This is a genomic window from Kibdelosporangium aridum (genome assembly GCF_900176515.1).
Taxonomy (GTDB): domain Bacteria; phylum Actinomycetota; class Actinomycetes; order Mycobacteriales; family Pseudonocardiaceae; genus Kibdelosporangium; species Kibdelosporangium aridum.
The window spans coordinates 688,859-1,025,121 of record NZ_FWXV01000003.1; the positions used below are offsets into that span (position 1 = coordinate 688,859).

Genomic DNA, 336,263 nt, shown 5'->3' on the forward strand with positions numbered 1-336,263 from the left:
GCCGAACCGCTTCGGTCAGCTTTGGCAGAATCAACTCTTCAACAGAAAAAGAAGCACCAGAAGGGCTCGACTTCGTCCGTATTCAACGGAGCAAGGAATTCACTGAACTGCGATCCGGAGTGCGCCGGTTCGTGTTCCCGGTGACCCTGCTGTTCTTCGGGTGGTACCTCGGATTCGTCGTGCTCGCCGCGTACTTCGGCGAGTTCATGTCCCACCGGCTGGTCGGCTTCATCAACGTCGGGCTCGTGCTCGGTGTGCTGCAGTTCGTCAGCACGCTGCTGATCACCCTGTGGTACCGGCGCTTCGCCAAGCGCCGGATCGATCCCAAGGTCGCGGCGTTGCGAGAGGCTCATTCATGACCACCGATGCAGGCAGTCCGGCGCTGAACATGGCCGTGTTCGCCTTGTTCGTCCTCGTGACGCTGGTGATCGTGGCCAACGTCAACCGCAGGCACGCGACTGCGAACGACTACTTCACCGCGGGCGGCGCGTTCGGCGGCGGCAAGAACGGCCTCGCCCTGTCCGGCGACTTCCTGTCGGCCGCGTCGTTCCTCGGCATCGCCGGAGCGATCGCGATCCACGGCTACGACGGGTTCCTCTACTCCATCGGATTCCTGGTGGCGTGGCTGGTGAACCTGCTGTTGATCGCCGAACTGGTCCGCAACACCGGCCGGTTCACCATGGGCGACGTGCTCTCGTACCGGATGCGGGCCCGCCCGGTCCGCGCCGCCGCGGCCACGTCGACCCTCGTGATCTCCTTCTTCTACATGCTCGCGCAAATGGCCGGTGCCGGTGGCGTCGTGGCGTTGCTGCTCGGTGTGCACGACGGCAAGGGCCAAGCGATCGTGATCACTGTCGTCGGCGTCGTGATGATGCTGTACGTGCTGATCGGCGGCATGCGCGGGACCACGTGGGTGCAGATCATCAAGGCCGCGATCCTGGTGCTGTGCGTCGCGTTGATGACCGTGTTCCTGCTCGGCAAGTTCGGCTTCAACATCTCCGCGCTGTTGCAGCAGGCCGCGGCCAACAACGTCAAGGGCGACCGGATTCTCAACCCGGGCGGGATGTTCGGCGAGAACAGCACCAGCAAACTCGACTTCATCTCGCTCGCGCTCGCGCTGGTGCTCGGCGCCGCCGGCCTGCCGCACGTGCTGATGCGCTTCTACACCGTGCCCAACGCCGTGCAGGCACGCCGATCGGTGATCTGGGCGGTCGGCACGATGACGGTGTTCTACCTGGCGACGTTGATCATCGGGTACGGCGCGTCGGCGTTGGTCGGCTCGGAACGGATTCTCGCTGCCACCGGCCGTGAGAACTCCGCGGCGCCACTGTTGGCGTACGAGATCGGTGGCACGCTACTGCTTGGCATCGTCGCCGCGGTCGCGTTCGCCACGATCCTCGCTGTGGTGGCAGGGTTGACGTTGACCGCGTCGGCTTCGTTCGCCCATGACGTTTACGCCAACATCTTCAAGCGCGGCCGGGCCAAGCCTGGCACCGAGGTCCGCGTGGCCAGGCTGACCGCGGTCGTGGTCGGTGGGCTGGCGATCGTCGGCGGGATCCTTGCCAACGGGCAGAACGTGGCGTTCCTCGTCGGCCTCGCGTTCGCGTTCGCCGCGTCGGCCAATCTGTCCACATTGCTCTACTCGTTGTTCTGGAAGCGGTTCAACACCAGCGGAACGCTGTGGGGTATGTACGGCGGTTTGGTGTCGTGTCTCGCCCTTGTCGCGATCTCGCCGGTCGTCTCGGGCAGCCCGACGTCCATCTTCCCGCGCGTGGACTTCGTGTTCTTCCCGTTGAGCAACCCGGGAATCGTGTCCATCCCGGTCTCGTTCATCCTCGGCTTCCTCGGCACAGTCCTCAGCCGTGACAAGGGCGACGCACGCAAGCAAGCCGAGATGGAAGTCCGGTCACTGACCGGCATCAACCCCTGACGTGTAAAGACGGCCAAGGAACTCGGTCAGCAGCCGCTCCCGCAGCTGGGCGGGAGCGGCTGCCAGCAAGGTGTTGACCGCGGCCATCCCCGCGCTCATGTCCACCGATGCCAGCAGGTTGTCGAACTGGTCAGCAGTCAAAGTGGACGCGTCGAGGCCGTCGACGAGTCCGGTGTCGACGACGATCGGCTTTGCTTCGGCGATCGCCGCGGTCAGGTCGCGGAGGAATTCGTCCTCGTTGCCGTGGTTCGCCGCGGTGACCGTGAGGTGCAGGTTCGCCGGTGAGTTCTGGAACGCGAACTGCGGCTGGACGTACCAGCCTCGGTCACGCATCCGGTCTGCCAGCGAGAACAAGTCCACCTCCGGCGTGGTCACCGCCAGCAATGTGGACACCGGATCGCCAAGCACGGTCAGTCCGGCTTGCGTGATGCCTTGCCTGAGACGCTGCACGGCCGTCAAGGTTTTCGAGGCCAGTTCCAGGTATCCGTCGTCGCCGACGTGCCGGACCACGGCCCACGCCGCCGCGACCGGCCCGCCCGAGCGAGTGGACTGCATGGTGGAGTTGAGCATCGTGTAGCCAGGCCATGCGGCGCTGGCGAAGTACTGGGACCGCCTGAGTTCGGCATCCCTGTGCAGCAGTACAGAGGTCCCTTTAGGACAGTAGGCGTACTTGTGCAGGTCGACCGAGATGCTCGTGACACCAGGGACCCGGAAGTCGAACAGCGGCACGTCAACGCCGAGCCTGGCGAAATACGGCAGAACCCAGCCGCCGATACAGGCGTCGACGTGGCAGCGAACGCCTCTTTCCGCCGCTGCCAGGGCAATGTCGGCGATCGGGTCGATCACACCGTGCGCGTACGAAGGCGCGCTGGCGACCACGAGCACCGTCGTGTCGTCGATCGCGGCTCGGATGGCCTCGGGATCGGCGGTGAAATCCTCACCGACCGGGACCGCCACCGGCCTGATGCCGAAGTAGTACGCGGCTTTGTGGAACGCGGCATGTGCGGTCACCGGGAACACAATGGACGGACGATCGACGTCCGGCCTGGCTTTTCGCGCGGCCAGAACGGCCAGCATGCACGACTCGGTACCACCCGAGGTGATCTGCCCGGCGCCGCCGTTCAGCAGCTTCGCCGCAGTCCCGACGACCTCGTTCTCCATCCGCAGCAGGCTCGGGAAAGCAGTGGGATCCAGTCCGTTCGCCGACGATGCCAGCGCATGGGCGGCGGCGCCGAGTTCGTCGATGCGCGCCAAACCGCTGTCATAGACGTAGGCCATCGTGCGGCCGCCGTGCGTCGGCAGGTCGTCGGCACGCATCTCCCGTAGCTCGGCCAGCACCTGCTCGGCGGGTATCACGCACGCACCTCCAGCTTCTTCGTCAACAACGGCAACGCCGCCAGCACAAGGACAACCGGCACGACCGTGAACCCGATCAACGCGGCCGTGACCGCGCTCTGCGGCTGGACCACTGACGCGCCGGTGCTCGACACGTACCCGCCGATCGCCAGAATCAGGCCGTAAACGCCTGGGCCAAGGGCGAAGCCCAGCGTCTCCCCCGCTGTCCACACACCGGAGAACAGGCCCGCCCGGCGCACTCCGGTCCGCTTCTCCTCGGCGGTGATCACGTCCGGCAGCATCGCCCACTGATCCGCCCGGCGACAGGGTTGAAGAGCACGTCCCAGGCTTTGGGCAGCAGCACGATCAGCCCGGCCGCGGCGGCGGGCACGGCGAGCGAGTCGGTGAGGTAGGGCAGCAGCAACAGGCCAGGCACCGTCGAGAACGAGCCGGTGACCAGCGATCCCAGGCTGTATCCGGCACAGATCCGGCGTGGCACGGTCATGGTCGCGGGATGTTATCCCGGCATCCCCCTCGATGGACACCCGTTGACCTTGTGGTTGCCCGATTTACCTGCTCGAGTCATGACGGTCGTACCCAGCCGGCCGGTTCAGGTCAGGAGTCCGATGTGGATGGTGTGCCCGACGCACCCGTCCGGTTGCGGTGCCCCGGGGGCAAGTACACCTCCGCGGCCTGGGAACTTCCCCAAAGGGCGAGCCACTGCGGGCGTCCGCGAATAATATCAACATATGGTGAATCAGCTGGCAGCGGCGTCCAGGTTCCTTCGCCACGGGTTCGACGGCATGCTCGCCAATTACCGGCACTACGGACCGGTCTTCGCCATCGGGCCGTACACCTACTTGCTCGGACCGGACGCGAACAAGTTCGTGTTCGCCAACCCCCAGCTGTTCAGCTGGAGCAAGGCGTTCTCCTTCCTCAAACCCGCTGTCGGCGAGACGTCCATGATCGTCAGTGACGGCGCCGAGCACAAACGCCGGCGCGGCCTCGTTCAGCCCGCGTTCCACCATCGGCACGTCAACGGATACCTCGCGGCTTTGGCCGAGGACGCGGACGCGTTGATCGACAGCTGGCAGGACGGGCAACGGGTCGACCTCGATCAGGAGTTCCGACGGGTGCTGCGCCGGATGAGCGTGCGCTCGCTGTTCGGTGACCGCATCGGCGAGCGGGCCGATCAGTTCGGCGACCAACTCGCGGCGGTGATCGGCCTGGTCGAGGAGCAGCCCTTGCTCGTCAACGCACACCGGACGTTGCGGACGCGCAGGTTTCGCCGTGCGCTGGTCGGCAAACAGGCCATCGATCAGCAGATCATGGCCGAGATCGCCCGGGTACGCGCCGGTTCGTCCGACAGCGGGGTGCTGGCCAAGATGACGAACGCGCGCGACGAGGACGGCGCGGTGCTGTCCGACATCGAGATCCGCGACCAGGCCGTCGGGTTGATCGCGGCTGGGTTTTCGGCCGTCAGCAGTGCGATGACGTGGATCGTTCACTCGTTAATGGACAATGCGGGCGAATGGGAACTTGCCCGCGAGGAGGTCGCGCGGGTGCTCGGCGAGCGCCCGCCCAGCGGCGAGGACCTGCACCGGCTGGTCCGAGTGCACGGTGTCGTACAGGAAACGCTGCGCCTGCGGCCGCCGACGGCGATCAGCGTCCGGGTCCCGACCGAGGACTTCACCTACGCGGGTAAGCGGATCCGCGCCGGGCGACAGGTGTTCTACAGCCCATACGTCACCCATCGGCTGGCAGAGATCTGGCCGGAACCGGAGCGGTTCATGCCGGAGCGTTGGGATCCGGCGCATGCCGCGTACCGCAAACCTGGGCCGCACGAGTTCCTGCCCTTCGGCGGCGGACCGCACCGGTGTGTCGGCTCGACGCTGGCCGTCAGCGAACTCACGGTGCTGCTGACCAGACTGTTGGCCCGGGTGGATCTGCAGCTCGAGGCTGGTTCGGCCGTGCCGACCAAGGGCGTGCCGATCAGGCCGAAAGGCGGGTTGCGTGCTCGAGTGATCAGGCACACCGTCTCGATCGCATAAGTGGATTTCGTCGCGGGGCAGGGCTGGACTTATGCTTCCCGGCTGTGATCGACGCCCTCCCGCAGGCGCCGGAGCGCATCAGAGCGTTCCTGGACGACCGCAGGCCACCAACCCCGTGTCTCGTGATCGACCTCGACACGGTGCGGGAAAGCCATACCAGGCTGCGGGAAGCACTCCCGGAAGCGAGGATGTACTACGCCGTCAAGGCGAACCCGGCACCCGAGATCATCAGGCTGCTGGCGGCCGCGGGCTGCGGCTTCGACGTGGCCGGCCGCGAGGAGATCGAGCTGTGCCTCGCCCAGGGTGCGCGGCCGGAGCTGATCTCGTACGGCAACCCGATCAAGAAAGCCCGGGACATCGCGTACGCCCACCGGGTCGGCGTGCGCCGGTTCACCTTCGACAGCGAAGCCGACCTGGAGACGATCGCGACGTTCGCACCGGGTGTAAGCGTCTGGTGCCGGATTCTCGTGGACAGCAGGGGCTCCCAGACGCCCTTCGGTCACAAGTTCGGATGCGCACCCGACATGGCCGCGCGCTTGCTCGTCAGGGCTGCCGCACTGGGGCTTGACCCCGAAGGCGTGGCGTTCCACGTCGGCTCGCAGCACATGGATCCGTCGGCGTGGGAGCCGTGGATCGCCGCGGCCGGCCGCGTCACGCGTACCGTCGCCGCACAGGGAATCACGCTGCGAGGCTTGAACATCGGCGGCGGCTTCCCTGGCCGGTACCTGATCGACCCGCCGCCGCTGGCCGACTACGCCGACACGATCCGCGCGGCGATCGCCACGTATTTCGACCACCCCGTGGAGCTCGCCATCGAGCCGGGCCGGGTGCTCGTCGCCGAGGCCGGGATGATCCGCAGCGAGGTCGTGCTGGTGTCACGCAAGTCCGACATGGACCAGAAGCGCTGGGTGTACCTCGACATCGGGCGTTATGGCGGAATGGCCGAGACCGAGAACGAGGCGATCGCGTACCGTCTGCAGACCGCGCAGGACCACGAGCCGACCGGTCCGGTCATCATCGCCGGACCATCGTGCGACGGCGATGACGTGCTCTACCAACGGACTCCGTACGAGCTGCCCCTGTCGCTGCGCGCCGGTGACTACGTCGACATCATGAGCACTGGCGCCTACACGCAGAGCTACTCTTCGGTGGCTTTCAACGGGTTCCCGCCGCTGCGGACGTACTTCGTCGGCGGTGCACCGCTTTCCGCCGCCATGGACGATGCGTCGGAGGTCGGGGAGTTCGCCGGGCGGCACGTGCTCGCGGAGTTCGAGGGTGTCTCGGCCGAACTGCTCGACGACGCCCAGTTCCTCTGCGAAAGCCTGGAACGCGCGCTGGACAAGGCGGGCGCGACCGTGTGCGACATGTCGTTCAAGCAGTTCGAGCCGCAGGGTGTGACCGTGCTAGCGCTGCTGTCGGAGTCGCACGCGTCCATCCACTCGTACCCGGAACGTGGTGCGGTGTTCATCGACGTGTTCACCTGCGGCCGGGTCGCCGACCCTGAGCTGGCGGTGAACCTGTTGCGAGACATGCTCGACCCGGGCGTGTCCAGGATCAGTGTCGTCCACAGAGGACAGGAGAACCGGTGAGGATCGAGGAGCCGGTCGGTGCCGGGCTGACCCGTGTGTGGCAGGTCGACGAGGTGATCGTCGACACCAAGACGGAGTTTCAGCACCTGGTGATCGGCAGGACCGCGCAGGGCGTTTCGTTGTTCTGCGACAACGAACGGCAGAGCACGGACTTCAGCCAGCTCGTCTACCACGAGGCGCTGATGGTGCCCGCGTTCCTGCTCGCCGCGCAGGTCGACCGCGTGCTCATCGTGGGATCGAGCGAAGGCGTCGCGAGCCAGATGGCCGTCGAAGCGGGCGCCACGGTGGTCGACCATGTCGACATCGACACCGAGGCCGTCAAGCTGTGCGCTGAGCACCTGCCGTACGGCTACACGCTCTCCGAGCTTGCCGCCGCCGAGAAGGGCGACGGCCCGATCCGGGTCATGTACGCCGATGGGTTCGAGTACATCCGTACTTCTTCGGAGAAGTACGACATCGTCGTCGTAGACCTGCCCGACGAACAGGACGACCACGACGCCCAGCAGAACAGGCTGTACGGCGCCGAGTTCCTCCAGATGTGCAAGCGCCTGCTCACGCCCGGCGGCGTGGTCGCCTACCAGGGCGGCTGCCCGACGCTGTGGCGCAACGCGACGCTGGTGAAGTGCTGGCGCCGGTTCGAGGAGGTCTTCCCCGCACCGGTGTACTTCGGCTCGGACGAGCACGAGTGGGCGTTCTTCTTCGGCACGTCGGCGGAAGTCCCGGTCTCGACGATGGTCTCCAGGCTGGCTTCGTCGAAGTACACCCCGAAGACCATCGACGCACGCACGCTGGAAGGCTCGACGGTTCCGCCGATCAGCCTTCGCTGAGCTCCCTGGTGACGCGGCGCTCGGCGACGAACGACACGAACGGGATCATCCCGGCGAGCAGGATCAGCCCGGTCTTGACGATCGGCCAGCGGGCCTTGAGGCCGAGGTCGACCGTCAAGACCAGGTAGATCACGTACAGGAAGCCGTGCACCGGCCCGACGATCCGGCTGTACTGCGGCTGGTCGAACCCGTAGTTCATGATCATCGCGCCGACCAGGGCGAGCAGGCCGACGCCGACGACGTAGGCGAGCACCCGGTAGCGGGCCAACGCACCCTTCAGACCGGGGGCGGCGGCGTCCCGGGCCGGGCTCTCCTCGTTGGTGGCGACGGGTGGTTCAGGGGCGGTCATGGGTGTTCCTTCGCGTTCAACTCGGCCAGGTATTTGTTGTACGCGGCCAGCTCGTCGTCCGGCTCCGGCTCGGGGTCAGTCACCTGCGGCGGCCTCGGCTTGGGCAGCGTGGTGGGAGGCTCGGCGGGTCCCGCCCCGGCCCGCTCCTGATCCTCCCGCTGCCGCAGCCGCCGAATCCGCCACACCATGAACGCCGGGAACAGCCCGAACAAGGGCCATTGCAGAACGTAGCCAAGGTTTTGCCACGACCCGCTGGCCGACTCGTACCGGTTCCACTGCCACCACGCCAACAGGCACGCACCGGCCAGACTGACCACGCAGACCACGACGATCGCCAGCCTGCGCACAAAAATCCGGTCATTGCGCACGTCTCGACGCTAGCATCTCCACCCTGAGTGATTGCCGACACCAAGGTACTGGCACGATCTCGCAGTCCACACAGACCAAAGCAGTTCTACAACGCAAGAGTCCGCATAGGACACCCAGACACCCGTGTAGATTGTGTCGCAGCACAACGTCAGTAAAGGCAGGTTGACGTGGCGGGCAGCCCGGCAACTGAGGTCCGGACCAACATGGTCGACCTGACCTCGATCCCGCTGAGCGAACTGCGCTCAGGCCGGCCGCAGGCAACTGTCGAAGCCGCCCAGGAATGGGCGCTGTCGTATGCCGGTGGCCCGGACGCCACCATGATTCAGGTTCAGAACCAGTAACGCGTCACCTGCTGGGTTCTGTAGTGAAAGGCTAGGCGAATGCCCGGCAACGCGGTCACCCATCAGCTGTCCCCCGCTTTCCTTGCCGAATTCTGCTCGGGCGCTATCACGCCGCATTCGATGAACGAACTGCAGGCCAGCGTTTACAGCCAGCGACGCGCCATGTGGCTCGCCGTCACTATGACGGCGCCGGGCCATCCCGGTGTTTCCGATTTTCTCGCTGAATTGGAACAGGCCTGGACCATCGTCGAAGGGCTGGAAAAGCACGCCCCAGAAGTCGTCGAGAGCATCCTGATGCACCCGTCGACGGGGGTATGGCTGGTCAGGGCCCTGCGTGCGCTGCTCGGTCACCTTGACCTCGGCGAACTGCACTACCTGCGATGCCTCGCCGCAGCCGCCGCAATCCGGGCCGGACATCCGTGCACCTTGGCAGTGCCGGCGATCCGCGGGGTCGTTTCGTTGCCGACCGTCGGTCACGTACGGATCCCCACCGAATCCAAGATGTGCTTTGTCGAACTGCGCAACTCCGCCGGCTCGACAACTCTGCACATCGGCGAGGACGCCGCACCGATCAGTTTCGGTTACAGCACGGCCAGCCAGCCCGGGATTTTCTCCCACGCGATATCACCACGCCACGGTTCATGGCGTCGATCTGCTAGTGGAGATCGACGACAACAATCCGTACCGCGAATTCGCCGATCCGCGCGAGCCCGATCTGTTGACCGAGGCCGAATGGACTCGTTGGCAGGAGTTGTTCGACAGCGCATGGGACATGCTCACACAGCGACACCGCGGTTACGCTGAGGAGCTGTCCGCCGGCTTGCGGACATTCGTCCCCGTCCGCGGCAACCAGGGTTTCGCGGGATCGTCATCGAGTGCCGCCTTCGGTGCGATCGCACTCAGCTCGAAGAACTCCGCGGCCGCACTGGCCGACGTGCTGATCCACGAACTCCAGCACTCCAAACTCAACGCCCTGCTCGAGCTCGTCACACTGCGTCACGAAGGCGCTGAACATTGTGGGTACGCCCCATGGCGCCCCGATCCGCGCCCCCTGACAGGCCTGCTCCATGGCATTTATGCCTTCGTCAGCGTCGTCGAGTTTTTCCTCGGGGGACAACTGTTTCTTGATGACATCCTGAACAAGCCGGTGCAGTTGCAGGCTGCCGTCCCGCTCGTCCACTTTGGCCAGGCCGTATCGGTTGATCTGGTTGACGATCTGCTCCAGGGTGGCCGGATCGGTCATCGCCGCCGCGAGTTCCTCCGGCACCGGAGTATCGGAATGCCCGGTGAAGAAACTCTGCGGGATAGGTTCGGGACCGAAGTACGCGCACGCCTGAAGCAATTGCAGCGACGAACACGATCGGTTTGGGAACGCCGTTCACGTTGGCGTTGAGTGTCTCCAACGCCCGGAACATCTCCTGATAGGTCGTCTGCTCGGGCAGATCAACCGCCGCCTCACCCGCCACGAACCGGTACAAATCGCCGATGTCGGGGATAACCACGCCACTGAGCAGTGAAAACAGTTGTCTGCGATCTTCGGGTGAGATGGTGTCGAACAAGATCATGTCTGTGATGATCCGCCGGACGTCCGCCATCGCGGTCGATCCCGGTTCGAGCTGCTCAAGGACCCTCAGCAGGGCTGACAATCCGTCAGGCCGCTGCCTGCACGCATTGACCGGTATAGGGGACAAAGTCACACCGAATGCCGGTGCTGTCAGCGACTACGGCTCTGACTCTGTTTCGCATAACTGTCGGCGAGTCCGAAAACCTTCTGACCATACGGAACAGAGTTGTTGTAGCTGAGCACCCCGGCCCACCAACCGGATGGGGAACCCATGTCTCGGCCGCCCACGCAGAGGTACCGTGCCGCGGCCAGCGCTGCGTCGTCGATCTGTTGCGGGTCGCCGCGGCCGTCGCCGTTGCCGTCGGAGGCCCACTTGGCCCACGTTGACGGGATGAACTGCATCGGGCCGACTGCTCGGTCCAGCGTTGCGTCGCCGTCGTAGCGGCCGCCGTCAGTGTCTGAGATGTGTTGCACGCCAACCGAACCGTCGAGTGGGACGCCGATGATCGGCTTGCTTGGCCTGCCGTCGGCGCCTAGCTGCGCACCGGCGAACTGGCCGTGGTTGGACTCGATACGGCCGATGCCGGCGAGCGTTGCCCATGAGAGCCGACAGGCTGGGGTTGTGGATCGCAGTACGAGCTCGGCGTTGCCGTACGACCTGAGCGCTCGGGCTGGGATGCCGGTCGCGGCCGACACTTGGTTCGCCCATGCGATCAGGGGATCGACGCCCGCTGTGGCCTGCGGGATGGTCTCCGCCACCGGTTGCGGCGCGACCGCGCCGGGTTGCACCGGCGCCGGCTGTACCTGCAGCGCCGGGATCTCGGTGGTGACTGGTCCGGCTTGCGGCGCCGACGTGGCCGTCAACAGCCATACGCCACCGCCCGCGAGCACGACAGCCAGCGTGACCAGGGCAAGCCTTACGAGCAGCCCGCGACGACGATCAACCACCACGGGTTGTCAACGACGCGGGCCGAGCCTCGTTACGTCCCCGATCAGGCGACACCATTGCGCTGCTGCCGCTGCAGCCGCGCGACACACCAGGCAGCCGCGCTGCCGCGGCGCAGGTGCTCGAGCACCGTCAGCGGTCCCAGCCGACGGCTCAGGTCGGACGGCACCAGGCCGGCCGCACGATAGTCCAGCGCACGCTGGTCAAGCGGGCTGATGCCGGCGTCCCACCACTGCTCGGCCTCGGCCAGTCCGCCGACCATCTGCCAGTAGCCCGCCGCCGAGGCGATCAGGTCCTGCGGCACACCGGGCAGGCGCTTGCTCATCGCCTCGATGTAGCGCGGGTCGGCCGACTGCACGGCCACCCATGACTTCGCTCCACCCTTGGAACGCTGACCAGGGATCCCCGGTTGGGAAACGGTTACCGGTCCCTCGGCGAGCCACGTCGAGGCAATCCGATTGATCTCCTCCGCTTCCGCGTCTTGCGAACGCTCAGCCGTCCACTGCCGAACCAAAGCGTCGACCCCGTGGTCGTCGACCATGCGTGCCTCCTGTGGGGGCGATGATCACTCGTTGCGGAAGACCGTAGGGTGGAACGGGCCCAAGAATCCAGAGCTGACTCATCATCAATCTCGCCACCTGGACTTTTTCCCCAACTTCCACCCAGACGGTCCAATATGGATCCGCTCTTCGGCGCTAACTGTGACGCAGCGTCATTAAGCGAAAACACCCCTGATGAACGTGATGATCGCCTCCGCGCCGTCGCGGAGCCAACCGAGCACCGTCTGCACCGCGTTCGCCGACTGTGTCGGTTGCGTGATCAGGTAAAACACCAGCAGGGCGACCACTGCCAGCAGCAGTATCTTCTTGACGTTCACCGGCCCAGTTCTCCGTCCGTTTCGCACCCCTCCAGCCCCGGCCGGGACCACCCGAACACGGGACTGATGCATCATCACTCTACGGGTGCAACGCTGATCGGTGCAGTCGGGCACACCCCGTAATCACCCGTTAGGGGATGTCCCTGATCAGCGATACCGATCACGCTTCGGATAAGCATGACTACGCATAGCTGAAACTACTGGCCACAGCGCGGCGCGTCGTCCAGCGACACGCCGAAGGATGCCGTCAACGTCACCCGACCCAGTCACCGGGCATGCATCTCAAGCTTCATCCCGGCGGCCTAGTCGGCCGTGCACAATCCGTTGCGCCCCAACGGAAACTAACGATCATTGGATCGCGCTGTGTGGAACTTGTCATACAGCTCTGTGTAAATTTACACTCGACTCTATGACAAAGAACATAACCCGCGACATCGCCGAGATGCTGACGGCGGACCAGCGCGTGGCGTTGGACGCACTCGGAGCGCCGGTGCACTTCCAGGCCGGGGAAAGGATCTTCCGGGAAGGCGAGCCGTCCCGCAGTGTCCTGGTGATCCGGACCGGCAACGTCAAGGTCACCAGGCACAACGTCAACGGCAAAGAGGCCATCCTCGCCATCCGCGGCGCCGACGAGGTGCTGGGCGACGAAGGCGCGCTCACCGGCGACCCCCGCTTGGCCACAGTCACCACCATCGCCGAGGTCGACGCACTGGACATCGGAGCGGACGACTTCGTCGCCTTCGTCGACGAGCACAGGCTCTGGCCACAGATGTATCGAGACGTGGTGCGCCGGATGAGACAGTCCGAGGAACGGCTGATGCACGCGCCGCTGAGCGTCAAAAGCAGGCTCGCCCGGTGGCTGCTGGAGCTCGCGACCGAGGTCGGCGAGAAGACCGATGAGGGCTGGGTCATCGAGTGGACGCTGTCCCAGCAAGACCTGGCGACGGGGATCGGCGCCACCCGTGATGCCGTCGCCATCGCCCTGCGACAGCTACGGGAACAGGAAGTCCTCCGTACCGGGCGACAACGAATCGTCGTGCTCGACGTCGAAAGGTTGCGGGCGGCGGCATCCGGCTAGGGGTCGGCCTACAGCGTGCGGGCGATGATCTCCTTCATGATTTCCGTTGTGCCGCCGAAGATGCGTTGCACGCGGGCGGAGGTCCACGCCTTGGCGATCGGGTACTCGGTCATGAAGCCGTAACCACCGAACAGCTGCAGGCAGCTGTCGGCGACCTTGCCGAGCCGTTCGGTCGTCCACATCTTGACCATCGCGGCGCCGGTGACGTCGAGTTCGCCCTTGAGGTGCCGGGTGATGCACTGGTCGAGGAACGCCTTGCTGACGGCGACCTCGGTGGCCGCGTCGGCAAGGGTGAATTTGGTGTTCTGGAAGCCGAAGAGCGGCCGTCCGAAGGCGGTGCGCTCCTTGGTGTACTGGATCGTCAGCTGCACCGCGAGATCCATCGCGGCCACCGCGCTCACCGCGATCACCAGCCGCTCCTGCGGCAGCTGCTGCATCAGCTGGATGAAGCCCTGGCCTTCCACGCCGCCGAGCAGGTTCTCAGCGGGCACGGTCACGTTGTCGAAGAACAACTCCGCCGTGTCCTGGCCCTTCATCCCGATCTTGTCCAGCACCCGGCCGCGCCGGAAGCCTTCCGCCCCTTCGGTTTCCACCACGACGAGGGAGACGCCTGCCGCCTTCTCCTCGGGGTTGGTCTTGGCCGCGACGATGATCAGGCCCGCCTGCGCGCCGTTGGTGATGAAGGTCTTCGCCCCGTTGATCACGTAGCTGTCGCCGGTCCGGATCGCCTTGGTCTTGATGCCCTGCAGGTCCGACCCGGTCCCCGGTTCGGTCATCGCGATCGCCGCGACCAGTTCACCGGAGGCCATCTTGGGCAGCCACCGCTGCTTCTGCTCCGGCGTGCCGTACGAGTTGACGTAGTGGGCGACGATTCCATTGTGGACAGCGACACCCCAGGCGTCGTCGCCGACCCGGGCCTGTTCCTGAAGCAGGACGGCTTCGTGCGCGAAGGTGCCGCCTCCGCCGCCGTACTCCTCGGGGATGCTCAGGCACAACAGGCCGACTTCGCCCGCCTTGTTCCATAGCTCGCGGTCGACTTGCTTCTCCTGCGCCCAGCGCTCCTGGTGCGGGGCGAGCTCCTTTTCGCAGAAGGAGCGGGCCAGCTCACGGAAAGCAGTCAGGTCCTCGTCGAGCCAGGTCATGCCGCGAAAATACATGCATGCAAGACTGCATGTAAAGCGCGCACGCGGGTCCCCGATGTGGTTGGTCGGCCCGGCCCTCGCTCGGGCCGACCAACACCTATGAAGACGGGTGCGGGTCACGACTATGACGCCGCGAGACAAAAAACGTTCCCAGCTCCGGCACCGGTGGCAGGATCGAGCACATGACGTACAGCGCCCCGCCGCCCGTCAAGCGGCCGGCATCACGCCTGACAGCGGGTTTGCTCTGGTTGGTCGCCGCAGGGCTGGGGGTGGGCGCGACCTTCACCGACATCCTGATCCAGGACTTCGGCGAGGGATCGAGCTTCCGCACCGGGTTCTGGACACAGGGACCGATCCAGGACGGCCGTGAACAGGAGAGCCAGGCGGCGTACTACGGCGTCGAGATCGTGGTCGCCGCGGCGTTCCTGCTGCTGGCGTTGCTCCTGGTGCTGCTGTCCCAGCGCCGCTGGGCCCCGGTGGTGGCCGGTACGTTCGGCACCGGGATGTACACGGCCTCGGCGTTGACGTGGACGGTCACGCTGCCGAGCGCGGCAGGTGAGCCACAGCCGCAGCTGGGTTTGTGGTTGTTCGTCGGTGCCGCGGTCATCGCGCTCGTCGGGCTGGGCGTGGCGCTCGCCGAGCGAGCCAGGCCGGTGATGCAGCCGCCACCCCGCTTCATGCCGCCACCCGGGCCACCTGCCTATCCCATGCGGCCACCACAGCCGCCTCCACCGCCACGGGTGGAACCGGAGACGCCCAAATACGGCGTTCCTGTGCAGCAACCCGAAAGCCCGCCCGAGAGCCCTCTGGACGAACCGGAGCGCACCACCGCGATCGACCCGCCACCGCCGGGTTCGATCTCCCGCAAGCTCGATGGAGATGAGAAGTGACCCAACCGACCCACTGGCCCGTCGCCCGGCTGCGTCTGATGGGCTCCGGCCTGTGGATCCTCGCGGGTGCGCTGGCGGTCGCCGGCAGTTTTCTGCCGCTGCTCGAGCAGAGCGTGCCCCGGGCGACGCCCACGACCGAAGGGCGGCTCAGCGTCACCCTGTGGGGCCTGACAACCTCCACTGGATCCGGGAACGGTGACGACACATTCCCGCAACTCGGGATCGGCGTCGTGGTCAGCGCGGTGCTGTTGGCCGCCGCGGCCGTGCTCGGACTGACTTCCACGAGACTTCATCCGGCGAGCGGGCCGGTACTCGCCGCCCGGCTGATCGGGACGGGCGGTACTGGCCTGCTGCTCGGGGCGATCGTTCAGGCGTTCGTGCTCTTCCGGCCCTTCAGCGAAGAAGCCTTCCTCGGGTCGTTCGGCAACCCCAACACGACTGGACTCGGCACGTGGCTGCTGGTGGTGTCCGGGCTGCTCGCGATCGCCGCGATCGTGCTGATGCTCGTGCCCAAGATCGCCAAGCGCGGCGAGGAGCCGGAGACTCCCCCGATGGGCATTCCAGTCGTCCGAGTACTCGAACCGGAGTACGACGAACCGGCAGACGAACCGGCTCCGGCGGAGCAGCCCACTGACCCAAAGGGGTAGACATTAGTGCGGTGGGGCAGCCATACGGAATGATCTGGCTGTGTCCGACTTGGCGGGCGCGTGGCGTGTGCCCGCCGCGTGCCTGGTGCTGGCGTTCGCGCTACTAGCCGCGTCCGGCTGGTGTGTGCTGAGCAGGGCCACCAGCCCGTCCGACGGCACCGTGATCAACATCGGTGATCAGGCGGTGTCGTCTCGTGCCGTGGTCGTTCAAAAAACCACGGATGATGGGCTGTTTCGCGCGGGCGACGAGGTCGTGTCGATCAACGGGACACCGGTGCGTGACGCGGTGCGCGACGGAATCGGTGGCCCGCAGGCGGAAGTCGGCGATGTCGTCCGCTACGAGCTGCGCCGCGACGGGCAGCGGGTGGACGTCGAGAAGACACTGACGCTGTACCCGATCATGGACGCGGTCGGCAAGAACTGGCCGACTTTGCTTGTCCTGGCACTGATTCTGATCGTGGCTGCGGGCGCCTTCACCGCGCGGCCGACCGATCCGGCCGCACAGGCCGCCCTGCTGACTTCGGCGCTGAGCTTCATCACCTCAAGCGGATCGACGCATTTCCAACTGGAAGCGCTCGATCTGGTCGCGGGCGGCCAGTTCTGGCGGTGGTACACGGGCGAGTTCAGCTTCATGGTGCTGTGGGCGGCAACGCTGCACATGGCGATCGCCTTTCCCGCTGTCTACAACAAGAGTGTGTTCCGCAAGCAGGTGACGGCGGGATATGTCGGCGCATTGCTGCTCTACGGCCTGATGGCGTTGTACGCGTGGCAGTTCATCGACGACCCGCTCGGTCAGTTCAGCCTGATCGGATCACCTGTGCTGCCAGTGCTCTACAGCTATCCGTTGATCATCCTGATCGCGTTGATCCTGCGGTATCGAACGGCACAGGACGAGTTGGACCGGCTGAGGATGCGGTGGGTCGTCTGGTCACTCGGCGGCGGCGCGTTGCTCTATTCGGCCTTCTTCGCCGTGCCTGAGGCGATCATCGGACGAACGCTGCTGCCCAGCGAGTTGCACACGCTGGCGTTCCTGCCGGTCCCGATCGGCGTGGCCGCGGCGATTCTGCGCTACCGCGCACTGAACATCGAGGTCGTGGTCAGCCGCTCGCTGGTCTACGGCGCGTTGTCGGCAGGCACGATCGGCCTGTACATCGGCTTGGTTTCGCTGTTGTCGCTGCTGTTCCCGCCGCTGGACGAACTGTGGCAGCAGGCGGCCGCGGCGGCTTGCGTCGCGGTTCTGGTGCAGCCCTTGCGGTCCCGGTTGCAGGCCCTGATCAACAAGCGGCTCTTCGGCGACAGCCACGACCCGTACCGCGTGGTGTCCGCGCTCGCCGCACGGCTCGAGGAAACCAGGACTCCCAACGAGACCCTGCCCGCGTTGGTCGAAACGATCGGCAGTGCACTGCGGCTGCCGTATGTGGCGATCGAGATCCTCGGATCGGCAGGATCACCCAATGAACACGTGGCCACCTTCGGCGAACCCACCGGTGAGTTGTTCCGGCTCCCCCTTTCGTACCAAGGCGAGCCTGTAGGCCAATTGGCCGTAGCGCCTAGAACGTCCCGGGAAGTCCTAGGACGCCGGGACCGCCTTGTCCTGGCCGAAGTCGCCCGGCACGCCGGCGCGGCCGTCTACACCGCCCGGCTGACCCGGGACTTGCGGCGCAGCCGGGACAACGTGGTGCAGGCCCGCGAGGAGGAACGCAGGCGGCTGCTGCATGATCTGCACGACGGCGTCGGTCCGACGCTGGCGGCGATCTCGCTCGGGTTGCACGCGTGCCGCAAGGCGATCGGGCCCGCGTCGACACAAGGCGAACTGCTCGGCACGCTGCAGGAGGAGCTGGACGGCGCGATCAACGAGATCCGCAGGCTGGCCCACGGGTTGCGGCCGCCGGAGCTCGACCGGATCGGCCTGGTCGGCGCGATCAGGGCTTATGCCAAAGCAATATCCACCAGAGCCGACGAACGAGGCGTGACGATTAAGTTGGATGTACCGATAAGTATGCCGAGGCTGCCGGCGACCGTTGACGTCGCCGCGTACCGGATCGTGTCCGAAGCGCTGACGAACGTGACTCGTCACGCGGCGGCACGGTCCTGCGCGGTCCGCTTATGGGTGGACGACGACCTGCACATAGAGGTTGTCGACGACGGAATCGGCCTGCCCGAGCAGCCGGCGAGCGGCGTCGGGCTATGGTCAATGCGCGAACGGGCGACCGAGCTGGGCGGCGACTGTGTCGTGTCAGCGGGCAACGGCGGGGGCACCAAGGTGCGCGCGACGTTGCCGCTGCCGAAGGAAGGCGGGTAAGGGCGATGGATCCGCTCCGGGTCATGGTGGTTGACGATCACCCGCTGTTCCGGTTCGGGCTGTGCACTGTGCTCGCCGACGTACCGGGGACCGAAGTGGTCGGCGAGGCGGCCACCGGTCTGGACTCGGTCAGCGCGGCCAAGGCACTGCGGCCCGACGTGGTCGTGATGGACCTGCACCTGCCGGACATCAGCGGGATCGAGGCGACCCGCCAGATCGTCACCGAACTGCCGGGCACCGGCGTGCTCGTGCTGACGATGTTCGACGACAGCGAGTCGGTGTTCGCCGCGATGCGCGCGGGCGCTCGTGGGTATCTGCTCAAAGGCGCCGGGCAGGACCAGATCGTGCGCGCGGTACACGGTGTCGGCCGCGGCGAGGCGATCTTCGGCCCGGACATCGCCACCCGGGTGCTCGGGTACTTCAACACCCCGCCGCCAAGCAGCGACCCGGTCTTTCCCGAACTGACCAGCAGGGAACGGGAAGTGCTCGCGTTGATCGCCGAGGGGCACAGCAACGCGACCATCGCGCGTGACCTCTCGCTGAGCCCGAAGACCGTGCGAAACCACGTTTCCAGCATCTTCACCAAGCTGCACGTGGCCGATCGGGCGCAGGCGATTGTTCGCGCCCGCAACGCCGGTCTCGGTTAGTTTTTCCCGAACGATCGTCCCGAGTGGACTCGTTACGGCTTTTGCGTAACGAGCTGGTCTCGGTTGCGTTTTTCCTTGCCCGCCTAGGGCATTCGGCTAGGGGCAAATTCCCGTCACCACGATGCCCGCTCGGGCAACAACGGGACATCGGTCCCATGTGGCCGGGACGCCCCTTCGGGCAAGGTGTGTGCAGCCGAAAGTTCAAGATGTGCCGGACGAATTGGGGACGTTCGCCACTTCAGCGGGGAGAGAGAAGAAATGCACGAGCAGCGTCGCACTCCAGTCGTCGTCCGCGCCACCGATCCGATCCTGCAGAACGGCGTGCACATGGCCCTGCGGACCCGTCCCGAGATCTGGCTGGTCGACGAGGAATCCGCGACCCCTGAGGCCGTCGCCCTGGTTGTCACCGACCGGTTCGACGAGCGCGGCAGCCAGCTGCTGCGCACACTGCAGGTCCGGGGTTTCACCCGGATCGTGCTGATCGCGGGGGAATTGGAGGACACCGAGATCCTCACGGCGGTCGAAGGCGGTGTCTGCGCCGTCGCGCGGCGCTCCGAGACCACGCCGGATGTGTTGGTACGCCTGGTGAAGGCCGCGGCCGCCGGTGAGGGCGCGCTGCCGCCGGACCTGCTCGGCCGGCTGCTCAACCGGGTCTCCCGGCTGCAGCGGCACGTGCTGGAGCCGCGTGGCCTGCACCTTGCCGGGATCACCAACCGGGAGACCGAGGTGCTCAAGCTGGTCGCGAATGGACTGTCCACAAAGGAAATCGCCGACCAGCTGTGCTACTCGCAACGCACAGTGAAGAGCATCCTGCACGACGTGACCAACCGGTTCCAGCTGCGCAACCGCTCGCACGCGGTCGCGTACGCCCTTCGGGAAGGCCTGATCTAGAAAGTCGATTCGGTGAAAAAGCCCCGCCGCGGCGGGGCTTTTTCGTTTACGCACCCGTCGCCTCTTCGGGCGACCTGGAGCACCCTTTCAGGCGGGCGCTCACCCCTTGGGCGGGACTGTCCCGAACTGGACACTCGACGGTGTGATCACAGAAGTGGACGACGCGCTGTGCAAGCTGTTCGGCAGGCAGATGCCGGAGGGCACGGTCGTCCGGCTGGATCCGCCGAAGCCGACGTGGCAGACCGAGCGCCCGTCGAACACCATCGACCTGTTCCTGTTCGGCTTACAGGACGACACGGGGGCGCCACCGCAAGGCGAACCGATCCGCCGCTGCGAGCTGTCCTACCTGGTCACCGCACGGGCCGAGAAGATCCACGAGGAGCATCGGCTGCTCGACCGGGCACTGCGCACCGCGATGTTCACCGGCACGCTGCCCGAGGACTGCATGTCGTCCTCATTGGCGGTCACCAAGCAGCCGGTGTACCTCAAAATCGCCAACACCGGGCCTGGGTCGCTGTGGACGAGCCTGGGGATGCCCGCGCGGGCGGCTTTCGTGATGAACGTCAGCGTGCCGATGCTGCCCGAGCAGAACACGTCCCCGCGCAAGAGTCCTCGGCGGGTCTGGGAGACCCCCTAGTCGAAGCCCTGCCCGATCAGCACGATCGCGCCAATGGACGCCAGTGTGCCGCCATTGCGGGAAAACCACTGATCAGCGTCGTTCTGCGGCTCCAGCGCGCGGTTGTGCGGGGTGACCGTGACGGCCAGCCTGTACTCGACGTCGCCGATCACATCGACACCGTCCTGACCGAAGTCGATCACGCTGACGCCGCTGAAGACCATCGTCGCCGGGTGTTCGAAGGTGCTCTCGACCTGCGTGAACCGGTGTTTGGCCGGGCAGGTCACACTCGGCTCGCCGGTACCGAGGCCGCTGATGAACACGCCTTCGCTGATCCGGTTGAGCACCGGCCGGACATCGCTGCTGGATGTGGACGTGACCATGACGTGCCCGCTGAGCGTCAACGCGAGATCCACTTCCACGTGCCCAATGTCGGCCGTCGCCGCCGCGATCGGTGTATCGGGCAGCGTGTACCGGACGGCCATGACCACCCCTAGCGCGCGAAAGTTGAGCCTGCGTCACGTTAGGGCTTTCAAGGCGGGTTCTGACGGCCCGAAAGGGCAGCACATTGGGCGCCGCGCGGGACGTTTCGGCTCAGGTAACGCGATGCAGACGATTGCCTGCGGCCAAAAAGCCCAGCTCTCACACGGCCGAAACACCTCGGAAACACCGTGCGGCAAGCCTGGGTGCATGACCGAAACCCACACGTGGCGGCTGCGCGTCGAGCTCGACGACTCCCCGGGTGTGCTCGCTCGGGTCACCACCCGGCTGGCCGCCCGCGACTGCAACGTACTGGCGCTCTCGATCCTGCCGGTGCCCTCCGGGGTGGTGGACGAGCTGGTCATCAAGGCCGCACCGGACGTGCCACCGGCCGAACTGGTCAGGGAGATCCGCGCGGAAGGCGGCAAATGCCTCGGCATCACCCACGCTGACGTCCGCGATCTCGTCGACCCGCCCACCGCGGCGCTTCGCGCGGCGGCACTGGCGTTCGAGGACCCGTGCGCCGCGCCCGAGGCACTGCGTGTGCTGCTCGCGGCTGACTCGGTGAGCTTCGAAATGGGTACGCCCGGCGAGGTGTTGGACGGTGGTCACCGCGCGATCCTGGCTCTTGGCGACGACCTGACCGTGGCCGCGCGACGCGGCTGGGCACCCTTCACCGACGTCGAACTGGCCCGGGCAGCCGTCTTCACGTCGATGCTCAAGGAGTCACCCGACCCGCCTTCAGCGGTGATCACGTCGGACGGCGCGGGGATTGTGCTGCGCAGCGGGGACGCCGATGACCTGGATGCCGTGTCCGAACTGCACGCGCGTTGCTCCGCACGGACGCTGTTCGCGCGGTACCACTCTGGCGTACGGACTTTGCCACGCCGGTTGCTGCACCGTCTGTTGACGCCACCCCGCGGCCGTACGTTGCTGGCGGTGTGCGGACGCGAGGTCATCGGGATCGGGCAGTTGATCCGGACCGCACGGCCGGAAGAGGCCGAGGTGTCGCTGCTGGTCGAGGATTCCTGGCAGCAGAAGGGAATCGGCACCGCGTTGTTGCGCCGGTTGGCGGGTACCGCACGCGCGGAAGGGCATCGTGAACTGGTCGCCTGGTGCCTGCCCGGCGAGTCCGGGTTCGAACGGGCGGCGGTGCGCGCCGGAATCCCGTTGTCGATCCGGCAGGAACAGGGCATGGTCCGCCTCGGACTGCGCGTGGATGGGAGCGCTTCCGAGGAGATCAGGACGCGCTGACAGCCTCCACGGTGTCCGCGCCGCGCCAGGCTACCCTGGCTGCTAGGTGAGGACATGGGAGGAATCAGGTGGCCGGTCGACCGCTCGCTGGTGCACGCCCCACTCTCGAGGATGTCGCCGCCGTCGCCGGGGTCTCCCGCGCAACAGCGTCGCGCGTACTCAACTCGTCGCCCCGCGTGAGCCCCGAGGCCCATGAAGCCGTCACCGCCGCCGCACTGCAACTGGGCTACCAACCCAACCAGGCCGCCCGGACACTCGTGACCCGGCGGACCGGCGCGATCGCGATGCTCGTGTCCGAACCGCAGGCAAAGGTTTTCGACGACCCCCACTTCGGCACACTGGTCAGAGCGGCGGCGAGCGAACTCGCCCGTATCGACACCCAGCTCGTACTGATGCTTGGCCTAGGCGAAGGCGCCCACGGCCGTGCCGAACGCTTCCTCCGCGGCGGCCACGTAGACGGCGCGTTGTTGTTCGCTCCGCACCAAGACGACCCGTTGCCGTCAACGGTCCGCAAGTTGCACCTGCCGTGCGTGTTCGGTGGACGGCCATGGGGCTCGTTGCGCGGGCTCTACACGGTTGACAGCGATAACGAAGGTGGCGGCTTCTTGGCCACCGAGCACCTGCTGAACATGGGGCGGAAGACGATCGTGTCGGTCACTGGGCCGGACGACGAGCTCTCCTCCCGTGACCGTCTTGCCGGCTGGATCCGGGCAACCGGCGCGGGCGACGCCGAGCTCACACACCTCACCGAGTGCGGCGAGTACACGCGTGAGGGCGGGTATCACGCGATGAACCTGCTGTTGCACCGCGTGCCCAAGCTGGACGGAGTGTTCGCGGCCAACGACCTGATGGCTGTCGGGTGCCTGCAGGCGCTGCGTGAGGCCAACCGTCGTGTGCCCGATGACGTCGCCGTGGTCGGGTTCGACGACAACCAGATGATCGCTCCGCACGCCGATCCACCGTTGACGACTGTCCGCCAGGACCTCGGCGACCAGGTCCGGAAGATGATCGCCAACTTGACGGTGCTGATCGATGGCGGATCGGTGCGCAAGCGCGAAATCCTTCCCGTTCAACTGGTTCGCCGAGAGTCGGCCTGAGCGCCTCGGCACCTGCTGAAAAGCCCGCGAGCGTCAAACGCAGGCGGGCTGGCCAAGCCTGAAGCCCGTGCTCCAGGCGAAACGTCGGCTCCGCGGCGAAGTCGGCGGCGGTGTTCCTCCCGGCGCCGCCGCCGTTTTCCGCACCCTCGCGGTGGGACGTCAGAGGATGTCGAGCCGCCGCGCCCGGCATCCCCTGACGTCGGTGCCCGGAGCATCACCTCGACGTGCTCCGGGAGCCCGCACTCACGAGCAGACCACCCGACCTTGTCTACCGCCCGCTCGTGAGAGCGCTCTCACCATTGCGCGACGGCACGGCTCTGTCAAGGTTGCGGACCGGGATCTATACCGTCCCGTTGCCTAGGCCACTGTGGACGGACCGCTCGGCGGGATCCTGCTTGCCTGGATGGCTGGGACCAAGGCGGCCAGCAGTGCACCCGCTATCCCGACGAGCAGGGCGAAGACGGCTATCTCGAATTGCACGATGTCCAGCAGGAGCAGCGTGCAGCACTGGCCGGCCACCGCGCCGAACAGGCCGATCCATGCCGCCTCGGCCAGGACACCGTTGAAGACCTGCGCTCGGCTTGCCCCAAAACACCGCAACAAGGCCACATCCTGTCGCCGCTTGCGCACGGTCGTCGAGAAAGCCTTGTACACCAGGGTTTCGGTGAGCAGGAACATCGGCACCACGCCCCAGCCGGGGACCCGCCCGACGATCATCAGGATGAGCAGCCCAATGGCCACGACGCAGCTCAGCCCCACGGCTTTGCCCATGCGCCTGCCCGCGTGGATGGGATGCACATTCATCGCAGGGCCGCCCGCACAGACTCGACGGTCGGCCGGCTCACCTCGCCGGTGATACGTCCGTCCGCCAGCACTAAAACGTGGTCGGCGTGCGCGGCCACGTACGGATCCTTGGTCGCCAACAGGACCGACTGGCCGAGCTTGCGCACCCACATCCGCAGGAACCCAAGCAGCGCCGCGGACTCGCTCCGGTTCAGCTCGCCCGTCGGCTCGTCGGCGAGCACTACGTCCGGGCGGTTCACGAACGCTCGGGCGCACGCGACTCGCTGGCGTTGTTCCGCTGTCAGCGCGGCTGGGCGCGTGCGTAGCAACAACGACAGCCCGAGCAACTCGACCACCGTGTCGAACCACGGCTTTTCCGGCTGGGTGCCCGCGAGTTCCGAGCTGATCCGGATGTTCTGCTCGACCGACAGCGTCGGGAACAGGCTGCACGTGGCGAAGACGAACCCGATCCGGTCGCGCCGCAGCTTCGTCAGCGCCGAGTCGCCGAGGCCGGTGATCCGGTCGGCTCCAATATGGACGGTTCCGCGATCCGGTTGCTCGAGCCCGCCGAGGCAGTTGAGCAGCGTCGTCTTGCCCGCACCCGACTTGCCGACCACCGCCGTCAGCTGACCGCAGGGGACCTCGAGATCCACTCCACGCAACACGCGGGCTCGCACCACGCCACGAACACTCGCAGCAGCCCCGACAGCAACTGACATGCTTTCACGTTAAAAGTCGTCAGCCACTGTGCGCATCGGTACGAAGACTTGTCGTGAATCAGCCTGCAGTCTGACGTCCGGCGCTATTTCAGCAGGCCCCGGTCGTAGGCGATGGCCACCGCTTCGGCCCGTCGGCTGGCTCCCAGCTTGGCCATGATCCGCGACAGGTGCACGCTCACCGTCTTCTCGCTGATGTACAGCTCCTCGCCGACCTGCCGGTTCGTCTGCCCCATCGCCACCAGCTTGAGCACGGACTGCTCACGCGGCGTGAACAGGTCCACCGTGTCCCGCGGCCCGGGGCCGTCCTCGGTCAGCGACAGCCTGGCTCGGCGCGCCAGCTGCGCCAACGCGTCCAGCAGGGGTTTCGCGCCCAGTTCGTCCGCGGTCTTGTACGCAAGCCGGAGCTGTGTGCTGGCCTCATCCCTGCGGTCTGCTCCGAGTAGTGCCTCGGCGTAGCGCCAGCGGGCTTGGGCCTGGTCGTAGACGGCCCCGTAGTCCGACGCCTCTACGACCTTGGACCAGGCGTCGGGGTCGCTGGCACCGTGCAGCCTGGTCAGCTCGGCCTTGGCGCGGGCGGCCCAGAACAGGCCGTCCGGTCCGAGAGTGCCGGCCCGCGGTGTGCTGTTCACCGCCGTTTGCAAAGCCAGCTCGGCGAAGCGCTCGCCCTCGGCGAGCATCTCGGCGATGGGCTCACCCTTCACCCGGGCCTTGGCCACGGCGTCGGCCGCGGCACTGGCGGCCAGCGTGCCCAGTTTGATGCCGACCATCGGCCAAGGGCCGATCACCCGCCTGGACCATTCGAGGACCTCGGCCGCCCGCTGGATCGCCACGTCGGGCTTGCCCCGCCAGCTGGCGAGCTCGGCGCCCGCTGTGCCGGACGCCAACGCGATCTGCAGCTCCCGCCACTCCGACCGCAGGTTGGTCAGCAGGCGTTCCGCGTCGGCGAAACGGCCGCGCCCCACCACGATGTACAAGTTGGCTGCGGCAAGGCGTGCGGTGACCGTGCTCGAAATCCGGCCGCGTGGCTGCTCCAGTTGCTCGTCCGCGGCATTCCAGTTGCCACTCGCGTACTGGGTGAGCGTCTGCAGCCACCGCAGTTCCACGCCGAAGTCGCTCCACGACAACCCGGTACTGCGGGCCAGCTGGATGCCTTCTGCCAACACCGTCGCCGCCTCGTCGAACAGACCCAGCTCGTAGCGGCTGAGGCCGTCGTAGAAGCGGGCCCGCAAGCCGACCGTGATCGCGTCGGCCGCGCTGGCCCGGTCTTTGGCCGACATCAGAAGGTTGTGGCTTTCCTCGATGGCGCCGCTGGCTTCGACCACGATCGCGAGCGTGGTCAGCGCGTCGGCCTCGGCTCCGGTCGCTCCGACCGCCCTGGCGTCTTCGATCGCCGATTCCGCGTGCTCACGAGCGAGCCGCAGTTCGCCCTCGGCACGCAACATTCGCGCGTACACGGCCGCAACCCACGCACGCGTCGGACTCGGTGGCAGGTCAGCGGCCTTCGCCCAGGCCGCCTCGATGACCGCACGCGCTTCCTCTTCACTGCCGTCGATCGCCATCAGCGTCTGCGCGAGCCTGCGGCGGACCTCGACCTTGACTTCCAGATCGCTTTGCCGGTCCGCGACTTTCACCGCCGAGCGGGCGTAGGCGATCGCGCGCTCCGGGTCACCGGACGTCCCTGCCGACCAAGATGCCTTACGCAGCAACTTCAACTCGGTGACGTCCGCGGGACGGTGTTGTTCGTCAACGGAATCCCACAGCCGGAGCGCGGTTTCCAGGTGCCGCAACGCCTCCCCAGGCGCGCCGAGCTCCGTGGCTTCCTTCGCCGCCTTGACCGACGCGAACAACGCGTTGGCCAGCGAGTTGCTTTCCATGCTGTGATAGGCGAAAGCGGCCGAGTTACCGCGTTCGTCCAGCCGCCCCTTCAAGTACCGGGCGTACGCGGCGTGCAGCCGGACTCGTTCGCCGGGCAGCAGATCGCCGTAGACGGCCTCCCGCATCAACGCATGCCGGAACGAGTAGTGCACCTGCTCGCCACCGGTCACGAAGATGTGGTGCTGCACGGCCTCGCGCAGCGTCTCCTCCAGCGCGATGTCGTCGAGGTCACCGACCTCTCGCAAGGTGCTGTGCTTCACCGTCCGCCCAGCCACCGAAGCCAGCCGGATCACCTGCTGCGCGGGCTCGCTGAGCCGCTCGACCCTGGACAGCAGGACGTCCGCGAGCGACGACGGGATACCGCACTCGTCATCGGCGATCGCGGCGAGCAGTTCCTCAGCGAAGAAGGCGTTTCCCTCAGACTGTTCGGCGACCTTGCGCACAGTCTCCTGATCGACAAGCCCTTCGGCCAACGCGTCCACGAAATGGCGCGCCGCGGTCTTGTCGAACGGAGGCAGCTCCACCCGCTCCACGGCGGGCAGCCGGACCAGTTCGGCGAGCAGCGGCCGCAGCGGATGCCTGCGATGCAAGTCGTCAGTCCTATAGGTACACACTATGAGCATCCGCTGCGTTCGCAGTCTGCTCATCAAGAACGACAGCAGCCCGCGGGTCGAACTGTCCGCCCAATGCAGATCTTCGATCACCAGCACGACCGTGCTGTCCTCGGCCAGTTCACTGAGCAGGCTGTGTACGGCGTCGAACAGCCTCAGCTGTGCGATGTCCTGCTCGCGGCGCGGCTGCATGCCTTGCACCTTGCCGATCGCCGGCGCGAAGTTCGGCATGAACCGTTGCGGCTCCGGCTCCTGCGTCTGATGGCTGGACACCACCAGGTCCGGCAGCAACATCCCCAGCGCAGGCCTGGCCAGCACGTCGTCACGGCCCAATGCGCGCAGTTGCGTGAGCGCTTCGGCGAACGGCAGGTAAGGCAGGCCCGTCTCGCCGACATCGACGCAACGCCCAGCCAGCACGACCGCGCCTTGCTCGGCCGCGATCGCGCTGATCTCTTCGACCATCCGTGTCTTACCAATACCGGCGTCCCCAGCGATCAGCACCGCACCAGCCGTACCCCCAGAGGAACGGCTGAAGGCCGCGCGCAACCGGTCCATCTCCCGGATGCGCGCGACCAACGGTATTCCTGATCCCAACCTCGGCACGTCAGGCATAGTGACACACCTCAGGCCGCGCGGTGTTCACCATTTCCGTCGGACCGATGTACTCGAAGCCGCTGCCACCAGCGGGGTCGCCGAGTCTGGCGAACCTCACGCAGGTGCTGCCTGGTGATCGCGTCACCCCTGCGGTAGGCGATCTCCGCGTTGACGGCCTCTGGGGTCCATTCCATCTCACTCACCTCGTTGTCTCGTCATTTCGGTGATGATGAGATTCGCCGTAAGGCCCCGATCCGGACATCGGAAGAACAACCACTGTTATGGGTGTGGCCCCTTACTGCAGGGAGTAAGGGGCCACACAGGCCAGGTAAGGCGGACTGAGGAGCACAGGTTTCCGCAGGTCGACGCCCTAACAGGCGCCCAGATCGGTCCACACCTCCCGCGTGCCCGGCTCCTCGCTTTGAGTCCACCACCTGGCTCGCCAGTTGTGCCCCTTGTGGGACACCTGCTGGCCACCGGTGTAGACGCTGGTCGCGGTCCACGCCGGGGCGGTGCAGGGACCTGGCGGCGGGTCGGTCGGCGGCGGGTCCGAGCCACCTGTGCCACGCGGGTGGTCCGTGGTCAGCGCGTAGCTCTTGCCGCCGAACGTGAGCTTGAAGTTGGCGGGTGTGGCGATCGGCATCTGGTAGACCACCGCGACCTCGACGGTGCCGCCCGGCGCGACTGTCTGCCAGCTCGGAATCGTCACCGAGACGTGCTGGAATTCACCCTTCAGGCCACCCACGTTCGGTCCACTGTGCCCACGCTGGGTCACGCGCAGGCCGAAGCCGGACTGGTCGGTCATGCTGCCCGGCGCGCTGGTGCCGTAGTCGAACTCGAGCACGGCTCCACCGGGGATCGAGGTGGTCGACCGGTTGGTGATCCGCATCTTCGGGTTGATCGGGTAGTTGCTGTCGCCCAACGCGAACCCGCTGAACGTGACTCCGACGTCCAGGACACTGGCGGGGATCGCGCTGTTGGACTTCGTAGCCCCGTACGGTGCCGCGCCACGCATGCCCGTGTTGAGCGCGTCGATCAGGGTCGTACCCATGAAGTACTGGTTCTTGGCCGTGTCGAAGCCGTAGTCACCGGAGAGCTCCCAGATCATCACGCCACCGATGCCCTTGTCCGCCACGTACTTCGCTTTGGCCGCGATGGACGTCTCGTCCTCAGTGGACAGGAAGACGCGTTTCTGCGCGTTCCACAGCCACGGGCTGACCAGCGTGCTGTTGTAGTTGCGGGCGTACGTGCCGGTGAGGCGATCCGCCGGGTCGTTGACCGGGTCGAGGCCGTACGCGGTCAAGTAGTCGCCCTGGATGCCGCGTTCGAGGTTCTTCGCGTGCCACATGGGATTCACCCCGGACGGAACCTCGGCGCCGCCCGCGGTCGAGTCGTGCCAGAGGTTGTCGATACCGATCGCGCCGTTGCCGCACGGCACGGTCGAGCCGACACTGGATCCCGTGCCAGGCGGGCACTTCGTCTGATCCGGGAGCGCCGCGGTGCCCCAAAGCCCGTTCGTACCGCCGTTCACGCCTTGCCAGCCGCGGGTGTAGAACGGCACACCGATGTTGATCCGACCGGCGGGCATGTTGCCGCGGAAGTAGTGGTACGCCCAGTCGGTGTTGAGATACCCCATGCCTTCGTACTGTGCTGTCGTGTAAACCTGCCAGTGCTTGAGCTCGGCGTCGGCACCGTCGTCGAACAACGCGGCGTTCGGTCCCACGAAGTGGTTCCACGAGCCGTGCAGGTCGTAGGACATCAAGTTGGCGAAGTCCAGGTACTGCGTCACTTGGTAGGTCTCGGCACCGCGCAGAATCCAGCCGGAGGACGAAACCGCGGCGGTCAGCAGGTAGTGCTTGCCGTCGGCCGCACCGGCAGCGTCCAGTTTGGATCGCAGCGTGCGCATCAGGTTGACGTAACCGGCCATCTGCTGGCCGCGAGTGGTCTGGGAAATCCAGAAGTCGTCCGGGTTTCCGGCGTAGTTCGCCGATGTGGCGTACTCGTAGTCGATGTCGGCACCGTTGAAGCCGTACTGCCGCAGGAACGCGACGACCGAGTCGGCGAAGGTGTCGATCGCGGCCTGGCTCTGGCCCATCTTGTAGAAACCGCCGGAGGCGGTGCGGCTGCCGTCCGGGTTGAGGAACCCGCCGGTTTCGGCCCAGCCGCCGACCGAGATCAGCGTTTTGACCTCCGGGTGCTGCTTCTTGTACTTGGTCAGCAGGTTGAAGTGTCCCTTGTACGGCAGGGACGGGTCCATCTCGGCACCGGGCACGCCCGGCCACTGCATCCCGGTCGAGGCGTTGCCGGGACCAACTGGGCCGACCGAGATCCGGTTGTCGGCGCCGACATGCGCGAACGCGTAGTTGATGTGCGTGATCTTGGTCCACGGGATGTCGCCGGCCAGGTACCGGGGTGAACCGTCCTTGCCGGTTCGCCAGCTGGTGAAGTAGCCGATCACCCTGCGGGTGTTGCCGTTCGCCAGTTTCTCGCGTCCTGCCGTGTCGTAGACCGTGCAGTAGGGGACTGTGACACCGGCCGTGGTCGCGAGGCCGTCGGGTCTGCAGTCGTCGGCGGCTGCGGCCTGCCGGTCGACCGAGATCGCGAACAATCCGGCAAGGGCGACAACCAAACCGATCAAGGAAAAGCGAAATCGAGTCATCTTCGACCTCCGCCAGGGGCAGGGGGTGGCACGGGCCACGTCCTGTCGGAAATGTCTCGACATTAAGAGGTCCAGACCTCGTCGAGCAATAGGTCTGGACCAATGTTCCGCTATGCAGTGCGGCAGGCGATTGTTTCTTGATCTATCTCTTGGTTTCGACGATGAACGTCGTCCATCCTGCCGTGTCGAATCGGAGCATGCCCGCTTGTGGATTCTTGGAGTCGCGCACGCTTGCTCCGGTGTGCGCCAAGGCGATTTCCACACAATCGTTGCCGGCGCCGCTACGGCTGCTCTTGCGCCAGACAACGCCGGCCGGTTCGGAAACAGTCAAAGCCTTCACTCCTCTCGTTGACGAGACAACCTTTCGGCTATCTGAGAGACCAGATGCACACTGTCGTCCGGGCTTGCCGCGGACGCTCGCAAATGGTCGAACATCAACGTATACCGTTGGACGTCGGCTTGCTCCTCCAAGTACACACCACCGGTGGTGGTGTCCACATAGACAACATCGGGATCCATTTGTTCGGGGAAACCAAGGATCAGAAACGGACCCTCCATAGAGGAGTGTGCGCCCGCCTCGAACGGAATCACCTGAATGGTGACGTTCGGCAGCGTTCCAATCTCACACAATCGGAGCAATTGTTCGCGCATGACACCCGGCCCGCCGACGATCCGGCGCAGCACCGCCTCGTCGATGATCGCCCAGTAGTTCGGCGGTTCCGAATCGGTCAGCAACCGCTGGCGTTCCATCCGCGCGCCGACCCGGCGCTCCACTTCGGCCTCTGGCCAGTCTGGACGGATCGACCGCATGACCGCACGGATGTAATCCTCGGTCTGCAGCAGACCGGGCACCAGCAAAGCCTGAAACGCACGCAATGACGAAGCATCGGACTCCAGACCGACGAAGGCCCCGGTGAAAACCTCGTTATAGGCGTGCCACCAGCCCTTTTTGCGGGCCTCGCGGCTCAACTGGACAAGCGCTTCCAACCGGTCGGGAGCGACTTCGTAGAGCTCAAGCAAATCGCGCGCGTCGCGCGGCGTGACGCCCACATGGCCGGTTTCGATCCGGCTGATCTTCGACGCGGAACACTCGAGCTTCTCGCCGACTTCCTCGATGGTCAGCTTCGCGGCCTCCCGCAACCGGCGAAGTTCGCTGGCCAGTCTGCGCCGCCGGACAGTGGGGCTTTGCCCTCGTGCCATCTACCGCTCCCGATGTCACCCATTCGTGTGTTGCAACTTGCAGAATGCGGTTTGCAGCTCCAAGCTACTTCTTACCGCCTGTCAGGAGCAGTTGAAGGTCCGCACGGGACGCAGAGGACGTGGTGAAGCGTGGTCGACGTGAACAATTCCATCTTCGGCCACCTGGAGTCCTCGCTGAACGGCTACCTGGCCGATCTCACCCGCCGAGGGGAGTCAGCGGACCCGGCGACAGCGACGAGGATCGCCAACAACGAACTTCCGCGCGTTGTCGCAGCCTTGCAAGCCGTCCTGGACGAACACCGTCCGGACGAGCAGGGCCGCTGCCCCACCTGCCGCAAGCGCTTGTTCGGCCGCGCGCCCGCGCCGTGCCGCGCGTACCTCGCGGCGCATCTGTGCCTGCTGGTCACCGAAGACGACCAGCCCTATCGCGACACCCCACAGCTCGGCGCCTGCTGAGCTCCCCAGACGAACCGGCCAGCCGGTTCGACCGGATCGCACGGTCCCTCCCCCCGGCCAACCCCCTTCCCTCGGCCGACCTCCCGTGCCATCCGGTGACCCTCCCCAGCGGGGCCGGAATTTTCGCGCCCCCCGACTGAATTTCCGGTCCCGCTGGCCTCCCAGGACGGTCCACTGTGCGCAAGCGCTCCGGTCTGTCCCGACAGGCCGGTCGCCGAGCTTTTCTTGCCGGGTTCCGGATGGCTCGCCCCGCGCCGGGCCTCCGCCCCCGCGACCGCCCATGCCAGTCGACGACCGAGCAACTCGGCGACAAACCCCGCCATCAGGGGAGCCCTTGATTTCACGTTACCGCAGGGGTCTGACAGTTCCGGCTTCCCGCAACCCGTTCCGGGGGTGCTTCCCATGCCGCATCGAGACACTGTCGTTGGCCACAGCCAAAGCGCGGGCACTGTGATGCGGCGGCGCTGACGCGAACCACGGACGGGTGGTCTGACGATCTTGTGAACTGATCTTGGCGCACAGCATCTCACCTGCTGTCACCAGGCCGGGTGTGATCAACTCGTCCGGATGAATTTTTTGCGCCGCAAGCAATCTGGCGCCATTATGGTGGTGAGCAGGAACGGTACACAAAGGACACGATGCTCATCGCCTTCGTGGCCGTACCCGCCCCAGTGCCGACACAGGTCGTGCCGACACGGAGGTTTCACATGATGGCCGGTTCCAGTCTCAAGCACCGGGCTCCGCGAGGGCCCTTCCGCCCACGTGGGGGTTTCGGGCGCGCACGGCGCGCCCTGGTGGACCAGCCTCGGTTAACAGGCTGTTAGTCCCACGCGCCTGAACCCGGGTTCATTCGAAATCCGGGTCATCCCCTGCTGGACCAAGGAAAGTAGACATGTCTCGCGTCTCAACCGTGCTCAGACACGACTTGCCCGCATCCTTCGTGGTCTTCCTCATCAGCATCCCGCTGTCGCTCGGCATCGCGGCCGCGTCCGGCGCTCCGCTGATCGCCGGGCTGGTCGCAGCCGTTGTCGGCGGTATCGTCGTTGGCGCGCTCGGCGGTTCGGCGTTCCAGGTCAGCGGCCCGGCCGCCGGCATGACCATCATCGTCGCCGGGATGATCGACCAGTTCGGCTGGCCGGCAACGGCCGCCATCACCGTCGGCGCCGGGGTCGTGCAAATCCTCTTGGGCATCACCAAAGTCGGCAGGCTCGCCCTGTCGCTCTCGCCTGCCGTCGTGCACGGCATGTTGGCGGGCATCGGCGTGACGATCGTCGTCGGTCAGTTGCACGTCGTCCTCGGCGGCACCGCTGACGGCGATGTCCTGACCAACCTCAGCCAGTTGCCCACGCAGGTCCCGGTCTGGGGCGCGGTGCTCATCGGGGCGATCGCCATCCTCACCATGGTGCTGTGGCCGAAAGTGCCGCGCGGCAACATCGTTCCCGCTCCCCTGGTCGCCGTAACGGTGGCGACAGGCCTTGCCGTCGTGACCCAGTTGAACGTCACGACCGTGCACCTGCCTGACCATCCGTTGGAAGGCCTTGCTCTGCCGGAGATGCCGAGCGGTGGGGCGCTGGCGATCGGGTTGGCTGTGGTCACGGTCGCGCTCGTGGCCAGTGTGGAGTCACTGCTGTCCGCTGTGGCTGTCGACAAGATGCACAACGGCCCGCGGGCGGACTTGGATCGGGAGCTCATCGGGCAGGGCGCGGCGAACGCGGTGTCCGGAGCGCTCGGCGGGCTTCCCGTCACCGGTGTGATCGTGCGTAGCTCCACCAACGTGGCGGCGGGTGCACGCACTCGGGCTTCGTCCATTCTGCACGGTGTGTGGATCGCGCTGTTCGTGCTTTTCCTCGCACACGTGCTGGAACTCATCCCGATGGCGGCGTTGGCCGGTGTGCTGATCGTCGTCGGCGCCCGGCTTGTGCACGCCGGGCATCTGAAGTGCCTGAAACTGCACGGTGAACTAGCCGTCTACGCCGTGACGGTCCTCGGCGTGATCGTCCTGGGCCTGTTGGAGGGTGTCGCGATCGGTGTCGCGGTCGCTGTTGTCCGCGCGCTGTACCGGTTGGCGCACACGTCTGTCCGCGTCGAACAGCAAGACGGCGAGTGGTGTGTGGACGTCGGCGGATCGTTGGTGTTCCTTGGCGTCGGCAAGCTGGTGCGTGAGCTGCGCCGGATCCCGGTCGGCCAGAAGGTGGTCCTCCAGCTGCACATCGACTTCATGGACCACGCCGCGTTCGAGGCGATCGACGACTGGCGAACCGGTTACGAACGCCGTGGCGGTCAGGTCGAGGTACACGAGAAGGACACCTGGTACAGCCGGGCCAGGGACGGCGAACCGGGGCGCCGCAAGACGATCCCGTGGGTCGGTCGCTGGACCGACTGGGAGCGCAGGACTTTCCGGATGCCCGAGCCGCGTGAGCCGGTACTCGACGGCGCGCTCGAGTTCGAAAGGATGTCCGCGCACCTGATCCGCCCGTTCCTCGCGGAGCTGGCACGCAACGGGCAACGGCCGGAGCAGTTGTTCATCACGTGCGCGGACTCACGGGTGTTGCCGAACCTGATCATGTCGAGTGGCCCGGGTGAACAGTTCTGCGTCCGGAACATCGGCAACCTGGTGCCGGTCCACATCGAGTCCGAAGAGTCCGAAGAGGACAGCTCGGTCGGCGCGGCGATCGAGTTCGCCGTCGACGTGCTGAACGTGCCCACCATTGTGGTCTGTGGACATTCGCACTGCGGCGCGATGAAGGCGTTGCTCAGCGGATCGGCCGAACCGGGTACGCGGCTGCACTCGTGGTTGCGTAACGCCACTTCGAGCTTGGCGCGAGTGGACGGAACGGATGATCTGGAGCTGCTGGCGGCGGCCAATGTCGCTCAGCAGCTGGACAATCTGCGGACGTACCCGAGTGTTCGCAAGGCTGAGGCGCAAGGGAAACTGCGGCTGGTCGGCATGTACTTCGACCTGGCCGAGGCGCGCGTCTACCTGGTTGACCCGGACGACTTCCGGCTCGTCCAACTGGAATCCCTGGCCTGAAACAGCTCGTGAGTGTTTTGGCCGGTTTGGCACCGGCCAAAACACTCACGAGGGGTCAGGCGTCGATTTCGTTGCGGTCGGCGCCCCACAGCGTGTGGAAGCTGCCGTCCTTGTCGACGCGGCGGTACGTGTGCGCGCCGAAGAAGTCCCGCAGGCCCTGGATGAGCGCGGCAGGCAGGCGCTCGGAGCGCAGCGCGTCGTAGTACGCCAGCGCGCTGGAGAAGCCAGGGACCGGAACACCCGCCTGGACGGCGGTGGTCACCACGCGGCGCCACGCGTCGACGGCATTCTCGACGGCGGTCCGGAAGTAGTCGTCGACCAGCAGCGACGACAGGTCCGGCGTCTTCTCGTACGCCTCACGGATGCGGTTCAGGAACACCGCGCGGATGATGCAGCCGCCGCGCCAGATGGTCGCCATGGCGCCGAGATCGATGTTCCAGTCGTACTGCTCGCTGGCCGCGCGCATCTGGTCGAAGCCCTGGGCGTACGCGACAACCTTCGAGGCGTACAAAGCCGCGCGCACGTCGTCAACAAGGGTCTCCGGCACCTGCACCGGCGTGTCCGAAGTGGACTGAAGCGCGGAACGCTGGTCGACGCGGGCCGACAGGGACCGCGCGAACACCGCCTCCGCGATGCCCGTGACCGGAATGCCCAGTTCGAGGGCCTCCTGCACGGTCCAGCGGCCGGTGCCCTTCTGCTCGGCCTGGTCGGTGATGATGTCCACGAAGGGCTTGCCGGTCTCGGCGTCCACGTGCCCGAGCACCTCGGCGGTGATCTCGACCAGGTAGGACTCCAGGTCGCCGGAGTTCCACGTGCGGAACACGTCGGCGATCGCCGACGGCTCCAAGCCGCCCGCCCGGCGCAGCAGGTCGTAGGACTCCGCGATCAGCTGCATGTCGGCGTATTCGATGCCGTTGTGCACCATCTTCACGAAATGTCCGGCGCCGTCCGGTCCGACGTGCACGCAGCACGGCTCGCCGTCCACCTTCGCCGCGATGTCCTCGAGGACCGGGCCGAGGTGCTTGTAGGACTCCACCGATCCGCCCGGCATGATGCTCGGGCCGTTCAACGCGCCCTCCTCGCCACCGGAGATACCGGTGCCGACGAAGTGCAGGCCGCGCTCCTTCAGCGCCGCCTCGCGCCGGCGGGTGTCGGCGAAGTGCGCGTTGCCGCCGTCGATGATCATGTCGCCGGGTTCCATCGCCTCGGCGAGCTCGTCGATCACCGCGTCGGTCGGTCCGCCCGCCTTGACCATGATGATCACCTGACGGGGTCGCTGCAGGGACGCGACCAGCTCGGCCGTGGTCTCGGCCGGGACGAAGTCGCCCTCGTGGCCGTGCTGCTCGATGAGCGCTTTGGTGCGGGCAAACGAGCGGTTGTGCACCGCCACCTTGTAGCCGTGCCTGGCGAGGTTCCGCGCCAGGTTGCTGCCCATCGTCGCTAGGCCGGTCACCGCGATGCGTGCCGTGCCTTCCGTGCTGTTCGCCATATGTACCAGCCTGCCGTATCAGCCCGTCCAGGGCTCGCGGGATATGTACGAGACGAGCCTATGCCGTACGGCGAGGCCCGCATGACGCCGGGCACAAGATCGCCAACCTAGTCGCGGACCCGCAGCAAGCCCTCTTGCACGACCGTCGCGATCAATGTGCCGTCCTGCGCGAAGAACCGCCCAGTGGCCAGGCCACGCCCGCCTGACGCACTCGGGGACTCGCAGTCGTAGAGGAACCACTCGTCCGCCCGGAATGGACGGTGGAACCACATCGCGTGATCCAGGCTCGCGCCGATCACGTTGTCCAGCCACCAGTATTTGCCGTGCCGGGCAAGCGGAGCGTCGAGCAACGTCATGTCTGAGGCGTACGCCAGAACACAGACGTGCAGCAAAGGATCGTCCGCGAGCTTGCCGTCGGCCCGCATCCACACTTGGTTACGGCCCTCGCGCGGCCCTTTGTCACGCGACAGCCACGGCGGCTCGGTGACGTAACGGATGTCGATGGGGCGGGGTATCGACCTCGTCGGGTCGAGCTTGCCCTTCGCGGCGGCGACCTGCTCGACGTACGTCGGCAGCTCGTCCGGCAGTGGCACGACAGGCATGGCGTCGGCGTGCTCAAGGCCGCGCTCGATCAGCTGGAACGACGCGGACAGCGAGAAAATCGCCTTGCCGCGCTGAACAGCGACCACACGCCGCGTGGTGAACGACCGCCCGTCGCGGATCCGGTCCACTTCGTACACGATCGGAATGCTCGGGTCGCCGGGCCGGATGAAGTACGCGTGCAACGAATGCACGTGGCGGTCCGACGGGACCGTACGGCCTGCGGCGATCAACGCCTGCGCGGCGACCTGCCCGCCGAACACCCGGATCGGGCGGTCGGCGGGACTGACACCGCGAAAGATGTTCTCCTCGATGACTTCGAGGTCGAGCAGGGCGACCAGTTTGTCGAGCACAGGTTGCCCCGCCGCGCCGGCCTGGTCAGGATCCGCTGCCGCGGCCCGCGCGACCTCTGTCATCGACTACTCCCTACGCGTGGTCTTCTTCCCCCAGCCGGTGTACCCGGATGAGGTTAGTTGACCCCACGGTCCCCGGTGGGGAACCTGCGACGATCACCACGAGATCGCCCGGCTGGTAGCGGCCGATGGACAGCATCGAGATGTCCACCTGGCGGACCATCTGGTCGGTCGAGTCCACCCGCGGCACCAGGAAGGTCTCGGTGCCCCACGTCAACGCCAGCTGGCTGCGCACGTCCTGCTCCGGCGTGAAGGCCAGCAGCGGCAGGTGCGTGTGCAACCGGGCGAGGCGCCGGACGGTGTCGCCGGACTGCGTGAACGCGACCAACGCCTTGGCGTTGAGGCGCTCACCGATGTCACGGGCCGCGTAGGACAACACGCCACGCTTGGTGCGCGGCACGTGGGTCAACGGCGGCACGGCCGTCGACTCGCTCTCGACCGCCTCGACGATGCGACCCATCGTCTTCACGGACTCGATCGGGTACCGGCCAACGCTGGTCTCACCGGAGAGCATGACCGCGTCGGCGCCGTCCAGCACCGCGTTGGCGACGTCGGACGCCTCGGCCCTGGTCGGCCGGGAGTTGCTGATCATCGAGTCGAGCATCTGGGTGGCGACGATGACCGGCTTGGCGTTCTCGCGAGCGATCTGGATCGCCCGCTTCTGCACCAGCGGCACCTGCTCGAGCGGCAGCTCGACGCCCAGGTCACCGCGGGCGACCATGATCCCGTCGAAGGCGAGCACGATCGCCTCGAGGTTGTCCACCGCCTCCGGCTTCTCCAGCTTGGCGATCACCGGCAGCCTGCCGCGGCCGACCCGGTCCATCACCTGGTGCACCAGGTCGATGTCGGCGGGCGAGCGCACGAACGACAGCGCCACGAAGTCGACGCCGAGCGAAAGCGCGAACTCGAGGTCCTCGATGTCCTTCTCGGACATGGCCGGTACGGACACGTCCATGCCGGGCAACGAGATGCCCTTGTTGTTGCTGACCGGGCCACCCTCGGTGACCTCGCAGACAACGTCCTGGTTGTCCACTTCCCTGACCACCAGACCGACCTTGCCGTCGTCGACGAGCAAGCGGTCGCCGGGCTTGGCGTCCCGCGCCAGCCCGTCGTACGTGGTGGACACGCGGTCGTGGGTGCCGACGACGTCCTCAACGGTGATTCGGACGACGTCCCCGTTCCGCCATTCGACCGGTCCGCTGGCGAACGTGCCAAGGCGGATCTTCGGTCCCTGCAGGTCAGCCATGATTCCGACGGCGTGTCCCGTCTCGTCGGATGCCGCCCGGACCACGTCGTACACCTGCTTGTGGTCACTGTGGCTGCCGTGGCTGAAATTCATTCTCGCCACGTCCATACCCGCCTCGACCAGTTCGAGGACTTTTTCCGGGGTCGCCGTGGCAGGCCCCAGGGTACAGACGATCTTCGCGCGTCGGCTCACGTTCGTGCAGCCTAGCCCCTTCATCTGAACCGATGCGGAACTACCACCCAGTAATTTCTCCAACGGTCATCTGAAAGCGACCTCGGCCTGCTCGGCGAGGTCGAAAGATTCACCGCAGTCCGTACATACGGCTTGCCCGGGCGAATAGGCCAGGGCTATCACGACCGGCGAATGCCCATGCTCAACGGCATCATCGGGTATGGGCTGCCAGCGTGTCAGGGCGCGTTGGGTGGGGCGCCGCGTTCGGCGAGCACGGGTGGTGGTTTCTCCGGCGAAGTCACCCGCAACAGGTAGCCCCAGGCGCCTTCGCGATCGGCGAGCCGGGCCTCGGCGTCATCCCGGGGCTCGCGGATCGCCCAGCCGCGCGGCCAGATCGACAAGCTCCGGTCGACGTCCACGCGGACCCGGCCGCCGTCGAGCATCGCGGTCGTGGCGAACCAGGCCTCGGTGAAGTCGACGTTTCCGCCGAACCGGGCGGCGCGCAGGTCGGCGTTGCGGGTGAAGTAGGAGCCGCGGAAGCTGCAGTGCGCGGCGAAGTACGCGCCAAGCGCTTCGACGTGCGCGCCGAAGCGGACGCCGTTGAACGAGGCGTCCTTGGAGAACGTCGACCCGCTGAAGTCCGTCTCCGCTGCGAACCAGGCTCCGGCGAACTCGCTGCGGCCGACGAACATCACCGTGCGGAATCCGCCGAGTGCGTTGAACGCCGCCTGCGAGAAATCGGCCATGCCCGCGAAGACGACCTTGGTGAACAGTGCTTCGCCGGTGAACTTCGCGCTGCCGAAGTCCGCGTCGCCTGCGAAGCCGGCGCCGGTGAAGTCGACGCGGCCGGCGAACCAGGTGGTGCGGAAGTCGGCGCGGCGGCTGACGAACCTGGCGTTGTAGAAACGGGCGTCGCTGGCGAACTGCGTACCGGTGAAGGAGATCTCGCCGGCGAAGTGGGCGCGGTCGAACGTGCCCAGCCGCACCCGGCACTCGCTGAGCCGGAAGTCGATCAAGGTCGCGCCGGACAGGTCGAGGTCGATGTCCGGCCAGAACAGGTCCTGTTCCGCGGGCCGCAGGTGCCCGGCCAGAATCCGCTGCGCCGCCACGCGGACGCCGCGTTCGGCCACGTCACCGACGCTGTCACCGGCCTGTTCAGGCGGTGCGTACGGCATTCTCAAATACGAGCAGATCACGTTCACGACGGTCTGTCGGTACTGCGGGTCAACCTGCGCCAGCCGCTCGAGCGCGTACAGCCCGGCAAGGCGCACCGGCGCCTTCTCGGACCCGAGTTGGTCGGCCGCACGGGCGTACGCGTCGGAGCCGCGACGTTCAGTGACGTCGAACTCACGGGCGGCTGCGGACTGTGACAGCCGCCAGACGTGCCATCCGGCGATCATGAGCGCGACCGCGAAGCCGGTCAGCAGGCCCAGAACCACCGCTGTGCGCACCGAATCCAAGGCCGGACTGCCGGTCAGCAGGAAGACCACGACGGCAATCACGGTCACGCCGAGCACGGGTGCAACGACGACCGCCGCTGCTCGCCACCAGGACCACGGGGTGCGTTCCATGCCCGTGATGGTGTCGTAACGGCCGGTCATTCACCACATCGGGTGCACCGGTCAGGCCGAACGGATGCTTACCCCGACGTGATCGCGGGCCCATTCGTTGAGCGGTCGCAGCTCACGCCACGCTTTGCGCACTCGCGTGAAGCACTCGCGTTCGTGCAGGAAATCAGCGGGTTCCCAGGTGCGCGCCGCGTACAGCGACTTGTGCTTGAGCAGCTCGATCCGCGGGTGATCGGCGTCATAGCCCTTCGGCTTGGTCTTCAGCCGCTCACCCAGGATCTCCCAGCCGGACCGGCGCAGCTTGTTCACCAACTGCTCGAACGCGGGCCCGTGCACGTCCTCGGCGATCGTGGCGCGGAACCGGGCGATCTGGTCGGCCTCGAGGTGGAAGCACCCGCCGCCGACCCGCAGGCCTGCCGGGCTGATCTCGACGTAGTAGGCGCCACCGCCACGGCCCTGCTCGATCACCCCGCCGCAGTGGGTCTTGTAGGGCGACTTGTCCTTGGCGAACCGGACGTCGCGGTACGGCCGGAAGACCTTGGCCGTGCCGAAGTCGGTGGCGAACTCGGCCGAGAGCTCCGCGAGCAGAGCCTCCATCGGCGCTTTCACGTCGTTGGCGTAGATGTGCTTGTTGTCTTCCCAGAACGCCTTGGAGTTGTCGGCCGACAGGTCGTCGTAGAAGTCGATGGCGTGCTCGCCGAACCCGGAGAACTTCACACAGCGGAGACTAGTTCGCACATGATCGGCACAATGGCCGGGTGTCTGACGAGCTGTTCCGCAACCGCGTGACCAGGAATTTGTGGCGCGCACCGCCGGTCGCGGTGGCCGTGCTGCTGGCGGCTTTCGCCTGGGGTGAACCGGTTGTCGCCGTGTTCGCCGCGGCTCCCGTGCTGATCTGGTGCCTGATGGTGGCGCGATCGGCACGCACCGGACTGATCGTCAGCGCGATCCTGTTCGTCCCGGTCATGTGGATCCTGCTGCCGCGTGTACTGGACTAGGTGTGCGTGGCGGTGAGCGAGCAGTCGCCGACGCAGGCGATGGTGGAGTGGTACATCTAGCAACGAGTTCGGGCAGGATGGCGGAATGTCCGGGGGTCAAGCACAGCGTCCCGGCATTCATAGAGCAAGTTGTTGCTACAGCGTTGATCGGCACAATGGCCGGGTGTCTGATGAGTTGACGGTCGTACCGTTTCACGAACGCCTGAGTCGGAACCTATGGCGCATCTTGCTGATCGCGGTGACCGTCGCGATGGCCGCTTTCGCTTGGCACGACCCGGTTGTCGCCGTGTTCGCCGCTGCTCCCGTGCTGATCTGGTGCCTTGGCATGGCGCGAACCGAGCAGACCGGGCTCGTGTGCGGCCTGATCCTGTTGGTGTTCGCGGCGTGGATCCTGTTGCCGCGCGACCTGGGCCTGTCCGGACGTTGGGTCCCTTCGGTCTACGAGGTGTGCGTGATCCTGCCGATCATCAGCGCACTGATCTGCGCGATGGGCCTGCGTGCACAACGGTCAGGCGGATGCGCCGGCGCCATCGGACTCTCCGCATTGGTCCTCGCCGGGTTTGTCACGGCCGGCTTGACCGTCCTCGACGACGCCGAGGGGTACACCGGCGCCGAAGGTGTGTGGCCGGGTCCTTCGGGTCTACAGGTTGTCGAACTCGACTCGAGCTGTGGCTCCGGCGGCTGTACACGATCAATGGAAGCCACCGGAGACCGCGCGGCGGAGCAGATGCGTGACTACCTGGACTCGCGCGGCTTCACCACTCCCGGGTACAGCAAGGAGTGGACATGCCGGATCGACGGGCTCCTGCTGACGTACAAGGTATGCGCGACAGTCAAGGAAGTCACGCCGACCGCAGTCCAGGTGTCCTGGTCGAACTAGCCCGCCCGCCACATCGGGTACATCCGTGCGTCCGGGTCCGGATCGAACGGTGTCCCGATGTGTTCGAAGCCATGTCGTTGGTACAGCGGGATGCTGAGCCGCGAACTGGCTTCCAGGTACGCGGGCATGTCGCCGAGAGCCGACAAGTCGTGGGCGAGCAGATCACCGCCGATGCCGTGCCGTTGGTGATCTGGGTGCACCGCGATGAACTGCAGGTGCCGGTGTTCGCCGCGATCCGGGTGGTGCTCGGCCATCAGCTCGGACAAGTGCTCGAACTTCTTGGCTTCCTCATCGGTCAGCATGTCGAACAACGACATCACGTCTTCGTCGTCGTCACTGCTGGGAAACCAGACGGTGGCAGCGAGTCCGTCTTCCCGTAAGGAGATCGAACCGCCTGATTCGAGCGCGAGCAAGGCGAACGTCCGGAAGAACGGCGGTTGGACTGCCCTGCGGCGATCGTCGTCGGGAAACAGCCAGACGCTCACCGGATCGGTGTGGAACGCCGCAGCCAACAGCTCTCCGACATCCGGTAAGTCCTTGGTCGTGGCCGTACGAACGGTCAATGGATGCCCCCAATACCCCCAACTTTGGCGTACACAGCTGGTTTGCTGCGGCGCAACACCACACTACGCACAAAACCGGCAATCGCGGCGAGCAGCAGCAGACCCGGCAGGATCCAGCGCAACGGCGAGTCCTCCTCCGTGCCCACAAGGACATCGAAGTTCGCCAGGATCAACACGAAGATCGCGGTCAGCAGAACCGCGGCCAGCCCGGGCGCGATCACTCGCTGCCACACGGTTTCCGGGCCGCCTCGGCCGCGGAAGAACATGATCACCGAGATGGACACCATGATCATGATCAGCACGACACCGGTCGACGCGGTCACCCCGAGCCAGGTGAAGAGCTCGAAAATCGGTTCACGGCCTGCGATCGCGAACCCGCTCACCACGACGAGCGCGGTCACCGACTGGGTCAGCGATCCGACGATCGGGGAACCGTTGCGCCGGTTGGTCCGGCCGAGCGCGTCCGGCAGCACGCCTTCTCGGCCCAGCGCGAAGAAATACCGGGCGACCGCGTTGTGGAAGCTCAGCAGTGAGGCGAACTGGCTTGTCAGGAACAGGACGTACGCGACGTCGGTGACCGTCGAGCCGAGATGTTGCCCGCTGATCCCGAAGAACACGCCTGGACCGTTCAGTGTCGCCTGCTCAACGATCTGCGACGGCCCGACACCGACCGCCATGGCCAGCGAAGACACCGCGTACAGGCCCGCGGTCAGTCCAATTGCGACATACGTGGCCCGTGCCACGGTCCGTGCCGGATCGCGCGTTTCCTCGCCATAGGTTGCGGCTCCCTCGAAGCCGGTGAACACGGCGACGGAGAACGCGAACACCGCGCCGACTCCCGTGACGAACAGGTTGGCGGGATCCAGCGGCGCCAGCGAGTTGCCTTCCGCCGGGTTGAGCAGGCCGGCCAGGTCGATCACGACGATCGTCGCGCATTCCAGGACCAGCACGACGCCGAGCACCTTGGCGTTCAGGTCGACCCGCATGGCCCCGAGCACACCGACCACCAGGAGGATCGCCAGTCCCCACAGCCACCACGGGGTGTCGATACCGGCTTTCTGCTTCAGGAAGTCCGCGACCGACCAGCCGAACAGGCCGTACACACCGATCTGGATGCAGTTGTAGGCCACCACCGCCACGAACGAGACCGCGACACCTGCCGGTCTGCCGATGCCGTTCGCCACATACGGATAGAACGCGCCCGCGTTCGTGATGTGCTTGCTCATCACGCCGTAGCCGACAGCGAACAAGGCCAGAATCGGCGCGAGGATGATGAATGCGACCGGCACGCCGATGATTCCGGTGACCGCGTAGGTCGTCGAGATCCCGCCGGCGATCGCATACAACGGACCGGACGCGGCGACCACGAAGAAGACGATCTGTACGACACCCAACCTGGGTTTGGCGAGACCACGCGTGAAGCTCGACGCCGAGGTCACCATGATTTGGTTGTCCTCCTGCAGGATTGGACACGACGCCGCGGAAGTATAGGATCAAGTACTGCGGTTATCCATTGGTTCGGTGTTAATTCTTTCCATACCAGGAGTCCAGGTGCGCCTGAACGGCCTGTCGCTGTGCGAATCGTTGTTCTTCCTCGGCCACGACCCGTTCAGCGGGAAAGCCAGAATCCGGGGCGGCCTGCTCGACATCGGTCTGTCTGCGGCGATACTGGCGGATTTGTTGTTCGACGAAAGGATCACGCTCGACCACGGATCAGTGGTATTGATCAGCCGTTACGCCACCGGCGAGCCGATCGCCGACCGGATGCTGGCGCGCATACTCGCCGAAACGGAGCAGCACGGTATCCGCGATTGGGTGGAACACCTCGCCGACGGGATCTTCGATATCGTGGTCGAGAATCTCACAGTCCGGGAACTGGTTACTCCAGTAGAGAAACGTGGGATGTTCAAGCATTCCCTGCACTACCAGCCTGCCGATCTTCGTATCGCGTCGGGTCCGCGCGCGTCGATCAGATCGATCATGCTTGGTACATCACGGTATGACCTGCCGACGGCGACTCTCGCATTGATCGCGTGGACAGTAGGGCTCGACGATATCTGTGAGCCCGAATTGTCGCGAAAACAAATCATGGACTGGGTCGATCGGGTGAAAAGTGCGATCATTCAGCCGTTCCGAGGACTGATCTCCGGGACCGACGCGGCAGTCGCAGCGGCCGTCTACGGCGGCAACCGGAGTTAGGGCGGCGCTCAGGCCGTCATGATGCGTCGTGCTTCTGTTCGCAAGGCGATCAGCCGTTGACGGTCACGGGACACGAACACCGCGTTGGACAGCACCACCATGAACCGGCCCGTACTGGGCGACAGATACAGGCTGGTCCCGGTGAAGCCATGGTGATACGCAACGTCCTTCTCCGGCACGAGAACCCACGCGAGTCCCCGGCGGATCGGCCCGTCGGTCGCGTGCACCTTGAAGCTCTCTTGCGCGTACGCGTCGGCTTTGGCCCATTCGACCGTGGCGCGGGCGAATCGCGCAAGGTCGTCCACAGTGGAGAAAACACCGGCATGCCCGGCGACACCGCCCATCAACGCGGCGCTTTCGTCGTGCACCACGCCCCATGCCGGCCGGGTACCGACAAGCCTTTGTTCGGTCGGGGCGACGTCGTTGCCAGCGGGCAGTGGGCCGTATGTCGTGCTGTGCATTCCCCATGGCCGCCAGAACCGGTCCCGTGCGAGGGTGTCCAGTCCTTCGCCGTGAATTCGCTCAAGGACAAGGCCGAGCAGGATGAAGCCGCGGTTGATGTATTTGAGGCGTTCGCCCGGCTGGGCTTCCAGGTCTTCGCCGATGATGAGTTCGGCGAGGTCCGTGCCGGTGCCGAGGTACTCGTCGAAGCGGGTTGTCGACCGCAATCCAGTGGTGTGGCTGAGGATCTGCCTGATCGTGATGGCCGATCCCGGGCCGGTCAACGAGCCGAGGTAGCTGCTCACCGGTTTGTCGAGGTTCAGCTCACCGTCTCGCACCGCTCGCCCGGCGAGTGTCCAGGTGGTCACGATCTTGGTCAACGAAGCCACGTCGTAACGCGTTGCCGTGGTCGGCGGGACCTCGGCAAGGCCGGTTGCGACCACGCCCGCGGACACCACACGCGCGTCGTCCTGGGTTCCTACGATCGCGATGGCTCCGGGTGCGCCGCCGCTGGCGACGAACCTCGTTATGGTGTCGCTCAAGCGCTGAGCGCTTACGTCCAGCCAGTCCACTTCGGACATAGGATCGTCACCCCTGGTCGACTTTAGCGACGACCACCTGGCATGTCCATCCGGTAGGTTCGGTGGACATGCGACGGATTACCACAGTTCTGCTGGATGTCGGCGGCGTGTTGTTGCTTCCGTCCTCCGAGGTCATGCGGGCCGCGATCGGCCATTCGGGCATTGACACCACTGATGAGCAGCTACGCCGCGCGCACTATGCGGCGACCGCCGCGACAGACGCCAACGGCGGCCCGGACCGGGTTGAGGTTTACCGACGGACATTCGCCAAGACGTGCGGAGTACCCGCCGAATTCGAAGACGCCGTCCACGACCTGCTCACGGATCAATTCACCGGCTACACCTGGCAACGCGTCGCGCCCTGTGCGAAGGAAGGGCTCGAACTTCTGCTCGCGAAAGGGTTCCGGGTGGGCGTCGTGTCGAATTCGGTGGGGACGATCGAGGAAATGCTCGCCACCGCCGAAGTCTGCCAGGTCGGCGGCGGGCCGTGCGCGGCCGTCGAGGTGATCATCGATTCCGCTGTCGTCGGAGTCAGGAAGCCCGATCCGCGGATCTTCCACATCGCACTCGCCGAGATGGGCGCCGACGCCGCGGAAACCGCCTACGTCGGCGACACCGCACGGGCCGATGTCGACGGTGCCCGTTCTGCCGGATTGTGGCCGATTCACCTCGACCCGTACGGCGATTGCCCCGATCCGGCCGGGGATCACGACCACCTCGACCGGTTCGACCGGCTGTGCGATCTGCTCACGTCCCGGTCAGGTGAGTGAGGGCGGCCGCGGCCCGTTCCACGTCCGCGGTCAATGACCGGTCTTCCAACCGTGGATCGAGAATCGCAGCCATGTGCTCGTATGCCTCGCGGATCGGTAGATCGACCAGGTCGGCCATACGCATTCGCAATGCCCGCACAGCCGCCACAAGTTCGCAGCCAAGGACAATCCGGTAAGCGGCGGCGACTTGTGCGGCTTGACGCGCGGCTTGCGTGGAGAACGAAGCGTGGTCCTCCAACCCACGGGAAACAATCGCACTCCCCAACGTGACGGGCAAAGCGGCCTGCCTCAATTGAGCAAGTGCGTCATGCGCAACGTATTCCAGGATCATCACGCCGGAACTGCCCGGCGGACCGGACACCAGGAAAGCGGGGAGATCGGTCAGGTCAGGCTCGACCAAATCGCCCAGCCGTGCCGCGGAAAGCTCGGCGACGTGATGCACCGTCGCTCGTGCGGTGTCGAGCGCTGTCGCCACGTACGCGGTATGGAAATGCGCGTTGTGGTAGACGTCGTTGTCCTGCACCGACATCATCGGGTTCTCCGTCGATGCGTTGATCTCGGTCGTCAACACCTGTTCCAGATATGCCACCGCATCCAAGGCGGGGCCTTGCACTTGCGGGAACGCCCGCAGCCCATACGGGTCCTGCAGACGACGGCCCGGCATTGGCACCTCTGCCATTCCCAGCAGCCGCCGCATTTCCGCAGCGACTTCCACCTGACCGGGATGCGGCTTGGCTTCGTGCACAGTGGACGCGTATGGCTCAGGCGAACCACCCAAAGCGATGTAGGACAGCGCAGCAACGGTATGGCTGGCACGCAACAGTTGCCGTAGCTCGACCGTGACCAGAACAGCTTCCGCGAGTGTGGCCGCGTTGCTGCTGAGGAAACCGAGCGCCTCACCGACACCGAACTGGATGGGTGCCATTCCCCCAGCGGCCCAAGCCTTTTCTCCGGCAAGCGTCAGCGCCGTCTCCGCCAACGCGGTCAAATCACCCGTACCGATCGCGCCGATCCGGTGAATTCCCGGCAAGCTGTTGGAGTTCAGCGCGTCGGCCACCGCGAGCAGGAGCCTGGGATGCACACCCGATCGTCCGGCGGCGAGCTGGTTGAGCCGGATCAACAGCATCGCCCGGACCAGGCCCGGCGGCATCAGCTCACCGACACCACCGGCGTGGCTGCGGATCAACCGGAGACTGTCGTCCGACGTGCCCTCGGTGACGACAGATTTGTTGGCTCCCACACCCGTGGTCCGGCCGTACACGGCGCGACGTGAGATCGCTTCGCGTTGCAGCTTCCATGCCGCCTCGGCATCGTCCAGCGACGCCGGGTCCACGCTGACCCGCACGTCACCGGACGTGAATCGGACGACATCGTCCAACGACAACGACGCACCAGTGAGGACAATCTGAGCCATGCCTCAGATTGTGCGCCTCGCGTCAAACAACGGCCAGAGGCAGCGCGGTCGGGTGCACCGGAGCTGGCAGGTCCGAGGCGCCCGTGAGGTACGCGTCAACGGCGTTGGCCACCGAGCGGCCCTCCGCGATCGCCCAGACCACAAGGGACGCACCGCGATGCGCGTCACCACAGACGAACACACCCGGCGCGCTGGTCTGCCAGTCCGACCCGCACGACAACGTGCCGCGCTTGGTCAGCTGCAGGCCCAAGCCGTCCAGCAGCGGCATGTGCTCGACGCCCTCGAACCCGATCGCCAGCAGGACCATGTCCGCCGGGATGGTCTCCACCTCGTCGGACACCGGTGTCACCGCGCGCAGGCCGGTCTCCGGGTCCTTCTCGACCCGGACAGTCTGCAGCTCCACCAGACGGACGTTGCCGTTGTCGTCACCGACAAAGCGCTTGACGGCAACGGCGAACCGGCGCTCGCCCGCTTCCTCGTGCGCCGGATATGTCCGGAGCACGACCGGCCACACCGGCCAAGGCGAACGCGTGTCGTCGCGGACGTCCGGCGGCTTCGGGTACTGGTCGAGCTGCGTCACGCTCAGCGCGCCCTGACGGGTCGCTGTGCCGTAGCAGTCCGCACCGGTGTCACCGCCGCCGATCACCAGAACGTGCTTGCCTGCGGCGCTGATCGACGACGGGCCGTCGCCTTCGCACTCGCGGTTGGCCGGGACCAGGTGTTCCATGGCCAGGTGCACGCCCTTGAGGTCGCGTCCGGGGATGTCCGGCGCATCCCGGCCACGCAGGGCACCGACAGCCAGCACGACAGCGTCGAACGAGGCGCGAAGCTCCTCAACGGACAGTCCGCTGCCACCGACCTCACAGCCGGTCACGAACTTCGTGCCCTCGGCGCGCAGCTGAGCGAGCCGCCGGTCGAGAACCTTCTTCTCCATCTTGAACTCGGGAATGCCGTACCGCAGCAGACCACCGAGCCGGTCGTCCCGCTCGAACACGGTCACCTCGTGTCCAGCACGGGTCAACTGCTGTGCGGCGGCGAGACCGGCCGGACCGGAGCCGACCACCGCGACCTTCTTGCCCGAGGACACAGTGGACACACGAGCGGCCACGGTGTTGCTGTCCCACGCGACTTCGGCGATCGTCTCTTCGACACGCTTGATGGTGACCGCGCCGCCGGAGTCCGGCGAGATGGCCAGCACACAAGCCGTTTCGCACGGCGCCGGGCACAGCTTCCCGGTGAACTCTGGGAAGTTGTTGGTCGCGTGCAGCCGCTCACTGGCCAGTTCCCAGTCACCACGGCGAACCAGGTCGTTCCACTCCGGAATCAGGTTGCCCAGCGGGCAGCCCGCCGAGCCGGAGTGGCAGAACGGGATGCCGCAGTCCATGCAGCGGGTCGCCTGCTTGCGGACCTGAGTGTCGCGTTCGGCCGGTGAGAGGGCCTCGTAGACCTCACGCCAGTCGCCAAGCCGGTCGTCGATCGGCCGCTTCGGGGCGTTGCGGCGGGGAATGGAAAGGAAACCGTTCGGGTCAGCCACGGGACGCCTCCATCACTGCCTCGTCGACGTCACGGCCTTCGGCACGAGCCAGTCGCATTGCCTCCAGGACGCGCTGGTAGTCGCGCGGCATCACCTTCGTGAAGGACACCGACCGCCGGGTCCAGTCGCCGAGCAGCGAAGCCGCGACGGCCGAACCGGTCAGCGTGTGGTGGCGGGTCACGGTGTCGCGCAACCACTCCAGATCGTCGGCGGTGAGCCGCTGCAGGTCGACCATCTCGGTGTTCACCAAGGCGGGCTGCAGATCGAGCACGTACGCGACGCCGCCGGACATGCCTGCGGCCAGGTTGCGGCCGGTCGGGCCGAGCACCACGGCACGGCCGCCAGTCATGTACTCGAACGCGTGATCGCCGACGCCTTCGGCGACGATCACCGCGCCCGAGTTGCGCACGCCGAACCGTTCACCGACCCGGCCGCGCAGGTAGATCTCGCCTGAGGTGGCGCCATAGCCGATCACGTTGCCCGCAATCACCTGGGCCTCAGCGGCAAAGGGCGCGTCCGCGTGCGGGCGGACGACGATTCGCCCACCGGACAAGCCTTTGCCGACGTAGTCGTTCGCGTCGCCGACAAGATCGAGGGTGATCCCGCGCGGCAGGAACGCACCGAGCGACTGACCAGCCGACCCGGTCAGCGTCACGTTGATCGTGTCCTCCGGCAAGCCGTCGCCGCCATAGCGCCTCGTCACCTCGGAGCCGAGCAGCGTGCCGACCGTCCGGTTCACGTTGCGCACCGGCAGTTCCAGCTTCACCGGGTGCGCATCTTCCAGCGCCGCTTCGGAAAGCTGGATCAGGGTGCGGTCAAGGGCGTGCGCCAGACCGTGATCCTGCTCCCTGACCTTGCGGGGAGCGTTGTTGTACGTGTTCGCCGGGACCTCGAAGATCGGCTTGAGGTCAAGCCCGCTGGCCTTCCAGTGGTGGATGGCCTCGTTGACGTCCAGCATCTCGGCGTGCCCGACAGCCTCGTCGATGGTCCGGAAACCCAGCTCCGCCAGCAGTTCGCGGACCTCATTGGCGATGAAGTGGAAGTAGTTCACCACGTGCTCGGCCTTGCCGGTGTACCGCTTGCGCAGCACCGGGTTCTGGGTGGCGATGCCGACCGGGCACGTGTCCAGGTGGCAGACCCGCATCATCACGCAGCCCTCGACGATCAGGGGTGCGGTGGCGAAGCCGAACTCCTCGGCACCGAGCAGCGCGGCGATCACCACGTCCCGGCCGGTCTTCATCGCACCGTCCACCTGCACGGTGATCCGGTCGCGCAGACCGTTGAGCATCAACGTCTGGTGCGTCTCGGCGAGGCCAATCTCCCACGGCGTTCCGGCGTGCTTCAACGAGTTCATCGGCGAGGCACCGGTTCCGCCGTCGTGGCCGGAGATCAGCACCACGTCCGCGTGCGCCTTCGCCACACCGGCCGCGACCGTCCCCACACCCAGCTCGCTGACGAGCTTGACGTGGATCCGGGCTTGCTCGTTGGCGTTCTTCAGGTCGTGGATCAGCTGCGCCAGATCCTCGATCGAGTAGATGTCATGGTGCGGCGGCGGGGAAATCAGCCCGACGCCCGCGGTCGAGTGCCGCGTCCGGGCGATCCACGGGTACACCTTGTTCGGCGGCAACTGGCCGCCCTCACCCGGCTTCGCGCCCTGCGCCATCTTGATCTGGATGTCGTCCGCGTTCACCAGGTACTCGCTGGTGACGCCGAAGCGGCCGCTTGCGACCTGCTTGATGGCCGACCGGCGCTCCGGGTCGTAGAGGCGCTGCGCGTCCTCGCCGCCCTCACCGGTGTTGGACCGGCCACCGATCCGGTTCATCGCGATCGCCAGTGTCTCGTGCGCCTCGGCGGAGATCGAGCCGTACGACATGGCACCGGTGTTGAACCGCTTGAGGATCGACTCGATCGGCTCGACCTCGTTCAACGGGATCGGCTGGCGCTCACCCTTGCGCAGCTTGAACAGCCCGCGCAGCGCGCCACCCTCCCGGTTGAGCCGCTCGACTTCCTCGACGTACTTGCGGTACACGTCCTGGCGGCCGGTCTTTGTCGCGTGCTGCAACAGGAACACGGTCTCGGGCGTGAACAGGTGCAGTTCACCCTCGCGGCGGTAGGCGTACTCGCCGCCGCTCTCCAGCCGCCGGTGCACCCGGTCGGTCGGGTTCTCCGGATGGGCGCGGCGGTGCCGCTGCGCCGCCTCCTCGGCGATCACGTCCAGCCCGACACCGCCGAGCTTGGACGAGGTGCCAGTGAAATATTCGGCCAGGACGTCGTTGGCCAGGCCGAAAGCCTCGAAGACCTGGGCGGCGGTGTACGCGCCCACGGTCGAGATGCCCATCTTGGACATGATCTTCAGCACGCCCTTGACCAGGGCGGTGACGTAGTTGCGGACGGCCTTGCGCGGCTCGATGCCGGTGATCGCCCCGCTGCTGATCAGGTCCTCAATAGACTCGAACGCCAGGTACGGGTTCACCGCGGCGGCGCCGTAACCAAGCAGCAGCGCGATGTGGTGCACCTCGCGGGCGTCGCCGCTCTCCACCACCAGCGCGACCCGCAGCCGCTCCTTCGTGCGCACCAGGTGGTGGTGCACCGCGGAGACCAGGAGCAGGGACGGGATCGGCGCCATCCGGTGGTCGGAGTCACGGTCCGACAGCACGAGCGTGCGGGCACCCGCGGCGATCGCTTCGGACGCCTCGCGGCGCACCCGTTCGATCGCAGCCTCAAGCGCCTTGCCGCCGCCGTCCACTTCATACAGTCCGGACAGGACAGTGCAGGCGAAGCCAGGCAGATCCCCATCGTCGTTGATGTGGATCAGCTTGGCCAGTTCATCGTTGTCGATGACCGGGTACTGCAGCTGGATGTGCCGGCAGGTGCGCGGGCCGGGGTCGAGCAGGTTCTGCTCAGGGCCCATGATCCGGGCCATGGAGGTGACCAGCTCTTCGCGGATCGCGTCCAGCGGCGGGTTGGTGACCTGGGCGAAGTTCTGCTTGAAGTAGTCGTAGAGCAGCCTCGGCCGCTTGGACAGCGCGGCAGGCGGCGTGTCGGTGCCCATCGAGCCGATCGGCTCCGCGCCCTTCACGGCCATCGGCGTGAGCAGGATCTTCAGCTCTTCCTCGGTGTAGCCGAAGGTCAGCTGGCGACGCAGCACCGACTCGTGCGTCTGCACCACGTGCTCGCGGTTGGGCAGGTCCGACAGCTGCAGCAGGCCGGCGTGCAGCCACTCGTCGTACGGCAGCTGGTTGGCCAGCTCGGACTTGATCTCGTCGTCGCCGACGATCCGGCCGGCCTCGGTGTCCACAAGGAACATCCGGCCCGGCTGCAGGCGGCCCTTGGCCACGATCTGGTCCGGCGGTACGTCCAGCACACCGGTCTCGCTGGCGAGCACGACGCGGTCGTCCGCGGTGCGCCACCAACGCGCGGGCCGCAAGCCGTTGCGGTCCAGCACAGCGCCGACGACCGTGCCGTCGGTGAAGGTCACACAGGCCGGGCCGTCCCACGGCTCCATCACGCTGGCGTGGAACTGGTAGAACGCGCGGCGCGCACCGTCCATTGTGGCGTGGTTCTCCCACGCCTCCGGGATCATCATCAGCACCGCGTGCGGCAGGCTACGGCCACCCAGATGCAGCAGCTCGAGGACTTCGTCGAACGACGCGGAGTCCGAACCGTCCGGGTCGACGATCGGGTACAACCTGGTCAGGTCACCGGGAATCAGGTCCGACTCGAGCAGCGCCTCACGAGCGCGCATCCGGTTGCGGTTACCGCGAACCGTGTTGATCTCACCGTTGTGCGCGACGAACCGGAACGGGTGCGCCAGTGGCCACGAGGGGAACGTGTTCGTGGAGAACCGGCTGTGCACCAACGCGATCGCGCTCTCCAGCCGCTCGTCCTGCAAGTCGGTGAAGAACTTCGGCAGCTGCTCAGTGGTGAGCATTCCCTTGTAGACAAGAGTGCGCGCGGACAGCGACGCGAAGTACATGCCGTACCCGGCGGTCCTGCTCTCGTGCTCGGCACGCTTGCGCAAGCAGAACGCCAGCCGGTCGAGGTCGATGCCGGTCGGCACGCGGCCACCCGCATCTTCTTGCCCGGCAACGAAAAGCATGGCGAAATGAGGCATCACCGACCGCGCCGTCGGGCCCACATCCGCCGCGTCCGGCGCGACCGGCACGTCACGCCAGCCGAGAATGGTCAGGTTCTCTTCGGCGGCAACGCGTCCGATCAGCTCCATCGCCGCGGTTCGCTCACTGAAACCCGCGGGCAGGAAGGCGATCCCGGCCGCGTACTCACCCGCCTCCGGCAAGTCGATGCCTGCCACCGCCCGCAGCAGCCGGTCGGGCAGCTGGACCAGGATGCCGGCGCCGTCGCCGCTGGTCGGTTCCGCCCCGGCCGCGCCACGGTGCTCCAGGTTCGCCAGTGCTGTCAGCCCATCCGAGACGATGCCGTGCGATCGGCGGCCGAGAATGTCGGCGACCATCGCGACACCGCAGGAATCGCGCTCGGTGGTGGGGTCGTACAGTCCTTGGGAACCCGGGATGGCGGAGAAGATCATGAGCAGACCTCCCTCGTCGTCCTCGCGCTCAGGTATTTCCTTCTTCTGGGCGCGGGACGCCGATGGCCCGCTTAGTTGACGTGACCTTAACAGCCGCGAAACGCAAAAAACACTCTTGCAGAGTGAAATCCGTCGGCCTAGGTAACGATTCGATTGATCGGAACGATACTGCGCCGGTCAGGCTGGACTTCGTTCGTCACGCTAAGCATAACCGACGTACGGGTTACCCGCGAAATACGACAAACCACCTGGTAGCGTGCCTGCAATGAGCTTCGCACGCCGTGTGTCGGCGCTGGGGTTGTCGCTACTGAGCGTGTTTGCGCTGGTCTCCTGCGCTACCAGAGAGCAACCGTCGACTTCGCCCGCGCCGACTCAGCCGGCCTTCCCGGCGACGCTGACCGCACCCGACGGTAAGCAAGTTGTAATCGAACGCCAACCGAGCCGGATCGTGTCGCTAAGCCCTACGGCCACCGAAGTGTTGTTCGCCATCGGCGCGGGCAAGCAGGTGGTCGCTGTGGACGACCAGTCGACCTACCCGGCCGAGGCGCCGCGTACCCAACTGTCCGGGTTCAAGCCCAATGTGGAGGCGATCACCCAGCAGAACCCCGACCTGGTCGTGGTCGCGGCCGACCTCAACGACGTGGTCGGCGGGCTGACCGCGGTGAAGATCCCGGTGTTGCTGCTGCCGACGGCCAAGGCGCTCGACGACGCGTATGCACAGTGGACACTGCTGGGCAAGGCGACCGGGCAGGTCGCACAGGCCGACAACCTCGTGGTCAGGACACGTGACGCCATCAAGAAAGTAGTGGACACCACACCGGCGAAACCGTTGAAGTACTACCACGAGCTGGGGCCGGACCTGTTCACCGCGACGTCCGGCACGTTCGTCGGCCGGGTGTACGCGTTGTTCGGCCTGCAGAACGTGGCCGACCCGGCGAACACCCCGGCCGCCGACGGCTTCCCGCAACTCGGGCAACAGGCCCTGTTCCAGGCCAATCCCGACCTGATCTTCCTCGCGGACACCAAATGCTGCGCCCAGACCGTCGAGACCGTTCGCGCCAGGCCACAGTGGTCGACCCTGACAGCCGTGCAGCGCAACAACATCGTGGCACTGGACGACGACATCGCCTCCCGCTGGGGACCACGGATCGTCGACCTGGTCAACCAGGTGTCCGCCGCGGTGAAGCGAGCAGCAGGCTGAGAACTCAAGGCCTCTCCGGTCGAGCACTGGTCGTCGCACTGGTTCTGGTGGTGCTGGCCGCGCTCAGCTCGTTGTTGCTCGGCGTGTCCAGCCTCGGGTACCACCGGGTGCTGCAGGAGATCTGGGCGCAGGTGACCGGTGGCGTGTCGCCGCTTTCCTCCCGGGAGGCGGCGATTCTCTGGTACCTGCGGGCGCCCCGGGTCGTACTGGCGGCTTTGGTCGGCGGGGCGTTGGCGATCTCAGGTGCGGCTTTCCAAGGCGTGTTCCGCAATCCGTTGGCGGATCCGTACTTGTTGGGTGCCGCGGCCGGTGCGGGGCTGGGCGCGACCATCATCGTGGTGAGTGCGCCTTCGTGGAGCATCGCCTTGCCGCTCGCGGCTTTTGTCGGTGCGCTTGGCGGAGTGGGACTCTCGTGGGTGCTGAGCCAGTCCGCCGGGAGCGGTCCGGCGATGCTGCTGCTCGCCGGGGTGGCGGTGGCCTCGTTCCTGACGGCTGTCCAGACCTTTGTGCAGCAGGCGAACATCGAGACGATCCAGCGGGTCTACTCGTGGATGCTGGGCGGGCTCAACACAACCGGGTGGCGTGAGGTTGTGCTTTCGCTGCCGTACATCGCGGTCACGAGTGTGGTGCTGTGGTTGTGTGGGCGGCTGCTCGACGTCCTGGCCGTCGGTGACGAGGAGGCGGCGTCGCTCGGGATCCGTCCCGCCCGCGTTCGCATGCTTGTGCTGGGCGCGGCTTCTTTGGCCACGGCGGCCGCTGTGTCTGTCGGTGGGCTGATCGGGTTCGTGGGGATTGTCGTGCCGCATATCGTGCGGTTGCTTGCAGGGGCCAGCTACCGGATTGTGTTGCCGTTGTCCTTGCTTGGCGGGGCGGCGTTCCTGATCGTGGCCGACGAGATCGCGCGGACGATCCTGGCTCCGGCCGAGCTGCCGATCGGAGTGATCACGGCGTTCACCGGAGCGCCCTTCTTCTTGCTGGTGCTACGGATGAACAGGGCGGGCCGGTGATGCTGGAACTGGTGGACGTCAGCGCCGGGTATCGCGGGAAGACCGTGGTCTCCGGCGTGTCGGTGTCGATTCCGCGGGGCAGCTGGCTGGCGATCATCGGGCCGAATGGCGCGGGCAAGTCGACTTTGCTCAAGTCCATTGCCGGCCTGGTCTCGTATTCCGGCTCGGTGCTGCTGGACGGCAGGCCGGTGCAGGATCTGAGCGCTCGGGAACGGGCTCGGGCTTTGGGGTACGCACCCCAAGTTCCCTTGCTGCCCGAGGGGTTGTCGGTGACGTCTTATGCCTTGCTCGGGCGTACACCGCATTTGGGGATTTTGGCGCGGGAAGGTCCCCACGATATGGCTGTGGTCGACCAGGTTCTCGCCCGGCTGGACCTGTCCTCGTTGGCTGGGCGGCTGCTCCGGACGCTGTCCGGCGGGGAGCGGCAACGGGCCGTGCTCGCCCGGGTTTTGGCGCAGCAGACCGGAGTTCTGTTGCTGGACGAACCGACGACCGGACTGGACATCGGGCACGCGCAGGCGCTGCTGGACCTGGTCGACCGGCTGCGGACCGAGGACGGGACGACCGTCGTCTCCACTTTGCACGACCTGACCTTGGCCGGGCAGTACGCGGACCGGCTGCTGCTTTTGGACCGTGGAACCGTTGTGGCTTCAGGGGATGCTTCCGCGGTGTTGGACGCATCGGTGTTGGCCCAGCATTACTGCGCCCGGCTGGTCGTCATGGAAGGACCGGACGGCAAACCGGTGGTGGTCCCGAAACGCCGCCCGATCGAGTGATGCAGTCAAAGTGCCCGCCAAGGCATCCTTGAACTATGACCCGCGTCACCTCCCTGCTCCTCGCACTCCTGTTGTGGAGTGCGATCCCCGCCGTCGCGGAACCCTCCATCGACTGGGCGGCTCCCGGCCCGCACGCGGTGGCCTCAGAAGTTCTGGTCACGCACACCATCTACCGCCCTTCCCCGTTGACACAACGACATCCCGTCATCATCTGGGGCAACGGCACAGGCGCGTCGCCGTCCGTTTACGCGGCTCTTTTACGGCACTGGGCATCCCACGGCTTCATCGTCGCCGCAGCCAACACACCTAACTCCGGCTCCGGCAACGAGATGCTGGCCGGAATCTCGTACCTCACCGCGGAAAACGCCCGCCCCTCCAGCCCTTACTTCGACCATGTCGACGTGAACCGCGTCGGCGCAGGCGGACATTCCCAGGGCGGCGGCGGCGCGATCGCCGCAGGCGCTGATCCCCGCGTGAGCACAACCGTACCCATCCAACCAGGACCACTCGGCAGCATCAAAGCGTTGCACGGCCCCATGTTCATCGTCAGCGGCCAACTCGACCTGGTCGTCCTGCCCCTGCTGCTAGTAGTCCCCCGGTACAACGCAGCAACCCATATCCCTGCCGTGTACGGAGAACTCGCAGAAGCCACCCACACAACACCTACCGGCAACGGCGGCGGCTATCGCGGGGCAACCACAGCATGGTTCCGCCTGTGGCTCACCGACGACACCCGCGCCCGCTCCGAGTTCTTAGGACCCGACGACACGTGCGGCATATGCCTATCCCCTGCGTGGTCCGACGTCCGCAGAAACGCTCTGATCCCGCGGACTTGACCAGAAGGACGAATAATCCGCCAAGAGCATCCCCCGGCAACGATGGCGCTTGGTGAACGGCAACACCACAAGCCACGACGCCGAGGCCGAGCAGTGCAACGCCCCACCTCCGCCAAAGGACTCGCCAGAACAACACTTAGGCGACAGCCATCGAACACCTCGACCATCGGCCAACCACTGCGCTCCGACAACACCCCGCCCCTGCAACTCTTAACAGAACCGCGGCTGCCTCAGGCGCGTGCGGAGCTGCTTTGGTGAACCACGCCTGCGAACAAACTAGAACGGCACCGTACGCCACGCCCCAGATCACCAGCAGAGCCGTGGCACCGATCTCCCATGCACCAAGAACGGGCAGCAGCACGGTCGCGCCAGCCAGCATGGCCGCGCTCACGCCGAACGCTGCTCGCGGACGACGCGCAGCCAAGGGGCCAGCGAAGAAATTGCCGACAAGACCGTGATCACTTGCGGGCCGACATGCGTTACGCCCTCAAGGAAAGGGCGAACGTACGTGTACGCCCCAAAGTGCGCGAGCACTACGAGAAACCTGACCACCACCGATGAACGTACCCACGGGCACGCCCAACACAGAACCCAACGCATAGCGGAGAAGATCACCGAAGTCGCCCGGGGCACCGACTTCGGCGGTGACGATCGAGAAGATCCCCCAGCATGACCGACAGCACAGCAAGCCAACGCTTTGACACCAGCCCAGTGGATCAACTCAGATGCGCGACGGCTGGCGGCTTTCCGACGACAACGTCCCGGTGTGCTCGGTAAGTTCGGGGCCATGACCGATGCGTTGCGCTTGGCCCAGAGCCTGATCAAACCCGTTGCGCAGGCAGTGATCTCGGACAGGCGGCAGCGTGCGAACCGGTCTCTCCCGCTCGCCGAGTTGATCAACGTCACGGTTTTCGACGACTACAAGCGCCGGAAGCTCAACCGTGAGATCGAGGCGATGTGCGACGCGGTCGCCGAACGCCTTGAAGCTTTCTACTCGGATGAATGGTCCGGTCTCGAAGACGCCGAGCGACGGTTGGCGGTGGAGTCGGTCGTCGACGCCTTCGCCAAGGCCGACCTGTCAGACGACGCCTTCTTCGAGGTGGACGCTGACCCGGTGAAACTCGCTCGTCGCTTACGCAGCACGATGCCTCGTACGCCTCCGATGAGCGCGGCGGGCGAGGCGTTGTACGACAGGCTGCTTGCCGAGTCGTGCACCATCTACGCACAGATCGCCGTGCACCTCGCATCGTTCACCCCGCGCGGGATAGCCGAGTCCCTGGCGCGGATGTCGAAGCTGCGCAACCAGGTGGAACAACTGCTTGACCGACTGCCGATGCGGTCGCTGGACGCTCCCGCAGGCACCGACCAGGACGAGGAGTTCCTTCGCCGCTACCTGGACTTCGTCAGCACAACGCTCGACCACATCGAGCTTTTCGGCGTTCACACCAGGAACTTCCGGACGCGGACCTCGTTGAGCGTCGCCTACGTGAGCCTGTCGGTCGCTGTCGACAACCGCCGCGCGAGCCTGAGCAGCGCCATCGCCGGCGAGAACCTCCCGGAGACGAACACCCTGCGGGTGGAACAAGCGCTCGCTGGATCGACCCGCACGCTCCTCACCGGCGAGCCGGGGTCCGGCAAGACCACTTTGCTGCAATGGCTTGCCATCGCCGCAGCCCGGGGTGCCTTCAAGGCGGACTTGGCCCGATGGAACGGCCTGGTCCCGTTCTTTGTGCGACTCCGCAGCTACACAGGCAGCCGAATGCCCTCCCCGGAGCAGTTCCTGGACAGTTGCCCGTTCGCCGCACTGACGCCTCCGGGCTGGGTGCACCGCGTGCTCACGGACGGCCAAGCATTGCTGCTGGTCGACGGCGTGGACGAACTGCCAGTGCCGGAACGCAACGCTGTCCGCGACTGGCTTCGAACGCTGGTACAGACGTACCCGGAGAACAAGATCGTGGTGACGGCTCGTCCGGCCGCAGCCACCCCGGCATGGCTGCAACACGAAGGTTTCACTCCGGCTGCCCTGGAGCGGATGAGCAACCGGGACGTCCGCGAGTTGATCGCGTACTGGCACGCCGCCGTCCGAAGCGCCGGGCATCTGCCGTGCCAGGAACATGAACTGCCCGGCTACGAACGTGCCCTGCTCGCGAAGCTGGAAACCAGCACGCCTCTGCAGACACTCGCGACAAACCCACTGCTGTGCTCCCTGCTCTGTGCCCTTAACCTCGACCAACACACCGCGTTGCCACCGGACCGGATGGGCATCTACGCGGCAGCGCTGGACATGTTGCTCGAGCGCCGGGATGTTGAGCGACGGATTGCCAGCGAGGTCTCACTGAGCATCCGCAACAAGCTCCACCTGCTGCAGTACCTCGCGTGGCGGCTGTCCCTGAACAACCGCACCGAGCTGGCGAAGAAGGACGCGGTTCAGCGGATCACCGAACGACTCGCGACGATGTCGATGCCCACCGGACAAGCCGAGTCCATAGTGGACCATCTGCTGCAGCGCAGCGGTGTCATCAGGGAACCAGCGGTCGACAAGATCGACTTTGTGCACCGGACGTTCCAGGAGTACCTGACAGCGGCAGAGGCGGCCGAACACGGTGACGTCGGGTTGCTCATCGATCGGGCCCATCTGGATGCCTGGCGGGAAACCGTGATCCTCGCGGCAGGCCACGCGAACAAGCCGGTACGCCACGAACTGCTGTCCGGACTACTTGACCGTGCGGACGAGGAACCCAGGAATGCCCGCACTCTCCGGTTGCTCGCGGCGGCATGCCTTGAAACAGCCGGTCCCCTCGATGCGGATCTACGCGCTCGGGTGGAAGAGTGCCTGGCCAAGCTGGTTCCACCGCGGCGATCTGCCGAAGCCCGTTCGCTGGCAGCGGTTGGGCGCATTCTGCTGAAGCATGTGCCCGACGACATCTCGGCGATGACCGAAGCCCAGACGAAGGCCACCATCGAGGCGATCGCATGGGTGGGCGACGACGAGGCCCTTGCGATCCTGTCCAAGTATGCGCGCAGAGCGCCACATAGCCTGCACCGGTCGTTCGCGGAACTAGCGAAGTACTTCGACCCGCGCAAGTTTGCCGATCTTGTCATCGCACACCTGGCTGGGTTCCTCGATGATCCTTGGATCTACGGCAGGGCGGAACTGGAGGCGGTGCGCAGAGTCGCAGGCCTTCAGCACATCGGCTATCTGTGGTTGGACGATGTGGACAGCTTGACCGAACTGTCGAGCTTGCCGTCCATTCGAAGCCTCTGGGTGTCAGGAGCCATCACAGACGTGGCGCCTTTGGTGCGCCACCCCGAGATCGAGCGGTTGGTCGTATGGTCGTCCGGCACACTGACCGGGCTGGAGACCCTTGCCCAACTCCCCGCGTTGACCGAACTGATCCTCGGGCACAGAGGGTTTCCCGACATCGAGTTCGCCCGCTCGTTGCCCGCACTCACCGAACTGTGGTTACGTGATCTTGATGCCGTCACGGACTTCAGTCCACTGGAAGCGCTGACCAGTCTCACCCACCTCGACATCGAGACTCCGAAGACACTGACATCACTTCAACCACTGCAGAACCTTCCCCACCTGACGCATCTGACTCTCCGCGGACCTGTACCGCCGCCCGGCGGGCTGCGCGGAGTGGCCACCTCGCTCCCGCGCCTGAAGAAGCTCGCTCTTTATGAGAGCAGCTGGGTTCGCGACGTCGAGTCCATCGAGCTCTTCGAGCAGTTGCAGCACCTCACTGTGTACTCCACGCGGCTGTCCAGCATCGTTCCACTGCGACTCGCTCCCCACCTTCGAGTCGTCGACCTCGACTGCCCCCTGGTCGACAACCTCTCCCCACTGGGGGCGATGCCGAAACTGGAGAAGGTGTACATCCGGGACCCGCTGACCAAGCTCGACCCTGTCGCGTTGCCCAACAAAGACGCGATCGCATATGTCCTCGACGTTCATGCAGCCAGACGTTGGCGACGTGTCCCTGGTCAGGCCGCACGGATCAAGACCGCCAGCCACTAGAACGTGTTACAGTTTTCGTCATGTTCCTTGATCGGTTTCGGGTTGACGGGCTTGCCGCTGTGGTGACCGGGGCTGGCCGGGGGATTGGGGCCGCGACCGCTGTCGCCCTGGCCGAGGCCGGGGCGGACGTGGTCATCTCGTCGCGGACAGCCGAGCAGCTGAAGGACGTCGCACAACGGGTCGAAGCCGCCGGTAGGCGCGCCAAGGTCGTCGAAGCCGATCTCAGCGATCTTGATGCCGTGAGCCGGTTGGCCACGGCTGCGCGCGACGAATTCGGGCGCCTCGACATCGTCGTCAACAACGTCGGCGGGTCGATGCCCGCGCCGTTCATGAACACGACGCCCGACGCACTGAAGGACGCGTTCCACTTCAACGTCGCGACCGCGCATGCGCTGAACCTCGCTGCCGTTCCCATCATGCTGGAGAACGGTGGCGGCTCGATCGTCAACATCTCCTCGGCGATGGCACGGCTCACCGGCCGCGGCTTCGTCGCTTACGGCACCGCCAAGGCCGCGCTCTCGCACTACACGCGGCTTGCCGCCACCGACCTTTCGCCGAAGATCCGGGTCAACGCCATCTGCGTCGGCTCAGTCGCCACATCCGCGCTGGACATCGTGCTGCAGAACGAGGAAATCAAGACCAAGATGGAGCAGGCCACCCCGCTGAAGGTGATCGGGGAACCCGCTGACATCGCGGCCTCCATCCTTTACCTGGTCAGTACCGCCGGGAAGTTCGTCACCGGCAAAGTGCTCGAAGTGGACGGTGGCACCGAACGCCCCACCCTCGATCTCGGCTTGGAGGACCTGTGACATACCGCGTTGTCGCGTGGAGCACCGGAAACGTCGGGCGCCAAGTCATCGCGGGCATCGACGCCCGGCCCGACCTCGAACTCGCCGGGGTCTGGGTCTCCTCGCCCGGCAAGGTCGGCCGCGATGCCGGTGAACTGGCCGGGCTGGGCCGGGAACTGGGCGTGAAGGCCACCAACGACGCAGATGCCTTGCTGGCGTTGAAGCCCGACTGTGTCGTGTACACCGCGATGGCCGACGACCGGCTCAGCGAAGCCCTTGACGACCTCGCCAAGATCCTGCGTGCCGGCGTCAACGTGGTGTCGAGTTCTCCGGTCTTCCTCCAGTTCCCCGACGGTGTCGTTCCACAGGAAGTCTCGGGACCGATCAGGGCCGCCGCTGCCGAGGGACAAGTTTCGTTGTGGGTCAACGGGATCGACCCGGGCTTTGCCAACGACACCCTTGCGCTCGCGCTCACCGGGATCAGCGAACGCATCGACGAGGTCCGCTGCCAGGAGATCCTGGACTACTCCACGTACGACAACCGCAAGGTGCTGTTCGACATCATGGGTTTCGGCGCGAAACCCGGCGACACCCCGCTGCTGCTGCAGCCCGGCGTGCTCGAACTGGCGTGGGGCAGCGTCGTCCGGCAGATCGCGGCAGGCCTTGACGTCGAACTCGACGAAGTCACAGCCGTTTTCGACACGGTGCCCGCGCCGGAAACGTTCGAAATCAAGTCCGGGGTGATCGAAGCCGGGACCGCCGCCGCCCTCCGGTTCGAGGTCATCGGCAAGGTCAAAGGCAAAGCCGTCTGCGTACTGGAACACGTCACGCGGCTGCGCCCCGACCTGGCGCCAGACTGGCCGCAGCCCGTCGGACAAGGCAGTTATCGCGTCATCGTCACTGGTGAGCCGACTATGACCGTCGATCTGCAACTGATGGCGTCCGACGGCGATCACAACACCGCGGGTCTGAAGACCACCGCCATGCGTCTGGTGAACGCGGTCCCCGCTGTCGTCGAAGCCGCCCCGGGACTGCTTACAGTACTTGACCTTCCGACGATCACCGGCCGAGGTCTTGTGGCACAGTGAGGACATGACTGAGGCGGCGCTGGAGTCGACCCGCCGGGTGCTCGCGAGCTTCGGCTACACGGAAGTCGACATCCAGGGGATGCGCGTTCCGTTGGCCTCCAACGCGGTACCACCACCCGGAGCGGCGTTCGGCTTTGCCGTTCAGGGCGGCTGCGTCAGCGGAGCAGTCACGCCCGACGGAGTCAACCTGAGCGCGTCAGGACCAGTGGCCGAATGGGGCTGCAACCTGATCGGCGCGACTCACTGACCGAGGAACTTGCGCGCCGCGTCCATCGCGGCGTCCGCTTCTTCGGCCGAACCGCAGGTGAGTTCGAGCTTGCGGCCGTCCTGCGCGGTCAGCTTGAGCGTCACCTTCTTTGGCGTTGCGGCTGGCGATCAACCACTCCTTGAGCGACCGGATCAACGTCGTCGCGGTCGCGCTCGTCAGGACCACTACCACCGCGTCGAGGACCGGGCCCATGTGACCGTCTTCGATGGGCGCGGAGGAAAGCGTCACGTGGCCACGCAGGTCTTCCTCGTCACGCAACCAGTTCGCCAGTGTGCGTAGGTCGTCGTCAGCGCCGTCAACAGAGATCGCAGCTGTCACAAGGAACCACAGTAAAACGACAAGCCCGACACACGGCCGGGCTTGTCCACTTCGTTGCCTGTCAGTCCTTCTTCTGCTCCGGAGCTTCGGGCTCTTCTTTCTCGTCGTCCTTGGCTTCCGGGGCCGCTGGGACCTTCGCGGTCTGTTCGTCGTCCTTCTTCTCAGCGTCGGCATCGGCATCGGCGTCGGAATCAGAGTCCGAGTCCTTGTCGGAGGACTCCTTCTTCTCGTCGTCGTCCTCGTCGAGGGCGTCCTCGGACGCTTCGATCGGCGACGGGTCCTGCGGCGTGCCGTCGCCGCGCAACAAGGCCAAGTCTTCGCGTTCGCCCTTGCTGCGAGCCATGATGAAGTACACGACCGCGCCGATGAACACGAGGATCGAGACCCAGACGTTGATCCGGACGCCGAACACGAGCGTGGCGTCGTCGGTCCGCATCAGCTCGATCCAGGTCCGGCCGAGGGTGTAACCGGCGACGTACAACGCGAACGCGCGGCCGTGGCCGAGGCGCATCTTCTTGTCGACGTACACGACCAGCAGTGCGACGCCGAGGTTCCAGAGCAGCTCGTAGAGGAACGTCGGGTGCACGACGGCGATCGGTGTGTGGTCCACCGCGATGCCGGAGAGCTGGTCGGCGATGCCGGTCTCCGGGTTCACCCGCTGGTAGATCTCCAAGCCCCACGGCAGGGTCGTCGGACCGCCGTAGAGCTCCTGGTTGAAGTAGTTGCCGATCCGGCCGATCGCCTGCGCCACCACGATGCCGGGCGCGACCGCGTCGGCGAACGCCGGCAACGGGATGCCCTTGCGCTTGCAGCCGAGCCAGGCGCCGACGGCACCGAGTGCGATCGCACCCCAGATGCCCAGGCCGCCGTTCCAGATGGCCAGCGCGTCCAGGGGATTCTTGCCCTCACCGAAGTACCGGTGGTAGTCGGTGATCACGTGGTACAGCCGACCACCGATCAGGCCGAACGGCACCGCGTACACCGCGATGTCCACCACTTCACCGGGGCGTCCGCCCCTGGCCTGCAGGCGTTTCTCGCCCCACCAGATCGCCACGATGATCCCGATGATGATGAAGATCGCGTAGGCGCGGATCGGGATCGGGCCGATTTCCCACACACCCCGGTCGGGGCTGGGGATGTTAGCCAGGAAGACGTTCGCTCCGGTCACGAGGGCACACGGTAACGCCTCGCCTCAAGTGGCCCGCATACCACCCTGCTGACTGACGCCCTCAGGTGCCTTGACCTGCGACGACGCGAGAACGGACACCTTGGGCCAATTCGCCCGCCAACGTACGAACCGCGTCGATGTTCTCGCCCGCTTTGGCCACGAACGCCGACCCCACGATCACCGCGTCCGCGTACGCCGCGATCTCCGCCGCCTGCGCACCGGACCGCACGCCGAGGCCCACGCCGATGGGCATGTCGGTGTGGACACGCACGCGCTGCACAAGATCGGGAGCCGCGTTGCTGACGGAGTCCCGTGCACCGGTCACGCCCATAACCGAGGCGGCATAGAGGAATCCGCTCGACTTGGCGACCGTACGAACGATCCGTTCTTCCGTGGACGCGGGCGCGACCAGGAAAATCCGGTCAAGGCCGTGTGCCTCGGACGCGGCGATCCACTCGCCTGCCTCGTCGACGATCAGGTCCGGCGTGATGATGCCGAGGCCACCGGCCGCGGCGAGGTCGCGGGCGAACGCGTCCACGCCGTAGCGGTACACGGGGTTCCAGTACGTCATGACCACGGCACGGCCACCGGCCGCGGACACGCGCTCGACGACGGTGAAGATGTCCTTCACGCGGAAGCCACCACGCAGCGCCTGTTCGGCGGCGTGCTGGATGGTCGGGCCGTCCATCACCGGGTCGGAGAACGGCAGGCCGACCTCGACGATGTCGCAGCCGGACTCGACCATGGCGGTGAGCACGTCGGCCGAGCCGTCCACCGTCGGGTAGCCGGCGGGGAGGTAGCCGACCAGTGCGGCACGGTTCTCCGCACGGGTGGCCTCGAACAGCGTGTCCAAGCGACCCATCAGGAGTCCTCCCCCACCAGGCCGAAGTACTTGGCCGCGGTGTCCATGTCCTTGTCGCCCCGGCCGGACAGGCTGACCAGGATCACGCCGTCCGGACCCAGCTCCTTGCCGAGCTTGATGGCCCCGGCCAGCGCGTGCGAGGACTCGATCGCCGGGATGATGCCCTCGGTGCGCGACAGCAGCTGGAACGCCTCCATGGCCTCCGCGTCGGTCACCGAGTAGTACTCGGCGCGGCCGGAGTCCTTGAGGTACGAGTGCTCCGGGCCGACGCCCGGGTAGTCCAGACCGGCGGAGATCGAGTACGCCTCGATGATCTGGCCGTCGTCGTCCTGCAGCAGGTACGACCGTGAGCCGTGCAGCAGGCCGGGGCTGCCCTCGGACAACGTCGCACCGTGCTCGCCGGACTCGATGCCGTGCCCGCCGGGCTCGTAGCCGACCAGACGGACGTCCTTGTCGTCGACGAAGCCGTGGAAGATGCCGATCGCGTTGGAGCCACCGCCGACGCACGCGGCGACGGCGTCCGGCAGGCGTCCGGCCTTCTCCAGCATCTGCTGACGGGCCTCGATGCCGATGATCCGGTGGAAGTTGCGGACCATCACCGGGAACGGGTGCGACGCGGCCGCGGTGCCGAGCAGGTAGTGGGTGGTCTCCACATTGGTCACCCAGTCGCGCAGCGCCTCGTTGATGGCGTCCTTGAGCGTGCGCGACCCGGTCTTGACCGGGATGACCTCGGCGCCCAGCAGCCGCATCCGGGCCACGTTCAGGGCCTGGCGCTCGGTGTCGACCTCGCCCATGTAGACCACGCAGTCGAGGTCCAGCAGCGCGCACGCGGTGGCCGTGGCCACGCCGTGCTGGCCCGCGCCGGTCTCGGCGATGACTCGCTTCTTGCCCATCCGCTTGGTGAGCAGCGCCTGCCCCAGCACATTGTTGATCTTGTGCGAACCGGTGTGGTTGAGGTCTTCGCGCTTCAGCCAGATCTGCGCGCCACCCGCGTGCTTGGCGAAGCGCGGCGCCTCGGTCAGCATCGACGGACGGCCCGCGTAGTCACGCAGCAGGCGCAGCAGCTCGTTGACGAAGTCAGGGTCGAGCCGGGCCTTGTCGTACTCGGCCGAGAGCTCCTCCAGCGCCGGGATCAGCGCCTCCGGGATGAACCGGCCGCCGAACGCGCCGAAGTACCCGCGCTCGTCCGGGTCGTGCGAGTCGTGCTCGTGCCCGGTCTTCTCCGGGTCGTTCCGCGGGCTCATCGGGACGGCCTCGGGCATGCGGGGTGCGAACCGGCGGTGACCAGTTTGGTCAGCGCCGCCTTGGGATCGCCGCTGGCCACCAGGCCCTCGCCGACCAGCACCGCGTCGGCACCGGCACCGGCGTACGCCATCAGGTCGCCAGGGCCGCGAACCCCGGACTCGGCGATCTTGACCGTCTCGAACGGCAGTCCCGGCGCGATCCGGGTGAAGACCTCGCGGTCGACCTCGAGCGTGTGCAGGTCGCGGGCGTTCACGCCGATCACCGACGCGCCGGCCTCCAGCGCACGGTCGGCTTCCTCCGCCGTGTGCACTTCGACCAGCGCGGTCATGCCGAGCGACTCGACCCGGTCGAGCAAGCCCACCAACGCGTTCTGCTCCAACGCCGCCACGATCAGCAGCACCAAGTCGGCGCCGTGCAGCCGCGCCTCGTGCACCTGGTACGGGCTGACGACAAAGTCCTTGCGCAGCAACGGAACATCCACTGCCGCGCGGACAGCGTCAAAGTCAGCCAACGATCCGCCGAAACGCCGCTGTTCGGTCAGCACGCTGATCACCCGCGCGCCGGCTTCCTCGTAGTCCTTGGCCAGTACCGCCGGATCCGGGATGTCGGCCAGGTCGCCCTTGGACGGACTGCGGCGCTTGACCTCCGCGATCACCCCGACGTCCGTGGACCGCAGCGCGGACAGCGCGTCCTTGGCCGGCGGCACCTTCGCCGCCTGCTCCTTGAGGACTTCGAATGGAAGCCTTGCTTCGCGGGCCGCGAGATCCTCGCGCACACCGTCGATTATCGACTCGAGAACGCTCACCGCGTATGCCCCTTCCCGCCGCACTGATGCTAACCCCGCGCCAGTTCGTGGCAGGACGCCGGGTCGGCCGTGCACAGTAAGCATGCGCCTGGCGACGCAACGATTGCGCGACGGGGGTCAAACAGTCGGGTCTTTGCCTTCCGACAGGGCGCTCCAGAGCTCCTTCTCGCCGTCCGGCTGCTCGGTCTTGCCGGGCGCGTCGTACTTCGCGCCGAGCCTTGGCATCTTGTGGCCAGAACGCACAAGCAGCACGCCCGCGGCGACGATCGCGAGCCCGGCGAGCAACGCCAGGACACGTCCCCACAATGCTTGTCCCGCCGCGAAGGCACCGTTGACAGCGAGCCAACAAGCCGCGAAACCGGCCAGCGCCAACAACACCCCGACGATCCGGCGGGGCCAGCCGCTGGTGGCCAGCACACCGGCGATCCCGGCCAAGGACAGCAGCGCGAGCGGGACCAAGCCGCTCACCTGTTCGGAACCTGTCAGTTCGGACGACCAGTTCAGCCTCGACGAACCCCACAGCCCGGCCGACGCGGCGAGCAGCAGGACCGTGACGATCCATAGTGGACGACGGTCAGCCATCGGCGGCCGGCCTGATCGTCTCGGCCATGGCGATCGCGGAAAGCACCGCGCCCGCCTTGTTCTGGCACTCGTCGTCCTCGGCCGCCGGGTTCGAGTCGGCCACGATCCCGGCGCCTGCCTGCACGTATGCCACGCCCGCCTGCACCAACGCGGTACGGATCGCGATGGCCGTGTCCGCGTTGCCCGCGAAGTCGAGGTAGCCGACCACGCCGCCGTACAGGCCTCGTCTGGTCGGTTCGAGCTCCTCGATCAGCTCCATCGCGCGGGGTTTCGGCGCCCCGGAAAGCGTTCCAGCCGGGAAACAGGCCGTCACGGCGTCGAAAGCGGTCTTGCCCTCGGCGAGCTTGCCGGTGACGGTCGACACGATGTGCATGACGTGGCTGTAGCGCTCGACCCGGAAGAAGTCGACCACGTGCACGGACCCTGGTGCGCAGACCCGGCCGAGGTCGTTGCGGCCCAGGTCGACCAGCATCACGTGCTCGGCGCGTTCCTTCTCGTCGGACAGCAGGTCCTTCTCCAGGATGGCGTCCTCTTCGGGGTCCACCCCGCGCCAGCGGGTGCCCGCGATCGGGTGCGTGGTCGCCACCCCGTCCCTGACCGTGACCAGCGATTCCGGGCTGGACCCGACGATGTCGAAGCCGTCCAGCCGCAGCAGGTACATGTACGGGCTCGGGTTGGTCGTGCGCAGAATCCGGTACACGTCCAGCGAGTCGGCGTTGGTGCGCATCTCGAACCGTTGGGACACCACGATCTGGAAGGCCTCCCCGGCCCGGATCGCTTCCTTGGCCTTCTCGACGGCCGCGCCGAACTCCTCGCGGGTGCGGCGGCGGGTGAACTGCGGCTTGGGGCGCTCGAACACCATCGCCGTCGGCTCGGCCGAAGTCCACAGGTCCTGGGTCATCTTGCCGAGCCGGGCGACCGCGTCGTCGTACGCCTCGTCCACCCGCTCGGGGGTGTTGTCCCAGTTCACAGCATTGGCGATGAGGGTGATCGTGCCTTCGTGGTGGTCGAGGGCGGCCAGGTCGGTCGCCATCATCATCACCAGCTCGGGGATCCGCAGGTCGTCCTCGGCCAGCTCAGGCAGCCGTTCCAGGCGCCGGACGGTGTCGTAACCGATGTAACCCACCATCCCGCCGGTCAGCGGCGGCAGGCCGGGCAGCGGCTCGGTGTGCAGCAGCCGGAAGGTCTCTCGCAACGCCTCCAACGGGTCACCGTCGCCGTGCAGGTCCTCTGGCACCTTCCCGGACCAGGTGGCCGTCCCGTCCTTGGACGTCAGCGAGGCGGCGCAGCGAGCGCCGACGAAGGACCATCGTGACCAGGACCGGCCGTTCTCCGCGGACTCGAGCAGGAAGGTCCCGGTCCGGTCGCCCGCGAGCTTGCGGTACACGCCGACCGGGGTCTCCGCGTCCGCCAGCAGCTTGCGGGTGACTGGGATCACCCTGCGGTCGCGGGCGAGGGCGTGGAACTCCTCGCGGGTGGGGCTGATCGCGCCCATCCCGGTGTGCACGGGCAGGTCCGATCCGATCACGCTGGCCATGCCGCCATTCTGCCGGGAGCACGCCGAGCGGCACGACTGGGTCAAGCCGCAGTCAGACAGAATTCATCGCATGTTGAAAAGTTTGACTCACCGAGTGATGATGGTGGCGTGACAACGAGCGCGGAACAAGAGGGCAAGCGCCGCGGGCGGCGGCCCGCCGGTGCCGACACCAAGAACGCCCTGATCGAGGCGGCCAGGGAGGTGTTCACCGAACAAGGCTACGAAGGCGCCACGGTCCGCGCGATCGCGAAACGGGCGGGTGTCGACCCCGCCATGGTCAACCACTGGTTCGGCGGCAAGGAAGGCCTGTTCGCCCAGTCCGTGCTGCAACTGCCGGTGGACCCGGCGGTGATCGCCAACGAGATCGCCAGCGGCGACATCAACACCCTTGGCGACCGGGTCGTCCGCCGGTTTCTCACCGTGTGGGACAGCACCGGCGGCGGGCAGTTCGCGGCGTTGGTGCGCAGTGTCGCGGGCCACGAGATGGCCGTGCACGGGTTGCGCGACATCTTCCTCAAGCAGATCTTCATGCGTGTGGCCGCGAAGACCGGCGCCGACAACGCCATGTTCCGGGCCACCCTGGTCGCCAGCCAGCTGATCGGGATGGGGATGGTCCGGTACGTCGCCAAGTTCGAACCGTTGGCCAGCAACGACATCGACACCATGGCCGCGGCGGTCGGGCCGACCGTGCAGCGCTACTTCACCGGCGAGATCGCCAGTCCTAGTTGAGATGTGCTGACCGCGTCGCGGTCTTGAGCGGAGCCAGCATGCGGGCGACCGGGGACAGTTCGACGACCTCACGCCTGCAGTCCGAGCAGACCTCGATGTGGTCGTGGAAGTCGTTGCTTTCCCGCACTGTCAACACTCCGAGCACATAGCCGCCCGCGGTGACGGTGTACGAACACGCGCGTGTCATCGTGCCTCCTTGCCGGAGGGGCGGACGACGGCCCGGGGGGAGTGGCCGTCGCCCGCCCGTGGAAGTGGCGACTGCTGGGAGGCTACGTCGCCACTATCGCCGCGGTCAGTTGTTTGGGCGCTCTGACGGCGGCGTGCCGTTGGGCTTGCCCGGCTGCGGTTGCTCGGTGTTCCCGCGCTCTGCCGGCTGCGTGGGCTTGCCCGGCTCGGATGGCTTGTGCTCGTTGGTTTTCTGCTCGTTCGGCCGCTGACCGAGGACGGTGACGCAGAACGCGGGCACCTTGTCCTTGCCACCCGCGGCGGTGATCAGCGCCTCGAACGCCGGGCTCTCAAGCCGCTTGCCGCGGTCGGCCTCTGGTGCCGAGGTGTACGCCTGGCAAAGTCCGTGCTCTGACGGCGAAGGTGCGGGGTTGTTCCCGTTTTCGTTGGCAGGCTTGCCGTTTCCCGGTCTGTCCGTGCCAGGTTTTTCGCTGTTCGGCGTGTTCTTGTCGGTCGGGTTGCCCTTGCCGGAGTCCTCCGCGGGAGCGGTGGCGGAGTTGCTGGTCGTGGCCGGTACAGCTGGGCTGTCCTGTGAAGGCAGATTCCCTGTGGCAGCAGCGAATGCGACGCCGCCTGCGGCCATCGCGCCGATGGCGACGGCCGCGGCCTTCACCGTGAAGAGCTTTGTCAGTCTGTGCATCGACCATCTCCGTGGCTGAGTTGTCTCGGCGAGACGAGCGCTCCGAAACGCGGCCACAGCGGCTTCTTCACCGGCGAGCTCACTGGCATGCGCCGGTGCGGCGGCATCCGCGAGCAGCTCGTCCAGCGCCCGCGCCCGGTCCGGCGTACCGCCCGGCCCCTGCTGCCCGGCGGTACGCCGGTCCACCCGGCGGAAACGTCTCGCGCTCATCTCGGATACCTCAGCGTCTGGGTCTTCAAAAGTGTCACTCCCCCTGGTCAGCGGCCTGTTCGAGGAGCTCGGCGAGCTTGCGCAGACCGCGGTAGGCGGACGTGCGCACGGCACCCGCGCGCTTGCCGAGCACCTTGCCCGAGGCCTTCGCGTCGAGCCCGACGACCACTCGCAGCAGGACGGCCTCGGCCTGGTCCTGCGGCAGCTTGGCGATCATCGCCAGTGCCGCGTCGGTGGCCATCGAGTCCACAGCGGACTCAGCGGTGTCGCTGGTCGCCGGCCGGTCGGTCAGCTCCTCGACCGGTTGCGTGTCGACCGGTCGCCTGCGCTGGCTCCTGAGGTGATCCATTGCCCGATTGCGGGCGATGGTCGTTGCCCAGCCGCGGAAACCGTCGGCGTCGCCGCGAAAAGACGGCAGGTCACGCGCTATCTGCAGCCATGCCTCGGAAGCGACGTCCTCGGCGTCCTGGCCGACGAGCACCCGCAGGTATCGCAGCAGCGCGGGCTGGACGGACCGGTACAGCACCCGGAACGCGCTCTCGTTGCCTCCCTTGGCCTGCGAGATCGCCGCGGCCAGGGCGACCTCCGGCGATGTGTCTATTGTGGACTGTTTTCGCCGGAACGACCGGACATTCCCGCTGTCACCGAATGCGGCGGCACTCTGCACCCGCGACATCCTGAGCCATCGCCGGGCGGAAGGAAAGCCCTGTGGGCGAAAGAACTCAGTCGGTCAACAACACGTCAGCGTCGAAACACGTTTTGTCACCGGTGTGGCACGCCGCGCCTTGCTGATCGACGATCAACAGCACTGTGTCGCCGTCGCAGTCAAGCCGCACTTCATGTACGTGCTGAATGTGCCCGGACGTCTCGCCCTTGACCCAGAGCTTCTGACGGCTACGCGAGAAGTACGTGCCCTTGCGTGTGGCGAGCGTCAGATCGAGCGCCTCGTCGTTCATCCACGCGACCATCAGCACCTCGCCCGTGCCGCGCTGCTGGGCGACCGCGCACACCAGGCCGTCGGAGTTGCGCTTGAGACGTGCGGCGATCTTCGGGTCGAGGCTCATTTGGACTCCAGGTGGTCCCGTGCGGGCTCGGTGTTGACCAGCACGGCTGTGTAGAGATACGCGGCGGTGAGCAGACCGGACACCACACGCACCCACCAAGGCGGCGCGTCGGACAACGCGATCAGCAGGTGGACGACGGCGAACAGGCAGGTCGCGACCATGGTGACGACCCGGGCGAACCGCAGCCGCACGATCAGGCCAACGCACACGGCCACCGCCACGATGCCCGCGCCGATGGGCAGGCGGAGGTTCTGCGAGTCCCACGCCAGCGCGACGGCCACGAACAGCACCGCGCCGAGGCCGATCACCCCGAGCGAGACCTTGACCTCGGTCGGCGCGTTCACCGGACCTCGATCCCCGATGCCCGCATGGCGTCCTTGACCTCACCGATCCGCAACTGTCCGAAGTGGAAGACGCTGGCGGCGAGCACGGCGTCCGCACCGGCCTCGACCGCGGGGGCGAAGTGCTCGACAGCACCGGCGCCGCCGCTGGCGATCAACGGCACGTCGACGACCGCGCGGACCCGCTTGATCAACTCGATGTCGAACCCGGCCTTGGTGCCGTCCGCGTCCATCGAGTTGAGCAGGATCTCGCCGACGCCGAGCTCCTGGCCCTTCGCGGCCCACTCGATCGCGTCGATGCCGGTGCCGCGCTTGCCGCCGTGGGTCGTCACCTCGAAGCCCTCGCCCGCGCGCCGGGCGTCGACGGACAGCACGATGCACTGCGCACCGAACCGCTCGGACGCCTCACGCAGCAGCTCCGGCCGCAGGATGGCGGCGGTGTTGATGCTGACCTTGTCGGCGCCCGCGCGCAGCAGCCGGTCGATGTCCTCGACCGCACGTACGCCACCGCCGACCGTCAACGGGATGAAGACCTGCTCGGCTGTGCGGCGGACCACATCGAAGGTGGTCTCGCGGTCCGAAGAGGACGCCGTGACATCCAGGAAGGTCAACTCGTCCGCGCCTTCCGCGTCGTACGCGGCGGCCAGCTCGACCGGGTCACCGGCATCCACCAGGTCAGTGAAGTTGACACCCTTGACGACCCGACCAGCGTCGACATCCAGACAGGGGATCACACGCACCGCTACAGCCATGCGCAAAGCCTACGTGGCACGCTTGGACACATGGCACGCGCCGGACGCCGACCCGGGCAGACCGAGACCCGCGAGCAGATCCTGGCCGCGGCCAGGGCGCAGTTCGCCGAGCTCGGCTACGACGGCGCGACCATCCGCGGGATCGCGGCGAAGGCGTCGGTGAACCCGGCGCTGGTACACCACTTCTTCGGCACGAAGGAACGCGTTTTCCTGGCCGCGCTTGAGCTTCCGCTCGATCCGGCGGTGATCGTCCCCGCACTCGTCGAAGGGCCGCGCGCGCAGTTCGGTGAGCGGGTCGTCCGGCTGTTCCTCACGGTGTGGGGCGATCCACAGACCCGCGCGCCGTTCCTGGCGATGATGCGCACGATCACCACGAACGAGCAGGCAGCCCGGATGCTCAAACAGTTCCTCGAGCGCCAGGTGCTGGCGCGGGTCGCCGCCGGGCTCGGCGTGTCCCCGTTGCGGGTGGCCGCGGCGGCTTCGCACATGGTCGGCCTGGCACTGTTCCGCTACGTCGTCCAGGTCGAGCCGCTGGCCAGCGCGGACGTGGAGGAGATGGTCGCGACGGTCGCGCCGATCATCCAGGCCTATGTGGATGAGACCGCGTAGCAGATGGTGGCGTCGCGGCCGCGGAACAGCTTGCTGCCGTAGATCACCAACCAGCCGCTCAGGCCGTACTTGCGGGCCATCACCTTGCGGATCCGGTCGGTCTCGGCGGCGTCGAGTTGACGTGCCACGCCGGGGATCGGCTCGCTCTTCTGCTTGCCACGCACGTCACATTCGGCGATCTCGACGTTCTGGTTGCGACGCAAACGCTTCACCTTGCCCGCGTCGCTGCGGGTCCAGAAGATCAGTTCCTCACCGTCCCGCGCGCACCAGACGGCGGTCGGCACCTTCCGCCCGTCCTTGCGAAACGTCGTGACCAACACGTAACTGGCGTCGGCCAACCTGGCCAGCTCGGCATCCACGCAGTGCAGGCTAGACCGGCTGCAACGGCCGGTGGGGATGAGCGGGCAGTTCGACGCGGATCTGATCGCCTGTCCGGACCACCCCGCCGGTCAGCACGACCGACATGATCCCGGCCTTGCGGATCACGTTGCCCTCGTCGTCCTTGCCGAGGACCTGCTTGAGCAGGCCGTTGGCGAAAAGGTCGATCTGCATGCACGGGTTGCGCAGGCCGGTCACCTCGATGACAGCCTCGTCGCCGAGGTGCAGCAGCGTGCCCGTGGGCAGGCCGAGCAGGTCGATGCCACGTGTGGTCACGTTCTCGCCGATCTGCCCGGGTCCGACGGTGAACCCGGCTTCGCGGAACTCGTCGAACAGTTCCGCGTGGATCAGGTGGACCTGCCGCAGGTTCGGCTGGCTCGGATCACGGGCCACCCTGGACCGGTGCTTGACCGTCACGCCTTGGTGCACATCGCCTTCGACACCGAGCCCGGCGAGCAGCGTGATGCTGTCCGCGTTAGGTTTGGTGAACGTGTACTCGCTGCTGCGGCTCACGGCCGCCACTACCCCAGTCATGACTCCGACTGTACTCAAGGCGTGCGCCTGCGCAGGGTCGCTGCGCCAAGGATCAAGGCCAGCACGGCGCAGCCGCCGATGATCGCCAGGTCTCGTGCCAACGTTCCGGTGAAGTCCTCGGATCGGGTGACGTGGGTCAGCGCGTCGACCGCGTAGGACAACGGCATCACGTCCGACAGCCAGTTCAGCAACTCCGCCATGTCGCCACGGGGCACGAACAACCCGCACAGCAGGATCTGCGGCATCACGAAGACGGGCATGAACTGCATCGCCTGGAACTCCGTGCGCGCGAAGGCGCTGACGAACAGGCCAAGCGCCATCCCGAGCAACGCGTCCAATACCGCGATCAGCAGCAGGATCCACAGTGGACCTTTGACGTCCAGGCCGAGCCAGCTCACCGAGACGAGGGTGGCGATCGAGACCTGGAAGACCGCGACCACGCCGAATGCCATGGCGTACCCGGAAAGCAGGCCGAACTTGCCGATCGGCATGGTCATCAGCCGCTCGAGCGTCCCGCTTGTCCGTTCCCGCAAGGTGGTGATCGAGGCGATCATGAACATGATGATGAACGGGAACACACCAAGCAGAGCGGGCGCCGCCCGGCTGAACGCCTGCTCGGAGTTGAACACGAAGCGCAGCAACACCATCAGCAGCGATGGCAACAGCAGAAGCATCGCGACGGTCCGCGGGTCATGCCTGAGCTGTGCGAGGATGCGACGGGCGGTACTCATACTGTTTCCTTGATCAGCTTGAGGAAAGCGTGCTCCACGTCCGCGGTGTCGGTCCGTGTCCGCAGACCGTCAGGTGTGTCGTCGGCGAGCAGAAGCCCTTCACGCATGAGCAACAACCGTTGGCAGCGCGCGGCTTCGTCCATCACATGACTGGAGACCAGCAACGTCACGCCACGTGCGGCCAAGCTGTGGAACAACATCCACAACTCCTCACGTAACACCGGATCAAGCCCGACCGTCGGCTCGTCCAGCACCAGCAACTCAGGCTTGCCCAACAACGCGACCGCCAGGCTCGCTCTGCTCCGCTGCCCGCCGGACAACTGCCCGACCATGGCGTTGGCGTGGTCGGCCAGACCCACCTCGTCGATCACACGCTGCACGTCGGATTTGGCGGTCTTGAGCACGGAAGCGAAGTAGCGCAACGCTTCCGTGACCGTGAGGTCGCCGTAGAGCGCGGGGTTCTGGGTCGAATAGCCGACCCGATTCCGCAGTCTTGGGTGGCCCGCCGGCAAACCGAGCACGCTGACCGTGCCCGACTCGACGATCTGCACGCCCACGATCGCCCGCATCAGGGTCGACTTGCCACAGCCGCTCGGCCCCAGCAGACCCGTCACGGATCCCTGTTGGACCTCGAAGTCAACCCCACGCAGGACCTGTCTGCCGCCCCGGCGGACCTTGAGGCCCTCGACACTGAGGACCGAGGAATTAATCATACGTTTAATTCTGCGCTTGCAGAACTCTTCCGTCAACCCTCACCAGCACGACGGCAAGCACAGGCAACAGCAGCGCGACGACCACCCACGGGAAGGAGGCGGGCCCGAAGGCGTCGAGGAAGACCCCGCCGACGATGCCGCCGCCCGCCATGGATCCGTTCCACGACGTCACGAGCATGGCCTGCGCGGTGTCGCCGCCATTCGCGATCGCGGTCTGCAAGAGAGTCGGAACACCTCCCCAGCCCAACCCCCACAGCACCGCGGCGACGTACGGGCTTCCGGTCAGCCCAACCGCGGCGACAGCGACAAGGACCGTGCTCACGATCAGCAGAAGCCTGAGGTTTCGGTCGATGTACGCCCCGACGATCCAAATGCCCACCATCGAAGCGGCGCCGAGCAGCAACAGCACGAGATCCACATCCCCGCCCGCGTAGTTCAGGAAGGGCGCGATGTACGTGTAGATGACGTTGTGCGCCAACACAAACGCGATCACGACAAACAGAACCGCCGCGACACCGGGGATTGTGAGCGTCTGCCGGAAGGACACTCGTTCCCCAGCTTGTTGCCCGGGGTAATCCGGCACCGCCGCGGCGATCCAGACGATGAGCACGACCGCGAGCACCGAGACAACGGCGAACGTCACCCGCCAGCCGAGGAGCCCGCCCAGGAAAGTTCCGGCAGGCACGCCGAGGGAAAGCGCGACCGGTATCCCGGCCATGACGATGGCCATCGCCTTGCCCTGCAAGCCTTCCGGCGCCATTCGCCGGGCGTATCCGGCAAGCAATGACCACACCACACCAGCCGCGACACCAGCGACGAACCTCGCACCCATCGTCAGGACGTAACTCGTCGAGATGACGGTGATGGTGTTACCCACGGCGAACCCCACAATGGCCGACAGCAACAGGCGCTTACGCCGCCACCTCGCTGTGATCAAAGACAGCGGGATCGCCGCGATGGCGGTCGCCAGGGCGTAGATGGTCACCGACTGGCCCATCGCGGACTCACTGACTCGGAGGTCGGCGCTCATCCCGGTCAGCAGGCCCGCAGGCAACGCTTCGGTCAGGATGGTGATGAAAGCGGCTGTGGCCAACGCGATCAGCGCCCGTACCGGCAATTTCCGATCCATGCCGGGTATGCTCAAACCTTGACATCGATGTGAAGGTCAAGGTGGCGTGAGGGGGACCACAGATGCGGATCGGGGAGCTGTCGGAGCGGACCGGGACACCACGCCGACTGCTGCGCTACTACGAAGAGCAAGGCCTGATCAAAGCGGACCGGCTGGAGAACGGCTACCGCGACTACGACGAGGCCTATGTGGACAGAGTGCTGCAGATCCGCGGCCTGCTCGACACGGGACTGCCGACCCGGATCATCAAGCAGATCCTGCCGTGTCTCAACAAACCCCGCGAGATCCACTTCGACGACGCGACGCCGGAGACGCTGGAGTTGCTTGCCGCCGAACGCGACCGGATGACCGCCCGGATCTCGTGCCTGACCCGCAACCGGGACGCGATCGCCGAATACCTCAGCGTGGTCGCTACCTCACAACGCGCAAGCGGAACTCAGCACCGAACTTCCCCGCGTTCGCGGTGATCACGTCCAGTTTGACCACGGGACTACCCGGGCTGTCGAAGAACCGGACGCCCGCGCCGAGCAGGACGGGCACGACGTGCAGGACGATCTCGTCGACGAGTCCGGCTTCGATGCTCTGCCGGGGCACGCTGCCGCCGGTGACGACAAGGTTCTTGCCGTTCGCGGCCTTCAGACCAATGTCGACACAGTCGCGGATGTCGCCGGACAGGAACGTGAGCGGCTCCGGGGCGAGCGCGGGATCCTTGTGCGTGAGCACGAAGATCGGCCCCTGCCAGGCGCCGCCGTAGGGCTTCGTGTCACCGATGACGCGTCCGCCGCACATGAACGCCCCGGTCGTCCGGATGACCTCGTTGCCGAGTTCCTCCGGTCCGCCGTACCCGAGCGCCCAGTCCACTTCGTCATCCTGATCGGCGATGAAGCCGTCCATCGACATGGTCATGTGCCAGATGACTTTTCCGGTCATAGCGCTGTCCTTTCCGTTGGCGACCAGCCTGGACCAGCGGCTCGTATGCGTCCAATGCCAATATCGGCGTGAAACCATAGATACAGTTGATGGATGCTCGACATCGTGCGATTGAGGGTCCTGGCCGCAGTCGCCGCGCACGGTTCGGTCACGGCAGCCGCGCAGGCGTTGCACTACTCGCAGCCGTCGGTCAGCCATCACCTGGCCCGGCTGGAAGCCGCGACCGGAGCGCGGCTGATCCAACGGGTGGGTCGTGGCATCCGGCTGACCGCCGAGGGTGAACTGCTTGCCAAGCGCGCCAACGAGATCATCGGCCGAGTCGATGCGGCGAGCGCCGAACTGTCCGCCATGGTCGGACTGCAATCCGGTCGGGTGCGCATCGCGGCATTCACGTCCGCACTGAGCGTCCTCGTTCCTCCTGCCGCAGCGGCGATGCGCGAGCTCCACCCAAACATCGAGTTGCATCTCGCCGACGCGCATCCCGTGGTCGCCAAACAGCAATTGCGCGACGGCGAAGTAGACCTCGCCATCGTGTTCCACTACGACGATGCCCCGCCGGACGACGGCCTCAGATACACGTACCTGCTTGACGATCCCGTGTACCTGCTCAGCAAGGCGCCCGGCCGGACACTGGAGGACAACCGAGACGCGGCATGGATCGCGGGCTGCGAGAACTGCCGCGCCGAGTTCGTCGGCATGTGCCACACCGCTGGCTTCACGCCACGGATCGCTTACGTCAGCGACGACATCATCGTCAAGCAAGCGCTTGTCGCCGCAGGGCTGGGCGTCACCACGATGCCGGGCTTGGCACTGCGTGCACACCACGCGGACGGCGTCATCACGAGTGAACTGCCTTTCCGGCGAAGGATCTCCCTTGCCACATTCGGCGAACCACCCGACCCACCGGCGACAGCCGCCTTCATCGCCGCCCTATCGTCAACCCAGGGTTGACGACCCAACATCGTCAACCTACAGTTGACGGCATGACGAACACACCCAAACTCGGCGACCTGATCGACGCGGTGGAGAACCTGCACCCGAACGGCGATCCCTTGAAGCGCCTGACCGACGCGGTACTGATCGCGCAGCACCTGGACGAGCTGGCGGACCACCTGATCGGCCACTTCGTCGACCGGGCAAGGCATTCCGGTGCCTCGTGGACCGAGATCGGCCAGAGCATGGGCGTGACCAAGCAGGCCGCCCAGAAGAGGTTCACGTCCAACGCCCCGGAACAGCTCGACGTCTCCCAGTTCGCCCGGTTCACCGACAAAGCGCGCGTCGCCACCGTGGCCGCGCAGAAGGAAGCCGAGCGCCTCAAGCACGCCGAGATCACGCCGGGTCACATCCTGCTCGGCTTGTACGCCGCGCCGGACGCGTTGGCTACCAGAGCGATCACGTCACTCGGCGGCAAAGCCGAGACCATCATCGCCGCGGTGACACCAAAACTGGGCCCGGCCGTCGACACCCCGCCGAGCCCGCACATCCCGTTCTCCGGCCAGTCCAAGAAAGTTCTCGAACTGACCGTCCGTGAAGCACTCCGCCTCGGGCACAACTACGTTGGCACCGAACACATCCTGCTCGGACTGGTCGCCCTCGACGACGACGTCATCAAGGCGGCGTTCGCCGAGTCAGGCGTCCCGATCGACAAGATCGAGCAAGCCGTTGTCAGCGAGTTGCCGCAAGAGCCTCCGGCAATGTGAAAGCGCCCGCGTACAACGCCTTTCCGATGATCGCGCCCTCGACACCGTCGGCCTCCAGGCCCGCGAGCGCACGCAGGTCGTCCACACTGGACACCCCGCCGGACGCGATGATCGACGCGTCGGTCCGGGCGCAGATCTCGCCGAGCAGGTCGAGGTTCGGGCCCTTGAGGGTGCCGTCCTTGCTGACGTCGGTGACCACGTAACGGCAACAGCCGTCGCGGTCCAGCCGGTCGAGCACGTCCCAGAGGTCGCCGCCGTCCTTGGTCCAGCCACGGGTCTTGAGCCGGTGACCTTCCTCGGTGATCCGGACGTCCAGCCCCACCGCGATCTTGTCGCCGTACTCGGCGATCGCCTTCGCGCACCACTCCGGGTCCTCAAGGGCGGCAGTGCCCAGGTTCACCCGGCGGCAGCCGGTCGCCAGCGCGGCCTTCAGCGTCTCGTCGTCCCTGATCCCGCCGGACAGTTCGACCTGGATGTCCAGTTCACCGACGACACGGGCGACCAGGTCCCGATTGGAGCCGCGGCCGAACGCGGCGTCGAGGTCGACGAGATGGATCCACTCGGCGCCGTCACGTTGCCAGGCCAGCGCGGCCTCCAGCGGGTCACCGTACGCGGTCTCGGTGCCAGCCTCGCCCTGCACAAGGCGCACAGCCTTGCCGTCGGCCACATCAACGGCTGGGAGCAACGTCAGAGTCACGGCGAAGACTCTACTTGGCCTAGTGACCGTCCTCCGCCCTGCGTCGCCGTCCGGCGAACAACAATTCGTTACGTGTAAATATTTACCGCTAGCCACCGCATGATCGAATGACCAGCATCGAGAACCGCATGCTCGCACTTGAAAACGAATGAGAGTGGATGTTCATGCGGTTATTAATTTCCGTCAACCCTTCCAGAGTATTGACAGCCGCCGTCGCCTCCGCGGTTGCGGCTGTCGCCTTCGCCGCACCAGCGGCCTCGGCCGAAACCGGAACGGTCCAATCGGTTTCCGACGCCATTCCGGACAGCTACATCGTCGTCCTCAACGAGAAGCAGGTCAGCACGGCCGGGGCGCTCACCGCACGGTACGGCGGCACGGTCACCTCGACGTGGCACGCCGCGCTGAACGGATTCGCGGCCAGGATGACCGCCAAGCAAGCGGCCCAATTGGCTGCCGATCCCAGCGTTTCTTACGTTCAGCAAAATGGCCGGGTAACAATTCAGGACTCGCAGCCGAATCCGCCCTCATGGGGCCTTGACCGGGTCGACCAACGACAGGTCGGCCGGGACGGAAGGTACGTATTCGAAACACCGGCATCAAACGTCCGCGCTTACGTCCTCGACACCGGGATCAGGATTTCGCACACCACATTCGGTGGCCGCGCGTCCTGGGGCGTGAACACGATCGACGCCAATAACACCGATTGCCACGGGCACGGCACGCACGTGGCGGGCACCGTCGGCGGCGCGGAGTACGGCGTGGCCAAGAGCGTGAACTTGGTCGCGGTCAAGGTATTGAACTGCGCAGGTAACGGCACGTGGGAAGCCATCATCAGCGGCGTCGACTGGGTCACGCGTAACGCGGTACGGCCCGCCGTGGCGAACATGAGCCTCGCGGGTGGCGCGAACGCTGCTGTCGACCAGGCCGTCCGCAACTCGATCGCGTCGGGCATCACGTACGCCATCGCGTCGGCCAACGCCAACCAGAACGCGTGCAACTTCTCGCCCGCCCGTGTCGCCGAGGCGATCACGGTGAACGCGACGGACGCCAACGATCGCAGGGCAGCGTTCTCCAACTGGGGATCCTGCACCGACATCTTCGCGCCGGGCGTGGGGATCGTGTCGTCGCACCACACCTCGGACACCGCGAGCGTCAGCATGCAAGGCACGTCGATGGCGAGCCCGCATGTGGCAGGCGCAGCGGCCCTGTGGTTGGCCGAACATCCTTACGACACACCGCCTTTGGTAGCCAACGCGCTTCTGAGCAACGCGACGCAGGGTGTCGTCGCGGATCCAGTGGGTTCGCCGAATGCGTTGCTGCACGGCCGTATCCCGAACGGAGTTACGGACCACGACGCGGATTACAACGCTGACAACCGTGACGACATCGCATTGAATGGCGTCCCCGGTTGGGGTTCGATCCCGGTGGCGTTCTCGGCAGGAAACGGGAACTTCAACGTCACCAACGCGGCTGTTGCGAACTTCGCGACGTGGTCGGCGTCGCCGGGCGTGTACATCCTGTCGGGCGACTTCAACGGTGACGGCCGGACCGACTCCGCGCTGACCGGCGTCGGTGGCTGGGGGTCAATTCCGGTCGCGTTCTCCAACGGTGACGGCACATTCACCGTCACCAACGCCGCCGTGCCCAACTTCCCGACCTGGGCGACCACCCCGGGCGTCAAGATCGTCACCGGTGACTTCAACGCGGATGGCCGGACCGACATCGCGCTGACCGGCGGCATCGGCTGGGGCTCGATCCCGATCGCGTTCTCCAACGGCAACGGCACATTCACCGTCACCAACGCCGCCGTGCCCAACTTCCCGACCTGGGCGTCCAGCCCGAACGTCAAGGTCGTCGCGAAGGACTTCAACGCGGACAACCGCACCGACCTGGCACTGACCGGGGTCAACGGCTGGGGCAGCATCCCGGTCGCCTTCTCGGCCGGCAACGGGGCGTTCAACGTCACGAACGCGGGCGTGCCGAACTTCCCGGTCTGGGCGGCGACACCGAACGTGAAGCTGCTCACCGGTGACTTCAACGCCGACGGCCGCGCGGACCTGGCGCTCACCGGCGTGGCGGGCTGGGGCTCGATCCCAGTGGCGTTCTCGAACGGCAACGGCACCTTCGGCGTCACGAACGCAGGCGTGGCCGACTTCCCGGCCTGGGCGACGACCGCGGGCGTGAAGATCATCGCCCGTGACCTGAACGCGGACAGTCGTACGGACATCGTGCTGACCGGCGGTCTGGGCTGGGGCAGCATCCCGGTGGCGTTCTCGGCCGGAAACGGCGCCTTCAACGTCACCAACGGTGCCGTGGCCGACTTCCCGACCTGGGCGTCCTCGCCAGGCGTCGAGATCGTGGCGCGGGACTACAACGGCGACAACCGAGTCGACCTCGCGCTCACGGGCGTGAACGGCTGGGGCAGCATCCCGGTGTCGTTCTCGAACGGCAACGGCACCTTCGGCGTCACGAACGCGGGCGTGCCGAACTTCCCGACCTGGGCGGCAACTCCGGGAGCACTGGTCCTATAGGGACTTGAGCCAGTTCTGAAGCAGGTGCGCACCGGCGTCGCCGGACTTCTCCGGGTGGAACTGCGTGGCGGACAACGCGGTGTTCTCCACCGCGGCGACGAAGTCACAGCCGTGGTTCGCCCAGGTGACCAGCGGCGCCGGCAGCGTGTCCGACGGCTCGAGCTCCCACTTGCGCACCCCGTAGGAGTGCACGAAGTAGAAGCGGGTCTCCGCGTCCAACCCGTCGAACAGCACAGTTCCCTCAGGGGCCTTCACTGTGTTCCAGCCCATGTGCGGGACGACGTCAGCCTCAAGCCGCTCGACCGTGCCCGGCCACTCGTCGCAGCCCTCGGTCTCCTGGCCGTGTTCGATGCCACGCTCGAACAGGATCTGCATGCCGACGCAGATGCCAAGAACAGGCCGTCCACCAGCGAGCCGCGTCCCGACCGTGCGGTGGCCCTGTACGGACTTCAAGCCCGCCATGCAGGCGGCGAAGGCGCCGACACCAGGAACCACGAGGCCGTCCGCGTTGAGCGCCGCATGGCTGTCCGCGGTCACCTCGACGTCCGCGCCGACGCGCTGAAGTGCACGTTCGACGGAGCGAAGGTTCCCCGACCCGTAGTCCAAAACGACAACTCGCACGGGTAAAGCCTACCTGTTGCTCCAAACAGGTTACGGAAGGAGAAACGAGCTAACGGCGAGCGCCTGGGTTGAGACGCTGGTGGCATGGACGAGGCCCTCCGCCGGATCGAAGAAGCTCACAGGACCAAGTCGACATTCCTCGATCTGAGCGACCTCGGACTGGACAGCCTGCCACCAGACCTCTTCGAGCTGACTCACCTCACCAGCCTCGACTTGGCTGGCAACAAACTCACCGACTTGCCAGCGGATATGGCTGAGCTGCAAAGTCTGAGCGACCTCACTCTCAACGGAAACCCGCTCGGCAAGGTGCCCACAGCCGTCGCCGCTCTCGAAGACCTGATCGACCTTGGGATCAACGGGTGCGGAATCATGGCTCTCCCTGACTGGATGGCAAGGCTCAGCAGACTTTCTGCCCTGTGGATGCAGGAAAACGGTCTAGTCGAGGTTCCAGCGTGGATCGACTCCCTCAAGGGACTGACTCATCTGGACATGCGCGGTAACAGGTTGCACACCTTGCCTGCCAGTTTTGCCAGGTTGAGGCAACTACTCCGCCTCAGACTCACCCTGAACCGTTTCACCGAGGTGCCTGCGCCCATCTTCGCCCTGCCGAACCTCAGCACCCTCGAAGTCGACGAGAACTATCTGGACACCGTGCCCGATGACATCTCGAGGCTCACCAGGCTTGTGGAACTGAGTGTCCAGAAAAATCAAATCCGCTATTTGCCAGGCTCGCTCGCGGACCTACGACACCTTGAATATCTCGAGGTGGCGGGCAACCCGCTCGTCAGCCCGCCACCAGAGATCGCCGTCGGTGGTTCCAAGTCGATCATCGAGTTTCTGAAGGCCCGGCGCGCGGGCGTAGAACCGATGTGGGCGTCCAAAGTGCTCGTTGTCGGTGAGGGTGGTGTCGGCAAGACTTCGTTGGTGAAAGCGTTGGCAGGCACCGAATACGACCACAACGAGCCGTCGACACACGGCATCAGGATCGAGCACCTGGACTTACCGCATCCGACTCGCCCCGGGGTCGAGATGCAGCTCAACGCGTGGGACTTCGGTGGTCAGGAGATCTACCACGCGACCCACCAGTTCTTCCTGAGCAACCGATCGCTCTTCCTGCTGGTGTGGAACGCCCGGCACGGCTGGGAACAGGGGCGACTTCGGTACTGGCTGGACATCATCAAGGCGCGTGCCCCTGAATCGCCCGTCATCCTCGTCGTTACGCATGCTGAGGACCGGCCCGTCGACTTCCCGCTCGATGATCTGAAGCGCGAATATCCCCAGATAGTTATCAGCACCGCTGTCGACAACCGGACACGGCAAGGGATCGACGCACTGCGCGACACCATCACCGAGCAGGCAGCCAAACTGCCGTTGATGGGCGCCGAGTGGCCCAAGACGTGGCTCAAGGCCGCCGGAACGCTCTGGGATTGCGAAGTGAACCGAGTCGCCCCGGACGACATGTGGCAGATGATGAGCGATGCGGGCGTCGAAGACCCTGTACAACAGCGGTATATCGCGAAAGCCTTGCACGAGCTCGGTGACATCCTCTACTACAGCGAGGATCCCGAGCTCTGCGACACGGTCATCCTGCAACCGGAGTGGGTCAACAGCTACATCAGCAAGGTCCTGGACAGCCCTGAAGTCGAAGCCTCGCAAGGGTTGCTCACCCGCACGCACCTCAGAGAGCTCTGGCGTGGGCTTGATCGTGGTACCAGTGATCACTTCCTGAGCATGATGGACAAGTACGACTTGTCCTACCGGGTCGACGGCCGGCCGGATGACGTGAGCCTGGTGGTTGAGCGGTTGTCGTGGAATCCGCCTGCATATCAGGACCTCTGGCGCGGCATGGCGGGCAGGCAGGAGATCCGCGTCCTCTACCGGCTCAACACCATGCCGCCTGGCATCCCCACCTGGTTCATCGCTCGGTCGCACCGGTTCAGCATCTCCATGCACTGGCGTACCGGCGCTGTTCTCAAGCACGGTGACCACTTGGCGCTTGTCCGCGCGGACGCGCACCGCAAGACCGTCGAGCTGACCGTGCGAGGACCGTCGCCCGCGGCGTTCTTCTCGATCCTCGACGACGGTCTCAACCGGACACTGGACCGGTTCCCCGGGTTGGAGATCCGGCGCGAAGTTCCGTGCCGCTGTGACGGCGAATGCACCGAACTCTTCAACTATGACAACCTCAGCAAGCGGCTCACCAAGATTCCGCCGAAGTACACGATCGAGTGTCATCGCTCGGGTGATGATGTCGATATTCGCAGTCTGTTGCTTGGATTGGCCCCTTCCTCCAGGGATGTCACGGTGATGAGCCTCGACCAGATCGACCGGCGGCTGATCCGGATCGAGAGCAAGGTCGACGAGAACGCCGAATACAACCAGCGGATGTTCATGCGGTTGCAGCACATCGCGCAGACGCAGCAGGAAACTCGGTGCCCGAGCGTGTTCGCCTTGGTGCAGCTCAAAAAGCGGAACTTCGAACTACACCTTTACTGCGAAGAACCGGGCGCGTGGCATCGGCTTCCTGAGCCTGAAGGTGTCTATGCGATCAAGCAACCCTATGAGTGGGTACGCAAGTTCGGTCCGCATCTCCAACGAGTGTTGAAGGTTCTGAAATACACGGCTCCTCTCGCTGGGCCGGTGCTCGGCATCACGGTCGATCAGCTCAGCCAGCAACTGAAGGCTGACTGCGATCTGATGAAGGAACTAGTCAGCCGGGCGCCCGAGACGTTCCGGACCGAGGCTCATGCGGGCGATGACATCCCGTCGGTCAGGGCCGAGCATGACGCGGACTTCCGGGCTCTTGAAGCGATGTTGCTTGAGCTGGACGAGAAGCGGGTGTGGGGTGGGCTTTCCCGTACCACCACGCCTGAAGGACTGACCCTGTACCTGTGCTCCGAGCACCGGAAGGCCTATTAGGGCTTGAGCACGTAGCGGCCGCGTATCCCGCCTTTGGCCACAGCCCGGTGGACGTCGGCGACCTGGTCCAGCGGCACGACCTTGTGCACTCGGGCCGGTAGCTCGCCGGACGCGGTGCGGTCGAGCAGGCCTCCCAGCTGGACGCCATCCGGCCGGACGTCCACGGCGGTTACGGTGATTCCGCGCTGGTTGGGTGGTTCGCCGCCCGGCCGGACGCCGACGAAGATCCCGCCGTCACCGACCAGGGCGAGGCCCTGTTCTTGCAGCGTCGCACCGTCGGCGACCGCATCCCAGCCCGGCTCGGCGTGCGCGGTGAAGTCGGCACCGAGGCTACGGACGAACTCCTCATCCTCAGCCCTGGCGAGACCGGTCACCCGCCAGCCGCGATCCTGTGCGAGCGACACGACATAACCCCCGACCGCGCCAGCAGCTCCGGTCACCAACAGCCGGTTGCCGTCGGTGGGGGCGTCGCCGAGCAGGTCGACGATCTGGGCGGCCGTCAGCCCGTTGAGCGGCACCGTCGACGCCACGACCAGGTCCAGCCCGTCGGGAACGACGGCGACGTCGGAGGCTGGCACCACGAGTTGCTCGGCATAGGTGCCGAAGTCGCGGTCGAAACCACCTACCAGGCCCGCGACCCGCGTGCCGACGGCCAGGTCCACGCCAGGGCCGACCGCGACGACGGTGCCGGCGAAGTCCCAGCCGAGACCGGTGTGGTCGGGCTGGTCGATGAAGCCCATCGAGTGGAAGAAACCGCCCGCCACCGCGAGATCGACGGGGTTGACCGCCGCCGCGGCAACCTTTACCCGAACTTCGCCGGGGCCAGGCTCGGCAACGGGAACGTCGATGATCTCGATCGAGTCCGGCCCGCCCGGGGTACGCACGACGGCTGTGCGGAATGTGTTCATGGTGTTGTTCCTCGTGGTTGTATCTGACGGTTGTCTTGCACCACGATGGACGGGTAACTCTCCAGCGGGAAGTGGGCACTTCGAAGTGCGTAAGTCGCCCCCAGGTAGGAAGGATCGGCCGATGCCGACAGAGACAGCGGCCCAGAAGCGAACACAGGCGAAGGAGGCGTACGACGCATTCCTGGCGGGCTGCCCCAGTCGCCAGCTACTCGCCCGGATCTCGGACAAGTGGGTCGCCCTCATCCTGGCCGCGCTCGGCAGCGACCCGGGAGCCGAGCGGCCGCAATCGATGCGCTATTCCGAACTGTCCCGTCGCCTGGCCGGGGTCAGCCAGAAGATGCTCACCCAGACGTTGCGCTCCCTGGAACGCGACGGCCTGATCACCCGCACGGTGACACCGACCGTCCCGGTAACAGTCACCTACGAGCTGACCGAACTCGGACTTTCCCTCCACCACCTCATGTACGGCATCAAGGAATGGGCCGAAGCACACATGAACGAAGTGCTCACCAACCGCGACAACTACGACACCCAGCACGCTTAGCGGATCAGGCCCGCAGCGCGTAAGTCGGTCCAGACCTGCGCGGGCACGTCCACAGCGAAGAACTCCACGTTGCGCCGCGCCTCCTCAGCGGACCGCATCCCCACCGCGATACCGGCGACAGCCGGGTGTTGCAGCGGGAAAGCCATGGCCACCTGGGGAAGCGTCACGCCGTGCGCCTCGCACACGTCGGCGATCTTGTTCGCCCGCTCCAGGACATCCGGCGTCGCGACCTCGTAGTCGAAGTGCGCTCCCTCCCCCGGCCGCGGCACGGCGAGCAGGCCGGAGTTGAAGATCGACGCCGCGATCACGGACACACCGCGCTCCTCGCACGCGGGCAGGAACGTGTCGAGCGCGCTGTGATCGAGCAGCGTGTAGCGACCCGACTGCATGACCACGTCGACATCCGTTTCCTTCACCAGAGTGGTCAGCATGGCCGTGTCGTACATGCCGGCGCCGATCGCGCCAACCACCCCTTCCGACCGCAGCTCCGCCAGGGCCGGGTAGCCGTCGCGTAACGCGTCGTCGAAGAACTCCTCAGCGTCATGCAGGTACAGCACGTCGATCCGGTCGAGGCCCATCCGTTCCAGCGAATCCCCGACGCTGCGCCGCACCCCGTCGCGGTCTCGTTGTCGAGCGGCGCGAACAGTCCGCCGAGTGGCCCGCCGCCGAATCCCAGCTGTGTCACCTCGACGGTGGTGCGCCCGAGTCGGTTCGTCTTCATGCCCAGCTCCCCCACTCACCGCGTCGCGCGCGCGGCCTCGACGCAGGCGCGGAGCAACTTGTCGTTCTCCGGCGCCGCACCGCCGGGATAGGCGTAGCGGCGCCGGTTGTAGCCATACGCCAGGCCGCTGCGCGGATCCGCGAGCGCCTGGCTGCCCGCGGCACCGCTGTGCCCGAACGCGCCCTGCCCCAGGAACGGGTAGAACTCCCCGGCAATACTGAAACCCAGCCCGAAAGCCTTGTGCACGCGCGAGACAACGTCGTACCCGATCGACTGGATCTGCGCGAATTCCGCCATGGTGTCCGGTTTCAGCAGCGGTGGCCGACCGTTGAGCCCCGTGGTGGCCGCCGCGTACATGCCAGCCAGGCCCCGCGCCGATGCGACCCCGCCCGCGGACGCCTGGCCCTGTGCCCGGGCGATCCGCTGGTTCGGGAAATCCCACAGTTCGGGCGCGTCGGCACGATGTTCGTTGAACGCGATCCCGCCAAGGCTCTCGGCCCCGGTCACCTCCTCCGCGTCGATCTCGGCCTGCTGCTCCGGTGTCGGCAGCATCGGCAACGTGGTCGCGAAACGCGGCTCCAGTTCTTCCGGCAGCCCAAGGTAGAAGTCGAGACCGTACGGCGCCCGGACCCGCTCCTCGAACAGCTCCTGGATGCTCTGCCCCGTCACGCGCCGCACCACCTCGCCGGTCAGCGCGCCGATCACCCACGCGTGGTAGCCGAACGCCGTGCCCGGCCGCCAGTACGGCCGCTGGCCCGCGATCCGCGCCGCGATCAGCCGGTCGTCGGCCAGCTCCTCCAGGCTGAACCCGGCATCCGCGCCGACCACACCCGCGCGGTGCGCTAGCACCTCCCGCAGTGTGATGTCCTGCTTGCCTTCCGCCGCGAATTCCGGCCAGTAGTGGCTGACCCGCTGGTCGGGATCCAGCACGCCGTCCTGCACCAGCAGCGCCACCACGAGATGCGCCGCCCCCTTCGTGGAGGAGAACACCCCGGTCAGCGTGTCGGCCGTGAACTCGGGACCCGACCACAGATCCACGACCAGCTCGCCGCGCACGTAGGCGACCAACTGGCCCGCGTAGTCCTCGCGTTCCCCGGCGACAACCTTCGCGAACTCTTCGCGCACGGCCTCGTACCCCGCCGCGACCGTGCCATGCATGTGGTTCCTCCTCCGGCGCTGTGGTTCACGATCAAGATAGCCCGGCGCGTTGGCCGCTTCCGGTCGATAGCACGCGGAGTCGCTCTGCACGGAGTGCGGCACATATCAGTAAGGCGCGTAAGGACGCGCACTCACCGCAAAACCACCGGCAACTCTTTCAGGCGGCTGCCACCGATTCCGCCGAGGACGATCTGCTGGAGCTCCTCGTACGGGACGGCCAAGCGGGCCGACGGGAAATCACGGCGCAGCACGGTTTCCACGCCCCGTAACTCCGCCTGCGCGAGTTGGGCGCCGACGCAGAAATGTGGTCCTGCACCGAATGTCAGGCCGAGGCCGCCGATGTCGACCAGGATCGGTGCACGTTCGGGCAGGTGCATACCGGCGAGGTCGATCGGCTCCGCGGTGAAGCGCCATAAGCTGAAGGGCGCGGGCGGGTTTTGGCGTAACGTCTCCTCGACCGGGTCGCCATCCGATGTGCCTAGCGTGCGGGCGATGACGAAGCCCAGGGCCGTATCTGTCGTCACCTGACTGGCGAAGATCAAGCCGAAGAGGTGGTAGCGCACCTCTTCCTCGGGCGTGTCGGGTGGCATGCGGTCCCTCAGTTCCGCGGCGATTCCTCCGTCCCGCGCTGTTGCGGCGACGTCCATCAAGGCCTGGATCGCGCCGAACTGGTCACCGGCGAACATCTGTCTGCAGCCATCGACCGCCCTGTCGACGTTCTCCCGCGGGATGGCCATCATGTCCAGCAGGACCGTCAGCGGATAGCGGGTCGTGAAGTCCGCCATCAGGTCGACGACGCCCGAGTATGACGACAGCAGGTCACGAGCGAGCTCTTCGATTCGGTCTTGTTGTTCGCGAATCCTTTTGCCAGTGAGTAAAGGGGCTTGCGCGCGACGCAGTGCGGTATGAGCAGGGCCGTCCATTGTGGTCAACGAAGGGCGCTGCGCCGCCGTTGGTTCGAGGCCCGCCTTGAACGGGTCCCAGTCGAGGGGCGCCATGGCCGGGTCTTTGACTATGCGCGGGTCGGACAGGACCTCTTTGGCCAGGTCTTCGTCGGTCACGATCCAGACAGGGCCGCCTGCGGGCGCATCCGCTACGACAACCGGGCCTCCTTCTCTCAGCGCGGCGAAGACCGGGTTGGGCTCGGTCATGCCACGCACCGTCGAGGTAAAGGGATCAATCATCTACTACAACCTTCCCCAGAAAGTAGCTTCACTGTGAAGTTACCAGAGTGGCGATGTAGGTTGTCAACGCAGCAAGTGCTTGGTTGATGGTGGAGGTAGGGCAGCCAAGTGGCGATGACGCACGCCGGAAACCGGGAACCACTGCGGCCACACGCAGCGGACCGGGAGTTCAACGCGCACGCGCTCAGAATCCTCGACGGGCTACGGGGGTTCGGCGCGGACTACACCGAGATCACCCGCCGGTTCGCCGCGCACCTCGGTTTGCACTCGACGGACGCCGCCGCGCTCGTGGAGATCCTGTACGCGGAAGACCAAGGGGAACCGTTGTCCCCCACCCAGTTGAGCGAGCGGCTGGCGCTCACGACCGGTGCGACCACCAACCTGTTGAACAGGCTTGAACGGCAAGGCCACATCGAGCGGTCGCGTGAACACGTCGACAGGCGCAAGGTGACCATCCGCACCAGCGACCAGATCGAGGAACCCGCACGCGAGTTCTTCGGCGCGTTCAGCTCCCAGATGGAGGAACTGGTCAGCGCGTACGAGCCAGAAGAACTCGAGCGGTTCGAGGGGTTCCTGCTGGGACTACGCCGGATCCTCCGAGGACTCTGAACCCAGCGCGGCAGGGGCGACCCACACGAGGTGTGGCGTGAGGTTGGGGCCGCCGCGGACGTAGTTCAAGGCGTTGTCGGCCTCCGCGAGGGCGTAGTAATTGCGGCCGTCGGCCGAGACCATGTGGGCCTCGTCGTTGAACGACATGCCCCAGCTGATGACTGTGGGGTCACTGTCATCCTCAGTGGAGCATTCGACGGCCATGGCGCCGAAGTACCGAGCCTTCCTCAAGGCCTGGGATGAGGCCACATCCGCACGCACTCTTGAGCAGACAATGGTTCCTGGCCACTGCAGACACCGGCATACCGCGCCCGGATGTATCAAGTGGCCACCAGGTTCATCGAGCCTTCCGATGTACCGCGCGACGAAGCATCTAAGGATCGTCCGGATCATCCCGTTCAGTGTGGGTGAGTACGAGATCATGACCGGTGCGGTCAACTGGCTCGGTTTTTCTGAGCCTGAGTACCCCGACGCGGTGTACCTGGAGTATCCAGGCGGGGGAGAATGGATCGAAAAGGCGAACGACGTTGCGAGGTTCGTCGGGTCGATCGACGACGCCTGGTCTCGGGCGCTGACGGTGGAGGAGTCAGCAGCGCTTGTCAGAGAGCAGGTGAAAACACTAGAGCGGGAACTGTGAACGAAAACCTGGAATGGCGCAAGAGCACCTACAGCGCACCGAACAACTCATGTGTGGAGTTAGCGGTCGGCCACGAGGTCGTCCTTGTCCGGGACAGCAAGGCCCCGGACTCTGGCGAGTTATCGTTCAGCCACGAGCAGTTCGCGGCCTTCCGTAGGTACCTCTAAAGCATCCAGGCGATCGCTCCGCCGATCGCCAGCGCGGCCAGCAGACCCAGCAACACCGCGAACACCTTCGCTGTCTTCCACGCCGCGTACACGCCGCCGACGAGGAATCCGGCCAGGATCATCAGGCCGATGATCGGCACTTCCTTCGGCACTACAGCACACCCTTCGTCGACGGGACCCCGCTCACCCTAGGGTCTGGTTCGACGGCGGCGCGCAGGGCCCTCGCCACAGCCTTGAACTGCGCCTCGGTGATGTGGTGCGGGTCCCGGCCGTGAATCACCCGGACGTGCAGTGCGATGCCCGCGTGGAATGCCAGCGAGTCGAACACGTGCCTGTTCAGCACGAACGGGTAGTTGTTGCCGATCGTGAAGGTGTTGAACTGCTCGGGCTCGCCGACGTGCACGCAGTACGGCCTGCCCGAGACGTCCACTGCGGCGTGCGCGAGGGTCTCGTCCATCGGGATCCAGGCGTCGCCGAAGCGGCGGATGCCCGCCTTGTCGCCGAGCGCTTCCCTGATCGCCTGGCCGAGCACGATGGCGACGTCTTCGACCGTGTGGTGCGCGTCGATTTCGACGTCCCCGGTCGCGCGGACCACCAGGTCGAAGGAGCCGTGCGCGCCGAATGCCGTCAACATGTGGTCGTAGAACGGCACTCCCGTGCCGATGTCGAGCTTGCCCGAGCCGTCCAGGTCGATCTCGACGTGCACGGACGACTCTTTCGTTGTCCGTTCGATCTTCCCGATCCGGTTCACGCGATGATCTCCTTACTGGCGGCCAGGAATGCGTCGTTCTCATCCGGTGTGCCGATGGTGACCCGCAGGTGGCCGGGGATGCCGACATCCCGGATCAGCACGCCGCGGTCCAAGTAGGACTGCCATGCACCGGACTCGAATGGTCCGAAGAGGACGAAGTTGGCGTCGCTCGGCACCGGCGAATACCCCATTCCGGCAAGGGCTTCGACGACGCGGTCACGTTCGGCGGCGAGCTTGGCGACCGACGCCAGGGTGGCATCGGCGTGCCGCAGCGCTGCCCGCGCGGCGGCCTGGGTGAGCAGCGAAAGGTGGTACGGCAAGCGAACCAGCTGCAACGCGTCGACAACAGCCGACGCGGCGATCATGTAACCGAGTCGGCCGCCCGCGAACGCGAACGCCTTGCTCATGGTCCGGCACACGACCATCTTGTGGCCGTAGTCGTCCAAAAGCGACACTGCACTCGGCTGGGACGAGAACTCGGCGTAGGCCTCGTCGACCACCACGATCCCGGGCGCCGCCTCGATGAGGACCCGAAGGTCCTCGAGCGGTACCGATTGCCCGGTCGGGTTGTTCGGGCTGGTCACGAACGTGAGGTCGGGCTTCTTCGCGCTCACGATGTCCGCCGCTTGCGCGACGTCCAGCGAGAAGTCCTCGCGACGTGGCGCGGGCACCCACTCGGTCTTGGTGCCCGCCGAGATGATCGGGTGCATCGAGTACGACGGCTCGAAACCGATCGCGATCCGCCCGGGACCGCCGAACGCCTGCAGGATCTGCTGCAGGATCTCGTTGGATCCGTTGGCAGCCCACAGGTTCTCGTATGTCACCGGGTATCCGGTGCTCTTCGAGATGTACGCGGCCAAATCCTCCCGCAGTGCCACGGCATCCCGGTCGGGGTAACGGTGCAACTGCCGTGCGACCTCTTCGACCGAGGCAGTCACGTCGGCCACGAGCTCGGGCGGCGGCGGGTATGGGTTTTCGTTGGTGTTCAAGCGAACCGCTACATCCAGCTGCGGCGCACCGTAGGGCGTGCGGCCGCGTAGATCCTCGCGCAGCGGCAAGTCTTCCAGCTTGACGTCTTTCATCGTTTCTCGAATCTACCCAGATCGAATCGCACTGCGACGGCTTGGCCGTGCGCGGGCAGGTCTTCGGCGTTGGCGAGCGCGATCACCTTGTCGGCGACCTCGCGCAGGGCATCCGCGGAGTAGTCCACGACATGGATGCCCTTCAGGAACGTCTGCACTGACAAGCCGGAAGAATGTCGCGCGCAGCCACCCGTCGGCAGCACGTGGTTCGAGCCCGCACAGTAATCACCAAGGGACACCGGCGAATACGCGCCGATGAAGATCGCGCCCGCGCTGCGGACCCGCGCGGCGACTTCTTGGGCGTTCGCTGTCTGGATTTCCAGGTGCTCGGCCGCGTACGCGTCGACGACCTTGACTCCTGTATCCACATCGGACACCAGGACACAGCCGGACTGCTTGCCGGACAAGGCAGTGGTCACGCGCTCGTCGTGCTTGGTCGCTTGGACCTGACGGCGGAGTTCCACGTCCACCTGGTCGGCGAGTTCTTCCGACGTGGTCACCAGCACGCTCGCGGCCAGGGTGTCGTGCTCGGCCTGGCTGATCAGGTCGGCCGCCACGTGCACCGGGTCGGCGGTCTCGTCGGCCAGGATCGCGATCTCGGTCGGGCCCGCCTCGGAGTCGATCCCGATCAAGCCTCGGAGCAAGCGCTTGGCCGCGGTCAGGTAGATGTTGCCCGGCCCGGTCACCATGTCCACCGGCGCGAGCTCGGCGCCATCGGTGTCCGTGCCGCCGTACGCCAGCAACGCGACCGCCTGTGCACCACCGACGGCCCAGACCTCGTCAACTTCGAGCAACGCGCAGGCCGCGAGCACGGTCGGGTGCGGCAGGCCGCCGAAGTCCTTCTGGGGCGGCGAGCAGACCACGAGCGACTCGACACCGGCGGTCTGCGCCGGGACGACGTTCATGACCACACTGGACGGATAGACCGCCAGGCCACCGGGTGCGTACAGGCCTACTCGCTGTACCGGAACCCAACGCTCCGTGACCGTCCCGCCGGGGACGACCTGGGTTGTGGTGTCCGTTCGGCGCTGGTCGGCGTGCACCAGCCGGGCGCGCTTGATCGTCTCCTGCAACGCTTCCCGGACCTTGGGGTCCAGTTCGCGTTCGGCCTTGGCCAATTCCCCGGCCGGGACCCGCACTGTCGCCGGGCGCACGCCGTCGAACTGCTCGGTGAACTCCATGACCGCTTCGACACCACGATGGTGGACTGCCTCGACCATCGGACGGACGCGGTCAAGCACCACGTCCACATCCGTCTCAGCCCTTGGGAGGGCAGCCCGCAGTTCGGCGGGCGACGGCACACGGCCACGCAGATCGATGCGGCTGAGCATGGCTCAAGGGTAAAGGTCGGCTCGTCGTGGGCCGAACTTGGCGTGCATCAGGTCAAGGCCGAGACCGCCGGTCAGCAGGCGCTCCTTGGCGTTGCCGAGCAGCTGGCGGGTCCACGTGGTGAAACCGCCGTCCGCCAAGGAGATGCCGCCGGCTTTCAGCTCGAAACAGGCGTCGACGTAGTACTCGCGTCCCTTCGCTCGTTCATCATCGAAATCGACTTTGACCTGGGGAAACGCTTGCCTGAGTGGATCAAGGACCCGGCTTTGCAGAGTTGCTCGCCGGGTCTCGTCCAGCACGGTGATGTCCGCTTGGACGTCCTGGAGGTGGCCAAGCAGCGTGATCATAGCGCTGAGCTGGGTGAACAGGCTGTTCGTCTCGAACAGGAACGACCCTTCGTCCCGGCCCGCGATGGTCAACGCGAGCAACCGGAAGTGTGACGACCATCCCTCAGGAAAGGGCTGCGCGCGGACCATCCTGTGAGACGCGCACAGCCTTACCTGCTGCCGTCCGTGCCTTCGGACGGCCGACTCCAAGGCCAGGGTGTTGGTCGAGTCGGCCATCACCTCGGTGCCCCGAGCGGTGGTGACCACTCGGTTCTGGCCGGTTCCCGACAGCACGCTGACCGTGCCAAGTGGACTCACCGGGGACAGTTCGACCGGCGTGTACCCCTTCTCCCGCAAGGTCTTGTAGGCGAAGAGGTCGTATTCGGCGTGCACTTCCGGATCCACAGTGGCCGCGTGGGTGAAGCGATCGCGCTTGTACTGCTTGAGAACCTGCGCGGGTGAGAGTTTGGCGGCCTGCCGCCGATGGACTTCGAGCAGCAGAGAGCGGAGGTCGGCCGGTGCCAGGTCGGCGAGCAGACCGGTGAGACCAGCAACCCCAGTTGTCCGTTCGATCCGGTCGATGAGTGTCACCGCAGTGACGGTGCCACATCAACCCGCAGGTCGCTCGGCATTTTTTGGGCCGGACAGGATATTCGCCCGGGCGAGAGTGTCAGACCCTTGCGGTAACGTGAAAATCAGGGGGTCCCCCTGGGGAATTGCTGTTGCGATGGCGATCGCCCTGGCCAGGCTTGGCGATCATGAGCCGGAACTGTCGCACCCCAGCGGTACCGTAGAAATCAGGGGCTCCCCTGGATGGCGGGATTTGTCGGGTCAGTGCCGCTGCGTCGTGTGCTCGGTGACGAGGTCGTTGTAGTACTGCTCTTGGGCCGGGTAGTAGTCGTTGAAGTCTGGCAGCGGCTTGTCTTCGCGTGCGGCGATCAGCATGTCCAGGTAGTACTCCCAGCCTGGGCCGGTGCTGCCGATCGCATCAGTGCGCTCGACGTGCTGGATCAGGTCGAGTTGGGTGACACCCGCGGCTTCGGCGAGCACCACCTCCATCCGCCAGACGCCGGCTTCGTCCGCGGTCGAAACGGCCAGGCGCGTGGGCGCTTCGCAGGCGTCGATGTGCATGTCCGACCAAGGCTGGCCTTCTTCGTGGACCAACTGCACCTTGATCGTGTTCCCCGCACCCGCCTGGCCTTCCCACGGGCCGAACCAGCGAGTCGTGCGCGACGACTCCGTCAAACTCGCCCAGACGTCCTCGATGGGCGCACGCAGTGTCCTGGTCAGGACCAGGTCGTATCCCTTATCCGTCGGAACCAGTTTTCCGGTCGGGATGGGCTTCATGCTCTTTTCTCCGTTCGCGTCGGGTCCGGTAGACCTCGGTCTCCAGTGCGTCGAGATGCTGCTCCCAGGTGGGACCGGCAAGCGAGGAGAGCCATGCCGTGAGCTCGTCGAAAGCAGCCAGGTCCAGTGCGTAGACCCGTTGGCGGCCAACAGTTTCGTCACGTACCAGGCCGCTCTCCCGCAGGACGCGCAGGTGACGGCTGATCGCTGGTCGGGTGATCGCGAACCGGTTCGCGATCTCACCGGCCGGCAACGGCCCGGCGCGCAGCAGTTCGAGGATTTCCCTGCGCACCGGATCCGCGATCGCGCCAGCGATGAGGTCCAACACGGGCTAAAGCGTAACCAGTAGGTTACACGTCCGTCAATGCCGAAGCGAAGGCCGAAATGTCCGACGGCGAGACGAAGTAGTGCGGCGAAGCCCGGACCAGCGACGTGAGCCCGCGCCGGGTCATGTCGTACTGGGTCGAGGTCGAGTACGTCACCGACGTCGCGATCCCCTTGTCCCACAACCGGTCTCGTACTTCCTCCGCGGACTTCCCTGCCTTGGTGAAGCTCACGATCCCGCACTGCTCACGGCCGAGGTCGTGCACCGAAACCCCAGCGATCGAGGCAAGGGATTCCCTGGTCAGCGCGGCATTCGAAGACACAGCCGAAGCGATCGAGGACATCCCGAGCCGCAAGGCGTACTTCCCCGCCGCGATCAGGCCCAGGCGCTCGGCCACGCCGTACTCCCACAACTCGAACCCGCGCGCCCCAGGAGCGAGGGTGAAGCGGTCGGGGAACTCCCATACCGCCGCCTTGCCGTCGATCAGCCGGGGCCGCAGGCCTGACTGATCACGAATCACAAGCACACCCGTACCACGGGGCCCGCGAAGCCACTTCCGGCCGGTCCCGGTGATCACGTCAACACCCAGCTCAGCCGCGTCAACCGGCAACTGCCCAATCGACTGGCACGCGTCCAGCAGCACCAAAGCTCCCACCGAGTGCGCAGCCTCGACCACCGGTTTCACCGGGTTCACCAGGCCGCCATTGGTGGGCACGTGCACCAGCGACACCAGCTTCACCCGCGAGTCCAGCATGTCCCGCAAGGCGTCGACGTCGACCACACCGGAAGCGTCCGACGGGATCGGCTCGATCTTGATCCCGAGGTTGAGCAGGCCCAACGCGTTGCTGTGGTACTCGACCTCGGTGACCAGCACACGGTCACCGGGCGACAACCCCATCGCGTCCACCGCTGCCAGCCAAGACCGCGTGGCGCTGTCGGTGAACGCCACCTCATGGGGCTCGCAGCCAAGTAAGGAAGCGAAGACGGAATAGCCCTCTTCCAGGGAGTCCGCTCGCTCCGCGGCGGCACGGTAGCCGCCTATCTCGGCTTCACGCCGTAAGTGCGACAGGACCTCGTCGAGCACCGGTGAAGGCGGCAGCGACGAGCCCGCGCTGTCGAGGAAGATCAGGTCATGGCAGCCAGCAGTGTCCGCGCGTACCGCGCCAAGATCGATCACATACTTCAAGCTACCTTGGCTGCCAGCGGGAGAGGTTCCACCAGGCGCCCCACGTCGCGTCCTGGCTGTCGGCGTCCACGACCGCCTGGTAGCCCGTCCAGTTGCGGCGCAGCACGTACGTGTGCTCCAGACCGACGAGCGCGACCATGCTGGGTGCCTCGATGTACGTGCGCTGCATCTTGCGGTACTCGGCGACGCGTTGCGCCGGGTCGGACATCGCGCGAGCCGTGTCCAGGGACGTGGTGATCTTGGCGTCACTGCCGCGCATCAACGGATACAACGACAGGTCAGGGTCGAACGGGTCGCCCGCGCCGACAATGGATGCCTCGCCTGCGTTCGCAGCGCCCACGCGCGTCTGGACCTTCACGCCGACGGCGTCCGCATCGGCGGCGAAAGCCGTGGCCAGGTCACGCGCAACGTTGTCGCCGGCCGGGTACGTCAGCGTGAACTGCGCGGCGACACCGTTCTTGGTTCGAATGCCGTTCGACCCGACAACCCAACCGCCTGTGTCGAGGAACGACTTCGCGGTCGGCACGTCGTAGGAGAACTTGGCCGTCGGCTCATAGAACTCAGCCAGAACAGGCGATACAGGGGTGAATGCTTCGATGCCGTGGCCCGCAAGCGGACCGTCGATCATCGCGCGACGGTTGACCGCGTAGTTCAACGCAAGCCGGATGGCCGGATCAACGGTTACCGGGTTGTCCGTCGGCATTCCGATCGCCCGAATCGCCGCGCTGCGCTGACGCAGCACCTGGAAGACCTCGGACTGCTCGAACGGCTTGGCCTGCGCGGGCGGCAACGCCGCGCTGTCCAGCTTGCCGTCACGGACCCGCTGCACGCGTGCGTCGTCATCGGGCACGAACTCGACGGTCACCTTGGCGACCGTCGGGGCGCCGAGGTAGTAGGAAGTGTTGGCCCGCAACGTCATGCTCGCACCGCGTTGCCAGGATTCCAGCTGATACGGCCCGGTGCCGACCGATTTCAGCCCGGTGACCGGCCCCGGCTCGGTCAACGTTTCGCTGGGCACGATCCCGAGCACCAGCAGGTCCAGGAAAGGCGCGTACGGCTGGGACAGGTCGAACCGCACAGTGCTGCCGACCGGAACCGTCCGTGGCGGTGGCGCGACGCGGCTCGACGTCGTCGGTGGGGCGGTTGTCGTGCTCGTCGTGGTCGGTGGCGTGACCTCCGTGACGCCCGTGATCATGCTGTAGCGGTCACGCAACGGCGAGCCGAACGCGGGGTTGAGCAACGCCTGGTACGTGGCCACAACGTCCTTGCCGTCGAACGCGCTGCCGTCGTGGAACCGCACGTCAGCACGCAGTTTCACGGTCCATGACTTGCCGTCAGCCGACGGTGTCGGCATCTGCGCGGCCAACGCCGTCCGCAGTGCCGAGTCCGACTGGTGCTCCAGCAGCCCGTCGAAGACCTGCGCGGAGCCGTGCACCCCGTACCCCGCCAACGGGTGCACGTTGGCGGGCTCGGACGGCACAGCGAGCACGAGGGCCGTGCTGTCCGTGCTGCCGGAGGCGGTCGGCGTCGGCGCCGCCGTGCAACCGACCAAGCCAAGGCCTGTGCAGAGCGCGACTGAGCTCAACAGGATTCGACGACTGGGCACACCCGCACCCTAGCGTTCCTAAAGAACAGCCGCCGGGGTTTCCGCCGGAGCAAGATCCATCCCGATGTCCACGATCGGCGCGGAGTGCGTCAGACCTCCCACGGCCAGGTAGTGCACGCCCGTTTCGGCATATGCCCTTGCGACATCCAGCGTCAACCCGCCGGACGCCTCCAGTTCAGTGCGAGTACCCGCGGCCCGGCTGACTGCCTCGGCACACTGCTCTGGCGTGAAGTTGTCCAGCAACACCAGTTCCACGCCGAGGCCGAGCGCCTCGTCCAACTGGTCCAGGGTGTCCACCTCGACCTCACACGGCAGCTCCGGCGCGTGCCTGCGTGCGGCGGTGAAAGCCGCGGTGATCGACCCGGCGGCCAGTACGTGGTTGTCCTTGATCAGAACCGCGTCACCGAGGCCGAGCCGGTGGTTCTGGCCGCCGCCCATCCGCACGGCGTGCTTTTCCAACAGCCGCATGCCCGGCGTGGTCTTCCGGGTGTCCCGGATCACGCATCCAGTGCCCTCGATCGCATCCACCCAGGCCCGGGTCAGGGTCGCGACCCCGGACAAGTGTGAGACCAGGTTCAAGGCCGTGCGCTCGGCCGTGAGCAGGCCACGCAACGAGCCACGGACCACCAGGACAGGTTCGCCGGGCACCATCGTCGTGCCGTCCGGAGCGAGCGTCAGGACTTCCAGATCGCCCACCCGGCGGCGAAAAACCGCCAACGCCGTCTCGTTGCCCGCGAGCACACCCGTCTTTCGCGGGGTGATCGCCGCGGTGCCGATGGCGTCGGCCGGGACCGTGGCCTCGGTCGTGACGTCAGGGCCGTACCGGAGGTCCTCGGCGAGCGCCCGGTCGACGACGGCAAGTGTCTCCTCGTTCATGCCGCGCTCCTCAGCAAAGTGTTGGCCGCCAGCACGGGTTGGCCAGACGGGTTGAGCCGGACCGCGAGGCTGTGCTGCCATGTGGGTTCCGTGTCGGGGTAGTCGGTTCGCACGTGACAGCCACGGCTTTCCGTGCGTGCCGCGGCCGCCGCGATGAGGGCACGCGCCACCAAGGTCAACGCCGCGTCCTCGACCCGTTGCCTGGTCTTCAGCACAGTGTCCACTGCGGACACGTCAAGCACCGAGCCGACCACGGCGAGACCTTCGCCGTCTCGGCCGATCCCGGCGTAGCGGCTCATCACGCGTTGCAGCACATCGCGATCGGCGACCGGTGCCGTGGGCAATGGCGCCTTCACCGCCGTACGCGGATCCGCCAGCACGCACGCAGCGAGGTCCTCCGCGATCGCCCGCGCCGTACGGGATCCGACCACGAGCCCTTCAAGCAAGCTGTTGGACGCCAAGCGATTCGCACCGTGCAGACCGGTTCGCGCGACCTCACCGACGGCGTAGAGACCGATCACGCCGGTTCGTCCGTCCACTGTGGCCGCAACACCGCCGCACGCGAAGTGCGCCGCGGGTGACACCGGGATCGGGTCCTTGGCCGGGTCCACACCGGCCGACTGGCAGGCCGCGAGCACGGTCGGGAAGCGCCGGCGGAACTCAGCCGCGTCCAAGTGGGTCGCGTCGAGGTAGACGTGGTCGTCTACGCCGCCCGGTTCCAACGCCATCCTGCGCGTGATCGCAGCGGAGACGACGTCACGGGGCGCGAGATCCTCCAGCGGGTGCACACCTTTCATCACACGCTCCCCCAGAGCGTCGATGAGCACGGCACCTTCACCACGAACAGCCTCGGTCACCAACGGGCAGCGGCCACGCGCGCCCGGGCCCGTGTACAGCACGGTCGGATGGAATTGCACGAACTCGACATCCGCCGCGGGCGCACCAGCCCGGAGGGCCAACGCGAGCCCGTCCGCCGTCGCCACTTCGGGGTTGGAGGTCGCCTGGAACAACTGCCCCAGGCCACCCGTCGCCAGCAGCACGGCCGGCGCACTCACCACACCAGGAACACCATTCGGGTCCAGTACAAGCAAACCGACGACCGCGCCCGTCGGCGTCCGGACGGTGTCGACCGCGATGTGGTTCTCCAGCAACGGAACACGCCCGTCCTGAGCCGCGGACAACAACGCCCGCTCGACCTCGGCTCCGGTCGCGTCACCGCCCGCGTGCACGACGCGGAAGGCGCTGTGCCCGCCTTCCCTGGTCCTGGCCAGCTTTCCGTCCGCACCGGGGTCGAAGACCGCGCCGAGCTTGCGCAGCCGCGTCACGGCCGTCGCGCCGTCCGCCAGGATCGCGGAGACTGCGTCGTTCTCGCAGAGGCCGACGCCCGCCACCAGCGTGTCCTCCACGTGTGCCGCGACCGAGTCGCCTTCGTCGTGCTCACCGGGCAGGACGACCGCGACACCGCCTTGGGCCCAGCGGGTGTTGCCCGCGCCCGCCGACGCCTTGGTGATCACCAAGACCCGCAGCCCGAGCTCACGGGCCTCCAGCGCCGCGGTCAGCCCGGCCACCCCGGTGCCGACGACGATCACGTCGGCTCTGGCCTCCCAGTGCGGGCTCACTCCCCACCGCCGGGCTGGCCGATCTCGATCATCCGCTGCACCGAGGCACGCGCGCGGGCCGCGGTCTCGGGGTCGACGTGGACCTCGTCCTTGTTCTCCCGCAGGCTACGCAGCAACGCGGCCGGTGTGATCATCTTCATGTAGCGGCACGACGCCCGGTCGTTGACAGCCCTGAAGTCGATCTCCGGCGCCGCCTTGCGCAACTGGTGCAGCATGCCGATCTCGGTGGCCACGAGCACCGAGCGCGCGTTGGTCGCCTTGGCCTCCTTGACCATGTCGCCGGTCGACAGGATCTTCACCTTCTCCGACGGGACGATCCCCTCGCCGGCCAGGTAGAGCGCCGAGGTCGCGCAGCCGCACTCCGGGTGCACGAACAGGTCCGCCGACGGGTCCTGCGAGGCGCGTTCGGCCAGCTCAGGGCCGTTGATCGCGGCGTGCACGTGGCACTCGCCTGCCCAGATGTGGATGTTGTCGCGGCCGGTCACCCGCTTGACGTGCGCGCCGAGGAACTGGTCCGGGCAGAACAGCACCTCCTTGTCCGCGGGGATCGAGGCGACCACGTCGACCGCGTTCGACGAGGTGCAGCAGATGTCGGTCTCCGCCTTCACCTCGGCCGTGGTGTTCACATAGGACACCACCACCGCGTTCGGGTGCTGTGCCTTCCACTCCCGCAGATCCGCCGCAGTGATCGAGTCGGCGAGCGAACACCCCGCTCGCTCGTCGGGGATCAGCACGGTCTTGCCGGGCGAGAGGATCTTGGCCGTCTCGGCCATGAAGTGCACGCCGCAGAACACGATCGTGGACGCGCTGCTTTCGGCGGCGATCCGCGACAGCGCCAGCGAGTCACCAGTAAAGTCCGCGATGTCCTGGATCTCGGGAAGCTGGTAGTTGTGCGCGAGCAGGACGGCGTCGCGCTGTTCGACCAGGCGCCGTACCTCGTCCCGCCAAGCCGCGTCCGGCTCGACCCCGCTGTAAGGAGTCAATGTTGCCGTCATCAGGTCCTCCTAGCTCTGGGTCTCCCATCCCGAGGTTTTCGCCTAAGGATCGAAAACATGGTTGATGCTACCACCGAGCCCCCCTTGCTCGGCCATGAGGTTTTGGCCGCGGTCCTGCAAGTGAGAGAGGAATCACTCCAGGTCCTGCTGTGGGAAAGGGCCAAAGAGCCACATATCGGCCGCTGGTCGCTACCCGGTGGCAGGCTGCGGCTGGACGAGGACATCGAGCACTCGATCCGCCGTCAGCTCGAGGAGAAGGTCGACGTGCGACAGCTGGCGCATGTGGAGCAGCTGGCCGTGTTCAGCGCTCCCGACCGGGTCCCCGGGCCACGCCTGGTCGCCTCGGCGTTCCTGGGGCTCGTGCCGTCCGACAACGACCCCGAGGTGCCGTCGGACACCCGCTGGCACCCGGTCGACTCCCTGCCCACGACGGCTTTCGACCACGAGGCGATCGTGCGGCGGGCCAGGCACCGGCTGCGCTCGAAGCTCTCGTACACCAACATCGGCTTCGCGCTGGCCCCACCGACCTTCACGATGTCCGAACTGCGGGAAATCTATTCGGCCGCGCTCGGTTACAGCGTGTCCTCCACCAACCTGCAACGCGTGCTGTCCAGGCGCGGACTGCTCGAGCCAACCGGGGAAACCACCAAGCCGGGGCGGGCGGGTGGCCGCCCCGCGGCGCTGTTCAGGTTCACTGTGCGTGGCATGCAGGTCACCGACGAATTCGCGGTGTTGCGCCCGCCCGCTGCGAAAACGCGGTGATACCCGTACTTTTGACTTGTGCCCGAGACACTTCCGCTGTTTCCCCTGCAGACAGTGCTGCTGCCGGGCGCGAACCTGCCCTTGCACATCTTCGAGCCGCGCTACCGGCAGCTGACCGTGGACCTGGTCACCGGGACCGTGCCGGAGAAGCGCTTCGGCGTGGTCGCGATCAAGGCACCGGTCACCGAGGAGGTCGACAAGGTCGACCAGCTACTGGCCGTCGGCTGCTCGGCGCTGCTGCGGCAGGCCACACGCCTGCCCGACGGCCGCTACGACATCATCACCACCGGTGAACGCAGGTTCCGGCTGCTCGACCTGGACGCGACCAGTGCGCCCTACTTGGTCGGCACGGTCGAGTGGATCCCGGACACCGAGATCCCGTCCGGTACCGACCGGATCAACTCGCTGACCGAATCGGCCAGGGCGGCCTATCGCCGGTACTGCGAAACAGCTTGGGAACGTGAGGACTGGGACGAGCCCGCTGCCGACACCGATACGGCGGCGTTGGCTCACCTGCTGGCCGCCGACGCCCTGCTGCCCATGGAGGACCGCCAGGCGTTGCTGGAGGAGACGCGGCCGCTGCACCGGCTTCGGATGGTCTATTCGCTGCTCACGCGAGAAGCAGGGATCATCGCGGCACTCCACGCTGTCCCTGCTCCCGCATCGGCCTTCTCGGCGCCTATGAACTTGAACTGACCTTTGGCGCGGCGCGCATTCCGATGTAGCAGTAGTCGTGGCCGTCCAACTCTGCGAACACCACGGGCATGTAGCCCTCGCTGAACGACGGTCCCGCGCCATCCGCGGCCCATACCGTCTCGGAGATCGGCACCATGTCCGCCTCGATCGTCGGAGCAAGCTCAGCCATGCCATCGACGAACTCGTACGACACGTGCGCGTCCTCGGTGACAGTGATGAGGACACCCTCGCGCTTGTACGTACCCGCGAACTTGCCGATGTCCACTGTGGGCGGTTGCTCGGCGGGTTCGAACGGCTCGGGCATCTTGACACCGGCGAGTTCGTCGAACAGCTCGCGGAACAGTGCCGAGTACAGCTGACGAGCGCCGCCGCCGTTGGTGGTCAACGCGATGGCGATGTTGGCGTCCGGGATCACCCGCAGATACGCGTACTGCCCCACCGCAGCGCCGTCGTGGCCGTAGCCGAAGCGACCGTCCCAGTCGTACAACGTCCAACCGAGACCCCAGCCGTCAGCGCTGACCGTCCACTTGTCCGGCACGTCGACCTCGCGCCTCTGCATGGCCGCTACGGTTTCCGGCTTGAGTACGCCCGCACCGCCGTCGAGGTGCATCTTGGCCAACCGCACGATGTCTCCCGCCGAAGCGATGACCCGAGCACCCGGCCCGGCCGCACGAGGAATCAAGTCCCACGCGGGCGCGGGATCCGGGTACGCGCCCGGCTCGCCGAGGTGTGACATCGCCGCGCGGAAGCTCAACGCCTCCTCCGGCAGGGTCATCGAGTGGGTCAGGCCCAGCGGCTGGAACACCCGCTCCTTCAAGGCCTGATCCCACGTCTGGCCGGTCAGCACCTCGACGATCCGGCCGAGCGTCACGTATCCGACGCCGCTGTAGGACACCGCGACCCCGGGCGGGCAGTCCATCGCCACGCCCTTCGCGGCCTGCACGTAGTTGGCCAGGCAGTCGTCGCCCCGGCCGCCGTCGTACATGAAGTCACACGTCAAACCGCTGGTGTGGCTGAGCAATTGGCGGGGCGTGATGGTCTTCGTGGCCTCAGGATCGGCCGTGGCGAACTCGGGCAGGATGCTCACCACCGGTGCGTCCAGGTCCAGCTTTCCCTCGTCGACCAGGGTCATCACCAGTGTCGCGGTGTAGACCTTGGCGATCGAGCCGAGCAGGTAGACCGAGTCCGGTGTGGCCTCGACCCCGGTCCCCCGGTGCAGCACACCGCTGGCGAATTCGTGGATCTCGCCGTCGGCCAGGATCGCCAGCGACGCGCCGGGCACGTGGTAGGTCGCGCGCAGGTCGTCGAGCCGGTTCTGCCAGTTCATTGCTTTTCCTTCTGCGGGTAGGGGTTCAGACCAGGGCGGGCTGCGGGGCTTCGGTGTTCTTCTTGTCCCGCATGACGATCAGGGCGACGGCGGCCGCGACCAGCACACCGATCCCGCTGATCACGAAGGTGGTGGACATCGCGTCGGTGAAGGCGGTCCGCGCGGTCTCGGCCAGGCCGGGCACCTGGATGGACTCGCCGATCGATGCCGGCGACCCCGCGGGCATCTCGGCGGTGAACGCGCCGCTCAGAATGCTGCCCAACGCGGCAACGCCCAGCGCCGCACCCAACTGCTGGATGGTGTCGTTCAACGCGGACCCGACACCCGCCTGCTCCGGCGGGACCGTGCCCATCAGTGCCGCAATGGCCGCGGGCACCGCCAAACCGCCACCGCAGCCCAGCACCAGCAGCGCGGCACCGATCGGCAGGAAGCCCGCGTCCGACGAGAGCGTCGACATCCAGAAGAACGCGACAGCGTACAGCGACAGGCCGATCGCGGCCATCAGGCGGTTGCCGATCTTCTGGCCGAGCGTGGCGCCAAGACCGTTGCACACCAACGAACCCACGGCCATCGGCAGGAACGCCAGTCCGGCCTCGGTCGGCGTGAAGCCCAGCACGAACTGCAGGTACTGGGTGACCACGATCATCAGGCCACCGTTGCCGATCTGCGACAGCGTCAGCGCGAGGCTGCCGCCGCTGAAGTTGCGGGCCTTGAACAGGTTCAGCGGAACCATCGGCGACGGCGTGCGCTTCTCCCAGACCACGAACGTGACCAGGCTGGCGACCGCGATGCCCAGCGGGACAAGGACATTCGGGTCGGTGAACGGGTACTTCGGCAGCTCGATGATCGTCCAGACGACGGCGGTCATGCCCAGCGCGGACAACACAGCACCCAGCGGGTCCGGCTTCTGCCACGGGCCCTTGGACTCCGGCATCAGTGCGACAGCGGCGATGATGGCCAGCACGGCGATCGGCACGTTGATCAGGAACACCGCACCCCACCAGAACCACGCGATCAGCGCACCGCCCAGCACCGGACCGCCCACGAAACCGACCGTCGCGGCGGCACTCCACACGGCCATGGCCTTGGGACGCTCTTTGTCGTCGAAGACCGTGATCAGGATGGACAGCGTGCTCGGCATGATCAGCGCGCCGCCGATGCCCATCACCGTCCTGGCGATGATCAGTTGTGCCGGATCCGTGGCGAAGGCCGCCAGCAGCGATGAGGCGCCGAACGCGGCCAAGCCGATGATCATGACTTTCCGGCGGCCGAACCGGTCACCGAGGCTGCCGGACGTGAGCAGCAAGCCAGCGAAAACCAGGATGTAGGAGTCCAGGATCCACTGGATGTCCTGCGGGCTCGCGCCCAGGTCCTCCGACAGCGGCGGCACCGCCACGGTCAGCACCATGTTGTCGATGACCAGCACCAATGTGCTGAGCACCAAGACCACCAAGATCCACCAGCGGCGTGGGTTCCGCTCTTGCATCGGGCTCACTCCCCAGATTGTGCGAACGTTGTTCCGTCGATGCGCACACTGTACGCACAATGCGAACAGTGATGCAAGAGCGAACATCGTGCGCTACTGTGAGCACATGACCGACATTCCGTCCGTGTGGGCGCGGCCGAAGAAGGGGCGCGAGCAGCCGGCGCTGAGCCGGGAGCAGATCGTCAGCGAGGCGATCAAGCTGCTGGACACCGAAGGCCTGGACGCGCTGAGCATGCGCAACCTGGGCAAACGCCTCGACGCCGGTGCGACGTCGATCTACCGGCACGTGGCGAACAAGGACGAGCTGATCGAGCTGGCCATCGACGAGGTCTACGGCGAGATCGAGGTGCCCTCAGCTTCGGCAACCGAGTGGCGCGCGGGCGTGGCCGCCAGCGCACAGAGCATGCGGGCGATGATCAACCGGCATCCGTGGGTCGGCTCGGTCCTCGGCCAAGTCGGCCTGTCGTACCTGGGTCCCAACGTGATGCACATGAGCGACCGGATGCTCGCACTGTTCGAGAAAGGCGGGTTCGACCTGGTCGCCGCCAACCGGGCGATGAGGCTCGTGCTCTCGTACGTCATCGGTGCTGGAGTCGGCGAGGCCGCCTGGCTGACATCGCTGGCACGCAGCGGGTTGAGCGAAGCGGAATGGGCTGAGCGGGTGTTCCCCATCGCCAAGGCCACAGCCGCGCCCTATCCACGGCTGCTCGCGGCGTTCGAGACAGCCGACGCCGAGGACATGTTCACCTACGGACTCGACGCGCTGCTCGACGGCCTGGTGGCCAAGCGCTAACCCAGGCGGCGGCCTAGGTCGTCCATCCCGTTCCAGGCCGCCAGTACGCCGTACGCCAATGCTGTGGCCAGCGGCTGCGCCAGGATCACCCAGACCGATTCCAAGGTCGGTGCGATGGTCAGCGTGTCACCGATGTTGGTCGTCGACGGGACCTCGTACATCCAGCCGGTGAACATGCCGGCCATCAACGTGGCCAGGTACGCGGCACCCAGCGAACCGAGGACCGCGGCGACCATGGTGACCGGGCCACGGCGTTCGCGCAGGAACCACACGCCGACCCCGACGATGAGCCCGGCACCGAAGCCGAGCAGCACGAACAGCGCGATCGAGTCGAACCGGTGGTAGCTCTCAGCGGTCAACGGGATCAGGCCGCGCGGCGTCACCGACTTGAGCTGGCTCGGTGCCAGCAGCGACCACAGGTAAGCCAGCGGAATGCCGAGCAGGCTGATCAACGACAGCACGCTGATCGCGGGCAGCAGGTCCGCTTTGATCACTACCCGTGACTTCGGCGGCTGCGGGAGGTAGTAGCCGGCGCCGTACACCGGATACAGCGGAACCTCCGCTGGCGCATCCCGTTGCTGCGCCTCGACGGGCTGTTCCGCCACAGCCACAACCTCCCTGGTCGACTACCGGAGGAAGCCGAGCTTAACTGGTGGCCGGGGCCGAAGTTGACTCGCCGTGCCGACTGCACCGCGCCGTCCACCCGGCTGGGGTCACCTGAACGACCATCCGCCGCGCGCACTGCGGGCAGAACCGCGGCGGATCGATCAGTGCCAGCCGCTTCTGGCAGTACGTGTGGTCGGCTTCCGGCTCGGGCTTGCCGCACCAGCTGCAATAGGTCCCGAGGTGGGGGTGGGAGCCCCCGTCAGGGGGTCGGAATGTCACAGCGTCTCGTTCAGCGCTTTGATCGGCATCTTCAGGTCGGCGAGCATCTCGAGGTCCTGGCTGGCCGGGCGGCCGAGGTTGGTCAGGTAGTTGCCGACGATGATCGCGTTGATCCCGCCGAGCATGCCCTGCTCCGCGCCGAGGTCACCGAGCGTGAGCTCACGGCCGCCGGCGAACCGCAGCATCGTGCGCGGCATGGCCAGCCGGAACGCGGCTACCGTGCGCAGCGCCTCGGCACCTTCCACGATCGGGTAGTTCTCATACGGCGTGCCGGGGTTGGGGATGAGGAAGTTCATCGGCACCTCGTCCGGCTCCAGCTCGGCGAGCTGCACCGCGAACTCGGCGCGCTGCTCGATCGACTCGCCCATGCCGATGATGCCGCCGGAGCACACCTCCATACCCGCCGCGCGGACCATCTGCAGCGTCTCCCACCGCTCGTCCCACGAGTGCGTGGTGACGACGTTCGGGAAGTGTGAACGGGCGGTCTCGAGGTTGTGGTTGTAGCGGTGGCAGCCCATGTCGACGAGCTCGTCCACCTGCTCCTGCGTGAGCATGCCCAGCGAGCAGGCGATCTGGATGTCGTTGCCGTCCTCGCGGATCGCCTTGATGCCGTCCCGGACCTGGCTGAGCAAACGCTTGTCCGGGCCGCGGACGGCGGCCACGATGCAGAACTCCGTCGCGCCGGTGTCCTTGGTCTGCCTCGCGGCCTTAACCAGGCCGGGGATGTCCAGCCACGCCGAGCGCACCGGCGTGGGGAACCGGCCGGACTGCGAGCAGAAGTGGCAGTCCTCCGGGCAGCCGCCGGTCTTCAGGCTGACGATGCCCTCGACCTCGACCTCAGGGCCACACCAGCGCATCCGCACCTCGTGCGCCAGGCCGAGCAGCTCCTCGAGCCGGTCGTCCTCGAGCGTGAGCACCTGGACAAGCTGCTCCTGGGAGAGTCCGACCCCGCGCTCGAGCACCTGCTCACGCGCGATCTTCAGGATGTCGGTCTTCTCAGCTGCGGCCGTCAATGGTCCTCCCTCAAAGCCCGGGGCTGTCTCCGGTCGCTCAGTCTGCCGTAGAACAGGCCGTGCCGTGAGGGATCTAGCTCACGCATCTGGTCACGAGGATTTGTAGGTCATCGCGAACTGCTCGGGGTCGAAGTCGCCGCCGAACCAGGGCGAAAGCCCGGCTCGCGCGACTTCCAGGAACCGCTGGGGATCCAGCGTTCCCGCGCCTTGCGGCAGGGCACCGAGCAGCGGCGCGCCTGCAGCTACCGGCAAGTCCTCGAGGTTGCACCGGGCGGCCAGATCGGGCTCGTCCGGCCAACTGCCGACCACGACACCGAGCGACTCGATGCCCCGCCTCAGCAGCGCCTCAGCGGTCAACGCCGTCGCGTTGAGGGTGCCGAGGCCCGCCTGAGCGACCACCAAGACCGGGACGCCCATGGCCCAGGCGGCGTCCGCGATGGTCGAGCCGTTGCTGTCGAACCGGACCAGCAGGCCGCCCGCGCCCTCGACGATGACGGTGTCGTGCTCTTCGTCCAGCCGGGAGGCGGCGAGGGCGATGTCGGCGGGCCCGATCGTGGGCATGCCACTGCGTCTGGCCGCGGTCTCCGGGGCCAGCGGGTCGATGTACCGGACCAGTTCCCGCGTGGTCACGTCACCGGCCAGCCTGCGGACGGTGTCCACATCGCCGGTGCCGTCCTCGTTCAGTCCGGCCTGCGCGGCCTTGAGTACGGCGACCCGCCTGCCGTCGGCTTTGGCCAACGCGGCGATCGCTGAAGTGACGATCGTCTTGCCCACACCGGTGCCGGTACCGGTGACCACGATCACGCTCACGTCGAACCAGACTACGAGCCGTACTCACGGTACGACACGCCGGGGCCGAGAAAGCGCTTACTCACCGAGGTGGAGTCACTGACTCCCGGACCATCAACTCGGCGGGCATCCACAGCTTGGTGGGCCCGGTGACCACCTCGACACCGCTCGCGATCCGCCCCGCCCGCCTCGCGCCTTGGTCCAGCGGAAGGCGGACCGTGGTGAGCGCGGGGACGACGTCCACCGCGGCGGGCAGGTCGTCGAAGCCCGCGACCGAAATGTCCTCTGGCACACGGATTCCGCGCTGCCGCAACGCCGCGATCACCCCGAGTGCCATCAGATCGTTGCCCGCGATGATCGCCGTGAACCCGGCGTCGGCCAGTTCCATGGCCGCGTCGAACCCCGAGGCGCGGGAGAAGTCACCGTGCACGACAACGGATTTCTCAATCGCTTGCTCTTCGAGAGCTTCACGGTGGCCTTTGAGCCGGGCGGTGGTCGTGCTGTTGCCTGGCGGCCCTGCCACGTACGCGATCCGCTTGTGTCCCATGGTGATCACGTGCCTGGTGAGGGCACGCGAACCGCCTTCGTTGTCGAACGCGACACACGGCACGTCGACGTCCGGTGGCGCGGGGCGGCCGCACATGACGACCTTGGTGCCTGCCGACAGCGCCTGACCGATGAGTTTCGTGGTCGCCTGCAGGTGCTCGGGTTCCTCACGGCTGCCGCCGGTCAGCACCACGCCACGGACGCGCTGGCGCAACAGCATGCTGATGTACTTCAACTCGTCCGAGGGCGAGCCCGCGGTGTTGCAGATGACGGCGAGCAGATCCGCACTCGCGGCCTCCCACTGTGTCCCACTTGCCTGAATGGAGAAGAACGGGTCGGACACGTCGTTGACGATCACGCCGATCACTTCGGACGTGGCCGCGGCCAGTGCTCGGGCGGGTCCGTTGACGACGTAGTCAAGCTCACCAAGCGCCCGGTGGACACGCTCGCGCGTCACGGCTGAGACCGGGTAATTGCCGTTGAGCACTCGCGACACCGTCGCGGTGGACACCCCCGCGCGTGCCGCGACGTCCGCCAATGTCGCCGCCATCCGGCTACCTCCCAGCACAGCCTATTGACACCCGGTCCGATGCCTGCCTAGCTTACGCTGATAGTAAGCGCTTTCTACGGAGGTGTCGTGATGCGTGTGCCTCCGTACGCGCGACTCGCCGGTCTCGGTCCGCGGACGGCTGCTGGGCAGGGCAGCGGCAGGTCGCAGCCGGGCCCGGTTTCCATGAGCTCGCACAGGGGATCGGGTGGAAGGGGAGACGATGGCGGATCGTAGGCCGGTCGGTATCGCGATGAACGGCATCACCGGGCGGATGGGCCTGCGGCAGCACCTGCTGCGGTCGATTCTGGCCATCAGGGAGCAAGGCGGCATCCCCGTCGGCGACGGCAGCGTGATCTGGCCGGAGCCGGTGCTGATCGGCCGCAGCGAGCACAAGGTCAAGGCGATCGCCGACGAGCACGACCTGCCCTGGACCACGAACCTGACCGAGGCGCTCGCCGATCCGGGCGTGCAGGTGTACTTCGACTCGCTGGTCACCGGTGAGCGGCAGAAGACCCTGCGCCAGGCGATCTCCGCGGGCAAGCACATCTACTGCGAGAAACCGACCGCGTCGGATCTGTCGACGGCCTTGGAGCTCGCGCGGCTGGCGCGGTCCGCGGGCGTGAAGAACGGCGTGGTGCAGGACAAGATCTTCCTGCCGGGCCTGCTGAAGCTCAAGCGCCTGGTGGACGGCGGGTTCTTCGGCCGGATCCTGTCGGTGCGCGGCGAATTCGGCTACTGGGTCTTCGAAGGCGACTGGCAGCCGATCAACCGGCCCTCGTGGAACTACCGCGCGGAAGACGACGGCGGGATCATCCTGGACATGTTCTGCCACTGGCAGTACGTGCTCAACCACATCTTCGGCAAACCCCTTTCGGTCCAAGCCCTTGCCGCGACACACATCCCGACCCGCTGGGACGAGCAGGGCAACGCCTACGAGGCGACAGCCGACGACGCGGCGTACGGGATCTTCGAACTCGAAGGCGGCATCGTCGCGCAGATCAACTCCTCCTGGACCACCCGCGTGTTCCGCGACGAGCTCGTCGAGTTCCAAGTGGACGGTACGGAAGGCAGTGCGGTAGCGGGTTTGCGGCGCTGCCGCGTGCAGCACCGGTCCGCGACGCCGATGCCCGTGTGGAACCCGGACCTGCCACCGACCGAGGACTTCCGCTCGCAGTGGCAGGAAGTGCCGGACAACGCGGTGTTCGACAACGGGTTCAAGACCCAGTGGGAGCTGTTCCTCAAGCACATCGTGCTGGACACGCCGTGGCACTGGGACCTGCTGGCGGGCGCTCGTGGCGTGCAACTGGCCGAGCTCGGCCTGCAGTCCGCACGCGAAGGCCGGCGCATGTCGATCCCGGAGCTGGCGCTGTGATCATCGATCTGCCGACCGGGCCGTACGAGGTTGTTTCGTCTGGCGGATACTCCCCCGGCCCCGCACCTGTCAGCCGCCGCCTGTTCGCGGCGGCGCATGTGGTCGCGGATCCGTTGGGCGACAATTCGCCTGGCAGTCCCGCGGTTGTCGACTGGGACGCGACCCTGGCCTACCGCAACCACCTGTGGTCACACGGCTTCGGCGTCGCTGAAGCGATGGACACCGCGCAGCGCGGAATGGGCCTAGACTGGGCGGCGACCCAGGAGTTGATCCGCCGCACCGGCGCGAACGCCGCCGGGCCGTTCGCTTGTGGTGCCGGAACTGATCAGCTGGCGCCCGGCACGCATTCAGTGGACGCGGTGATTCAGGCGTACCTCGAGCAGATCGCCGTGATCGAGGAGACCGGTGGCCAGGTGATCCTGATGGCCAGCCGGGCTTTGGTGGCAGCGGCATCCGGTCCGGACGACTACCACCGGGTTTACGGGCATCTGCTGTCGCAGACATCCAAGCCGGTGATCCTGCACTGGCTCGGGCCGATGTTCGATCCGCTGCTGGCAGGCTATTGGGGCTCCCCGGATCTGGACGTGGCAACGGACGTGTTCCTGGAGATCATCAAGTCCCATGCGTCCGCTGTGGACGGTGTGAAGATCTCCTTGCTCGATGCCTCACGGGAAGTGGCGATGCGTCGCCGTTTGCCCGCCGGTGTCCGGTGCTACACAGGCGACGACTTCCATTACCCAGAGCTGATCCTCGGCGATTCCCACGGGCACAGCGATGCGCTGCTCGGCATTTTCGACGCGATCGCTCCAGCGGCCGCGGCCGCTGTCCGGGCCTTGGACGCCTCGGATATCGCTTCCTACAACTCGATTTTCGCGCCAACCGTACCGCTGTCGCGGCATATCTTCGGCCCGCCGACGTACTACTACAAGACCGGGATCGTGTTCCTGGCCTGGCTGGCGGGGCACCAGTCCCACTTCAAGATGGTCGGCGGACTGGAGAGCGCGCGCTCGGTGCCGCATCTGATCATGTTGTTCAAGCTGGCGGACGCGGCCGGGTTGTTGCCCGACCCGGAACTGGCCGTGCACCGGATGCGGGCGTTCTTGGAGGTTTCCACGTGAGCTCGCGGTTGAGCCTCAACCAGGCCACCACAACGCAATGGGACATGCCTACGTTCGTCGACGGTTGTGTGCGCGCGGGCATCACCCAGGTTGGCCTGTGGCGCGGTCCCGTGGCGGACTATGGCCTCGAACGGTCGGCAAAGCTGGTCCGTGACGCCGGGCTGACCGTGACTTCGTTGTGCCGTGGCGGATTCTTCGCTTCCCCCGACGCCATCGCCGACAACCGGCGCGCCATCGACGAGGCTGCGGCGTTGGGAACTTCGATCCTCATCCTGGTCTCCGGCGGTCTTCCCGAAGGGAGTTCGGACATCGACGGGGCCAGGCAGAACGTGATCGACTCGATCGCAGAGCTTGCGCCTTACGCGGCTGCGCAAGGAGTTCAGCTTTCGATCGAACCCTTGCACCCGATGTTCGCCTCCGACCGCTGCGTCGTGTCCACTTTGGATCAGGCGCTGGACATGGCCTTTCTATTTCCGGCCAACCAGGTTGGCGTGTGCGTGGACACCTACCACATCTGGTGGGATCCGGGCGTGTACCAGGCGATCACCCGGGCCGCAGACCGGATTTCGATCTTCCAGGTGTGCGACTGGATCACGCCGCTGCCCGAAGGCGTTCTGCTGGGTCGCGGCATGATGGGCGACGGGTGCATCGAGCTGCGGCGGCTCCGGGAAGCCGTGGACGCCACCGGGTACACGGGCCCGATCGAAGTGGAGATCTTCAACCAGTCGATCTGGGACTCACCGGGCGACGAGGTCGTGAACCGCGTGATCAGGACGTTCGAAGACCACGTCAGCTAACCCCTGCCCCCATCCTGCAAAGAGAAATCCCCCACCCGTCCCGGGGGGGGCGGCCCTGCTCCAGCCTATCGGTGCTGCATGATCAACTGGAGTTAGGTCGTGCACGCTGTGGACAACTCAGCGCCTGTGGACAGGTGTGCGCAGTGGATCTTCGCGCACCCGGAAACGTCGATGATCACCGGTAGGCTGGATTTCGGGGCCGGAGGCCGGAATTCAGCCCGCCGCCACCGCAGCGCAGAGGCCCTTGGTGATCAGCGCGAGGTCCTCGTCCGACGTGATGTACGGCGGCATCGTGTAGATCAAGTCCCGGAACGGCCGGAGCCACACACCTGCGTCCACCGAGGCCTTCGTCGCCTCCGCCACGTCGACCTGGTGGTCGAGTTGCACCACGCCGATCGCGCCGAGCACCCGGACATCGAGCACGCCGGGCAAGTCGATCGCGGGTTCCAGGCCGGTGATCAGCCCGTGCTCGATCCGCCGCACCTCAGCGGCCCAATCTCCCTCGAGCAGAAGGTCGATCGAAGCGTTCGCCACCGCCGACGACAACGGATTGCCCATGAAGGTCGGCCCGTGCGCCAGCACAGGCAACTCCCCCTGCGATATCCCGTCAGCCACCTCGGCCGTGCACAAAGCCGCGGCCATTGACACGTAGCCGCCGGTCAGCGCCTTGCCCAGGCACATGACGTCCGGGCTGACGGCGGCGTGGTCGGCGGCGAACAACGTTCCGGTGCGGCCGAAGCCCGTGGCGATCTCGTCGAAGATCAGCAGCACGTCATTGGCCAGCGTCAGCTCGCGCAGTACGTGCAAGTAGCGCGGGTCGTGGAAACGCATGCCGCCCGCGCCCTGCACCAGCGGTTCGATGATCACGGCGGCCAGCTCGTCGGCGTGCTGCTCGATCATGTCGGCGAGGGTCGCGACGTACTCGTGGTCGACACCCGCGTCGAACCCCGCCGGGGGCGTGGGCGCGAAGATCTGCTCCGGCAGGACACCACGCCAGAGCGAATGCATTCCGCCGTCCGGGTCGCAGACGCTCATCGGGTGGAACGTGTCGCCGTGGTAGCCGCCGCGCCACGTCATCATGCGGTGTTTCTCGGGGCGCCCGGTCGAGCGCCAGTACTGCAGGCACATCTTCACGGCGACTTCGACCGAGACCGAACCTGAGTCACAGAGGAACACATGCCGCAGCGGCGTCGGCGTTATCTGGACCAGACGCGACGCGAGCCGCACGGCGGGCTCGTGCGTCAGTCCGCCGAACATGACGTGGCTCATGCGGCCCGCCTGGTCGGCCATGGCTTGGTCAAGCCGCGGGTTCCGGTAGCCGTGGATGGCCGCCCACCATGACGACATGCCGTCCACCAGGTCACGCCCGTCGGCCAGGTGCAGTCGTACGCCCGACGCGGATTCCACGACGTACGGGTCCCTTGTGCCCGGCATCGGCCCATACGGATGCCAGACGTGCGCGCGGTCCAACGCGATCAACTCGGCGACGTCCACGGATCGACCGTAGTGCCAATTGGTCGCATTCAGGGCCCGATTTCGACACTTCGGTGGCATCCGACCGGGCCGTCAGCCGGTTGGGCGGCAGACTAACGTCGTATTCATGACCGAGTGGACCGTTCTGCACCCGTTCATCGACGGCGGCGATCCGGACAACGTCGCACGTCAGGTCCGGTATCTGGACGCAGCGGCCCGTAAGAAATTGACGGAATCTCTGCGAGTTTACGAAAAGGAACAACGCACCGGCGCATTCGTGAGTAAGCGGTTCTGGACGCCCAGAATGTGCGCGATGACCGTCGCAGGCGCGGCATTGTTGCCCTCCGCGTCCAGCGTCGCGGCCTGGATCGCCCGCAACGGCCTCCGCGAGGACGAAACGGGCACAGACGTGATCGACCTGGTCATCGAGGTGCTCCGGGACCGGCAAGTGACGTGGCTACCGGACTTGGTCGACCGCCTCGCACTGCGCCTGCCATCGGACCGCCTCGATGCGGACATGCAGCAACTAGTGCGTGGCCTGGCAGCCCACACCGGCATCCAACCCCTGGCCACCGACGGCCTCGTATACGCCTGGATCGCCACCGGCCACGCCGACACCAGCCGCGCATCGCTGGCCCGCCGACTGTTCGAAGTAGACGGCCTAGGCCCCCTGCTCGAAGCGGGCGACTGGCCCCGCAAACTCGCCGAAGACCACACGCTCGACCGCAGCATGCTGCTCGAAGGCTGCCTCTACCGCCTGCGCCGAGGCGGCAAAGCCGCCGACCTCAACGGCTTCCTCATGCTGCACAAGGCACTCGCCCCCACCCGCGAAGAAGTCGCCACGCTCACCGGGGACTACGAGGCACTGCTGTCGAACTCGCACGCCCCGATCGCCGCCATGGCCCGCCACGAGCTACTGCTCGCCTCGCAAGCCAGCCGCTGACTGCTCAGGCCAGGCAGCCGGGGCCGAGCAGTGCTTTCAAGTCGCCCATCAGTGCCGGGTTCGGGGTGACGCGCAAAGTGTCGTCGAGCCGCAGCAGCGTCTTGCGCTGGCCGTTGACCAGGCGCAGATGCACCTCGGTTGTGCCGGGGTGCGTCGACAACGCGTCCTTCAGTTGAGCGACCACCGTTGGTGTGCACTTGGACGCGGGCATGCTGACGCGGAACGGCTGGCTGCCTGCCAGCGACTCGAGGTCAGGCACCACGAGGTCGTTGGCGATCAGCGAGATCCGGTCGTCTCGTTTCGCCACCCTCGCCTTGACCAGGACGATCGCGTCCTCGACGACGCTCATCCCGACGACCGAGTACGTCTTCGGGAAGAACAGCGCCTCGATGCCACCGGCGAGGTCTTCCAGCTGCGCGGAAGCCCACGGCTCACCGTTCTTGTTCACCCGTCGCGTCACTGACGCGAGGATGCCGCCGATCGTCACCTGCGTGCCGTCGGCGATGCCGCCTTCGAGAATCGCCGCGATCGGGGTGTCGGACTGCGCGGACAGGATGTGCTCGACGCCGTCCAGCGGGTGCCCGGAGACGTACAGGCCCAGCATTTCCCGCTCCAGCGCGAGCTGGTGCTTGGTCTCCCACGCATCCTCGGGGACCTTCACGTCGAACACGCTGCCGGCGTCGTCACCTTCGGCATCGCCGCCGCCGAACAAGTCGAACTGGCCGACGGCCTCGGCGCGCTTGGTATCCATGACCGCGTCGATCGCGTCGGTGTGCACCAGGAACAGGCCCTTGCGCGGGTGCTTGAGCGAGTCGAAGGCACCGGCTTTGATCAGCGATTCGACGACCTTCTTGTTGCACGCTTGGGCGTCGACCTTGCGCAGGAAGTCGGAGAAGTCGACGAACGCGCCCTTCTCGTTCCGTGCCTTGATGATCGAGTCGACCACGTTGGCGCCGACGTTGCGGATCGCGCCGAGGCCGAACCGGATGTCGTGGCCGACCGGCGCGAAGTCACGCTCGGACTCGTTGACGTCCGGCGGCAGCACCGTGATGCCCATCTTGCGGCACTCGGCGAGGTAGACGGCCGCCTTGTCCTTGTCGTCACGCACGGACGTCAACAGCGCCGCCATGTACTCGGCGGGGTAGTTCGCCTTGAGGTACGCCGTCCAGTACGACACCAGGCCGTACGCGGCGGAGTGCGCTTTGTTGAACGCGTAGTCGGCGAACGGGACCAGGATTTCCCAGAGGGTCTTGACGGCGTCCTTGGGGTAGCCGTTCTTCAGCATGCCCGCCTCGAAGCCGGCGAACTCCTTGTCCAGGATCTCCTTCTTCTTCTTACCCATCGCCCGGCGCAGCAGGTCTGCTTGTCCGAGCGTGTACCCGGCGAGTTTCTGGGCGATCGCCATGACCTGCTCCTGGTACACGATCAGACCGTAGGTCGTGCCCAGGATGTCCTTGAGCGGCTCTTCCAGCGCCGGGTGGATCGGCGTGATCTCCTGCTGGCCGTTCTTGCGCAGCGCGTAGTTCGTGTGCGACTTCGCACCCATCGGACCCGGCCGATACAGCGCGCCGACCGCGGAGATGTCTTCGAAGTTGTCCGGGCGCATCAGGCGCAGCAGGTCACGCATGGGCCCACCATCGAGCTGGAACACGCCGAGCGTGTCGCCCCGGGAGAGCAGCTCGTACGTGGCTTTGTCGTCCAGTGCCACGGTCTGCAGGTCGACCGGCGGTTTGCCGTTGCGCTCCATGTTGCGCAGGCAGTCGTCGATCACCGTGAGGTTGCGCAGGCCCAGGAAGTCCATCTTCAGCAGGCCCAGCGATTCACACGTGGGGTAGTCGAACTGGGTGATGATGGAGCCGTCCTGCGGGCGCTTCCACAGCGGGATCACGTCCAGCAGCGGCTCGGCCGACAGGATGACCGCACAGGCGTGCACACCGGCGTTGCGGATCAGGCCCTCCAGGCCACGCCCGGTGTCGATGATCTGCTTGACCTGCGGGTCCTGCTCGTACAGCGCCCGGATCTCGGTGGCCTCGTTGTACCGCTTGTGCTGCGGGTCGTGGATGCCCGACAACGGGATGTCCTTGGCCATCACGGCGGGCGGGTAGGCCTTGGAGATCCGGTCGGCGATCGCGTAGCCGGGCTGGCCGAACAGCACGCGGGCGGCGTCCTTGATCGCGGCCTTCGCCTTGATCGTGCCGAACGTGATCACCTGGGCGACCTTGTCCTCGCCCCACTTCTCGGTCACGTACCGGATGACGTCACCACGACGGCGCTCGTCGAAGTCGATGTCGATATCGGGCGGGGAGACACGGTCCGGGTTGAGGAACCGCTCGAAGATCAGCCCGTGCGCCAGCGGGTCGAGGTCCGTGATGCCCATGGCGTACGCGATCAGCGCGCCTGCGGCCGAACCACGGCCAGGGCCGACGCGGATGCCGTTGGACTTCGCCCAGTTGATCAGGTCGGCGACCACGAGGAAGTACGCCGGGAAGCCCATCTGCAGGATGACGCCGATCTCGAACTCCACCTGCTGGCGGTGGATCTCGTCGACGCCGTCCGGGAAGCGGCGCTTCATGCCCTCCCAGACCTGCTGCTTGAAGTAGTCGCCCTCGGTCATCCCCTCGGGGATGGGGAAGTTCGGCATCAGGTTGCGGAAGGTGAACATGCCTTCCGTGTCGACCTTCTCGGCGATCAGCAGGGTGTTGCGGCAGCCCTCCTGCCACTCCTCGCTGGAGTCGATCGCGCGCATCTCGTCCGGCGACTTCAGGTAATAGCCCTCGCCGTCGAACTTGAAGCGGGTCGGGTCCTGCAGCGTCTTGCCGGTCTGCACGCACAGCAGCGCGTCGTGGGCCTCGCGCTCGTGGGCGTACGTGTAGTGCGAGTCGTTGGTGACGACGAACGGGATGCCGACCTTCTTGGCGACGTCGATCAGCTCTTTGCGGACCTTCAACTCGATGTCGATGCCGTGGTTCATCAGCTCGACGTAGAAGTTGTCCTTGCCGTAGATGTCCTGCCACTCGCCTGCGGCCTTCACGGCCTCGTCGAACTGGCCGAGGCGCAGCCGGGTCTGCACGTCGCCGGACGGGCAGCCGGTCGTGGCCATCAGGCCCTCGGAGTGCTGGGCGATGAGCTCCTTGTCCATCCGCGGCCACTTGCCCAGCTGGCCCTCGAACGACGCGAGGCTGGCGGCGCGCATGAGGTTGCGCAGGCCGGTCGCGTTGCGTGCCCAGATCGTCTGGTGGGTGTACGCACCGCTACCGGACACGTCGTCGCTCTTCTGCGACGGGTCGCCCCAGCGGACCCGGTCCTTCACGTGCCGCGAGCCGGGCGCCAGGTACGCCTCGATGCCGAGGATCGGCTTGATGCCCGCGGAGGTCGCCTGCTTGAAGAAGTCGTAGACCCCGTTCATGTGACCGTGGTCGGTGATCGCGACGGAGGTCATGCCGAGCTGCTCGCACTGGGCGAACATGTCTTTCAGCTTCGCCGCTCCGTCGAGCATCGAGTACTCGGTGTGCACATGCAGGTGAGTGAAGGAGTCAGCGGCCACGATCCACCACCCTAAACGTCTCCTGCTCGGACTCGTCGGCGACATCCCGGTTGTACACCCAAGGTCTGACAATCTTGTGGGGTGCGCTTCCAACCTGTGTCCTTCGTCGCACTGACCGATCATGTCGTCTCATGCATAACCGCTGTCTCCGGCCAGATGCGGGTCGTTGTGGACGGCGCGCCCGCGGCCAGGCCAGGTGACCTGGCGGACGCGCTGATCGACCCGCTGCGGGTGCTGGGCAGGCAGGTGATCAGGGTGCGCGCCGACGACTTCCTGCGGCCCGCGTCGCTGCGCTTCGAGCACGGCAAGACCGACGAGGAATCGCGGTATTCGTCGTGGCTGGACGAAGGCGCGCTGCGGCGGGAGGTGCTGACGGGTGACAAGGTTCTGCCATCGCTGTGGAACGCGGCGACCGACCGGGCCACCCGGGCCGATTACGTCCCGTTGCCGCCGGGCGGCGTGGTCGTCGTGGACGGGGAATTGTTGCTGGGCCGGGGAATGCCGTTCGATCTGGCCGTGCACCTCTGGCTCTCCCCGGCCGCGCTCGCCCGCCGGACACCGGCGGACGACGCGTGGAGCCTGCCCGTTTTCGCCCGTTACGACGCCGAGGTGGATCCGTTGACGACCGCGGACGTGGCCGTCCGCTTCGACGATCCGCAGCACCCGGCCATGCGGGTCGGCTAGCCGAGGATGGTGCCGTCCTCCTTGCTGTACAGCAGAAGGCGGCCCTGCTCGGGCACGGCCGTGACCTTCGAGCCGATCGCCGGTTCGTGCTGCTCGCGGACCGTCACGCCGACCAGGCTGCCGTCCGGGCACTCCAGGGTCACCAGCGAACTCACGCCGAGGTTCTCGATCGTCGACACGGTGCCGGTGATCCCCTGGCCATCGGCTTCCAGCGTGAGGTACTCCGGGCGGACACCGACCGTCACCTTGGTCTCGTCCGGCAGGTCCACAGGCGCGGGGAGTTTCGCTCCAGCGACGGCCAATTGGCCGTTGTCGATGGTGCCGTCCAGCAGGTTCATCGGGGTCGAGCCGATGAAGTTGGCGACGAACGTGTCCGCCGGCCGGCCGAACACCTCGCGTGGGCTGCCCAGCTGACGGATCCGGCCGGACTCCATCACCGCGATCCGGTCGGCGAGAGCCAGTGCTTCGGCTTGGTCGTGCGTGACAAAAACCGTCGTGACGCCGATTTCCTTCTGCAGGCGCTTGAGGAATGTCCTTGCCTCGAGGCGCAGCCGTGCGTCCAGATTGGACAGTGGTTCGTCCAGCAGCAGGACATCCGCGTCGATCGCGACCGCACGGGCCAGCGCCACTCGCTGTTGCTGCCCACCCGAGAGCTGACCTGGCCTGCGCTCCAACAGTCCGCCGAGGCTCAGGCTGTTGGCGGTCCGCTCGGCGACTTCCCGTTGCTGGGCCTTGGGGTGCCGCCGGACCTTCAGCGGGTACGAGATGTTCTCCGACACGGTCATGTGCGGGAACAACGCGTAGTCCTGGAAGACCATCGCGACTTTGCGCTTGCCTGGTTCCGTCGAGGTGACGTCCTGTTCGCCGATGGACACCGTGCCTTCGGTGGCGTCTTCCAGGCCTGCGATCGTGCGCAGCAGCGTGGTCTTCCCGCAGCCGGACGGCCCGAGCAAGGCGAAGAACTCGCCGTCGGCGATCTCCAGGTCGAGCGAGTCCACCGCGCGCACCCCGTTGGGGTACACAGTGGACAGCTGGTCGATCTTGATCCTGGCCATCAGCTCTTGATCCCTCCGTGGAAACGGAAGCCGTAACGCTTGCTCACGAACAGGTACAGCACGACCACCGGGATCGAGTACAGCAGCGAGAACACCGGGATCACAGTCAGGTTGGCACTGCCGCCCTCGTCGTACAGCGTGCGCATCAGCACGGCGGCAGGCTGGCTGCCGATGTCACGCAACAACAGGAACGGCAACAGGAAGTTGCCCCACGCCTGCACGAACGACCAGACCACGATGGTCGCGATGCCCGGGCGCGCGATCGGCAGCACGACGTGCATCAGGATCTGGCGGGGTGAGGCGCCGAAGACCCGCGCCGACTCCTCGTAGGACCGCGGAACGGCGTCCACGAAGTCCTTCAGGATGAAGATCGCGGCGGGCAGCATCCCGCCCGCGATCACCAGCGCGGTGCCGTACTGCGAATTGATCAGGCCGAGCTGGAACATCATCACGAAGATCGGCACCATCGCCGCGGTCCCGGTGACCACGCTGGACAGCAGCAACAGCATGTACAGCAACACATCGCGGCCAGGAATCCGGACTCGCGAAAGGGCGTAGGCGGCACAGGCCGCGAGCGCCGTCGTGACGACCATGGCCAATCCGCACAGCACCAACGAATTCACCAGTGAGGTCAGTGCGTACGGATGGTCGAACGTGGCCGACACGTTGCCGAAAGTCCAGTCCGGCCACCGCAAGCCGAGGCCCGGCCTGCTGTCGAAGGGCGCGCTCGCCAGCCACAGCATCGGGATCGCGAAGAACGCCAGCACCACCGCGAAGAACACAGTATAAGCGATCCGGCGCAGTACCAAGGATGTCATCCGCGCCTCCGCAGCAACCTGAGGTACACCAAGGCGATCACCAAGTTGACCAGCAACAGTAGCAACGAGATCGCCGAGGCGTACCCGAGCACTCCCGAACCGAGGGCCTGCTGGTAGATGAACACCGGCAGCGTCTCAGACTGGTGGTTCGGCCCGCCCGCGGTCAGCAGGAACGGGGTGAAGTCGTTGGCAGTCCACAACGTGATCAGCAGTGTGTTGGTCAGCACGTGCCCGCGGATGTGCGGGAAGACGACATCCTTGAGGGTGCTGAGCTTGCCCGCGCCGACCATCCGCGCCGTCTCCAGCTGGGACGGCGGCACCACGTCCAGCGCGGAACTGTACAGCAGCATCGAGAAAGCGGTGCCACGCCACACGTTGAACACGATCAGGCTGAGCATCGGGTACTCGATCAGCCAAGCCGTGCCCGGCGTGCTCACCAACGCGTTGAGCGTGCCGCCATCGCGATCCAGCACCGCGACCCACAGGTACGCGACAACTGTGCTCGGCAGGATCCACGCCAGCAGCACCAGCGCTTCGACCAGGCGACGCAGCCAGCGCCGCGCACTGCGCAGCATCCACGCCAGGGTGAACCCGAGGATGTTCTGGCCGATCAACGCCGAGCCGAACACAAAAACCAACGTCAGCCACAGGGAATTACCGAACAGCGGGTCGCCCAGCGCGTCGGTGATGTTGTCGACGCCGACGATCTCCGGACTCACCGACGTCGGACCGGTCAACGTGTAGTTGGTCAGTCCGATGTAGATGCTCCACAGCGCGGGGAAGACCAGGAACACCCCGATCAGCACCAGCGCGGGCGTCACGAACAGCAGCGCCCGGCCCCGGCCAAGGCCGGCCGAGTCGGTCGCCAGCGCGGAGTTCTTGGTCTTCTTCGCGGTGACCGGTGGTGGAGCGGTCGCGATGTCAGCCGGTGGCAACGTTGCCCTCGCCGACCGCCTTGACCACAGCCTGCTGGTACGCCGCCGCGGCCTCGTCGGGGGTCTTGCCCGCGACGACGTCCGCCGTCGCCTGCTGCAGGGCGGCGGAGACCTGCGTGTACTGCGCCAGGCCGGGGCGGTAGCGGGTGATCGGCAGGACCTCCTTGGACACGAACGACAGCATCGGGTCGCCCTTGAGGACCTCGTCGTTCACGTCAGTGCGCACGGTGATCTGAGGCGTGCTGGACACGCGGGCCTTGGTGGCGTCGAACGAGTTCATGAACTGCAGGAGTTCCCAGGCCTGCTGCGGGTACTTGGAGTTCGGGTTGACCATCCGGATCGTCCCGCCGGACATGCTCACGAAGTCCTGGCCGCCGACACCCGAACCGGCCCGCTCGGCCGGAATCCTGGCCCAGCCGACCGCGGTGTCCCGGTCGGCCATCTTGGCGACACCGTTGGTGGGGTTGACCACCGCGCGCCAGAAGTAGTCGCTCTCCAGCAAGATGCCGATCTTGTTGTCGGCGAACTGGGCGAAGGACTTGTCGCGCCCCTTGGCCTCCTGCTGCAGCAGCGGGTCACCGAGGCCGCCGGAGTAGACCTTCTGGTACAGCCCGAGAACGTCCTTGACGTTCTGCGTGCCGCCCTGCCACTTCCCGTTGTCGTAAATGGGTTTGCCGGTGCCGACGAGCAACGGCAGTACGCCCTGCATCGTCGTGGCCTCGGTCATCGCGGTACCCGCGTTCAACTGGATCGGCACCACATCCGGGATGCTCTTGAGCTTCTGCCCGGCCTGCAGGACTTCGTCCCAGCTGCGCGGCTGCCAGTCCGCGGGCAGCCCGGCCTGTGCGAAGAGCTTCTTGTTGAAGTACAGGACACGGCCGTCGGTGCCGACCGGGACGCCGTACCGCTTTCCTTCGAAGTCACCGAGCGCGGCGACGGCAGGCGGGATCTTCGACCAGCCCTCCCACGCGTCCATTTTGTCCTTGCCGACCAGATCGGCCAGCGGCTTGGCCTGCCCGGCCTGCGCGAACTCACCGAGCCAGATCCCGTCGATCTCCTGGACGTCGGCGCCGCCGCCGGTCTTCAGGTCGAGCGCGACCTTGGTCTTGAAGTCCTTGTCGTCCGCGCCGTTGCCCTCGAACCGGACCGTGGCGTTGACGCCCTTGGCCTTCTGCGCCTCGACGAACTTGGGGATCACGTACTCGACGGTCCACTTGGCTATGTTGGCGTTCTTGCCGCCTTCGAGCGCGTTCGCGGAGATCGTCAGGGTGAACTCCTTGGCGTCGGCGTTCTGCCCGGTGTTCGTGTCAGCGGACTTGCCGACGCACCCGGCGGCCAGCAACGGCACGGCCACCAGCAGGGACATCAAGGGCCATCGTCGCATCGTCGCGCCTCCCAAGTGAAACCTTCACCAAAACCCACTGGCGGTTGGGTGGCCGTATCTTCTGCCAGAAGGTGATCAATGACAAGAGAGGGACGTGCCCGTTCGGGCGAGAGGGATACGGCGGTGCACGCGCTGGTCACTGCGACGGGGTAGCGTTTCCAGCCGTGGTGACCCCCGATCCCGTGGACATGCGCCTGCTCAGCCTGATCGCCGAGATGGGCAGGGCGGCCGTGCACGAGGTGGCCGCCCGGATGGGGATGGACCCTCGGGAAGTGGCGTCCCGGCTTGTCGCACTGTCCGCCAACGGATTGCCGCTGGTCGTAGGTGTGGAATGTGATCCGAACGGGATACGGGCCGCGCTCGCGGCCGTCACGCCGCCGAGCTACCCGGTCCAAGGAACACCATCGGGCGTGTACCCGGCCAGTGCCTACCCGCCGAACGTCGCCCCCGCTGGCGCATATCCGCCACCGTCGGGTTATCCCGTCGGCCCGCCATCAGGCGCGAACGCGTATCCCCCGGCGTTTCCGCAGGGCACGCCGTCGGGTCCGTATTCGCATCCAGCGGGCACGCCCTCAGGGGCGTATCCGCCTCCAGCCCCGGCCACGCCGTCCGGGCCCTATCCGGTCCACGGCACGCCGTCAGGGCGCTACGCGGGGCCTGCTCAGCCACCCAGCCAGCCGATCCCGGTCCAGCCAGCGTCCCCGCCGGATCCCGTGATGAGCACATGGGGGCCGCCGCAGACGGCCTCGTGGGCCCGCGGTGACCAGCCCGCCCCCGTCCAGATGCACGCTCCCGTCCAGGTTCAGCAGGCTCGCCCGGCCTCCGCGCGCACCGGCAAGGTCGGCGGCACGCTCGAAACCGAGGGCCTCGAGGGCGAGTACCTGGCGATCCAGCTCGTCGAGGTGGTCGACCCCGCCGACTTCCTGTTCACCGCAGCGGGATACCGGTTGCAGGAAGGTGAACGCTCGGTCGTCGTGCACACCGAGATGGTCAACCGGGGCGCGCAAGCGTTCAACTCCCTGCCCGACCTGTACCTCGTCCTGGTCACCAAGGACGGCCAGACCGTGCCGAAAGCCCCGGTGTCGCTGTCGTCTCGCCCGCCGCACCGCATCGGCGTGGCGCCAGGCGAGACCGCAGGAGGGCACGCGGTGTACGTCCTGCCCGAGAACGTCGAGGTCACAGCCGTCCGCTGGACAGCACGGCCCGACGACACGTCCAAGGCGCTCATCTGGACTGTGGAGCCGTAGCCCGGGTCAGGACTCGGCGCGCAGCCCTTCAAGGGCAACAGCGAGGTCCTCGGGGTACTCGCTGGTGAACTCCACCCACCGGCCGTCCGCAGGATGCTCGAACCCGAGCGTCCTCGCGTGCAGCCACTGCCGGGTCACGCCCAAGCGCTTCGCCAGGACAGGATCCGCACCGTAGGTCAGGTCGCCGACGCACGGATGCCGCAGAGCCGAGAAATGCACCCGGATCTGATGCGTCCGACCGGTCTCCAGCTTGACCTCGACCAGCGAGGCCGCCCGGAACGCTTCCAGCACCGTGTAATGCGTGACGCTCGGCTTCCCCGACGCGACGACAGCGAACTTGTAGTCGTGCTTGGGATGCCGGTCGATGGGCGCGTCGATAGTGCCCGTGCTCGGGTCCGGCAGGCCTTGGACGACAGCGTGGTAGATCTTGTCGACCGTACGTTCCTTGAACGCCCGCTTCAGCACCGTGTACGCGTATTCACTTTTGGCGACGACCATGACACCGGTGGTGCCGACGTCCAGCCGGTGCACCACGCCCTGCCGCTCGGCCGCACCCGACGTGGACACCCGCACACCCGCCGCAGCAAGCCCGCCGATCACGGTCGGCCCGGTCCAGCCAGGGCTGGGGTGCGCCGCGACCCCGACCGGCTTGTCGACCACGACGATGTCGTCGTCCTCGAAGACGATCCGAAGCCCCTCGACGGGCACCGGGATCATCTCGACCGGACGCTCCGGCGCGGGCAACGTCACCTCCAGCAGCGTGCCCGCGACCAACCGGTCGGACTTGCCCGCAGGCCGCCCGTCGATGAAGACGTCACCAGCCTCCGCGATCGCCGCCACAGCGGTCCGGGACAGCCCAAGCAGCTTGGACAGCCCGGCGTCTACCCGCATGCCGTCAAGGCCATCGGGAACCGGAAGGGTTCGCAGGTCACTCACTGGGCGCGGCCTCCGTCTTCTTCTTGTCGCGCGAACGGCGGCCGTCGTACTCGTAGCCGAGCAACGACAGCACCACGATCAGGATGCCGCCCACCACGATGCTGGAGTCCGCGACGTTGAACACCGGCCAGTACTCCCCGTCCGGGCCGAACAGGGACACGAAGTCCACGACGTGGCCATGAAGCGGTCCAGGCGCCCGGAAGAACCGGTCGACCAGGTTGCCCACCGCACCGGCGAGAACCAACCCGAGCCCGATGGCCCACCCGACGGACCGCAGCCGGGGCAGCAGCCAGATGATCGCGACAACCACTCCGATGGCAACAAGCGCAAGCACCCAGGTCATCCCGGTGGCGATGGAGAACGCGGCACCCGGATTGCGAACAATCTGCAGGTAGACCAGGCCGCCAAGGGCCCGGACCGGTTCCCTGCCCTCCAGCTGGGCCAACGCCACGACCTTGGTCACCAGGTCGAAGGCGAAGAACACGACGGCCGTGCCCAGCAGGATCGCCGCCTTGCGTGGCGGCCTGGATTGCTCGGGATTGCTCTCGGTACTCACTAGGTCATTGTCCACGCATCACCCGGCCGCGCCCGCCAGCACCCGCTCACCCCCAGTCAGAGCGGGTCCAAGCCCGTGTCGAGGGGCCCACCGTCAAGCTGCCCAAGACACCGCATCCGGTTCTGGGAGCGGCAAACCCCTCGAAGCAGTTCACGCTCCTGGGTAGGTGCCGAACGTCCAGATGTTGCCTTCGGGATCGGCCACGATCACGTTGTGCGAGCCGTACTCGGTGTCATGGGGCTCCGCGACCACCTTGCCCCCGGCCTCGACGACGCGCTTATGAACGCCGCCGACGTCCTGGGTGACCACGTAGATCCACTGAGTGCCGGGAACGGGCTGCGGGTAGTCCTCGTGCGTACCGCCGGACCCGTACATGATTCCGCCGCCTTCAGGCCATTTCACCTCCGCATGCACAAATCGAGTGTTGTCGTTGTCGTCGCGAATGGTCAGCGTCTCGGTGAACCCGAGCACCTCGGTCATGAAGACCCGAGCAGCGTCCGCGTCGTTGTACCTGAGACAGGCCCACACGCCTGGGTTGTTGTCGGTCATGCGAGCGACTGTGCCTACTCCTCGTCGCTCAGGTCTTGGAGAAACGGGAGCTCCTCACGAGCCCACGTCGCCGGGGTGCACCCAGCGAACACCCGCCACTCGTTGGTCATGTGCGCCTGGTCGTAGTAGCCCGCCGCGATGGCCGCATCGGCCAGCGGCTGACCTGCCCGGATGAGCGCCGCGCTGTGCTCGAACCGGATCAGCCGGGACACCTGTTTGGGGCCGAGTCCCACCTCCCGCGCGAATCGTGCCGTGAAATGCCGTCTGCTCCACCCGACCTCATCGGCCAGGTCGTTGACCGGCTGCGCCCCACGCCCGGTCAGCATCTGCCGCCACGCCCACTGCACCTCGGCCACCAGGTTGACCGGACGCAGCGCACCGGACAGTTCGGCATCGAGAAGCGCGAACCGCGCCTCCCACGTCGGCTGAGCCACCAGTCGATCCGGCAAAGACGTCGCCCACTTCACCGGCAAATCGGCAAGGTCGATGACATCCGACGTCAGCTCGGTCGCCGGCACCCCCAGCAGCGCCCGCAGACCGACCGGGTTGAGCTCGAGGTGCAGTCCCTGCTGGAACCGGTCCTGCCGGATCAACGTGGGTTCCAGGTGCAGCCCACCGACCGCGGCCTGTGCCTGACTCCCACCGCCAGGCCCGCCGACCACCTTGATCGGCTCAGCCAAGCTGATGATCAGTGTGACCGTGCCCGACGGCAGCCCACGATGCACCGCCAAACCGACGTCGTGCTGCGTGTACCCGATATAGCGCCGGACAAGGTGGCGCAGCGCGGGGTGCGGTGCCCGCGTCGCGAAGTCCACATCCGACTCAGCCATCGGGTTCAGCGTAAGCCAGTCGAGTCCCCTGGTGAGTCCATCGCGACGGAAACCAGGCCGGTCTCGTACGCGACGATCACCAACTGGGCCCGGTCACGAGCCTCGAACTTGCCGAGCAGATGACTGACGTGCGTCTTCACGGTGCCTGTACTCAGATGCAGCCGTTCAGCGATCTCAGCATTGGAGTGTCCTTTCGCGATCAGGGTCAACACATCTCGTTCGCGCTCAGTGATCTTGGTGAGTTCGTCGGCGACCCGCCGCGGCTCGGTACGCCGGGTGAACTCATTGATCAGCCGCCTCGTCACCTTGGGAGCGAGCAAGGCGTCCCCTGCGGCGACGGTCCGGACCGCCGCCAACAAGTCGGTGGGCCGTGCGTCCTTGAGCAGGAAGCCACTGGCCCCAGCCCGAAGCGCGGAGAACACGTACGCGTCGAGATCGAACATGGTCAGGATCAAGACCCGGGTCTCCGGTCGCTCGGCACAGATCAACCGGGTCGCCTCAATCCCGTCCATCTCCGGCATCCGGACATCCATCAGGACGAGGTCCGGCTCCTCCCGCATTGCCACATCGACCGCCTCACGCCCCGTCCCGGCCTCACCCACGACGGCGAACTCGGGGTCGGAATCGATCAGTGCCCGGAAGCTCCCCCGCAGCAACGCCTGGTCATCGGCGACGACAACCCGAACCATGTCTGCCTTCACGCACCAACCTCATGACAGCTGCAGCCATCCTTCTCCCAATCCATTCTCCCCAGCCAAGCAGCGCCAGTACGCAGTTCTCAGAAACGTCTCACGGCTCAGGCTTCCCCTATCTCGCAAGGTGTTCACGATCGCCACGCAGCCTGACCCAGAAAGCCTTGAAGCAACTCAGCCCGTAACACCGACGGCCGTTGTCCGCCAGACCAGCGTGGCAACGGGTTCCGATCCGTCATCCGAGCGCTGCACCGCACTGTCGTACTCGCGAACCGGCACACCCGGAAGTCTCCCGAAGCTTCCCGTCGAGCCACCAGACCAGCCACTTGCTTATCGCCCCTGAGCCAACCTTCAGCCGGACGTCATGAAAACCTTGAGACACAATAGTTTCCACATAACTTCACAGTGACATCACTGCTCAAAACACCTTCAGCAACCGACTAGGAGTCTGCTCCCAGCTAGGCAACCTGCCCTTGAACCGCAACACCAGCCGCAGACAACCCGCGTGGGCGCCGGTGGTCAGCAACCTCGTGGTGATGGTGACCATCGGGATCTACGCGATCGTGCCTGGCGAGATCTCGCTCGACCCGGTCCGGATGGGCGACGTGAAACTGCTGGTCCTGGGGATCGGCGTGACGCTGGGCATCGTGGTCCAGTCGTTCATGTTGGTGCCGGCGCTTCGCCGGGTCGGCCGCAAGTTCCGGCGGAACTGGGGCTTCGAAGCCGACATCGGTGACGGACTCCGCCCGGCCATCAAGGACTACGCCGCGCGAGGCCGCTGTCAGGCAAGGGATGCACCCACACCAGCCGTGCATAAGGATGGTCGCTCCCGGTCACGTCTGACTGCCCGTCGGACCACAGGCCCTACGATCGGCCGCCATCCCGATGGCTGCTCACCTCTGCGGTATAGCGGCTCAAGCGAAGCACTCATGAGGTCTCTCCATAGGGAAGTGTTACGTACACACGGAACCCACCTCCAGGTCGTGGTCCCGCTTCGCACGTGCCGTGGTACATCGTCACACGCTCTCTGATTCCAATCAGGCCGTGACCAGCCTGCCTGGGCAGAACACTGCCGCCAGGACCATCGTCTGTCACTTCGATCCTCACCTCTTTTCCGTCGTCATCAACCACAACATGGCACGTCGCCGGTGCGGCGTGTTTGACCACATTGGTCAGTGCTTCCTGCACGATCCGGTAGACCGAAAGCCCGACACCTTCAGGTAATCGGTCCAGGCCACGGGTTTCCAAGCTCACCTGGACGCCCGCCATCGCCGCTCGATCGGCGAGCTCCGACAAGGTGTCCGGTTGCGGCGCCGGAGCAAGCTCGATCGGCGAACCACCTGTTCTCAGCACCCCCAGCATGTGCCGCATCTCAGTGAGCGCGTCGCGGCCCGTGTTTTCGATGACCTGCAAAGCATCCCGCGCTTGCGCCGGCCGTACGTCCACTAAATGGTTAGTCACCCCCGCTTTCACGACGATCAAACCCATGCTGTGTGCGACAACGTCATGCAGCTCGCGCGCGATACGCAGCCGTTCTTCAGTTACTGCGCGATCTGTTGAGCGTGCTAGATACGCACGCCGATCACGGATCGCGCGCCCCACTGTCCATGTCACACCCATCACCGCAATGGTCAGCAGGAGTTGACCAGTCGCCGACGATTGCGCCTGGACCGGGCTGACCGTCAGGACGGCGAGAAGCCCGAGACTGCTCAGCAAACCGACCACCAGCGTCGGTTCCCATCTGGGTCTGCGCTCAGTCAAAGCCACCATGTACACGGCCATGGCCGGAGCGATGAATGGCGTGTCCAGCAAGCCCAACAGAATAGACAGTGTCGACAGGACGAGCACGACACCAAACACCAGCCGCGGCCACCGGCGACGCGCCGCGACCGGCAGGATGCCACCGAGCACGATGACGAACGCGAGCCAGTCCGGTACGGCCGCCTGAAAGCCGCGCACCAGCCCGGGCAGCACAGCGAGCACGGCATACGCAGATGTCGCAGCGCTGTCGCACACGTAGTGTTGCGCTTTGGTCAGGCCACCGATCAGGAAGGGGCGGGGTGCGGTTTCGTCCACGCCTTCGACGCTAGCGCGGGGGTCCGACAGTTCGCCTCTGTCTGGAGATAGAGATCGCGGTTCTATCTCCAGACAGATGTGCCGACCGGCCCGGATGCGGCAGCGTGGACGCGTGATCGAAACGACGCGACTCACCAAGCGCTACGGCTCCACCTCGGCGGTGGAAAGCCTTTCCATACAAGTCAATCCCGGTTGTGTGACCGGCTTCCTCGGCCCGAACGGAGCCGGAAAGTCGACCACTATGAGAATGGTGCTGTGCCTTGCCGCGCCGACGTCGGGCGAGGCGCTGGTACAGGGCCGTCGATACGATCAGTTGCGCTTTCCCATGCACGAGGTCGGCGCGCTGCTCGATGCGAACGCTGTCCATGGTGGACGAACAGCCTTCGACCACCTTCGTTGTCTCGCACGGACGAACGGCATCGGCGACAGCCGCGTGGTATCCGTAATGGAGCAGGTCGGCCTCGCAGGTGTGGCCAAGCGCCGCATCGGCGGCTTCTCGCTGGGAATGAGACAGCGGCTTGGCATCGCCGCGGCTCTGCTGGGTGATCCCGGCGTGCTGATGTTCGACGAACCGGTCAATGGACTGGATCCGGACGGAGTCCGGTGGATACGAGGTCTGGCCAGGTCATTGGCTGCCGAGGGCCGCACTGTGCTCATCTCGAGTCACTTGATGAGTGAGATGGAACAGACGGCCGACCGCTTGCTGATCATTGGCCGCGGCCGGTTGATCAGCGACACCACGGTCCGCGACCTGCTCAGACAGTTCGACCGAGGAGTGCTGGTGCGATCCCCGCGGCCCGCAGAGCTCGCGGTCGCACTCACGGCGGCAGGCGCCACTGTGGACAGAGATCCAAGTGGCGGCCTGTCGGTGAAAGCGCTGACCGTGGCCGAAATCGGCGATACGGCCGCGACGCATGGAATCGCCGTGCATGAGGTGACTCCACGCACTGCATCTCTTGAGGACGCCTATATGGCGCTGACCGCGGACAGTGTGGATTACCGGGCGAGTGATCAGTGATGAGAGACGTGCTGTCGGCCGAGTGGCTGAAGATCCGCACCACTCGATCGACTCGGTTCGTACTGCTCGCAGTGATGGCGATCGCGGTATTGGGGATGCTGTTGGCGTACGCGTGGGGGCAGACGTGGGAGGGCATGTCACCGGAAAGCCGGACGCGCCTCTCTGATGCCTCGATCGAGGACACCACGGCACCCTTGCTGCACTTCTGTCTTGCGGTACTGGGTGTTCTGATCATCACGGGCGAGTACGCGACGGGCGCGATCCGCACCAGCCTGACGGTCGCGCCAAGGCGGCTGTCCGTGCTCGCGTCGAAGGCTTCCGTCGTCGGCGTGATCGGACTGGTGTCAGGTCTTCTCGTCACCTTCTCGACCTATCTGGTGAGCCATGAAGTGCTTGGCAGCAGAGGATTTCCTGGATACGCGGCGACCTTCGAGGAGGAATTACCCGGCCTGGTTCAGGCAAGCGTGTTGGCGATGGTGGTTGCCGTTGTCGGGTTGGGGCTAGGCACAGTCCTCCGCTCGACAGCGGGCGCGTTGTTCGCGATCGCCGCGCTGGTGTTCATCGTTCCTGTTCTCGTCGGCTTCCTGCCTGATCCGTGGGACGACCGATTGGGTTCGCTGATGCTGTTGAACATGCCCCACCCGCTGGTGGCGATCGGCTATGTCGTTGCAGCACTTGGTGCCGCCGCCGTGGCGATACTGCATAGGGATGTGTGATCGACGTGCTTCGTTCTTCGATTTCGGCCGAGTGGCTGAAGATCCGCTCAGTCCGATCGAGCTATTGGGTGATCGCCCTCGTTCTGGGCGTCGTCGCCGCGGCAGCGGTGTTCGCGTGGATCGGTGTACGAGGGTGGGACGATCTGCCACCGCAACGGCGAGCTCGCTTTCAAGCACCCGCCATGGAGCAGGTGTTCTTACCACTGGTCCAGCTGTGCCTGGCGATTCTCGGGGTACTTGCGATCACGAGCGAGTACGCGACACGGAGTATCACCGCGAGCCTGACCGTGCGACCGCAACGGACTCGATTAGCTCTGGCAAAGGCGATCGTTATCGCAGGCGTGTCGTTGACCGCTGGGTCGGTGTTCCTGGCGGGTGCCTTCAGCGCAGGGCGCGGAATCGTCGGCGATCGACGCATCCCACCTGGTTACGTCACCTCGGTCGCGGAGGAATTGCCGACGCTGTTCTGGTCAGGTCTCGGCGTCGGAGCAGCCGGTCTGCTCGGACTTGCGGCAGGCATGATTCTGCGGACAACAGCGAGTGCGGTCATGGCCATGGTCGCTCTGTTGTTGATAGCTCCGGCGATGATCCGTTTCCGGCCGGGCTCGTGGCAGGAACACGTGTCGTCGATGCTGTTGCCCACGCTGCCCGAGCGGATCGCGGACGGCTCAGTGGCCGCCGTAATCGTGCTCGTGGCTTACCTGGCGGTCGCGTTCGGTGGGGCCGTCCTTGCATTGAACAGGCGGGACGTGTCCTGACGCTTACCTGTAACCGCGCATTGCCTGACCAACAGCAGGAAGGAGGACGACGATCTCCGCGATCAACCAGAGAACCAACGACAAGGCCAACGCCGCGATGAATTCGCCGCCACCGTCCACGAGGACCTTGATGACCGCATAGACGTAGTACAGGACCACCACTGCACCCAGGACCACGGTGATCCACCGGGCGAACGCGAGCCTGGCCGCGAGCAGGATCGCGAACAGGGCGAAGGTGCAGGCGACCGAGATTCCGGTGGAGATGCCGAAATCGACGTTGCCGGTGATGTCCTCGGAGAACGCCATGCCCGGTACGGAGATGACCGCTTCGATGCTTCTCGTTGAGCCGTCCCAGGAAATGATCGAGACCACGAGGGAGAGCACCGCACACACAGCGAACAACGCAGCCGCGATGTAGGCGGGAGCCGTACTTGGGCGTGCCGGGTACCCGCCGTAGGGCGGCTGCGGCCAACCAGGACCTGGATAGCTCATGGCAGGGAGTATTAACGATGAGACCACTCAGGACAGCGCGAACGCCAAGATCAGTCGATCTGACCGACCGACGAGGTCGTGCCCCGCCGGTGCGATCGGTCGATCCGCCGGTCAGTCGATCCGCCAGTCAGTGGGTCAGTCCGTCTATTGAGCCGCCGGTCAGTGGGTCAGTCGGTCAGGAACGACGGCAGCGGGCGCGTGTCGGCTTCCGGAACCCACCGGCCATCCTCGAGCCGGTAGTTCAGCGCCGGGCCCTTGGTCACCAGCGTGCGCAGGGCGTGCACAAGCCGGTCCACGTGTTCGGCGGTGTTGCCAAGGCCGAGGCTGGCCCGCAGGGCACGCTGCTCCGTCGAGCCCGCTTTGGTCAGCAGCCGACGAGTCGCGATGTGCGCGCAGAACGCGCCGTCTCGCACGCCGATGCCGTACTCAGCGGACAGGGCGGCCGCGATCAGGCCCGCGTCGTGACCGGCGATCGTGAAGCTGACGACGCCGACGCGGGGACCGTCGAAGATGCTGAGCTCGGAGAGGCCTGGAATGTCACGCAAACCCTTGCGCAGACGGTGCAGCAGCGCGAGCTCGTGGGCCTCGATGTCGGCCCACTGCGCGGAGATCGTCTTGCACGCCACGGCGAGGGCATGCACGCCGACGACGTTCGGGGACCCGGCCTCGTGCCGCTCGGGCACCGCCGACCAGGCGACGCCCAGCCGGTCTCCCCAGCTCGTGACCTGCTTCGTGGCGCCGCCACCGGCCAGGTACGGCTCCGCCGCCTGCAACCAGTCGGCACGACCGATCAGCACACCAGCGCCGAAGGGTGCGTACAGCTTGTGTCCGGACAGCACGACGTAGTCGACGTTCCACGACTGGATGTCGATCGGGCGGTGCGGTGCCAACTGGGCCGCATCCAAGGCCACTCGTGCGCCGTGACGCCGGGCGACCTGGGCGAGCTCCTCGATCGGCCAGAGTTCGCCGGTCACATTGGACGCCCCGGTGATCACCACAAGGCGCGGACCCGTTGGCGCGGCGGCCAACGCCGCGTCGAGGGCGATGACGGCGTCGCCAGGAGACGACGGGGTCTGGATGCGACGCACCCAAGGCCCCCGCCAAGGCAGCAACGCCGCGTGGTGCTCGGTGTCGAACAGCACCACCGAAGTTGCCTTGGGCAGCGAACGAGCCAGGAGGTTGAGGGAGTCCGTGGAGTTACGGGTGAAGACGACGGTGTCCCGGGTGCGGGCGCCGACGAACTCACGCAGCACGTCACGAGCGCGCTCGTAGACCTTGGTCGAGACCTGGGATGCGAAGCCCGCGCCACGGTGCACGCTGGCGTACCAGGGCAGCAGTTCGTCGACCGCGTCCTGCGCGCTGCGAAGACAGGGTGCGCTCGCAGCGTGGTCGAGGTTGGCGTACTGGATCTGCTCGCCGGTGGCGAGCGGGACGGTCAGGGTGGCGCTGACAACCGGCGGCACCTGCGCCTGGTCCTGGGCGAACTGGCGTTGGCTGGGAAGTGCGAGCGTCATTTTCCGGCTCCTCCGGGCCTCTGGGACCCAAGAGGGTCCGCGCTTGCCCTGCCACGGCTTGTGGCGGGGCCTGGTCTTCACCCGGGGCACCCCACCGCGGTTGGAGGGTTGCCGGCCAGCAAGCCGGGGCTTAGCGCTGGCACTCATGACCTTCATTTCGAACAGTAGCGGAAGGAGACCGTTTGACGCGACCACTGCCCGGCCCAAATGTGCTGCACACCACAGATCGTGTGATGTACCGGCAAAGCTTCACCTGATCGATGGGCGGACGAAAGCGCAGGTGAGAGCGGCCGCGCCGGGGCGGGCGACGGTGGCAGGAGTGCACTGGAAGGGTTCGCTAGGCGAGCTCTGGCCCTCTCGGCGAAGCCGTACCCGGGCGAGGGATGGGAACTGGCTGTGATCAAGTCAGTCGCCGTGCTCGCCGCGCCAGCGGGCGTAGCGGCCGGCTCGGTCGAGGGCGCGGATGCGGCGTTCGGTCGCGTCGCGGGCTTGCTGCGTGGCGACGATCAGGAGTTGGTCGTGGACTTGCAGGCGCGTGGTCGGCTCCGGCGTGAACCCTTCGCCTTCGCGGGTGACCAGGCTGACCGTCGCCCCGGGTGGGAGCCGGAGCTCGGTCAGGTAGATGCCGTGCAGGCGGGAGCCTTGCGGGATCTTGACCTGGAGCAGCTCGGCTCCCAGCTCGTCCAATGGAGCCGCGTCGACTTCCACATGCTGGGAACGGGCGCCCTTGGCCAGGCCGAGGACCCGGGCGAACAACGGCAGGGTGCCGCCCTGGACCAGGGTCAGCACGATCACGAGCACGAACACCGCGTCGACCAGGTCTCTGGCGCCGGGCAGGTTCTCACTGAGCGGGATCATCGCAAGGACGATCGGGACCGCGCCGCGTAGCCCTGCCCACGACAGGAAGACCTGTTCTCGCCAAGGGACGCGGAAGGGCAGCGAGGACAGGAAGACCGACAGCGGTCGGGCAAGCAACAGCAACACAGCCGCGGCGACAAGGCCGGGCACGACCGATTCGAGCAGACGGGACGGTGAGGCGAACAGGCCGAGTAAAACGAACAGGCCGATCTGGGACAGCCAGCCCAGGCCTTCGGCGAACGACACCGTGTCGGCGCGGTGCGGGAGTTGGGAGTTGCCGAGCACCAAGGCGGCGACGTAGGTCGCGAGCAGCCCGGAGGCGTGCGCGAGCTGGCCGGTCGAGAAGGCGACCACGCACATGGCGACCGTGGCCAACGGATAGAGGCCGGTGGCAGGCAGAGCGACTCGGCGCAGGGCGACCGCGCCCAGCCAACCGAGGCCAAGGCCGATCAACGCGCCCGCCGCGAGCTCGTACACGGCAAGCAGTGGGAAGACCCAGTCGATCGTGGTGGCGGTCGACAGCACCACCACGGCGATGTAGGACGGGGCGTCGTTCAGGCCGGATTCGAGCTCGAGTGAGCCGACCAGTCGTTTGCTGACGCCGAGCCCGCGCAGGACGCTGAAGACTGCGGCGGCGTCGGTCGGTGCGAGCACAGATCCCCAGAGGGCGGCCTGTTTCCAGTCAAGGCCGAGGATGAAATGCAAACCCGCTGCGGTCACACCGACACTGACTGCTACGGCCACAGTGGACAGTGCGATACCGATTCCAAGGGATGGTCGGACGTCTGTCCAGCGAGTCGTGAGCCCACCCTCGATCAGGATCAACACCAGCGCCGCGAGGCCAAGTGCCTGCGTGAGCTGGGCGTCGTCGAAGCGGATGCCGAAGCCCGCCTCGCCGATCGCGACCCCGATGCCCAGGTACAGCAACAGCGAAGGGAGGCCAAGCCGGACCGACACCCGGACCGCGAGCACGGCCACGAGCACCACGGCGGCCCCGATCCCCAGGGCGAGGGTCAGCCCGTTCACGCCAGCATTGTCTCATCTGTCCTAAGTGCTCTCAGTCAGCAGCTTGTTGAGCCGTTCGGCCGCATCCGGCGGTGCGGGCGACAGCTCGACAACCTTGTCGCGGCCACGGTCACCCGCCACAAGAGACACATCCGCCTTGCGCACACCGAAAGCCTTGGCCAGAACGGCACGCAGCTGTTCGTTCGCCTTCCCCTCCACAGCAGGTGCCGCAACCGCAACGATGAGAGCATTCTCACCCCAGCGGCCACCGACTCGGTCCTTACGCGCACCGGGCTTCACCCGGACAGCAAAGCGAAAATCCACCACCCGATTATCCGGGTGCTGCCGGACATTCTGCCGATGCACGGAAAAACCAAGTCGGCTAGGGGGATATGACGAAGGTGGATTACCCAGAAAAGTCAGCAGTATGCCAAGCCATCGACGCGCTGAGAGATAGCGCAGGGGTAGCCGTGATGGCCGCAGAACCTACGCTGCCCCGGCACTGGCTGTGCCGGGGCAGCGCTGGTTGTATGGAACCGCCTTGGCTGCACCGGGCCACCATGGTTGCACCGGACCGCCTTTGTTGCACAAGACCGCCAGGGTGGCGCGAGACTGCCTTGGCTGCACCAGACCACCACGGTTGCGGCGGACCGCCATGCTTACCTGACCTCCTTGGCTGCGCAGGACCGCTTGGCTGCGCCGGGCCACGTCGGTTGCACCAAGCCGCGTTGGTTGGGCCGGATCGCGCTGGTTTTCTGTGGGTCAGGCGAGGGATACTTCGATGATCTTCTTGACTTGGGCCACGATGTCTGTGCGGTTCTGTTCGAAGACTGGGTCGGTTATCGCGGTTGTGTTGTCTGGGGCGAATTGCAGGACCGGGGTGTGCACGTGGCCGCCGGGGGTGGTCAGTTTCAGTGCGTCACGCAGAAGCGTTGTGCGGTAGGCGATTTCGTTGGACAGGTAGCTTCCTCCGCCGCCTGCTCGTGCGGTTGATCCTGGGGTGGGGCCGGTTGGTGAGACCACCGGGGTGGTTGCGCCTGCCGGGATTTCCGTCACCGATGTGTTGTCGAAGACTGGGAAGCGTCCGGTTGTGGCTGCGACGATCTTCGCGTGCGGCAGCGTTGTCGACACGAATTCGGGTTGTGGCGTCACCGTGGGAATGCCTGCCGGGATGGGGATTGTGGTGGCGCGGGTCTCGTTGTCGTTGTCCAGGCCGGTGTGCCAGCGGCCGTTGTAGCGTTCGATGTCGATTCGGCCGACGCGGCCTTGGCTCACTGTCGTGAACATCGTGAGTTTTGGCATCTGCGCCAGGAAGGTGCGTTCGACCATCCCTGCTTCGAAGGGACCCCAGAGCACTGGGAACATCGCTGTCTGCACTATCGCCGGGCCGGTCGGGGTTTTGATGATCACGCCGTCCAGTGCCAGTGCGGTGGCGCCGGACGGGTTGCTGCGGCGGATGTCCCCGTCGAGTTGGAACGGGTCGAAGCCGCTGACCATGACTCGCTTGAGGCCCGGCGGGAAGCTGACCGAGTCCTGCCCGCGTGAACTGGTTTCCATGGCGTTGATCAGCCTTGCCCGGTCCGCGTCGGGCAGGGTGAAGCCGGGCTTCCATTGGCGCAGCGCCCTGGTCAGCGCCAGCCGGGCCCAGTACAGCGGGCGGTCGTCGGCTCTGGTCAGGTCTCCGCCCGCGGGCCCGCGTCCTTGCACGCGGTCCACTGCCGAGCGCCACAGGCCCGCGCCTTCGGCCCGGACCAGCGCGGATGCGGCCTGTTTGGTTCGCACGGCGCACAGCAATGTCTCGAAACGGGGCCCGAAGCGGTCGAAGCCGCTGCGGCGTAACACTTCCTGCGGCACCGCCAGATCCAGTCGGCGTTCCGACACCGTCACCGGCACCGTGCGGTCGACGCAGTCACGGCTCGTAGTCTGCGCGAACGCCAACGGCGCCGCAGCAATCAGTGAACCGACGACAATTCCGCAGGTCAGGAGCCTGCGCAGCACTGTCCTCACGAAGATCCTCCTCACGTCGCCCTCATGCAACCAGGGGTTGCCGTCCCTCCACAGGCGACGAAAGTTCCGGATTGTAGCGAGCGCCAGACCAACGCGTCAGAAGCCGCTGAGGAAGCTCGCAGTCACGTTCACCGCTTGCGTCGACGTCTTGCTGTCCACGACGACCACCGCGAAGGCGACATCACCTCGGAAACCGACAAACCAGCCGTTGGCGTTGTCGCCCTGGCTTTCCGTTTCCGCCGTACCTGTTTTGCCGTACACACTGCCGAACTTGCTCAACGCGGTCGCCGTTCCCGACGTGACCACGTCGCGCATCATCGTCCGGATTTGCTCCAGGACGGGGCCTTGAGGTGCTCTGTAGCCGGTCAGTACCTGGGTTTGGGCGTCCATGCGCAGCTTTGGCGTGACGGTCTTCTTCCCCGCCACCGTTGCCGCGACGACCGCCATTCCCAGTGGCGTTGCGACGATCTTGCCTTGGCCGATGCTGTCTTCGGCGCGCTGCACCGCACTGTCGGCGTTCTCGACTTTGCCCAGTTCCGTCTTGATGCCGGGGATGTCGAAGTCCGCATTGAGGCCGAACTCGTCGGCCGCCTTACGCAGGCCGTCGGCCGGGAGCTTGCTGGCGAGCTCACCGAACGTCGTGTTGCACGACTTCGCGAACGCGGTACGCAGCTTGGTGGTGCCCAGCTCGAAGTCCGCGTTCTTCAACGAGCGGCCACCGATGTTCTTGGTGCCGGGGCATTCCACCGGCGACTCCGGGGTGAGGCCTTGCTGCAGCGCCGCGGCCGCCGAGATGATCTTGAAGGACGAGCCGGGGGCGTAGAGGCTGCTCAGCGCGCTCAGGCCGCTTGCCGCTTCGTTCTGGGCCACCGCGAGGATTCCGCCGGTGGACGGCTTGATGGCCACGAGCATGGTGGGCTGGCTGGCCTTGTCCACCGCGTTCTGCGCGGCGATCGCGATCTTGCCGTTCAGCGTGGAGTGCACCGGCTCATTCGTGGTCTGTTTCGGCTTCTGGCCGAACAGCGGCTCGCCCACCTCCTTGCCCGCGGCATCCACGATCGCGATGTACCGGCCACCGGTAGTGCCGCTCGAGCTCGCGCCGCCCATCACGACATTCATCAGCCGTGGCGAGATCTTGGGATCGGTCGGCGTGGCTTTGGAGCCTTCCCACTTCGCGATCGTCGCGCCGGTCTCATCGAGTACCGCGGCCTCGTTGGGCTTGCCGACCTCGCCGAGCACCGCCAGTGTCTGACCGGCTTGCAGCTTCGGGTGGATCACGGTCGGCGCCCACTTGACCAACCACTTGTCGTTGGTCTTCGCCAACTGCCAGGACGAAGTCCACTTGCTCGCGCCGGTGACCTGCAGCGTCGCCTCGACCGGCACGGTGACCGTCCCGTTGGCGACCTGTGGGGTCGTGGATGTCTTGCGGGCAAAGGACAACGAGCCCACGTCAACGCCCTTGTACAGGGCCGTGATGGCTTCCTGTGCCGCTGCGGGGTTGTCCGTCAGGGCCGCGGCCTCGGCGGCTTTGCCTGCCGCCAGGGCCGTCAAGAACGGGCTGAGCACCTGATCGATGGGCGGAGCGCTTTCGATCGTCGGCGCCTTGGCGGCGGACGTCCTGCCCGCGGTCTCACCGTCCGATGACGAAGGCCATAAGACAAAGACCCCGGCGACGATGATTGCCACCGCCGCCAGGGCCCCGCCGATCAAGATCGCGCGTCTTTTGCCGTCAGTCACTGCGTCCACCCCCTGCTAATGGGTCACCCCCGACCCAATGACAGCAGCATGCCAGAGGTGTCAACGTAGTGGCGTCAGAGCTACTTCTTGGTCACGCCGACCCGAACCGTTACGCCATCGCCGACTGTGCCCTCGACGGCATCCGGGCCAACTGGACCGTAAGACACCTCTTCGGCCAGGGTTTCCGAAGCGACGAACTTCTCATGGTGCTGAGCGGCCCGCAAGACATCACCGGACACTTCAAGTACCAACGAAATCCGGTCGGCGACATCCAAGCCGGACGAGCGACGGGCTTGCTGCACAACCCGAACCAGGTCACGCACGAGCCCCTCGTCGTTCAGCTCCGGCGTCACGTCGGTGTCCAGCACGACCAGACCCGAACCGCCCGGCAGCGGAGCCGCCACGCCGTGGTCGCCCGTGACCAGCCGACGCTCGTACTCCCCTTCCTGCAGCTCGATCCCAGCCGCGACAACGACTCCGGCCTGCGTGGTGGACCACTCGCCCGCCTTCACGGCCTTGATCACCGTCTGGACGTCCTTGCCCAGTCGCGGACCGGCCGCACGCGCGTTCACCACGAGCTCGAAGTGACCGTGTGCGGCCACATCCGTGGTCAGCTCGACCTGCTTGACGTTGACCTCGTCCTTCAGCAGCTCGGTGAACGGATCGAGCACCGCGGCGTCCTCGGACGCGATCACCAGACGTGCCAACGGCAACCGCACGCGCAGCTTGTTCGCCTTGCGCAACGACAACGCCGCTGAGGCGACCTGACGCACCCGGTCCATCCCGGCGACCAACGAGTCGTCAGCGGGCAGCAAGTCCTCCGACGGCCAGTCGGCCATGTGCACGGATCGCTCGCCAGTCAACCCACGCCACACCGTCTCCGCGGTCAGCGGAAGCAGCGGCGCGGTCAGCCGGCTCACGACCTCCAGCACGGTGTGCAGGGTGTCGATCGCGTCCTTGTCACCGGCCCAGAACCGGTCACGCGAGCGCCGCACGTACCAGTTGGTCAGCACCTCCAGGTACTCGCGGACCGATGCGCACGCACCGGAGATGTCGTACGTCTCCAACGCGACACGCACCGAAGCGGCCAGATCATGAGTCTTGGCAAGGATGTAGCGGTCGAGCACGTGCTCGCTGTCCGTCCGCCAGGTCCCCTCCACGCCCTCAGCGTTGGCGTACAACGCAAGGAAGTAGTACGAGTTCCACAGCGGCAACACGGCCTGCCGGACAGCATCCCGGATCCCGCGCTCGGTGACGATCAGGTTGCCACCACGCAAGATCGGCGATGCCATCAGGAACCAGCGCATCGCGTCGGAGCCGTCACGCTCGAACACCTCGTTGACGTCCGGGTAGTTCTTCAGCGACTTGGACATCTTCTGCCCGTCGTCGCCAAGCACGATCCCGTGCGCCACACAGGAACGGAACGACGGCCGGTCGAACAACGCCGTCGCCAGCACGTGCAGCGTGTAGAACCAGCCACGCGTCTGGCCGTTGTACTCGACGATGAAGTCGCCCGGGTAGTGGTGCTCGAACCAGTCCCTGTTCTCGAACGGGTAGTGCACCTGGGCGAACGGCATCGAACCGGACTCGAACCAGCAGTCCAGCACCTCGGGTACCCGGCGCATCATCGACTTGCCCGTCGGGTCGTCCGGGTTCGGCCTTACCAGGTCGTCGATCGCGGGCCGGTGCAGATCCGTTGGCCGCACACCGAAATCACGCTCGAGCTCGTCCAGCGAACCGTAGACGTCCGTCCGCGGGTACTCGGGGTTGTCCGAGCGCCACACCGGGATCGGCGAACCCCAGTACCGGTTTCGCGAGATGCCCCAGTCGATCGCGTTGGCCAGCCATTTGCCGAACTGACCGTCGCGAACGTGCCCGGGAACCCAGTTGATCTGCTGGTTCAGCTCGACCATCCGGTCGCGGAACTGAGTCACCGCAACGAACCACGACGACACGGCACGCTGGATCAGCGGGTTGTCGCAACGCCAGCAGTGCGGGTACGGGTGGTCGTAGGTCTCATGCCGCAGCAGCAATCCCGCTTCCTTGAGGTCGCGGATGATCACCTTGTTGGCGTCGAACACGTGCATGCCAACGTAAGGCGCGACCTCGTCGGTGAACTCGCCGTGCGGGTTGACCGGGCCGACGACCGTGATGCCTGCCTTGTCGGTGACGACCTTGTCCTCTTCACCGTAGGCCGGTGCGATGTGGACGATGCCCGTACCGTCGTCGGTCGTGACGTAGTCCGCGGCGAGGATCTGGTGCGCGTTCGGCTGCTGGCCGTAGAAGAAGTCGAACGGCGGCCGGTAACGACGACCGACGAGCTCGCTTCCCTTGTACCGCGCGACGATCCGCTCGGCGGCGTCCTCGCCCAACTCCCGCGAGTAGGCGGAAACCCGCGCCTCGGCGAGCAAGTACTTGCGGCCCTCGTGCTCCACGGTGACGTAGTCGACGTCCGGGTGCACGGCGGCGGCGAGGTTGCTCGGCAGCGTCCACGGTGTGGTCGTCCAGACCAGCGCCTCTTCGCCGCTGTCCAAGCGCAGGCTGACGGTGACGGCCGGGTCCTGGCGGTCCTTGTAGACCTCGTCCATTTTGGTCTCGGTGTTGGACAGCGGCGTCTCGCAACGCCAGCAGTACCACATCACCTTGAAGCCCTCGTAGACCAAGCCCTTGTCCCACAAGGACTTGAACGCCCACATGACACTTTCCATGTAGTCGAGGTCAAGCGTCTTGTAGTCGTTGTCGAAGTCGACCCAGCGGGCCTGGCGGGTGACGTAGTCGCGCCATTCCGAGGTGAAGCGCAGCACCGACTTGCGGCACGCGTCGTTGAACGCGGCGACGCCGAAGTTCTCGATGTCGGCCTTGGTCTTGAAACCGAGTTCCTTCTCGGCGGTCACCTCGGCGGGCATGCCGTGGGTGTCCCAGCCGAAGCGGCGCTCGACGTGCTTGCCCTTCATCGTCTGGAAGCGCGGCACGACGTCCTTGACGTAGCCGGTCAGCAGGTGGCCGTAGTGCGGCAGGCCGTTGGCGAACGGCGGGCCGTCGTAGAACACGAACTCGTTGGAGCCGTTCTCCCCGGCGGGCCGCGCCTCGACCGACGCCTGGAACGTCCGGTCGATCTCCCAGTACTGGAGTACCTCGGCCTCGAGCTTCGGGAAGGACGGCTGGGCGGGCACAGTGGCTTCGCCGCCGTGGGTGGCCTTGGGGTACGGCATGTCCGGGTGCCTCTCGCGGTCGTCTGCCCAAACTTGGGGACGACACACCAGGCTTTCCTGGCGTACCGCGGTACCACCCCGATTGTCGCCGCGAACACGACGACCTCTCGTTGACGGCTGTGACGGGCCTACCCGTCCGGTTCTACTGAGGCCAACCGGCCTGTTCTTCCGGAGGCTCCCCGGTGATGGCCGGATCGGTGCCTGTACTTCCTAGGGTACAAACTCCGGCAAACGGGTTACGAGCGAGCCCTCTGCTGCGCCGCGAGGGTCGCGTCCGGGCTGCACAGTGCGCACGGCGTGAACCCGAGATCGCGGGCCTCGGACACCGGCAACGGCAGGATCGGACGGTTGCCGAGCCAGGCGCAGGAGTCCAAGTGGTATCTGGGTCGCTCGTCGATCACGACCACCTCGGCGGACAGCTCGCTGACCACCAGCAGGTCGGTGGCGTCCGTGGCTTCCTCTGGCGGCTCCACGTTCGCGTCGAGCACCGGCTGCTGGACAGCCGTCACCGGTTCAGGCGGTGCCACCGGACGCTGAACCGCGGTCGCCGGATCGGCTGGCACGTCGTTGGCCGGCTGGAAGAACCCAGTCGCCGACTCGGCAGGCAGATCGGTGACCGGTTCCTGGACTGCGGTGACCGGCTCCGGCGGAGTGGTGCCGAACGGCGGTTCACCGAAGACCGGCGGGTCGTACGCGGGCTCGCGGTCGGCAGGCAGGGGTGCAGGATCCTGCAGCTGCTTCTCGAATGCCTCGAACGACTCGTCGAAGTCGTTGTCCGAGGGCGGCGACGCCGCTGCCTGAGCCGGTGGTGGCGGCGCAGGAGCCAGCATCGGCTCCTGGACAGGCGGCATCTCCCTGGCGGGTGCCTCGGGCATCCGGTCGGCCGCGGGAGCCCCCCGCGACCGACGACGCCTGTTCTGGACCCAGTCGAGCACCATCAGAGCGCCGGCCACCACGCTGATCAGCACGGAAATCCATGCCCACAGGGTGTTGGCCGTGGTCAGCGCCGCGATCAACAGACCGAGCGACGCCACCACAAGGACCAGGACCAGGTACAGCATCTTCTAGGTCAAACCCCGGCTCAGCCGGCTTCGGCCGCACGCGGCCCGAACGAGTACCCCTGCTGGCTGGCTGAGCGACTGCCCTCCGACGACGGTGCCGCCGGTGCGCGGTCCTCCAGCTCCCGCAAGGACGACTGCAGCAGGGTCTTCAGGCGCGTGCGGTACTCGCGCTCGAAGGTCCGCAGCGTGTCCAGCTTCTTCTCGAGGGTGAGCCGTTCCTGCTGTGCCGAGCCGATCAGCTCGGTGTGCTTGCGCTGGGCCTCGCGTTCCAGCGCGGTGGCCTTGTCGCGGGCTTCACGGGTCAGCGTCTCGGCACGGGTGCGCGCGTCGTTCAACATGGTCTCGGCCCGGGTACGGGACTCGTTGATCATGGTGTCGGACTTGGCACGTGCCTCGGACATCAGCTGCTCGGCCTTGGTACGAGCCTCGGCGAGCATGCCGTCGGACTCGGCCTTGGCCTCGCCGGTCAGCCGGTCGGCCATCTCCTGGGCAAGACCCAGCACCTTGGCCGCCTGGACGTGGTGGTCCCCCCCACCAGCACCAGGGTTGGTCTGCTCCAGTGCGCTGGGTGGCGGCACCGGGGTCAAACGCCGGGACGGCACAGGCTCGTCCACGACGCGGGTCGGAGGGCCGGAGGAGAGGTTGGTCCTGGCGTCGTCCAGATCCGCCCGCGCCGACTCGAGCTGCGCGTCCAGCTGCTCGACCTGCGCGCGCAGGTCGTTGTTCTCCTCGATCAGCCGGGCCAGTTCGCCCTCGACCAAGTCGAGGAAAGCGTCAACCTCGTCCTCGTTGTAGCCCCGCTTCCCAATAGGAGGCTTGCTGAACGCGACGTTATGCACGTCAGCGGGGGTCAACGACATCAGATCACCTCACGCACTCACGGCCTGCCGGCATCCCAGGTTCCCCGTCACCCGGGATACACCAGTCGCATCCCGATGAACACGACCAGCAGCAGCACCATAATCGATAAGTCCAGTCCTACGCCTCCGATCCGAACCATCGGGATCAACCGACGGAACAAACGGACCGGAGGGTCGGTCACTGTGTAGATGGTCTCCAGCGCGACCGCAACCCCGCCCGCTGGATGCCACTCCCGGGCGAACGCCCGGACGAGCTCCACAATGACACGAGCGGTGAGCAGTAGCCAGAACGCGAACAACACGTACCAAACGGCTAGGAGCACTGGTTCCACGCTACAACTCTGCCATCCATCAGCCCCTGCTGGCGAACCCGCCCTCAGCGAGTCTGCGCCGGTCTTCGGCGCTGACGTCGACATTCGGCGGTGAGATCAAGAACACTTTGTTGGTGACCTTGTCCATCGCGCCGCGCATAGCGAAGGCAAGGCCTGCCGCGAAGTCGACAAGACGCCGGGCGTCCGCGTCGTCCATCTCGGTCAGGTTCATGATCACAGGCGTGCCCTCGCGGTAGTGCTCGCCAATCGTCCGGGCCTCGATGTAGCTGGTCGGATGCAGTGTGATGATCCGCCCGAGCGGGGTGGCGGCCGGTGCGGACTCCGGCACCGGGCGCAGCCGCCCGGCCGGCTCACGGTGCGGCTCCACCGCGAGTGCGCCGCGTGTCGGCGGCGTGTCCCCAGCCCATGCCGGCCGGCCCCTGCCCCGGTCGGCTGGCTGGTAGTCCTGGTCTTCGGCGTCCTCACGGAAGCCGCCGCGACGACGGCGCGGGGCACGCTCCGAATACGCTGAGTAGTCATCTTCGACGTACTCCGAGCGGTATCCATCGGAGCGGTACGACCCGTAGCGGTCGTCGTCGCCCTCGTAGTCCTCGTCTTCCGCCGGGACCATCCCGAAGTAGGCCTTCAGCTTCTGCAGAGCACTCATGCCGTTGCCTGCCTTCCCTCCGCGACTCCCCGGCGTGCGGAACAGCTACCCGATCCACTAATACCCAAAACCGACGGGGACCAGGCCGTGAATCGCACTCACGGTGAGGTTAACGGCCGGTCCCCTAGCAGAGCGGTTCCGACACGCACGCAGGTGGACCCGTGCGCGATGGCGGACTCAAGATCGGAGCTCATCCCCGCCGACATCTCGGTGATTCCCGGGTGATCGTTACGGGTCTGCTCGAACACCTTTGCCAGCAGGTCAAAGGCATGATCAGGGGGCCAGCCCAAAGGTGCGACGGCCATCAGCCCGCTGAGATTCAATTCACTCTTCCGGGCTACCCCGTCGGCCAGGGCGGGGAGCTCCTCGACAGGGCATCCGCCACGCTGTGCGTCACCGTCCAACGAGACCTGGATGAGGACATCGAGTGGCGAGTTCCGGTCACCCGCTGTCAGCGCCGAGTCCACCGCCCGGGCGAGCGCGTCGGCCAGTCGCGGCGAGTCCACGGACTGCACGACAGTGGCCCAGCGGACCACCGAACGGGCCTTGTTGCGCTGGAGCCTGCCCACCATGTGCCACCGCACATCGACGCCAGGCAGCAGTTCACCGACGGCCTGGGCCTTCGGCCCGGCTTCTTGATCTTTGTTTTCGGCCAACTGGACCAAGCCCAGTTCGGCCAGCAGGACGGCGTCCGAAGCCGGGAACCGCTTGGTCACCGGCAGCAACATCACTTCGCTGGGATCCCGGTTGACCTGCGCACATGCCGCAGCGATCCGATCTTGGACGGCCTGGATGCTCGCCGCGAGCCGCTCACGCCTGCCGGTCATGCCGGATCGACCCAAGTCAGGGCGGCCAATCGCCCAGTGGTCCCTTCTCTGCGGTGACTGAACAGTGAACGGTCCTCCACGGTGCACCGCGGGTCGATCCCGATCTTGTTCACCCCGATCGCGGCGAGTTGCTCCCACAGTCCGGCCCGAAGATCCAGACCGGACTTGCCGGACCGGGTCCGGCAGGCGCTGCCCGGCAGATGTTTGTCTACATCCGCTTGCATCTCCGGCGGAACTTCGTAGCACTGGCCGCACACGGACGGGCCGAGCAGAACCTCGATCCGATTCATGCGCGCTCCCGCATCCTTCATCGCCTGCAGCGCTGCCGGCAAGACGCCGACACGAGCGCCCACCCGGCCCGCGTGGACCGCACCGACGACTCCGGCTTCGGGGTCGGCGAGCAACACCGGAACGCAGTCGGCGACGAGCACCGCGACGGCGATGCCCGGCTGAGTCGTCACAAGTGCGTCGGTCGCCTCGGCAGGAGTCGTGCGTGGGCCGTCGACAACCGTGACTGTCCGGCCGTGCACCTGTTCCATCCAGACCACGTGGTCCTCGGGCAGTTTCAGATCACGGGCGAGGCGCCGCCGGTTGGCCGCGACGGCCTCCGGGTCGTCGCCGACGTGAGGGCCGAGGTTGAACGAGTCGTACGGCTTCGCCGACACGCCACCGGCTCGTGTGGTGACCACCCGCCTGATGCGCAAATCCACTCCCCATAAAAGACTCATGAGTGGTCATCAGGGTTGGCACCCCGACAACCACTCATGAGGATATTCAGGTCAGCGACGCATGAAGGGTGGGACGTCCACCTCGTCGTCCGGGTCGTCGGTCACCGGGACCGCACGACTGGGCAGGTGCCCGCGGCCCTCCAAGCCGGTCGCCCGCGGACCGGGCAGGCTCGTCGGACGCTCGACCGGACGCGGCGACGCGTACTGAGTCGGCGCCTGCTGCGGCGTGGCCGGCGGGGTGTACGTGGTCGTCGGCGGAGTCGGTGGCTGGGGCTGAACCGCCGGTGCCGGTTGCGGCTTCGGTTCCGGCGAGGGCTGCGGTGCCGGCCGCGCGACCTGACCTGCCTCGGCCGTGGCCGTCGGCGGGTTGGCAGGTGTACGCGAGGCGACCACTTGCGGGTCCAGCTTCTTGTGGGTGGGCGTGCCACCGTCGAAGCCGGCCGCGATCACCGTCACCCGGACCTCGTCGCCGAGCGAGTCGTCGATCACCGTTCCGAAGATGATGTTGGCTTCCGGGTGTGCCGACTCCTGCACCAGCGATGCGGCCTCGTTGATCTCGAACAGGCCGAGGTCCGAGCCACCCGCGATCGCCAGCAGCACGCCGTGTGCGCCGTCCATCGAGGCTTCCAGCAGCGGCGAGTTGATCGCCTTCTGTGCCGCCTGAATCGCCCGGCCCTCACCGCGCGCCGAGCCGATACCCATCAACGCCGAGCCCGCGCCGGACATCACGCTCTTGACGTCGGCGAAGTCCAGGTTGATCAGACCGGGGGTGGTGATCAGGTCGGTGATGCCCTGGACACCGGACAGCAGCACCTCGTCCGCCGAGCGGAACGCGTCCATCAGGCTCACGCCGACGTCGCCGAGCTGCAGCAGCCGGTCGTTCGGGATCACGATCAGGGTGTCGCACTCGTTGCGCAGCTCGGTGATGCCCTCTTCGGCCTGCCGCGCGCGGCGCTTGCCCTCGAAGGAGAACGGCCGCGTGACGACACCGATCGTCAGCGCGCCGAGCTTGCGCGCGACCGACGCGACGACAGGCGCGCCACCGGTTCCGGTACCACCGCCTTCGCCCGCGGTCACGAACACCATGTCGGCGCCCTTGAGGACTTCCTCGATCTCCTCGCGGTGGTCCTCGGCGGCCTTGTGGCCGACCTCAGGATTGGCACCGGCACCGAGGCCACGGGTCAGTTCGCGGCCGATGTCGAGCTTGACGTCGGCGTCCGACATCAACAGGGCCTGCGCGTCGGTGTTCACCGCGATGAACTCGACGCCCTTCAGGCCGACCTCGATCATCCGGTTGACCGCGTTGACCCCGCCGCCGCCGATACCGACGACCTTGATCACCGCCAAGTAGTTGTGCGGGGGCGTCATCGGTTCCGCCTTCCTCCAGTCATAGGTTCACACGTGGTTCACGCCGTTTTGCGTCCGGCGGCCACGCAAACCCTCAACCTCAACCAGAGATTCAGAGTCATGTCAACCCCGTACGTCCTCAACCGTGGACGGTAAAGACGGATCGTGCTCGGGTCCAGCAGCCACGCCGTGTGTGACGCATGCGATCACCCGGCAGCACCAAAAATACCGGGATTTCCATGGATCCGCTGTCGCCGGATCTCACTAGTCAAGACACCGTCGGTAAATCCGGGGCAGCTACGTCGTACACCTTGCCCGGCCGGGTCAGCAAGGCCGCCAGCACCATCGCCTTGCGCTCGGAATCCTCCGCGTTGCCCCACTTCACCAATTGGCCCGTGGTGAGGCGCAGCTGCACGTCGCCCGGGGTCTTGGCGGCCAGCGTGACCACCCGTTCCTTGAGCTGTGGCGGAATCCTGCCGAGTACGTCGACGACCGCACGGGTCACCGGGTCACCGGTGCCCAGTGTGGCGACCTCGATCGACGGAAGTCCAGCCGGCGCTTGGGGGACGACAGCGTAGTCGGCTCCGGTCGCGTCGACCATGTGCGCGCCGTCGGCGAGCTTGGCGTACGCCACCGGAGTCCGTTCGGTGATGATGATCTCCACGGTACTCGGCCACGACCGCTCGACACTGACCTTCGCCACGCGTGGCAAAGTGGCGACCCGGTCAGCGATCTGGTCGGTGTCCAACCGGACCAAGGGTTTGCCCATCTCCACGGCGGCGACGGTGCGCACTTCATCCGGTGTCAGGCCTTGCGTGCCCTGCACGTCGACCGACCGCACGCCGAGCACCGGGGTGAACAAGATCACGTAGAGCACGCCGACGACGCCGAGCAACACCAGAACGACCATCCACCGGCGCATCAACGCCCGGCGGCGGGTCGGCCGCAGCAGTTCCCGCTTCTCCCTGCGCTCGCGAGCCGCCGCGCCCGCACTGCTGGCGGGGCGGCGGCTCTCGGGACGCGTGGGGGTCGTCATTGCCGGTCCAGTGCGGCAATCAGTTCAGGGCCGAGCGAGGTGACGTCACCGGCACCCATGGTCAGCACCAGATCCCCGTCCTTGGCCAAGGAGGCGACCAGTCCGGGCACCTTGTCGAACGCGGGCTCGTAGTGCACCTGCTCCTTGGGCAGCGGAACAGCGTCGGAGATCAGCGCGCCGCTGACGCCGGGCTCCGGGGCTTCCCGCGCGCCGAACACGTCCAGCACCACCACTTCGTCGGCCAGCGCGAGCGCCTCGCCGAACTCCTTGGCGAACATCCGGGTCCGCGAGTAGAGGTGCGGCTGGAACACGACAAGCACCCGTCCATCCGCGGCCGCCGGGCGCACGGCTCGCAGCTGTGCGGCGACCTCCGTCGGGTGGTGGGCGTAGTCGTCGTAGACGCGAACACCGCGGGAACGGCCCTTGAACTCGAACCGCCTGCGCACGCCACCGAAAGCGGCGATGCCGCCCAACAAGCCCTCAAGCTCTGCGCCGAGTTCGAGCCCGGCAAGCAAGGCGGCAAGCCCGTTGAGGGCCATGTGCTCGCCCGGGACCGCGACCCCAACCTCAATCTCCCTGCCCTCCAAGGAGATCACCGCGCGACCCGCGCCGTCGACCGGGTCGTACGACAGCAACTTGGCTGAGTCATCGCCGTCCGCGTTGCGGCCGTAGCGCCGTACGCGCAGGCCACGCGCTTGCGCCCGCTCCGCGAGCGCGACCGCGCCAGGGTCGTCCGCACACACGATGAGCACGCCGTCCGGGTTCAGTCGGTCCACAAAGGACTCGAAGACCGCCGCGTACGCCTCCGGAGTGCCGTGGTGGTCAAGGTGATCGGCCTCGACGTTGGTCACGACCGCGACCGTCGGCGAGAACACCAGGAACGAGCCGTCGCTCTCGTCCGCCTCAGCGACGAAGATCCCACCGGAGCCCTGGTGCGCGTTCGCGCCGGACTCGTTGAGGTCGCCACCGATCGCGAACGACGGGTCGAGCCTGCAGTGTTGCAACGCGACAGTCAGCATCGACGTGGTCGACGTTTTGCCGTGCGTACCGGCGATGCACGCGACCCGGTGGCCGACCATCAGGCCTGCCAACGCCTCCGAGCGGTGCAGCACGGTGATGCCCCGCCGCCGTGCCTCGACCAGCTCGGGGTTGTCCTCTTTGATCGCCGTGGAGACGACGACCGCGGTTGGCCCGTCCGGCAACAGGTCGAGGTTCTCGGCGGCTTGGCCGACCGCGATCTTCGCGCCCTGTGCGCGCAGTGCGAGGAAAGTCCGCGAGTCCTTGGCGTCCGAACCGGACACTTGCAGGCCACGGGCGAGCAGGATCCGCGCGATACCGCTCATCCCGGCGCCACCGACGCCGACCAGATGCGCCCGCTCCAGCACGGCGGGGGTGGTGATGGTGTTCACTTGCGCACCACGTCCAGCACCATCTTGGCCAGCACGTCCGCGGCCGAGCCGTGCCCGGTGCTCTGTGCGGCGGTCCCCATCGCGGAGAGCCTGCGTGGGTTGGTCAGCAACGGCAGCAGGACCTCCCTGAGCTTGTCCGGGCTCAGTTCGTTGTCCGGGATCATGATCGCGCCACCCGCGGTCACCTGGGGCCGGCAGTTGAACGCCTGCTCCCCGTTGCCGATGGGCAGCGGCACGTACACCGCGGGCAGTCCGACAGCTGAAACCTCGGCAACGGTCATCGCACCGGAACGGCACAACACCGCGTCGGCCGCCGCGTAGGCGAGGTCCATGCGCTCCAGGTACGGCACAGGAACGTACGGCGGTGCGCCCGGGATCTGCTGGACCGCCAACGTGTTCTTCGCGCCGTGCGCGTGCAACACGCCGATCCCGGCCCTGGCGAACTCGCTCGCCAGCGGCGCCACCGCGTTGTTGATCGACGCCGCGCCCTGCGAACCACCGAACACCAGCAGCGTCGGCGCGTGCGGGTGCAGCCGGAAGAACCGGCGCGCCTCGTCACGCAAAGCCTGGCGGTCCAGATCGGTGATCGACTGCCGCAACGGGATCCCGATCACCTCGGCGTTCGGCAGGCCCGAGTCCGGCACGGCGGCGGCGACCCTTGCCGCGTACCGGGCGCCGACTTTGTTCGCCATTCCGGTGCGGGCGTTCGCCTCGTGCACCACGATCGGCAGACGGCCACGCGCGGCCAAGTACGCGGGCAACGACACGTACCCGCCGAAGCCCACCACGACGTCCGCGCCGACCCGGTCGAGCACCGCACGGGTCTGCTTGATCGCCCGGCGCACGTTCAGCGGCAGCTTCAGCAGGTCCATCGTGGGCTTACGCGGCATCGGCACCGGCGGGATCATCTCCAGCTGGTAGCCGCGGGCCGGCACGATCTTGCCCTCGAGGCCGCGGGGCGTGCCCAGCGCGACGACCCGGGCATCCGGCCGGGCACGCCTCACCGCGTCGGCCAACGCGAGTGCCGGTTCGATGTGCCCGGCCGTGCCCCCACCGGCCACCACGACACACGGTCCCTGGTTAATGACGTCCTCCTTCGTCCGCACGGGGATGGCCAGCGCGGCCGCGTGCCGAACGCCTGTGTTCCCGACGGTGTTCCGGAACCGGAACGCTGCGACGAGTCCTGCGGCGCTCGTGCAGCTGGCGCTCCGCCGTGCCTGCCCGCCGGGAAGCCGGTTCACGGCGTCCGGCCGCTCGTGGCGGCGTGGACGGCCGCGCCGGCTTGCGCTTCTGCGGCGGGTTGTACACGTCGGGGGCGGGCAGCTTCATGAGCCGGCCGAACCGACCTGGTCCCTGCGAGCGTAGTGCGGCCACGGATTCGGGTTCATGGCGAGCACAGTTAGCGAGGATCCCGAACACGAACATGGTCACCACGATCGAGCTGCCACCGGCGGAAATCATCGGCAACGTGATCCCGGTGACGGGCAGCAGGCCCACCACGTAGGCGATGTTGATCGCGGCCTGGCCGACCAGCCACACCGTCAGCGTGGCGGCCACCATCCGGATCCACGGGTCGATGTTGCGGGCGGCGATCCGCAGGCCGACCACGGCGAGCATGGCGAAGAGCCCCAGCACCAACGCGCAGCCCAAGAACCCCAGCTCCTCGCCGATCAGCGCGAAGATGAAGTCGTTATGCACGTTGGGCAAGTACTCCCATTTCGACTGGCCCTGCCCGAGGCCCTTGCCGAACAGCCCGCCGTCGGCGAGCGCGTACTTGGCCTGCAGCGCCTGGTGTCCCTTGCCGGTCGGGTCGGCATCCGGGTTGAGGAACGTCAGCACGCGGTCGAGCCGGTATGCCTCGTTGAGCGACAGCACCACGACACCGGCGACACCGCCGATCGTGGCGGCGCCGAACAGGCGCATCGGGGCGCCGGCGAACCACAGCAACGCGAACAGAACGACGATCAACGTGACCGTGCCGCCGAGGTCGGGCTGCATCATGACCAGCGCGAACATCAGCAACGCCACGGGCACCAGCGGCACGAGCAGATGCCGGTACTGGTGCAGCAACGCCTTCTTCTGCACCATCACGTGCGCGCCCCACAGCACCAGCGCGAGCTTGGCGACCTCGATGGGCTGGAACGAGACCGGGCCGACCACGAACCAGCTGGTCGTGCCGTTGATCGTCTTGCCGACCAGCAGAACGAGCACCAGCAGGCCGAAGCACACCGCCAGTGCGGGCGCGGCGAACTGCCGCATCAGCCGCAGCGGCATCCGGACCGCGATCCAGAACGCGACCGCGCCGATCACCACGAACAGCAGCTGCTTTTTGAAGACCGTGTAGACCGAAGACGAACCGGAGTCCAGCGAGACGACCGAGCTCGCGGACAACACCATCACCAGGCCGAGCACGGTCAGCAGACCGAACACCGCGAGCACCAGGTGGAAGCTGGCCAGCGGACGGCCGAGCCACGCCGTCAGCAGGGTGAACAGGCTGGTGCGCTTGCGGCGGTCGGCTCTGGCGCGCTTACGGTCCTCCGGTGTGAGGGTGGCTGTCATGACAATGCCTCCCCGTCACACCGATGCCTGGACTGCTTTCGTGAACATCTCGCCGCGGTGCGCATAGCTGGTGAACATGTCGTGCGACTTCGCAGCAGGCGCCAGCAGTACGACGTCACCGGGGCGTGCCAGTTCACGGGCCGCGCGTACCACTGCAGTCATGACCCCATCGTCTCGTGAATCCAACCGCGTGATGGGGACCTCGGGCGCGTGTCGCCCGAGTGCTTGCGCGAAAACATCCTGATCAGCGCCCAGCAGAACGACGCCGCGCAGCCGGCCGGCCACGCTCGCGACGAATTCGTCGATGTCGGCGCCGTGCAGCTCACCACCGGCGATCCAGACGACGTGCTCGTACGCGGTCAGCGATCCCGCGGCCGCGTGGGTGTTGGTGGCCTTGGAGTCGTTGACGTAACGGACTCCGTCGATCTCGCCGACTAGTTGGACCCGATGGGGCTGGGGTTGGTAGGTACGGAAACCCTCACGGACCGCTTCCGGGCTCACCCCGTACGACCTGGCAAGTGCCGCTGCGGCAAGGGCGTTGCTCACGTTGTGCAGGCCAGGCGGACGGACTTCGTCGACAGGGCACAACCGCGTGCCGTCGTCCACCAGCCACCCGTCGATCACGCCGAACCTGTTGGGGCCCGGCTCTCCGACTGTGAAACCTATGCCACTGGAACGATTCCCTTGGCTGGCCAGCTGGACCGACCACTCGTCGTCCGCGTTGTAGATCCGGGTTTTCGCGCCCCGGTAGATCTTGGCCTTGGCGGAGGCGTACTCCTCGAACGAGCCGTGCCACTCGATGTGGTCCTCGGCCAGGTTGAGCACGACGGCGGCGTCCACCGCGAGGGATGTCTGCCAGTGCAGCTGGTAGCTGGACAGCTCGACGGCCAGCACCTCATAGCCCGCCCGGATCGCGTCGATCACCGGAAGACCGATGTTCCCGCAGGCCACGGCCTTCACCCCGGCCGCGCGCAGGATCGACTCCAGCATGCTGACGGTCGTGGTCTTGCCGTCCGTTCCGGTCAACGCGAGCCAGGTCTGCCCCGACGACAGCCGCCAGGCAAGCTCGACGTCGCCGATGACCTCGATACCCGCCTCGGCCGCGGCCACGTGCAACGCACTGACCGGCTTCCAGCCCGGGGTGGTCACCACCAGATCCGTGCCTTCGGGCGGCGCCGTCAGCCCTGGCCGGGCAAGGTCTCCGAACTCCTTGAGGGCTTCGGGCTTGCCGTCGGTGACGGTGACCTTGGCGCCGAGTTCGACCAGCGCGGCCACGACCGACCGCCCGGTCAACCCGCCGCCGACGACCAGGACGTCCCGCCCGGCGAAATCAGCCCGCGCCACTTGCCGCCAGCCATTCGCTGTAGAACAGGCCGAGCCCGAACATCGCGCACACGCCGCCGAGCAGCCAGAACCGGATGATCACAGTGGTCTCCGCCCACCCGGCCAGCTCGAAGTGGTGGTGGAACGGCGCCATCCGGAAAACGCGTTTCTTGGTCAGCTGGAAAACCCCGATCTGCACGATCACCGACATCATCTCCACCACGAAGATGCCACCGATCACGATCATCAGCAGCTCGGTGCGGGTCATCATGGACAGCCCGGCGACCAGGCCGCCGAGCGCCAGCGAACCGGTGTCACCCATGAAGATCTTGGCCGGTGCGGCGTTCCACCACAGGAAGCCGATGCACGCGCCCATCGCCGCGGCGGCCACGATCGCGAGGTCGAGCGGGTCCCGCGTCTCGTAGCAGGCCGGGCCCAGCACCGCGGAACAGTCGTTACGCAGCTGCCAGAAGCAGATGACCACGTACGTGCCGAACACCATCGCCGCCGACCCACCGGCCAGGCCGTCAAGGCCGTCGGTGAAGTTCACCGCGTTCGACCAGGCGCCGATGATGCCGTAGCAGAACACCACGAAACCGACCGTGCCGAACGAGATGAACGAGATGTCCCTGATGAAGGACAGGTTCGGCGACGCGGGCGACAGGCCGTTCTCGTCGACGAACTGCAGCGCGAGGATGGCGAACGTGACACCGACGACCAGCTGGCCGACCAGCTTGGCCGTCTTGTTCAGGCCGAGGTTGCGCTGCTTGCGGATCTTGATGAAGTCGTCGAGGAAGCCGACCAGGCCCAGCCCGGTGGTCAGCATCATCACCAGCCAGCCGGACGCGGTCGGCGACTCGTCCCGGCCCATCAGCATGTTCACGCCGTAGGAGCCGAGGTAGCCGACCCACATGGCGACCATGATCGCCACGCCGCCCATGGTCGGGGTGCCGCGCTTGGACTTGTGGCCCTGCGGGCCTTCCTCGCGGATCTCCTGCCCGAAGCCCTGCCTGGAGAACAGCTTGATCAGGTAGGGCGTGAACAGGATGGAGATCACCAGCGCGATCGCGCCGGCGATACCGATGCCAATCACTTGAGCCCCTCCAGTGGTTCAGTCTCCCGGAGGGCATCGGCGAGCCAGACGGAGATCACTCCGCATCCTCCAGCAAGGCGTCGGCGACCCGCCACAAGGCCGCGGACTTCGAGGCCTTGACGAGTACCACGTCACCAGGTCGCAGTTCTGACCGAAGCAATGCGACGGCCGCGTCGACGTCCGGCACCAGCACGGACTCCTCTCCCCATGAGCCTTCGAGGTGGGCGCCTTGGTGCATCGCCCGCGCGTCGTCCCCCACCACCACAAGGCGGTTGATGTCCAGCCGGACCGCGAGCCTGCCGATCTCGTCGTGCGCGGTCACGTGCTCGGCGCCGAGGTCGGCCATTGTTCCCAGCACCGCCCAGGTGCGGCGGTTTCCCTGCCTGGCGATCTCGACGACGCTCTTCAGCGCGGCACGGACCGACTCGGGGTTGGCGTTGTAGGAGTCGTTGACGAACGTCACGCCATCCGACCTGGTGGTGACCTCCATCCGGCGCGCGGACATGCGCTTGGCCTGCGAGAGCCGCGCGGCCACCTCGTCGGGCGTCGCACCGAGCTGCAGCGCGACGGCCGCGGCGGAGAGGGCGTTGCCCACGTGGTGCGCGCCGTGCAGCGTCAGCTTGACGTCGGCGTCGCCCTGGGGCGTCACGAGCCGGAAGCTCGCCCGCGCTTCGGCGTCCAGCACGACGTCCTCGGCCCGGATCTGCGCGTCGGCGCTCTCGCCGACCAGCACGACCTGGGCCTTCGTCCGCGAGGCCATGGCCCGCACCAGCGGATCGTCCGCGTTGAGCACGGCGACGCCGTCCTGCGGCAGCGCCTCGGCGAGTTCGCCCTTGGCCTTGGCGATCTCGTCCTTGGAGGCGTAGTTGCCGATGTGCGCGGTGCCGACGTTGATCACCACACCGATCTTCGGCGGCGCCACCTCGGTCAGGTCCCGGATGTGGCCCATGCCGCGGGCGGACAGTTCGAGCACCAGGTACTTGGTCTGCTCGTCGGCCCGCAACACGGTCCACGGGTGGCCCAGTTCGCTGTTGAACGAGCCCGGCGGCGCCACTGTCGGCCCCATCGGCTCGACGAGCTGGGCGATCAGGTCCTTGGTCGAGGTCTTGCCGGACGAACCGGTGACGCCGACGATCGTCAGGTCAGGCAGGCGGTCCACGACATAGCGGGCGAGGGCTGCCAAGCCGGCGAGAACCGCGGCACCAGAGCCGTCCTTGTCACCGATCAGCGCGAACGAGCCGTGGTTCGCCTCGGTCACCGGCGGAACGATCACCGCGGGCGCGTCGATCTCGCGGGCCGCGAGCGTCAGCCGTGCACCTGAGGACTTGGCGAAGTCGTGCCCGTCGACCTTCACCCCCGGCAGTGCCACGAACAGGCCGTCCGGCGAGACCTCGCGGGAGTCGAACTCGACCGAACCGGTCACGACCACGTCGGGGTCGACGTTGTGCAGTCTGCCGCCGACTGCCTCGGCGATCTGTCCAGCGGTCAACGGGATCACAGAACCACCTCACGGATCGCGGCCGAGAGCTCGTCCCGGTCGGAGAACGGATGCACGATGCCGGCTATCTCCTGGCCGGTCTCATGCCCCTTGCCCGCGATCACGACCGCGTCGCCGGGCTGGGCCTCGGTGACCGCGGCGATGATCGCCGCACGCCGGTCACCGATCTCGCGCACGTCACCACGGCCGTCGGCGGCCATGGCTCCGGCGATCATCGCTTCGCGGATCTCGGCAGGGTCCTCGCTGCGCGGGTTGTCGTCGGTCACGATCAACAACTCGCTGCGGGTCGCCGCCTCCCGGCCCATCAACGGGCGCTTCGCCGCGTCACGGTCACCGCCACAACCGAGGACCGTGATCACACGGCCCGTGGTCCGCGCCCGGATCGCGTCCAATGCGAGGGCGACCGCCTCCGGCTTGTGCGAGTAGTCGACGACGGCCGTGAACTGCTGGCCCAACGCGACACGTTCCATCCGGCCGGGAACCTGAACCTCGTTCAGTCCCGCGGCGATCGCGTCCGGCTCGACTCCGGCCACGGTCAGGCACGCGGCGGCCAGCAACGCGTTGGCGACGTTGAACGTGCCCGGCATCGGCAGGGTCACCGTGAACTGGACGCCCGGGCCGCGCACGGTGAACGTCTGCTCACCGTCGATCGAGGACGTGATGCCGTCGGCCGTCCAATCGGCGCCGTGCTGGGTGGACACGGTGACGGTGTCCGGCTTGACCAGGCGGGCGCCCCACTCGCCGTCGGTGTTGACCACTTCCTTGGTCGACCGGCCGTCGAACAGCAACGCCTTGGCCTGGAAGTAGTCCTCCATGTCCCGGTGGAAGTCCAGGTGGTCCTGCGAGAGGTTGGTGAACGCGCCGACCGAGAACCGCGTTCCGCCGACCCGGCCCAAGGACAAGGCGTGGCTGGAGACCTCCATCGGCACGTGCGTGACGCCTTTTTCGACCATCACCGCGAACAGTGCCTGCAGGTCGGGCGCCTCGGGCGTGGTGAACGCACTGGCCAGGCGCTCGCCGGCGATCCGCGTCTCCACGGTGCCGACCAGGCCGGTGGTGTGTCCGGCGGCCCGCAGGCCCGCTTCGAGCATGTAAGTAGTAGTGGTCTTGCCTGACGTACCCGTCACGCCGAGCACCGACAGGCGCAGCGACGGCTCGCCGTAGATCCATGCGGCGATCGACCCGAGCACGCCACGCGGGTCCTTATGAACAAGCACTGGAACGTCGACGTCCGCCAGCTGGCTCGCGCCCGCGCGGTCGGTGAGGATCGCCACGGCACCGGCGGCCACCGCGTCACGGGCGAACTGCGCTCCGTGCACGCGGGCGCCCGGCAGCGCGGCGAACAGGTCACCGGCCTGGGCATGCTGGGCACGCAAGGTGGCGCCAGTGACCATCCCGTCCAGATCACCATGGGCGGGGTGTGCGTCCGCACGTGCCACCAGGGTGGTCAATGGGACGGGTTCTGTTTTGGCAGGGCGGGGCGGCGCGTTCACAGCCTTGCCCTCGAGCTTCGCGGGCACGCGCGAGAGGCTACCTTCGCCCGTTCGGCCGTCACCCGGCGGTGCTCGATCTTGCCCCGCGCGAAGGCGTGGTAGGCGGGAGACGGGTTCACTTCGCACCAGCGGAATTCGCCATGCGCGGATCACATCACGGCTCGGCGAACGCATCAGAAGCGGGACTGGACCGGCGATCCGGGCTAGTTCAGCGTCAGCGGGACGACCGGCGCCTGCTCGGCCGACAGCGGCAAGTTGAAGCGCTGGGCCAGGTAGGACGCGATGTCGTGGAACAGCGGCGCGGCCGTCTTGCCGAATTCGGCCCCGAAGTAGTCCGGCCGGTCGATCATGATGCCGACCACGAACCTCGGGTTGTCCGCGGGCAGGATGCCCGCGAACGTGATCGTGTGCAGTGTCGTGCTGTACTTGCCGGTCGCCGGGTCGATCTGCTGTCCCGTGCCGGTTTTGCCGGAAATCTGAAAGCCGGTGAGCGCCGCCTGCGGGCCCGTGCCGCTCTGGTTGTTGGGCGCCTTCTGCATGACCGCACGGAACATGTTGCGCACCGTGGTCGCGGTCTGCTCGCTGACCACGCGGACACCTTCGGGCCGCGGTTCGTCGTGCTTGATGCCGTCACGGTCGATTGTGGACTTGATGATCCGCGGCGAGACGCGCACGCCGTTGTTGGCGATGGTCTGGTACATCCCGGCCATCTGCAGCACGGTCATCGAAAGGCCCTGGCCGATCGGCAGGTTGCCGAACGTCGAGCCGGACCACTGCTTGCGCTCCGGCACCGAGCCCGGGCTCTCACCGGGCAGGCCGACGCCGGTCTTCTGGCCGAGGCCGAACTTCTTGAGCATGTCGGCGTAGCGGTCCTGGCCGACCTGCTCGGCCAGCATCAGCGTGCCCACGTTGGAGGACTTGGCGAAGATGCCTGTGGTGGTCATCGTCAGCGGGCCGTGCGGCCACGCGTCCTCGATGACCCGGTCGGCGACCTTGTGCGAGCCGAGGACCCGGTGGGTGTCCTCGGGTTTGGTGAGACCGTCCTCGATCGCCGCGGCCGCGGTCACGATCTTGTTCACCGAACCCGGCTCGTACGGCGTCGTCACCGCCGGGTTGCCGGTGGCCTGTGGGTTGCTGTATCCGTTGGGGCCCTTGGGTGCCGCCGGGTCGAAGCTCTTGTCGTTGGCCAGCGCGTACACCTCGCCGGTGTGCGCGTCCATCACGACAGCGGCCCCGCCTTTCGCGCGGTTCTGCGCGACGTACGCGGAAAGCTTCTGCTGGACGTCGTACTGCACGTCGGCATCGATCGTCAGCTCGATGTCCGAGCCGTCTTTCGCTTGCCGCACATTGCGTTCCGTGCCCGGGATGACCACGCCGTCGGTGCCTTCAGCGGTGTCCACGGTCTGCTTGCCCGGTTCACCGGCGAGTTCGGAGTCCCGGTCGTTCTCCATCCCGAACAGGCCGTGCACGTTGTGCTTGCTCCGGTCCTTGTCGTCGCTGCGCCAGTTCGCGTAGCCGAGGATGTTGGACGCCAGCGTGCCGCCCGGGTACTCCCGGCGGGACTGCACCTCGGAGATGATCTCCTTGTACTTCTTGCGGATCTCGCGTTCCTGCGCGGGCAGCACGTCACGTGCCAGCGTGCTGTAGCCGTCCGACCGCATCTTGGTGAGCAGGTCGTTCTCGTCGACCTTGTCGCCGAGCACGGACTTGATCTTGGCAGCGATCTCCTTGATCCGGGTCTCGTAGTCGATCTTGTTCTTCTCGTAGTCCTTGCGCACCACCGTCGGCGCCCAGAACAACGCGCGGGTCTCCACGCTGAACGCGAGCTTCACCCCGTTGCGGTCGATGATGTCGCCCCGCTTGGCCGGGATGGTGTTCGTGACCGCGCGCTGCTTGTCCGCGCGGACCGCCAGCGCCTCGGCCTCGATCCCCTGTACCTGGATCAGCCGCACGCCCGCCGCGATCAACGCGGCGATCAGCACGAACCGCACGGTGACGATCCGCAGCCGGGGATTGGCCGCGACCCGCTTGCGCCGCAACATCGGCCCCCGCTTCGGCTGGGGCTTGCGGGCAGGCGGGCGCGCGGGCTTGCCGACCGGCCGGTGGTGCACGGTCTGCCGGGCCGGTGGCTTGGGCTTCGGGATCGACTTGCCCGATTTGCCGTATCCCGCCTTGCCCTGGGGTGGCTTGCGCTTCGGGCCGCCCTGCTGCTGTTTGCGGAGCGAGGGCGGAACCCACTCGTCCCTTTCCATCAGCCGTTACCGCCAGGAGTGGCCGGTGGCGCGGGCGGCGGTGGCGGGGTCACCGGCTTGGGATCACCCATCACGGTCACCTTGCCGTCCGGTCCGACGACCAGCCGGGACGGGTCGCCTGCCGGGATCATGCCCAGCTTGCGCGCCATGTCCGCGAGCGTGGACGCGGATTCCAGGCTGGTCACGTCCTGCTGCAGCATCTCGACCCGCTCGGCCAGCTCGGTCGCCGCCTTCTTGGCCTGGTCGAGCCGGTACGAGTCGGCGATGGCCTGCGTGGACAGCCACAGCGTGGTGATCACACCCACGACGAGCAGACCCATCACGAGCATCACGAACGAAGCCCGCGACGCGGTACCGCGCTCGTGCTTCTGCCGCTGCGGACGTGGCCGCCGCTGAACCGGCTCACCACCCGTACGGCCTTCGCGCTGCGCGCGGCGCGCGTACGCCTTCTCCGCCGCGGCGGTGCGCGGGCGTCTTTGAGTCCGTGACGGCGCTTCGGTCGTCTCCGGCGTTGCCGTGGCCGCTTCCGCTTCGGCCTTACGACGAGACTGCGACGAGCGGCCGCGCGAGGATGACCTGCCTACCCTTGCCGGTGCGGTCATGACGCCTCCCTGATCCGTTCCGCCGCCCGCAGCCGTACTGGCGCCGCGCGTGGGTTGTGTTCGGTCTCTGCTTCGTCCGCCTGCTCGGCTCCCCTGGTGAGCAGGCGCACCTGCGGGCCGTGGCCCGGCAGTTCCACCGGCAGCCCTTCCGGTGTGGTCGATTTGGCCAGCTCCGCGAACGCGCGCTTGACCAGCCGGTCCTCCAGCGACTGGTAGGACTCCACGACGATCCGGCCGCCGACCTTCAGCCGCGACAGCGCCGCGGGCATCGCCCGGCGCAGGACCTCGAGTTCGCCGTTGACCTCGATGCGCAGCGCCTGGAACGTGCGCTTCGCCGGATGCCCGCCAGTCCGGCGGCTCGCCGCGGGCACAGCGTTATAGAGCAGCTGCACCAACCGCTCGCTCGTGCTGAACGGCTCGCGCTGCCGTTCAGCGGCAACGGCTTTGGCGATCTTGCCGGCGAACCGTTCCTCGCCGTAGTCCCGCAGGATTCGCGCGAGATCACGCACGTCGTAGGTGTTCAGCACGTCCGCCGCGGTGATCCCTGTGCTCTGGTCCATCCGCATGTCCAGCGGGGCGTCCTTGGCGTACGCGAAACCCCGGTCGGCCTCGTCGAGCTGCATCGACGACACCCCGAGGTCGAACAGCACGCCGTCCACTGCGGCGATGCCGAGTTCGTCGAGGACGTCCGGCAGCTCGTCGTACACGGCGTGCACGAGGTGGATGCGATCCGCGTACGGCGCCAACCGCTCGCGGGACAGCGCGAGCGCGTTGGGGTCACGGTCGAGTCCGACCAAGGTCAGCTGGGGGTGTGCTTGGAGCAACGCTTCCGAGTGGCCGCCGAGCCCGAGGGTGGCGTCCACCGCGATCGCCGGACGGCCTTCCAGCGCCGGGGCGAGCAACGCGAGGACCCGCTCCAGCAGCACGGGTACGTGCCGCGGGTTCTCGCGCGTCATGGTTCTCGACCCCTCTACAGGTACCGCTCGACATTCGTCCTAGAGAAAGCAGATGCCGTCAGGTCCCAGCCCGGAGAAGCGAACCTGGCGCCGGGGAAGGTGCGCCAGGGTCGATCGCCACCGGGCCGAGGCCTCACGGCATCCCGCGATCTGCTCTAGAAGAATCCGGGCAGTACCTCCTCCCGCGCCTGCGCGTAGCTGTCCTCGTGCTCGTCCAGATATGCCTGCCAGGCCTGGGCGTCCCAGATCTCCAGCCGGGTGATCGCGCCGATCACCACGCACTCCTTGGTCAGCCCGGCGTAGCGCCGCAGCTCAGGCGCGATCGCGATCCGTCCCTGGCCATCGGGCCGCTGTTCGTCTGTTCCGGCGAACAGGTACCGCTGGTAGGCACGTACCGCCTCGTTCGTCAGCGGGGCGGCGGCGACCTTCCGGGCCATTTCCTCGAACTCCGCACGGGGGAAGACGTAGAGGCAGTGATCCTGACCCTTCGTGACCATCAAGCCCCCCGCGAGGGCGTCGCGGAACTTCGCCGGCAGCGTCAGCCTCCCCTTGTCGTCCATTTTCGGGGTGTGGGTACCGAGGAACATCGGTTCACCACCTCCCCACCAGCCCTGCGGACCGGCCATGGGACACCCTTCTGCCCCACTTGCGGCCACAGTACCCCACTTTTCACCACAGTCAACGCGGATCTGTCCCGGATAACCCGGTCGATGGACACGTTTTCGCAGGTGACGCAGGTGGGGGACGGGTGGGGCGAGCGCGCCGCCTCCCTCGGCACGGGGATGCTTATCCGCTGTTGGAGAAGGTGTTCAGAAGTCCACAGTGGGCAATCACGGGCCACTTGGACGGCCCGGTGGGTGAAAGTGGGGGCACCGGTGGGGGCCGAGCCCACTCGGCCCGGTTCGGGTGATGACTGACGGTGATCGTCGGTATTGATCACCGCATTGATCACTGGGCGTGAAATGCCCCGGGCGAATGGCCTGATCGTGCCCTGTCCGGCGGCTGTCTATCCGCTGTCCGAATGGGCTGTGACGGCCTTCGGAGCCGTGTGAACATCCAGAATGGCAGCAACCTCGTCGCCGCAGGTGCGTCCAAGGGGGCACGGAGGAGAAGGAAGTAGGGCCTTTGTCGCCAACTGCCCTGCACGTCGAGGGCGTCTTGCCGGATACTGATACTGAGAATGACAACCCCGGGCGACTTCGCCCTGGTTTGACACCACTCGTGTCAAGCTGTGCCGCCCTTGTTCGCCTGATCAGGCGAGCCAGATGAAGTGAACAGGGCGCTGGCATCGCATCGGTGGGATCTGGGAGAGCACCACCGAGGAGCATCAGGAGGTCGAGTGACGTCTTCTACCCCGTCCGCCGCGTTGCCTGGGCACCCCTACGGAGGCAACGGTGCTGGGCCCGACCCCTATGCACCCCAGCCCACCAATGGGACGAGTCCCAGCCCGACGCCGCGCGCAACCACGGGTAAGGCGCTCGATGAGGTTCATGCCACAGCCCAGCGCATCGCCGCGAACGTCGAACGGGTGCTGGTCGGCAAGCCGGACGTGGTGCGGATCGCACTGGTCACGCTGCTCGCCGAAGGACATCTGCTGGTCGAGGACGTGCCGGGGGTCGGGAAGACATCGCTGGCCAAGGCGCTGGCCAAGTCCATCGACTGTTCGGTCTCCCGGTTGCAGTTCACGCCCGACCTGCTGCCGAGCGACGTGACCGGCGTGTCGATCTTCAACCGGCAGACCACCAACTTCGAGTTCCGGCCCGGCCCGGTGTTCTCCAACATCGTGGTCGGCGACGAGATCAACCGGGCCTCGCCGAAGACCCAGTCCGCGCTGCTGGAGTGCATGGAAGAGCACCAGGTCACGGTGGACGGCAACACGTACCGGCTGGAGTCGCCGTTCATGGTGATCGCGACCCAGAACCCGATCGAGATGGAAGGCACGTACGCGCTGCCCGAAGCGCAGCGCGACCGCTTCACCGCGCGCGTGTCGATCGGTTACCCGGACCCGAACGCCGAACTGGCGATGGTGGACGAGCACGCGGGCCACGACCCGCTCGCCACACTGCAGCCAGTGTCCGACGCCGCGCAGGTGCGCACGCTCGTCGAGGCCGTGCGCACTGTGCACATCGCGCCCGAGGTCAGGCGGTACGCGGTCGATCTCGTCTCCGCGACACGGCGGCTACCGGAGATCCGTCTCGGTGCTTCGCCACGATCGACGCTGCACCTGGTACGCGCCGCGCGTGCGCAGGCGGCGCTGGCTGGCCGTGACTTCGTTGTGCCCGACGACATGCATGCGGTCGCTGTGCCTGTGCTCGCCCACCGTCTCGTGCTCACCGCGGAGGCCCAGGCCGCGCGCCGGTCGCCCGCGGACATGATCCGGGGGTTGTTGCAGCGCGTGCCCGTCCCGCAGGGCGTCGACCCAGCCGCACAATGGGTCTCCGACGTGCGCGGGAACAGGCAGTAACGATGGGTGGTCCGCTGGCGGGCATGACCACTCGTGGCCGGTGCCTGCTGGCCGCCGGGCTGGCCGCTGCCCTGTGCTCGTTCGTGCTCAACGAACGCGATCTGCTGCGAGTCTCCGTTTTCGTGGTCGCGATGCCGTTGCTGGTCTGCTTCCTGGCCGGCCGGTCCCGCGTCGGCCTGCGTACCGAACGGCACATCAATCCGATGCGGACGCCCGTCGGCGGGCGCGCGGAGGTGTCACTGAACGTCTGGAGCACTGGCCGTCTGCCCACCGGTGGGCTGCTGCTGCAGGACGGCGTGCCGTACACGCTGGGTGGCAGGCCGCGGTTCGTGATCGAGCACCTGCCGCGCAACAACGGCATCCAGCTTCGATACACAGTGGAACCGACGATGCGCGGTGTTCAGCACCTGGGACCGTTGCGCGCCAAGGTAACCGATCCGTTCGGTTTGTCCGAATTTGATCGTGAGCTCGCCGGTGTGACACGCCTGATCGTCGTCCCCAGGGTCATCCCGTTGATCGGCATGCCAGGTGGGTCGGGCATGGGCGCGGGCGAGGACGGCTCGGTCCGGTTGTCCGCTGGTCAAGGCGAGGACGACGCTGTCGTCCGGCCGTACCGCCAAGGCGACGACCTCCGCAAGGTGCACTGGCGCTCAACCGCTCACCGCGACGAGATGATGGTCCGTGTCGAGGAGCGCCCATGGCGCGGCGGCACGACCGTATTGCTTGACCACCGCGAGCACGCGCACAAAGGCAGCGGCCCGACGTCCAGCATGGAGTGGGCGGTCTCGATGGCCGCGAGCGTCAGCCTGCACCTGCTACGCAACGGCCACCGCGTGCGGCTGGTCTCGGAGGACGGCAGGCCGATCGCGCCGGAGAGCGCGGACGGCATCCACAGTGACTTCCTTGTGCTGGACTCGCTTGCCGCGCTGCAGGCGTCGCACCAGAAGGAGATCGCCATCGCCGGCGACCCCGGCCAAGGCCAGGAGCTGGTCGCGATCCTCGGTTCGGTCGACCCCGAGTCGGTCGACCAGTTGATCCGTTACCGGCCACGGGCCAGCCGCAGCCTGGCGATCCTGATGGACACCCGGGCATGGACGACCAAGGACGACACTTCGGCCCTCGACCCGGACGCGGCGGCGACGCTGCTCAACACGGCCGGCTGGAGCACCGTCATCGCCAAGCCTGACGTCCCGATGCACCAGGTCTGGAACAACTTGTGCCGCGCCAGCCAGAACCGTGGCGCGATGCACGCGAGTGGATGGTCCTGATGGTCTACACCCCGTCCCGGCCGACAGCGCCGCCGACACAGCCACCTCAGCCGCGCACGATCCAACGCGCCCCCGAGCAGCCGTCGAACAACGTCACCCCCGTGTTCGCCGCGATCACGACGCTGTGCGCGTCGACCGCGCTGTCCGGCGTGATCGAAGGCAGCGTGTGGCTCGGCCACGCGGCCGTGGCGATCATCGTCATCGCCGGGACCGGGATCGGCCTGCGCGCGATGCGTTTCCCGATCCTGCTGATCGGCCTCGCGCAGCTGTTCGCGCTGATGTGCCTGGTGGTCGCACTGTTCACGACCGAGGGCGTGCTCGGCTTCCTGCCAGGTCCCAAGGCGGTCGAACAGATCGGTGACGTCTTACGGGACGCGGTCACGGTGGTGCAGACCGGGGTTCCACCGGTGGAACCCACCACACCGATCCTCTGTCTCGTCGTGATCGCGATCGGCCTGGTCGCGGTGCTCGTCGACTCGCTCGCCGTGGCCGCGGGCACGCCGGCCGCCAGCGGCCTGGTGCTGCTGTGCGTGTACGCGGTCCCCGCCTCGCTCGCCGACGAAATGCTGCCGTGGTGGTCGTTCGTGCTGGGCGCCGGTTCGTACGCCGTGCTCCTCGCGGTCGACGGGACGCACCGCCATCAGGTGTGGCGTGGCCGCTCACCGCGTTCCAGCTCCAGCGGCGGGAACAACGCGACCGCGCCCGTCACGCTCGTGTCGGTCGCTGTTGTGCTTGCCCTGATCGTTGGTGCGGTCTTCACGCCGGTCGGCACGGTCGGGCAGCTGCCCGGCAACGTCGGCGCGGGCGGACTCGCCTCGGGCGGGTTCTCGCTCAAGGCGTTCACCAAGCTGCGCGGAATGCTGGACCAAAAGGGCAACCAGGAGATGTTCCGCATCCGGGGGCTGACCGACGACCGGCGATACCTGCGGGCGACGACGCTGAAGGCGTACATCGCCAACGAGGGCTGGGACCTCGGGCCGGGCATGCCCAACGGAAGGTCGCTGAACACCGAGCTGCCGCTCGAACCCGGGCGCAGCCCCAACGGCGAGACCACCAGGGTGGAGATCGAGCCGGTCAACTCGGAGGACAACTGGGCGCCGGTGTACCCGTCGCCGCGGCTGATCGAAGGCCTGCCCGCGGACGCCAGGTTCGACGAACTGAGCGGCGCGGTCTACACCCGCAGGCCACGGAAGTTCAACACGTACGTCGAATTCGTCGACCTGAACCAGCCGACCTACGAGCAGCTGCGCCAGTCGCCGAGCGCCGCGGGCGAAGTCGGCCCGCAGTACACCGAGCTGCCGCAGCTCAACCCGAGGATTACCAACCTGGCCCGTGACCTGACCGCGGGCAAGTCGAACCAGTGGGACAAAGTCCTGGCGCTGAAGGACTACTTCAACCCGAACAACGGCTTCACGTACAAGACCGAGACGGCGAGGGCAAGCAGCCAGGACGCGTTGCTCGACTTCCTGTTCAACGGCAAGACCGGGTACTGCGAGCAGTACGCGTCCGCGATGGCAGTGCTCGTGCGTGCGGCAGGCATCCCGGCCCGCGTGGCGATCGGCTACACCTCCGGGTACTCGGTGAGCGACTACCGGTCGATCACCACCCAGGACGCGCACGCATGGGTCGAGGTCTTCTTCCCGCAGTACGGCTGGGTCACCGTCGACCCGACGCCACTGACCGACGGCCGCGGCTACACCCCGCCGTACATGAACCCCCAGAGCTCCACCACCGGCCGCCTGCCGGACGGCGAAAGCACAGCCCCGACGGCCCCGGAGGAGTCGGAGAGCAGCGCGGCCCCCACGGCCCCCAACGACGACCCGTCACAGCCCGACCAGACCGCCCCAGAGGCACAAGACGAACTGGCATGGACGGGCTACACGAGCGTCGCCGCCGCAGGCGGCGCGACGGTGCTGTCGCTGCTGTTGCTCACCGGCCTAGGCGTCGCCGGACTCGGGTTGACAGGAGCGTCCCTGACAGCTCGGAAACGACGGCAGCGAACGATCCTGGTCACCATCGCGACCGTGCTGTGGTTGCTCGCAGCGGTGTTCGCGGCGGCGATCGTCAGCTGGTGGCTGGCCGTACCGCTAGGCCTGATCGGCGTGTCCCTGTTCCCAGCGCTGACTCGTTACTGGCGACGGCGAGACCGTCTGCAAACGGTGAGCAGCAACACGCCCGAAGCACCTGTCGCGGCATGGGACGAAGTGATGGCGGAATCGTGGGACCGCGGCGCAAGCGCGCCCCCGACCGACACAATCCGCATGACCGCCCGCCGCCTGGTCCGTGAGCACTCACTGGACGACTCAGGCAAGGACGGCCTACGCAAGATGGTCTCGATCCTCGAACGCTCCTGGTACGGCGGAGGCGGCACCCCCGACCCCGACCTGCCCAACGCGGTCGAGCAAGTACGGGACAGCATGAAACGCAACGCACCATTGTCCTTGCGCGCCAAGCTTTTCCCGCGCTCGGTGATGAAACCACGCAAGCCGCCGAAGGGCCGCCAGGACGACCCGCCCGCGAAGCCGTTCAAAGCAGCACCGTCGACCTGACGTTCAGGCCCCTGTCGTCCTCAGGGGCCTTGCTGTGGGCAGAAGGTACGTCTGACCAGAGTTGCCGCTGTGTGCGGCTGCCCCGCTGTTGCGATGTCGCATGGGCCTGAGGAGGCCGGGCTTAGGAGCCTTGTGCGTCGGCGCGCCCGTCTGTGGCGGGCTTTGCTCAGGGCATGCGTGAGGGCCACCCGTGGCACGTGTGTGCCGCGCGGTGGCCCTCGGGACGCCGTGGGATCAGTCTTGCTCGAAGCGCTTGCGGAAGCGCTCCTCCATTCGTTGTGAGAACGAGCTCCGGCCTGCGGGGCGACTCTTGCTGTCGCCCTCGGCCTGAGCAGCTGCGCCATCGTTGCCCCGCCGGATGGCGGTCAGCGTGATCAGCGCGCCGAAGAACATGACTAGGAAGCCGAGCAGGCTGACGGCTGGGAATCCCCAAAACCAGAACTCTTGCACGACGACACCCAGCACCAGCAGGGCGACGCCAACCACGAACAACGCTGCACCCTGGACCCGCCGCCGACGCGACGGACGCCTCAGGCGCGCACCGCGCACAGTGGAAGCGAACTTGGGGTCTTCGGCATAGAGCGCGCGCTCGATCTGGTCGAGCAGTCGCTGCTCGTGCTCGGAGAGTGGCATCTTTCCTCCTCCGGCACAGCTCTCACGGGCGCCGGGCGATTGCGGCCGCCGTACCCGGCGGGCGCCCCATCCCTGGGGCGTCACCTCAAGGATACGAGCCCCGCGCCTGCTCGACTACCCGATCCTGCACTCTCCCGCAGGGTCTTGCCAACACATCGCGACTCAGACGAGGATGCCCGCCGGACACGGACACGCGATCGGCGGAGTCAGCACGGCGTTTGGGAACGCCAAAGCCGTCGTGTCCTGCATCGATGACGTACGGTGACCGTCCGTGTCCAGTGAGTGTCCCGTCACCGTCTGTCGGGTGAACCTGTCAATTTCCTCAAGTGACCCGCGGCACGCGGTTGGGCGTGTCGGGCCCGGGCGCACTTGGCCGGAATTGTTCGGCTCAGAGATTTCGGAGTCCTATCAGGACCCTTTCCATCATCGCCAGATCCGGGTGACCGTCATCCGCCGACTTGGGCCGGTGAACCACCACCATGCCGGCCGACGCCATATCACCCAAAACGACACGGGCGACTCCAAGCGGTAACGACAACAACGCGGCGACTTCCGCCACCGAACGCGCCGACAAGCAAAGATCTGCGACCGAACGATGGTCATGGGTCATTGTTGACCCATTTCGGGCGAGGGTCGCGCGATTTGTGGAGATCAACGCCTCGATCGGCATGTCGTACGCGGTCTCGGTACGCCCGCCGGTCCACGCGTAGGGCCGGACGATCGAGCGGGTCCGGTCCACCTCGGTCCACTCGGGCTCCGGCTCGGGCGGCCAACCGCCTTGCTGCTGCGGGATACCCGCAGATGGCGGCGGTGGAAGCGGTGGTGGTGGCGGCAATTCGGGCCGTCCGAAACGAGCACCAGTCCGGCCTGTCCCTGACTTCGCCGTGGGCACGGCGGGCTCACCCCACTCCTCCTCAGTGTGCCCGCCAACGGCCGGCACGTGGCCAAAGCGCGCCCCAGTGCGCCCGACCTCGGTCTTTCGCCGATCAGATCCAGCCACGTGTGTCACGTCCCCCATGCCGGATTCCCAATGGTCCATCTGAAGAGGAGGCCAAAACGTTAGCCAAAATGGGCACGTTGGAGGTAACAGCGCTGTTTCGCGGTCGTTTTATCCCAGTTACTGAAATCCGATGCTCGGCCATCCGGGTGATAAATATGATGGTGTACCAACATGCACTGCACGGGTATGTATCCGACGAAAGTCCCGGTCAGATCAACCCGTGATCGACCGGAACCGGTTACGCGCCCGATTCGGTGACGCAGCAGGTCAGCAGCGGTGCGGCAGAAGCTCGCCTCAGGATGGCCAAGTACTGCACCACACAGGCCTGGTCACGCAGCTCGGTCAGGCGGGACTCGGCCACGCGGGACTCGATTGCGCGGGGTCCGGTCACGCGAGGTCGGTCACGCGGGACTCGATCAGACTGGCTCGGTCAGGTGAGGCTCGGTCAGGTGGAAGCCGATCACGCGGGACTGGGCCACGCGCGGCTTGGCCACGCCAGCCTCGATCAGGCCCGGCGTGGGCCATGCGAGTCTTCGAGCAGGCATGGCGCAGTCACGCGAAGGCACGATCAAGCCCGGCTTGGTCACGCGGGCCCCGGTCAGCCAGGAACTCCACCACGCCAGGCTCGATCAGGCCGCCCCTTGCGAGGGCTGTCGCGTGGAGGTCAGCGGCCTCATCCCCTTCGAAGGACATCGAGGAGCGCCACGGAAGCCGCCGCTCAAGTCGGCTGCGATCCGGCGTGGCTCAGCGGCCACAGCCCTCGGCTCAAGTCGGGCTGCGGTCGGGGCGTGGTTCAGTCGCCCCGGACCGGTCTGGGCTTTCGCCGAGTAGTGATGCGGGGCGGATCGCGGCGGTGCCGAACTTCGCTCGTGCTCGGTCGGCGGCTTGGTCGGCCTCGCGCCAGCCGCTTTCCGGGGCGTCGAGCAGCAGTTGTTCGCCGCCTTCGGTGGTCAGTTGTTCCATCCGCACGCCGATCAGCCGCACCGCTCCCGGCGGCGTCTGTTCGACCAGTAGCTGGCAGGCGACCTTGAAGATCTCCTGGGTCACGTCGGTCGGTACGAGCAGGGTCCGCGAGCGGCTGATCGTGGTGAAGTCGGCGAACCGCACCTTGATCGACACTGTTCGGCCGCGCAGTTCTCGTCGGCGCAAGGCGGCGGCCGTCTTGTCCGACAGCCGCAGCAGCTCACGCTTGAGCAATTCGCGGTCCCAGTGGTCGACCTCGAACGTCTCCTCCGCCCCTACCGACTTGTCGACCGACTCCGGCTCCACTGATCGGTCGTCATAGCCGTGCGCGAGTGGGTGCAGGTGTTCGGCGAGCGCGTTGCCGATGATCCGGCGCAGCCTTGGCAGTGGCGCCGCGGCTACGTCCGCGACCCGCTCGAGCCCGACGTCCGCCAGGCGTTCGGCGGTCTTCTTGCCGACACCCCACAACGCCGACACCGGCAGCGGGTGCAGGAACTCCAGCACCGACGCCTTGGGCACGACGAGCATGCCGTCCGGTTTGCACAGCCCGGACGCCAGTTTCGCCACGAACTTGGTCGGCGCCACCCCGACCGAGCACGTAATTCCGTGCTCGGCCTCGACGCGTTCCCTGATCAGCTGTCCGATCTGGCCGGAGGTCATCCCCATCCGCCGCAGCGCGCCGGAGACGTCCAGGAACGCCTCGTCCAGGCTCAGCGGTTCGACCAAGGGCGTGATGTCCCGGAAGATGCCCAGCACACCCCTGGACACCTCCTGGTACAGCCCGAACGTCGGCGACACGTACACCGCGTGCGGGCACAGCCGCCGCGCCCGGCTGGTGGGCATCGCCGAGCGCACGCCGTACTTGCGCGCGATGTAGTTGGCCGACGACACGACGCCCCGGTTGCCGATCCCGCCGACGACCACCGGTTTGTCCTTCAGCTCCGGCCGCTCCCGGATCTCGACCGACGCGTAGAAGGCGTCCATGTCGACGTGCAGGATCGAGCAGCCCGTGTCGTCCGGCCAGACGCCGTCGCGCGCCACGAACCGGTCAACCAGCCCGCGCGGTAAGTCACCACTTCTCCCCATGGATCACCTCCTTTTGTCCTCGGCGACACGCTAGACCCACCCACCGACAGTTTCGTGATCGCTGGTTACCGTCTGCGGTATGTCCAGGTGGCCACGCAGCGTGTACGAGGTCGGCGAAGAGCCGGATCCCAGGTTCTCACTGGCCAACGAGCGCACCTTCCTGGCGTGGCTGCGGACGTCGATCGCGCTGATGGCCGCCGGGATCGGCTTCGCCGCGCTCGGCCCGACGGGCAACGCGCTGGACCTGGCCGTGTCCTGTGCGCTGCTGGCGACCGGGATCACGTGCAGTCTCAGCGCGTTCCAGCACTGGATGGCGTGTGAGCGGGCGCTGCGCCTCAGCGAGCCACTCCCCTCGCCGTGGATGGCCGCGATCCTTGGCGTCGGCCTCGCCGTCACCGGAGTCCTGGCCGCGATCTTGGTGCTCCGCCGATGAGGCCGATGAGACGCCAGCCGTGGGATCCCGGCCTGCAGGTCGAACGCACCGCCCTGGCGTGGATGCGGACGTGCCTGTCGCTGATCGTGGTCGCCTTGATCGCGTTCCGCTTCGCCGCACATGAGAGCCTCGCGCTGGCGCTCGGCCTCGGTGCGATCGTCGTCCCGCTGGCGTTGCTAGCGCTCTGGCTGGCGTGGCGCCGCTTCCGTGCCAGCAGCGCCAGACTGGCCGAAGGCAGGCGTTTGCCGGACGCGTTGCTGCCGGTCACGATGGCGATCGTGACCACGCTGACCGGCGTCCTTGGATTTGTCTACGTCGTACTGGAGCGCTAACGACGGCCGAGGGCGTGCAACCGCGCGGCGACGTCCAGCAGCGGTGATGTGGTCGAAGCGGCGAGTTCCAGCTGGGCGAGCGCCTCGGCGGCGCCGGGATTGCTGTCCAGCACCGAGCCGGGCACCAGGTCGGAGAACACGCCGTGGCCCTGGACCAGCTCGACCTTGAGGCCGCCGTCGACGAGCAGCTGGTTCAGTCCGGTGATGTCGTACCGGCGGGACAGGGTCTCCTCGACCAGCTGCCCGGCCGGGTCGTCCAGCAGCCTGCGGGCTTCGACGATCCGCCCGCTGATCGCCCGGTGCAGGATCGCGGCGTAGCGGTTCGCGACGAGCACCGACACCAGCCCGCCGGGGGCGGTGGCTTCGGCCATCGCGGCGATCGTGGTCTTGGGGTCGTCCACCACCTCGAGCACGCCGTGCCCGAGCACCAGGTCGACCGACCCGGCCGGGATGAGCTGGGCCAGGGCGTCACTGTCGCCCTGCAGCGCGGTGATCGAGTCCACCACGCCGGCCTCCTGCGCTCGCCGGTGCAGCGTGGCCAGCGCGTTCGGGCTCGGGTCGACCACGGTCACGGCACAGCCGGCCGCGGCGAGCGGAACGGCCCACACGCCACTGCCGCCACCCACATCCAGCACCCGCGGCGGCTCGCCCGCGCGGCGGTCACGCGCTGCAGCCAGCTCGGCGTAGAGCACGCGGCGCACGGCATCTGGTCGCATGTTCGAAACCCTAAACGGTGGTCATGGCCTTGGTGGACGGGACCCGAGACGGAGACGGTCAGTAGACCGTAGGCTTCTGCGAGTGCAGACGGTCGCAGTACTGAGCCTCAAGGGCGGAGTCGGCAAAACGACGGTAGTGCTCGGCCTGGCGTCGGCCGCCTTGCGGCGTGGCGCACGGACCCTGGTTGTCGACCTGGACCCGCAGTGCAACGCCACCGCGACGCTGGACCCCGAGGAGACCGGGACGACTCTGGCCAACGTGCTGGAGAGCCCCCGGTTGCCGGTGGTCAAGTCGGCGATCGCGGCCAGTGCGTGGGGTGAGGGGGTGGATGTGCTGGTGGGCTCCGAGGACGTTGAGGAGCTCAACCATCCGAACCCCGGAGCACGCCGTCTCGGCAACCTCGGTCGCGCGCTGCAAGAGGTCAACAAGTACATCGAAGACGGTGAGCTGCCGTACGAGCTGGTGCTCCTCGACTGCCCGCCGTCACTCGGACGGCTGACTCGCTCCGCGCTCGTCGCCGCGGGCGGCGCGCTGTTGGTCACGGAGCCGACGCTGTACGCCGTGTCCGGCGCGCAGCGTGCGTTCGACGCCATCGCAGAGACGCGTGAGCAGTACAACCCCGATCTGACGACCTTGGGTGTCGTGGTCAACCGCGTGCGGCCACGCTCGTATGAGCACCAGTTCCGCATCCAGGAGTTGCGTGAGCACTTCGGCTCGCTCGTACTGCCCGTAGCCCTGCCCGACCGTCTCGCCGTGCAACAGGCACAGGGCGCATGCATGCCCATTCACCAATGGGGGACGCCAGGCGCCCGTGAGGTCGCGTTGGCGTTCAACCTCGTGCTGGCGCGCGTGCTGCGGTCAGGACGACGCGGACGGCACCACGAGTTCGCGTGGCCCGAGAGCGACGGCGACGAAGCGGCTGATGCCTGAAGGCGACACGGTCTTCCAAGCCGGCCACAAGCTGAGACAAGCACTGGCCGGGCAGGTGCTGGTTCGCGGTGAGCTACGTCACCCTCGTCTGTCGACGCATGACCTCGCGGGGCGGACGGTGGTCGGCGTGCGCACCGTCGGCAAGCACATCTTCATCCGGTTCGACAACGGCGTGAGCTTCCACAACCACTTGCTCATGGACGGTGGATGGCACTTCGGCCGTCCAGGCGCGCGCTGGCGTTCGCCCGCGCACCAAGTGCGGGCTGTGCTCACCAACTCGACGGCTGAGGCGATCGGTGTCCGCCTGCACCAGATGCAATTGTTGGCCACTGACAAGGAAAACGTGGTCGTCGGGCACCTCGGACCGGACCTGCTCGATCCATCGTGGACAGACGAGCACACCCGGCGCGCCGAACAAGCACTGGCCGCCGACCCGGCCCGCGAGATCGGCATCGCCCTGTTGGACCAGCGGGTGATGGCGGGCATCGGAAACGTCTACAAGGCAGAGGTTTGCTTCCTGCTCGGCGTGTCACCGTGGGCACCGGTATCCGGAGTGGACGTCTCACGCGCGGTGTCGATCAGCCGAGATGTGTTGACGCGCAACGCTTTGAGCCCTCGGCGCAACACCACAGGGTCCGCTGTGCGGGGACGGGAGCTGTGGGTCTACGAGCAGACCCGGCGCGGCTGCCTGAAGTGCGGCGGCCGGATCAAGGTCGCCGACCAAGGCAGCGGGCTGGAGGTGCGCAGGACGTGGTACTGCCCGGCCTGCCAGCCGCCGCCACAAAATTCGTTGCCGCCCACCGGCCACTCGACATAAGTTGGATGTACACGAGAGAGGAGGTGGTCCAAAGTTGTATACCAACAGGACACGTGAGGTGGCTGTCCGCTAAGGACCACCACAGGCTCCAGCCGGCCGGCGAACACGGCAGACGCTGGTCTTCCAGCGCCGTTGACGCGGGCGTGTGGTCGGCGAATCCACAACAGCCACCGGCCCTCGGGGTTTCCGGGAGAAGTCCAATCCCGGACCTTGTGCACCAGCACAAGGAGTCACCCCGGGGGTTTCTCACTCTGGCGAACCATGCTCGGTTGCTTCGCAACCTCGCCGGGTCGCTCGCCGTATCTTCTGGGGGACGACCCCCAGACCCCCGACGCCTCGGCGCTCATTATCGCGTCGTAGGGACGCCGTTCGAGCCGCGCCAGGGCATTCTTATCGCGCATTGAGCAACGCTTCGGCCACGTAGAGGTCCTGCAGGGCGATGCCGGAGCTGTCGAAGACCGTGATGTCGTCGTCCGCAAGGCGTCCTTCGGCTTTTCCAGTCAGCACGTCGCCCAGCGCGGTCAGCCGTGTGCGGTCCGCGACGTGCTGCATCTCGCCGATTTCGGCCGACTGCGAAGGCAGGTCGCAGAACAGCCGGGCATTCGCCAGTAGTTCGGGCGGAAGTTCCTGCTTGCCGCGGGCGTCCGATCCCATGCTCGCCACGTGCGTTCCCGGCCGCACCCAGTCGGACTCGAACAGCGGAGCGCGAGCAGTCGTAGCAGTGACGATGATGTCGGCTTGACGACACGCATCGTGTGCCGTGCTCAACTGGCCCTTAAGTCCCTTTTGTGACAGTAGTTCCACGAATCGCTCGCCTCGATCAGCCGACCGGGCAACGACATGAACCGTCTCCAGGGCACGAACCTTGCTCACCGCCACACATTCGTAGAGCGCCTGGTTCCCGGTTCCGAAGATGGCGAGCGTTGTGGCATCCCGCCGCGCGAGGACGTCCGCGGCCACCGCGTCGGCCGCGGCGGTGCGGAAGGCGTTGACCGTCCCCGCTTCGATGGTCGCGGCGATTCGCCCGGTTTCCTGGTCGAAGAGCAGAATGATCGAGTTGTGCCGTGGCATGCCTTTGGCCTCGTTGCCGGGCCAGAAGCTGCCGACCTTCACGCCGGCGAGGCGATCCGAGGCCGCTGATTTGACTGTGAAGCGGTTGCCGGGCTCTGATCCGTGACCGAGGACGACCGGGAAGGTCTGCGCGTCGGTCGCGGCGATCAGCGCGTCACGGGCCGCTGCGAACGCCATCTCCTCAGTGATCAGCGCGGCGGACTCCGTCTCGGAGAGAAAACGCATCTTCACCATCCCCTGACGCGCGGCCACACGGCCTGGATCGCGCTAGAACTGTCGGTCACTTGGTATTGGTCATGTTGCGCGGCCGTAGCGCATGCGTGGTTGGGCAGGATCCGCAGGCGCGTGCCGACCGGAATGTCCGGGAGTTCGGCGGCACTTCCTGGCCGGATGGACAGGATTCCGTGTTCCTGGCTGGCGTCGGTCATCAGCAAATCGTCGAGCAGGACGCCGTCGAGGTCGGCGACCAGGCCGTAGCCCTGATCCACTCGCTGGCGGGCGGTGCCGCGGTCGCGAGAGGTCGCCATCCAGCCGCCATCGGTCAGGATCCAGCCCTTGTCCGGACGATGACCGATCACGGTCGTGACCACCGTCATGGCGAGATCCTGGACATCGCATACGCCGATGCCCGCCATCACCAGGTCGAAGAACACGAAATTTCCCGCGCGCACCTCGGTCACGCCGGTCAAGTCCTGCGCGAAGTGCGCGGTCGGTGTGGATCCGACGCTTACCACCGGCGCCTGAAATCCTTCCGCACGCAGGAAATCCGCGACCTGGACGGCACAGCGGCGCTCGTTGTCCGCCGCCGCGACCAGTGCGGCGGGACTGTCGGCGAAGTACGACTCGCCTGCGTGGGTGAGCACTCCGCGTACCTCGCCGCCACCGTTGTGCAGCGTCCGCGCGATCTCGGCAGCGACGGGGTCACCCGGCGCGATGCCACCCCGGTGACCGTCGCAGTCGACCTCGATCAACGCCGGTATCCGGGCCCGGCCAACGGCAGCGGCCGGTGCCACGCTGTCCAGCAGCACAACGAGATCCACCCCGCGTTCGCGCAGGGTGACCACCCGGTCGAGCTTGTCCGGCGCTATGCCTACCGCGTAGAGGATGTCGGTGAAACCCGCGGCGGCGAAGGCTTCGGCCTCGGCGAGGGTCGATACGGTGATCGGACCGGCCTGGCCGTCGAACAGCATTCGAGCCACCTCGACGCTTTTGGCGGTCTTGAGGTGCGGGCGAAGCGGGGTTTTCAGCCGACCGCGCAACCGCGCGATGTTCGCTTCGAGCTTTCCCTTGTCCAGAGCCAGAAATGGCGTCATGGGCGAACCGAGCGTGGTCACGCTTCCTCCTTGCGGCATTCCGCGAGATCCGCGTACAGGCCCGATCGCGACATCCCCAGCCGTTCGGCGACCCGGGGGACGGCGTTGCGCACCGCGAACACCCCGCGTTCGTCGAGCGCCTTGATCAGCTCGAGCCGCTCGGTCCTGCTCAGTCCGCTCGCCAGCTTGCCTCTCGCCAGTTCTTCCTTGCGTACCAACGCATCGACCACGTCGGCGAAGTCGTCGGTGAACGTCGTGGACCCGACGTCGGCGGGCACGCCTCCGGCCAATGCGGACAGGATGTCGCCGGCCTGACGCAGTGCGGTCACGTCGATGTTGACGCAGAGCGCGCCGAAAACATGGCCGTTTTCGTCCCGCAGCGGCATGGTCGACGACTTGACGACGCGACCAGCCGGAGTACGTGTGACGTAGTTCAAGTCGTTCTCCGCGTGGTCACCTTTGGCCAGAACAGCGAGCCCGATCTCGCTCAGGGCACCGCCGACCTGTCGCCCGGTCACCTGCCCGGCCACTGCCACGACCGACCGATCACCTTGCCGGTAGTCGTGCAGGACGACTTCACACGACGGGCCGAACGTCGCCGCCAAGCCCTCGATGACCGGCCGCAGCGCGGCCAAGATCGCATCCGACACGTACCTCAGCCTAGACCAAGTGTCCGAGAGTTGGACGTTTCGTCCATCACATGCCGGAGGCGATGGGCGAGGTGTCTGGGCAGCAAGGCAGCATGTAGGCGTGTACAAGCTGATTCGACGGGGTCTGTTCCGGTTCGGCGGTGGGGACGCGGAGGTCGCGCATCATCGGACCACCGCGATCCTCGCGAAGGCCGCGCCGGTGCTCGGGCCGTTGGGGAAGGTGCTGACCGTTGACGCGCCGGTGACGGTGTTCGGCGTCCGGTTCCCCAACCCGGTCGGCCTGGCTGCCGGGATGGACAAGGACGGCACCGCCCTGCATGCCTGGCCCGCCTTGGGGTTCGGGTTCGTCGAAGTCGGCACGGTGACCGCGATCGCGCAGCCGGGCAACCCGAAGCCGCGGCTTTTCCGGCTAGTGGACAGCGAGGCCGTGATCAACCGGATGGGCTTCAACAACTCCGGCGCCGACGCGCTCGCCAGCCGGTTGCTGGCCGGCCGCAAACCCAAGGTGCCGTTGGGGATCAGCATCGGCAAGTCAAAGGTCGTGCCGGTCGAGCAGGCTGTTGAGGACTACCGGAAGTCGTTGCGGGCGCTGTACCCGTACGGCGACTACTTCGCGGTGAATGTCAGTTCTCCCAACACTCCTGGGCTTCGTGGCTTGCAGGACCGCTCGGCACTGAGTGAGCTGCTGGCCGAATTGACGTTGGAATGCAAGGCTTTGGCCGAGCGGGAACGGTCGGCACCCAGGCCGTTGCTGGTGAAGATCGCGCCGGATCTGACCGATGAGGCGATCGCGGAAGTCCTTGAGGTGTGCGACGAACACGGTGTCAGCGGCGTGATCGCGACCAATACCACGCTCAGCCGCGAGGGCATCGCGCCTGCGGATCAGCACCTGGCCAGCGAGGCCGGTGGACTCAGTGGACGGCCGTTGACCGTGCGGGCGCGTGAGGTTGTCTCGTTCGTGCACAAGCAGACCGGCGGCAGTCTGCCGATCATCGGGGTCGGCGGGATCATGGACACCGACGACGCCGCGCGGATGTTCGACGCGGGCGCCAGCCTGGTTCAGCTCTACACCGGGTTCATCTACGGCGGGCCTGGGCTGGTGCGCAGGATCGGCCGGTCGCGTAGATGACCGTACGTACAAATATTTGAGCCGTTCGAGTTACGGCCCATCTGATCAGGTGAACTTCTCCCGGCGGACCCGCAGGCGCCGTACCACGGGATAGAGGACCACGATCGCGACCGAGCCCCACGCGACGCCGTGCAGCTCGAGTCCCCAGATCGAGACGGTCAGATCGCCCACTCCGGCGATCACAGCCGCGCCCGCGATCATCATCGTGACCGGGTTGGTCAGGTCGACCTTGGACTGCGCCCAGATCCGGATCCCGAGCATGCCGAGCAGCCCGAACAGGCCGATGCCCAGCCCGCCGACCACGCCGGGCGGCATTGTGTCGATCAACGCGGCGACTTTCGGCATGAACGCCAGCAGGACAGCGCAGACCGCGGCCATGGCGCATGCTGCCGTCGACAGCACCTTGGTCGCGACCATCAGCCCGGTGTTCGCCGGGTAAGCCGTGGTTCCCGTACCGCCCGCGGCTCCGGCCAGCGCCGTGGAGACACCGTTGGCGATCAACGCGTCGCCGATGCTGGGATCCAGGTCCTGTCCGCTGATCGTGGCGACGGCTTTGACGTGCGCGACCATTTCCGCCACCAGCACCAGCACCACCGGCACCGACAGCACCATCACCGACGGCAGCAGCTCGGGAGCGTGGAACTCGGGCACGCCGAACCACGGCGCGTTGATCAGCGCGTCGATCTTCGCGGTCTCGATCCGTCCGGACGCGATCGCGATCAGCCACCCGACACCCGCTCCGACCAGCAAAGAAAGCCGGGAGAGCATGCCGCGCGACAGCACGAGGCACAACAGGACCGTGCCGGCGGTGATGACGCCGATGCCGGGCTGGGACTGGAACGGGTCCGCGGCGTACGGCGCCATGCTCAGCCCGACGAGGAGCACGAGCCCACCAGTCACCACCGGCGGCAGCACCGATTCGAGCAGGCGTACGCCCAAGGCCTTCACCGCGATGCCGAAAACGATCAGGATGCCGCCCGCGACGACAACCGCACCCAGCTGCGCCGCGACACCGTGCTGCTTGGCCGCCACAAGAGGCGCCATGAAGGCGAACGACGAACCGAGATAGCCCGGCACCCGATTGCGCGTGACGACCAGGAAGACGATCGTGCCGACGCCGGAGAACAGCAGCGTGGTGCTCGGCGGCAGGCCGACAGCGACCGGGACGAAGATCGTCGCGCTGATCATCGCGGCGACATGTTGCGCGCCGAACCCCGCCATCACCGGCCAGCTGAGTCGCTCGCGGGCGCCGATCAGCTCACCGTCGCGTACCCGGCGTCCGTCGCCGTGTACGGACCACAGCATCACCGTCGCGTCCCTTCCCCGCTGAACCTTGCGGGCATACTGCCACGTCATGTAGCCGACCTTGCTACGTGACCCTCCTGTTATCACACGTTTGCCCTAGTGGCCTGGCAGCAAGATGTCAGTGCGGAGTAGCAAAACTACGAAGAGTGACGCAAACGCCGTTGATACAACCGGCCGTGATCATCCCTGGTTGTCCGGGCGACAGGCCGGGTTTTCTGCCTTCAGGGGCGGTCCGGGAAGATCTCGCGCAGGGCGACGGCCAGGCCATGCAGGCGGTCAGTGGCGTCGGTGAGGGCGTAGTTGTCCGGGCCGCCGGACGAGTTGGCAGCGACGAGGCGACCGGCGGCGGCGATCAGGGCGCCGTAGCCTTCGAGGCCTTCCTCGAGCTGCTCCTTCATCCGCAGGACGCCCTCGGACAGTGCGTGGCGGTCGGCAGCGGGGGCCATGTCGCGGGCGCGCTCGACGGCCTGAAGTTCGGCCGCGACTTCACGCAGCGCGCTGGCGGCCTCGGCGCCCGACGCTCGGGCTTGCTCGACGGAATCGGCGGGGACCGTGCTTCGCGGGGAGCTGAGCTGGCGGAGTAGGTCCGCCAGCACGCGTTCGGCGTCCTGCAGGCGTTCCATCGGTTCACGGGCCGCGGAGCGGGCAGGCGGAAGCGAAGGCTTCGCGGTGGGAACGGGAGCGCGGTTCAGCCGGCGGAGACGGCCACCCGACTTGGCGCCGAGGGCCAACGACCCGAGGGCGAAGACACCGATCACCGCTCCGGCCAGTGTTGCCTCGAAGCCCGCCGTTCCGGTGGCGATCACCGCGCCGACCACGCCGAGCAACAGCCCAAGAAAGACGAAGATCCACATCGCCGCGGCCGCGCGTTTCTTGCGGCGCTCGTGTTTCGCCACCGGATCTCCGAAGCGGGCGAGCTGAGCGCGGACCTGGTCGGCGACCTGGCCGCGTAGCTGCTTTTCGACAAGCTGGCGAAGTTCCAGGAAATCGCCTCTACGCGGCCTGTCCACCGGTCACATCCTTTGTGAGTTTCAGTTGCCCTGCTGGTTCGCCCGCTGCTCCTGCGCCACCCGCTGCTGGATCTCGGCCTGGATGTTGGCCGTGGGGTTGGCCGCCGTCTGCTGGCCGCTCGTCACCTGCTTGGCGGCGCCACCACCGGCCATGGACGCGCGGATCTGCTCGAGGCGCGACTGGCCCGCCATCTCCGTGGTGGACGCCTGGACCTCCATCATCCGGCCCTGGACGGAGTTCTGCGCCAGCTCGGCCGAACCGAGCGCCGTGGTGTAGCGCTTCTCGATCTTGTCGCGGACCTCTTCGAGGGACGGGACGTTGCCGGGCGCCGCGAGCTCGCTCATCTGGTTGAGCGACTTGGAGACCTGCTCCTGCATCTTGGCCTGCTCGAGCTGGCTGAGCAGCTTGGTGCGCTCGGCGAGCTTCTGCTGCAGCACCATCGCGTTGCGCTCGACCGCCGCCTTGGCCTGTGCCGCGGCCTGCAGCGACTGGTCGTGCAGCGTCTTGAGGTCCTCGATGCCCTGCTCGGCGGTGACCAGCTGGGTCGCGAAGGACTGCGCGGCCTGCTCGAACTGGGTGGCCTTGGCGTCGTCGCCCTTGGACCGCGCCTCGTCGGCGAGCACGAGCGCCTGACGTGCCGAGGCCTGCAGCTTCTCCACCTCGCCGAGCTGGCGGTTGAGCTTCATCTCCAGCTGGCGCTGGTTTCCGATCACAGCGGCGGCCTGCTGCGAGAGGGCCTGGTGCTGGCGCTGCGCCTCCTCGATGGCCTGCTGGATCTGTACCTTCGGGTCGGCGTGCTCGTCAATCTTGGACGAGAACGACGCCATGAGATACTTCCAGAACTTCACAAAAGGGTTGGCCATCTCCTCCGCCTGCCTTCTTGCGTACTACGGCTGCCTACAGGCAACGACCCGGGTACCTGTCCAGGTTCCATCGTGTCAGGTGCGCGATTGTCGTTCCACCGGGCCCAGGGGTAAATCAGGGATGGCCCTGATCATTCACCGCGGGTTCGGCGGGACGAGTCGTGCGATTGACCTCCCTTGAGACATGGTGCGCACCGGAACCCCGATATCGAACTTAACCCTGTTGCGGGCGCCCGGCCGCAGTTTCCTGCAAATGAAGAGCCGACCGGGTCGCCATAGGGGCAACCCGGTCGGCTCGTGCGGTTGTTGGTTACGCCGCGAAAACGCTGGCCCTGGCGATGTCCGGGCCGAGACGATGCGACAGCGCCGACTGGATCCGCAGGTCGGACAGGGTGTCGCCGACCACGGTGTCCAGTCCGATGTCCCCGGCGCCCAGCAGTTCGTCCGGCACGCCGAGCGATCCGCCGTCGAGCCCCGCGGCCGACATGCTGGCTTCGCCGTTGCCGCCCGACTGGGCCGGCGCGCTGGGCGCTGGCTCCTCGCGCTTGGCCGCCGACTCCATCTGCGCCGACTCCAGCAGCTTGTCCGGGTCGATGCCGCTCATGTCGTTGGCCACGTTGTAGAGCAGCTCCGGCAGCGGCAGCTCCAACGCGTCACAGATCGCGGCCAGCAGCTCGCTGGACGCTTCCTTCTGCCCACGCTCCACCTCGGAGAGGTAGCCCAAGCTCACCCGCGCGGTCCGAGAGACCTCGCGCAGCGTGCGGCGCTGGATCGTGCGGGCATGACGGAGACGGTCACCGATCGCCTCACGCAACAGCACACTCATCGCGCCTCCCTTCACCGGCGGGCCCGTGCCGACCACGTTACCGAGCCACTAGGACTTCACGCACCGACTTGACACGCCGTACGCCAAGGGCGAACGACGCAGCGTGGCCGAATGTTCCCCCGTCAGTGTCCTGAGGCCCGGTCGACGAGCAGGTCAACCGCCTTACGCACGCTGGCCGCACGGACTTCGTGCCGATCACCGGCAACAGTGATCGTCGCCACGTTCGCGCCTGTCGGCCCGGCGACGCCGAGATGAACAGTGCCCGGCGCGACGCCGTCCTGCGGGTCCGGTCCGGCCACGCCGGTCAGCCCGATCCCCCACGTCGCCCCGCAGCGATCCCTGGCCCCGGTCGCCAGTTGGACGGCGACCTCGGGGTCGACCGCGCCGCGAGCGGCGAGCAATTCAGGGTCGACTCCGGCGAGTCCCCACTTGAGATCCGTCGCGTAGACCACGAACCCGCCGCGCACGACGGCGCTGGAGCCGGGCACGGTCGTGAGCGCGGCCGCGACGAGGCCCGCGGTGAGCGACTCAGCGGTCGCGACCGTCTCCCCGCGGTCCTTCAGGGAGGCGATCAACGCGACGAGCTTGTCCTCGGACAGGCCGAGAGCTGTCGCGAGTGGATTCACGGCGCGGCTCGCCGCGCGCGGATGCCCTTCGCCCGCAGCCGGAAGGCGCGGAACACGTAGTCGAGCCCGGTGACCACGGTCAGCGCGACGGCCAGGCCCATCAGGATCCAGTTGACCACGTCGAAGAACGCGGGCAGCGGCGCGAGGAAGAACCCGATCGCGATGATCTGGGTGAGTGTCTTGGCCTTGCCGCCTGGGCTGGCCGGGATGACGCCGTAGCGGATCACCCAGAAGCGCAGCAAGGTCACGCCGATCTCCCGTGCGGCGATCACGATCGTCACCCACCACGGCAGTTCGCCGAGGATGCTCAGGCCGAACAGGGCCGCGCCGGTGAGCGCCTTGTCCGCGATCGGGTCGGCGACCTTGCCGAAGTCGGTGACCAGGCCGTGTTTGCGGGCCAGCCAGCCGTCGAGCTGATCGGTCAGCGAGGCCACCGCGAAGATGACGGTCGCCGCCAGCCGCCAGCCGAAGGACTGGCCACCCTCGGTGAACAGGGCGATCAGGAAGACCGGCACCAGGACCAGCCGGCTGACCGTGAGGATGTTGGCGACATTCAACAGAGGCACTTGGCTCATTTGACTGGCCTCCGCGGCCGAAACCACCTCCGGGGTGGGCGGCGGCACAGGCACGGGCGCCTGTGTCTCGTGCGGGTCGGCGGGCGCGGTGCTCACGTCACGACCTCAAGGGCACGAACGATCAGGTCCACACCCTCAGCACTCTGCACACGGCACCGCACGAAATCACCAACGGCAAGACCGTCGCCGTCCTCGATCACGCATTCGCCGTCAACCTCTGGCGCCTGATGGGCGGCACGGCCGATGACCTCATCATCCGCCTGCTCGACCATCACGATCACCTCGTCGCCGACGCGATCCTCGGCCCGTTCCATGGTGAGCTGCTCGACCAGGGCGGAGATCCGCGCGACCCGCTCGGTCACGGTGTCCTCGTCGTGCTTGTCATCGAAGCCCGCGGCCTCGGTGCCCTCCTCGTCGGAGTAGCCGAACACGCCGACGGCGTCCATCCGCGCGCCGATGAGGAACCGTTCGAGCTCCTGCAGGTCCTCTTCGGTCTCCCCGGGGAAGCCCACGATCACGTTGGTCCGGATGCCCGCGTTGGGTGCCAGTGCGCGGATCTGCTCGGTCAGGCCGAGGAAGCTGTCGCAGTCGCCGAACCGGCGCATCCGGCGCAGCACCTTGCCGCTGCCGTGCTGGAAGGACAGGTCGAAGTAGTCAGCGACACCCGGTGTGGTCGCGATCGTCGTCACCAGGCCGGGCCGCGTCTCGGCCGGCTGCAGGTACGACACGCGCACCCGCTTGATCCCGTCCACCGCGGCCAGCCGCGCAAGCAGCTTCTCCAGGTGGTCCATGCCACGGCCGAAGTCCTTGCCGTACGAGGTGGAGTTCTCGCTGACGAGGAACAGTTCGCGGGCGCCGTTCTCGGCCAGCCACGCGGCCTCGGCGAGGATCTCCTCGGGCATCCGTGACACGAAAGCGCCACGGAACGAAGGAATCGCGCAGAACGTGCACCGCCGGTCGCACCCGGACGCGATCTTCAGCGCGGCGACCGGCGAGTCGTCCAGCCGGGTGCGCATCACGCGCGGGCCCCAGCCATGACCGGGCACGGCCAAGTCGGTGTCGCGCCGCTGCACCGGGCTGATCGGCAGCAGCGTGCGCCGGTCAACGGGAACATGCGACTCGACCTGTTTGCCGTGCACCACCTCGTCCAGCCGCGCGGCCAGCTCCGGGTACTCGTCGAAGCCCAGGACCGCGGACGCCTCCGGCATGCTCTCGGCGAGCTCCTTGCCGTACCGCTCGGCCATGCACCCGACCGCGACGACCTTCGCGCCGGTGTCGGCGGCGGCCAGCAGCGTGTCGACAGAGTCCTTCTTGGCCTGTTCGACGAAGCCACAGGTGTTCACCACGATCACCTCGGCGTTGTCCGCCTCGGACAGCTCCCAGCCGCTGCCGGTCAGGCGCCCGGCTAGCTCCTCGGAGTCGACCTCATTGCGGGCGCATCCGAGGGTGAACATGGCTACGCGCCGCTTCGCGGTGGGAGAAGACACCGAATCAGGGTAACTGCCCGCACGGCATGACTCCGACCACACTGCGGGCCCTCGCGCCGCTGGCATGGGGCAGTTCAACAGGCAGGGGGATAAATTAGTCGGCAGGTAGAAGACAACTTGGTTGGACGAGTGGACGACACGACGGTTGTGCGGCGCGCCCGCGCCACGGATGTCCGGGAGATGAAGACCATCATCGACCGGTATGTCGGCAAGGTTTTGCTGGCCAAGCAGCTGGTCACGCTGTACGAGGACATCCAGGAGTTCTGGGTGGCCGAGCAGGACGGCAAGCTCGTCGGCTGCGGTGCGTTGCACGTGCTCTGGGAGGACATCGCGGAGATCCGCACGATCGCGGTGCTGCCGCAGACCCTGGGCACCGGCATCGGCCACGCCATCTTGGAGCGGCTGATCGCGACGGCCAAGGAACTCGGTGTGTCGCGGTTGTTCGCGTTGACGTTCGAGGTCCAGTTCTTCCAGCGGCACGGGTTCCGGGAGATCCAGGGCACTCCGGTCAGCCCCGAGGTGTACGAGGAGATGCGGCGCTCGCTCGACCAGGGTGTGGCGGAGTTCCTCGACCTTCCCTATGTGAAGCCGAACACCCTCGGCAACAGCCGGATGGTGCTCGAACTCTAGGGTCCACTGTGGACAAGGAGGCTGGTGAGGTGGCGGCGTAGTACGGCCACCGTCGTCGCCGGGTCCATCCGATCGGGGTGCAGTGCCGCCTCCATCGCCAGCCCGTCGAGCAGGGCACACAGGCGACGGGCTTCCAGGGCGATGTCGACGTCCGGGGCCAGCCGGCCCGATCTGCGCCCGCCTTCGAATATCCGGGTGGCGAGGGTGATCAGGTCGTCGTAGACCCCGTCGGCGTGGGACCGCAGTTCCGGGCGCGTACGGGCCGCGTGGACGAACGCCAGCCACACGACTACTTCCCGCCGCCGGGAATCGTCCAGGGGAAGTACCTCCGCGAGCATGTCGAAGGCCACTTCCAGCCGGTCCGCCGCGGTCACGAGCCGGTCGAAGTGACCCGCCAGCCGGTTGCCGACACGCTCGCTCATCGCCTTCATCGCGAAGACCATCAACTCGGCGTGGTTGTCGAAGTAGTGCCGCACCGAGCCGATGGCCAGGCCCGCCTCAGCGGCCACGTTGCGCAGGGACGCCTGTTCCAGGCCGTCTCGCTCGACCACTCTGAACAGCGCTTCGACGACGGCTTCCCGCCGCCGGTCCGGATCGACGATCTTCGGCACACCTTTTTATAGCACGACTGTGCTACGTTGATTTAGCACAGTCGTGCTACATAAACGGAGGGGTGCCATGTGGATGACTGTCGTGGTGATCGCGCTCGTCATCGGCGTGATCGTGAAACGCTTCTTGGGCGAGCCACTCAACGCCCGCGACGTGTTCATCCCGCCGCTGGTCCTCACCGGCATCGGGGTGTACACCCTGGTCAAGGACGTGCAGCCGAGCGGCGGTGACATCGTCTGGATCGTCATCGCCGCCCTGATGGGTCTCGGGTTCGGCGCGCTGCGAGGACTCACCCCACGGCTGTACGCCCGAGACGGTCATCTCTGGCAGCGCTACACGGCATGGACCTTGGTGGTCTGGATAACGTCGATCGCGGTCAACTTCGGGATCGGCTTTCTCGCCACCTCCTCGGGCGTCGCGGCGGAGGCTCGGCCGATGACGCTGTCCATCGGCGTCAGCCTGCTCGGTGAGGCGATCACGCTCGGCCGCCGAGCGTTGGCCATGAAGGTGCCGTTCGCTCCGGAGTCCCCGGACCTCCTGGACCGGCTCAGGTCACGAATACGGTGAACGCCGCCGTCCGCACCACGCCACCGACCCGGAACTCCAGGAACAGCCTGTGCTCGCCACGCTCGGCGAAGTTGGCCTGGAACGTCAGCTCGCCGTCCGGTAGTGCCGTGCCGAGGCGTTGCAAGGGATGCAAGTGCGTGACCGAGTGGAGGATCGCGTTGAACCCGGTCAGGTGGCCGTAGGCGCCGAGGTGTTCCTCCGGCGCGGTCACGGGCGCGCCAGAGGAGTCCGTGATGCGAAGCCGGATCGTCGACGGCTTTCCGACCAACGGCTTGGTCGCGCCATCCGGTCGCGTCACAACAAAGCCGTCGACCTCAGTGGACCCAGCGGGTTCAGGCAACGGCACGAATGTCGTGTCACCGGGGATGATGAAGGCGGAGCCAAGGACTATGGGGTGCAACGGATCGCGGCCGATGAACTCGGCGTACATCCGATACGCGCCACCGTCGGGCACTGAAGCCGTTGTGTGCCAGGTATCTCCGCGAAGCTCTGGGTGAACATGTTGGTATGACTGCATATCGTCGCGTACCACGAAGAAGTGCAGCTGTTTGGTCTGGTTCTCCGGGAAGGTCGTCTCCGGCTTGCCCGACGGGCCGATGATCTTGAACGAGATGGGTACCGAGGAGCCGCGTTCCGCGGGAACCTCGATGGGCTGGAAGCGGAAGCCGTCCTGGTTGTCCGACAAGCCGTCGCTGTGCGGCACGACCGGCGGCGCGACGTGGTGCACGACAGGCGAAGGACGGGTCACCACGTAGCCGACCGCGCCGAAGACCAGCAATATCAGGACGATCAGACCGGTTCGAGTAGCCCAGTGCAGTTGCCGCAACGAGATCCCCTATTCCAAGCAGGGAAACGCCGGTCTGGTGGAGGGAATCGGCAGGGTAACCCCCTCCGCCAGACCGGCGTCGCCATGTCAGCCGGCGAGGTTGGGTTTCACCAGCACGAGGCCTTGCTCGATCCCGCTGATCGCCACGGTTCCACTGGCGTAGAACGGATGCACGTTCCACGCGCCGTTGAACCCGCTGCTGTTGTTGGCCGGGTAGATGTCGAAGTACGCCACCTCGGTCAGCTGGTTCTGCGCGATCCCGGAGATGTCCAGGATCCGCAGGCCCGCACGGTAGTTGGCCTGGTAGCTGTACTTACCGATGATGTACTGGTTGTGGTCAGTCGCCTGGATCGTCGGCGAGGTGTACACGCCGGTGTTGATCGGGTTGTCCAGGTCGCGCACGTCCCAGATGAACGTCTTCGTTCCCGGCCGGTCGGAGTCGAGTTCGTCGTCCAGCAACAGGCGCTGGTGATCGCCGGTCAGCCAGCCCTGGTGGCTGTAGCGAACGCCGGTGTAGCCCTTGCGCGCGATCTGCCGGGGAGCCGACTTCGTCGTCACGTCCACGATGGTCAGCGTGTCGACGTTGTAGTTGAAGCAGATCTCACGGCCTTGGTACGTGGCGTCCGGACCGCGGTAGACCACGCACTGGTTCTCGTGGACGTAGCCGTCGTTGCTCACACAGCCCGCGTTCACCGGGTTCTTCGGGCTGCGGACGTCGACCATGTGCACGCCGCCGTTGCACGTGTTGGAACCGACGGCGTAGATGAAGCCGGTCTCGTTGTTCACGGCGAGCGTGTGCGACGGACCGAAACCTGTGTACCGCGCGTCCGGCGTGAAGGTCTGCGGTGTGGTGACGGTGCGCAGCCTGGTCAGGTCGAACACCTGCATGCCGTGCCCGCTGATGCCGTCAGCGCCGATGTAAGCGTGGTTGTTGTGGACCTTGATGTCTCGCCACGAGCTGCTGGTTCCGTTGTGGGACGGCAGGTTTCCGAGGTACTTGGGCGCAGTCGGCGTGGAGATGTCGACGAACGAGGCCCCGTTGGACCTGCCCATGATCGCGTATTCCTTGCCGGTGGACGAGTCCGTCCAGCCCCACATGCTGTTGCCCTGACCACCGCCGATGCTCGACAGCGGAAGCACCGACAGCAGGTCGATGTTCTTGCAGGGGTACTGGTTGGCCATGCCGTTCACACACGGCACGGCGGCGGCGCCGGAGACCGCGGAGTCGCGGACCGGCGGTTCCAGGTCGGCCGCGAACTTCGCGTGTGCCGCGCGACCTTCGGGCGAGTTAGGGTCGTGGGCCGAGGCCGGGCTCGACATGATCGCGGCGACACCGACGGCCAGCAAGGCCAGTCCGGTCAGCCGTTCCGGAAACCGCATGACAACTCCTCGACGCAGTGTCAAACAACGGGCAGGGACGCCGTTTGCCGATCTGACGGTAAATCGCCAACACGCGAACCGGGATGAGCCGATCGGCGGGTATCCGAAACTGTTAATTCACCAGATTTTCGCCTTCACCGAGGCTGCAGGGCCATCAACAGGGCGTTGGGCCGCAGAAAAGCCCTGGCCACTTCGCGTACGCGGGGCCCAGGGGCAGGACGCAGCTCCCACTTCTGGCTGACGGTCACCAACGCCGTCGCCAGCTCGGCCAAGGCGAAGGCCTCACCGATGCACCGGTGGCGGCCCGCGCCGAACGGCACCAGCGAACCCGCCTTGGGCCACTCGCTCGCCCGCGGGTCGAGCCACCGGTCAGGGTCGAATCGCAAGGGATCAGTGAACAACGCCGGATCGCGGTGCAACGCGGGCATGCTGATCATGACCTGCGCACCCGGCGCGACGGTCACGTCGCCGAGTTCGACCGGTGCCAGCGCCTTGCGCATCAGCAGCCAGACCGGCGTATGCCTGCGGACAGTCTCGGCGACCACTCTCTCCACATAGGACAATTTCGCCAGGTCCGCCGCCGTGACCGGCCGTCCGGCCAATACGGTGTCCACTTCGTCGAACACCTTGCGCCGTACGTCCGGATTCACTGCCAGTTCATGGAACGCCCATGACAGCGTGATCGCTGTGGTGTCGGTCCCGGCCATCAGGATGTTCATCACCTGTGTACGGATCTCGGTGTCGGTCATCTCGCTGCTCACCAGCATCGACAGCAGGTCGCCGTGGTCGGCACCGGACTCCCGGTACGCCTTGATCACCTCGTCGACGATCGCGGTCAGCCGTCGCAGCCCTGCGTCGAACTGGCGATTACCGGGAGTGGGAATTCGTTCGTACACGTCCGGCAACATCGCGCGTTTGGTCACGCCGTTCAAAATCGGTCCGAGTGAACGGCACACCTCCGTCACTGCCGCAGTTCCAAGGTCCGCGCGGAACAACGCCTTTGCGGTGACCGCGAGCGTCAGGCGGGAAACCGCACGGTCGAGCCGGACGATCTGACCGGGCCGCCAGGAATCGACAAATTCACGCATTTCCGAGCGCATGACGTCGACATACGTGGCTATCCGATCACGGTGAAATGCGGGTTGCATGATCCGCCGCTGACGCATATGCACTGGTTCGTCGGCCGTCGCCAATCCGTCACCGAACAATTGCCGAGCCTTCGCAAATATCTGGCCGCGGCCGAACTGATGCGCGTCGGTCACCAGTACCCGGCGAATCAGATCCGGTGAATTGATCTGATGGATCGGCACGGTGCCCAGATAGAACGTGACGACGTCGCCCTGCGACCGCAGTCCCTGGATGAACTTCATCGGGCCGCGCGCCAGCGCGAGCGCATGCCCCAGCCCAGGCACGCGACCGGCTGCGACCGTCACCGCCCCCACCCCGGCCTTCAGTTAGCGATCAGGGCTTACGCGCCACCGCCGCCAGCAACGATGAGTGCGCGGGCAGCGCGCGCACGAGCTGCAGCCGCGTGTCCGGCCGCCACTGCGACGTGTAGACCACCCCAGGTTCCGCCACCTCCAGCCCGTTGAGCAACTCCTCGATCCACTCCCGTGAGCGCGCCACGCCCGCACTTGAGGTGGTCTTCGACAGCTCCACCAGCCGGTTCACCTCGTCCGCGCCGTCCGCCCCGCTGTCACTGATGTGCGAAAGCACCAAATAGCTGCCTGGTACGACCGCCTCCATGTAGCGCTCGACCGTCTGCACGGCTTGCGCCGCGTCGAGCACGTAGTGCAGGGAGGACGCCATCAGCACCGCGATCGGCTCGTCGAAATCCAGCAACGCCGTGGTCGTGGGGTGGTTCAGGACGACATCGACGTCCCGCATGTCCGCGCCGATCATCTCCACGCCGTCCACTCCGGACAGGATGAGACCGGCGTGCGCCACCGCGACCGGCTCCTGTTCCACGTAGACGACCCGCGCACCGGGGTCGGTCTCGCGCGCGATCTCGTGCACGCTCTTGGCCGTCGGCATGCCCGAACCGAGATCGAGGAACTGCCGGACGCCCGCGTCGGCGCAAAACCGCACGGCACGGGTGAGGAACTGCCGATTGTGCCTGGCCAGCTCACGCACCCACGGCATCCGATCAATCGCCGCCTGCGCCATCATTCGGTCGATATCGAAATTCCAGCTCCCGCCGAGCAGATAGTCGTACACCCTGGCCGGACTCGCTCGCCCCACATCGATGTCGACCGGTATCCAGGTCGCATGATCCGTCACTGTCGGTTCACGCTCCTTCGCTTATCACCGGGAACGAATCGGAAAGGCACAAACGCTACCGCTCGATCGGGACAGAATGCGCAACACTACCCGATCGGATGACTTGCGCACACGCCGAGACGTACCGGAGGTAGCATCCACGCTCGCATTCATCACCAATTCGGGAGATGACGCTTCCGTGCGACAGCGACGAACACTTGTCGGTGTATTGATCTCCGCTCTCACTCTTTCCGCGACAACTCTGACTGCGGCGACATCCGCCGCTGCGGACTCGGCGCGCTGCACGACAGTCAGCGTGCCCGTGATGCTCACCTTATTGCCACAAACCGTTCGCGGTCAGCTGTGCCTGCCCGCGGACAGAACCCCGTCAACCGTGCAGCTCCTTGTGCATGGCGGTACGTACAACCGGGCTTATTGGGACATGCCGGCCAGCGACGGGCGGTACTCCTATCAACGCCATATGGCCGCCGCGGGACTGGCCACGTTCGCGATCGACCTCCTGGGATCAGGCGAAAGCTCGCAGCCTCTGAGCACGCTGATCACCGGCACCACCGCGGCTTCGGTCGTGCACCAGGTCGTCTCGAAACTCCGGTCCGGCGCGGCCGGCGGGATCCGGTTCAGCAAGGTCATCCTTGGCGGGCACTCGATGGGCTCCGGCATCGTCGTCCTCGCCGCGGCGACCTACCGCGACGTCGACGGCGTGCTGCTGACCGGGATGACGCACTCCATGGATCTGTTGGCGCTCACCGCGATCTTCGTCGACGGTGTGCGGCCTGCCATCCTCGACCCACAGTTGTCCCGGCGGGGCGGCGACCTCGGGTACGTCACCACGATGCCCGGCACTCGCGGGGTGTTCCACCTGCCCGGCGACTTCCTGCCCACCATCCTGGCGGCCGACGAGGCCACCAAGGACCAGGTGTCCGCGACAGTCGTGCCGGACCTGCTGACCCTGGCGTTCCAAGGGCCGATGTCCCTGGGAATCAACGTTCCCGTGCTGATCGCCAACGGCGACGACGACACGCTGTTCTGTGCGTACAACTGCTCCAGCGAAGCGGCGCTACGGGCCGCGGAGGCGCCGTACTTCAGCTCGGCCGCGCAGCTCAGCGTGCACCTCACGCCGGACGCCGGGCACTCGGTTGCCTTGTCAGAGCACGCGAACACGCACCGTGCGGCCATCCGCGCCTGGATACGGGAACGCTTCGGCGACTGACATATGACCGCGCCACAGGCATACCGCATGTCGACACGGGACAAGATCGTCCGACGGTGGGCAACCGCGGTCACTGCGAACACCCATGTTCCGATGCAGGCCGACGAGTTCCACCAGCGGCTCGCCGGCCTGCTCGACGACCTGCTCGACGCGCTGACCAGCGACCCCTTCACGCCGGACCCGGCGTTCCTGTGCGGTGTCCGGTTGGTGGAAATGCACTGCGGCACCACCGAAAGCATTCGGTCCACAATGGACTCGCTTGGTGCCGGGCTTGCCACGATGCCGGAACTGGCCGGGTTGCCCAGGCGCACCGAACGCATCTTCTCCACGCTCGGCGCGCTGACCGCTGGGTACAGCGAGGCGACAAGGCAGTCGACGTTCATCCAGCAGGAAGCCGTGCACCGGGCTTCACTGACCGCGCTCGGCGACGTCCACCGCAAGCTGCGGGACGTCTCGGCGGAACTCGACGAGGTGCTGAACGGGTGCTCCACCGGAGTCGCACTGATCAAAGAGGACGGCCGGTTCATCCGTGCCAACGCGGCCTTCCGTGAAGTCCTTGGCTACGAACCGAAAGAGCTCGCCGAGCGGACACTTTTCGGTGTCGTCCCACCGGAGGACGCCGGGCTGTTCCGCTCGCTGCTCGCCGGTGGCACGCGTCATTTCGAGCGCAAGCAGCAACTGATCGGCAAGGACCAGCAGGTGTCGTGGACACGGCTGACGTTGTCCCGGCCACGGCAGGCCGGTTTCGTGATCGTGTTCGAGGACCGGACCGAACTGGAACTGCTGCAGAGCCGTGTGAACCACATGGCGCTGCACGACATGCTGACCGGGCTGCCCAACCGCCAGTACTTCACCACCAGGCTGGAGACCGCGCTGGCGCGCGGTGTCACGCTCTGCCAGCTCGACATCGACGGGTTCGCCGCGATCACCCGCGGCCTCGGCAGGCAGGTCGGGGACAACGTGCTGATGCACGTCGCACAGCGTCTGCAGGCCGCGGTCGCGGCCGACGACACGATGGTCGCCCGGTTCGGAGCGGACGAATTCGCTGTGCTGATGCCGACGACCGAACCGGAGATGATCGTCCGGCATGTGCAGGAGGCCCTGCGGCAACCGATCGAGGTCGCCGGGCACCACATCGTGCTGAGCGCGTCGATCGGCGTTGTCAACGCCGTCGGCACCAACCCGGCCGATGCGCTCGACGCAGCCGAACTGGCGCTTGCCCGCGCGCAACGGCTCGGCCCCGGCCAGTGGTCGCTGTTCGGCCCGCAGGATCGAGAACGCGCGATAGCCACCGCGGTGTTGCCGACAGCACTGCAGACCGGCCAGGTCACCGTGCAGTACCAGCCGCTGCACCGGTTTCCTGGCAAGCAGAAGATCGGCTACGACGCCCAGCTCTCCTGGGGCAGCCTGTCGCATTGGGACTGTCTCGGCCGGGCGGAGAGCTGGTTGTTGCGCACGGTGTGCTCGGCAGGCCCGAACCTGCCCGTGCACATCGGGGTGAACTCGCCTGATCCCGGTGAGGTGGAACAGATCGCGGCCGAGGCCGGCCGTGAACTTGACCGGCTCTGCCTGAGCGTCCGCGGCGGCGACGGGCTGTTGCCGTTGGCCGACACCGGCGTGGGCCTCGAGATCAGGGATTTCGACCTGACCGACCTGGCCTTCCTGGAGGCGTTGCCGATCAAGGCCGTCCGCCTCGACCGGCGCATGCGACACCCAGGCGCGTTGACCACCAAGGCGTTGCGGCACGTCCTCGCGGTGGTGCGCTCCGCGGGTGCGTCGGTCATCGTCGACGGGCTGCCGACGTGGCACGACGCCGAGCGATGGCGCGACCTGGGCGCCGACATCGTCGCCGTTGCTCAGGCGGGCCGGTAGGTGCCGAAGTGCCAGTGGTTTCCTTCGAGGTCGCGCGCGGAGTACTCACGTGAGCCGTAGTCCATGTCGGTGAGCTGCATGGTGATCTCTGCACCCGCGGCCCTCGCCCGATCGTGATGCCCATCCACATCGGACAGAGCGATGTACAGCGAGCAGGGGACGTACTTGAAATCCGCCGACGGCGTATAGGAATAGTCCTCCGGTGCGGAGTTGACCATCACGATGCCGTCATCGAGGCGCAGCTCGGCGTGGGCGACCTTGCCGTCCGGTGTGAGGGTCACATCCGACTTCTCGAACCCGAAGGCCTCGGCGAGCCAGTCGATGGCCTTGACGGCGTCCCGGTAGCGCAACGTTGGATAGATCATGCCGGCAACGCTAAGCCGACGACGGCATGCCTGCTTGGAAAAATGGGATGTGCGCGGGCACGATCCCAGTGATCAGCCTGAAGTCCCGGTTGAGGTGCGACTGGTCGAAGTAGCCGCACTCGTGCGCGATGTCCCCGATCGACTTCCCACCCGCCCGCAGCAGGCGCATCGCGTGCCGGCACCGCAGCACCCTGGCCAGCGACTTGGGCGGCACGCCGATGTGCGAGCGGAACTGGGTCAGCAGATACCGACGGCTGCAGCCCAGCTCGTCGACGAGCGTGCCGATCGAGACGCGGCCTTGCGTCTCGGTGATCCGCTGCCAGGCGTACTCGACCATCGGGGTGGGTGGCCTGCCCTCGTCGAGCCAACGCGGCAGGACGGCGTCCATCACGGCGAACCGGCTTGGCCAGTCGGGTAGTTCGGCGAGGTGTTCGATCAGCCGTTTCGCCTTGGTGCCGATCAGGTCTTCCAGCTCGACGACCACGCCGTTGAGCACGTCCAACGGCACACCGAGCAGGCGGCTGGCGCCAAGTGGGGTGATCATCACCTCGAGCCCGTACTGCTCGCCGATGTACTCGGTGTCCGACCACGTGTCGCTGACCGCGGCGGCGAAACTGCCGTAGGCGCCGCCACCGACCACGTCGATGCGTGGCCCGAAGCTCATGATCAGCGCGACGTCACCGGTCGGCACCTCCCTGCGGCGGACCGCGACGAGCGAGTTCTCCCGGTAGCCGACGTACTGGCGGACCACCGCGCGCAGCGGCTCGGCCGGCTGCTGGGAGACCATCTCCCACCAGCCAGTTTCCGAATTCGACCGGAATACCCGCACGGTGTCTGTCTACCATGGGCCCAGTGCCGGAAATGATCATGCGTGGACGACGGTTTTGGTATCTCGACGTGGGCGAAGGCACTCCGGTGCTCGCGCTGCACGGCACCTTCGGGCGGGCCGAGATCCACCGGCCGCTGGCCGGCATCCTCGGCCCCGGCTACCGCCTGCTCGCCCTTGACCAGCGCGGCCACGGCCGTTCGTCGCACGGCGGGGATTTCAGCAGGGAGGCCTTCGTCGAAGACGCGGCGACATTCCTGCAGGCCATCGGCCCGGCGATCGTGTTCGGGCACTCGTTGGGCGGGGTGAACGCGTACCAACTCGCGGCCAGGCACCCCGACCTGGTGCGGGCCATGATCATCCAGGACATCGGAGCGGTCACCGACGAGCCGGAGGTCGCTCAGCCGGTACTGGACATCAGCTCGTGGCCTCGATTCACCCGGACGAGGGAAGAATTCGTCGAGTTCTTTGCCGACTTCCCGGCGGTCGACTACTTCCTGGCGAGTCTCGTCGAGACGCCCGACGGCTGGCGGATGCTGTACGACTACGACGACATGATGGCCGTGCAGCAGGGCAATGTCGGGCATTGGTGGGATGACTGGCACGGGTCTTCATGCCCCGCGTTGTTGCTGCGCGGCTCGTTGAGTCCATTCGTGTCCGAGGCGCACGCGCAGGACATGCTCAAGCGCCCGAACACGCAGCTTGTGGACTTTCCCGGCAGCGGACATTGGCTACACGACGACGATCCGACACGGTTCGCCGAGGCCGTGCGCTCGTTCACCGGGCAAATTAGTTAGTGGTGCTAACTTCGATCGCGTGACTACTTCGCACGGGCCGCTGACCGGTGTCCGGGTGATCGACCTGGCTTCGGTGGTGATGGGCCCATACGCCGCTCAACTCCTCGGTGACATGGGCGCCGACGTGATCAAAGTGGAGCCACCGGGCGGCGATCTCACCCGCATCACCCGGCCGCAGCGCAATCCCGGCATGGGTGCGCTGGCGTTGAACGTCAACCGGAACAAGCGCGGCATCGTGCTCGACCTGAAGTCCCCCGAGGGTCAGGAAGCGCTGCTCAAACTGGTCGAGGGAGCGGACATCCTGCTCACCAACATGCGGCCGGGCGCTCTGCGGCGGCTGGGCCTGGACTACGAGCGGCTCTCCGCGGCCAACCCCAAGCTGATCTACTGCAACGCCCAGGGGTTCCGTACCGACTCGCCGCAGGCCGGACTGGCGGCCTATGACGAGATCGTGCAGGCCTCATCCGGTCTGGTCGACCTGATGCGCCGCGCCACCGGGACGCCCGACTACGTCCCGTCGATCCTCGCCGACAAGGTCTGCGCGCTGACGATCACCTACTCGGTGTTGGCCGCGTTGGTGCACCAACGCGCGACCGGGCAAGGCCAGCAGGTCGAGGTGCCGATGACGGACACGCTGCTGGCGTTCACCATGGTCGAGCACCTCAGCGGCCAGACCTTCGAGCCGCCGCTCGGGCCGACCGGCTTCAACCGGGCCATGGCGAAACCGCATCGCGCGGTGCGCACAAAGGACGGTTGGGCGTGCATCCTGCCGTACACCGACAAGAACATCGCGGAGTTCTTCCTGGCGGTCGGCGAACCGGAGCTGGCGGCGGACGAACGTTTCCAGGACCACGAGCAGCGAGCGCACAACTATTCGGCGCTGTACGCGCTCGTCGAGCAGTTCGCTGTCCGGCATACAACGGCAGAGTGGCAGGAGATCTGCGGCGACCGAAGCATCCCCTTCGCCCCGGTGCTAGAGCTGGACGAGGCCGCTGACAACCCCTATTTCGAACCCCTGATCACGCAAGCGATTCACCCGACCGAGGGGCCGTACCGGCAGATCGGGTTTCCGGTGCGATTCTCGGCCACACCAGCGACTATTCGTGAACACTGCCCGACACTCGGCCAACACACCGGCGAAGTACTGGCGGAACTTGGTTTGAACGACCCGAAAGGGGGTAGCGCGCCGGCGGGTTGATCAGCACAGTGGGCTGACCTGGACAAGTCCACAAGGGAGTCAGACGTGCCAAACCTGCTCAAGCGCGCCTCGGTCCTGACAGCCAGTGCCATCACCGCCATCGCACTAGGCACCGGAACGGCCCATGCGGCATTGACCCCATCGCAACTGGCCTCGGTGACTGACGACTACTCCTTCTCGAAGTCGCTGTCCCAGTTCACCTCGATCCGCAACAGCCGCCCGTACGCCGACCAGCTGGACTGGTCCTCGGACACCTGCTCATGGTCGCCGGACAAGCCCCTCGGCTTCAACTTCGCGCCTGCCTGTCACCGCCACGACTTCGGCTACCGCAACAACAAGCGCCAAGGCCGGTGGAACGCCGACAAGAAGCTCCGCGTAGACGACAAGTTCAAAGCAGACATGTACTCCATCTGCGGCGGCAACGTCATCTGCAAGGGCACCGCGAACCTGTACTACTCCGCTGTCCGCAAGTGGGGCACCTGAGTAACTTCGTAGCGTGCTCGAGCCACTCGCGCTGGCAGTTGGCCGCCAAGCAGCCACGCACGCCATCCGAATCTGGCTCGAGCACCGCTTTCGCACGAACGACAAGCGGCGCTCTCGGCAGACCTCAGCTCAGGGCTACGTCCCGCTAGCGGGTGCGTTCGAGGAGGGCGAAGAGGTTGTCCCAGTGGCGCTTTTCGGCTTCCTCGTCGTACGCCGCCGTGTCCGACATCGTGAAGCCGTGCTGCGCGCCTTCGTAGATCTCCGAGCGGTATGTCACGCCCGCCGCGTCCAGAGCCGCCTCTAGGATCTTGATCTGCTCCGCAGTCATCGCGTGGTCCTGATCGGCGTGCGCGAAGTACGCCTCGCCCGTGATGTTTCCGACGCTCAGGTGCGGGCTGTCCGGTTCATCCGTTGCGAGGCGGCCGCCGTGGAATGACGCCACCGCTTTGATTCGCGAGGGGAACGCCTCGATCGCACGCAACGCGTTCGTGCCGCCCATGCAATAGCCCATGACTACCACTGGCCCCGGCGCAACGCCTTGCTGCGCCGCGAAGAAGTCCAAATAGGACTCTGTGTCACTGGTTATCGTCGCGGTGTCCAGTTGCCGGATGAACGGCATGATCTTGCCGAACAACGCGCCGCGCTGTTCGGGGTCTTGGAGGGCGGCCAGGTCGAACTGGGGGCACGGACCGCCTCGGTACAGGATGTTCGGCGCCAGGACCGCGTAGCCTTGCGCCGCGATACGGTCGGCCATTTCGAAAAGCCTTGGGCGTAGGCCGAAGGCGTCCTCGAAGAACAGCACTCCCGGGTGTGGCCCGCCTTCCGGGACCACCAGGTAGGAATCGGCTATTCCGTCCTTTGTGGGCACATCGACCATCATCCGAAAAGCTCCTGTCACCAGCGAAATCGTCCCGCTGGCGACATTACTCCTCTTCTTCGGGCGCAGGCCCGCCCCCGCCGCGGATCGAGTACAGCACCGATTCCAGTTCTTCCGGTTTGACCAGAACCTCCCGTGCCTTCGAGCCTTCCGACGGCCCGACCACGCCTCGGCTCTCCAGCAAGTCCATCAGCCGCCCGGCTTTCGCGAAGCCGACCCTGAGCTTCCGCTGCAGCATCGACGTCGAGCCGAACTGCGATGTCACGATCAGTTCCGCGGCTTGCAGCAGTACGTCCAAGTCGTCGCCGATGTCGGCGTCGATCTCCTTCTTCTCGCCGCCGCTCGCGGTCGTCACGCCCTCGGTGTACTCGGGCTGTGCTTGGTCCTTGGTGAACGCGACGATTGCCTGGATTTCCTCGTCGCTGACGTACGCGCCCTGCACGCGGATCGGCTTGGAGGCACCCATCGGCAGGTACAGGCCGTCGCCCATGCCGATCAGCTTCTCCGCGCCCGGCTGGTCCAGGATGACCCGCGAGTCGATCAGCGACGACGTGGCGAAGGCCAGCCTTGAGGGCACGTTGGTCTTGATCAGGCCGGTCACCACGTCGACCGACGGCCGCTGCGTCGCCAGCACCAGGTGGATGCCCGCGGCCCGGGCTTTCTGGGTGATCCGGACGATCGCGTCCTCCACGTCCCGTGGCGCGGTCATCATCAGGTCCGCGAGCTCGTCGACGATCGCCAGGATGTACGGGTACGGCCGGTATTCGCGCTCGCTGCCGGGCGGCGCGGTGATCTCGCCGGAGCGCACCTTCTTGTTGAAGTCGTCGATGTGCCGGACCCGGTTGGCCTGCATGTCCTGGTAGCGCTGCTCCATCTCCTCGACCAGCCACGCCAGCGCCGCCGCCGCCTTCTTCGGCTGCGTGATGATCGGCGTGATCAGGTGCGGGATGCCTTCGTACGGCGTCAGCTCGACCATCTTCGGGTCGACCAGCACCATCCGTACCTCGTCCGGTGTCGCTCTGGCCAGCAGGGACACCAGCAGCGAGTTGACGAAGCTCGACTTACCGGAACCAGTCGACCCGGCGCACAGCAGGTGCGGCATCTTGGCCAGGTTCGACGTGACCATGTTGCCTTCGATGTCCTTGCCGAGGCCGACGACCATGGGATGCGTGTCGTTGACCGCGACCGGCGAGCGCAGGACGTCCCCAAGGCGGACCATCTCACGGTCGTTGTTGGGCACCTCGATGCCCACCGCGGACTTCCCGGGGATCGGTGCGAGCAACAGGATGTTGTCGGTGGCCACCGCGTACGCGATGTTCTTGGTCAGCGCGGTGATCTTCTCGACCTTCACGCCCGGGCCGAGCTCGACCTCGTAGCGGGTCACGGTCGGCCCCCGGGTGAAGCCAGTGACCTGGGCGTCCACGTTGAACTGCTCGAGAACGCCGGTGATCGCCTCGATGATCATGTCGTTGGCGCGGCTGCGGCTCTTCGGCACGTCGCCCTCTTCAAGCAGCGACGGCGGCGGCAGTTCGTAGTCGCCTTCCACGACCCGTGCCGTGGCCATCGGCAGCTTTTCCTGAACCGCCTGCTTCTTCGGCTTCGGCTCGCGCGGCTTGGGCGGCGGCGTCGGCTCTTCGAGCGGCAGGGGCGCAGGTGGCGGCTCCTCGCCCGCGGCCGGCTCGGCCATGGAGGCCTGGCGGCGGCGCGAGGGGCGCCGGAGTTTGACCTCGGCCGCCGGCTCGGCGAGCTCGGCCTGCTCCTGCTCTTCCGCGACGTCGTCGGGGTCACGGCCGAGGTCGCGCAGCCGGTTCGGGATCTCCTTGATGGGCGTGCCGGTGAACAGCAGGATGCCGTACGCCAAGGCCAGGATGAGCAGCGGAAACGCGACCCACGCGGTCACACCGGCGGCGAGCAGGCCGCCGGAGACGTAGCCGAGCACACCGCCGCCGAACATCTGCTCGGCGTTCGTCTCACCGCCGTTGAGCAGGTGCAACATGCCCAGTAAAGCGAACGTCATCAGCAACGAGCCGATGACCAGCCTCGATCTGGCGTCGGGCTTGGGGTCGGACCGCATCAGCGTGACACCGATGACGATGAGGACGAGCGGGAACGCCACCGCGCCCGCGCCGATGACCGACCGGACACCGATTTCGACGTTCCGGCCAATCGGACCGGCCGCCCGCCACCACACGGCAGCCGCGATGATCACCGCCAACGCGATGTAACCGAACGCGAGACCGTCCCGCCGATGCGCGGGGTCGAGGTCCTTGGTCTTGCCGAGGGTGCGCGCGAGCCCGCCGACGCCCTTCGCCAGCAGGTTCCACGTGCCCTTGATGGCTTTACCTGCGGTTCCTTTGGATTTGCGGGCCGGGGCAGGCTTCCTCGCCGCCGCAGCGGGCTTCTTGCGTGCGGTGGTTCGCTTGGCGGTGGTGGAGCGGCTCGTCGCCATGCGTCCCACGGTAGTCGCCCTAGCCTCTCTGGTCCCAGCCGTCACAGGCCAGCCCAGGTCGCAAGGTCATGACCCGGGCATGCCATGCTCCGCACCATGGTTGCGCTGTACCGGGACGGACACGAGCCGACACGCCGCTTCACGACGGGTTCACCCATTTCGCCCGTCTGGCGGGGGATGCTCGAGACGAATCGTGGTTTTGTCGCACTGGCCGGCAACCTCGAAGTGACCGGCACGGTGCCGAAAGACCTGCTGGACGGCCCGCTGGTGCTGGCCGCGAACCACATCGGGGTGTTCGACCCCTTCGTGCTGACCAAGGCGTGCTACCAGATCGGCATCGCGCCGCGGTTCATGCTGGCCGCGGGCCTGCTGGACACCCCGGTCGTCGGCTGGGGCCTGCGGCACGCCGGAGCGCTGCGCGTCGAACGCGGCAAGGCGACCGTGCTGGAGTCCTTCGCCAAAGCCGTCGAGGCGATCAAGCAGGCGGACGCACCGCTGCTGGTCTACCCCGAAGGCCGGATCACGCACGAGCGCGGCATGTGGCCGGAGCGCGGGAAGACCGGCGTCGCCCGGATCGCGCTGGCCGCCAACGCCCGCGTCGTGCCCATCTCGCAGTGGGGCGCGCACGAAGCGGCCTACTGGGGAACCGAAACGGTGACGGGCTGGTCGGACGTGAAGCCCGTGCTGACGTCGTTCCTGCGCGGAATCACCAGGCGCCCGACGTTCAAGGTGCACTTCGGCGACCCGGTGGATCTTTCCGACCTCTCAGCGGACAAACCAGGCGACGCGGTCCGCGCCCACAAACGGATCATGCAGGCGATCACCGACAACTTGGCGCCGCTGCGCCCGGATGAGCCGCATCTGCCGAAGTTCCACGACCCGACGCGGCCGACCGACACCGTCTCCCCTTGGCGGGATTGATTCATCTGGCTGACAGCCATTCGGACGTACGACGGTCAACTGTGGCGTACGGTCGCGCCAGCTGACCACGCTAGGCTCGCCGGGCAACTCGACCGGTTGCTGATGGGGAGGCAGTGATGCGTTGGGTACTACCACTTCTGCTGTTGATGGCGGCGTGCTCGAACTCGACAGACGGTGTTCCCACACCTGCGCCCGAAACGGAAGAGAAGGTCCTCGACGGCCGTAACGTGGAGGACGGGGTCAAGAGGATTCTCAACGAGCGGTACAGCGACAACGCCGAGTCGGTTACTTGTCCTGACGACCAACCCGTCAAGGTCGGTCACACGTTCACCTGCGACGTCACCGTCAGCGGCGAACAGCGCAAGGTGACGATCACCGTGCGATCGGAGGAGAACGCCGAGTACGAAGTCAGCCAGCCCCAGTAACGATCTCAGGCGCTGGGAAAACTCCGCGCATCCAACCCTGACTCGCGCGCAAACTCGCCTGCGTGACCCCTGATCGCGCTCGTGGAACGGTTCTTGTCCTGGCCGCGTCGGTGTTCTCGGCCAGCTCTGGGCCGTTGGCCAAGCAGGCCATGGCGGCCGGGTTGACGCCTCAACAGGTTGTCAGTGTTCGGATCAGCTTGGCCGCCCTGCTGTTCCTCGGCGGGCTTGCCGTCGTCAAGCCGCGGCTGTTGCGGATAAGGCTCGCTGACTGGCGGGTGCTGCTTGGTTTCGGGCTGTTCGGTGTCGCCGGGGTGCAGGCGATGTACTTCATCGCGGTGGCACGGGTGCCGGTGGGCATCGCGATGCTGTTGGAGTTCACCGCTCCGGTCCTGGTCGCGCTGTGGGTGCGGTTCGTCCGCGGCACGGTCCTTCCGGCGAAGGCGTGGGCTGGGACCGCGCTTGCGTTGCTGGGCTTGGCGATGGTCGCGCAGGTTTGGGAAGGGCTGCGGCTCGACGCGATCGGCCTGCTCGCGGGAGTCGGCGCGGCGGTGTGTGCCGCGTGCTACTTCTTGATCGGCGAGCATGCCCTCACCACAAGGCATCCGTTGACCATGGCGACTTACGGCATGCTCGTCGGTGCCGTGGCGGTTGCCGTCGTGCTCACGCCGCCGTGGGCGCTGCCAGGCGAAATCCTCGCCAGGGAGACGCCAATTGGTCCTGTGTGGACACTCTTGGCGGGCATCGCGGTCTTCAGCACGGTCATCGCCTACACCTTCGGCATGAGCGCCCTACGGCACCTGCCGTCCAATGTGGTCAGTGTGCTGTCGCTGGCCGAGCCGGTGATCGCGACGGCCGCCGCGTGGGCGTTGCTCAACGAACAGCTCAGTGTGATCCAGATCATCGGGGGTCTGACGCTGCTGGGTGGAGCCTTTCTGGTCCAGCGTGCGTCTCAACCCCCAGTGGGACACCAAGTCCATCCCGCGACCGATGACATGGCCTCGGTGCGGCCAGCAAGCTGAACACCTACTGGGGGTAGGGCCCGGCCACACAGGCCGGGCCCTGTCAAAAGTCAGACCGGGATGACGGTCGGCACGATCATCGGACGCCTGCGGTACTTCTCGGCCACCCAGCGGCCGACCACGCGGCGCACGACCTGTGCGATGCGGTGGGTGTCCGTGATGCCCTCGGCCTCGGTCCGTGACAACTCCATCTCGACCAATGCGACGACCTCGTCCAACGCCTTGGGGTCGTCGGAGAAGCCACGTCCGGAGATCGTCGGCGGTGCCACGGCACGGCCGGTGCTGCCCTCCACGGCGACCGTGATCGAGATGAAGCCGCCCTCGCCCAGGATCAGCCGGTCCGACAGCGTCGATTCGCCGACGTCACCCACGGACAGACCGTCCACGTAGACGTGCCCGACCTCGACGCGGCCGGTGATCCGGGCGATACCGTCGATCAGGTCGACGACCACGCCGTCCTCGGCGAGCACGACCTGTTTCTCCGGAACGCCTGTGGCCACGGCCAATGCCGCGTTGGCCCGCAGGTGCCGCCACTCGCCGTGCACCGGCATCACATTGGACGGCCGGACGGCGTTGTACAGGAACAACAATTCACCCGCGGACGCGTGCCCGGACACGTGCACCTTGGCGTTCCCTTGGTGCACAACGTGTGCGCCCAGCCGCGCCAGGCCGTTGACCACACCGAACACCGCGGTCTCGTTGCCGGGGATCAGCGAGCTTGCCAGCACGACGGTGTCCCCCGGGCGGATCGAGATCTGCCGGTGCTCGCCACGGGCCATCCGGGACAGCGCGGACAGCGGTTCGCCCTGGCTGCCGGTGGAGACGAAGAGCACCTCGTGCTCCGGCAGCTCCATCGCGTCGTGCAGGTCGATGAGCAGGTTCTCCGGCATGGTCAGCAGTCCGAGCTCGCCCGCGATGCCCATGTTGCGGACCATCGAGCGGCCGACGAACGCGACCCGCCTGCCGTGCTTCACCGCGATGTCCAGCACCTGCTGCACGCGGTGCACGTGGCTGGCGAAGCACGCCACGATCACCCGCTGGGTGGCCCGGGCGATCACGTTGTCCAGCACCGGGCCGATCTCACGCTCAGGCGTGACGAAGCCGGGGACCTCCGCGTTCGTCGAGTCCACCAGGAACAGGTCCACGCCCTCGTCGCCGAGCTGCGCGAAGCCGCCGAGGTCCGTCAGGCGACCGTCCAACGGCAGCTGGTCGAGCTTGATGTCGCCGGTGTGCAGCACGAGGCCGGCCGGTGTGCGGATCGCCACGGCCAACGCGTCCGGAATGGAGTGGTTGACCGCGAAGAACTCCAGGTCGAAGGGACCCGCTGAGCGCCGCTCGCGCTCGGTCACCTCGACGAGTACGGGGTCCTGCCGGTGTTCCTTGCACTTGGCGGCCAGCAGCGCGAGCGTGAACTTCGAGCCGATCACCGGCACGTCCGCGCGCAGCCTGAGCAGGAACGGCACCGCACCGATGTGGTCCTCGTGCCCGTGCGTGAGCACGATGCCGTCGATGTCCTCCAGCCGGTCCTCGATGGCACGGAAGTCCGGCAGGATCAGGTCGACACCCGGCTGCTGGTCCTCGGGGAACAGCACGCCACAGTCGACGATCAACAGCCTGCCGTCGTACTCGAAGACGGTCATGTTGCGGCCGACCTCGCCGATTCCGCCGAGAGCGACCACGCGGAGCCCACCATCGGCCAGCCGTGGCGGGAGGTTCTGCGAGGTTTCGATCACCTGCTAACGGTCTCAGATGACGATCGCACGGCGTCAGGCAGTCCGAGTGAGACACCGGCCACGGCCAGATCGGCGGCGATGGCGGCGGTCTGCTCCTCGGTCGCGGGCAGAATCGGCAGCCTGGTGTCGCCGACATCCAGGCCACGCAGCCGCAGCGCGGCCTTGACGAACGCAAGGCCAAGACCGGGGCCGGTACGGCCCATCGCGCGGTTCACGGGCAGCAGGCCGCGGTTGATCTCCAGAGCCTTGGTCACGTCGCCGCTCTCGTAGGCGTCGGCCAGCAGCCGCAGGCGATCGGCCGCGACGTGCCCGATCACGCTGACGAAGCCGACTGCGCCGACGGACAGCCACGGCAGGTTGAGCACGTCGTCGCCCGAGTAGTACGCCAGGTCGGTGTTCGCGATCACGTCACAGCCCGCGTTCAGGTCACCCTTGGCGTCCTTCACCGCGACGATCTGCGGGTGCTCGGCCAGGCGGAACAGCGTGGCGGTCTGGATCGGGGTGACCGCGCGCGGCGGGATGTCGTAGAGCATCACCTGCAGGTCCGTCGCTTCGGCGATCGCGGTGAAGTGCGCGATCAAACCGTCCTGCGACGGCCGCGAGTAGTAAGGCGTGACGGCCAGCAGGCCGTGTGCGCCCGCGGCGGCCAGCTGCTTGGAGATGTGCACGCTGTGCGCGGTGTCGTATGTGCTTCCGCCACTCACGATGGTGGCGCGGTCGCCGACAGCCTCGACGACGGCGCGAACCAGGTTGACCTTCTCGTCGTCCGTCGTGGTCGGCGCTTCACCGGTGGTGCCGTTGAGCACCAGACCGTCGTTTCCGAGGTCCACCAGGTGCGCGGCGAGCTCCTGGGCCTTAGCCAGATCAAGCGCGCCACTCGCGTCGAACGGGGTGACCATCGCGGTCAGAACACGGCCGAACGGACGGCCGGGAGCAGCGGAAGGACATCTGGTCATACAGCTGAAGGTACCCCCTCCACCTGGGGGTATTCGCTGCAGCTCCCCCGTCACGGAAATTCGACGGCCGTCGGCTGTCCGTGCTTTAAAAGCTTCGTTTAGTGCCCTTGATCTCCGCCACAGCGACCTCGTCGCCGGAGAATTCGACGCGTGCTTCGTCACGACCGAACGCGTGCAGCAACAGCTCGCCCGGCTCGCCGGAAATGGTCACCGAGTTCGGACCGCGCTTGCCCACGATGGTCTCCCCATCCGGCCGCCTGAGCAGCACGCCGACCACGCTGCGGTGGTACGCGCGGCGCGAAGCGAACCGCAGCGTGCGCCACAGCTGCTCGTCGCGGGCCGCGTCTGACGGCCGTGGCTGCCAACCGGGGACGGCACGGCGTACGTCCTCGTGGTGGATGAAGTACTCGGCGCCGTTCACCAGGTCGTTGAGCACGCCGATGCTGAACGGCGACCAACGCGGCGGGCCGGTGCGCACCAGGCCGACGAGCTCATCCCAAGGCTTGGCGGCGAACTCGTCCTGGACGCGCTGGGTCCGCGCGGCCAGCGAGGACAGCATGATCCCGCCTGCCGCGTCCGGCCTGCGATCCCGAAGCACCAGGTGAGCTGCGAGGTCCTTGGTCTGCCAGCCTTCGCACAAGGTCGGCGCGTCCGGACCGACCTCCTCGAGAAGGATGCTCAGCCGTTCCCGTTCATCGCTTGCGAGGCCCATGTCGCCACGTTACTCAAGATGGCTCGTCCGGGACGATCGAGCCTGTCATCGTGCTGTTGTCGGCGGGCCACGCGATGCAGTAGATCGACCGCTGCGGCGACTTTTCCGAGTCCCACGCCTCCTTGGACGGAATGACGGCCATCACATTCATCGTCTTGCCGGACTTGAGGACCTCGTTGGAGTTGTAGAACATCGCGCACGAGCTCTCGGCGTACCGGTTGAGTGCCTCGTCAGCCGGATAACCGGCGGGCGGGATGTTCTTGTCCTTGTCACCGTTGCGCATGCCGGTCTTGTATTCCATGAAGACCTCGGCGCGGTGTTCTTCTTTCGTGCAGTCGACGGTCGCGTCGTACTGGACTTTGTCCGCGGGCGGCACGTTCAGGCAGCTGTTGCCCGCGTTGAAGTACACGTCGAACACCGGGATGTTGCCGCCGACGCCGTAGGTCAGGGTCGGCTGGAGTTTCCCGCTGCCCGCGGAGGCCGTTCCGAACAGGCCACGGCCGAACCAGCCCGCGGTCAGCATGGCCGCGGCCAGCACGACGACCAGGCCGATCGCCAACCCGCGGCGCCCCTTGGACGGCGCGGCCGGCTGGGTCGTGCCGGGCTGCGGCGACCAGACCGGCGAGGTCGGGCCGGTGTTCATCGCGACCTGCGTCGCTTGCCCGAGCAGCGCACGGACCTGCGGCGCGGTCGGCCTGCCGTCGGGGTTCGAGTTCAGCAGTCCCATGATCAACGAGGCCAGCGGACCACGGCAGCGGGTCAGGTACGCGACCTCGTTCATGATCGCCTGGATCGACGCGGCCGTCGTCGTCCGCTCATACGCGCCGTAGCCCTCGACAGCGAAGAACAGCGTCGCGCCCAAGGCCCACAGGTCCGACGCGGCCGAGGCATCGTGTCCTTGCAGGCGTTCCGGTGACATGTACGTCGGCGAACCGATCAGCGTGCCGCTCGTGGTCAGCCGCGGGTCGTCGGTGGACTGGGCGATGCCGAAGTCGGTCAGCTTCACGCGCCCGTTCGCGTCGATCATCACGTTGCTGGGCTTGACATCCCGGTGCACGATCCCGGCCCGGTGCGCAGCGTCCAACGCGGACACCAGCTGCTGCGCGATCTGCGCGGTGTACGCCTCGCTCAACGGACCACGCTGCCGCACGATGTCCGCCAGCGTGGGCGCCTCGATCAGCTCCATCACGATGAACGTGTTGCCGTGCTCCTGCACCACGTCGTACACCGTGACGATCGCCGGGTCGTTGAGCCTGCCCGCGGTGCGTGCCTCGCGCAGCACGCGTTCCTCGAAGATGTGCCGCTCCTGCGGGTCGATCCCCTCGGGCAGGTGCAGTTCCTTGATCGCGACCCGCCGTCCGATCGTCCGGTCTTCGGCCAGCCAGACGATGCCCATGCCGCCGCGACCGATCTCGCGCACGACGTGGTAGCGGCCGCTGACAATCCTCTGCGTGTACTCCTGGGACACGCGGGCACTCTAACTCCCGCTTCGCCCGGACCCGAGAGGTTGGCCAAGGTTGCACGAAGGGGCAGGTTTCGTCAGTTGCCTGCAACGGAACCGGTCAGTTTGCCACCGTCCGCTTTGGTGACGACACAGAGCGCTTCCTTCTGAGCTCCGTCCCATGCCGCCCGCGTGGGCACGAGCGTGTGCAGCCGCAGGACCTCGTCGGAGTTGAGCCTATTCAACCGCGCCTCGCAGGCCGATGACGCGTCCGATTCCAGGAAGTCCGGATAGAAGTTCAGGTCCGAGTAGGAAACGTGCTCGAAGATCTCCGCGTCGTGTTCCTGCTCGCAGTCGTCCACGTGTTCGGCCAGGTCAGACCCGTCGTAGCAGTCACCCGCGCGCAAGTCGCGAGTGACATCGCCGTCCGGGCCGTAGCTCCTGACGTCCCGCTCAGGGTTCGCGCCGGCCGGTGGATTCGCCGTGTTGTCCGGCGTGAAAACACCGGTCAGTGCGAGGATCAGGGCCGCGGCCGCGAGCAGGACGACCGCCGTCACACCGATCTCGAGACCTCGCCTGCTGTTGCGCCGCATGGGGATCGCCTTGGTCGGCTGGACAACCGGTTCGCCGACGGGGTTCACCCGCCGCGCCTGCTCGGTCAGCCGCTGGGCCTGCGCGATGGAGAGCCGAACCTTCGGATCCGGCTCGAGCAGCCCCATGATCAGGTCATGCAGCGGCCCGTGTGCCTGACGGACCTGGACACGCTCGTTCAGCACAGCGGTTATGGCCGCTGCCGCCGTCGACCGCTCGTACGCGCCATACCCTTCAGTGGCAAAGAAAAGCGTGGCTCCCAACGCCCAGAGATCCGATTCTGGACCGGCTTGCTCCCCGCGCAGGCGCTCCGGCGAGATGTAGGTCGGTGACCCCATCAGCACACCGCTCTGCGTCAGTTTCGGGTCCTCAGTGGACTGCGCGATGCCGAAGTCGGTCAGCCGCACCCGGCCGTTCGGCCCGATCATCACGTTGCTGGGCTTGACATCCCGGTGCACGACACCGGCCGCGTGCGCGGTGTTCAGCGCGGACAGCAGCTGTTCGGCGATGCTCAGGACCTGACCGGCAGGCAACGGCCCGTCCTGCCTGACGACCTGGGTCAGGGTGGGTGCGTCGATCAGTTCCATCACGATGAACGTGGCGCCGTCCTCCTGGATGACGTCATGCACCGTGACGATCCCCGGGTCGCTCAGCCTGCCCGCGGTCCGCGCCTCACGCAGCACGCGTTCTTCCAGGACAGGGCGGTCACTCGGATCGGTTCCGTGTGGTGGAACAAGTTCCTTGATGGCCACGCGCCTGCCCATGGTCAGGTCCTCGGCCAGCCAGACCACGCCCATCCCACCACGGCCGAGCTCGCGGACGACCTGGTAGCGGCCATTGACCGTGCGCGGTTGGATGGACACGCGGGAACTCTACTAGCGCGAGGCCGTCCAGCAGAGTGGTTCGTCAATTGCCCCTGACGGACCCAGTCAGTTTGCCGCCATCCGCCTTGGCTGCCACGCATACGGCCTTACGGCGGGTGTAGTCGTCCCACGCCGACTTGGTGGGCACGATCGTCCAGAACTTCAGGGTGTCCTTGGCCGTCAAGTCGTCGAACTGGGCCCTGCACTCGCGCTCGGACTCGGTGACCACCTGTTCCTGACCTGGGTAGGCACCGGACTCGCGGTTGAGCTGCACCTGGCCGAAGATCTCGACGTCGTGCTCGCCGCTGCAGTCGAACAGCGTCTCGTTGAGGTCCATGCCGTTGAAACACGAGCCTGGTTCACCGTATTGGATCACTGTGCTGTTGGTGACGTCACCGTTGTCCCCGTAGGTCTTGGTCGTCCCCGTCCCTTGCTGCTTGCTGACGCCGGCGGTCGACGGCGGCGTGGGGTTCTCGCTTGGCGTCGAAGTCTGCTGCCCGGGCGCTGCCGGCCCGGCAGCCTCGCCGGTCTTCTTGTTGAACACTCCGGAGAACGCCATGACAGCACCGACTGCGGCGATCAGAACCACTGCGGCGACCGTGATCACCAGACCACGCTTGCGCTTCGGCATCGGCTTCGTAGCGGGCACCGGTTGTGCGCCAGGGGTTGCAGGCTGCCGCGCCTGTTCGATCAGGTACCTGACCTGGCCGCTGGTCAACCGGGTGTGCGGGTCCGGGTCCAGCAGGCCCAGGATCAAGTTGGCCAGCGGTCCGTGCACCCGGCGAACCTGGACGCGTTCGTTCATGATCGCCTGGATCGCGGCCGGCGTGCTTGGACGTTCATACGCGCCATAGCCTTCGACCGCGAAGAACAGCGTCGCGCCCAACGCCCACAGGTCCGAAGCGGGCGAAGCCTCTTGTCCCAGCAGGCGTTCCGGCGAGATGTAGGTCGGTGACCCGATCAGCGTGCCGCTCGTGGTCAGCTTCGGGTCCTCTATGGACTGCGCGATGCCGAAGTCGGTCAGCTTCACGCGCCCGTTCGCGTCGATCATCACGTTGCTGGGCTTGACATCCCGGTGCACGATCCCGGCCCGGTGCGCGGCCTCCAGCGCGGAAAGCAACTGCTCGGCGATCTTCAGAACCTGGTCGACGGGAACGGGGCCGTGCTGCGCGACCACGTCAGCGAGGTTCTTCGCCTCGATCAGTTCCATCACAAGGAATGTGCTGCCGTGCTCACGCACAACGTCGTGCACGGTCACGATTCCCGGGTCGTTCAAGCGACCCGCGGTCCGCGCCTCACGCAGCACGCGTTCCTCGAACACCTGCCGTTCCTGCGGCGCGATGTTGTGCGGCAGCAGCAATTCCTTGATCGCCACGCGCCTGCCGATGGTCAGGTCCTCGGCCAGCCACACCACGCCCATCCCGCCACGCCCGAGTTCTTCGAGCACACGGTAACGGCCTGCCCCCAGATGGTCCCCTCGATCCACGCGGGACACGTTACGGGGAGCCCGCGGCAAGGCAGGCTCCCCAAAGGGCGGCTAGGCGTGCACTTCGTGACCGGCTTCGCGCAGCGCCACCACTGCCCGGTCCAGATCGCTCGCCTTGACCAGGATGTGGTCGGTGTCGAACGTGGACATCGCGTACAGCGGAACCCCGGCCGCGGCCAGTGATCCGGCCAGTGACGCCATGATCCCGGTGAGCGTGAACTCCAACGGCCCGCGCACAGTCAGCAGCCGCCAGCCCCGGTCCACCTTCTCGGCAGGCGGCGCGATGGCGGTCAACGAGACCACCGAGACCTCGTCCGGTGTGCTCGTGATGGACACCAGACCGTCCGAAGTGGGCAGTGTGGGCAGCGGAGAAGCAGGCGGCAGCTTGGCTATCGAGTACTCGCCGGGCCGCACGTCGACGGTCAGCCGTTTCATCCCGCTGTTCTCAGCCTTCAGTGACCAGCGGGCTGTGCGCGACCTCGGTGCCATCGGGCAGCGAGGAGATGGTGAAGTCGCTGAACACGTTCTCGGCGGCCTTCTGCAGCTGCCGCAGGCACTCCACGGCGAGCGCACGGATCTCGACGTCGGCCGCCTCGCTGGCCCGCATCGCGATGAAGTGCCGCCAGGCGCGGTAGTTGCCGGTCACGACGATCCGCGTCTCGGTGGCGTTCGGCAGGACCGCGCGGGCGGCCTGGCGGGCCTGCTTGCGGCGCAGGGTCGCGCTCGGCTCGTCCGCGAACTTCTTCTCCAGACCGGCGAGCAGTTCGGTGTACGCCTCGACAGCCGCGTCGGCGGCCGCGATGAACTTCGCGTGCAGCTCGGGGTCGTCGGCGATCACGTCCGGCTCGACCATGGCGGCGTCACGCTCGGGCACGTACCGCTGGGAGAGCTGGGAGTACGAGAAGTGGCGGTGCCGGATCAGCTCGTGCGTCAGCGACCGGGAGATGCCGGAGATGTAGAAGCTCACCGACCCGTGCTCGAGCACCGAGAGGTGGCCGACCTCGAGGATGTGCCGGAGGTACCCGGCGTTGGTCGCCGTTGCCGGGTTGGGCTTCTTCCACGACTGGTAGCAGGCACGGCCCGCGAACTCGGCGAGCGCCTGCCCGCCGTCGCTGTCGGTCGACCAAGGCACGTCCGCCGGTGGGAAGAACTCGGTCTTGGCGATCAGCTGAACCTTGGGGGCGACGGTCTCGGTCATGGCCGAGAGCCTAACTGGCCCGTTCCGACACGCCAGCAACCGACGCGTGATGTCGCGGTGACATCACCCATCCTTGCGATGACGTCATCAGTGATGTCATAGTGACGTCATGGATCTCACGCCGTACATCGACTCGCTGCGGGAGGACCTCGCCACCACCGCCTCAGCCGGGGACGAGCAGACCCGACGGGCGGCGGCCGTGTTGTCCGCCGCGTTGGAACCAGCGATGCGTCTCGCGTTCATGAACGCGCTGTCCGACGTCGCCGCCGAGGTGACCGCCGCACTGGACGACCACGTGGTCGAGGTGAAGCTGGCAGGCCGGGACGTGCAGGTGGTCGTCACGCCCACCCGGCGCGCCGCCGACCCGGAACCCGAGCCCGAACAGCAATTGCCGCCGCCAACCGGCGACAACAGCGCGGAGAACATCAGCCGGATGACCCTGCGGATGTTCGAACAGATCAAGAGCCAGGCCGAACAGGCGGCCGCGGCACAGGGCGTGTCGCTGAACACGTTCGTGTCCCAGGCCGTGCAGGGCGCGCTGCGCCGCAAGTGGTCTGGCCACCAGCACCACCACCAGCAGCACCGTCATGAGGACGAAGACCGCGGCTCGTCGCGGGTTCACGGTTGGACTGAGGGGCAATGACCGAGGAGAAGGTGCACAACTTCGAGGCCGACGGGCCACAGGACATCGACGTGCAGATCAAGTCGGGGGCGGTGGACGTCCTGCTGACCGACGAACCAGGCATCAGCGTGCGGATCCGCCCTCGCCCGGACACGGGCAACCCGTTGTCCGAAGGGCTCTCGCAACTGGTCAACCTGTTCTCGCAGTTCGAGCCGGTGCCATCGCCCGAGGACGTCGTCGGCAAGGCCGTCGTCGAGTACTCGAACAACCGCGTGGTCGTGCGCGCGCCCGACCGGATGCGCCACGTCCCGCTGGGCATCACGGTGCGCGCGCCGTCCGGCTCGAACGTGGACGTACGCAGCCATTCCGGCGATGTGCTGGTGACCGGCGCCGCCGGACGGCTGTCGGTCCGGACCGGCTCCGGCGAGATCAAGGTCGACCGGGCCGACGGCGCCGCGACTGTGATCACGGGAACGGGCGCGGTCCGGCTCGGCCCGATGCTGGGCGGTCTGCAAGCGCGTACCGGCAGCGGCGACGTCGAGGTGTCGTCGGTCGGTGGCTCCAGCGCGGCCTTGATCACCGGCAGCGGCGACGTGTGGCTCGGTGCCGTCGCCAGTGATGTCACCGCACGCACCGGGACCGGCGACCTGACCGTGGCCGACGCCGCCACCGGGAAGATCGACCTGAACACCGGATCGGGCGAGATCCGGGTCGGCATCCGGCAGGGCACGTGCGCCGAGGTCGACCTGCAGTCCAGCACCGGGCAGGCCCGCAGTGAGCTGGCGCTGAAGGACTCGCCGCCACAGGGCGAGGTGAAGCTGCGGGTCCGTGGCCGGACCCGGTCAGGCAGTGCCGTCGTGAGCGCGGCTCTCGACGGCTAGGGGGTGGAAGGGCTGCCTGGGTGCCGGGTAGCCCTTTGCCCCTACTTGACCAGTTTCGCCAGCGGACCGGCGAGATCCCCCTTCTTCCCCACGGCCACACCGGAAAGCCCGAGCCACTCGGCCATCAGCTTCAGCTCGGCGGACAGCTCCAGCAGCACCCGTGCCTTGTCCACACCGGACTCCGCGAACGCACCGGGAACACGCAGCAGACCCGCCGCACGATCGGCCTTCAGGTCAACGCGCGCAACGAGTTCGCCGTCCAGCAGGAACGGGAACACGTAATAGCCGAACTCCCGCTTGGGTTCCGGTACGTAGATCTCGATGCGGTAGCGGAACCCGAACATCCGCTCGGTCCGGTCGCGTTCCCAGATCAGCGGATCGAACGGGCACAACAGCGCACGGCCTTTGACCTGACGCGGGGTCTTGGTGTCGACGTGCTTGAACGCCTTGCGCTTCCAGCCGTCGACCTCGACCGGTTCGAGCACGCCGTCCGCGACAAGGGACAGAACCGCCTGCCGGTTGGCATCCGGGGCGAGCCGGTAGTAGTCACGTAATTCCGGCTCCGTCGCGACTCCCAGCGCCCTCGCGGAGCGCTCGACGAGCTCTCGGGCGGCGTCCTCCGGCGCGACCTGGCGGTTGAGCACCTCCGGCGGCACGACACGTTCGGTCAGGTCGTAGAGGCGCTCGAAGCTTCGTCGCGTCCCGGTCGTGAGTTCGCCGAGGCCGAAGAGGTATTCACAGATGTGCTTGACGTCTGACCGCTCCCACCAGGTGCCCTTCTGGCGCTTCTCGCCCTCGCCGACGATCGCGCGCTCCAGCGCGCCCGCGCCGATCGGGCCGAGTTCCTTGACCGCCGCCAAGACCTCCTGGACCAGCCCAGGTGAGCGGTTGACGGCCTTCTCGTAGTGCCGCCACCAGCCGGGGCGTTTGCCCAGGTGCAGCAGTGGCCAGTCGTCCACCGGGATCAGGCTGGCCTCGTGCGCCCACTTCTCGACCAGCAGCCGGGGTTTGCGGGCCGAGTGCGACCAGGCCGCGTCGTCGATCAGGTCCATCGGGTACGCGCCGAGCCTGGAGAACAGCGGCATGTAGTGCGCGCGGACCGCGACGTTCACCGAGTCCAACTGGATCAGCTGCACCCGGGAGATCACCTTGAGCAGATGTCGTCTTGACGGCACCGTTGTCGGGCGTGGATCGGTGAACCCCTGTGCGGCCAGCGCGGTGCGCCGGGCGGCGGCCTCGGTCATCGTCAACATAGTGAGCGCATAGTGCCAAACACCCCCGACAGTTTTGGATGACCGGCGCGACCAAGCCGCCGTCCTGGTTGGCTAGGTTTCCACCATGGCTGAGGCCGCGGTGCACACCGCTCAACCGGACGACATGAACCAGATCGCCAGGATCCAGGTGGAGACCTGGCGTGCCGCGTACGCCTCACTGCTGCCCGAGGAAGTGCTGGCCGGGCTGGACCAGGCCGAGATCGCCGACGTCTGGCAGGCGACGGTCAAGCAGGGTGGCGCCACGGTCTACGTCGCCACCGAGGGCACGTGGACCGTGGGATTCTGCGCGGCCGGGCCCGCGCCGGACTCGGAGATCGCGGACGTCGACGGCAAGCTGCCGGAGGATGCCGACGAGGTCGGGGTGATCGCCACGTTGCTCGTGGAGCCGCGATGGGGACGCCGTGGGCACGGTGGCCGATTGCTGGCGACGGCCGCGAGCGGACTGCGTGCGATCGGTAAGTCACGTGGTGTCGTATGGGTGCCGGAGAACGACGATGTTTCGGTTGCGTTCTACGAGCGAGCCGGTTGGCAGCGAGACGGTATGGTCCGCACCCTTGACGCGGGCGGACGGCCGTTGCGTGAGATCAGGTTGACCGGGGAACTGAACCTTCGGTTGACATGAGACGTCCTTAAGGCTGAGGCTCGCCCGCTCACGACTCAGATACCCTGGCTGAGGACTGGGGATCCAAGGCAAGGGGACACACACTTGGTTATCAGCCTGCTGGTCGCGGCCGGTGTCGCGTTCAGTTCTGCGCTGATTCCCCTGGTCAGCACCGAAGTTTTCGTTCTCGCGCTGATCGCGCGGGAGCCCAACATCCCGTGCCTGGCGCTGGGCGCGGTGGTCGCGGTCGCCCAGATCCTGGGAAAGTTGCTGTACTACCTGGCCGCGCGCGGATCGTTGCGGCTACCAACTTTTATGCACCGCAAGGACAAACCGCTCACCGAGCGTCGAATCCGTTGGCAGCAACGGACGAAACGGGTGCGCGCCTGGTTGCATTGGCTCACCGAAAAGTGCCATAAGCATCCACATTGGATGACTGGGACATATGGCGTAAGCGCGGTGGTCGGGCTGCCTCCGTTCATGGCGACGACCGTGCTGGCCGGCCTGGCGAAAATGCCGATGTCGACGTTCGTCGTCGCCGGGCTCGCCGGCCGGTGCGTGCGGTTCACCTTGCTGGCGATGTCCCCCGCGTTGATCTCCGGATGGCTGCTCTGACCTCGGCGAGCCGCTGAACTCCTTCGGCCAGTACGTGTTCCGGCGCGCCTCCGAACGTCAGCCGGAGGTACGACCCGGCCGGTTCCGCGGCAAACCAAGGCCTGCCAGGAAAAACAACGATGTCACGAGCCGCGGCGGCCGCGGTGAACTCCATGTCGTCGATGCCTTCGGGCAATTCGGCCCAGACGTGCAGACCCCCGGTCGGTTTGGCGACACGGAAATCCGGCAGATGTGAGTCCAGTGCGCTCAGCAAAGCGTCGCGGCGGGACCGCAACGCACCCTGCAGGGAACGCAAATGCCTGCGCCACACCGGGGATGTCACGAAGTCGATGGCGGCCTCCTGCAACGGCCCGGATACGTAGAGATCGTCGAAGGAACGCGCTGTGCGCAGCCGTTTTCCGGCAACACCACGCGCGCCGATCACCGCGACCCGCAGGCCGGGTGCGGCCACTTTGGTCAGTGAACGGACGTACACGACATGTCCGTCGACGTCCTCGGATGTCAAGGTCGGCGGGGCTACTCCGTCGATCGTGAAACCTCGTGCCCAGTCGTCCTCGATGAGGAACGCCCCCGCCGCACGGACGATCGCGAACACCTCAGGCCGTCTTGCCGCCGAAAGCACGGCACCATGCGGGTTCGCGTGCAGCGGCTGGCTGTAGAACAGCCGCGCGCCGGTCCGTTCGAACGCCGCAGCAAGAAGATCGGGACGTACGCCGTCGGCGTCCGTCGGTACCGGAACAACACGCAACCCCGCGTCTCGCGCGGCGGCGATGGCGCCGACGTAGGTGGGTGACTCAAGGAGCACCACGTCGCCAGGTTCGCTCAACCCACGAAACGCCGCCGACAACGCGGGTTGCGCACCCGAGCACACCGTCATGTCGCCAGCGCGCAATTCACCGCCTGCCTCGCGGGCGAACCACGCACGCAACTCCTCACGTCCCTCAAGCGGCACACGTCCCCACGAGGCGGGCCTACGGGCGGCACGGGTCAGCGCGGCGCCGAGCGCCTCGACGGGCAGCAGACCCGGGTCGAGGTAACCACTGGACAGTTGAAGAACCTCAGGCCCCGGCACAGCGATCAACGCGGCCACCATGTCCTCGCTGGGCCGTCCCGGGCCGAGGGCGACCGACTGCCAGGACAGATCCGGCAGCCGGGCCGGACCTGGGCGATCGGCGACGTAACTGCCGCGCCCCGGCCGGACCTCCACCAGGCCTTCGCCCGCCACCCGCTGGATGGCCTGCTGAACCGTGACCGGGGACGCCTTGTGCTTGGCCATCAGCGCCCGCACCGACGGCAGGCGATCACCCGGCTGACCAGTGCGGACGATGGATCTGATGTCCTCGATAACGCGGAGGGCTGCGTTATCCTCATTCATGAGAGTAGAGAGTAACGTTATCGCGCCCGCCGGGATAACACTCGGCGCGCTGGGGGTTCTGGGGTTCAGCTTCTCTCTGCCGGCCACGCGGCTGGCGGTGGCCGGTCTTGACCCGTGGTTCGTGGCGTTCGGCCGCGCGGCCGTCGCGGGCCTGCTCGCGGTCGCCTACCTCGCATTCGTCCGCGCGCCGCTGCCGAGCCGGGACCAGGTTCGGCGGCTGGTGATCGTCGCGCTGGGCATCGTGATCGGATTTCCGCTGTTCACGTCCTTGGCATTGACCACGCAAACGTCTGCGCACGGCGCTGTGGTGATCGCTGGGCTGCCGATGTCAACGGCAGTCTGGGCCGTCGTGCGTGCCGGCGAACGGCCGCGGCGTGGGTTCTGGCTGGCCAGCGGCGTGGGTTTTATCGCGGTGCTGGCGTTCATAGCCACCACTGGCGGGGTGTCCGGCGGCTTCGAGATGGCAGACGTGTTCCTGCTGATCGCGGTGGTGCTGTGCGGACTGGGTTACGCGGAGGGCGGCGCACTCGCCCGTGACCTCGGCGGCGCCAGGACGGTGTGCTGGGCGCTTGTGGTGTCGTTGCCCGTGACCGTGCTGGTTGCCCTGATCACCATGGACTTCTCCCGCGCCAACGGCACGACCTGGTTCGGTTTCGCTTACGTGACAGTGATTTCCATGTTCCTGGGGTTCTTCGCCTGGTACGCCGGATTGGCCAGGGGCGGAGTCGCGAAGGTGGGCCAGGTTCAGCTCGCCCAGCCGGTGCTGACCTTGATCTGGTCGGCGTTTCTGCTGGCTGAGCCGGTTGGCTGGCTGACCGTTGTGGCCGCGATCGTGGTGCTGACCTGCGTGGTTTGGACCCAGCGCAGCAGATCCTGAGTGCTTGATAACGAAAAGATAACGAACGGGCCACGTTTGAACGACCGGGGCCAACGCGCTCGTATCCCCCCATGAGCAAGGAAAACCCCGACCCAAGCTTTCTGCCCCACAACCCCAGGCAATACCCCTTCGTGGCAGTCCCGCCGAGCTGCTTCAGCGTCCTCGCCTGGCCAAAATCCGGAACGAGGTGAGAAATCGATGGCCCGATACTCAGGGCGTCACCGAATCTCCCGCCGAACGAAGATCGCGACCGCAGGTCTCGGCCTCGCATTGGCGATCGGTGGGATTGCGGTCGTCACGACCGCCGGCGACCCAGGGCAGGCCAGAGCGGATCTCGCGGACAAGTCTTTCTTTGTGGACATCACCACCGTCCAGCCGAACGTCGATCTGCCCGATCCGCAGGAAGACGCGTCGACCGGCACGTTCACGGTGGACTGCGGAAGGAATGAGAACGAGCACTTCAACCCCGACAACTTCATCGCGCAGCCGGGCGTTCGCAATGGCGCCCAGCACCTGCACGACTACGTCGGGAACCTGACCACCGACGCCGACTCGAACAACCAGAGCCTTCAGGCCGGTGGCACCACCTGCAAGAACGGCGACAAGTCCGCGTACTTCTGGCCGGTCATCCGGATCGAAGACGCGGAGGACGCCGCCGAGAACGAGCAGCAGGAACAGCAGAACAACCAGAACCAGCAAAACAACCAGAACCAGAACCAGGGTCAGCAGGACAACCAGCAGAACCAGAACGACCAGCAGGACAACAACGCTGACCAGCAGCAGAACAACCAGCAGCAGCAACAAAACCGGAACAACAACCGGAACGGCGACAACCAGAACGCCGAGCAGGACCGCGATGGCAACCAGCGCAACAACCTGGTGCAGCAGGGCAGCCTGCGGCAGGCCCAGGAGCGCGACAACCAGCAGGGCGACCGCCGTGACGGTGACCGGAACAACCGGAACCAGAACAACGACGGTGACCAGCAGGGCCAGAACGCCAACCAGCAGAACAACAACGACAACCAGAACCAGCAGAACAACCAGGGCGACAACAACAACGACAACAACCAGGGCAACAACAACGAGCAGGGCAACAACGAAGAAGAGCAGCCCGAGCTCGAAGCCCCGAACGAGCAGAACGAGTTGGCAGGCAACGACGGCGAGATCCAGCGCCCTGCCGACGTCGACCTGACGTTCCGCGGCAGCCCGGTCGGCGACGTCGTCGCGATGCCGAAGTTCCTCCGCATCCTTTACGGTGACGCGAAGGTTTCCACCAACGGCACGAAGAATGCCCGTGACTCCTGGACGTGCGCCGGTTTCGAGGACCGGGTCCTCATCAACAAGTACCCGATCTGCCCGAACGGCGCCCCGGTGAAGCGCATTCACGACTTCCCGAGCTGCTGGGACGGCGAGAACATCGATTCCGAGAACCACCGGGATCACATCGTCTACCCGCAGGAAAACGGTCAGTGCCAAGACGGGTTTGTGGCGGTCCCGCAGCTGCGGATCACCCTGACCTACAACATTCCACAGGAGGTTCAGGAACAGGGCCGGTACAAGGTCGACTCCTTCCCCGAGGAGGAGCACAACCCCTTCTCCGACCACGACGACTTCGCCAACGTCATGTCCAACCAGATCATGAACAGGCTTGTCGCCTGCATCAACGAAGGCCGGACCTGTAACGAGTAGCAGCTTCACAGCCGTGAGTGCCGCCCGAGCGGCGGCACTCACGGCCTTGCCGGGGTTTACCCGCCGATCCAAAAACCCTTTGATAAACCGAAAATGAAACAACGAGGTGAGTAGTCGATGGCCCGCACAACTGGGCGACACCGCATCTCCCGCCGAACGAAGATCGCCACTGGAGCCTTAGGTCTGGCGATCGCAGTCGGTGGCCTAGTCGTGGTTACGACTACCGGAAACGACCCGGACGCAAGCGCCGCATTGGCCGACAAGTCGCAGTTCGTGGACATCACAAAGGTCAAGCAGAACGTCAATCCCCCGAGAAACCAGGGCAACGCCTCCCGTGGCACCTTCACGGTGAACTGCGGCCGCAATGAGAACGGCCACTTCAACGCCGACAACTTCATCGCGCAGCCGGGCATCAAAATGGGCGCCGAGCACCTGCACGACTACGTGGGAAACCTGACCGCGAACGCGGACTCGAACAACAAGAGCCTCGCCAAGAGCGGCACCACCTGCAAGAACGGTGACAAGTCCGCTTACTTCTGGCCGGTCGTGCGCATCCCGAGCAACGAGAAGGCCGCGCAGAAGAACGGCACCAAGGACTCGGACGGCAACTGGCAGCGTTACCAGGAAGCCCAGCAGGACGCCGCGGTGGAGAAGAAGGAGCCGCGTGTCGACTGCAAGGACGTCGCCAGCGAACTGCCCCCGGACGTGCCCGAGTCGGCCGCGCCGGTGATCGAGCAGGAGCTGAAGAAGCTCGACGAGCAGAAGGAAGCGGCCGAGAAGAAGCTGGAGACGGCGAAGAACGTCGACCAGGAGGTCACCGGCCCGCTGACCGAGCAGCGCAAGCAGGCCCTCGACAAGATCAGCCAGGCGGTGCAGCAGCAGGGCAAGCAGGGCAAGGACTTCGGCCAGCTCGCCCCGTGTGGCATCAAGCAGCCCAACAACGACGGTGTGACCGACAACGGTGACCAGAACAACGAGGTCAACACCGAGGGCACCAAGGAGCACAACCACAGCAAGCCGGGCGACAAGAACCTCGAGATCGGCATCAACAACGGCACCATCCAGCGGCCGGTCAAGGTCGACCTGACCTTCCGCGGCAGCCCGAACTCCAAGGTCAAGGCGATGCCCAGGTTCATGCGCATCCTGACCGGTGACGCCAAGGTCTCGACCAACGGCCCGAAGAACGCCCGCAAGGTCTGGACCTGCACCGGTTTTGAGAACAAGGTACTGATGGACAAGTACCCGATCTGCCCGGAGGGTTCGCAGGTGATGCGGATCCACGACTTCCCGAGCTGCTGGGACGGCAAGAACGTCGACTCGGCCAACCACCGTGACCACATCATCCACCGCGAGGCCAACGGCACCTGCAAGCGCGGGTTCGTGCCGGTTCCCGAGCTGCGGATCAGCCTGACCTACGACATCCCGAGGGACGTCCAGCTCCGGGGTGGCTACTCACTCGACTCCTTCGCACAGGAGAAGAACAACCCTGCGTCCGACCACAACGACTTCGCCAACGTGATGTCCGAGTGCATCATGTTCCGCCTGGTCAACTGCATCAACAACGGCAAGACCTGCCGCGAGTGACCCAGCCTCACCCCTGAGCCGCCGGGAGTGTCCACTGCAGACGCTCCCGGCGGTTCTTTCATGCCAAGGCGAAACGCACGGCTTCCGGTTCGTACCGGTCACGGGGAACCGCGAAGACCGCGGTCGCTCGTTCACCGTCACGTTCGGCGGAGTAGGTGAGAATCCGCCATTCCCCTTCGTCCCAGGTGTCCAGGACGTCGGAGCGCAGCAACGGATACGCCGACTGGTAAACCTGGCTGCGGTGCAACTGTTGCACAGTGGACGTCACCGGGATGTGGAACTCGGTGTTGCCCAGCGGGTGCAGGAGCTTGACCTTCAACCGGCGCAACGGAACCAGCCAGTAACCGTCCAATTCGGCCGACAGCAGCGCGATCACCACAGCTGTCGGGAAGGCCGCGTACCACGGCAGAGCATCAGCCGTGACGACCGCACCGGCGAGCACCAGTGATCTGGCGATCGCGCGCACGCCAACCGGAGCGAACTTCTCGGACAGACACCCGCATGACGAGTCAGGCGCGGCGACTCGTGCCCACAACAGGTATCCGAGCAGACCGAGGAACCAGGCGAACGCCGCCCACTTTCCCACCGGATTGGGCACGAGCAACCCGGCGGCCAGCCCGATCTCGACAACGCCGATGACACGGAACACCGCTGCCGTTCGCTGTTTGCCGACCAGTTTGCCCAGCGCGGAACGTTGCGAGCCGCCGCGGAACTTGAACACGGCCGCCCACACCAGCACAGCTGCGACGAGAACCTCCATCACGCCGCCGCAGCGTAGACGGTCGCGATGTCGACCTCGTTGGTGTCCGGCCGCCAGGCGCCGATCACCTGGGCGTGCTTGCCGACCTGCAGCAACGACAGGTCACTGATCGCCGGGGTGCCGTTGTAGACCGCGGCTGTCGTGCCCGAGACGACGTGGCCCACGATCCGGTGGCCGTGGTGGTCGAGATGCAGGACGTCCCGGTTGATGGCGACGATGTGCGTCTGCAGGTTGACGATGTTGAGCCAGATCGAGTCGGCGGCCAGGACTCCGTCCGGCATCCGGGCGCCTCGCGCGTACAGGCCGTCGCCGACTCTGGCCTCGTCGAACGTGGTGTTGCGTAACTTCCAGATGCTGGTGCCGCTGGTGACCTGGATGCGGTGGAAGGTCTTGTCCGATCCGGTGACCATCAGCATGCTGCCCTGGATCCCGGTGATCCGGCCTTCGGCGAAGTCCGGGTCGATCGCGTCCGGCTCCAGCATCCACTTCTGGTCGGCGAACGCCGTTTCCGGCGCGAGCGAACCGAGTGCGGTCGCACCGACGACCGCGGTCGCACTACCGAGCACAGCGCTGGTCAGGAACTTCCTACGTCCTAGTGACTCCATTGTGGACACCTCCTCAGCTTCGGATCGTCACGGGGATGATGCCGGCGGACAGGCTGCCGAGCCGGGTGAACGCGGCGGGCGTGAAATCGATCAAGCGGTTGGTCGCGCAGTTTCCGCTGCAGCACCGCTGTTCACCACACCACAGGTCGGTCTGCGGTCCGCAGTCACGGATCGTCACAGCGATTTCGGTGGTGCCACAGAGATGTTTGACGAAGAACTGATGACCACAGGTGCGGCGTAAAAGATCATCGCCGCAGCGGTCCGGACGAGTGATGTCGAAGCATGCGTCCGACGTGTTCGGCCACGCGCAGTGCAGGCTGGCCGACCTGCAGGTTCCGCATGCGCCGCCACCGGCCGTGCCGCACGGCCCGAACGCCGGTCCACAACAGAACCAGGACGCTTCGGCCGTGGTCGGCGCCATGACATCCACAGGTGGTGATGCCACTGTGTCGCTCCCTTCGAGGCTCCCAGCAGAACGCGCAGGTTCTTCCTCTTCAGGCGCAAAAGGGCAAGACGCATCGCGAGCCCGGGGTGCCCGAGCTCGCGGCGCTCTCGTCTGGCCCTCATCGCACGATCGTTGGCAGGGTGGGACTTTCGCGCGAACAGACGGGAGTTTGTTATGTTCTGACAAAAGGCACGGTACCTGGCGACAGCTGATCCCACAGTCGCCCGTCCGGCGCAGCGCCACCCGCCGCGTGGCCTACTCCCTGCGGGTGAGGGTGACCCGGTTGAGCAGCGCGGAGATCACCAAAACCGCGCCGAGGGCAAGCAGTTGGTACTGGCTGCCACGGGAATCCTCGAAGGCGAGCAGGATTCCGGCGTTGAGCCAGACCACGAACAGCGACGCGATGAGCACGCCGCCGACCCGGCCGATTCCGCCGGTGATCGCCGTACCGCCAAGGATCGCGATCGTGATCGCGGGCAAAGCCATGCCGTTGCCCACGGTTCCGGCATCTGGCCGCGCGGAAGCGAATTGCGCCACCGTTATCACCGCGACTACGGCTGAAAGCAGCCCGGAAAGCACGTACGCGCGGAATCTGATGCTCACCACTGGAAGCCCAGCGAACCTCGCCGCGGCTTCGTTCGTGCCGATCGCGTACAGCCTCCGGCCGTAGTTCGTTCGGTTCGCCAGCAACCACGCCAGCACGGCACACGGCAGCAGAAAAGTGAACACCTGCAACGGAACCTGGCCGACCGTCGTGGTGAGCGAATGCAGGTCCTGGATCGGTTGAGTCGAGATCGGCGCGTTGTTGTTGCTCACCAAGGCCAGCGAACTGAAGGCGTAGTACGTCGCCAAAGTCGCGATCAGTGCGGGAACCCCGAGCCAGGCAACGAGAAAGCCGTTCACCGCGCCGAGGATCGCACCGGCAAGAAGTGCACCGATGATCGCGAGCCACACTGGCCAGTGCCAGAAGCCGACCATGAACCCGAACACCATGCCGACCAAGCTGACCATCGCACCGACGGACAAGTCGATCCCGCCGCGCCCGGACACGATCACCACCAGTTCAGCCAAGCCGAGCAGGCACAGCGGAACAAAGGATTCCAAAGAGGACAACAGGTAGTCCACGTCGTACGGTGCGACGAGGTACCCGTTCGCACCGAGCACACTCATCCACACCACGAGAATCACGAGCAACGCGACCAGGAGCAGGACGCGGTCGGTGATCAGTCGCTTCACAGGCGCCACCTCCTTCGTTCCCGCAGCAGGTCCACCCCGACCGCCAACAGGATGAACACGCCGATGAACAGGGCGGTCAGCTCACTGCGCCAGCCGAGCAACGTCACCGCGCTGGTGACCGTGCCGACCAGCAACGCGCCGAGGACGGTGCCCAGGACAGAACCACGGCCGCCGAGAATGCTCGTTCCACCGATCACGACAGCCGCGATCACCTGCAGTTCCAAGCCTGTTCCGGCGTTCTGGGCGACCAGGCCGCCGCCTCCGATGACGCAACAGGCCGCCAGGCCGACGAGAACACCGGTGATCGTGTAGACGCTGACCAAGCGCCTGGTCACCCGGATCCCGGCCAGCCGGGCCGCGGGTGCGTTGCCGCCGATCGCGTACAGGTGGCGCCCGGTCGGCGCGTGCCGCATGTAGAACCACATGCCCGCCGCGAGAAGTACCGCCAAGAGCCAGGCGTGCGGGATGCCGAAACTTCGCCCTTCCGCGCCGCCGCCGACGAACTCGAGGGTGTCCGGGACGCCCGCGACTTCCTTGCCGTCGAATATCTGCAGCGCGACGAACCGGAAGAGGTTCAACGTGCCGAAGGTGATGATGATCGCGTGCACCCGGCCGTACGCCACCAGCACGCCGTTGATCGCACCGAGCACACCACCGACTCCCAGTCCCACCAGGATTGCCGGAACAAGCGCCAGTTCGGTGTCCCGCAGCAGCTGTGCGACCACGACCATCACGACAGCGAGTGCGCTGCCGACCGATACGTCGATCCCGGCGGTGACGATCACCGCGGTCATGCCGACGCCAATGATCGTCACGGGCGCCACCGTGGCCAGGATGTTCTGCAGGTTCGATGCGGCGAAGAACGTGTCAGTGCCGAACCCGAGCGCCAGCCAGAGCGCCGCGAGCACGGCGATGAGTACGACCTCCTGGCCTTCGGTTTTGCTCACTCGTCACCCGCCGCTGCCGCGAGCACGTCGGCCTGCGCCACGCCCCGGTCGAACCGCGCGGTGATCCGGCCGCCCCGGACGACCAGGATCCGATCCGCGAGGCTCATCACCTCCGGCAGGTCCGACGAGACCAGCAGGACAGCCGTGCCCTGGCCGACGATGTCCCTGATCAGACCGTGGATCTCCTCCTTCGCACCGACGTCGACACCCTGCGTTGGTTCTTCCAGTACAAGGACTTCCGGGCGGTCGACCAGTTGGCGTGCCAGCACGACCTTCTGCTGGTTGCCACCCGAGAGGGTGGCGATCAGGGCGTTGGGGCCTGGCGTCTTGATCCGCATGCGGTTGATGAAGTCGGTGGCTGTCCGGCGCTCCTGGTTGCGGTTCAGCCACAGGCCTTTCAGCGACGCGATGGAGATGTTGAAGCCGACGGTTTTGGTCGCGAACACGCCTTGCCTCGACCGGTCGCCCGGCAGCATCGCCGTCTGTCCCGTTCGGACTGTTCCGGAGTCGGCCGGTTCGATGCCGTAGACCGCGCGAGCGATCGAACCGGTGCCCGATCCGACCAAGCCGAACAACGACACGACCTCGCCCAGCCGGACTTCGAAGCTCACGTTTGAGAACCTGTTGCGGCGCGTCAGGTTTTCCACCTGGAGCGCCGGATCTCCCTGTGGACTCCTGGGTTCGGCGGTGTTGTCGGTGAGGGCGTGGCCGACCATCAGCTCGGCGATCCGCCGTACCGTCAGGTCTTCCGTCGGCTCGCTCGCGACGACCTTGCCGTCCCGCAGAACGGTGACCCGGTCGGTGATCTGCGCGAGCTCGTCCAGCCGGTGACTGACGTAGATGACGCCGACGCCACGGTCTTTCAGGGTCCTGATGGCGTGGAAGAGCTTCTCGATCTCGCGGTCAGTGAGAATCGCCGAGGGCTCGTCGAGAATCAGCACCTGTGCTTCGTGCGCGAGCGCCTTGGCTACCGAAACAAGCTGTTGCTCGGCTACCGACAGGTCCGCGATACGCCGTGCCGCGAGCTTCTCGTTCAGGCCCAGGCTTCGCAGCAGGTCCTTGGCGCGCTTGGTCTGCTCCGGCCAGTCGATCCGGCCGTGCTTTCTGAGCTCCCGTCCGATGAAGACGTTCTCCGCGACGGTGAGTTCGCCGAAGAGCTGCGGATCCTGGTACACGGCCGCGATCCCGGCGTGCAGGGCTTTGACCGTGTCGCCGATGGGCTGTCCGTTGAGCTCGGCGGTGCCCGCGTCGGCCTTCTCCGCCCCGGAGACGATCTTGATCAGCGTGGACTTGCCCGCGCCGTTGGCGCCGACGAGTCCGTGCACCTCCCCCGGACGGACCGCGAAATCCACGCCCTGCAAGGCGTAGACGCCGCCGTAGTGCTTGCGGATGCCGACGAGGGTGAGTAGCGCGTCAGTAGTCGTAGTCACCGACGTTGTCCTTGGTGAGCTTCAACGGGTCACCCAGCAACAACATCTTGTTCTCGAACTTGACGGCAGGCAACTTGGCCGAGACGTTGTTGGTGGCCTGCACCGGTTCGCCCCGCTTGACCTTCGCGCCCGCCCACGCGGTGAGGTAGCCGAGCTGTTCGACGTCCCACAGGATCGACGTCGACGAGGATCCGTCCTGCAAGTAGGGCTTCATCGAATTCGGTGTGCCCACACCGACCGTGAAGACCTTCCCGATCTTGCCCGCCTCCCGCACAGCCTTGGCGACGCCGGGAGCGGACGTCGTGCACTGACCAATGAGGCCGGTCAGATCGGGGTGGGCGTTCATCAGATCCTTGGCCATGGACACGGCTTTGGCCTCGTCCTCCCCGGCGTAGACGGTGTCGACGAGCGTGGCGGCCGGATACTTCTCGGCGGCGTAGCGCTTCTGCACCTCGATCCACGAATTGAGGTTCGCGGCCGTCTGCCCACAGGAGACGATGGCGTATTTCCCCTTGCCGCCCATCGGAGTCATCAGCGAGTCAATGACCGCGTGTCCAATGCCGTCGGCCGTGGCCTGGTTGACGAACATCTCCCGCACGGAGTTGGGAGCGTCGGTGTCCGATGTGAGCACCTTTATGCCCTTGTTGGCAGCGTCGGCGAGAATCGGCACAACGGAGTCAGGGTCGTTGGGTGCGACGACGAGGACGTCGACCTTCTGCTGGATGAGCGATTTGAGGATCTCGGTCTGCGCACCGGGGTCAGCGGTGGTGCCGCCCTTGTAGATCCAATCGACACCCAACTCCTGTGCGGCCTTCTGGCCACCGGAGTTCATCGCCTCGAAGTAAGGAATGCCCTGCAACTTGGGCACGAAGGCGACCTTGATCCGCGGCTGGCCACCCCCATCGGCCGCAGGCTGCTCCTTCTTACTGCACCCAGTGATGATCAAACAGACGCTCAGCAATACAGCGAAACCCGCACGCATGGCCGCTCCCCATTGAGACGTTTCAATCACCCGCAGCCTGAACCTAGCCCTGGCTGACATCTCGTTCAAGGCCCCTTCGCGGTGACCATTCGGGCGATTGTGCCCGCACCGGCCAATCAGGTCGGAGTGCTCCCGGCGGAGAACTGAACATCCACTGTGGTCACACTGGCGGGATGCGGGTGTGCCAGTCGGTTTCCTGTTGGTAGGCGTCGACGACGGCGGCGAGCAATGTCTCGGAGTGCGCGGGCCCCATCAGCTGCGCGCCGACGGGCATACCGGATCGACTGAAGCCACACGGAAAAGCGATCGCCGGCAGACCGGTGAGGCTGGCTGGGAACGTGTACGGCGTGAGCACCGGGATCAGCGGGACGCCGTCGTGCGAAGACACTCCGTGCGGCAGCTCGGTGACCGGGCTGGTGGGTAACAGGAGGACGTCCACTTCGCCGAGCAGGTTCGCGTAGTCGCGCTTGATCGCGTTCCGGACCCGCTGAGCGTGCAGGAAATCCGCTACCGGTACACCTAAGCCAGCCTCCAGGAACGCTTGGATGTCCTCGGTGAACTCCGCGCCGCGCTTCAGGTGCTGGCGGAATTCGGCAGCCGCCTCGGCGAAGACCAGTACGCTCGCCGCCGCTTGGGTGATCGGCAGCGACGGCAGCGTCACCTCGATGATCTGCGCGCCGAGCGATCGCAGTGTCTCGGCGACCGCCACCTCGTGCTGGGTGGCGACGTCGGCGAGCCCGACCCGAACCTGTCGAAGGTCGACCACGGGCGAGACCAACTCGGCAGGCGGATCACCAGCCAGCACCCGGAGCAGCATCAGGCAATCCCTCGCGCTGCGGGCCATCGGGCCCACCACATCGAACGAGGCCGACAGCGTCATCACGCCGCTGCGCGGAATCAACCCAAATGTCGGCCGGATCGCAGACGTTCCGCAGAACGCCGAAGGCAGCCGCAACGAACCACCAGTGTCCGTGCCCAACGCCATCGGCACCTGCCTCGCGGCCAACGCGGCAGCCGAACCACCGGACGACCCGGACGCCATCCGATCCGGATGCCACGGGTTGTGCACTGCGGGCGTGGAGACGCCGTAAGCGATCTCGTGGGTGGCCGTCTTGCCCACCAAGATCCCTCCGGCAGAGCGGATCCGGCTCACCACGGTCGCATCCCACGGCGGCACCCGCCCGACGAAAGCAGCGCTGCCGTACTCCGTGGCCACGTTGGAAGTGTCGATCAAATCCTTGGCCGCGAACGGAATCCCGTGCAACACACCGGTCGGCGGCTGCTGGCCGGCCAAGTCGGCCTGGGTCCGAGCGGCGTCATCGGTCAACCGCACGAACGCACCCAACGCTGGTTGTGTGCGTTCGATGCGCGTCAGGCAGGACGCCAGCAATTCCGCCGGCAAGAGCTGACCGCGCCGAATTGCCACGGCCGCCTCCACGACGCCCAGCTCATACGGCTCGGTCACCTCTGGCACAACCGAGCATGGCTCGTCACGCACTGGAATCGTTGTCCGAGGGCTGTCCGGGACATCGTCGATGCCCTCCGCCTCGGCGATCGCGGCCACCGATGCGGTGACGAACGGCGCCGCCCACTCCAGCCGCGCCAGCCGTTCCGGAGTCAGCTCAAGACCGATGTCCATCCGCCAACTGTAGCCAGGTCCTGCTACAAAGTTCGACGCTCAGATGCCCACACCAAGTGCGGCGTCGTGTTGCTTCGACGACGCACGTACATGAGCGCGTTCTCTGGATCCGCCAACATGTACTGATTCCGGCCGTCGAGTGTCGTCATGTACGCGCCCTCATCCAACTCCATGCCCCACGCAATGATCTGAGCGTCGGTCTGCTCGCCGAACTCAAGCACCACCGCGAACACTCGCGGCGCCTGATCGGCAACCATCTCCGCCATCAACTCAGTGAAGGTCGCATCGACCCAAGGCGGAGGCTCACCCACGCTGTTCACCACCGACCGTGGCACCTATGTGGTACAGGGCTGTAAGGTGCCCGGCTTGACCGATCATGTGGAAATCCCGCAACGGCTTCTGAAACACTTGGAAGACGGAACATTCATCGGCGCGGAACTCGTCGACAGCGGTCGCGGCGGGTTCACGCTGGCCGGCCGACCGGTGACAGACCCCCAAGCTTTGTCCCAAATGGACATACCGGGCCATGAAACGTGCGTGGAAGTCCCCAAGGACAAGGAGGTTTGGTTCGGTGGATCTGCTGCAGGGTAAGGCGTTCGACAGCTTGTTCCGCGCCTTCGAGCGGTACGCGTTCCATTTGGAGGTACAGGACAGCTATCACACCTCCGAAGAGTCCGGCCCGTTCCGGTTGTTCCTGGCAGGCCAGCCTGACGATTTCGGATGGCATCAGCCGTGGCTGGACCTCGTCCGGGATGCCACGAACGCAGGCAAGAGCGTGACTCGTGCACGTGTGGTCACCGTTCCGCATGGGGACTACACCCGGTGGGGTCTCACCGTCGCCGGCCACAACATCGCAGCAGGCGAAGACATCCGCTGGTTACCGCGTCACCACATCGATCCTGAAGACCTGACGACTGATGACTTCTGGTTGTTCGACGACAACCGAGTAGTGTTCACCGTGTTCGAGCCAAGCGGACAGTTCGCTGGAGGAGCCAGCACAACTGATCCCGCCATCGTCGCTCGCTGCCGCGCAGTGCGAGACCAGGTGTGGGCCGTGGCGGTCCCGCACCACCAGTACGTCTCCGCCTAAACTGCGCACGTGACCAGCGCGGTTCACCAGGCTCGGGAGGCACTCGGCCATCAACTCCGTGACCTTCGCAAGGACGCCGGACTGAGCGGCGTGCGACTGGCCTCGCTTGCCGGGTGGCACAGCTCCAAAGTCTCCAAGATCGAGTACGGCAAGCAGACACCCACCGAAGACGACATCCAGATCTGGTGCCGACACACCGACGCAGCCGCTCACGTTCCGGACCTCATCGCAGCCGTCCGACACATTGAAGCCATGTACGTCGAATGGAAGCGAACGCTCGGAGCCGGAACCAAACGACGCCAACAAGCCCAGCGCAGCCTCGAGGCGCGGACACGCCTGATGCGCTGGCACGAACCTCTGCTGATCCCAGGGATCCTGCACACGCCTGAATACGCGGCCGCAGTGCTGCGGCGCGTGATCGACTTCTATCAGACCACTGACGACCTCGACGCTGGTGTGGCTGCACGGATGGAGCGGCAGCAAATCCTCTACCGAGGCGACCACCGGTTCCACTTCGTCATCGCCCAGCAGGCCCTCGCCACCACTGTCGGCGGGCCGGACGTGATGATCGGGCAATCTCGTGCACGTGGAGACGATCTCTGCGGAACTGACGGTCAGCCAACCGCGGGAAATTGCCCTCTACGCCAAGGCATTCGACGAACTGGCGAAGCAGGCCGTCTATGGGCAGGCCGCGAGAGCTCTCGTCACCGCTGCACTCAAGAACTTCTAGGACAGTTCGAGGGCCTTACGCATGGCTTCGCGGGCACGGCGGCGGTCGCCGGCGATGTCATAGCCGTGGGCGAGGCGAAACCACGTGCGCCAATCCTCTGGCGCTGCCTCGACTTCGGCCCTGCGCTCCTCGAACCATGCGTCCGCGGCCGTGCGATCTATTCGGCCGGAAGGCATGCGGGGCAGGGAAGAAGTGTCCGGGAGGGTGCCTTCAGCGGCGAGGCGCTGGGCGAGGCGTTCGGTCTGCAAACCGAAGCGGATCGTGGCGACGGCAACCCATGCGCCGACGATCGGGAGCAACAGGACGCCGACACCGAGGCCGATGCCGACCCCGGTTCCGGTTTCCAGCAATGCGATTGCCCGCCCGGTCATCAGCACGAAGTACACCGCCAGCACTGCGGTCAGCAGCAGTGCCGTTGTCCGGGCGGACAGTTTCACAGGTCCATCAGCTTGTCGAGGCCGACGATCAATCCGGTGCGGTCCACGATCGACCGCACCGCGAGCAACACGCCGGGCATGAACGAATTGCGGTCCATCGAGTCGTGCCGGATCGTCAGGGTCTCCCCTGGCCCGCCGAACAGGACTTCCTGGTGGGCGATCAATCCTGACAAGCGCACTGCGTGTACGCGGACGTCGTCCATCAACGCACCGCGGGCGCCATCCGGATCGTGGGTCGTCGCGTCGGGAGGAGTACCCAACCCCGCGGCGGCACGGGCTGCACCGATGAGCCGGGCGGTGTGGGCAGCGGTTCCGGACGGGGCATCGGCTTTACGCGGGTGGTGCAGCTCGATGATCTCCACCGACTCGTAGTACTTCGCCGCCAGCTCCGCGAAGTGCATCGACAGCACTGCGCCGATCGCGAAGTTCGGGGCCACGAGCACGCCCGTGTCCTTGCCGTCCAGCCATCCCGCGACTGCGTCGAGGCGTTCGGTGTTGAAGCCGGATGTGCCGACGACGCAATGGATTCCGTTCTCCACCGCGTACTTGACGTTGTCCATCACCACGTCGGGGTGGGTGAAGTCCACGACCACCTGGGCGGCGGAGATGTCCGAGATGTCGTCGCCGACGTCGACCTTGGCGACAACTTCCATGTCATCGGCCGCATCGACCGCACGGCAGACTTCGGCACCCATCCGCCCTTGCGCTCCGAGCACGCCAACGCGGATCGTCATCCCATCACCTCGTGAACCTCGACGGGCACATCGTCGACGTGATCGTACGGGCCCACCACCGCGGCGGCGATCGGCCGGGACAGCAACTCCTTGGCCAGCAAGGCGATATCCTCGCCGGTCACCGCGTCGATCCGGCCGAGGGTCTGACCGACGGTCAGGTAGTCACCGTACGTCAGCTCGCCCTTGCCGATCCGGGACATCCGGGAACTGGTGTCCTCCAGGCCGAGGACGAGTCCTCCGCGCAGTTGTCCCTTGCCACGGGCGACTTCCGCGTCGGAAAGACCTTCGCGGGCGACATGTGCCAGTACATCGCGGATCACCGAGGCCGTCTCGCCGAGGCGATCCGGTTGCACGCCTGCGTAAACCGACAGGTGCCCAGTGTCCGAATAGGACGCCACGGACGAGTAGACCTGGTACGCCAGGCCGCGCTTCTCACGAACCTCTTGGAACAGACGGGAACTCATCCCGCCGCCCAGCGCCGCGTTGAGCACGCCCAAAGTGAACCGGCGGTCGTCGTGCCGGTCCAGCGCACGCACGCCGAGCATGAGGTGCGTCTGTTCCGTGTCCTCCGTGTGGAGAACCAACCGGGGTGCCGACGGAATGCGAGCGCGGCCCTTGCGTGGCGCGATGGGTGCGACGTCGCCGACCAAGCGGGCCTTGAGAGCCTTACGCACCAAGCGAAGTACGTCAGCGTGCTTGACGTTGCCAGCGACGGCGAAGACCATGCGCGGCAGCGTGTAGCGGCGCTTGTAGAAGTTGTACAGCGCGTTGCGGCTCAGTTCGGTGATGGACTTCTCCGAACCGAGGACCGGACGGCCGAGCGTGTGATCCGGGAGCAGCGCCGAGCAGAACGCGTCGTGCAGCAGGTCTTCCGGGTCGTCGTCGCGCATCGCGATCTCTTCGAGCACGACGCTGCGCTCGGTTTCCATGTCCTTCTCGGTGCACAGCGCCTCGAAGACCACGTCGCACACCAGGTCAACCGCCAACGGCAGGTCCTCGTCGAGGACGTGCGCGTAGTAGCACGTGTGTTCCTTGGCGGTGAACGCGTTCAGCTCGCCGCCGACCGCGTCGATCTCCTCGGCGATCTGCTGGGCAGTGCGCCGGGACGTGCTCTTGAAGAGCAGGTGTTCCAGGTAGTGCGCGGCCCCGGCGACGTTCGGCTGCTCGTCGCGGGAGCCCACAGCGACCCACATGCCGACCGAAGCCGACCGCACACCGGGAACGTGCTCGGTCACCACCCGCAGTCCGCCTGGCAGCAAGGTCCGGCGGACCTCACCGGCATCCGTACGCTCCAACGTGCGAGTGGTGCCGGGCTTTTGCAGAAAGCCGCGGGCAGAGCCCGCGGCTGTCGAACTGCGAACCGTCACGTGGTCGCGGGCTCCTCTGCCGATGCCTTGTCGTCGGTGTTGCCCTTGGGGGCCTCGTCGGTCTTCTTCTCGGCGTCCTCGTCCTTGACCAGGACCAGGCTGATCTTGCCGCGCGAGTCGATGTCGGCGATCTCCACGCGGAGCTTGTCGCCGACCTTCACCACGTCCTCGACCTTGCCGATCCGCTTGCCGTTGCCCAGCTTGGAGATGTGCACCAAGCCGTCCTTGCCCGGCAGCAGGGACACGAACGCACCGAAGGCGGCGGTCTTGACGACCGTGCCGAGGAAGCGTTCGCCGACCTTCGGCAGCTGCGGGTTGGCGATGGCGTTGATCTTGGAGATCGCCGCCTCGGCCGACGGGCCGTCCGCCGCACCGACGTAGATCGTGCCGTCGTCCTCGATCGAGATGTCGGCGCCGGTCTCCTCGGTGATCGAGTTGATCATCTTGCCCTTCGGGCCGATGACCTCGCCGATCTTGTCGACCGGGATCTTCACGCTGGTCACCCGCGGCGCGAACGGGCTCATCTCGTCCGGCCTGTCGATCGCCTCGGCGATCACCTCGAGGATGGTCAGCCGGGCGTCGTACGCCTGCTTCAGCGCGGCGGCCAGCACCTCGGACGGGATGCCGTCGAGCTTGGTGTCCAGCTGCAGCGCGGTCACGAAGTCCTTGGTACCGGCGACCTTGAAGTCCATGTCACCGAAGGCGTCCTCGGCGCCGAGGATGTCGGTCAGCGCGACGTACTCGGTCTTGCCGTCGACCTCGTCGGACACCAGGCCCATGGCGATACCCGCGACCGGCGCCTTCAGCGGCACACCGGCGTTGAGCAGCGACAGGGTGGACGCACACACCGAGCCCATCGAGGTGGAACCGTTGGAGCCCAACGCCTCCGACACCTGACGAAGCGCGTACGGGAATTCGTCCCGCTTGGGCAGCACCGGCACGATCGCCCGCTCGGCGAGCGCGCCGTGGCCGATCTCGCGGCGCTTGGGCGAGCCGACCCGGCCGGTCTCACCGGTCGAGTAGGGCGGGAAGTTGTAGTGGTGCAGGTACCGCTTGGTGGTCTCCGGCGACAGCGAGTCGATCTGCTGCTCCATCCGAAGCATGTTCAGCGTGGTGACACCCAGGATCTGGGTCTCGCCGCGCTCGAACAGCGCCGAGCCGTGCGCCCGCGGGATCACGGCGACCTCGGCGGACAGCTGACGGATGTCGGTCAGGCCACGGCCGTCGATGCGGACCTTGTCACGCAGGATCCGCTGGCGGACCAGCTTCTTGTTCAGCGAACGGAAGGCAGCGCCGAGTTCCTTCTCGCGGCCCTCGAACTCCTCGCGCTCGCCGACCATCTCCAGCACACCGGCCTTGACGTCGTCGATCGCGGCCTCGCGCTCCTGCTTGCCCGCGATGGTCAGCGCCTCGGTCAGCTTCTCCGCGGCGGCGGCCTCGACGGCCTCGTACGCGTCCGGCTGGTAGGCCGGGAAGACCGGGAATTCCGCGGTCTCCTTGGCGGCCAGACCGGCCAGCTCCTGCTGTGCGGTGCACAGCGAGCGGATGAACGGCTTGGCGGCCTCGAGGCCCTCGGCCACGATCTGCTCGGTCGGTGCCGGGGCACCCTCGCCGACCAGGTCGATCACGTTCTCGGTCGCCTCGGCCTCGACCATCATGATGGCGACGTCGTCGCCGACGATGCGACCGGCGACGACCATGTCGAACACGGCCTTCTCCAGCTGCTGGTACGTCGGGAACGCGACCCACTGGCCTGTGCCGTCTTCCCCTGGGATGAGGGCCACGCGCACGCCACCGACCGGGCCGGAGAACGGCAGGCCGGCCAGCTGGGTGGACGCGGAAGCGGCGTTGATCGCCACGACGTCGTACAGGTCCTGCGGGGCCAGGCTCATCACCGTGACGACGACCTGGATCTCGTTGCGCAGGCCGTCGACGAACGACGGGCGCAGCGGCCGGTCGATCAACCGGCAGGCCAGGATGGCGTCGGTGGAGGGACGGCCCTCACGGCGGAAGAACGCGCCGGGGATGCGGCCGACCGAGTACATCCGCTCTTCGACGTCGACCGTCAGCGGGAAGAAGTCGAAGTGCTCCTTCGGGTGCTTCGACGCGGTCGTCGCCGAGAGCAGCATGGTCTCCTCGTCGAGGTAGGCCACGACGCTGCCGGCGGCCTGCCGGGCGAGGCGACCGGTCTCGAAGCGGACCGTGCGCGTGCCGTACTTGCCGTTGTCGATCACGGCAGTGGTCTCGTGGACCCCAGGTTCCTGGGAGTCAGTCATGTAGTTGTTTCTCCTCGTCTTACGGGCCCGCGGTCGGAACTTCCGCCGTCGACGCGGTGTGGACGAGGCCGGTCTTCGATCGAAGCCCCCGGGTTTCCTCTTTGCTCACCCGGAAGCCACTACCGAGGACCGGCGCAGATACTGCCCCGTCCGCTAAGCCCTTGTCGTTCTTGTCGTTCTGGGTTGTCAATGTGCGGAGGGGGAGCAGCCCTTGGCCGCTCCCCCTCCCAAGCTCACCTGCGGAGGCCGAGTCGCTGGATCAGCGACCGGTACCGCTGGATGTCCACCTTGGCCACGTAGTTGAGCAACCGGCGGCGCCGACCCACCAGCAGCAACAGGCCGCGGCGGGAGTGGTGGTCGTGCTTGTGCTGCTGAAGGTGCCGAGTCAGGTCACTGATGCGCTTGGTCAGCAGTGCGACCTGGGCCTCGGGTGATCCGGTGTCCGAGTCGTGCAAGCCGTACTCGCCGAGGATCGTCTTCTTCTGGTCGGTGGTCAGCGCCACGCGTGTTCTCCTTGTTCTTCTGTGTGTCCCGTGAGGACGCCTCGTTACAAGGCGTTAGTCGGTACCAGCCGCCACGGACCGCAGCAGGACCCAACTACGAAGGGTATCAGGGCCGACGCGCACGCAGGCAACCGAGCGGTCACCGCCACGCTCGGATCAGCCAGTTCACCAGGCAATGTCCAGTCTACTGAATCGAGGTGGCCGGACGCTCGTGCATATTTCGGGCGTGGGGGTTAACCGGGTCGTCCGGTGTGCCCGGCTGCGGCAGGCTTGGTGACATGTTCACCAGACGCACAGGGGCTGAGCTGCTCTACGTGCTCGCCGGTCTGCCCTTGTGCCTCGTCGGGCTGGTCGTGATGCTCGTCCCACTCGTAGTGGGCATGGGGTTGTCCATAACGTTCATCGGTCTCCCCATCGCCGCGCTCGGTGTTCTCATCGCGCGTGGGCTCGGCAACACGTATCGTCGGATGGCCGGGTCCCTGCTCGGCCTTCGTGTGAGCAAACCGGAGCCCCCGGCGCCCACCAGCGGCATCATCCCGGCGGTGCTGCGCGATCCGGCGAGCTGGCGTGCGGTGCTCTACGTCGTGCTGAAGGCGCCGCTCGGGCTCGCCACGTTCGTGATGAGCGCGCTGTTCTGGGTCTACGGCCTGTTCATGCTGACTCACATCGTCTACTGGAGCCTGCTCACCGAGCAGCTGGGGCTGCCGTTCACCGACTTCAAGATCGACACGTGGCCGAAGGCGATCCTGTTGTCCCTGGTCGGCCTGGGTCTGTTGTACGCGGCCTCACGGGTGACACACGTCCTGCTGTTGCTCGACCGGCTGCTGATCCAGGGCCTGCTCGGTCGCACGACGATGGCCCAGCGAGTGCGTGACCTGGAGGAAACCCGGGCGCACGCGGTCGACGACGCCGCCGCCCGGCTCCGGCAGATCGAGCGTGACCTGCACGACGGCACCCAGGCCAGGATGGTCGCGCTGGCCATGCACCTCGGCATGATCAAGGAGGAGCTGGACGGCGATCCGGATCTGGAGATGACCCGCAAGCTGGTCGACCTCGCGCACACCAACACCAAGGAAGCCCTGGTCGAGGTGCGCGACCTGGCCAGGGGCATCCACCCGGCCGCGTTGGACAAAGGACTCGACGCGGCACTGGCCACATTGGCCTCACGCAGCCCGATCCCGGTCAGCTTGGACGTGTCGTTGGAATCCCGGCCGCCGCAGGCGATCGAGATGATCGCGTACTTCTGCACGGCGGAGCTGCTCACGAACATCGCCAAGCACTCGCAGGCGACCAAGGCCTCGGTCACCATCACCGGCCCAGGTCCGCGAATCGAGGTGACCGACGACGGAATCGGTGGCGCCTCGGTCAAACCGGGCGCCGGGCTGGCCGGCCTGCGGGAGCGTGTGGCCACTGTGGACGGAACGCTGAGCCTTGACAGCCCGCCGGGAGGCCCGACCAGGGTCGTGATCTCATTTCCGGCATGAGGATCGTCGTCGCCGAGGACAGTGCCGTACTCCGGGACGGCCTGTCGTTGCTGCTGACCACGCGCGGCCACGAAGTGCTGGCGACGGTCAGCACAGGCGAGGCACTCGAGGCCGCGGTGGCCGAACATGTTCCGGACATCGCCGTCGTGGACGTCCGCATGCCGCCCACGTTCACCGACGAGGGCATCCGTTCCGCTTTGGCGGTAAGGAAAACGCATCCCTCAGTGGGATTGTTGGTTTTCTCGCAACACATCGAGACGCGGTACGCCGCAGAACTGTTGGCAGGCGGGGCTCGTGGCGTGGGTTACCTGCTGAAGGACCGGGTCGCCGATGTGCGTGACTTCATGTCCGCATGCGACCAGATCGCGGCGGGCGGGACCGTGCTCGATCCCGAGGTCGTGACTCAGGTTCTTGGCGCTTCAAGACGTTCCCACGACCTGTCGGCTCTCACCGCCCGGGAACGCGAAGTGCTGGGGTTGATGGCCGAAGGACGCACGAACACGGCGATCGCCAAATCCTTGTATGTCAGCGAAGGCTCGGTCGAGAAGCACATCAGCAGCATCTTCGCCAAGCTCGGCCTGCCGCCGTCGGAGACCGACCATCGGCGGGTCCTGGCCGTCTTGCGCTACCTGTCAGGCTAGACCGCCCATTGGTGGACCGTGCCCTGATGGACGGCGGCGTAGACGCGGTCGCGCAGCACGTTGGCTTCCTGGTCGGTGAGGGTTCGGTCCAGGTGCCGCAGGACCACTTTGACCAGCACGTTCTTCTGGTCCAAGCGGGCTCCGAGCCGCTGCAGGGCTTGCGGCGGTAGTCGCGTGCAAGGCGTCTGGGCGAGGATCTCGACCTCCTCCACGCAGTCGGCATCGGAGCCGAGGGCTTCCCGGATCCGGTCACCGAGGTCCTCGGCCAGGTCATCGTGGGCCACGACAACGGAAATGTCCCGGCGGATCGCGGGCATGCCGGAGACGAGCCGATACGCAGCCAGGTCGGTCAGCTGGGCAGCCACGGCGGGCTCGGTCGACCGCAGGATGCGGATGTCCGGAATTCCCTTGAGCAGCATCAACATCCGGTCGAGCCCCATGCCGAGCGCGAGGCCACTCCACGCGCTGTCGAGGCCCGCGCGCGCCAGCACCTGCGGATGAGCCAGACCGCATTCGGCCACCTCGATCCATTCGCCGTCGCGTTCGACGTCCACCTGAAGGCCGGAGAGCGTGTACGGGTGGACGCGGTCCTCGCTGCGATGCTCCGCTCCAGGCAGAAGCGCTTCGACGAGGGCGGCGACCATCTCGTCCAGGTCGGACGTGGTCATCGAGCGGCGCGTGACGCGCCACAGGTCAAGCTGGTGAGGAGTAGCGGTGTGCAGGCGGTCGATGGTGTCGCGGCGGTAGACCAGTCCGGGGCACACCAGCAGGACGTCGTCAGCCGGGTCAGCGGCCAGCGCGCGCAGCGCTCCCGGGATCAACGCACTGGAGTGGCTGCGCAGCATCCGTTTGTCGTCGACGTAGCGGGTGTAGCGGCTGTCGCGAGTGATGTCATCGGCGCGGTAGCCGAGGTTGTCGTAGTTGTCCTTGATGGTGACGATGCGATCGCCACGCCACCACCGGACTTCGCATCCCCAACGGGTCGCTAAGGCTTCGACAGCACGCGCGAGTACGAGTTGAAGGGCATGCGGACCGGCGGCAGGATCGGTGAGGTCCCGGATGGACAGGTCACGGTCGAGTTGTGCGGGCACGGCAGACTCCTGGGCATGAGCGGTGACGGGTGGGAAAACCCCGGCCCCTGGGTCTGAACGCGCTACGGAGTCGGCTCAGCTCTCGAAACGACCCCGGCGGCACCCTTCGGGGGCCTGGGGGCCGGTAAATCGGCGAGCGATCGCTACGACAGCCACGCCACGACGGTAACAGTCCTGGCCGTCCAGCCTCACGTCATTAATCAGCGACGGCCGGGCACTGCCATGACAATGGACGGATGACGGACACGTGGCGGTCGGGTGCGCTCGTTTGTGCTGCCGTGCTTCAGGTTCTGGCTGGTTTCGTCGGTGGTGCGGGACTGTGGGGCGAGTCCGTCGGCACGGTCGCGAACTCGTATCCCACGCTCCTGCTGCCCGCCGGCGCGGCGTTCACCATCTGGTCGTTGATCTACGCGGGCTTCGGCGCCCTGGCGATTCGACAGGTGGTCCAACGCAGGCGTGACGTGCACAGGCGGACGGGGTGGTGGCTGGTCGCCGCCGGTGTGCTGAACGCGACTTGGATCTTGTTGTTCACCAACCGCTTGTTCCTGCTGGCCCAACTCGTCATCGTCGGACTGCTGATCTGCCTGGTGTGCGCGGCTTTGCGCCTGCAGCCCGCGAACGGCTGGGCCGACCGGCTCCTGCTGCACATCCCAGTGATGGTGTACCTGGGCTGGGTTGCTGTCGCGACCGTCGCCGGAGCGGCCACGACGGCTGCCGCGTTCGGTGCGGCGCCTGGGATCACCGCCGCGATCGTCGCGCTGGCGTTGACCGGCGTTGGCGCAGCTCTGGCGGTGTTGCGGCTGCCCGCGGTGATCGGTTTCGCGGCCGCGGTCTGCTGGGCGTTGGCGTGGATCGCCGCGAACACGCCGACGACGTGGGTCCAGGTGACCGCCTTGGCCGCCATCGCGGCCGTCGCACTCACCGCCGTGATCCGCATTGAACGGCGGCCGAATCGATCCACCATCGCGTGGGGTTGACCCGCTATATGCCCCTAGGGCTATATTGCCCTCATGGCATCTATCTTTGAGGTGCTGGCCGAACCGAACCGCAGGGAGATCCTCGACCTGTTGCGTACGGGCGAACGGCCCGTCAACGACCTGGTCGACCAGTTGCGGCTGACGCAGCCGACGGTCTCGAAGCACCTGAAGGTGCTGCGCGGCGCCGGGCTGGTCGAGGTTCGGCAGGACGCGCAACGCCGGTGGTATCGGCTGCGGCTGGAACCACTGGCCGAACTGGACACATGGCTCGAGCCGTACCGCCGGATGTGGACGTCCAGTTTGGACGCATTGGAACGGCACCTTGACACCATGGAGGACTGACGTGACCGAACGTGCGACGCTGAGCACGATCGACGGCAAGCCGACTCTGCGGTTCGAACGCCGCCTGCGGCACGCGCCCGCGAAAGTGTGGCGGGCCATCACCGAACCTGCCGAGTTGACCCACTGGTTCCCCACGTCCGTCGAAGCGGAACTGCGCCCGGGTGCGCCGATGCGGTTCACGTTCCCCGACGAGGCCGTGGTCGACGGGACCTGGACCGGTGAGGTCCTGGAAGTCGATCCGCCGAAGGTCTTCATGTTCCGGTGGGACGAGGACGTGCTGCGGTTCGAGCTGATCCCGGACGGTGATGGCTGCCGGTTGGTGTTCACGCAGACCATCGGCGGCGGTTGGCTGGGCAAGCTGGGCGCCGGCCGCAACGCCGCGGGCTGGGACGAGTGCCTCGCCGCGCTGGAAGCACGTCTGGATGGCGAAACTCTTCCAGAGAGCGACAATTGGCTCAGCCGGGCTGAGCGCTACATCGACGAGTTCGGCCTCGGCGAAGGCACCGTGACCGAAACCAAGGACGGTTTCAAGCTGCACTTCGTGCGTGATCTCGTGTGGAAGCCACCTGCTGAAGCGTGGGCGTTCCTCGCCGAAGACTCGCCGGTCAAAGACGAACCGCCGCTGCCCGCGACCAACGACCATGCCCCGCCCGGCCGCGTGATCGTCGCCGACGCACCGCACGTGCTGGAATACGAGTGGCTGGCCGACGGATCACCGGCAGGAACGGTCCGTTGGGCGTTCGAATCGGACCCGCAACTCGGCGTGCGCGTCGAACTGACCCAGACCATCCCCACGGCGTTGGCCGACACCGTCGCCGAGTCGCTGGCGATGTGGCACGTGCACCTCGAGTGCTTCTTCGCCGGACTGCACGGCGAAAACCGGTGCCCATGGCCGGCTGACCGCGTCACGGAGCTGACAAAGCACTACTCGTGAGTGGGTTGCCGGACCGGCAACCCACTCACGAGCGGTGTTCTCAGTGCGCGGTCGACCGGTTGCGCAGCCGGCTCAACCTGTGCAGCCCACGCGGCTTCGGCTCGTCCGTCGTCCGACCCTCGTCGACAGTGGTGCGCTCGTCGGTCGACGCGACGGTCTGCGGTTGTTGAGCCGGGACAGGATCCGTGGCGGGCTCCTGAACCGGCTCGGGCTCGGTGTCCACGATCCTGCGCCGCAGCGGCACGATCGCGATCACCAGGCCGAGCACCGCGATACCGAGGTGCAGCCAGTTGTCCGCGACGTTCAGGTTGAGCGGGTTGCCCAGCTCCGACACCGGGTTGGTGGACGTCAGCCCGACCAGCATCAGGCCCCAGATCAACACCAGCCCGTATCCGGCGAACAGCACCCAGCCGTACAGCCGTGCGGTGACCGAGGTCAACGCCAGCAGCACACCCACGAGGCCGAACAACAGGTGCACGACGTTGTGCAGCGGATTGATCGCGAAGATGCCCCACAGCATCGCGTGGCCCTGCCCGGCGAAGTCGTTCACGCCGGTGTGCGCGAATCCGATGATGCCCAGCGCGAGGAACGCCAGGCCGACGAGTCCGGCCAGCACCTGGGTGGGCTGTACGCGTGCCCGTACTGACTCAGCCATGACCAACTCCCTGGGGATGTGAATGTCCCCGAAAGGGTTCCCGGCAGGTCAGCCGGCAAACCTCAGGCGGTCGAGCACGGTGTACTCGTAGCGCTGCTCGGCGCCGAGCAGCACCACCTCGTCGACGGTCCACTGAGGACCGGAATACGCCAGATCCAGCCGCTCGCCGTGCCCGATGGTCAGGTGCGGGTGCCAGTCGTGCCGGTCGTCGCACCGCAGCGCCTCCCCGAGGGCGGTGAACGACGAGTCCACAGCGGACACGCCCATCCACAGGGTGTGCCCGAAGTTGCCGGTGTCGGTCAACGAGATCGTCGGCGCCACAAGGCCTTTGACTTGCTCACGAACCCACGACACACGGGTCTCGGGGTCGTCTTCGCCGTAGTAGCCGAGGGTGATGTGCCAGCTGCTTCGGGGCACCCAGTCGACGTTGCCGACTCCGTCGAGAGCGGCGGCGAGATGATCGAGGACCGCGGGCGGCGGGATGGCCGCGGTGAACAGCCTCACGCGAGGGCACCCGCCCTGCGCAGCACTTCGGCCAACGCCGGGAAACGCCCGTCCAGCATGCGCGCCGCCTCGGTCAGCTCGTCCACCGTCGCGGTCCGGCGCAGCAGCGCGAGCGCGGCGCGGTCGGCACGGCCCGGGTCGACCGGCAGCATGTCCCGGCTGACCGTCGGCTTGGAGTCCCTGACGTCCTCAAGGGCCTTCTGCAGCGCTTCCTTGCGGCCGGACGCGACCTCCGGGGTGAGCACCTTGCGCTCCAGCATGATCAGCCTGGCCAGGACGGACGGGTTGCCGATCTTGGCCCGCCTGCCGCTCATCACCTGGCTGAGCATGGGTGCGCTGATCCCCAGCACGTCGGCGAGGTTCGCCTGGGAGACGTCGAACGCCACCACGAGCCGCCGGACACGGTCGCCAAGCGGCTCGCCGTACCACTGTTTCTGCAGCTCCAGGTTCCGCTGGACGATCTTCTGGTCCTCCACCTTTGCCCCTCGTCGCAGGTTGTCCTCCTGCATCTTGCCAGGCCAGGGCCCCTGGCGAGGCGATTTGCCACATCCTGTGGCTACTGCGCGCGGCCGAGAACCTCTCGCGCCCTGGCCACGTCCAGGTGCATCTGGGCGATCAACGCCTCGACGGTGTCGTACCGCTCCATCGGCCGCAACCGCTCGATGAAGTCGAGTCCGACGCGCTGGCCGTAGAAGTCCTCGTCGACGTCGAGGACGAACGCTTCGACGCGGCGTTCACGGCCGGAGAAGGTCGGGTTGGTGCCGACCGACACCGCGGCCTTCATCGGCTCCCGGTTGGGGCTGCCGAGCAGTGTGAACTGGCACGCGTAGACACCATCCGCGGGAACGGCCGTGTACCTGGGCGTCGACAGATTGGCCGTGGGGAACCCCAGTTCGTGGCCACGCCGGTCGCCTCGCACCACGATGCCCTCCAGGCGGTGCGGCCTGCCCAGCGCGGCCTCGGCGGCGACCACGTCCCCGGCGTCCACACAGGCCCGGATGTACGTGGAGGAGAAGGTGATCTCCCCGTTGGTGGCCGAGGTGAGTAACTTCGCGCCCTCGGTGCTGAAGCCGAACCGGTGGCCGAGGTTGGTCAGCAGCTCGATGTCGCCCTGTGCCTTGTGGCCGAACCGGAAGTTCTCGCCGACCACGACGGCCGCCGCGTGCAGCCGGTCGACCAGCACCTCGTGCACGAACTCGTCACCAGGCATCTTGGACAGCTCGACGGTGAACGGCAGCACGCAGAACACGTCCACACCCAGCTGCTCGACCAGCTCGGCCTTGCGCCGCAGCGTGGTCAGCTGAGCGGGGTGGCTGCCCGGCCGGACGACCTCGGACGGATGAGGATCGAACGTGACCAGCACACTGGGCACACTTCGTTGGTCGGCCAGTTCCACCGCTCGCTGGATCAGAGCCTGGTGTCCTCGGTGCACACCATCGAACACGCCGATGGTGGCAACGCATCGCCCCCAGCCGCCCGGAATATGTTCCAACCCGCGCCATCGCTGCACGATCGTGAGCGTACGTGGTCCAGGGGCATTTATCCCGCGGGGGCAAGGACGACTATGGGCCGCGCCACAGGACCCTCGTCGGTCGCGAGCGCGAGCACATGCCCTTCCGGGTCGAACACGCCGTACGTCCCCTGCACTCCGGCGGCCGGAATCCGCTGGCCGTAGCGCAAGGCGGCGGTCTGCCGCTCGTCCACGTCATAGCGCTTGAACGCGGTCGCGACCGATTTGTCCAGGTCAAGCGACAACCCGGGATCCTGCTCGAGCTGCTCCAGCGTGCGCGCGACCCGCAGGTCGAACGGACCGACGCGAGTGCGGCGCAAGGCGGCGAGGTGCCCGCCGACTTCAAGGTCCGCCCCGAGATCACGAGCCAACGCCCGGACGTAGGTGCCGGACGAGCAGTCGACCATGGCGTCGATCTCGACCGCGGCGCCTTCCCGCCGGATGGAGAGCACGTCGAAGCGGTTGACGGTGACCGGGCGCGCCGGGATCTCGACCTGCTCGCCCTCCCGGACCCGCGCGTACGCCCGTTTCCCGTCGATCTTGACGGCACTGACCGAGCTGGGGACCTGCATGATGTCGCCGGTCAGCTTGGCGATGCTGGCGTGGATCGCCTCGTCGGTGACGGCCGAAGCGTCCACTTCGGACAGAACCTCGCCTTCGGCGTCATCGGTGGTCGTCGCGGCGCCGAGACGGATCGTGCCCAGGTAGACCTTGGTGTCGAGGGCGAGATGGCCGAGCAGCTTGGTGGCCCGTTCGACCCCGAGCACGAGGACGCCGGTGGCCATCGGGTCGAGCGTGCCGGCGTGGCCGACCTTGCGGGTGCCAAGGATGCGGCGCACCTTGGCGACGACGTCGTGCGACGTCATCCCCGGCGCCTTGTCGATGACAACGAGGCCGGGTGGAACAGTGGAGCGTTTCGCGGACACAGCCGGAATCCTCGCATTCCCCTCCGTGGATGCGATAAAAGGTATGCCGTGCTGGCCGCCTTGCTCAACGAGATCGCCCGCCAGGACGGCACGTCCGAGCCGGTCGTGCCGCTTGCGCTGTTCTTCACCGGCAACCACGATCCGGCGTCCATCGGCTGCAATCTCGACCCGCATCCAGGAGTTCCCCGGTTCGCGTCGGTGCTCGGCTCGATCCGGGCACAGCCTTGCGTGCACGACGTGCTCGTGGGCATCGACGAGGTGATGGGTCCCGATGAGTGGCCGTTCAGCGGACACGTCTACGTGATCACCACGGCTTCGGGGTCCGAAGTCGCCGCGTGGGCCGCCGATCTTCGGCCGGAGACGCCGAGCCGGGGTTGGTGGAGTCCCGATCGGCCGCCCGCGATCGAGGTCCCGCCTGGGCATCAAGTCGTGACGCTGTGGTGGGACTGACTCAGCCGCCCAGTTCGTTCCACATCCACCTGGCCCGCTTGGCCAGGTCCGGCCGCTCTCCTGACTCGATGAACTCCCGTGAGGTGCGTTGCCACTCCTCCGCGGTGAACGGCTCTCGCTGGTGATAGTCCAAGTCGAACAACCGCAGCTGGCACTCCAGCAGCAAGCCGACAGCCCCGCCAAGGCCGATCAGCAGGCGATCGACGACCCGCAACAGCCGCTGGTCCATCGTGCGGTCGCGGCCGAGCGTGGCCATCGCGCACCTGAGCAGTGACTCGACCGGCACCTGCTGCTTGGCCAGGCAGTCCTCGAGGATTTCCACGATCACGTCAGCGGGCACGTCAGCGTCCGTCCGGATCCGGTCGATGACCAGCTTGAGCTGATGCCCGTCCAGCAGGTGCGCACACCAGAGATAGGTCAATGACCGAGCGGCCTTGGTCGACTCCTTGACGGGCGAGAGCAGGGCCTGCAACAGCACGTTGCCCAGTGCGCGATGCTCGGTCGCGTCGAAGGCCACGTACATGTTGGTGGCGTCGCCGACGTACTTCATCACGGGCTCAAGCAGATGAACGAGGTGATCGTCGCCCGGGCTGCAGAAGAAGTTCTGCCGCTTGGTGATCGTGGCCTCCCGGTAGAAGGTCCAGTGCAGCTTCTTGGAACTGGCACGCAGTTCGTTCGAATGCGACCACCGCGGATCGACCACGCGGTGGTCGGCGACACCAAGCCTGAGTTCGATGTCCCGGTCGTTCTGGTGCCAGATCCGGCGCACCGCCAAGTTGTCGATCATGTCGTAGTAGGCGAGCTGCGAGCGCCACAGCAGCGCCTCCCGCATCCAGTGCACGACCACGTTTTCATGCGTGCCGAACAGCTGGCTGCCACGCACTCTGCCCAGCAACGCGGTGATGACGATGACCAAGTTGGCGCTGTAGGCGGCGTGCCTGCGCGGCACTGACAAGCTCAGCGGCTCATAGCGACCACGGCCCCGTTCCCGGTGAGGATCATGTGCCGTCCGGAACAGCCGGATGAGGACAGCCGCGATTTCCTTCCGGTCGTTCGTGGACAGCTGGTCGGCCATCTGGATCAGGAATGTCACCACCGGACCGCGAGAAGCCAACGGGGCAAAGGACAAGAAGGCGTACAGCGCCGAGTCGTCCACCAATCCCTGCTCGAAGATGCTCACGTCGGCGACGTTCGCCTTGGCTGCCACCACACGGATCTCGTGCCATGTCATCCGGGCGACCAGGTATTCGCCGAAGGTCGCGTGCAGGAACTCATAAGTCGAGATCTGTTTGCCTGCTTGCTGTGCCCGGGCCCGGTGGATGAAGAAGAACCTCCCGATCGCCAGTTCGGCCCCGCTCAGTGACCGCCGCATACCAGTCGAATCGGCCTGTCCGGCCGCACCCAGCGCCGCGAGGTCCTCGTTCAGCACATCCTGGGTGATCCACTGAGTGCCCCGGTTGAACATGGCGAATGCCACGACCGACAGCCGCCGCAACTCCAGCTCCGCGCGGCGCTCGAGTTCTTCGTCCCGGTATCCCGGGTAGTGCTTGGCGACTTCCCGGTACGCGAAGCGCATCAACAGCCGCTCGTACAACGCGCTGCGGCTGATCGGTCCCTCTTCGCGCAACGCGTTCCCGTCCGCGTCGTAGAGCGCCAACATGAGCAGGAGCAGGGGTTGCTCGGCCAGTTCGCGGTAGGTCAGCACGGAATCGGCCTGCAGCGCCACATCCGTGTTCACCTTGTTCCACGTGTCCACCCAGAGCCTGATCTGGGTGCCGTCGAACGGTTCCAAGCGCAACGCGACCGACTCCTCGGGGAACCGCGCCAGGTCGGCGACCGCGGTCCGGGTCGTCACCACGACAGCCACCGGTCGTTCCTGGTCGGCTTCGCGTTTCTGGAACTGACTGACCTTCGCCAGGTAGTCGGTCTGATGCACGCCGGTGGCCTGCAGCAGTTCGTCGAAGCCGTCCAGCAGGATGACCGGCAGGGCGTCGCCGGCGGCCTGCGCCAGATCGGGCCATTGCACCCGCTCCCCGGTGGCGACCCGGACAGCGTGCTCGATCTGTTCTTGAACGTCCGCCTCGGCTGGGACGTCTCGAAGCTCCACCCGGACAGGCATGAAGTCGGTGGCGGGCAGCCGTGCGGCCAGCACCTTGGTCAGCATCGACTTGCCGGAACCCGGTTGCCCCAGCACGACCAGCGGCGCGCGGGTGGCTCGCGGGGATGTCAGGTGGCCGACCAGGAAGCGCTGGATGTCCCCGGCGTCACCGACTTCCTTCCACCACGACTCCCGGCTCGGATTGCCGGCCCGGTCGACTTCCCGCACCCGGTACCGAGGATTGACGTATGCCTGTTCCACCGTCGGCAGGTTCAGTTCGGGAGGTACGTCGTCCGGGGCCAGTACCGGCTCGGCCAGCAGTGCCCGATAGGCGCGTGCCAACGCGGTGCGGCGGCGCTCCGGCGAACGCCCGGCCGCGATGTCGGCCAGCATCTGTTCGAGCCCGGCGAGGCTCGCTCGCATCTCGTGCCGGGTGGCCTCGTGCTCGATCAGGTTCGACCAGCACGCCACTTCGGGATAGTCGGCGACCAGCCGCCGGAAAAGGTCCTGATATCGGGCAAAGGCCCGCTCCGGCAGGATCCTGAGCTGAGCCGAGAGCTTCTCGCGGTGAACTTCGCCGAGCTGGTTCCAGGCCCACAAAGCCTCGACGAGAACGCCGAGCCTCGCACACATGTCTGCATATCGAGCAGCAACGCGACCAGTATTCGTCGCGTAGGGCTGGGTGGGGTCTGGCAGGATGGACGAATCGATCAACCACCAGCCGATCGTCTGGATCTCGGCGCCGAACAGATCCTGTTGTTGGTCCGCTTTCAGCTTCAACGTCAGCGGCAGGTCGAACTCGCCGAGCGCCTCGAAGAACGCCGTCATCACGATGACCGTGTGCGCTGCTTCGATTCGCTGCGTGCGGGAGAACCTGCGCAGACTCCGCCGGTTCTCCGACAGTGAACCCAGCAGCTCATGGGACAGCCGCACGAAGTCCGTCTTGGCGTCGAACCAGGACAGCAGGTCGTCGAACTTGAACATCCCGCCGAGCAGGAGACCGCTTGTGACCTTGTCCAACGCCGCGATCAGCTTGTTGTCTTTGCCGCCGAGCAGAATCGCCACATCGCGGTAACTGACTGTCCGCACAGGAGTACTCGATCGCGCCCGTGTGCGGTGTGTCAAGGCGAATCACCTGTTTGTCGAGATTCTTAACTCGCCGTGCCGCTGCTTACCGTGCGGGTATGGGCACACCGGGGCTTCCGAACTACCACGGCAGGCAATTGCTGCGTGAACTCAAACGACTGCGTGAGCTCGCGGACATGACGCAGGAAGAAGCCGGCCGGAAACTGCATCTCACTCTGCAGAAGCTCAGCCGGATCGAGAACGGGCAACTGCCCGGATACCACGAGCTTCGCGCGATGCTCCGGCTTTACGGAGTGGCGCCCCAGGAGTGGCAACCGCGGCTGGAACTGTGGGAGCGAGCGCGAAAACGGGGCTGGTGGCGTGCTTTCGGGCTGAAGGACTCCAGTTACGTCTGTATGGAACACGAGGCAGCGCGGGCATTCGAGTTCTCACTGGGTTTGCTGCCCGCGCTTCTGCAGACCGAGCGATATGCCAGGGCCAGCCTGCGGCACGTCGACGACGTCGAGGCCGCGGTGAGTGTCCGGATCAGACGTCAACGTCGCCTTTTCGAGGAGGAGAACCCGTTGGTGCTGCACGCGCTGGTCCACGAACCGACCTTGCAGCAAGGGGTTGACCGGGAACAGCTGCTGCTGTTGGCCGAGCGCGCCCAGCTGCCGAACGTCACGCTCCAGATCGTGCCGCAGTCGGCGGGTTTGCACGACGGGCTGGACGGGTCGATGACGCTGCTGGAATTCACCGACCCGCACGAACCGGACGTCGTCTGCACGGAGTCCGTCCTCGGCCTCGCTCAGTCACAGGACATCGGCAAGACAGCGGCTGCCCGGCGCCGTCTCGACCGGCTGACCACGCTCGCGCTTACCCCGGAGGACTCTTTGGACACCATCAAAGCCTTGATCTGGTGACTGTTCAGGCGCTGAGCGCCACGGAGTCCCATCGGCGCTGCCTGATCCGCACGGGAACGTCCTCGCCGCGGGCTTGCGCGGCGAACACCTCGGCTCTGGCGCGCAGCCACCATATGGCGGTGCGCCAGATTCCCAATGCCATCAACGCGCCAGACACTAGCAACGCGTATGTGAACGAGTTGGTGATGTCCAGGACCAGCCCAATACCCAGAGCGGCAAGGGTTGCTGCGAGGAATCCGCCGACGTTGACCACGCCGCTCGCCGTGCCCACGCGTGTCAGTGGGTTGTAGTCACGGGCGATGGAGAAACCGATGGCGGACAACGGCAGTCCAAGGGCGATCACGCCGAACACGAAACCGAGCAGCACGGGCGGCATCGGGCTGATCAGCAACACCGCCCAGAGACCGACCGCCGCGACGAGATACCCGGCGATGAGAAGCATCCGCAGTTCGGGACGACGGCCGATCACCGCACCGATCAGCGGCCCGCTTGTGATCGTCACGATCACCATCACGCCGAGTACCGAACTCGCCGCGCGCTCGGAAAGCCCGTGGGCAGCAACGAGATATGGGAAGCCCCACAGCAACGCGAGTACCGCGGGCAATTGCATTGTGGCGAAGTGCACCCAGAACCCAAGCCGTGTTCCGGGAGTACGCCACGTGTCGCGCACATTCCGGGCCACCGCGCGGATGTTCATCACTTCGCCGCGCGGCGCTGGGCCGTCAGGTGTGTCCTTCAAGCGGGACGCGACCAACGCGTACCCGGCCGTCGCCAGTCCGGCGATCAGGAACGTCGTTGTCCAGCCCGCGTCGTGCAGCAGCAGCGTCAACGGCACGGTCGCTGCGAGGTTGCCGAGGCCGCCGAGCGCCGCGGTGAACGAGACCACTAGCGAGTACTGCCGCGCGGAGAAGTGCGCGGATGTCAGGCGGAGCAGGCTGATGAACGTCATCGCATCGCCGGAACCCAGTACCGCACGGGCGACCAAGGCGAGCGGATACGACGTCGCGACCGCGAACAACACTTGGCCGGTCCCCATCAGCAACGCCGCCGTGACAAGCACTTTGCGTGGGCCGAACCGGTCGACCAAGAGTCCTGTCGGTACCTGCATCACCGCGTACACAAGCAGTTGCAGCACGGTGAACGTGCCGAGCGCGGCCGGTCCGACCCCGAACCGTTCCGTCGCTTCAAGACTGGCCACCGCGAGCGAACCGCGGTGGAAGACCGCCGCCATGTAGACGACCACTGCCGTTCCCCAGATCACCCACGCCTTGGTGGCGGCGCGCACGCGGACCCCTCTCCGGTCAATTAGATAGCCAACCTATGCTAACGAACCGCTCCCACCACAGCCCACCTGCCGGAACGTGTGCGCAGCACCACAGCGACGAGCCGGATCACCATGAACGCGGCCAGTCCCGTCCAGATCCCAGCCAGTCCCCAGCCGAAGAACATCGACAGCCAGATGAACGGCAGGAAGCCGACGATCGCCGCCAGCAGCGTGGCGTTGCGCATGAACGCCGCGTCACCCGCGCCGAGCAGCACACCGTCGAGTGCGAACACCACACCCGCGATCGGCTGCAGCGCGACGAAGAACCACCACGCGTTCGGGATCTCGGCCAGTACGGAAGCGTCCGGCGTGAACACCCTGGGCAATATCCCGGCCAGTGCGGCGAAGACCACACCGAGCAGGCAGCCGAAGATCAGCCCGTACCCGGTGACCTGCCAAGCGATCTTGTGCGCCTGCCGGTCGTCCTCGGCGCCCAACGCCTCCCCTACCAACGACTGCGCCGCGATCGCGAGCGAGTCCAGGACGAGCGCGAGGAACGTCCACAACTGCAGGACGACTTGGTGCGCGCCGACCGCGGCGGTCGAGGTGTGCGCCGCGACCGTCGTCGCCGAGATGAAGCACGCCTGGAAGGCCAGGCTGCGGACCACCAGATCGCGTCCCAGCCCCAGTTGCGCCCGCATCTTGCCGAACTCCGGTTTGAGCGACACCTTCTCGACGATCAACGCGCGGACGAACATCGCGCCCGAGATCACCTGCGCGACCACGTTGGCGATCGCGGAGCCGTCCAGCCCCATGCCGGCCACGTGCACCAGGATCGGGCACAGCACCGCCGACAAAGCATTGCCCGCCAAGACATATCGCAACGGGCGAACGGTGTCCTGAACACCACGCATCCAGCCGTTGCCCGCCATCGTGATCAAGATGAACGGCACGCCGAACAAGGCGATCCGCAGCCAGCCGACAGCGGCGTCGGCGACTTCCGGCGAACCGGACAGCAAGTCGGCGACCGGCCGGGCGAACACTTGCCCCGCGACGATCAGCACAAGTCCGACGCAGACCGCCAGCCACGTCGCCTGCACGCCTTCGGCGACCGCATCGGCCCGCCTGCCCGCGCCGTGCAACCGGGCGACTCGCGCGGTTGTGCCGTACGACAGGAAGGTCATCTGGGTCGAGACCTGCGCGAGCACGATTCCCGCCACCGACAGGCCCGCCAGGGGTACCGCGCCGAGATGGCCGACCACGGCGGTGTCGACCAGCAGGTAAAGCGGCTCGGCCGCGAGCACGCCCAACGCCGGGACGGCAAGCGAGAGCAAGCGCCGAAGCGGCGTCACAGGCTTTCCCCTCGGTAAGGTGTGTTATCCGGTTTGACCCCTGACAGCATAGGTGTAAGGACCGCTCGTGGACAATGCCGATTACATGGACGTGGCCGTGAGATTGGCCAACGCCGCCCTGACGGACGTTTCCGCACTTCAGGAGGCATTGCACGAGGAACCCTGGTGGGCCACCCGGGTCACTTCCGAGGACTTGGCCGCCCTGCGACCGGTCGCCGATGGCCTGCGTACGGCTTTCGCCGCCGCGGTCGCCGACGACACCCCAGGCGTCAGCTCGGCGGTGAACGCTCTGCTGGAGGCCTATCCGCTGCGGCCTCGGCTGTCGGCAGGACACGATGCCGAACCGAACTGGCACATCCACGTCGCCGACCCGGACGAGCCGCCCGCGACCGAAGTCGCTGCCGCGGCCGCGTGGGGAATCGCGCACGGCATCGTCCGGTACGGCCTGTCGCGCTGGGGTCAGTGCGCGGACGCGAACTGCGAGAACTACTTCCTGGACACGTCGACCAACCGGGCGAAGCGGTATTGCTCGCCACGGTGCGCCAACCGTGTGCACGTCGCCGCGCACCGTTCACGCCAACGTTCGACTGGTTCGAGAGCTTCGTTGAACGATCTAGAGCGCGACGCCCTACGCTGAAGCGTGTGAGTGATCTCAAGGGCGCTATCGAACTGCTGCAGACGGCCACCGACGTGACCCTGCTGGCGCACGTCAACCCGGACGCGGACGCGCTCGGCAGCGCACTGGGCCTTGGCCTGGCGCTCCACCGCCGCGGCGCCACCGTACGGGTGTCCTTCAGTTCACCCGACGAAGTGCCGGAAACGTTGCTGCCCTTGGATTACGCGAACCTGCTGGTGCCCGCGTCCGAGGTGCCCGAGGTCGCGCCCTTGGTGATCGCGCTGGACACCGGCAGCGTCGCCCGGCTCGGCAAGCTCGGCGATCGCGTCGCCAACACGATTGCCGCGGGCGGGCAGGTGCTCGTCGTCGATCATCACGCGTCGAACACGTATTACGGCACCCACCACGTGGTCAACGAGCACGCCGTCGCCACTGCGGCGCTCGTTGCCGAACTGCTGGACGCGATGGGTGTGGAGCTTGATTTCGAGCTGGCTTCGTGCGTGTACGCGGGGCTTGTCACCGACTCGGGGTCGTTCCGGCGGGCGACACCGGAGACGCACCAGCTCGCGGCTCGGCTGCTGGAAGCGGGCGTCGACCCGGACAAGACCGCGCGCTCGTTGATGGAAGCGCATCCTTTCGCTTTCCTGCCAATGCTTGCCGCGGTTCTCGGCCGGACGAAGCTGGACACGTCCGCGGCGGGCGGGCGAGGCGTCGTGTACACGTACGTGACGCTGGCGGACGCGGCGGACGTCCGAGCCGAAGAAGTCGAGTCCGTCGTCGACATCGTGCGGACCACACAAGAGGCCGAAGTCGCCGTGGTGTTCAAGGAGATCGAGCCCTTGTCGTGGTCGGTCTCACTCCGCTCGGTGTCCGATGTGGACGTTCAGGAGGTCGCGGTCGCGCTGGGCGGCGGCGGTCACCGGCGAGCGGCCGGGTACGTCGCCGAAGGCCCGGTCGAACCGTTGATCGAGACGTTGCTGGCTACGCTGTCGCGCTGATCCGCTCGCCGACGAACGTCAGCACCTCGGGCATGACCGGCTTCCAGTAGTCCTGCGTGTGCCCGCCCGGGGTGATCACGGCCTTGGCTGGTTTTGTCTGGTTGATCAGGGCTTTGGTAACGGTGATGCAGGAATCGCTCGCACCGCACCAAACTCCGAGCGGTACACCCGCGAGGTCGTTGGTGTGCCTGAGCGGTTCGTTGGCCTCCCAGTGCGCCTGGTCGGCGAACACCCGCTTGGACTTGGCCGTCGGCCAGTCACGGAACAACGCCGGGCTGATGGCCACAACGGCCTTGAGGTCCTTGCGGGTGCGCCCGAACCGCAGCGCACCGAAAGCACCCATCGAGATGCCGAACGCGGCCTGGATCGGCCCGAGTTCCTCAAGCAGCATCTTCTGCGGGTTGTCGCCTGGTTTCCCGTCCACCCAATAGGTCTCGGAACCGCCATCGACAGCGACGACCGCGAACGGCTTGACGCCGGCCTGCACGACCTGGGTCAGGGATTTCTGGACGTCCAGCCGGACCATCCAGCTCGCGTCCTCCCCACGACCATGGAGTGCGACGCATTTCGGCAGGTCATCGGGGTTGTGACCGTCCGGCGCCATCGTGATCACCGTGACGTCACGGCCACGCGCCTTCGACGTGAGCTTCGTGTTCACGACCGATTTCACTGATGTCGTGGTCGGCGGTGATGGCGGTGACGGTGGCGGGGTTGTGACGCTTGGGCGCTGGTTCTCGACGGTCGTGCAGGCACTGACCGCCAGGCCGGTCATGCCCAGGATCACTGTTCGTCTCGACAACCCCACACAGCCAAGCTACCCGGTCGTGACCTTGCCGGTTTCGAGGAACGTCTTCAGGTCGGACAGCAGCTCAGGCCACCCGCCGCTTTGCGGCAGCTGACCGCTGACGGCCTTGTGCATCATGCTGCCGTGGTCGAAGTCGTCGTGGATGACGGTCAGTTTGACCTGGCGATCGGTGGGTTCGATCACGAACGTGACCTTGGACTGGCGTTCCTTGGCGTACTCGGCGAGCTGCTCCTCGGTCCAGCCGAACACCTCGGCGTGCATGGACTGGAACGTGTGCCAGGTGTAGGAAAGCCTGCTGTACGGCTCGGCTTCCAGCACGACCTGGCCGTGATCCTCGATCGGGCCGCCGTCCTCGTACTGCAGGTCGACGCGTGAGCCGACCTGCCAGTCGGAGACCAGCGCGAGCCCGCCCCAGTACTCGCGGATGAACTTCGGCTCGGTCAGCGCCTGCCAGAGCTTCTCGGGGGTAGTGCTGATGTACGTGGTGTAGACGAACTCGGGCTTGTCCATGGGGTCCAGCTCCAATGCGGTCTTCAAGTCGGCGAGCACCTGCACGCGACCCCGGTGGTACTGGTTGATCCACCGGTCGGCGATGGCGTTGATCGGCTCGGCGTTGAGGTAGTGCAGCTTTTCCCGGCCACGCCGCACAGTCGTGACCAAGTTGGCGCTGATCAGGACGGCCAGGTGCTTGCTGACGGATTGCCTGGCCATATCCAGGCCGCCACACAGCTCCCGCAACGTCTGACCGGTGCGCTGGTTGAGGCTGTCGAGCAACCGCCTCCGGCTCGGATCAGCCAGTGCCCGAAATACCTCATCCATGCTTCTACCTCGCATACGCAGCCGTTCAGCTGCCTTTCACAATAGGCAGCCATCCGGCTGCATGTCAACCCGGCTGTCCGCAGCGACAGCTCGCGGCCCGAAACTGTCGTACCCCTGCCGTAGTGTTGAAATTGGGGGTTCCCCAGGCAGGAATTGCTGGTGCGGAGGGGGCTGCGCTGATGGGTGGCGCCGACCGGGACTGTCGGTGGGTACCGCTAGCTTGTGATCGTGGCATCGAACTGGGAGCAGTCCCTCAGCTCTCTGCTCGGCTCGGCACCTGAGCCGGGCGGGGCTCCGTTGGGCGTCGAGTTGACGCTGGCGACGGAGCCGCTGGTGTCACGCGCCTGCGGACCAGCGCCAACGGTGTTCGCGAAGGTCGTACGGCAAGGGCGAAGCGGCTGGGTGAGCGGCAACGTTTCGTGGGGCAGGCTGACCCCGTTCGAGGGCTACAACGACGCGCATGTCCGGCTGCTGCGGCAGATGTACGCGGTCTACAAAGCGCAGGACATGTACCCGCGCGACGAGAAGGTCATCGACCTGTCCCGGTTCGAGACCCGGCACTTGTGGCCCATGCTCGACGAAGCGCAGCAGATCGGCGTCGAGTTGATGAACGCCGACTACGGCTCCGGCGACCTGTTTCTCGACGCGACGGATGGGGACGAGCTCGTCATCAGGCCTGTTGTCCGGGTCGACGGCCAGGAAGACGTTGTCCCCGTGCGGTTTCTCGGCGATGGGCATGGGCTGGTCTACGTCAGCCGGGAGGAGCTGGACGAAACAGGCGAAGTCGACGAGTGCCGGATCGGCTTGGCCAAGCTGGCCAGGCCTACGCCGAAGTCCTTGCAGGACATGGTTCTCAGTGACCAGCGGCTGCGGATCCCGGCAGCGGAGAAGTCGCGGTTCGTCGACCGCTACTACCCGCGGCTTCGGCACACCGCCCAGTTCGTCTCGGCCGACGGGTCGTTCACGCCGCCGTCGATCTCCGGGCCGACGCTGCGGCTCAACGCGTCCTATCGGGACGATCACCAGCTGGACCTTGATTGGGAGTGGCTCTACCGGGTCGGGAACTCGGAACTGCGCGCACCCCTCGACGCGGAGCCGGAGGCGTACCGCGATCTCGACCAGGAGCAGCAGATCCTGGCCAGCCTGACGGTCGAACCGCAGGGCCGCACGCTGTGGGACGTCAACACCATGCGGTTCACCACCGAGGTGCTGCCGCAGATCGAGGAGCTGCCCGGGGTCGAGGTGGAGGTGTTCGGCGTCCAGCCGGACTACCGCGAGGCGGGTGCGGTCCGCATCGGGTTGTCCACCGAGGAGATCCCCGGCAAGACCGACTGGTTCGACCTGACGGTGACCATCACCGTCGACGGCCGCACAGTGCCGTTCATGGACGTGTTCCTCGCGCTGACCCGCGACGAGCAGTACCTGCTGATGCCGGATGGCGCGTACTTCTCGTTGCAGAAGCCGGAACTGCGCACCTTGCACAAGCTGATCATCGAAGCGCGCGGGTTGCTCGACCAGCCGAGCGATTCACTGCAGATCAGCCGGTTCCAGGCCGGGTTGTGGGATGAACTGGCCAACCTTGGCGTGGTCGACCATCAGGCGCGGGCGTGGCGCAACCAGGTCCGCGGGCTTCTCGACGAGGTGCCGGAGTTCGACGTTCCCGAGTCGCTGGACGCGCAGTTGCGGCCGTATCAGCTGGACGGGTTCCGCTGGCTGACGTTCCTGTGGGAGAACCACCTCGGCGGCGTCCTGGCCGATGACATGGGCCTGGGCAAGACTCTGCAGACGTTGGCCCTGATCTGTCACGCTGCCGCAGACGTGCCGTTCCTTGTGGTCGCGCCGACGAGCGTGGTGTCAACGTGGGAAGCCGAGGCCACCCGGTTCGCCCCGGGCCTCCGCGTTGTCTCCATATCGGACACCTTGCGCCATAAGGACTTGGGTGCACTGATCGAGGGCGCCGATGTGGTCGTGACGTCGTATACGTTGATGCGCCTCGACGTCGAGCATTACGCGAAGCTGCGGTGGGCGGGCGTGATTTTCGACGAGGCACAAGTGGTCAAGAACCACCAGTCCAAAGTGCACCAGTGCGCCCGCAAGCTGCCCGCGCCGTTCAAACTGGCGATCACCGGCACGCCGATGGAGAACAACCTGATGGAGCTGTGGTCGCTGCTGTCGATCACCGCGCCTGGGCTGTTCCCCAGCCCGGTCAAGTTCCAGCAGTACTATGCCCGCCGGATCGAGCGGACCGGTGACCCGGACCTGCTGGCACAACTGCGGCGCCGCGTCCGGCCGTTGATCAAACGCAGGACCAAGGACCAGGTCGCCACCGATCTGCCCGCCAAGCAGGAGCAGATCCTCGAAGTCGAGCTGCATCCCAAGCACCGCAAGGTCTACCAGACGCATCTGCAACGGGAACGTCTGCGGATCTTGGGCATGGTCAAGGACATGAACGCCAACCGGTTCACCATCTTCCGGTCGCTGACCATGCTCCGGCAGCTGAGCCTGCACCCGGCACTGGTCGACGAGAAACACCAGGACCTGCCGTGCGCCAAGGTCGACGCCCTGCTCGACCAACTGCATGAGGTCGTCGAGGGTGGCCACCGCGCGCTGGTGTTCAGCCAGTTCACCAGTTTCCTCGACATCGTGCGCAGCAAGCTGGACGTCCCGTACTGCTACCTCGACGGCACCACCCGCAACCGCGGCAAAGTCGTGCAGCAGTTCAAGGACGGCACCGCGCCCGTGTTCCTGATCAGCCTCAAAGCAGGCGGCTTCGGCCTCAACCTGACCGAGGCCGACTACTGCTTCCTGCTCGACCCGTGGTGGAACCCGGCAACCGAGGCGCAGGCGGTCGACCGCACCCACCGGATCGGCCAGTCCCGCAACGTCATCGTCTACCGCCTGATCGCCAAGGACACCATCGAGGAGAAAGTCATGGCGCTCAAGGCCAAGAAGGCCGAACTGATCGCCAGTGTCCTCGACGAAGGCGACATGTTCGGCTCAAGCCTGGACGCCGATGACATCCGCGCCCTGATCTCCTGAAAGGTGACTGAGAGATGCCCCACCTCGGCCTGACGGCCATCGTCGTGCGGGACTACGACGAGGCGATCGCCTTCTACGTGGACTCGCTCGGCTTCGAACTCCGCGAAGACACACGGCTGGACGAACGCAAGCGATGGGTTGTCGTGGCTCCGCCCGGGTCGACGGAATCCGCCATCCTGTTGGCCAAGGCTGCATCTGACGAGCAAGCGGCCCGTGTCGGCGACCAGACAGGCGGGCGCGTCGGGTTCTTCCTGAACACCGACGACTTCGCCCGCGACCACGCCCGAATGGTGCAAGCCGGCGTCACATTCATCAGGGAACCACGACACGAGCCATACGGCACAGTCGCTGTTTTCGTTGACCTGTATGGCAATCGCTGGGACCTCATCCAGCCTCGACACTGACAGGATCACGCAGAAATGCACGCCGCTTATGGTTTCGTGGGAGCAGGTGCGATCACGGCCGCGATCGTGGAAGGTCTCAGCACGGCCGAACCTCCCGCAGTATTCCTGTCACCACGCAGTCGAAGCGTGAGCCAGGAACTGGCAAGCCGGTTCCCTCATGTGCAGGTGTGCGGCAGCAATCAGGAAGTGCTCGACAGCACGACGTCGATCGTGCTGGCAGTGCGTCCGCAGATCGCGCGCGATGTCCTGGCAGAGTTGACGTTCCGGCCAGAGCACGTCGTGATCAGCGCGGTGGCCGGCGTGAAACTGGCGCACCTGGCCGAATGGACCGCACCAGCACGACAGTTCGCCCGAGTCATACCCCTGCCATCGGCCGCAGGCGGTGACAGCCTGACGGTGATGTACCCCGACAACGCCGTCGCACGAGACCTGTTCAGGCGCGTCGGCGGTCTTGTCGTACCGGACAACGAGACGAACCTGGAAGTGTTCAGCGCGTCGACGGCCACATTCGCCGCACATCTCGACTACCTCGCCACAATCACACGCTGGCTCGCCGACCACGGCGTAAATGAAGGCGACGCGACCACGTACATCAGGCACGTCTTCGGCCAGCTAGGTCAGTCCTTGCTCCACCGCAACGTCTCGTTCGCCACGCTGACCGACGAACACATGACTCCAGGCGGCATCAACGAGCAAGTCCTGACCGCCCTCCGGCGCGACGGCGTGCCAGATCTAGTTCGGCATGCCCTCGACCAAGTACTCACGCGCCTGCGCTCGTAACAGCGGTGTTGGGGCTGATCCGATATTCCCATTGGATCTGGGCAGCTGCCATAGCCACAGCCATCGTCGCGATCACCGTGAACCTACGGATGAGGCGCATTGAGAGCCGCGGTCCCGCGACCTTGCTGGGCATCGCGACCTTGCTGGGCATCGCGACCTTGGCGTGCGTTGTCGGCGCCGGTCTGCTCGCAGGCTTGGCGATCCGAATCGCTCACTAGTCCTTGAGAACGACCGACCTGGCCGGGGCGGGTTCCCCGGCCAGGTCCGCTGTGTCGTTATTGGGCGTCGGCTGTTGCTGGGGTGCGGTCGTCGAATTGGGTGCGGTAGAGCTCGGCGTAGCGGCCGCCGACGGCGAGGAGTTCTTCGTGGGTGCCGCGTTCGATGATGCGGCCTGCTTCTACGACGAGGATGAGGTCGGCCGCGCGGACCGTGGACAGTCGGTGGGCGATGACCAACGCCGTCCGGCCTGCGAGGGCTTCCACGAGTGCTTCCTGGACTGCTGCTTCCGATGACGAGTCCAGGTGGGCGGTGGCTTCGTCGAGGATCACCACGCGGGGTTTGGCCAGTAGCAGGCGGGCGATGGTGAGGCGTTGACGTTCGCCGCCGGACAGCCGGTAGCCGCGTTCGCCGACGACAGTGTCGAGTTGGTCAGGCAATGAGCGGACCAGGTCAGCGAGGCGGGCACGCGTCAGCGCGTCCCAGAGTTCTTCGTCTGTCGCCGATGGGCGGGCGAGGCGGAGGTTCTCGCCGATGGTTTCGTGGAACAGGTGGCCATCCTGGGTGACCAGTCCCATCGCGTCACGGATCGAGGCGAACGAGAGGTCTTTGACGTCCACTCCGGACAGTCGGACGGTGCCGGAATCCGCGTCGTAGAGCCGTGGTGCGAGGGAGGCGATGGTCGATTTCCCCGCGCCGGATGAACCGACAAGGGCAACGAGCTGACCTGGCTCCGCGCGGAAGGAAATCTCATGCAGGACTTGGTCACCGCCTCTGGTGTCCAGCACCGCGACGTCCTCAAGGGACGCCAGCGACACCTTGTCCGCTGCCGGGTACGCGAAGTTGACCTTGTCGAACTCGACCGAGACCGGGCCGTCCGGAACGGTCTTCGGGTTCGGCTTCTCCTTGATCAACGGCGACAGGTCGAGGACCTCGAAGACCCGCTCGAAGCTGACAAGTGCGGTCATCACGTCCGCGCGCGCATTGGCAAGACCGGTCAACGGTTGGTAGAGGCGAGTCAGCAGCAGCGCCATCGTGACGACTGTGCCTGTGTCCAATTGTCCTTCCAGGGAAAGGTAACCGCCGAGACCGTAGACCAGCGCCAGCGCCAGCGCGGACACCAGCGACAGGGCCGTCATGAACAGCCATTGGTTCACCGCGGCCCGTACTCCGATGTCCCGCACGCGGCGCGCTCGCCTGCCGAACTCCGCCGACTCGTCCTGCGGGCGACCGAAGAGCTTGATGAGAGTCGCACCCGGCGCGGAGAAGCGCTCGGTCATCTGTGTGGTCATTGCCGCGTTGTGTCCAGCGGCCTCGCGTTCCAGACCGGCCAGCCTGCGCCCCATCTTGCGCGCCGGCAGGTAGAAGACCGGCAGCAGGATCAGGGCGAGCAACGTGATCTGCCACGACAGCACGATCATCACGCCCAACGTCAGAACCAGCGCGATGATGTTGTTGGTGATCATGGACAGCGTCATCGTGAACGCCCGCTGCGCCGCGATCACGTCGTTGTTCAGCCTGCTCACCAACGCACCTGTGCGCGTTCTGGTGAAGAAGGCGACCGGCATGCGCTGAACATGATCGAACACGGCCTGCCGTAACCGCAGGATCAGCTCCTCGCCAACGCTCGCCGACCGCCAACGTTCGACGATCCCGATGACCGCGTCGACCACCGCGATCGCGGCGATGAGCAACGCGAGGCCGACGACGATGCTGGAGTCCTCCCGGTTGGTGATCGCGTTCAGGACACGGCCCGCGATCACCGGCGTCGCCACCGCCAACACCGCGGAGATAGCACTGAGCAGCAACAACGCCAGCACAGCGCCGCGCAGCGGCCGAGCGAACCGGATGATCCGGCGGATGGTCTCCCGGCTGACGCGTTGGCCTCCTTCCTGCATGGCGCTTTCCATCGCCATCCAGGACGAGAAGTTCATGTCCACGGTGTGTCTCCCCAGGCGGTTCGGACGAGTGCCCCTAGTCTGCGACCTCAAGCAAAGTTGAGGTCAACCCTTGGAGCACGATGACGTTAGCGCGAGGGTCCGACAATTTCAGACTTTTTCCTGGTCGGGAGGTGCAGCGGCCGAAGTTGTCGTACCTCCGCGGTAGCCCTGAAATCAGGGGGTCCCCCTGGGGAATTCGTGGTGCGGTGGGGGCTGCCCTGCGGGACTTGAGGCGTCCGAGGGTGCTCAGCCGGGGTTGGAGGTACTCAGCGGGTGAGAGCTCCTCGTGCCACGGTCGCTGGCTCCCCGTTTCGACAGTCGGGCGGCGAAAAGATAGGCTGCCTCGCCCGCCCCTGGCCCCGATTCGCACTGCGCAGGAGACGATGACCCGCTACGCACTTCTTGTCCTTCCTGCGATGAACCGGGTCTATGCCGAATCGGCGATCGGGCTGACCATCGCTGAGCTGGGCGTGTTCAACCAGGCAGTCCTTGGCGGCAAGGTCGGCGACATCGCCGAGACCCGGATCGGCGGGATTCCCTACATCGCGTTCGAGGCTGATGAGTTGAGCGACAAGGACGCCGACTTCCTTGCCAACATGTCGAACATCTACGCGTTGTTCCGGCAGGAGGGTCGTTTGCTCGAACCTGTCGAACTCAACAAGCTCGACAAGTTCGACGACGACCTGATCACCATTCAGAAGTACCAGGGCAAGACCAACGAGCACTTCACCAAGCTGCTCCTGAACGTCACCCTGTTGGCTTGCGAGCAGGCCGGCGAGATGCTCGACCGCCGGTTCAAGGTGATCGATCCCTTGTGCGGCCGGGGAACCACGCTCAACCAGGCGTTGATGTACGGGTACGACGCCGCCGGGCTCGACATCGACCAGAAGGACTTCGAGGCCTACTCGACGTTCATCCAGACCTGGCTGAAGCGCAAACGCCTCAAGCACGAAGCCGAGGTCACGCGGATTCGCCGGGAACACAAGAACATCGGCCGCAAGCTGCACGCTTCCATCGGCGTCACAAAGGAAAGCTACAAAGCGGGCGAGGCGCTGGAACTCACGTACATCAACGGTGACACGGCGAAAGCGGCCGAGTTCTACCGGGCTGGCACGTTCGATCTCGTTGTCGCGGACGCACCCTACGGCGTCCAGCACGGCAGCCGGACCCAGCAGCAAGGTCTGCACCGCAGTCCGCTCGAGCTCGTCAAGGCGGCTTCGCCCGGGTGGGCGAAACTGCTCAAACCCGGTGGGGCACTGGGTATTTCGTGGAACACCAACGTCGCCAAGCGCGAAGACGTCGCCGAGGTCCTCGCGGACGCGGGCCTCGAACCCGTGGCAGCCGGGGACTTCAAGCACCGGGTCGACCAGGCCATCGTCCGGGACATCGTGGTGGCCCGCAAAATGTAAAGGCAGGGCTGGAAAAGCCCTGCCTGCACTATCAGTCCTCTGTGTCCTGTTCGCGGGGTGCGCGATACGGATCCGCCTCACCCGCCGGCTTCGCGCCGGTCGCGATCCTGGCGACTTCCTCGTCGGCTTCCTTCACCTTGGCGAGCAGGTCGTCGATCCGCCGGGCGTCCTCGGGGATCGTGTCGGCCACGAACGTCAGCGTCGGCGTGAACCGGACGCCGGTGCCTTGGCCGACAAGGGAACGGAGCACACCCTTGGCACTCTCCAGCGCCGCGGCCGCACCCTTGGTGTCGGGCTCGGCGTTGAGTGAGTCACCGAAGACCGTGTAGTACACGGTCGCGTCCTGCAGGTCACCGGTCAGCTTGACGTCGGTGATCGTCACCAGCGTCAGCCGCGGGTCCTTGACCTCGTGCTCCAGGGCGGACGCCACGATTTGCTTGATCCGCTTCGCAAGTTTGCGGGCGCGGGCCGGATCGGCCACGGCGCTCCCCTCCTCATCGTCACTAAAACCTAGTCGTCCTCGGGACCGACAAGCCGGTGCCGTGCGGACAGCAGCTGCAGTTCGGGTCGGCCTGCCACGAGCCGTTCGCATGCGTCGAGCAGCTCACGGACATGGGACGCGTCCGGCGCCACTGCCGCCACCCCGATCAGGGCACGACGATGCAGGTCGAGATGACCGGCTTCGGCCACACTCACCTCGAATTTGCGCCGCAGCTCCGCGACAACCGGCTTGACCACCGACCGCTTCTGTTTGAGCGAATGGACGTCACCGAGCAGGATGTCCAGCTCGAGTGCTCCGACGTACAACGGGCATCACCGTATGAATGATCGAAAGAACCCGTGTGGGGCTCGGTCGCCCAAGCCCCACACGGACTGGCAATCAGCTGCGCGGCTTCTCGCGCATCTCGTAGGTCTCGATCACGTCGTCGACCCTGAGGTCGGAGTACGAGCCGAGCGTCAGACCACATTCGTAGCCTTCGCGGACCTCGGTCACGTCGTCCTTGAACCGCCGAAGCGAACTGACCGGCAGGTTCTCCTGGACCACCTTGCTGTCCCGGATCAACCTGGCCTTGGCGTTGCGCCGGATCTCGCCGGACATCACCAGGCAACCGGCGATCGTGCCGAACTTGGAGGACTTGAACACGTCGCGCACCTCCGCGCGGCCGAGCTCGACCTCCTCGAACTCCGGCTTGAGCATGCCCTTGAGGGCCTGCTCGATCTCGTCGATCGCCTGGTAGATCACCGAGTAGTAGCGGATGTCGATGCCTTCGCGGGCGGCCTGGTCGGCCACCTTTGACTCGGCCCGCACGTTGAAGCCGAGGATGATCGCGCCGGACGCGATCGCCAGGTCGACGTTCGCCTTGGTGATGCCACCGACACCGCGGTCGATCACCCGCACCTGGACCTCGTCGCCGACCTCGATCTTCATCAGCGCGTCCTCGAGTGCCTCGACGGTACCCGAGTTGTCGCCCTTGATGATCAAGGTGAGCTCGCCGGTCTCCTTCAGTGCCGAGTCCAGGTCCTCAAGCGAGTACCGCTTGAACTTCGCGGCGTTCTGCGCGTTGCGGGTCCTGGCCTGGCGGCGCTCGGCGATCTGCCGGGCCACCCGGTCCTCGTCGACAACCAGGAACGTGTCACCGGCACCGGGCACCGACGTGAAGCCGATGACCTGGACCGGACGCGATGGCGTGGCCACCGTGACGTCCTCGTTGTACTCGTCGACCATCCGGCGCACGCGACCGTACGCGTCACCGGCGACGATCGAGTCACCGACACGCAACGAACCACGCTGCACCAGCACGGTCGCGACAGGGCCGCGGCCACGGTCGAGGTGCGCCTCGATCGCGACACCCTGGGCTTCCATGTTCGGGTTGGCCCGCAGGTCCAGCGCCGCGTCGGCGGTCAGCAGGATCGCGTCGAGCAGGCCGTCGATGTTGATGCCCTGCTTGGCCGAGATGTCCACGAACATGGTCTCGCCGCCGTACTCCTCGGCGACCAGGCCGTACTCGGTGAGCTGCTGGCGGATCTTGGCGGGGTTGGCCCCCTCCTTGTCGATCTTGTTCACCGCGACCACGATCGGCACGTTGGCCGCCTGGGCGTGGTTGATCGCCTCCACCGTCTGCGGCATCACACCGTCGTCGGCCGCGACCACGATCACCGCGATGTCCGTGGCCTGCGCACCACGGGCACGCATGGCGGTGAACGCCTCGTGACCCGGGGTGTCGATGAAGGTGATCAGCCGGTCGTTGCCCTCGAGCTCGGCTTTGACCTGGTAGGCACCGATGTGCTGGGTGATGCCACCGGCTTCGCCCGCGATCACGTTCGCCTTGCGGATGGTGTCCAGAAGGCGGGTCTTACCGTGGTCGACGTGACCCATGACGGTCACGACCGGCGGCCGGGACTCCAGCGCCTCTTCGCCGCCGGTGTCCTCGCCGTAGGTGATGTCGAAGGACTCGAGCAGCTCGCGGTCCTCCTCCTCCGGGCTGACGACCTGCACGGTGTAGTTCATCTCGGTACCGAGCAGCTCGAGCACGTCCTCGGAGACGGACTGCGTCGCGGTGACCATCTCACCGAGGTGGAACAGCACCTGCACCAGCGAAGCCGGGTTGGCGTTGATCTTCTCGGCGAAGTCGGTCAGCGAAGCACCGCGCGGCAGCCGGATGGTCTCCCCGTTGCCCTTCGGCAACCGGACACCGCCGACGCTCGGCGCCTGCATGTTGTCCATGTACTCCTGGCGCTTCTGCCGCTTCGACTTGCGGCCACGGCGCGAGGGACCACCGGGACGGCCGAACGCGCCCGCGGCACCGCCGCGACCGCCGCCACCACCGGGACGACCGCCACCGCCACCGCGGAAGCCACCGCCACCGGCAGGTGCACCACCGCCACCGCCGGGACCACCGCCACCGGGACGGAAGCCGCCGCCTCCGCCACCACCGCCGCCACCGCGGAAGCCACCGCCTCCGCCGCCGCCACCGCCGCCACGGAAGCCACCGCCGCCACCACCGGGACGGCCACCGCCGCCGCCACCGGGGCCACCACGACCACCGCCGCCGCCACCGGGGCCACCACGACCGCCACCGCCGGGACCACCGGCAGGACGCTGCGGACGAGGCGGCATCATGCCCGGGTTCGGACGCGGCGGCATGTTGCCCGGGCTCGGCCGTGGGCCGGACGGACGGTCACCGCGGTCACCGCGCGGCGCGCGGTCCGGACGGTCGCCACCTGGACGAGGGCCACGCTCGGGACGGTCACCGTCTGGACGGCCACCGCCTGGGCGCGGAGCGGACGGACGAGGCGTGGGAGCGCCACCGCCGACACCGAACGGGTTGTTACCCGGCCGCGGCGCGCGCGGACCAGGCTTGGGCGACTGCGTACGCGGCGGAACCGTGGTCCCGCCACCGCCGCCACCCTGTTGGTTGGGCTGCTGCCTCGGCCCTGGACGCGGCCCCGGCTTGGTCGACGGCGCGTCGGTACGCGCCGCGGCCGGCTTGGGCTGCTGGGGCTGTTGCTGCTGCGGGGCCTGCTGCTGTGTTTGCTGGGCCGGCTTCGGGCCAGGCCGCGGACCGGGCTTGACGCCTTGGCCTGCCTGCTTGGTCGGTGCTGCCTGGAAAGTCGCCGTATTGCTCGCGGCCGCGGCGGCCGGCTGCTGGGCCGGCTTGGGCGCGGGGGTCGCTGGTTTGGCGGGCGCAGCGGACGGCGCGGCTGCCGGGGCAGCACTGGCCGCGGCCGCTGGGGCCTGCTGTGGTTTCTGGGGTGCCGGCTTCGGGGCCGGCGGGCCGGGCCGTGGGCCTGGCTTGGCGCTGCCACCGGACTTGCCGCCCTTGGCGTCTCCGGACTTCGGGTACGAGTCCCGGAGCCTGCGCGCCACCGGCGCCTCCACTGTGGAGGACGCCGACTTCACGTACTCACCGAGATCGGCGAGTTTCGTGAGTACTTCCTTGCTCGTGACACCGAGCTCTTTCGCGAGCTCGTGCACGCGGGCCTTGCCTGCCACTGCTCTCCTCACTGGGGAGGCCGGCGGCAAAATAACCCGCTCGACCTCGTCCTACCGTCGCACGTTCATGGTGTCGGCTTCACGGCTGACTCATGACGGGTCGACCTGCTTCCTGTGTCCGGCTAGACCAGCTTTCTGGTCTTCTGTCGGTCGGGCCTCAAGCCCGATTCGGGCTCGCACCTCTGCTGAGTCGAGCGGCCCTTGGACGCGCAACGCCCTGGGGAACGCCTTCTTCCGCTCGGCGGAGTCCAGGCACGCCAGAACGGGATGCAACCAAGCGCCCCTCCCAGCGTGCCGCCGCCGCGGATCGGGTACTAGCTTCCCGCCCTCGGCGACCACGCGCAGTAATTCCTCGGCCAGCGTCCTGGTCCGGCAGCCCACGCACGTGCGCACTGGGCCAAGCCCTTCCGGGGGACCCTCTCGACGTGCGGGAACCGGCCCTCGACGACGACCTGCCAAGATTCTACCTACTACCGCCTACTCAGCCGAACCCGATGTCGGTCCGGCCGCGTTCGCGGCTGTCTCAGCATCGCTACGGATGTCGATACGCCACCCGGTCAGCCGAGCGGCAAGCCTTGCGTTCTGGCCCTCTTTACCGATCGCGAGCGACAACTGGAAGTCCGGCACGACCACCCGTGCGGTCTTCGCGCGCTCGTCGACCACCCGCACTGATACAACCTTCGCAGGTGAGAGGGCATTCCCGACGAACGTGGCCGGATCGTCGGAGTAGTCGATGATATCGATCTTCTCGCCGGCGAGCTCGCTCATTACGTTTCGGACTCGAGCGCCCATCGGTCCGATACACGCGCCCTTGGCGTTGACCCCGGCGACCGTGGAACGCACCGCGATCTTGGAACGGTGACCTGCCTCACGTGCGACCGCGGGGATCTCCACGGTGCCGTCGGCGATCTCCGGGACCTCGAGCGCGAACAGTCTGCGGACCAGGTTGGGGTGCGTTCTGGACAGCGTGATCTGCGGGCCGCGGGCACCGCGCGTGACGCCCAGGACGTAGCACTTGATCCGCACGCCGTGCTCGTAGCGCTCGCCAGGCACCTGCTCGACAGCGGGCAGCACGCCCTCGGTGTCGCCAACCTGGACGACGACCATGCCGCGCGAGTTCGCCCGCGCGTCGCGCTGCACGACGCCTGCGACGATCTCACCTTCCTTGGCGGAGAACTCGCCGAACGTCTTCTCGTGCTCAGCGTCCCGCAGCCGCTGCAGGATCACCTGGCGGGCCGTGGTCGCCGCGATCCGGCCGAAGCCCTCCGGTGTGTCGTCCCACTCCTCGACGACCTCGCCCGCCGGGCCCAGCTGCTGGGCCAGTACGCGCACCACGCCGGTGCGCCGGTCGATGTCGATCTTGGCGTGCGGGACGTGCCCCTCGGTGTGCTTGTAGGCGGTGAGCAACGCCGTCTCGATGGCCTCGATGACCGTCTCGAATGGAATGTCTTTGTCGCGCTCGATGGCGCGCAGTGCGGCGATGTCGACGTTCACCGTGCCCCCTCCTGGCTACCGCCGCCCAGCCGGGCCAACTCCTCCGGCGGTGGTTGTTTGAACTCGACCTCGACGACGGCGTGGTCGACGGCGTCGAACGGCACCTGCCGCAGTTCGCCGCCGACGAGCATCTGCACGTCGTTCTCGCTGGTGTCGCCGACGCGCCCGGTGAACGTCTCGTCGGCGGTGCGCACCTTCACCAGACGCAGCCGCGCCCGGCGCCAGTGCCTCGGCTTGGTCAGCGGCCGGTCCAGCCCCGGTGAGGTCACTTCCAGGGTGTACGGGCCGCCAAGGACGTGGTCGTGCTCGTCGAGCACACCCGACACGGTGCGGCTCACGCCCGCGACCTCGTCGAGTTCGATGCCCTTCTCGGCGTCCACCACCACCTTGACCAGGCTGCGACGACCTGCGCGCTGAACCTCGAGCTGCTCGAGCTCGAAGCCTGCTGCGCCAACGGCGTCCCGTACGACGGGCTCCAGCGCCGCCCCGAGATCACCTTGCTGGTTCGCCACGTCCGCCGCTCCTGTTCTGGATGATGGTCTCGATCAGTTTCGAGTGTGTACAGCCCAGCGTATCTCGTCCAGCCGACACCGCCCGCCACGCAGGAGGGGTCCTGGCACTATGACGGACTGTGAAGAGCGTTTCCCGGCGTGCCGTGCTGGCGGTTCTTGCCGTTCCGTTGGTTCCCGCGTGCACGGCGGAGCCCAAGGCGCCGCCGCCACCGGATCCCTTGGCAGCCTTGGCGGAACAGGCTCGCAAGGACGCCGCCGCGGCGACCGCGTTGGCCGAGTCGAACCCGGATCTGGCGGCCATCGCCGGTGAGGTTGCCAAGGCACGCACCGCGCACGCGACCGCTCTGCAGGCCGAAGTGGACCGGATGCGTCCGCCGAAAACCACCACGTCCGCCCCGCCGACGTCCTCGGGTGCGAAGCCCGCGCCCGCGACGAAGGCCACGATGGTCGAAGCGCTGAAGGCGGCGGAGAAGCAGGCGGGCGAGTTGATCACGACCGTGTCCCGGTACCGGGCCGGGTTGCTTGGCTCGGTCGCCGCGGGGTGCGCGAGCCTGCGGGAGGTTGTCGCGTGACCCAACAGCCGACACAGCCATCCTCGTCCGCGAAGGCGGTGCCCGAGGACTCGGTCGACGCGGTGCAGCAGGCGCTCGGCGCCGAGCACGCCGCGATCTGGATCTACGGCCTGGTGAGCGCGTTTCTGCCGGGGTCGTTCAACAACGCGCTGAACGAGGGCGCGACGACGCACCGGGCCCGCCGCGACACCGTCGAACGGGCCCTGAACGCGGCCAATGTCGCCCCTAAGCCCGCCGAGGCGGCGTATGTGCCACCGCAGCCGGTGACCGACCAGGCGTCGAGCCTGGCCGTGCTGGCGATCGCGGAGTCCGACGCGACCGTGGCATGGCGGTCGGTCCTGGAGCACACCGACGACGCTGACCTGCGCAAAACCGCTCTCGAGGCGCTGACGAGCTCGGCTGTCCGGGCCACCAGGTGGCGCAAGGCGGCAGGCAGCACCCCGGCCGCGTCCGCGATGCCGGGCCAGCCGGGCTGAGCGGTCAGTTCTTCTTCAGCTGCTCGCCGAAGGCCAGCGCGTCGGTGCTGATCTCCTCGAGCTTGGCCTCGTCGGCCTTCTTGCTGCCGCCCTCGATGTCCGACTCGACGATGATCACGTCGTTGCCGCTGATCTTCGCGGCGAAGGCGCCGTTTGCCAGCGAGTTCAGCCCGTTGACCTTCACCCGGCCGTCCTTGACCAGGTCGTTGACGTTGCCGGTGCCGTCGGTCTCGGTCAGTTTCTTCAGCTCCGCGGCGTCGGCGGCACTGGGCATCCGCACCACCGCGACGGAGCTGTACACCGTCTTGCCGTCGACTGTGGTGGTGTAGAGCTCACGGATGACCTCGGTGCACGGCTTCTTCTCGAAGAAGTCCTGCACCTTGTGGTACGACACGCGAGCGCAGTTGCTGTCGCGCACCGGAGTGGCCACCTGCTCGTGCTTGACGAACTTGAACTTCGTCTGCGGCTGGGACTGCTCGGTCGGCTGCGTGGTCGAGTCGGGCGTGTTGCCGCCCTGCTGGATCAGCCACCACAACATGCCCGATACCGCCGCGACGCCCACCAGGCCAAGCCCTTTGAGCACGTACTCGCGGGTCTTGCTCTTCCCGGGCTCTGGCCCGCGTCGAGGCGGCGCAGCCGGGTGCGACGGCACTCGCGGGATGCGCGTCGTCTGGTCCGGGTTGTTGTACTGACCCGGGCGGTAAGGATCGGACACGACACGCACGGTACCTAGTCCATCAGTCCCGGAGTGCCGAGAGTACCGATTCGATATCTCCGGCGGTGTTGTACAGATGGCACGCGAGTCGTACTCGACCTGCACGGACACTGGATTTCACGCCCGCGGCGGCCAGTTTCTCGGCCGCATCCGGGATGTCGAGCGACACGATCGCGGATCCCTTCGGTGCCAACCCGAGCGCGACCAGCAGGCCGTCGGCGAGGCCGACGCAGTGGTCACGCACCGCCTCGATGTCCAGCGATGCCAGCCACGGCACCACAATCGCGGCGGTGAGCTGGGAGAACCACACCGGCGAAAGGTCAAGCCCGCGCGCGTCCGAGGCCAGCCGCAAGGGAAGCCCGTACACCGTGGACCACGGATCCTCGCCCGCGTACCAGTTCGCCGCGATGGGAACGGTGCGCTCCAACGTTTCCGGCTTCACCGCCATCCACGCGGCACCGCGCGGGGACATCAACCATTTGTAGCAAGCGCCGATGACCCAGTCAGCCCAGTCCAAGCGCAGGGGCATCCAGCCCGCTGCCTGTGTGACGTCAAGCAGGACCTGCGTCCCGGCGGCGGCCGCGGCGTCACGTAACGATTCGAGATCGACCACGGTCCCGTCGGCCGATTGCACCACGCTGACCGCGACGAGATCGAAACGGTCCACACAGGACGGCAGCTCGGCTAGGTCGACCTCGGTCACCGTCACCCCGCGATGTGCTTGCGAGGCAAAGGGAAAAGAGACACTGGTGAATTCGCCGCGTGCGGTGACCACGCGGGTGCCGTCCGGGACACTCGCGGCGACGAGACTGATCAGCTGCGAAACGCTTGCCCCGGAGGCAACCGTGCTCTCCTCGACGCCGATCAGCGCACCCCACGCCTTTCGGGCAAGGCGTACATCCGAGTCGAAGTCGGGCGGTGCGTCCTTACCGGACTGCCAGCGCCGCACGGCATCCATCAAGCCGTCGACGGCTACTTTCGGTGGAATCCCGATACTCGCCGTGTTGAGATACCCGGCCGGGACATCGAAGGACTGCCCGAATGCGATGCGCACGGATGCACGTTACCCGGCATGATCCCGGATATGTACAGCGAAGAATTTCAGATCAGGACCGGTTCGCAGGAGGTCGTGCACGATCTGACCGACGTGTGCCGCCGGTTTCTGTCCGATGCCGACGCTTCGGACGGGCTGCTGCACGTGTGGGTGCCACATGCGACGGCCGGTCTCGCGGTGATCGAGACCGGCGCGGGCAGTGACGACGACCTGTTGACGGCGTTGGGTGACCTGCTGCCCAAGGACAACCGGTGGCAGCACCGGCACGGCTCGCCGGGACACGGCCGGGATCACGTGCTTCCCGCGTTCCTGCCGCCGTATGCGAGCGTGCCGGTGCTGGACGGCCGGATGGCCTTGGGCACGTGGCAGTCGGTGTGCCTAGTGGACACCAACGGGGACAACCCCGTTCGAACTGTTCGCCTCAGCTTCCTGGCGGGCTGACGCGGGCCAGAGGATCACCAGCAGCCCGGCGGCCGCCATCGCGCCGAGCACGATCAGGCCGGTGGTCACGTCGGGCGCGGAACCCGTGCCCTGCAACAGGCTGCGCAGCCCTTCGGCCGAGAACCGGAACGGCGTCCACGACCAGAGGACGTCCCGGTAGAACGGGTGCAGCAGCTCGGGCACCTGACCGGCGACCGCGGGCGCGATCAGGTACAGCGGTGCCAGGATCGCCGCGGCCCGGATCCCTAGCAGCCGCAACAAAGCGCCCTGCACGCCGGTGAAAGCGAGTGCGGCGAGCAGCATGAAGCCGAGCACGTCCCAGCCGAGCGGCAGGGTGGAATCCCACAGCAGCACCAGAAGCGCGACCACGCCGACCGAGAGGACGCTGGCGGCCAACGGAAGCGTGATCCGCGCGGCGAGGCCAGGCGTTGCCCGGTCGCGCGTCTTCATGAACACGAACAGCAATCCCGCGACCAGACCCGCGATCCACAACAGAGCGCTGCCCGCCAGCGGCACGACACGGCCCGCAGTACTCGACGGATGCAGTGTGATCACGTGTGGTGGCTGACCTTGGCTCAGCACACTCGCGGCACCGGTCAGGACCTGTTGCGCGACTTGCGTTCCACCCGGGTTGATCGCGCCGGACAGCACGACCGTGACCGGGTTGCCGAGTTCGAGGACGCCGTAGACCTCTTTGTCCTCAAGCAGTTGGCGCCCTTCGGCGGGCGTCACGGCCCGCCACGCGACATGCTCGCCGCCCTGTCTGGCTAACTGTTCGACGACTTGCGGCGGTCCGGCGACCGCGAGGGGCACGTGATCCGGGTTCACCGTGGCCTGCGCACCGAAGGTCAGCAGTCCGAGTACGGCCGCGACCAGGGCGCCGAGCAGGCTCGCGGCAAGGGCTTTGGCGGTCATCACGCCACCTTTCTCATCAACTGTTGAATTAATGGGGAGAGTACGCCTCGACGTCCCGCTAAATCAACCGATGTTGAAATGAGGCGTTGATCACGGTCCCTGTTCGGCGGCGCCGATCACGAAGGGCTACCGTGCGGGTGTGGTTTTGCGACGGTCGACTCGACTGCTTGTCACCATCGGCGTCGTCGCCGCGCTGCTCGTGGCCGGCGGAATCGCGGCGGCGTCCCTGCTCACCCGCACCACCGAGGTCCCGGCCGCCCACTTCGACGAGCCCGCGGCCGCGCCGCCGCACGACACCTGGCAGACCGTGACCGACGCCGTCGCGAAGGTGAGCTACGACGTCCCGCCGGACTGGGAACTCGCTGACGCGGAGGAATCGCTCACCACGTCCAACGGCGTCAAACTCGGCAACCTCGTCGACTGGGGCCGCTACACCTGCCAAGGCGCCGAGTACGGCCGTGCTTTCACCGCGAGTGGCCTCGCGCAGCCCGATCGCAGGCCGGGCAAAGCCGCCGCCGAACTCGCCGCAGCCGTCGCCGCCGACCAGTACAGCGACGGCCACCGGACAGCGGCGGTCAATGTCGGCAAACCGCAACCACTTTCGGTCGAAGGCGGCCAAGGAGCCGTGGTCCAGGCCGACGCGACGCTGCCCGACTCGACCGACCAGTGCACCGGCAGCAAGGGCACCGTCACCGTGGTCGCGCTGGCCACACAGGCGGGCAACTCCGTGGTCGTCGTGGCCGCGGACGCCGTGCCGGGCGCCGAGGAACCCACTCCCCTCGCCGACCCCGCCCGGCTCGACGCGATCGTCAAGAGCCTGCGCGTAGTGCCTTAGGGATCGTGCCTGGCCACCAAGGCTCGCAGGGCCGCGATCTCGGCCGCCAGCGCTTCCCGGCCGGTTTCCGTGATGCTGACCCAGGTGCGTGGCCGCCTGCCCTCGTACCCCTTCTCGATGTCAAGCAGCCCGGCCTGGTTCAACACAGTGATGTGCCGGGAGAGGTTGCCTCCGGTCAGGTCCAGCGCTTCCCGCAGATACCCGAACTCGACCCGCTTGGACTCGGCCGCGATGGTCAAGATGCCCAGCCGATGCCGCTGGTGCACGACATCGTTGAGGTCGTTTGTCGGGTGCGCGCTCATTCAGCCGCACGCCTTGACCGGACAAGCGCAATCACGCCGCCGATCATAAGCACCGCCGCTGGTGGTGCCGCGTCGAGCAGCAGACGCCATTCAGCGTCCAGCTCGAGCAGCCTCCCCAACCCGGATACGTTCGCGTGCGCGGTCGCCACGCCGAACAGCACAGCGATCACAGCGAGCAGCGGACTGCGCTCCAGCCAAGCCAGCACGGCCAGCGCCGCGGCGATGATCAGCAGCGGAACGAGACCGTGGAGCAAGAAGACGGCGATCGCCGAGAACGCCACCACCGCGGACAAGCCCACCACGGCGATGGCGCTCACCCACAGACGCTTCCATCGGGTGCCGACGAAAGCGGCCGTGCCTGACACGATCACAGCACCGATCACGATGGGCGCGATGATCTCCGGCCTCGAGTACAGCGAGATGTCGTAGTTGGACCAGACGATCAGTTCGAACAGCTGCCCGCCGAACATCAGCGCTACCGGCACGGCCGCGGCGAGCAGGAAATAGCCGCCCAGTCTTCCCTCGACCCCGGTCGCCAAGCCGCGCCTGTGATACCACCACACCGAGGCCCCGACACACAGGATCAGCCCGATCGTCCAGTACCACACGGCCACCGAGTCGCCACCGTGCCAGGGCGTCGACCCGATCTCCATGGCCGTGAACGGGATCGGGTCACTCACATAGTGAGCTGACAGCGCCCAGTAGCACAGCGGAGCGAGCAGGATCAGCGCGGCGAACAGCAACAGCGGTAACCAGTAGCCGTGCCGGTCCCTGCGGACCTTCCGGCGCAACTGACGCAGATCGCTGAGCAGTTCGGCCGCGCTGTCACTCATGGGGCATTATCCTGCCTGATAAGCGTTGATGATGGTCTGCTCGACCATGGTGGAGTTCCAGTCGGTTGCCTTGGCCCGCAAGGAAACCGTGCTCGCACCGGGCGGGTACTCGATGAGTGCCGCGGCGTTGCCGACGACCTTGGCGGACGTCCAGGTCTTGCCTTCGTCGAAGGACACGTCCACGGTGAGGTTTTTCGCCGGTCGGTCGATCTCGGAGTGCTGCGACCGCAGGAACACCGGGACGACCGCGGGTTTGCCCGAGTTGCCGTCAAGCTTGGGCACGAACCTCATGGTGGAGACCGGAAGCATCCCCGGCTGTGCCGCGCTGGACCGGAACGTCCACGCGATACTCACCTGCGAGCTGAGCCTGGCAACGGAGGCACGGCTCGACTTCATCTCGATGCGGTACGTGCTGTCCTCGGGCGGGACCTCGAAAAAGCCGCCACCTCCCCCTTCGGTCTCGCCGAGCTTGACGCCGTCCCGGTAGAGGGCCGTACTGCCTTTGTCCTCTTTGGACCAGCCCGCGTTGCCATAGCCGTCGGAGTACATGCGCGCCGACGCCGAGATCTCGCCCGCACTCCGTTCGACACTGGGGGACGGGATTCCGGCATCCGGCACCGCCGGCCCCGCAATGGCGTAGTTGAAGGGCCGCTCGTGTGTCCCGGCCGGGTAGCGCTGTGCCCTCGCGTGCAACATATGGTCGGCTTCCCACGGTGGTGGCGGTTCCTGGGCGGCCACCACCTCGCGCAGCTCAGGAATCCAGTGGGTGTCCGTGTTGTAGTACTCGGTTCGCGCGCTGGGCAACGGCACTTCCATGGCCTTCGCGGAGCCGCGTTCGTCGTCGATCAACGACGGTCCGGTCGCCGGCACCACCAACCGATACGCCATCGTGCCCTCCCGCGAGGCGCCGAACTTCGCGTGCACCTTGGCCAGTTCACGATGACTCGGTGTGCGCCGGAACCCGTCGGGCAGGCCGTCGTCGAAGTGCCAGGCCAGGGCGTAGAAGTCCTTGCCCTGCCATTGAGTGTTGATCCACGCCGTCACGTCCTTGGTCCGCGGACCAAGGTGTGCGATGCCCACTCCCTCCAGGCTGTCCACGTTCAAGATGCCGAACGGGAGGCTGATGTCGCCCCACACCAGCTTGGCCGTCGGGTCGGGAACCTTGACCACCACGGGTTTCGCCGCCCTGGCATCGAGATCGAGGGTGACGTCCTTGGTCATGTCGAGGTTCGGATACGTCAGGAAGTCTCTGTTCTCTTTGCCAGTGATCGTGCTGACCAGCGCGTACTGTCCCGTGAACAGCTTGATCGACCCCTCGGCGACCGGGGTGAGTTCGTAGGTTTCCTTGTTGACCACGTAGGTGTCGTGCTCTTGGGCTGTCGTTCCGTCCCTCCCGATGTGATGCACCGTCAGAAGGACGGTGTCCTGGGCCGAAGCAGGTGTCGCACTGCCGAGCAGGAGAAGGGCGGCAGCGAGCAGGACTCTTCGCATTCTTGACCCCCAATATGCTTGCGATGCAGTTAAGTTTGCATTGCAAACCCAGTAGGTGTCAACGCGTGTCGATCAGCGGGAAGTCATGAGTGATCGGATTACGACACGCCGAAGAGGTCGCTCGATCGTGTCACTATGAGCCGGTGGGTAACCGAACGCTCGTACTGTGGGACATCGATCTGACGCTGGTCGACCTGGCCGGCATCGGCCGGGAGTGGTACTCCGCGGCGCTGTCCAACGCCCTCGGCCTCTCCCTGTCGCACCTGCCCGCGTTCCCCGGCCGGACCGAACGGGCGATCACCCATGAGCTGCTGTCCGCGCACGGCGCACAGGCCACCGAGGAGGAGATCCAGGCGATCTTCACCGAGCTGATCGCGATCGCCGAGGCGGAGCGCGACCTGCTGCACGAACGCGGACGCGTACTGCCCGGCGTGCTCGAGGTCGTCGCCGAACTCGCGACGCGCGACCACGTGGTGCAGTCGCTGGTGACCGGCAACCTGCCGGAGGTCTCCCATGTCAAGCTGGCCCCGTTCGGCCTGCTCGAACACATCGACCTGGAGATCGGCGGCTACGGCTCGCTGTCGGCGGAACGCAGCGACCTGGTGTCCGCGGCGATGCAGCTCGCCGCGGCGAAACACGGCGGCTTCGAGCCCGAATCGGTCGTCGTCATCGGCGACACGCCGCATGACGTGCGCGCCGCACTCGCCCACGGCGCCATCGCGATCGGCGTGGGCACGGGCCGCCACAGCTTGACGTCACTGAGGCAGGCAGGGGCGCACGCGGTGTTCCGTGACCTGTCTGACACCGAGAAAGTGCTTTCCGCAGTTCTTGACAGGCAACTACAGGACGGTCGCTAGTCTCACCCTCGTGAGTGCTCCAGGTGGGGGATACCAAGGTCTCGGTTACTACGACGAGCCGCAGCCCAAGAAGCCGACCGGCCTGATCGTGTCGGTGGTGGTCGCGGCCGTCGTGGTGGTCGGCCTGGTCATGACGCTGCTGATCGTGAACCCGACGAGCCCGGTGACCGGCGAGCCGCTTGCCGTGGCCAACCCGACGACGTCGCCGTCATCCCCGACCAGATCGGGCCCGTCGAACAACCCGCTGCAGCCCAAGGCGACCGGCGCGCCGAAGGTCGAGGGCTGGAAAGTGATCGCCGTCAACGACGGCCGAGAACTGCAGACCACCAAGGCCTACGACGTGCCGCAGAGCTGGGAACCGCTCACATCCACAGCCTCGTTCGGCTCAGGCGATACGAGGTTCACCCTCTACACCCCAGCGATCTACATGAGGGGCGTCTGCCCAGGCGCGCCGAACACGTTCCGTTCGATCGCCGGACTACTGACCGTGCAGAACACCGGTGACAACGCAGCACAGGCAGTCGCCGCGGCCCAACGCATCTCCGACGGCGCGTACGTCACCAAGGGAGGCGTCAAACCGAAGGTGACCATGGGCCAGCCACAGCCAGTTGTCGTGGACAAGGACAAGAAGGCTTCGACGGTTTCCGCGAAACTCGCGATCACTCCCGGGCCCGAGGACAAGTGCTCGCCGAATGCCGCGTCGGTGAGCGTCGTGGTGCTGGAGTCCAAGCCGACCGACAAGACCAGCGTGGTCATCGCCGCGTTCGCGGACCAGGGTGTTCCCGACGCGACCGCGGAAGCCGACCTGCTGAAGATCGTGACCAGCCTGCACCCGGCGAACTGACAAGCAAATGGCCCGGCATCCCTGCCGGGCCATCGCTTTGCGGACTTTGTCAGCTGCGCACAAGCGCCTTGAGGTGCTCGACGACCTCGGCGACGGGAACCTCGACGCGCTCGCCGCTCTTACGGTCCTTCACCTCAACCAAGCCGTTCGCCAGGCCCCGGCCGATCACCACGATCGTCGGCACACCGATCAGCTCGGCGTCCGCGAACTTCACGCCGGGCGAAGCCTTGCGGTCGTCCAGCAGCACCGTCACGCCGGCCTCGTCCAGCTCGCCGGCCAGCTTCTCGGCGTACTCCCGAATGCTGTCGTCCTTGCCCGCCATCACGATGTGCAGGTCGAACGGGCTGACGTTGCGGGGCCAGATCAGGCCCTTGTCGTCGTGGTACTGCTCGGCGACCACGGCGACCGCACGTGAGACGCCGATGCCGTACGAACCCATGGTGATCCGGATCGGCTTGGAGTCCGGGCCGAGCGCGTCCAGGCCGAACGCGTCCGCGTATTTGCGACCCAGCTGGAAGATGTGGCCGATCTCGATACCGCGCGCGGCGACCAGGGTGCCCTTGCCGTCCGGCGCGGGGTCGCCTTCGCGGACCTCGGCCGCTTCGATCGTGCCGTCCGGCGTGAAGTCCCTGCCGCACACCAGGTCCACCACGTGGTGGTCGGCCTTGTCGGCACCGGTGACCCACGCCGTGCCGCGCACGATCCGCGGGTCGACGAGGTAACGGACACCGTTCGCGGCGAGCGCGCCCGGGCCGATGTATCCCTTGACCAGGAAGGGATTCGCGGCGAAGTCCTTGTCTTCCAGCAACGCGACTTCGGCGGGTTCGAGGGAGGCCTCGAGGCGCTTCATGTCGACTTCACGGTCGCCGGGGACGCCGACGCCGAGCAGCGTCCAGTCCTTCGCACCCGGCTGCCGGGTCTTGACCAGGACGTTCTTCAACGTGTCGGCGGCCGTGAACTTCCGGTCCAGCTCCGCGTTGTTCAGGAAGTCGACCAGGGTCTCGATCGTCGGCGTGTTCGGCGTGTGGTGCACCTGCGCCTCGGGCTTGTCCTCAATGGACTGCTCGGGCGGCGCGGGCGTCACGACGGCCTCGACGTTCGCGGCGTAGTCGGAACCGGTGCTGCGGACGTAAGTGTCCTCACCGGACGCCGCGACGGCGAGGAACTCCTCGGACGCCGAGCCGCCCATCGCGCCGGACGTGGCCTTGACGATCACGTATTCCAGGCCGAGCCGGTCGAACGTCTTGATGTACGCGTCCCGGTGCAGCTGGTACGAGCCCGCCAGGCCTTCGTCGTCCAGGTCGAAGGAGTACGAGTCCTTCATGACGAACTCACGGCCGCGCAGGATGCCCGCGCGGGGACGCGCCTCGTCGCGGTACTTGGTCTGGATTTGGTACAGGATGACCGGGTAGTCCTTGTACGAGCTGTACTCGCCCTTCACCGTGAGCGTGAAGAGCTCCTCGTGCGTCGGACCGAGCAGGTAGTCCGCGCCCTTGCGGTCCTTCAGACGGAACAGGTTGGGGCCGTACTCGGTCCACCGGTTGGTCGCCTCGTAGGGCTCGCGGGGCAGCAGTGCGGGGAACTGGATCTCCTGCGCGCCCATCGCGTCCATCTCCTCGCGGACGATGGCCTCGACCTTGCGCAGCACCCGCATGCCCAGCGGCAGCCAGGAGTAACCGCCCGGGGCCACCCGGCGGACGTAGCCGGCGCGTACCAGCAGCTTGTGGCTCGGTACCTCGGCGTCCGCCGGATCCTCACGCAAGGTGCGCAGGAACAGCGACGACATCCTGGTGATCACGGCGTTCACTCCTCGTGGCGATAGTGCCTAATGAGGGTAGTGAACGCCGTCCGCACACTTCCAACCGGTTATATGACCCGCTCGTTCCCGCCGTCCACCGGGACCTGCGCGCCGGTGGTGAAACCGAAGGTCGCCGAGCACATCTCGGCCACCAACCTGCCCACTCCGGCGCTGGTCACTTCGGTTTTGAGCACGTTGCGGCGCTTGTAGTCGCCAACCGACATGCCGTAGTGGGCGGCCCGTTGTTCGAGGACTTCCCGCGTCCAGAGACCGGTGTCGAAAACGGCGTCCGGGTGGACCGTGTTCACACGGATTCCGTCCGCCGCCCATTCCAGTGCGGCGACCCGGGCCAGTTGGGTCACGGCCGCTTTCGAGGCCGAATACGCGGCCGCGCCAGGGCCAGGGGCCGGCACGTTCTTGGACGCGATGACGACCACCCGGCCACCGTTCGGTGCCAGTTTGAGGAACGGGTGCACCTGCGTGAACAGCTCGGCGATCGCGTCGGTGTTCACGGCCAGTGTCCGCCGCCAGGTCTGCTGATCGAGCTCGGCGATCGGGGTGTTGCCGGGGAAGACCCCGGCCGACGGGATCACCATGTCGATTCCGCCGAACCGCTCGACCCCTTGCGCAATCGCTTGCTTGATGGCCTGGGAGTCGGTCACGTCCGCTCGCACGCCGAGGTAGTCCGCCGTGCTTTCGGTTTCGGTCAGGTCCACGCCGATCACGCTGGCGCCCTTGGCTTTGAGCGCTCGCACGCACGCCTTGCCGATGCCCGACGCGGCTCCCGTGACCAGCGCGACCTCGCCGGTGAACTCGGCCGGCGCACCCGCGAGCTTGAGTTTGGCCTGTTCGAGCTCCCAGTACTCGACCTCGAACAGGTCCTTCTCGGACAGGGCCTGATACGTGCCGATCCGCTCGGCGTTCTCGATGATCCGGATGGTGTGCCGGTAGATGTCCCTGGCGATGTCGGCGTCCTTGGCACGCTTGCCGATCGTGAGCATGCCCAGTTGCGGATCGAGGATCACCCGCGGCTCGGCGTCGAGCATCACCAGGCCGTCGGTGGCGTTCTCGGCGAAGTACTCCCGGTAGTCCCGGCGGAAAGCGTCGATGTCCCTGCCGATCAGCGGAACCCGTTTGGTGCGGATGATGTGGTCCGGGGTGGCCGGGCCCCTGGTGGCCACGTCGGCCAGGTCCGCGCGGTTGACGAAGGCCATCGTCGCCGGATCGGTGTGCCTGCTGACGATCATCGGGCCGATTTCCTTGCGGATCTTCGCGATCGCCAGCGGGTCGAGCACGACCGGCTCGGCAGCCGCGCTCGTGTGCTCGCCGATTCGGGCCTCGGCCGCGCTGACCAACTGGATGTGCCGGTCGTAGGCCTCTTTGGCGGTGTCGCCGAACGTGAACAGGCCGTGGTTCATCAGGACCACACCGACGATGTCGTCGGTGAGCTGTTCCTGGAAGAGCTCGGCGGCGACGCGTGCGAGTTTGAACCCGGGCATCACATACGGCACGACGATGACCTTGTCCCCGTAGACCTCTTTGACCAGCGGCTCCCGCTGGTTGGTCAACGTGATCACCGCGTCGGAGTGGCTGTGCAGCACCGAGGTGTGCGGCAACAGCACGTGCATCAACGTTTCCACGCTGGGGTCTGGTGCTTTGGCGTCCAGCAGGGCGCATCGCAGCTCGTTCATCATCCGGCTGTCCGGCAGTTCCTCGAGCCGCACCAGTTGCCGCAGCCGCTCAAGGCGCAGCGGCGCGAAGCCCGGCCGTTCGATGGTCGCCAGATCCCAGCCGCTTCCCTTGACGTACAGGACTTCCACTGGTTCGCCGGTGATGTCCTGGACGGTCATCTTGACCGACGTGTTGCCGCCGCCGTGCAGGACGAGGCCGGGCTCCGCGCCGAGCAGCCGCGAGGCTTGGACGCAGTCATCGAGCGGGTCGGGATACGTTTCAGCCCAACGGTTTTCCATTGATGATCCGTTCATCGGTGACGATCGCGGTGACCAAGTCTGCCGGAGTGACGTCGAAGGCGTAGTTCAGCGCCTTGCTGCCGTCTGGCGTGTGTTCGCCAAGGATCTCGGCGGCGTCCCTGATCTCGATCTCGACCTGTGAACCGTCCGGTGTGTCCGGGTCGATCGTGGATTCCGGCGCGGCGACAAGGAAAGGAATGCCCGCCCGATGCGCGGCGAGAGCCAGCGGATACGTGCCGATCTTGTTGACCACATCGCCGTTGGCCGCGATCCGGTCAGCGCCCACGATCACAGCGTCGACCAGCCCTCTGGCGAGAACAGTTGGCCCTGCGGAGTCGACAACTACCGTGTGGTCGATACCCATCTGCTGCAGTTCCCACGCCGTCAAACGCGCGCCTTGCAGCAGCGGACGCGTTTCGTCGAGGTAGACGTGCCCTATGGCGCCACGCTCTTGCAGAGCTCTGACAACGCCTAAGGCCGTCCCCCACTCGACGCACGCGAGCGCGCCCGCGTTGCAGTGCGTATGGACGTTGATTCGTGGTCCGAGGCGGTCGATCAGCCACTGCGCGCCTCTACGGCCGAGGTCGGCGTTGCGCCGGATGTCGTCTTCGAGGATGTGCTTGGCCTCTTCGATCATGGCTTCGGCGCCCTGATCGAGTTCGGCGAGCACTTTGCCGACTCCCCACGACAAGTTCACGGCGGTCGGCCGGGCCTTGCTGATCTTCTCGGCCGCCTCGCGCACGTCATCGCCGTTTTTCGCGGCCAGCGCGACACCGAGAGCGCCGGCGACGCCCAGGGCCGGTGCGCCTCTGACGGCCAAGCGTTTGATCGAGTCGATGAGTTCGTCGACCGTGTCGACGTGGATGACCTTCACGGTGCCGGGCAGCAGGGTCTGATCAATCAGGACAATTCGGTCGTTGCGCCAGTCGATCGTCCGCATGGGTCCTACTCTTCCAGCTTCTTCACCGCCTCGGCTTGGTCGCGCCGGTCGTTCACGCCACGCAACACGCCCGACGCCGCCCCGCCCGCAGCGGCAACCGACCGCTGAGCGGTGTCGGCTGCGTGGGGCGAGGTGGACCAGCGGTTGGGGGTGGGCGGCCCCGCAGGGGGTCGGAATGTGACAGTCCGGCTTTGGCGACCAAGCCCGTCCGAGCGGAGCGAGGACAATCCAAAACTGTCGGTGGTCGGGTCTAACGTCGCGGCCATGCACCTGAAGATGATCACCATTGACTGCGCTGAGCCCCGTGACCTGGCGACTTTCTGGACCGCGGCGCTCGGCACCGAGATCGCGAGCGACTATGAAGGCCATTTTGTGATGCTGGCGCCGTGGGACCCCTCGGGGGTGGCCCTCGGCCTGCAGAAGGTTCCCGAGGAGCTGGCCGGCAAGAACCGCGTCCACATCGACCTGCACACCGAGGACCGCATGGCTGAGGTCGACCGGTTAGTCGGCCTGGGGGCCGCCATAGTCGACGAGCAGAAGGTGCCGGGGCTGTCCTGGACAGTGCTGGCCGACCCGGCCGGGAACGTCTTCTGCGTAGCCGGAGAGGAGCACTAAGTAAACTTCCCAGCGTGCTCGTGCTGCTTCCGCCATCGGAGACCAAGGCCGAGGGCGGTTCCGGCCCTTCGCTCGACCTGACCGCGCTGTCGTTCCCCGAACTGGAGCCGGTCCGGGCGAAGCTGCTGGCCGCTCTGGTCGACCTCGCACAGGACGTCCCGGCCAGCCTGGCCGCGCTCGGCTTGTCGGAACGCCAGTCGGCCGAGGTCACGCGGAACGCGGAGCTGCATTCGTCGCCGACGATGCCTTCGTTGTCGCGCTACACGGGTGTGCTCTACGACGCATTGGACGTTCCCGGCATGAAACCGGCAGAGCGCCGTCGTGCCTCCGGGCGGCTCGCGGTGGCGTCGGCTCTGTTCGGGTTGGTCCGTGCGGACGATCACGTGCCCGCGTACCGGCTTTCGGCATCGAGTTCGGTCCCTGGGGTCGGGCCGCTGGGCGCACTGTGGCGCCCAGCGTTGGAGCCAGTTCTTGCCGGACTTGACGGCCTTGTCGTTGACATGCGTTCAGGCCCGTACGCCGGACTGGCCAAGATCCCCGGCGCCATCACAGTCAAAGTAGTGAGTGAGGAGAAAGGCGGACGTCGTCTCGCGGTCACGCACTTCAACAAGGCGCACAAGGGCAAACTGGCTCGCGCCCTGGCGTGCGCGCCATCCGAACCGGACTCCGTGCGCAAGATGATTGCCGTTGCGGCCAAAGCAGATCTGCGTCTCGAGCAGACCGGGCCGACCGCGCTCGAGCTCGTGATCTGACTTGCGCCGAAGGAATAAAGTGGACGCGTAACGTTCGCTACGTCACAGCGGGACTAATCGGTTCGAGGCCGAGGTTGTGCTTCAGGTAAGCTGATCAGTACTACGAGCGGCCACACGGGCCGCCAAGCTCCCCCCAATCCATTCGGCGCATCCGTGCGCCGGGCTCGTCCGGCGGAAAAACCTGCTCGGGACGTGCCAACTTCCGAGAGGTCTTCGTGTCACCGAAGTTCGACCAGCTGGGCCTGCCCCAGCCGCTACTCGCCGCCCTGTCCGAGGCCGGCATCGCCGAACCGTTCCCGATCCAGTCCGCGACCCTGCCCGACGCACTCGCGGGCAAGGACGTGCTCGGCCGGGCGCAGACCGGTTCCGGCAAAACCCTTGCCTTCGGCCTTGCTCTGCTGACCCAGCTGGACGGCGGCCGCGCCAAGCCGAAGCGGCCGCGCGCGCTCATCCTTGTCCCGACGCGGGAACTGGCCCTGCAGGTCAGTGACGCACTGTCGCCGCTCGCTCGCGCGCTCGGCCTGTGGTGCCGTGCCGCGGTCGGCGGAATGTCCTTCGTCAAGCAGGCCGAGGCGTTGCGCCGCGGTGTCGACTTGCTGATCGCCACGCCTGGCCGGTTGTCCGACCACGTGCGCCAGGGCACCGTCACCCTCCACGACATCCGGTACACGGCGATCGACGAAGCCGACCAGATGGCGGACATGGGTTTCCTGCCGCAGGTCCGCGAGATCATGGACCAGACCGACCCGACCGGCCAGCGGCTGCTGTTCTCCGCCACCCTCGACGGTGACGTTGACCAGCTGATCAGGCAGTACATGAAGAACCCGGTCACCCACTCGGTCGCACCCGCGACCGCCAGCGTGACCACAATGGACCACCATGTGCTGCTGGTTTCCCGCGACGACAAGCCGAACGTGATCGCCGAGGTCGCCGCCCGCGAGGGCCGCACGATCATGTTCGTGCGCACCAAGCACCACGTCGACCGGCTCGCCACCCGCCTGCGCTCCATCGGCATCAACGCCGGCGCGCTGCACGGCGGCAAGGCCCAGGGTGCACGCACCCGCGTGCTCGGCGAGTTCAAGGACGGCCACACGCCCGTGCTGATCGCGACGGACGTCGCCGCCCGCGGCATCCACGTCGACGACGTCAGCCTGGTCGTGCACGTCGACCCGCCCGCCGACCCGAAGGACTACCTGCACCGCGCAGGCCGCACGGCCCGCGCAGGCCAGTCCGGCACCGTCGTCACCCTGGTCACCCACGACCAGCGGCACAGCGTCCGCCGGATGACCGACCGCGCAGGCGTCCGCGCCCGCAACGTCAAGGTCCGCCCCGGCGACGCGGAGCTGATCCGCATCACCGGCGCCCGCACGCCGAGCGGCGAGCCCGTGCCCGAGCGCGTGATCGAACCCCGCCGCCCCAAGGGCCCCCGCACCGGAGGCTTCAAGGGCAACGGCGGCGGCCACCGCAAGTTCAACGGGGAGCGCAAGTTCTCCGGCGGTGACCGCAAGTTCGGCGGCGAACGGAAGTTCTCCGGCGAGCGCAAGCGCGACGGCTCCGCCCAAGGCGGCAACCGCCCGTTCCGCGGCAAGCGCGACGGCGGCCGCCACTCCGGCCGCAAGGTCGCTGCGGAATAAGAACGCACAAAGAAGCCCCCGGCTCCGGCCGGGGGCTTCTTGGCTTTCAGCCCAGTTCGGACAGGCCTGCGACGGGGCCGAATACGATGATCGCGGGTGGGCGGATGCCTGCCTCGCGAACGTCCTCAGTCACCTTGTCCAATGTGGATCGGACCACGCGCTGGTTACGGGTCGTGCCCTCCTGGACCACGGCGGCAGGTGTGTCGGCGGGACGCCCACCAGCCAATAGGGCCGCAGCGAACTCGCCGATTCGCTCGACGCCCATCAGCAGCACGATCGTGCCGCGGAGCCGGGCAAGCGCCGACCAGTCCACAAGGGACTGTTCTGAGTCCGGGCCGACGTGGCCGGAGACCACGACGACTTCGTGGGCCACTCCTCGGTGGGTCACTGGGACACCAGCAACCGCAGGGGCGGCGAACGCTGAAGTCACGCCAGGGACCACCGTCACCGGCACGCCGGCCTTGGCGCAGGCGATCAGTTCTTCGAAGCCGCGGCCGAACACATACGGGTCGCCGCCTTTCAAGCGCACCACGAACTTCCCTGCCAGCGCGTTCTCGACCAACGTCTGGTTGATCACGTCCTGGCTCGCCGCGCGCCCGTAAGGGATCTTCGCCGCATCCACGACCTCGACGCTCGGTGGGAGGTCGTCGAGTAGTTCGCGGGGCGCAAGCCGGTCTGCCACAACGACATCCGCGCGTGACAGCAGGCGGCGGCCGCGGACGGTGATCAGGTCGGGGTCACCAGGGCCGCCGCCGACCAAAGCCACGCCTGGCAGCTCCGAGGCCGACGGCCGTGCCTCGATACGGCCTGAGCGCAGCGCCTCAAGAAGCTCATCGCGTACGGCTCCCGAGCGGCGGTACTCGCCGCCAGCGAGAACACCGACCAACAGACCGTCGTGGTCGCCGACCGCGGGGGTGACGGCGCTGCCCTCGGTGCCTGCGTCGGCGCGGACGCAGAAGACACGGACCTCCTCGGCCTCCGCGGAGACCGCTGCATTCACTGCTGAGTCGGACGCACAACTCACCACGTACCAGGCGTCTGCGAGGTCGCCGTGCTGGTACGGCCGCTGGTGCCAGGTGATCTCGCCGTTGTCTGCCATTGCTTGGACGGCGGGGGTTGCCGATGGGGCGACCACCTCCACTCGTGCACCTGCGGACACAAGACGGGGCAGGCGTCGTTGCGCAACCGTGCCCGCGCCTACGACGACAACCCTGCGACCGGTCAGCGAGAGACCGGCCAGGTAATGCGGCTCGTTGTGCATGACGGACAGCATGCCTCGTCCCCTGGATGACTCGCGTCACGACGCCCATCGAATTCGTCACATCCACCGACTAATGTCCCCAAGGTGAGCGACGACTTCGACACACGGACGCTGCAGCTCAAGGGCGACATCATCGCGACCCTGGTGCGCGTGCCCGCCGACGGCGAGACCCGCGGCGCGATTCTCTACGTGCACGGATTCGCCGACTACTTCTTCCAGCGGCACGTCGCTGAGCACTTCACCGCGCAGGGCTACGACTTCTACGCGGTCGACCTGCGCTATTACGGTCGCTCGCTGCGTGACGGCGACACGCCGAACTTCGCCCTCGACCTGAGCATCTACTACGAGGAGCTGGACGCCGCCGCCGAACTGATCCGTGAGGACGGGCACGAGCGGTTCACGGTCATGGCGCACTCCACCGGCGGTCTGATCACGCCGTTGTGGCTGGACGCGCGCAAGGATCTCCCGGTCGACGCGCTCGTGCTGAACAGTCCGTGGTTCGAGCTCGCTGAGCCGTGGCTTGCGCGCACTGTCGGCACTGCCGCGATCAAGGCGCTCGGGCGCTATTTGCCGAAGCTCGTGCTGCGCCCCGGGCTTGGCGGGGTGTACGGCCAGAGCATCCACAAGGACCACCACGGCGAGTGGGATTTCGATCTCAAGATGAAGCCGCTCAACGCGTTCCCGGTGCTGCTGGGCTGGCTGCGGGCGATCCGGATCGGGCACGCCAAGCTCCAGGCCGGCCTTGATGTCCGTGTTCCCATCCTCGTGTTGCACTCGAGCCGCAGTCTGCTGCGTGCCAAGGCGTGGACGCCCGAGGCGATGACCGCCGACACCGTTCTGGATGTCGCCGACATGGTGAAATATGCGCCAAAACTGGGGCGTGACGTCACGGTCGTGGAGATCGCGGACGGTCTGCACGACCTGTTCCTGTCCGCCGAGGCGGTCCGGACCAAGGCGTTGACCGAAGTTGACAACTGGCTGGCCCGACAGGCGTCATAACCGATCACTTTCAGTACACAAGTGGTCAGGTAACCTCGGCGCATGTTCGCCGCCGAACGCCGCCAGGTCATCCTCGAACTCGTCAGATCCAACGGAGCCGTATCGCTGCGTGAGCTCGCGCGCATCGTCAAGACAAGCGAGGTGACGGTCCGCCGCGACCTGCGGCAACTGGAAGCCGAAGGCATGCTCGCGCGGCGACACGGCGGCGCCGTGGCCAACGACCGGACGGCCTACGAGCCCAGCTACAACGAGAAAACCGGGGTTGCCAGCGACGAGAAGGCGGCGATCGCGGACCTGGCCGCTGAACTGGTGTCACCAGGTGACGCCATCGTCATCGGCGCGGGAACGACCACGCTCGCGTTGGCCAAGCGGTTGGCTAGATTGTCCGAGTTAACGGTTGTCACGAATTCCCTCTTGGCTGCGCAAGCGTTTGCGAGATCGCCGGGAGTCGAGGTGATGGTCACTGGCGGCCTGTTGCGTGGCTCCATTCACGCCCTGGTCGGCAGCGCGGCCGAGAACAGTGTCGCGACTTTGCGTGTACGGCGTGCATTTCTCTCTGGCAACGGGCTTACGGCAGCCCGCGGTATGTCCACTCCGAACTCCGCCGTTGCCGCGATCGATCGCGCCTTGGCAGCGACCGCGAGCGAGGTCGTTGCCTTGATGGACAACACCAAGGTCGGCATCGACACAATGGTCCAAACGGTACCCGCGAGCAGCATCAGCCATGTCGTGACGGACGCGGCCGCCGACCCGGAAGAGCTTGCCGCGCTGCGATCTTCGGGCGTCACCGTCCACATTGCCCAATAGCGCATCAAGCAACAAAACGGTGTTGCGATGACCGATTTCCTGCCCTGAACCGATCAGTTTCGATCGTAACGCCACAGCCCTTGACGATTGGTCTGGACGCAGTAACTAATAGAACTCACGTCGTCACGAACGGGTGATCCCGTGTCCGCCGATCGGCTCAAAGGGAGGCTGGCTTGCTTGAAGCCGTACGGGTGACGAAACGGTTCGCCGGCGTGCCAGCCCTGCGTGACGTCGACTTCCTGCTGGAGCGCGGGCAAGTGCATGCACTGGCCGGGGAAAACGGCGCGGGCAAGTCCACTCTGGTCAAGGTACTGACCGGCGCGCTGCAGCCGGACAAGGGCATGGTGTTCCACAAGGGACAACCGGTTCAGTTCACCGGCCCGCATGACGCAATAGCGCGGGGAATCAGCACGGTGTACCAGGACACGAACCTGATCGGCTCGATGTCGGTCAGCGCCAACCTGTTTCTCGGCAGAGAGCCACGAAACCGGCTGGGGCTGGTGAATTTCCGACAGATGCACGCGGCCGCCACCCGGTTGCTCGACTCCTTCGGCCTGATGATCGATCCACGTCTGAAACTGCGGTCGTTCACCCCCGGCGTCCGGCAGATGATCGCCATCGCTCGCGCGGTGGACACGGATGCGCGAGTGGTGATCCTCGACGAACCCACGGCGTCACTGGAGCCACCGGAGATCGACACGCTCTTCGAAGTCATTCGCAAGCTGTACGAGCGCGATGTCGCCGTGGTGTACATCAGCCACCAGCTGACCGAGTTGTACCAGATCTGCAACCGCATCACGGTGTTGCGGGACGGCCAAGTCGTCCATAGTGGACTGATGTCGGCAATCGGCCCGAGCAAGCTGTTGGCCACGATGCTCGGTCGCGATCTTGCCGAGATCCATCCGCACCACACGCACTCCGCGTCGCGGAGGTCTGTTTTGCAGGCGCACGGGCTTTTTCGGCACGCCGCGATTGACAACGTTGACATCGACGTACGCGCAGGTGAAGTAGTAGGTCTCGGCGGGCTGCACGGTTCCGGCCGCAGTGAAACGGTCAAAGCCCTTGCCGGACTGGGACAACTCGACCGCGGCACGGTCGAGGTCCACGGCAAGCCGATCCAGACCGGCTCCGCGGCCAAAGCAATTCGCGCGGGCATCGTGCTGGTTCCTGAGGACCGCAAAGCAGAAGGGCTCATCCCCAGCTTGTCCGTGCGGGAGAACATCGTTCTCGCCGCGCTGCCGCGGCTGTCGCGCGCGGGCATCGTGTCACGGTCCAAACAGGACAAAGTGGTCGAGACGTTCATGCGGCGGTTGCGCATCCGGGCAGCCAGTGCGGAACAGCCGGTCCGGGAACTGTCCGGTGGCAACCAACAGAAGGTGATGCTTGCCAGATGGCTCGCGATGAGCCCGAAGGTGCTCCTGCTTGACGAGCCGACGCGCGGCATCGACGTCGCCGCCAAGCTCGAAGTCCGTGCCCTGGTTGACGAACTGGCCGCGCAAGGGCTTGGCATCGTGCTCGTGTCCAGTGACGTACAGGAGCTCGTCGCGGGCGCCGACCGGGTTGTCGTGCTGCGCGAAGGCGCCCGTATCGCGGAACTGAGTGGCGAACAGGTCACCACGGACAAGGTGATGTCGGTGATCGCCGAGGGGCCTCGATGACGCGAACCCAGGTCTGGGTGAGCCGTGGTTACTGCGTCTACGCGGCCCTCGCGGTGCTCGTGGTCATCAACTTCACGATCTCCGACGACTTCCTGTCCCTGGAAACGCTGTACACACAAGTGGTCGCGGTGGCGCCGGTGGTGATCGCGGCACTGGGCGTGGCATTGGTGATCGGGACCGGCGGGATCGACTTGTCCATCGGCGCGGTGATGGCGATCAGCACCGCGCTTTTTGCGGTGTCCCCCATGCTCGCACTGCTCGCCGGAGTTCTGGCCGGGACGTTGTCGGGTTCGCTCGTCGCGGTCTTCGGAGTCCAGCCGATCGTGGCGACATTGGCGATCCTGGTCGGCGGTCGCGGGCTGGCAAGCGTGCTCGCGGATGGCCAAACGCCGGGCAGCATCCCGTATCCGGTGTTGATCGCGGCAATTCTGGTTGTGCTCGTCGGTTTTCTGGTCCAGCGAACCACGTATGGCCGCCAGCTGGTCGCGATCGGCGGCAACCGCAAGGCTGCCGGATACTCAGGTCTTCCGGTGACCCGGGTGCTGATCACGACGTATGTCCTTTGCGGCCTGTTTGCCGCGTTGGCCGGTACTCTTCCTGCACCACAACATGTTTACCCGATCACCACCGGGCTGGCGTCGATCAGCGCGGTGATCGTCAGCGGAACACCGTTGTCGGGCGGGCAAGTCCGCGTATCCGGCACAGTCGCGGGCGCGTTCGTGATGCAGTTGCTCACGACGGCGTTGCTCACGTTGAAAACACCGACATCGGTCATCCTGATGGTCCACGCGGTGATCATCATTGTCGCGGTACTGCGGGGTACGCGATGACGCGTGTGGCGCCCGCGATTCTCGTACTGCTTCTGGTCTTCACCCCGCATCCGTTCAATCACCTGAGCACCGTGGCGAATCAGGCATCGGCACTCGCGATTGTCGCCGTGGGCATGACAATGGTCGTCGTCACCAAAGGCGTCGACCTATCCGTCGGTGCGGTCTATGCGTTGGGTGCTGTGCTCGCGGCTTACGCGTCGCAGTGGGGTGTGCTTCCCGCTTTACTGCTCCCGCTGGTCGCCGGTGCCTTTCTTGGTGCGACGCAAGGCTGGCTCATTGGCCGGAAACGCTTGGCGCCGTTCATCGTGACCATCAGCGGACTGCTTTTCGCCCGCGGCTTCGGGCATCTCATCACCAACGAAGGACAACGAATTCACACTGTGCCACCAGATTCAGGCTTCCGAGCGCTCGGGCACATCGCTGTCGCGATCGCACTGGGGGTCACGCTGCTGTGTGGATTGTTGTTGCGGCGCACGTCTTTCGGCATGCGTATGACGGCAGTCGGCGGCTCGGAGGATGCCAGCGACCTGATGGGCGTGCCCGTCGCGAGAACCAAGATCCTGGTGTACACACTGTCCGGCACGTTGGCCGGACTCGCGGGCGCGATCGCGGCCGCCCAACTCGGCTCGGCGACCGCGAACATCGGTATCGGCCTTGAACTGCAGGCAATCGCCGCCGTGGCCATCGGCGGCACGATGCTGTGCGGCGGTTCAGGCACGGTCGCGGGGACCTTGGCCGGGGTGGGGGTGCTCTGGATGATCCGTGACCTGGTCGACCAGAGCCCCGACATGCAGGCCGTGATCAGCGGCGCCCTGCTGATCGTGATCGTCGTGGCGTACGCCCTGCTCCGCCGGAAACGATCAGGCTCGTTTACGCAGACGGAGTGACGTCCAGCTGCCGTCGGCGGTCCAGCCGCCGTCGACCGGGAGTGCGACGCCGTTGATGAACCCGGACAACTCAGGATCGGCCAGAAAGGCCACGGCGGAGGCGATGTCGCCGGGTGCGGCGAAGCGGCCCATCGGGACCTGGCCGGTGATGTCGTCGTCGGTGTAACCGCCGCTGGCCTGGTCGGCGACGTCCATCTCGGTCTTGACCCAGCCGGGGCAGACGGCGTTCACGCGGACTCCCCTTCCGCCCCATTCCGCGGCCAATGTCCTGGTCAGGCCGATCAGGCCGTGTTTGCTCGTGTTGTACGCGGCCCGGTCCGAGACGCCTTGCAGGCCAGCGATGGACGCGATGTTCACGATCGATCCCGAGCCCGCGGCCAGCATGTCGCGGCCGAATTCCTGGCTGAGCAGGAAGGGCCCGGTCAGGTTGACGTCCAGCACCTTGCGCCACTGCTCGACGGTCGTGTCTTCGGCCGGTTGGAGCAACGAGACGCCCGCGTTGTTCACGAGTACGTCGATCCGGCCGAAAGTGGACCTGACCTGCGCGGCCAGCGATGCCACATCGGACGGATCACTCACGTCGCCGATCACCGTCAGGGCACCCGATTCGGCGGGTTCCCGCAGGTCAGTGAGGACTGTGGCGTATCCGCGGCCGGCCAGCGTCCGCGCGACTTCGCGGCCGATCCCTTGCGCGGCGCCGGTGATCACGGCGACAGGTGTGGTCATGGCGTCATCTCATCAGATTCGCCGATTGTTGGCGGAGCCGTCACCACCCATGATTAGCCTCGTTACCCGTCGCAACTGACCCTGCACCCACCGCGAACGGAGTGTCCAACCGTGGAACGTCGCAGTTTCTTACGAGTGGGAGTCGTCGGAGCAGCCGCCGCCGTATTCGGCGGAGCCTCCTGGCACGACGCCTTCGCCGCAACCGCTCAGCCTGGGCCGAGCCCGTACGGGCCGCTGCAGGCAGCGGACGCGAACGGCGTCATGCTGCCGAGTGGCTTCACCAGCCGGGTTGTCGCCCGGACCGGTCAGCGCGTCGCCGGCACGAACTACACCTGGCACCCGGCCCCGGACGGCGGCGCGTGTTTCGCCGACGGCACGGGCTGGATCTACACGTCCAACAGCGAAGTCGCCATCACCGGCGGCGCAGGCTCGATCAAGTTCGACGCCAACGGCAACATCACCAGCGCGTACCGGACGTTGTCCGCGACCAACGTGAACTGCGCGGGGGGCGCGACGCCTTGGAACACGTGGCTTTCCTGTGAGGAAGTCGACCGCGGTTATGTCTACGAAACGGATCCGTGGGGCGTGAAGGCCGCGGTCCGCCGTCCGGCGATGGGACGGTTCAAGCACGAGGCTTGCGCGGCCGACCCGGACCGGAAGGTCATCTACATGACCGAGGACGTGTCGGACGGCGCGTTCTACCGGTTCATCCCGAACACTTGGGGCGATCTGTCGGCCGGCCGCCTCGAGGTGATGATCGGGTCGAACTCGCAGACCAGTGGACCGGTTACCTGGCAGCAGGTTCCGGACGTGGACGGGAGCCCGGCGACGCGGAGTCAGGTTGCTGGAACCAAGCGGTTCAACGGTGGCGAGGGGTGTTACTACGCCGCCGGGGTCTGCTGGTTCACGACCAAGGGCGACGGCCGGGTGTGGGCGTATGACGCGGTTAACAGCACGATCAGCCTGACTTACGACGACTCGCTCGTCTCCGGCGGCACGCCGCCGCTGACCGGCGTGGACAACGTGACGCGGTCGAGTGCGGGGGATCTCTTTGTTGCTGAGGATGGCGGCAACATGGAGATCTGCATCATCACGCCGAATGCGATCGTGGCGCCGTTCCTGCGGATCAACGGGCAGAGCAGTTCGGAGATCACCGGGCCCGCGTTCTCGCCGAACGGCAAGCGGTTGTACTTCTCTTCGCAGCGCGGGACTTCCGGGAGCAGCAGTGGTGGGATCACCTATGAGGTAACGGGTCCGTTCCGGGCCTAGATGCTTTAGCTGGCCGGGGCGGCGCGATTTGCCCTTTGCTCAACCGCTTTTCCTCGCTGGGAATCTCGGTCGAGGTTCCCAGCGAGCCGCCGCCTAGGCCGGGAAGAGCTCGAAGGCCACTGCCGGTTTTCCGCCGAACCGCTCGCCTGCCTGCCTGGCGAAGTCCCGGAGGAACACATTGGGCTCCGACATCGGGCCGGGGCCGAGGCCTTCGAGGTATTTCCGGTGTGCCTCAAGCGAAGCCACGCCACGGTCCAAACTGGACTCGACATCCACGGCGTGCGTCGCGTTCGGTGAGCCTGCGATCGCCACCCAGCGCACGCCTTGCCACTTCGCCAGGCCCAGTTCGGGAAAGATCCATTGGTTTCCGGCGTCGCCGACCGCGTCAAGCACTGCCTCGCCGACGTTTCGGTGGTCCGGCGAGTTGCGGTTGCCACCTGGCCAGAACGGCGCGTAGTTCAGGGTGATCACGAGTTCCGGCCTGTGCCTGCGGATCGCCGCGGCGATGTCCCTGCGCAGCGGGATGCCGTATTCGATCACACCGTCCTTGTGGCCGAGGAATTCCACTTCGGACACGCCGACGATCCTGGCCGCTTCGATCTGCTCTGCTTCGCGCAGCGGACCGCATTCTTCCGGCGGTATGCCGTCGATTCCGGCTTCGCCACGGCTCGCCAGCAGGTACACCACCTTTTTGCCTTCGTCGACCCAGCGGGCTATTGCCGCGGAGGCACCGTATTCCAGGTCGTCGGGGTGGGCTACGACTGCGAGTGCGCGCTCCCAGTCGGTGGGCATCGGCTCGAAGTCGGTCATGATCAGCTGCTCCGGCGGGCGCGTTGTGGCTGGGCGCGGGTTGTCTTCTTCGCGCCCGTCTTCGCTGTGCTCTTCGCGGGCTGCTTGGCTCCGGTCTTGTTGGCCGCGGCCGACTTCGCCGCTGCCGCCGTCTTGGCCGGGGTCTTCTTCGCCTGTGCTGTCACGGACTTCGTCGGCGTGCTTGCCGCGGCAGCCTTGGCGGGCGCCGGTTTCTTCACGGGCTCGGCGACTACCGTGACCCGCTTGGGTTCCGGTTCCTTCTCAGCCGGTGCGCTGACGGGCGCAGGTCGCGTGTCGGCGCGCCAGCTTGAGCGGCTGCGTGTGCGCGACCAGCGGACTGCGTTCTCCGGACGGCGCCCCGACTCCCCAGGCGCGGAGCGCGCACGACCGGCCCGCACGGCACAGCCGACCAGGAACAGCGTGTGACGCCAAAGCCTGTGCTGCTTCACCGTTGCGACAAGCTCGCCGATCGTCGTACGGACAACGGTCTCGTCCGGCCAGCTCACCTTGTACGCGGCCACAACCGGTGTCTCGTCGTCGTAACCACCGGCGCGCAACGCATCGGCCAGCTCGCCGGCGCGTGCGGCCGGGACGAGCACGGCCATCGTCGTGCCGAACTGCGCGTACTCCTTGATCTGCGCGAGATCGGGCATACCGACGGTTTCTTGGCCAGCCATGATCACGGAGTCGGCGTACTCAGGCTCGACCAGCGCGACACCCGCCGAAACTGCGGCGGCGGACATGGGCGACACGCCCGCGACAACGTCCGCTGGGAGTCCAACCCGCGCACAGATGTCCAACTGTGCGCGCAATCCGCCCCACATGGCTGGGTCGCCTGCGAACAAGCGCGCGACGCGCAGCTTGTCCCGCACCGCTCGGCGGTACACCTCGACGATCTCGTCGTCGCTGTGCCGGGTCATGTCGATCAGTTCGGCCTCGGGTTTCGTGTTCTCCCGCACCCATCCGGCCTCGATGATGCTCGGTGTCCACAACACCACGTCGGCCTCGCCGATACGGCGAGCGCCTCGTACCGTGATCAGGTCCGTTGCCCCCGGACCCGCTCCGACAAAGCTGATTCCTGCGCTCACCCGGCGACCGTACCGTGACGCTCAGCACCTCCCGTGCTCGCCCCACGCACTCGCGATGCGACACTCCAGGGCGTGACAGCGACGGGAGAGCAGGTCTTCGATTGGATCGACGCGCGTGCGGAAGATCGTCGCCGCGCCGGGCTGACCAGGCAACTTCGCCCGCGCGGGGCGGACAGCACACTGCTCGACCTCGCCGGGAACGACTACCTCGGGCTCAGCAGGGACAAGCGGGTCGCCGGTGCGGCAGCAGCCGCCGCGCTGCGCTGGGGCGCCGGTTCGACTGGGTCGCGGTTGGTCACCGGGACGACTGAACTGCACACCGAACTCGAGCACGCGTTGGCCGCTTTCTGTGGCGCACAAGCGGCTTTGGTGTTCTCGTCCGGTTTCGCCGCGAACCTCGGCGCGATCACGGCACTGTCCGGAAAAGGTTCGGCAATCGTTACCGACGCCTACATCCACGCTTCGTTGATCGACGGATGTCGGCTCTCACGTGCGGACATCGCGGTGATGAGCCACGGTGACGCGAAGTCGATCAAGCACGCGCTGTCGACGCGCCGGACAGAGCACGCGTTGGTCGTCACCGATTCAGTGTTCTCAGTAGACGGAGACCTCGCGCCACTGCCCGCGCTCGCCGAGGCGTGCCGCGAGCACAACGCGGGTCTGCTCATCGATGACGCGCACGGTTTCGGTGTGCTCGGCGAAGGTGGCCGCGGTGCGGTCGCGGAAGCCGGTTTGATCAAGGAACCGAACGTGATCACCACCATCACGTTGTCGAAATCCCTTGGCGCACAAGGCGGTGCGGTGGTGGGGCCGCGCCGGGTGATCCGCCATCTGCTGGAGACGGCGCGGACGTTCATCTTCGACACCGGCCTCGCCCCGGCCAGCGCGGCCGCCGCATTGGCCGCGCTGAACGCGCTGAAAGAAGAACCCGAACGGCCGACCCGCGTGCGCGACAACGCGATGACGCTGGCGATGCGCTTGCGGGAAGCCGGTTTCCGGGCGTCCTTGCCGGACGCAGCGGTGATCTCGGTCCAGGCGCCGTCCCCATCGGACGCACTCAGCTGGGCCGACGAGTGCCGCGCGGCCGGGGTGTGGGTCGGCTGCTTCCGCCCGCCGTCAGTGCCGGACAAGATTTCGCGGCTGCGGCTGACCGTCCGGGCCGATCTGACCGAATCAGACATCGACAAGGCCGTCGACGTGATCGTCCGCTGCGCCCCGCCGGGCGCGGCTCAAAGGTGAGTGGCGTAGTACGCCAACGACCGGTTGTACCTGGGCAGGTGCTTGGCCAACGCGGCCAGCGCCAGCCCGGCGGCCTCGCGTGCATGCCCAGTGTCCACAAGGGCCAGCGCCAGGAACGCGTCCAGCGCGTCATCCAGTTCGTCTGATTCCTGGCGCTCACGCTCGGCGGTCAGCAGCGCCACGCTCTGTTCAGGATGACCGAGGTTGCGCAGCGTGCTGGCCAACTGGATCAAGGCGCGGCGCCTTCGGTAGCCGCTCAAGCCGGACTCGAGCGCCTTGCGATAGAGCGGCTCGGCCAGCTCGGGCCGTCCGGTCGAGTCGTTCGCGCTCGCCAGCTCGAACAGACCGACCGGATCGGACGTCACGGCAGCGGCGTCTTGATCTGCTGCATGAGCTCCGTGTAGTACGCCATCACGCGGGTGTAGACACCTGGCTTGTTCGGCAGCCCGCAGCCCTCGCCCCACGAGGAGATCCCGAGCAACCTGCCGTGCGCGACCATCGGGCCGCCCGAATCGCCCTGGCAGCCGTCTATCCCTCCTTGGGGGTAACCCGCACACACCATCCAGTTCGAGTTGTACTTCGTGAACGAGTCCGAACAGCTCGAATCGGACACGATCGGCACGTCCGCCTTGAGCAGGTACTGCGAGGTCTGGCCGCCCGACGCGGTCCGGCCCCAGCCCAGGATCGTGGCCATCGTGTCCTGCTCGTAGGCGGAGTGGTCGTTGGACGTGGCTATCGGCAACGGCGAGTACCGGGTGATCGGCTTGGCCAGGGTCAGCACCGCGACGTCGTGCCCGGCCAGCGCGTCGGTGTACTTCGGGTGCGTCCAGACGCCCTTCACCGGGACTTCGACGCCCTCGGTCTTGCTCTTCTTGTCGTCCCGCCCGGCGACGACGGAGATCTCGCCGGCCGTCTGGCCTTTCACGCAGTGCGCGGCCGTGACGACCTTGATCGACGAGGCCAGCGTGCCACCGCAGAACTGGAAGCCGTCCGTGCTCGCCAGGTACACGACGAACGGGTAGTCATCGGTGCTCGCCTTTGTGCCGCCGACGATCCGGACGTCGGCCGACGCGGGCACCGCGGCCGCGATCATGCCGGCGAGGAGGCACACCACCGCCAGCAGACGGCCGATCCTGGGTTTGTCCCTCATGGCGTGCTCCCTCCGACTCCCCTGTGGACCATGCCCACGTTAGGTGAGAAGAGATCAACGCGCTGTCACTGAATCGGGTGGAGTTGACTCGTGATTAGCTAGTCGTGTGCGGAGGATGTTGGTGATCTTGCTGTTCGTGGCGGGATGCAGTGTGCAACCTGCTGCGCAGCCGTCGCCCACACTGCCGGTCACCTCGCAATCACCAGACACGACAACGGAAACGGCAACGAGTGGCCCGCCGACCGCGAAGCCCGTGTGGGAAGTGGGCAAGAACCCGTTGCCCAAGGGGCCGGGTGGCTTCGGTGAGATCCGGCCGACACCGCCCGAACTGGTGAATCGGGCATTGCCGACAAAGGACATCCTGCCGCCGCCCGCTGACGGCGAGTACACATCGACGATCACGCCGATCCCGCCCGATGTGCTGGCGCGCAGCACCTGGCAGGCCGGATGCCCGGTGAGCAAGGACGAACTGCGCTACCTGACGATGTCGTTCTGGGGCTTCGACGGCCGTCCGCACACCGGCGAGATGATCGTGCACAAGAAGGTCGCCCAGCAGATCACGGGCGTGTTCGCGAAGCTCTACGAAGCCAAGTTCCCGCTTGAGGAAATGCGCGTGTCGACGCCTGCGGAGCTGACCGCGCCGCCAACCGGGGACGGCAACAACACGACCGCGTTCGTGTGCAGGCCCGCACGCGGCCAGACGAACTGGTCAGCGCACGCGTACGGCTTGGCCGTCGACATCAACCCGTTCTGCAACCCGTACAGCAAAGGCGAGCTCGTGTTGCCCGAGCTCGCCTCTGCCTATGTGGACCGTGGGAGAGTCCGGCCCGGCATGATCCGGGCAGGTGACGTGGCCGAGCGTGCGTTCGCCGCGATCGGCTGGACCTGGGGCGGCACGTGGCGCACGCCCAAGGACCTGATGCACTTCTCGGCCACTGGCTCCTAGCTCTTGTCCCCGCTGTTGCCGCCGCCGTTGTTGGCGTTCTCGTCGTCATCGGACGGACGGCGGCCACGGAACCCGCTGAAGACCTTGTCCGCGACACCGGACAGCGCGCCGCCCACGTCGCTGAAGACCTTCACCAGCGGGTCGGTGGAGTTGTTCCACGCGTCCTTGTAGGACTTGGCAGCACCCTGGATGTCCTCGTTCAGCGGATTGCCGTCGTCCTGCGCGTCGCGGCGCTTGTAGTCGCCGGTGAGGATGGTGCGGTACTCCTCGGACGCGGCCCAACGCTGCAACTGCGAGGCACGCACGACCGCGAACGGGTGCGTCTGCTGCTCGACCGCGAGCAGCTTGATGATGCTGTCGCGGATGTCCTCGACATCTTCGTACTCCTTGGCCTGCTCGAGGAAGGCCGGGATGTCGATCTGCGAGAGGTCCGTCGCGCCCGCGAGGTACATGTGCGCACGCAGCGAGGCCTGCGGGTCCTGGCCGACGAGCAGACCGGCGCGGTCACAGCTGAGTTCGGCCTTGCGCTGCCACTCGTAGAGCGCGGCGATGACCGCACGCAGCCCGATCACGCCGAGCGGCACCCAGGCCACCGACCGCTGCAGCTTGAGCAGCCGGTCGAGCAGGGTGAGCAGCACCGCGTGCCCGGACAGCACGTGGCCCATCTCGTGACCGATCACGAACCGCAGCGCCTCGGTGTCGAACAGCTCGACCAGGCCGGAGGACACCACGATGAACGGCTCGTCGATGCCCCTGGTCTGCGCGATGACACGCGGGTCGCGGGCGACGTAGAGCTTGGGGACGGCAGGCAGATCGAGGATCTCCGCCGACTCGTTGCGGATCCGGTCGAGCACCGGGTACTGCGAAGGGCCGACACGGACGTGGGAAGCCACCGCCATCAGCCGCTCGGCGCGCTCGTTGAACAGCGCGTTCAGCGTCTTGAGCACGTCGGCGACGCCGGGTACAGCACGCAAAGTGGCCATCGCACCCTTGTCGGCCGGGTGCTCGTAGGCGCGCGGACTGATTCCGGGGAATCGGACGCGCGGTGACGACTGTTGGACGTCGGATTCAGTCACGGTGGTAAACCCTCTCCCTGTGGTTAACGCCAACGTACGCGGAAACGGACATCAAGAGGGCCGACTGGACCGCATACCCGGCAAAGACCAGGGTTGTCCCTGACCCTAGAAATCAGTGAGACCACTACCGGAGGTAGATCATGAGCCTGGAGCGTCCCGTCACGCCCGACCCCTACGACCTGCTGCCCACGGTCCGGTCGTTCACGGTGACGTCGAGCGACGTGACCGGCGGCGAGCAGCTACCGGGTGCGCAGGTGTTCGAGGACGGCAACACCTCACCGCAACTGAGCTGGTCCGGGTTCCCCTCGGACACCAAGAGCTTCGTGGTGACCTGCTTCGACCCGGACGCGCCGACCCCGTCGGGCTTCTGGCACTGGCTGGCCATCGACATCCCCGCCTCGGTGACCTCGTTGGACACCGGTGCCGGGGAGAGCGACGCCACGTTGCCGCAGGGCGCGTTCCACACGCGCAACGACTTCGGCAACCACAAGTTCGACGGCGCGGCACCTCCTGCCGGCGACCAGGTGCACCGCTACTACTTCGTGGTGCACGCGGTGGATCAGGAGAAGCTCGGCGTGGACGAGAACGCGTCGGCCGCCTACGTGAGCTTCAACCTCGCCTTCCACACGCTGGCCAGGGCGATCATCGTGCCGACGTATCAGCACTGACGGAACAAACCCGGAGCCGGTGCGGTTAACTGGGTCGTGCGGACCTTCGACCTGGTGATAATCGGTACCGGCTCCGGCAACTCCATCCTTGACCCGAGGTTCAAGGACTGGAACGTCGCCGTCGTGGAAAAGGGGACATTCGGCGGCACGTGCCTGAACGTCGGCTGCATCCCGACGAAGATGTTCGTGCACACCGCCGACCTGGCGGCCACTCCCGGCGCGAGCGCCCGGCTTGGCGTCGACTCGACGCTGGACGGCGTGCGGTGGGACGACATCCGGGACCGGATCTTCGGCCGGATCGACCCGATCGCCGCGGGCGGCCGTGAGTACCGCAAGAACCACGCGGACAACTCGAACGTCACGGTGTTCGAAGGCACCGGCCGGTTCACCGAGCCCAAGGTCCTCGAGGTCACGCTGACCGACGGCACCAAGCAGACCATCACCGCGCCCAAGTTCGTGCTGGCCGCGGGCGGCCGGGTGACGGCACCGGATGTGCCCGGTCTAGCCGAGGTCGGCTACGAGACCAGCGACACGATCATGCGGCTGGCGAAGCTGCCGAAGAAGCTGACCATCCTCGGCAGCGGCTTCGTCGCAGCCGAGTTCGCGCACGTGTTCTCTTCCTACGGCGTCGACGTCACGGTCGTCGCGCGCTCAGGCGCGTTGCTGCGCAGCGAGGACGACGACATCTCCGGGCGGTTCACGGCGTTGGCCCAGGAGAAGTGGGACGTCCGGCTGGATCGCAAAACCGTGCGGGCCGAACGCGACGGCGACGTGATCAGGCTGCACCTGGAAGGCCCGTCGGGCGCCGAGACCGTGGAGTCCGACGTGCTCCTGGTGGCGGTCGGGCGGACGCCCAACTCGGACATCCTCGACGTCGTCGCCGGTGGTGTCGCCGTCGCCCCGACAGGGCACGTCGTGGTCGACGAGTACCAACGGACCACAGTGGACGGTGTGTACGCGGTCGGCGACATCAGCTCGCCGTACGAGTTGAAGCACGTCGCGAACCACGAGGCACGCATCGTGCAGCACAACCTGTTGCACCCGGAGGACCTGCGGAAAGCGGACCACAGGTTCGTGCCGCACGCGGTGTTCACGTCGCCGCAGATCGCATCGGTCGGCTTGACCGAACGGGAAGCCAAGGCGAGCAGCCAGCGCTATGTCGTGGCTGAGCAGGCGTACGCGGACATCGCCTACGGGTGGGCGATGGAGGACACGTCCGGTTTCGTGAAATTGCTGGCTGACCCGGCCAGCGGGCAGCTGATCGGCGCGCACATCATGGGCCCGCAGGCCGCGAGCGTGATCCAGCCGCTGATCCAGGCGATGAGTTTCGGGCTGCGCGCGGACGACATGGCCCGTGGGCAGTACTGGATCCACCCCGGCATGCCTGAGGTCGTGGAGAACGCGCTGCTCAAACTCGTTTTGGACTAATTGGCTCAACCTTTCGGCACACCCGGGCGTGTAGAGGTCGACAAAGTCGATCAACCCCGGGGAGTGCCGTAACCGTGTGGGGCTGGATTCGCAAGACGTTGTACGTCTTGGTGTTCCTGTCGATAGCCGCACCACTGATCGCGTTCCGCTACAGCTACACGTTATGGGAGATACCGGATCCAGCGCAGATCGCCGCTGGTCAGAACCAGACCATCACGTTGTACTACTCGGATGGCAAGACCGAGTTGGCGAGGATCTCGCCGAAGAGCGGGGACCGTTCGTCGATCCGGTTTCAGGACATCCCCTTACACGTGCAGCAGGCGGTGCTCGCGGCCGAGGACAACACGTTCTGGGAGAACTCGGGTTTTGACATCACCGGGATCGCCCGTGCGGTCTGGAACAACGTGACCGGTGACTCCGGTGGCGGGTCGACGATCACTCAGCAGTACATCAAGAAGGCGACCGGCAACGAGGAGCTCTCGTTCGGCCGCAAGTGGAAAGAACTGGTCCTCGCCAAGAAGATGGCGGACACCTACTCCAAGAAGGACCTGTTCACCGCCTATCTCAACACTGTCTACTTCGGACGTGGCGCGAACGGGATCCAGGCGGCGGCGCAGGCGTACTTCGGCAAGAACGTCCAGCAGCTGGACGTGTCCGAGGCGGCGCTGCTCGCCGGGGTGATCCAGCGGCCGACGTACTGGGATCCCGACGTGGACAGGGAAAACGCCGAACGCCGGTGGAACTTCGTGCTCGGCCAGATGAGCAGCCAGGGCTGGCTGGCCAACCGCGAGACGCTGAAATTCCCGGCCACCCTGCCGAGGGACGCTTCGCCGAGCTCAGCGCGGCTGCAGATCGAGAACCAGGTGCTCGCCGAGCTCGAAGATGTGGCGGATCTGCCAAGGGACGCGCTGCACCAGCGGGGATACCGGGTGATCACCACCATCGACCGGAACGCACAGACGAGCCTCGAGCAGTCCGTTTCGACAGTTATGGCTGGTCAACCGGATTACCTGCGCGCGGCGGCCGTTTCACTCGACCCTAAATCCGGTGGCGTGCTGGCGTACCACGGCGGCGGCAACGGAGTCGGCTTGGACTACGCCCAATCGCCGCAGGACGCCGGTACGACGTTCGGCACTTTCGTGGCGGTTGCCGCACTGCGTCAGGGTTTCCGGCTCGATCACCCGTTGGACGGCAGCTCGCCGCGGATGGTCGACGGCATCCCGTTCCAGAATCCGCAGGGTGTCCGGTGTTCACCGTGCAGCCTGCGCAGCTCTCTCGGCATGCAGGCGAACACCGCTTCGGCCGAGTTGACCTCCCAGGTCGGCGTCGGCGCGGTGGCCGAGGCGGCGTTCCAGCTCGGGATTTCCCGTGAGCTGCGCGGAAAGCCCGCGTTCGGCAAGGATCCGGACACTCGTATCGCTGTCGGTGGCGGGAGCACAAGCGTTCGCCCCATCGACATGGCTCGTGCGTACGCCACCCTCGCAGCCGACGGCGTGCGGACAACACCGCACTTCATCAGCCGAGTCGAGGACATCGACGGCAACATCCGTTACAACGCCACGCCTTTGCTGACACAGGCCATTCCGCCCAAGATCGCCGACGCGGTCACGTTCAGCCTGACGCGAACGCAGGGGGCTTTCACCCGGCCAGGGACTCGCTCGTACGGCGACGACGGCGCGAACGCCAAGGCCTGGATGGTCGGTTACACCAGGGACATCGTGACCGTGGTGTGGATGGGTGCCGACAAGATCATTGCCATCAAGAACAAGGAGAACAAGGACATCACCGCGTTCGGCGAACCCACCACGATCTGGAGTGCGGTGATGGACGGCTACCGCGGTACGGAGAGTCCCAAGAAGCCCACGTTCGATCCCAAGAAGCCCTCGCCTGACCCGGCCGCCCGGCCGACGCCGCGTACCACCAGGTAGCACGTCGTGAGTGTTTTGGCCGGCGCCAACCGGCCAAAACACTCACGACAGGCCTCAGCGGCCGAGGGTGCTGTTGGTGATCAACTGCTGCAGCGGGTTACCGGTCGGGGCGTTGGTGCAGTTGCCCGTGTTGACCTTGGGCACGTCGGTGAGACCGCTGACGAACACACCGCTGCCGCACATCTGCATCGGCAGCACACTGACGTTGCTCACCAGCGGCGCGTCACCGTCGAAACCGCTGAGCACGTCCTCGTCCTGATCCGCGAACGCGGTGGCAGCCGGGCCGAACATGGCCGCCATTACCGCACCGAGCACAATAAAACGCCTCTTCACAGGCATGCGAAACCTTTCACAACGACATCAGAGGGCCGGATCGGGGAACGCACGATCCGCGACGCGGGAAAAACAGTACCGACGCAGCCGGGAAAGCCAAAACTTCCGCGCCATGTTCACTCGTCTGAGAAAAGTGCGCACACGCTTCGTGACAACTGTTCTGGGGAAATGCAAACCCGACCCGGCGAGCATGTCGCCGGATCGGGTAGCGCGAGCGGAACCGGCACCCCGGTCCCGGCCGCCTCCGCGCCCTCTGGTACGCGTTATCAGCCCTTGTTCGTCACCACCACCGTGTTGCCATCACCGCTGTTGGCGACCGTTGTGGTGTTGTGATGACTGCCATTACCTGCGACAACGGTGGTGCTGTTGCTGACACCGTTGTTGCTGACCGAAGTGTCATTGTTGTTGCTGGAGTTATTGCTCACGACAGTCGTCGACCCGACGGCGTGATTGTTGCTGATCGCCGTGTCGTTGCCGTTGCTCGCGACGTTGCTCACCACTGAGGTGGTGTGATCCGAGTCGTGGTTGCTCACGGCCGTGTCGTTGTGATCGGCGCCAGTGTTGCTCACGACAACGGCGTTGTGGTCCGAGTCGTCATTCTGAACCGCAGTGTCGTTGTGGTCCGCGTGGTTGTTCGTCACGGCGATGCCGTTGTGGTCCGAGTCATCGTTGGACACGGCGATGTCGTTGCCATTGGCCGCGGTGTTGGTGACGGACACGGCGTTGTCGTCTGAGTGGTCGTTGGATACGGCGGAGTCGTTGCCGTTGGCGTGCGTGTTGCTGACCGTCACCCCGTTGTGGTCGGCGTGGTCGTTGGACACGGCCGAGTTGTTGTGGTTGGCATGCGTATTGCTGACGCTGGTGGAGTTGGCATTGGAATGATCATTGCTGACCGCGGTGTCATTGTGATCCGCGTGATGGTTGCCCACCGACGTGCCATTGCCGTTGGAATGCTCGTTCTCCACCGATGTGTTGTTGTGGTCGGCATTGGAGTTGACGACCTTGATCCAGTTGGCGCTGGCGAGCAGGTTGGAGACCGTCGTGTGGTTGGCATTGCCGTTGTGGTTGCCGACCGCGACTTGGTTGTGCCCAGGCTTTTCGGCAGCGTACGCCGTTCCCATCAACCCAGGCAGTGCCAATGCACCAATCAGAACAGCCAGCGCCGCCCATCGATTGAAGATCACCGAATGCTCCTCGTTCTCGTTTTCCGCGAGTGGCGCTCTGCCACCACCAAGCGCCCCACTTGACGGTAGTGCCGAATTGCCAGCACGGTCGGGTGGATTACAGCGCCCAGCCGGTTGATTGCGGAAAACCGCAGTTCACGTCATTTCGGCAGCATTCAACCCCGGCAATTCCCGGCCGCGGGAACGCCAACTTTCACGCGCTCGGTCACCACTGTGCGCCCATTCGGCCCAGTGGCTCACATACGCCGAGTCATATGGCGGAGCTGCAATATTGCGTTGGCTACATGAGTTGGTCGTATGCGGCTGTCGCCACCGACGAGGCGCGGATAAGCCCCTTCCGTAAGCCGCGTCGAGGACGCCTGTTCGGACAGCTGTAACTCAGCCGAGAACTCGCCGCCTATGGCGATGGCGGCGCCACAACCAAGGCCTCGATGGTCAGCAGTACCAAGGACATCGCGACTCTGTGGGGATGGGCGAAGGATCCCCTGTCGACTTGGCGCGGTTCTTCTTACTAGGTAGGGATTCTCACCGTCGATCAACAGGTCAGGAAGCTCCCCTTTGCCACGTCTGCGAATACCGGACCTGCGGCTCGTCGCGGATCTCGTACAGATCAGGCCGACGTTCCGGCGCGATCTGTACAGAGGCATGGCGAATCGGATCCTCCCAATCAAGTGGCCAGCGGGTATGGGAGCTGGACCACCGGACTCCTTGCAGGTTGATCCCTCGCAGGCCGACGTGTGTCAGGTCGGCATTGGTGAAGTCCGAGATGACAGCATCGAGTCGGGCGATGCCGTCCGCCAGCTCACGGGGACTACGGAGAGCCTGAAAGCGAATGTCGTCACGGTCGAGCGCGATTGAGCGAACGTCGCCCAAGTCGCTGAAGCGGATGAGCTCGTCCCGTAGAGCGATCCCCAGCTCGTGCTTCTCCGATCGTCTGAAGGTTCGCCTGAGTTCACCCATGAGTGCCACAGCCACCTTCGCGGCAAGGTCAAGTCCGAGGTCGCGGGCCCAGACCACAGCGCCTCGAAGCAGCGCATGCCGTCTGACAAGCTCGCGGACACGAGCGATGGCCTCCACAACGCCCCGCGCACTGGGAAGCGCGCTGTCGACGTGCGCAAGGCCGAGAGCGCGGGAAAGAGCGAGCGCACGGTCGTAGTCGGCAACAAGAGAACCGGGGCGTTTGTGCTCCCGGATGCTGGCCAGGCCTTTCTCCAAGCTGGCCACGAGGTCGGCGGCATCGACGAACGCTTCGGCGATCATCCGGACCCGGCGGAGCTCTTCGAGCGGAATCCCACTCCTGAATGCCAAGCGTCCGTGGAAGGACCGAGTTGCCACCCGCCAAGCCAGCTCGTCGAGTGGAGCCAACGTAGGTGGGTGGTCGTTCACCGTGTCCGGCACCGAGAATTCATGGGGAGGCGGAGAGATGTCACGGGACACGATGGCAGCAAGCCCGGCATCGACGTCCAACGCGGCATCCAGCGCGCTGTCCAACGACCGAAGACGACCGGGCAGGCAGGCGTCACGCAGTCCGGCCTCGATGTCGAGGGCCAGGCCGATCATCTCGGCGAGGTCGGTCAAGCCGTGTTCGAACCAGTCGTCCAGACGTGCGTCGCGACTGTCGTCAATCATGAGCCCTCCCCGCCGTTCAGAAAGACGTCGATTGCGCGTCGGGCAAGGTAGAGATTGCTGCGGACGGCATCGTGCGTGATGCCGAGTTCGACAGCTATCTCCAGTGGCGTGTAGCCCGACAACCGCCAAGCCATGACCTGACGTTGTCGAGTCGGCAAACGCGCCAACGCGGTGATCAACTCGTGGCGCTCGTGCCAGGCGTCCGCTGGGGTCGCCCGCAACACCGAGCCGGGCTCGATGGCATCAGCTGTCAGATTCTCCTTGGTGCTGACGAATTTGCGAATCAACGCACGGGACGCGACCCGGTATGACCAGGCACGCGGATTGTCTAGCTTGTGCCAGCGTTCGTATGCGCTGCTCAGGGTGTCTTGAGCGATGTCGGTGGCGTCCGCAAGCGACGCGCCGTGCATCATCAGGAATCCGACCAGTTGTTGGACCGTTGCGCGGTAGAACAGTTCGAACTCGCCGGACCGGGCTGAGTCCGGGATCGCCTCGTCGGCGGATGGGCGACGGGCAAACTCAGCGTCCGACATAGCGCTCCCTTGGGCCGGTGCCGATCCGCAACCGCGTTCTGCTGCCGTCGCGGCGGACGTCGTCCAGTTCTACCTGCATGCCGGGCGGGAGCTTGCATGCCAGCGCGGCGAGCGTGTCGTGTTGTCGTGTTTGCGCACGGAGCCGCAAAGTCAGGGCGCACAGCGAGACCAATTGGGTGGCCGCCGTGAGCACGATCAAGATCAAGGTCACATAAGTAAGAGGCACCTGCCCGCATGATCGTGAAGCCAGGTCCCGAGGAGTTGGTCGATCGCACGGGAGCCGACGCCCCGGAATCGCCCGCATACCTCAAGACACGACCACGGTCACGGCTCGTCGGCGAAAGCCAAGCCGCGGCCACCGAGCTCCTCGCGCAGGACCTCGATGGCCTTCTTGCCGACCCCGTGGATCGCCAGCAGGTCCTTGGCCGTGATCCCTGCCAGTTGCTCGTAACGGGTATACCCGTGCAACGCCAGTTCCCGCTTCGCGACCTTGCCGATCCGGTGCGGGAACTCGGTTTCCAGCCCGGTGTGCGGCTCGATCGTGGTGTGCTCCTCGGTCAAACCGTCACCCCAAGAGTTGGTCGATGGCGCGATAGATCCGCTTCTCGGACACCGCGTACGCGGTCTTGATCGACTGGGCGAAGTAGCTGAGCCGCAGTTCCTCGATCATCCACCGGATCCGGCGCGCCTCGGGCGAGTCCGGTAGCTCCCGGTAGGCCTGCCAGACGTCCTGCACGATCTGCGCCCACTCGAGATCACGGTCCGGCCGCTCGGGCAGCTTGTCCAAGCGCAGCTCGATACCTCGTAGGTACCGGGTCAGGCTCGGCAGCTGGTCGTAGCCGGTCGCGGTCACGAAACCCCGATACACCAAGCGAGACAGCTGTTGCCGGATGTCGCGCAAGGACGGTTCCAACCGCGCTCCGCCCATTCCGGACAGTCGTGTTTGGACCGAGTTGTACGCCGCCAGCGCGCTGCCGACCTGACTGACGACCTCGAACACGGTGGGGTTCAGCTGCGTACGAACCTTGTCCTGCAAGGCTTTGAACCCTGCTTCCTCCCACGCGACACCCCCGGCGTCGCTGACGAGCTTGTCGACGGCACACGCTATGCAGTCGTCGAAGAAGTCCTGCATGTCGCGGTGCGGGTTGGCCGACAAAGCCAGCTTGGCGGTGTTGGACATCCTGCCGAGCACGTACTTCAGCGGCGAAGCCGTGTTCAGCAACAGCAGCCGCCGCGTGCCCTTCCACATCGAGTCGCGCTGGTCGGCCTCGGTCTCGAACATGCGGACGTCGACCGACGTTCCCGCGTCGACCAAAGCGGGATACGCGGTCACCACAAAGCCGTGCTGCTCCTGCCGGAGCATCTTCGGCAACGTGCCGATCTCCCAGGTGCGCAGGCCTTTTCGTTCGATCTCACCGGCCGCGGACGACAGGGTCTCGCGCATCTTCGGCTGCAGGCGGCGTTTCAGGTCACCGAGGTCTTTGCCTTCGGCCAGCAGCTTGCGGCGTTCGTCCTCGACGCGGTAGGTCACCCGCAGGTGATCGGGGATCTTGGTGAGATCCCAGTCCTCGCGGGCCACCGCGATCCCGGACAACGCCTTGATCTCGCGTTCGACCGCGTCGAGCAGGCTGTGGTCCTTGAGCTCCGGAATCCGGTGCAGAATCGCCTTCGCCCAGTCAGGAGCGGGCACGAAGTTGCGGCGAACCTGCTTGGGCAACGACTTCAGCAGCGAGGTGATGATCTCCTCGCGCAGCCCCGGCACCTGCCACGCGAAGCCGTCCGCGGTCACCTGGTTGAGCACGGGCAAAGGGATGTGCGCGGTTACGCCGTCGTCCTTGCGCCCCGGTTCGAACTGGTACGACAGCCGCATGGTCAGGCCGCCACGGTTCCAGTTGTCCGGGAACGCCTCGGGGGTCACGGTCCGCGCGTTGGCGTTGAGCAGCATGTCGGTCGGGAACGTCAGCAGATCCGGCTGCTCGCTGCGAGCCTTCTTCCACCAGGTGTCGAAGTGCCGCCCCGACACCACTTCGGCGCCGATTCGCTTGTCGTAGAAGTCGAACAGCGTCTCGTCGTCGACCAGCAGGTCACGCCGCCGTGCCCGGTTCTCCAGCTCTTCGACCTCGGTCAGCAGCTTGCGGTTGGCGTGGAAGAACTTGTGCCGCGTCTCCCAGTCGCCTTCGACCAGCGCACTGCGGATGAACATCTCGCGGGACAGTTCCGGATCAATCCGGCCGTAGTTGACTTTCCGGTTCGTCACGATCGGGATGCCGTACAGCGTCACGCGTTCGGTCGCCATCACGGCGCCTTGCTTGCGTTCCCAATGAGGTTCGCTGTACGTCCGCTTCACCAGATGCTGGGCCAGTGGCTCGACCCAGTCGGGTTCGATCCGGGCCGCGATCCGGCCCCACAGCCGGGACGTCTCGACCAACTCGGCGGCCATCACCCACTGCGGCGGCTTCTTGAACAACGCCGAGCCGGGGAACACCGCGAACCGGGCGCCGCGCGCGCCGATGTAGTCCTGCTTCTGCGGGTCGCGCAGGCCGATGTGGGACAGCAGGCCGGCAAGCACCGATTGGTGCACGCGGACCGCGTCGACTTCACCGCCGGCAGGCTTCGCCTTGACGTCCATCACTTGCCGCAGCTGCGAGTAGATGTCCTGCCATTCCCGTACTCGGAGGTAGTTCAGGAACTCGGCCTTGCAGAGCTTGCGGAACCGGTTGCCGGAGAGCTCCTTCTGCTTCTCGCGCAAGTACTCCCACAGGTTCAGGTACGACAGGAAGTCCGACGTCTTGTCGGTGAACCTGGCGTGCGCCTGCTGCGCTTGCTCTTGCTTGTCAGCCGGCCGCTCCCGTGGGTCCTGAATAGACAGTGCGGCGGCGATCACCATGACCTCGTGCACGCAGCCGTTCCCCTCAGCCGCGAGGACCATCCTGGCCAGCCGCGGGTCGACCGGGAGCTGCGCGAGCTTGCGGCCCAACGGTGTCAGATCGGCCTTGTCGAGGGCGCCCAACTCCTGCAACAGGTTCACGCCGTCGGTGATGTTGCGCTTGTCCGGCGGGTCGATGAACGGGAAATCGGCCATGTCGCCGAGCCCGGCCGCGGTCATCTGCAGGATGACCGAGGCGAGGTTGGTGCGCAGGATCTCCGGGTCGGTGAACTCCGGCCGCGCGTCGAAGTCGTCCTCGGTGTAGAGCCGGATGCAGATGCCCTCGGAGACACGGCCACAGCGGCCTTTGCGCTGGTTGGCCGAAGCCTGGGAAATCGCTTCGATGGGCAGCCGCTGTACCTTCAACCGGTTGCTGTACCGGGAGATCCGCGCGGTGCCCGGGTCGATCACGTACTTGATGCCCGGAACCGTCAATGACGTTTCAGCCACGTTGGTGGCCAGCACGATCCGTCTGCCGCGATGCGACTGGAACACCCGATGCTGCTCGGCGAACGAGAGCCTGGCGTAGAGCGGGAGGATCTCGGTGTTCTTCAGGTCCTGTTTGGTGGCCGCGTGTTTTGATACCGCTTCGGCGGTGTCCCGGATCTCCCGTTCACCGCTGAGGAACACCAGGATGTCGCCGGGACCTTCGGCGGCGAGCTCGTCGACCGCGTCGAGGATCGCCTGTGTCTGGTCGCGGTCCTCGTCGGCGTGCGGGTCGTCCGGGTCGATGATCGGCCGGTACCGCACCTCAACCGGGTAAGTCCGGCCGGAGACCTCGACGATCGGCGCGTCGCCGAAGTGCCGGGAGAACCGCTCGGGGTCGATCGTGGCCGAGGTGATGATCACCTTGAGATCGGGCCGCTTGGGCAGAAGCTGTTTGATGTACCCGAGGATGAAGTCGATGTTGAGGCTGCGCTCGTGCGCCTCGTCGATGATCAGCGTGTCGTACTGGGACAGCAGCCGGTCGGACTGGATCTCGGCGAGCAGGATGCCGTCGGTCATCAGCTTGACCAGTGTGCCGTCGCTCACTTGATCGTTGAACCGGACCTTGTAGCCGATTGCCTCACCAAGCGGGACATCGAGCTCTTCGGCGATGCGCTCGGCGACCGTGCGCGCGGCGAGGCGACGCGGCTGCGTGTGGCCGATCGTGCCGCGTACGCCGCGGCCGAGTTCAAGGCAGATCTTCGGCAGCTGGGTGGTCTTGCCCGACCCGGTCTCCCCCGCCACGATCACCACCTGGTGGTCGCGCACGGCCGCAAGGATCTCGTCCCGTCGCTGGCTGACCGGCAGTTCGGCCGGATAGGTGATTTCGGGCAGGCCGGCGCGCCGCGCGTCGACCTTGAGTTCGGCCGCGGTGATCTCGGCGGCGATCTGCTCGATGACGGCCTGGCGGGCGGCTGGCTTGCGGACTTTGCGGACGCCTTCGAGGCGGCGGCCCAGCCTGCGCTCGTCGCGGAGGGTCAGCGCGGGCAGCCGCTGCGCCAAATCGGCGAGCGTCGATTCCTTTAGTGGGGTTCCCATCTCGACTACCAGGATAAGCAACGCCCGCGATCGGCACCCGCGGATTAAAAGTCGACCGGCCCTACGCGAAACACCGGATGAGATGGCAGTCTGTTCATTCGACGAACATCGTCGGTGACTACTACAACAAACATAGGATGTTTGGTTGTCCAAACATCCGGGTGGGGAGGATGACACCGTGCCGTTGGCCACGACCCGGCGTGCCGGCCTTGTCGACCAGGTGATCGACCAGATGAGGAGTGCGATCACCACGGGCGAGTGGCGGGTTGGCGAACGAATCCCTACCGAGCCCGAACTGGTGACCGCGCTCGGCGTAGGCCGCAACACCGTTCGCGAGGCCGTCCGCGCCCTCGCCCACGCGGGACTTCTCGAAGTCCGGCAGGGTGATGGCACGTTCGTGCGCGCCACAAGTGAACTGTCCGGAGCAGTACGCCGCCTGTGCGGCTCGGAACTGCGTGACGTGCTGGAAGTACGGCGGACCCTCGAAGTCGAAGGAGCCCGTCTAGCGGCGACCAACCGCACCGAAGCACAGCTGGAGCAACTGACCCGCCTGCTTGAGCAGCGCGACGAAGCGGCGGCGGCGATGCAATGGGCGCGTTTCGTGCAGATCGACGCCGACTTCCACCACCTGGTGGTGATCGCGTCGCACAACCAACTGCTCGCCGAACTCCACGCGGGCCTGACCGAAGTGATCAAGGCGAGCATCGAGGCGCTCGACGAGTCACAGCCCGACGCCCGCAAGATCGACCACCGTGGTCTGCTGTTTGCCATCCGAGACCGGGATGCCGAACGCGCAGTGCGTGAGGCAGGAGGGTTCCTGGCGGAGGCATTGAGCTATTTGGCCGAACACCCGGCCTGATGTTTCGCGGTTCGCGTGACGACTGGGGGCACGCGGACCTATTCGAGGGGTTTGTCTCTTTTGCCGGTTCAGTCCCGGCGCATCTCCTGGGTCATCACACCTGTGCCGCCGATTCGTATGGCGTGGCCCGTCTTCAGGTTTGTTCCGTCGAGGGCTACTTGGTTCTTCACCGGGTGCGGCCTCCGGCCCCCGAATTCCAGCGTAGGCCGAAGGGCCGACAGAACTGGGCCACCACGAGTAGCGCGGACAGCGGTTATCCACAGTGGCCAGTTGTCCACAGGCACCGGCCCCGAGCTCTCCCACTCCGCACTTTCCTTGCAATAACCTGGAATCAGGGGTCCCCCTTGCGGGCGGGGAGGGGAATGGCGGTGTCTGGGAACGATTCCACACACTTTGACCGGGCTCCTGGGCGGGTTCCCTTGGCTGGGCTTCCTTGGCCGGGTTCCCTGGGCCAGGTTCCCTGGGCCGGGCCCATTCCCTGGGGTTCCCTTCACGGGCTCTGTTTGGCCGAGTTCCCTTCACCGGGTTCCCCGTGGCCGGACTCCCTTGGCCGGATCCCCTCCCGTCGGACCCTCCTTCCCGCGGGCCTCCTTCCCGTCGGGCCCTCTTCCGCCGGGCTGCCTTTGGCCAGGCTCACTCCGCCGGGCCCCTTCCCCGGGGTTCCCTTGGCCCGATTCCCTTGGCCGGGCTTCCTTCGCCGGATCCCCTCCGTCGGCCGCCTTTCCGTCGGACCCTCCTTCCGCCGGATGCCCTTCCGCCGGGTTCCTTTGACCCGCCGACGAAGCCCGCCGACGAAGGTTGCTTTGGCGGACCTGCGATGCCACCAGCGTCAAGCGGAATGTATTGGCTGGGCTGAACGCATCGCCGCGACCACGCCGCCATCGACGAGCAGGTCGGAGCCGGTGATGAAGGTCGATTCCGGGCCGAGCAGGAAGGCTGCCGCGGCCGCGATGTCGTCGGGTGTGCCTATGCGCCCGGTTGGTGACGTGTCGATCATCGTCCGCATGACTGTTCCGTGGTCCGAGGCCAGATCGGCCTCGCTCATCGGAGTTGAGACCACGCCGGGACTGATTGCGTTGATCCGCGCGCCGCGCTGGCCCCAAGCGACGCTCGCGGCCTGCACTTGGATGTGGTTGGCGCGTTTGCTTCGGGCGTAAGCGGCCTCGGGTGGTGAATCGCCTAGGGCAGGTAGCTCGCCGCGAGCCAGCGCACGTTCCTCCTCCGCGGTCAGTCGCGTCATGTGCCCGGCCATGCTGGAAATGATCACTCCGGCGCCGCCGGGTGCGACCACGCCACCGAACTCGGCTAGGACGTGCGCCACTCCGGCCAAGTTCACCTTCACGATGGTCTCGGCTGGGGCCTGCGCTGGAGAAAGCCCTGCCGTGTGCGCGATCTGGGTGACGGGACCGAGGGACGCTGCCACCTTGGCCAGGGAAGCCACCGACTCCGCCGACGAGACGTCCACGCGGTGCGTGGTGACCTGCTGTCCCTCGGCGCGCAACGTGTCGGCTGCCGTGGTCAGCCGGGACTCGTCGAAATCGGCGAGCAGCACGGCCTTGCCTGTGCCCTGGCGGCGGGCTATCGCCAGGCCCATGCCGCCGATGCCGATGACGACGAGCACTTCCCTGTTCATCCGATCTCCTGCGGTATCCGGAGCACCGTGCCATCTCCCGACACGTGCAGGGAGCCGTCCGGGGCGACGGCGAGTCCGACGAACCGTCGAGGGCAACCGGGCATGCCGTGTACGAAAAGCTCGCGGGGACGTTCCGGGCTGAGGGGAAGGTCGGCGGCGACAACCCGGCGTTCACCGGTCTGCAGGTGGATGGCCAGGACTCGGTGAAGTCCGACCTCCACGACGAACAACTCGTCGCCATGCACGGCCAAGCCCTGCGGTGCGGCAAGTCCCGAGGCGATGGCCACGCCATCATCGATCCGGTGGACCGCGCCAGTCTCGTCGCTGACGTAGCAACGCTGCTCCGCGTCAAAAGCCACGTCCATAGGCGAGGTGAAGCCGGACGCCACCACCGTGACCTCCGTGTCGATGGCGATGACCCGTCCCGCTCCCGCCTCAGCGACCACAAGCGCACCGTCGTCCCGCACGGCGATGCCCATCGGACGGTTCAAGCCGCTGGCACGCGTTGTGCCGTCGGTGCGTACGTCGCCGTACTGGGACGTCACGTGCAGCTGTCCTTTAGCCGCGACGATGCCGTGCGTGAAGATGGCTAGTTCGGGTCCGGTTGGCTTCACAACGCGGTAGTGGTCTGCCGTATAGACCGCACCGCCCGTATCGACCGTCACGCCATAAGGGCCAGCGAGGCCCTCAGGGACAACCTGACGGGTCCGGCCGTCTGGGTGCACCTCTGCGATGCCGCCGCTGGCATAGCTGGAGACATACATGCGGTTGTCGGAGTCGAACGCGGCATTGTCCAGGCACATCACACCCGTGGTGATGATCTTTCGTTGGCCCTGGTCGATGCGCGTGACGATCCCGTCCACACCACGAGACAGGACCATGAGCACGCCTTCACGGTCGAAGCGCACGGCGACCGGCTCGTGCACGTCCTCGGCGACCAGTTCGGGCGTGCCGCCGTCGAGCGGGATGCGGAAGACCTCATTGGTGAGCATGTGCGGGTAGTACAGGCAGCCGTCGGGCCCGAGTTGCATCGCGTTGCCCAACATCAGGCCTTCGGCGAGCACTACAGGTTCCCTGCCGTCGGGGAACAGTTCGAGCAGACGGCCACCGACGCGCATTTCGTTGACGAACAAGCGATCCCCGACGCAGGCGATGCCGTTGGGTACCTTGACCTCGTCAGAGACAAGCGTGTAGTCGCCGTGCGGATCTCGCCGCCACACCCGGCCCGGTACGAGGTCGGTGATGTACATCGACCCGTCGGCGCCGAACGCGAGGTCATCAGGTGACTGGACGGGACCGTCTGCTGGCACCGCTATTTCGACCTGGGTCGTGGCGAGGTCGATGGCGCTGATGCGCCCGCCTAGGTACTCGGCGACGTAGAGGCGGCCGTCGGGACCGAAGGCGATGCCGTTGGAACCACGGAACGGGCTCATCCGCCGGCCACCAGGACGTCGTCCATGCCGCCGTTCACACGCCAGTCACGCAACAGGGCGTGGAAGGCGACGGCGCCCTTGCCGAAAGAGGGGAGCACGAACGGATGCCCCTCGTTGTTGTAGTAGCCAGGGGTGCATTCGCTCAGGAATTTGTACCGCTGGGCCGCATTCTCACCCAGGCTCGCGATCCAGGCGTCCACGGCCTGCGCACTCGGCTCGACCCACCGGGCACCTCGCTTGCGGGCTTGCTCGATCACCTGGGCGATGTGCGTCGCCTGCTCGTCGAGGATGTGCGTGAAGTTCACCGACGCGGCGTTCTGCAACGGCCCCAGGGTGAAGAAGTTCGGAAAACCATTGCTGTAGAAGCCATGCAGTGTTCTTGGCCCGCTGCTCCAGCTCTCCAGCAGAGTTGTACCGCCGCAGCCGTACACCGGTAACCGGCCGAGGAAGATGTCCGACAGACCGACCTGGAAGCCGGTGGCGAAGACGATGCAGTCCACTTCGTACTCACGGTCGCCGACCACGACCGCGTTCTCCGTGACCCGCTCGACACCGCCGAAGTCGGCCGTATCCACCAGGGTGACGTTGGGGCGGTTGAAGGTCTGGAGGTACTCGTCGCTGAACGTCGGCCGCTTGCACATGTAGCGGTACCAGGGCTTGAGCAACTCGGCCGTTGCCGGGTCCCGCACAATGTCCGCAACGCGAGCGCGGATCTCGTTCATCTTCCGGAAATCGACGATCTCGTCGAGGTGCTCGCGTTCCTCCTGCGACAGCGAGTCGTGGATCTCGCCCCCAGTCAGGTGGTGCAGCAGCTTGGCACTGCCCGTCCACGCGTCACTGACCATGTCCTGCTCGACAAGGCCGCCGCTGACAATGCCGAGGAAGTTCTCCATGCGGCGCCGTTGCCAACCGGGCTGCAACGACGCAGCCCACTCGGCGTCCGTGCGCCGGTTCCCCCGAACGTCCACAGTAGATGGGGTGCGCTGGAGGACGTACAGGTGTTGTGCGTCGCGGGCCAGGTGCGGCACGACCTGAATTGCCGTCGCCCCAGTGCCGACGAGGGCAACGCGCTTGTCGGCGAGCTTGTGGAGGTTGCCGTTGGCGTCGCCGCCCGTGTAGCCGTAGTCCCAGCGGCTGGTGTGGAAGGTATGCCCTTTGAAGGTCTCCATACCCGGAATACCAGGCAGTTTCGGCCGGTCGAGGGTTCCGTTGGACACCACCACATACCGCGCCCGCATCTGGTCGCCGCGATCGGTGGACACGCTCCACTCGGCCGCGTCTTCATCCCAGCGCAGTTCCGTAACCGCGGTTTGGAAACACGCGTCGCGGTACAGGTCGAAGTGCCTGCCGATGGCGCGGGCGTGCTGGCGGATCTCCTCGCCAGGCGCGTACTTCCACTCGGGGACGTAGCCGACTTCTTCCAGCAACGGCATGTAGATGTACGACTCGATGTCACAGTGGATGCCCGGATACCGGTTCCAGTACCAGGTACCGCCGAAGTCCCCGGCCTTCTCGATCACCCTGATGGCGCCGAGGCCGGCCTGGCGAAGCCGTGCCGCGGCGAGCAAGCCACCGAGTCCGCCACCAAGAACGACCGCGTCGACCCGGTCGTGCAACGGCTCCCGTGTGAAGTCCGGATCGGCGTACGGATCCTCGGCGTAGTAACCGAATTGGCCCTCAGCCGGCCGGTACTGGCCAGCGCCGTCAGGACGAATGCGGCGGTCCCGCTCGGCCCGGTACTTCGCACGCAACGCGTCCGGATCGAAACCCAAGTCTTCCGGAGCCACACCGGAAATGGACATGCAGGGTCGGCCTTTCTTTTGTGCGTATGGAGTTCTGTGTCTATGGAGTTCTTAGACCGCGGCCCAGCCGTTGTCGACAGGCAGGATGACGCCGGTGATGTTCGAGGCGGCGTCCGAGGCAAGGAAAACGATGGCGGCGGCCTGTTCCTCGGCATCCGCGACACGGCCCATGTTGGCCATGTACCGCGCGACAGTTTGCGGCCCACGCCCTTCGGGATCGGCGTTGACGGTGATGCCGGTCTGGGTTCCGCCGGGTGCGATGGCGTTGGCGCGGATACCCGCGTCGCGGTACATGACTGCGACGGAACGCGTCAGCCCGACGAGGCCGTGCTTGGACGCGGTGTACGCGGCTCCGGCGGCACTGCCGCGCAATGCCGCTTCAGAAGTGGTGTTGACGATGGCGCCCTTGCCTTTGGCGAGCATGTGCGGCAGCGCGGCCCGAGTGAGCAGGAACGGCGCGGTCAGGTTGACGGCGAGGACGCGGTCCCATTCGGCATCGGTGACATCCGCAGCCGCGGCCATCGAGTCCATGATCCCGGCGTTGTTCACCAGCACATCCAGGCCGCCGAAAGCACTCACGGCGGTCGCGACCACTTCCTCGGCCACCGCGAGGTCGCTCAGATCACCGGCCACCGCCACCGCGGTGCCACCAGCCGCGGTGATCTCCTCGACAACAGCCTTGGCGGCATCGGCGTTGACGTCGGCCACCACCACCTTCGCGCCCACCTGGGCGAATTGTCGGGCCGCGGCCCGCCCGATCCCCGAACCCGCGCCGGTGACGACGACGCTGCTGCCATCAAGACCACTGCTCTGTGTCATGGACCCACCGTACCGACTTTTTGTCAGTCAGCGCCACATAGTCAGCGAATGACAAAAAGTAGTATGATCCGAACCCGGCACGGAGGTGTCATGCTCAACCCGCAACAGAGCCGTTCACCAGGGCGGACAGGACGGCCGCCGCTCACCGAACGGCGCAAGGCCGAGACCCGGCTGGAAGTCGCGCGCGCCGCGGTCCGCCTCTTCCTCGCCAAAGGGGTCGCCGAAACGTCCGCCGAGGACATCGCGGCGGAGGCAGGCATCTCCTCGCGCACGCTGTGGCGGTACTTCCCGACCAAGGACAGCTGCGTGATGCCCCTGCTGACCGGCGGGATCGAGCACACCGCGCGTCATTTGCGGTCATGGCGCAGCGATCAGGGCGTGGCGGAACTGCTGGCCATGATGCAGTCGGATTACCGCGAGTCCGCCGACGTCCGGACGGCGATGCTGAACCTGGTGCGGCTGACCAAGACCGAAGCTGGGCTGCGCGCGGTGTGGCTGGAAGCCCATCGCGAGGCCGAGCCGGTGTTCGCTGAGGCGCTCGCGCAGCGCGCCGGGTTGCCCGAACCAGACCTGACCGTCACCGTGCAGGCCGCGATGATCAACGCCGCGTTGCGGGCGGCCGTGGAGTACTACGCATCCACCAGCGGAGCGCCGAATTCGATGGAATCAGTGGTGACCGAAGCGCTGCACATCGCCGCACAAGGCTTCCCAACGGTCCACAAAGGACAACGAAAGGGAAGGTGATCACCTTTCCACTCCCAACGTATATCGCACCCGGGGGCTTGCGGCAAGACCCCGGCGATGCCGCAGAATCACCGATCTCAAGCCAGAACCTGCGGAAATGGGAGTCGCTCAGTGCGCGTGTTGATGTCGACGTACGGGTCACGAGGGGACGTCGAACCTTTGGTGGCGCTCGCTTTGCGGCTGCGTGAACTCGGCGCGGAAGTGCGGATGTGCGCCCCGCCGGACTTCGCACAGCGGATGGCCGATGTCGGCGTGCCGTTCGTGCCTGTCGGCCCTTCGGCGAGCGCGCTGACAGCTTCGGCGCCGCCGGTGTCCTCTTTCAGCCAACGCGCCGCCGACCTGATCGCCAACCAGTTCGAGGCCGTCGCCGCAGCGGCGGATGGGTGTGACGTGCTGGTGGCGACCGGCATGGTGCCTGCTGCGGCAGGTGCGTTGTCGGTGGCCGAGAAACTGGGCCTGCGCGCGGTGTCCGTGACCTTCCAGCAGCTCACCCTGCCTTCGCCACACCGTCGGCCGCTGGCGTATCCGGGCAGGCCGTTCCCGCAGGGTGTGACGGACAACCGGGTGCTGTGGGACCTGGACGCCCAAAGCAACAACGAACTCTTCGGCGAGGCGCTCAACATCAACCGGACGGCGAACGGCTTGCCACCGGTGGCCGACGTTCGCGGCTACGTCCTCGGCGACAGGCCGTGGCTGGCGACCGACCCGGTGCTGGACCCCTGGGAGGAGACGCCGGACTTCGAGGTCGTGCAGACCGGCGCGTGGATCGAGCCCGACACCCGCTCACTTCCGTCCGACGTGGAGGCGTTCATCAACGCGGGCACGCCGCCGGTGTTCGTGGCCTTCAGCACCATGCACATGCACGCGTCGGCAGACACCGTCCAGCTGGCCATCGAGGCGATCCGCGCGCAGGGCCGCCGCGCACTGGTCTCCCACAGCTCGACGGGGATCGACGACCAGGACGACTGCTTCTTCGTCGGCGAGGTCAATCATCAGGCACTGTTCAGGCGGGTGGCCGCCGTCGTGCACCACGGCGGCGCGGGCACCACGACGACCGCCACACGGGCCGGCGCGCCGCAGGTGGTGATCCCGCAGCTGGCAGACCAGCCGTACTGGGCCAGCCGGGTCGCTGACCTGGGTATCGGCGTGGCACTCGAGGATCCCACCTCCGAGTCCGTGTCAGCCGCGGTCAAGACAGCCTTGACCGCCGAGACCCGTGCACGAGCGACCGAGGTCGCAGGCGCGATCCGCACCGACGGCGCGGAGGTGGCCGCGAAGATGCTGCTCGGCGCTACGGCAGGGTGAGGATCTCCGCGCCGGAGTCGGTGACCACGATGGTGTGCTCGAACTGGGCGGTCCAGCTCTTGTCCTTCGTGGTCACGGTCCAGCCGTCGTCCCAGATGTCGTAGTCGATGCCGCCGAGGGTGATCATCGGCTCGATGGTGAACGTCATCCCCGGCTCGATCTCGGTCTGCACCGACGGCTCGTCGTAGTGCAGGATCACCAGGCCGCTGTGGAAGGACCGGCCGATGCCGTGACCGGTGAAGTCACGGACGACGCCGTAGCCGAAGCGCTTGGCGTACGCCTCGATGACGCGGCCGATCACGTTCAGGGCCCGTCCGGGCCGGACAGCCTTGATGGCGCGCATGGTGGCCTCGTGGGTGCGTTCGACCAGGAGACGGTTCTCCTCAGCGACCTCGCCCGCGAGGAACGTGGCGTTGGTGTCGCCGTGCACGCCGCCGATGAACGCCGTCACGTCGATGTTGACGATGTCACCGTCCTCGATCACGGTCGAGTCCGGGATGCCGTGGCAGATCACCTCGTTCAGCGAGGTGCAGCACGACTTCGGGAAGTTGCGGTAGCCGAGGGTCGACGGGTAGGCGCCGTGGTCGAGCAGGAACTCGTGCACGACGGCGTCGACGTCGTCGGTCGTGGCGCCCGGCTTGACGGCCTTGCCGCCCTCCTGCAGTGCTTGCGCGGCGATCCGGCCTGCCACCCGCATGGCCTCGATCACCTCGGGGCTCTGTACGTACGTCGGCTCGGTGTTGCGCGCCGGGGCGGGCTTGTCGACGTACTCAGGCCTGGCGATGGTGACTGGGACTGGACGGCGCGGGCTCTGTTCGCCGGCAGTCAGCGGGGCACGTACGGGCATGTCTCAACTCTATGAGATCGCACGGAGGAACCGGTCAGTCGCGTCAAGGGCCGGGGCGGAGGAACCGGCGTCGACGATCAGCACGGCGAACGCCAAGTCGCCCTGGTACCCGGCGAACCAGCCGTGGGAGTGCGTGCCGTCGCCGAATTGCGCGGTCCCGGTCTTGCCGCGCACGTCAGGGAGCTGCGTGATGCCATGTCCCGAGTTGTTGGTGACGCCCTCACGCATCATGTCGCGCAGGGCGTCGAGGACGGGCGCGGGCAGCGGTTGGGGCGGTGTGTCCATCTTTGTCGGGGTGTCCCGGTACAGAGTGGCCTTCGGCACAGTTCCGCTTGCCACCGTGGAAGCCACGACGGCGACACCGAACGGCGACGCGAGGACCTTGCCCTGGCCGAAGCCGTCCTCGGCCCGCTCGGTCTTGTCCTGGGCAGGTGGCACCGACCCGGTGATCGTGGTGATGCCAGGGATGACGTAGTCCACGCCCAGTCCGAACTGGCGCGCCGCATTGGTCAGCGTGTCCGGCTGCATGTCCGCCGCGAGCTTGGCGAACGTCGTGTTGCACGAGAACGCGAACGCCGAGTGCAGCGGGATCGTGCCCTTGTCGAACCCTCCGGAGTTCGGGATCTCACGCGGCCCGATGACGGTCTTGCCCGGGCATGGCGAAGGCGTGTTCGCCTGCACGGTCCCGGCCTGCAAAGCGGCCCCGGCCGTGACCATCTTGAATGTCGATCCCGGTGGGAAGCGGCCGGTCAACGCGATCGCGCCCTGTGCGTCGGCAGGCGCGTTCTGGGCCACCGCGAGCAACTCCCCTGACGACGGCTTCATCGCCACGAGAGCGGTCGCCTGCGGGATACCGTCGATCGCCGCCTCGGCAGCGGTCTGGATCTTGCGGCTGAGCGTGACGTTCGCCGCCGTGCCTGCCTCGGCGTCCTTGACGAAGATCTCCTCGACCTCGCCACCGGCCGCGTTGAGCGTCACCACCCGGAACCCGGGCTTGCCGGAGACCTGGCTCTCGACCTGTTTGCGGATGCTCGGCAGCAGTTGGGCGGCGAGGTTCCGGTCAACCGAAAGCAGTCGCGTCGACGTGGTGAACCGGACTCCGGGCAGTTCGTAGATCGCGGCCTTGGCTGTCTGGTAGTCCGCGTCCCGCAACGACACCACGGTGTAGGACTGGCCCTTGGGCGTCTTGGCCACCCCGTCCATGATCGACTGTTGCGTGATCGCCGGATCCAGCTTGCTCGCCTCGGCTGCCAGCGCCGCGGCCACCGCGGGCACATCGCCTGCCTTGGCGGGATCCAGCAGAACGGACACCACTCTTTCCGGTGCCATCAGCGGCGCGCCATCGCGGTCGAGCACGGGCGCCTGCACGGCCTCTTTGTCGCGCACGCCAATGGTTTGCTGCGCACCGAGCTTGGGATGCACCACGGACGGTTCCCAGTGCACGCGCCAAGAGTCGTTGTCCGGCCGTACTTCCATCTCCCCGTCGTACGTCCAGTGCCGGTCGCGCCCCAGGTCCCAATCGGCCTTGAAGCGCACCCTGGCCGACTTGTCCTCCATCTCGGTCGACCCGGTGACCTCGGTCTTTATGCCCGCGGGCTTGAGCGCGCCACGGATGTTGTCAAGCAGCTTCTTGGCTGAGTCAGCCGCATCGGTACGGCCAGCCGCCCCCGCGGTGTCGCCGTTGGCCAATGCCGTCAGAAACTCGCCTGCGATGTCCTCGGCACTCGGGTCTGATCCGAACAACCCGCACCCGGCGACGGGCAGGACCAGTAGAAGTGCCGCGACAACCCCGGTTCGTCTCACTCGCCGCAGTATGCCCGAGGGGTCCGACAGTTTTCGTTAAAACAGCACCGTGGCATAACACCCGACTTGGGTGAAGCCGATCCGCGTGTAGGCCGCCCGGGCCGGGGCGTTGTACGAGTTGACGTACAGGCTCGCGGTCCGTCCCATGCCTTTGACCAGGCGTTCCACCACGGCCGCGGTCCCGGCCGTGCCCAGGCCGCCGCCGCGCCGGTCGGGATGCACCCAGACGCCCTGGATCTGCCCGACGGACTTGGAAAGCGCCCCGATCTCGGCCTTGAAGACAACCTCGCCGCCCTCGAACCGGGCGAACGCCCGGCCACCGGCGATCAGCTCGGCGACGCGCGCGCGGTACCCGGCACCGCCGTCACCGACGCGGGGATCGACGCCGACCTCTTCGATGAACATCGCGATCGCGGCGGGGAGGTAGCGGTCGAGCTCATCCGGGCGAACCGGGCGAACCAGCGGATCTGGCTGCACGAGAGGCGAGCCGTTGATGGCCATCAGCGGCTGCTCAGGACGGACTTCCCGGGGCGGGCCCCATTCGGTCTCGAGCTCGGCCCACATCCCGAGGACCTGCTCGGCCGGGCCGACGAGGGACGAGCACATCCGCCGGCGCCGCAGCGCCCGGTCAGCGAAGCACCGCAGAGCGGCTTTGTTGCCACGCAACGGAATCAGGTTCGGTCCGACGTAGCACAAGCCGTCAAGGCGGCCGTTGCGCATCGGCCGCACGTCGGCTCCCCACAGTTCGCCGCCCAGCCGCCAGGCGTCGAGCCCAGCAGCCTCGACACGGGCTGCCACCATGCAGCACGCGACCGGATCGGCGGCCAGCACGGCCCGCACCGCCATGCCGTCTCGTTCATCGAGTAACCGCGCGGAAGCCATCCGAAGCACCTACTAAGCGTGCCAGATGGAACCCGAAATCGAGGAGTCCTAGTCGGCAGGAGCCGGCTCTGGGCCCGCCCACACGAGGTGCGGTGTGGTGCCGGGGATGCTTCGGACGGACATCAAGGCGTCCTCAGGCTGGGCGAGGTTGGCAGCACTCGGTAACTTGCGATCGCATATTAGTGATCACGCAATGGGCCGGATGTGGTGGTCACGGACAGTCAGTGGATGATGTCCGGGAACGCGACCTCTGGAGGAACATTGGTGACGGACAACCCTCAGCGGGTCGCACTGGGGTCGTTCCTGCGCGATCTCCGCCAGCGAGCTGGCAAACAGCTCACAGAGGTGGAAGACCTCATGGATTGGTACGACGGCAAGGCGAGCCGTGTGGAGGTCAGCGGCCGCGGCATCGTGCCGGCGGAAGCGGAGAAGCTCGCGGAGTTCTACGGCGCTACAGCCAGTGACCGAGAATGGCTACGAGAACTCGCCATAGCCGCGAGGAAGAGAACGAAGCCCGCACACGTCGCCGACTTCGCCCAGTCCTACATCAACTTTGAGCGCCAGGCGGTCGAGATCTCTGTCTTCGACGACATGTTGGTCCCTGGGCTTGTGCAAACCGCCGCCTACGCGAGAGCCCTGCTGTCGACATCTCCGCGCGGCCAACTCGAGGAGCGGGTCAGGGATCGGATGGGGCGGCAGGCGATCCTCATGCGAGCCGATCCGCCGGAGGTGAGGATCCTGCTCGGTGAGGCCGCCATCCACCAGCAAGTGGGTGGGCCGGCCGTGATGCGTGAGCAAGTGGGACATCTACGGGAAGTGGCTGCGCGACTGCCGCACGTGTCGATCCGGGTCATTCCGTTCGTGGCGGGTGCGCACAGAGCTCTCGGAGTCGGGTTTCGCATCGTTCGTGTCGCGGACCCGGCGGAGCTCACCCGGGTCTACCTCGAAGGCCTCACCGAAGCGACATACATCCATAACGAAGACGAAGTTGACACGTACCTGAGCGCGTTCGAGCACCTTTGGGAGAACGTTGCCGCCAACGATCGGGAATCTGGAAGCATCCTTCGCAGGAACATGACCTGATGGCGGACAACTGCTGGCGGAAGCCGAGCCAGTCCGAGGGCGAGTCCAACTGCGTTGAGCTCGTCTCCACTTTGGATGAGGTCCGGGACTCGAAGAACCCTTCGGTCACGTTGTCCGTGCCCCGGACCTCGTTAGCAACGTTCCTGGCTTCGCTCAAGCGGTAGCTCAGGACACCGAGACGACCGGCGACGTCCCGTCCACCGGCTCCATGTCCTCGGCGATCCTCATCGCCTCTTCGATCAGCGTCTCGACGATCTGGTGTTCCGGCACGGTCTTGATGACCTTGCCCTTCACAAAGATCTGGCCCTTGCCATTCCCTGAGGCCAC

327 protein-coding genes, 8 pseudogenes and 1 riboswitch (1 of these 336 cut by a window edge) are annotated in these 336,263 nt (G+C 66.5%); of the genes and pseudogenes, 122 read left to right on the plus strand and 213 right to left on the minus strand.

Annotated features, from left to right (window positions below; genetic code table 11):
* Positions 1-359 carry the 3' portion of a DUF485 domain-containing protein gene (locus B9C43_RS59625; protein WP_033381494.1) on the plus strand. It extends 16 nt beyond the left edge of the window, so 359 of the gene's 375 nt are visible here — the last part of the coding sequence; its start codon lies off the left edge, out of view; it ends in the stop codon at positions 357-359.
* Entirely contained in the window at positions 356-1,930 is a 1,575-nt protein-coding gene (locus tag B9C43_RS22150; protein WP_084428755.1) for a solute symporter family protein, read from the plus strand. The genes B9C43_RS59625 and B9C43_RS22150 overlap by 4 nt, the downstream gene beginning before the upstream one ends.
* Here B9C43_RS22150 and B9C43_RS22155 read toward each other — a convergent pair.
* The 3 genes and pseudogenes from B9C43_RS22155 to B9C43_RS22165 form a co-directional block, all read right to left on the minus strand.
* On the minus strand, positions 1,907-3,283 hold the full coding sequence (locus B9C43_RS22155; protein ID WP_084429156.1) for a pyridoxal phosphate-dependent decarboxylase family protein: 1,377 nt from the start codon (positions 3,281-3,283) through the stop codon (positions 1,907-1,909). The two genes, B9C43_RS22150 and B9C43_RS22155, sit on opposite strands and share 24 nt — an antisense overlap.
* Positions 3,283-3,555, minus strand: a complete 273-nt coding sequence (locus B9C43_RS22160; protein WP_327222819.1) for an MFS transporter — start codon at positions 3,553-3,555, stop codon at positions 3,283-3,285. Before B9C43_RS22160 ends, B9C43_RS22155 begins: the two co-directional genes overlap by 1 nt.
* A gap of 17 nt (positions 3,556-3,572) precedes the next feature.
* A pseudogene (locus B9C43_RS22165) lies at positions 3,573-3,770 on the minus strand (MFS transporter); the annotation flags it as partial.
* 244 nt (positions 3,771-4,014) lie between these two features.
* On the opposite strand from B9C43_RS22165, the gene B9C43_RS22170 reads away from it, so the two are divergent.
* From B9C43_RS22170 to B9C43_RS22180, 4 genes and pseudogenes are all read left to right on the plus strand, one after another.
* Positions 4,015-5,316 (plus strand): cytochrome P450, encoded by a 1,302-nt coding sequence (locus tag B9C43_RS22170; RefSeq protein ID WP_084428758.1) that lies wholly within the window; start codon positions 4,015-4,017, stop codon positions 5,314-5,316.
* A gap of 140 nt (positions 5,317-5,456) precedes the next feature.
* Positions 5,457-6,428: pseudogene (locus B9C43_RS58555) on the plus strand (type III PLP-dependent enzyme); the annotation flags it as partial.
* A gap of 102 nt (positions 6,429-6,530) precedes the next feature.
* Positions 6,531-6,905: an adenosylmethionine decarboxylase gene (gene speD / locus B9C43_RS58560; RefSeq protein ID WP_033381514.1), complete on the plus strand. Its 375-nt coding sequence runs from the start codon at positions 6,531-6,533 to the stop codon at positions 6,903-6,905.
* Entirely contained in the window at positions 6,902-7,732 is an 831-nt protein-coding gene (locus B9C43_RS22180) for a spermidine synthase (protein ID WP_084428759.1), read from the plus strand. The genes speD and B9C43_RS22180 overlap by 4 nt, the downstream gene beginning before the upstream one ends.
* Here the strand turns inward: B9C43_RS22180 and B9C43_RS22185 are convergent.
* The 3 genes from B9C43_RS22185 to B9C43_RS57585 all read right to left on the minus strand — a co-directional run bounded on the left by B9C43_RS22185 (position 7,719) and on the right by B9C43_RS57585 (position 9,208).
* Positions 7,719-8,081, minus strand: coding sequence for a DUF3817 domain-containing protein (locus B9C43_RS22185; RefSeq protein ID WP_033381497.1), 363 nt, complete (start codon positions 8,079-8,081; stop codon positions 7,719-7,721). The genes B9C43_RS22180 and B9C43_RS22185 overlap by 14 nt on opposite strands.
* Positions 8,078-8,449, minus strand: coding sequence for a hypothetical protein (locus B9C43_RS22190; protein ID WP_084428760.1), 372 nt, complete (start codon positions 8,447-8,449; stop codon positions 8,078-8,080). Before B9C43_RS22190 ends, B9C43_RS22185 begins: the two co-directional genes overlap by 4 nt.
* Before the next feature lie 243 nt (positions 8,450-8,692).
* Entirely contained in the window at positions 8,693-9,208 is a 516-nt protein-coding gene (locus B9C43_RS57585) for a hypothetical protein (RefSeq protein ID WP_200825673.1), read from the minus strand.
* Positions 9,209-9,449: 241 nt separating this feature from the next.
* Between B9C43_RS57585 and B9C43_RS60445 the strand changes: the two are divergent.
* Positions 9,450-9,881 (plus strand): annotated as a pseudogene (locus B9C43_RS60445) (aKG-HExxH-type peptide beta-hydroxylase); the annotation flags it as partial.
* A 72-nt stretch (positions 9,882-9,953) separates the two neighbouring features.
* On the opposite strand, the pseudogene B9C43_RS60450 reads toward B9C43_RS60445, so the two are convergent.
* The 5 genes and pseudogenes from B9C43_RS60450 to B9C43_RS57590 all read right to left on the minus strand — a co-directional run.
* Positions 9,954-10,133: pseudogene (locus B9C43_RS60450) on the minus strand (hypothetical protein); the annotation flags it as partial.
* 46 nt (positions 10,134-10,179) lie between these two features.
* Positions 10,180-10,488 (minus strand): annotated as a pseudogene (locus B9C43_RS60130) (effector-associated domain 2-containing protein); the annotation flags it as partial.
* Between the two features lie 17 nt (positions 10,489-10,505).
* Complete coding sequence (locus B9C43_RS22205; protein ID WP_084428762.1) at positions 10,506-11,306, minus strand: lytic transglycosylase domain-containing protein; 801 nt, start codon at positions 11,304-11,306, stop codon at positions 10,506-10,508.
* 41 nt (positions 11,307-11,347) lie between these two features.
* Positions 11,348-11,842 carry a hypothetical protein gene (locus B9C43_RS22210; RefSeq protein ID WP_033381498.1) on the minus strand — a complete coding sequence of 165 codons (495 nt, stop codon included), beginning with the start codon at positions 11,840-11,842 and terminating at the stop codon, positions 11,348-11,350.
* Between the two features lie 174 nt (positions 11,843-12,016).
* Positions 12,017-12,178: a TcpD family membrane protein gene (locus B9C43_RS57590; RefSeq protein ID WP_200825636.1), complete on the minus strand. Its 162-nt coding sequence runs from the start codon at positions 12,176-12,178 to the stop codon at positions 12,017-12,019.
* A 409-nt stretch (positions 12,179-12,587) separates the two neighbouring features.
* On the opposite strand from B9C43_RS57590, the gene B9C43_RS22215 reads away from it, so the two are divergent.
* Positions 12,588-13,256, plus strand: a complete 669-nt coding sequence (locus B9C43_RS22215; RefSeq protein WP_160096636.1) for a Crp/Fnr family transcriptional regulator — start codon at positions 12,588-12,590, stop codon at positions 13,254-13,256.
* A gap of 8 nt (positions 13,257-13,264) precedes the next feature.
* On the opposite strand, the gene B9C43_RS22220 is transcribed toward B9C43_RS22215, so the two are convergent.
* Positions 13,265-14,398, minus strand: a complete 1,134-nt coding sequence (locus B9C43_RS22220; RefSeq protein ID WP_235038762.1) for an acyl-CoA dehydrogenase family protein — start codon at positions 14,396-14,398, stop codon at positions 13,265-13,267.
* Positions 14,399-14,580: 182 nt separating this feature from the next.
* Here B9C43_RS22220 and B9C43_RS22225 point away from each other — a divergent pair, with 182 nt between their 5' ends.
* The 6 genes from B9C43_RS22225 (at position 14,581) to B9C43_RS22250 (ending at position 20,412) form a co-directional block, all read left to right on the plus strand.
* Entirely contained in the window at positions 14,581-15,288 is a 708-nt protein-coding gene (locus B9C43_RS22225) for a hypothetical protein (RefSeq protein WP_033381500.1), read from the plus strand.
* Positions 15,285-15,935 carry a hypothetical protein gene (locus tag B9C43_RS22230; RefSeq protein WP_084428764.1) on the plus strand — a complete coding sequence of 217 codons (651 nt, stop codon included), beginning with the start codon at positions 15,285-15,287 and terminating at the stop codon, positions 15,933-15,935. The genes B9C43_RS22225 and B9C43_RS22230 overlap by 4 nt, the downstream gene beginning before the upstream one ends.
* 40 nt (positions 15,936-15,975) lie before the next feature.
* Positions 15,976-18,237 carry a histidine kinase gene (locus tag B9C43_RS58565; protein WP_084428765.1) on the plus strand — a complete coding sequence of 754 codons (2,262 nt, stop codon included), beginning with the start codon at positions 15,976-15,978 and terminating at the stop codon, positions 18,235-18,237.
* A gap of 5 nt (positions 18,238-18,242) precedes the next feature.
* Positions 18,243-18,884, plus strand: coding sequence for a response regulator (locus B9C43_RS22240; protein WP_033381520.1), 642 nt, complete (start codon positions 18,243-18,245; stop codon positions 18,882-18,884).
* Between the two features lie 258 nt (positions 18,885-19,142).
* Positions 19,143-19,775, plus strand: a complete 633-nt coding sequence (locus tag B9C43_RS22245; RefSeq protein ID WP_033381521.1) for a response regulator transcription factor — start codon at positions 19,143-19,145, stop codon at positions 19,773-19,775.
* Positions 19,776-19,917: 142 nt separating this feature from the next.
* Entirely contained in the window at positions 19,918-20,412 is a 495-nt protein-coding gene (locus tag B9C43_RS22250) for a Pvc16 family protein (RefSeq protein WP_051895061.1), read from the plus strand.
* Here the strand turns inward: B9C43_RS22250 and B9C43_RS22255 are convergent.
* Positions 20,409-20,876 carry a hypothetical protein gene (locus B9C43_RS22255; protein WP_143446494.1) on the minus strand — a complete coding sequence of 156 codons (468 nt, stop codon included), beginning with the start codon at positions 20,874-20,876 and terminating at the stop codon, positions 20,409-20,411. The two genes, B9C43_RS22250 and B9C43_RS22255, sit on opposite strands and share 4 nt — an antisense overlap.
* A 205-nt stretch (positions 20,877-21,081) precedes the next feature.
* Between B9C43_RS22255 and B9C43_RS22260 the strand changes: the two genes are divergently transcribed.
* Together B9C43_RS22260 and B9C43_RS22265 are read left to right on the plus strand one after the other, a co-directional pair.
* Positions 21,082-22,125 carry a GNAT family N-acetyltransferase gene (locus B9C43_RS22260; RefSeq protein WP_033381523.1) on the plus strand — a complete coding sequence of 348 codons (1,044 nt, stop codon included), beginning with the start codon at positions 21,082-21,084 and terminating at the stop codon, positions 22,123-22,125.
* A gap of 68 nt (positions 22,126-22,193) precedes the next feature.
* Entirely contained in the window at positions 22,194-23,222 is a 1,029-nt protein-coding gene (locus B9C43_RS22265; protein WP_084428766.1) for a LacI family DNA-binding transcriptional regulator, read from the plus strand.
* Positions 23,223-23,579: 357 nt separating this feature from the next.
* Here B9C43_RS22265 and B9C43_RS22270 read toward each other — a convergent pair whose 3' ends face one another.
* The 7 genes from B9C43_RS22270 to B9C43_RS22295 all read right to left on the minus strand — a co-directional run bounded on the left by B9C43_RS22270 (position 23,580) and on the right by B9C43_RS22295 (position 31,663).
* Positions 23,580-24,026 carry an FtsX-like permease family protein gene (locus tag B9C43_RS22270; protein ID WP_084428767.1) on the minus strand — a complete coding sequence of 149 codons (447 nt, stop codon included), beginning with the start codon at positions 24,024-24,026 and terminating at the stop codon, positions 23,580-23,582.
* On the minus strand, positions 24,023-24,724 hold the full coding sequence (locus B9C43_RS22275; RefSeq protein ID WP_084428768.1) for an ABC transporter ATP-binding protein: 702 nt from the start codon (positions 24,722-24,724) through the stop codon (positions 24,023-24,025). The genes B9C43_RS22270 and B9C43_RS22275 overlap by 4 nt, the downstream gene beginning before the upstream one ends.
* Positions 24,725-24,807: 83 nt before the next feature.
* The gene (locus B9C43_RS22280) at positions 24,808-27,822 is read right to left on the minus strand and encodes a helix-turn-helix transcriptional regulator (protein ID WP_084428769.1); all 3,015 of its coding nucleotides are present in this window, start codon (positions 27,820-27,822) and stop codon (positions 24,808-24,810) included.
* Between the two features lie 11 nt (positions 27,823-27,833).
* Positions 27,834-27,998, minus strand: a complete 165-nt coding sequence (locus B9C43_RS56800; protein ID WP_160096638.1) for a hypothetical protein — start codon at positions 27,996-27,998, stop codon at positions 27,834-27,836.
* A gap of 176 nt (positions 27,999-28,174) precedes the next feature.
* On the minus strand, positions 28,175-30,463 hold the full coding sequence (locus B9C43_RS22285) for a chitinase C-terminal domain-containing protein (RefSeq protein ID WP_084428770.1): 2,289 nt from the start codon (positions 30,461-30,463) through the stop codon (positions 28,175-28,177).
* A 142-nt stretch (positions 30,464-30,605) separates the two neighbouring features.
* Complete coding sequence (locus tag B9C43_RS22290) at positions 30,606-30,803, minus strand: DUF397 domain-containing protein (protein ID WP_407657113.1); 198 nt, start codon at positions 30,801-30,803, stop codon at positions 30,606-30,608.
* Positions 30,800-31,663: a helix-turn-helix domain-containing protein gene (locus B9C43_RS22295; protein ID WP_084428771.1), complete on the minus strand. Its 864-nt coding sequence runs from the start codon at positions 31,661-31,663 to the stop codon at positions 30,800-30,802. The genes B9C43_RS22290 and B9C43_RS22295 overlap by 4 nt, the downstream gene beginning before the upstream one ends.
* Before the next feature lie 138 nt (positions 31,664-31,801).
* Here B9C43_RS22295 and B9C43_RS22300 point away from each other — a divergent pair, with 138 nt between their 5' ends.
* Both B9C43_RS22300 and B9C43_RS22305 read left to right on the plus strand, forming a co-directional pair.
* Positions 31,802-32,119: a hypothetical protein gene (locus B9C43_RS22300; protein WP_143446495.1), complete on the plus strand. Its 318-nt coding sequence runs from the start codon at positions 31,802-31,804 to the stop codon at positions 32,117-32,119.
* Between the two features lie 892 nt (positions 32,120-33,011).
* Entirely contained in the window at positions 33,012-35,150 is a 2,139-nt protein-coding gene (locus B9C43_RS22305) for a SulP family inorganic anion transporter (RefSeq protein WP_084428772.1), read from the plus strand.
* Between the two features lie 55 nt (positions 35,151-35,205).
* Here B9C43_RS22305 and gndA read toward each other — a convergent pair whose 3' ends face one another.
* The 5 genes from gndA to B9C43_RS22330 all read right to left on the minus strand — a co-directional run bounded on the left by gndA (position 35,206) and on the right by B9C43_RS22330 (position 41,354).
* Positions 35,206-36,639: an NADP-dependent phosphogluconate dehydrogenase gene (gene gndA, locus B9C43_RS22310; RefSeq protein WP_084428773.1), complete on the minus strand. Its 1,434-nt coding sequence runs from the start codon at positions 36,637-36,639 to the stop codon at positions 35,206-35,208.
* Between the two features lie 107 nt (positions 36,640-36,746).
* The gene (gene tesB / locus B9C43_RS22315; RefSeq protein WP_084428774.1) at positions 36,747-37,655 is read right to left on the minus strand and encodes an acyl-CoA thioesterase II; all 909 of its coding nucleotides are present in this window, start codon (positions 37,653-37,655) and stop codon (positions 36,747-36,749) included.
* Between the two features lie 10 nt (positions 37,656-37,665).
* A complete protein-coding gene (pyk, locus tag B9C43_RS22320; protein ID WP_033381533.1) occupies positions 37,666-39,090 on the minus strand; it encodes a pyruvate kinase in 1,425 nt (474 codons plus the stop codon).
* 215 nt (positions 39,091-39,305) lie between these two features.
* Positions 39,306-40,640: a pentapeptide repeat-containing protein gene (locus B9C43_RS22325; RefSeq protein WP_143446496.1), complete on the minus strand. Its 1,335-nt coding sequence runs from the start codon at positions 40,638-40,640 to the stop codon at positions 39,306-39,308.
* Between the two features lie 51 nt (positions 40,641-40,691).
* On the minus strand, positions 40,692-41,354 hold the full coding sequence (locus tag B9C43_RS22330) for a DUF2461 domain-containing protein (protein WP_033381537.1): 663 nt from the start codon (positions 41,352-41,354) through the stop codon (positions 40,692-40,694).
* 41 nt (positions 41,355-41,395) lie between these two features.
* Between B9C43_RS22330 and B9C43_RS22335 the strand changes: the two genes are divergently transcribed.
* Both B9C43_RS22335 and B9C43_RS22340 read left to right on the plus strand, forming a co-directional pair.
* On the plus strand, positions 41,396-41,635 hold the full coding sequence (locus B9C43_RS22335; protein WP_084428776.1) for a hypothetical protein: 240 nt from the start codon (positions 41,396-41,398) through the stop codon (positions 41,633-41,635).
* 163 nt (positions 41,636-41,798) lie between these two features.
* Complete coding sequence (locus B9C43_RS22340; RefSeq protein WP_084428777.1) at positions 41,799-42,515, plus strand: hypothetical protein; 717 nt, start codon at positions 41,799-41,801, stop codon at positions 42,513-42,515.
* On the opposite strand, the gene B9C43_RS22345 is transcribed toward B9C43_RS22340, so the two are convergent.
* Together B9C43_RS22345 and B9C43_RS22350 are read right to left on the minus strand one after the other, a co-directional pair.
* A complete protein-coding gene (locus B9C43_RS22345) occupies positions 42,512-43,078 on the minus strand; it encodes a GNAT family N-acetyltransferase (protein WP_143446497.1) in 567 nt (188 codons plus the stop codon). The two genes, B9C43_RS22340 and B9C43_RS22345, sit on opposite strands and share 4 nt — an antisense overlap.
* Positions 43,075-44,520 (minus strand): APC family permease, encoded by a 1,446-nt coding sequence (locus B9C43_RS22350; RefSeq protein ID WP_084428779.1) that lies wholly within the window; start codon positions 44,518-44,520, stop codon positions 43,075-43,077. The genes B9C43_RS22345 and B9C43_RS22350 overlap by 4 nt, the downstream gene beginning before the upstream one ends.
* A 109-nt stretch (positions 44,521-44,629) precedes the next feature.
* On the opposite strand from B9C43_RS22350, the gene B9C43_RS22355 reads away from it, so the two are divergent.
* Positions 44,630-45,277: a GOLPH3/VPS74 family protein gene (locus tag B9C43_RS22355; RefSeq protein WP_033381543.1), complete on the plus strand. Its 648-nt coding sequence runs from the start codon at positions 44,630-44,632 to the stop codon at positions 45,275-45,277.
* Between the two features lie 8 nt (positions 45,278-45,285).
* On the opposite strand, the gene B9C43_RS22360 is transcribed toward B9C43_RS22355, so the two are convergent.
* A complete protein-coding gene (locus B9C43_RS22360) occupies positions 45,286-46,299 on the minus strand; it encodes a serine hydrolase domain-containing protein (protein ID WP_084428781.1) in 1,014 nt (337 codons plus the stop codon).
* A gap of 68 nt (positions 46,300-46,367) precedes the next feature.
* Between B9C43_RS22360 and B9C43_RS22365 the strand changes: the two genes are divergently transcribed.
* Positions 46,368-47,069: an HAD family hydrolase gene (locus B9C43_RS22365; RefSeq protein WP_084428782.1), complete on the plus strand. Its 702-nt coding sequence runs from the start codon at positions 46,368-46,370 to the stop codon at positions 47,067-47,069.
* Here B9C43_RS22365 and B9C43_RS22370 read toward each other — a convergent pair.
* From B9C43_RS22370 to gltB, 3 genes are read right to left on the minus strand one after another with little or no spacing between them, the layout of a single operon-like run.
* Complete coding sequence (locus B9C43_RS22370; RefSeq protein ID WP_033381545.1) at positions 47,047-48,483, minus strand: aromatic amino acid ammonia-lyase; 1,437 nt, start codon at positions 48,481-48,483, stop codon at positions 47,047-47,049. The genes B9C43_RS22365 and B9C43_RS22370 overlap by 23 nt on opposite strands.
* Positions 48,484-48,505: 22 nt before the next feature.
* Positions 48,506-50,017, minus strand: a complete 1,512-nt coding sequence (locus B9C43_RS22375; RefSeq protein WP_084428783.1) for a glutamate synthase subunit beta — start codon at positions 50,015-50,017, stop codon at positions 48,506-48,508.
* Positions 50,010-54,563: a glutamate synthase large subunit gene (gltB, locus tag B9C43_RS22380; RefSeq protein ID WP_084428784.1), complete on the minus strand. Its 4,554-nt coding sequence runs from the start codon at positions 54,561-54,563 to the stop codon at positions 50,010-50,012. The genes B9C43_RS22375 and gltB overlap by 8 nt, the downstream gene beginning before the upstream one ends.
* A 448-nt stretch (positions 54,564-55,011) precedes the next feature.
* Between gltB and B9C43_RS58570 the strand changes: the two genes are divergently transcribed.
* The 8 genes from B9C43_RS58570 (at position 55,012) to B9C43_RS22420 (ending at position 64,524) form a co-directional block, all read left to right on the plus strand.
* A complete protein-coding gene (locus tag B9C43_RS58570; RefSeq protein ID WP_160096640.1) occupies positions 55,012-55,764 on the plus strand; it encodes an ABC transporter substrate-binding protein in 753 nt (250 codons plus the stop codon).
* Positions 55,765-55,811: 47 nt separating this feature from the next.
* Positions 55,812-56,771, plus strand: coding sequence for a FecCD family ABC transporter permease (locus B9C43_RS22390; RefSeq protein ID WP_407657114.1), 960 nt, complete (start codon positions 55,812-55,814; stop codon positions 56,769-56,771).
* Positions 56,771-57,547, plus strand: a complete 777-nt coding sequence (locus B9C43_RS22395; protein ID WP_084428787.1) for an ABC transporter ATP-binding protein — start codon at positions 56,771-56,773, stop codon at positions 57,545-57,547. The genes B9C43_RS22390 and B9C43_RS22395 overlap by 1 nt, the downstream gene beginning before the upstream one ends.
* 35 nt (positions 57,548-57,582) lie before the next feature.
* A complete protein-coding gene (locus B9C43_RS22400) occupies positions 57,583-58,383 on the plus strand; it encodes a poly(ethylene terephthalate) hydrolase family protein (protein WP_084428788.1) in 801 nt (266 codons plus the stop codon).
* A gap of 787 nt (positions 58,384-59,170) precedes the next feature.
* A complete protein-coding gene (locus B9C43_RS22405) occupies positions 59,171-62,401 on the plus strand; it encodes an NACHT domain-containing protein (RefSeq protein ID WP_143446498.1) in 3,231 nt (1,076 codons plus the stop codon).
* Positions 62,402-62,421: 20 nt separating this feature from the next.
* Positions 62,422-63,210 (plus strand): SDR family oxidoreductase, encoded by a 789-nt coding sequence (locus B9C43_RS22410; protein ID WP_084428790.1) that lies wholly within the window; start codon positions 62,422-62,424, stop codon positions 63,208-63,210.
* Positions 63,207-64,277, plus strand: coding sequence for an NAD(P)H-dependent amine dehydrogenase family protein (locus B9C43_RS22415; protein ID WP_084428791.1), 1,071 nt, complete (start codon positions 63,207-63,209; stop codon positions 64,275-64,277). The genes B9C43_RS22410 and B9C43_RS22415 overlap by 4 nt, the downstream gene beginning before the upstream one ends.
* Before the next feature lie 4 nt (positions 64,278-64,281).
* Positions 64,282-64,524: a hypothetical protein gene (locus B9C43_RS22420; protein ID WP_084428792.1), complete on the plus strand. Its 243-nt coding sequence runs from the start codon at positions 64,282-64,284 to the stop codon at positions 64,522-64,524.
* A gap of 129 nt (positions 64,525-64,653) precedes the next feature.
* On the opposite strand, the pseudogene B9C43_RS60135 reads toward B9C43_RS22420, so the two are convergent.
* From B9C43_RS60135 to B9C43_RS22450, 7 genes and pseudogenes are all read right to left on the minus strand, one after another.
* Positions 64,654-65,043 (minus strand): annotated as a pseudogene (locus tag B9C43_RS60135) (effector-associated constant component EACC1); the annotation flags it as partial.
* Positions 64,925-66,031, minus strand: a complete 1,107-nt coding sequence (gene lgt / locus B9C43_RS22425; RefSeq protein WP_051895068.1) for a prolipoprotein diacylglyceryl transferase — start codon at positions 66,029-66,031, stop codon at positions 64,925-64,927. The pseudogene B9C43_RS60135 and the gene lgt, both read right to left, overlap by 119 nt.
* A gap of 61 nt (positions 66,032-66,092) precedes the next feature.
* Entirely contained in the window at positions 66,093-66,893 is an 801-nt protein-coding gene (gene trpA / locus B9C43_RS22430) for a tryptophan synthase subunit alpha (RefSeq protein WP_084428793.1), read from the minus strand.
* The gene (gene trpB / locus B9C43_RS22435) at positions 66,893-68,155 is read right to left on the minus strand and encodes a tryptophan synthase subunit beta (protein WP_084428794.1); all 1,263 of its coding nucleotides are present in this window, start codon (positions 68,153-68,155) and stop codon (positions 66,893-66,895) included. Before trpB ends, trpA begins: the two co-directional genes overlap by 1 nt.
* Positions 68,134-68,943, minus strand: a complete 810-nt coding sequence (gene trpC, locus B9C43_RS22440; protein WP_033381565.1) for an indole-3-glycerol phosphate synthase TrpC — start codon at positions 68,941-68,943, stop codon at positions 68,134-68,136. The genes trpB and trpC overlap by 22 nt, the downstream gene beginning before the upstream one ends.
* Positions 68,944-69,060: 117 nt before the next feature.
* Positions 69,061-69,525 carry a Trp biosynthesis-associated membrane protein gene (locus tag B9C43_RS22445; protein WP_084428795.1) on the minus strand — a complete coding sequence of 155 codons (465 nt, stop codon included), beginning with the start codon at positions 69,523-69,525 and terminating at the stop codon, positions 69,061-69,063.
* Positions 69,518-71,062 carry an anthranilate synthase component I gene (locus tag B9C43_RS22450; protein WP_143446499.1) on the minus strand — a complete coding sequence of 515 codons (1,545 nt, stop codon included), beginning with the start codon at positions 71,060-71,062 and terminating at the stop codon, positions 69,518-69,520. Before B9C43_RS22450 ends, B9C43_RS22445 begins: the two co-directional genes overlap by 8 nt.
* Positions 71,063-71,170: 108 nt before the next feature.
* Here B9C43_RS22450 and B9C43_RS22455 point away from each other — a divergent pair, with 108 nt between their 5' ends.
* Positions 71,171-71,791, plus strand: coding sequence for a TetR/AcrR family transcriptional regulator (locus B9C43_RS22455; protein WP_084428796.1), 621 nt, complete (start codon positions 71,171-71,173; stop codon positions 71,789-71,791).
* On the opposite strand, the gene B9C43_RS22460 is transcribed toward B9C43_RS22455, so the two are convergent.
* The 6 genes from B9C43_RS22460 to hisF form a co-directional block, all read right to left on the minus strand.
* Entirely contained in the window at positions 71,784-71,978 is a 195-nt protein-coding gene (locus tag B9C43_RS22460) for a hypothetical protein (RefSeq protein WP_033381560.1), read from the minus strand. The two genes, B9C43_RS22455 and B9C43_RS22460, sit on opposite strands and share 8 nt — an antisense overlap.
* 105 nt (positions 71,979-72,083) lie before the next feature.
* Positions 72,084-72,866: a prolipoprotein diacylglyceryl transferase gene (locus B9C43_RS22465; RefSeq protein ID WP_143446500.1), complete on the minus strand. Its 783-nt coding sequence runs from the start codon at positions 72,864-72,866 to the stop codon at positions 72,084-72,086.
* Between the two features lie 34 nt (positions 72,867-72,900).
* Complete coding sequence (locus B9C43_RS22470) at positions 72,901-73,533, minus strand: RNA polymerase sigma factor (protein ID WP_235038763.1); 633 nt, start codon at positions 73,531-73,533, stop codon at positions 72,901-72,903.
* 55 nt (positions 73,534-73,588) lie between these two features.
* Positions 73,589-73,930 carry a phosphoribosyl-AMP cyclohydrolase gene (gene hisI / locus B9C43_RS22475; RefSeq protein ID WP_084428799.1) on the minus strand — a complete coding sequence of 114 codons (342 nt, stop codon included), beginning with the start codon at positions 73,928-73,930 and terminating at the stop codon, positions 73,589-73,591.
* Positions 73,927-74,274 (minus strand): hypothetical protein, encoded by a 348-nt coding sequence (locus B9C43_RS22480; protein WP_084428800.1) that lies wholly within the window; start codon positions 74,272-74,274, stop codon positions 73,927-73,929. Before B9C43_RS22480 ends, hisI begins: the two co-directional genes overlap by 4 nt.
* Complete coding sequence (hisF, locus tag B9C43_RS22485) at positions 74,271-75,023, minus strand: imidazole glycerol phosphate synthase subunit HisF (protein ID WP_033381570.1); 753 nt, start codon at positions 75,021-75,023, stop codon at positions 74,271-74,273. Before hisF ends, B9C43_RS22480 begins: the two co-directional genes overlap by 4 nt.
* Before the next feature lie 30 nt (positions 75,024-75,053).
* On the opposite strand from hisF, the gene B9C43_RS22490 reads away from it, so the two are divergent.
* Positions 75,054-75,632 (plus strand): TetR/AcrR family transcriptional regulator, encoded by a 579-nt coding sequence (locus tag B9C43_RS22490; RefSeq protein WP_084428801.1) that lies wholly within the window; start codon positions 75,054-75,056, stop codon positions 75,630-75,632.
* Here B9C43_RS22490 and B9C43_RS22495 read toward each other — a convergent pair.
* Genes B9C43_RS22495 through B9C43_RS22515 form a run of 5 tightly spaced genes read right to left on the minus strand, consistent with a single transcriptional unit; the run spans position 75,611 to position 79,117 of the window.
* A complete protein-coding gene (locus tag B9C43_RS22495; RefSeq protein ID WP_084428802.1) occupies positions 75,611-75,991 on the minus strand; it encodes a PPOX class F420-dependent oxidoreductase in 381 nt (126 codons plus the stop codon). The two genes, B9C43_RS22490 and B9C43_RS22495, sit on opposite strands and share 22 nt — an antisense overlap.
* A gap of 10 nt (positions 75,992-76,001) precedes the next feature.
* Positions 76,002-76,544 (minus strand): MOSC domain-containing protein, encoded by a 543-nt coding sequence (locus B9C43_RS58575; RefSeq protein WP_235038764.1) that lies wholly within the window; start codon positions 76,542-76,544, stop codon positions 76,002-76,004.
* A gap of 14 nt (positions 76,545-76,558) precedes the next feature.
* A complete protein-coding gene (locus tag B9C43_RS22505; RefSeq protein WP_033381574.1) occupies positions 76,559-77,275 on the minus strand; it encodes an ABC transporter permease in 717 nt (238 codons plus the stop codon).
* Positions 77,272-77,988: an ABC transporter ATP-binding protein gene (locus B9C43_RS22510; RefSeq protein ID WP_143446501.1), complete on the minus strand. Its 717-nt coding sequence runs from the start codon at positions 77,986-77,988 to the stop codon at positions 77,272-77,274. Before B9C43_RS22510 ends, B9C43_RS22505 begins: the two co-directional genes overlap by 4 nt.
* Before the next feature lie 4 nt (positions 77,989-77,992).
* A complete protein-coding gene (locus tag B9C43_RS22515; RefSeq protein ID WP_084428804.1) occupies positions 77,993-79,117 on the minus strand; it encodes an MFS transporter in 1,125 nt (374 codons plus the stop codon).
* Positions 79,118-79,179: 62 nt separating this feature from the next.
* On the opposite strand from B9C43_RS22515, the gene B9C43_RS22520 reads away from it, so the two are divergent.
* A complete protein-coding gene (locus B9C43_RS22520) occupies positions 79,180-79,584 on the plus strand; it encodes a MerR family transcriptional regulator (RefSeq protein WP_084428805.1) in 405 nt (134 codons plus the stop codon).
* Here the strand turns inward: B9C43_RS22520 and B9C43_RS22525 are convergent.
* Positions 79,529-80,047, minus strand: coding sequence for a dihydrofolate reductase family protein (locus B9C43_RS22525; RefSeq protein WP_084428806.1), 519 nt, complete (start codon positions 80,045-80,047; stop codon positions 79,529-79,531). The genes B9C43_RS22520 and B9C43_RS22525 overlap by 56 nt on opposite strands.
* A gap of 93 nt (positions 80,048-80,140) precedes the next feature.
* Between B9C43_RS22525 and B9C43_RS22530 the strand changes: the two genes are divergently transcribed.
* Both B9C43_RS22530 and B9C43_RS22535 read left to right on the plus strand, forming a co-directional pair.
* A complete protein-coding gene (locus B9C43_RS22530) occupies positions 80,141-80,998 on the plus strand; it encodes a LysR family transcriptional regulator (protein ID WP_084428807.1) in 858 nt (285 codons plus the stop codon).
* 32 nt (positions 80,999-81,030) lie between these two features.
* Positions 81,031-81,747: a Clp protease N-terminal domain-containing protein gene (locus tag B9C43_RS22535; protein ID WP_033381578.1), complete on the plus strand. Its 717-nt coding sequence runs from the start codon at positions 81,031-81,033 to the stop codon at positions 81,745-81,747.
* Here the strand turns inward: B9C43_RS22535 and priA are convergent.
* Positions 81,713-82,444: a bifunctional 1-(5-phosphoribosyl)-5-((5-phosphoribosylamino)methylideneamino)imidazole-4-carboxamide isomerase/phosphoribosylanthranilate isomerase PriA gene (gene priA, locus B9C43_RS22540; RefSeq protein WP_084428808.1), complete on the minus strand. Its 732-nt coding sequence runs from the start codon at positions 82,442-82,444 to the stop codon at positions 81,713-81,715. The genes B9C43_RS22535 and priA overlap by 35 nt on opposite strands.
* A 164-nt stretch (positions 82,445-82,608) precedes the next feature.
* Here priA and B9C43_RS55715 point away from each other — a divergent pair, with 164 nt between their 5' ends.
* Positions 82,609-84,975 (plus strand): S8 family serine peptidase, encoded by a 2,367-nt coding sequence (locus B9C43_RS55715; protein WP_143446502.1) that lies wholly within the window; start codon positions 82,609-82,611, stop codon positions 84,973-84,975.
* On the opposite strand, the gene hisH is transcribed toward B9C43_RS55715, so the two are convergent.
* The gene (gene hisH / locus B9C43_RS22550; protein ID WP_033381584.1) at positions 84,970-85,596 is read right to left on the minus strand and encodes an imidazole glycerol phosphate synthase subunit HisH; all 627 of its coding nucleotides are present in this window, start codon (positions 85,594-85,596) and stop codon (positions 84,970-84,972) included. The genes B9C43_RS55715 and hisH overlap by 6 nt on opposite strands.
* An 84-nt stretch (positions 85,597-85,680) precedes the next feature.
* On the opposite strand from hisH, the gene B9C43_RS22555 reads away from it, so the two are divergent.
* Entirely contained in the window at positions 85,681-88,515 is a 2,835-nt protein-coding gene (locus B9C43_RS22555) for a COR domain-containing protein (protein ID WP_084428809.1), read from the plus strand.
* On the opposite strand, the gene B9C43_RS22560 is transcribed toward B9C43_RS22555, so the two are convergent.
* Positions 88,512-89,423 carry an NADP-dependent oxidoreductase gene (locus tag B9C43_RS22560; protein ID WP_084428810.1) on the minus strand — a complete coding sequence of 304 codons (912 nt, stop codon included), beginning with the start codon at positions 89,421-89,423 and terminating at the stop codon, positions 88,512-88,514. The two genes, B9C43_RS22555 and B9C43_RS22560, sit on opposite strands and share 4 nt — an antisense overlap.
* 121 nt (positions 89,424-89,544) lie before the next feature.
* Here B9C43_RS22560 and B9C43_RS22565 point away from each other — a divergent pair, with 121 nt between their 5' ends.
* Positions 89,545-89,967: a winged helix-turn-helix transcriptional regulator gene (locus B9C43_RS22565; protein ID WP_084428811.1), complete on the plus strand. Its 423-nt coding sequence runs from the start codon at positions 89,545-89,547 to the stop codon at positions 89,965-89,967.
* On the opposite strand, the gene B9C43_RS22570 is transcribed toward B9C43_RS22565, so the two are convergent.
* The 3 genes from B9C43_RS22570 to B9C43_RS22580 form a co-directional block, all read right to left on the minus strand.
* The gene (locus B9C43_RS22570) at positions 89,964-90,578 is read right to left on the minus strand and encodes an aldo/keto reductase (RefSeq protein WP_235038765.1); all 615 of its coding nucleotides are present in this window, start codon (positions 90,576-90,578) and stop codon (positions 89,964-89,966) included. The genes B9C43_RS22565 and B9C43_RS22570 overlap by 4 nt on opposite strands.
* Before the next feature lie 125 nt (positions 90,579-90,703).
* Positions 90,704-91,846 (minus strand): serine hydrolase domain-containing protein, encoded by a 1,143-nt coding sequence (locus B9C43_RS22575; protein WP_084428812.1) that lies wholly within the window; start codon positions 91,844-91,846, stop codon positions 90,704-90,706.
* Between the two features lie 131 nt (positions 91,847-91,977).
* Positions 91,978-93,030 (minus strand): cytochrome P450 family protein, encoded by a 1,053-nt coding sequence (locus B9C43_RS22580; protein ID WP_084428813.1) that lies wholly within the window; start codon positions 93,028-93,030, stop codon positions 91,978-91,980.
* Between the two features lie 114 nt (positions 93,031-93,144).
* Between B9C43_RS22580 and B9C43_RS22585 the strand changes: the two genes are divergently transcribed.
* Positions 93,145-93,639: a MarR family winged helix-turn-helix transcriptional regulator gene (locus B9C43_RS22585; RefSeq protein ID WP_051895074.1), complete on the plus strand. Its 495-nt coding sequence runs from the start codon at positions 93,145-93,147 to the stop codon at positions 93,637-93,639.
* Here the strand turns inward: B9C43_RS22585 and B9C43_RS22590 are convergent.
* On the minus strand, positions 93,613-93,870 hold the full coding sequence (locus B9C43_RS22590; protein WP_143446503.1) for a hypothetical protein: 258 nt from the start codon (positions 93,868-93,870) through the stop codon (positions 93,613-93,615). The two genes, B9C43_RS22585 and B9C43_RS22590, sit on opposite strands and share 27 nt — an antisense overlap.
* Before the next feature lie 121 nt (positions 93,871-93,991).
* Here B9C43_RS22590 and B9C43_RS58580 point away from each other — a divergent pair, with 121 nt between their 5' ends.
* Together B9C43_RS58580 and B9C43_RS58585 are read left to right on the plus strand one after the other, a co-directional pair.
* Positions 93,992-94,276 (plus strand): Scr1 family TA system antitoxin-like transcriptional regulator, encoded by a 285-nt coding sequence (locus B9C43_RS58580; protein WP_235038766.1) that lies wholly within the window; start codon positions 93,992-93,994, stop codon positions 94,274-94,276.
* Positions 94,273-94,443, plus strand: coding sequence for a DUF397 domain-containing protein (locus B9C43_RS58585; RefSeq protein ID WP_235038767.1), 171 nt, complete (start codon positions 94,273-94,275; stop codon positions 94,441-94,443). Before B9C43_RS58580 ends, B9C43_RS58585 begins: the two co-directional genes overlap by 4 nt.
* Here the strand turns inward: B9C43_RS58585 and B9C43_RS56805 are convergent.
* The 12 genes from B9C43_RS56805 to nadA all read right to left on the minus strand — a co-directional run bounded on the left by B9C43_RS56805 (position 94,440) and on the right by nadA (position 105,885).
* Positions 94,440-94,595, minus strand: a complete 156-nt coding sequence (locus tag B9C43_RS56805) for a hypothetical protein (RefSeq protein ID WP_160096642.1) — start codon at positions 94,593-94,595, stop codon at positions 94,440-94,442. The genes B9C43_RS58585 and B9C43_RS56805 overlap by 4 nt on opposite strands.
* Positions 94,595-95,194 carry an imidazoleglycerol-phosphate dehydratase HisB gene (gene hisB, locus B9C43_RS22600; protein ID WP_037254881.1) on the minus strand — a complete coding sequence of 200 codons (600 nt, stop codon included), beginning with the start codon at positions 95,192-95,194 and terminating at the stop codon, positions 94,595-94,597. The genes B9C43_RS56805 and hisB overlap by 1 nt, the downstream gene beginning before the upstream one ends.
* Positions 95,191-96,276, minus strand: a complete 1,086-nt coding sequence (locus tag B9C43_RS22605) for a histidinol-phosphate transaminase (RefSeq protein ID WP_084428816.1) — start codon at positions 96,274-96,276, stop codon at positions 95,191-95,193. Before B9C43_RS22605 ends, hisB begins: the two co-directional genes overlap by 4 nt.
* Positions 96,273-97,607, minus strand: coding sequence for a histidinol dehydrogenase (gene hisD, locus B9C43_RS22610; protein WP_084428817.1), 1,335 nt, complete (start codon positions 97,605-97,607; stop codon positions 96,273-96,275). Before hisD ends, B9C43_RS22605 begins: the two co-directional genes overlap by 4 nt.
* A gap of 3 nt (positions 97,608-97,610) precedes the next feature.
* The gene (locus B9C43_RS22615; RefSeq protein WP_084428818.1) at positions 97,611-98,522 is read right to left on the minus strand and encodes a hypothetical protein; all 912 of its coding nucleotides are present in this window, start codon (positions 98,520-98,522) and stop codon (positions 97,611-97,613) included.
* A 240-nt stretch (positions 98,523-98,762) separates the two neighbouring features.
* Positions 98,763-99,278: an SRPBCC family protein gene (locus B9C43_RS22620; protein WP_084428819.1), complete on the minus strand. Its 516-nt coding sequence runs from the start codon at positions 99,276-99,278 to the stop codon at positions 98,763-98,765.
* Positions 99,238-99,606 (minus strand): metalloregulator ArsR/SmtB family transcription factor, encoded by a 369-nt coding sequence (locus B9C43_RS22625; RefSeq protein ID WP_200825637.1) that lies wholly within the window; start codon positions 99,604-99,606, stop codon positions 99,238-99,240. The genes B9C43_RS22620 and B9C43_RS22625 overlap by 41 nt, the downstream gene beginning before the upstream one ends.
* A 22-nt stretch (positions 99,607-99,628) precedes the next feature.
* On the minus strand, positions 99,629-100,780 hold the full coding sequence (locus B9C43_RS22630; protein ID WP_084429168.1) for an aminotransferase class V-fold PLP-dependent enzyme: 1,152 nt from the start codon (positions 100,778-100,780) through the stop codon (positions 99,629-99,631).
* Positions 100,781-100,790: 10 nt separating this feature from the next.
* A complete protein-coding gene (locus tag B9C43_RS22635; protein ID WP_143446504.1) occupies positions 100,791-102,395 on the minus strand; it encodes an ABC transporter substrate-binding protein in 1,605 nt (534 codons plus the stop codon).
* 18 nt (positions 102,396-102,413) lie between these two features.
* Positions 102,414-103,271 (minus strand): carboxylating nicotinate-nucleotide diphosphorylase, encoded by an 858-nt coding sequence (gene nadC / locus B9C43_RS22640; protein WP_084428821.1) that lies wholly within the window; start codon positions 103,269-103,271, stop codon positions 102,414-102,416.
* Positions 103,268-104,890 carry an L-aspartate oxidase gene (locus tag B9C43_RS22645; protein ID WP_084428822.1) on the minus strand — a complete coding sequence of 541 codons (1,623 nt, stop codon included), beginning with the start codon at positions 104,888-104,890 and terminating at the stop codon, positions 103,268-103,270. The genes nadC and B9C43_RS22645 overlap by 4 nt, the downstream gene beginning before the upstream one ends.
* Positions 104,887-105,885 (minus strand): quinolinate synthase NadA, encoded by a 999-nt coding sequence (gene nadA / locus B9C43_RS22650; protein ID WP_084428823.1) that lies wholly within the window; start codon positions 105,883-105,885, stop codon positions 104,887-104,889. Before nadA ends, B9C43_RS22645 begins: the two co-directional genes overlap by 4 nt.
* 57 nt (positions 105,886-105,942) lie before the next feature.
* Here nadA and B9C43_RS22655 point away from each other — a divergent pair, with 57 nt between their 5' ends.
* Together B9C43_RS22655 and B9C43_RS22660 are read left to right on the plus strand one after the other, a co-directional pair.
* The gene (locus tag B9C43_RS22655; protein WP_200825639.1) at positions 105,943-106,647 is read left to right on the plus strand and encodes an NUDIX hydrolase; all 705 of its coding nucleotides are present in this window, start codon (positions 105,943-105,945) and stop codon (positions 106,645-106,647) included.
* A gap of 18 nt (positions 106,648-106,665) precedes the next feature.
* Positions 106,666-107,343: an LON peptidase substrate-binding domain-containing protein gene (locus B9C43_RS22660; RefSeq protein WP_084428824.1), complete on the plus strand. Its 678-nt coding sequence runs from the start codon at positions 106,666-106,668 to the stop codon at positions 107,341-107,343.
* Here B9C43_RS22660 and B9C43_RS22665 read toward each other — a convergent pair.
* Positions 107,327-108,670 (minus strand): serine hydrolase domain-containing protein, encoded by a 1,344-nt coding sequence (locus tag B9C43_RS22665; protein ID WP_084428825.1) that lies wholly within the window; start codon positions 108,668-108,670, stop codon positions 107,327-107,329. The genes B9C43_RS22660 and B9C43_RS22665 overlap by 17 nt on opposite strands.
* 25 nt (positions 108,671-108,695) lie before the next feature.
* On the minus strand, positions 108,696-110,156 hold the full coding sequence (locus tag B9C43_RS22670; protein WP_084428826.1) for an MFS transporter: 1,461 nt from the start codon (positions 110,154-110,156) through the stop codon (positions 108,696-108,698).
* 106 nt (positions 110,157-110,262) lie between these two features.
* Between B9C43_RS22670 and B9C43_RS22675 the strand changes: the two genes are divergently transcribed.
* Positions 110,263-110,949 (plus strand): TetR/AcrR family transcriptional regulator, encoded by a 687-nt coding sequence (locus B9C43_RS22675; protein ID WP_084428827.1) that lies wholly within the window; start codon positions 110,263-110,265, stop codon positions 110,947-110,949.
* Here the strand turns inward: B9C43_RS22675 and B9C43_RS22680 are convergent.
* The 5 genes from B9C43_RS22680 to B9C43_RS22700 form a co-directional block, all read right to left on the minus strand.
* Positions 110,946-111,554: a DUF2567 domain-containing protein gene (locus tag B9C43_RS22680; protein ID WP_084429172.1), complete on the minus strand. Its 609-nt coding sequence runs from the start codon at positions 111,552-111,554 to the stop codon at positions 110,946-110,948. The two genes, B9C43_RS22675 and B9C43_RS22680, sit on opposite strands and share 4 nt — an antisense overlap.
* Positions 111,555-111,594: 40 nt before the next feature.
* Positions 111,595-111,834, minus strand: a complete 240-nt coding sequence (gene bsaP, locus B9C43_RS58590) for a biotin synthase auxiliary protein BsaP (RefSeq protein ID WP_084428828.1) — start codon at positions 111,832-111,834, stop codon at positions 111,595-111,597.
* Complete coding sequence (gene bioB / locus B9C43_RS22690) at positions 111,831-112,847, minus strand: biotin synthase BioB (protein WP_033381613.1); 1,017 nt, start codon at positions 112,845-112,847, stop codon at positions 111,831-111,833. Before bioB ends, bsaP begins: the two co-directional genes overlap by 4 nt.
* Positions 112,848-112,937: 90 nt before the next feature.
* Positions 112,938-113,657 (minus strand): dethiobiotin synthase, encoded by a 720-nt coding sequence (bioD, locus tag B9C43_RS22695; protein WP_084428829.1) that lies wholly within the window; start codon positions 113,655-113,657, stop codon positions 112,938-112,940.
* Positions 113,658-113,718: 61 nt separating this feature from the next.
* Positions 113,719-114,732, minus strand: coding sequence for a LacI family DNA-binding transcriptional regulator (locus tag B9C43_RS22700; protein ID WP_033381614.1), 1,014 nt, complete (start codon positions 114,730-114,732; stop codon positions 113,719-113,721).
* 220 nt (positions 114,733-114,952) lie between these two features.
* Here B9C43_RS22700 and B9C43_RS22705 point away from each other — a divergent pair, with 220 nt between their 5' ends.
* From B9C43_RS22705 to B9C43_RS22715, 3 genes are read left to right on the plus strand one after another with little or no spacing between them, the layout of a single operon-like run.
* Positions 114,953-116,104 (plus strand): Gfo/Idh/MocA family protein, encoded by a 1,152-nt coding sequence (locus B9C43_RS22705; RefSeq protein WP_084429174.1) that lies wholly within the window; start codon positions 114,953-114,955, stop codon positions 116,102-116,104.
* Positions 116,104-117,222, plus strand: a complete 1,119-nt coding sequence (locus tag B9C43_RS22710) for a dihydrodipicolinate synthase family protein (RefSeq protein WP_407657116.1) — start codon at positions 116,104-116,106, stop codon at positions 117,220-117,222. Before B9C43_RS22705 ends, B9C43_RS22710 begins: the two co-directional genes overlap by 1 nt.
* Complete coding sequence (locus B9C43_RS22715) at positions 117,219-118,019, plus strand: sugar phosphate isomerase/epimerase family protein (protein ID WP_235038768.1); 801 nt, start codon at positions 117,219-117,221, stop codon at positions 118,017-118,019. Before B9C43_RS22710 ends, B9C43_RS22715 begins: the two co-directional genes overlap by 4 nt.
* Before the next feature lie 213 nt (positions 118,020-118,232).
* On the opposite strand, the gene B9C43_RS22720 is transcribed toward B9C43_RS22715, so the two are convergent.
* Positions 118,233-119,513: an adenosylmethionine--8-amino-7-oxononanoate transaminase gene (locus B9C43_RS22720; protein WP_235038769.1), complete on the minus strand. Its 1,281-nt coding sequence runs from the start codon at positions 119,511-119,513 to the stop codon at positions 118,233-118,235.
* Between the two features lie 106 nt (positions 119,514-119,619).
* Between B9C43_RS22720 and B9C43_RS22725 the strand changes: the two genes are divergently transcribed.
* Positions 119,620-120,435 (plus strand): hypothetical protein, encoded by an 816-nt coding sequence (locus B9C43_RS22725; protein ID WP_084428832.1) that lies wholly within the window; start codon positions 119,620-119,622, stop codon positions 120,433-120,435.
* Positions 120,436-120,439: 4 nt separating this feature from the next.
* On the opposite strand, the gene dnaE is transcribed toward B9C43_RS22725, so the two are convergent.
* Positions 120,440-124,024 carry a DNA polymerase III subunit alpha gene (gene dnaE / locus B9C43_RS22730; RefSeq protein ID WP_084428833.1) on the minus strand — a complete coding sequence of 1,195 codons (3,585 nt, stop codon included), beginning with the start codon at positions 124,022-124,024 and terminating at the stop codon, positions 120,440-120,442.
* A gap of 36 nt (positions 124,025-124,060) precedes the next feature.
* On the opposite strand from dnaE, the gene B9C43_RS22735 reads away from it, so the two are divergent.
* The gene (locus B9C43_RS22735; protein ID WP_084428834.1) at positions 124,061-124,663 is read left to right on the plus strand and encodes a nucleoside/nucleotide kinase family protein; all 603 of its coding nucleotides are present in this window, start codon (positions 124,061-124,063) and stop codon (positions 124,661-124,663) included.
* On the opposite strand, the gene B9C43_RS22740 is transcribed toward B9C43_RS22735, so the two are convergent.
* From B9C43_RS22740 to B9C43_RS22755, 4 genes are read right to left on the minus strand one after another with little or no spacing between them, the layout of a single operon-like run.
* Positions 124,660-125,718: an ABC transporter ATP-binding protein gene (locus B9C43_RS22740; protein ID WP_084428835.1), complete on the minus strand. Its 1,059-nt coding sequence runs from the start codon at positions 125,716-125,718 to the stop codon at positions 124,660-124,662. The genes B9C43_RS22735 and B9C43_RS22740 overlap by 4 nt on opposite strands.
* Complete coding sequence (locus B9C43_RS22745) at positions 125,718-126,536, minus strand: carbohydrate ABC transporter permease (protein ID WP_084428836.1); 819 nt, start codon at positions 126,534-126,536, stop codon at positions 125,718-125,720. The genes B9C43_RS22740 and B9C43_RS22745 overlap by 1 nt, the downstream gene beginning before the upstream one ends.
* Complete coding sequence (locus B9C43_RS22750; RefSeq protein WP_200825641.1) at positions 126,533-127,471, minus strand: carbohydrate ABC transporter permease; 939 nt, start codon at positions 127,469-127,471, stop codon at positions 126,533-126,535. The genes B9C43_RS22745 and B9C43_RS22750 overlap by 4 nt, the downstream gene beginning before the upstream one ends.
* Positions 127,458-128,855, minus strand: a complete 1,398-nt coding sequence (locus tag B9C43_RS22755; RefSeq protein WP_084428837.1) for an extracellular solute-binding protein — start codon at positions 128,853-128,855, stop codon at positions 127,458-127,460. Before B9C43_RS22755 ends, B9C43_RS22750 begins: the two co-directional genes overlap by 14 nt.
* A gap of 164 nt (positions 128,856-129,019) precedes the next feature.
* On the opposite strand from B9C43_RS22755, the gene B9C43_RS22760 reads away from it, so the two are divergent.
* Positions 129,020-130,102: an AsnC family protein gene (locus B9C43_RS22760; RefSeq protein ID WP_143446505.1), complete on the plus strand. Its 1,083-nt coding sequence runs from the start codon at positions 129,020-129,022 to the stop codon at positions 130,100-130,102.
* 6 nt (positions 130,103-130,108) lie between these two features.
* On the opposite strand, the gene B9C43_RS22765 is transcribed toward B9C43_RS22760, so the two are convergent.
* From B9C43_RS22765 to B9C43_RS22785, 5 genes are all read right to left on the minus strand, one after another.
* The gene (locus B9C43_RS22765; RefSeq protein WP_084429180.1) at positions 130,109-130,993 is read right to left on the minus strand and encodes an RluA family pseudouridine synthase; all 885 of its coding nucleotides are present in this window, start codon (positions 130,991-130,993) and stop codon (positions 130,109-130,111) included.
* A gap of 37 nt (positions 130,994-131,030) precedes the next feature.
* Positions 131,031-131,594, minus strand: a complete 564-nt coding sequence (gene lspA / locus B9C43_RS22770) for a signal peptidase II (RefSeq protein ID WP_084428839.1) — start codon at positions 131,592-131,594, stop codon at positions 131,031-131,033.
* A 150-nt stretch (positions 131,595-131,744) separates the two neighbouring features.
* On the minus strand, positions 131,745-132,143 hold the full coding sequence (locus tag B9C43_RS22775; RefSeq protein WP_033381632.1) for a VOC family protein: 399 nt from the start codon (positions 132,141-132,143) through the stop codon (positions 131,745-131,747).
* A 14-nt stretch (positions 132,144-132,157) separates the two neighbouring features.
* Positions 132,158-132,973: a helix-turn-helix domain-containing protein gene (locus tag B9C43_RS22780; RefSeq protein WP_033381633.1), complete on the minus strand. Its 816-nt coding sequence runs from the start codon at positions 132,971-132,973 to the stop codon at positions 132,158-132,160.
* Positions 132,974-132,978: 5 nt separating this feature from the next.
* Positions 132,979-133,662, minus strand: a complete 684-nt coding sequence (locus tag B9C43_RS22785; RefSeq protein ID WP_084429182.1) for a response regulator — start codon at positions 133,660-133,662, stop codon at positions 132,979-132,981.
* A gap of 539 nt (positions 133,663-134,201) precedes the next feature.
* On the opposite strand from B9C43_RS22785, the gene B9C43_RS55720 reads away from it, so the two are divergent.
* A complete protein-coding gene (locus B9C43_RS55720; RefSeq protein ID WP_143446534.1) occupies positions 134,202-134,696 on the plus strand; it encodes a hypothetical protein in 495 nt (164 codons plus the stop codon).
* On the opposite strand, the gene B9C43_RS22790 is transcribed toward B9C43_RS55720, so the two are convergent.
* Complete coding sequence (locus B9C43_RS22790; RefSeq protein ID WP_456077597.1) at positions 134,593-135,876, minus strand: sensor histidine kinase; 1,284 nt, start codon at positions 135,874-135,876, stop codon at positions 134,593-134,595. The two genes, B9C43_RS55720 and B9C43_RS22790, sit on opposite strands and share 104 nt — an antisense overlap.
* On the opposite strand from B9C43_RS22790, the gene B9C43_RS22795 reads away from it, so the two are divergent.
* From B9C43_RS22795 to B9C43_RS22805, 3 genes are read left to right on the plus strand one after another with little or no spacing between them, the layout of a single operon-like run.
* A complete protein-coding gene (locus tag B9C43_RS22795) occupies positions 135,854-136,759 on the plus strand; it encodes an ABC transporter ATP-binding protein (RefSeq protein WP_200825643.1) in 906 nt (301 codons plus the stop codon). The two genes, B9C43_RS22790 and B9C43_RS22795, sit on opposite strands and share 23 nt — an antisense overlap.
* Positions 136,759-137,475 (plus strand): ABC transporter permease, encoded by a 717-nt coding sequence (locus tag B9C43_RS22800; protein ID WP_084428841.1) that lies wholly within the window; start codon positions 136,759-136,761, stop codon positions 137,473-137,475. The genes B9C43_RS22795 and B9C43_RS22800 overlap by 1 nt, the downstream gene beginning before the upstream one ends.
* On the plus strand, positions 137,472-138,233 hold the full coding sequence (locus tag B9C43_RS22805) for an ABC transporter permease (protein ID WP_143446506.1): 762 nt from the start codon (positions 137,472-137,474) through the stop codon (positions 138,231-138,233). Before B9C43_RS22800 ends, B9C43_RS22805 begins: the two co-directional genes overlap by 4 nt.
* Positions 138,234-138,236: 3 nt before the next feature.
* On the opposite strand, the gene B9C43_RS55725 is transcribed toward B9C43_RS22805, so the two are convergent.
* The 26 genes from B9C43_RS55725 to mraZ all read right to left on the minus strand — a co-directional run bounded on the left by B9C43_RS55725 (position 138,237) and on the right by mraZ (position 169,667).
* Entirely contained in the window at positions 138,237-138,725 is a 489-nt protein-coding gene (locus B9C43_RS55725; RefSeq protein WP_143446507.1) for a hypothetical protein, read from the minus strand.
* Between the two features lie 167 nt (positions 138,726-138,892).
* Positions 138,893-140,239, minus strand: coding sequence for an aminotransferase class V-fold PLP-dependent enzyme (locus tag B9C43_RS22815; protein WP_084428843.1), 1,347 nt, complete (start codon positions 140,237-140,239; stop codon positions 138,893-138,895).
* A 34-nt stretch (positions 140,240-140,273) separates the two neighbouring features.
* Positions 140,274-140,390, minus strand: a riboswitch (SAM riboswitch).
* A 254-nt stretch (positions 140,391-140,644) separates the two neighbouring features.
* The gene (locus B9C43_RS22820; RefSeq protein ID WP_084428844.1) at positions 140,645-142,123 is read right to left on the minus strand and encodes a potassium/proton antiporter; all 1,479 of its coding nucleotides are present in this window, start codon (positions 142,121-142,123) and stop codon (positions 140,645-140,647) included.
* A 21-nt stretch (positions 142,124-142,144) separates the two neighbouring features.
* Entirely contained in the window at positions 142,145-142,426 is a 282-nt protein-coding gene (locus B9C43_RS22825; protein ID WP_033381649.1) for a DUF167 domain-containing protein, read from the minus strand.
* Between the two features lie 438 nt (positions 142,427-142,864).
* A complete protein-coding gene (locus B9C43_RS22830) occupies positions 142,865-144,109 on the minus strand; it encodes a pyroglutamyl peptidase (protein ID WP_200825644.1) in 1,245 nt (414 codons plus the stop codon).
* A gap of 96 nt (positions 144,110-144,205) precedes the next feature.
* Entirely contained in the window at positions 144,206-145,846 is a 1,641-nt protein-coding gene (locus B9C43_RS22835; protein ID WP_160096644.1) for a penicillin-binding transpeptidase domain-containing protein, read from the minus strand.
* Between the two features lie 80 nt (positions 145,847-145,926).
* On the minus strand, positions 145,927-149,058 hold the full coding sequence (gene ileS / locus B9C43_RS22840; protein WP_084428847.1) for an isoleucine--tRNA ligase: 3,132 nt from the start codon (positions 149,056-149,058) through the stop codon (positions 145,927-145,929).
* Positions 149,059-149,294: 236 nt separating this feature from the next.
* The gene (locus tag B9C43_RS22845) at positions 149,295-150,119 is read right to left on the minus strand and encodes a hypothetical protein (protein ID WP_035879355.1); all 825 of its coding nucleotides are present in this window, start codon (positions 150,117-150,119) and stop codon (positions 149,295-149,297) included.
* Positions 150,120-150,139: 20 nt separating this feature from the next.
* Positions 150,140-150,979 carry a DivIVA-like cell division protein Wag31 gene (gene wag31, locus B9C43_RS22850; protein WP_033381644.1) on the minus strand — a complete coding sequence of 280 codons (840 nt, stop codon included), beginning with the start codon at positions 150,977-150,979 and terminating at the stop codon, positions 150,140-150,142.
* Between the two features lie 47 nt (positions 150,980-151,026).
* A complete protein-coding gene (locus tag B9C43_RS22855; RefSeq protein WP_033381653.1) occupies positions 151,027-151,302 on the minus strand; it encodes a YggT family protein in 276 nt (91 codons plus the stop codon).
* 28 nt (positions 151,303-151,330) lie between these two features.
* Complete coding sequence (locus B9C43_RS22860) at positions 151,331-151,957, minus strand: cell division protein SepF (RefSeq protein ID WP_033381645.1); 627 nt, start codon at positions 151,955-151,957, stop codon at positions 151,331-151,333.
* Positions 151,958-152,055: 98 nt separating this feature from the next.
* Positions 152,056-152,784, minus strand: coding sequence for a YggS family pyridoxal phosphate-dependent enzyme (locus tag B9C43_RS22865; protein WP_033381646.1), 729 nt, complete (start codon positions 152,782-152,784; stop codon positions 152,056-152,058).
* On the minus strand, positions 152,781-153,488 hold the full coding sequence (gene pgeF, locus B9C43_RS22870; RefSeq protein WP_033381654.1) for a peptidoglycan editing factor PgeF: 708 nt from the start codon (positions 153,486-153,488) through the stop codon (positions 152,781-152,783). The genes B9C43_RS22865 and pgeF overlap by 4 nt, the downstream gene beginning before the upstream one ends.
* 75 nt (positions 153,489-153,563) lie before the next feature.
* The gene (ftsZ, locus tag B9C43_RS22875; protein WP_084428848.1) at positions 153,564-154,880 is read right to left on the minus strand and encodes a cell division protein FtsZ; all 1,317 of its coding nucleotides are present in this window, start codon (positions 154,878-154,880) and stop codon (positions 153,564-153,566) included.
* A 247-nt stretch (positions 154,881-155,127) separates the two neighbouring features.
* Complete coding sequence (locus B9C43_RS22880) at positions 155,128-155,895, minus strand: cell division protein FtsQ/DivIB (RefSeq protein WP_084428849.1); 768 nt, start codon at positions 155,893-155,895, stop codon at positions 155,128-155,130.
* A complete protein-coding gene (gene murC, locus B9C43_RS22885) occupies positions 155,892-157,238 on the minus strand; it encodes a UDP-N-acetylmuramate--L-alanine ligase (RefSeq protein ID WP_235038797.1) in 1,347 nt (448 codons plus the stop codon). The genes B9C43_RS22880 and murC overlap by 4 nt, the downstream gene beginning before the upstream one ends.
* Positions 157,239-157,300: 62 nt before the next feature.
* Positions 157,301-158,422 (minus strand): undecaprenyldiphospho-muramoylpentapeptide beta-N-acetylglucosaminyltransferase, encoded by a 1,122-nt coding sequence (gene murG, locus B9C43_RS22890; protein ID WP_143446538.1) that lies wholly within the window; start codon positions 158,420-158,422, stop codon positions 157,301-157,303.
* Entirely contained in the window at positions 158,385-159,863 is a 1,479-nt protein-coding gene (gene ftsW / locus B9C43_RS22895; RefSeq protein ID WP_143446508.1) for a putative lipid II flippase FtsW, read from the minus strand. Before ftsW ends, murG begins: the two co-directional genes overlap by 38 nt.
* A 15-nt stretch (positions 159,864-159,878) precedes the next feature.
* Positions 159,879-161,207: a UDP-N-acetylmuramoyl-L-alanine--D-glutamate ligase gene (murD, locus tag B9C43_RS22900; protein ID WP_084428851.1), complete on the minus strand. Its 1,329-nt coding sequence runs from the start codon at positions 161,205-161,207 to the stop codon at positions 159,879-159,881.
* Entirely contained in the window at positions 161,194-162,279 is a 1,086-nt protein-coding gene (gene mraY / locus B9C43_RS22905) for a phospho-N-acetylmuramoyl-pentapeptide-transferase (RefSeq protein ID WP_033381661.1), read from the minus strand. The genes murD and mraY overlap by 14 nt, the downstream gene beginning before the upstream one ends.
* Before the next feature lie 55 nt (positions 162,280-162,334).
* Entirely contained in the window at positions 162,335-163,777 is a 1,443-nt protein-coding gene (locus B9C43_RS22910; RefSeq protein ID WP_084428852.1) for a UDP-N-acetylmuramoyl-tripeptide--D-alanyl-D-alanine ligase, read from the minus strand.
* Entirely contained in the window at positions 163,774-165,297 is a 1,524-nt protein-coding gene (locus B9C43_RS22915; RefSeq protein WP_235038770.1) for a UDP-N-acetylmuramoyl-L-alanyl-D-glutamate--2,6-diaminopimelate ligase, read from the minus strand. Before B9C43_RS22915 ends, B9C43_RS22910 begins: the two co-directional genes overlap by 4 nt.
* A gap of 176 nt (positions 165,298-165,473) precedes the next feature.
* Entirely contained in the window at positions 165,474-167,312 is a 1,839-nt protein-coding gene (locus B9C43_RS22920; protein WP_200825664.1) for a peptidoglycan D,D-transpeptidase FtsI family protein, read from the minus strand.
* Between the two features lie 209 nt (positions 167,313-167,521).
* Positions 167,522-168,124 (minus strand): cell division protein FtsL, encoded by a 603-nt coding sequence (locus B9C43_RS22925; protein WP_084428855.1) that lies wholly within the window; start codon positions 168,122-168,124, stop codon positions 167,522-167,524.
* Positions 168,121-169,080 carry a 16S rRNA (cytosine(1402)-N(4))-methyltransferase RsmH gene (gene rsmH, locus B9C43_RS22930; protein ID WP_084428856.1) on the minus strand — a complete coding sequence of 320 codons (960 nt, stop codon included), beginning with the start codon at positions 169,078-169,080 and terminating at the stop codon, positions 168,121-168,123. The genes B9C43_RS22925 and rsmH overlap by 4 nt, the downstream gene beginning before the upstream one ends.
* Before the next feature lie 155 nt (positions 169,081-169,235).
* Entirely contained in the window at positions 169,236-169,667 is a 432-nt protein-coding gene (mraZ, locus tag B9C43_RS22935) for a division/cell wall cluster transcriptional repressor MraZ (RefSeq protein ID WP_033381665.1), read from the minus strand.
* Positions 169,668-170,419: 752 nt separating this feature from the next.
* Here mraZ and B9C43_RS22940 point away from each other — a divergent pair.
* Genes B9C43_RS22940 through B9C43_RS22950 form a run of 3 tightly spaced genes read left to right on the plus strand, consistent with a single transcriptional unit; the run spans position 170,420 to position 175,361 of the window.
* The gene (locus tag B9C43_RS22940; RefSeq protein ID WP_084428857.1) at positions 170,420-171,544 is read left to right on the plus strand and encodes an AAA family ATPase; all 1,125 of its coding nucleotides are present in this window, start codon (positions 170,420-170,422) and stop codon (positions 171,542-171,544) included.
* Between the two features lie 2 nt (positions 171,545-171,546).
* Positions 171,547-172,812, plus strand: a complete 1,266-nt coding sequence (locus B9C43_RS22945) for a DUF58 domain-containing protein (protein ID WP_033381667.1) — start codon at positions 171,547-171,549, stop codon at positions 172,810-172,812.
* The gene (locus B9C43_RS22950; RefSeq protein WP_084429188.1) at positions 172,812-175,361 is read left to right on the plus strand and encodes a transglutaminase TgpA family protein; all 2,550 of its coding nucleotides are present in this window, start codon (positions 172,812-172,814) and stop codon (positions 175,359-175,361) included. The genes B9C43_RS22945 and B9C43_RS22950 overlap by 1 nt, the downstream gene beginning before the upstream one ends.
* A gap of 234 nt (positions 175,362-175,595) precedes the next feature.
* Here the strand turns inward: B9C43_RS22950 and B9C43_RS22955 are convergent, their stop codons facing one another.
* The 6 genes from B9C43_RS22955 to B9C43_RS22965 form a co-directional block, all read right to left on the minus strand.
* A complete protein-coding gene (locus B9C43_RS22955) occupies positions 175,596-175,994 on the minus strand; it encodes a DUF3040 domain-containing protein (protein WP_033387022.1) in 399 nt (132 codons plus the stop codon).
* Positions 175,995-176,382: 388 nt separating this feature from the next.
* A complete protein-coding gene (locus B9C43_RS56810; RefSeq protein WP_051896462.1) occupies positions 176,383-176,733 on the minus strand; it encodes a DUF742 domain-containing protein in 351 nt (116 codons plus the stop codon).
* A gap of 499 nt (positions 176,734-177,232) precedes the next feature.
* Positions 177,233-177,355, minus strand: a complete 123-nt coding sequence (locus tag B9C43_RS59630) for a hypothetical protein (protein ID WP_268811580.1) — start codon at positions 177,353-177,355, stop codon at positions 177,233-177,235.
* Positions 177,356-177,410: 55 nt separating this feature from the next.
* Complete coding sequence (locus B9C43_RS59635) at positions 177,411-177,539, minus strand: hypothetical protein (RefSeq protein WP_268811581.1); 129 nt, start codon at positions 177,537-177,539, stop codon at positions 177,411-177,413.
* Between the two features lie 7 nt (positions 177,540-177,546).
* A complete protein-coding gene (locus B9C43_RS56815; protein WP_160096646.1) occupies positions 177,547-177,687 on the minus strand; it encodes a hypothetical protein in 141 nt (46 codons plus the stop codon).
* A 72-nt stretch (positions 177,688-177,759) separates the two neighbouring features.
* Positions 177,760-179,043, minus strand: a complete 1,284-nt coding sequence (locus B9C43_RS22965) for a DNA polymerase IV (protein WP_084428859.1) — start codon at positions 179,041-179,043, stop codon at positions 177,760-177,762.
* Between the two features lie 79 nt (positions 179,044-179,122).
* On the opposite strand from B9C43_RS22965, the gene B9C43_RS22970 reads away from it, so the two are divergent.
* On the plus strand, positions 179,123-179,476 hold the full coding sequence (locus B9C43_RS22970; protein WP_033387024.1) for a YidH family protein: 354 nt from the start codon (positions 179,123-179,125) through the stop codon (positions 179,474-179,476).
* Positions 179,477-179,481: 5 nt separating this feature from the next.
* Positions 179,482-179,808: a DUF202 domain-containing protein gene (locus B9C43_RS22975; protein ID WP_160096648.1), complete on the plus strand. Its 327-nt coding sequence runs from the start codon at positions 179,482-179,484 to the stop codon at positions 179,806-179,808.
* On the opposite strand, the gene B9C43_RS22980 is transcribed toward B9C43_RS22975, so the two are convergent.
* On the minus strand, positions 179,805-180,524 hold the full coding sequence (locus B9C43_RS22980) for a class I SAM-dependent methyltransferase (protein WP_084428861.1): 720 nt from the start codon (positions 180,522-180,524) through the stop codon (positions 179,805-179,807). The two genes, B9C43_RS22975 and B9C43_RS22980, sit on opposite strands and share 4 nt — an antisense overlap.
* 82 nt (positions 180,525-180,606) lie before the next feature.
* Here B9C43_RS22980 and B9C43_RS22985 point away from each other — a divergent pair, with 82 nt between their 5' ends.
* Together B9C43_RS22985 and B9C43_RS22990 are read left to right on the plus strand one after the other, a co-directional pair.
* Positions 180,607-181,455: a ParA family protein gene (locus B9C43_RS22985; protein WP_033387034.1), complete on the plus strand. Its 849-nt coding sequence runs from the start codon at positions 180,607-180,609 to the stop codon at positions 181,453-181,455.
* Positions 181,448-182,272, plus strand: a complete 825-nt coding sequence (locus tag B9C43_RS22990) for a DNA-formamidopyrimidine glycosylase family protein (RefSeq protein WP_084428862.1) — start codon at positions 181,448-181,450, stop codon at positions 182,270-182,272. Before B9C43_RS22985 ends, B9C43_RS22990 begins: the two co-directional genes overlap by 8 nt.
* Before the next feature lie 390 nt (positions 182,273-182,662).
* Here the strand turns inward: B9C43_RS22990 and B9C43_RS22995 are convergent, their stop codons facing one another.
* From B9C43_RS22995 to B9C43_RS23005, 3 genes are read right to left on the minus strand one after another with little or no spacing between them, the layout of a single operon-like run.
* Entirely contained in the window at positions 182,663-183,568 is a 906-nt protein-coding gene (locus tag B9C43_RS22995) for an ornithine cyclodeaminase family protein (protein WP_084429190.1), read from the minus strand.
* 2 nt (positions 183,569-183,570) lie between these two features.
* Positions 183,571-184,677, minus strand: coding sequence for an alanine racemase (locus B9C43_RS23000; protein WP_235038771.1), 1,107 nt, complete (start codon positions 184,675-184,677; stop codon positions 183,571-183,573).
* Entirely contained in the window at positions 184,674-185,306 is a 633-nt protein-coding gene (locus B9C43_RS23005) for a helix-turn-helix transcriptional regulator (protein WP_200825645.1), read from the minus strand. The genes B9C43_RS23000 and B9C43_RS23005 overlap by 4 nt, the downstream gene beginning before the upstream one ends.
* Positions 185,307-185,406: 100 nt before the next feature.
* Here B9C43_RS23005 and B9C43_RS23010 point away from each other — a divergent pair, with 100 nt between their 5' ends.
* Entirely contained in the window at positions 185,407-186,435 is a 1,029-nt protein-coding gene (locus B9C43_RS23010; protein WP_235038772.1) for a quinone-dependent dihydroorotate dehydrogenase, read from the plus strand.
* Positions 186,436-186,480: 45 nt separating this feature from the next.
* Here the strand turns inward: B9C43_RS23010 and B9C43_RS23015 are convergent, their stop codons facing one another.
* The 7 genes from B9C43_RS23015 to rimO all read right to left on the minus strand — a co-directional run bounded on the left by B9C43_RS23015 (position 186,481) and on the right by rimO (position 193,095).
* A complete protein-coding gene (locus B9C43_RS23015; protein WP_235038773.1) occupies positions 186,481-187,791 on the minus strand; it encodes a uracil-xanthine permease family protein in 1,311 nt (436 codons plus the stop codon).
* A gap of 170 nt (positions 187,792-187,961) precedes the next feature.
* Positions 187,962-188,750, minus strand: coding sequence for a phage shock envelope stress response protein PspM (gene pspM, locus B9C43_RS23020; RefSeq protein ID WP_033387047.1), 789 nt, complete (start codon positions 188,748-188,750; stop codon positions 187,962-187,964).
* 21 nt (positions 188,751-188,771) lie between these two features.
* Complete coding sequence (locus B9C43_RS23025) at positions 188,772-189,614, minus strand: PspA/IM30 family protein (RefSeq protein WP_033387049.1); 843 nt, start codon at positions 189,612-189,614, stop codon at positions 188,772-188,774.
* Between the two features lie 310 nt (positions 189,615-189,924).
* Positions 189,925-190,440: a helix-turn-helix domain-containing protein gene (locus B9C43_RS23030; protein ID WP_084428867.1), complete on the minus strand. Its 516-nt coding sequence runs from the start codon at positions 190,438-190,440 to the stop codon at positions 189,925-189,927.
* 122 nt (positions 190,441-190,562) lie between these two features.
* On the minus strand, positions 190,563-191,066 hold the full coding sequence (locus B9C43_RS23035; protein ID WP_033387059.1) for a CinA family protein: 504 nt from the start codon (positions 191,064-191,066) through the stop codon (positions 190,563-190,565).
* Complete coding sequence (pgsA, locus tag B9C43_RS23040) at positions 191,063-191,641, minus strand: CDP-diacylglycerol--glycerol-3-phosphate 3-phosphatidyltransferase (protein WP_084429196.1); 579 nt, start codon at positions 191,639-191,641, stop codon at positions 191,063-191,065. Before pgsA ends, B9C43_RS23035 begins: the two co-directional genes overlap by 4 nt.
* Before the next feature lie 92 nt (positions 191,642-191,733).
* Positions 191,734-193,095 carry a 30S ribosomal protein S12 methylthiotransferase RimO gene (rimO, locus tag B9C43_RS23045; protein WP_143446541.1) on the minus strand — a complete coding sequence of 454 codons (1,362 nt, stop codon included), beginning with the start codon at positions 193,093-193,095 and terminating at the stop codon, positions 191,734-191,736.
* A gap of 162 nt (positions 193,096-193,257) precedes the next feature.
* Here rimO and B9C43_RS23050 point away from each other — a divergent pair, with 162 nt between their 5' ends.
* Entirely contained in the window at positions 193,258-193,758 is a 501-nt protein-coding gene (locus B9C43_RS23050) for an amino-acid N-acetyltransferase (RefSeq protein WP_051896466.1), read from the plus strand.
* On the opposite strand, the gene B9C43_RS23055 is transcribed toward B9C43_RS23050, so the two are convergent.
* Positions 193,755-194,369: a TetR/AcrR family transcriptional regulator gene (locus B9C43_RS23055; protein WP_084428871.1), complete on the minus strand. Its 615-nt coding sequence runs from the start codon at positions 194,367-194,369 to the stop codon at positions 193,755-193,757. The genes B9C43_RS23050 and B9C43_RS23055 overlap by 4 nt on opposite strands.
* Before the next feature lie 73 nt (positions 194,370-194,442).
* Between B9C43_RS23055 and B9C43_RS23060 the strand changes: the two genes are divergently transcribed.
* A complete protein-coding gene (locus B9C43_RS23060) occupies positions 194,443-194,934 on the plus strand; it encodes a CcdC protein domain-containing protein (protein ID WP_235038774.1) in 492 nt (163 codons plus the stop codon).
* Here B9C43_RS23060 and B9C43_RS23065 read toward each other — a convergent pair.
* The 4 genes from B9C43_RS23065 to B9C43_RS23080 all read right to left on the minus strand — a co-directional run bounded on the left by B9C43_RS23065 (position 194,915) and on the right by B9C43_RS23080 (position 199,420).
* Complete coding sequence (locus tag B9C43_RS23065) at positions 194,915-195,760, minus strand: hypothetical protein (RefSeq protein WP_084428875.1); 846 nt, start codon at positions 195,758-195,760, stop codon at positions 194,915-194,917. The two genes, B9C43_RS23060 and B9C43_RS23065, sit on opposite strands and share 20 nt — an antisense overlap.
* 87 nt (positions 195,761-195,847) lie before the next feature.
* Positions 195,848-197,140, minus strand: coding sequence for a choice-of-anchor B family protein (locus B9C43_RS23070; RefSeq protein WP_033387076.1), 1,293 nt, complete (start codon positions 197,138-197,140; stop codon positions 195,848-195,850).
* A gap of 134 nt (positions 197,141-197,274) precedes the next feature.
* A complete protein-coding gene (locus tag B9C43_RS23075) occupies positions 197,275-198,573 on the minus strand; it encodes a cytochrome P450 (protein WP_143446509.1) in 1,299 nt (432 codons plus the stop codon).
* Positions 198,574-198,601: 28 nt separating this feature from the next.
* Entirely contained in the window at positions 198,602-199,420 is an 819-nt protein-coding gene (locus B9C43_RS23080) for an SAM-dependent methyltransferase (protein ID WP_084428879.1), read from the minus strand.
* 304 nt (positions 199,421-199,724) lie between these two features.
* Here B9C43_RS23080 and B9C43_RS23085 point away from each other — a divergent pair, with 304 nt between their 5' ends.
* Both B9C43_RS23085 and B9C43_RS23090 read left to right on the plus strand, forming a co-directional pair.
* Positions 199,725-200,630: an alpha/beta hydrolase gene (locus tag B9C43_RS23085; RefSeq protein ID WP_235038775.1), complete on the plus strand. Its 906-nt coding sequence runs from the start codon at positions 199,725-199,727 to the stop codon at positions 200,628-200,630.
* Between the two features lie 27 nt (positions 200,631-200,657).
* Entirely contained in the window at positions 200,658-202,502 is a 1,845-nt protein-coding gene (locus tag B9C43_RS23090; RefSeq protein ID WP_160096650.1) for a diguanylate cyclase domain-containing protein, read from the plus strand.
* Here B9C43_RS23090 and B9C43_RS23095 read toward each other — a convergent pair.
* On the minus strand, positions 202,487-202,867 hold the full coding sequence (locus tag B9C43_RS23095) for a VOC family protein (RefSeq protein WP_033387088.1): 381 nt from the start codon (positions 202,865-202,867) through the stop codon (positions 202,487-202,489). The two genes, B9C43_RS23090 and B9C43_RS23095, sit on opposite strands and share 16 nt — an antisense overlap.
* Positions 202,868-202,877: 10 nt before the next feature.
* The gene (locus B9C43_RS23100; protein ID WP_143446510.1) at positions 202,878-203,696 is read right to left on the minus strand and encodes a helix-turn-helix transcriptional regulator; all 819 of its coding nucleotides are present in this window, start codon (positions 203,694-203,696) and stop codon (positions 202,878-202,880) included.
* 32 nt (positions 203,697-203,728) lie between these two features.
* Between B9C43_RS23100 and B9C43_RS23105 the strand changes: the two genes are divergently transcribed.
* The 3 genes from B9C43_RS23105 to B9C43_RS23115 are packed head-to-tail and all read left to right on the plus strand — an operon-like array spanning position 203,729 to position 206,171.
* Positions 203,729-204,490 carry an alpha/beta fold hydrolase gene (locus B9C43_RS23105; RefSeq protein WP_235038799.1) on the plus strand — a complete coding sequence of 254 codons (762 nt, stop codon included), beginning with the start codon at positions 203,729-203,731 and terminating at the stop codon, positions 204,488-204,490.
* 19 nt (positions 204,491-204,509) lie between these two features.
* Positions 204,510-205,688 (plus strand): CaiB/BaiF CoA transferase family protein, encoded by a 1,179-nt coding sequence (locus B9C43_RS23110; protein ID WP_084428889.1) that lies wholly within the window; start codon positions 204,510-204,512, stop codon positions 205,686-205,688.
* Positions 205,689-205,733: 45 nt separating this feature from the next.
* Positions 205,734-206,171, plus strand: coding sequence for a phospholipase (locus tag B9C43_RS23115; RefSeq protein WP_143446511.1), 438 nt, complete (start codon positions 205,734-205,736; stop codon positions 206,169-206,171).
* Positions 206,172-206,316: 145 nt separating this feature from the next.
* Here the strand turns inward: B9C43_RS23115 and B9C43_RS23120 are convergent, their stop codons facing one another.
* Together B9C43_RS23120 and B9C43_RS23125 are read right to left on the minus strand one after the other, a co-directional pair.
* A complete protein-coding gene (locus tag B9C43_RS23120) occupies positions 206,317-207,069 on the minus strand; it encodes a dienelactone hydrolase family protein (RefSeq protein WP_235038776.1) in 753 nt (250 codons plus the stop codon).
* A gap of 25 nt (positions 207,070-207,094) precedes the next feature.
* Positions 207,095-209,497 carry an FtsK/SpoIIIE family DNA translocase gene (locus B9C43_RS23125; protein ID WP_084428893.1) on the minus strand — a complete coding sequence of 801 codons (2,403 nt, stop codon included), beginning with the start codon at positions 209,495-209,497 and terminating at the stop codon, positions 207,095-207,097.
* A 96-nt stretch (positions 209,498-209,593) separates the two neighbouring features.
* Here B9C43_RS23125 and B9C43_RS23130 point away from each other — a divergent pair, with 96 nt between their 5' ends.
* The 3 genes from B9C43_RS23130 to B9C43_RS23140 all read left to right on the plus strand — a co-directional run bounded on the left by B9C43_RS23130 (position 209,594) and on the right by B9C43_RS23140 (position 211,862).
* Positions 209,594-210,418, plus strand: coding sequence for a lysophospholipid acyltransferase family protein (locus B9C43_RS23130; protein WP_033387110.1), 825 nt, complete (start codon positions 209,594-209,596; stop codon positions 210,416-210,418).
* A gap of 116 nt (positions 210,419-210,534) precedes the next feature.
* Positions 210,535-210,843: a DUF4333 domain-containing protein gene (locus B9C43_RS23135; RefSeq protein WP_084428895.1), complete on the plus strand. Its 309-nt coding sequence runs from the start codon at positions 210,535-210,537 to the stop codon at positions 210,841-210,843.
* Positions 210,844-210,905: 62 nt separating this feature from the next.
* On the plus strand, positions 210,906-211,862 hold the full coding sequence (locus B9C43_RS23140; protein WP_084428897.1) for an EamA family transporter: 957 nt from the start codon (positions 210,906-210,908) through the stop codon (positions 211,860-211,862).
* A gap of 50 nt (positions 211,863-211,912) precedes the next feature.
* Here B9C43_RS23140 and B9C43_RS23145 read toward each other — a convergent pair whose 3' ends face one another.
* The 8 genes from B9C43_RS23145 to thyX all read right to left on the minus strand — a co-directional run bounded on the left by B9C43_RS23145 (position 211,913) and on the right by thyX (position 220,842).
* On the minus strand, positions 211,913-213,595 hold the full coding sequence (locus B9C43_RS23145; protein WP_033387096.1) for a ribonuclease J: 1,683 nt from the start codon (positions 213,593-213,595) through the stop codon (positions 211,913-211,915).
* Positions 213,592-214,551: a 4-hydroxy-tetrahydrodipicolinate synthase gene (gene dapA, locus B9C43_RS23150; protein ID WP_084428899.1), complete on the minus strand. Its 960-nt coding sequence runs from the start codon at positions 214,549-214,551 to the stop codon at positions 213,592-213,594. The genes B9C43_RS23145 and dapA overlap by 4 nt, the downstream gene beginning before the upstream one ends.
* Before the next feature lie 85 nt (positions 214,552-214,636).
* Complete coding sequence (locus B9C43_RS23155; protein ID WP_033387101.1) at positions 214,637-215,263, minus strand: TIGR03085 family metal-binding protein; 627 nt, start codon at positions 215,261-215,263, stop codon at positions 214,637-214,639.
* Between the two features lie 13 nt (positions 215,264-215,276).
* A complete protein-coding gene (locus B9C43_RS23160; RefSeq protein ID WP_235038777.1) occupies positions 215,277-216,731 on the minus strand; it encodes a serine/threonine-protein kinase in 1,455 nt (484 codons plus the stop codon).
* Between the two features lie 71 nt (positions 216,732-216,802).
* Positions 216,803-218,158 (minus strand): serine/threonine-protein kinase, encoded by a 1,356-nt coding sequence (locus B9C43_RS23165; protein WP_084428901.1) that lies wholly within the window; start codon positions 218,156-218,158, stop codon positions 216,803-216,805.
* A gap of 43 nt (positions 218,159-218,201) precedes the next feature.
* On the minus strand, positions 218,202-219,644 hold the full coding sequence (locus B9C43_RS23170) for a serine/threonine-protein kinase (RefSeq protein WP_235038778.1): 1,443 nt from the start codon (positions 219,642-219,644) through the stop codon (positions 218,202-218,204).
* 51 nt (positions 219,645-219,695) lie between these two features.
* On the minus strand, positions 219,696-220,079 hold the full coding sequence (locus B9C43_RS23175; protein WP_033387131.1) for an ACT domain-containing protein: 384 nt from the start codon (positions 220,077-220,079) through the stop codon (positions 219,696-219,698).
* 10 nt (positions 220,080-220,089) lie between these two features.
* Complete coding sequence (thyX, locus tag B9C43_RS23180) at positions 220,090-220,842, minus strand: FAD-dependent thymidylate synthase (protein WP_084428903.1); 753 nt, start codon at positions 220,840-220,842, stop codon at positions 220,090-220,092.
* A 109-nt stretch (positions 220,843-220,951) separates the two neighbouring features.
* Between thyX and B9C43_RS23185 the strand changes: the two genes are divergently transcribed.
* Positions 220,952-221,485 carry a toxin-antitoxin system HicB family antitoxin gene (locus B9C43_RS23185; protein WP_033387135.1) on the plus strand — a complete coding sequence of 178 codons (534 nt, stop codon included), beginning with the start codon at positions 220,952-220,954 and terminating at the stop codon, positions 221,483-221,485.
* Positions 221,482-222,345, plus strand: a complete 864-nt coding sequence (locus B9C43_RS23190) for a DUF4097 family beta strand repeat-containing protein (protein WP_033387138.1) — start codon at positions 221,482-221,484, stop codon at positions 222,343-222,345. The genes B9C43_RS23185 and B9C43_RS23190 overlap by 4 nt, the downstream gene beginning before the upstream one ends.
* Positions 222,346-222,386: 41 nt before the next feature.
* Here B9C43_RS23190 and B9C43_RS23195 read toward each other — a convergent pair whose 3' ends face one another.
* A complete protein-coding gene (locus B9C43_RS23195; protein ID WP_084428905.1) occupies positions 222,387-223,598 on the minus strand; it encodes a winged helix-turn-helix domain-containing protein in 1,212 nt (403 codons plus the stop codon).
* Between the two features lie 85 nt (positions 223,599-223,683).
* Between B9C43_RS23195 and B9C43_RS23200 the strand changes: the two genes are divergently transcribed.
* Positions 223,684-224,241 (plus strand): GNAT family N-acetyltransferase, encoded by a 558-nt coding sequence (locus B9C43_RS23200; RefSeq protein WP_084428907.1) that lies wholly within the window; start codon positions 223,684-223,686, stop codon positions 224,239-224,241.
* 84 nt (positions 224,242-224,325) lie between these two features.
* Positions 224,326-224,835, plus strand: coding sequence for a YqaA family protein (locus tag B9C43_RS23205; protein ID WP_084428908.1), 510 nt, complete (start codon positions 224,326-224,328; stop codon positions 224,833-224,835).
* On the opposite strand, the gene B9C43_RS23210 is transcribed toward B9C43_RS23205, so the two are convergent.
* Positions 224,786-226,210, minus strand: coding sequence for an aminotransferase-like domain-containing protein (locus tag B9C43_RS23210; RefSeq protein ID WP_084428910.1), 1,425 nt, complete (start codon positions 226,208-226,210; stop codon positions 224,786-224,788). The genes B9C43_RS23205 and B9C43_RS23210 overlap by 50 nt on opposite strands.
* On the opposite strand from B9C43_RS23210, the gene B9C43_RS23215 reads away from it, so the two are divergent.
* The 3 genes from B9C43_RS23215 (at position 226,209) to B9C43_RS23225 (ending at position 230,360) form a co-directional block, all read left to right on the plus strand.
* Positions 226,209-227,087: a DMT family transporter gene (locus tag B9C43_RS23215; RefSeq protein ID WP_200825646.1), complete on the plus strand. Its 879-nt coding sequence runs from the start codon at positions 226,209-226,211 to the stop codon at positions 227,085-227,087. The two genes, B9C43_RS23210 and B9C43_RS23215, sit on opposite strands and share 2 nt — an antisense overlap.
* 198 nt (positions 227,088-227,285) lie before the next feature.
* Entirely contained in the window at positions 227,286-228,776 is a 1,491-nt protein-coding gene (locus B9C43_RS23220) for a DUF1996 domain-containing protein (RefSeq protein WP_084428912.1), read from the plus strand.
* Between the two features lie 117 nt (positions 228,777-228,893).
* Positions 228,894-230,360, plus strand: coding sequence for a DUF1996 domain-containing protein (locus B9C43_RS23225; RefSeq protein ID WP_033381120.1), 1,467 nt, complete (start codon positions 228,894-228,896; stop codon positions 230,358-230,360).
* Positions 230,361-230,418: 58 nt separating this feature from the next.
* On the opposite strand, the gene B9C43_RS23230 is transcribed toward B9C43_RS23225, so the two are convergent.
* The 9 genes from B9C43_RS23230 to B9C43_RS23270 all read right to left on the minus strand — a co-directional run bounded on the left by B9C43_RS23230 (position 230,419) and on the right by B9C43_RS23270 (position 238,670).
* On the minus strand, positions 230,419-231,120 hold the full coding sequence (locus tag B9C43_RS23230) for a MauE/DoxX family redox-associated membrane protein (RefSeq protein WP_327222969.1): 702 nt from the start codon (positions 231,118-231,120) through the stop codon (positions 230,419-230,421).
* Positions 231,120-231,725, minus strand: coding sequence for a hypothetical protein (locus tag B9C43_RS23235; RefSeq protein WP_033381118.1), 606 nt, complete (start codon positions 231,723-231,725; stop codon positions 231,120-231,122). Before B9C43_RS23235 ends, B9C43_RS23230 begins: the two co-directional genes overlap by 1 nt.
* Positions 231,726-231,738: 13 nt before the next feature.
* Positions 231,739-232,170, minus strand: a complete 432-nt coding sequence (locus B9C43_RS23240) for an RlpA-like double-psi beta-barrel domain-containing protein (protein WP_200825647.1) — start codon at positions 232,168-232,170, stop codon at positions 231,739-231,741.
* 255 nt (positions 232,171-232,425) lie between these two features.
* Complete coding sequence (locus B9C43_RS23245; RefSeq protein WP_200825648.1) at positions 232,426-233,406, minus strand: ABC transporter permease; 981 nt, start codon at positions 233,404-233,406, stop codon at positions 232,426-232,428.
* Complete coding sequence (locus tag B9C43_RS23250) at positions 233,403-234,353, minus strand: ABC transporter permease (protein ID WP_084428916.1); 951 nt, start codon at positions 234,351-234,353, stop codon at positions 233,403-233,405. Before B9C43_RS23250 ends, B9C43_RS23245 begins: the two co-directional genes overlap by 4 nt.
* Positions 234,350-235,783 (minus strand): sugar ABC transporter ATP-binding protein, encoded by a 1,434-nt coding sequence (locus B9C43_RS23255; RefSeq protein ID WP_084428918.1) that lies wholly within the window; start codon positions 235,781-235,783, stop codon positions 234,350-234,352. Before B9C43_RS23255 ends, B9C43_RS23250 begins: the two co-directional genes overlap by 4 nt.
* Positions 235,767-236,765, minus strand: a complete 999-nt coding sequence (locus B9C43_RS23260; RefSeq protein WP_084428920.1) for an autoinducer 2 ABC transporter substrate-binding protein — start codon at positions 236,763-236,765, stop codon at positions 235,767-235,769. The genes B9C43_RS23255 and B9C43_RS23260 overlap by 17 nt, the downstream gene beginning before the upstream one ends.
* Positions 236,766-236,925: 160 nt before the next feature.
* Positions 236,926-238,404: an amidase gene (locus B9C43_RS23265; protein ID WP_084428922.1), complete on the minus strand. Its 1,479-nt coding sequence runs from the start codon at positions 238,402-238,404 to the stop codon at positions 236,926-236,928.
* A 23-nt stretch (positions 238,405-238,427) separates the two neighbouring features.
* Entirely contained in the window at positions 238,428-238,670 is a 243-nt protein-coding gene (locus tag B9C43_RS23270) for a hypothetical protein (protein WP_084428924.1), read from the minus strand.
* Between the two features lie 7 nt (positions 238,671-238,677).
* On the opposite strand from B9C43_RS23270, the gene B9C43_RS23275 reads away from it, so the two are divergent.
* The 4 genes and pseudogenes from B9C43_RS23275 to B9C43_RS59935 all read left to right on the plus strand — a co-directional run bounded on the left by B9C43_RS23275 (position 238,678) and on the right by B9C43_RS59935 (position 240,224).
* Positions 238,678-238,995, plus strand: coding sequence for a hypothetical protein (locus B9C43_RS23275; RefSeq protein WP_235038779.1), 318 nt, complete (start codon positions 238,678-238,680; stop codon positions 238,993-238,995).
* Positions 238,976-239,494 (plus strand): DUF6879 family protein, encoded by a 519-nt coding sequence (locus B9C43_RS23280; protein ID WP_084428927.1) that lies wholly within the window; start codon positions 238,976-238,978, stop codon positions 239,492-239,494. Before B9C43_RS23275 ends, B9C43_RS23280 begins: the two co-directional genes overlap by 20 nt.
* A 90-nt stretch (positions 239,495-239,584) precedes the next feature.
* Positions 239,585-240,013, plus strand: a pseudogene (locus B9C43_RS60140) (Scr1 family TA system antitoxin-like transcriptional regulator); the annotation flags it as partial.
* A gap of 67 nt (positions 240,014-240,080) precedes the next feature.
* Positions 240,081-240,224: a hypothetical protein gene (locus tag B9C43_RS59935; RefSeq protein WP_200825649.1), complete on the plus strand. Its 144-nt coding sequence runs from the start codon at positions 240,081-240,083 to the stop codon at positions 240,222-240,224.
* Here B9C43_RS59935 and B9C43_RS23290 read toward each other — a convergent pair.
* From B9C43_RS23290 to rpsO, 5 genes are all read right to left on the minus strand, one after another.
* A complete protein-coding gene (locus B9C43_RS23290; protein ID WP_084429206.1) occupies positions 240,221-240,655 on the minus strand; it encodes a hypothetical protein in 435 nt (144 codons plus the stop codon). The genes B9C43_RS59935 and B9C43_RS23290 overlap by 4 nt on opposite strands.
* 2 nt (positions 240,656-240,657) lie before the next feature.
* Positions 240,658-241,395 (minus strand): 4-hydroxy-tetrahydrodipicolinate reductase, encoded by a 738-nt coding sequence (gene dapB / locus B9C43_RS23295; protein WP_084428929.1) that lies wholly within the window; start codon positions 241,393-241,395, stop codon positions 240,658-240,660.
* The gene (locus tag B9C43_RS23300) at positions 241,392-242,762 is read right to left on the minus strand and encodes a M16 family metallopeptidase (RefSeq protein WP_084428931.1); all 1,371 of its coding nucleotides are present in this window, start codon (positions 242,760-242,762) and stop codon (positions 241,392-241,394) included. Before B9C43_RS23300 ends, dapB begins: the two co-directional genes overlap by 4 nt.
* The gene (locus B9C43_RS23305) at positions 242,759-245,038 is read right to left on the minus strand and encodes a polyribonucleotide nucleotidyltransferase (RefSeq protein WP_033381098.1); all 2,280 of its coding nucleotides are present in this window, start codon (positions 245,036-245,038) and stop codon (positions 242,759-242,761) included. Before B9C43_RS23305 ends, B9C43_RS23300 begins: the two co-directional genes overlap by 4 nt.
* A 233-nt stretch (positions 245,039-245,271) precedes the next feature.
* Complete coding sequence (gene rpsO, locus B9C43_RS23310; RefSeq protein ID WP_033381097.1) at positions 245,272-245,541, minus strand: 30S ribosomal protein S15; 270 nt, start codon at positions 245,539-245,541, stop codon at positions 245,272-245,274.
* Between the two features lie 278 nt (positions 245,542-245,819).
* Between rpsO and B9C43_RS23315 the strand changes: the two genes are divergently transcribed.
* Both B9C43_RS23315 and B9C43_RS23320 read left to right on the plus strand, forming a co-directional pair.
* Positions 245,820-247,025 carry a sensor histidine kinase gene (locus B9C43_RS23315; protein WP_084428933.1) on the plus strand — a complete coding sequence of 402 codons (1,206 nt, stop codon included), beginning with the start codon at positions 245,820-245,822 and terminating at the stop codon, positions 247,023-247,025.
* Positions 247,022-247,666, plus strand: coding sequence for a LuxR C-terminal-related transcriptional regulator (locus tag B9C43_RS23320; protein WP_084428935.1), 645 nt, complete (start codon positions 247,022-247,024; stop codon positions 247,664-247,666). The genes B9C43_RS23315 and B9C43_RS23320 overlap by 4 nt, the downstream gene beginning before the upstream one ends.
* Here B9C43_RS23320 and srmL read toward each other — a convergent pair.
* Entirely contained in the window at positions 247,663-248,757 is a 1,095-nt protein-coding gene (srmL, locus tag B9C43_RS23325) for a PheS-related mystery ligase SrmL (protein WP_084428937.1), read from the minus strand. The genes B9C43_RS23320 and srmL overlap by 4 nt on opposite strands.
* Before the next feature lie 236 nt (positions 248,758-248,993).
* Between srmL and B9C43_RS23330 the strand changes: the two genes are divergently transcribed.
* Genes B9C43_RS23330 through B9C43_RS23340 form a run of 3 tightly spaced genes read left to right on the plus strand, consistent with a single transcriptional unit; the run spans position 248,994 to position 251,010 of the window.
* Positions 248,994-249,734: a tryptophan-rich sensory protein gene (locus B9C43_RS23330; RefSeq protein ID WP_084428938.1), complete on the plus strand. Its 741-nt coding sequence runs from the start codon at positions 248,994-248,996 to the stop codon at positions 249,732-249,734.
* Positions 249,735-249,767: 33 nt separating this feature from the next.
* On the plus strand, positions 249,768-250,076 hold the full coding sequence (locus B9C43_RS23335) for an ArsR/SmtB family transcription factor (protein ID WP_033381093.1): 309 nt from the start codon (positions 249,768-249,770) through the stop codon (positions 250,074-250,076).
* Position 250,077: 1 nt separating this feature from the next.
* Complete coding sequence (locus B9C43_RS23340) at positions 250,078-251,010, plus strand: SRPBCC family protein (RefSeq protein WP_033381092.1); 933 nt, start codon at positions 250,078-250,080, stop codon at positions 251,008-251,010.
* Between the two features lie 40 nt (positions 251,011-251,050).
* Here the strand turns inward: B9C43_RS23340 and B9C43_RS23345 are convergent, their stop codons facing one another.
* The 5 genes from B9C43_RS23345 to truB form a co-directional block, all read right to left on the minus strand.
* Complete coding sequence (locus B9C43_RS23345) at positions 251,051-251,665, minus strand: DUF4383 domain-containing protein (protein WP_084428941.1); 615 nt, start codon at positions 251,663-251,665, stop codon at positions 251,051-251,053.
* Positions 251,666-251,713: 48 nt separating this feature from the next.
* A complete protein-coding gene (locus tag B9C43_RS23350) occupies positions 251,714-252,169 on the minus strand; it encodes a 2'-5' RNA ligase family protein (RefSeq protein ID WP_084428943.1) in 456 nt (151 codons plus the stop codon).
* A complete protein-coding gene (locus tag B9C43_RS23355) occupies positions 252,166-252,645 on the minus strand; it encodes a transcriptional regulator (protein WP_033381091.1) in 480 nt (159 codons plus the stop codon). The genes B9C43_RS23350 and B9C43_RS23355 overlap by 4 nt, the downstream gene beginning before the upstream one ends.
* Positions 252,646-252,725: 80 nt before the next feature.
* Positions 252,726-253,679, minus strand: coding sequence for a bifunctional riboflavin kinase/FAD synthetase (locus B9C43_RS23360; protein ID WP_084428946.1), 954 nt, complete (start codon positions 253,677-253,679; stop codon positions 252,726-252,728).
* 29 nt (positions 253,680-253,708) lie between these two features.
* Positions 253,709-254,605 carry a tRNA pseudouridine(55) synthase TruB gene (truB, locus tag B9C43_RS23365; protein ID WP_268811582.1) on the minus strand — a complete coding sequence of 299 codons (897 nt, stop codon included), beginning with the start codon at positions 254,603-254,605 and terminating at the stop codon, positions 253,709-253,711.
* Positions 254,606-254,653: 48 nt separating this feature from the next.
* Between truB and B9C43_RS58600 the strand changes: the two genes are divergently transcribed.
* A complete protein-coding gene (locus tag B9C43_RS58600) occupies positions 254,654-255,055 on the plus strand; it encodes a hypothetical protein (protein WP_235038780.1) in 402 nt (133 codons plus the stop codon).
* A 1-nt stretch (position 255,056) separates the two neighbouring features.
* Here B9C43_RS58600 and B9C43_RS23375 read toward each other — a convergent pair whose 3' ends face one another.
* Entirely contained in the window at positions 255,057-258,242 is a 3,186-nt protein-coding gene (locus B9C43_RS23375) for an NACHT domain-containing protein (RefSeq protein ID WP_084428952.1), read from the minus strand.
* A 95-nt stretch (positions 258,243-258,337) separates the two neighbouring features.
* On the opposite strand from B9C43_RS23375, the gene B9C43_RS23380 reads away from it, so the two are divergent.
* Positions 258,338-259,141, plus strand: coding sequence for a helix-turn-helix domain-containing protein (locus tag B9C43_RS23380; protein ID WP_084428954.1), 804 nt, complete (start codon positions 258,338-258,340; stop codon positions 259,139-259,141).
* 4 nt (positions 259,142-259,145) lie between these two features.
* Here the strand turns inward: B9C43_RS23380 and B9C43_RS23385 are convergent, their stop codons facing one another.
* Complete coding sequence (locus B9C43_RS23385; protein WP_084429208.1) at positions 259,146-260,372, minus strand: MFS transporter; 1,227 nt, start codon at positions 260,370-260,372, stop codon at positions 259,146-259,148.
* A 92-nt stretch (positions 260,373-260,464) separates the two neighbouring features.
* Positions 260,465-261,757: an MATE family efflux transporter gene (locus tag B9C43_RS23390; RefSeq protein ID WP_033381087.1), complete on the minus strand. Its 1,293-nt coding sequence runs from the start codon at positions 261,755-261,757 to the stop codon at positions 260,465-260,467.
* Between the two features lie 67 nt (positions 261,758-261,824).
* On the opposite strand from B9C43_RS23390, the gene B9C43_RS23395 reads away from it, so the two are divergent.
* Together B9C43_RS23395 and B9C43_RS23400 are read left to right on the plus strand one after the other, a co-directional pair.
* A complete protein-coding gene (locus tag B9C43_RS23395; RefSeq protein ID WP_051894974.1) occupies positions 261,825-262,394 on the plus strand; it encodes a CGNR zinc finger domain-containing protein in 570 nt (189 codons plus the stop codon).
* Positions 262,395-262,399: 5 nt separating this feature from the next.
* A complete protein-coding gene (locus B9C43_RS23400) occupies positions 262,400-263,371 on the plus strand; it encodes a DHH family phosphoesterase (RefSeq protein WP_084428956.1) in 972 nt (323 codons plus the stop codon).
* On the opposite strand, the gene B9C43_RS23405 is transcribed toward B9C43_RS23400, so the two are convergent.
* Positions 263,355-264,176: an alpha/beta hydrolase gene (locus B9C43_RS23405; RefSeq protein ID WP_143446514.1), complete on the minus strand. Its 822-nt coding sequence runs from the start codon at positions 264,174-264,176 to the stop codon at positions 263,355-263,357. The two genes, B9C43_RS23400 and B9C43_RS23405, sit on opposite strands and share 17 nt — an antisense overlap.
* 9 nt (positions 264,177-264,185) lie before the next feature.
* Positions 264,186-264,995, minus strand: coding sequence for an ArsR/SmtB family transcription factor (locus tag B9C43_RS23410; RefSeq protein ID WP_084428958.1), 810 nt, complete (start codon positions 264,993-264,995; stop codon positions 264,186-264,188).
* A 228-nt stretch (positions 264,996-265,223) separates the two neighbouring features.
* Here B9C43_RS23410 and B9C43_RS23415 point away from each other — a divergent pair, with 228 nt between their 5' ends.
* The 4 genes from B9C43_RS23415 to B9C43_RS59640 all read left to right on the plus strand — a co-directional run bounded on the left by B9C43_RS23415 (position 265,224) and on the right by B9C43_RS59640 (position 269,436).
* Complete coding sequence (locus tag B9C43_RS23415; protein WP_235038781.1) at positions 265,224-268,034, plus strand: DEAD/DEAH box helicase; 2,811 nt, start codon at positions 265,224-265,226, stop codon at positions 268,032-268,034.
* A 14-nt stretch (positions 268,035-268,048) separates the two neighbouring features.
* Positions 268,049-268,438, plus strand: a complete 390-nt coding sequence (locus B9C43_RS23420) for a VOC family protein (RefSeq protein ID WP_084428962.1) — start codon at positions 268,049-268,051, stop codon at positions 268,436-268,438.
* A gap of 15 nt (positions 268,439-268,453) precedes the next feature.
* Positions 268,454-269,218 (plus strand): NAD(P)-binding domain-containing protein, encoded by a 765-nt coding sequence (locus tag B9C43_RS23425; RefSeq protein ID WP_084428964.1) that lies wholly within the window; start codon positions 268,454-268,456, stop codon positions 269,216-269,218.
* An 89-nt stretch (positions 269,219-269,307) separates the two neighbouring features.
* Positions 269,308-269,436 (plus strand): hypothetical protein, encoded by a 129-nt coding sequence (locus tag B9C43_RS59640; RefSeq protein ID WP_268811583.1) that lies wholly within the window; start codon positions 269,308-269,310, stop codon positions 269,434-269,436.
* 57 nt (positions 269,437-269,493) lie between these two features.
* Here B9C43_RS59640 and B9C43_RS23435 read toward each other — a convergent pair whose 3' ends face one another.
* Positions 269,494-271,368, minus strand: a complete 1,875-nt coding sequence (locus B9C43_RS23435) for an ABC transporter ATP-binding protein (protein WP_235038801.1) — start codon at positions 271,366-271,368, stop codon at positions 269,494-269,496.
* 389 nt (positions 271,369-271,757) lie between these two features.
* On the opposite strand from B9C43_RS23435, the gene B9C43_RS23440 reads away from it, so the two are divergent.
* Positions 271,758-272,783 carry a TRM11 family SAM-dependent methyltransferase gene (locus tag B9C43_RS23440; RefSeq protein ID WP_084428969.1) on the plus strand — a complete coding sequence of 342 codons (1,026 nt, stop codon included), beginning with the start codon at positions 271,758-271,760 and terminating at the stop codon, positions 272,781-272,783.
* A gap of 31 nt (positions 272,784-272,814) precedes the next feature.
* Here B9C43_RS23440 and rbfA read toward each other — a convergent pair whose 3' ends face one another.
* From rbfA to rimP, 6 genes are all read right to left on the minus strand, one after another.
* Positions 272,815-273,264 carry a 30S ribosome-binding factor RbfA gene (gene rbfA, locus B9C43_RS23445; protein WP_033381079.1) on the minus strand — a complete coding sequence of 150 codons (450 nt, stop codon included), beginning with the start codon at positions 273,262-273,264 and terminating at the stop codon, positions 272,815-272,817.
* Positions 273,265-273,293: 29 nt separating this feature from the next.
* Positions 273,294-273,590, minus strand: a complete 297-nt coding sequence (locus B9C43_RS23450) for a DUF503 domain-containing protein (RefSeq protein ID WP_033381078.1) — start codon at positions 273,588-273,590, stop codon at positions 273,294-273,296.
* Positions 273,591-273,663: 73 nt separating this feature from the next.
* Positions 273,664-276,777, minus strand: coding sequence for a translation initiation factor IF-2 (gene infB / locus B9C43_RS23455; protein WP_084428971.1), 3,114 nt, complete (start codon positions 276,775-276,777; stop codon positions 273,664-273,666).
* A 90-nt stretch (positions 276,778-276,867) separates the two neighbouring features.
* Positions 276,868-277,170, minus strand: a complete 303-nt coding sequence (locus tag B9C43_RS23460; protein WP_084428973.1) for a YlxR family protein — start codon at positions 277,168-277,170, stop codon at positions 276,868-276,870.
* Between the two features lie 84 nt (positions 277,171-277,254).
* Positions 277,255-278,271, minus strand: a complete 1,017-nt coding sequence (gene nusA / locus B9C43_RS23465) for a transcription termination factor NusA (RefSeq protein WP_033381071.1) — start codon at positions 278,269-278,271, stop codon at positions 277,255-277,257.
* Positions 278,268-278,783, minus strand: a complete 516-nt coding sequence (gene rimP, locus B9C43_RS23470) for a ribosome maturation factor RimP (protein ID WP_033381070.1) — start codon at positions 278,781-278,783, stop codon at positions 278,268-278,270. The genes nusA and rimP overlap by 4 nt, the downstream gene beginning before the upstream one ends.
* Positions 278,784-278,902: 119 nt before the next feature.
* Here rimP and B9C43_RS58605 point away from each other — a divergent pair, with 119 nt between their 5' ends.
* Positions 278,903-279,355, plus strand: a complete 453-nt coding sequence (locus B9C43_RS58605; protein ID WP_033381069.1) for a hypothetical protein — start codon at positions 278,903-278,905, stop codon at positions 279,353-279,355.
* Complete coding sequence (locus B9C43_RS58610) at positions 279,352-279,831, plus strand: ferritin-like domain-containing protein (protein ID WP_235038782.1); 480 nt, start codon at positions 279,352-279,354, stop codon at positions 279,829-279,831. The genes B9C43_RS58605 and B9C43_RS58610 overlap by 4 nt, the downstream gene beginning before the upstream one ends.
* A gap of 4 nt (positions 279,832-279,835) precedes the next feature.
* Here B9C43_RS58610 and B9C43_RS23480 read toward each other — a convergent pair whose 3' ends face one another.
* Both B9C43_RS23480 and B9C43_RS23485 read right to left on the minus strand, forming a co-directional pair.
* Entirely contained in the window at positions 279,836-280,546 is a 711-nt protein-coding gene (locus B9C43_RS23480) for a hypothetical protein (protein ID WP_143446515.1), read from the minus strand.
* Between the two features lie 22 nt (positions 280,547-280,568).
* Entirely contained in the window at positions 280,569-281,600 is a 1,032-nt protein-coding gene (locus tag B9C43_RS23485) for an aminotransferase class V-fold PLP-dependent enzyme (RefSeq protein WP_033381068.1), read from the minus strand.
* A 30-nt stretch (positions 281,601-281,630) separates the two neighbouring features.
* Here B9C43_RS23485 and B9C43_RS23490 point away from each other — a divergent pair, with 30 nt between their 5' ends.
* Positions 281,631-282,041, plus strand: a complete 411-nt coding sequence (locus B9C43_RS23490) for a secondary thiamine-phosphate synthase enzyme YjbQ (protein WP_084428980.1) — start codon at positions 281,631-281,633, stop codon at positions 282,039-282,041.
* On the opposite strand, the gene B9C43_RS23495 is transcribed toward B9C43_RS23490, so the two are convergent.
* Complete coding sequence (locus B9C43_RS23495) at positions 281,979-282,956, minus strand: hypothetical protein (protein WP_084428982.1); 978 nt, start codon at positions 282,954-282,956, stop codon at positions 281,979-281,981. The two genes, B9C43_RS23490 and B9C43_RS23495, sit on opposite strands and share 63 nt — an antisense overlap.
* A gap of 139 nt (positions 282,957-283,095) precedes the next feature.
* Here B9C43_RS23495 and B9C43_RS23500 point away from each other — a divergent pair, with 139 nt between their 5' ends.
* Positions 283,096-283,791, plus strand: a complete 696-nt coding sequence (locus B9C43_RS23500) for a DUF8017 domain-containing protein (RefSeq protein ID WP_084428984.1) — start codon at positions 283,096-283,098, stop codon at positions 283,789-283,791.
* On the opposite strand, the gene B9C43_RS23505 is transcribed toward B9C43_RS23500, so the two are convergent.
* From B9C43_RS23505 to B9C43_RS23515, 3 genes are read right to left on the minus strand one after another with little or no spacing between them, the layout of a single operon-like run.
* On the minus strand, positions 283,788-284,093 hold the full coding sequence (locus tag B9C43_RS23505) for a transcriptional regulator (protein WP_084428986.1): 306 nt from the start codon (positions 284,091-284,093) through the stop codon (positions 283,788-283,790). The two genes, B9C43_RS23500 and B9C43_RS23505, sit on opposite strands and share 4 nt — an antisense overlap.
* Positions 284,090-284,926 carry a hypothetical protein gene (locus B9C43_RS23510; RefSeq protein WP_084428988.1) on the minus strand — a complete coding sequence of 279 codons (837 nt, stop codon included), beginning with the start codon at positions 284,924-284,926 and terminating at the stop codon, positions 284,090-284,092. The genes B9C43_RS23505 and B9C43_RS23510 overlap by 4 nt, the downstream gene beginning before the upstream one ends.
* A gap of 6 nt (positions 284,927-284,932) precedes the next feature.
* Positions 284,933-286,417 carry a hypothetical protein gene (locus tag B9C43_RS23515; RefSeq protein ID WP_084428990.1) on the minus strand — a complete coding sequence of 495 codons (1,485 nt, stop codon included), beginning with the start codon at positions 286,415-286,417 and terminating at the stop codon, positions 284,933-284,935.
* Positions 286,418-286,560: 143 nt separating this feature from the next.
* Here B9C43_RS23515 and B9C43_RS23520 point away from each other — a divergent pair, with 143 nt between their 5' ends.
* Both B9C43_RS23520 and B9C43_RS23525 read left to right on the plus strand, forming a co-directional pair.
* Positions 286,561-287,274: an HAD family hydrolase gene (locus B9C43_RS23520; protein ID WP_084428992.1), complete on the plus strand. Its 714-nt coding sequence runs from the start codon at positions 286,561-286,563 to the stop codon at positions 287,272-287,274.
* A 10-nt stretch (positions 287,275-287,284) separates the two neighbouring features.
* Positions 287,285-288,118 carry a DUF8017 domain-containing protein gene (locus tag B9C43_RS23525; protein WP_033381060.1) on the plus strand — a complete coding sequence of 278 codons (834 nt, stop codon included), beginning with the start codon at positions 287,285-287,287 and terminating at the stop codon, positions 288,116-288,118.
* Positions 288,119-288,167: 49 nt separating this feature from the next.
* On the opposite strand, the gene B9C43_RS23530 is transcribed toward B9C43_RS23525, so the two are convergent.
* The 3 genes from B9C43_RS23530 to mtnA all read right to left on the minus strand — a co-directional run bounded on the left by B9C43_RS23530 (position 288,168) and on the right by mtnA (position 292,826).
* Positions 288,168-289,916 (minus strand): proline--tRNA ligase, encoded by a 1,749-nt coding sequence (locus tag B9C43_RS23530; protein WP_084429213.1) that lies wholly within the window; start codon positions 289,914-289,916, stop codon positions 288,168-288,170.
* Between the two features lie 68 nt (positions 289,917-289,984).
* Positions 289,985-291,886, minus strand: a complete 1,902-nt coding sequence (locus B9C43_RS23535) for a bifunctional aldolase/short-chain dehydrogenase (protein ID WP_084428993.1) — start codon at positions 291,884-291,886, stop codon at positions 289,985-289,987.
* Positions 291,867-292,826, minus strand: a complete 960-nt coding sequence (gene mtnA / locus B9C43_RS23540; protein WP_084428995.1) for an S-methyl-5-thioribose-1-phosphate isomerase — start codon at positions 292,824-292,826, stop codon at positions 291,867-291,869. The genes B9C43_RS23535 and mtnA overlap by 20 nt, the downstream gene beginning before the upstream one ends.
* A gap of 264 nt (positions 292,827-293,090) precedes the next feature.
* On the opposite strand from mtnA, the gene B9C43_RS23545 reads away from it, so the two are divergent.
* The 3 genes from B9C43_RS23545 to B9C43_RS23555 all read left to right on the plus strand — a co-directional run bounded on the left by B9C43_RS23545 (position 293,091) and on the right by B9C43_RS23555 (position 295,827).
* Positions 293,091-293,441 (plus strand): VOC family protein, encoded by a 351-nt coding sequence (locus B9C43_RS23545; RefSeq protein WP_084429215.1) that lies wholly within the window; start codon positions 293,091-293,093, stop codon positions 293,439-293,441.
* A gap of 14 nt (positions 293,442-293,455) precedes the next feature.
* Entirely contained in the window at positions 293,456-294,193 is a 738-nt protein-coding gene (gene yaaA, locus B9C43_RS23550) for a peroxide stress protein YaaA (protein ID WP_084428997.1), read from the plus strand.
* A gap of 215 nt (positions 294,194-294,408) precedes the next feature.
* Complete coding sequence (locus B9C43_RS23555) at positions 294,409-295,827, plus strand: DEAD/DEAH box helicase (RefSeq protein WP_033393316.1); 1,419 nt, start codon at positions 294,409-294,411, stop codon at positions 295,825-295,827.
* Positions 295,828-295,873: 46 nt separating this feature from the next.
* On the opposite strand, the gene cobA is transcribed toward B9C43_RS23555, so the two are convergent.
* A complete protein-coding gene (gene cobA / locus B9C43_RS23560; protein WP_235038783.1) occupies positions 295,874-297,088 on the minus strand; it encodes a uroporphyrinogen-III C-methyltransferase in 1,215 nt (404 codons plus the stop codon).
* Between the two features lie 84 nt (positions 297,089-297,172).
* On the opposite strand from cobA, the gene B9C43_RS23565 reads away from it, so the two are divergent.
* The 5 genes from B9C43_RS23565 to B9C43_RS23585 all read left to right on the plus strand — a co-directional run bounded on the left by B9C43_RS23565 (position 297,173) and on the right by B9C43_RS23585 (position 302,269).
* On the plus strand, positions 297,173-298,087 hold the full coding sequence (locus B9C43_RS23565; protein ID WP_200825650.1) for an alpha/beta hydrolase: 915 nt from the start codon (positions 297,173-297,175) through the stop codon (positions 298,085-298,087).
* Between the two features lie 42 nt (positions 298,088-298,129).
* Entirely contained in the window at positions 298,130-298,894 is a 765-nt protein-coding gene (locus B9C43_RS23570; protein WP_084429002.1) for a DeoR/GlpR family DNA-binding transcription regulator, read from the plus strand.
* 173 nt (positions 298,895-299,067) lie between these two features.
* Positions 299,068-300,552: a sugar ABC transporter ATP-binding protein gene (locus B9C43_RS23575; protein ID WP_084429004.1), complete on the plus strand. Its 1,485-nt coding sequence runs from the start codon at positions 299,068-299,070 to the stop codon at positions 300,550-300,552.
* Positions 300,549-301,382, plus strand: coding sequence for an ABC transporter permease (locus tag B9C43_RS23580; RefSeq protein WP_084429006.1), 834 nt, complete (start codon positions 300,549-300,551; stop codon positions 301,380-301,382). The genes B9C43_RS23575 and B9C43_RS23580 overlap by 4 nt, the downstream gene beginning before the upstream one ends.
* A complete protein-coding gene (locus B9C43_RS23585; protein WP_051897894.1) occupies positions 301,379-302,269 on the plus strand; it encodes an ABC transporter permease in 891 nt (296 codons plus the stop codon). The genes B9C43_RS23580 and B9C43_RS23585 overlap by 4 nt, the downstream gene beginning before the upstream one ends.
* On the opposite strand, the gene B9C43_RS23590 is transcribed toward B9C43_RS23585, so the two are convergent.
* A complete protein-coding gene (locus B9C43_RS23590; RefSeq protein ID WP_084429008.1) occupies positions 302,243-302,995 on the minus strand; it encodes an SDR family NAD(P)-dependent oxidoreductase in 753 nt (250 codons plus the stop codon). The two genes, B9C43_RS23585 and B9C43_RS23590, sit on opposite strands and share 27 nt — an antisense overlap.
* Before the next feature lie 111 nt (positions 302,996-303,106).
* Here B9C43_RS23590 and B9C43_RS23595 point away from each other — a divergent pair, with 111 nt between their 5' ends.
* The gene (locus tag B9C43_RS23595; RefSeq protein WP_084429010.1) at positions 303,107-304,264 is read left to right on the plus strand and encodes an alkaline phosphatase PhoX; all 1,158 of its coding nucleotides are present in this window, start codon (positions 303,107-303,109) and stop codon (positions 304,262-304,264) included.
* A 93-nt stretch (positions 304,265-304,357) separates the two neighbouring features.
* On the opposite strand, the gene B9C43_RS23600 is transcribed toward B9C43_RS23595, so the two are convergent.
* Positions 304,358-305,074, minus strand: a complete 717-nt coding sequence (locus B9C43_RS23600) for a PIG-L deacetylase family protein (RefSeq protein ID WP_084429012.1) — start codon at positions 305,072-305,074, stop codon at positions 304,358-304,360.
* 2 nt (positions 305,075-305,076) lie between these two features.
* The gene (locus tag B9C43_RS23605) at positions 305,077-306,162 is read right to left on the minus strand and encodes a cobalt-precorrin-4/precorrin-4 C(11)-methyltransferase (RefSeq protein WP_200825651.1); all 1,086 of its coding nucleotides are present in this window, start codon (positions 306,160-306,162) and stop codon (positions 305,077-305,079) included.
* 72 nt (positions 306,163-306,234) lie between these two features.
* Here B9C43_RS23605 and B9C43_RS23610 point away from each other — a divergent pair, with 72 nt between their 5' ends.
* A complete protein-coding gene (locus B9C43_RS23610; protein WP_084429014.1) occupies positions 306,235-307,401 on the plus strand; it encodes an 8-amino-7-oxononanoate synthase in 1,167 nt (388 codons plus the stop codon).
* Here the strand turns inward: B9C43_RS23610 and B9C43_RS23615 are convergent.
* Positions 307,392-307,766 (minus strand): tetratricopeptide repeat protein, encoded by a 375-nt coding sequence (locus B9C43_RS23615; protein ID WP_235038784.1) that lies wholly within the window; start codon positions 307,764-307,766, stop codon positions 307,392-307,394. The two genes, B9C43_RS23610 and B9C43_RS23615, sit on opposite strands and share 10 nt — an antisense overlap.
* Positions 307,763-308,551: a S1 family peptidase gene (locus B9C43_RS23620; RefSeq protein ID WP_033393300.1), complete on the minus strand. Its 789-nt coding sequence runs from the start codon at positions 308,549-308,551 to the stop codon at positions 307,763-307,765. Before B9C43_RS23620 ends, B9C43_RS23615 begins: the two co-directional genes overlap by 4 nt.
* Before the next feature lie 115 nt (positions 308,552-308,666).
* On the opposite strand from B9C43_RS23620, the gene B9C43_RS23625 reads away from it, so the two are divergent.
* The gene (locus B9C43_RS23625; RefSeq protein WP_143446544.1) at positions 308,667-309,497 is read left to right on the plus strand and encodes a M15 family metallopeptidase; all 831 of its coding nucleotides are present in this window, start codon (positions 308,667-308,669) and stop codon (positions 309,495-309,497) included.
* Here the strand turns inward: B9C43_RS23625 and B9C43_RS23630 are convergent.
* Complete coding sequence (locus B9C43_RS23630) at positions 309,494-310,573, minus strand: M48 family metallopeptidase (protein ID WP_033393299.1); 1,080 nt, start codon at positions 310,571-310,573, stop codon at positions 309,494-309,496. The two genes, B9C43_RS23625 and B9C43_RS23630, sit on opposite strands and share 4 nt — an antisense overlap.
* Positions 310,574-310,713: 140 nt before the next feature.
* On the opposite strand from B9C43_RS23630, the gene B9C43_RS23635 reads away from it, so the two are divergent.
* The 3 genes from B9C43_RS23635 to B9C43_RS23645 all read left to right on the plus strand — a co-directional run bounded on the left by B9C43_RS23635 (position 310,714) and on the right by B9C43_RS23645 (position 314,597).
* Positions 310,714-311,241 (plus strand): YbhB/YbcL family Raf kinase inhibitor-like protein, encoded by a 528-nt coding sequence (locus B9C43_RS23635; protein ID WP_084429018.1) that lies wholly within the window; start codon positions 310,714-310,716, stop codon positions 311,239-311,241.
* 36 nt (positions 311,242-311,277) lie between these two features.
* Positions 311,278-312,669 (plus strand): mycothione reductase, encoded by a 1,392-nt coding sequence (locus B9C43_RS23640; RefSeq protein ID WP_084429020.1) that lies wholly within the window; start codon positions 311,278-311,280, stop codon positions 312,667-312,669.
* Between the two features lie 74 nt (positions 312,670-312,743).
* On the plus strand, positions 312,744-314,597 hold the full coding sequence (locus B9C43_RS23645) for a transglycosylase domain-containing protein (protein ID WP_084429021.1): 1,854 nt from the start codon (positions 312,744-312,746) through the stop codon (positions 314,595-314,597).
* A gap of 54 nt (positions 314,598-314,651) precedes the next feature.
* On the opposite strand, the gene B9C43_RS23650 is transcribed toward B9C43_RS23645, so the two are convergent.
* The 7 genes from B9C43_RS23650 to hrpA form a co-directional block, all read right to left on the minus strand.
* Positions 314,652-314,930, minus strand: coding sequence for a hypothetical protein (locus B9C43_RS23650; RefSeq protein WP_143446516.1), 279 nt, complete (start codon positions 314,928-314,930; stop codon positions 314,652-314,654).
* A gap of 266 nt (positions 314,931-315,196) precedes the next feature.
* Positions 315,197-316,114, minus strand: a complete 918-nt coding sequence (locus tag B9C43_RS23655) for a hypothetical protein (RefSeq protein ID WP_084429023.1) — start codon at positions 316,112-316,114, stop codon at positions 315,197-315,199.
* A 543-nt stretch (positions 316,115-316,657) separates the two neighbouring features.
* Positions 316,658-317,743, minus strand: a complete 1,086-nt coding sequence (locus B9C43_RS23660; protein WP_084429025.1) for a hypothetical protein — start codon at positions 317,741-317,743, stop codon at positions 316,658-316,660.
* Positions 317,740-318,276 carry an RNA polymerase sigma factor gene (locus B9C43_RS23665; protein WP_084429027.1) on the minus strand — a complete coding sequence of 179 codons (537 nt, stop codon included), beginning with the start codon at positions 318,274-318,276 and terminating at the stop codon, positions 317,740-317,742. The genes B9C43_RS23660 and B9C43_RS23665 overlap by 4 nt, the downstream gene beginning before the upstream one ends.
* Positions 318,263-318,487 carry a hypothetical protein gene (locus B9C43_RS23670; RefSeq protein ID WP_084429030.1) on the minus strand — a complete coding sequence of 75 codons (225 nt, stop codon included), beginning with the start codon at positions 318,485-318,487 and terminating at the stop codon, positions 318,263-318,265. The genes B9C43_RS23665 and B9C43_RS23670 overlap by 14 nt, the downstream gene beginning before the upstream one ends.
* Before the next feature lie 113 nt (positions 318,488-318,600).
* Positions 318,601-318,837, minus strand: a complete 237-nt coding sequence (locus tag B9C43_RS23675; RefSeq protein ID WP_235038785.1) for a helix-hairpin-helix domain-containing protein — start codon at positions 318,835-318,837, stop codon at positions 318,601-318,603.
* Positions 318,838-318,841: 4 nt separating this feature from the next.
* Entirely contained in the window at positions 318,842-322,726 is a 3,885-nt protein-coding gene (hrpA, locus tag B9C43_RS23680; protein WP_084429032.1) for an ATP-dependent RNA helicase HrpA, read from the minus strand.
* Between the two features lie 178 nt (positions 322,727-322,904).
* On the opposite strand from hrpA, the gene B9C43_RS23685 reads away from it, so the two are divergent.
* Entirely contained in the window at positions 322,905-323,585 is a 681-nt protein-coding gene (locus B9C43_RS23685) for a FadR/GntR family transcriptional regulator (protein WP_033393291.1), read from the plus strand.
* A gap of 829 nt (positions 323,586-324,414) precedes the next feature.
* Here B9C43_RS23685 and B9C43_RS23690 read toward each other — a convergent pair.
* Genes B9C43_RS23690 through B9C43_RS23705 form a run of 4 tightly spaced genes read right to left on the minus strand, consistent with a single transcriptional unit; the run spans position 324,415 to position 329,272 of the window.
* The gene (locus B9C43_RS23690; protein WP_084429033.1) at positions 324,415-325,218 is read right to left on the minus strand and encodes an SDR family oxidoreductase; all 804 of its coding nucleotides are present in this window, start codon (positions 325,216-325,218) and stop codon (positions 324,415-324,417) included.
* Positions 325,215-326,651, minus strand: coding sequence for an NHL repeat-containing protein (locus B9C43_RS23695; protein ID WP_084429035.1), 1,437 nt, complete (start codon positions 326,649-326,651; stop codon positions 325,215-325,217). The genes B9C43_RS23690 and B9C43_RS23695 overlap by 4 nt, the downstream gene beginning before the upstream one ends.
* On the minus strand, positions 326,648-328,453 hold the full coding sequence (locus B9C43_RS23700) for a flavin-containing monooxygenase (protein WP_084429037.1): 1,806 nt from the start codon (positions 328,451-328,453) through the stop codon (positions 326,648-326,650). The genes B9C43_RS23695 and B9C43_RS23700 overlap by 4 nt, the downstream gene beginning before the upstream one ends.
* A gap of 51 nt (positions 328,454-328,504) precedes the next feature.
* Positions 328,505-329,272: an SDR family NAD(P)-dependent oxidoreductase gene (locus B9C43_RS23705; protein WP_084429039.1), complete on the minus strand. Its 768-nt coding sequence runs from the start codon at positions 329,270-329,272 to the stop codon at positions 328,505-328,507.
* 90 nt (positions 329,273-329,362) lie between these two features.
* Here B9C43_RS23705 and B9C43_RS23710 point away from each other — a divergent pair, with 90 nt between their 5' ends.
* Together B9C43_RS23710 and B9C43_RS23715 are read left to right on the plus strand one after the other, a co-directional pair.
* Positions 329,363-330,016 (plus strand): TetR/AcrR family transcriptional regulator, encoded by a 654-nt coding sequence (locus B9C43_RS23710; RefSeq protein WP_084429224.1) that lies wholly within the window; start codon positions 329,363-329,365, stop codon positions 330,014-330,016.
* Positions 330,017-330,127: 111 nt separating this feature from the next.
* Positions 330,128-331,321 carry a glycosyltransferase gene (locus tag B9C43_RS23715; protein WP_084429041.1) on the plus strand — a complete coding sequence of 398 codons (1,194 nt, stop codon included), beginning with the start codon at positions 330,128-330,130 and terminating at the stop codon, positions 331,319-331,321.
* Here B9C43_RS23715 and map read toward each other — a convergent pair.
* From map to B9C43_RS23730, 3 genes are read right to left on the minus strand one after another with little or no spacing between them, the layout of a single operon-like run.
* Positions 331,308-332,168, minus strand: coding sequence for a type I methionyl aminopeptidase (gene map / locus B9C43_RS23720; protein ID WP_033393282.1), 861 nt, complete (start codon positions 332,166-332,168; stop codon positions 331,308-331,310). The two genes, B9C43_RS23715 and map, sit on opposite strands and share 14 nt — an antisense overlap.
* Before the next feature lie 9 nt (positions 332,169-332,177).
* On the minus strand, positions 332,178-333,971 hold the full coding sequence (locus B9C43_RS23725; RefSeq protein WP_327222952.1) for a penicillin-binding transpeptidase domain-containing protein: 1,794 nt from the start codon (positions 333,969-333,971) through the stop codon (positions 332,178-332,180).
* A 36-nt stretch (positions 333,972-334,007) separates the two neighbouring features.
* The gene (locus tag B9C43_RS23730; protein ID WP_033393280.1) at positions 334,008-334,862 is read right to left on the minus strand and encodes a GNAT family N-acetyltransferase; all 855 of its coding nucleotides are present in this window, start codon (positions 334,860-334,862) and stop codon (positions 334,008-334,010) included.
* Between the two features lie 255 nt (positions 334,863-335,117).
* Between B9C43_RS23730 and B9C43_RS23735 the strand changes: the two genes are divergently transcribed.
* Together B9C43_RS23735 and B9C43_RS23740 are read left to right on the plus strand one after the other, a co-directional pair.
* On the plus strand, positions 335,118-335,936 hold the full coding sequence (locus B9C43_RS23735) for a helix-turn-helix domain-containing protein (protein WP_160096653.1): 819 nt from the start codon (positions 335,118-335,120) through the stop codon (positions 335,934-335,936).
* The gene (locus B9C43_RS23740) at positions 335,936-336,100 is read left to right on the plus strand and encodes a DUF397 domain-containing protein (protein WP_084429045.1); all 165 of its coding nucleotides are present in this window, start codon (positions 335,936-335,938) and stop codon (positions 336,098-336,100) included. The genes B9C43_RS23735 and B9C43_RS23740 overlap by 1 nt, the downstream gene beginning before the upstream one ends.
* Before the next feature lies 1 nt (position 336,101).
* Here B9C43_RS23740 and B9C43_RS55730 read toward each other — a convergent pair.
* Positions 336,102-336,263: pseudogene (locus tag B9C43_RS55730) on the minus strand (flavodoxin-dependent (E)-4-hydroxy-3-methylbut-2-enyl-diphosphate synthase); the annotation flags it as partial.

Excerpts from the sequence above, each read along its gene's own strand:
- B9C43_RS23105 (WP_235038799.1), top strand. The coding sequence starts at position 203,729 with ATGATCATGCGTGGACGACGGTTTTGGTATCTCGACGTGGGCGAAGGC.
- B9C43_RS22815 (WP_084428843.1), bottom strand. The coding sequence starts at position 140,239 with ATGACGCTCGCACTTCCCAGCCAACGCCAGTTCGCCCAGGACCAGGCG.
- B9C43_RS23710 (WP_084429224.1), top strand. The coding sequence starts at position 329,363 with ATGCTCAACCCGCAACAGAGCCGTTCACCAGGGCGGACAGGACGGCCG.
- B9C43_RS23700 (WP_084429037.1), bottom strand. The coding sequence starts at position 328,453 with ATGTCCATTTCCGGTGTGGCTCCGGAAGACTTGGGTTTCGATCCGGAC.
- B9C43_RS22880 (WP_084428849.1), bottom strand. The coding sequence starts at position 155,895 with ATGACGACCCCCACGCGTCCCGAGAGCCGCCGCCCCGCCAGCAGTGCG.
- B9C43_RS58580 (WP_235038766.1), top strand. The coding sequence starts at position 93,992 with ATGTACCGCGCGACGAAGCATCTAAGGATCGTCCGGATCATCCCGTTC.
- B9C43_RS23665 (WP_084429027.1), bottom strand. The coding sequence starts at position 318,276 with ATGTCGGACGCTGAGTTTGCCCGTCGCCCATCCGCCGACGAGGCGATC.
- B9C43_RS59640 (WP_268811583.1), top strand. The coding sequence starts at position 269,308 with ATGAGGCGCATTGAGAGCCGCGGTCCCGCGACCTTGCTGGGCATCGCG.
- dapB (WP_084428929.1), bottom strand. The coding sequence starts at position 241,395 with ATGACGATCCGCGTTGGCGTGCTCGGAGCGCAAGGGCGGATGGGTGCC.
- B9C43_RS22395 (WP_084428787.1), top strand. The coding sequence starts at position 56,771 with ATGCTGGAACTGGTGGACGTCAGCGCCGGGTATCGCGGGAAGACCGTG.
- B9C43_RS22185 (WP_033381497.1), bottom strand. The coding sequence starts at position 8,081 with ATGACCGCCCCTGAACCACCCGTCGCCACCAACGAGGAGAGCCCGGCC.
- B9C43_RS22510 (WP_143446501.1), bottom strand. The coding sequence starts at position 77,988 with ATGATTAATTCCTCGGTCCTCAGTGTCGAGGGCCTCAAGGTCCGCCGG.
- nadC (WP_084428821.1), bottom strand. The coding sequence starts at position 103,271 with ATGAACGAGGAGACACTTGCCGTCGTCGACCGGGCGCTCGCCGAGGAC.
- B9C43_RS23545 (WP_084429215.1), top strand. The coding sequence starts at position 293,091 with ATGCACCTGAAGATGATCACCATTGACTGCGCTGAGCCCCGTGACCTG.
- B9C43_RS23600 (WP_084429012.1), bottom strand. The coding sequence starts at position 305,074 with ATGACCGACTTCGAGCCGATGCCCACCGACTGGGAGCGCGCACTCGCA.
- B9C43_RS23695 (WP_084429035.1), bottom strand. The coding sequence starts at position 326,651 with ATGAGCCCGTTCCGTGGTTCCAACGGCATCGCCTTCGGTCCCGACGGC.
- B9C43_RS22240 (WP_033381520.1), top strand. The coding sequence starts at position 18,243 with ATGGATCCGCTCCGGGTCATGGTGGTTGACGATCACCCGCTGTTCCGG.
- B9C43_RS23705 (WP_084429039.1), bottom strand. The coding sequence starts at position 329,272 with ATGACACAGAGCAGTGGTCTTGATGGCAGCAGCGTCGTCGTCACCGGC.
- ftsW (WP_143446508.1), bottom strand. The coding sequence starts at position 159,863 with ATGACAGCCACCCTCACACCGGAGGACCGTAAGCGCGCCAGAGCCGAC.
- B9C43_RS23510 (WP_084428988.1), bottom strand. The coding sequence starts at position 284,926 with ATGAGTGACAGCGCGGCCGAACTGCTCAGCGATCTGCGTCAGTTGCGC.
- B9C43_RS22170 (WP_084428758.1), top strand. The coding sequence starts at position 4,015 with ATGGTGAATCAGCTGGCAGCGGCGTCCAGGTTCCTTCGCCACGGGTTC.
- B9C43_RS23090 (WP_160096650.1), top strand. The coding sequence starts at position 200,658 with ATGTCGACACGGGACAAGATCGTCCGACGGTGGGCAACCGCGGTCACT.
- B9C43_RS58575 (WP_235038764.1), bottom strand. The coding sequence starts at position 76,544 with ATGACTGGGGTAGTGGCGGCCGTGAGCCGCAGCAGCGAGTACACGTTC.
- B9C43_RS22410 (WP_084428790.1), top strand. The coding sequence starts at position 62,422 with ATGTTCCTTGATCGGTTTCGGGTTGACGGGCTTGCCGCTGTGGTGACC.
- B9C43_RS23215 (WP_200825646.1), top strand. The coding sequence starts at position 226,209 with ATGAGAGTAGAGAGTAACGTTATCGCGCCCGCCGGGATAACACTCGGC.
- B9C43_RS23635 (WP_084429018.1), top strand. The coding sequence starts at position 310,714 with ATGAGCCTGGAGCGTCCCGTCACGCCCGACCCCTACGACCTGCTGCCC.
- speD (WP_033381514.1), top strand. The coding sequence starts at position 6,531 with ATGGACGATGCGTCGGAGGTCGGGGAGTTCGCCGGGCGGCACGTGCTC.
- B9C43_RS22740 (WP_084428835.1), bottom strand. The coding sequence starts at position 125,718 with ATGGCCAGGATCAAGATCGACCAGCTGTCCACTGTGTACCCCAACGGG.
- B9C43_RS22405 (WP_143446498.1), top strand. The coding sequence starts at position 59,171 with ATGACCGATGCGTTGCGCTTGGCCCAGAGCCTGATCAAACCCGTTGCG.
- B9C43_RS22860 (WP_033381645.1), bottom strand. The coding sequence starts at position 151,957 with ATGAGTGCTCTGCAGAAGCTGAAGGCCTACTTCGGGATGGTCCCGGCG.
- B9C43_RS23185 (WP_033387135.1), top strand. The coding sequence starts at position 220,952 with ATGGATCTCACGCCGTACATCGACTCGCTGCGGGAGGACCTCGCCACC.
- B9C43_RS23305 (WP_033381098.1), bottom strand. The coding sequence starts at position 245,038 with ATGACTGACTCCCAGGAACCTGGGGTCCACGAGACCACTGCCGTGATC.
- B9C43_RS22280 (WP_084428769.1), bottom strand. The coding sequence starts at position 27,822 with ATGCCTGACGTGCCGAGGTTGGGATCAGGAATACCGTTGGTCGCGCGC.
- hisF (WP_033381570.1), bottom strand. The coding sequence starts at position 75,023 with ATGGCTGTAGCGGTGCGTGTGATCCCCTGTCTGGATGTCGACGCTGGT.
- B9C43_RS23190 (WP_033387138.1), top strand. The coding sequence starts at position 221,482 with ATGACCGAGGAGAAGGTGCACAACTTCGAGGCCGACGGGCCACAGGAC.
- gndA (WP_084428773.1), bottom strand. The coding sequence starts at position 36,639 with ATGGCGAACAGCACGGAAGGCACGGCACGCATCGCGGTGACCGGCCTA.
- B9C43_RS22215 (WP_160096636.1), top strand. The coding sequence starts at position 12,588 with ATGACAAAGAACATAACCCGCGACATCGCCGAGATGCTGACGGCGGAC.
- B9C43_RS23420 (WP_084428962.1), top strand. The coding sequence starts at position 268,049 with ATGCCCCACCTCGGCCTGACGGCCATCGTCGTGCGGGACTACGACGAG.
- B9C43_RS22970 (WP_033387024.1), top strand. The coding sequence starts at position 179,123 with ATGTCCAGGTGGCCACGCAGCGTGTACGAGGTCGGCGAAGAGCCGGAT.
- B9C43_RS23345 (WP_084428941.1), bottom strand. The coding sequence starts at position 251,665 with ATGGCTGAGTCAGTACGGGCACGCGTACAGCCCACCCAGGTGCTGGCC.
- B9C43_RS22270 (WP_084428767.1), bottom strand. The coding sequence starts at position 24,026 with ATGAATGTGCATCCCATCCACGCGGGCAGGCGCATGGGCAAAGCCGTG.
- hisI (WP_084428799.1), bottom strand. The coding sequence starts at position 73,930 with ATGAGCCTCGACCCGAAGATCGCCGCACGTCTCAAGCGCAACTCCGAC.
- B9C43_RS22420 (WP_084428792.1), top strand. The coding sequence starts at position 64,282 with ATGACTGAGGCGGCGCTGGAGTCGACCCGCCGGGTGCTCGCGAGCTTC.
- B9C43_RS22225 (WP_033381500.1), top strand. The coding sequence starts at position 14,581 with ATGACGTACAGCGCCCCGCCGCCCGTCAAGCGGCCGGCATCACGCCTG.
- B9C43_RS22520 (WP_084428805.1), top strand. The coding sequence starts at position 79,180 with ATGCGGATCGGGGAGCTGTCGGAGCGGACCGGGACACCACGCCGACTG.
- B9C43_RS23025 (WP_033387049.1), bottom strand. The coding sequence starts at position 189,614 with ATGGCCAACCCTTTTGTGAAGTTCTGGAAGTATCTCATGGCGTCGTTC.
- B9C43_RS22450 (WP_143446499.1), bottom strand. The coding sequence starts at position 71,062 with ATGGCCAGCGTGATCGGATCGGACCTGCCCGTGCACACCGGGATGGGC.
- B9C43_RS22255 (WP_143446494.1), bottom strand. The coding sequence starts at position 20,876 with ATGGCCGTCCGGTACACGCTGCCCGATACACCGATCGCGGCGGCGACG.
- hisD (WP_084428817.1), bottom strand. The coding sequence starts at position 97,607 with ATGCTCAGCCGCATCGATCTGCGTGGCCGTGTGCCGTCGCCCGCCGAA.
- pgsA (WP_084429196.1), bottom strand. The coding sequence starts at position 191,641 with ATGAGCCAAGTGCCTCTGTTGAATGTCGCCAACATCCTCACGGTCAGC.
- B9C43_RS22245 (WP_033381521.1), top strand. The coding sequence starts at position 19,143 with ATGCACGAGCAGCGTCGCACTCCAGTCGTCGTCCGCGCCACCGATCCG.
- B9C43_RS22305 (WP_084428772.1), top strand. The coding sequence starts at position 33,012 with ATGTCTCGCGTCTCAACCGTGCTCAGACACGACTTGCCCGCATCCTTC.
- B9C43_RS22365 (WP_084428782.1), top strand. The coding sequence starts at position 46,368 with ATGCGACGGATTACCACAGTTCTGCTGGATGTCGGCGGCGTGTTGTTG.
- B9C43_RS22575 (WP_084428812.1), bottom strand. The coding sequence starts at position 91,846 with ATGCATGGCACGGTCGCGGCGGGGTACGAGGCCGTGCGCGAAGAGTTC.
- map (WP_033393282.1), bottom strand. The coding sequence starts at position 332,168 with ATGCCCGTACGTGCCCCGCTGACTGCCGGCGAACAGAGCCCGCGCCGT.
- B9C43_RS57585 (WP_200825673.1), bottom strand. The coding sequence starts at position 9,208 with ATGTCCGGCCCGGATTGCGGCGGCTGCGGCGAGGCATCGCAGGTAGTG.
- B9C43_RS22755 (WP_084428837.1), bottom strand. The coding sequence starts at position 128,855 with ATGCGACGATGGCCCTTGATGTCCCTGCTGGTGGCCGTGCCGTTGCTG.
- B9C43_RS22980 (WP_084428861.1), bottom strand. The coding sequence starts at position 180,524 with ATGCGACCAGATGCCGTGCGCCGCGTGCTCTACGCCGAGCTGGCTGCA.
- B9C43_RS23580 (WP_084429006.1), top strand. The coding sequence starts at position 300,549 with ATGACGCGAACCCAGGTCTGGGTGAGCCGTGGTTACTGCGTCTACGCG.
- B9C43_RS23015 (WP_235038773.1), bottom strand. The coding sequence starts at position 187,791 with ATGACGTGGCAGTATGCCCGCAAGGTTCAGCGGGGAAGGGACGCGACG.
- B9C43_RS22150 (WP_084428755.1), top strand. The coding sequence starts at position 356 with ATGACCACCGATGCAGGCAGTCCGGCGCTGAACATGGCCGTGTTCGCC.
- B9C43_RS22370 (WP_033381545.1), bottom strand. The coding sequence starts at position 48,483 with ATGGCTCAGATTGTCCTCACTGGTGCGTCGTTGTCGTTGGACGATGTC.
- B9C43_RS22655 (WP_200825639.1), top strand. The coding sequence starts at position 105,943 with ATGGTTGATGCTACCACCGAGCCCCCCTTGCTCGGCCATGAGGTTTTG.
- B9C43_RS56800 (WP_160096638.1), bottom strand. The coding sequence starts at position 27,998 with ATGGAATGGACCCCAGAGGCCGTCAACGCGGAGATCGCCTACCGCAGG.
- B9C43_RS22535 (WP_033381578.1), top strand. The coding sequence starts at position 81,031 with ATGACGAACACACCCAAACTCGGCGACCTGATCGACGCGGTGGAGAAC.
- ileS (WP_084428847.1), bottom strand. The coding sequence starts at position 149,058 with ATGCCGTACCCCAAGGCCACCCACGGCGGCGAAGCCACTGTGCCCGCC.
- B9C43_RS22785 (WP_084429182.1), bottom strand. The coding sequence starts at position 133,662 with ATGGTTCGGGTTGTCGTCGCCGATGACCAGGCGTTGCTGCGGGGGAGC.
- B9C43_RS23410 (WP_084428958.1), bottom strand. The coding sequence starts at position 264,995 with ATGGATGAGGTATTTCGGGCACTGGCTGATCCGAGCCGGAGGCGGTTG.
- B9C43_RS22950 (WP_084429188.1), top strand. The coding sequence starts at position 172,812 with ATGGTCTACACCCCGTCCCGGCCGACAGCGCCGCCGACACAGCCACCT.
- B9C43_RS23380 (WP_084428954.1), top strand. The coding sequence starts at position 258,338 with ATGGGCACACCGGGGCTTCCGAACTACCACGGCAGGCAATTGCTGCGT.
- B9C43_RS55725 (WP_143446507.1), bottom strand. The coding sequence starts at position 138,725 with ATGAGCTATCCAGGTCCTGGTTGGCCGCAGCCGCCCTACGGCGGGTAC.
- B9C43_RS23620 (WP_033393300.1), bottom strand. The coding sequence starts at position 308,551 with ATGAGGGACAAACCCAGGATCGGCCGTCTGCTGGCGGTGGTGTGCCTC.
- B9C43_RS22920 (WP_200825664.1), bottom strand. The coding sequence starts at position 167,312 with ATGTTGCGGCGCAAGCGGGTCGCGGCCAATCCCCGGCTGCGGATCGTC.
- murC (WP_235038797.1), bottom strand. The coding sequence starts at position 157,238 with ATGAGCGGTATCGCGCGGATCCTGCTCGCCCGTGGCCTGCAAGTGTCC.
- B9C43_RS22565 (WP_084428811.1), top strand. The coding sequence starts at position 89,545 with ATGCCGACAGAGACAGCGGCCCAGAAGCGAACACAGGCGAAGGAGGCG.
- B9C43_RS22955 (WP_033387022.1), bottom strand. The coding sequence starts at position 175,994 with ATGCCACTCTCCGAGCACGAGCAGCGACTGCTCGACCAGATCGAGCGC.
- B9C43_RS56815 (WP_160096646.1), bottom strand. The coding sequence starts at position 177,687 with ATGTCCTTCGAAGGGGATGAGGCCGCTGACCTCCACGCGACAGCCCTC.
- B9C43_RS23235 (WP_033381118.1), bottom strand. The coding sequence starts at position 231,725 with ATGGAGTCACTAGGACGTAGGAAGTTCCTGACCAGCGCTGTGCTCGGT.
- B9C43_RS23225 (WP_033381120.1), top strand. The coding sequence starts at position 228,894 with ATGGCCCGCACAACTGGGCGACACCGCATCTCCCGCCGAACGAAGATC.
- B9C43_RS22220 (WP_235038762.1), bottom strand. The coding sequence starts at position 14,398 with ATGACCTGGCTCGACGAGGACCTGACTGCTTTCCGTGAGCTGGCCCGC.
- B9C43_RS23330 (WP_084428938.1), top strand. The coding sequence starts at position 248,994 with ATGACGGACACGTGGCGGTCGGGTGCGCTCGTTTGTGCTGCCGTGCTT.
- B9C43_RS22325 (WP_143446496.1), bottom strand. The coding sequence starts at position 40,640 with ATGGAACGCACCCCGTGGTCCTGGTGGCGAGCAGCGGCGGTCGTCGTT.
- B9C43_RS23535 (WP_084428993.1), bottom strand. The coding sequence starts at position 291,886 with ATGGAAAACCGTTGGGCTGAAACGTATCCCGACCCGCTCGATGACTGC.
- B9C43_RS23220 (WP_084428912.1), top strand. The coding sequence starts at position 227,286 with ATGGCCCGATACTCAGGGCGTCACCGAATCTCCCGCCGAACGAAGATC.
- B9C43_RS22800 (WP_084428841.1), top strand. The coding sequence starts at position 136,759 with ATGAGAGACGTGCTGTCGGCCGAGTGGCTGAAGATCCGCACCACTCGA.
- B9C43_RS23155 (WP_033387101.1), bottom strand. The coding sequence starts at position 215,263 with ATGGGCCTCGCAAGCGATGAACGGGAACGGCTGAGCATCCTTCTCGAG.
- B9C43_RS22295 (WP_084428771.1), bottom strand. The coding sequence starts at position 31,663 with ATGGCACGAGGGCAAAGCCCCACTGTCCGGCGGCGCAGACTGGCCAGC.
- B9C43_RS23490 (WP_084428980.1), top strand. The coding sequence starts at position 281,631 with ATGTACAGCGAAGAATTTCAGATCAGGACCGGTTCGCAGGAGGTCGTG.
- B9C43_RS22580 (WP_084428813.1), bottom strand. The coding sequence starts at position 93,030 with ATGATTGATCCCTTTACCTCGACGGTGCGTGGCATGACCGAGCCCAAC.
- B9C43_RS23270 (WP_084428924.1), bottom strand. The coding sequence starts at position 238,670 with ATGGCGGAGATGGTTGCCGATCAGGCGCCGCGAGTGTTCGCGGTGGTG.
- B9C43_RS23690 (WP_084429033.1), bottom strand. The coding sequence starts at position 325,218 with ATGAACAGGGAAGTGCTCGTCGTCATCGGCATCGGCGGCATGGGCCTG.
- B9C43_RS22700 (WP_033381614.1), bottom strand. The coding sequence starts at position 114,732 with ATGGCGGCGACATTGGCGGACGTCGCGGCACGCGCGGGGGTGTCCACC.
- B9C43_RS23210 (WP_084428910.1), bottom strand. The coding sequence starts at position 226,210 with ATGAATGAGGATAACGCAGCCCTCCGCGTTATCGAGGACATCAGATCC.
- cobA (WP_235038783.1), bottom strand. The coding sequence starts at position 297,088 with ATGCACAACGAGCCGCATTACCTGGCCGGTCTCTCGCTGACCGGTCGC.
- gltB (WP_084428784.1), bottom strand. The coding sequence starts at position 54,563 with ATGATCTTCTCCGCCATCCCGGGTTCCCAAGGACTGTACGACCCCACC.
- B9C43_RS22210 (WP_033381498.1), bottom strand. The coding sequence starts at position 11,842 with ATGGTCGACGACCACGGGGTCGACGCTTTGGTTCGGCAGTGGACGGCT.
- B9C43_RS23070 (WP_033387076.1), bottom strand. The coding sequence starts at position 197,140 with ATGCGGTTTCCGGAACGGCTGACCGGACTGGCCTTGCTGGCCGTCGGT.
- B9C43_RS22725 (WP_084428832.1), top strand. The coding sequence starts at position 119,620 with ATGACCGAGTGGACCGTTCTGCACCCGTTCATCGACGGCGGCGATCCG.
- B9C43_RS22975 (WP_160096648.1), top strand. The coding sequence starts at position 179,482 with ATGAGACGCCAGCCGTGGGATCCCGGCCTGCAGGTCGAACGCACCGCC.
- B9C43_RS23505 (WP_084428986.1), bottom strand. The coding sequence starts at position 284,093 with ATGAGCGCGCACCCGACAAACGACCTCAACGATGTCGTGCACCAGCGG.
- B9C43_RS22620 (WP_084428819.1), bottom strand. The coding sequence starts at position 99,278 with ATGAAGCCCATCCCGACCGGAAAACTGGTTCCGACGGATAAGGGATAC.
- B9C43_RS23740 (WP_084429045.1), top strand. The coding sequence starts at position 335,936 with ATGGCGGACAACTGCTGGCGGAAGCCGAGCCAGTCCGAGGGCGAGTCC.
- B9C43_RS22925 (WP_084428855.1), bottom strand. The coding sequence starts at position 168,124 with ATGACCGCACCGGCAAGGGTAGGCAGGTCATCCTCGCGCGGCCGCTCG.
- B9C43_RS22865 (WP_033381646.1), bottom strand. The coding sequence starts at position 152,784 with ATGACCGGCAGGCGTGAGCGGCTCGCGGCGAGCATCCAGGCCGTCCAA.
- B9C43_RS22555 (WP_084428809.1), top strand. The coding sequence starts at position 85,681 with ATGGACGAGGCCCTCCGCCGGATCGAAGAAGCTCACAGGACCAAGTCG.
- B9C43_RS22775 (WP_033381632.1), bottom strand. The coding sequence starts at position 132,143 with ATGACCGACAACAACCCAGGCGTGTGGGCCTGTCTCAGGTACAACGAC.
- B9C43_RS22285 (WP_084428770.1), bottom strand. The coding sequence starts at position 30,463 with ATGACTCGATTTCGCTTTTCCTTGATCGGTTTGGTTGTCGCCCTTGCC.
- B9C43_RS23590 (WP_084429008.1), bottom strand. The coding sequence starts at position 302,995 with ATGACCACACCTGTCGCCGTGATCACCGGCGCCGCGCAAGGGATCGGC.
- B9C43_RS22945 (WP_033381667.1), top strand. The coding sequence starts at position 171,547 with ATGGGTGGTCCGCTGGCGGGCATGACCACTCGTGGCCGGTGCCTGCTG.
- B9C43_RS22965 (WP_084428859.1), bottom strand. The coding sequence starts at position 179,043 with ATGGGGAGAAGTGGTGACTTACCGCGCGGGCTGGTTGACCGGTTCGTG.
- B9C43_RS23335 (WP_033381093.1), top strand. The coding sequence starts at position 249,768 with ATGGCATCTATCTTTGAGGTGCTGGCCGAACCGAACCGCAGGGAGATC.
- B9C43_RS23570 (WP_084429002.1), top strand. The coding sequence starts at position 298,130 with ATGTTCGCCGCCGAACGCCGCCAGGTCATCCTCGAACTCGTCAGATCC.
- B9C43_RS22705 (WP_084429174.1), top strand. The coding sequence starts at position 114,953 with ATGGCGGATCGTAGGCCGGTCGGTATCGCGATGAACGGCATCACCGGG.
- B9C43_RS22275 (WP_084428768.1), bottom strand. The coding sequence starts at position 24,724 with ATGTCAGTTGCTGTCGGGGCTGCTGCGAGTGTTCGTGGCGTGGTGCGA.
- dnaE (WP_084428833.1), bottom strand. The coding sequence starts at position 124,024 with ATGTCGCCGACGAGTCCGAGCAGGAGACGTTTAGGGTGGTGGATCGTG.
- B9C43_RS23385 (WP_084429208.1), bottom strand. The coding sequence starts at position 260,372 with ATGGCGGCGGTCTTCCACCGCGGTTCGCTCGCGGTGGCCAGTCTTGAA.
- B9C43_RS22400 (WP_084428788.1), top strand. The coding sequence starts at position 57,583 with ATGACCCGCGTCACCTCCCTGCTCCTCGCACTCCTGTTGTGGAGTGCG.
- mraZ (WP_033381665.1), bottom strand. The coding sequence starts at position 169,667 with ATGTTCCTCGGTACCCACACCCCGAAAATGGACGACAAGGGGAGGCTG.
- trpA (WP_084428793.1), bottom strand. The coding sequence starts at position 66,893 with ATGGGTCGCTTGGACACGCTGTTCGAGGCCACCCGTGCGGAGAACCGT.
- B9C43_RS22560 (WP_084428810.1), bottom strand. The coding sequence starts at position 89,423 with ATGAACACATTCCGCACAGCCGTCGTGCGTACCCCGGGCGGGCCGGAC.
- B9C43_RS22745 (WP_084428836.1), bottom strand. The coding sequence starts at position 126,536 with ATGACATCCTTGGTACTGCGCCGGATCGCTTATACTGTGTTCTTCGCG.
- B9C43_RS23030 (WP_084428867.1), bottom strand. The coding sequence starts at position 190,440 with ATGAGTGTGCTGTTGCGTGAGGCGATCGGTGACCGTCTCCGTCATGCC.
- B9C43_RS23060 (WP_235038774.1), top strand. The coding sequence starts at position 194,443 with ATGACTGTCGTGGTGATCGCGCTCGTCATCGGCGTGATCGTGAAACGC.
- B9C43_RS22465 (WP_143446500.1), bottom strand. The coding sequence starts at position 72,866 with ATGAGCGCGAGACGTTTCCGCCGGGTGGACCGGCGTACCGCCGGGCAG.
- tesB (WP_084428774.1), bottom strand. The coding sequence starts at position 37,655 with ATGACAGAGGTCGCGCGGGCCGCGGCAGCGGATCCTGACCAGGCCGGC.
- nadA (WP_084428823.1), bottom strand. The coding sequence starts at position 105,885 with ATGACGGCAACATTGACTCCTTACAGCGGGGTCGAGCCGGACGCGGCT.
- rsmH (WP_084428856.1), bottom strand. The coding sequence starts at position 169,080 with ATGACGCGCGAGAACCCGCGGCACGTACCCGTGCTGCTGGAGCGGGTC.
- B9C43_RS23660 (WP_084429025.1), bottom strand. The coding sequence starts at position 317,743 with ATGATTGACGACAGTCGCGACGCACGTCTGGACGACTGGTTCGAACAC.
- B9C43_RS59635 (WP_268811581.1), bottom strand. The coding sequence starts at position 177,539 with ATGCCTGCTCGAAGACTCGCATGGCCCACGCCGGGCCTGATCGAGGCT.
- wag31 (WP_033381644.1), bottom strand. The coding sequence starts at position 150,979 with ATGTCGTTGACCCCCGCTGACGTGCATAACGTCGCGTTCAGCAAGCCT.
- B9C43_RS22350 (WP_084428779.1), bottom strand. The coding sequence starts at position 44,520 with ATGGTGACCTCGGCGTCGAGCTTCACGCGTGGTCTCGCCAAACCCAGG.
- B9C43_RS23135 (WP_084428895.1), top strand. The coding sequence starts at position 210,535 with ATGCGTTGGGTACTACCACTTCTGCTGTTGATGGCGGCGTGCTCGAAC.
- B9C43_RS23425 (WP_084428964.1), top strand. The coding sequence starts at position 268,454 with ATGCACGCCGCTTATGGTTTCGTGGGAGCAGGTGCGATCACGGCCGCG.
- B9C43_RS22675 (WP_084428827.1), top strand. The coding sequence starts at position 110,263 with ATGACCGACATTCCGTCCGTGTGGGCGCGGCCGAAGAAGGGGCGCGAG.
- B9C43_RS22605 (WP_084428816.1), bottom strand. The coding sequence starts at position 96,276 with ATGAAAGACGTCAAGCTGGAAGACTTGCCGCTGCGCGAGGATCTACGC.
- B9C43_RS22845 (WP_035879355.1), bottom strand. The coding sequence starts at position 150,119 with ATGCTGTACCTGGTCCTGGTCCTTGTGGTGGCGTCGCTCGGTCTGTTG.
- B9C43_RS22515 (WP_084428804.1), bottom strand. The coding sequence starts at position 79,117 with ATGGATCGGAAATTGCCGGTACGGGCGCTGATCGCGTTGGCCACAGCC.
- B9C43_RS23265 (WP_084428922.1), bottom strand. The coding sequence starts at position 238,404 with ATGGACATCGGTCTTGAGCTGACTCCGGAACGGCTGGCGCGGCTGGAG.
- B9C43_RS22445 (WP_084428795.1), bottom strand. The coding sequence starts at position 69,525 with ATGGCTGACCGTCGTCCACTATGGATCGTCACGGTCCTGCTGCTCGCC.
- trpB (WP_084428794.1), bottom strand. The coding sequence starts at position 68,155 with ATGCCCGAGGCCGTCCCGATGAGCCCGCGGAACGACCCGGAGAAGACC.
- B9C43_RS55715 (WP_143446502.1), top strand. The coding sequence starts at position 82,609 with ATGCGGTTATTAATTTCCGTCAACCCTTCCAGAGTATTGACAGCCGCC.
- B9C43_RS23440 (WP_084428969.1), top strand. The coding sequence starts at position 271,758 with ATGACCCGCTACGCACTTCTTGTCCTTCCTGCGATGAACCGGGTCTAT.
- B9C43_RS23125 (WP_084428893.1), bottom strand. The coding sequence starts at position 209,497 with ATGGCGACGAGCCGCTCCACCACCGCCAAGCGAACCACCGCACGCAAG.
- B9C43_RS23175 (WP_033387131.1), bottom strand. The coding sequence starts at position 220,079 with ATGAAACGGCTGACCGTCGACGTGCGGCCCGGCGAGTACTCGATAGCC.
- B9C43_RS22490 (WP_084428801.1), top strand. The coding sequence starts at position 75,054 with ATGGCACGCGCCGGACGCCGACCCGGGCAGACCGAGACCCGCGAGCAG.
- B9C43_RS22460 (WP_033381560.1), bottom strand. The coding sequence starts at position 71,978 with ATGACACGCGCGTGTTCGTACACCGTCACCGCGGGCGGCTATGTGCTC.
- B9C43_RS22260 (WP_033381523.1), top strand. The coding sequence starts at position 21,082 with ATGACCGAAACCCACACGTGGCGGCTGCGCGTCGAGCTCGACGACTCC.
- B9C43_RS23230 (WP_327222969.1), bottom strand. The coding sequence starts at position 231,120 with ATGGAGGTTCTCGTCGCAGCTGTGCTGGTGTGGGCGGCCGTGTTCAAG.
- B9C43_RS22990 (WP_084428862.1), top strand. The coding sequence starts at position 181,448 with ATGCCTGAAGGCGACACGGTCTTCCAAGCCGGCCACAAGCTGAGACAA.
- B9C43_RS23260 (WP_084428920.1), bottom strand. The coding sequence starts at position 236,765 with ATGCGTGCGGGTTTCGCTGTATTGCTGAGCGTCTGTTTGATCATCACT.
- B9C43_RS22780 (WP_033381633.1), bottom strand. The coding sequence starts at position 132,973 with ATGGCTGAGTCGGATGTGGACTTCGCGACGCGGGCACCGCACCCCGCG.
- B9C43_RS22765 (WP_084429180.1), bottom strand. The coding sequence starts at position 130,993 with ATGCGGGTAGACGCCGGGCTGTCCAAGCTGCTTGGGCTGTCCCGGACC.
- B9C43_RS22670 (WP_084428826.1), bottom strand. The coding sequence starts at position 110,156 with ATGCAAGAGCGGAACCCACGCCGCTGGTGGATCTTGGTGGTCTTGGTG.
- B9C43_RS22505 (WP_033381574.1), bottom strand. The coding sequence starts at position 77,275 with ATGAGTACCGCCCGTCGCATCCTCGCACAGCTCAGGCATGACCCGCGG.
- hrpA (WP_084429032.1), bottom strand. The coding sequence starts at position 322,726 with ATGGGAACCCCACTAAAGGAATCGACGCTCGCCGATTTGGCGCAGCGG.
- ftsZ (WP_084428848.1), bottom strand. The coding sequence starts at position 154,880 with ATGACGCCCCCGCACAACTACTTGGCGGTGATCAAGGTCGTCGGTATC.
- mtnA (WP_084428995.1), bottom strand. The coding sequence starts at position 292,826 with ATGCGGACGATCGACTGGCGCAACGACCGAATTGTCCTGATTGATCAG.
- B9C43_RS22525 (WP_084428806.1), bottom strand. The coding sequence starts at position 80,047 with ATGACCGGAAAAGTCATCTGGCACATGACCATGTCGATGGACGGCTTC.
- B9C43_RS22530 (WP_084428807.1), top strand. The coding sequence starts at position 80,141 with ATGCTCGACATCGTGCGATTGAGGGTCCTGGCCGCAGTCGCCGCGCAC.
- B9C43_RS23495 (WP_084428982.1), bottom strand. The coding sequence starts at position 282,956 with ATGACCGCCAAAGCCCTTGCCGCGAGCCTGCTCGGCGCCCTGGTCGCG.
- B9C43_RS23320 (WP_084428935.1), top strand. The coding sequence starts at position 247,022 with ATGAGGATCGTCGTCGCCGAGGACAGTGCCGTACTCCGGGACGGCCTG.
- B9C43_RS55720 (WP_143446534.1), top strand. The coding sequence starts at position 134,202 with ATGGTGACCATCGGGATCTACGCGATCGTGCCTGGCGAGATCTCGCTC.
- B9C43_RS23625 (WP_143446544.1), top strand. The coding sequence starts at position 308,667 with ATGTTGGTGATCTTGCTGTTCGTGGCGGGATGCAGTGTGCAACCTGCT.
- B9C43_RS22995 (WP_084429190.1), bottom strand. The coding sequence starts at position 183,568 with ATGCGTTTTCTCTCCGAGACGGAGTCCGCCGCGCTGATCACTGAGGAG.
- B9C43_RS22665 (WP_084428825.1), bottom strand. The coding sequence starts at position 108,670 with ATGAACTGGCAGAACCGGCTCGACGACCTGCGCGCGACCTACCACGTG.
- B9C43_RS23095 (WP_033387088.1), bottom strand. The coding sequence starts at position 202,867 with ATGATCTATCCAACGTTGCGCTACCGGGACGCCGTCAAGGCCATCGAC.
- B9C43_RS22585 (WP_051895074.1), top strand. The coding sequence starts at position 93,145 with ATGACGCACGCCGGAAACCGGGAACCACTGCGGCCACACGCAGCGGAC.
- B9C43_RS23130 (WP_033387110.1), top strand. The coding sequence starts at position 209,594 with ATGGTTGCGCTGTACCGGGACGGACACGAGCCGACACGCCGCTTCACG.
- B9C43_RS23195 (WP_084428905.1), bottom strand. The coding sequence starts at position 223,598 with ATGTTGACGATGACCGAGGCCGCCGCCCGGCGCACCGCGCTGGCCGCA.
- B9C43_RS22360 (WP_084428781.1), bottom strand. The coding sequence starts at position 46,299 with ATGTCCGAAGTGGACTGGCTGGACGTAAGCGCTCAGCGCTTGAGCGAC.
- dapA (WP_084428899.1), bottom strand. The coding sequence starts at position 214,551 with ATGACCAGATGTCCTTCCGCTGCTCCCGGCCGTCCGTTCGGCCGTGTT.
- B9C43_RS23200 (WP_084428907.1), top strand. The coding sequence starts at position 223,684 with ATGGCTGAGGCCGCGGTGCACACCGCTCAACCGGACGACATGAACCAG.
- B9C43_RS23585 (WP_051897894.1), top strand. The coding sequence starts at position 301,379 with ATGACGCGTGTGGCGCCCGCGATTCTCGTACTGCTTCTGGTCTTCACC.
- B9C43_RS23315 (WP_084428933.1), top strand. The coding sequence starts at position 245,820 with ATGTTCACCAGACGCACAGGGGCTGAGCTGCTCTACGTGCTCGCCGGT.
- rimO (WP_143446541.1), bottom strand. The coding sequence starts at position 193,095 with ATGTTCACCCTCGGATGCGCCCGCAATGAGGTCGACTCCGAGGAGCTA.
- B9C43_RS23515 (WP_084428990.1), bottom strand. The coding sequence starts at position 286,417 with ATGCGAAGAGTCCTGCTCGCTGCCGCCCTTCTCCTGCTCGGCAGTGCG.
- B9C43_RS23085 (WP_235038775.1), top strand. The coding sequence starts at position 199,725 with ATGCTCACCTTATTGCCACAAACCGTTCGCGGTCAGCTGTGCCTGCCC.
- B9C43_RS23435 (WP_235038801.1), bottom strand. The coding sequence starts at position 271,368 with ATGAACTTCTCGTCCTGGATGGCGATGGAAAGCGCCATGCAGGAAGGA.
- thyX (WP_084428903.1), bottom strand. The coding sequence starts at position 220,842 with ATGACCGAGACCGTCGCCCCCAAGGTTCAGCTGATCGCCAAGACCGAG.